The organism is Streptomyces sp. CA-179760 (genome assembly GCF_050937045.1).
Classification (GTDB): domain Bacteria; phylum Actinomycetota; class Actinomycetes; order Streptomycetales; family Streptomycetaceae; genus Streptomyces.
The window spans coordinates 7678865-8140237 of sequence record NZ_JBNJLZ010000001.1 but is presented as its reverse complement, the minus strand read 5'-3'; the positions used below and the strand labels follow the sequence as shown (position 1 = coordinate 8140237).

Sequence of the window (461373 nt, the reverse complement as noted above, 5' to 3'; positions counted from 1 at the left end):
GGCGCGTCAGAGTCCCCGCTGATGGAGATCGACAACATGACACCCGCCGAGGAGCGGGTGTGGCGCGCCTTCTCGCGTGGGCGGGACGTGAACTTCCGGGAATCGGCGGACGAGGATCCGGTGCGGGGCGCGGAGTGGGGCCCCGAACGGACCGTACGCGGGGCAGTGTTGCGTGCCCTGCTGCTGAGCGCTCCGCAGGAGGACGGGGAGACCGCCGCCCTCAGACTGGGGGGTGCGCGGATCACCGGGCGGCTCGACCTCAAGTACAGCGAGATCGATCACGCCGTGCGCCTGAGTCACTGCTCCTTCGAGAAGGCCCCCGTGCTGTACGCGGCCCGCGTGCGCCAGCTGAACCTGCGCGACTCCGTCCTGCCCGGCCTGGACGCCGCCACGCTGAGGGTGGACGGGGTCCTGCGGATGTCGGACTGCCTGTTCGACGGGCCCGTGCGGCTCGGCGGCGCGCAGATCGCCGGGGCGCTGTTCCTGGACCGGGCCGACATCGACGCGTCGTCCGCCGGTCAGCCGGCGCTCCAGCTCAACCATGTGACCATCGGGGACGGCCTGTCGGCGCCGGGCCTGCGGGCGCGGGGCGGGGTGCGCATGACGGGCGCGTCGGTCGCCGGCTCCGTCGACCTGGGCCAGGCCCGGCTGGAAGGCAGCAGGGGTGAGGTCGTCCTCGACGCGGAGCTGGCAGCGGTGGAGGGCGACGTCCTGCTGCGCGGCGTGGAGGTGCACGGCTGGATCGGCCTGCGCGGCGCCCGGATCGAGGGCCGCCTCGACCTGTCGCACGCGCGCCTGTCGAACCCCGGTGACGCGGCGCTGCGGGCCAGCAGCTGCACCATAGGAGAGGTCTGGCTGCGCAAGAGCCCACCCATGCAGGGCACGCTCAACCTGCGCCGCGCCCAGGTGGACGTCCTGTGGCTGGAGCCGGACGTCGTCCCGGAGGAGGTCCTGCTCGACAGCCTCGTCTACACCTCCCTCACCCCGCACGCGCCCGCCGAGCGCCGGCTGGCGATGCTGGAGCGGGACGGCGAGGGCTATGTCCCGCACGCCTACGAGCAGTTGACCGCCGCCTACCGGCGGATCGGCGACGACCACGCCGCCCGCCAGGTCCAGCTCGCCAAACAGCGCCGCCACCGCGGCACCCTCCCCTGGTACGGCCGGGTCTGGGGCTATGTGCAGGACGCCACCGTCGGCTACGGCTTCCGCCCCCTGCGGGCCGCGGGCTGGCTGGTGTCGCTGCTCGTGATCGGATCCGTCGCCTACGCGCTGCACCACCCCCAGCCGCTGAAGACGGACGAGGCCCCGCAGTTCAACCCGGTGTTCTACACACTGGACCTGCTCCTGCCCGTGATCTCCTTCGGGCAGGAGGGGGCGTTCGCCCCCGCCGACGGCTACCAGTGGCTGTCCTATGCCCTGGTCCTCACCGGCTGGATCCTCGCCACGACGGTCGTCACGGGCATCACCCGGACCGTCAGCCGCCAGTGAGTGCCCGCACCGCGTGCTGCGCCGCCAGCCGTACCGGGGCGTTGGCGGCCCCGTAGCCCCGGTAGCCGTCGTCGCGCTGGACCAGTTCGAAGAAGACGCGCCCGATGGTCCGGGTGTAGCAGTGACGGAAGACGCCGTGTGCGTCGCGGTCGTAGAGGATGCCGAGGTCCCGGTAGGTCTCCAGCTCGCCGTCGGCGAACTCGAAGCGAGCGGCGAGGTCGTCGTGGTAGTTCGCCGGGACGGGCAGCAGCCGGCCGCCGGCCTCGCGGAAGCTGCGGGCGGCGGCGACCACGTCGTCGGTGGCGAGGGCGATGTGCTGGGCCTGGACGGTGTCGTCCGAGGGCGCCGCGCCGACGGTGAGGGCGATCCGGACACTGCCGTCGGCGTTGGTCACGGCGCGGCTGCGCAGCAGTCCGTAGGGATCGGCGATGTCCACGCTCTCCTGGGCGTGCAGGCCGAGCACCCCGCGATGGAAGAGGGCCGCCTCGTCGAAGTGGTGCCAGGGCTGGGTCAGGGCGAGGTGGTCGACACGGCGGATGCCCGTGGGGGCGGGAGCCGGGCCGGTGTTCTCGAAGTCGGCCCGCCAGTCGGGCAGGCCCGGGCGGCCCGTGGCGCAGAAGAAGAGTTCCGTGCCGTCGGGGGCGGCGACCGCGTCGAGCGGGGCGTCCTCGGGTGCCCGGCGACGGGGCAGGACGGGTGCCAGCAGCGCCTCGGCACGCCGGGCCGCAGCGGCCGGGTCGGGTGACTCCAGCCCGATCGCGGCGAGCTGGGTGCCGTCGCGGCGCACCGCCGGCCCCGTGTTGACGAGGATCCGGGCCTCGCCCTGCTCCCACAGGGCGACGGGCTTGCCGCGGTGCCGGGCGGTGCGGGCGAAGCCGAGGGAGCGGAGCAGGGCGGTGAGGGGCTCGGCGTCGGGCGTGACCAGCTCGGTGAAGGCGATGCCGGTGGGGACGACGGGGTCGGGGAGGGGTGCCCGGCCGACCGTCTCCTGGAGGACCAGCAGGGAACGCCGGGCGTCCACCGCGGTCGGACCGGCGTCGGCCTGCCGGAAGACGTCGTTGAAGACCTCCAGGGAGAGCGGGCCGTCGTAGCCGGTGCTCAGGACGTGCCGCACAAGACCCGCCACGTCGAAGCCGCCCTGGCCGGGGAAGCAGCGGTAGTGGCGGCTCCACTGGAGGACGTCCATGGCGAGCAGCGGGGCATCGGCGAGCTGGAGGAAGAAGATCTTCTCGCCCGGAATGTCCTCGATGCCCTTGGGGTCCGAGCCGCGCGAGAGGATGTGGAAGCTGTCCAGGCAGGTGCCGAGCGCCGGGTGCCCGGCCGCCTCGACGATGCGCCAGGCGTGGTCGTACGTGCTGACGTGCCGTCCCCAGGCGAGCGCCTCGTAGGCCACTTTGACGCCGGACTCCCGCGCGAGGTCGGCGAGCCGGCTCAGCTGCTCGGCGGCGAGGGCGTCGTCGTCCACCGCCTGCGGGGAGACGCTGGAGCACACGAGGACGGTGTCGGCGCCGAGCCTGCGCATCAGTTCGAACTTGTGCCGGGCCCGCCGCAGGTTCCGGGCGAACTCGGCCTCGGGCACGGCCTCGATGTCCCGCATGGGCTGGAAGAGGTCGATGCTCAGACCGAGGTCGGCGCAGCGGGCGCGGATGTCCTCGGGGGTGAGGGGGCCGGCCAGCAGGTCGTTCTCGAAGATCTCCACCCCGTCGAAGCCGGCCCGGGCCGCGGCGTCGAGTTTCCCGGTGAGGGATCCGCTGAGGGAGACGGTGGCGATGGACGTACGCACGTCGGTACCTCTCTCTGGTTCGGTGCTCCTGCTGCCCCGGTCCCTAGTTCGGTGCGCCGACGGCCCCGGCCAGTTCGGTCAGGTCCGTCAGCATCCGCGCGGCGTCGGGTTCCCGCCCGGTGAACAGGCGGAACGCGTCGGCGGCCTGGAAGGCGGCCATGCCGCCGCCGTCGAGGGTGGCGCAGCCCAGCGCGCGGGCGGTGCGCAGCAGTTCGGTCTCGAGGGGGCGGTAGACCACCTCGGCGACCCACAGCCCGGGGTGGAGCAGGCCGGCCGGCAGGGGCAGTCCGGGGTGGGCCGCCATGCCGGTGGGCGTGGCGTGGACGATGCCGTCGGCGTGCGCGAGCAGCTCGGCCTGCCGTTCCGGGGGTGCGGCGGCCGCACGGCCCTGACCGAAGGCGCGGTTCAGGGAGCCGGCCAGGGCCGCGGCCCGTTCGGGCAGCGCGTCGACGACGGTGACCCGCTCGGCGCCGAGGGTGAGCGTGGCGTGTGCGACGGCCGCGCCCGCACCCCCGGCGCCCAGCTGCACGACCCGCTCCAGTGGTGCGTCGGGCAGTCCGCGCGCGAAGGACGCGGCGAAGCCGGTGACGTCCGTGTTGTGGCCGGTGGCGCGGCCGTCCTCGAAGACGATGGTGTTGACCGCGCCCAGCGCCTCGGCCTGCGGGGCGAGCGCGTCCAGGTGCTCGATGACGAGCTGCTTGCAGGGATGCGTGATGTTGAGCCCGTCGAAGCCCAGGTCGCGGGCGGCCCGCACCAGATCGCCCACCGCCTCGGGCGGCACCCCGAGAAGGTCGATGTCGATGAGCCGGTACAGCAGGCGCAGGCCCTGGCGGTCGCCCTCCCGCTCGTGCAACGCCGGACTGAGCGAGGGGCCGATGCCGGAACCGATCAGTCCGACGAGATACGAGTCCTTGGGCACACGGGCCTCCCGAGCAGCTCACTAATGTACGAACTAGTACGTTAGCTATATCAGCCGAGGCCGAACCCGGGAAGACCCCACGGGCGAACGGGCCCCTGCTTCTAGAATCACCGGCACCGGCCCCTCCGCCCGAAGGATCCTGATGACCAGCGTCGAAGAACCGGCAGCACATCCCGGCGAGCGCATCCGTGACGCCGCCCGCACCCGGGCCGAGATCCTCGACGTCGCCACGCAGGAGTTCGCGCGGGCCGGCTACGACGGGGCCCGGGTGGACGAGATCGCCGCCCGCACCCGCACCACGAAGCGGATGATCTACTACTACTTCGGCGGCAAGGAGCAGCTGTTCACGTCCGTGCTGGAGCGGGCGTACGGCGTGATCCGGGAGGCCGAGCAGCAGCTCGACGTCGACCATCTGGATCCCGTGGCGGCGATCCGGCGCCTGGCCGAGGTGACCTTCGACCACCACGAACAGCACCCGGACTTCATCCGTCTGGTCAGCATCGAGAACATCCACGAGGCGCAGCACATCGCCGCCTCCGAGAAGCTCGGCAAGATCGGCTCCCCCGCCCTGGACGTGATCCGCCGGATCCTGGCGTCGGGCCAGGAGTCGGGCCTGTTCACGGCCGACGTCGACGCCGTCGACCTGCACGCGATGATCTCCTCCTACTGCTTCTTCCGGGTCTCCAACCGGCACACCTTCGGGGCGCTGTTCGGCCGCGACCTGCTGGATCCGGCACAGCGCGCGCACTACCGCTCCATGCTGGGCGACATGGTGATCGCGTATCTCACGGCGGAGCGCACAGCGGACTGAGCCTCCGGCGCACGACCTCTTGACACCGGCGGCAGGCGGGCGCAGCATCACTGGCCATCCCCTACTAACTATCCAGTGGGTTAATTAGCCGCGATCCGGCCCGCCCTCTCTGCTCGCCGTTCGTCTCGCTCCCCATAGGGTGGAGCCCGCTAAGGAGCCGCACGTGTCCGTCCCCGCCACGCCCCAAGGGGCCGCCGCCCCACCCGGTCAGCCCAGGAAAGCCGCGACCGCCGCCTGGATCGGCAGCGCACTGGAGTACTACGACTTCTTCATCTACGGCAGCGCCGCCGCGCTGATCTTTCCCGCCGTGTTCTTCGACGAGTCCGACCCGGCCACCGCGACCCTGCTGTCGCTGGCCACGTTCGGCGTCGCGTACGCCGCCCGCCCGGTCGGCGCGCTGGTCCTCGGGCACTTCGGGGACAAGCTCGGCCGCAAGAAGATCATGGTCTTCACGCTGATGCTGATGGGCCTGTCGACGTTCCTGATCGGCTGTCTGCCGACCCGGGACCAGGTCGGCACCCTCGCCCCGGTCCTGCTGGTGCTGTGCCGGGTGCTCCAGGGCATCTCGGCGGCGGGCGAACAGGCCAGCGCCAACTCCATGACGCTGGAACACGCGCCGCCGGGCCGGCGCGGCTTCTTCACCAGCTTCACCCTCAGCGGCACCCAGGGCGGCCAGCTGCTGGCCACACTGGTCTTCATCCCGGTCGCCGCGATGCCCGAGGAGCAGTTGCTGTCGTGGGGCTGGCGGGTGCCGTTCTGGCTGAGCGTCGGCGTCGCCGTCGTCGGCTACGTCATCCGGCGCAAGCTGGACGAGACCCCGGCCTTCGCACAGCAGGCCGCCGAGGAGGGCGTCGTCAAGCTGCCGCTGGTCGTGCTGCTGCGCGAGCACTGGGCCGATGTGCTGCGGGTGATCGCGTGTGCGCTCATCGCCTCGGTCAGCACGATCTTCACGGTGTGGGCGCTGGCCTACGCCACCAGCGACGCGGTCGGCATGTCGCGTACCGCCATGCTGTGGGTGGGCGCCCTGGCCAATGTCGTCGCGCTCGCCGCGATCCCGCTGTGGGCCACGCTGTCCGACCGGATCGGCCGCCGACCGGTGTTCCTGATCGGCGCGGCCGGCAGCGCGGTGACGATGTTCCTGTACCTGTGGGCCGTCTCCACGGGCTCCTACCCGTTGACGTTCCTGACGGGCATCCTCTGCTTCGGCGTCGTCTACAGCGCCGCGAACGGGGTGTGGCCCGCCTTCTACGGCGAGATGTTCACGACCCGGGTCCGGCTGTCCGGCGTGGCCATCGGCACGCAGATCGGTTTCGCCGCGGCCGGTTTCGCGGTGACGTTCGCCGCGCGGATCGCCGGGCCGGACGGCGACGACTGGTCGGCGGTGGCCCTGTTCACGGCGGCACTGTGCGTGCCGCCGGTGATCGGCGCACTGGCCGCTCGTGAGACGAACCGGGTTCCCACCGAGGTCCTCGGTGAGCGTGCCGCCCGGGGAACTGTTCAGCCGGAGAAAGTGACGGCCTGACCAGCCTTTGGTGCCGGGTGCGGCTCCGCCGCGTGGGGGCTGGTCGCGCCCACCCTGCGGAGTTGCACAGGGAAACAGCCCCGCGCCCCTTCTGGGTCGGTGTTCAGCTGTTGGACCAGGCTCGGCGGCACAGGACCAAGCGGTAGCCGTCGGGATCCTCGATGGTGACGCCCCACTCGTCCCAGTAGGGGTTGGGCGACTCCACTCGCTTGCCTCCGTGCTGCTCCAGGCGGGCGATCAGATCGTCCGGGACCGGGCCGTCGGCATAGATCACCAGCAGGTCCTCCTCGGTGGGGCGGGGCTCGACCGGACGGGCGGCCTCGTGCACGAGCTCCAAGTGCCAGTCGGCGTCGGGCCAGCCGAGCATCAGCAGGTCGTGCTCCCCCGGTTCGCCCCCGCCCTCGGCCCGCCACACCACGTCTAGCCCGAGCCCCTCGCGCCAGAACCGCTCGGCCACCGCCAGGTCCCGGGAGGGCCGGGCGATGCGGATGTGGCTGCGACCGTTTACGGGCATGGTGACCTCTTCTCGTGGCGTCCTGGTCCGCGGCGGCCGCGCACCCGTGTCACAGCCTAGGAAGCCGGCCGCCGCATGACATCGGCCATCGGTCCTGCGCCCCGGGGCTCAGGCCTTGGTGTGCACGATCTGGATGAGATTGCCGCAGGTGTCGTCCAGCACCGCGGTGGTGAGCGGGCCCATCTCCGTCGGCTCCTGGGTGAACCGCACCCCGAGCCCGCGCAGCCGCTCGTACTCCGCCTGTACGTCGTCCACGGCGAACGAGGCGGCCGGGATGCCGTCCTCGACCAGCGCCGTCTTGTACGGCTGCACCGCCGGATGGCCCGAGGGCTCGAGGAGCAGCTCGGTCCCGTCGAGGGCCTCCGGCGAGACCACGGTCAGCCACCGGTCCGTCCCCACCGGGACGTCGTGCTTCTTCACGAAGCCCAGCACGTCGGTGTAGAAGGTCCGGGCCTTTTCCTGGTCGTCGACGAAGACGCTGGTGATGTGGATCCTCATGAGGCGCTCTCCGGAGTGTCGGGCCTGATCGAGAACGGGCGGCGGCCGTCCCGTTTTGACGGTACCGGTGAGCTGTGACATTCACCTGTTCCTGTGCGGTCCGGGCGGGGTATGCCGGATCTCACCTCGACGAGCGCGACGGAGGAAGAGCGATGGCACAGCTGCGACAAGAGGTCGATCCGGATGAGGCGGGGCTGGATCCGCGGGCGCTGAACGACATGGACCGGCACTTCACCCGACTGGTCGACGAGGGGCGGCTGCCGGGCTGTCTCGTGTCCCTCGCCCGGGGCGGGCGGGTCGCGCACCTCACGGCGTACGGCCTGCGGGACATCGCAGCCGGGCTGCCGGTCGAACCGGACACGCTGTGGCGGTTCTACTCCATGACGAAACCGGTCACCGCGGTCGCCGCGCTGCTGCTGGTGGAGGAGGGCCTGCTGTCGCTGGACGACCCGGTCGCCGACCATCTGCCGGCCTTCGCCGAGCCTCGGGTGTATGTCAGCGGCTCCGGGTCCGACGTGCGGACCCGCCCGGCCGACGGCCCCATACTCGTCCGGCATCTGATGAACCACACCTCGGGTCTGACCTTCGGCTTCTACCACACCCACCCCGTCGACGCCCTGTACCGCGCGGCCGGCCTGGAGTCGTCGGTGCCACCGGGCGCGGACCTGGCCGAGACCATCGACGTGTACGCGGGTCTGCCGCTGCAGTTCGAGCCGGGCACCGAGTGGAACTACTCGGTGGCCAGCAATGTCCTGGGCCGGATCATCGAGGTCGTGTCGGGGCAACGGCTCGACGTGTTCTGTGCGGAGCGGGTCTTCGGTCCGCTCGGTATGACGGACGCGGGTTTCCACGTCACGGACGAGCAGGCGCCCCGGCTGTCGGAGATGTACGGGGAGAAGGAGGGCGGCGGCATCGAGCCGATCCCGGGGCTGCCGCTGCGTGGCCGGCCGCGGTTCCTGTCGGGCAGCGGCGGCCTGGTGGCCTCCGCCCACGACTACCACCGCTTCATGGAGCTGCTGCGCCGCCGCGGCGAACTGGACGGCGTGCGGCTCCTCGCGCCCAAGACCGTGGACCTGATGACCCGCAACCATCTGCCCGACGGCGCCGACCTGCGCGCCTTCGGCAGCCGTCCCGCCCACGACGAGCCGGGGAACGACGGGGTCGGCTTCGGCCTCAACTGCTCCGTGGTGATCGACCCGTCCCGCACACTCGTGCCGTCCGGGCTCGGCGCGTACGGCTGGAGCGGCGTGGCGACGACGACGTTCTGGGTGGACCCGGGCCGCGACCTGACGGTGCAGTTCATGACGCAGGTGCGGCCCCGGTCCTCGCACACGGTGTTCCGGGACCTGAAGAGGCTGGTCCACGAGGCCCTGTCGGGCTGAGCCCCGCTACTGGTCGACGCGCAGCGTGAACTCGACTCCCTCCTGGGCGAGTTCACGCAGCCACTGCTCGGACCGGTCCGCCGTCTCGGCGGCGCGGTTCAGGCCCGGCGGCAGGGTGCCGTCCAGGACGTGGCGGACGCCCAGGGCGAGGGTGCGCGAGACACAGCGGGCCATGGCGCTCTCCCCCGCGTCACCCACCAGGTCCAGGAGGCAGCCGCCGGCCCAGGTCCGCCCCGTCTCGGCCCGTACCTCCAGTGACACGGCGAGAACGACCCGGTCACGGTCCGCCTCCGTCGTGGGATAGGCGGCGGCCAGCTCCCGGGCCAGGGCGGCGATCCGCGTGTCGTCGCCCCTCTTCAGCTCCTCGAAGACACCGTCCCAGGCCCGCAGCCAGCCCTCCAGACGCAGGGTGCCGCGTACGAACGTCCGCGGCGTCCAGGCGTCCGGCAGCTCGTACTGCGCGACGAACGGGAGGCTGTCGCGGTTGGGGTAGACCTCGAACGTCTCCCCTTCGACGACATGCCGCCGGGTCGCCTCCCACGGACGGCCGGCGACGGTCTCGGCACCGCCCTCGATGTAACGGGCCGGGGAGCGCAAGGCGTTGAGAACCCCCGCGGGTGCCCAGCTGAAGCGGTACGTGAAGTCGTTCGGGACGGCGGGGACACCGCCGCAGTACGAGGTGAGGGTGTACGAGGCGGGCGTCCCGTCGCCGATGGCGTCCCGGGCCCGGGCGACGAGGGCGTGCGCGAAGAGGTGGTCGATGCCCGGGTCGAGCCCGGCCTCGGTGAGGACGACGACCCCGGCCTTCTCGGCGGCGGGCACGTGATCCAGCACCGCCTGGGACACATAGCTGGAGCAGGCGAAGTGCGCTCCCCGCCCTACGCACTCGGCGAGCAGCGGCGCGTGCTCCGGCGTGGGAAGCATGGACACGACGACGTCGCCGGGGGCGAGTTCGGCGGCGAGCGCGTCCGGCGTGTACGCGCGGGGCTCGGCCCGTCCGGCGAGGCCCAGCCGGCCGAGGGCGTCGGCCGCGCGGCTCTCGGTGCGGTGCCAGAGCCGGACGCGCTCGGCGGTGTCGCACAGCGCGGCCAGTCCGCTGCCGGTGGAGAGGCCGGCGCCGATCCAGTGGACGGTGCCGCTCGCGGGGACCGGGTCAGTGCTCATCGGACTCCCCCTTTTTCGAGGCCGTGTTCACGGCAGGCCTGACGGAACCGGTCAAGGCAGCGTCCCCAGGGCCCGCCGACGCCGAAGTCGAGCAGCTGCGGATACAGGGCCGCCGAGAAGTCGGCGCTGGACTCCAGCGGCAGCAGGGAGGGGAGGTTGTCGATGGCGATCAGGTCGAGCGGGGGTGCGGCACGCAGCCGGCGCACGGGCTCGTCCCAGTCGGTGGTGTCGTCGTACACCGGAAGGACATTGAGCGGGGAGCCGACGTCGCAGGTCACGTCGCACAGAGTGCGCAGCCGGCGGTCCGGGGTGTCGAGGTCCCGCTCCCGGAGGAAGGGCGGGACGGGGGTGGTGGCGAGCACCGCGTTCACCATCACGTCGTGCTCCAGCAGGGCGCGGCGGTCCAGGTCGCGGGTCTCGGCGAGGTCCCAGCAGGTCGGGTCCGCGCCGGCGGCGGCGAACGCCACGCGGGCACCGCGGCCGCTGCGTCCCAGGGCGCCGATGACCAGGCCGGTGAACTCGGCGTCGTCGGCGGCGGGCTTCAGGGCTTCGTCCAGCTCCTCCTTGGTGGTGGGCGTCAGCGGTGCGCGCAACCGGCCGCGGTGCTGCAGCACCGCCAGAGCGGCGCCCAGATAGCCGGCCCAGAAACCGAAGGCGGCGAGGCGCCTCCCGGTGTCGTCGACCAGGTACTCCAGGTCGAACAGCGTCCCGCCCCCGGCCATGAACCGGCCCAGCTGGTCGGCCGCTCCCGGCTGGCCCTTGTAGGCGTGGCCGAAGAAAATGTGCCGGTGCGTCAGTTCAGCTGGGCCCGGGGGCAGTTCCTTCAGGCCGAGCACGACGGCGTCGGGCGGCGCCGTCACCCAGGAGCCCGCGGGCGCCACGCGACAGCCGGCCGCCTCGTACTCCTCGGTCGGGAAGACCCGCTGGGGGGACTCCTCGACGGTCAGTTCCACTCCGTTCCCGACGAGCCGCCGGGCATCGTCGGGCACGATCGGTGTGCGTCGCTCAGTCGTTCGGGCCTCGTGGCGCAGCCACAGATGGAGCTCGGTCATACCAGGTGGGCCTCCGGCGTGAGGCGTCGGCCGCTGAGGGCCGACGCTCAAGGGGCTGACGTCCACGAAGCGTACGCGGCCCGCTTCCGGGTCGCGCACGAATGCGCCCAGGTCACGCCGAGGAGAACCGGAGCCCGCCGGTGCGGGCGCCCGGCGCCTCAGGAGGAGCTGACCACCGCGTCCAGATGGGGCAGGTGGTGGTCGAGACGCTCCCGCTTCGTCCGCAGATAGGTGATGTTGTTCTCGCACGGCGGGATCAGCAGCGGCACCTGCTCGGCGACCTGGATGCCGTGGCTCACCAGCGCGTCACGCTTGCGCGGGTTGTTGGACATCAGGCGGACGGACCTCACGCCCAGGTCCTCGAGGATCCGGGCGGCCACCCCGTAGTCACGGGCGTCGACCGGAAGCCCCAGGGCGAGGTTGGCCTCGACGGTGTCCAGGCCCTCCGCCTGCAGGGCCATCGCGCGCAGCTTGGCGAGCAGGCCGATGCCACGGCCTTCATGCCCTCTGAGGTAGACCACGACACCGGCGCCCTCGGCGACGACCGCGCGCAGGGCGGCGTCGAGCTGGTCACCGCATTCGCAGTGCTGGGAGCCGAAGGCGTCGCCGGTCAGGCACTCCGAGTGCAGCCGGATGAGGACGTCGTCGGTGCCGATCTCGCCGTAGACCAGCGCGACCTGTTCGTCACCGCGGTCGTGGTCCATGTAGCCGATCGCCTGGAATTTCCCGTACACGGTGGGCAAGGGGGCATTGACGACGCGTTCCACGCCGGTCCGCTGCGGTGCCTTCTTGCCGAGTACGCCAATTTTGTCTGTCATGATTCTCGAGTTCCTAAGCAGAGACGAAAGGCCGTGACGTGATGAGTGATCTGGTGCCGGCGGACACCACGGAAGACGTACGGACGCGAGCTGCCGGCGTCTCACGGCAGGTCGCGGTGCTTCCCGTGGGGAGCTTCGAACAGCACGGCGCGTTTCTTCCGTTGGCGACCGACACGCTCGTCGCCTGTGCCGTCGCGCGGGAGATAGCCGGCGCGTATCCCGTGCACCTCCTTCCTCCGGTGACGATCTCGTGCTCGCACGAGCACGCGGCCTGGCCGGGGACCGTCAGCATCTCCTCGGTGACCCTTCATGCGGTGGTACGGGACATTGCGGCTTCGCTGCGCCGGTCCGGGGTCGACGCCCTGGTGGTGGTCAACGGGCACGGCGGCAACTACGTACTGGGCAACGTGGTTCAGGAGTCCTGCGCCCGCGGTGAGCGGATGGCGCTCTTCCCGGCCCCGGAGGACTGGGAGGAGGCTCGGGAGCGGGCGGGTGTGGTCACCTCGCTGCTCACCGACATGCACGCGGGGGAAATTGAAACCTCCATCCTTCTGCACGCTCATCCCGAAATGCTCCGACCCGGTTATGAGACCTCCGATTTCGTCGCTGACGACCGGCGTCATCTGCTCACCCTCGGCATGTCCGGCTATACCGATTCCGGTGTCATCGGACGGGCTTCGCTGGGTTCGGCGGAAAAAGGGAAGGAACTCCTGGCGAGCCTCGCGGATTCCTTCGGGGCGTATTTCTCGTTGCTGACCTCCGCGGACGACGGGGCTGACGGGTAGTCGTTCGCGACCGCGGCGGCCCGGGACCGGGCGCGCAAGCCCGTGTACCAGCGGGCGACGAGCACGATCAGGCCGGGCAGGCTCGCCACGAGGCTGAGCACCCCGTAGACGACCGCGACGGCGAGTCCCCGGCCGGCGCCCAGGCCCGAGGCGGCGAACGCCCAGGCGGTGACGCCCTCCCTCGGTCCCCAGCCGCCGACGTTCAGCGGCAGTCCCATCGCCAGCAGCGCGAGCACCGCGAGCGGCAGCAGGACGGCCACGGAGGCGGCGGCCCCGGCGACGCGGGCGGCGAGTACGAACATGGCCAAGTAACCTGCCAGAACGACCACGGAGGAGACAATGACTCCGGGCCCGTTGCGGCGGGACAGCAGCCCTTCGCGTGCCTCCGCGAGGACCCCGCGCAGCTTCCGGCCGCGACGTGAGGGCGCCGCCCGGTTCATGCGCAGGGCGAGGAGGACGGCGAGTGCGCCCACCGCGGCCAGCGCCGCGAGCGGGGCGATGTGCCGGGCCTCGGACAGCACCGGGGACGGCATGGTCAGCAGCACCACGGCCCCGACGGCGAACAGCGCGATCTGCCCGGCGGCCCGTTCGAGGACGACCGCCTTCACGCCCCGGCCCAGGTCCCCTTCGCTCTGCCCGTGCCGGACCGCCCGGTGCACATCGCCGAGGACGCCGCCGGGCAGGGCCGCGTTGAGGAACAGCGCGCGGTAGTAGTCGGCGACGGCCGGTCCGAACGGCAGCCGGATCCGGAGCCCCCGGGCCACGAGCGCCCACCGCCACGCGCTGAACACCGTGGTGACGAGCCCGATCCCGAGCGCCAGGAGCAACGACGTCCCGTCGATCCGGCTCAGCCCGTCCAGGAGGACGCCGGTGCCGAGCCGCCACGACAGCACAGCGAGGATGACGACTCCGGCGAGGGTGCCGAGATGCGTGCGGGCCTTGCGGGAGCCGAGCCGGGCCAGAGCGGTGCGGATCGGGCCGGGCGACGGGGAACCGGCGGGGGAGGGGGCCTCCGGTGCCGGAGCGTCGGGTTCCCCGAGCAGGCTCCCGCTGTCGCCGCTCCGGGGCAGCCGGTCGCTCTCGACGGTGCTCGGTCGCGGACGTGTCCCCGTCGCCTGGGGGCTCATGACGCTCCGCCCGCCGGGCGGCACAGGGCCAGGAGGTCGGTGTGGTGGACGGTGACGCGCAACTCGCCGGCGGCGCAGGCGGCCAGGCGTTCGGCCAGGTAGGCCTCGGCGCGACCGCGCAGGTCGGGGCGTTGCTCGACGGCGGCGCCGACCCAGCCGCGCAGCCACTGTTCGGTGAGCGCGGCCTGCTCGGGGCCGAGCCGCCAGGGGCTCGGGTGCAGCCGTACGGTCGCGCCGTGCCCGGAGAACGCCTCGGCCGCCGCCGTGACCGCGTCCGGGCCGAGCAGTCCGTCGCGGCGCTGGTGTTCGTTGAACGCCTGGGCGATCTCCGTGTCCAGCGGGTGGGAGGGGGTCAGTTCGACGCGCCCGGCGACGGACAGCGTCAGCAGGGCGGGGCAGCCGGCTCCGGCGCAGGCGGCGGCGAGGGTGCCGATCTCGTCGCGGGTGAGGACGTCCAGCAGCGCGGACGCCGTCACCAGGGACGCGCCCTGCAGGGCGTCGGGCGTGAGGCGGGCGACGTCACCGCGCCGCGTCTCCACCGAGACCCGGCTGCCGTCGGCGGCCGAGCGCGGTGAGGCGACGGCGGCGAAGTGCAGCAGATAGGGGTCGCGGTCGTGCAGGACCCAGTGCTGGGCACCGTCCAAGCGGGGGGCGAGCCAGCGGCCCATCGAACCGGTGCCGCAGCCCAGGTCGTGGATGGCGACGCCCGACTTGCCCGGCAGGTTGGCCAGCCGGATGCGCAGCGGGTCGAGCAGGTCGTGCGACCGCGCGGCGGCGTCGGCCGGCTCCCGCAGCTCCAGCCACTCGGGCGCGTAGCGGGGCGGATCGTCGGGGTCGGCCTCGCGCAGCTTCACGGTGGGCCGCGAGCCGGGTGTGCCGCTGGGTCCTGCGCCCGGGATGACGGCGCCCTCGGCGCCCGCCACGACGGCGTCACCCACCCACGCGATCACCGCGTCACCCGGCTTCGGAGCCGTGGCGTCCACCGGCTTGACGGCCTCTGCCGGCTCGGCAACCTCTCTGGGCCCGGGCTGCGTCGGAATCGCCCCGCTCTGCTGGGTCGTCGCCGGGTTCGTCATGCGGCCCTCCGGGGTTCGTTCGGAAGCCGGCGCAGTACCGCCGCCAGGCTCTGTGCGGTCGTGGCCCAGCCGTCGAGGGAGGCACGGCGACTGCGGGCGGCGGCCTTGAGACGACGCCGTACGTCCGCCTCGCCGAACCAGCCGCGCAGTTCGGCGGCGATGGCGGCGGGGTTCTCCGGCGGGACGAGGATGCCGGGCACACCGCCGTCGGGGGCGCGGCCGACCGCCTCGGGGAGCCCGCCGACGTCCGTGGCCATGACCGGGATGCCCCGGGCCAGTGCCTCGGTGACGGCCATGCCGTAGGTCTCGGCGTAGGAGGTGAGGACCATCAGGTCGGCGGTGGAGTAGCTGGCGTCGAGTGCGGCGCCCGACTTCGGGCCCGCCAGCTCCAGCCGGTCCTTAAGGCCGTGCTCGGCGATGAGGGACCGCAGATGGGCGACGTACTCGGGCTCCTGGGTGAGGCTGCCGACGAAGACGCAGCTCCACCGCAGGTCGGTCACCGTGGCCAGCGCCTCCACCAGCCGGTGCTGGCCCTTGCGCGGGGTCACGGCGGCGACGCACAGCAGTCGCGAGACACCGTCGGTGCCGGGCGCGAGGGGCGCGATGTCGGCGCCAGGGGCGGCGACGTGGACGCGCTCCGGGGGAAGGCCGTGGTGGGAGACCAGGCGGCGGACCGCCCAGTCGCTGGTGGCGATGACCGCCGGCACGGCCCGCAGCACCGCCCGCTCCTTGGCGTCCAGTTCGGCGGCCACGACCGGGTCGAGCCCCGTCTCGTCGCCGAGCGGGAGATGGACGAGGACGGCCATGCGCAGCCGTTCCGCCTCCGGCACGACGATCTCCGGGACCCCGCAGGCCACCAGGCCGTCGAGCAGGACGACGGCACCGTCCGGCAGCGCGCTCAGGGCGCGGGCCAGTTCCGTACGGGCCGCCGCTCCGGGCCGGGGCCAGTCGCCGGCGACGGCGTGCTTGGTCACCTGCCAGCCGAAGCCGGGCAGGTCCAGGCAGACGCGCCGGTCGTAGGCGTTGCCGCCGCTGGGTGCCGCCGGGTCGTCGATGCCGCCCGGGAGCACGAAGTGCACGGTGCGCAGGGACATGGGGATGATCTCGGCGTTCTTCAGGGCGGTGTGCTGCACCGGAACATAGTTCAGGCGTGCCGGTCCGGTCTGGCCGGGCCGCTCGATGGTCGTGTCGGTCACAGCGCACGCTCGTAACTCGCCCAGGCGATGTGCGACTCGTGCAGGGTGACGGACAGGGCCGCGATGCCCTTGGCGCCCTCGCCCAGCGCCCCCTTGTGGATGCGCTCGGCGAGCCGGTCGGCGATGACCTTGGCGAGGAACTCCGTGGAGGTGTTGACCCCCGCGAAGTCGGGTTCGTTGTCGAGGTTGCGGTAGTTCAGCTCGCTGACAACGGCCCCGAGTTCCTGGGTGGCCAGCCCGATGTCGACGACGATGTTGTCCTCGTCCAGCTGTTCGCGCCGGAACGTGGCGTCCACGAGGAACGTGGCCCCGTGCAGGCGCTGCGCCGGTCCGAAGACGTCGCCACGGAAGCTGTGGGCGATCATGATGTGATCGCGGACGGTGATGCTGAACAACGGACGACCCTCCAGGTGCGGCGCGTCTGCTCCCCCGCTGTCGGCTGCCGGGGATGCCGGGTAATACGGCTCCTTGCCTTCCCCTGTTCAGCCTCCGCTACGTCTTTTCTCAGGTCAGGCGCTCTCGTCGTACCGATGTCGTACCGGATGGAACGAATCGTCAGCCGATGCGCCAATCGCGCTCGTCGTACGGGTTACGCACTTCGGTCGTAGCTGACGCGGTGGCACAGCGCGGGAATCTCGCCCGAGGCGAGCCTCGGCAGCACGTCCGGCAGCTCCTCGAAGGCCGATTCGCCGGTGACGAGGGCGTCGAGCGCCGGGTCGGCGAGCAGGTCGAGGGCGACGGCGAGCCGGTCGGCGTAGCTGCGGTTCGGACGGGCCGGGGAGACGGTGCCGACCTGGCTGGAGCGGATGACGAGCCGCCGGGAGTGGAAGGCCTCGCCGAGCGGCAGGCTGATCCTGCGGTCGCCGTACCAGCTCAGTTCCAGCACGGTCCCCTCGGCGGTGAGGAGTTCCAGGGACCTGGCCAGTCCCTGCTCGGTGGCGCTCGCGTGGACGACCAGGTCGCACTCGCCCAGGGCGTCCGCGGGGGTGGCGAAGCCGACGCCCAGAGCCTTGGCGATGGCGGCACGGGACGGGTCGGCGTCGACCAGCTGGACGCGGACGCCGGGGAACCGGGCGAGCAGCGCGGCCACCGAGCAGCCGACCATGCCGCCGCCGACCACGGCGATCCGGTCGCCGACCAGGGGCGCGGCGTCCCACAGGGCGTTGACGGCGGTCTCCACGGTCCCGGCGAGCACGGCCCGTTCGGCCGGCACGGCGTCCGGTACGGGTGTGACGGCCCGGGCCGGGACGACGTACCGGCTCTGGTGCGGATAGAGGCAGAACACCGTACGGCCGGCGAGTTCCCCGGGCCCTTCCTCCACCACGCCGACGTTGAGGTAGCCGTACTTCACGGGGCCCGGGAAGTCGCCCTCCTGGAACGGTGCCCGCATGGCCGTGTGCTGGCTCACCGGCACACCGCCGCGGAAGACGAGCGTCTCCGTGCCGCGGCTCACACCGGAGTACAGCGTGCGGACCAGCACCTCGCCCTCGCCGGGTTCCGGCAGGGTGACGTCCCGGATCTCCCCTCGCCCAGGCGAGTCGATCCAGAACGACCGTGCGGTGTGCTTCATCGAAGTCCTCCTGAACGATCGGGAAGCTGCTTGCGTACCGAGGGGTGCACAGGCCGCGCACAAAGTAGCGGCGTTGATCGACTCTGTCACACGGCCGGAGGGTGTTCGGTGGCCCTGAACAACACTTACGACGCGAGGCTCGTCCAGCAGGAGACCGCCCTGGGGGCGGGAGTGCAGGTCCTGCTGCTCGCCCTGATCGGAACGGCGATCGGGATGGGCCCGGCGGGCTGGCTGACCGGCCTCGCGTTCGCCCTGGCCACCTGGGCGGTGCTCTCCCGGGCCCTGCACCGTTCCCGGCTGCGGTCCTTCGGTGCGGCCAACCGGGTCACCCTCGGCCGCGCCACCCTCGTCGGCGGGGTCACCGCCCTCGTCGCGGACTCCTTCCAGAGCTCGCCGCCCGTGTCGCTGTTCGTCGGCCTGACGGCCATCGCCCTGATCCTCGACGGCGTGGACGGCAAGGTGGCCCGCCGCACCGGCACCTCGACGGCCCTGGGCGCACGCTTCGACATGGAGGTCGACGCGTTCCTCATCCTGGTGCTGAGCGTGTACGTGTCGATGGAGCTGGGCCCGTGGGTGCTGCTCATCGGCGGTATGCGGTACGTCTTCGTCGCCGCCGCGCGGGTCTGGCCCTGGCTGACCGCCGCCCTCCCGCCGAGCACCGCCCGCAAGACGGTCGCGGCTCTCCAGGGCGTGCTCCTGCTGGTGGCGGGCGCCGATCTGCTGCCGTACGCGGGCAACTTCGGGGTCGCCGCCCTGGCCCTGGGCCTGCTGGTGTGGTCGTTCGGGCGTGACGTGATGTGGCTGTACCGGACCTCGCGGGTCGAGGAGACCGCGGCCCGGCGGCAGGTGCGGGAACTGGTCGCGAGCTGACGCCTCGGCCGGTCAGGCCTCGAACCGCCTTCGTGCCGTCTCGATATGACCGAGGTACTGGTGGGTCCAGCCGCAGAGCAGGTCGACCGTGGCCCGCAGGGCCCGGCCCGGCTCGGTGAGCGTGTACTCGACCTTCGGCGGCACGGTGGGGTGCACCTTCCGGTCGACCAGGCCGTTGCGCTCCAGCATCCGCAGGTTCTGGGTGAGCATCTTGTGGCTGACGCCTTCGACCTCGTCGCGCAATTCGCCGAAGCGCAGCGTGCGTTCGCCGAGGGCCTCGATGATCAGCAGCGCCCACTTGTTGGCGACGTCCGAGAAGATCTCGCGCGCCAGCGAGTCCGCCCGCCGCAGATCCGCGTCCGCGGGCAGACCGCTCAACTCCTGCTTGGTCACCATCTGGTTCCCCAGTCACCGAAAAGTGCGTTATTCCAGGTCGGCGGTCACTCTCCTACAGTTCCTGAGTAACCGCAAGAGAGCACGTGGTCGCGTGCTCGGCGGAAGGAACGGAAGGACAGCAACTGTGACGACTCCCGATGTCTACGACCACGCCATCCCGGCCGAGACCCACTTCGGCTACGCGCAGGCGATCAGGTCCGGCGACCTCATCCATGTCTCCGGGCAGCTCGCGTTCGACGATGCGGGCGGCTTCCACCCCGAGGACGACGTGGCCGGCCAGCTCCAGCAGACCTACGTCAACATCGACAAGGTCCTGGCCCACTACGGCGCCACGCGCAACCAGGTCGTCTCCCAGACGCTGTACGCGGTGGACCTGGTGCGCCACGCCGAGGCGGTGGCGCAGGCCAACCGGGCGTACTTCGGCACCCACCGCCCGGTCGCCACAGCCCTCGGCGTCACCGAGCTGACCTTCCCCGGGCAATTGGTCGAGATCAGCTGTGTGATCGACACCAAGCTGCCCGCGTGAGAGAGCTCAGCGACGCGTCCCGATACCCACCAGGGTCCGCTCGTACGGGTCGAGGACGACGCCCCGGACCTTGGTCGACACGCCGGCGATGATCTGCTGGTGGGCCAGCGGCACGACGGCGTCCGTACCGAGGATCGCGGCCTCGGCGGCCATGGCGGCGTTCTGTCGCTCGCCGGTGCCGTCGGTCCCGTCGGCCTTGGTGACCGCCCGGTCGACGTTCTTGTCGCAGAGCAGGGCCAGGTTGTAGCTGCCGTCGCAGGTGTAGTCGCTGCCGAGGACGCCGACGGGGTCGCCGGTGTCGAGGAGGCTGTTGCGGGCGCCGATGAAGGCGTCGAACTTCCCGGCGAGGGCGTCGCTCTCCAGCCGTGAGTACTCGCGTACCTCCAGCTTCACCTTGAAGCCGGCCTTCTCCAGTTGCTGCTGCACCACCTGGGCGGTCTCGGGCAGCTCGGGCCGGTTGTCGTAGGTGGCGAGGGTGATCTGCTCACCGTCGGGCTCGACGGCCTCCGCGCGCCCGGCCGGCTTCACCCGCTTGCTCTCGGCCCAGGTGACGGCGGGACCGTAGATGCCGGCGCCCGGGTCGGCGTACCCCTCGAAGACGCCCTTGACGATGGTGGAGGAGTCGACCGCCTCGCGCGCGGCGGCACGCAGCTTCGGGTCCTTGAAGGGACCGGTTCTGGTGTTGAGCTGCAGGCTGGTGGTGCGGGTGGTGCCGGCTTCCTTCAGGGTCGCCTTGTCGAGCGTGGCGGCCTGGGCGACGGGGATCGCCTCGGCGATGTCGACGTCGCCGGTGCGGACCGCGTTGGCGCGTGCGGTGCCGTCCTTGACGAAGCGGGCATCGACGCCGGAGGCCTGGGCACGACCTCCCCAGTAGTCGTCGAACCGGTCGAGGGTGGCGGACCCGCCGCCGTTGACCTTCGTGATCTCGAAGGGGCCGGTGGCGGTTCCGACCGGATCGGGGCTGCCCTTCTCTCCGTACGCCTTCGGGGAGAGGATCGCGAGGCTCGGGCTGGACAGCCGCATGGGCAGGACGGGATCGGCGGCTGCCGTGGTGATGCGCAGGCCGCGGTCGCCGTCCGCCTTCACGTCGAACGAGACGCCGGCGAGGGCGGCGGGCGCGGGCTTCGCCTTCGTGGCGCGGGTGAGCGCCGCGGCCACGGCGGACGGGGTGACGTCCGGGCCGTCCTGGAACGTGGCCTCACGCAGTGTGAATCGCCAGGTGCGGTCGTTTTCGCGGCGCCAGGACTCGGCGAGCGCGGGGGCCGCGGCGCCGTTGGCATCCAGCGCGGTCAGGCCCTCGGTGACGCCGAGGCGGCTGAGGAGGGTGGCGTCGGCTCCGTACGGCGAGAAGTTCTCGGCGGGCGGGAAGGCGAGGGCGACACGCAGCCGGGAGCCCGACTGCCCACCGTTCGACGACGACTCCCCTCCCGGGGAGGCGAAGCAGCCGGCCAGGCACGGGACAAGGACAAGGGCGGCGAGGAACCTGGGGCGGCTCTTGATGCTGTGGGGACGCACTTGCACAGCATATGCACCAAGGAGCGCGAGCGATCGGCCGGGTGAGCCGGGCCCCGGCCAGAGAGCAAGTCCCATATGGCCCAAGCAATTTGACAGTGACGGCGATCACTCCTTAAACCTAACCACATGACATCCGTTTTCAAAAAGGTGGGACGGCCGTGAGGATCGCGTTCGTCGGCAAGGGCGGCAGCGGCAAGACCACACTGTCGGCACTCTTCTCCCGCCACCTGGCACGCTCCGGCGCCCCGGTCCTCGCCGTCGACGGCGACATCAACCAGCACCTGGCCGAGGCACTCGGCGGGCTGGAGAAGTCCGCCCCTCCCCTGGGCGCCCACCTGTCCTCGATCAAGAACTTCCTGCGCGGCACGAACCCCCGCGTCTCCTCCCGCGAGGCGATGATCAAGACAACTCCCCCAGGACGCGGCTCCCGCCTCCTGCGCCCGCTCGGCGACGACGAACTGCACGCCCGGCACGTCGGCCGCGCGGGCGGCGTACCCCTGATGGTCACGGGCGAGTTCGACGAGTCCGACCTGGGCGTGGCCTGCTACCACTCCAAGCTCGGTGCGGTCGAGCTCTACCTCGGCCACCTGCTGGACGGCCCCGGCGAGTACCTCGTGGTCGACATGACGGCAGGCGCGGACGCCTTCGCCTCCGGCCTGTTCGCCCGCTTCGACCTCACCTTCCTGGTGGCGGAACCCACCCGCAAGGGCGTCTCGGTCTACCGCCAGTACCGCGACCACGCCCGCGAGTTCGGCATCCGTGTCGCGGTCATCGGCAACAAGGTGACCGGCGAGGAAGACCTTCTCTTTCTGAAGGAGGAGGTCGGCGATGACCTGCTGACCCACCTGATGCACTCGCCGTGGGTCCGGGCGGCGGAACAAGGACGCACGGAGCCGGGGCCGGACCCCCTGGCATCCCTGGAGCCGCACAATCGCCACGCGCTCACCGTCCTCCGCGAGACGGTCGACTCCCACCGACGCGACTGGGACCGGCTGTACCAGCACGCCGTGGAGTTCCACCTGCGCAACGTCCGGGCCTGGGCGGACGCGCGCACGGGAGAGGAACTGGCGGCGCAGGTGGATCCGGACTTCGTCCCGGGGCCGGCCGCCCTGCGCTGACTCATCCCACCGGCTACTCGATCCCCGTGGCATCGAGTAGCCGGACCACGTCCTTTCGCCCGTACCCGACCAGTCGGGCGCGGTCGGCGGCCATCAGCACCAAGTGGGCGACGATCTGCGCCGCGTATCCGTTCTTGGTGTCCGCGTCGAACCATTCCTGGGGCTTCTCCACACCCAGGCTGTTCATCACCAGCCCGTGCTCTCGGCGGACCTCCGCGACGGTAGCGGCGACCGCTCCCAGGAGCGTCTTTCCCGGCCGCTCGCACTCCAGGGCGAAACACCCCCAGTCGACCGGCACGCACCCTTCCGGCGGACGCGCCCGCAGCCCCGCATACCGCTCGTCCCCGAACCCGGTGGCCCGGAACTCGTCGTGGACCAAGGAGAACTGATGGAACCCGGGCGGGACCGGAGGGGGTGCAGGCGTGTACTCCCACCCGGCGTCCTCGTACAACTGCCGCTTGACCTCCTCCTCTTCGGCATGTGTCACGGTGAAGCCGTTCGCCTCGTTGCGCCCGGTCGTCGTGCCGTCGGGGTTGCGGTGGAAATGAAGGCCCATGGTGTGCTCCCACTGCGTGATGACAATGGACGAGAATTCCCCGTCACCAGCTCGAACGGCCCGCGAAGCCGGCCCGTGCCCACCCCTCCACAGCATCACCCGATCGCGTGAAACAGACGGCGCGGGAACTGGTCGGCTTCGCGGGATCGGCGGTTGCCGCGCTCCGGCTGACCGGTACCCGGCAGACCGCGAACTCCCAGTCCGGACGTCGTCGTTGACCTACGGTGACGTCATGACGACGAAGCCTCTCCCCCACCTCACCCCGACCGGCACCTGCTGGTGCGGATGCGCCAAGAAGGTCGGCGCCGGATCCTTCTTCGCCCCCGGTCACGACAAGGTGGCCGAAGCGGCGCTGCTGGCAGTCGAGTACGGCTCCTCCGTGGCCCAGTTGCTGCACGGACACGGATACGGTCCGGGACATTCGGTGAGCACCCGTGCCGTGTCCGAGGGCGTGTGGCAGAGGTGCTCGTCCTGCGACTACGCCGGCGCCCCGGCGAGCATCGCCAACCACACCAGGCGGGCGCACTCCACCGCGATCGCCGACCAGGTCTGAGGATCGGCGAACGATGACCGGGGCGACACCGGCCGGCGCTCCGCTCCAGAGCAGGCGGTGCGGCATCACGGTGGCCGCGCGCGTGGGCCGGGGTCCTCTCCCTTCCTTGCCGGAACGGGAGAGGCCCGGCGGAGCGCTACCGCACCGTCGTCACGACCGGCGCCGGCGCATAGCCGGTCGGCCGGGTCGTGAAGGTGCCACGCCCCTGTGTGCGGCTGCGCAACCGGGTCGCGTAGCCGAAGAGTTCGGCCAGCGGCACGGTGGCGGTGACGACCGCCGCGCTCGCCCGGGTGACCGAGCCGGTCACCCGGCCGCGCCGGGCGGCGAGGTCGCCGAGCACGCCTCCCACCGCGTCCTCGGGCACGGTGACCGTGACCTCGACGACGGGCTCCAGGAGGAGCATCGCGCAGGCGCGCAGGGCCTCGCGCAGGCCGAGTCGCCCGGCCGTGCGGAACGCCGTGTCCGAGGAGTCCTTCACATGGGTCGCCCCGTCGGTGAGCGTGACGCGCAGCCCGGTCACCGGGTGGCCGCCGAGCGGCCCTTCGGCGAGGGCGTCACGGCAGCCGGCCTCGACCGCCCGGACGTACTCCTGCGGCACGCGCCCGCCGACGACCGCCGAGCGGAACGCGAAGCCGTCCTCGTGCGGCTCCACATCGAGGACGACATGGGCGAACTGCCCCGCCCCGCCGTCCTGTTTGACGTGCCGGTACACCAGTCCGGACACACCCCGGGCGACCGTCTCGCGGTAACTGACCCGGGGGCGGCCGATGCTGACGTCCAGGCCCAGCTCGCGCCGGAGCTTCTCCACCGCCACCTCCAGGTGCAGTTCACCCATGCCCGACAGCACCGTCTGCCCGGTCTCCGGGTCGGTCCGCACGACCAGCGAGGGATCCTCCTCGGTCAGCCGTGCGAGCCCGGAGGCCAGCCGGTCGGTGTCGCCGGCCCTGCGCGATTCGACCGCGACCGAGACCACGGGCTCGGGCACGCCCGGAGGCTCCAGGACGAGCGGGGCGTCCGGAGCGCACAGGGTCGAGCCGGCGCGGGTGGACTTCAGTCCGACGACGGCGACGATGTCGCCGGCGACCGCCCGGTCCAGCGGGGCGTGCCGGTCGGCCTGGACACGCAGGATCCGGCCGATCCGCTCGGTGCGCCGCGCGCTCGCGTCCCACAGGGTGTCTCCCTTCTCGATCGTTCCCGAGTAGATCCGCAGGTAGGTCAGCCGGCCTGTGGGGGTGGCGTGCACCTTGAAGGCGAGGGCGGCCGGCGGTGCCGCCGGGTCGGCGGGCCGCTCCTGTTCCTCACCGTCGTCGGTGCCGCGGACCGGCGGCACGTCCAGCGGCGAGGGCAGATAGGCCACGACCGCGTCGAGCAGCGGTTCGACACCGCGGTTGCGGTACGCCGAGCCGCACAGCACGACCACACCGTCGCCGTCCCGGGTCAGGTCCCTAAGCGCCGAGGAAAGGGTCCGCTCGCCGAGGGTGCCCGTGTCGCAGTACTCCTCCAGCGCGCCCGGATGGAGTTCCGCCACGGCCTCCTCCAGCGCCCGGCGGCGTGCCAGGGCCTCGTCCCGGAGGCCGTCCGGGACCGCTGCCTCCTCGCAGTTGTCATCGTCGGTCCACAGCAGCGCGCGCAGGCGTACGAGGTCGACGACGCCGGTGAAGGTGTCCTCCGCGCCGACGGGCAACTGCACGACCAGCGGGGCCGGGTGCAGCCGCTCCCGGATCGACGCCACGGCCGCGTCGAGGTCGGCACCGGCGCGGTCCATCTTGTTGACGAACGCGATCCGCGGTACGCCGTGCCGGTCGGCCTGCCGCCACACCGACTCGCTCTGCGGCTCCACCCCGGCCACCGCGTCGAACACGGCCACCGCGCCGTCGAGCACCCGCAGCGCACGCTCCACCTCGTCGGCGAAGTCGACGTGCCCCGGGGTGTCGATCAGGTTGATCCTGTGACCGTCCCAGGCGCAGCTCACCGCCGCGGCGAAGATGGTGATGCCCCGGTCGCGCTCCTGCGGGTCGAAGTCCGTGACGGTCGTGCCGTCGTGGACCTCTCCGCGCTTGTGCGTGGTTCCGGTGGCGAACAGGATCCGTTCGGTGACGGTGGTCTTGCCGGCGTCGACGTGGGCGAGGATGCCGAGGTTGCGGACGGCGGCGAGCGGGTTGTGGTTGGTGCGCACGGCCCATGGCCTTTCGAGGCGTTCAGGAAAGGGGCAGCGCGATTTCCGGGCGAGGCAGGTGTGGTGACACACGTCCGCTTCGGCTCACTGACGCTATGTCAGCGAGCCGAAGCAGGCGCTGTTCAGTCGTTCGTCCCGGTCATCCGGCGCCGGCCGCGCAGCGGGCACCGGAGCGACGAGGACACGAGGATCACCTCGTAGCGCGACAGGGAGACGGCGGCAGCGGTGTGGTCACGCATGGCGGTCTCCCTTCATTCGTCACGTCAGTGCGCACCGCTCACATCGTGGGCGGCGCCGGTACTCGGTGAGTGTAGGGAGGTCGGCGGGGAGCGGGCCAGGGATTATTCCGGCGGGGTCGGGGTGTCGTGGGTCCGGTACATCGCCTGGACGTCCAGCTCCAGTTGGACCGTCGGCCCGACCACCGCGATGCCCCGGGCCAGCATGGTGCGCCAGTTGAGGGTGTAGTCCTCGCGGTGCAGTTCCGCCGTCGCCAGGGCCGCGCAGCGCAGCTCCTGCCCGTAGCCGCCGTTCACCGTGCCGAGATACGTGGTGTCGAGCGAGACGGAGCGGCTCACGCCGTGCATCGTGAGGGAGCCCAGCAGTGACCACTTGCTGCCGCCGCGATAGGCGAAGCGGGTGCTGTTGAAGTCGATGTACGGGAAACGTTCGACGTCGAGGAAGTCGGCGGACCGCAGATGGTTGTCGCGGGTGGTGTTGCCGGTGGTGATGCTGGAGGCGTCGATGCGGACGGACACGCGGGAGGCCGTCATGTCCTGCGCGACCTGGATCCCGCCGTCGAAGCGTTCGAAGCGGCCGTGGACGTTCGCCATGCCGACGTGCTTGGCGATGAACCGGATCGCGGTGTGCGGCGGGTCGAAGAGCCATGTTCCGGGCGCCGGCAGCTGGAGCGCCTCGGCCGGCTGCAGCCAGACGCGCTCGGTGGGCGTCGACGTACCCGTGCCGATCTCGATCGTCTCGCGGTGTGGCCGCAGACCCTCCGCCGCGACCAGCAGGCTGTACCGGCCGGGCGGCAGCGCGGCGAGGAAGTAGCCGTACGGGTCGGTCGTCCCGCGGACGGCGACACGGTGGGTGTCCAGGGCGGTGACGGTGACGTCCGTGCCCGCCAGGGGCGAGCCCATCGGGTCCACGACTTCACGGGCCACGGCACCGGCGCCGGACGGAAGGGGGAGCGCGAGGCCCGCCGCCGCGGCGGAGGCGCCCTTGAGCCGCCGTCGCCGGAGCAGTGCGAGGGCCATGATGTTCACCTTTCATCAGGTGGCACGGCCGTCCGCAGCGGTTCAGCGCACGCCGACGGCCGCACCCTGTTGCGGTCACACCCCCTTTTCGATCTTGCGGCACCGGGCGCCGGGACGGGTGTCTCAATACGAGACAGTCAGGGCTGATTCCGGAAAACGTCGGCGTGTTCGCCGGTCCACTGGGCGAAGGTGCGGGCCGGGCGGCCGGTGACCTTCTCGACGGTGCCGGACACCGTGCGGCCCACCTCCGGGGTGTTCCCGTATGCCTCGAGCAGGAAGCCGATCACGTCCTCGGGGAGGAACGCCGCCCGCCACCGGGCGACGGCCTCCTCCTCCGTCAGCTCGACCAGGGCGATCTCCCGGCCAGCCGCGGCGGCGACGGCCGTCACCTTGTCGCCGACGGTGAGCACTTCGGGGCCGGTGATCACGTACTCCTGGCCCGCGTGGCCCTCCTCCGTGAGCGCGACCGCGGCGACGGCGCCGATGTCGCCCTCGTGGACCATGGCACTCAGCCGTGCGACGAACGGCTCTCGTACCTCGCCCGCCGTCTGGATGCCGTCCGCCCACTCCAGGGCGTTGGCCATGAACTCGACGGGCATGAGCACAGTCCAGCTCATTGCGTCGTCGCCGCGCACCGCGTCCTCCAGCGGGGTGGGACCGCCGCCGTGCAGCACGGTGATCCGGCGGACACCGGCCGAGCGGGCCAGTTCCAGGATCCTGGGGCCGGTCTCCAGCGGGGTGAAGGCGGCTCCGCCGAAGGTGATCAGGTGGAGTCCGGTGATCCCCTCCAGGGCGGGGGCCAGGCTGCCAGGGTCGGTCAGGTCGCCCTCGACGACCTCGACACCGTCCGGGAAGACGGCGTTCGCGGCGTCCCGCGTAAGGGCACGGACCGCGTGGCCACGGGCGAGCAGTTCGGCGACCACGTGGCGGCCGACGGTTCCGGTGGCACCGGTGACAAGAATCTTCTGCGTCTGCGTCATGCCACGACCGTAGGAACCCTTGCGGTCACCTTCTGTCCGCGAACTCACCGCTGCGAGGGCGGACTCGGCCTCAGCCGGCCGTCATGGCGCGGCGGACGCTCTCGCGGAGCAAGGTACGCCGCTGCTCATGCAGTTCGGGGGGCTCCTGCGCGGTCGCGGCGTAGACATTGCTGACCGGCGACCAGGCCATGGACATGGCGATCACCATGGCCATCACGTCGAACGGGTCTCCCCGGCGCACCAGGCCGGCGGCTTGCGCCTCCGCGATGGCGCGCAGTTTGTGATCTTCCAGGCGGTCGGGGTCGTCGACCAGATGGCCGGCCGGGCGACGCTCCAGGCGTGCCCAGGTGGCCAGCCGGATGAGGTCGGGGCGGCGGAGATACTCGTCGTAGAGGCGTACGGCCCAGTCCGCGAGGTCGGCGGCGTCGATCGGGACGACGTTCACGATCCGCTCCAGCGAGCCGAAGAAGATGGCGTCGAAGAGCCCCTCCTTGCTGCCGAAGTAGGCGTAGAGCTGCGCCTTGTTGGTGCGGGCGGCGGCCACGATCCGTTCGACGCGCGCGCCGGCGATCCCGTGCTCGGCGAACTCCTGGGTGGCCACATCGAGGATGCGCTGGTACGTCGCGGCTCCGCGCGAGGTCAGGGGCTGATCAGCCATGCCCCCACGCTATCAAACAGAACAGTTTGTTTGCCTGGCGGACGGGATGACCCTAAGCTCGAATAGACCAACCGGTCTGTCTATGGTCTGTCTATGGGGAGGCGTCATGAGGAACACCGTTGGCTGGCAGGTGGAAGGTCCGTCACCGACACTGCGGCGGGTGCCACTGGAACGACGCGATCTGCGCCCCGACGACCTCGCGGTCCGGGTGGACTACTGCGGTGTCTGCCACACGGATCTGCACGCCGTCAGTTCAGATCCGCACGCCGTCAGTTCGCGGGACGGCGACGGAGGCCGACGCCTGGTGCCGGGCCACGAGTTCACCGGCGTGGTGACCGAGACCGGCCCCGCGGTCACCCGCTTCTCCGTCGGCGACCCGGTCGCGGTCGGCAACATCGTCGATTCGTGCGGCGCGTGCGCCATGTGCCGGGCCGGCCACGAGAACTTCTGCCACGCCTTCCCGACCCTGACCTACGACGGCACCGACCGCCACGACGGATCGACCACACTCGGGGGCTACTCCCGCGAGTACGTCGTCCGCGACCGCTTCGCCCATCCGCTTCCCGCCACGCTGGATCCGGCCGCCGCCGCTCCCCTGCTCTGCGCCGGGATCACGGTCTGGGAGCCGCTGCGCGCCCTCGGTGCGGGGCCTGGGACCAGCATCGCGGTGGCGGGACTGGGCGGGCTCGGCCACCTCGCGGTCAAGCTGGCCGTGGCGCTCGGCGCGGACACCTCGGTGATCAGCCGGTCACCGGACAAGGCCGACGACGCCCGTCGTCTCGGCGCCCGCGGTCTCATCGTCTCCACGGACCCGGAGCAGATGGCCGGCGCCCGCGACCGGTTCGACGTCGTCATCGACACCATCGCCTCCCCGCACGACCTCGGCCCCTACCTGCGCCTGGTCGCGATGGACGGGACGCTCAGCCATCTCGGGCACCTGGGACCCGTCACCGTGGAGACCCTCGACCTGCTCATCGGACGCAAGAAGCTCAGCTCCGCGGGCAGCGGCGGCATGCCCGCCACCGTCGCCATGCTGGACTTCTGCGCCGAGCACGGCATCACCGCCGACATCGAACTGCTGCCCTCGGCACGGGTGAACGAGGCCCTCGACCGTCTCCGGCGAGGCGACGTCCGCTACCGCTTCGTGCTCGACATGTCCGACCTGGACTGAACGGTCTCCTCCCGAGCTCGCAGCTCCCCGTGGAGCCGGGCGAACACCGCGCACACCAGCGGCATGGCCAGCGGAGGCAGCAGGAGAAGGGCCACGGCCGTGGGCAGGATCAACACGAGCACGCCGGTGATCCACACATTGTCGTCGCTGAGCCACAGCATGCCGAGTCCGGCGAAGTGGGCGAGAGGACCGGCCACGTACCGGGCGAGCCAGAAGACAAGCACGGCGGCCGCGGTGACCAGCGCGCCCACGCCGAGGGTGCGCCGTCGTGCACGGCGGGTCAGCACCCAGGAGCGGTACAACGCCGCGAACGGGGAACGGCGCTCCAGCACCGTCTCGGCGGTGGCCAACGCCAGGCGGGCGTAGAGCAGCGGGCCGAGACACCCGACGGCGATCGGCAGCACCCAGCCCACCAGCGTGTACTGCGGGGACGCGGTCTCGTTCAGGGGTGTCGGCTCGACGCCGGGCACCTCGCGGCTCTCGACGAGGGCCCACAACATCAGGCCCATCGCCACCACGGCGCCCACAGCCACCCCGGTCAGCGCGTTGACCACGACGGCGGCGGCAAAACGCCGACGGGTGCGCCGCCACAACTCGCGGACGGCCAGCGGCCCGCCCTCGCGCCTGGCGTGAGAGTCGCCGACGGCGTACGCCGCGTGCAGGACGGAGACGACGAGGAGTCCCAGGGCGAACAGCAGCAGCGTCACCACGAGACCGACGCTCCTGAGCGGGTCCATGCCGCCGTCGGCGTAGGCCACGTAGGAGTCCTCGTTGGCTATGTTGCGGTCCGCGTAGTCCCGGACGTTCTCGAAGGCGTCCCAAGCCGCCGCGAATCCGCCGGCCAGGATCGCGCAGCCGAGCACGACGGTCAGGGCGGACACGAGCAAGGTGAAGCCGTACAGCGCGCGGCGGTGGCGTCCGAGGACGTCGAGCGCCCCGCCGATGCCGTCGGTCGACTGGATTCCGTCGCGCGCCATGACCTGGACTGACCTCCGTATGGATCTGTGGGGACAAGATCCAGGACGTCGCGGCGGGCACGTGGGGTTCCCGGGGGCCTTCCCGGACAGGCCTATGCGGGCCGGCATCGGTCCCGGGCCTCGGGGCGCTGGCGGAAGCCGGCCGCCTTGTACGTGGCCACGGCGCCCGCATTGGAGCTCGGGGTGCAGACGAGCGCGCTCGAAGAGCCCAGTTCCTGGAGCGCGGCCGCCGCGGCGACGGTGATCGCCTTGCCGTAGCCCTGACCGCGATGTTCCCGATGCACGCCCATCGGTTCGAGCAACCCGGGCCTGCCCGGCCCGGCCGACCACACCGTCACCGCCGCCACCGCGTCGCCCCGGTCGTCGTAGGCGACGAGACACCGGGCGTCGGCGTACGGCGCCCCGGCCGCCATCGCGTGCCAGTGCTCGTCCGTGAATTTCGACCCGTCGAACGACGCCCGCTGCACGGCGGACCGCACCCGCGCCCGCTCCGGCCCGACCACCTCGATGCGCACACCCGGGTCCTGCACCGGCTCCGCGAGGTCGCGGCGCAGTGGGGTCCACGGTTCGTCGGTGTTCCAGCCCTCCTCGGACAGCAGGTCCTGGGTCAACGCACCCGTCGGCGCCTCGACGTTCACCTTTCCCTCGGGCAGCACGCCGCGTTCCGGATCGGTCACGTCCGCGACCAGTTGCCGTGCCAGCTCCTCGTCCCGATGGGCGGCGGGCTCCATCGTCAGCCGTAGCAACCCGGGGCCGTCCAGCAGCCCGACGGCGAGGATCCGTCCATCCCGGCTCCAGGTCCGGACCGCCGCGGCGGTCGCTTCGGTGCCGGACCGCCAGAACCAGCCCAGGTCGCCCGGATGCAGCTGCGTCGGCGCCCCCTCGTACTGCCACTCCCGCAGCACGCCCACGGCCTCGTCCAGCCCGTCGGTTCCCGGCTCGCCCAAGACAGTCGCCATGCCCCGATGACACACCACAGAGCCGACAGGCCGCACCCGGTTTTCTACCGGCTCCGGACGGGCTCCGGCGTTCCTCCCTCGTACGCCGCCCGCAGCACGGCCAGGGCCCCCTCCGCCGTCACCGGGCGCGGGTTGGCGTACGGCTCGCCCGCCACCCGTGCCGCCGCCGGTGCCAGGTCGGCTTCCGTGAGGCCGAGTTCGGCGAGGGAGCGGGGCGCGCCGAGGCGTCCGGCCAGCTCCCACAGGGCGCGCGGCACGTCGTCGGTGCCCAGGGCCCGCCCCAGTACGTCCAACGCCTGCGGGGCGGCGGGGGCGTTGTGGGCCAGGGCGTACGGCAGCACCACGGTGTGCGTCTCGGCGTGCGGCAGCCCGAAGGTGCCGCCCAGCACGTGGCACATCTTGTGGTGCAGCCCCATCGTGGTCGCGCCGAGGCACCCGCCGCACAGCCACGCCGCGTAGAGCGCCCGGCTGCGCGCGTCCAGGTCCCGCGGGTCGGCGGCCAGCCGCGGCAGCGCCCCGGCCATCGCCCGTACGCCCTCCTCGGCCATGACCGAGACCAACGGCGAGGCGTCCGGGGCGTACAGCGCCTCGACGGCGTGCGCGAGCGCGTTGACGCCGCTGGTGACGGTCAGGTGCACCGGCAGGGAGAGAGTGAGCCGGGGGTCGTAGACGACGCTGCGGGGCTGGACGACCGGGTCGCGGCCGGTACGTTTGGCGCCCTGCTCGGTCAGGCCCCAGACCGGCGTCATCTCGGAGCCCGAATAGGTCGACGGTACGGCGATCAGCGGCAGCCCCGTGCGCAGGGCGATGGCCTTGCCGAGCCCGATCGCGGAGCCGCCGCCGACCGCGACGCACCCGTCCGCCCCGGCCGCGCGCACCGCCGCGACGGCCCGGTCGGCGTCCTCGGCGGGTACGTGCATCCGGGCCTCGGCGTGCACTCCCGCGCAGGTGTCGCCTAGCGCGTCCGCCACCGCCCGGGCGACCGGCTCGCCCCTGCTGCCGCACACCACGAGCAACCGCCGCAGGCCCAGGCGTGCGGCCTCGTCCGGGGTCGCGGTGACGGCCGCACCGGGCCGGAAGACGACCCGCACGGGCCGGGTCTCGTACGAGAACTCGCTCCGGAACGTCATGCGGCACGCTCCAGGACGAGGTCGAAGCGGGCGAGCCGGAAGGGGTTCGCCACACCGAAGTCCGCTGCCAGGGCGGGGTCGTCGGTCTCCGCGAAGTCCTTGACCAGGCTCTGCTTCACGGCGAACACCGCGTCGGTGTCCAGGTACTCCCCGCCCGCCACGAAGATGTGGGTGGTGACGGGCGTGTGCCCCTCGGCCGTGGCGATGAAGTGGATGTGCGCGGGACGGTAGGGGTGCCGACCGGTCGCGTGCAGCAGACCGCCGACCGGACCGTCGGTGGGGATGGGGTACGCGGCCGGAACGCAGGTGCGGAACCAGAAGCGGCCCTGGGCGTCGGCGGTGAACAGCCCGCGTCCGTTGCCCGCGGGCTGGACGCCGGGCTGCTGGACGTCGTAGAAGCCCTTGTCGTCGGCCTGCCAGACGTCGATGACGGCGCCGGGCAGCGGTGTGCCGTCCCGCGCCAGCACCCGGCCGCTGACCACGCACGTCTCGCCGCCGCCCACCAGGTCGATGTCGTCGCCGAGTTCACGGACCGGTGACTCGGTCATGTGGAAGGGACCCAGCACGGTCGACTCGGTGGCCCCGGGCGCGCGGTCGCCGTGGACGGTCTCCACGAGCATGGACAGGCCGAGCACGTCCGACAGCAGGATGAACTCCTGCCGGGTGCCGGTGCAGGCCTGCCCGGTCGCGGTCAGGAAGGCGATCGCCCGCTCCCACTCCTCCTGCGTGAGCCGGGTCTCCCGCGCGAAGTCGTGCAGATGACGGACGAGTCCGGTGAGCAGCTCGCGCAGCCGCGGGTCGGCGGTCGCGCGGAGACTGGCGAGGGCCTGCTCGGTGACGCCGGTCCCCGTCGCGTCGGTGGTCATGTCGGCTCCCTTTCGTCGACGTCCGCTTCCTCCGTGAGGCGTTTGCTTCTTCCCTGAGGCGTCCGCTTCCTCCATGATCGCGCGTTCAGGCGTGACCGAGGATCCGCCGCAGCGTGTCCGCGAGCAGTTCTCCGGCGTCCGGAGCAGCGGACGCGTGCCGGAAGGCGACGAAGCCGTCGGGGCGTACGAGGAGGGCGCCGGTGTCCGTGATCTCGCGCAGCCGCGCCCAGTCGCCGTACGGGTCCTCGTACTGCTGCCCGGGGCCGATGACCACGGTGGCGATCTCGATGTCCTGGGCCTCGGCCGCGCGCACCCAGTCCTCTCCCCCGATGCCGGTCAGCAGTGTGAAGCGGCCCCGGCCCACCGTGTCGAGGGTGGACAGCGTGCGGGTGCCGGAGGTGATCCAGGCGTGCGGGAGCCGGGCGCCGGGGCGGGAGGACGGCTGGTGGTGCAGCTCGGGGTCGCGGGCGAAGCCGGGGTCGGGCGTGCCGTCCGGGACGATCGCGGCGGAGCTCTCGGCGGGATAGCGCTGGTTGAGGTCGACGCCGTGCGCGTTGAACTCGTACACCTTGAAGGCGATCGCCTCGCGCAGCGCGGCACGCTGCTTCTCCGCCGCCTCGGTGGCGTCCTTGCGGGCGGCGATGTTGGCCCACAGCTGCTCGGGGGTCTGGGGGGAGAGTCCGTCGAGAGCCTCGAAGACCGGGGCGGTCTCGCGGATGGACTGGTTGGCGCGGGTGACGATCTGCCGGCCGATGGGCGCGCGTTCGGCGGTATAGCTGTCGAGCAGCCTGGGGTGGGCGGTGCCGTCGAGGACGAGCTTGAGCTTCCAGGCCAGGTTGTAGGCGTCCTGAATGGAGGTGTTGGAGCCGAGGCCGTTGGACGGCGGATGACGGTGCACGGCGTCGCCCGCGCAGAAGACGCGGCCGTTGGCGTACCTCTCCGCGTACATCTCGTTGACCGTCCACGCGGAGGACGACTTGACGGTCACGGGGATGTCGTCGTCGCCGACGAGCTTGCGGACGACGGATTCCGCGTACGCGGTGGTCAGATCGGGGGCGCCCGCGGTGACGTCGTAACCCCACACGATCAGCCACTCGTTCCAGGGCCGGACACAGCGCACCAGGCCCGCTCCGATGCCGCCGACCGTCGCGCCGGGCGCGAGGACCCAGTAGAGGGTGGACGGCCGGTGGGCGGTGTACTTCGTCAGGTCCGCCTCGAAGACGATGTTGACGCTGCCGGCCACGCCCATCTGCCCGCCCATCGGCAGCCCGGCGTCCGCGGCGACCTTCGACCGGCCGCCGTCGGCGCCGATCAGGTACTTGGCGCGGATCTCGTACGTGTCCCCGCGCAGCCGGTCGCGGACGGTGGCCGTGACGCCGTCCGCGTCCTGAGTGTGGGACAGGTACTCGGTCTCGAAGCGCAGCCGGGTGCCACGGGCGACGGCCGCGTCCACGAGCACCGGCTCCATGAGGTGCTGCGGCATGTCGCACATGCGGGTGGGGCTGGCGAGTTCGTGTTCCGCCTGGACGAGCGGGTCGTTGCCCCAGGAGCGCACCCGGCCCAGTTCCTCGCCCGCCAGGCTGGTGCAGAAGGTCGTGTTGCCCATCAGGTGCTGAGGGGTCGCCCGCGCGACGATCTCCTGCTCCACGCCGAGGTCGCGCAGCACCTCCATGGTGCGCTGGTTGGTGATGTGCGCGCGGGGTCTGTCCGCGAGGCTCGCGTAGCGGGTCACCACGAGGTTGGGCACGCCGTAGGTGCTCAGGGCGAGCGCGGCCGAGGCACCGGCCGGGCCGCTGCCCACGATCAGGACGTCGGTCTCGACGACGGTGGACACGGGGCGCTCCTGCGGGGGGAATCGGACTTCGGCCATGCATGATCATGGAGGGGTTCGGCGGAAGGCAGGTGTCTCATTACGAGACATCGTGTGGGCCGGACGTTCCGGACACGGCAGTTGTTGTCCGTTCAACGGAACCCGATACGGTGGACATGTCGTGACCACCACAGAGCACACCTCCGCCGCCACCGCCCTCCCCTCGCTGTACGACGCCCGTGAACGCTTCCTGACGGGGCGCCCGTTGCCCGACGGCGTGCCGGAGGAGGTCGCGGCGGCGTGGCGTCGGGCGCGCTTCTTCGGGGTGCCGCACGACTTGGAGGAACCGGCGGTTCGCCCGCCGCGGCCGGTGGAGTCGGCGCTGCTCGGGGCGGCCCGACCGGTGCTCGACCGGATCGTCCCGGCCCTGGGCGCCGACCGGTCTCTCCTCGTGCTGACCGACGAGCGGTTGCGTGTGCTGTGGACGGCGGGGAACGCATCCGGGCTCGATTCCTGCCCCGCACTGTCGGACCCCGTGCTGTCGGAGCCGGAAGTCGGCAACAACAGCGCGGCTCTCGCGCTGCGCACCCGGCGCCGGGCCGAGATGCACGGGCCTGAGCACTTCCTCGACCGGTGGCAGGACGTGTCCGCGGTGTCCGTCCCGGTGCTCGACCCGAAGGGTGCCCAGGTGCTCGGCACGGTGACCGTGGCGGCACGCCTGTCCGCCACGCGTTCGCCCCATCCGCAGGCGGCACTCGCCGAGGCCGCCGCGGTCGCGGTCGAGACGGAACTGCGCACGCGGGCGGGCCGGGCCGAGCGGGTGCTGCTGGACGCGTATCTACGGGCGGCAGCCGGCACGGTGTGCGGGGCGGACCCGGCCGTGGTCGCCCTGGACGGCCGCAACCGGCTGGTCAGCGACGCCGCGCAGCGGCTGCTGACACCCGGGGTGCTCGAGGCACTGGACCGTGCGGCGGTGAGCGCGCGGCGTGGGGACGCCGTGGACGCGGCGGCCGTGACCGAGGGCACCGGATGCGCCGCCCGGATCACGCCCGTACGTCTGGACGACGGTACGGTCCTCGGGATCGTCGCCGCCCTGGAACGGCTCGGCGATTCCCCGCCGTCGGCGCCGGCCTCACCCCGCTCTCCCGTCGCTCTCACCGGTTCCTCGGTCCCCTGGCGGCACGCGGTCGCGCGTGCGGTCGAACTGGCGCGTTCCCCGGAGCCGCTGCTGCTGACCGGCGAGCGCGGAACCGGCAAGTCCGCGCTGGCCCGGGAACTGCTGGGCCTGCCCGGCCCGCCTGGCCCGCTCGGCCCGTCTGGCCCGCTCGGCTTGCTCGGCGAAGGCGCCGTCCGAGCCGCCGACGCGGCGCGGGACCCCGGGCTCGACGAGGCCCTGGTCGCGTGGCCGGCCGGCCGTCCTCTCCTGCTGCTCCACGCCGAGCGCCTCGCACAGCCGGGCGTGGCGGCGCTCAACTCCCTGCTCGACACGCGCCCTGACACCCGCGTACTGGTCACCTACACGCCTGGCGCCCAGGCCGGACCCTGCCTGCAACGTCTGCTGGACAAGCTGTCCGCCCGCTCGGTGACTCTGCCCCCGCTGCGGGAACGGCCCGAGGACATCCGGGAACTACTGTCGGTCCTGGCGCCCCGGCCGGTGCCCGGGCAGCCCCCGCTGACCTGGACCCTGGACGCCCTGCGCGCACTCGAGCTGTACTCCTGGCCCGGCAACGTCACCGAGCTTGCCCATGTCGTCCGCGCTCTCGCGGAGCAGCGGCGGATGTCCGGGCCGGTCCGCCGGGCCGAACTCCCGGACCCGGTGCGCGAAGGACCGGCCGCGCGGCCCCTCAGCCCGATGGAACACGCCGAGCGCGCCGCGATCCTGGAGGCGCTGCGCCGCCACGGCGGCAACAAGGCGCGAGCGGCGGCCGCGCTGGGCATCGGCCGGGCGACGCTGTACCGCAAGCTGCGCGGGTACCGGGAGTGAGCAAACAGCTCGGGCGGGTCGGGAAATTTCCCGACCCGCCCGAGCTGGTCTGTGTCCGAGGGGGGACTTGAACCCCCACGCCCGATAAAGGGCACTAGCACCTCAAGCTAGCGCGTCTGCCATTCCGCCACCCGGACCAGGTGTCCGTCGCCTTGCCAGGGGTGTTCCCGGCGGCGACATGGACAACAATACCAAGGTTTCGGAGTGCCTTTCACCTGCGTTTCCGTCCGCTGGGCGGGGGTCCGGGACCTCGCGGCCCGATACCCCTAGGGTCGCACCATGAGTGACTGGATGGTTACGCAGAGCCCCGCTCCGGGTCGCCGCCCGCGTGCGCTCTCGCCGCTCAGGGAGCATCTGCGGGACACGTTCTGGTTCGCTCCCACCCTGGCCATGGTGAGCGTCTTCGTGGTCTGGGCGGGGGCTCAGGTGCTCGACACGGTCATCGTCGACGCGCTCCAGGAGGACGGCGACTACGAGACGCTGGACGAGCTGCTGCGGTTCGCGGAGGACGCGAAGGCCGTCGTGACCGCGGTCGGCTCGGCGATGATGACCTTCATCGGTGTGGTCTTCAGCATCTCGCTGGTGGCCGTGCAGATGGCGAGCGGGCAGTTCACCCCGCGTGTGGTGCGGCTCTTCGTGCGCAGCCGGATCACCAAGGCGACCTTCGCGGTGTTCCTGGCGACCTTCGTGCTGACCCTGCTGGTCCTGACCTCCTTCGACACCGCCGACGACCCCCGTGTCGTGACGTCGGTACCGCTGGTGCAGTCGGTCCTCACGCTCTGCATGGTCGCGCTGAGCCTGTTCCTCTTCGTGCTCTACGTGAACACCACCCTGCGGCTGATGCGGATCAGCCATGTCATCGCGCGGATCGCCACGGAGTCCTTCCGGGTGGCCGCCTCGATGCCCGTGCCGACGGGCGGTCACGAGGGGCACGACCCCGCCCTCCTCGGTCCCGCGACCGCGTGGGTTCCGCACGAAGGCCGGGCGGGTGTGCTGCGGGACGTGCACATCGCTCGGTTGGTGCGAGTGGCGCGCAAGCACGGGGTCGTGCTGCGGCTGATCCCGCGGATCGGTGACTTCGTGGTGCCCGGTACACCCGTGCTGGCCGTCCACGGCGGTCCGGCCCCGCCGCGCGGGGCGCTGCGCTACACGGCCTCGGTCGGGGTGGAGCGGACCTACCACCAGGATCTCGGCTTCGGACTGCGCCAGTTGTCCGACATCGCGTTGCGCGCCCTGTCGCCCGCGATCAACGATCCGACCACCGCCGTACAGGCAATGGACCGCATCATCCAGTTCCTGGCGTCGCTGAGCCGGCGCCCGCTGGACGCCGCCCTGCACCGGGACCGGGCCGGTGCGGTGCGGCTGGTGCAGCCCGTGCCGGGGTGGACCGAGCTGGTGGATCTGGGGTTCACCGAGGCACGGGGGTGCGCCATCGGGAGCCCGCAGGTCTCCCGGCGCATGCTGGCAGGACTGGACGACCTGCTCCTGCTCGTGCCGGCGGAACGGCGTGAGCCGCTGCTGCGTCATCGAGAGCTGCTCCGCCAAGCGGTCGACCAGGCCGAAGCGTCCCCCGCGGACCGCGCGTTCGCCTTGCGCCCGGACCGGCAGGGCATCGGCTGAAGTCACCGACTGCCGCCCTCGGCCGATCGGCCGAGGGCCTCGGCTCAGGGACCCGCTGAGCCGAGGCCGCGGCCATGTCCGACGCCGGCGCCCACGGGTCAGACCGCACGGCGAGCCGGCGTCGGGCATCGGGCACAGCGGCTCCTTCTCACGGCAGCAGCTGGTACTCCGGGAAGTTGCCCGGCAGCCGCTCGCCCGCCGGTCCCCGCGTCACCGCGCGCACCAGGAGCTCGCCGCCGACGAACGCGCCGCGCCAGGACGCGCCGAGCCCGCCGAAGAGCTCGTCGCGGTCGCCGCGGGAACGGGGCCGGCCGTGGCCGACCTTGAAGGCGCGGATGTGCGGGGCGAGCCGCTCGTAGGTCGCCCGGTCGTCGGTGGACAGCGTGGCCACGAGCGCGCCGTTCGAGGCGTTCATCGCGGCGAGCAGCTCCGCCTCCGTGTCGACCAGGACGATGGTGTCGACCGGGCCGAACGGCTCCGCGTGGTGCAGCGGAGAGGACGCGGGCGGGTTGAGGAGCGTGACCGGCTGGACGTAGGCCGAGGTGTCCTGGCCGGGCAGGAAGCGGGCGTCGGCCGGGCTGCCGCGGTGCAGTGGCACGGCGCCGCGCTCGATCGCCTCGGCGACCTGGTCCTGTAGCTCCTTGGCCTTGGCGGCGTTGATCACCGGTCCGAAGTCCAGCTCGGAGTACGGGTCGTCTGGCTTCTCGACGGCGAGCGGGTGGCCGACCCTGACGTCGCGCACCGCCGGGAGGTACGCCGCCAGGAACGCGTCGAACAGGTGCCGCTGGACGACGAAGCGCGGGTACGCCGTGCAGCGCTGCTTGCCGTAGTCGAAGAGCTTGGGGACCAGCGTGGTGAGCGCGTCCCAGTCGGAGTAGTTCCAGATGCCCCAGGTGTTGAGTCCTTCCTGTTCGAGTACGTGTCGTTTGCCGAGGTCGGCGACGGCCGTGGCCACCGCGGCGCCGGTGTCGCGGCCGCCGACGAAGGAGACGCAGCCGATCTCGGGCGCCCGCACCAGCGCCTGGGACAGCTCGCCTCCGCTGCCGCTGACGAGGGTCACGGGGATCCCCTCGCGCGCGGCGAGGGCACTGGCCAGGGTCAGGCAGGCGACACCGCCGTCGGTCGGGGTCTTGGCGATGACCGCGTTGCCTGCCAATGCCTGTACCAGTAATGCGTGAACGAGCACGCTCATCGGGTAGTTCCAGCTGGCGATGTTGGAAACCGGGCCGTCCAGCGGGGCCCGGCCGGCGACCATCGGTTCGATGCCGTCGACGTACCAGCGGACCCCGTCGATGGCCCGGTCGACGTCCGCCTGGGCGAGCCGCCAGGGCTTGCCGATCTCCCAGACGAGCAGGAGCGCGAGCAGCCGGCGGTGTTCGGCGAGGGCGTCGAGCGTGGCGGCGACGCGGGCCCTGCGCTCCGGCAGGGGGACGTGCCGCCAGGCGCGGTGCTGGTCGAGGGCGGCGCGCACGGCCTGGCGTGCGGTGGCCCCGTCCAGGCGCGGCGGACCGGCGATGGGGCTGCCGTCGACGGGGCTGACGGCGGGCAGGACCCTGCCGTCAGCCTGCCAGGCGGTATTCCAGAGGTTGAGGACCCGGTCGTCGCGGAAGGCCTCGGGCGCGACGGCGAGGCAACGCCGCCACGCGTCGGGCCAGGACGTGCCGGGTTTGAGGGTGAGGGTGGGTGCCATGGGGTTGCTCCGCTCTCGGTGCACAGTCGGGGGCGGGCTCATGTCAGCTGTGGGGGTGCTCTTCGAGACGCGCGAGGACGAGCTTCGCGGTCTCGGTCGGGGTGCTTCCCACCCTCACCCCGACCGCCTCCAGCGCGTCCTTCTTCGCCTGTGCGGTGCCGGACGTGCCGGACACGATCGCGCCCGCGTGGCCCATCGTCTTGCCCTCGGGTGCGGTGAACCCGGCGATGTAGCCGACGACCGGCTTGGTGACGTGCTCGCGGATGTACGCCGCCGCGCGTTCCTCCGCGTCGCCGCCGATCTCGCCGATGAGGACGATCAGTTCGGTGTCGGGGTCGTCCTGGAAGGCGGCGAGGCAGTCGATGTGCGTGGTGCCGACGACCGGATCGCCGCCGATGCCGACACACGTGGAGAACCCGATGTCGCGCAGTTCGTACATGAGCTGGTACGTCAGCGTGCCCGACTTGGAGACCAGGCCGATACGGCCCGGCTTGGTGATGTCGGCCGGGATGATGCCCGCGTTGGACTGGCCGGGGGTGATGAGGCCCGGGCAGTTGGGCCCGACGACGCGGGTGCCCATCTCCTTGGCGTACGCGGTGAAGGCGACGGAGTCGTGGACGGGGATGCCCTCGGTGATGACGACCGCGAGGCCGATGCCCGCGTCGGCGGCTTCGACGACGGCCGCCTCGGCGAAGGCGGGCGGTACGAAGACGACGGTGACGTCCGCTCCGGTCGCGCGCATGCCGTCGGCGACCGAACCGAAGACCGGCACGGCACGGTCGTCGAAGTCCACGGTGCGGCCCGCCTTGCGCGGGTTGACGCCGCCGACGACGTCGGTGCCGGCCGCGAGCATGCGCCGGGTGTGCTTCATGCCCTCGCCGCCGGTCATGCCCTGGACGAGGACCTTGCTCTCCTTGGTGAGGTAGATGGCCATGGCGTTCCTCCTCAGGCCGCGGTGGCGAGTTCGGCGGCACGGCGGGCGGCGCCGTCCATGGTGGTGACCTGCTGGACCAGCGGATGCGCGTGCTCGTCGAGGACGGCCCGGCCTCGGGCCGCGTTGTTGCCGTCGAGGCGCACGACGAGCGGTTTGGTGAGGCGGACGGTGTCCAGGGCCCGGACGATGCCGTCGGCGACCGCGTCGCAGGCGGTGATCCCGCCGAAGACATTGACGAAGACGGACCTCACGTCCGGGTCGGAGAGGATCAGTGACAGTCCGTCCGCCATGACCTGGGCGCTCGCTCCGCCGCCGATGTCGAGGAAGTTGGCGGGGCGCGCTCCGCAGCCCGCGACCACGTCCAGGGTCGACATGACGAGTCCGGCGCCGTTGCCGATGATGCCGACCTCGCCGTCGAGCTTGACGTAGTTGAGGCCCTTGGCGGCAGCGGCGGACTCGAGGTCGTCGTCGTGCGCCCTTTCGTCGGCACCCCATCGCGCCTGTCGGAAACGGGCGTTGTCGTCGAGGGTGACCTTGCCGTCGAGGGCGAGGATCTGTCCCTGCCGGGTGCGGACGAGCGGATTCACCTCGACGAGGAGGGCGTCCTCGCGGACCAGGACGTCCCAGAGACGTACGAGGACGTCGACGGTCTGCGGCGGCAGTCCGGCCGCCTGGGCGATCTCGCCCGCCTTCGCGGTGGTGACGCCCTCGGCGGGGTCGACGGGGATACGCGCCACGGCCTCCGGACGAGCGGCCGCCACCTCCTCTATCTCCATGCCGCCTTCCGCCGAGGCGATCGCGAGAAAACGGCCGGCCTCGCGGTCGAGTACGTAGGACACGTAGAACTCGGTCTCGATGTCGACGGGTTGGGCCAGCATCACCTTGCCGACTGTGTGTCCCTTGATGTCCATGCCGAGGATCTGACGGGCGGTGAGCTCGGCGGCGGCCGGGTCGGCAGCGGTCTTCACACCGCCCGCCTTGCCGCGCCCTCCGGTCTTCACCTGGGCCTTGACCACGACCCGTCCGCCGAGGCGGCGGGCGATCTCGCGGGCCTCCCTGGCCGAGTCCGTCACCTCGGCCCGCGGCACCAAGATGCCGTGTTCTTCGAAGAGTTCTCTTGCCTGGTGTTCGTACAGGTCCATTCCGGCTCCTGACTGCCGAGTCGGTCTGGGGAGCGACCCCCAGACCCTCGAGAAATGCCGCACGCCCCCTGGACACCACCCACCGGATGCGGGATAACAAGCTTCATACAGTATTCGTCGACTGTATGCAATGTACTGCGAGCCGTTCCAACCCCCTACGAAGGGACAGGACTTCGCCATGCCCGACGACACCCAGGACTTGATTTCCGGTGGTCATCTCGTAGCCAAGGCGCTGAAGGCCGAGGGGGTCGACCGCATCTACACGCTCTGCGGCGGCCACATCATCGACATCTACGACGGCTGCGTCGACGAGGGCATCGAAGTCGTCGACGTACGCCACGAACAGGTCGCCGCCCACGCCGCCGACGGCTACGCGCGCATCACCGGCAAACCGGGCTGCGCCGTGGTCACCGCCGGACCGGGCACGACCGACGCCGTCACCGGTGTCGCCAACGCCTTCCGCGCGGAGTCCCCGATGCTGCTGATCGGCGGCCAGGGGGCCCTCACCCAGCACAAGATGGGGTCGCTTCAGGACCTGCCGCACGTCGACATGATGAACCCCATCACCAAGTTCGCGGCGACCGTGCCCGACACGGCGCGCGCGGCGGACCTGGTCTCCATGGCCTTCCGCGAGTGCTTCCACGGCGCGCCCGGCCCCTCCTTCCTGGAGATCCCGCGCGATGTGCTGGACGCCAAGGTGCCCGCGGCCAAGGCACGCGTCCCCCAGTCCGGCGCCTACCGTGCCTCGACCCGCTCGGCCGGCGACCCCGAGGCGATCGAGAAACTCGCCGACCTGCTGGTGCACGCCGAGAAGCCGGCCATCCTGCTCGGCAGCCAGGTGTGGACGACCCGGGGCACCGAGCCGGCCATCGAGCTGGTGCGCACCCTGAACGTCCCGGCGTACATGAACGGCGCCGGCCGTGGCACCCTCCCGCCCGGCGACCCGCACCACTTCCAGCTGTCGCGCCGGTACGCCTTCTCCAACGCCGACGTCATCGTCATCGTCGGCACGCCCTTCGACTTCCGCATGGGCTACGGCAAGCGGCTGTCGCCGGAGGCGACCGTCGTGCAGATCGACCTCGACTACCGCACGGTCGGCAAGAACCGCGACGTCGACCTCGGCATCGTGGGCGACGCCGGGCTGGTGCTGAAGGCGGTGGCCGAGGCGGCCTCCGGACGCGTCAACGGTGGTGCGTCGAGGCGCAAGGAGTGGCTGGACGAGCTGCGGGCGGCCGAACAGACAGCTCTGGAGAAGCGGCTGCCGAGCCTGAGGTCGGACGCCTCGCCCATCCACCCGTACCGCCTGGTCAGCGAGATCAACGACTTCCTCACCGAGGACTCGATCTACATCGGCGACGGCGGCGACATCGTCACCTTCTCCGGTCAGGTCGTGCAGCCCAAGTCCCCCGGGCACTGGATGGACCCGGGACCGCTGGGCACGCTCGGTGTCGGGGTGCCGTTCGTGCTCGCGGCCAAGCAGGCGCGGCCCGACAAGGAGGTCGTCGCGCTCTTCGGCGACGGCGCGTTCTCCCTCACCGGCTGGGACTTCGAGACGCTCGTCCGCTACGACCTCCCCTTCGTCGGCATAGTCGGCAACAACTCCTCCATGAACCAGATCCGCTACGGCCAGGCCGCCAAGTACGGCAAGGACCGCGAGCGGGTCGGCAACACCCTCGGCGACGTCCACTACGACAAGTTCGCCCAGATGCTGGGCGGTTACGGCGAGGAGGTCCGCGACCCCGCCGACATCGGCCCGGCCCTGCGGCGCGCCCGCGAGTCCGGCAAGCCGTCCCTGATCAACGTCTGGGTCGACCCCGACGCGTACGCCCCGGAACCATGAACCAGACCATGTACAAGTGAGGTGCCCCGATGACTGCTCCGTCCACCAAGGCCCTCGAAGGCATCCGCGTCCTGGACATGACCCACGTCCAGTCCGGGCCCTCCGCGACCCAGCTGCTCGCCTGGCTCGGCGCGGATGTCGTCAAGCTGGAGGCGCCGACCGGAGACATCACGCGCAAGCAGCTGCGTGACCTTCCGGACGTCGACTCCCTGTACTTCACGATGCTCAACTGCAACAAGCGGAGCATCACCCTCAACACCAAGACCGAGCGCGGCAAGGAGATCCTCACCGAGCTGATCCGGCGCTCCGACGTCATGGTCGAGAACTTCGGACCGGGCGCGGTCGACCGGATGGGGTTCACCTGGGACCGCATCCAGGAGATCAATCCACGGATCGTCTATGCCTCCATCAAGGGGTTCGGCGAGGGCCCGTACACCAACTTCAAGGCGTACGAGGTCGTCGCGCAGGCCATGGGCGGGTCGATGTCGACCACCGGTTTCGAGGACGGGCCGCCGCTGGCGACGGGAGCCCAGATCGGGGACTCGGGGACGGGTGTCCACGCCGTGGCGGGGATTCTCGCGGCGCTGTACCAGCGGGAGAACACCGGGCGCGGTCAGCGGGTCAACGTGGCCATGCAGCATGCCGTCCTCAACCTCTGCCGGGTGAAGCTGAGGGATCAGCAGCGGCTGGCCCATGGCCCGCTCCGTGAATATCCCAACGAGGACTTCGGCGACGAGGTTCCCAGGTCCGGAAACGCGTCCGGTGGCGGCCAGCCCGGCTGGGCGGTCAAGTGCGCGCCGGGCGGCCCGAACGACTACGTGTACGTCATCGTGCAGCCCGTCGGCTGGCAGCCGCTCAGCGAGCTCATCGGCCGGCCCGAACTGGCCGACGACCCCGAATGGGCTACGCCCGAAGCGCGGCTGCCCAAGCTCGGCAAGATGTTCCAGCTGATCGAGGAGTGGTCCTCGACGCTGCCCAAGTGGGAGGTGCTGGAGCGGCTCAACGCGCACAACATCCCGTGTGGGCCGATCCTGTCCACCCGGGAGATCATCGAGGACCGGTCGCTGGTCGCCAACGAGATGGTCGTCACCGTCCCGCACCCGCAGCGGGGCGAGTTCGTGACCGTCGGAAGCCCGCTCAAGCTGTCCGACTCCCCCGTCGAGGTGACCGGTTCACCGCTGCTCGGCGAGCACAACGAAGAGGTCTACGTCGGCGAACTCGGTCTCGGTGACGAGGAAGTGCGCCTGCTCAAGTCGAACGGAGTGATCTGACGTGATGGCAGAAGACCGCCTCCTGCGGGTGCGCGGCCTCCTCGACTCCGTGCGGGCCGAGGGACGGACCGCGCTGACCGCGCCCGAGGGCAAGGTGATCGCCGACGCGTACGGGATCGCCGTACCGGGCGAGGAACTGGCGACCGACGTCGAGGAGGCCGTGTCGTTCGCGGCGCGCTTCGGCGGGCCCGTCGTGATGAAGATCGTCTCGCCGGACATCCTGCACAAGACCGACGCCGGCGGGGTCGTCGTCGGCGTCGAGGGCGCCGCGGACGTACGGTCCGCGTTCCACACCATCGTCGACAACGCGCGCGCCTACGACGCGGACGCCCGCATCCACGGTGTGCAGGTGCAGGAGCTGCTGCCGAAGGGGCAGGAGGTCATCGTCGGGGCGGTCACGGACCCGACGTTCGGGAAGGTGGTCGCCTTCGGGCTCGGCGGGGTGCTCGTCGAGGTCCTGAAGGACGTCACCTTCCGGCTCGCCCCGGTGGACGCCGACGAGGCGCTGTCGATGCTGGACTCGATCCGCTCGGCGGAGATACTGCGCGGGGTGCGCGGCCAGGCGGGTGTGGACCGGTGGGCCGTGGCCGAGCAGATCCGCCGGGTGTCCGAACTCGTCGCGGACTTCCCGGAGATCGCCGAGGTGGACCTCAATCCGGTGATCGCGATGGCGGAGGGGGCCGTCGCCGCGGACATCCGGGTGATCCTCGCCGAGTCGCAGCCCCAGCCGCGCCGGCGGTACTCCAGGGACGAGATCCTCGCCTCCATGCGCCGGCTGATGCAGCCGAACTCGGTCGCCGTGATCGGCGCCTCCAACGAGCAGGGCAAGATCGGCAACTCCGTGATGCGCAACCTCGTCGACGGGGGCTTCGCCGGGGACATCCACCCGGTGAATCCCAAGGCCGATGACATCCTGGGCCGCAAGGCGTACAAGAGTGTCACGGACGTTCCCGGTGAGGTGGATGTGGCGGTCTTCGCGATCCCCGCCAAGTTCGTGGCCTCGGCCCTGGAGGAGGTGGGACGCAAGAAGATCCCGAATGCCGTGCTGATCCCCTCCGGCTTCGCGGAGACCGGCGAACACGAACTCCAGGCGGAGATCGTGGAGATCGCCGAGCGGCACGGAGTCCGGCTGCTGGGTCCGAACATCTACGGCTACTACTCCACCTGGCACGACCTGTGCGCCACGTTCTGCACGCCGTACGACGTCAAGGGCGGGGTCGCGCTGACCTCGCAGTCGGGCGGCATCGGGATGGCGATCCTGGGATTCGCCCGCACCACCAAGACGGGTGTGTCGGCGATCGTGGGGCTCGGCAACAAGTCGGACCTGGACGAGGACGACCTGCTGACCTGGTTCGGTGAGGACCCCAACACCCAGTGCATCGCGATGCATCTGGAGGACCTCAAGGACGGGCGGGCCTTCGTGGAGGCCGCGCGGGCGACGGTGCCGAAGAAGCCGGTGGTCGTGCTGAAGGCGGGGCGTACGGCGGCGGGCGCGAAGGCGGCCGGCTCGCACACGGGTGCCCTGGCGGGCGACGACGCCGTGTACGACGACATCCTGCGCCAGGCCGGGGTTATCCGGGCCCCTGGGCTGAACGAGATGCTGGAGTACGCGCGCGCGTTGCCGGTGCTTCCCGCGCCCAAGGGCGACAACGTCGTGATCATCACGGGAGCCGGCGGCAGCGGCGTGCTGCTCTCGGACGCGGTGACGGACAACGGCCTGTCGCTGATGGAGATCCCGCCCGATCTGGACGAGGCGTTCCGGAAGTTCATCCCGCCCTTCGGGGCCGCCGGCAACCCGGTGGACATCACCGGGGGCGAGCCGCCGTCGACGTACGAGGCGACGATCCGGCTGGGGATGGAGGATCCGCGCATCCACGCGCTCGTCCTCGGCTACTGGCACACCATCGTCACCCCTCCGATGGTCTTCGCGGAGCTCACCGCGCGCGTGGTGGCCGAGTTCCGGGAGCGCGGGATCGAGAAGCCCGTGGTGGCGTCGCTCGCGGGCGATGTGGAGGTCGAGGAGGCCTGCCAGTACCTCTTCGAACGCGGGGTCGTGGCGTACCCGTACACGACCGAGAAGCCGGTGGCCGTGCTCGGCGCCAAGTACCGCTGGGCGCGGGAGGCGGCTGTGCTGGGGGGCGGTACATGAGGTGAGGGAGCGGGGGCCGGCCGACGGTGCGCGTCGGCCGGCCCCGGGACCCGTACGCGCACGAAAGGCATGGGACAGGGGGCGCTGGCCAGATCTTTCGAACGCAAGGGGTGCAATCCACGTGACAACCACCGACGTTCCACGGGTCGCCGCCTATCGCGAGGTGACCGACAAGAACGGACGCGTCTATCGCGTCGGCGAATCCGACATCGACATCATGGGGCGCAAACGCAAGTGGATGGTGATCCTGCCGTGGATCGGCATGATGGGCATCTCCTCCGCCGAGTACGCGTTCGCCTCCGCCGAGGACACCCTGCACACGGCACACAGCTGGAACAGCATGCACATCTTCTGGATGATGACCGTGTGGGTCTTCTTCCAGGCCGCGGTGGCCTTCCCCGCGGGCAAGCTGCGTGAGAGCGGAAAGCTGCCGGCCCGCTGGGCGATGATGTGCGGGGCGACGGGCACCCTGCTGGGCTATCTGTCGCTGGCGTTCGCGCCGCACGTCGTCTTCGCCTACATCGGCTTCAGCATGTTCAGCGGCATGGGCGCGGGCATGGTGTACGCCACCTGCGTCAACATGGTCGGCAAGTGGTACCCGGAGCGCAAGGGCGGCAAGACCGGCTTCGTCAACGGCGGCTTCGCCTACGGCTCGGTGCCCTTCGTCTTCCTCTTCAACGGCTACATGGACCTGACCAACTTCCGCTGGGTGCTGGTCTCGGTGGGCGTGTTCCTGGCCGGAATCGTCGCGGTCTCCGGCTACTTCTTCAAGGACCCGCCGAAGAACTGGTGGCCGGCCGTGATCGACCCGCTCAACCCGCCCACCGACCCGCGCGCGGCCCGCTCGCTGCGGATGAACCCGCCGGCGGTCCGCCAGTACACCCCCAAGGAGGCGTGGAAGACCGGCCGGGTGGCCCTGATGTGGTTCTGTCTGGCATGTACGTCCGGCGTGAACATCTTCGGCATCGCCTTCCAGGTGGACATCGGCGAGGAGGCCGGATTCGCGGGCGGGATCGTGGCCACGGCCATGTCCCTGAAGGCCGTCGTCAACGGAACCGGCCGCGGCGTCATCGGCTGGCTCTCCGACCTCTACGGCCGCAAGCGGTGTCTGCTCGCCGTGTGCGTCATCCTGGGCCTCGCCCAGTTCGGCATCCTCTGGTCGGCGGACAGCAAGCACCTGCCCCTGTTCCTGATCTTCTCCGCGATCTCCGGCTTCGGCGGCGGCGCCATCTTCCCGATGTTCGCGGCGCTCACCGCCGACTATTTCGGTGAGAACAACAACGCGTCCAACTACGGCATGGTCTACAGCGCCAAGCTCGTCTCCGGTCTGGGCGCGGGTATGGGTGCCGTGGTCGTCGGTGCCTGGGGACACTCCGGTGCCTTCATCCTGGCCGGCTCGATCTCGCTCTTCGCCGGCTGCGTGGCACTGTTCCTCACCCCGCCGGGACGCGACAAGGAAGGGAGTCGCATCGTTCCCAATCCACAACCGCTCGGCGAGGACACGGCCTGACCGCGACGCGCCCGGACAGGGCTCGTGGGCTGACCGTCCCACGTGTGAGGAAGCCCCTCCCGATCGCGGGAGGGGCCTCCTCATGCCGGTACTGCCCTCAGCACTTCTCCCTCAGGGAGTGCAGGTGCGCGCTGGAGCGGCGCGCGAAGGTGAAGGACTCGGCCGGGTTGTCGTGCTCGGCCTGCCAGTGGTGCGCCATGCGGTGGCCGCGCAGCCGGGTGACGGCGGAGATGAAGCGCTGGTAGTCGATGTCGCCGTCGCCCACGTCGGTCATGTTGTAGCCGTACGGGTTCGACGGGTCGCTCTCCCCGTCCTTCACGTGGAACAGCGGGTAACGGTCGGGCCGCTTGAGGACGTAGTCCAGCGGCTCGAACGGCGCGGGCTTGCCGTCGGGCCGCTTGGAGAAGCGGAACTGGCCGACGTACGCCCAGTAGATGTCCATCTCCAGGTAGACGAGGTCCGGGTCGGTCTCCTTGAGGAGGATGTCGTAGAGGCGGACCTTGGGGTTGTCGGTGGCGAAGGAGAACTCCTCGGAGTGGTTGTGCTGGTAGAACTTCATGCCCCGGGCCTTCGCCGCCGCACCGTAGGTGTTGAAGTCCGCCGCGGCGCGCTTCCAGGCGTCGACGGTGGAGCCGTAGCGGAACGGGCCCGAAGCCGTGCCGATGTGCTTGAGGCCGAGGGCCTGGGCGTCGTCGATGACCTTGGAGAGGTTCTGGGCGAACGTGTAGGCGTTCGGGTCGTTGGAGTAGTAGCCGACGTGGCTGCCGATCGGGTTCAGGCCGTGGTCCCGTGCCAGCCGCTTGAGCTGGGCCAGCGTGATGGGGCCCGCGGAGCCCTGGGTGTAGCCGGCGAACTCGACCTCGTCGTAGCCGTATCTCTCCAGTTCGGCGAAGACGGGGCCGAAGCCGAGGGTGGAGACCTTGTCTCGCAGGCTGTAGAGCTGGATGCCGAGGCGGCCGGGCGGCAGGACGGGGCGGCCTCGGCCCTTGGTGCCGGACGCGGTGCCGATGGGGCCCGTCGCGTTGCCGGTGGCGGCCGTCGCGGGGGCCGCGGCGCCGAGCAGGGCGGCGGCGGTGGCGCCGGCGGCCACGCCGAGCATGCCACGTCTGCTGAGGCGGTGGGTGAGCTCGGGATCGGGCTGGGAGAAGCGGCTCATGCGTGGGACTCCTTGTGATCGCGGGGCGTTGTCAGTGGTGAGTGCTTCACTTGTGACCAGTCGGTACTGAGGCTCTGCCCTCAGCTGAGACCGGCGAGTTCGAGCAGCAGAGACTTCACGTCGGTGGCCGCCACGCGGTCACCGACAGCACGGGGGGTGGAGCAGATGAGGAGCGGACCGTCGTCGTCGCTCGCCGGAAGGCGACCGTGGCTGCCGCGAATAGGTGAGGGGTCCAGGGGCACGACCGCCATGCGGTAGCGCATGCCGAGTTTCTTGCGCGCCAGTGCGGTGGCCGCCTTTACCTTGACGTAGGGGTCGAGGGGATCCATGAAGAGTTCGACCGGGTCGTATCCGGGTTTGCGGTGGATCTCGACGAGTCGCGCGAAGTCGGGCGCGTGGGCTTCGTCGAGCCAGTAGTAGTACGTGAACCAGGCGTCGGGTTCCGCCATGGCGACAAGTTCGCCCGCGCGCGGATGGTCGAGATGATGGTCCTTCTTGCCCTCGTCGTCGAGGAGTTGACCGAGGCCGGGCAGGCCGTCGAGGGCGGCCCGGGTGGCGTCGAGGTCCTCGGGGCGGCGCACATACACGTGGGCGATCTGGTGGTCGGCGACCGCGAAGGCACGGGACGCCATCGGGTCGAGGTACTCCATGCCGTCCTGCGTGTGCACTTCCAGCAGGCCGGCGCGGCGCAGAGCGCGGTTGATGTCGACGGGCCTGCTCACGCGGGTGATGCCGTACTCGGACAGCGCGACGACCGTGCGGCCCTCGGCTCGGGCGTCGTCCAGGAGCGGGGCCAGGGCGGCGTCCAGATCGGCGGCCGCCTTCAGGGAGCGCGGGTCGTCGGGGCCGAAGCGCTGCAGATCGTAGTCGAGGTGAGGGAGGTAGCAGAGCGTCAGGTCGGGGTGCCGGGTGCGGATGATGTGGCGGGTCGCGTCGATGATCCACCGGCTGGAGACGAGGTCGGCTCCAGGGCCCCAGAAGTGGAAGAGGGGGAACGTGCCGAACTCCTCGGTGAGTTCGTCATGCAGCGCGGCCGGCCGGGTGTAGCAGTCGGGTTCCTTGCGGCCGTCGGCGTAGTAGACCGGACGGGGGGTGACGGTGAAGTCGGTGTCGGCGCCCATGGCGTACCACCAGCAGATGTTCGCGACGGTGTAGCCGGGGTGGGCGCGGCGGGCGGCGTCCCAGAGCTTGTCGCCGGCCACGAGCCCGTTGTGCTGGCGCCACAGGAGGACGTCGCCGAGTTCGCGGAAGTACCAGCCGTTGCCGACGATGCCGTGCTCCGAGGGCATGGTGCCGGTAAGGAACGTGGACTGGGCGGCGCAGGTGACGGCGGGCAGGACGGTGCCCAGCGGGGCGCGGGAGCCGGACTGCCCGAGCGCCTTGAGACGGGGCATGTGGTCGAGGAGACGGGGGGTGAGGCCGACGACGTCGAGGACGAGGAGTGGTGTGGGGCCTGCCGGGGCCGGGTGGGTGCCCGGGGCGGAAGGGGCGGTGCCTGGGACGGAAGCGTGGATGCTCACGGCAGCTCCTTCAGACCGAGGTCGGTCAGCAGGTCGCGGGCGAGGGTGAGTTCGGCGGCGATGCCCTCGGCGAGCTGGGAGCGGCCCCGGGGGCGCAGTTCGGGCGGGAGGGCCTGCCAGGTGTAGGTCTCGACCTCCAGGTGACGGGTGAGCGGGGCCGGGCCGCCGACCAGCCGGGTCAGTGCGGACTTCAGGACAGGGAGGGTGGAGGTGAGAGGCGCGGCGGGGGCCGTGTGCAGGGGGACGTGGAAGTGGGCGCGCCAGGGTGCGCCGTCCGGCAGGGCGTGGCCCGCCAGGGCCTCGTCGAGGTCGTCGGTGGCGCGCAGGCCGGCGGCGGTGGAGGTACGGGTCTGGTGCAGGAAGCGGGGTTCGGCGAACGCGGCGAGGGCCTCGCGGACCTCGGGCAGGTGGGGGTGTTCGGCGTGCAGGGCGGCGGAGAGCTGGGATTTGACGACGGGGACACGGGCCTCGGTGAGAGCGTCCAAGGCGGTGTCCGGATCTTCGAAGGAGGTGGCGAGATGGCAGGTGTCGACGCAGATGCCGATGCGGTCGTGGCCGATCGCGGTGAGCGGGGCGATGGCGTCGCGGGTGGTCTCGACGACGCATCCGGGTTCCGGTTCCAGGCCGACGCGGATGGAGCGGCCGGTCAGTTCCTCGATGGCGTCAAGGCGTTCGGCGAGGGTGCGCAGGGCGGTGCGGGCGGTCTCCGCGCGCTCGTCGTCGTACGCGGTGCGCCAGGCGAGGGGCAGGGTGGAGATGGTGCCCTCGGCCACGTCGTCAGGGAGGAGCCCTGCGAGGACCCGGGCCAGGGCACTGGTGTGGTCGAGGCGTTCCGGGTCGGCCCAGTCCGGCTTGTAGACGCGGTACTTGACCTCCTCGGCGCCGAAGCCCTCATAGGGGAAGCCGTTGAGAGTGACGACCTCAAGCCCGCGCCGGTCGAGCTCGGTGCGCAGGCCGCGCAGCGCGGACGGGTCGCCGACAAGGGCGTGGGCCGCGTCCTTGGCGAGCCACAGCCCGATCCCGAGCCGGTCGCGGCCCAGCCGGCGGCGGACGGGCTCACAGTGATCACGGAGCTGGGCGAGGACTCCCTCGAGGGTTTCGGCGGGGTGGACGTTGGTGCAGTAGGCGAGGTGGACGGTGGACCCGTCGGGGTGGCGGAAGCGCATGGCTCACGCCCCCGCGACGGGGGCGTGAGCCGGCTCGTCGCCGCCTCCCGGGACGGGGTCCGGCTCATACGGGTCCTTCGGGGCGCCGCGGAGGATGGAGTTGCCCTCGTGCGTGGCCTCGGTGCCGGTGACGTCGAGGTTCAGGCGGCCGCTCAGCCCGTAGAAGGCGACGGGGTTGCGCCACAGCACCCGGTCGACGTCGTCCTCGTCGAAGCCCTCGGCCAGCATCAGGTCGCCGACCTTGCGGGTCTTGAGGGGGTCGCTCCTCCCCCAGTCGGCGGCGGAGTTCACCAGGACCTGCTCGGTGCCGTAGGCGCGCAGGAGCGCGACCGTCCGTTCCTCGTCCATCTTGGTGTCCGGATAGACGGAGAAGCCCAGCCAGCAGCCGCTGTCCTTGGCCTCCTTGACGGTGGTCTCGTTGAGGTGGTCGACCAGGACGCGCTCCGGGGGCAGGGCGGACTCCCGGACGGCGTCGAGGGTGCGGCGCAAGCCGGCGAGCTTGTCACGGTGCGGGGTGTGCACCAGGGCGGGCAGACCGTGGTCGGCGGCGAGCTGGAGCTGCGTGGCGAGGGCGGTGTCCTCGGCGGGGGTCATCGAGTCATAGCCGATCTCGCCGACGGCCACGACGTTGTCCTTGACGAGATACCGGGGCAGTTCGTCGAGGACGGGCACACAGCGCGAGTCGTTCGCCTCCTTGGGGTTGAGGGCGATCGTGCAGTGGTGCGCGATGCCGTGCTGGGCGGCTCGGAAGGGTTCCCAGCCGAGGAGGGCGTCGAAGTAGTCGCGGAAGGAGGCGGGCGAGGTGCGGGGCTGGCCGAGCCAGAAGGAGGGCTCGACTACGGCGCGGACGCCGGCGGCGTACATGGCCTCGTAGTCGTCGGTGGTCCGGGAGGTCATGTGGATGTGGGGGTCGAAGATGCGCATCAGGACTCCTTGCCGTGGGGGTGGTCCGTGCCGGGGGCGGGGGTCACGGACTCGGTCAGGTCCAGGACGCGGTACAGGTCCTCGGGGACGGTGCGGCCGGCGGCGGTGCGCTCGGCGGCGTAGTCGCCCAGCATGCGGGCGAGTTCGTCGTCGCCGTGGGCGCGCCGGGGCAGGTCGGCCACATGCTCGACGGGCACGCCGGTGAACAGGCACTTGAGCACGGCGTGGCGCCAGTCGTGGGGGGCCAGGTGCCGGGCGGCGTACGGGCCGACGGCGGCGGTGAGGAGCCGGGTGTCGTTGGTGCGCAGGGCGTCCTCGACGAGCGGGAGGGCGCCGGAGCCGGACACGAGGTGGGGCAGGGCGTGCAGGACGGCGCGGCGTTCGTCGGCGGTGCCCTGGAAGTACACCCTGGTCAGGGCGTCGGTGCCGGCGCGGGCCGCGTGGAGGATGAGCACCCGGGCGGCGTCGGCGTGCGCGGCACCGCAGCGGCGGCCGGCCTCGGCGAGGCGCAGCTCCCACGGGGAGATCGGGCCGTGGATGCCGGGGTGAGCGGCGGCCTCGTCGAGGGCGTGCTCGAGCCAGGTGCGGGCGTCGGGGTCGAGTTGGGTGATGAGACGGCGGCGGAGGTCGGCAAGTGACGGGAGGGCGGTGAGGGTGGTGCCGGGGGCGGATCGGCCGGTGCGGGTTCTGGTGCTCGCGGCGTCCTGGGTGCTCTCGGTTCTCGCGGCGGGCGTGGCGCGGGGCTGGGTCATCTGCTGCTCCCTTCAGGGGTGGCGGAGGGAGCGCCGTGGGGTGGCGCGGCCTGCTGGAGGGCCGGAGCGGGGAACGGCGACGCGGTGGCCGCGACCTGCTCGGCGTGGCGGAGGAACGGCAGGGAGTGTGCGGCGAAGTGCGGCCCGGCGTGGGAGTGGCGGGGAAGTTCGACGACGGTCAGGCCCTGGTAGTCGGTGGCGGCGAGGGCCGCCAGGACCGGCGGGAAGTCGATCTCCCCGTCTCCGAAGGGGAGGTGCTCGTGGACGCCGCGCCGCATGTCCTCGATCTGGACGTGGCGCAGCCAGGGGGCGGCGGCGCGCACGCAGTCGGCGGGAGAAAGAGGTTCGAGGCACTGGCAGTGGCCGAGGTCCAGGGTGAGGCCGAGCGGCTCGGGATCGCCGAGCGTGCGGCGGAGGTGGTGGAAGTCGGCCAGGGTGGCGAGGAGGTGGCCTGGTTCGGGTTCGACGGCGAGCGGGACGCCGGCGGAGGCGGCGGTGTCCAGGACGGGCGTGAGGGTCTCGGCGAGGCGCTTCCACGCGGTGTCCGGGTCTGTGCCTTCCGGGAGGACGCCGCTGAAGCAGTGGACCGCGTGGGCGCCGAGGTCGGCCGCGACCCGCACGGCACGGACGAGGAGGTCGGCCCGGCGCGCCCGGTCCTCGGGATCCGGGTCGAGCAGGGAGGGGCCGTGCTTGCGGCGCGGGTCGAGCACATAGCGGGCGCCCGTCTCCACCGTGACGCCCAGCCCGAGCGTGTCCAGCCGCCGCGCGACCCGTCGGGTGCGGGTGGCGAGGTCGGGGGCGAGCGGGTCGAGGTGCATGTGGTCGAGGGTCAGACCGACGCCGTCGTAGCCGAGGTCGGCGAGGAGGGAGAGCGCGTCGTCGAGCCGGAGGTCGGCGAGACCGTTGGTGCCGTAGCCGAAGCGGAGCGGCTGGAGGGCCTGGAGGGGCCGGAACGGATCGAGAGGAGAGTTCTCTGGAGTCACGTCACGCTCACCTTCTTCGCGTACCTCGCTCCCAGCGGGGCCAGGGCCGCGATGAGGAGGGCCGTGGCCGTGCCCCTGGAGCGGGCGGTCAGGGTGGCCTGAAGGGGGATCGTGGCGCGGACGCCGGCGCCGACGGCTCGTTGGGTGAGCGGAGGTGAGGGGTTGAGCGTGGCGTGGAAGTAGGGGCGGGCGGTGGCCGCGGCGTAGGCGGCCGCGAGAGCGGTGGTGAGGTGTGCCGCGGGTTTCCGGCCGAGCACAGGTCCTCGATGGGGAGTCGCTGGTGGCCCGAGGAGGTCAAGAGCTGTTGTCCCTCGGTGCTCTGCGGAGCGGTGCGTCACCACCCGGGTCAGCAGGGCGGTCGTCGCGAGCGCCGCCAGGGGGGCCAGAGGCGAGCCGCCCTGGGCTTCCTGGCGGGAGACCGCCGTGACGGCCAGGGTGTGGGTGCCGAGCAGGGCCGCGGAGGGGAGTGCCGGCCGGGTGCGGCCGGTCGTCGCGGCGGCTCCCAACAGCAGGTCGAGTCCACGAGCCGTGGCCATCGCCACGGGACCCGCGGGGGTGTGCTTCAGGCCGAGGTCGTACGCCCAGACGGTCGCCGCGAGGGGACCGGCGACGGCCAGGGCGGGGCGGCCGGCGCAGGAGGCCAGGGCCAGTCCGGCGCCGGTGAGGGCGCAGGCCGCCGTGAGCGCGGCGGCAGGGCGGATGCGGCCGGAGGGGAGGGGGCGGTGCGGGCGTTCGACGGCGTCGATGTCGCGGTCCGCCCAGTCGTTGAGGGCCATGCCGGCCTCGTAGAGACAGAGGGAGGAGCCGATGGCGAGCAGGGTACGGGCGTTGGGCGCCGCGCCGGTCGCGGCCGTGCCGGCCAGGGCGTCGCCCGGGACGCTGAACAGGGCGGGCAGACGGAGAAGTTCGGCCCAGGCTCGTCCGCGGTGTGACAGGCCGGTGCATGCGCAGAGTGCCTTGTCGCCGGTGCCGCCTGCAGGAGCGGCTGCGGACGCGCCCGCAGAGCACCGGCAAGAACTTTCGCGCGGCGTCACAGCGCGTCCCCCGCGTCGTCAAAGTGCTTCACCGACCCCGCACCCTGGCCCCCTCCGTCGTCCCGCACCGGATTCCGCCTCAGATTCCGCCCGAACCGGACCAGTTCCTCGTGCTGCTCGGCGAGGCCGGCAGGGCCGTCCCCGACGGGGTCCTTGAAGTAGAAGCCGAGTTCGCCGAGCGGACCGGACAGGCCGGCCTCGTGGGCCCGGAGGGTCAGCCGGGCCAGGTCCAGGACCAGGGGTGCGGCGAGGGCCGAGTCGCAGCCCTGCCAGGTGGTCTGAAGGATCATGCGGGTGCCGAGGAAGCCGTCGAAGGCGATGTGGTCCCAGGCGGTCTTCCAGTCGCCGAGGGCCGGGACGTCGTCGATGTGGACCTCGCCCTCGGGGACGGTGCCGAGGGTGTCGGCGAGGACGCGTTCCTTGCCGGCGTTCTTCGCCGCGGCGGCTGCCGGGTCGGCGAGGGCGGCGCCGTCGCCGCCGCCCAGCAGGTTCGTGCCGGACCAGGCCCGGACCCTCAGTGCCCGTTGGGCGAACATCGGGCCCAGCACGGCCCGCAGCAGGGTCTGTCCGGTCTTGCCGTCCCGGCCGGCGTACGGAAGGCCGCTCCGCTCGGCCTCGTGGGCGGCGGCGGGGTGGTGGATGCCTTCGGAAGGGGTGAAATTGACGTAAGAGCAACCGGCGCGCAGGGCTGCCAGCGCGTACAGGGTGCTGGCGGGTAGCGGGGCGCCGGGGCTCTGGGACGCGGGTTCGGTGGAGGCGACGTTCACCACCACGACCCGCTCCAGGGCGTGGCGGTGTGCGAAGTCGCGTATGTCGTCGGCGAAGGCGGTGATCAGCTCGGCCTCGCTCCTGGTGTCCCCGGGGTGGGGCCTCCGGGCCTGATCTCCCGGTCGGCGGCGGCGAGGTCGGCTGCCACCGCCGTGGCGACGCCCGGTGGGAGGACGCCGCCGGCGGTCAGGGTCTCGGCGCGTTTGGGGAGGGGGCAGTCGAGGGTGTCGTGGCCGCCGAAGACGAGGTCGGACAGCGCGGGCAGGGCGCTGCCGTTGAACGCCGGGGTCTCGGTCACCATGCCGGTGGGCGGGTGCAGTCCCGCGGTGATGGCGGCGCACCCCGTGACGACGGTGGTGGCGACGGAGCCTCGGGCTCCGATCAGCCACACCCCCACACGCGGTCGGGAGAGGGACGCGGACATGGGCAGCCTCCTGATCGTGCGCGGGCCCGAGGGGGAAGGGGAGACGGCGGGCGGGGGTCCGGCGTCCCCCGCCCGCCGCCGTTCAGTCGCCCTTGACGGGCAGTTCCTTCAACTGGATGTTGCGGAAGGAGACCTGGTCGTCGGCGCCATGGTTCTGGAGGCCGATGTAGCCGTCGGTCAGGCTCCGCTGGGGGTCCTTGTTGGTGAAGTCGTTGATCTTGACTCCGTTGAGGAACACCTGGAGGCGTTCGCCCTGGACCTTGATCTCGTAGGAGTTCCACTGGCCGGGCGGCCGCAGGACCTGGTCACGGGCCTTGATGTTCGCCGACTTGAACGAGTAGACGGAGCCCGTGGTGCGCTCGGGCGCGTCCGTGGCGTCGATCTGGATCTCGTAGCCCTTGTTCACCGCGGACCAGGGGTCGTCGGAGGCCGGGAAGCCCACGAAGATCCCGGAGTTGTCGTCGCCCCGCATCTTCCAGTCGAGCTTGAGCGAGTACGACGACTTCAGCTCCCTGGCCTGGTACCAGAGCAGTCCCATGCCGCCCTCGGACTCCATCACGCCGTCCTTGACGACGAACTTGCCGGGGCCGGCCTGCTTCCAGCCGTCCAGGGTCTGGCCGTTGAAGATCTTCCGGTAGTCCTTGCCGGGCTTGCAGTCCGCCTTCACCTGGCCGGTGGCGTACTGGAGGCCGCCGAGGAGATGGGCCCGGAATGCTTCCTCGGCGTAGGACTCCTTGGTGTGGCCGCCGCCGGTGTAGAAGGACCGGCCGCCGCCGTAGCTCTGGCACCAGGCGATCGGGTGGTCGCCCTTCATGTTCCCGCCCTGGTAGGTGGTCTCGTCCAGGGTGGCGAGGACCTTGGCCTGCTCACGCGGGTTGGTGCGGTAGTTGTACCACTCGTCGGTGCGCTCCCAGGCGTCGCCGAGGTGTGCGGTCGAGGGGTGGTCGTGGTCCTCGACGCGGACGGTGGCCTTCTGATTGGCCGGGTGCGAGTCGAAGTAGGCGCCGACGAGGCCGCCGTAGAAGGCCCAGTCGTACTCGGTGTCGGCTGCGGCGTGGATGCCCATGTATCCGCCGCCGCCCGCCACGTAGTCCTCGAACGCCTTCTGCTGATCGGCGTTCAGGACATCACCCGTGGTGGACAGGAAGGCCACCGCGTCGTACTTGGCGAGGTTCGTCGTGGTGAACTGGCGGGCCTCCTCGGTCGCGTCGACCGTGATGCCGGCCGGGCCGCCGAGCTCCTTCAGGGCGGTGATGCCGGCCGGGATGGAGTCGTGCCGGAAACCGGCGGTCTTGGAGAAGACCAGAACCTTCTTGCCGCCCTTGAACGGCTTCTTGGAGAACTCGAAGTCGTCCACGTCGTACAGCGCGCCCTCACCGCCCTTGAAGACCAGGTAGATGTCCGTGGTCTTCTTGGGCAGGGACCGCAGCGGTACGTCGACGTTCTGGAAGGTCTCCCAGCCGCCGGTCGGCGGGATGTACGCCGAGCCGTGGAGCGGTCCGTCGGGCGAGCCGGTGCGCAGTTCGATGAAGCCGCCCGCGCCGCCGGAGGAGGCCCGCACGGTCATCTTCTTCTGCCCGTCGAACCGGTAGGGGGTGAAGGAGATCCAGTCGCCGTCGTCGATGTTGCCGACGGTCTTGCCTCCGTTGGCGCCGGTCTTGTCGATCACCGTCACGCCCGACTGGGTGGTGAAGTGCTCGCCCTGGCGGTGCAGCGGCTGGAGCACGGTGCGGGCGGTGCCGGTCAGGGCCTCCTGGCCGTTCGCCCCGCCGTCGGTGTAGCCGGCGCCGACGACGCCGTAGATGTTGGCGTTGGGGTCGTGGCCGCCGTCACCGGGGGGCGGCTTCAGGGTGCCCTCGCAGCCCATCTCGCTGGTCAGTTCGTGGGCGTGGGAGTCGTGGCCGAGGCTGTAGGTGACCTTCACCTTGGAGCAGTCGACCGTCTCCTCGGGGTCGGTGACGGTCACCTTGAAGGGGACGGGCTTGCCGAACTCGGCCATGGTGCCGTTGCCCGGGATGTCGATCCGCACCTTGGGCTCGGTGTTGCCGACCACGATCCGGGTGCTGGCGGTGCCGGTGTGGCCCTCGGCGTCCTTGGCGGTGAAGGTGGCGGTGTAGGTTCCGACCTTCTTGTACCTGTGGGTGGGGTTGAGGCCCTCGCCCTTGGCGCCGTCGCCGAAGTCCCAGCTGTAGGTGAGGTCCGGGGAGTCGGCGTCCTTGGCGGAGCCGGTGAACTTGACCTTCAGGCCGGCCGCTCCGGACGTCTTGTCGGCACTGACCTCGGCGATCGGCGAGAAGCCGTCCTCGGCGTTCTCGATGCGGTACAGCGCTGAGTGCTCGTCGCCCTGGAACCAGGAGACGCCGTAGTCGAGGACGTAAAGCGCGCCGTCGGGGCCGAACTCCATGTCCATGATCTGGGTGCCGGTCCACGGGAAGTCGTTGATCTTCGCGACGGACCCGTCGCCGTTCTGCTCGATCCGCTTGATCCAGCGGCGGCCGAACTCACCCGCGAAGAAGTCGCCGTCGTAGGCCTCGGGGAACTTCACCTTGGAGTCGAGGTCGGGGTCGTAGCGGTAGACCGGGCCGGCCATCGGGGACTCGGAGCCGGTGCCGAACTCGGGCACCGAACCGCCGTCGTACGGGATCCAGGCGGCCTGCGCGGGCGGCAGGTCGGTGAGGCCCGTGTTGTGCGGCGAGGTGTTCTTCGGGGCGGCGCAGTCGAACTTCTCGCCGGACTCCTTGGTGGCGAAGTCGTAGTCGACGTAGGCGTCGTTGTTACCGGTGCAGAACGGCCAGCCGAAGTTGGCGGCCTTCGTCACCTTGGCGAACTCGACCTGGCCCGCCGGGCCCCGCTTGGGGTCGGCGGCGCCCGCGTCGGGGCCGTAGTCGCCGACGTAGACGGTGCCGGTCTTGTCGTCGACGCTCATCCGGAACGGGTTGCGGAAGCCCATCGCGTAGATCTCGGGACGGGTCTTCTCCGTGCCGGGGGCGAAGAGGTTGCCGTCCGGGACGGTGTACGAGCCGTCCTCGGCGACCTTGATCCGCAGGATCTTGCCGCGCAGGTCGTTGGTGTTGGCGGAGCTGCGGCGGGCGTCGAAGGCGGGGTTGCGGCCCTCGCGGTCGTCGATCGGCGTGTAGCCGTCGGAGGCGAAGGGGTTGGAGTCGTCGCCGGTCGACAGGTAGAGGTTGCCGCCCGCGTCGAAGTCGATGTCGCCGCCGACGTGGCAGCAGATGCCGCGGGAGGCCGCGACGTCGATGACCTTCTTCTCGCTGGCCGTGTTCAGCGTGCCGTTGGCGTTCAGGACGAAGCGGGAGAGGCGGTTGACGCCGTCGAACTTCTTGAACTCCTCGGCGGTGCCGGTCTCCGGGGCGTCGCCCGCGGGAGTGTCGAGCGGCGGGGCGTAGTAGAGGTAGATCGCCCGGTTGTTCTTGAAGTCCGGGTCGATGCCGACGCCCTGCAGGCCCTCCTCGTCGTGGCTGTAGACGGGGATCTTGCCGGCGACCTTGGTGACGCCGCCCTGGTCGGTGAGGCGCAGCGTGCCGTCGCGCGAGGTGTGCAGCACGCTGCGGTTCGGGAGCACGGCGAGCGACATCGGCTCGCCCGTCTCGGGTTCGCCCTTGGCGAGCGGCACCTGCTGGAACTGGCCCTCGGCGGCTGCCGGATCGTCGTGTTCCGGATGGCCGGGGTGGGCGCCGGCGACGGTGGCCGGGGCGCCCACGGCCAGGAGCAGGCCGGTGAACAGGGCGACGGTGGTGCGCAGCCTGGGATGTCTGGCGCTGCGAGTGCCTCTGAGTCTGGTTCTGTGCACGAAGTCCCTCCGGGAACGGGGTGGGCCGTACGGGATGGGTGCGTAGACGTGCGGTGCGGGCGCCGGGGTGCGCCGTCACCCCGGAGGTTCGGTGTTCTCGTTCAGCTGTTGAAGGCAGCGTCGAAGGACGCGCTGGGCGGCTCGAAGTCGAAGGCCTTCAGCCGGGTCAGCGCCTCGGGCGCCCCTTGCAGCCGGTCCATGCCGGCGTCCTCCCACTCGACCGAGACGGGGCCCTGGTAGTCGATGGAGCGCAGCATCCGGAAGACGTCCTCCCAGGGGACGTCGCCGTGGCCGGCGGAGACGAAGTCCCAGCCGCGCCGCGGGTCGCCCCAGGGCAGGTGGGAGCCGAGCCGGCCGTTGCGTCCGTCGAGGCGCTTGCGGGCCTCCTTGCAGTCGACGTGGTAGATCCGGTCGCGGAAGTCCCAGAGGAAGCCGACCGGGTCGAGGTCCTGCCACACGAAGTGCGACGGGTCGAAGTTGAGGCCGAAGGCGGGGCGCCGGCCGACCGCCTCCAGCGCGCGGGCCGTCGTCCAGTAGTCGTAGGCGATCTCGCTGGGATGCACCTCGTGCGCGAACCGCACGCCCTCGGCGTCGAAGACGTCCAGGATCGGGTTCCAGCGGTCGGCGAAGTCCTGGTAGCCGCGTTCGATCATCGCCTCGGGCGCGGGCGGGAACATGGCGACCAGGTGCCAGATGGCGGAGCCGGTGAAGCCGATGACGGTGTCGACGCCGAAGGCGGCCGCGGCGCGCGCGGTGTCCTCCATGCGTTCGGCGGCCCGCTGCCGTACGCCTTCCGGGTCTCCGTCGCCCCACACCGCGTCCGGCACGATGGCCTGGTGGCGTTCGTCGATGATGGCGTCACAGACGGCCTGGCCGACGAGGTGGTTGGAGATCGCCCAGCACTTGAGGCCGTACTTGTCGAGCAGGGCCCGGCGGCCGTCGAGGTACCCTGGGTCGGTGAGCGCCTTGTCGACTTCGAAGTGGTCGCCCCAGCAGGCGAGTTCGAGGCCGTCGTAGCCGAAGTCGCGGGCGAGCCGGCAGACCTCCTCCAGCGGCAGGTCCGCCCACTGGCCGGTGAACAGCGTGAACGTACGCGGCATCGCGCGTCAGCCTCCTCAGACCGCTATCGGCGTGTAGACGGAGTTCTTCTCGGCGCTCTCCTCGACCGCCGCGAGCACGCGCTGCACCTGCAGCCCGTCGGCGAAGGAGGGTTCGGGGCGGCGGCCCTCGGCGACGGCGTGGACCAGGTCGCGGGCCTGGTGGACGAAGGTGTGCTCGTAGCCGAGGCCGTGGCCCGGCGGCCACCAGGCGTCCAGGTAGGGGTGGTCGGGTTCGGTGACGAGGATCCGGCGGAAGCCTGCCTCCGCGCCGGGCTCGGTTCCGTCGTGGAACGACAGCTCGTTGAGCCGCTCCAGGTCGAAGGCGAGCGAGCCGCGCTCCCCGTTGAGCTCGATGCGCAGGGCGTTCTTGCGGCCGGTGGCGTAGCGGGTGGCCTCGAAGGAGGCCAGGGCGCCGGAGGGGAAGCGGGCGGTGAAGAGGGCGGCGTCGTCCACGGTGACCTCGCCGGTGCCCGCGGACGAGACCGCGGCCAGCCCGCTGGAGGCGCCGGTCGGCAGCGGCCGTTCCCGTACGAAGGTCTCGGTCAGCGCGGAGACGCCCGCCAGCCGCTCCCCCGTCAGGTACTGCGCGAGGTCGATGATGTGCGCGCCCAGGTCGCCGAGCGAGCCCGAGCCGGCCTGCTCCCTGCGCAGCCGCCAGGTCAGCGGGAAGCCCGGGTCGACGAGCCAGTCCTGGAGGTACGTCACACGCACGTGCCGCAGCCTGCCCAGGCGGCCCTCGGTGACCATCCGGCGGGCCAGGGCGGTGGCCGGCACCCGGCGGTAGTTGAAGCCGACCATCGCGACCTGGCCGCGTGCGTGCGCCTCTTCGGCCGCTCGTTCCATCGACGCGGCTTCCTCGACGGTGTTGGCGAGGGGCTTCTCGCACAGGACGTGCTTGCCGGCGGCCAGGGCGGCGAGGGCGATCTCGGCGTGGCTGTCGCCGGGGGTGCAGATGTCGACGAGGTCGATGTCGTCCCGTTCGACGAGGGCACGCCAGTCGGTCTCGACGGACGCCCATCCGTGCCGGTCCGCAGCTGCCCGCGCGGCTGCGGCGTCCCGGCCGCAGATCGCGGCCCGCACAGGGGTCAGCGGCAGGTCGAAGACGCGGCCCGCGGTGCGCCAGCCCTGCGAGTGGGCGGCGCCCATGAAGGCGTAGCCCACCATGCCCACGCGCAGGGGCTGCTTGCCTGCCTCCTCGGTCCCTTCTGACTGCTGCTGCGGCTGTCCCATGTGGGAGTCCTCCTCGTCCTGGTCGGGGTCGCGCACGTGGGGGGTGCGGGGGCGGAACCGGTCACTGGAAGCCGGTGGGCATGTACTGGTCGACGTTGGTCTTGTCGACGACGGCCGAGTAGAGCGTGAGCGACGACGGGATCTCGAACTCGGCGAGGCCCCCGATGCCCTTGCTCTGGCCGAGGGCGCGGGCGAGGTCGATCGCGGAGGCGGCCATGGTCGGCGGGTACAGCACGGTCGCCTTGAGCACGCCGTCGTCCTGCTTGATGGCCTGGAACGCGGAGAGCGCGCCCGCGCCGCCGACCATCAGGAAGTCGTCGCGCCCGGCCTGCTCGATGGCGCGCAGCGCGCCCACGCCCTGGTCGTCGTCGTGGTTCCACAGCGCGTCGAACTTCGACTGGGCCTGGAGCAGCTGGGCCATCTTGGCCTGCCCGGACTCGACGGTGAACTCGGCGGCCTGCCGGGCAACCTTCTTGATGTTCGGGTAGTTCTTCAGAGCGTCGTCGAAGCCCTGGGTGCGCTGCTTGGTGAGCTCCAGGTTGTCCAGGCCCGCCAGCTCGATGACGCGGGCGCCGGACTTGCCCTTGAGCTTCTCGCCGATGTAGTGCCCGGCGTTGAGACCCATGCCGTAGTTGTCGCCGCCGATCCAGCAGCGGTAGGCCTGCGGGGTGTTGAAGATCCGGTCGAGGTTGACGACCGGGATGCCCGCGCGCATCGCCTTCAGCCCGACCTGGGTGAGGGCCTTGCCGTCGGCGGGCAGCACCACCAGGACGTCGACCTTCTTGTTGATGAGGGTCTCGATCTGGCCGATCTGCTGGGCGGTGTCGTTGGAGCCCTCGGTGATCTCCAGGGTGACGTCGGAGTACTTCTCGGCGCGTTCCTTGGCGTTGTCGTTGATGGCGTTGAGCCAGCCGTGGTCGGCCTGCGGTCCGGCGAAGCCGACGGTGACCTTCTTGCCGGGCTTGTCGTCGGCGGCGGGCTGGTCGTTCCCGGCCGGCTCGTCCTTGGAGTCGGACGGCTCGTTGCTCGTGCAGCCCGTGAGGAGGGCACCGGCGGAGACGGCGGCGGCCCCGAAGAGCAGTCCTCTGCGGCTCGAGATCTCTGTCATGGCGGTGAACCCTTTCCTCAGGTCGTGCTCGCGGTACGGCGCTGGACCAGCACGGCGGCGACGATGATCGCGCCCTTGGCGATCTGCTGGACGTCGCTCTGCAGGTTGTTCAGGGCGAAGATGTTGGTGATCGTGGTGAAGATCAGGACGCCCAGGACGGAACCGACGATGGTGCCCCGGCCGCCGCTGAGCAGAGTGCCGCCGATGATCGCGGCGGCGATGGCGTCGAGCTCGTAGAGGTTGCCGTTGGTGTTCTGGCCGGAGCCGGCCAGGACGATCAGCAGGAAGGCGGCGATGCCGCAGCACAGGCCGGAGAGCAGGTAGAGGTAGAGCCGCTGGCGGCGTACGTCGATGCCGGCGAGCCGCGCGGCCTCCGGGTTGCCGCCGACGGCGACGGTGCGGCGGCCGAAGGTGGTGCGGTTGAGCACCAGCCAGCCGATGACCGTCACGACCGCGAAGACCAGGACCAGGGGCGGGATGCCGAGGACGTAGGCGTCGCGCTCGCCCAGGTCGAGGACGGAGGGCACGGTGACGATCTGGGTCTTGCCGTCGGTGATCTGCAGGGCGAGGCCGCGGGCGGAGGCCAGCATGGCGAGCGTGGCGATGAACGGCACCATCGCGCCGTAGGCGATGAGCACCCCGTTGACCAGGCCGCAGCCGACCCCGACGATCATCGCGGTGAAGAGGATGCCGGCGAAGCCGTACTCCTGGGTGGCGACGGTGGTCGCCCACACCGAGGCGAGGGCGACGATCGCGCCGACCGACAGGTCGATGCCGCCGGAGACGATGACGAAGGTCATGCCGACGGTGACGACGCCGATCACGGACGCCTGGGTGAGGACGAGTTGCAGGTTACGGGTGTCGAGGAACTCGTCGGGCTTGGTGATGCCGCCGATGAGGATCAGCGCGGCGAGCACGCCGAGCAGGGAGAGGGTGCGGACGTCGGCGCGGAACAGCAGGCCGCGCCAGGCGGGGGGCTGAGCCTCGGGCACCTTGTCGGTGCTGTCCCGCGGCGGGGAGACGGGCTGCGTCATGACGCCGGGCTTCCTTCCATGACCAGGTCGAGTACGCGGTGTTCGTCGAGTTCGCGCGCGGGTGCCGTGTGGACGACACGGCCCTCGCGCAGCACCAGGACGCGGTCGGCGAGGCCGAGCACCTCGGGCACCTCGCTGGAGACCAGCAGCACGGCGAGGCCTTCGTCGGCCAGCCGACGGACCACGGCGTACAGTTCGGCGCGCGCGCCGACGTCGACGCCGCGGGTGGGTTCGTCGAGCAGCAGCACCTTGCAGCCGCGCAGCAGCCAGCGGGCCAGGACGGCCTTCTGCTGGTTGCCGCCGGACAGGGTGCGCACGGGCACGGACGGGTTGTCCGGCCTGAGCGACAGCTCGCGCGTCGCGGCCCGGGCGGCTCCGAGTTCGGCGCCCCGGTCGATCCAGCCGCCGCGCGAGAAGCGGGACATGGAGGAGACCGACACATTGCGGGTGACGGACTCCAGCATCAGCAGGGCCTGGGCCTTGCGTTCCTCGGGGGCGAGCCCGAGTCCGGCGCGGACGGCGGCCCGTACGCTGCCCGGCTTCAAGGGCCGTCCTTCGACCAGTACCTGACCGGACGTCGGTTTCCGGGCCCCGTAGACGGTCTCCAGGATCTCGGAGCGGCCCGAGCCGACGAGTCCGGCGAGGCCGACGATCTCGCCGGGCCGCACCTTCAGGTCGAAGGCCTCGAACTCCCCTTGGCGGGCCAGCCCTTGAATCCGGAGAACCGATTCTCCAGTCGGCGGGGAGACGGGCCGGTCGGGGAAGACGTACTCGACGTTGCGGCCCGTCATCAGCGCGACGACCTCGCGGGTCGGTGTCGACTTCGCCGGGAGCCCGTTCGCGACGGCCCGTCCGTCCTTCAGCACGGTGACCCGGTCGCCGATGCGCCGGATCTCCTCCAGGCGGTGCGAGATGTAGACGACGGCGACTCCGGCGGCGGTGAGATCGCCGACGATACGGAAGAGGTTGTCGACCTCGTCCGGGTCGAGGGCCGCGGAGGGTTCGTCCATCACGATGAGCCGCACGTCGTGGGAGAGCGCCCGGGCCATGGACACGATCTGCTGCTGCGCGGCCGACAACTCCCCGACAAGACGGGCCGGATCGACCTCTGGATGCCCGAGTTGTTCGAGGAGCCGAGCGGTCGACTCGCGGGCCGTCTTCCCGCGTACGACGAACCCGGCGGCGGTCGGCTCGTGGCCGAGGTGGACGTTCTCGGCGACCGACAGATGCTCCACCAGGTCGAGTTCCTGGTAGATGGTGGCGATACCCAGGCGCATGGCGGCGATCGGCGAGCGGAGCGTGACCTCCTCGCCGCGCCAGCGGATGGTGCCGGTGTCGGGTTGATGGGCGCCGGCCAGGACCTTGATGAGGGTCGACTTGCCGGCGCCGTTCTGGCCGAGCAGGCAGTGCACCTCACCGGCCTGGACGCCGAGGTCGACGCCGTCGAGCGCCCGGACGCCGGGGAACGACTTGGTGATGCCGGACATGCTGAGCAGCGGTGGTTCTGGTGCCATGAGGTCCCCTTGGCGGGCGTGCGGGCCGGTTTCAGGGCAGGGCGGAGCGCGGAGCGGAGCAGGGAACTGTGCGGGGCGCGGTACTGGTACGCCGTACTGAACTGTGCGCTTACGCGGGTGAGAACAGGTGATCGCTGATCAGCCGGGCCGCACCGATGACACCGGCGACGGGTCCCAACTCGCCCAGGACGATGGGCAGATTGCCGGTCGCCAGCGGCAGCGACTGGCGGTAGACCTGGGTGCGGATCGCGGCGAGCAGCGTGTGGCCGAGGCCGGTCACCCCGCCGCCGATCACCACCAGGCCGGGGTTGAAGAAGCTGACCAGGCCGGCGATGACCTGGCCGGTGTGATTGCCGCCCTCGCGGATCAGGTCGAGGGCGGTGGCGTCGCCCGCGGCGGCCGCGGCGGCGACGTCGACGGCGGTGAGACCGCCGTTCGTCTCCAGTCGCGATGCCAGTTCGGCCGAAAGCCCCTGCTGGGCGGCCTCCGTGGCATCGCGGGCGAGGGCCGCCCCGCTGAAGTGGGCCTCCAGGCAGCCCCGGTTGCCGCAGGCACAGGGCCTGCCGTCCGACACGGCCTGGATGTGCCCGATGTCGCCGGCGCTGCCCGTCGTACCGCGGTAGACCTCGCCACCGACGACGATGCCGCAGCCGATGCCGGTGCCGATCTTGACGCAGAGGAAGTCGGCGACGGTACGGGCGACGCCCGCGTGCTGCTCCCCCATCGCCATGAGGTTCACGTCGTTGTCGACCATGACCGGGCAGCCGAGTTCCTGGCTGAGCGCCTCCCGCACGGGGAAGCCGTCCCAGCCGGGCATGATCGGCGGCGCCACCGGGATGCCCTCGGGGAAGCGGACCGGGCCCGGGACGCCGATGCCGGCGCCGTCGAACCCCTCCGCGAGCCCGGAGGCCTTGAGCTTGGCTGCCATGGCCAGGACCTGCTCGAAGACCGCGACCGGGCCCTCGCGTACGTCCATGGGCTGGTTGATGTGGCCGAGGGTCTCCAGTTCGGCGTTGGTGACGGCGACGTCGACCGAGGTCGCGCCGATGTCGACGCCGAGGAAGCGCAGACCGGGGTTGAGCCGGATGTTGTGGGAGCGGCGGCCACCGCGCGAGGCGGCGAGGCCGTCGGCCACGACCAGCCCCGTCTCCAGCAGCCGGTCCACCTCCACGGCAAGCTTGGACCGCGAGAGGTCGACCTGGTCGCCCAGCTGGGCACGGGAGTTGGGGCCGCCGTCACGCAACAGCGTGAGCAGTCGGGCCTGGTGGGCGTTTCCGGGTCGTGCGGTCATACGTCTCACGAGCCCCTCCCCGCCTCGATCGGCCTGTGCGCGCCGGTTTTCCGCCACATCGGTGGCTTGCTTTCGGAGGGAACGTAGCAGCGGCTGCCGGGGGTGGGAAGAAGTCGCGCAGGAATTGCCCTCTACTTTTTCCACTCACAGGACAAAGACGCGAGGGGCGGTCTTACCCGGCAGGTAATCGACCGTGAGCGCGGCCCAGGTCAGGCTGGCACCAGCACGCGTCGACGACGTCCGGAGGCTCCCTATGACCGACACCCCTGCCCCCGAAGCCCTGTTGCGGGCGGTGCCCCTGGCCGGGAAGCTGGGCATCGCCCTCGAAGAGGCCACCCCCGCCCGGGTCAGGGCCGTGCTTGCCTGGGCTCCGGAGTTGTGCACGGTGGGCGGCGCGCTGCACGGCGGAACCCTGATGGCGCTCGCCGACACGGCCGGCGCGGTCTGCGCGTTCCTCAATCTGCCGCCGGGCGCGGGCACCTCGACGATCGAGGCGAAGACGAACTTCTTCCGCGCCGTGCGGTCGGGCGTCGTCCGCGCCGAGGCGCGGCCCGTGCACGTGGGACGCTCGTTCCTCGCCGTCCGGACGGACCTGTACGACGAGGAGGGCACCCTGGCGGGTCAGACGACGCAGACCCAGGCGGTACTGACAGCCCGCTGAGGGAGCGAGCGCTACGAACGCGCTCGCGCGTGGTACGACCGCCGTGTGTGCTCGGTGTGTTCGCGCATCAACTGGGTGGCCCGCTGTTCGTCCCGGCCCGCGATCGCGGCGATCAGTTCGCGGTGTTCGATCCAGGACTGCTGGCCGCGCCGGCGGGCCACCGGCGTGTAGTACCAGCGCACGCGCCGGTCGACCTGGGCGGCGAGTTCGGCGAGGACCGCGTTGCCGGCGAGCTCCATGATCTTGGAGTGGAAGCGGGCGTTCATGGCGACGGCGCCGTCCACGTCGTCGGCCTCGACGGCCTTCTCGCCCTCCTCGCAGAGGGTTTCCAGGGCTGTGAGGCCCGCGCTGTTCGCGTTGGCCGCCGCGAGCCGGGCCGCCTCGGCCTCCAGGAGCGTACGGACCGTGAGGAGCTGGTCGGCCTCCTCCTCCGTCGGCTCGTGCACGAACGCGCCCTGGGCGGGCCGCAGATCGACCCACCCCTCGGTGTTGAGCCGCTGCAGCGCCTCGCGCACCGGCTGCCGGGAGACCCCCAGATGCCCGGCGAGTTCGCTCTCGACGAGGTGCTGGCCGGGCTGGAGGGCCCGGGTCGTGATGAGTTCGAGGAGTGCCTCGTAGACGCGGTCACGCAGCGGACCCGGGCGTTCCAGCTTGGGTACCGCCCCCTGGGGCAGGCCTGTCGACAGCATCGCGGTCCCCCTCCTCGGCAGGGCCGTGCACAGCGCGGCGGCCACCGGTGCCGCCGCAGAGTCAGTATCGATTGTCTTTCGTCTACAGTCTACGGCGCACAAGTACCAGGCCTTCGAGGAGTTGACCGCGTCACACCATGGCCTCAGGGGCAGCGGACGACCTGGCCCGCGTACGACAGGTTCCCGCCGAAGCCGAACAGCAGGACCGGGTCGCCGGTGGAGACCGCGCCCCGTTCGACGAGCTTGGAGAAGGCGAGCGGGATGCTCGCGGCGGAGGTGTTGCCGGACTCGGTGACATCGCGCGCGACGACCGCGTTCACGGCACCGATCTTCTCGGCGAGGGGTTCGATGATGCGCAGGTTCGCCTGGTGCAGGACGACCCCGGCGAGGTCGGCCGGCTCCAGCCCGGCCCGCTCGCACGCCCGGCGCGCGATGGGCGGCAGCTGTGTGGTCGCCCAGCGGTAGACGCTCTGCCCCTCCTGGGCGAAGCGGGGCGGCGTGCCCTCGATCCGCACCGCGTGGCCCATCTCGGGCACCGAGCCCCACAGCACCGGCCCGATGCCGGGCTCCTCGGCGGCCTCGACCACCGCGGCGCCGGCGCCGTCCCCGACGAGCACGCAGGTGGTGCGGTCGCTCCAGTCGGTGACCTCGGACATCTTGTCGGCCCCGATGACCAGCGCACGGCTCGCGCCCCCCGCGCGGACGGCGTGGTCGGCGGTGGCCAGGGCGTGGGTGAAACCGGCGCACACGACGTTGAGGTCCATCGTGGCCGGCCCCGGCATTCCGAGGCGGGCCGCGACCCGGGCGGCCATGTTGGGCGAGCGGTCGACGGCGGTGGAGGTGGCGACCAGCACCAGGTCGATGTCGGCGGGGGCGAGACCGGCGGCCGCGAGGGCCTTGGCGGCGGCGTGGGAGGCCAGCTCGTCGACTGGTTCGTCGGGCCCGGCGATGTGGCGGGTACGGATGCCCACCCGGCTCCTGATCCACTCGTCACTGGTGTCCACCAGGTCCGCCAGGTCCTCGTTGGTGAGCACCTTGGCGGGCTGGTAGTGGCCGACGGCGGCGATGCGCGAGCCGTTCATGTGGGTGGGTCCCCCTCGTTGCCTTGGGTAGCGGGACCCACCAGTCTGATCAGTGACTCACGGGTACGACGGCAGCCAAGGCAACAGGAAACCGGCGCCAGGCTTGTCAGCTTCGGTCAGGACCTCGGACGTCCGGGCACCTGTCGCAGGCCAGGGGCGGTCCGGTCCCGCCACCGGCCTCAGCCGGTGAACAGCTGGGTCGCCTTCCGGACGAGTTCGTACAGTCCGTAGGCGAGCGGTACGCCCACCCACACCCAGGCGAGGGCGATCAGCCACCGCCGGTCCGGGCTAGGCGGACTCTGACTGCTGCTGGACACGATCGGCCTCCTTCGGCTGCAGGACGTGATGGCGGGAGTGGACGGGCCGGACGAGCTCGTTGGCGACGAAGCCGACGACGAGCAGGCCGATCATGATGACGAAGGACAGTCCGTACAGGGACGCGCCGTGCCGGCCCGCCTCCTCCTGCCGGTCGGCGATCCAGTTCACGATGAGCGGCCCGAGCACACCGGCCAGGGACCAGGCGGTGAGCAGCCGACCGTGGATGGCGCCGACCTGGTACGTGCCGAACAGGTCCTTCAGATAGGCCGGGATCGTCGCGAAGCCGCCGCCGTAGAAGGAGAGGATGACCAGCGCGCACAGGATGAACAGCGGCTTGGAGGTGTCGCCGAGCAGGGCGATGAGCGCGTACATCAGCGCGCCGACGCCCAGGTAGACGCGGTAGATGTTCTTGCGGCCGATCAGGTCGGACGTCGAGGACCAGCCGATGCGGCCCGCCATGTTCGCTGCCGACAGCAGCGCGACGAAACCGGCTGCGGCTGTCACGGACACCGGGGTGGAGGTTTCCGCGAAGAAGTCCGTGATCATCGGGGCGGCCTTCTCCAGGATGCCGATGCCGGCCGTGACGTTCATGCAGAGCACGAGCCACAGGCACCAGAACTGCGGGGTTCGGATCGCCTGGTTCGCCGAGACCTGCGGGCCGGTGGTGGCTTGTGGCGTGGTCCCCCGCGTCCCCGGGGCACTGCTCGGTACCCGGACCAGGAGCACCCCGAGCAGCATGAAGACGGCGTACGACAGGCCGTGCACCAGGAACGCCAGCGCGATGGCGCCGCTGTCGGACCCGAACGACTCCAGCATCTGGGCGCTCCACGGCGAAGCGATCAACGCACCGCCGCCGAAGCCCATGATGGCGATGCCGGTGGCCATGCCGGGCCGGTCCGGGAACCACTTGATCAGCGTGGAGACGGGCGAGATGTAGCCGATGCCGAGGCCGATGCCGCCGACGAAGCCGTAGCCGAACACGATCAGCCAGTACTGCTCCAGGGACGCGCCCAGCGCGGAGAGCAGGAAGCCGGACGAGAAGCAGATCAGGGCGACGGTCATCGCCCAGCGGGGGCCGTTGCGTTCCACGAGTGTGCCGCCGAACGCGGCGGACAGGCCCAGCATGACGATGCCCAGCTGGAAGGGCAGCGCGCTCTGCGTGCCGCTGAGCCCGAGCGCGGACTCGAGGGGCGGTTTGAACACACTCCAGGCGTAGGCCTGGCCGATGGAGAGATGTACGGAGAGAGCGGCGGGCGGGACGAGCCAGCGGCTCCAGCCCGGGGGCGCGACTGGGGGACTCATGAATCCTGGACGGTAGGCAGTCGCAAGGGAGTTGGAAAGGCGGCGCGTCGACCGTATGCGGTGAGCGGTATGCAGCATGCGGCAAACGGTCGCCGCGCGGACCCTTGCCGCCCCAACCTCCATACTGTAGACAATATTTCGTCGACACAAGCCGCACGGCGCGTTTCTGAGCGGTCGTACGGCGGCCACACCTCCGCGGTATCCCTCAAACCGAACGGAGTGTTCCCGTGAAAGTCGCAGTTCTCGGCGCCGGTGCCATCGGCGCCTACGTCGGCGCCGCGCTCCACCGCGCGGGTGCCGAGGTGCATCTCATCGCCCGTGGACCGCATCTGGCGGCCATGAGGCAGCACGGAGTCCGGGTGCGCAGCCCACGCGGCGGTTTCACCGCGCGCCCTCACGCCACCGACGACCCGGCCGAAGTGGGCCCGGTCGACTACGTCTTCCTGGGCCTGAAGGCCAACGCGTACGCGGCGTGCGGGCCGCTGATCGCGCCGTTGCTGCACGGGACGACGGCGGTCGTCGCGGCCCAGAACGGCATCCCCTGGTGGTACTTCCACCGGCACGGCGGCCCGTACGACGGCCACCGCGTCGAGAGTGTGGACCCGGACGGCGCGGTCAGTGCGGTGCTCGCGCCCGAACGGGCCGTCGGATGTGTCGTCTACGCGGCGACCGAGCTCGAAGGGCCGGGCGTCGTACGGCACTTGGAAGGCACGCGGTTCTCCATCGGTGAGCCCGACCGCAGCCTCTCGGCACGCTGTCTCGCCTTCAGCGACGCGATGCGGGCCGGTGGGCTCAAGTGCCCGGTGGAGCCCGATCTGCGGGACGACATCTGGGTCAAGCTGCTCGGCAACATCTCCTTCAACCCGATCAGCGCGCTGGCCCGCGCGACCATGCGGCAGATGTGCCTGCACGGCGGCACCCGCCGGGTCATCGAGATCATGATGACCGAGACGCTCGCGGTCGCCGAGGCCCTCGGCTGCGAGGTCGGCGTCTCCATCGAGCGCCGGCTCGCGGGCGCCGAGCGGGTCGGCGATCACCGCACCTCCACGCTCCAGGACCTGGAGCGCGGCAAGCCGCTCGAGCTCGACGTACTCCTCGCGGCGGTCGTCGAGCTGGCGGAGATCACCGGCGTGGAGGTGCCCACCCTGCGCACCGTGCACGCCATCTCGGACCTGCTCGCGCTGAGGAGCGCCGCATGAGGAAACGCCAACCCAAGACCTACAACCGGCTGACGCACCCGCTCGTCCGGGACTCCCGTGACGAGCCCTTCCGGCGGGCGAGCTGGGAGGAGGCGCTGGACCGGGCCGCCCGGGGCCTCGGGCGCAACCGTGACGCCTTCGGCATGTTCAGCTGCGCCCGCGCCACCAACGAGATGAACTACGTGGCGCAGAAGTTCGCCCGGGTCGTCATGGGCACCAACAACGTCGACTCCTGCAACCGCACCTGTCACGCCCCGAGCGTGGCCGGTCTGTCGGCGGCGTTCGGTTCGGGCGGCGGGACGTCGTCGTACGAGGAGATCGAGCACACGGACCTCGTCGTGATGTGGGGCTCCAACGCCCGCTTCGCGCACCCGATCTTCTTCCAGCACGTGCTGAAGGGGATCAGGAACGGGGCCCGGATGTACGCGGTCGATCCGCGCCGGACCTCGACCGCCGAGTGGGCGGAGAGCTGGCTCGGACTCAACGTCGGCACCGACATCCCGATGGCGCACGCGATCGGCCGCGAGATCATCCACGCGGGCCTAGCCAACGAGGCGTTCATCGAGCGGGCGACCACCGGCTTCGAGGAGTACAGGGCGCTGGTCGAGCCGTGGACGCTGTCGCTCGCCGAGAAGGTGACGGGCGTACCGGCCGCCGCCGTCCGCGAGCTGGCGCACGCCTACGCCCGTGCCGAACGCGCCCAGCTGTGCTGGACTCTCGGCATCACCGAGCACCACAACGGCACCGACAACGTCCGCGCGCTGATCAACCTGTCCCTGCTCACCGGTCATGTCGGCCGGTACGGCTCGGGCCTGCAGCCCCTGCGCGGGCAGAACAACGTGCAGGGCGGCGGGGACATGGGCGCGATCCCCAACCGGCTGCCGGGCTTCCAGGACATCCTGGACCCGGACACCCGGCTGAAGTTCGAGTCGGCCTGGGCCACCGTCATCCAGCCGCACTACGGCCTGAACCTCACGGAGATGTTCGAGGCGATGGAGGACGGCGGTCTCAAGGCCGTCTACTGCATCGGCGAGAACCCGGCCCAGTCGGAGGCCGACAGCGAGCAGGCCGTACGGCGCCTCAAGGCCCTGGACTTCCTCGTCGTCCAGGACATCTTCCTCACGAAGACGGCCGAACTCGCCGATGTCGTCCTGCCGGCCACCGCCGGCTGGGCGGAGACCGAGGGCACGACCACCAACAGCGAGCGGCGGGTGCAGCGCGTCCGCAGGGCCGTCACCCCGCCCGGCGAGGCCCGCGAGGACATCGACATCCTCTGCGACCTCGCGGCCCGCCTCGGCCACGACTGGAAGTACGCCGACGCCGAGACCGTGTGGAACGAGTTGAGGTCGATCTCGCCCGACCACTACGGCATGACGTACGAGCGTCTGGAGGAGCACCAGGGCATCCAGTGGCCGTGCCCGAGCACGGAGCAGCTCGAACCGACCTATCTGCACGGCCGGTTGTGGGAGTCCGACCCCTCGGCACGCGGTCGGCTCGCGCCCTTCGGGATCGTGCAGCACGACCCGCCCGTGGACCTCACCGACGAGCGGTACCCGATCCGGCTGACCACCGGACGGCGGCTGGATTCCTACAACACCGGTGTGCAGAGCGGTGGTTACGCCTCGCCGCTCAGGCGCGGCGAGTTCATCGAGCTGTGCCCGGAGGACGCCGAGCGCTACGGGGTCGTGGTCGGTGAGCAGGTGCAGGTCACCTCGCGACGCGGGTCGGTGACCGCGCCGGTGTGGGTGGACACCGCGCTGCGACCCGGGCTCGCCTTCATGACCATGCACTTCCCCGACGAGGTGGACACCAACTCACTGACGATCGAGGCGAACTGCCCGATCGCGGGGACGGCGGAGTTCAAGGCGTCGGCGATCCGGATCGAGAAGCTGCCCATCGCGACCATCGTGGGGTGACGCACTGTGGACCTGCACTTCGGTGACAGCAAGCCGACGGACGAGGAACGGGCGGCCGTCGACGCCCTTCTCGGGCCTCCGGAGTCCTCCTGGGAGGGCGCCGACCGTTCCGACGCCGATCTGAGGTGGGCGCGGGGCGGACGCGAGGCCCGGGACCGCCGCGACCTGCTGCTGCCGGGGCTGCACGCCGTCAACGACCGGATCGGCTGGATCAGCGACGGCGCCCTCGACTACCTGTGCCGGCGGCTGACGGTGCCGCCGGCGGAGGCCTACGGGGTCGCCACCTTCTACGCCATGTTCTCGGTCAAGCCGCGTCCGGCGACCGTGCTCCAGGTGTGCACGGACCTGGCGTGCGCGGCGGCCGGGGCGCCGGAGCTGTGTGCCGGGATCGAGGCGCGGCTCGGTCCCGGCAGCGGTGTGTCGGTCGAGCGCAGCCCATGTCTGGGCCTGTGCGAGCGGGCCCCGGCCGCGCTCGCGATCAGGGCCGGGGATCCCGTGCGTACGGCGGTGTCGGCGCCGGCGACCGTCGAAGAGGCCGTCCTCGCCGCGAGTGCGCCGGACTCGGCGCCGGAGGAGCCGCCCGCCGCCCTGGCGGTGCCGCAGGCCGGGCAGGACGGTCTGATGCTGCTCCACCGCGTCGGCGTGGTCGACCCCGCCTCCCTCGACGACTACCGCGCCCACGGCGGCTACACCGCCCTGCGCCGGGCCTTCGAGCTGGGCCCGGCCGGGGTCATCCGCGAGGTCACCGACTCGGGCCTGGTCGGGCGCGGCGGTGCCGCCTTCCCGACCGGCCGCAAGTGGCAGGCCACGGCGTCCCAGCCGGATCATCCGCACTACCTCGTCTGCAACGCCGACGAGTCCGAGCCGGGCACCTTCAAGGACCGCGTGCTCATGGAGGGCGACCCGTACGCGCTGGTCGAGGCGATGACGATCGCCGCGTACGCGACCGGCGCCCACCGCGGCCACCTCTATCTGCGCGGCGAGTACCCGCGCGCCCTGCGCCGGCTGGAGCACGCGATCGCGCAGGCACGCGCGCGTGGACTGCTCGGTGACGACATCCTCGGCCAGGGCTACGCCTTCGACATCGAGATCCGGCGCGGCGCGGGCGCCTACATCTGCGGTGAGGAGACGGCCCTGTTCAACTCCATCGAGGGCTACCGGGGCGAGCCCCGCTCGAAGCCGCCGTTCCCCGTGGAGAAGGGCCTGTTCGGCAAGCCCACGGTGGAGAACAACGTCGAGACGCTGGTCAACGTCCTGCCGATCCTCACCATCGGCGCCCCGGCCTACGCGGCGATCGGCACGGACAGGTCCACCGGACCGAAGCTGTACTGCGTCTCGGGGAGTGTGGAGCGGCCCGGTGTCTACGAGCTGCCGTTCGGCGCGACGCTGGGCGATCTGCTCGGGCTCGCCGGAGTGCGGGAGGGGCTGCGGGCGGTGCTGCTCGGCGGGGCGGCGGGCGGTTTCGTCCGGGCCGACGAGCTGGACATCCCGCTCACCTTCGAGGGGACGCGGGAGGCGGGCACGACACTCGGCTCGGGGGTCGTGATGGCCTTCGACGACACGGTGCCCCTGCCCCGGCTGCTGCTGCGCATCGCGGAGTTCTTCCGGGACGAGTCGTGCGGGCAGTGCGTGCCGTGCCGGGTCGGGACCGTGCGGCAGGAGGAGGCGCTGCACCGGATCGTGGAGCGCACCGGCGCCGACGCCGCCGGGGACATCGCGCTGCTGCGGGAGGTGGGCCGCGCGATGCGCGACGCCTCGATCTGCGGTCTCGGGCAGACCGCGTGGAACGCCGTGGAATCCGCCATCGACCGTCTGGGGGCGTACGAATGACCGTCACACCGCTGGGGATCCCGCGCCGTCTGCTGGAGTTCACGCTCGACGGGGAGCCGGTGCGGGCTCCCGAGGGCTCGACGATCCTCGACGCCTGCCGGGCCGCCGGGAAGGACGTCCCGACCCTGTGCGAGGGCGACACGCTCCGGCCCAAGAACGCCTGCCGCGTCTGCGTCGTCGAGGTGGAGGGGGCCAGGACCCTCGTCCCGGCCTGCTCCCGCAAGGCCGAGCCCGGTATGGAGGTGCGCACGGACACCGAACGGGCCCGGCACAGCCGGAAGATCGTCCTCGAGCTGCTGGCGTCCTCCGTGGACCTGTCGACGACGCCGAAGGTCGCCGAGTGGCTCAAGGAGTACGAGGCGAAGCCGGACCGCTTCGGCCCTGAGGCGGCCCGGCTCAACGAGGAGCCGAAGGTCGACAACGACCTGTATGTGCGCGACTACGACAAGTGCATCCTCTGCTACAAGTGCGTCGACGCCTGCGGCGACCAGTGGCAGAACACCTTCGCGATCTCGGTCGCCGGGCGCGGTTTCGACGCCCGGATCGCCGTGGAGCACGACGCGCCGCTGACCGACTCGGCGTGCGTGTACTGCGGGAACTGCATCGAGGTGTGCCCGACGGGCGCGCTGTCCTTCAAGTCCGAGTTCGACATGCGCGCGGCGGGTACGTGGGAGGAGTCGCGCCAGACGGAGACGACCACGGTGTGCGCGTACTGCGGAGTGGGCTGCAACCTGACGCTCCATGTGCAGGACAATGAGATCGTGAAGGTCACCTCACCGCACGACAACCCGGTGACCCACGGCAATCTCTGCATCAAGGGCCGCTTCGGCTACCAGCACGTACAGAACCGGGGCTGATCAGGACATGGGACGAGTCACGGAACGACGCAAGGTGCTCCGCATCCGGGACGGGGTGGTCTCCAGCCGCCCGGACACGCTCGTCGCGGAGGAACCCCTGGAGATCCGGCTCAACGGCAAGCCGCTGGCGATCACCATGCGCACCCCGGGCGACGACTTCGCGCTGGCGGCGGGCTTCCTGGTGAGCGAGGGGGTGCTGGGCGAGCAGCGGGACCTCCAGAACATCGTCTACTGCGCCGGGGCCACGGTCGAGGGGTCGAACACGTACAACATCGTCGACGTCAAGACCGCCCCGGACGTGGTGATCCCCGACATCACGCTGGAGCGGAACGTCTACACCACCTCCTCCTGCGGCCTGTGCGGCAAGGCGTCACTGGACGCCGTACGGACTACGGCCCGCTGGCCCATCGCCGACACTCCCCCGGTCCGGGTCACCCCGGAGCTGCTGGCGAGCCTGCCCGACCGGCTGCGCGCGGCCCAGCGGGTCTTCGACCGGACCGGGGGCCTGCACGCGGCGGCCCTCTTCTCGGAGGACGGGGAGCTGCTGGACGTCCGCGAGGACGTGGGCCGGCACAACGCGGTCGACAAGCTGGTCGGCCGGGCTCTGCAGAACGGGGACCTGCCGCTGTCGCGGACGATCCTGCTCGTCTCGGGCCGGGCCTCCTTCGAGCTGGCGCAGAAGGCCGTGATGGCCGGCCTGCCGATGCTGGCGGCGGTGTCGGCGCCGTCCTCGCTGGCAGTGGATCTGGCCGCCGAGACCGGCCTGACGCTGGTGGGCTTTCTGCGGGGCGGTTCCATGAACGTGTACGCGGGAGAGGACCGGATCGCCCTGCGGGCGGCGGCCGCCCAGGGCTGAACAGGTTCCTCCGCTACACGGCGGCGGGGCCCCGACCGGCGGGGAGCGCCCCCTGCGCCGCAGGGGCCCCGTCTCGGCCTGCCGTCATCTCAGTCGGCCACACCGGATATCCGCAGCAGCATGCCCGTGAACTGCTCGCGTTCGGCCACCGACAGCGGGGCGAGCAGTTCGTCGTTGGCGGCGCGGGCCGCCTTCTCGCAGCGTTTGAGGAGCCGGGCTCCCCGTGCGGTGAGGGACACCGCGTTCTTGCGACGGTCCCTCGGGTCCGGCTCGCGCAGCACCAGGTCCGCCGACTGGAGGTCGTCGAGGATGCCGACCAGGTCCTTGGGGTCGAGCCGGATCCCGCGGCCGAGGTCGGCCTGGGCGACGGGGCCGAGGTCACGGACGGCGGAGAGCACCACGTGGTGCCACATCCTCATGTCCTCCTCGGCCAGCGCCTCGGCCACCAGGGTCCGGCCGCGGGCGGCGGCGCGGCCGAGCAGCCAGCTGGGCAGGGAGCGGATCGCGGGCAGAGGGGCTTCCGACATGGCCGCAGCCTAGCCAAGAAGTCGTTGGTCCTTCCTATGATCGTCCTATACCGTTGGGATCCCCAACGACTTCATTGGGGGTACCAACGATCACCGGAGGTGCGATGCGCCGCGTCCGCTACGAATCCCGAGGCGGCCCCCTGTTCGTGGAGGAGGCTCCGGTCCCCGCGCCCGGCCCCGGAGAGCTGCTCGTACGCGCGGAGGCGATCGGCGTCACGCTCCCGGTCGTACGCAAGGTCACCGAGGCGGCCGAGCCGGGCCCGCTCGGCGGCGAGATCGCCGGGGAGGTCACGGCCGTCGGCGAGGGCGTCACCCGCTTCGGCACCGGCGACCGGGTGACGGGCCTCTGCTTCGGCCACGGCTACGCCGACTTCGCCCTCCTGCACGAGGCCATGGCCTCCCCGGTCCCGGCCGGTGCCCGCGCCGTCGACGCGGTGGCCCTGGTCCGCAGCGGCCTGGTCGCCCTCGGCGCCCTGGAGGCGGCGCGCCCCGAGCCCGGCGAGACGGCGCTGGTCACGGCGGCGGCGAGCGGCGTCGGCCAGCTGGCCGTGCAACTGGCCAGGACGCGGGGCGCGGGCCGGGTCGTGGGGGCCGTCTCCGACCCGGCGAAGGCAGCCTTCGTCCGGGGCCTTGGCGCGGACCACGTCGTCAGCTACGGCGACGACAGCTGGGGCGCGCCCGTCGACTACGCCCTGGACGCGGTCGGCGGTGAGCTGCTCACCCGGGCCCTCTCCGCGCTCGCCCCCGAGGGACGGCTGGTGGCGTACAGCTCGGGCGGCGGCACCGTCCAGGCGTACGACCTGCTCGTGGGTGCCAAGTCGGTGATCGGGTTCCAAATGGCCCGCATCGCCCGCGGGAAGCCGGAGTTGTACGAGCGGTGGCGCGAGGAGCTGTGGCGGCTGTTCGCGGCGGGAGAGATCGAGCCCGCCGTCCACGGGGAGTTCGCCTTGGAGGACGCGGCGAAGGCACACGGGGAGATCGAGGCGCGGGCCAACCGCGGAAAGGTCGTCCTGATCCCCTGACGCACGCTTCTTGTGGGGGGTCTGTGAGTCCAAGTACCGTCTGTGGCCCCACACATGGGACGTGGGATGTCCGGTTGTCCGCATCAGCCGCCCGGATATCCGTTCCCATGGCTCGGTGGTCCAGCCGACAGACGCATGAAGGGCAGGTCGCACCATGCCGTCAAGACTTCGCGCACGTCTGAGATCCACCCTGACAGCCGCTCTCGCCGCCGCCGCGCTGCTCGCGCCGGCCCTCCCCGCCCAAGCCCGGCCCGCAACGGCCTTACCGGAGTTCGAACAGCAGGTCCTCTTCAAGGCCTCCCAGGACCCCGGCTACGCCTGCTTCCGCATCCCGGCCATCGTGCGGACCACGACCGGCACGCTGCTCGCCTTCGCCGAGGGACGCGTCCTCAACTGCGGTGACGCGGCCGACATCGACATCGTCCTCAAGCGCTCCACCGACGGCGGCCGCACCTGGGGGCCGCTCCAGGTGGTCACCGAGGGCGCCGGCGACACACACGGCAACCCGGCGCCCCTCGTGGACCGCCGGACCGGCCGCATCCTGCTGGCCGAGACGTACAACACCGGCCGTACGGACGCCGGGAACTGCACCGTGCCCTGCGACCGCACCCCGCATCTGCAGTACAGCGACGACGACGGCCGGACCTGGTCGAAGCCGCGCGACCTGAGCGACCAGATCCTGCCCGCGCACTGGAACTCCTGGTACGCCACCGGCCCCGTGCACGGCATCCAGCTCACCCGCGGCAAGCACGCCGGGCGCCTCGTGTTCGGCGTCAACACCGAGACGTGGGACGGCAGCCGGGTCACCGCGAACCACGCCGCGCTCATCGTCAGCGACGACGGCGGCGACCGCTGGCGGGTCGGCGCCACGGACTCCTGGCCGATAGCTCTCGACGGCACGTTCCGGCAGAAGCCGTCCGAAGTGACGCTCACCGAACGCACCGACGGCGCCGTCCTCGTCAGCGGCCGGGAACAGGACGGCACCGACCTGGGCCACCGCTCCCAGACCCTCAGCCGGGACGGCGGCGACAGCTTCGCCACGCCCTTCCGCGACCTCCCGGACCTCTACACCCCGCAGGTCCAGGGCGCGACCGTACGCCTCGGCGACCGGCTCCTGCTGTCCGCTCCGGCCGACCCCGACCGCCGCCGGACGATGATGGTCCGCTCCTCCTACGACGGCGGGCGCACCTGGGACACGGTGGACCGGGGCACGGTCGTCACGACCGACTGGTCCGGCTACTCCGACATGGCAGCCGTCAATGGCACGACGGTGGGCCTGCTGTACGAGGGCGGCGCGGTCGACGCCCGCGACGAGATCCGCTTCGCCCGCTTCACCGAGGGCTGGCTGAAACCGCGCCGGGGCCCCGACCCGACCACCCGTGACGCCGCGTCGGCCGCGACGCCGGCGGCCGTGCTCGGCGGTGCGGGCCGGACCACCGGCGTGCGCGGCGGTGCGCTGTCCTTCGACGGCACCGACGACGCCGTACGGCTGCCGTACCGGTCCCGGCTCCCGCTCGCCGAAGGCGACTTCACTGCCTCGCTGTTCTTCCGCTACACGGCCACGACCGGCGAACAGCCCTTCCTGTGGATGGGCGGCATCGGCGGCACACAGCCGCAGATCTGGCTGCGCGGGGAGCCCGCGAGCGACCGGGTCCGGGGGCTCATCACCACCCGGTCGGGCGCGACGACCGTCAGGTCGGCCTCGGTGTGGACCGACGGCGCCCACAACGACGGACTCTGGCACCATCTGGCCCTGCGCCGGGGCGACGGGAAGCTGACGCTCTTCCTCGACGGTGCGCCGCTCACCACCGCGGACGTGCCGGGCTCGGTCAGCCGTAACTCCCCGTTCGGTGTGCACATCGGCCAGCGGATGGACAGCAGGGCGTTCCTCAGCGGGGCGATCGACGACGTCCGCGTCTGGAACCGGGCGCTGTCCGACGAGGAGTTGGCGTCCGGCGCCGCGAAAGCGGCCGTCAGGGGCACCGTCCTGTGGCTGCCCATGGACCAGGTGAGCGGCAGCAACTAACGTCACGGAACGTGCCCGACGACGCAGAAGCAGCACGAGCACGACAGCGCACCGGAACCGGGATCGGCCTGCTGCTGGTCCTGGTTCTCGGTGCCGCCCTGCTCTACGCCCTGCCAAAGGACGAGAGCCGGGACGACGACGGCTCCTGCCGGGCACGGACGGTGGACTCCTGGCAGGCGGACGACGGCCTCACCGCCGAGTTCGCGCGCTACGGCGACGACGCGGGCCGCACCGACGACTGGACGGGCGGCGACGGCACCCACTCGCTGCGGCTGCCCGACGGCCGGGTGCTGTGGCTGTTCTCCGACACCTTCCTGGGCCGGGTGTACGGCCCGCCCAACCCGCACGGCGAGTCCTACGCCTGGCGGGACGCCACCACGCCTCTGGTGCGCAACTCGGCCGTGCTGATGCGCGACGGCCGACTGGATACCACCCTTCCCGCCCCGCTCTTCGCCGACCCGGCGCCGAACCAGTGGCGCTGGCCGGTCGCCGCCCGTGTCGAACCCCGCTCCCCCGGCTCCTCCGAGCAGGTGGTCCGGGTGCTGCTGTGGGTGCGCACGGCCGGCCAGGCCCCGTGGGTCTTCGGCGTGCCCACCGCGACCGAGGTGGCGACGCTGTCGCTGCCCGCTCTGCGCCTGGAGTCGATCGTCAAGGTGCTCGACCAGCAGCTGGTCCCCGACCCGTCCCGGCGTGTGCTGTTCGGCACGACACTGGTCGAGGAGGACGGCTGGACGTACGTCTTCGGCGGCGACGACGGCCAGGCCGCCTCCCGCCCGGCCTCGCACGCCTACGTGGCGCGCGTACGGGAGGGCGCGCTCGGGGATCCGGCGGCCTGGCGGTACTGGAACGGCTCGGCGTGGACGGCCGCCGCCCGCCCCCGGCCAGTGCTCGGGGACGGGCAGCGCAGGGGCGTCGGCAGCGCGTTCTCGGTCGTCCGGGAAGGCGGCACGTACGTGCTGTTCACGATGGCCACGGGCACGAAGGGTCTGACCACCGTGGCTTCGTACTGGGCGTGCTCCCCGGCCGGGCCGTGGCACGGGCCGGCGAAGGAGTTCAGCCCGTCGCTGCCGCAGGGGCAGGTGGCCGCCTACAACCCGCAGGTCCATCCGGTGCTGAGCGGCGACGGACGGCTCGTCCTGAGCTACGACGTCAACTGGCTGGAGACGACCGGTGCCGCGGCCCAGCTCAGCCGGAACGTGTCCCTGTACCGACCGCGGTTCGTGTCGCTGCGGCTGGCTCCGGCTGAGTGACCTGCGCGCGGGGGTCGTGCGAGCGGCGCCTGGCGATCACCGCGCACACCATCAGCTGCATCTGGTGGAAGAGCATCAACGGCAGCACGGCCAGCGAGGCGTGCGCGCCGAACAGGACGCTCGCCATGGGCAGTCCGGAGGCCAGGGACTTCTTCGAGCCGGCGAACTGCAGGGTGATCCGGTCCTCTCGGCTGAAGCCCAGCCCCTTGCCGCCGTACCAGGTCAGCAGCAGCATCACGGCGAGGATCACGGCCTCGACGCCGAGCAGCGCACCCAGCCGGGCGGGGCTGACCTGGTGCCAGATGCCCTGCACCATGCCCTGGCTGAACGCGGTGTAGACGACGAGCAGGATCGAGCCGCGGTCCACGAGGCCGAGGACCTTCTTGTGGCGGGTGACGAAGCCCCCGATCCAGCGGCGCAGCAGCTGTCCGGCGAGGAACGGCACGAGCAGTTGCAGCACGATCTTCAGCAGCGAGTCGGCGGAGAACCCGCCGCCGCTGCCGCCGAGCAGCGAGGCCGCGAGCAGTGGGGTGGCGATGATGCCGATGAGGGAGGAGAAGGAGCCCGCGCAGATCGCGGCGGGCACGTTGCCTCGGGCCATCGAGGTGAAGGCGATCGACGACTGGACGGTCGACGGGACGAGCGTGAGGAAGAGCAGGCCCTGGTAGAGCGGGTCCGTGAGGATCACCGGAACCAGCCCGCGGGCCGCGAGGCCGAGCAGCGGGAAGACGATGAAGGTGGCGGCCAGGACCGTGACGTGGAGCCGCCAGTGCCGCAGGCCGTCCAGCGCCTCACGGGTGGAGAGCCGGGCACCGTAGAGGAAGAACAGGAACGCGATCGCCGCCGTGGAGGCCCCGGATGCCACGTCGGCGACCGACCCGCGGGCCGGGAATAGTGCGGCGACTCCCACGGTCGCCAGCAGGAGAAGGATGAACGGGTCGATCGGCATCCGGCGCGGCCGGCGCAGGCGTTTCACGGTGCTCCACTTGCTCGGTACTTGTTGCTCGGTACGTACGGGCGGTGCGGGGCCGGGGAGGCCCCCTCCCATCCTGCTCCTCACTCCGGCGATCGGGAATCCCGCATACCACTCTCACTGTCATCGCGTTCCGCGATAACCTGGCGGACATGTACGACCCCTCCCATCTGCGCACGTTCCTGTCGGTGGCGCAGACGCTGAGCTTCACGCAGGCCGCGCGGCGGCTCGGGCTGCGGCAGTCGACGGTCAGCCAGCATGTGCGGCGGCTGGAGGACGCCACCGGGCGGACGCTGTTCACGCGGGACACGCACTCGGTGGAGCTGACGGAGGACGGCGAGGCCATGCTCGGTTTCGCGCGCCGGATCCTGGAGGTGCACGAGCAGGCGGCGGCGTTCTTCACGGGCACCCGGCTGCGCGGCCGGCTGCGTTTCGGCGCCTCCGAGGACTTCGTGCTGACCCGGCTGCCCGAGATCCTCGAGGGCTTCCGGCACGACCACCCGGAGGTCGACCTGGAGCTCACGGTCGAGCTGTCGGGCACGCTGCACGAGCAGCTGGCCGCGGGGAAGCTGGACCTCGTGCTGGCCAAGCGGCGCCCCGAGGACCCGCGCGGCGAGCTGGTCCGGCACGACAGGCTGGTGTGGATCGGGGCGGACCGTCTCCGGCTCGACCCGGACCGTCCGGTGCCGCTGATCGTCTACCCGCCGCCGGGCATCACCCGCGCACTCGCCCTGGAGGCACTGGAGCGGCAGGGCCGCGGCTGGCGTGTGGTGTGCACCAGCGGCAGCCTCAACGGTCTCGTCGCGGCGGCCCGCGCGGGCCTCGGTGTGATGGCCCATTCCCGTGGCCTCATCCCGCCGGGTCTGGTCCGGGTCCCGGACCGGGCGGGCCTGCCGGAACTGGGACAGGTCGATTTCGTGGTGGTGCACGGCCGGCGGCGCCCCTCCGCACAGGGCGCGGCGGACGCCCTGTCGGCGGCGATCCTGGCGGGCGGTGACCGGCTGCGCCGCAGCTCACGCAAGGACCTGTGACAACCGGAGTGACGGAATCCGCTGCCGCCGCGCTGACAGAGGAGACCCCCCTTTCCGGCCGTCCCGCACTACGCCCGGAGTCGTACAGATTCGGTGGAGATTACGCCACCGAAACTTACTCAACCGTCAGGATTCTGTCCGACCCTGCCCCATGTGAGCGCTTTTTCCCTCGCTGACCAGCGCCGACGAGAGGTCCGCTCCCTTCGGCCCCCCTCCCGCACCCTGGTCCGGTGGGGTAGCTTTCGGCGCTGTGCGGAGCGTCACTCAACCAAAAGCGCTGAGGAGCGGGGAGCGGGGTTTGCGCGAGTTCACCAACCCTCCGTTGGCGTTGGCACCACCGGTGGGCGGTCTGGCCGACGTGGTCTTCGAGCATGCCCAGGAAGACCCGCTGTACATCGCCCTGGGCCGTAAGGACGACGCGGGGTACTGGCGGGATGTCACCGCCGCCGAGTTCCGCGACGAGGTACTCGCCCTGGCCAAGGGCCTGCTGGCGAGCGGCATCCGGTTCGGCGACCGGGTCGCCATCATGTCCCGTACGCGCTACGAGTGGACGCTCTTCGACTACGCGCTGTGGACGATCGGCGCCCAGGTCATACCGGTCTACCCGACGTCCTCGGCCGAGCAGTGCTTCTGGATGCTGTACGACGCCGAGGTGACGGCCGCGATCGTGGAGCACGAGGACCACGCGATGACGATCGCCACCGTCATCGACCGGCTGCCGCAACTGCGCCGCCTGTGGCAGCTCGACTCCGGCGCCGTGCAGGAGCTGTACGACGCCGGCGCGCACCTCGACGACGAGGTGGTGCACCGCCATCGGCAGGCCGTCACGCCCGACTCGGTCGCCACGATCATCTACACCTCGGGCACGACCGGACGCCCCAAGGGCTGTGTCATCACGCACGGCAACTTCGCGTACGAGGCGGACACCGTCATCGAGCGCTGGGAGCCGGTGTTCCACTCCAAGCGGGGCGACGAGGCCGCCACCCTGCTGTTCCTGCCGCTCGCGCACGTCTTCGGGCGGATGGTCCAGGTCGCGGCGATCCGCGGTGGGGTGAAATTCGGCCATCAGCCGCAGCTCAACGCGGCGGCCCTGCTGCCCGATCTGGCCGCGTTCAAGCCGACGTTCTTCCTGGCCGTGCCGTACATCTTCGAGAAGGTGTTCAACGCGTCCCGCCGCAAGGCCGAGAAGGAGGGCCGCTCCGGCCCGTTCGAGAAGGCCGTGGACATCGCCATCAAGTACGCCGACGCCGTCGAGGCCAAGGCCTGGGGCAACGGACCCGGCCCCTCGGCGGGGCTGCGCATGCAGCACCAGCTGTTCGACAAGCTCGTCTACTCCAAGATCCGCGCCGCGATGGGCGGCCGGATCCGGCACGCCATGTCGGGCGGCTCGGCGATGGACCGGCGGCTCGGTCTGTTCTGGGCCGGTGCGGGCGTACACATCTACGAGGGCTACGGCCTGACCGAGTCGACGGCCGCCGCGACCGCCAACCCGCCCGGACGCACCCGCTTCGGCACGGTGGGCCAGCCCATCCCGGGCATGACCGTGCACCTCGCGGACGACGGCGAGATCTGGCTGCACGGCCAGAACGTCTTTCAGGGCTACCTCAACAACCCCAAGGCCACGGACGAGACCCTGCACGACGGCTGGCTGGCCACCGGCGACCTCGGCTCACTCGACGAGGACGGCTACCTCACCATCACCGGCCGCAAGAAGGAGATCCTGGTCACATCGGGCGGCAAGAGTGTTTCGCCCGGGGTGCTGGAGGAACGCGTCCGGGACCATCCGCTGGTCAACCAGTGCATCGTCGTCGGCAACGACCGCCCGTACATCGCGGCCCTCGTGACCCTCGACCAGGAGGCCGTGGAGCACTGGCTGACGATGCGGAACAAGCCGCAGCTGTCCGCGGCGGAACTGGTCCGTGACGCGGATCTGGAGACGGAGGTGCGGCGCGCGGTGGTCGCGGCCAACACCCTGGTCTCGCAGGCCGAGTCGATCCGCACCTTCCGCATCCTGGCCCAGCCGTTCACCGAGGAGCACGGGCTGCTGACCCCGTCCCTGAAGCTGAAGCGCAAGGCCATCGAAAAGGCGTACGAGAACGAGGTCGAGGCACTCTACCGGGCATGAACTGCCTGTTAACGGATGGTGTGCCACCCGTCTGGATTCTCCCGTCAGGAATGCATCACGGCTCGTGATCGTTGACGATGGGAGTACACATGACCACAAACCTAAGGATCGAGAGCTCGTGAGCAAGGTCCCCCAGACCACCCTGAACAACGGCATCGAGATGCCCCAGCTGGGGTTCGGCGTCTGGCAGGTGCCGGACGACGAGGCCGAGTCGGCCGTCGGCACGGCGCTGGAGGCCGGGTACCGCAGCATCGACACAGCGGCGATCTACGGCAACGAGGAGGGCACCGGCAAGGCCATCGCCGCCGCCGGTCTCCCCCGCGACGAGCTCTTCGTCACCACCAAGCTCTGGAACGCCGACCAGGGGTACGACTCCACGCTGCGCGCCTTCGACACGTCGCTGGAGAAGCTCGGCCTGGACTTCGTCGACCTGTACCTGATCCACTGGCCGCTGCCTGCCAAGGACACGTACGTCGACACGTACAAGGCGTTCGAGAAGCTGCACGCCGACGGCCGGATCCGGGCCATCGGTGTCTCCAACTTCCTGCCCGAGCACCTGGAGCGGCTGATCGGCGAGACGTCGGTCATCCCGGCGGTGAACCAGATCGAGCTGCACCCGCATCTGCAGCAGAGCGCCGCCCGTGAGTACCACGCGCAGCAGGGCATCGCCACGGAGGCCTGGTCGCCGCTCGGCCAGGGCAAGGGCCTGCTGGAGGTTCCGGCGGTCGTGGCCATCGCCCGGAAGCACAACCGTACGCCGGCTCAGGTCGTGCTCCGCTGGCACATCCAGCTGGGCAACGTGGTGATCCCGAAGTCCGTGACGCCGTCGCGGATCAAGGAGAACATCGAGGTCTTCGACTTCGAGCTGGACACCGAGGACCTGGCGGCCATCAGCGCCCTCAACGAGGACCGCCGCATCGGCCCGGACCCGGCGACGTTCAACGGAGCCTGAGCCCTCCCTCTGCCCTACGACTGCCCGCGGCCTGCCACTCGGCTGCGGGCAGTCGTGCTGTCCGGGGCGGTGAGGGGCCGGCGACGGGGGCCCCTGCTTAGACCGCCCGGACCGCCGTGTGCACCGTATGCGCCTCCAGCACGAACACATCCGCCCGCCGGTACAGGCTCGCCTCGTCGTCAGGATCGAGAAGCCGGTCGAGGGTGGCGAGATCGTCCGCGTCGAAGCCCTCCGGGATCCGCTCCCGCAGATGCGACAAGGACCCGACGACATACTCACGGGCCCGGTCCGAGGCGGGTGCGGGCAGGTCCAGCAGGAACGTGTGCGTCCTGGCGGGCTTCAGCCCCGCCGACGCCAGCAGTGCCGGCCAGTCCTCCGTCTCCGCGACGGAGCCCGGCAACTCCGTCCGCATCCGCGTGAACCACTCCGCCTCCAGCGCGTCGAGCCGCGCCTGGAGCCCCGGCCGGCCGATGCCGATGTCGCGCGGCAGATAACGCGGGGGCAGGCCGCCCTCCATGAGCGCCAGCGTGCCGCCGGGCGCCAGCCGTGCCGCGAACGCGGACAGCGCGGCCCGCTGGTCACCGAGATGGTGCAGGCTGCGGCTCGCCCAGAGCAGGTCGGCCGGGTAGTCCAACTCCTCCAGCACATCGGGGAGTTCACCGGCGATCGCGCCGAACCGGTCGGCGACGCCCAGCCGCTCGGCCCGTGCCCGCGCCCGCTCCAGCAGCGGCTCGGAGCCGTCCACCGCGACGATCCGCGCGCCCGGGAACGTCTCGGCGAACAGACACGACACGACGCCCGGCCCGCTGCCCGCGTCGACGATCAGACCCGGCTCGGTCACCTCGTGCGCCAGCCAGCCCAGTGCGCGCTCGTACAGCGAGGCGAACAGCTCCGCCTGGGACTCCAGCCTCGGAGCCATCGCGGCCCAGTCGAGGTGCGTGTGGTCGTGACGGCCGTGGTCGTGACGGTCATGATCGTGGCGGTCAGGATCGTGACGGCCGTGGTCGTGGTCGTGCGCCATGGTGGTCAGCCTCTCCCTCGGATGCCGCCAGACTGCGCCGACGCACCGGGAGAAGGCCATCGCTGTTGCCGGTCCCGCAAAAAAATCCGGGCACACCGAACCGCCGGGGCCGAAGCCCCGGCGGACCCGTGGGGACGGGGGTGTCAGCCGCTCAGGAAAGCGGCGGGTACGCGTTCTGCATCAGCTGCCGGAACTGGGCGGAGAACCAGTGCCCTGACAGCGGCGCGTCCGGCAGGGAACCGGACAGGTTGTTGCCGTTGCGCGGATTGCCCGTGTAGGTCGGGTCGCACATCCGGTCGAAGCCCTTGCCCTCGTCGTTGGCGATCTCCTTGCTCGCCCCGTCGGACTCGCCCGGGGGCTTCATCCACACATAGGCGTCGATCCCCGCGGCCGGGCTGGCCTTGGGCCGCTCGCCGAGGCCCGCTCCGGACTGGTTGCACCAGTTGCCGACGTGGATCCGGCGGTCGTAGCGGCCGCCGTCGACGTAGGTGTCGACGGAGGTCTGCGCACCCGGGCCACTGGGCCGGGCCGAGCCGCCCCAGCCGTTGCGGGAGGTGTCGATCAGCATGCCGATCGAGGACGGGAAGCCCGCCGAGACCAGCTGGTTGCGGAAGCCCTGGGCGAAGCCCTGCTCGTCGACGTAGCGGTTCCAGTCGACCCACTTCGACTCGCGGACGGACTTGCCGGCCACGTTGTCGTTGATGGTGAAGTTGTTCTCCTTCAGAGCGCTGTAGTTCGCCGTGTTGGTGATGAAGCCGTGGACGTCGCCCACGGTCGCGCCCTCGGCGGACGCCGCTTCCTTGAACAGGGTCGCGGAGGCACCGAAGTTGTCATCCCAGCCGATCCAGCCGTGGTGCCCGGCGTCGACGTAGTTGTAGACGTTCGGCACGTCGCCGAGCTTGTTCAGCGCGTAGCCCACACCCTTGACGTAGTTGCCGTTGGCCTTCATCACGTCACACTGCGGGGTGGCCGTCGGGCGGCTTCCGGTGTTCGTGACGAGGTTCGGCAGCGAGTCGATCTCGACGGTGGTGACGACCCGCAGCGAGGCGTACTTCGAGTCGGCGAGGATCGCCTTGATCGGGTCGATGTACTCCGTCTTGTACCGGTCGATCTCCGTCGGGCCGAGCTCGCCGTTGGAGGCGAGGGCCGCGCAGTCACGGCCGGGCAGGTTGTAGATGACGAGCTGGACGACGAGCTCGCCGGAGCCCTTCTGCCGCAGCGCCTCGTCGAGGTGGGCGCGCAGGCCCATCTTGCCGCCCGCGCCGTTGATGGCCGCGATACGGTCCAGCCAGACACCCGTCGGCTGACTGGAGACGCGGCTGCCGCCCGGCTCGGCGGCGGCCTTCGCGGACCACTCCGGGTTCACGTACACCTTGGCGCCCGCATAGGGGTTGTCGACCCGGTTGGACGGGCCACCGGGGCCTGGCGGGTCGGTCGGCCCCGGGGTGCCGCCGTCGTCTACGTTGCAGGTGACGCCGTCGAGGGTGAACGTGGCCGGGATCGCGTTGCTGCCGCTGTAGCTGCCCTGGAAGCCGAAGCTGACCGAACCGCCGGTCGCGAGCTGGGCGTTGTAGCTCTCGTTGGCCGCGGTGACGGCGGCACCGCTCTGGCTCAGCTTGGCGTTCCAGCCGCTGGTGACCTGCTGGTTGCCGGCGTAGGACCATTTCAGCGACCACGAGGACTTGGCGGCGCTGTTGTTGGTGACGGTCACGGCGGCGGTGAAGCCGGTGCTCCACTGGTTCTGGATCTTGTAGTCGACGGTGCAGGGGACGGCGGCGACATCGGCGCCGCCCGGGTCGACGGCGAACGCCGTGCCGGTCGCGCCGGCGACCAGGGCCATGGCGGCCAGTAACGCTGTTCTCGTACGGCTCATGAGTGCGGGTTTCCCTTTCGCTGGTGGGGGTGTCAGCCGTTCAGGGCGCGCTCCGACAAGGACATGAGGGACTGAGGAACCGTGGAACCCGGCATGGCACTCGCGCAGCAGGGGACGACCGCGCTGGGGGCGGCTCAAAGTACTGAACGCGAGAGGTGTCGCATGAGCGACTCCTTGCAGGCCGGGCACGCCGTGACGGACGCGTCGACTGATGGAATCGCTCCCACTGGTGTCAAGGAAGGTAGCGCCAAGTGTCTGCAAAGAACAGAGGAGTCGCTGACTTTCGCTCAACATGCGGCGTCGAATCTTTTCGACTCTTCAAGGCCCTTGACCGATACCACACCCGTCCTCACGATGGGAGCGCTCCCACTGGTTCAAGCCTTGACTTCTCCGAGCCGCAAGGAGGAACCAGCACCATGCATCCCCCACCCCGGAGACGCGGAGCGGTACGGCGCGTGTGGATCGCCGCCGTCGCAGCTCTCGCGCTTCCGTTGACGATGCTCTCCTCAGGGTCGACTCCCGCGCAGGCGGCCGCACTTCAGTGCAGTGTCGATTACAAGACGAACGACTGGGGCTCCGGCTTCACCGCGGATCTGACCCTCACCAACCGCGGCACGGACGCCATCGACGGCTGGACGCTGACCTACGCCTACTCCGGCAACCAGAAGCTGGGGAACGGCTGGAACGGCACCTGGTCGCAGTCCGGCCAGAACATCACCGTCAAGAACGCCTCCCACAACGCGCGGGTCGCCGCGGGCGCCGACGTCTCCACCGGCGCCCAGTTCACCTACAGCGGCAGCAACGCCGCGCCGACGTCCTTCTCGGTCAACGGCACCGCCTGCACCGGCGCGCACCAGCCGCCGATCGCGGTGCTGACCAGCCCGTCCGCCGGCGCCGTCTACACCCAGGGCCAGTCAGTCCCGCTGGCGGCCACGGCGGCCGCGGCGGACAACGCCACGATCAGCAAGGTGGAGTTCTACGACGACACCAAGCTGCTGGGAACCGACACGAGTGCGCCCTACTCGCTCTCGGTCTCCGACTTGACCGTGGGCAGTCACTCCCTGGTGGCGAAGGCGTACGACAGCATGGGCGCCTCCGCGAACTCCACCCCGGTCGGCATCACGGTCTCCTCCGGTCCCACGGTCGTCGCCTCGCCACTCCAACTGGGCGTCCAGTCGGGCAAGTCGGGCACCTACGAGGTGAGGCTGTCCAAGCAGCCGGCGTCCAACGTGACGGTGGCCTCGTCCCGCGCGAGCGGCAACTCGGGCCTGTCGGTCACGTCCGGCGCCTCGCTCACCTTCACCCCGCAGAACTGGAACACCGCGCAGAAGGTGACCGTCACGGCGGCCGACTCCGGCACCGGGTCAGCCGTCTTCGAGTCGACGGCGGCGGGCCACGCCAAGGCCTCGGTCACCGTGACCCAGCTGGCGGCGGCGAAGGTCTACGACGCCCGCTTCCTGGAGCTCTACGGGAAGATCACCAACCCGGCGAACGGCTACTTCTCCCCCGAGGGCATCCCCTACCACTCGGTCGAGACGCTGATCGTCGAGGCGCCGGACCACGGCCACGAGACCACCTCTGAGGCGTACAGCTACCTCCTGTGGCTCCAGGCCATGTACGGCAAGGTGACCGGCGACTGGGCCAAGTTCAACGGCGCGTGGGACCTCATGGAGAAGTACATGATCCCCACCCACGCCGACCAGCCCACCAACTCCTTCTACAACGCGTCCAAGCCGGCGACGTACGCGCCCGAACACGACACCCCCAACGAGTACCCGGCCAAGCTCGACACCGGCGCCTCGGTCGGCCGGGACCCGATCGCGGCCGAGCTGAAGAGCGCGTACGGCACGGACGACGTCTACGGCATGCACTGGCTGCAGGACGTCGACAACGTCTACGGCTACGGCAACTCGCCCGGCAAGTGCGAGGCGGGCCCGTCGGACACCGGCCCGTCGTACATCAACACCTTCCAGCGCGGCTCGCAGGAGTCGGTGTGGGAGACGGTGCCGCAGCCGACCTGCGACGCCTTCAAGTACGGCGGCAAGAACGGCTATCTGGACCTGTTCACCGGTGACGCCTCCTACGCCAAGCAGTGGAAGTTCACCAACGCCCCGGACGCCGACGCCCGGGCCGTGCAGGCCGCCTACTGGGCGGACCTGTGGGCGAAGGAGCAGGGCAAGGGCGGGGACGTCTCCGCGACGGTCGGCAAGGCGGCCAAGATGGGCGACTACCTGCGCTACTCCATGTTCGACAAGTACTTCAAGAAGATCGGCAACTGTGTCGGGCCCACGGCCTGCCCGGCGGGCACGGGCAAGGATGCCTCGCACTACCTGATGTCCTGGTACTACGCCTGGGGCGGCGCCACCGACACCTCGGCCGGCTGGGCCTGGCGCATCGGCTCCAGCCACGCCCACGGCGGCTATCAGAACCCCCTCGCGGCCTACGCGCTCGGCAACTACGCCCCGCTGAAGCCCAAGTCCGCGACGGGCGCCGCCGACTGGTCCAAGTCCATGGAACGGCAGTTGGAGTTCTATCGCTGGCTGCAGTCCAGTGAGGGTGCCATCGCCGGCGGCGCGACCAACAGCTGGGCGGGCCGGTACGCGACCCCGCCCGCCGGGAAGTCGACGTTCTACGGCATGTACTACGACGAGAAGCCCGTGTACCACGACCCGCCGTCCAACCAGTGGTTCGGCTTCCAGGCGTGGTCCATGGAGCGGGTCGCCGAGCTGTACCAGCAGACGGGGAACGCTCAGGCCAAGACGGTCCTCGACAAGTGGGTCGACTGGGCGCTGTCCAAGACCACGTTCAACCCGGACGGCACGTTCCGGATCCCGTCGACGCTGCAGTGGTCGGGCCAGCCCGACACCTGGAACGCCTCGAACCCGGGTTCCAACAGCGGACTGCGGGTCACCGTCGCCGACTACACGAACGATGTCGGTGTGGCGGCCTCGTACGCCAAGACCCTGACGTACTACGCGGACCGCTCCGGTGACACGGAGGCCGCCGCGGCGGCGAAGAAGCTGCTGGACGGCATGTGGACCAACCACCAGGACGCGCTCGGGATCGCCGTTCCGGAGAACCGGGCCGACTACAACCGGTTCGACGACCCGGTGTACATCCCGAGCGGCTGGACGGGCACGATGCCGAACGGTGACGCCATCAACTCGTCGTCGACGTTCGACTCGATCCGGTCCTTCTACGAGGACGATCCCGCCTGGTCGAAGATCGAGAGTTATCTGGCGGGCGGTGCGGTTCCGTCGTTCACGTATCACCGGTTCTGGGCTCAGGCGGACATCGCCTTGGCCATGGGCTCGTACGCGGAGCTTCTCGAATAGTCCCCGCCGGGCGCTCCGCGGGTGGGGCGGTTGTCATCTGCGGACCGTAGGTGGCTGGTCGCGCGCACGCGGCGGAGCCGCATATCGATGCGGCCCCGCTCCCCGAACAGCGTCCGAAGCTCTGCGTACCCGGCCCTGCACCTGACGCGGGGCCACCACGGTCGGGCGGCTCCACCCGCACTGGAGCCGCCCGGCCCTCGCACGTCCCCCTCACGGAAGGACCCCCACCGTGCGAAGAACCCGCATCCTCACCGCCGTACTCGCGCTGGCGGCCGGGCTGCTGTCGGGTGCCCCCACCGCCCTGGCCGCCGATCCCCCGTCGACGAAGCTCGCCGCGGACACGTACACCTGGAAGAACGCCCGGATCGACGGAGGCGGATTCGTCCCCGGGATCGTCTTCAACCGCAGCGAGAAGAACCTCGCCTACGCCCGTACCGACATCGGCGGCGCGTACCGCTGGCAGGAGTCGTCGAAGACCTGGACGCCGTTGCTGGACTCGGTCGGGTGGGACGACTGGGGGCACACGGGTGTCGTCAGCATCGCGTCCGACTCCGTCGACCCGAACCGGGTGTACGCGGCGGTCGGGACGTACACCAACAGCTGGGACCCGAAGAACGGCGCCGTCATGCGGTCCTCCGACCGGGGCGCGAGCTGGCAGAAGACGAATCTGCCGTTCAAGCTGGGCGGCAACATGCCGGGGCGTGGCATGGGTGAGCGGCTGGCGATCGACCCGAACCGGAGCAGCGTGCTGTACCTGGGCGCGCCCAGCGGCAAGGGGCTGTGGCGGTCGACGGACTCGGGCGTGACGTGGTCGCAGGTGACGAACTTCCCGAACGTCGGGAACTACGTGCAGGATCCGGGCGACACGTCCGGCTACGCGTCCGACAACCAGGGCATCGTCTGGGTCACCTTCGACGAGTCGACGGGCACCTCGGGCAACGCCACGAAGACGCTCTACGTCGGGGTCGCCGACGCGGAGAACGCGGTGTACCGCTCGACGGACGCGGGCGCGACCTGGCAGCGGCTGGCCGGGCAGCCGACGGGCCAGCTGGCCCACAAGGGCGTCCTCGACGCGAAGAACGGCTACCTCTACCTCGCCTACAGCGACAAGGGCGGCCCGTACGACGGCGGCAAGGGCCGGCTGTGGCGGTACGCGACCGGGACCGGCACCTGGACCGACATCAGCCCGGTGGCGGAGGCCGACACGTTCTACGGCTTCAGCGGGCTGACGGTGGACCGGCAGAAGCCAGGCACGGTCATGGCCACGGCCTACAGCGCCTGGTGGCCGGACACGCAGATCTTCCGCTCCACGGACAGCGGCGCGACCTGGACCAAGGCGTGGGACTACACGTCGTACCCGAATCGCGAGAACCGCTACACCATGGATGTCTCGTCCGCGCCGTGGCTGACATGGGGTGCGAACCCGGCGCCTCCCGAACAGACCCCGAAGCTGGGCTGGATGACGGAGTCGATGGAGATCGACCCGTTCGACTCCGCTCGCATGATGTACGGGACGGGCGCGACGATCTACGGCACCGAGAACCTCACGAACTGGGACAGCGGCGGGAAGTTCACCGTCAAGCCGATGGTGCGGGGCCTGGAGGAGACGGCGGTCAACGACCTGGCCTCTCCCCCGTCCGGTGCCCCGCTGCTCAGCGCGCTCGGCGATGTCGGCGGCTTCCGCCACACGGACCTGACCAAGGTGCCGTCGATGATGTTCACGCAGCCGAACTTCACGACGACCACGAGCCTGGACTTCGCCGAGTCGAACCCGAACACGGTCGTCCGGGCCGGCAACCTCGACTCGGGCCCGCACATCGCGTTCTCGACGGACAACGGCGCCAACTGGTTCGCGGGCACCGACCCTTCGGGGGTGAGCGGCGGCGGAACGGTCGCGGCGGCGGCCGACGGCAGCCGGTTCGTGTGGAGCCCGCAGGGCGCCGGCGTGCACTACGCGACGGGCTTCGGCACGTCCTGGCAGGCCTCCGGCGGGATCCCCTCCGGGGCGGTCGTCGAGTCGGACCGGGTCGACCCGAAGACCTTCTACGGCTTCAAGTCGGGGAAGTTCTACGTCAGTACGGACGGCGGGGCGACCTTCAAGGAGTCCCCGGCCGGCGGACTGCCGAGCGGCGACAGCGTCCGCTTCAAGGCCCTGCCCGGCCAGAAGGGCGATGTGTGGCTGGCGGGCGGCGCGAGCGACGGGGCGTACGGCCTGTGGCACTCCACGGACGGCGGGGCGAGCTTCACGAAGCTCTCCAACGTCGGGCAGGCCGACACGATCGGCTTCGGCAAGGCGGCGCCGGGCGCGTCCTACCAGACCCTCTACACGAGCGCGGAGATCGGCGGCGTGCGCGGCATCTTCCGCTCCACGGACAAGGGCGCGAGCTGGACACGCGTCAACGACGGTGCCCACCAGTGGGGTTGGACGGGCGCGGCCATCACCGGCGACCCGAGGGTCTACGGCCGTGTCTACGTCTCGACGAACGGCCGTGGCGTCATCTACGGCGACAGCTCCGGCGGCGGCACCACGGACCCGGGGCCGGGCCCCGACCCGACCCCTACGGGCGCCTGCAAGGTGACGTACAAGGTCACCAACCAGTGGGCGGGGGGCTTCCAGGCCGAGGTGCAGGTCGCCAACTCCGGCACGGCTGCCTGGAACGGCTGGTCACTCGGCTGGGCCTTCGCCGACGGCCAGAAGCTGACCCAGGCCTGGAACGCCGAGACCGCGCAGTCGGGTTCGACGGTGACGGCGAAGAACGTCGGCTGGAACGGGAACGTGGCCGCGGGGTCGTCGGTGAGCTTCGGATTCACCGGAAACTGGTCGGGGACGAACACGAAACCGACCGTGTTCAAGCTGGCTGACCAGACCTGCACGGTCGCCTGACGGCCCTTCTGTCCCGGCCGGTGGGTGCGTGCTCCCCGGGGCGCGCACCCACCGGGGTCTCACGGGGTGTAGACCGTCGGCCTCGGAGCCGTCGGCATGGCGTTGCCGAGGAAGAAGCTCGGGTGCGGTGGCTGGTTGTAGGCCGTGTTCTGCCAGGCCAGTGCCGTGCGGTACTGCGTGTCGTGGAGCAGGGTCGTGATCCTCGTGTTCGTCTCGTGCGGGGTCGAGTAGACGCGCAGGGCCGTGTTGCCGCTGGTGCGCCAGACGACCTCCTCGCGCCAGTCGCCGAGGATGTCGCCGGACAGGACGGGCGTGGACTTCGTGCCGTTGTTGGAGGAGACGCCGGATCCGGTCAGCAGGCGGGTGTCGCCCGACGTGCCGTACTTGTCGACGCGGGTGCCGTCGAGGAGTTCGCGGACGGGGTCGGCGTCCCACCAGGCCAGGAAGTTGATGCTGGACGGCTCGCGGCCGAGGGAGGCACCGGTCGCCGAGCGCAGGGTGGTGTCGGAGGCCGACCAGGATTCGGCGCCCGCGCTGCCCGCGTAGATGTCGGCGGAGACTCCCCGGCCGTTGTCGGCGCCGGAGGCGGTCTTCCAGAGGATCGTGCCCGTGCGGGCGTCGGCCATCCAGGAGCCGGGCTGGCTCGTGCTCTCCGAGACCTTGAAGTACTCCAGGCCCGCTCGGGACGGGTTCAGGTCGCCGACATGGCCGGCGTCGCCGTGGCCCGTCTTCGTGGTCCAGAGCCCGTTGCCGTTGTCGTCCACGGTCATCGCTCCGTAGACGATCTCGTCCTTGCCGTCCGCGTCGACGTCCGCGACGGACAGGCTGTGGTTGCCCTGGCCGTCGTAGCCCTTGCCGCTGTTGGTGGAGGAGTTGGTGTCGAACGTCCAGCGGCGGGTGAAGGAGCCGTTCCGCCAGTCCCAGGCGGCGATCACCGTGCGGGTGTAGTAGCCGCGCGCCATGATCAGGGAGGGGCGTGAGCCGTCCAGGTAGGCCGTGCCCGCGAGGAAGCGGTCGACGCGGTTGCCGTAGGAGTCGCCCCAGGAGGAGACGGTGCCGCGGGCCGGGACGTAGTCGACGCTCTGCATCGCCTTGCCCGTCTGGCCGTTGAACATGGTCAGGAACTCGGGCCCGGCCAGCACGTAGCCGCTGGAGTTGCGGTGATCGGCCGAGGAACTGCCGATGACCGCGCCGGTGCCGTCCTTGGTGCCGTCGGCGGTCTTCATGGCGACCTCGGCCTTGCCGTCGCCGTCGTAGTCGTACACCTGGAACTGCGTGTAGTGCGCGCCGGAGCGGATGTTGCGGCCCAGGTCGACACGCCACAGCCGGGTGCCGTCGAGCTTGATGCCGTCGACGATCGTGTTGCCGGTGTAGCCGGACTGGGAGTTGTCCTTGGCGTTGGTGGGCTGCCACTTCAGGACGATGTCCAGGGCGCCGTCGCCGTCGAGGTCGCCGAGGGAGGCGTCGTTGGCCTCGTAGGTGTAGGCCGAGTTGCCCGGTGCGGTGCCGCCGGCGGGCGGGGAGATCGGGATGTCCTTGTAGCCGGTGCGGAACTGGACCGCGTGCACCGAGTCGCCCTGCTCCGTGCCGTTCACGACCGCGCGGACCGTGTAGTCGGCCTGGGCGGGCGCGCCGGAGTGGAAATAGTTCGTGGAACCGGTGACGGGCGACGAGTTGACCTTCGTACCGGCCCGGTAGACGTTGAAGGAGACGTTGTCCGGGTCGGTGCCGAGCCAGCGCCAGCTGACCAGGTTGCCGCTGCCGGTGTGGACGCTGACCACGCCCCGGTCGAGCTTCTCGACCTGCCGGGCGGTGGCGGCCTGGGCGGCGTCGCCGGCGGCGAACGTGGTCAGGCCGGCGCCGACCAGCGCCGCCGTGGTGACGGCAACCGGGAGGAACACATGGCGTCTGCGGTGCCTGTGGGGGTGCTTCACGTGACGGACCTCCTGGGAGGACGGGCGGGTTCCGCCTCTCAGTCGCCGCCGGGCGCACGGGAGTTGCCGTACCGCTGGCCCAGTTCGGCGACGGTCCGCGCGATGGCCGACACCCTGCCCGAGGGGACCACTGGAGACCACCCATGAGCAGCCGGCACGACTTCGACCTCTTCCACGGGGACTGGCGGGTCCCGCACCGCCGGCTGACCGGCTTCCTCGACCCGGACAGCGCCTGGGAGGAGTTCACCGGCACCAGTCACTGCCGTCCGCTGTTCGACGGGGCAGCCACCATCGACGAGATCGACATGCCGCAGCTGGGCACGAAGGGTGCCACCCTGCGGCTGTTCGACCCGGTCACCGGGCTGTGGTCGCTGACCTGGGCCTCCAGCCGCACCGGCACCAACTGGATCATGGACTTCACCCGGCCGGAGGGTCCGCCGGCTTCCTGAAGGCCCGGAGCGTGAAGACCGGGTCGGGGCGTGGCCGGTCCTGGTCGGGGAGTTCCGCCAGCCGGGTGGCGAAGCCGTCGGCGAGCGGGTCGCCGGGCGGCAGCGTGACGAACCAGCCGCGTCTGAGGTCGGCCACCGTACGCCGGGGGCTGCGGCCCTGCCCGTGGCCCCGGAAAGAGGCCTGGCCGGCCGGGACCAGCCCGTGTCCGGCGGCGCTGGACACGACGTCCGCCGCTCCGTCCCGGACCGGGCTCGGCGGACGGGACGACAGGACGACATCGATGTCACTGCCCACGTTGTGCGAGGCGGCCTTGTCGACCGTGGTGACGTAGACCCCGCCGGGCCGCAGCACCCGGGCGCATTCGCCGACGATGGCCCCCACATCGGCGGACCCGGCGGCCAGGTGCAGCAGCCACACGCTGCTGACGGCGTCGAACTCCCCGTCCCGGAAGGGCAGCCGTCTGCTGTCGGCGAGCACGACCGCGCCGGGCAGCCGGGCGGCGGCCTGCCGGGCCATCGCCAGAGCGAGGTCCACTCCCGTCACCCGCATGCCGTCGCGGGCGGCCGCGAGCCGCCGGGTCACTATGCCGGTGCCGCAGCCGAGGTCCAGCAGGCCGCGCGTGTCCGGCGGTACGAGGCTCAGCACCGCTTCCGCGGCGGCGGCCGCCCTGGGCTCGCCGCCGCGCGAGGCGTCGTACCGTGCCGCTTCCTTGTCGTAGTCGAGCACCCGGTCAGTGTGCCCCGTGCCCGGGGGCCAGGTCCTCCACCTTGCGGGCGAGCTCGAAGTCCTTCTCCGTGACGGCCCCGCCCGCGCTGTGCGTGTGGACGGACAGGGAGACGGTGTTGTAGCCGAGCGTGAGGTCGGAGTGGTGGCCGAGCTCCTCCTGGACCTGGGCGATGTGCACGACCATCGCCGTCGCCGCGAAGTGGGAGCCGAGCCGGTAGGAACGGGTGAGGCGGTCTCCGTCGAGCGACCAGCCCGGCAGCTCGGCCAGCCGGTCCTCGACCTCCTTCTGCGACAGCGGTTCGACGGGCATCGGCTGCGCTCCTTCCCTTGCGCCGGGGTCCTCGGTGTCCCCTCAGCCTGCCACAGCGGGGCGCCCGAGACCCTGGTCAGGGGCGTGTGCCTGTCCGGCACGGCCGGTTCTCGACTACGGTCCCGACATGACCACTCACCCGTCCACGGCCGGCCAGGGGGTGGGCCCGCTGCTGCGGGCCTGGCGGGAGCAGCGCCGGGTCAGCCAGCTGGAGCTGGCCCTGCGCGCGGACTCCTCGGCCCGGCACATCAGCTTCGTCGAGACGGGCCGGTCCCGGCCCAGCGAGGAGATGGTGCTGCGGCTGGCCGAGCATCTGGACGTCCCCGTGCGGGAGCGCAACGCGCTGCTGCTGGCGGCCGGTTACGCCCCGCGCTATCCGGAGACGCCGCTGGACGACCCGGCGCTGGGCGCGCTGCGCGAGGGCATCGAGCGGCTGATCGGGGGCTACGAGCCGTACCCGGCGCTGGTGGTGGACGCGCTGTACAACGTGGTGGCGGCCAACCGGGGGATCATGACGCTGGTCGACGGCGTCTGCGCGTCCCTGCTGGAGCCGCCGCTGAACGCGATGCGGCTCGCCCTGCACCCGCGGGGCCTGGCGCCCCGCATCCGCAATCTGCGGGCCTGGCGCGGTCACCTGCTGGAGCAGATGGAGCGGCAGATCGCGCTGCACCGCTCCGAGCCGCTGCGGGAGCTGTACGAGGAGGTGGCGGCGTATCCGGTGCCGGAGGAGGGCCCGGAGGCCGGGCCTCAGGAGCCTTCGGAGCCGGTTCCGTACTTCGCGCTGCCGCTGCGGATCGAGCACGAGGGGCGGACGCTGTCGTTCATCTCCTCGATCTCCACGTTCAACACCCCGATGGACGTGACCGTCGCCGAGCTGGCCATCGAGACGCTTCTGCCTGCCGACCCGGCGACGGCCAAGTACCTTCAGTCGCTCATGTCCTGACGAGCTTTCAGAGCAACGTGCTGGAGGACGGCGAACCCGGCCACGGTCAGCGCCTGGAGCACCGTCCACACGGCGCCCGCGGTGCTCGGCGTGAGCCACAGCGCCAGGGCCACCAGGCTCACGACCGTCCAGGCGAGGTTGGCCTCGACGACGGCCCGCACACCGAGCGCGGGCGGCTGCCGGCGGGAGGCCAGGAGTCCGACGCCCGCCCCGTACGCGGCGAGGAACACGCCCAGTTCCGGCAGCAGCGTGGAGTCCACACCGAGGAAGCGCCCGAGGGGGCCGGGGAACGCGAGGTAGGCGAGGGCGTTGGCACCGGTCACCACGGCGTCCAGGGCCAGGAAGCGGCGCAGCATCGACTGCGGTTCGGAGGTCCGGGCGAGTGCGGCGAGCTGGATGGCGGACATGGGGCATCACCCTCCGTGGGGTCATGGCGCGGCGGCTGGGGCCGGGCCCGGGCCGGAGTGCGCCGGCCCGGGCCCGGTACGTCCACGATCCCGTTCCGGTCGCAAGGGGTCGATTACCCGTGGGGTAATGCCCCGGCGACACGTCCTCTCCCGCGATCTCGTCACCGTCGGCCCTGTGAGACTGTCACCGTGACGTGACAGACTGAGCCCGGGCTTGGGCGCGTTGGGGAGGCGTGGCGTGAGTGAACGGCGGGCCGCACCGACCGTGGGCCAGGTGGTGCTGGGCAAGAGGCTCCAGGAGCTGCGCGAGGCGGCGGGCATCGGCCGTGACGAGGCCGCCCGGGTGCTGCGCGTCGCCCCCGCGACCGTCCGGCGGATGGAGACCGCCGACGTCGCGCTGAAGATCCCGTACGTGCAGATCCTGCTGACCGCGTACGGCGTGCCCGAGGACGAGGTGAGCGCGTTCGTCGACCTCGCCGAGGAGGCGAACCGGCCGGGCTGGTGGCAGCGGTTCCACGATGTGCTGCCGGAATGGTTCAGCCTGTACGTGAGCCTGGAGGGCGCCGCCCGGATCATCCGCTCGTACGAGCCGCACTTCGTTCCGGGGCTGCTGCAGACCGAGGGGTACGCGCGTGCCGTGCTGGAGGCCGGCACCATCGCGAACGCGGGACCGGAGGCGGTGGAGCGGCATGTGTCGCTGCGCATGGAGCGGCAGCGGCTCCTGGACCGCGAGAACCCGCCGCACCTGTGGGTCATCATGGACGAGACGGTGCTGTGCCGCCCGGTGAGCGTCGACGGACGGGTGATGCGCGACCAGCTGGACAAGCTGCTGGAGTACGCCGCGCGTGACCGGGTCACGCTCCAGGTCGCCGAGTTCCAGGACGGCCCGCATCCGGGGACGTACGCCCCGTTCTCGCTGTTCCGCTTCGCCGAGCCCGAGCTGCCCGACATGGTCTTCACCGAGTATCTGACGGGCGCGCTGTACCTGGACTCCCGCAAGGAGGTCTCCGCGCATCTGGAGGTCCTGGACCACATGACGGCCCGCGCGGGCTCGGCACAGCGCACGGAGACGCTCCTACGGGAGTACCGCGAGAGGTACTGACCCGTACGGGCCCCGTCGGCGGGTGCCCTTTCCGGCCCGCCCCTAGCGTCGGCATCACGGGGCAGGCCAGGGAGCGCACGCGAAGGAGGTCCGATGCCCGGTTTCGAGCTGCTGTACCAGGCTGCCGCGCTGTGCCTGATGTACCCCGACGACGACTTCCGCGCCCGGCTTTCGCTGCTGCGCGAAGCCGCCCCGCAGCTGAGGGAGTTCGCCGACCACGCGGCTGTCACCCCGCCCCGGGAGCTGGCCGCGCACTACGTCGAGGTCTTCGAGGCCGGACAGGACCTCAGCCTGTACCTGAGCGTCTGGCGCGAGGCGGCCCCGGCTCCCTCCGAGGAGGTCTACCGCGCGCACGGTCTGGAGACCACCGGCGAGGAACCACCGGACTTCCTGCCCGCGGTCCTGGAGTTCGCGGCCCGCACGGGCAGCATCGAACTGCTGACGGACCACCGCGACGGCCTGGACCGCCTCCGGGCCGGGCTCACCGACTTCGGTACGCCGTACGCGACGGTCCTGGACGCGGTGTGCGCGACACTGCCGCCCACGCACACCGGTCCCTGGGACCGTCGGCGGTGATCCGGCCTACGCGGCGCCACCCTTCTCGTCCCGCTGGTCCTTCTCCTCGTCGACGATCTCCGCGTCGACCACGCCCTCCTCTTCCCGCGTGGTGCCGGGAGGGTCTTCGGTGGGGGTCTGCTGGGCCTGGGCGTACATCGCCTGGCCCATCTTCTGGCTGACGGAGGCGAGTTTCTCGACGCCGGTTCGGAGGGTGGCGGTGTCCGCCTGCTGTTCCAGGTGTCCCTTCACCTCCGTGACGGCCGACTCGACCTCGGCCTTGGTGTCGGCCGGGATCTTGTCGCCGTTCTCGCGGAGGAAGTTCTCCGTCTGGTAGACGAGTTGCTCGGCCTGGTTGCGGGTCTCGGCGGCCTCGCGGCGGTCCCGGTCCTCCTCGGCGTACTGCTCGGCCTCGCGCATCATGCGGTCGATGTCTTCCTTGCCCAGGGCCGAGCCACCGGTGACGGTCATCTTCTGCTCGCGGCCGGTCGCCATGTCCTTGGCTGAGACATGCATGATGCCGTTGGCGTCGATGTCGAAGGCCACCTCGATCTGCGGCACGCCGCGCGGTGCCGGCGGCAGGCCCGTCAGGTCGAAGACGCCGAGCTTCTTGTTGTAGGCGGCGATCTCGCGTTCGCCCTGGTAGACCTGGATGCCGACCGAGGGCTGGTTGTCGGCCGCCGTCGTGAAGATCTCCGAACGCCGGGTCGGGATGGTCGTGTTGCGCTCGATGAGCTTCGTCATGATGCCGCCCTTGGTCTCGATGCCCAGGGACAGCGGGGTGACGTCGAGCAGCAGCACGTCCTTGACGTCGCCGCGCATGACGCCCGCCTGGAGCGCGGCGCCGAGCGCCACGACCTCGTCGGGATTGACGCCCTTGTGCGGCTCCTTGCCGGTGAGTTGCTTGACCAGCTCGGTCACCGCGGGCATCCGGGTGGAGCCGCCGACGAGAATCACGTGGTCGACCGCGGAGAGCTTCACCCCGGCGTCGTCGACCGCCTGGTGGAAGGGCGCCTTGCACCGGTCCAGCAGATCGGCTGTGAGCTCCTGGAACTGGGCCCGGGTCAGCTTCTCGTCGAGATGCAGCGGCCCTTCGGCGGAGGCCGTGATGTAGGGCAGGTTGATCGTCGTCTCGGTGGAGCTGGACAGCTCGATCTTGGCCTTCTCGGCGCCCTCGCGCAGCCGCTGCACCGCCATCTTGTCGCCCGCGAGGTCGACGCCGTACTGGCCCTTGAAACGCTTGACGAGGTACTCGACGATCCGCTGGTCCCAGTCGTCGCCGCCGAGGTGGGTGTCGCCGTTGGTGGCCTTCACCTCGATGACGCCCTCGCCCATCTCCAGCAGCGACACGTCGAAGGTGCCGCCGCCGAGGTCGAAGACGAGGACTGTCTGGTCGTTCTCCTTGTCCAGGCCGTAGGCGAGGGCCGCGGCCGTCGGCTCGTTGATGATGCGCAGGACCTTCAGGCCCGCGACCTCCCCGGCCTCCTTGGTCGCCTGCCGCTGGGTGTCGTCGAAGTAGGCCGGGACGGTGATCACCGCGTCGGTGACGTCCTCGCCGAGGTAGGACTCCGCGTCCCGCTTCAGTTTCTGCAGCACCCGGGCGGACAGCTCCTGCGCCCGGTAGCGGGTGCCGTCCACGTCGCCCTGGTCCGGGAAACGCCAGCTCGCGTCGCCCATGTAGCGCTTGACCGAGCGGGCGGTGCGCTCCACGTTCGTCACGGCCTGCCGTTTGGCTACCTCCCCCACCAGCACCTCGCCGTTCTTGGCGAACGCCACGACCGAGGGTGTGGTTCTGGCCCCTTCCGCGTTGGCGATGACCGTGGGCTCACCGCCCTCCAGCACGGCCACCACCGAGTTCGTGGTCCCCAGGTCGATCCCGACCGCTCGTCCCATCGCTGTCCCCTTCCGTCAGGGCACTCCCCCACTCATTCCCCACTTTCCAGCACAAAACTTGAGTGCGCTGTTGTCAATGCCGCGAAGGGGTGATGAGCCCGCGCAGGGCCACGGCACGCCGGGGCCGGTCCGTGACCAGCACGTCCACGCGGGGGTGGGCGAGGAACGCCCGCATCAGGGTGTCGTCGTTGACCGTCCACACCATGGTGAACAGGCCGCGCCGGGTCGCCTCGCGCAGCACCGTGGTCCTGGCCAGCCGCTGGTGCACGGCGACGCCGTGGGCGCCGCAGGCGCGGATCCGGCGGGCGGGGAACAGCTCGCTCAGCCGGGTACCGGGCAGCCGGGCCAGGGCCAGGTCCCTGCGGTCTCGCCCCAGGGACAGCGCGGTGCGCACCCCGGGGAATGCCCGGGTCACGGCGGCGAGGGAACGGTCCTCCAGTGTCGTCACGACGAGTCCGTCCGTGCCGAGCAGGGCCACCGCCCGGTCGACGACCTCCTGCTCGTAGCCCACCTCCTTGAGGTCCAGGTGCGCCACGAGTCTCCCGGCGATCAGCGCCATGACCTCGTCCACCACCGGCACGTCGTAGCCGGCCCGCTCGCTCAGCTCGGCGTGCGTGAGCCGGGCCAGCGGCGGCCCGGTGGGCCCGACCCGGGGGTCGTGGTAGACGACGAGGACTCCGTCGGCCGTGCGGCGGATGTCGAACTCGACGTACTCCGCGCCGGACTCCAGCGCGTCCTTGTACGCCTCCCAGGTGGCGGCGTCTGCGCGCTCGGAGCCGCCCCGGTGAGCGGAGACGGCGGGTCGTGGCGTCATGGTCGGGGGCTCCCGGAGGGCGGGCGTGGCGGCGGTACGGGTACGGCGTCGTCGTCGGACGTGGGCAGCAGTGAGCCGGAGCGGGTGCTGATGCGTCTGAGCAGGACGTATCCGATCACGACGAGGACGACGAAGGGGAGCCAGGCCAGCGCGTAGGCCGTGCCGTAGGCGCGCAGGTCGAGGATGGAGCGGTGGTCGTCGACGTTCGTGCCGTTCACGCCGAAGAAGGCGAGCAGCAGGGTCGGCGGCAGGGCGATCAGTGTGGCGGCGGCGACGAGGCCGGACACGGTGCGGTCGCGGCGCTCGTCGCGCTCGGCGAGTTCGGCGTCCAGGGCGGCGGAGCGGGCGCTGATCACCGAGGTCAGGCGCTCGACCATGCGGGCCGAGTTCTCCAGGCTGTCGCGGATGCCGAGCGCGTCGCGCTGCGAGGACTGGAAGGCCTCCATGACCATCTCGGGGATCAGCAGGCTGTCGACGTAGGCCTCGACGCCGAAGGCGAGGTCCAGCTGGAGTTCGTTGACGCCCGCGGAGAGGCGGGAGATCAGGGAGCGGATCTCGGTGGGCGAGTCGGTCAGGGCCTGCTCGTTGGCCTTCATCATCCCGAAGGCGGCGAGCCGGGTGCGCTGGAGCACGGCGAGGGCGGAGACCATGCCGACGGCGACGAGCATCAGGCCGTTCTCGACGTGCGGGGCCCAGCCGGCCTGGACGGAGACGCCCCGGCCGAGGGCGGACAGGGTGAGGCCGTGGTTCCTGAGGTGCGGCGCGAGACTCGCGTCGTAGGGCGTGGCGGGGTTCCACGGCATCCGGCCGCGGTAGACGATCTCGTTCAGCAGGATCGCCTTGCGGGCCTCGTCGGCGCTGAGCAGGTCGCGCTGTAACCGGCCGCCGGGGAAGACGAGTTGGTGCACGTTCTGGCCGAGGGCGAGCGGGCGGCCGAGCTGCTCGGTCAGCGTCTGGAGGAGCGGGCGGTCGTCGAGTTCGACGCGCTCCCGGTCGAAGCAGGTCGTGGCCAGCCAGGCGGCGAGGTCGCCGGCCGTGGTCTCGCCCGCGAAGGCGCAGTCCACGACGAGGGTGGCGTCGCCGCGCGGGGTGGTGACGACGAGGATCCGCAAGGACGCGAGGCCCAGGCCGTGGTCGCCGTGCGGCAGCCGCAGCCGGCGGGGCGCGATCTGTTCGTCGAGGACCGGGACGGGGAGCACGTCCTGGCTGGTCATCAGGTGGGAGGCGAAGCGGCCGTAGTCGTAGCGGTCGACGAGGGCGCCGAGGGCGGTGTCCCGGGGGCGGAGCCGTCCGGAGAGGCTGAACAGCAGCAGGACGCGGGTCCGGTCACGGGTGGCGGAGTCGAGCACCGTGGCGTTCGGGGACGTTCCCGGCAGCATCGCGTTCCTTCCGGCCGTCCGGTTCCAGGGCGTCTGGTTCCTACCCCGGCCGCGGGTGGCGAACCGACGTCGCGCGGGCCGCCCCAGGTGGGCGGCCCGCGCGACGAGGGTGTGTCCGGTCAGGCGAGCTTGGCGGTCAGCGTGATGGGCGTGGCCTTCAGCGCCTGGCTGACGGGGCAGCCGACCTTGGCCTCCTCGGCGGCGGCGAGGAAGGCCGCCTCCTCGATGCCGGGGACGGTGCCCTCGACGGTGAGGTGGATGCCGGTGATGCCCTCACCGGGCTGGAAGGAGACGTCGGCGGAGGTGATGAGCTTGGTGGGCGGCGTCCCGGCCTTGTTCAGGATGTTGGAGAAGGCCATGGAGTAGCAGCTGGAGTGGGCGGCGGCGATCAGCTCCTCGGGGCTGGTCTTCCCGTTCGCCTCCTGGGCGCGCGACGCCCACGTGACCGGCTGCTCGCCGATCGCACCGGAGGTGTCGAAGGTGACGACGCCGTTGCCCTCGAGCAGGCTGCCTTCCCAGACGGTGTGTGCGGAGCGCGTGGTAGCCACGGTTCTTCCTTTCGCGTACGGACTCGCGGTGGGGCCCGTTCCCGGGTCCCGTACCCCCATCCGATCACACCCGTGGCGCGGCGTCCTCGCACGCGCCGGATTTCAGGCCGCGCGTTCCTCGCTGCTCTCCAGCGGCACCTGAGGGCCGTTCGACTCGCGCAGCCAGCGGCCCAGGACGCGGTGGACGTGTTCGGCGCCGACGAGTTCCGCCCCGTCCGCCACCGGCGCGGTGAGGACGAGCGGGGACATCAGGAAGGGCCTGCCCTGGGCGCCGCCGAGGCCGCCGTGGGAGCCGATCTGCTCCTCGAAGGCGAGGACTTCGCCGTCGGCCGGGTCGTGGAAGGAGTTGACCATGATGTCGGCGGTGTGCGGGAAGGAGTGCGTACGGCGCACCGCGTCGGCCGCGCCCGGCCCGAACGCGGCGAGCGGGCCCGGGTCGTCGTCGAGGTCTGCGAGCGGGATCTCGGCGCCGTTCGCGCCGAGGACGACTCCGCCGTGCTTGTCGCTGCGGACCAGCAGGAAGCCGACGCCGGGGTGGTTGGCGAGGGTCGGCAGCAGCGCGGGGTGGCGGGCGTCGATCTCCTCCTTGCTCATCCGGTGCGTGACGTCCGGGAAGGAGACCAGTCCGAGGTTGCCGGAGGCCAGCACGATCGGCTCCGGGCGGCGCGCGGGGCGGTGCCGCTCGCCGCCCTCCTCGACCGGGATGCGCAGGGCGGCACGCACGGCGGCGCGGGCCTCCGTCCCGCTGCGGGTGCGCTCCGCCTTGCGCGGCACGGGCAGTCCGCAGCCGGCCCGTACCAGGTCGCCGAGGGTGAGGCCGTAGCGGGAGCGGAAGGTCTCGCCGGGGCTCTGGCCGTGGTCGGACAGCACGACGATCCGGTACGGGCGCGGGGCGTGCTCGGCGACGTTCTCGATCAGGGCGAGCGACCGGTCGAGCTTCTCCAGGACCTTCTGCGCGTCGCGGCTCGCCGGGCCGGAGTGGTGGGCGACCTCGTCGTAGGCCACCAGGTCGGCGTAGACGGCGGTGCGGCCGACGAGCATGTCGCCCGTCACCGAGGCGACGACGACGTCCCGCTCGACGACCGTCGCGAAGGCACGGACGAAGGGATAGAGGCCCGCACGGGAGACCCTCGGGCGCTGCTTGCGGAGGCGGGCCCGGGTGGACTGGCCGATCTCCCGGCCGACGTCGGCGACGAAGGACAGGGCGGTGCGCACGGCGTTGGCCGGATCCGAGAAATAGGCGAAGTATCCCGCCCGGGAGCGGTTCTCGCGGCTGCGGCGTCGGGTGGCGATGGACAGCACGAGGGCCTGCTGTTCGGCGCCGCCGCTGAACAGGTTGCCGCGGCTGGCGCCGTCGACGGTGAGCAGACCGCCGTGTCCGGCGTATCCGACGGCGCGGCGCTGGAGTTCGGCGGCGCTGGTCGGGCGGTTGCAGACCACCACCTCGCGGGTGTCCTTCTCGTACCAGCGGAACGCGGGGACGTCGTGGTTGCTGCCGTGCAGGATGCCGAGCTGGCTGGCGCCGGTCTGGCTGGACCAGTCGGTGCGCCAGGGGGTGAGGCGGTGGGTGGAGCGGCCGCCGTCGCCGAAGTCGAGCCAGCGGGCGACGGTGGGCATCAGGCCCTTGGCCACCGCGTCGAGCAGGACGTCATGGCCGACGCCGTCGAGCTGGAGGAACACCGTGCCGGGGCTGGAGGGGCTGGGCGGTCCTGACCGGCGGCGGCGATCGGAGAGGCGGTACAGCCTGCGGCGGTAGGCGTCGTCGTCGCGCACGGCCAGGGCGGCGCCGGTGGCGGACGCCACGGCGGACATCACGGCGGCGACCACGACGGCGGTCTCCGGGGCGGCGGCACCGCGCTCGGCGGGGTTGAGTCTCAGGGCGAGCAGCAGCAGCGCGCCGTTCAGGAAGAACACCAGCAGCCCGAGCACGAGCGCCGGTACGAGGAGCAGGAGCCGGACGAGCAGCGGCCAGACCACCGCCGACAGCAGACCGAAGGCGCCGGCGCCGAAAGCCGCCGTGACAGCGATGTCGGTGGCGCTGTCGCCGTCCGCGGACCGGAGCCGGAAGTCCGGCAGGATCCCCGCGAGCAGCAGCAGGGTGACGGTGGAGACCGCCCACACGGCGACGCTCCGCCCGACCTGACTGGCGACCCGCCGCCACCGCACGCCCAGCCACCTCACGTCCCGGCCCGCCGCCGCGGGCTCTTCCCCACCCTGTCACAACGCCCGGGGGACGCCTTCTGTCCCTCGAACCGCCCCGTGAAACCCCCAGCGGACCGAGGTCACGCCTTTCGACGCGGCCGGGTCAGCGTCCGTCGTAGCCCGCCGTCGGCATCGACAGCCGGCGGTGCACGCACGCCTTCATCGCCGCGTCGTACGCCGGCTCCGCGTGCCCCACCGTCTCGACGCGCACCCCGCGCTTCGCGCATTCCGCCGTGAACTCCTCGACGGAGGCGAGTGCCCTCTCCAGGACCCGCCGGCTGGGCGCCACGAACAGGTCGAGGCCGGGCCGGACGCCGTCCCAGAGGGCGCCGTGGTCGGGACGGAGCCCGCGGACCAGTAACTCCCGGCTGACCACGTAGCCCCGCTCGGCGGCCCAGCGGGCGCACATCGCGTGCTGACTGCGGGAGTCGACCAGGAACGGATCGTCGTCCAGCTCCTCCAGCGGCGTCAGACTCGCGATCGCCGTGACCCGGACCGGCACCATGGCGTCCCCCTCACCTCCGGTTTCGCCGCCGACCCTACTCCTGCCCGTAGGCTTCGGGGAGTCGCGCGAAGGAGGCAAAGAAGTGCCGGTGGAGATCACCTGGTGGGGTCACGCCACTTGCACCGTCGAGGACTCGAACGTACGCGTGCTCACCGATCCCCTGTTCGCACGCCGGCTCGCGCACCTGCGGCGCCGGCGCGGAGCCCTGCCGCCGACCGGCGCCTGTGACGCGGACGTGGCGCTGGTCTCGCATCTGCACGCCGACCATCTGCATGTGCCCTCGCTGATGCGGCTCGCTCCGGGCACACGCCTGCTCGTGCCCCGGGGCGCGCGCCGAGCGGTGCCCGGACTGCGCCGGCTCACGCACCTGCGGGTGAGCGAGGTGGCGCCCGGGGACGAGACCCCGGTCGGTGACATCGTCGTACGGGCCGTGCCCGCGCGGCACGACGGGCGCCGGCTGCCGCTCGGACCGCACCGCGCCCCCGCGCTCGGCTACGTCATAGCCGGCGAGGCCCGGACGTACTTCGCCGGGGACACCGGGCTGTTCGACACGATGGCCGAGGAGGTCGGACCGGTCGAGGTGGCGCTGCTGCCGGTCGGCGGCTGGGGACCTTACCTGGGCGAGGGGCATCTGGACGCAGGACGGGCGGCGCAGGCGCTGGCACGGCTCGCGCCGTGCAGTGCGGTGCCGGTGCACTACGGCACGTACTGGCCGATCGGGATGGACGCCGTGCGCCCCCATGAGTTCCACGCGCCCGGCGACGAGTTCGTACGGCTGGCGGCCAGGAGCGCCCCCGGTGTGGCGGTGCACCGGCTCGGGCACGGGGAGAGCGTGAGCCTGAAGGTCGCGCGGTGACCTGGAGCGCGCCCGTGGCGCAGGCCGGTCTGCCCCTGCTGGCGGCGTCGGCCGTCACCCCGGCGGCCATCGTGCCGACGTCCACCCAGCAGGCGGTCGGCTATCCGACGCTCTTCCTGCTGGTGCTGGCCGGGGCGCTGGTGCCGGTGATTCCGACGGGGGCGCTGGTGAGTTCGGCGGCCGTGGTCGCCTTTCACCAGACGTCGCCGCTCTCGCTGGCGATGGTGTTCCTGACGGCGTCGGTGGCGGCGTTCCTCGGGGACGCGACGCTGTACTGGCTCGGGCGACGAGGGCTGAGGTCGAAGAACGGCTCGCGCTGGCTGGAGGCGATCCGGGCGCGGGCGCCGGAGGACCGGCTGGCTCAGGCGCAGGAGAAACTCGCCGCGCACGGTGTCGCGGTGCTGGTGCTGTCCCGGCTGGTGCCGGCGGGGCGTATCCCGGTGATGCTGGCCTGTCTGCTGGCGGAGTGGCCGCTGCGGCGGTTCTCCCGGGGGAATCTGCCGGCGTGTCTGGCGTGGGCCGTGACGTACCAGTTGATCGGGATTCTCGGGGGTCGCTGTTCGATGAGCCGTGGGAGGGCGTGGTGGCGGCGATCGGGCTGACCTTGGTGATCAGCGCGGTGCCGAGTGTTGTGCGGCGGGTTCGATAACGCCGTAGGGGTTGTGGTTGTTCTCGGGGTGCGGGTGGTGTGTGGTTGATCGCGCGGTTCCCCGCTCCCCTTGGTTTACTGCAGCACTCTTGAAGCGCCTACGGGCATGTCCCAGAGGTCTTCTCGGGGCAGGCCCGCCTTCTCCCAGGCCGCTCGTACGCGCGTCAGCGGCTCCAGGACCGGCTCCGCCGACAGGACGAAGGTCGCCCAGTGCATGGGGGCCATCCGCCGGGCGCCCAGGTCCTGGGTGGCCCGGACCGCTTCCTCCGGGTCGCAGTGGACGTCGCTGAGCCACCAGCGCGGGTCGTAGGCGCCGATGGGGAGGAGGGCGAGGTCGATGCCGGTGTAGCGGCGGCCGATGCGGGAGAACCAGTGGCCGTAGCCGGTGTCGCCGGCGAAGTAGACGCGCTGTCCCTCCCGGTCGGTGAGCACCCAGCCGCCCCACAGGCTGTGGCAGGTGTCGGTGAGGGTGCGCTTGGACCAGTGGTGTGACGGGACGAAGTCGAAGCGGACGCCGTCCAGTTCGGCCGCTTCCCACCAGTCGAGTTCCGTGACGCGGGTGAAGCGGCGGCGGTGGAACCAGCGGGCGAGTCCGGCCGGGACGAACACGGGGGTGTCGCGCGGGAGCCGGCGCAGGGTGGGGGCGTCCAGGTGGTCGTAGTGGTTGTGGCTGATGACGACGGCGTCGACGCGTGGCAGCTCTTCCCAGGGGACGCCCACGGGGGTGATGCGGGCGGGGGTGCCGAGGATCCGGCGGGACCAGACCGGGTCGGTGAGGACCGTGAGGCCGCCGACGCGCAGCACCCAACTGGCGTGCCCCGCCCAGGTGACGGCGATCGTGCGGGCGTCTACGCGGGGCAGCGGGCCGGGGGCGTAGGGGAGCCGGGGAATGCCGGCGAGGCCTTCGGAGCTCGGTCTCACAAAGCCTTCGCGGGCGAAGCGGGCGATGGCCTTCAGTCCGGGGAGCGGGGCCGTCAGCCGGTCGTGGAAGGTGCGCGGCCACACTCTCCGCTCGGCCAGCGGCCGGGGTTCGGCCAGGGGCGGGTACGGGGGCGCGAGCGGGGACGGGAGTGCCGGGTCGCCGGCTTCCTGGGTGGTCGTACCGGTGGTCGACTCGGACTGCTGCGTCATCGAGGAGGCTCCCATCGCTGAGCTTCGTCGCGGAGTTCGTCGAAGACCGACTTCAGCCGGAGCAACGCGCGTCGCACGTGCGGCAGTTCCGACGGTGCGGGTGAGGTGAGGCATTCCGCGCGTTCCGGGTCGGAGGCGGGCAGCAGTGCGCCGGTGGACAGCCGCACGCGCGGGGCTTCGAGGTCGTCGCCGAAGCGGTGGCCGCCCGGCGCGGGCATGCCGAGTCGGGCGGAGAGGAAGTCCTCCAGTTCCTGTGCGTCGCCCACGCCGTGCGCGGTCAGCGCGGGACGCAGCGGGGCGAGGTCCACGTACAGGTGCCGGCCGGCCCGCGGGGGCCGGGAGAGGGCACCGGCGGCGACGGCGGAGTGCGCCGCGGCGGCCACGTGCGCGTGCAGGCGCACGGTGGCGGCCACGCGCTCCGTGACCGGGGCCGGTTCGGCCAGGGCGTACCCGGCCGCCGCGGCGACCGGGGCGGCGACGCGGGCGTCGAGCGCGGTGAGGACATCGAGCACACGCGCGTGGAGGCCGTCGCCGTCCTCTCCGGCCGGGAAGCGGGCCACAGCGGCGGGCCAGCCGGGCGGGAGCAGGGAACCGGCCAGGTCGGTGACGACGGTGACCCGGTCGGGCAGCATCTCGGCGGGGCTGAGCAGCACGGTGTCGTGCGGGTCGTGCAGGGTGTCGCGCCAGGTCTCGTCGCTGACCAGATGCAGGCCCTCCCCCTGGGCGGCCTCGACGGTCTCGTGCAGCAGTTCGGGAGGGGCGACGGTCGCGGTGGGGTCGTCGGCGACGGACAGCACCAGCAGGCGCGGGTCACCGCCCTCGGCGCGGACCCGGCGCACGGTCTCCAGCAGGGCGTACGGATCGGGGACGCCGCCGCTCTCGGGCGGGGTCGGCACATGGAAGGCGGGCCGCCCCAGCAGACGTGCGTACGGCGCCCACCAGGCCGCGCAGGGCCTCGGCACCAGGACGTCACCGCCGAGTGCGGCGGTCAGTGCGAGCAGCAGGGAGGGTGCGCCGGGGCCGGCGGCCGCGCGGTCGGGGGCGCAGTGCAGTCCGCGCCGGTCCCAGTAGCCGCAGGCGGCCTCCCGCAGCGCGGGGCCGCCGCCGACCGGTTCGTGGTCGCCGCGGGACGCCGCCGCGGCGAGCACCGCGGACAGCTCCGGCAGGACCGGCAGGCCGTCCTCGGGGAGCGGGGGCCCGAACCGGACGGGGCCGTGGCCTTGCGGGTCCGTCCGCCGCATCCGTACCTCCGCAGTGCCTGGTGCCGCCGTGTTCTGGTGATCCGTACGGTGCGGCTCGTGCCCTCGGCCACCGAGTACCCAGGGTGCCGCCGCACCATGGGCGCCCCGCCGGGTTGTGACGGTCACAGCATGAGCGGGCCGGGCCGGGGAAGCGGGGCCCTTCCGGGGGCGCCGGGGAACGGTCCGGGCAGGTCAGCGGTAGGGGTCGCTCTTCCGGTCGCGCAGCCGGTGCGCGGCGGCGCCGAACGCGCCCGCGATCAGCAGTCCGCCCGCGACCAGGGCCGGCACGGAGTCGGTGAAGGCACCGCCGTCACCGGCCCGTACCCCGCGCTGGATCACCGCCCCGCCGCACTCGGTGTCGTGGGGGTGGTGCGATTCGTGACGCGGTTCGGGGCACGGCTTGTGGGTGGGCCGGTGCGTGGGCTCGTGGGTCGGCTTGTGGTGGCCACCGCCGCCGTGGGCCACCGTGAACGTCGCGCTCCACTCCTTGCCCTCCCCGCCTGGAGCGGCCGGACAGGTGCCGTCGACGGTCCACGCCGAGTCCTCGCCGAGGGCGTCCGGGTCGCCCTCGAAGTTCTCGGCGGACGCGATGCGGGCCGTGCCCCGGTAGGCGGGCCCGGACACCTTGTCGTCGTTGCCGGTGACCCGGCGCAGCGGGACCGTGCCGTCGTCGAAGGCCTGCGAGGTGGCGTCGATGGTGTCGGGCGGCGGCCCACCGGTCGGATCACAGCTGACCGAGACGGTGAGCGTCCCCCCGGGCTCGACGGTGGCGGGACTGACCTCGGCGGCGGGTTCGGCGACCACCGTGGGGGCGAACCCCACCAGGGCGGACCCGGCGAGAACAGCGACGGACAGGGCCTGGAGGGTGCGGCGCATGGCGCGAACTCCTTCGGCGACGACAGAGAAAGCCCCTCCGCCATCACAGCCCGCTCACCGCGTCACCGCGCGCGGCCGACCCCCATTAGCGGGACGGCACGCGCCAACCGGGTGAACCGCGACCCGCTCTACACGACATCCCGCATCACCTGCTCCCGCACCCGCCCACAGCACCGGCTGATCAGCCGCGACACGTGCATCTGCGAAATCCCCAGCTCCTCGGCGATCCGGCTCTGCGTCATGTCGGAGAAGAACCGCATGTAGAGAATCGCCCGCTCCCGCTCCGGCAGCGCGGCCAGCCCGTCCTTCACCGCCTCGCGGTCCACGACCGTGTCCAGCGCGGGATCCGGCGACCCGAGCGCGTCGCTCAGGGAGTACCCGTCCTCGCTGCCGGGCAGCTCCGCGTCCAGGGACAGGGCCGTGAAGCTCTCCAGCGCCTCCAGGCCGGTCTTGACGTCCTCCTCGCTCAGCTTCGCGTGCTCGGCGATCTCTGCCACGGTGGGCCGGCGGCCGGAGATGGTCTGGGACAGGTCCTGCGAGGCGAACCGGACACGGTTGCGCAGCTCCTGGACTCTGCGGGGTACGTGCAGGGTCCACATGTGGTCACGGAAGTGGCGCTTGATCTCGCCGGTGACGGTGGGCACGGCATAGCTCTCGAAGGCGTTGCCGAGTTCGGGGTCGTACCGGTCCACGGCCTTGACCAGGCCGAGGGCCGCGACCTGGCGCAGATCGTCCAGGCTCTCGCCGCGGCTGCGGAAGCGCCCGGCGATGCGGTCCGCCATGGGCAGCCAGGCCTCGACGATCTCGTCGCGGAGCGCGTCGCGTTCCGGGCCGGCGGGGAGGGCGGCGAGCCTGCGAAAGGCCTCGCCGGTGTCGGGGGCGTCGTCGTGGGGGTGCTGCTTGGTACGCGTCTGAGTCGCCATGATGCGTCGCAATTCCCTTGCCGGTGCTCTGGGTTGGACGGTCACCGTGGGAGCGCATCCGCTGCGGGACAGGGGCGCCGGTGGCGACGCTTCACGCCGCTCCCACGGACGTGCCTCCTGTCCGAAGCACTGAGGTGCGCCTGCCCCCGGCCCTCACACACAAACCCGGAGAGCTTTTCCGCCGTCGCGCAGGGTGACCCGACGCGGACCGGCGAGCGACGGCCGAGCAGGACTTCAAGGCGAGGACGCGGGAGTTGCCGCCGGTACGGGAGAAGGAGCGGCGGCCGCGGAAGCGGGGGGTACGGGTACGCCGACGGGTTCCCGCCGGCCTGCGTTCTCCTGCGGCAGCAGCAGTTCCTCGTACCGGCCCAGCACGAGCACCACTCCGAGCATGAGCAGCGGGATGAGCACAGCGAGCATCGCCATGGCGTGTCCTTCCCCAGGGAGAGGTGGGGGGTGTGATCCGGGTCTCCCTGAGGCCGTGGCGCAAACCGGAGCGGGTGTGGCGATCCGGTGTGCCTAGCCCGTGTCGGCTTCCGGTGTTCGGGTACGCGGTGCGGACCCCCGAAGGTCTGGAGGGAGACATGCAGCGAGGCAGCGACCGGCTGAGCGTCCACCGGGACGACGAGATGAAGCACGAACTGCAGGGTCTGCTCAGGTCCGGGCACCCCACACGCAGTGAGGAGTGGCACGACCCGGAGCCGGCCGCCGAGGACGACCCCGAGGTCGCGTACGGGCCGGTGACACCGAGCCGTGCGCCGACGTCCCTGGATTCGGTGCGGCTGGACCTGGCCCGGATCCTGGGCCGCAAGGCGTTCCCCGCCAGTTCACGTGAGCTGGCCCGCGAGCTGCGCGGCCACCAGGCGCCCGACACCCTCGTCGAGGCTCTGGAGCGGCTGCCGCGGCAGGAGCGCTACGGCAACGTACAGGAACTGGCCCAGGCTCTGATCCGGGCCCGCGAGACCGGGCCGGAGGAATACGCGTAGTGACCGAGCCGGGGGTACCGCGGCGCGCCGGCCGGTGCGCCGCGGTACCCCTGCCGACCTGGGAACGGAGAGGGCCCCAGTGATGGCCGAGTTGGTGAAGGACGTGATGACTCCGGGTGTGGTCGCCGTGCGCCCGGACGCCTCGCTCGTCGAGGCGGCACAGTTGATGCGCACGCAGAACATCGGCGACGTGGTGGTCGCCGACGGGCAGGACGTGATCGGAGTGCTCACCGACCGTGACATCGCGGTGCGGGCCGTCGCCGACGGCGCCGATCCGATGACGGTGAGCGCGCGGACCGTGTGCACTCCGGATCCGGTGACGGTCTCACCGGACGACCTGGTGGCGAGCGCCGCCGCGCTGATGCGCGAGCACGCGGTGCGCCGGCTGCCGGTGGTGGAGAACGGGCTGCCGGTCGGCATGGTCAGCCTCGGCGACCTGGCCGAGGCCGAGGACCCCGCGTCGGCGCTCGCCGACATCAGCCGCGCCGAGCCGGACACCCGGGGCGGTGCGTGAGCACGCTCCCGGGCCTCCAGGGCATCCCGGGTCTCAAGGACAAGAGGAACCGTTCCGGGAAAGGACGTTGAACATCATGCGTATCGCGTTTCTGGTCGCGCCCGAGGGCGTCGAGCAGATCGAGCTGACCCGACCGTGGCAGGCGGCGAAGGACGCCGGCCATGAGCCCGTGCTGGTGTCGACCGAGCGGGGGAAGATCCAGGCGTTCGACCACCTCGACAAGGCGGACACCTTTCCCGTGGACGAGGTGGTGGGCGAGAGCGCGCCCGACTCGTTCGGCGGACTGGTGCTGCCCGGCGGTGTGGCCAACCCGGACTTTCTGCGGATGGACGACAAGGCCGTCGCCTTCGTCCGGGACTTCTTCGAGCACGGCCGCCCCGTGGCCGCGATCTGTCACGCGCCCTGGACGCTGGTCGAGGCGGACGTCGTACGGGGCCGGGAGCTGACCTCCTGGCCGAGCCTGCGGACGGACATCCGCAACGCCGGCGGCACCTGGGTGGACCAGCAGGTCAACGTCTGCGACCACGGCGCGGGCAAGCTGGTCACCAGCCGCAAGCCCGACGACCTCAAGGCGTTCTGCGAGACCTTCCTCGACGTGTTCGCCGAGGAGGCCGGCTGACGGCTTCGAGGAAACCGGCCGGCGGCTTCGGGGGGGCTCAGGTGCCGGGGGGCGTGGGAGTCGCCGACTCCCCGCTCCCCCGCTCCCGGGCCCCTTCGCGTGTGCGGCCCGCGGCCACCGGGCGGCTCGGGTTGCGGCGCAGGTACTCGCCCTCGAGCTGCGCCATGCGCTCGTTGTGGGCCCGCAGCGCGTCGTTCGACCCGTACAGCAGCGTGTCGTGGCGCGTGCGGTGGATGGTCTCCAGCTCCTTCATGAGCTGCTGGTCGTCCAGCCGGTCAGGGTCCACTCCGGTCATGGTGTCGCCCCGCTCGTCGTGATTCGTGTCCGCGGTACGGGTACCCGCCCGGTGCAACTGAGCATCACACCCGATCGGCACCCGGGAGGGAGCCATGGATCTCGCCTTTCTGCACCCACTCTACGAACACTCGGGGCCCTGGGCCTCCGTGTACGTCGACACCTCCCGCCACACGGAGGACACGCCTCACGAGCGGCAGCTGACGGCCCAGGCGATGGCCAGGCAGCTGGCGGCGCAGGGCGCGGACGAGGCGACCCGCGGGGCCGTGCAGAACGCGATCGAGGATCTGCGACACTCCTCCGAACCGCACGGCCGGGCCCTCTTCGCCCACGCCGGCGACGTCGTCCTCGACCTGCCGCTGGCCCGCCCACCACAGGCCGGTGACTGGGCCGAATGGGCCCCGCTGCCGCGCGTCACGCCACTGCTGGAGCTGGCCGGCGAGGACCCGGTGTGCGTGGTGGCCTACGTCGACCGCAAGGGCGCGGACTTCGAGCTGCGCAGCGCGCTGAGCCGGGAGGACGCCGGGGGCGTCAGCGGGCGCCGGTGGCCGGTGCACCGGACGGGCTCCGCGGACTGGTCCGAGCGGCATTTCCAGCTGCGGGTGGAGAACACCTGGGAGCACAACGCCGCGGAGATCGCCGACGCGCTCGCCGTGTGCCAGGAGGAGACGCGGGCCGACCTGCTGGTCCTTGTGGGCGACGACCGGGAGCGGCGGTCCGTCCACGACCGGCTGCCGAAGCGGCTGCACGGCCTGGTCGTGGAGGCGCCGCACGGCAGCGGCAGCCGGCTCCTCGACGAGGACGTTGAGAAGGCCCGCGCCGAGCATGTGGCGTGGCAGGCCGAGGCGGAGCTGGAGCGGTTCCGGGCCGGCCGGAACCCGGACGACGAGGGCCGGGCCCGGGCCGTGGAGGGCGTGCCCGCGCTGATCGAGGCGGCGCGGGAGCACCGTATCGACGAGCTGCTGATCAGGCCGAACGGGCCGGACGCGCACCGCGAGGTGTGGATCGGCGAGGATCCGGACCAGGTGGCTGTGCGGCGCACGGATCTGAAGATCCTCGGCGAGCAGCACTCGTGGCCCGCCCGGGCGGATGACGCGTTGATCCGGTCGGCCGTCGCCACGGATGCGCCCGCGCTGGCCGTTGCGGAGGAGGAGGTTCCGGTGGGGGGACTCGGGGCGTTGTTGCGCTGGAAGTGAGCCGGCAGGTGTGGCGCGCCTCATCGCCGTAGGGGCGCTTGCCGCAGTGCGGGCGCGGGTGCGCTGTGGCTGGTCGCGCAGTTCCCCGCGCCCCTGGAAACTAGGTGCCGCAGCCCCCTAGCGGGCGCGTTGCACTCGGCGTTCGTCCCAGACCGGGTCCGGGGTCTCCCGGACCCGGCCGTCGCTGCCGAAGACCAGGTAACGGTCGAAGGAGCGGGCGAACCAGCGGTCGTGCGTGACGGCGAGGACCGTGCCCTCGAAGGCCTCCAGGCCCTCCTGGAGCGCCTCGGCGGACTCCAGGTCGAGGTTGTCGGTCGGCTCGTCGAGCAGCAGCGCCGTCACGCCCTGGAGCTCCAGCAGGAGGATCTGGAACCGGGCCTGCTGGCCGCCGGACAGCCGGTCGAACGTCTGCTCGGCCTGGTTCGTCAGCTCGTAGCGGCGCAGCCGGGACATCGCGGCGCCGCGGTCCTGCGCGTGCTCCTTCCACAGGATGTCGAGGAGCGTGCGGCCCTCCAGCTCCGGGTGGGCGTGAGTCTGCGCGAAGTGGCCGGGTACGACCCGGGCGCCCAGCTTCCACTGCCCCGTGTGCGCCACGTCGCCGCCGGCGAGCAGACGCAGGAAGTGGGACTTGCCGGAGCCGTTCGAGCCGAGGACGGCTACCCGTTCGCCGTAGAAGACCTCCAGGTCGAAGGGTTTCATCAGGCCGGTGAGTTCGAGGTGCTCGCAGGTGACGGCCCGGAGGCCGGTGCGGCCGCCCTTGAGGCGCATCTTGATGTCCTGCTCGCGCGGCGGCTCCGGGGGCGGGCCGGCCTCCTCGAACTTGCGGAGCCTGGTCTGGGCGGCGCGGTAGCGGGAGGCCATGTCCGTGCTGTTCTCGGCTGCTTGACGGAGTGTCAGCACCAGCTTCTTCAGCTGGGCGTGCTTCTCGTCCCAGCGCCTGCGCAACTCCTCGAAGCGGGCGAAGCGGGCCCGGCGGGCGTCGTGGAAGGTGGTGAATCCGCCGCCGTGCACCCAGGCGTCGGCGCCGGCGGGGCCGGGTTCCAGGGAAATGATGCGCTGGGCCGAGCGGGCGAGGAGCTCCCGGTCGTGCGAGACCAGCAGCACGGTCTTGCGGGTCTCCGCGAGCCGCTCCTCCAGCCAGCGTTTGCCGGGTACGTCGAGGTAGTTGTCCGGCTCGTCGAGCAGCAGCACCTCGTCGGTGCCGCGCAGCAGCGCCTCCAGCACGAGCCGCTTCTGCTCGCCGCCGGAGAGGGTGCGGACCTGCCGCCACTGGGCCCTTTCGTACGGGATGCCCAGGGCCGCGGTGGTGCACATGTCCCACAGCGTCTCGGCCTCGTAGCCGCGTGCCTCGGCCCAGTCGGCGAGGGCCTGGGCGTACTTCAGCTGGGCGGCCTCGTCGTCGACGGTCATGATGGCGTGCTCGGCGGCGTCGACAACCCGGGCCGCCTCGCGGATGCGGGGCGTGGCTACGGACACGAGCAGGTCACGTACGGTCGTCTCGTCGCGTACGGATCCGACGAACTGCCGCATCACACCGAGACCGCCGCCGACGGTGACGGAACCGCCGTGCGGCTTCAGCTCACCGGCGAGCATGCGGAGCAGGGTGGTCTTCCCCGCACCGTTGGGCCCCACGAGGGCCACGACGGCCCCCTCCCCCACCCGGAACGACACATCACCCAGCAGCGCCCTTCCGTCGGGCAGGTAGTACTCAAGGTGCGCGGCTTCGAGGTGTCCCATGGGCCAGATTCTGGGCGGGACGGCGGAGCCGCGGCAAACTCATTTCCCCGTGACCAGGACCCGTGGTCAAGAGACGAGGGCCGCCGCCTGGTCGCGCAGGGCGCGCAGCGTCAGCTTCAGCAGCGGGTGTCCCTCGCTGCCGCTGCGTACCGCGGTGTACACCCGCCGCGTCGGCCGGCCGCCCCGCACCGGCCGGATCACGGCTCCCTTGAAGGCGATGCCCTGCAACGCCGAGCGAGGGGCGAGCGCCACGCCCGCCCCCGCCGCGACCAGGGCGCACACCGCCCGTGAGTCGTCGGCCAGGCACTCCGCGCGGGGGTCGAAACGAGCCTCCTCACAGGCCCGCATCACGACGTCGTGCACCGGGTTGCCCGGCCACGGCGTGACCCACGGGTCGTCCTTCAGCTCGTCGAGGGCCACGTCCGGGACGTCGGCCAGGGGGTGGCCGGAGGGCAGGACGACATCGAACGGCTCCGCGTACAGCGGCCGGCGCAGCACCTGGTCGGCGTCCAGGCCCGGGGTGTCCCGGTCCTCGACGCCCAGGGCGATGTCGACCGCGCCGTCGACGAGGAGCCTGCGGCTCGCATGCCCCTCGGCGTCCTTGACCCGGATCCGTACCCGGGGAGCGCGTTCGCGCAGCTCGGCCACGGCGGGGGCCACCACCTCGGTGATGGCGCTGGCGAAGGCCGCGATGGTCAGCTCCCCGGCCAGGCCCTCGGAGCAGGCGGCCATGTCGGCCTCGGCCTGTTCCAGCTGGGCCGCGACCTTGGCGGCGTGTGCGGCCAGTACCGCGCCCGTGGGAGTCAGCCGGACGGTACGTCCGCGCCTCTCCAGGAGCAGGTGCCCGACCTCGGCCTCCAGCGCGGCGAGCTGCTGCGAGGCCGCCGACGGCGACAGATAGAGGGCCTGCGCCGCGGCGGTGACGGTGCCGTGCTCGGCCAGCGCCCTGAGCACCCGGAGCCTGCGTGGATCGATCACCCGAGCAGTAGACCAGGAGTGTGCCCGTTCGTGAAGCGGAGCTTCACAGGCATCCCGCGAAATTGCCGATGGATTTAACAAGGACGGCACCGCAGAGTGGTCTCCCGACTCCCCGCACGCCTCCTCCCCGAAGGATTTCGTTGTGCCCATGACCGCCGCCACCCGCTCCGAACACGACCTGCTCGGCGACCGGGATGTCCCCGCCGAGGCGTACTGGGGTGTCCATACGCTGCGTGCCACGGAGAACTTCCCCATCACGGGTATGCCGATCTCCGCGTACCCGCATCTGATCGAGGGTCTGGCCGCCGTGAAGGAGGCGGCGGCCCTGGCGAACGAGGAGCTGGGGCTGCTGGACCCGGAGAAGGCCGCCGCCATCGTCGCGGCCTGCCGTGAGATCCGCGAGGGCAGGCTGCACGAGCAGTTCGTGGTCGATGTCGTGCAGGGCGGTGCCGGGACGTCGACGAACATGAACGCCAACGAGGTCGTGGCCAACCGGGCGCTGGAGCTGCTGGGCCATGCCAAGGGCGAGTACCGGTATCTGCACCCGAACGAGGACGTCAACCTCGGCCAGTCCACCAACGACGTCTACCCGACCGCCGTCAAGATCGCGACGGTGTTCGCGGTGCGCGGGCTGCTCTCGGCGATGTCCGTCCTGCAGGACACCTTCGCCGGCAAGGCCGTCGAGTTCCACGACGTGCTCAAGATGGGCCGTACGCAGTTGCAGGACGCGGTGCCGATGACGCTCGGCCAGGAGTTCTCCGCGTACGCCGTCATGATCGACGAGGACCGCTCCCGTCTCGCCGAGGCCGTCGAGCTGATCCATGAGATCAACCTCGGCGCCACCGCGATCGGCACCGGCCTCAACGCGCATGCCGGATACGCCGAGGCGGCCCGCCGTCATCTGGCCGGGATCACCGGCCTGCCCCTGGTCACCGCCGCCAACCTGGTCGAGGCGACCCAGGACTGCGGTGCCTTCGTGCAGATGTCGGGCGTGCTCAAACGCATCGCGGTCAAACTCTCCAAGAGCTGCAACGACCTGCGGCTGCTGTCCTCCGGGCCGCGCGCCGGCCTGGGCGAGATCAACCTCCCGCCGGTGCAGGCCGGTTCCTCCATCATGCCCGGCAAGGTCAACCCGGTGATCCCCGAGGTCGTCAACCAGGTCGCCTTCGAGGTGATCGGCAACGACGTCACCATCACCATGGCCGCCGAAGCCGGACAGCTCCAGCTCAACGCCTTCGAGCCGATCATCCTGCACTCCCTGTCGGAGTCGATCACCCATCTGCGCGCGGCCTGCCTCACCCTCGCCGAACGCTGCGTGGCCGGCATCACCGCCAACACCGAGGCACTGCGCGCCACCGTCGAGAACTCCATCGGCCTGGTCACCGCCCTCAACCCGCACATCGGCTACACCGCCGCCACCGACATCGCCAAGGAGGCCCTCACCTCCGGCCGGGGCGTGGCCGAACTCGTCCTGGAAAAGGGCCTGTTGCCCGCCGAGACACTCGCGGCACTACTGCGCCCCGAGCAGATCGCCGGTACGGCGGTCTGAGCGGCTCCGCCTCCCCCTCCCGACCGGTCACCCCCCATGCTCATCCCCCCATCAGCTCAGCTATTGGAGCTTCGTACATGGCGACAGAACGCATCACCGACGGCCGCCACGACACCGACGCCGAAGCGCCGGGGCCGGCGCCGCGCGGCACACGCTGGTGGCGGCTGCCACTCGGGGTGCAGTCGGCGCTCGCGGTGGGGCTCGGCGCGCTGATCGGAGTGCTCGCGCCCGCCGTCGGCGAGCAGTTGAAGCTCCTCGGCGACATCTTTCTGAACCTGGTGCAGATGGTCGTGCTGCCCCTGGTCTTCCCGCTGATCGTGCTGGGCATCGCCCGCATGGAGTCGGTGAAGAAGGTGGGCCGGATCGCGGGCAAAGCGATCCTCTACTTCGAGATCGTCACCACGGTGATCCTGCTGATCGCGGTCGCCCTGGCCAAGTTCACCGGCATCGGCAAGGGCGCCCCGGTCGCGGGGGCCGACGCCGAGAGCGTGCAAAAGCTCGACCAGGGCGTCGACTTCCACGAGCTCATCCTGCACTCGATCCCGAAGAACGTCTTCGCCGCGTTCGCCGAGGGCAACCTGCTCGCCGCCATCGTCTTCGCGCTCTTCCTCGGCGTCGGCATGGCCGCCGTGGGGGAGAAGGCCGCGCCCTTCGCCTCCGTCCTGGACTCCGTGTCGTCGGCCATGTTCAAGGTCGTCGGCTATGTCATCCGGATCGCACCCGTGGGCGTGCTGGGCTTCATCAGCTACGACGTCGCGCACTACGGCTTCGGGAACCTCAGGAGCCTGCTGGGCTTCATCGCCGTGGTCTACGCGGGTCTGGCCATCGTCCTCGGCGTCGTCTTCCCGTGTATCGCCCTGATCTACCGGATCCGGTACGTGGACCTGCTCAGGCAGATCGCCGGGCTCGTCGGCATCGCCTTCCTCACGCGCAGCTCCGAAGCGGTGCTGGCCCCGTTGATGGGCAAGCTGGAAGCCTTCGGCGTGAGCCGCTCGACGACCTCGTTCGTCGTCCCGCTCGGCTACTCCTTCAACACCGACGGCTCGGTGCTCTACCAGGCCACCGCGCTGGTGTATCTCGCCCACGCCTACGGCACGGACACCTCGATCGCGTCCCTGCTGCTGATGGTCGGTGTCCTCGTGGTGCTGTCCAAGGGCATGGCGGGCGTCACCTCGGCCTCCATCGTGGTGCTGCTGGCCGCCGGCAAGACGATGGGCATCCCGCCCGAGGGCGTGGCCCTCCTGGTCGGTGTCGACTTCATCGTCGACATGGCGCGCACCGCCGTGAACGTCGTCGGGAACGCGCTGGCGGCCGCCGTCGTGGACCGGTCGGAGGCCAAACGGAACGCCGCGCAGGACTGCCAGGACAGCCCGGCGGCCGCGCACGAGGACGCGGCGCCGACGCCGGAGAAGGAGCCCGCGCGGTGAGCGCGGCCGAGTAGGGCATCCGCGTCCCGGGCCGGAGCAACCGGCCCGGGACGCGGCCGCCGGTGTACCCGCCCCCTGCCGGGTACCCGCGCCGCATGACCCCCGACCTGGACCTCACCACACCGAAGCCCGGGCACCACCCCCTGCGCGACCGCGTTCTCGCCCTGGACCGGCGGCTCTTCGAGGCCGCCGCCGGCCGGCACTGGCCCGGGGCCGGCCCCGTCCTGCCCCGGCTCGGCCGCAGCGCGAACCACGGCGTCCTGTGGTGCGCGGCCGCCGCCGCCCTCGCGGCGAGCCGCACGCCCCGGGCCCGCCGCGCGGCGTCCCGAGGCCTGGCCTCGCTGGGCCTCGCGTCCCTCGCCATCAACACCCTCGGCAAGCGCTCGGTGCGCCGCCCGCGCCCCGTGCTGGACCCCGTCCCGCTGATCAGGCGGCTGAAGCGGCAGCCGATCACCACGTCGTTCCCCTCCGGGCACGCCGCTTCGGCCGCCGCCTTCGCCACCGGTGTCGCCCTGGAGTCCCCGGCATGGGGCGCGGTCGTCGCCCCGGTGGCCGCCTCGGTCGCCCTCTCCCGTGTCTACACCGGCGTCCACTTCCCGAGCGACGTGCTGGCCGGCGCGACCCTGGGCGTGGGCGCCGCCTTCGCCGTGCGGGGCCTGGTGCCGACGCGGACGCAGGCCCTCCCGCCGGCGCGCCCCCGTGCCGAGGTGCCGGCACTGCTGGAGGGCGAGGGGCTCGTGCTCGTGGCGAACACCGCCGCGGGAACCGCCGAGCGCGCCCGCGCCCTGCGCGACGAACTCCCACGGGCCGAGGTCGTCGAGTGCGAACCGCAGGACGTGGCCGACGAGTTGCACAAGGCGGCAGGGCGCGCCCGGGTCCTCGGCGTGTGCGGCGGCGACGGCACCGTGAACGCCGCCGCCCGCATCGCCCTCGAGCACCGGCTGCCCCTCGCCGTGCTGCCCGGCGGCACCCTCAACCACTTCGCCTACGACCTGGGCGTGGAGGACGCCCGCGACCTGGCCCGCGCGCTGCGCCAGGGCAATGCCGTACGAGTGGACGTCGGCCGGTTCTCCTGCGGCGACGAGCACGGCGTCTTCCTCAACACCTGCAGTGTCGGCGTCTATCCGGAGCTCGTGCGTGAGCGGGAGCGCTGGTCGCACCGGATCGGCGGCTGGCCGGCCGGCGTGCTCGCGGCCGGGCGCGTGCTGCGGGCCGACCGGCATCCGCTGGAGGCCGAGTTCCAGGGCCGCACGCGTCCGCTGTGGCTGCTGTTCGCCGGGAACGGCACCTATCACCGCATGGGGCTCGCGCCCGGGCGCCGGCTGGATCTCGCGGACGGGCAGCTCGACGTGCGGGTCGTGCACGGTGGGCGCCGGCCCGCCGCGCGACTGCTGGCCGCCGCCCTCGCGGGACCGCTGACCCGTTCGCCCGTCCATGCGGCCGTCCAGGTGGGGCGGCTGCGCCTGGACCACGTGGCACCCGGCACGCTGCTCGCCTACGACGGCGAGGTCATCGACGTCGAGGGACGCGTGACCCTGGAGAAGCTGCCCGAGGCGCTGACCGTGTACCGGCCCGTCACCGGATACTGACCGACGATCCGTCAGTCCATATAGCAGGATGCCGGTCTCATTATTCGGCCCCGATGCGTACGGTGATCCCATGCCGACCGGAAGAACGGAAGGGGTGGGATCCGCCATGCCGGAACCACGGGAGACCGCCGTCTACACGCACGGGCACCACGAGTCGGTGCTCCGCTCGCACACCTGGCGGACCGCCGCCAACTCGGCGGCGTATCTGCTGCCCTCGCTCGAGCCCCACATGAGGATCCTGGACATCGGCTGCGGCCCGGGCACGATCACCGCCGACCTGGCGGAGCTCGTGCCCGGCGGACAGGTCACCGGCGTCGACCGGGTGCCGGAGATCCTGGAGCGGGCCCGCGCCACGGCGGCCGGGCGGGGACTGGCCAACATCGACTTCGCCGTCGCCGACGTGCACGCCCTGGACTACCCGGACGACACCTTCTGCGTGGTCCACGCCCATCAGGTGCTCCAGCACGTGGGGGATCCCGTGCCGGCCCTGCGGGAGATGAAGCGGGTCGTCAGGCCCGGCGGCATCGTCGCCGTGCGGGACGCCGACTACGCGGCGATGGCCTGGTACCCGGCGTCCGCCGGGCTCGACGCCTGGCTGGACCTCTACCGCCGGGTCGCCCGGGCCAACGGCGGTGAGCCGGACGCCGGGCGCCGGCTGAAGGCCTGGGCGCTGCGCGCCGGGCTCACGGACGTCACGGCGAGCTCCGGGACGTGGACCTTCGCCACGCCTCAGGAGCGGGCCTGGTGGAGCGGGCTGTGGGCCGACCGCACCCTGGCCTCGACGTACGCGGACCGGGCCCGGCTGGGCGGACACGCCGACGAGGAGGAGTTGCGGGCCGTCGCCGGGGCGTGGCGCGAGTGGGGCGAGCGGGAGAACGGCTGGTTCAGCGTGCTGCACGGAGAAATTCTCTGCCGAAAGGAAGCCTGAAAAACCATTTCGGGGACACCCTGAATACAGGAGGTTCACACAATGGTTCCCATTCTGCTGGTACTGCTTCTGGCTTTGGTTCTGTTCGGTGCCGGATTTGCGGTAAAGGTGCTCTGGTGGATTGCGTTGGCGGTTCTCGTCCTGTGGCTGCTGGGATTCTTCGTGCGTGGCACGACGGGAGCCGGGAGCCGGGGCCGGTGGTACAGGTGGTGAATCAGCCCGCTGATTCAGCCGGCTGATTCAGCCCCCGTCCCGGGGAAGCAGCGGTCCGAGCGGCCCGAGGTCCAGATTGAGGTCCTCGGGCCGCAGTCCGTAGCGCTCGCGCAGTTCCGTCATCCGTTCCTCGAGCAGCATCAGCGTGAGCCCGACCCGCTCCTCCTGCTCCTCGCTCAGATCCCCCACGTCGAACCTGCGCACCGCCTGGCGCTCCATGAGCTGGCGCAGCAGTTCCACCACCGTCAGCACGAGTTTGACCAGGTCACGCTCGACGGTGTCGGGCTCCAGGTCCATGCGGTTGCCGCGCGGGCGGGGATCCGGACGGGGTCGGGGGCTGTCGTCCGACGTCACAGCAACTCCTCGAACGGTGAGGACACCTGGGCGTTCACCGAGCTGATGAGCGCGTTGAGGTCGATCCGGACCAGGTCGACGTCGGCGATGCGCAGCGTGATGTCCCCCGTGATCACGACGCCGCCGGCGAGCAGCCGGTCGAGCAGGTCCACGAGGGCGACCTCACGGCGTTCCACTACGGTCAAGGCTTCTCTCCGTCGGTCATGTGGCCTCCCCGGCGAACGAATAGGCCGCCCAGGGGCCGGTGAGTTCGATGCGCATTCCGGGCACCTCGCCCTTCGTGCGGTCCACCAGTTCCACGAATTCCTCGGAACTGGCCCGCGGCACCAGATATGCGGCATTCAATACGTTCCGCCCCGTCGCCTTGGAAAGCGCGGGATTCTGCGGGGGATGCAGCCGGGAATCCTCCGCGAATTCAGAAAGGTTTTCGTGAAGTCGGGTCGAGAAGTGCTCGGCCTTCTGCCACATCTCCTCCTGCGACCTGGTCTGCATACGTCGCTGCCGCAGGTAGTCCCGGCCCGACGCGGCCTTCTGCGCGGGCCGGGGACTCTCCTGCTGTTCGGACTCGGCGTACACCTTCACACCCCACTCGACCCGGCCCTCCAGCCGGTCGAGGGTGCGCTGGAAGTCCTCCTCCCGGGCCTCCATCATCATCCGTACACCGCTGTCGTCCCGGAAGACGGTGCCGAGCCGCAGCGGCAGCGGGGTCGTGACGGTGGTGAGCGCGTCGATCACGCCCTGGTGGGCGCGGGCGGTCTCGGTGAGCCAGTCCAGGTCCTCCAGATGACGGTGGAGCGGTTCCTCGGCGAAGTCCCGCTCCGGCACATGGCTGACCACGGCCACGAGACCGTGGTGGGTCAGCGCCCGGGGCGGATCGCCCGCCACCCCCGACAGCTGGGACTGGAGCGGCGTACCGAAGGGGCGGCAGACGGCGTAGACGTACCGCAGTCCGGTCACGGGGCCTCCTTCTTCTCCGCGCGGCCCGGCTCCAGCTCCTCCAGCCGGGCCAGCCTCTCGCGCAACTCGGCGTTCTCACGGGTCAGTTCATCACGGCGGGCCCGAGAGCTCAGGTTCGGGTCGCTCTCCCACCAGTCGATGCCCATCTCCTTGGCCTTGTCGACAGAGGCGACGATGAGGCGGAGCTTGATCGTGAGGAGTTCGATGTCGAGCAGGTTGATGCGGATGTCGCCCGCGATGACGATGCCCTTGTCCAGCACTCGTTCCAGGATGTCGGCCAGGTTGGCGCTGCCCCCCTGGCCGCCGTAGGGCTCGGGCATCCTGCTGGGCGTCGTCATCGCCGGCTCCCCGCCTCAGCTTCCTCTTCTTCGTATTCCTCGTCCTCGTACTCCGCCTCGGGCTCGCCCTCGGCCTCCTCGCCCTCGGCCTCCTCGTCGTAGTCGCCCTCGGCCTCGTCCTCGTACTCGCCCTCGGGCTCCTCTTCGCCTTCCTCTTCCTCGTACTCGCCCTCCGGCTCCTCGCCCTCGGCGCCGTCCTCGGACTCCTCCTCGGCGAGGGCGTCCTCGTGGCTGACGACGACCTCGCCGTCGCGGATCTCGCCGCGCCAGCCGTCCTCCGCCTCACCCTTGATCGTGATGAACCGGACGTAGTTCTTCAGGTCCAGCCGGGCCCGGCGGCCCTGGGCGCGCCAGATGTTGCCGGTCTTCTCGAAGAAGCCGGAGGGGTAGTACTCGATGACCAGCAGGACACGCGTGAGGCTGTCGGTGATCCGGTGGAAGGAGACGACGCCCTTCGTCGTGCCCTTGGCACCCTCCGACGTCCAGGCGATGCGGTCGTCCGGCACCTGCTCGGTGGTCTTCGCCTTCCAGCTGCGGTTGGACCACCAGATCTTCGCCTGCCAGTCGGAGTGAGTGTCGTCGTCGCGGCTCGCGCTCTTGACGCCCTTCGCGAAGGTGCTGAAGTCCTGGTACTTCGTCCACTGGTCGTACGCGGTGCGCAACGGCACGCCGACATCGATGTGCTCGATGATGACGGTGGGCTTGTTGCCGGAACGGCCCTTGCCCTTCTTGCCCTTGCCACCGCCGCCCAGGTTCTTGAAGGCCCCTGTGACCTTGTCCTTGAGGTGCGAGCCGCCGGTCTCCAACGCGGTGCGCAACGGGCCCTTGCCCTCGGCGAGCTTGCGGCCGCCGTCGAGGGCGAGTTTCGCGAAGCCGGGGCTGTTGCCCTCTGCGATGTCGTTCAGTCTGCCGGTGGTCTCGCCGAGCTTGCGGCCCACGCCGGTCAGCATGCGCGTGGCCTGGGCGGCGAGGTACTCCTGCAACTCGGCCTTCAGCCGGTCGGCGGCCTCGCTGTGGGCCACATCGGTGAGCGGGTTCTTCGTCGCGCCGTTCGCGGCGGACTTCGCCGATCCCAGGGTGTCGCTCATCCCTCACCGCCTCCCTTCGGCAGCCGGCCCCGGGCGCTGCCGCCCCGGTTCCCGGAGGTCGCCTTCTTCGCGGCCGTGGTCTTCTTCGCCGCGACCTTCCGGCCCGCCGTCTTCTTCGCGGGCGCCCTCTTGGCCGGGGCTGCCTTCTTCGCGGGCGCCTTCTTGGCGGTCTTCTTCGGAGGCGCCTTCTTGGCGGGGGCCTTCTTCGCCGCCGGCTCCGGCTCCTCCTCCTGCTCCGGCCCGGAGTCCTCGGGCCCCTCGTCCTCGGGCTCCTCGTCCTCGTCGTAATCGGTGTCCTCGGCGTCACTCCCGCCGGTCACCGCGCCCGTCAGCTGGTCGCGCACCTGGGCCGTACGGCCGTGCAGCCGGTCGGCCAGGGCGTCGATCTGCCGCTCGACCATGGCCCCGGAGGCGGCCTTGCCGACACCGCGCAGATCGTCGCGCAGCTGGTCCCCGATCTCCTTGAACTGCGGGTTGTTCCGCAGCTGCTGCTGGACCAGCTCCGCGACCATGCGCGGGCTCAGGTTCAGCTTCTTCCCGGCCACCAGTCCGCCGACGGCGATCGCCATCTTCAGTTTTTTGGTACGTCCCAGGAGGTATCCGGCCCCACCGCGAGGCCCAGTCCCGTTCGGTTCATTGTGCCGTCCCTTGTTGGCCTGTTCCCGCGCTCCCGCGCGAAGCGGTCTCCAACCGGTCGAGGAGTTCGTCCTCGAGGCGGTCGAACTCCTCCTCCGTGATCTCTCCGGCCTCCAGCTGCTCCTCCAGGCGGCCCAGTTCGGCCTGGACCGTGGCGGGGTCGTAGTAGATCCGCTCGGCCTCCTGGAGCACCTGATTGATGGCCCAGGCGCTGCCGCGCACGGGTGCGAGCGGCAGCAGCAGCACCTCGGAGATCAGGCCCATGTCGTCACCCCGCTCCGGTGGTGTCCGTGCCGCTCGCCACGGTGCCCGCCGGCTCGGCCTGGCCGGGCTCGACGAAGCTGTACGGCGGCAGCGGGCCGTTGACCCGCACCTCCAGGTGCGGCATGTCCTTGCGGGCCTGCTCGACCGCGGCCAGGAAGCGCTCGGCCGACTCCCGGTCCACCAGGTACGACACGTTGGCCAGCCAACCGGTGGACTCGGGGCCCACGCTCACGTCCTCGGCGGCGGAATCCAGGGCGCTCCGGAGTGCGGCGGCGTCGTCGGCCTCCCTGGCCTTGACCGCGGCCGCGACCAGCTCGCCGAGCCGGATCTTGTCGTCGTAACTGCCGCCACCGGACTGCCGGTTGGCCTCGGCGAGACCGCGGATGTCGGGGCTCTGGGCCATCACCTGGTGCAGGACCGCTTCTTCGACGTGGTTGGCCTTGAGGTTGTACTCGACCCGGCCTTCCAGGGCCCGCAGGCGTTCCTTGTAGTGCTCGGCCCGCTCGGCGAGCACTCCGGTGATCGAGTTCTCGTCCGGGGCGACGCTGCCGAACCGCATGGGCAGCACGCAGGCCGCCGCACCCGCCTCGCTGAGCACGTTCTGGTGGGCGAGCAGATCCCTGCGCTTGGGCCGCAGCCCCTCGGGCGCATCGCTGACGATGGCCGCCAGCTCGCCCTCGCGCAGGATGCGCACCGGGCGGGGCGGGTCGCCCACACCGCCCATGCCCTCGGGCAGCGCCGGGTGCGCGTTCGCCGCGATGCCGTAGACGTAGGTGCTCACTCCTGCTCCTCCTTCCGGCGGGACGACGTGCTCTTACGGGCGCGCGGACGGGACTCGCCCTGACGCTCGGAGCCCTCGTCACGCGCCTGCTTGAAGGCGTCGGAGATGGTCTCGGCGGCGCCGGACAGCGCGCCCTTGGACTTGCCGCGCGCTCCGGACTCGGTCATCTCACCGACCAGGTCGGGCAGGCCCGGGTCCTTGCGGGGCCCGGCCTCGAGGTCGAGCCGGTTGCACGCCTCGGCGAAGCGCAGATAGGTGTCGACGCTGGCGACGACGACGCGTACGTCGATCTTGAGGATCTCGATGCCGACCAGGGAGACTCGCACGAATGCGTCAATCACGAGCCCCCTGTCCAGAACGAGTTCGAGTACGTCGTAGAGACCGCTGCTGCCGCCTCCGCCGCCGGACTGCTGTGCCGGTACGACTGTCATGCCGGGCGTTCCTCCTCGTGTGTGGGTGCGGGTCCGGTCGGGCGGCCTAGCGGCCGCCGGGCCTGCGCGCGTCGGACCGACCGCGTTCGTAGCGGCGGACGCGCCGGTAACCCGTGAGCTGCCCCTCGGCGTCGAGCTCCACCTGGTAGCTCGCCATCAGGCTCATCGTGTCGGGCACGCGCTCGAGTTCGAGGACCTCGACCTCCAGCGCCCAGCCCTCGTCCGTCTGCTCGAAGGACGACACGGATTCGGCTTCCATGCCGGTGAGTTCCGCGAGCTGGCCGCGCGCCTGACGCAGCACGTCCATCGGGCTCGGCCGCTTCTGGGCCGTCTGCTTGTCGTTCTGCTTGTCGTTCGATTTGCTCGAACTCTGCGAGTCCTGGGGTTTCTGTGAACCCTGTGACTCTTGCGTGTTTCTTGTGTTCGACATGGCCACCTCCCCCTCCGTGTGGCCGCAAGAGTGTTCGCCAAACCTCTGTGGTCTCATGCATCTGCCATCCGCCCTGGAGAGGCGGGGGGGCTCAACCGCGCAGCGCGTTCAGCCGCCGCCGGGCCGGTCCCAGCGCCCGGCCGCGGTTCAGCAGGCCGGACCAGGGGTTGGTGCGGGCCTGCTCGACGGCGTCGGCGATGGTCCAGCTGCGGGCGTGCAGCTCCGGGTCGTCCAGCTGGTCCCAGGTGATGGGGGTCGCCACGGGCGCGCCCGGCCGGGGCCGGACCGTGAAGGGCGCCACGGCGGTCTGGGCGTAGGCGTTGCGCTGCACGTCGAGGTAGAGCCGCTCGCCGCGCTCCTTCTTGCGGGCGGCGGTGGTGAGCCGGTCGGGGTGGGCGCCGGCGAGGGTGTCGGCGACGTCCCGGGCGAAGGAGCGCACCTCGTCGAAGTCGTGCCGGCCGTTCAGCGGCACGATCGCGTGCAGTCCGCGCGAGCCGGTGGTCATCAGCGCCGAGGGCAGCTCCAGCTCGTCGAGGAGCCCCCCGAGCAGCCGGGCGGCCTCGCGCACGGCCTCGAAGTCGTCCCCCGCGGGGTCGAGGTCGAAGACCAGCCGGTCGGGGTGGTCGACGCTGTCCGTGCGGGACAGCCAGCGGTGCAGGGCGATGCTCGCCTGGTCGGCCAGATAGAGGAGGGTGGCGGTGTCGTCGCAGACGGTGTGGCGGACGGTGCCGCCCTCCTTGGCCAGCTCGACGCGCCTGATCCACTCCGGGTAGTGCTCCGGGGTGTTCTTCTGCATGAACGTCGGCCCGCCGAGCCCGTCCGGGTGCCGCTCCAGCATCAGGGGACGGCCGCGCAGGTGCGGCAGCATGAAGGGCGCGACGGCCCGGTGGTAGTCCACCAGGTCGCCCTTGGTGTACTCCTTGGCGTCCGCGCCGCCGGGGAAGAGCACCTTGTCGGGCCGGTGGACCGTCACGGTCCGGCGGCCGGCCCGCACCCTGCGCGTGCCGTCGCCGCCGCTCACGGCACGACCGTCTCCTCCACCAGCAGCCGCCCGGCCGCGGCGATCGACTCGGCGTCGATGCCCGCGGCGTGCAGCGACTCGGCCGGGGACGCCGAGCCGGGCATCGACCGCACCGCGAGCCGTACCAGGCGCGGTACGGGGCGCCCGTCGGTGAAGGCGTCGAGGACCGCGTCGCCGATGCCGCCCTCCGGGTGGTGGTCCTCGACGGTCACCAGGCAGCCGGTCTCCTCGGCGGCCCGGCGCAGGGTGGCCCGGTCGACGGGCTTGACGGAGTACAGGTCGATCACCCGCGCCTGGATGCCCTCCCGCTCCAGGGCGTCGGCGGCGGCCAGCGCCTCGTGCACGGTGACGCCCGCCGCGACGAGGGTCAGCCGGTCGCGTTCGGAGGAGCGCAGCACCTTGCTCCCGCCGACCGGGAACTCCTCGTCGGGGCCGTAGAGCACCGGGCCCTCGCCGCGCGAGGTGCGCAGATAGCGGACGCCCTCCAGGCCGGCCATCGCGCCGACGAGCCGGGCGGTCTGGTTGGCGTCGCACGGGTACAGCACGGTCGAGCCGTGCACCGCCCGCATCATCGCCAGGTCCTCCAGGCCCATCTGGCTGGGCCCGTCCTGGCCGATGGCGACGCCGGCGTGCGAGCCGACCAGGTTGATGCCGGCGCCGCTGACGGACGCCATCCTGATGAAGTCGTGGGCCCGGGTCAGGAAGGCCGCGAAGGTGGCGGCATACGGCATCCAGCCGCGCGCGGCGAGCCCGACCGCCGAGGCGACCATCTGCTGCTCGGCGATGTAGCACTCGAAGTAGCGGTCGGGGTGCTCCTTGGCGAAGAACTCGGCGCGGGTGGAGTCGCCGACCTCGCCGTCCAGGGCGACGATGTCGCCGCGGCCGGTACCGAGCGCGGCGAGTGCCTCGCCGAAGGCGTTGCGGGTGGCGACCTCCTCGCCCTTGTCCCACTTGGGGAGCTCGTAGTTCCCGGTGTGGACCGCGTGCAGCATGCGGGCGGCCGGCGGCTCCTGCACCCGAACCCGGATCTCGCGCGGTCCGCCGAGTTCGGCGATGGCCTCCTCGGCCTCCGGCAGCGGCTTGCCGTGCAGGCCCTCGCGGTCCTGGACGCCCTCGACGCCCCTGCCCTTGAGGGTGCGGGCGAGGATCGCGGTGGGCTGGCCCTTGGTGGAGGCGGCCTCGCCGTAGGCGCGGTCGACGGCGTCCACGTCGTGCCCGTCGACCTCGATGGTGTGCCAGTCGAAGGCCTGGAAGCGGCGGGCGTAGGCGTCCAGGTCGTGGCCGTGCCGGGTCGGGCCGCGCTGGCCGAGCCGGTTGACGTCGACGATCACGGTGAGGTTGTCCAGGTGCTCGTACCCGGCGTGCTCGGCGGCCTCCCACACGGATCCCTCGGCCAGCTCGCTGTCGCCGCACAGCACCCAGGTGCGGTAGCCGGTGCGGTCCAGCCGCTTTCCGGCCAGCGCGATGCCGACACCGACGGGCAGGCCCTGCCCGAGCGAGCCGGTGGCCGTCTCGACCCACGGCAGGCGCTGCGGTGTGGGGTGCCCTTCGAGGCGGCTGCCCAGCTTGCGGAAGGTGAGCAGTTCCTCGTCGTCGATGGCGCCGGCCGCCTTGTACGCGGAGTACAGCAGCGGCGAGGCGTGTCCCTTGGACAGCACGAAACGGTCGTTGCCGGGGTGGGCGGGACGGTCGAAGTCATAGCGGAAGTGGCGGGCGAGCAGCACGGCCATCAGGTCGGCCGCGGACATCGAGGACGTCGGATGCCCGGAGCCCGCGGCGGCTGCGGCGCGGACGCTGTCCACGCGCAGCTGCTGTCCGAGTTCGGTGAGTTCACCGGTGTTCATGAGTCTCCTTTCGCGGAGTCGTCCGGTGGGTCGGAACGCTTGACGGGGCCGGGGGCGACATCGGGGCCCGGAGGTGGTTGATCGTCAGAGGGCTGGGGAGCGGGCCCTGGCTGGTTCTTCGCGGGCTCGCCGCCGGGCTGGTTCTTCGCGGGCTCGCCGCCGGGCTGGTTCCTGGCGGGCTCACCACCAGGCTGATTCCGCGCGGGCTCACCACCAGGCTGATTCCGCGCGGGCTCACCACCAGGCTGATTCCGCGCGGGCTCACCACCAGGCTGATTCCGCGCGGGCTCACCACCAGGCTGATTCCGCGCGGGCTCACCACCAGGCTGATTCCTGGCAGGCTCACTGCCGCGCCGATTCCTGGCGGGCTCGCCACCAGGCCGGCTCCGCGCGGGTTGACCACCCGGCTGTCCCCCGGCAGGCTCACCAGCCGGCTGTCCCCCGGCAGGCCCGCCACCCGGCTGACCGCCGGACCGGCTCCCGGCTCGCGCACCGCCGAGCGGTCCCTTCGCGGGTTCGTCGGCGGGCCAGGTCCTGGCCCGCTCCGCACCCGGCCGGCCCTTGGCGAGTTCCTCCTCCGCCCGCCGCTCCGCGGCCCCGGATCCAGGCTGCACCTGCGTCACCCCGGATCCGGGCTGCCCCTTCGCGGGCTCGTCTCCGGCCCGGCCCTTCCCGGGCCCGGTGCCGGTCCCCCCGTCGTGTGTGTCGGCCTCGATCGCGGCGCCCGGCCCCGAGCGCACGTCGGCCTCCCGCCGCCTCCCTGGCCCGCCCGGTACCCGGGCCACCTCCGGCGACGACGTGTCCAGGGGCACGGACCAGGACCGTACGAGCCCCAACTGCACGGCCTGGCGCGGCAGTACGGCGTCCAGCAGCCAGTCGGCGGCGACCCGGACCCGGTTGCCGGGCATGGCGGCGAGATGGTAGCCACGCGTCACCGCACCCGCCGGTACCCCGGACAGGGCCACGCCGAGCGGGTTGGCCGCGGCCTTCGCACCGCCCAGGTCGACGACGAAGCCGAGGTCGCGATGGCGGTAGGGCCCGCGCCCCCCGCCGAGGCCGAGCGACGCGGCGACGTTCTCGGCCGCGACCTTGCCGTGCCGCCAGGCGTGCTGCGCGGTCATCGGCGTACAGCTCCCCGGCTTCTCCAGATCGGGCACCGCGGCCACGTCACCGCAAGCGAACAGCTCCGGCCGCCCCGGTACCCGGAGGTGCGTGTCGACGAGCAGCCGCCCCTTCTCCAACGGCAGCCCGAGGGACTCCACCAGCGGGTCGGGCCGTACGCCCACGCACCACACCAGCGTCCGGGTCTCGACGAACTCGCCGTCGCTCAGCACCACCCCGTCGTGCGTGGCCTCCTGCACCGAGGTCCCCATCCGCACGTCCACGCCCCGCTGCCGCAGCACACGGTCGGCGGTGGAGGAAAGCTTCTCGTCCATCTCGGGCAGCACCCGCGGTGCCACGTCCAGCAGGATCCAGCGCGGCCGCATGCCCTGCCGCAGCGGGTGCTTGCGGACCTGCGCGTCGGTGAACATCTGCCCGTGCGCGGCGACCTCGGTCCCGGTGTATCCGGCGCCGACCACGACGAAGGTGCAGCGCGCGGCGCACGACTCCGGGTCGTCGGCTGCGGCTGCCAGCTCCACCTGCCGGGTCACGTGGTCACGCAGGTAGAGCGCCTCGGGCAGACCCCGGAAGCCGTGCGCGTACTCGGCCACGCCCGGGACGGGCAGCAGCTTGTTGACGCTGCCGGCGGCGAGCACCAGACGGTCGTAGGCGAGCGTGCCGCCGTCGCCCTCGGGGCCGGTGTAGTGCAGGGTGCGGCCGTCGAGGTCGATCCGGTCGGCCTCGCCGAGTACCAGCCGCACGTGCGGCAGCGTGTCCGAGAGGGAGACCGTGACCCGGCGCGGCTCCAGGACGCCGGCGGCGACCTGGGGCAGCAGCGGCAGATAGAGGAAGTAGTCGGTCGGGTTCAGCAGGGTGATGTGGGCCCGGCCCCGGGTCCGCCGGACCAGGGTCCGCGCCGCCCGGTAGCCGGCGAAACCGGCACCGACGATCACGATGCGGGGTCGACTCACGGTTCGCCTCCGGCGCTGTCGCGTACCTCGGGAGCCTTCCGCGTCCCCCTGGCCAGGGCACCCAAACGTTCGCCCGGCCCGGATCCCGCCGGTTTCCGCCCCCGCGCCCGGGTACCCGGGGCGGGATACGGACCGCCCACATCGCGGAGGCACTCCCCCATGCCCGAGTACGGATATTTCCTCTCGTGCGAGCAGTACGGACCCGCCGAGCTGATCGAGCAGGCGCGGATGGCCGAGCAGGCCGGATTCCAGGCGCTGTGGATCTCGGACCACTACCACCCGTGGAACGACGAGCAGGGCCAGAGCCCGTTCGTCTGGTCGGTGATCGGCGCGCTGTCCGAGGCGGTGTCCCTGCCGATCGAGACGGCGGTGACCTGCCCGACCGTGCGGATGCACCCGGCGGTGGTGGCGCAGGCCGCGGCGACCAGCGCGGTGATGACGGCGGGCCGCTTCCGGCTCGGCGTCGGCTCCGGCGAGGCGCTCAACGAGCACATCCTCGGTGACCACTGGCCGCCGGCCCATGTCCGTCTGGACATGCTGGAGGAGGCCATCCAGGTAATGCGCCGGCTGTTCACGGGCGAGGAGGTCAACCACCACGGGCCGCACTACACGGTGGAGAACGCCCGCCTGTACACGGTGCCGGACGAGCCCGTCCCGATCGACATCTCCGGCTTCGGCCCGGCTGCGACCCAGCTGGCCTCCCGCGTCGGCGACGGCTACATCACCATGGCGCCGGACGAGGCGATGGTGGAGCAGTACCGCAAGGGCGGAGGCGGCGGAAAGCTGGTCAGCGGCGGCACCAAGGTCTGCTACGACACCGACGGGGACGAGGCCGTACGGACCGTCCACCGGCTCTGGGCGAACGAGCAACTGCCCGGAGAACTGGGCCAGGTGCTGCCCTCCCCGAAGCATTTCGAGCAGGCGCAGCAGCTGGTCACCGAGGACATGGTGCGCGAGAACCGGGTGTGCGGGGACGACGTGGACGGCCACGTGGCCGAGCTGCGGCGGTTCTCCGACGCGGGCTTCGACAGGGTCTACGTCAACCAGATCGGCCCCGACCTGCGGGGCTTCTTCGACTTCTACCGCACGAAGGTGCTGCCGCAGCTCCAGCAGGGCCTCTGACGCGTCACGCCCTGGGGCCCGGCACGTCCGGGGCGTCCTTCGGCCTCGGGGGGACCGTGCCCGGGGCGGGCCCGGCGGCGGGCGGGGCCGGCGGTACTGACGGACCGGGCAGACCGTCGGCCGCACCGGCCCCGTGCCCGGAACCCGGGCGGGCCATGCCGCGCAGCACATAGGCCGCGGCGCCCAGGAGCACGGCGGTGATCAGCGCCGCCGCCCAGCCGGGCAGGCCGAGGGCGAGGGCCAGTCCCACGGCGAGTGCGAGGGCCGCGCCCGCGTACAGGGCGAGGGCGCCGGACGCGGCGTACAGCGAGGCCTTGCGGCGCTGCTTGCGCGTCTGCTCGCGCAGTTCGTCCCGTACGGTCTCGCGCGCCACCTGCGCCAGCTCGTCAACCAGATGTTTGTCCAGATGCTCCAGATGATCCATCGGCTTCATACCCGGCCGGGTACCCTCGCCCCCTGACGCGTAACTAGGCTCGTCCTCATGGAGATTCTGGGTGCCACACTGCGCGTCTGCGTCGAAGACCTCGAGACCGCGATCCCCTTCTACGAGCGACTGGCGGGCGGCAGCGCCCAGCGCTTCGAACGGGGCGGTGTCGAGGTGGCGGCGATCGGCTGCTTCCTGCTGATGAGCGGTCCCCCGGCCGAACTGGAGGTGCTGCGCAAGGTCTCCGCGACGATCGCCGTCAAGGACGTCGACGACACCCACCGGGTGCTCACCGAACTGGGCGCCCACATCGTCGCCGGACCCATCGCGTCACCGGCCGGCCGTAATCTGATCGCGCTGCACCCGGACGGGTCGATCTACGAGTACGTGGACCGCAACCCGTGATGCCCGCCGGGGCGGGACTCAGCGCCGCCCCGGCCCCGTGACCGTCTCGGCGGTGATCGCCCAGCGTTCGTGGTCGCGCCAGGCCCCGTCGACGAAGAGCATCTTCGGCGAGAAGCCCTCCAGCCGGAACCCGCAGCCGCGGGCCAGGGCGATCGACGCGGCGTTCCCCGGCTGGACGTTGATCTCCAGCCGGTGCAGCCGCATCGGGCCGAACGCGTACCGCACGACGAGGTCGAGACCTTCGCGCATCAGCCCCCGCCCGGCGGCGTGCGCGAAGGCGCCGTAGCCCAGCGCCCCGCACTGGAAGCCGCCCTCGACGATGTTGTTGATGTTGATGAACCCGGCGATGGCCCCGTCGCCCTGCCCGCGGACGTCGCCCTTCTCGCAGACGAGGAAACCGGCCTTGGACGGGTCCTCGATCAGCCGGCCGGCGTACGCGGTGTAGGCCTGGGCGCTCTCGGGCGGGAAGAGCCAGGGGTGGTGCAGGTCCTTGCTCTCCCGTGCCCGGGCGGTGAACTCGGCGCCGTCCCCGTAGGTGAAGTGGCGTATGCCCACCCGGGGGCCTTCGGCGAGGTAGCGGGACACGTTGTGCGGCACCCCGCCACAGTAACCGCGTCACCTGTGCTTCTTCAGCGTCAGGAACCGGCCACCGGCAGCCGGAGCACCCCGGTGTTCCTCGGCCCGCTGACCACGGTCACCGGTTTGACCCCCGGTTGCCGAAGTACGCGTCGTCGCTCGCCGCGATCACGAACCGCAGCCGGTGCCCCTTTTCGTAGCGGTGCACGATCCCGGGCAGCGTGACGGTGAAGCTCTTCGTCACGTCCGGAACCCGGACCGGCGCGACCAGGCGGCGCACCAGGGTGCGGGTGCCGTCGGGGGCGACGTCGTAGAGCTTGGCGAACAGGACGAGCTTGTCGGCCGCGTCGCCGGAGTTCTGGGTGCGCTCGGCCTTCGGGGAGTGCACCTTGAGCGTGGCCCGGGGCGCGCCCACGACGTCGAGGGGGTGTGGCAGGGGCGCGCTGGTCCAGCCGAGGTAGGTGCCCTCGGTGTCGTGCGGCGGGCTGTCGGGCAGCCCGATGAGGCCGGCCAGGGAGCTCTCCGAATGGCTCGTGGGGGTCAGCCAGTTGGTGTAACCACGGCTGCCCCGGGCCACCTTGTTCCGGTGGTCGACGAGCTTGCCGTCGCCGGAGAGATACAGCGTCCGGCTCGGCGCCGGGAGGTGGCCGGCGGTGGCGTAGGCACGGTTCGGGTCGGTGATCCAGTCCCGGTGGTAGGCGAAGGCCGGTCCCGTGTCGACATGCGTCCGGCCGCGCAGATGGCGGTCGAACCAGGCGAGGACGCGCCGGCCGACGTAGCTGGTCTCCAGGTTGCCCTTCGACAGATCGAGTTCACCGGCACCAGGGCCGGTGATCCCGCCGCTGTGGCCCCAGGACTGCCAGATCATCTTCACGGGGGTGCCCTGTGCGCGGAGCGTCCGGTACGTCGCCGTCGCCTCGTTGAGGTTGAAGAGGGTGTCGGCCTGCCCCTGGACCAGCAGGGTGGGTGCCTTCACGCGGTGGAGGTACGACACCGGGGAGACACTGCGGGCGAAGGCGAGCAGCTCGGCGGTCCGGTCGGCGGGGTAGCTGCCGGAGTTGAGCGTGTGGATGGTCCGGCAGGCCTTGGTGACGAAGTGCAGGCAGGACATGGAGTTGATGCGGGAGGGGTCGAGGCTGGGCTGGAGCAGGGGCTGGCCTTCGCCGATGAGGTAGAAGCCGTTGGTCCACTGCCATTTGAAGGCGCCCGGGACGCCGGTGCCGCCGGTGGCGCTGTTGGGGGCCAGCGCGTACGCCAGGTCGTTCCAGGTGATCATGGGGACGAGCGCGTCGAGGCGGTGGTCGACGGCGGCGGTGGCCAGCTGGACGGCGCCGCCGTAGGAGCCGCCGATCATGCCGACCCGTGGGTCGCCGGGCCGGTCGAGGGTGACGAAGTCGGCGGTGCTGCCGTCGTCGGCGGCGCGTCCGCCGCCGAGGAAGTCGACCAGTCGCGCGGTGGCGGCACCGTCGATGGCCGGGTCGTCGAGGGAGATGAGACAGCCGCTGCGGCCGAAGCCGAGGCCGGAGTAGATGAGGGAGACGTAGCCGCGCTGGGCGAAGGCCTTGCCGATGGTGTCGGTCGAACCGTCCGACTTGCTGCCGCCGAAGCCGTTCGTGCCGAGCACGGCGGGCGCCCGGTGGTCCCGGTCCACGCCCGCCGGGCGGTACAGGTCGGCGTCGACCACGCAGGACCGGCCGCCCGCCGGGACGGTGAACTTGAGCGGGGTGACGGTGTAGGAGTCCGCCGCGGTCGCGGGCGGGGTGAGGGCGAGGGGGACGGCCAGGGCGGCGCCCAGAGCGAGAGCGAGCGGCGCGCGGGATCTGGGCACGCGTCGGGACACACGGACCTCCACGGTGGGGACAACCCGGATACCGACCAGTAGGTACTTGGTCGTAGTCATCGTGTGACACGTGTCAGGAAGCGTCAATCACCGAAACGAGGGTTCTTGACAGAATTTCAGTAGCGGCATGTTCAGCTCAGGGCCGGTTCGTCGAACGTCAACGTGCCCGTCCCGGCGTCCAGTTCGGCCGCCATCCCCAGGGGCATCGTCAGCGCCCCCTCGCCGTGCCCGAACCCGAACTCCTCCACGACCGGGACACCGAGTCCGCCGAGCCGGTCTTCGAAGACCGCGCGCAGGTCCTCGTACGGACCGCACGTCGCCCAGGACCCGAGCACGATCCCGGCGACCCCGTCCAGCCAGCCGCCGCGCAGGAGTTGGGTCAGATACCGGTCCAGTCGGTACGGGCTCTCGCCGACGTCCTCGATCAGCAGCAGCCCGCCCCGGGCCCCCTTGTGGGCGTGCGGGGTGCCGAGGTCGCTCGCGAGCAGGCTCAGACAGCCGCCCAGCGTGACGCCCCGGGCTCGTCCGGGCACCAGCGCGTCGCCGCCCGGAGGCACGGCCGTGACTCTCCGCACGGACTCCGGCTCGAAGAGGGTCGCCCGCAGATGCTCCTGGGCCCGGGCGTTCTTGAGGAAGTCGACGCCGGCGACCCCGGGGCCGTACAGGGTGACCAGTCCGAGGCGGGTGGCGAAGGCCTGGTGCAGGACGGTGATGTCGCTGAACCCGGCGAAGATCTTCGGGCCCGCCGCCCGCATCGACGCCCAGTCGAGCAGGTCGACCATGCGCTGCGCCCCGTACCCGCCCCGGGCGCACAGCACCGCGGCGACGGACGGGTCGCACCAGGCGTCCCGCAGATCGGCGGCCCGCTCGGCGTCCGGGCCGGCCAGGTAGTCCAACGCGCGGTGCCTGCCGAGCACATGGGGCGCCACCACGGGGTCGAGGTCCCAGCCGCGCAGGATGTCGAGCCCGGCCTGGAGCCGCTCCTCGGGCACGGGCCCGCTCGGCGCGACGACGGCGACCCGGGCGCCGGGGCCGAGCCGGGGCGGTCGCGAGAGCTGGTTCACTCGGTGAGCTCCAGGGTGGGAATGCCGCGTGGATCGAGCCGGAACACCTGGGCGTACAAGGAGAGTTCGGCCTCCAGGGCGCGCACCATGGTCTCCGCCCGCCGGAACCCGTGTCCCTCCCCTCGAAGGCGAGATAGGCGTGCGGCACCCGCCGGCCCTCCAGCCGGGCCAGGAACCGCTCGCACTGGACGGGCGGGCAGATCGGGTCGTCCAGGCCCTGGAGCAGCAGGAACGGAACGCGGAGGCGGTCGGCGTGGGTGGCGGGCGAGCGCTCCGCGTACCGCGCGGGCACCTCGGCGAGCGGCCCGATCAGGCTCTCCAGGTACCGCGACTCGAAGTCGTGGGTCTCCCCCGTGCCCCAGCCGGTGAGGTCCAGGATCGGGTACTTGATCGTGCCGCAGGCGTAGACGTCGGTCGTGGTGAGGGAGGCGGCCGCGGTCCAGCCACCGGCGCTGCCGCCCCGGACGGCGAGCCGGTCGCGGTCGGCGGTGCCCTCGTCGGCGAGGGCCAGGGCCACGGCCGCGCAGTCCTCGACGTCCACCACGCCCCACTGCTCGCGCAGCCGCTCGCGGTAGGGGCGGCCGTATCCGGTGGAACCGCCGTAGTTCACCTCGGCGACGCCGATGCCGCGCGAGGTGAAGTAGGCGATCTCCAGGTCGAGCACGAGGGGTGCGCGGCCGGTGGGCCCGCCGTGCGCCCAGACGACGTACGGCGGCAGCTCGTCGTCGGGCGCGACGCAGGCGGGGTGGTGCGGCGGGTAGATGTGGGCGTGGATGTCGCGTCCGTCCGGGCCGGTGAACGTGCGGATCTGCGGCTCGGGGTAGTACGCGGGGTCCACGGCGTCGTCGTGCTCGGCGCCGATGACGCGGGCGTGGCCGCTGGCGGCGTCCAGTTCCACGACCTCGTAGGCGCTGCGCGGGCTGGCCCCGACGGCGACGATCCTCCCCCACCCTCCGGGCGCGGGGACCCCCATCTCGCTGCGCTCGCCGTGGGCCGCGAGGGTGGGCGCGAACTCGGTCCAGGGCCCGGCCGCGTCGACCACCTCGCCGGTCTCGGGGTCCAGGATGCCGAGGGCGGTGGCGCCCCGGCCGTGCACGACGGCGACCAGACCGTTGGCGAGCGGCGCGAACCACCGCATGCCGAGCTTCCACAGCGCCCCGCCGAACTCCTCCTCGCGCGGGCACACCGGCTCCCCGTCCAGGTGGAGGTTCCACCAGCCGCTGCGGTCGCTCGCGTGCAGGAGGCGGCCGTCGTGGGTCCAGTCGGCCTGGGCGATGGACTCGCCGGGCCCGCCGGCCACGGTCCGGGCGTCGTGCAGGGTGCCGTCGGGGCCGACGTCGGCGAGGATCAGTTCGGTGCCGTCCCACGGCATGCGCGGATGATCCCAGGCGAGCCAGGCGGCCCGCCGCCCGTCGGGCGAGAGCTTCGGGCCCGTCACGAAGCGGTGCCGGGCGTCGGTGAGTTCGCGTACGGCGCCCCGGTCCTGGGCGGCGGAGCCGTCCAGTGGGACGGCGGCCAGGACCCGGCGCACATCGGTGGGTCCGTCGCCGGTGAACTCCTCCAGCACGCACCACACTTCGCCCCGTCCGGGCATCGGCAGCGGCTCCGCCCAGCGCAGGCCCGCGCCCACGGGGGACACCGGTGTGAGGGGGCGGGGCTCCGCGCCCGGCTCGCACCGGTACAGCCGCTGGTCGGCGAAGTTCACGAACACCACCAGCGGACCGTCGTCGCCCGGGTGCGCGGCCCACGGGTGGCCGCCGTACTCGATGACCCGGCTGCGCACGTTCCACGGCGCCGGCAGTACCGCTTCCTCCGTGCCGTCGGCGTGCCGCCGCACCAGGGTGCGCCGGCCGCCCTCGGCGGGACGGGGCTCGGTCCACCACACCTCGTCGCCGACGAAGCCCACGTACTCCGGGTGCCCGTCGTGCGCGGCGGCCATGGCCGCGTCGATGGGCGAGGGCCACGCCCCGTACGCCAGTGTCCGCACGCTCTCCCCCACTCCCCTAGGCCGTCCGCAGGAACCGGTCGAGTACCCGCACACCGAAGTGCAGCGCCTCGACCGGGACCCGCTCGTCGACCCCGTGGAACATGGCCCCGTAGTCGTAGCCCTCGGGCAGCTTCAGCGGTGTGAAGCCGTAGCCGGTGATGCCGAGGCGCGAGAACTGCTTGGCGTCCGTGCCGCCGGACATGCAGTACGGCACGACGTGCCCCTCCGGGGCGAACTCCTCGACGGCGGCCCGCATCCGGGCGAACGTCGCCGAGTCCACGGGCGACTCCAGGGCGACCTCGCGGTGGTGGAACTCCCACTCCACGTCCGGCCCGGTGAGCCGGTCGAGGGTCTCGCGGAACTCGTCCTCGCCGCCGGGCAGATACCGGCCGTCCACCTGGGCCACGGCCTCCCCGGGGATCACGTTGACCTTGTAACCCGCGGTCAGCATCGTCGGGTTGGCGCTGTTGCGTACGGTCGACTCGACCAGCTTCGCGGCGGGGCCGAGCTTGTCGAGCAGCGCGTCGACGTCCGTCAGGTCGCTGTCGATGCCGTAGAGCGCGGCGAGTTCGGTGAGCGCCGCGCGTACGGTCGCGGTGGGCCGCGGGGGCCATTCGTGCTCGCCGATCCGGGTGATCGCGGCCGACAGCCGGGTCACCGCGTTGTCCCGGTTCACTTTGGAGCCGTGCCCGGCACGTCCGCGCGCGGTGAGCTTCAGCCAGGCGGTGCCGCGTTCCCCGGCCGCGATCGGGTAGATCTGCCGCCCGTTGCCGTCGTGGAAGGTGAAGGCGCCCGACTCGCTGATGCCCTCGGTGCAGCCCTCGAACAGGGCGGCGTGTTCGTCGGCGAGGAACCCGGAGCCGTCCTCGGCGCTGGCCTCCTCGTCCGCGGTGAACGCGATGACGATGTCCCGCCGGGGCCGTACGCCCTGCCGGGCCCAGGCGCGCAGCACGGCGAGGATCATCGCGTCCATGTTCTTCATGTCGACGGCGCCGCGCCCCCAGACGACGCCGTCGCGGACCTCCCCGGAGAACGGGTGCACGCTCCAGCCGGCGGCCTCGGCGGGTACGACGTCGAGATGGCCGTGGAGCAGCAGCGCGCCGGCTCCGGGGTCGGTGCCCTCGACGCGGGCGACGACGTTGGTCCGGCCCTTGGTGCGCTCCAGGAGCGTCGGCTCGATCCCGGCCTCGGCGAGCCGCGCGGCGGCGTACTCGGCGGCGGGCCGCTCCTGGCAGTCGCCGCCGCCCCGGTTGGTGGTGTCGATCCGGATCAGGTCGGACGTGTACGTCACGACCTCGTCCAGCGCCTGCCCGTCCACCTGCTCAGCCATACTGCTCCTCCACCGCGGCCGAGACGATCGTGGTGACCGCCTTGAAAGCGCGGATGCCCTCGTACATGGTCTCGCTCGTGTAAGCCACCTTCCGCTCCCCGATCCGGTCCACACCCGGCACGACGGTGGCGGACATCGCCAGGTGCTCCGCGTCGAACTCGACGGCGACGGTGAACGGGCCGCCGCGCACGGGTGCGTGACGCACCGCCAGCCCGGCGGCCTCCTTGGCCGCCGCACGGATGTCGGCGGCGGTCCGGGCGGGGGTGCGGCACACGGCCGCGTACCGCGACACATGGTCCTTCACCGCGACCTTGAGCGCCTCGGGCGCGTAGCCGAGCGCGTCCTCGCAGGCGATGTCGTCCCCGGTGACCAGCACGACCGGCACCCCGAACTCGGCGACGACATGAGCGTTGAGCAGCCCCTCGCTCGCCCGTACGTCGTTCAGCCACACGCCCGTGATCTGGTTCGCGAGGTAGGTGTGGGCGAGGACGCCCTCCATGCCGGCGCCCGCGTGGTAGCCGACGAACGCGATGCCGTCGACGTCGCCGTGCTGCACGCCCTCGACCATGGAGAGCGCCTTGTGCCGGCCGGTGAGCAGCTGGGCCCGTTCGTCCAGCTGCTCCAGCAGCAGATTGCGCATCGTCGCGTGCGCCTCGTTGATGATCACCTCGTCGGCGCCGCCGTCGTGGAAGCCGAGCACGGCGGCGTTGACATCGGAGGTGAACAGCGAGCGGCAGCGCTCCCACTGCGCGGCGCCCGGCACCACGTCGTCCGGCCAGGTGACCCCGGTGGCGCCCTCCATGTCGGCGCTGACGAGGATTCTCATGACGAGCCGTCCCGGATGGAGATCTTCATGGTTCGTCACGTTACGCGCTGCGGACAGAACCGGCTACGACGTCACCAGCGGATCGGCAGACCGGCGAGGAAAGAGGTGAGCCGGTCGGCGAGAAGCCGGTGGTCGCGGGCCGAGTAGTGCCAGTGGCAGCCCATGTGGTCCAGGCCCGTGTCGTCGAGCTTCCAGAAGCGGACCCGGCGGTCACCGGCGTCGGCTCGCCCCTGGACGACCTGCTCGACATGCCCGGCGAAGGGTCCGGCGCCGACGGCCAGCAGGGTGGTCCCGGGCCCGTAACGCGTCCGCAGCTTCTGGAGGAAGCCGCTGTAGGCGCTCCGGTACGCGGCGGCGAGGCTCTCGTCCGTCCAGGGCTCGCCCGGGTTGACCGGGGTCGAGAAGTCGTTGGTGCCGAGGTGGACCACCACGAGGCCCGGCCGCCAGGTGCCCGGGTTCTGCCAGACGTCGCCCGGTACGTTCAGCAGCGCGCGGTCGTAGAAGGTGCGGTAGTTCTCCCCCGGCGAGCCTCCGTTGTAGTTGCGCACCATGCCCCGGCCCGAGTACGCGTTGATCTGGTGGTCGGCGCGCAGCCGCCGGGCGGTGAGGGCGGCATAGCCCACGTCGGCGTTGGTGGTGCGGGCGACCTGCTCGCCGGTGCAGTCCCGGGAGGCCGAGAGGTTGCCGTAGCCCGCCGTGAGGGAGTCTCCGACGAACTCGATCTGGCGGCCGCGCGCGGTGGGCGGAGCCAGCACGGCACCGCCCGGCGCGGCGACGAAGCCGCCGAACGCGCTGGTGCTCCAGGGGGTGTCGTTGCGTTTGACGAGCCGTACGGTGTGCACTCCCTTGCGCAGGCCGTCGACCCAGTGGGTGGTCCTGCCCGGCGTGACGAGGGTCGCGACGGTGGCTCCGTCGACCTGGACGTCGTAGTCGGCGGCCGGGTCGTCGAGCACGATACCGACTCCGGTGCCTCTGATCCGGCCCTCGAAGTACACGCCGGGCCAGCTGTACCGGAGCACGTCCCCGCCGTCCTGGACCCGCCCGGCGGTGTGCACGCTCGCCGCAACGCCCTTCTCGTCCGGTGCGGCGGCGGTGGCCACGGCGGAGGTTCCGAGCAACAGCGTCGAGGTGGCGGACGCGACGAGCATCCGTGTCCAGGGCAACGGCATGACTGTCCTCCGGAAGACGGGATCAGGTGCACGGACGGAAGAGCGATGACCGGCTCACTGTGCGGTCCTCAGCAGGGTCGCCACCCGGGAGCCGCCCAGACAGCCCGCCACCACCGCTGCCGCCACGGCTCCCGCGGAGGCGGCGGCGAGCCCCAGCCACGGCCACAGCGACCAGCCGATGTCCAGGGAGAACAGCAGGGCGGGGGTGGCGACGGCGGTCACCCCGACGCCCATCAGCACGCCGAGAAGCGTCACCTGACCGGCGTACACACCGGTGAGCCAGGAACGGAACCGACGGTCGGCGCCCACGGCGGCCAGTGCCGACAGGTCCGGCCGCATCTCCTGGGTGGCGAGGCCCACGGTGAGGAAGGCCAGCGTGTTGCCGCCACGAGCATCAGCACCACCGCGCTGCCCAGCGTCGTGGCCCGCAGGACCTCGGCGGCGACCGGGCGACTTTCCGACCGTCATGTGCCACTTCTGCAACTCGCGTCTCGTTCGCCCATCGAACCTTTGGGTATTACCCCAAGGTCCGATAGCGCTTTCTGGTATCTCTGTGCTAGAAGGGACGGTTCCACCCGGGACTCGACGCCGAGCTTGCGCATCAGACTCGTCAGATGGGCCTTCACCGTCCGCTCCGCAATTTCGAGCCGTTGCGCGAGCCGCCGGTTCGAATCGCCTGTGACCAGCAGGGACAGAACCTCCAGTTCGCGACCGGTCAGTTCATGGAAGCTCGCTCTCCCGTGATCCGATCCCATGCGTTTCCCCCGATCGTGTCGCTCTTCTAATGTGTGGCACAGTGCCCCGTTGTGCCTCTGCGATCGGTGAATGGTAGTCAGTCGGAAAGAATTGATACACGGGTTGCACAAGCAGCTCGAAAACCAGCCACGAAGGAAGCTTGAAACAGATACTTGTTACTCCGTGCGCCGGGCCACCACCCACGTCGAGGGCAGCTCCACCCGGGCTCCGCCGGGTGCGTACTCCGTGGTGACGAGGGGCATCTCACCGTTCGCCACGACCGTGAGCCCGGCCGAGCGCAGATACTCGGGCACGGCGCCGTCGGAGACCTCGCCGGGTGCGATGCCGTGCCGGAACACCGGCGCGAGCTTGGGCGGCGGACCGTCGGGGCCACTCGCCAGGCCCATCAGCACCGGCTTGGCGGCCCCGGAGAGCTCCACCAGGAAGGCCCGGCCGCGGTCGCCGACCAGCGTGGCGATCCCGTCCACCAGCGACTGCCGGTCCTCCGGTTCGCACTGGTGCAGTACGCCCCGCATATAGACGTTGGTGTCGCCGAGCTCCGCGTGCAGGGTCTGCGTCTGGCTCTTGTCGGCCGCGTCCAGCTGCCGGTACGCGGCCTGCCCGGCCGGGTCGGCCCGCCGGGCGTGGTCGAGGGCCGCGGCCGACAGGTCGGCGCCCACGACCCGCGGGAAGCGGTCGGCGAGGTAGCGGGTCTGGGTTCCGTTGCCGCAGCCGAGGTCCACCATCGGCAGTGCCGGACAGGCCACATGAGGTTCGAACAGGGCGAGGTGCGGGCCGGCGGTCAGGACCGGCTCGGCGTCCCAGAACACCGCCCCCGGTTCGTCGGACGCCGCACGCCAGAACCCCTCCCACGCCTCCCGGTACCGACTCGTCACGCTCATGACCGACTCCCCAGGGTGCGAACGGATCCCGCCGTCCGGCGGGCGAGTACGGTGTACCGCGCGGCGGGGGCCACGACAAGCCTCTGGCGTCAGCGCCTGGGCAGCGTCAGTTCGAACCACACGGTCTTGCCCGTCTTGGTGCGGCTGGCACCCCACTCACGGGACAGCGTGCTGACGACCCGCAGACCGCGACCGGCATCGTCGAGAGAGCCGCTGCTCAGCAGCGTCGGCAGCTCGTGGTCGTCGTCGTCCACCTCGCACAGCAGGGTGTCGCCGCGGACGAGACGCAGTTCCACGGGGTGTGCGTGGGAGTGCCGTACGGCGTTGGTGACGAGTTCACTGACGATCAGCTCGGCGGACGCGACCAGCTTCGCCAGGCCCCAGTCATGCAGCTGCTCGCGGACCGCCGCGCGGGCCCGGCCGGCCTCGGCCGGGTCGAGGGCGAGCCGCCACTCGGCGACGTCGTCCGGCTCGATGCCGTTCAGCCGCGCCATCAGCAGAGCCACGTCGTCCTTGCGGCCGCCGCGTGTGTTGAGGGACCGGATGATGGTGTCGCAGGCGTCGTCCATGGACGCGGCGGGGTGGGCGGCCGACTCGCAGAGGGCCGCGAGGCCCACGCCGATGTCCTCGCCGCGCACCTCGACCAGCCCGTCGGTGCACATCACCAGCCGGTCGCCGGGTTCCACACGCATCCGTATCGCCTCGAAGGGCACTCCCCCGACGCCGATCGGCGCTCCCGTGGGCAGGTCCAGCAGTTGGCTGCGCCCGTCGCCGGCCCGGACCAGGACGGGAGGGATGTGCCCGGCGTTGGCGAGGTGCAGTTCGCTCGCGATCGGGTCGTAGACGGCGTACAGGCAGGTCGCGAGGTAGGTGTCGCCGAGGCGCTGGGCGAGGTCGTCGAGGTTGCGCAGCAACTGCGCGGGCGGCAGATCCAGGCCGGCCATGGTCTGCACGGCCGTCCGCAACTGGCCCATCATCGCGGCCGAGTTCAGACCGTGGCCCATGACGTCGCCGACGACGAACGCGGTACGCCCGCCGGGCAGCTTCACCGCGTCGAACCAGTCGCCGCCGACCCGCCCGAGCAGTGTGCCCGGCAGATAGCGGGTGGCGATGTCGCAGCCCGCCATGCGGGGCGGGATGTGCGGCAGCATGCTGTCCTGGAGCGTCTCGGCGACGTTCTCCTGGTACGTGTACATGCGCGCGTTGTCGAGCACGAGGCCCGCGCGGGCGGCGAGTTCGGCGCCGGTGACGCGGTCCATGTCGTCGAAGACAGGCCGCTCCGGGTGCCGCAGCAGGATCATGAAGCCCAGCACGACATGACGGGCCTTCAGGGGCACGACCAGCATGGATCGGCCCGTGATGAGCGGCCGGATGTCGCGCTTCTCGAACTGCGCGGCGATGGCATGGCCCATCTCCTCGCTGATGCGCGGCACGAGGACGGGTTCGCCGGAGGTCATGCACTGGAAGAACGGCGTGTGCGCGGGGAAGGGCATGGCCTCCCCGACCGGTACGACGTCGTCCCAGCGGCCGGGTTCGTCGGTGTGCTCCAGGGCGACCCGGTGCCACATGGTGGTCGTGTCGGGCACACCGTCCGGGAACCCCTCGCCGGCGACGACCTGTTCGCGCAGATACGTCCCGGCGACGTCGGTGAACCTGGGCACGACGGCCTTGCTGACCTCGATGATCGTGCGGGACAGGTCGAGGGAGGTGCCGATGCGGCCGCTGACCTCGTTGAGGAACTCCAGATGCTCGCGGACGGCCGCGTACTCGAGGCCTTCGCTGTCGTCGCGCAGTTCCTCCGGGACGGGCTCGCCGGCGGCCAGGGCCCGCGCCGCACGCTCCCGGCGTGCCTTGCGTTCGGCGCGCCGGGCCACACCCCAGTCGGGGGTGACGGGCACCCGGTCCTTCTGGCTGAACTCCAGGACGGGGTAGCCGAGTTCGAGGACCTGCGCGACGATGCGGGCGCTCTCGCCGACGCTCATGCTGGGCAGGATCTCGGGCAGTCGGCGGGCGAGATCCTCCGACCCGGGGAAGTCCGTGTGCTGGGCGAAGCCGGGCGCTGTCCGCTCCAGCGTCCCGTCGCCGGCGCGCAGCACGTCCGCGTCGGCGGCCAGTACGAGCAGCCGTTCCGGCCCGGGGCCGATCAGGGGGTAGGCCCACCACAGGACGTCGACCCGGTCGCGGCCGGGTGCGGTGAGCCGGGCGCGGCCCGCCGCCGGGTAGGAGAGGCCGCCGTCGAGGGACGATTCGAGGTCGGGCCCGAGACCGTCGTAGGCGGCGTGCGGGGTGGTGTCCTCCTCCTCGGGCAGGGCGCCCGAGACGGGGAGCAGATCGAGGGCGGTACGGCCGATCGCCTCGTCCTTGGGGACGCCGAACAGGCGCCGTGCGCCCCGGCTCCAGTGGGACACGAGGCCCTCGCGGTCGACCACGACGACGGCCAGGGGGACCCGGCCGGGCTCGGCGGGTTCCGTCGCCGTGCCCTGCTCAGCCTTGTCGGTGCCACGGTCCATGGCCCAGGCCCTCTCTCCCCACGGCTCCGCGAGATCCGCGCCGGCGTCACCACCGTACGGCGCCCGCCGGTCGCGATGTGAGGCAATGCGGGAATTGCTCGCGCGGGCCTCGCACCGGCGCACCACCCCGCACGCCGGTGCGTTTCAGTCCTCGTGTCCCAGCTGCAGATCCCGCTCGGTGCGGCCGCCTCCGGCCACCTGGAGGACGGTGGCGACGGGCGGGTATCCGGCGGCGATGACGGTGTACTCGCCGGAGGACAGGTCGACGAAGCGGAACGTACCGTCGGGCCCGGTCGTGAGGGTGTCGACGACGTTGCCCGCCACGTCCAGCAGGGTCACCCGGGCGTCCTCCACGGGCCGGCCGCCGCCCGCCCGGACGGTGCCGCGCAGGACGGCGCCGCCGGCCAGTTCGATGTCCCGGCGGGTCTCGCGATCGGCCTGGACGGTGACGAGCAGCGCGGCCGGACGGAAGGCGGGGGCGCCGGCGGCGAGGGTGTACTCCCCGGCGACCAGTTCGGTGATGACGTAGCCGCCTTCCCGGCCGCTGCGGGTGGTGGCCACGACCGCGCCGTGCGCGTTGGTGAGCGTGACGGTGGCGTCCCGCACGGGGGTGCCGTCGGCGGTGACGACGCTGCCGGCGAGGTTCCCGGCGCCGCCGAGGACGATGTCCAGTTCGACGGGGCGTTCGCCCACGGTCACGGAGACCGCCTGCGGCTGGTGGCCACCCGCGGCGGCGATCAGCACATAGGCACCGGGCCCCGGGGTGGGCAGTGCGTAGCGCCCGTCCTCGCCGCTCGCGCCGCGCCCGGTCTGCTGGCCGGTGACGTCGATGAGCGTGAGCGCGGCGCGGGGCACGATGGTCCCGTCGTGGTGCTGCACCGAGCCGCAGACGGGCATTCCGGCCGCGTGCGGTGTGCGCGCCTGCGGGATCGCGGCGTTCCCCGGCGCCGTGTCCGGGTCGGTGGCGGAGGCGTAGTGGGACACCAGTGGTTTCTCCTTGAGGAAGAAGGCGATGACCAGTCCGAGGACGAGCACCGGCACCAGGTAGAGGAAGATCCGCGGCATGGCGTCGGCGTACGCCCGGATGTAGCCGTCGCGCAGTGCCGGAGGCAGCGTGTGCACGAGCTGCGGGGTGATGGACTCGGGCTCGGGCAGCCGGTCGCCCGCGCGCGCGGGGAGGCTTTCGGCCAGCGCGTCGGCGAGCCGGCCGGCGAAGAGCGTGCCGAAGACGGCGGCTCCCACGCTGCCGCCGATCTGCCGGAAGTAGTTGTTGGCGCTGGTGGCGGTGCCCAGGTCGGCGGGGCGCGCCGAGTTCTGCACGGCGAGGATCAGGACCGGCATCACCATGCCGATGCCGGCGCCGAGGACGGCCATCCAGATGCTGTAGTGCAGCCGGGGCGTGCCGGCGTCGAGGCGGGAGAGCAGCCACATGCCGGCGACGGAGAGGGCGCCGCCGAGGATCGGGTAGGCCTTGTAGCGGCCGGTGTGGCTGATGAGCTGGCCGACGATGATCGAGGCGCCGACGATGCCGCCCGTCATCGGCAGCATGAGCAGGCCCGACTCGGTGGCGGAGGCCCCGTCGACCATCTGCAGCCAGGTCGGCAGGTAGCTGGCGGCGCCGAACAGTCCGGCTCCGATCACCAGGCCGACGAGGCCGGTGACGTTGAAGACGGAGTCCTTGAACAGCCGCAGCGGGATGAGGGGTTCGACGGCGAAGCGCTCGACGACGAGGAAGAGCACGGTCGCCGCGGCCGCTCCGGCGCCGAGGCCGAGGATCATGCGCGAGTCCCAGGCGTACTCGGCGCCGCCCCAGCTGGTCAGCAGCACAAGGCAGGTGGAGGCGGCGGTCAGCAGCAGCGCGCCGAGGACGTCCAGCCGGGCCCTGACGGCCGGCTTCGGGAGCTTCAGCGCGACGGCGACGACGGCGAGGGCGACCAGGCCGAAGGGCACGTTGACGTAGAAGCACCAGCGCCAGGAGAGCTGGTCCGTGAAGTAGCCGCCGAGCAGCGGTCCGGCCACGGAGGCGAGGCCGAACGCGGCGCCGATCAGGCCCATGTAGCGGGCGCGCCGCCGGGGCGGCACGATGTCCGCGATGATCGCCTGGACCCCGATCATGAGGCCGCCCGCACCGACGCCCTGGAGGGCGCGGAAGGCGATGAGCTGGTCCATGGTCTGCGCGCGGCCCGCGAGCGCGGAGCCGGCGACGAAGACGACGATGGCGAACTGGAAGACGCCCTTGCGGCCCAGCAGATCGCCGAGCTTGCCGTAGATCGGCAGTCCGACGGTGGCGGTGAGCAGATAGGCGGTGATCGTCCAGGACATCCGGTCCAGGCCGTGCAGCTCGCCGACGATCTTCGGGAGCGCGGTGGCGACGATCATCTGCTCCAGGGCGGCCAGGAGCAGGGCCAGCATGAGCGCGAGGAAGATCAACCGGACCCGGCGAGGGCTCAGTTCGGTGACCGGGGCCGGTGGTGGGGCCGGGGTGTCGGGTGGCGCCACCACCGGTTCGTCCTGCGCCAGAGTGATTCCGCCCACCTACCGCTCCCCTCGTCGCGCTGCCGCACAATTCCCGCGTAAAAGCGACAACTATGAGCAAGCACGACGAGTTACGGCATGCGGCGGGTCCGCCCGGAGATCACCCGAACCGGTGAGGGGCCACAACGGCCCCCACCGGGTTGGATCTTGAGGGTGCGGGCGGCTACTTCTCGACCTCGCCGGCGAGCTTGGCGAGCATCGCGTCGTAGATCCGGCCGAGGCCCTTGGGGGCGAAGGTCTTCTCGAAGAAGCCGCCGATGCCGCCGGCGCCGGTCCAGGTGGTGGTCACGACGACCCGGGACCTGCCCTCACCGGCCGGGGTGACCCGCCAGGTGGTGACCATGGAGGAGTTGCGGTCCTTCTCGACCAGCTCACCGTCGTTGGGTTCGCCGACCTCCAGGAGGCAGTCGCGCACGCGCTTGCTGGTGGCCTGGAGCTTCCAGTGGACGAGGGTGCCCTCGCCGTCGCCGCCCTCGCGCACCTCGTACTCGCTGAAGTGCTCGGGCAGCAGCTTCTCGCGCGTCCCGCTGTAGTCGGCGAGGGCGTCGAACACCGTCTCCGCGTCCGCCGCGACGATCCGCTCCGTAGTGGCCTCGACCTGCGCCATCAGGTTCCTCCAGTGATTTCTCGGGGGTCGGGGCAAGCCAACCACCCCGCCACCCGGCCCCCAAATCGGGGCCCCCGAACCCGGTCGAACACGTTCGCAGAACACCCTCGCACGATCAAGGGAACATGTGTTCTATTCTGTGGGCAGTGCTACCGAGGAGGCGTCATGCGCTGGGAGAACCTCACAACGGACTCCGAACACAGCCGGGCCGACTCCGCGCTGTTCGGCGCGGACGCGGTGACGACCCGCACCATCGACACGCCGGAGTTCGCGGGCATCACCTTCCACGAGATCCGGGCCCGCTCGATCATCAACCGGGTGCCGGCGGTCTCGCGGATGTCGTTCCAGTGGACGGTCAACCCCTATCGCGGCTGCTCGCACGCGTGCGTGTACTGCTTCGCCCGCAAGACCCACAGCTACCTGGACCTCGACACGGGCCTCGGCTTCGACACCCAGATCGTGGTCAAGGTCAACGCGCCCGAGCTGCTGCGCCGGCAGCTCGGCTCGCGGCGCTGGCAGGGCGAGCACATCGCGATGGGCACGAACGTCGACTGCTACCAGCGCGCCGAGGGCCGCTACCGCCTGATGCCGGGCATCATCTCGGCCCTGCGCGATCACGCGAACCCCTTCTCGATCCTGACCAAGGGCACGCTGATCCTGCGCGACCTCGACCTGCTCAAGCAGGCCGCGGAGGTGACCGACGTCGGCATCTCCGTCTCGGTCGGCTTCACCGACCCCGAGCTGTGGCGCACCGTCGAGCCGGGCACGCCCGCGCCGGAGCGGCGCCTGGACGTCGTACGGACCCTGGGCGAGCACGGCATCGGCTGCGGTGTGCTGATGGCGCCGGTGATCCCGTTCCTGGGCGACCGGCCGGCCCAACTGCGGGCCACCGTGCGGGCGATCGCGGCCGCCGGCGCCACGTCCGTCACCCCGCTGGTGCTGCATCTGCGGCCCGGCGCCCGCGAGTGGTTCATGGCCTGGCTGGGGCAGCACCATCCGCATCTGGTGGCCCGGTACGAGCGGCTGTACGCGGAGGGCTCCTACGCCCCGAAGTGGTACCAGCGCCGGATCACCCGTCAGGTCCACGAGCTGGCGGAGGAGTACGGCATCGGGCCCACGCGCGCGGACCTGCCGCGTGGGATCCGGCCGCACGGACCGGCCGAGCCGCCGACGTCCGAACCCACCCAACTGTCGCTCATATAGGAGCGTTCGAGCGCATCTCGCGACCCAATCGGGTCAAGTCTTGACAGAACACGTTCTTCCGGAGCCGCTTGCCGGGACGAATCGGCGATGACCGTGAACTCCGCGGTCCGACGCCTCTCCGCCCTGGAAGGACGCCATGAGAACACGCGCAGCCGTGCTGTGCGGCGCTGCCGTCGTGCTGGCCGGGAGCATCGCGGCCGTGCCCGCCGAGGCGAGCGCACCGCACTCGGCGGAAACCTTTCGCGCTGCGAAACCCGCCTGGAAGAAGTGCGGCACCACCGACTATCCGATGCTCCAGTGCGCGTCCGCCAAGGTGCCGCTCGACCACGCGAACCCGCGCGGTCCGCGGATCTCCCTCGCGCTGTCGCGCGTCCCGCACACCGCCGAGCGGTTCCAGGGCCCGCTGCTGGTCAACCCCGGCGGCCCCGGCGGCGACGGTCTGACGCTGGCCGGTTTCGTGGCCACCTCGCTGCCCAAGGAGGTCGCGGCCCAGTACGACATCATCGGCTTCGACCCGCGCGGAGTGGGCGAGAGCAGGCCCGCGCTGGACTGCGAGCCCGGCTACTTCGGCCCGGTGCGCCCGGACTCCGTGCCGAGCACGCCCGAGGCCGAGCGGGCCAACCTCGCCCGCGCCAAGTCCTTCGCCGTCGCCTGCACCGAGAAGTACGGGCACCTGCTGCCGCACATCAACACGGTCAGCGCCGCGCACGACATCGAGGCGATCCGCCAGGCACTGGGCGCGCGCAAGATCAGCTACTTCGGCTACTCGTACGGCACCTATCTGGGCGCGGTCTACGGGCGGCTGTACCCGCAACACGTCCGGCGCATGGTCCTCGACTCGATCGTCGACCCCACCGACGTCTGGTACACCGCCAACCTGAACCAGGACCACGCCTTCAACGACCGCCACCGCGCCTTCATGGCCTGGGTCGCCAGGCACGACGAGCGGTACCGGCTCGGCACCGACCCGGAGAAGATCGAAGCCGCGTGGTACGCGATGCGGGCGGCGCTGGCCAAGGACCCGGCGGGCGGCAGGGTGGGCGCCGCGGAGCTGGAGGACACCTTCGTCCCGGGCGCCTACTACAACGGCTACTGGCCTTATCTGGCGGAGGCGTTCGCGGCCTACGTGAACCGCAAGACCACCGCCCCGCTGGTCGAGGTGTACAAGAACTTCGGCGCGACCGACGCCGCCGACGACAACAGCTACAGCATCTACACCTCCGTGCAGTGCCGGGACGCCTTCTGGCCGCGTGACTGGCACCAGTGGCGCAAGGACAACTGGGCGGCGTACGAGAAGGCGCCGTTCATGACCTGGAACAACGCCTGGTACAACGCACCGTGCGCGTTCTGGCCGACCGACGGGGCGCGTCCGGTGAGCATCGCCAACGGTCAGCTGCCTCCCGCCCTGCTCTTCCAGGCGACGAACGACGCGGCCACTCCCTACGAGGGTGGCGTCACCGTCCATGACCTGCTGGCCCGCTCCAGCCTGGTGGTCGAGCAGGGCGGCGGCAACCACGGCATCACGCTGAGCGGGAACGCCTGCCTGGACAAGTACCTGGCGGCCTATCTGTCCGACGGCACCGTGCCGCGTGGCATCGGCACACGGGACGCGACGTGCGACGCCCTCCAGGACCCCGAGCCACTGACATCGAAGACGGCATCGATGTCCGCACGAGGCTCAACACTCCACCGCCTGCTCGGCTTCCGCAGCTGAGCCCCTGGCCGTCAGCGGGGGCGGGCACTGTCGGACCCGTGGTCCACTATGGCTCCATGAGTGAGCTGAAGGGGCTTCGGGTCCGGGAGATGGCGCTCGCCGACTGCGACCGTGTCGCGGAGATCCGCGTACGCGGCTGGCAGAGCGCGTACCGCGGGCTGATCCCGCAGGCGTATCTGGACGGCCTGAGCGCCGCCGAGGACGCGGAGCGCCGCCGTACGTACTTCGCGCAGGCCGGCGACGGCGTGGTGAACCTGGTCGCCGAGGACACCGGCGGCGAGCTCGTGGGCTGGGCCTGCCACGGACCGTACCGGGACGGCGAAGTCCGTACGCCGGACGCCGAGTTGTACGCCGTCTATGTCCACCCGGAGCACCTGGGACGCGGCGTGGGGCGGGCGCTGCTCGGGGAGTCGGTCGAGCGCTGTACCCGCGCGGGACACGGCCGTCTGCTCCTGTGGGTCCTCAAGGAGAACGGCCGGGCCCGCCATTTCTACGAACGGGCCGGCTTCGACGCGGACGGCGCCGAGGAGCCCTTCGAGGTGGAGGGCACCCCCGTCCCCGAGGTGCGCTACGCCAGAGCGCTCCCCCGCTGACCTCACCGCTGCTTCGGAATCCTCCCCAGCGCACGCACCGCCGCCTCGGCGAGCACCGGATGGGCGAGGGCCTCGTCCAGGACAGGCCTGGCCCGGGCGTCGCCGAGCGTGCCGAGTCCGTCCACACAGGCGAGGGCCACCCGACGGTAGGGGTCGTGCGGCCGCAGCCGCCGCCGCAGGGTGGTGATCAGCGCGGGCACGGCCTCCGGGGCGCGCAGCTCGACCAGGAGCCGTACGGGGTGGAGCGCGTAGGCGACGCGGAGTTCGTTCGTCGCGAGGGCGGCGGCCGCGCGGGCGGTGCGCGGGTCGCCGAGGCGGGCGAGGGCGTAGGCGGCGGAGGCGCAGCGCGGCGGGTCACGGTGGTTCAGCAGCAGCACCAGGGCCTCGAAGGCCCGCCGGTCCCGCGCGAGCCCGAGCCGGAACGCGGCCAGCTCCCTCGCCCACAGCTGCTGCCCGGGTTCCGTCAGCACACCTGCCAGGGCGTCGACGTCCTCGGTCGCCACGAGCCGCTCGAACGCGGGCGCCGCCCCCGACTCCTGCCGTAAGCGCAGCGTGAGTGATCGCAACTCTTCGTCCATGACTGAGAGGTTAGAGGCGTCCCGAGCCGCGCGGGACGTACATCACAAAGACGAGGGCTGGCGCGCTCGTTACCCGCCAGTTAAGCTCAGACGAGCGAGTTACCCACTCGCTTTTCCTCTCGGCGGTCTGGTGACGCGGCCGCCGTGAGAGCAGTCGGTTCGGTACCTCAGGTACCGCGGTGCGACTCGGCCCCGGGACAGGGCCGGTCCTCCCTTCACCGGGCGTGTGCGCTTGCAGCCCGGCAACACCCGCACTCACGCACCCGGTGCGCCGCTCGGCGCACCCGGGCGTGTTCCCCGTCGTCACCCTCATTCCTGGAGTCCCGCGATGGCCACTCCCCTGTCCGACCCGTCCCAGTCCCCGCTGCAGACCATCGCCGTCGTCGGCCTCGGCACGATGGGCACCGGCATCGCCGAGGTCCTCGCCAAGGCCGGCCGCGAGGTCGTCGGCATCGACATCAGCGAGGCCCAGGCCGCGAAGTGCGTCGCCGCCCTGGAGGCCTCCACCGCCCGTGGCGTCGAGCGCGAGCGGCTGACCGAGCAGGACCGAACGGACATCCTCGCCCGGGTCCGTACCTCCACCGACCTCAGGACGGCGGCCGACGCCGACCTGGTCATCGAGGTGGCGCCGGAGTCGTACGAGGTCAAGCAGCAGATCTTCCGGGAGCTGGACGGGATCGTGCGCTCGGGGACGATCCTGGCGACCGGCACCAACGCCCTGTCCGTCACCCGGCTGGCCGCCGAATCCTCCCGCCCGGAGCGGGTGCTGGGCCTGCACTTCTTCAATCCGGCCCCGGCGATGAAGCTGGTCGAGGTCGTCTCCTCGGTGCTGACCGCGCCGGCGGCCGTCACGGCGGTCACCGACCTCGCCCTGGACCTGGGCAAGGAGCCCGTCGCGGTCGGCGACCGCCCGGGGTTCGTCGCCGACGGCCTGCTGTTCGGCTACCTCAACCAGGCCGCCGCGATGTATGAGGCGAAGTACGCCTCCCGTGAGGACATCGACGCCGCGATGCGGCTGGGCTGCGGGCTGCCCATGGGCCCGCTGGCGCTGCTGGACCTGATCGGCGTCGACACGGCGCGCACGGTCCTGGAGGCGATGTACGCCGAGTCCCGCGACCGCCTGCACGCACCGGCACCGATCCTCGCTCAGCTGAGCGAGGCGGGCCTGACCGGCCGTAAGGCGGGGCGTGGTTTCTACACCTACGAGGCACCGGGCAGCCCGGTCGTCGTGCGGGACGCGCTGACCCCGCTGGAGGGCGGCAGCCTGAGCGGAGGCCGGGAAGTCCGCTCGGTCGGCGTCGCGGGCTCGGGCACCATGGCCTCCGGCATCGCCGAGGTCTTCGCCAAGGGCGGGTACGACGTGGTCATCGCCGCCCGCAGCGAGGAGAAGGCCCAGGCCGCGAAGGCCCGGATCGGCAAGTCCCTGGCCCGCTCGGTGGACAAGGGCCGCATGACCGCCGAGACCGCCGCGCAGACCCTGGAGCGCATCACGCCGACAGGCACCTACGACGACTTCGCCGACGTCGACCTGGCCGTGGAGGCGGTCGCCGAGGACCTGGAGGTCAAGCGGCAGCTGTTCGCCGCGCTGGACAAGGTCTGCAAGCCGGGCGCGATCCTGGCCACCACCACCTCGTCCCTGCCGGTCGTCGCCTGCGCCCGTGCCACCTCGCGTCCGCAGGACGTGATCGGCATGCACTTCTTCAACCCGGCGCCGGCCATGAAGCTGGTCGAGGTCGTCCGCACCGTGCTGACGGCCGACGACGTCCACGCGACGGTCCGCGAGGTCTGCGGCCGGATCAGGAAGCACGCGGTCGACTGCGGGGACCGGGCGGGCTTCATCGTGAACGCACTGCTGTTCCCGTACCTGAACAACGCGATCAAGATGGTCGAGGAGCACTACGCGTCCCTCGACGACATCGACGCGGCGATGCGGCTGGGCGGCGGGTACCCGATGGGCCCCTTCGAGCTGCTGGACGTCGTCGGACTGGATGTCTCGCTCGCCATCGAGAAGGTCCTGCACCGCGAGTTCCGCGACCCGGGGCTGGCCCCGGCGCCGCTGCTGGAGCACCTGGTGGCCGCGGGCTGCCTCGGCCGCAAGACCGGCCGTGGCTTCCGCGAATATGCCAAGCGCTGAGGGTCCCGGCGACTGGTTCCGGTCCGGCGCCGAGTGGGGTGGCCTGCTCGGCCCGGACCGGTTCCACGAACCAGGCCATGCGCAGCGAGCTGCGCACATGCAGTACGTTCAGGGCATGCCCCAGCCCGCCAAGTCCTCACGTACACCGGCTACGACCGACGCTCCGGAGAGTGCCGCAGGCTCTCGTGCCGCCGCCCAGCGGCTCAAGATGCGCCGGGAACTGGCGGCGGCCGCGATGGAGCTGTTCGCGACCAAGGGGTACGAGGCGACCACCGTCGACGAGATCGCGGCGGCGGCCGGGGTCGCCCGCCGCACGTTCTTCCGCCACTTCCGCTCCAAGGAAGAGGCGATCTTCCCCGACCACGACGACACCCTGATCCGCGCCGAGGCGGTGCTCAACGCCGCGCCGGCGCACGAGCATCCGCTCGACACGGTGTGCCGTGGCATCAAGGAAGTCATGAGGATGTACGCGGCCCGGCCGGAGATCTCGGTCGCCCGCTACAAGCTGACGCGCGAGGTCCCCACCCTGCGCGAGGCGGAGATCGCGTCGGTGGCCCGTTACGAGCGCCTGTTCACCCGCTATCTCCTCGGCCATTTCGACGAGCGCGCGCACGCCGACGACGCCAACGACGACCCGCTGCTGGCGGAGGTCGCCGCGTCGGCCGTGGTCACGGCCCACAACCACGTGCTGCGGCGCTGGCTGCGCGCGGGCGCCCAGGGGGACGTGGAGGCGCAGCTCGACCACGCCTTCGCGATCGTGCGGAAGACCTTCGGCACCGGCATCGGGGCCGGGCGCTCCACGGACGCGCAGCCGGCCGCGGCCACGGCCTCGGCCCAGGGCGAGGTGCTGGTGACCGTCGCCCGCACCGACGCACCGCTGGACGAGGTCATGAGGACGATCGAGCAAGCACTCAAGGAGCGCTGAGCGGCTCGCGCAGGAGCACCTGAGCAACTCGCACCACTGTGATGACGGCCACCCCACGGGGTGGCCGTTTTGGCATGTCAGAGGCCGTTTTGACGTGTCCTGACGATGCCATTCGATCGATCATCGCTCATTTGTTGCGTAAAGATTTCATCTGAGAGCAAGTTCTGGCACTCAGTGCCTTGCGGGGTGACACGCGGTGTCATACGTTGAAGAGGTCCGGGCGACGTCCCAGCAAGCCCACCGCCTGCTCGCCCGGACGCCTGCGTCACAGGCAACCTCCCGCGCCACCAGCGCTGCCGAACAGCACCACCGCCGAACCGACGGCACACCCTCAACCCTCAGCAGCACCGACGTAACCATCGGCGCCCCTCCCTCAGGGCGCTCACCGCCGGAGGCAACACCGTGACCGTTAAGGACATCCTGGCCGCGATCCAGTCGCCCGACTCCACGTCGGAGGACTTCGCCGCCCTCCCGCTCCCCGAGTCGTACCGCGCGATCACCGTGCACAAGGACGAGACGGAGATGTTCGCGGGCCTCACGACCCGCGACAAGGACCCCCGCAAGTCGATCCACCTGGACGAGGTGCCGCTGCCCGAGCTCGGCCCGGGTGAGGCGCTGGTGGCCGTCATGGCCTCCTCGGTCAACTACAACTCGGTGTGGACCTCGATCTTCGAGCCGCTGTCGACGTTCGGCTTCCTGGAGCGCTACGGCCGCACCAGCGAGCTGGCCAAGCGCCACGACCTGCCGTACCACATCATCGGCTCCGACCTCGCGGGCGTCGTCCTGCGCACCGGCCCGGGCGTCAACGCCTGGCACCCCGGTGACGAGGTCGTCGCGCACTGCCTGTCCGTCGAGCTGGAGTCCAGCGACGGCCACAACGACACGATGCTCGACCCCGAGCAGCGCATCTGGGGCTTCGAGACCAACTTCGGCGGCCTCGCCGAGATCGCGCTCGTCAAGTCCAACCAGCTGATGCCGAAGCCCGACCACCTCAGCTGGGAGGAGGCCGCCGCCCCCGGCCTGGTCAACTCCACCGCCTACCGGCAGCTGGTCTCCCGCAACGGCGCCGGCATGAAGCAGGGCGACAACGTGCTCATCTGGGGCGCGAGCGGCGGACTCGGCTCCTACGCCACCCAGTTCGCGCTGGCCGGCGGCGCCAACCCGATCTGTGTCGTCTCCAGCGAGCAGAAGGCAGACATCTGCCGGGCGATGGGCGCCGACGCGATCATCGACCGCAACGCCGAGGGCTACAAGTTCTGGAAGGACGAGCACACCCAGGACCCGAAGGAGTGGAAGCGCTTCGGCAAGCGCATCCGCGAGCTCACCGGCGGGGAGGACATCGACATCGTCTTCGAGCACCCGGGCCGTGAGACCTTCGGCGCGAGCGTCTTCGTCACCCGCAAGGGGGGCACCATCACCACCTGCGCCTCGACCTCGGGCTACATGCACGAGTACGACAACCGCTACCTGTGGATGTCGCTGAAGCGGATCATCGGCTCGCACTTCGCCAACTACCGCGAGGCCTGGGAGGCCAACCGGCTCATCGCGAAGGGCAAGATCCACCCCACCCTGTCGAGGGTGTACTCCCTGGAGGACACCGGACAGGCCGCGTTCGACGTGCACCGCAACCTCCACCAGGGCAAGGTCGGCGTGCTCGCGCTGGCCCCCGAGGAGGGCCTCGGCGTGCGCGACCACGAGAAGCGCGCCCAGCACATCGACGCCATCAACCGCTTCCGGAACATCTGAGGTCACAGATGACTGAGCGTCAGAAGGACCGGCCGTGGCTCATGCGCACGTACGCCGGTCACTCCACGGCCGAGGCGTCCAACGAGCTGTACCGGCGCAATCTCGCCAAGGGTCAGACAGGTCTGTCGGTGGCGTTCGACCTGCCGACGCAGACCGGCTACGACTCCGACCACATCCTCGCCCGCGGCGAGGTCGGCCGGGTCGGCGTGCCGATCGCGCACGTCGGTGACATGCGCAGGCTGTTCCAGGACATCCCCCTGGAGCAGATGAACACCTCGATGACGATCAACGCCACCGCCATGTGGCTGCTGGCGCTCTACCAGGTCGTCGCGGAGGAGCACGGTGCGGACATCACCAAGCTCCAGGGCACGACCCAGAACGACATCGTCAAGGAGTACCTGTCCCGGGGCACCCATGTGTTCCCGCCGGGGCCGTCGCTCCGTCTGACGACGGACATGATCGCGTACACGGTCTCCCACATCCCGAAGTGGAACCCGATCAACATCTGCAGCTACCACCTGCAGGAGGCGGGCGCCACGCCGGTGCAGGAGATCGCGTACGCGATGTCCACCGCGATCGCCGTGCTCGACGCCGTGCGCGACTCCGGCCAGGTGCCGCAGGAGCGCATGGGCGACGTGGTCGGCCGCATCTCCTTCTTCGTGAACGCGGGCGTCCGCTTCGTCGAGGAGATGTGCAAGATGCGCGCCTTCGGCCGCATCTGGGACAAGGTCACCCGCGAGCGGTACGGCATCGAGAACCCCAAGCACCGCCGCTTCCGCTACGGCGTCCAGGTCAACTCCCTGGGTCTGACGGAGGCACAGCCGGAGAACAACGTCCAGCGGATCGTGCTCGAGATGCTGGCCGTGACCCTCTCCAAGGACGCACGCGCGCGTGCCGTGCAGTTGCCCGCCTGGAACGAGGCACTGGGCCTGCCCCGCCCCTGGGACCAGCAGTGGTCGCTGCGTATCCAGCAGGTGCTGGCCTACGAGAGCGATCTGCTGGAGTACGAGGACATCTTCGACGGCTCGAAGGTGATCGAGGCGAAGGTGGAGGAACTGGTCGAGTCCGCCCTCGCGGAGATCGACCGCATCCAGGAGATGGGCGGCGCGATGGCGGCCGTCGAGTCCGGCTATCTCAAGTCGCAGCTGGTCTCCTCGCACGCGGAGCGCCGGGGCCGGATCGAGTCCGGCCAGGAGAAGATCATCGGGGTCAACGCCTTCGAGGGCACCGAACCGAACCCGCTGACCGCCGACCTGGACACCGCGATCCAGACGGTCGACCCGGCGGTCGAGGCCCGTGTCATCGCCTCGCTCCAGCAGTGGCGCGACAACCGCTACCAGCCGCCCTTCAACCACCCGCGCCCCTGCAAGGCGCTGGAGCGGCTGAAGGAGGCCGCCCGCGGCACCGAGAACCTCATGGAGGCCACCCTGGAGTGCGCCCGCGCCGGGGCGACGACCGGCGAGTGGGCCGGGGCCCTGCGCGAGGTGTTCGGCGAGTTCCGCGCCCCGACGGGCGTCTCGTCGGCGCCCGTGGCCGTCCCGGTCGAGGAGGGCAGCACACTGGCCCTGGTCCGCCGCAAGGTGGATCTGACGGCCAAGGACCTGGGAGTCGGCAAGCTGCGCTTCCTGGTCGGCAAGCCGGGCCTGGACGGGCACTCCAATGGCGCGGAGCAGATCGCCGTACGCGCGCGTGACGCCGGCTTCGAGGTGGTCTACCAGGGCATCCGGCTGACGCCCGAGCAGATCGTGGACGCGGCCCTCGACGAGGACGTGCACGCGGTCGGCCTGTCCATCCTGTCCGGCTCGCACGCCCAGCTGGTCCCGGACGTGCTCGAACGGCTGCGTGTGGCCGGTGCCACAGACATTCCGGTGATCGCCGGTGGCATCATCCCCAACGGCGACGCCGAGCAGCTCAGGGCCGCCGGAGTGGCCGCCGTCTTCACCCCGAAGGACTTCGACATCACCGGAATCATCGGCCGCATCGTCGACGAGATCCGGAAAGCGAACAAGCTCGACCCCCTGGAGGTCCCCGCATGACGACCGTCAACCGCCTTCGCCCCCGGCGTTCCTGCCTGGCGGTACCGGGCTCGAACCCGCGCTTCCTGGAGAAGGCGCAGGGCCTCCCGGCGGACCAGGTCTTCCTCGACCTGGAGGACGCGTGCGCCCCGCTCGCCAAGCCCGAGGCGCGACACACCATCGTCAAGTTCCTCAACGAGGGCGACTGGACGGGCAAGACGCGCGTCGTGCGGGTCAACGACTGGACGACCGAGTGGACGTACCGGGACGTCGTCACGGTCGTCGAGGGCGCCGGCCAGAACCTCGACTGCATCATGCTGCCGAAGGTGCAGACGGCCCAGCAGGTCGTCGCCCTCGACCTGCTGCTGACGCAGATCGAGAAGACGATGGGCTTCGAGGTCGGCAAGATCGGCATCGAGGCGCAGATCGAGAACGCGCAGGGCCTGAACAACGTCAACGAGATCGCGACGGCCTCCCCTCGCGTGGAGACGATCATCTTCGGCCCGGCCGACTTCATGGCCTCCATCAACATGAAGTCGCTGGTCGTGGGCGAGCAGCCGCCGGGCTATCCGGCGGACGCCTACCACTACATCCTGATGAAGATCCTGATGGCCGCCCGCGCCAACAACCTCCAGGCGATCGACGGCCCCTACCTGCAGATCCGCAACATCGACGGCTACCGCGAGGTCGCCCAGCGCGCCGCCGCCCTCGGCTTCGACGGCAAGTGGGTGCTGCACCCGGGCCAGGTCGAGGCGTCCAACGAGATCTTCTCGCCGTCGCAGGAGGACTACGACCACGCCGAGCTGATCCTGGACGCGTACGACTACTACACGTCCGAGGCGGGCGGCAAGAAGGGCTCCGCGATGCTCGGCGACGAGATGATCGACGAGGCCAGTCGCAAGATGGCCCTGGTCGTCTCCGGCAAGGGCCGGGCCGCCGGCATGCAGCGGACCAGCAAGTTCGAGATCCCGGAGGCGTGACGGCGATGCAGTTCGGACGCACTTACGAGGAGTTCGAGGTCGGGGCGACGTACAAGCACTGGCCGGGAAAGACGGTCACGGAGTACGACGACCACCTGTTCTGTCTCCTCACCATGAACCACCACCCGCTCCACATGGACGTCAACTACGCCGAGAAGACGACGGACTTCGGCAAGAACGTGGTGGTCGGGAACTACATCTACTCCCTCCTGCTCGGCATGTCCGTCCCGGACATCTCCGGCAAGGCCATCGCCAACCTGGAGATCGAGTCGCTCAAGCACGTGGCGCCGACCTTCCACGGCGACACGCTCTACGGCCAGACGACCGTGCTCGACAAGTGGCCGTCGAAGTCGAAGAACGACCGCGGCATCGTCTACGTCGAGACCAAGGGCTACAAGCAGGACGGCACGCTGGTCTGCGTGTTCCGCCGCAAGGTCATGGTGCCGACCGAGACGTACATCAAGGAGCGCGGCGGCGAGCAGCCCGGCCGCCCCGAGCTCAAGGAGCAGGAGAAGTAGCCATGGCGCGACTCGCCCAGACCGCCGGTCTGACGGACATCCAGCAGGAGATCCTTTCCACCGTCCGGGACTTCGTGGACAAGGAGATCATCCCGGTCGCGACGGAGCTGGAGCACCGCGACGAGTACCCGCAGCAGATCGTCGACGGGCTGAAGGAGTTGGGCCTGTTCGGCCTGATGATCCCCGAGGAGTACGGGGGCCTGGGCGAGTCCCTTCTGACGTACGCGCTGTGCGTGGAGGAGATCGCCCGCGGGTGGATGTCGGTGTCCGGCATCATCAACACCCATTTCATCGTGGCGTACATGCTCAAGCAGCACGGAACGCAGGAACAGAAGGACCATTTCCTGCCGAGGATGGCGGCGGGCGACATCCGTGGCGCGTTCTCGATGTCGGAGCCGGCCCTCGGCTCGGACGTCTCGGCGATCACGTCTAAGGCGGTGAAGGACGGCGAGGAGTACGTCCTGAACGGCCAGAAGATGTGGCTGACGAACGGCGGGACGTCGTCTCTGGTGGCCGTTCTGGTCCGAAGTGACGAAGGTCACCCCGAGGGCACGGCGCCCCACAAGTCGATGACGACCTTCCTCGTCGAGAAGGAGCCCGGTTTCGGCGAGGTCCGCCCCGGCCTCACCATCCCCGGCAAGATCGACAAGATGGGTTACAAGGGTGTTGACACCACCGAACTCATCATGGATGGCCTGCGGATTCCTGCGGATCGTGTGCTCGGCGGGGTCACCGGCCGTGGTTTCTACCAGATGATGGACGGGGTCGAGGTCGGGCGCGTCAACGTGGCGGCACGTGGCTGCGGCGTCGCTCAGCGTGCGTTCGAACTGGGCGTCCGGTACGCGCAGCAGCGTCACACCTTCGGAAAGGCGATCGCCCAGCACCAGGCGATCCAGTTCAAGCTGGCCGAGATGGCTACCAAGGTCGAGGCCGCGCATGCGATGATGGTGAACGCAGCTCGCAAAAAGGACTCCGGTGAGCGAAACGACCTCGAGGCTGGGATGGCGAAGTACCTCGCCTCCGAGTACTGCAAGGAGGTCGTCGAAGACGCCTTCCGGATCCACGGCGGCTACGGCTTCTCCAAGGAGTACGAGATCGAACGCCTCTACCGTGAGGCTCCGATGCTGCTCATCGGTGAAGGTACCGCCGAGATCCAGAAAATGATCATCGGTCGGCGACTGCTCGAAGAGTATCGATTCCAGGGCTAGATGTCCGGATACGGGGTGTTTTCTTGGAGAAGAAGATCACGCCCCGTCAGCACTCTTCAGCCGCCGACTCGGCTGCCTGGCTTACCCAGTTACGGCCCCGAGCCGCTACCATCGCCGGAAAGCCGCCGTCCCCCGTCAGAGTGCGGCCTCATCCGCTACGAAGGTCATCCATGCCCCACAGCCAAACCTCTGCACCACGCGACAGCCGGGCCGGCGTACGCCTCGCGCGCGGAGCATCGCCGTGGCTCCTGCCGACCGTCGCCACCGCAGCCCTCAGCCTGGCCCGTGCCCGGCGCTCCGGCGCCGCCAAGGCCGTCGCCGTTCCCGCCACCGCGCTCGCGGCGGGCATGCTGTGGTTCTTCCGCGACCCCGAGCGCGAGATCACCCAGGGCCGGGTCATCTCACCCGCCGACGGTGTGGTGCAGAGCATCATGCCGTGGAAGGACGGCCGCACCCGCGTCGCGATCTTCATGAGCCCGCTCAACGTGCACGTCAACCGCGCGCCGCTGGCCGGCACGGTGACGTCGGTCGAGCACATCCCCGGTGGCTTCGTTCCCGCTTTCAACAAGGAGAGCGAGAACAACGAGCGGGTCGTGTGGCACTTCGACACCGAGCTCGGCGACATCGAGATGATCCAGATCGCCGGCGCGGTCGCCCGTCGCATCGTTCCCTACGTGCCCCAGGGCACCAAGGTCGAGCAGGGCGAGCGGATCGGCCTGATCCGCTTCGGCTCGCGTGTCGACCTCTACCTGCCCGAGGGCGTGGAGGTCGCGGTCGAGGTCGGTCAGAAGACCGTGGCTGGGGTGACTCGCATTGACCGTGATTGATCCTGATACCAAGGCCGGCTGGGTCCCGGAGGCCGACGAGGTGGACGAAGAAGAGGAGATGCCTCTCTCTCTTCGCCTCTCGATAGCGGACACTCTGACACTCGGCAACGCCACGTGCGGGTTCATGGCGGTGTACTTCACGACCACCGGCATCCTCATCCCGCACCTCTCGGGTGACGAATTCGGCATGGCCCGCAACAGCGCGGCCACGGCCGTGATCCTTATGCTGTGCGCGGCGGTCTTCGACCTGTTCGACGGCCTCGTCGCCCGCAAGCTGCGGTCGTCGCCGATGGGTGCGGAGCTGGACAACCTCTCCGATCTCATCAGCTTCGGTCTGGCACCCGCGTACTTCGTGCTCGTGTACGGCATGGTCGCGAGTGACGCGCATGAGCGGGTCGCGGCGGTGGGCGCGATCGTTGTGCTGTTGGCGGTGGTGCTGCGGCTTGCCCGCTTCTCGTGCGTCACCGTGAAGGACGGGACGTTCCAGGGCATGCCGTCGCCGTTCGGGGCACTGACGGTCGTGTCGATCGTGCTGCTGGAGCTGCCCTTCGTGGCGACGCTGCTGGCGATCCTGGGTACGGCGTGGCTGATGGTCAGCCGGGTCGAGTACCCGAAGCCGCGGGGGCGGCTCGCCGTGGCGATGCTGTCGTGGATCGTGCTGAGCATGGGGCTGCTGGCGGCGTGGGCGTTCGACGCGCCGAGCGGACAGCTGCTGCTGCAGACGGGGTGTGCGCTTCAGCTGGTCATGGGTGCGGTGATTCCGCTGTTCGCGACGGCTCGGCGGGTGAACAACTTCCGCGGCAACCGGCGGGAGGCGCGGGCGGCGCAGCTTCCGTAGCGTCGTAGCGGTTGGATTTGCTTGGGCCCCGGACCGGGTTTCGGTTCGGGGCCCTTTGCTGTGCGGGTTCGGGGTGGTCGCTGTCCTTGGGGCCTCCGCCCCCAGACCCCCGGCCTGTGCCCACCCGCCGCCCGAATCGGTCGGACAGGAGGTGCGGTCGAGGGCGGGGCAGCCGATGTACGGAGCCCGGCTCGGATCGGGCAGAACCCACTCAAGACAGGCAGAACCCGGCACAGGGCGGAGCGAGCCCGGCTCAAGCCGGGACAAGCCCAGCACAGGGCGGGGCGAGCCCGGCTCAAGCCGGGACAAGCCCAGCTCAAGGCGAGGCGAGCCCGGCTCAGGTCAGGAAGTCCCTGGCGATGCGTTCCGCCACTCGCTCCAGGATCGGCCCGGCCTCGGCGATGCACTTCGCCACGTCCGGCTCGGCGTCCGTAAGGGGGTAGGCCCGGCGGAAGCCGGAACGGCCCAGGACCTCCGGAGGGAGGGCGAGGCGGCCGCAGACCGCCACGACGTCCTTGCCGACGGCGCGGGCCGCCGCTGCGACGCCCGCCGGGGCCTTGCCGTGCAGGGTCTGTTCGTCGAGGGAGCCCTCGCCGGTGATCACCAGATCGGCCCGGTCCAGCGCGGGTGCGAAGCCCAGGACGTCGAGCATCACCTCGATGCCGGGGCGGAAGCGGGCGCCCAGCAGCAGGGCGCCGTAGCCGATCCCGCCCGCCGCGCCCGCGCCGGGCGAGGCGGCGTACTCGGCGGCCTTCGCACCGACGGGCCCCTCCAGCACCTTCGCGAAGTGCGCGAGGGCGGTGTCCAGGGCAGCCACATCGTCCGGTGAGGCGCCCTTCTGCGGGCCGTAGACCGCGGGCGCGCCCTTCGGGCCGGTCAGCGGGTTGTCGACGTCGCTGGCGAGGACCAGTTCGACCTCGGTGAGGCGCGGGTCGAGGCCCGACAGATCGGCGGTGGCCAGATCGGCGAGGCCGCCGCCGCCCGGCGGGACCGGCTCGCCGTCCGTGTCCAGGAACCGGGCGCCCAGCGCGGACAGCATCCCGGCGCCGCCGTCCGTGGTGGCGCTGCCGCCGACCCCGAAGACGATCGTGCGGGCGCCCGCGTCCAGGGCGGCCCGCAGCAGCTCGCCTGATCCGTACGTGGACGCCGCGAGCGGGGCGAAGACGTCGGCGGGCAGCCGCTGGAGTCCGCTCGCCTCGGCCATCTCCACGACCGCGGTGCCGTCGCGCAGCGCGAACGAAGCCGTCACTTCACCGCCGAGGGGGCCGGCGACCCGTACCTCACGGCGCTCGAACCCGGCCGCGACCGCCGCGGCCACGGTTCCGTCGCCGCCGTCGGCCACGGGCAGCGCCTCGACCTCGAGGTGCGGCACGGCCCGGCGCAGCCCGGCCGTCACCCGCTCGGCGACCTCCACGGCCGTCAGCGACCCCTTGAACTTGTCCGCGGCGACGAGCACCCGCTGCGTCGTTCGGGTACCGCTCACTGCAGCGTCCGCCACTTGCACTCCCCTTGCTCTCCGGGCCCTCACGCACGTCAGGGCCAGTCGCGCCGCTGTGACCTTAACCGGAGGACGCCCCGGCCGTCAGCATCTGCCCGACTCCTGGACCGGCGGTCCCACCCCCTCGGGCGATCGCGCGGAAACGGGTAGACCGTAACCATGACCCTCGTCGACACCGAAGCAGCGCTCGCCGACCGCATCCTCGGCGGCTGGCTGGGCCGCATCGCGGGCAACATGCTCGGCAAACCGGTCGAACAGGGCGAGGTCTGGACACGCGACCGCATTGACCGCTACCTCAGACAGGCCGCCGCCCTCCCCCTGACCGACTACCTGCCCGAGCCCACCGGCGACGAGGCGACCGCGCTGCGGCCCGAGTGGCGCCAGTGCGTGCGCGGCCGGATCCACGGCAGCTGCCGTGACGACGACGTCGACTACGCGATCCTCGGCCTCCACCTGCTGGAGACCCACGGCTTCCGCTTCAGCACCGAGCAGGTCGGCGACCTGTGGCTGCTGCGGCTGCCGTACCTCCAGACGTTCACCGCCGAGCGGGCCGCGTACCGCAACCTGGCCGGTGGGCTCAAGCCGCCGCTGACGGCGACGTACGACAATCCGTACCAGGAGTGGATCGGGGCGCTGATCAGGGCCGACATCTACGGCTGGACCTGCCCGGGCGTGCCGCGCCGGGCCGCCTCGCTGGCCCGGCGGGACGCGGTGCTGTCGCACACCGGCAACGGGGTCTACGGGGCGATGTGGGCGGCGGCGCTGATCTCGGCGGCGTTCACGGCGCCCACCGTGCGGAACGCCGTCGACCAGGCCCTGGCCGTGATCCCGGCGAGCAGCCGGCTGGCCCGCACGGTACGCCGGGTGGTCTCCCTGCACGACACCCGGATGTCCTGGGAGGACACCCTCACCACGGTCGCCGAGGAGACCGCCGGGATGGGCTGGATCCACACCGTTCCGAACGCCGCCGTCCTGACCGCCGGCCTGCTCTACGGCGACGGCGACTTCACGCGCACCATCACCCTGACCGTCCGCGGCGGCCTGGACACCGATTCCAACGGCGCGACCGCGGGTTCGGTGGCCGGCGTGTTCGGCGGAGCGGCCGGCATCCCGGATCACTGGAAGGCGCCGCTGGAGGACACGGTCCGCAGTGCGGTCTTCGGCTTCGACGGGGTGCGGATCAGCGAGCTGGCGGAGCGGACGCTGCGGCTGGCGGAGTCGGAGGCCTGAGCCCGGTGCCATCCGGTGGTTACCCTGCCCCCATGACCACCTCTGCTGACTTCGCCGCCTACATCGCGTCCCTGCCCCGCGTCCTGGCCGGTGCCGCCGCGCTGTTCCGGGACGGCGAGGGCCGGGTCCTGCTCGTCGAGCCCAACTACCGGGACGGCTGGACGCTGCCCGGCGGCACGATCGAGTCCGACGACGGCGAGACACCGCGGCAGGGCGCGCGGCGCGAGACGGCCGAGGAGATCGGCCTGGACCGGGAGCTCGGCCGGCTGCTGGCGGTGGACTGGGTGCACGGCCCGGGGCGTCCGCCGCTGGTGGCGTACCTGTACGACGGCGGTGTGCTCGGCGAGGAGGCCTTCAAGTCGATCCGCCTCCAGGAGGAGGAACTGCTGTCCTGGCGGCTCGTACCGCGCGAGGAACTGACCGACTACCTCGCGGGCGCTCTCGGCCGCCGCGTCCTCACCGCACTGGACGTCCTGGCGGACGGCTCGGGCACGGCGGAGCTGGAGAACGGCCACCGGGTCGGCTGACGGGCGGCGGGCCTCGGTCGCGCGAGGTGGGAGGGCTTCACCGGTCGGATATCCGTTCGCCCGGAGCAGCCCGGCGTCCTACCCTCGGCTCATGGCCAAGCCCCTAGTCGCCCTGCTCACCGGTGCCGGTATCAGCACCGACTCCGGGATCCCGGACTACCGCGGACCGAACGGGCTGTGGCGACGGGATCCGGAGGCCGAGAAGCTCGTGACGTACGAGTACTACATGGGCGATCCGGAGATCCGGCGGCGGTCGTGGCAGATGCGGCGCAAGAACCGGACGCTGGGGGCCGAACCCAACGCCGCCCATCGGGCCATCGCCGACCTGGAGGGGTCGGGGGTACCGGTGCGGGTGATCACGCAGAACGTGGACGGGCTGCACCAGCTCGCCGGGATGCCCGCCCGCAAGGTTCTCGAACTGCACGGCACGGCACGGAGTTTCGTGTGCACCGGCTGCCACGTCCGCGGCCCGATGCAGGACGCGCTCGCCCGGGTCGAGGCCGGTGAGGACGATCCGCCGTGTCTGGAGTGCGGCGGTGTCCTGAAGTCGGCGACGGTGATGTTCGGCGAGCGGCTCGACCCTGTCGTCCTCGGCGAGGCGGCCGCCATCAGCAAGGCCTGCCAGGTGTTCGTCGCCGTCGGCACGAGCCTGAAGGTCCAGCCCGCCGCCGGCCTCGCCGGTGTCGCCGCCGACCACGGTGCCCGGCTGATCATCGTCAACGCCGAGCCGACGCCGTACGACGAGCGTGCCGACGAGATCGTGCGGGAGCCCATCGGAACGGCCCTGCCCGCGCTGTTGCGCCGTCTCGGCGACGCCGCCTAGAACAGCGCGGCCCCGCTCTCGAACTGCAGCAGCCGGCGCTTACGGTCCAGGCCGCCGCCGTAGCCGGTGAGGCTGCCGTTGGCGCCCAGGACGCGGTGGCAGGGGACGATGATGCCGACGGGATTGCGGCCGTTGGCGAGGCCGACCGCGCGGGAGGCGGTGGGGGTGCCGAGGGTGGCGGCGAGTTGGCCGTAGGCGCGGGTCTCTCCGTAGGGGATGCGGCTCAGTCGCTCCCAGACGGTGCGCTGGAACGGGGTGCCCGTCAGGCGGAGTTCGACGGTGAACTCCTTGAGCTCGCCCGCGAAGTACGCCTCGAGTTGTTCCTCCGCCTCGCCGAACAGGGTGTCGTCGCGGGTGCCGAAGGTTTCCTCCGGCGGGCGGTGGCGCTGGTCGGTCATGTAGAGGCCGCACAGGACTCCGTCGTCGGCGACGAGGGTGAGGGGGCCGTAGGGGCTGTCGGTCACGGTGTGGTGCTTCATCGAACGTCCTTATACGGGGAGGAAGTTGATCGGGTGGCTGTCCGTCGCCCAGAGGTACTGCACGGCGTAGGCCCGCCAGGGGCGCCAGGCCGCCGCGCGTGCGGTGAGCGCCGCGGGCGTGGACGGCAGGCCGAGGTCCCGCGCGGCGCGGCGGATGCCGAGGTCGGTGGGGAGGAAGGCGTCCGGGTCGCCGAGTGCGCGCATGGCGATGACGTCGGCCGTCCAGGGGCCGAAGCCGGGCAGGGCGAGGAGCTGGGCGCGGCTGCGGGGCCAGTCGCTCTCCACTCCCAGGTGGAGTTCGCCTTCGGCGAGTTGCCGGACCAGGGTGGTGAAGGTGGTGCGGCGGCTGCGGGGCATCGCCAGCGACTCGGGGTCCAGTGCCGCGAGGGACTCGGGTGCCGGGAAGAGGTGGGTGAGACCGCCCTCGGGGTCGTCGACGGGTTCGCCGTGCGCGGTGACCAGGCGGGCCGCGTGGGTGCGGGCGGCGGCGGTGGAGACCTGCTGGCCGAGCACGGCCCGGACGGCGAACTCGGCCTCGTCCACCGTGCGCGGGACCCGCCGGCCGGGTGCCTTGTCGACCAGCGGCGCGAGGACCGGGTCCGTGCGCAGCTGGTCGTCGATGGCGACCGGGTCGGCGTCCAGGTCGAGCAGGCGGCGGCAGCGGCTGATGGCGACGGTCAGATCGCGCAGGTCGCTGAGAGTGAGGCGGCAGGCGATGTGGTCGGGGGCGGGCGTGAGGGCCACGATGCCGTGGCCGTACGGGAGGCGCAGGGTACGGCGGTAGGAGCCGTCGCGCCACTCCTCCACCCCGGGTACGGCCGTCGCGGCGAGGTGGCCGAAGAGGTTGTCGGGGTTGAGCGGGGTCCGGAACGGCAGCCGCAGGGCGAGCGCGCCGGGCGTGCCGGCACCTTGGCGCTTCGGGGCACGGGTGCGCAGCTCGCTCGGGGACAGGGCGAAGACCTCGCGGACGGTGTCGTTGAAGGTGCGGATCGAGGCGAAGCCGGCGGCGAAGGCGAGCCGCGCCATCGGCAGGGTCGTCGTCTCGATGAGCAGCCGGGCCGTCTGGGCACGCTGGGCCCGGGAAAGCGCGAGCGGGCCCGCGCCGAGTTCGGCGAGCAGTTGCCGCTCGACCTGCCGGGTGCTGTAGCCGAGCCGGGCGGCGAGGCCCGGCACGCCCTCGCGGTCCACGACGCCGTCGGCGATCAGCCGCATGGCGCGGGCCACCAGGTCGGCGCGCTGGTTCCACTCCGGGGAGCCGGGGCTGGTGTCGGGCCGGCAGCGCTTGCAGGCCCGGAACCCGGCCTGCTGGCAGGCCGCGGCGCTCGGGTGGAAGACCATGTTCTCCGGCTTGGGCGGCACGACCGGACAGCTGGGACGGCAGTAGATGCGGGTGGTCAGGACGGCCGTGAAGAACCAGCCGTCGAAGCGCGCGTCCTTGGACCGGACGGCGCGCACGCAGCGCTCGGTGTCGGTGTGCATCCCCATCTGCATGTGTCCAGCATCGGTCACCACCAGGCGGCGGGTCTGGCGAGAATCCGACATCGACCTGCCCGGACCGGCACAGATGAAGATTCAATCATGTGTTCGTGTGTGCCCCGGTACGATGACGTCATGGGTCATGGAGCCGTCACCACCGCGCAGGACTCCGGCGAGCGCGTACGTCTGGACGCGGACAATGTCGCGAAGGTGGCCACCACGCTCCAGGCCTTGTCCACGCCGTCCCGCCTGCTGATCCTCGCGCGGCTGCGGGAAGGCCCGCTGCCCGCCACCGAGTTGGCGGCGGAGGTGGGCATGGAGCAGTCGGCCTGCTCGCACCAGCTACGGCTGCTGCGCAATCTGGGCCTGGTGGTGGGCGAGCGACGGGGCCGTTCGGTCGTGTACGCGCTGCACGACCACCATGTCGCCGAGCTGCTCGACCAGGCCGTGTACCACGTGGAGCATCTGCGCCTGGGGATCAGCGACACCGCCGACTGAGGCGGCGGCGCCGCTGTTCCACCGTTGTTTCTATTCGGTCGCCGTCGGCCGGCGTGCGGCCTCCATCGCCTCGCTCACCCGCGTCAGCGGACGCAGCCGGTAGGTGAACGCGTAGTCGCGGTTGGCCAGCAGCTTGAACTCGTCGTGGGTGTGCGCGCCCCAGCTGTTGTCGCCGCCCACTCCCATCTGGCGGTGGTTGACCCGCAGCACCACCGCGTCACGCGGGGTGAGCTGGAAGTCGTGGCGGGCGCCGACCGACAGGTCCTCGGGGGTGAAGTGCGAGGCGTTGACCTCCAGCAGCGGCTCACCGGAGACGAGCAGTCCGCGTCCCCTTCCGTCCGTCAGCGCGGCCCAGCGGACGTCGGTCTTGTTGCCGTTCTCCTGGGGGCGGATGTAGGGAGTCCACTGTTCGGCCACGGTCCCCGAGTACAGTCCCACGTCGGTTCCGTTGTTGCGGTCCCAGTGGTTCTCCTCGGGGCCCGGCCGTAGTAGTGCAGACGGTCCAGGCCGCGCGGCAGGAACAGCAGGGTGCCGACCTCGGGGATGTACGGCAGGTTCGCCGCACCCGGATGCAGGGTGTGGTCGACCTTGATCTCGCCGTTGCCGAAGACCGTGTACGTGGTGCTGTACGTGGACTCCGTGGTCGTGGGCAGCGTGCCGACGACCTTGATCTCGACGGCCCGGTCGCCGAGCGGGCTCACCCGCACGTCCGTCACCTTGCGCCGGGCGCCCGCGTCGCGCCAGGTCTGGTTACGGGTGGGCTGGCCGTTGCCCTTGTCGTTGTCGGTGGGTGCCCGCCAGTAGTTCGGCACCGGCCCCGAGGTGATCAGCCGGATGCCGGCGGTCTCGTACGACGTGATGGTGCCGCTGCTCTTGTCGACGGTGACGGAGAAGCCCTTGCCCTTCACCGTGACGGCCCGGTCGCCGTCCTCGTGGCGCAGTACCGGCACATTCCGCAGCGGTACGGGCGCCACGGCCGGGCTGTCCGCGTCGATCACGAGCTGTTGCCTGGCCACCTCGAAGCCGGCCCTCGCCCACCGGGTGGGCTCCTCGGTGCGGAACGAGAGTTCCAGGAAGTACTCCGTGCCGGGTGCCGACCGCTCCGGCAGCCTGACCGGGAGGGTGATGTCCTTGCTGGTCAACGGTGCTACGTCGAGCTGGGCGCGGGTCAGTCTGCCGCGCTGGACGACCTTGCCGTCGGCGACGAGCGACCAGCGGCCGTCGAACTCGCGGAGGTTGGTGAAGAGGTACTCGTTGGTGAGGGTGACCGCGCCGGGACCGCCCGAGGCGGATGCGGCGTTGATCGCCTGGTAGATCCGCTTGACCTCCGCGGCCTTGCCGGTGTGGCCCCGGTCGGCGGTGACGATGCCGTCGGCGACGAAGTTGCCGTCGTTGGGGCTGTCGCCCCAGTCGCCGCCGTAGGCGAAGAACGTCTTTTCGCGGGGCCGCTTCCCGGTGAAACCGACGGTGGCGGCGTCGAACCAGAACCGTACGCCGTCGTCACCGGGACCGCGGCCGCCCGAGGCCAGCTCGGCGGCGCTCAGGGCGCGGGCGTAGACACGGGCCCGCCGGACGGTGCCGCTGAACTCCCGGGTCGGGTTGTCGGCGTCCGTGGCGAGGGCCAGCGGGGCGGCGTTGTTGTCGGGCCGCCGGGTGGTGGTGCGGGTGGCCTTCGCCTCGCCGTCGACATAGAGGGTGAGTGTGCCGGCGTCCGCGTCGAACACACCCGCGATGTGATGCTCCTTGCCGGTCCAGCCGTCCGGCAGCGCCCAGCTCGCGGTGACCCACTGGCCGCCGCCGTGGATGAAGAACTCCAGCTTCCGGTCGGTCTGCTTGAGGGCGTACTGGGTGTCGCCCTTGGCGAGAATCGGCTGGTGGTAGCCCGTCACGTGCGGGGTGGCCCAGGCCTCCAGGGTCAGCGAGCCGGTGAGGTCCAGGCGCTCGTCACGTGCGAAGACCGTTCCACCGGCGACGCCCTTGGCACGGTCGAAGGTACCGGCCGGTGCGAGGACCTCGCCCCTGAGGCCGGCGGGCCCGGACTCGGTGAACAGTTTGCGCGTCGGGGTGGGCCAGTTCAGGGACTGGTCGGCGAAGTCCCAGATCCAGCCGCCCTGGAGCACGTCGTAGCGGCGGACGAGGTCCCAGTACTTCTTGAAGTTGCCGTTGGAGTTACCCATCGCGTGGGAGTACTCGATCATCACGTACGGCCGTTTGTCGTTCGTGTCCTTGGCACGTGCCTCGACGCGCTGCGGGCTGTCGTACATCTCGGAGCGGATGTCACTGATGCCCGGGCGGTCGTCGCCCTCGTACTGGATGACGCGGGTGGTGTCGTAGGAGCGGATCCAGTCGTGCATGGCGTTGAACGTCGTACCGCCGCCCGCCTCGTTGCCGAGCGACCAGATGACGACGGAGGCGTGGTTCTTGTCGCGGTGGACCATGTTCTGCGCGCGGGCCACACACGCGGCGGTCCACTCGGGGTGGTTGCCCGGGTACTCGTCCCGGATGCCGTGGGTCTCGAGGTTGGTCTCGTCGACGAGGTACAGGCCGTACTCGTCGGCGAGTTCGTACCACAGGGTGTTGTTCGGGTAGTGCGAGGTGCGGACGGAGTTGATGTTCATCCGCTTGATGACCTTGATGTCCTCGATCATGTCGGCGCGGGTGAGGGACATGCCGCGGTCCGGGTGCATCTCGTGCCGGTTGGTGCCGCGGAAGGACACCGGTTTGCCGTTGATGCGCATCAGGCCGTCCTTGAGCGCGAACTCGCGCAGGCCGACCCGGTGCGAGAGGGTCTCGATCACCTTGCCCGCGGGATCACGAAGCCGCAGTACGGCGGTGTAGAGGTTCGGGTGCTCGGCCGACCAGAGTTTCGGCGACGGGACGGCTCTGGACGCCTCGGCGGTGGCCTCGTCGCCGGCCGGGACGTCGACGGGCTGCTTCAGCGGCCGGGACCAGACGGCGTGGCCGCGCGCGTCGTAGAGCTGGGTCTCGACGGTGTAGCGGCCCGCGCCCTTGCCGCCGTAGTCGCGAACGTGCGCGGTGACCTTGAGATCGGCGGTGGTGTGGTCGTCGCCGAGCGGGGTGTCCAGTCTGAAGTCGCGCAGGTGCACGGAGGGCGTGGAGTACAGGTGGACCGAGCGGAAGATGCCGCTCAGCCGGATCATGTCCTGGTCTTCCAGCCAGTCGCCGTCGGAGTAGCGGTAGACCTCCACGGCGATGTGGTTGGTGCCCGGCCTGAGGTGACTGGTGATGTCGTACTCGGCGGGCGTGAAGGAGTCCTCGTGGTAGCCCGCCAACTCTCCGTTGATCCACACGTAGTGGGCGGACTTGACGCCCTCGAAGTGCAGGAAGGTGCGCCGGCCCGACCAGTTCTTCGGGACGGTGAACGTACGGCGGTACTGGCCGACGGGGTTGTAGCGGGTCGGGGCGGCCGGCGGCTGGGCGTCCTCGCCACCGCCGTTGGGGCCCCACCAGGGGTAGGTGATGTTGACGTAGATCGGGAAGTCGTAGCCCTGGAGCTGCCAGGCCGAGGGCACGGGGATGGTGTCCCAGCCGGAGTCGTCGACGTCGGTGCGGTAGAAGTCGGTGTCCCGGTCGTCGGGCCGGTCGGCGTAGGCGAACTTCCACTTGCCGTCGAGGCTCTGCCGGTACGGCGAGCGCGTGCGGTCGGCGTCCAGCGCCTGCCCGAGGTCCGCGTACGGCATGAGTGTGGTGTGCGGTGGCTCGGTGCCCACCCGGTACACCTTCAGGCCGTCGTTCCACTCCGGAGGGCCGTCCGCCGCCGGGCGCCGGCCGGCCGCGTGCGATGCGGTGGGCGACGCCGAGAGGGCGAGCGCGCCGAGCACGGCGGCGCCCCCTTCGAGCAGACGGCGGCGGCTGACTACGGGCCGGTCGGCGGGAGACGGGTGCGGGTGCGGCATGAACGTGGCCTTCCTCGGTTCGACAGGTGCGGTGCTGCACGGACTGAGGGCACGTCAGATGCGATTCCCAACTGCACACCCATGGTGGGTGTTTCTGTTGAGTCGTGTGTCAACTGACGGTGACGGAGCAACTGCTGAGCAGGCACACCCTAGGACTCGCACACAATCGAATCAATGACCTCGTCGGACTTTGTGCGGTCCTGATGGTTCAGCCTCCGAGGAAGCCGAGCAGCGCGCTCGTCAGCCGGGCGGGCGCGTCCAGCGGGACGAGGTGGCCGGCTTCCGGGACGGGGACCAGCCGGGCGCCGGGGATCAGAGTGGCCAGTTCCTGTCCCTTGGCGAAGGGGATCCACTTGTCCTCGGTGCCCCAGCACACGGTGACGGGCAGGTCGATCGTGGGGTACAGCGACTGGATGTCGTCGGTGTAGCGCTGGTCGGCCTGCGCGATCTGGCGGTAGAAGGCGGCCTGGCCCCGCTCCCCCGTCCACGGACGGACCAGCGCGTCGAGCGCGGCGGGACGCAGGCCGAGATGGCTCGCCGACGTCACGTACTCCCGCACCAGGGCCTCGTGCAGTGGCGCGGGCAGCTGCTCGAAGACGTGGCTGTGCTCCGCGACCAGCCGGAAGAAGGGGGAACCCCATGGTTCCAGGGCCACCGGATCGACCAGCGCGAGCCGGCGGTAGCGCGCCCCGTGCAGCAGATGGGCGCGCAGGGCCACGCAGCCGCCGAAGTCGTGCGCGACGACGGACGGCTCCCGAAGGCCCCAGTGCGCCAGCAGCGCGGTGAAGACCTCGCCCTGGGCGCCCAGCGAGACGTCCTGGTCCGGGTACATGCCGGAGGTGCCATAGCCCGCCATGTCCCACACGTGCACGAGGTGCCCGGCGGCCGCGAGAGCGGGAGCGATCTCGTGCCACACATACGACGAGAAGGGCGTCCCGTGCAGCAGCACGACCGGCTCGCCGCCTGGATCCCCGAGCCGGTCCCAGCGGACGGTGCCGGACGCCGTCTCCAGACTCTCCCGCAACGACCGATCACCCATGACGGCGCTCCCCTCCCGCGGACCGGACTCTGTCCCGACCCTCGATTTTTTGTCATTTCGGCGCGACAGTGTCGCTTCACCGACCGTACTGTGACCTCATCGGACTGCCTGCGCAACGGATCTTGGCCGGACCTTTTGCCGCGCCGAAAGGAGCGGCTCGCATGAACGGGTATGCGACCTCGGATCGCGACTCCGTCACGGCCGCGCCCGGCGGGCTGCTGGACCTGCTGAAGGTCGCGGCCGTGGTCCTGGACGCGGGCGGGCACATCGCCCTGTGGAGCCCCGAGATCGAGCAGCTGCTCGGCTACACCCCGGCGGAGGCCCTGCGCCGACGAGCCGACACACTTCTGGTGGCGCCCGAGAACCGGGCCCGGGTCCGGGAGCTGTTCGCCCAGGTCAGCTCGGGGGCCCGCTGGGCCGGTGTCTTCCCGCTGCGGCACAAGGACGGCACGGACCGCGCCGTGGAGTTCCGCACGATGCGGCTCCTCGACTCCGAGGGGCAGCCCCATCTGCTGGGCCTCGCCACGGACGCGACGACCGTACGCATCGTGGAGCGGGACCTCGCCCTCTCGCACAGCCTCGTCAACCAGACCCCGCTCGGCATCGCCGTCTTCGACAACGACCTGCGCTGGGTCGGGGTGAACCCGGCGCTGGAGCGGATCAACGGCGTACCCGAGGAGGCCGTACTGGGACGCCGGGTCGCCGAGGTGCTGCCGGATCTGGACGTGGAGGCCATCGAGGCCCGGATGCGGCACGTCCTGGAGACCGGCAGACCCCTGCTCGACCAGCAGACCATCGGCCGTACGGCGGGGGACGTCCAGGACCGCGCCTACTCGGAGTCGTACCACCGCATCGAGGACACCGACGGACGGGTGCTCGGCCTCGCGATGGCCGTCCTGGACGTCACCGAGCGCCAGCAGGCCGCGGCCGAGGTCGCCCAGGCCCGCCAGCACCTGTCGGTGATCGCCGACGCCGGGGTGCGGATCGGTACCACGCTGGATCTCCAGCAGACCGCCCGGGAGCTGGCCGACGTGGTGGTGTCGCAGCTCGCGGACCTGGCCGCCGTGGACGTGCTGGAGTCCGTCGTGGCCCACGGCACCATCGCGCCGGTGTCGGGCGGCGCCCCCGCCGAGTTCCGGGCGCTGGCCGTCGCCGCCGGGTACCCCACCGACGCCATCCACGCCGCCGACCCGGTCGGCGAGCTCGCCACCTACGGTTCGTCGCGGATCATCACGCAGTGCGTCCGCAGTGCCCGCCCCGTCCTGGTCGAGCGCGTCGACGCGAAGATGATGCGGCGCATCGCCCGGGACGCGCGGGCCGCCCAGACCCTGCGCGAGGCCGGCGCGCACTCCTACCTGGCGGTGCCGCTGGTGGCCCGGGGCAAGGTGCTCGGCACGCTCACCCTGTACCGCACGGTCGACGAGCGCCCCTTCGACGACCGCGACCGGGTGCTCGCCTCCGAGCTCGCCGCGCGCGCCGCCATCTGCATCGACAACGCCCGCCTCTACGGACGCGAGCGCGGTACCGCCCTCACCCTGCAGCGCAGCCTGCTTCCCGCCGCACCCGCCGAGCAGGAGGGGCTCGACATCGCCGCCCGCTACCGTCCGGCCCTCAGCGAGGTCGGCGGCGACTGGTACGACGTACTGCCGCTCGGCCCGGGGCGCACCGCGCTCGTGGTGGGGGACGTCATGGGCAAGGGCGTCCAGGCCGCGGCGATCATGGGGCAGCTGAGCACGGCGACACGGGCCCTGGCCCGGCTCGACCTGCCGCCCGCCGAGCTGCTGCGGCACCTCGACGACATCGCCGGCTCGCTCGGCGACGCGATCGCCACGTGCGTGTACGCGGTGTGCGACCTGCGGCGTGGCACCTGCTCCCTGTCCAGCGCCGGTCATCTGCCGCCCGTGCTGGCCGGGGCGGACGGGAGCGCGAAGCTCGTCGACGTGCCCGGCGGTGTACCGCTGGGGTGGGCGGCGTGGAGTTCGGCACCGTGGAGGTGGAGCTTCCCCCGGGCTCGCTGCTCGCCCTGTACACGGACGGGCTGGTCGAGAAGCGTGGGGAACCGATCGACACCGGCCTCAGCACACTGACCCACCTGCTGGGGAACGCGGGCCCCAACCTGCAGCGAACCAGCGACAGCCTCCTCAGCGCGCTGAGCCCGGAGCCCGACGACGACGTGGCGCTGCTGCTGGTGCGCACGCGCGTCTGAGCGTTCGCGCCCGGACTCTCGCAGCGGCAACTGTTAGCATGATGGTGTGAGTTACGTCTTCTACCTCTGATCCGGGCCAACCGGCTCCGCCCCCGCCCGGGGCGCTGAGAGCCGCGATGTCGCCCACGGCCCGCCCTGTTCTGGGCCCGGCCGTCCGTCGGATCCGATGGCCCGCTCGCATCCCCGCACCCTTACCGGGGGTGAAGTGTGCCTCCTCACGGAGGAAGAGACAGTGACCACCCTTGTTCTGCCTGCCCGCGACCGGGCCCAGCTGACCTGCGCCGCGATCCGTGTCGACCGCGGCGGCCGCACCGTGCTGCACGACGTCGACATGAAGGTCTCCCCCAGGTCGCGCTGGGGCGTCGTCGGCGAGAACGGCCGCGGCAAGTCGACCCTGCTGCACGTCCTGGCCGGCCTGCTGGCCCCGGACGAGGGGACCGTACGCCGTGTGGGCAGCCTAGCCCTGGCCGAGCAGGAGATGCCGGCCGAGGACGAGCGCACGGTCGGCGATTTCATCGACGCACACCTGGCCGACGCCCGCACGGCCCTGCGGGACCTGGACACCGCGGCCGACGCGCTCGCGGCGGAACGTCCCGGGGCCGAGAAGGCCTACGCCGACGCCCTGGAGGTGGCGCAGGCGCTGGACGCCTGGGACGCCGACCGGCGGGTGGACGTCGCCCTGGACGGACTCGGTGCGGTGAGCGACCGGGACCGTCCGCTGGCCACGCTGTCGGTCGGACAGCGCTACCGGATCCGGCTGGCCTGTCTGCTGGGCGCCGAGTACGACTTCCTGCTCCTGGACGAGCCCACCAACCACCTGGACCTGGCAGGGCTCGACTACCTCACCGCCAGGCTGCGCGCCCATGCCGGCGGCGTCGTGGTGGTCAGTCACGACCGTGCGCTCCTCGCGGACGTGGCCACCACGATCCTCGATCTCGACCCCACCCGCGACGGCCGGCCGGGCGTGTACGGCGGCGGCTACACCGGCTATCGAGAGGGACGGGAGGCCGAACTGGTCCGCTGGGAGGAGGAGTACGAACAGCAGCGGACCGAGCACGTCCGTCTGAAGCAGGCCCTGTCCGAGGCGCAGAACCGGCTGAGCACCGGCTGGCGCCCGGACAAGGGCACCGGCAAGCACCAGCGCGCCACCCGCGCCGGTGCGCTGGTGCGGTCCGTCCACCGGCGGCAGGACGATCTGGACCGGCACGAGGTCACCGCGCCGGTGCCGCCCCAGCGCTTCTCGCTGCCCGAGCTGCCCGCCCGGCCGGGAGTCGTCCTGCTGCGGGTGGAGGAGGTGACGGTCGACGGGCGGCTGCACCACTCGACGAGCCTGTCCGTGACGTCCGGCGACCGGCTGGCCGTCACCGGCCCGAACGGGGCGGGCAAGTCCACGCTCCTGTCCGTCCTGGCCGGGCGGCTGTCCCCCGGCTCGGGGCAGGTCCACCGGGCGCGCAGGGTGCGGCTGCGTCTGCTCGGGCAGGAGTCACCGCGGGCCACGCACCGGCGGGCCCGTGACCTCTACGAGGCGCACACCGCCGAGCTCGTCACGGCGGGCGTGCTGAAGGAGGGCGAGGTGGTGGGGCTCGGCTCGCTGGGCCTGCTCACCTCACGCGACACCGACAAGCCGGTGGCCGAGCTGTCGATGGGTCAGCAGCGGCGCCTCGACCTGGCCCTGGCCCTCGCCGCCCGCCCGCACGTCCTGCTGCTGGACGAACCCACCAACCATCTGTCCATCGCCCTGGTCGACGAACTCACCGCAGCGCTGCACACCACGCGGGCGGCCGTCGTCCTGGCCACCCACGACCGCCAACTGCGGCGCGACATCGCCACGTGGCCGCGCGTCGCGCTGTCGCAGCGGGGGGCTGCGGGGACGGGGGTGGGGACGACGACACGCTGACGCCCCGACGCCTCGCCCGGGCACGGCCGGTGCGCCCGGGCGGGTCCGCATGCCGGGGCGGGTCCACCTGCCCGCGCGGGCAGGTGCGGCCGGTGCACGCCCGGGCAGGCGCGGTCGGGCCGGCACCCCGGGCGGCGCCGATCCCCCGCCCGGAGCGTCAGAGCGACCTCACGGATTGCTCGGAGTCTGTTCGAACGGCTCCCAGGCGTCGTCCTTCTTCACCGTGCACAGGGCCCAGATGATGAACCCGGAGATGGCGATCATCACCACCGACCAGACCGGGTAGGACGGCAGGGAGAGGAAGTTGGCGATGATGACGAGTCCGGCGATGCCCACGCCGGCGACGCGTGCCCAGGTCGACGCCTGGAACAGCCCCATGCTGACGAGCACGGCGACCGCGCCCAGGACCAGGTGGATCCAGCCCCAGCTCGTGAGGTCGAACGCGAAGACGTAGTTGGGGGTCGAGAGGAACACCTCGTCCTCGGCGATCGCCGCGATGCCACGCATGATGCCCAGGATCCCACCGATCATGAGCATGACGGCCGCGAAGACCATCAGACCGACGGCCCATTCGCGTTTGGCCGTGTGCGCGTGCGTAGGGTGTGTGGCGGTCATCCTGCTGCCTCTTTCTGTCGGGGGCTAGGGTTCCGACGGGCCGGAGCCGCTCAGGACCAGCTCCTTCGCCCTGCGGAACTCGTCGTCCGTGATGTCGCCGCGGGCGCGGATCTCGGACAGCCTGGCGAGTTCGTCGACGCTGCTCCCCCGTCCTTCGCCGCCCTTGGCGGTCTCCCGTATGTAGCTGTCGAAGGCCTCCTGCTGCGCGCGGGCCTGGGACCTTTCCCGGCGGCCCATGTTCTTGCCGCGTGCGACGACGTAGACGAACACACCGAGGAACGGCAGGACGATGCAGAACACCAGCCAGCCGGTCTTGGCCCAGCCGCTCAGATCGTCGTCTCGGAAGATGTCGAGGACGACCCGGAAGAGCAGCACGAACCACATGATCCACAGGAAGAACCACAGCATCGTCCAGAAGGCGCTCAACAACGGAAAGTCGTACGCCAGGTAGGTCTGCGCACTCATGCTCACTCCTTCGTCCCGGGCGCACGCCCGGCAGGCCGTTCCGTGCCGTTCTCAGCGTGCCCATGTCCGGAAGGGGGCTGCCTCACCCGGGACGGGTGAGCGTGCCGGACACCAGCCGGACCGGTCCGGAGCTCAGCGACAGCGCGGCTGCCGCCGTCGCGCGCCCCGCCGGCCGCCGGGTCACCCGCGACGGGTGATCCGTTCCGGGCGCCGGGACGGTGAGGTGGACAGCGCACCCCCACAGGACCGAGAGAGACGAGATGAACGATCCAGCGGCCGCCCGGACCGAGCCCGCCCGGCCCCGGCAGGAGCGGGAGCGGCACCCGCAGCAAGCGGGGCCGAAGCGGCGCGCGAAGATCGCCGTCCTGGTACGCGCCGCGCTCATCGCGACCGGGCTCGTCATCGTCTACTACGTGCTGCCCCTGGACGGTCGCGGCACGAGCAGTGGCACTTCGGTGCTGCTCGCCTGCGGCCTGCTGCTCGTCGTCCTGGTCTTCTGGTGGGAGGTTCAGGCCATCGCCCACTCGCCCTTCCCCGGCTGAAGGCCGTCGAGGCCCTGGCCGCCACGCTCGTCCTGTTCCTCCTGCTCTTCGCGAGCACCTACTTCCTGCTGGAACACTCCACCCCGGGTTCCTTCAGTGAGCGGCTGACCAAGACGGACTCCCTGTACTTCACGCTCACCACGTTCGCCACCGTCGGGTACGGCGACATCGTCGCCCGTTCCCAGACCGCACGGGTTCTGACGATGCTTCAGATGATGGGCGGACTGCTGCTGGTGGGTGTGGCGGCACGGATCCTCGCCGGCGCGGTGCAGGCCGGGCTGCGCAGGCGGGGCCACGAGGCGTCGGAGGCTTCCGTTACCGGCGGGAGGGCTGAGCCATGACCGTACCGAGCCCTGTGACGTTCCTGTCCCCGGCCGAGCGGGCGGAGTCGGGCCGGGGCGCGCGGCGGCGGGTGCCGCGTTCGTCCCACGGCCGGTTCGAGCCGGGGCCGGAGCGGCCCGACCCGGTCGAGGTGGTGGAGCGCCAGTCGGCCACCCGGGTACAGGAGTTGGTACCGGTCCGCTACGGCCGGATGCTGGAGTCCCCGTTCCGCTTCTACCGGGGCGCCGCGGCGATCATGGCCGCCGATCTCGGGGCCGCCGCGGACACCGGGCTGTGGGTGCAGCTGTGCGGGGACGCCCATCTGCTGAACTTCCGGCTGCTGGCCTCGCCGGAGCGCCATCTGGTCTTCGACATCAACGACTTCGACGAGACCCTGGCCGGGCCGTTCGAGTGGGACGTCAAGCGGCTGGCGGCCAGTTTCGCCATCGCGGGCCGTGCCAACGGCTTCTCCACCGCGGAGCAGAACGGCGCGGTGGAGACGTGCGTACGCGCCTACCGGCGGCGGATGCGGGAGTTCGCCGGCATGCGCACCCTGGACATCTGGTACGCGCAGGACGACGCCGACCACATGCGGGAGCTGATGGCCGCTTCGATGTCCAAGGAGGCCAGGCGCCGCACCGCCGAGGCCACGGCGAAGGCCCGCACCCGCACCCACCTCCAAGCCTTCGCGAAGCTCACCGGGACCACGGCCGAGGGGCGGCGGATCACGGCGGACCCACCGCTGATCACCCCGCTGCGGGATCTGGTTTCCGACTCCTCGCCCGACCAGGAGAAGGAACTGCTCACCGTCCTGGAGGGCTATGCGAGCAGTCTGTCGTCCGAGCGCCGTCACCTGTTGCGCCGCTACCGGCTGGTGGACATCGCCCGCAAGGTGGTGGGGGTCGGCAGCGTCGGCACCCGCTGCTGGATCGTGCTGCTGCTCGGCCGGGACGACGACGATCCCCTGCTGCTCCAGGCCAAGGAGGCACAGCATTCGGTGCTCGCCGCGCACACCGGCGGGGACAGCTACGACAACCAGGGCCGCCGCGTGGTGGCGGGACAGCGGCTGATCCAGACGACCAGTGACATCCTCCTGGGCTGGACGCACGCCCTCGGCCTCGACGGACACGAGCGGGACTTCTACGTACGCCAGCTGCGGGACTGGAAGGGCATCGCGCGTGCGGACACCATGGACCCGGCCATGCTCCGCCTGTTCGGGCGGTTGTGCGGGGCGAGCCTGGCTCGGGCCCACGCCCGCTCGGGCGACGCCGTCGCCATCGCGGCGTACCTGGGCCGCGGCGACCGGTTCGACCGCGCGCTCATCTCCTTCGCCCAGGCGTACGCCGATCAGAACGAGCGTGACCACGCGGCACTGGGCGCGGCCGCCCGCTCCGGCAGGATTCCCACGGCGGCCCTGTGACCCGGCGGCCCTGTGACCCGGCGGCTCTGTGACCCGGCGGTCCTGTTACCCCGCGCGCTCCGGCACGCTCACTCCGGCAGCTGGCGCATCTCCACGACCCTGAGACCCAGCGACTGGAAGCGGGTGAGCAAGCCGTACAGGTGGGCCTCGTCGATGACGGAACCGAACAGGACCGTCTGACCGGACATCACCACGTGATCCAGCTCGGGGAAGACCTTGGCCAGCGTCTCCGACATGTGTCCGTCGACGCGGATCTCGTAGCGCATGAGCTGCTCTCCCGCGGGCGGCGTGGGGCGGGCCGTGCACGCCCTCCCTTGCGATGTTCCGCCCTGGCGGGCCGTCCGCCCTCACCCGGCGCAGGTGAACCTGCGTCGCGCCTCATTCCTTCAAGACGATCTTGAGGAGGACGATCAGCAGACCCAGCAGCAGGTTCACCGCGGCGGAGACGGCCATCTGACTCCAGGAGGCGCCGGCCCGGGCCGCCGCGGCCATCGACCAGCCGACCTGGCCCGCCACCGCCACGGAGAGCGCCAGCCACAGGGTGCCGGGCATGTCCAGGGGCAGCAGCGCGCTGATCGCCACGGCGACGGCGGGCGGGACGGCGGCCTCCAGGATCGGCCACTCCTCACGGCACACCTGCAGCACGGCCCGGCGGCCCACGGCCCCCTGCGCCAGACGCGCCCCGAACAGCTGCGCGTGCACATGCGCGAGCCAGAACACCGCTCCGGTCATCAGCAGCAGCGCCACGAGTTCCACCCGGGGCAGCGAACCCAGGGTTCCGACGCCGATCACCACGGAGGCGGCGAGCATGGAGCCGTAGACGCCGCCGGTGTAGTCGGCTCGGGACCGCCCCGAACCAGAGGTCGTGGTCGGGGCCGCTGTCACAGGAGCCGCCGTTCGCGTGCCCGGCGGACGGCGTCGCCGCGCCGGGTGACCGCGAGCTTGCGGTAGATGCTCTTGAGGTGGGTTTTCACGGTGTTCACCGACACATGGAGGTCGGCGGCGATCTCCTCCGTCGATCTCATCTCGGCCAGGCGCCGCAGGACGTCACGCTCGCGGGCGCTCAGCTCCTCGACGGCGAGCTCCGGGGGCTCGTCAGATGCGGTGGGGCCGGGGGCGCGGTAGCGGCCGAGGCCCGTGAGGAGCCAGCCGGTGGCCAGTTCCCGCGGCCGGCCGGTGCTCAGCAGCGGACGGATCCAGGGGCCGGCTTCCAGGAACGGGCGGCGCAGCTGCTCGCGCCGGCCGTCCAGGAGGGCCCGGGCGACCAGGCGGCGGGCGGTGGCCGCGTCCCCGGTGTCGAGGGCGGCCCGGGCGCGTACGAGCGTGGCGCGGACGGTCACCGCCGGGCCGGGCCGGTCGTCCTCCGGCAGGCTGTCGAGCAGGTCGAGCGCACCTTCGGGGTGACCCGACGCGAGCCGGACGCGGGCCGCCTCGACCGCGCACGCCCTCCGGTGGTGCGCCACCCTCTCCACGGCCCGGCGGGCCTGCTCGGGGTGCCCCTGGGCCAGATGGGCGGCGGACGCGAGCAGGGCGGCGTGGTCCTGTGCCCAGGGTGAGCTCACGGCCGCCGGGACGGTCGCCTCCGCCGCCGCCAGCGCGGCCCGGGCGTCCCCCGGGCGAGGAACAGCCGCCCTCGGGTGAGGGTCCGGCCGGCCCGCACCACCGGGTCGTCGACGAGCGGGTGGGAGGCGGCCGCTTCGTCGAGGAGCGCCTGCGCCTCGTCGAGTTCGTCGCGGTCGATGAGGACGGCGGCCAGGACCAGCGGGCCGATGCCGGACCGGGAGTGCCGCGGGAGGCTGTACCGCTCCGCCTGGCCGGCGGCCGCGAGGGCCTTGTGCTCGGCCGGGCCGGGCCAGCCGCCCAGGTGGTCGATCAATGCCAGGTGGCCGAGGGCCTCCCACCGGGGCAGCGCCGTGGCCGCTCCGTCGGGGGCTGCGGCCACCGCCGACAGGGCGGTCCGGGCGTCGGCGAACCTACCGGCCCACAGGCGGGCGGAGCCCAGGTGGGTGAGCAGGAGGGCGGTGAGTTCCGGGTGCTCGTCGAGGAGTTCCCCGGGGACCTCCCGCTGGAGGTGCCTCGCCTGCTCGGCGGCACGCTCCGCTCTGTCCGGGGAGCCGGTCAGCCGCGCCGCCAGGGCTTCCAGGAGGGCCCAGCTGAGCCGCACCGGGGCGGCCGCACCGGTTCCGTCCCGGCCCAGTGCCTCCTCGGCCTGGCGCAGATGGGCCAGGCCGTGCTCGAGATCGCGCCGGTCCAGCTCACGGGCGGCGCGCACGAGGTCCGGTGCCGGGCCCCTGGCCTCGGGGCTCATCCGTGCGAACAGGGCGGACAGCTCTTCGGAGCGCAGCCCGGTGAAGAGCTGCCCGATCGCGAGATCGTCGACCACGACTCGAGCGGTGAACTCCCAGTCGTCCGCCGCGGCCCCCTGCGCGAGCGCGTCGGGCAGGGCTCCGGATCGCCTCAGCCACTGGGCGGCCCGGCCGCGCAGCTCCGGCTCCAGGCCGGGGAAGCGCTCCCTCAGGTGGGCCCGGAGGATCTCCGCGAACAGGGGGTGCAGGCTGTACCAGGAGTGTCCGAGGTAGTGGAGGAACGCGTTCTCGCGCTGCAGTGCGGCCAGGATCGGTTCCGCGTCGGTGCGCAGCGTCAGCGCGTTCACCAGGTCGGGGCAGCAGCGGTCCAGGACGCTGATGCGCAGCAGCAGGTCCTGCGTGCCGGGTGTCTGCCGGTCGAGCACCTCTGCCAGCAGGAAGTCGGCCACCGCGCTGTGGTCGGCTTCGAACTGCTTCAGATAGGTGTGCGGGTCCGTGCCCTGCCGGGCGGCCAGGGCGCACAGCCGGAGCCCCGCGGCCCAGCCCCGGGTGCGTTCCACCAGGGCCTGTACGGCGCCGGCCCGCAGGTGCAGTCCGTGCCGCGACAGCAGTTCGTGGGCCTCCTCTGAGGTGAAGGCCAGTTCGGCGTTGCGGATCTCCGTGATCTCGCCCGACGCCCGGTACCGGTGCAGCGGCAGCAGGGGTTCCGTGCGGGAGACGAGGACCAGGCGCATGCCCCGGCCGGCGTGGTGCAGGACGAACTGCAACTGCTCCGCGATCTCGGGGAGGTCACCCGGTCGAACTCGTCGAGCACGACGACGGTGGTGTGGTCCCGGCGCTCCAGGCCGGCGGCCAGACGGGTCAGCGTCCGCTGGTCCACATGGGCCGCCTCCGCCGGGCAGCCGACGTCGCCCGTCACCGGTACGCCCGCGGCGCGCAGTGCCTCCAGCAGATACGCCCAGAAGATCCCGGGGGCCTGGTCGGCGATGTCGGCCGTGAGCCAGGCGACCGGTTCCGTGAGGCCGGCGGCCCAGTCGGCGACCAGGAGGGTCTTTCCGGCCCCGGCCGCCCCGTTGACCAGCGTCAGCGGTGTCTCGAGAGCCTGGTCGAGGTGCCGGACCAGCCGGGCGCGGCGCAGGAACGTGGCCGGCCGCTTCGGCAGCGCGAGCCGGGTGCGCAGCAGCGGATCGCCCGTGGGGTCGACGCCCTCGGACGCCGGTTCCGCACCGGTCTCCTCGGTCACGGCCATGGAGCCCACCTTGTTCGCCGTCCGACGGATCACAAGCAGCGCTCGTGCCACCCAGGATCTCAAGCTTCACCCCCTGCGCACGCCCACGGCCGGGCCGTGACCGGCCTCGGCGGCCGCCGCGCAACCACCCGCGACGGGCGATGCGCCCGCGGCGAGGCCGGGGTTCGCTGAGGTCCACGCGCACCACCTACGCAGCCGTGCGGTACGGCCCGGGCGGCTCGGAACGGGGGTATCGACCATGTGCCGCTGGCTCGCCTACTCGGGCACGCCCGTGCTGCTCGACGACGTCCTCTACCGGCCGCAGCACTCGCTGATCGACCAGAGCCTGCACGCGCGGATGGGTGTCGAGACCACCAACGGCGACGGATTCGGGATCGGCTGGTACGCGTGGCATCTGCGGACGCCCGCCGTCATCCGGGACACCGGTCCGGCCTGGAGCAACCGCAATCTGCGGGAGATCGCCGACCACGTCCGTTCGTCACTGTTCTTCGCCCATGTGCGCGCCTCCACCGGGACGGCCGTGCAGCAGACGAACTGCCATCCCTTCCGCCACGGACGCTGGCTGTGGATGCACAACGGGGCGATCGCCGGGTTCCACGATCTGCGCCGGGACCTCATGCTGACCGTGGACCCGGCGCTGTTCCCGGCGCTGGAGGGCACGACGGACTCCGAGGTGATGTTCCACGTGGCCCTCACCTTCGGGCTGGACGGCGATCCACCGGGCGCGGTGGCCCGGATGGCGGGGCTCGTCGAGCAGCTGGGGCACGAGCACGGGGTGCCGCGGCCGCTCCAGATGACGGTGGCGGTGACCGACGGCGAACGGGTGTGGTTCTTCCGGTACTCCAGCGGCGGGGCCTCGCGGTCGCTGTACTACAGCAGCCGGGTGGACGACGTGCGTGCCCTCCACCCCGACCTCGCCTTCCTGCGGCACGTCTCCGAGGAGACCCGGCTGGTGGTGTCGGAGCCGCTGGGCGATCTGCCCGGGGTCTGGAACGCCGTACCGGAGAGCAGCTACGGCGTCGTCCAGCCGGGCCGGGACCTGCTGCGGCACTTCGAGCCCGAGCCGGTCTGAGTGCGCGGCCGCCTCAGCGGAGCTGTGCGGCGAACACCTCGTACGCCGGCGCGTCGAAGAGGACGAACCGGACCGTCTCGACGTCGGTCCGCGCCGTGCGGACCGTGTCCACCGCGACAGCCGCGGCCTGCTCCATCGGGTAGCCGTAGATGCCGGTGGAGATCGCCGGGAAGGAGACCGTACGGGCGCCGAGTTCGTCGGCGACGCGGAGGGACTCGCGGTAGCAGGAGGCGAGCAGGCCGGAGCGGTCCTCGGTCGCGCTGTACACGGGGCCGACCGTGTGGATCACCCAGCGGGCGTCCAGGTCGCCCGCGGTGGTGGCGACGGCCTGCCCGGTCTGCAGGCCCTTGCCGTAGTGAGAGGCGCGGAGCTTTCGGCAGTCCTCGAGGATCGCGGGGCCGCCGCGCCGGTGGATCGCGCCGTCGACCCCTCCCCCGCCCAGCAGTGAGGAGTTGGCCGCGTTGACGATGGCGTCGACGCTCTCGCGGGTGATGTCCCCCTGGACGGGTTCGATGGTGGTCATGACTGCCGCAGTCGCCTCCATACGGCCTTCGCCGCGTTGTGCCCCGACATGCCGTGCACCCCCGGGCCGGGCGGGGTCGCCGACGAGCAGATGAAGACGGCCGGGTGAGGGGTGTGGTACGGGAACGGGGTCACCTTGGGCCGCAGCAGGAGCTGGAGTCCGGAGACCGCGCCCGAGGCGATGTCGCCGCCGACGTAGTTGGCGTTGCGGGCGGCGAGTTCGGGCGGGCCGGCGGTGGCGCGGGCCAGGACACGGTCGCGGAAACCCGGGGCGAAGCGCTCCAGTTGGCGCTCGACGGCGTCGGTGAGGTCGCCGGTCCAGCCGTGCGGGACGTGGCCGTAGGCCCAGAAGACGTGCTTGCCCGCGGGGGCCCGGGTGGGGTCGGCGACGCTCGGCTGGACGGTGATCAGGAACGGTTTGTCGGGGGCCCGGCCCTCCCGGGACGCCGCGCGCAGCGCGCTGCCGATCTCCGCGCTGTTCGCGCCGATCTGGACCGTGCCGGCGACGCGGGCCTCCTTCGCGGTCCACGGCACGGGCCCGTCCAGCGCGTAGTCGATCTTGAAGACGCCCGGGCCGTAACGGTAGTCGGCGTAGTAGTCGCCGAAGCCGGCGATGCGGGCCAGGGCGGTGGGCGAGGTGTCGAAGACGTACGCCCGGGCCGGGGGCAGGTCGTCGAGGCGCTTGACCTCGTAGTCGGTGTGGACGCTGCCGCCGAGGTCGCGCAGATAGGCGGCGAGGGCATCGGAGAGGCTCTGGGAGCCGCCGCGGGCGACGGGCCAGCCGCGGGCGTGCGCCGCGAGGGCGAAGACCAGGCCGATGGCGCCGGTGGCGAAGCCGCCGAGCGGTGCCATGACATGCGCGACGAGCCCGGCGAACAGCGTTCTGGCCGGTTCGTCGCGGAAGCGGCGCATCAGCAGGGTCGACGGCGGCAGGCCGACGAGGCCGAAGCGGGCCAGGGTGACAGGGTCGCGGGGCAGCGCGGTGAGCGGCAGGGACATGAAGTCCCGGGCCAGGGTGTCCCACTTGGGCAGGAAGGGCTCGACGAGCCTGCGGTACGCCCCGGCGTCACGCGGCCCGAGGGAGGCGGCCGTCTCCCCCACCGACCGGGACAGCACGGCCGCCGTGCCGTCCGGGAAGGGATGCGCCATGGGCAGCTCGGCGTGCAGCCACTCCAGGCCGTACCTTTCGAGCGGCAGGGCACGGAACGCCGGTGAGTTGATGCCGAGGGGGTGCGCCGCGGAGCACGGGTCGTGCCGGAAGCCGGGCAGGGTGAGCTCCTCGGTGCGGGCTCCGCCGCCCACGGTGCCCCGGGCCTCGAAGACGGCGACGGAGAAACCGCGGCGGGCCAGCTCCACGGCCGCGGTCAGTCCGTTCGGTCCCGCACCCACTACGACGGCATCGAGCATCGACGGCACCTCTGACCCCTTCGTCAGCCGACGGCCACTGAGGATCAGGATATGCCCGGGGACTGACAGTCACCGGCCGCGGGTGATTTACGGCCCTGAGGACGCCTGGAGAACGGCTGGAGCGGCCGTTCGAGCGACCAGGTGTGTACGGTCGGTGACCGTCACGCTCCCCCCGACAGCAGTCCCGCCACATGCCGGGCCGTGGCCGCGTCGCGGGCCGCGGTGAAGGGGAGGTCGTTGCCGCCGGTGATGCGGAACGGCTCGCCCGTGCGGGTCAGGTGGGTGCCGCCCGCCTCCTCGACCAGGAGCAGCCCGGCGGCGTGGTCCCAGGCGGCTTCCCAGGAGAAAGCCGTGGCGTCCAACTCGCCCCGGGCGATGGCGAGATACTCCAGTCCGGCCGAGCCGCACGGGCGCGGCGCCACACCGTCGGTGCGCAGGCCGATCAGGGCGTGCTTCTGTTCGTCCGTCGTGTAGTCCGGGTGGGAGGTGGCCACGCGGAGGTCCCGGCCGGGCTCCGGCACGCCTGCGAACAGCCGCTCGCCGTCGAGGTAGGCGCCCTTGCCGCGCCGGGCGGTGGCGAACTGCTCGCGGGCGGGCGCGTAGGTCCAGGAGGCGAGCAGGGTGCCGCCGTGCGCCAGCGCGACCAGGGTGCAGAATCCGGCGTCGCCGTGCACGAACTGCCGTGTCCCGTCGACCGGGTCGACGATCCAGACCGGGGCGTCGCCGCATATCGCCTCGTACGACGCCGGGTTGGCGTGGACCGCCTCCTCGCCCACCACGACGGAGCCGGGCAGCAGATCGATCAGAGCGTCGGTCAGGTACAGCTCGGCCTTGCGGTCGGCGTCCGTCACCAGGTCGTGCGGGCCGTTCTTCTCGTCCACCTCGTGCGCGGCGAGGCGGCGCCAGCGCGGCATGATCTCGGTGGCGGCGGCCTTGCGGATCGCCTCCTCGACGTCGGAGGCGTGCTGTGCGAGAAACTCTTCGATGGTTTCGTTGCTGTCGATCACCCCTCCATGACAACACGCGCCACTGACAATGCCCGCATGCCGGGTGCACCCCGGGTGGCATCACGATGAACGATGGACGATGGCGGGTCCGCGCGGGCCGGGCGACGGCGGCCCTGCCTGATCACCGGCCGACCGCGTATCCCTGCATGCCGCGCGGGTTCGCCGCCGCAGACAGGACGCCCGTCTCCGGGTCCCGCGCGACCGCGCACAGCCGGCCCTCCGACCAGGGGCCGCCGACGGTCACCTCGTGGCCGCGCCGCCGCAGCTCCGCGACGACCTCCGGGTCGAAGCGGGACTCCACGGTGACGCTCCCCGGTCGCATGCCGCGCGGGTAGAAGGAGCCGGGGAAGCTGTCGTTGTGCCAGTTCGGGGCGTCGATCGCGCCCTGCAGGTCAAGGCCGCCACGCACCTGGGCGCGCAGCGCGACCGCCAGGAAGAAGTGCAGCTGCCACTGGTCCTGCTGATCCCCGCCCGGGGTGCCGAACGCCATGACGGGCACACCCTCGCGCAGGGCGATCGAGGGCGTCAGCGTGGTGCGGGGGCGGCGGCCCGGGGTGAGGGAGCCCGGCAGGCCCTCCTCCAGCCAGGTCATCTGGAGCCGGGTGCCGAGCGGGAAGCCCAGTTCGGGCACGACGGGGTTGGACTGGAGCCAGCCGCCGCTGGGCGTGGCCGAGATCATGTTGCCCCAGCGGTCGACGACGTCGAGGTGGCAGGTGTCGCCCCGGGTGGTCCCGTCGGCGAGGACCTCCGGTTCGCCCGGCACGGGGGACGCCGGGCTCTTGGCGACGGTCGGTTCGCCGACGCCCAGGGCGTCGTAGCCCTCCTGGGCGGCGGCCGCCACGCGCGCGTGCGCGCACAGCCGCGGGGTGCGTCCGCCGGGGCTGCCGGGTCGCAGATCGTGGTCGGACCGCTCGCCGACGAGGGCCCGCCGGGCCGCGTTGTACTCGTCGGACAGCAGGTCATCGAGCGGCACGTCGGCGGCGTCCCCGTACCAGGCCTCGCGGTCGGCCATGGCGAGTTTGCAGCCCTCGACCAGGAGGTGGACGTAGTCGGCCGAGCCGTAGCGGGGCAGCTCGGGCGGGAGCAGGGCGAGCTGCTGGAGCAGGACCGGGCCCTGGCTCCAGGGGCCCGGCTTGCAGACGGTCCAGCCGTTCCAGTCGTACGTCACCGGCGTCTCGTAGGTCGCGGACCAGGCGGCGAGGTCGGCGGCCGTGAGGGTGCCGGTGTGGTGGGTGCCGCTGGTGTCCAGGGTGGGGCGCGCGGCCTGGTCCACGAGGGCCTCGGCGATGAATCCGGTGCGCCACACCTGCCGCGCGGCTTCGATCCGGGCCTCCCGGTCACCGGCCCCGGCGGTCTCGGCGAGCAGGCGCTTCCAGGTGGCGGCGAGCGCCGGGTTGGCGAAGAGCTCGCCCGGGCGCGGCGCCTTCCCGCCGGGCAGGTACACCTCGGCCGACGAGGTCCACTCCGTCTCGAACAGCTCGCGCACCGTCTCGACGGTCTCCCCGACGCGCTCCACGGGCGCGTGCCCGTGCTCGGCGTACCCGATGGCGTACTTCAGGACGTCGGCGAGGGACTTGGTGCCGTGGTCGCGCAGCAGCAGCATCCAGGCGTCGAACGCTCCGGGTACGGCGGCGGCGAGCGGCCCGGTGCCGGGCACGAGGTCCAGCCCGAGGCCCCGGTAGTGCGCGACGGTCGCCCCGGCGGGTGCGACGCCCTGGCCGCACAGCACCCGTACCTCGCCGCCGGCCGGGGCCAGGAGGATCGGTACCTCGCCGGCCGGGCCGTTGAGGTGCGGCTCCACGACATGCAGCACGAACGCCCCCGCCACGGCGGCGTCGTAGGCGTTGCCGCCGTCCTCCAGAACGGCCATCGCCGACTGCGAGGCGAGCCAGTGGGTGGAGGACACCATGCCGAAGGTGCCCTGAAGGGTCGGGCGGGTGGTGAACATAGAGCCTCTCACCTCGCTGTTTACGTGAACCGGCCCGGGCGATGGGCACTCAGGACGGGTGCTGGGGAGAGTCTGGGGAGTTTGCGCCAGGGACCTCCTCTTCCCGCTCCCCCAGAAGGCTACCGATCGCCCTGCGCCCCTTCTTCTCCGCCTCCGGCATGAAGTGGGCGTAGTGGTCGAGGGTGATGGTCGGCGACGAGTGCCCCAGCGACTTGGCGAGGGTCACGACCGACTCGCCTGCCTCGAGGACTGACGACCTCGTGCACGGTTGGCCGTGGTTGGGCGCTCGGGTGGCTCGTTGAACGGGCATGGTGGGGGCGGGTGCGCGTGAGTTGATCGTGGCGGAGTGCCGGGTCACGGGGCTGTCGTCGGATGTGATCGCTGAACTCGTCGCTGAGGTGGGGCCGTTGTGGCGTGAGCAGCATGAGGCTCGGTTGACCACCATCACCCGCGCCATCGCCGAAGTGCGGCCCCTGCTCGCGCAGCGGGGCTGCACCGCCGCGCCGGGCATCCGCCCGTGCCCGGCAGCTCGGACCGGTCGAGCTCCTGGCCGACGGTTCGTTCATGGAGATCCTCGCGGATGCCGGCCATCAGGGCGTGGGCGCTCAGACCGGCGGACGGGTGGTGACACCGCCCCATCACAGATTCAAGAACAACGCCCCCGCCCGGTACGAGGAGAGGCACGAGCAACAGCGCAAAAGCGCACTCCTCACGGCGCATCCGCGTCGAGCACGGCATCGCACACCTGAAGAACTGGCGGGCCCTTGCCCGCCACCTGGGCCGCCGCGAGCACATGAGCGACATCGTCCAAGCCGTCGCCGGACTCCTCTCACACCAGCAGGCCGCCACTCTCCGCCGCGGCAATCGAGCGTGAGACCGTCAGCACTGCGGGCCCCGACGTGCCACGGCCAACCGTGCACGAGGTCGTTAGGCCGTGTTTCAGGTAGCGGGTGAGTCTTGGGCGGATTGCTCTTCGGCCAGTTCCATACAGCGCAGGCGGGCTGGGGAGAAGTCGTAGGGCATCTTGCCGGTGGCTTCGAACACGCTCATGGAGTCAGCCTTGCGCCTGCCAGAGCCGAGGTCGGCCTCGCCCTCGCCGTCATCGGCGGTGGCAGGGTGCAAAGTGTCCCAGGCGTCGAAGAGGGCATCGTCGTCCTTATCCAGGCCGGACTCCTCGATGACGGCATGCAGGGCGCTCTCGAAGGCGTGCCGCTCGACGGCCACTTGAGCCACCCGTGGATCATCGACGGCGACACTGTCATCGAGTGCCTCCTCGGCGGCGTCGATGCGGTCGGATTCCTCCCGCAGAGTGGGATGCGTGGCCAGGACGACGAAGCGGGTGGCCTGGACGGCCGCGCTGAGCGGGCCGAAGATCCGCTCAGTGACCAGCAGACTCGAACGTCAAGGGCACATCAGCGTGGTGGACGAGGCCGTCGATTCCGGCGCTTACTGGACGTGACAGCTGGGCCAACGGCCTGCCGGAAAGGGATTCCGAACGCAGATCGGCCGCCAACCGAAGCTGACGACCAATCACGGAAGATCGAGGTCAGAAGCCCTTGACGCTCCACTTCTGATCGCCGGACACAGTGGGCCCGATGAACCGCCACAGGGTGAGGTAGACACCCTTGCCCAGGGAACCGCCCTTGGGGGTGACGGCCTTGCCGTGGCTGTTGCTGATGGTGCCGTTGCGCGGGAAGAATTGCTGGGACTCAGCAGCGGAATTGCAGGTCCAGAGTGTGAGGAGCGCCCCGTCGGTCGAGGATGCGTCGCCCTGAGGGGTAAGGCACTTCCCACTCACCTTGTGGACAAGGCGACCGTTCTGAAAGGCCCACCTCTGGCTCTCGGCTCCCGTGCAGTTCCAGACGGTCACGATGGTGCCGTTGGCAGTGCCTTCGCCCTGGGGCGTGGCGCATACGAATCCTGGCTCGGTGAAGTTGGACATCCATCCCCAGCCGCCGACCTCCTTGCCGGCGTCCGGATCGATCGAAAAGACGACGCGGCGCCCCACTCCCGACGTTGCCAGCGCTTCGTTGAGCCCCCACAGCCGACCCGCCTGGGGCGCCCAGGACAGCCCCTGAGTCAGGCTCGGTGCCTGCGTGAGAACGTGCGGGGACTGACCGGGCTGCGCCACATGGATGCACGAGTAGCCGGCAGACCACGTCTCGGGGCAGTCACCGCTCATGTAGAGATTGGTGCCGTCAGACGCGATCCCCTGCACCTGGAACACCGGTGTCGTATAGCCGGCGACTGCGTTGGCGGGCTGAGGGAGAGCCGCGCTCAGCGGCCCAAGGGGCCACCGGTAGATCCTGCCGCCCGCGCCACCACGGTGCTCTGCCGAAATGAGGTGCTGGCTCTGGCCGTCGATACTCAGACTGCTCAGGCAGATCTTGTTGTCGTTGCTGGGGCCGCAGGCACGCGGATCGGTGGTGATGTTCGCGGTCTTGTAGCGGGCGACCATGGGCAGAGCCCAGCGATGGTAGCGAGCTGAGGCGACTCCACCGCTGATTCCGGTGGAGCCGCTTTCGGTAGTACCCATCCTCCAAAGGTGCTTCAGGTCGTACACCTGCAGCTCGATACCGTTGGCTACGAACAATTTGCTCCCGGACCACGCGATCCCGTCTGCGTGAGATTTGTAGCGAAGCTCCGTGAACCCGCCGGCCTCTGTCTCTGTGGGCTCGACCAGCGCGATATGCCCGTAGCGGACCTGGTCACCCGTGGATTCGGCAATCGAGATCCGCGAGTACTGCTCGTTGGCCTGGCCGTTGGCGTACTTGCCGAAGTACCAGGAGGCCGCGTACAGGTGCCTGCCGTCATACAGGCCGCCGGCGCTTGCTGCGTGCGACCCGGTGAAGCCCTGCGGCATCCAGCCGCCGGCTGGGTCCGCATAGCCAGTTGTGTCGTCGGCTTCGTTCCAGCAGAAGCCGTCGTATCTCAGGGCGCCGTTCAGCCCTGTGTTGTGGCACAGGGCTGGACGCCCTGTGCGCGCAGTCAGAACCTCGGCGACGGGTACGTCTTTTGCGGCGGAGAGAGCCGGATTCGCCTCGGCGGATGCTATTGCCTTGGTGAAGTTGTTGACGGGGGTCAAGGTGGCGCCGGCCGTACTGATGGGGGCGACTTCCGCGGCTACAGCCTGCTGAGGAAACGCCAGCAGGGAAGCGACCAGTGCCACGCCGAGCCCCAAGGCAACGCGGCTTCTTCGTGCGAACGCAGATTTCATAGCCGAAGAGTAATCAGAGTCCGTGCCTACAGTGGGCGTTCGATGTTATTGCTCTGACCGCTTCAATACGCTCGGGCGCATTTATCGCCAATGCGCACGGCCTGAAGCACCTGAAGTCTCCCGGTTGGCAGGCAACTTTTAGGTCATTTCAGGCCATGCGTGTTGGCGATAAACACGCCAAGTCGGCCGCTTGCCGCAGTCTGGGCAAACAGACGCGAAGGACGCCTTCGTCATCGCCGATCGGGCCCGCATGCGCAAGGACCTGGGCGTGCTGCGGCCCGGCGATGAAAGCCGTCGCCCTCAAGATCCTGGTCAGGCGGCGCCGCACCGATCTCGTCAACGACCGCACCCGCCAGATCAACGCCGGTTCATGCTGGGCAAATACCGAAACCCCACGAACTGTCAGGCCATGCCCTGCTCAGAAATAGCCACTCAGGATCGGATCTCGATGGCGAGTGTCCGTTGAGGGAATCCCTCTTGACGAACGAACTGGTTGTCATGGATCTCGTGCAGGAGCGCGGCGTCCCGCTCGTCCGCCGGCGGCGATCCGGGCGAAGGGCTCCTCGCGAGGGCCGGCGAGCACATCGATCGTCGATCCACCGGGCCCACAGGACATCGATCGGATTCCGGGGCCCCGCGGTCACGGCCCGAGTCGCGAGACGACGCCGCGCTGTGACGGGACGAGAACGATCCGGCCGCGGACGCCGCCCTTGGCCATCGCCTGGTAGGCACCGGCTGCTTCGTCGAGCGGCGCGACGGCGTGGACGCGAGCCGGCAGTTCGCCCGTCGCCACCCGTGCGAGCAATCGGGCGAGAAGCGCACCGTCGGGATGGGCGAACACGACCTCGACGGCGATGCCGCGCTCCCCGGGAAGCCGCGAGGCCGGCTGCACGCCGACGAAACGGCCACCGTCGCGCACCGCCCGTAGGGCGTGCTCCTGCAGGGCTCCGGCGTCGGCAACGGCATCCCAGCCCTGCCCGGGATCGGTGGCGATGTCGGCGCCGAGGCCCCGGACGAACGGCTCGTCGTCCGCTCGGGCCATACCGGTCACCTGCCGGCCGCGGTCCTGGGCGAGTACGGCGACGTGCGCGCCCACCACCCCGGCAGCGCCGGTCACCAGCAAGCGCCGAGCCTCGCTCGACACCTCACCGAGGAGGTCGACGAGCTGGGCTGCGGCGGTGGCGTTGAGCGGCACCGTCGCCGCCTCGACCAGGTCCATGCCGTCCGGAACGACGGCGACATGCGCGGCGGAGACGTGGAGGTGCTCGGCATGGGATCCGTGGTCGCGGTCGAAACCGTCGATGAACCCGGCAACACGGGTGCCGACCTGCAGCTCGACGCCGGGTCCGGAGTCATCGACGGTGCCGGCGAAGTCCCAGCCGAGACCGGTGTAGTCCGGCTGGTGGACCAATCCGAGCCGGTGAAAGACGCCCCCGGCCACCCCCAGGTCGACCGGGTTGATCGCTGCGGCGGCAATCTACGCGGATCCGCGCCGGCCCCGGCTCAGCCACCGGGACGTCGACGGTCTCGATCGACTGGGGCCCGGACGGTACACAAAGGCGTGCAGTGAGCGGACCTCATGGGGATACGCCACGGTACGGAACCCGACCGGCATCGTCCCGTCACCGAGCATCGAAGAGACAGCCCCTGGGGCGTGTCCGCAACGTCCCGTCGTCCGCCCGGAGGGCGGGCCTCGCGATCGGCCGGTCCCGCGGTGGGCTGCCCACGAAGATCCACCTGGCCTGCGACGGCCGGGGGCTGCCGACTGGCCTTCACCGTCACCGCGGGACTCGTCGACATCTGACCTCTCACCGGGCCTCGGACGTGGCACCGGGAGCCGGAGCCCTTGGGTCCGGAACTCCCTCCCCGTCGTTGCCCCCGACCGGGCGACGTCAATCACAGTCATCGGCTCGGCCGACTCCCCGCCTCCGAAAAACCCGCAGGTAAAAGCCCTCATGTCCTGAGGTTATGGATCTCCGTCCTGTCAGGCATTGGACGCATGCCACGCAGCGTCACAGTCTGGGAACCAGCCCCGGTTCCCGACTTCTGAGGAGTAATCATGGGCACAGAGAGGAGCACCGTCGACGGTGTCATCCGGACGAGCGCGCGCGGCCACGCCGTCCTCAACAGTCCGCGTCTGAACCGGGGTACGGCCTTCACCTTGCGCGAGCGGCAGGAGCTCGGGCTGGCCGGCCTGGTGCCGCCGCAGGTCCTGACACAGGACCAGCAGGCCGCCCGCGCCTACACGCAGTTCCGGTCCCAGCCCGACGAACTCGCCAAGAACGTCTATCTGACGGCACTGCGCGACCGCAACGAGGTGCTCTTCCACCGGCTCCTCGGTGACCATCTCGCCGAGATGCTGCCGATCGTGTACACCCCGACCGTCGGTACGGCGATCGAGCGCTACAGCTACGAGTACCGCCGCCCGCGCGGCGTGTACCTCTCGGTCGACGACCCCGACGCCATCGAGCACTCCCTGCGCGCCTCCGGGCTGGGCGCCGACGACGTCGACCTGATCGTGGCGACGGACGGCGAGGCGATCCTCGGCATCGGCGACTGGGGGGTGGGCGGCATCGACATCGCGGTGGGCAAGCTCGCCGTCTACACGGCCGCCGCCGGGGTGGATCCGGCCCGCACCCTGGCGGTGATGCTGGACGTCGGCACCGACCGGCAGGAACTGCTGGACGACCCGCTGTACCTGGGCAACCGGCACCCGCGCGCGGACCGGGACAGCTACGACGCCTTCGTCGACGCCTACGTCGCCGCGGCCACGGACCTGTTCCCCGACGCCCTGCTGCACTGGGAGGACTTCGGCTCGTCCAACGCCCGCCGCATCCTGGACCGTTACCGCGAGAAGACACTCACCTTCAACGACGACATCCAGGGCACCGGCGCGGTCAATCTGGCCGCCGTGCTCTCCGGCGTGCGCGCCGGCGGTGCCGCCCTGCGCGACCACCGGGTGGTGCTCTTCGGCGCCGGTACCGCCGGCGTCGGGATCGCCGAGCAGCTCCGCGACGCGATGATCGCCGACGGGCTGACGCCGCGGGAGGCCGCGGAGCGCATCTGGGCCGTCGACCGCCACGGCCTGCTGACCGAGGGCCAGCAGGGGCTGCGGGACTTCCAGCTGCCCTTCGCCCGTGGCCGCGCCGAGGTGGCCGGCTGGCGTCACGACGAGAACCTCGGTGGCGTGCCGCTGGCCGAGGTCGTCGACCGGGTGCGCCCGAGCGTCCTGATCGGCACCTCGGGGCAGGGCGGCGCCTTCACCGAGGACATCGTCCGCTCCATGGCCGCGCACACCGGCCGTCCGGTCATCCTGCCCCTGTCCAACCCCACGCGACTCGCCGAGGCCGTCCCCGCCGATCTGCTCGCCTGGACCGGTGGCCGGGCCCTGATCGCCACCGGCAGCCCCTTCGAGCCGGTGGAGACGGACGGCGTCACCCACCACATCGGGCAGGCCAACAACGCGCTGGTCTTCCCCGGCCTGGGGCTCGGCACCGCAGTCTCCCGGGCCGAGCGGATCACCGACGGCATGCTGGTGGCCGCGGCCCGCGCCATAGCGGACCAGACCGACCCCGCGGCGCCTGGCGCGCCGATCCTGCCCCCGATCGACCGGCTGCGCGACACCTCCGTGGCGGTGGCCGTGGCCGTGGCCCGGGCCGCGACCGCCGACGGCGTCGCCCGGGAGAGCGCCGACGACACGATCGAGGAACGCGTCCGCGCGGCCATGTGGCATCCGGTGTACCCGCCGATCGAGGCCGTCTGACGGGCCTGTGCCCGGGTATCACTCCCCACCCCCCAAGGGGGCACCGACCTGACTCACTCGGCTCTCTGACGTACCGTCACCGGCCCGCACGGTCGCGCCCCCGCCTTGCTTCAAAGGATTGACGCAGTCATGTCTTTCGCCGAGATCTTCACCGTCGTGGTACCGGTCTTCCTCCTCATCCTGGTCGGCTACGGCACCGGCCGCCGGGCGCTCTTCGACGCGGGCGGCGCTCAGGCACTGCGCGAGCTGACCATGCAACTCGCGCTCCCCGCCGCCCTGCTGCTGAGTATCTGGCAGACGCCACGGCACGTGCTGGTCGAGCAACTGCCCCTGGTGGGCCTGCTGGCGTTCGGGTTTCTCGCCGTGTACGCCGTCCTGGTGGGCGTTCTGCGCCTCGCGGCCCGCCGGCCGCTGAGGCGGGCGGCACTGTTCGCGCTGGCGTGCGTCCAGCCGCAGTACGCCTTCATGGGCACGTCCATCCTGGGGGCCTGTTCGGGACCGCTCAGGCCGCCGTGCCGATCGCCGTCGCGGGCATCATCGTCAACGTCGTTCTCGACCCGGTCGTCCTGATCCTCCTCGGCATGCCGGAACAGACGGGGCCCCGGACGGTCACCGCCGGGGCGGCGGCCCCCGCTCGGCGGCCCGCCCTGGCCACCGTCGGCGGGGGTGCGTCCGAGGCGGCCGCCCCGCCGCCCGCCGCCGAGGCCGGGTCGCCCGGCCCGCGCCCCTCCGTGCTACGCACCGTCGGGCACGCGCTGCGCGAGCCGTTCTGCTGGGGCCCCGTCCTGGGCCTGGTGCTGTCGGTCGCCGGGGCCGGTGTGCCGGAGATCGCCGACTCCGCGCTGAGCCTGCTCGCGGGCGCCGCCTCGGCGACGGCTCTGCTGTACGTCGGTGTCTCCGTCGCCCGGATCGGCCGGCCCGCGCTGTCCCCCACGGTGTGGGCGGTCTCGCTCACCAGCGTGGTCGTGCTGCCCCTGCTCGTCTACGGGACGGGGCTGCTCCTGGCCTCCGAGGCCGTCGCCGCGCAGGCCGCGCTGATTCTCGCGTTCCCCGTCTCGCCCGTCCCCCTGATGTTCGCCGCCCGGCACGGCTCGGCCGAGGACGTGCGGACCATCGGCTCCGCCGTCGTGGTGAGCCTGCTCCTCTCCTTCGCCACCCTGCCCCTGCTCATCGAGCTGGTCGGCTGACCGCGGCCGGGCCGGCACTGCCGGGGCCACGCCCCGTGCGCTCCGCACCCGCCCTCCGGTCGGCCACCCCGAAAGGACACGGCCTCATGACACCAGCAGACTCGCGACCGGACCGTCCGCGCCGCCCGTCGCGCCCGTGGTGGCCGCGCTCCGTTCTCGGCCGCCTGCCCGGCTCCCTGCCTTGGGCGGCGGCTGCGCGCGGGGCCGTCGCGCTCGCGCTGCCCCTGCTCGCCGGGCTCGCCACCGGGTGGGTCGTGCTCTCGGCGATCGCCGCCATCGGCGCCCTGTGGGGGGTGAGCCAGGACGGTTCCGATCCGTACCGGGTCCGGGTGCGCCGGCTGGGCTGGACCGGGGTGTCCAGCGCGCTCGGCCTGCTCGCCGGTGAAGTCGCCCTGCGCAGCGGGGAGCCGGCGGCGGTGGCGGGGTGTCTGGTGGCGGCCGCGCTCGTGGCGGGCGGGGTCGGCCTGCACGGGCGGATCGCGTCCGTGTCGGGCATGCACCTGCTGCTCGGTGTCACGATCGGCAGTGGTATCCCCGTGCCGGGGCCGTGGTGGCAGCCGCCGCTGGCGCTGCTCGCCGGTGTCGTCCTCGTCCTCGTACTGTCCGCGGCCCCGTGGCTGTGGCGCCGGCACCAGGTCGAACGGGACGCCGTGCTCGCCGTGTACCGGAGCGCGGGCGAGGCCCTGGCCGCGGCGGGTACCGATGCCGCCGAGCAGGCCCGTCTGCGGATGACGCTGGCGCTGAACCACGCCCACGAGGTGATGGCCCCGCATCTCGCCCCGCACGGGCGGCGGCGGGACGAAACCGGGGACCTGGTCAGGGCGTTCCACTACGCCGTGCGGCTGGGCGAGGCCGTGACGGCGGTGGTGTGGGAGGGCCGTGCGCTTCCGCCCGCCCTGATCGACGTACCGCGGCACCTGGCCGGACGTCTGCTGCCGGGACGCCTCGCGGCCCCGCAGGATCGCGCGGCGCGGCCCGCACCGGTGACCGGCTCGCCGGGCACGCGCGCCCTGGCCGAACTGACCACCGCCGTCGACGGTGAACCGGACGGGGCCGACCTGGAGTTGCGCCTGCCGGCGCACGAGGGACCCGGACGGGCGGCGCGTCTGCGGTACGCCCTGCTGCTGGCCGGGTGCGTGCTCGCCGCCCATGTGCTCGGGGAGGTGCTGCACCGCCCTCGCGGCTACTGGCTGCCCATGACGGTGGCCTTCGTCTACAAGCCCGATTTCGGCCCGCTGTTCCCCCGTGCACTGCACCGGTGCGTCGGCACGATCGTCGGGGTGGCCGCCATCGGGGCGGTGTCCGCGGCGGCCACCGGTACGTACGCCGTGGTGGGCGTCGTGGCCGTGTTCGGCGCGCTCATGGCCATCGGGGTGCGGCACCACTACGCGCTCGCCACGCTGGGGCTGACCGCCGTCGTGTTCGTGCTGCTCGACCTGCTGGGCGATCATCGTCCGCTGTACGGCACGCGCGTGGTGGACACGGCGCTGGCGTCCGCGCTGGTGCTCGTCGCGCACTTCGCCGTGTGGCCGGACTCCTCCGCCCACCGAGCCGAGGCACAGACCGAGGCCGCCGTCGCCGCCGCCCGGCGCTACCGCGACGCCGCGCCGGAAGCGGGCCCGGTCCAGCGGCAGTCACTGCGCCGTACCGCCTACCACCAACTGTCCGAGGCGCGACGGACGGTAGCTCACGCCCGGCGGGAACCGGCCCGCCGCGGGCGGCCGCTGCCCGACTGGGAGAGCGCGATCACCGCGTCCGAACAACTCTGTGACCAGGTGACCGGGCACGTGGTCGCGGGTGCGGCGAGTCCGGTCCGGTAATCGGCGGGGGAAGAATGGCCCCATGGATCTTCAGGTGCTGCGTTCCTTCCAGTCCGTCGCGGAGGGAACGACGGTGACCGACGCCGCGACGGACGCCGGTGTCACCCAGCCCGCCCTGTCCCGCGCCCTGGCCCGGCTGGAGGACGAGGTCGGCGCCGAACTCCTCCAGCGCGTCGGGCGCGTGCTGCGCCTCACCCCGGCGGGGCGGGTGTTCAAGGAGTACGTCGACGGAGTGCTCGACAACTACGACCGGGGCCGGCGGGCCGTGGCCGAGATGGTCCACCCCGACTCGGGCGTGGTGTCGCTGGCCTTCCTGCACACCCTGGGCACCTGGCTGGTCCCCCGGCTCGTCACCGAATTCCGGCGGACCTTCCCGCAGGCTCAGTTCGAACTGCACCAGGACGGCGAGATGGGCCTGACCCGGCACCTCCTCGACACGACCGCGGATCTGGTCATCACCAGCAGCGACCCCGGCCACCCCCTCGTCACGTGGCGGCGCCTGCTGGTGGAGCCGCTGCGGCTGGCCGTCCCGTCCCGGCACCGGCTGGCCAGGCGCCGCCGGATCCGCCTGGCCGAAGTGGCGGAGGAGCGGTTCATCCTGCTCAAGCAGGGATACGGGCTGCGTGACATCACCGCGGAGCTGTGTCGCGAGGCAGGCTTCACACCGGTCATCGCCTTCGAGGGCGAGGAGGTGGAGACCCTGCGCGGTCTGGTCGCCGCGGGCCTGGGGGTGTCCCTGATCCCGTCGTCTCCGGACATCACGGCGGCTTCCGAGTCCCCGATCCGGTACCTGGACATCACCGACGTTCGGGGCGCCCGGGACATCGGCATCGCCTGGCTGAGCTCCCGCGTGGTGCCGCCGATCACCCGGCACTTCCTCGACCACGCGCTGCGGACGTCGGCGGCCGGGGAGTGATGTCCCATCCTGCCGTGGGACGTTGAGGTATGTCCGGGATCGTCCCTGACGACGACGACAGAGTGCGCCGGGCGCAGCGCGACCGCGCCGACACGCACGGTGTTCCGGAGACTTGTGCGGGAGCCCGCACTTCCGCACCACAGGGACGCGTGTGACACTGGCGTCCCGTCCCGCCGTGCGGGCCCGCTCCGCACCGTCCGTCCCCCACAGAAGGGCGCCGTGCGTTCCCTACCTCTGCCCCTGGCCCTGACCGCACGTCTGTCGCCGGTGGTCGTGCTCGCGACCATGGGCTGGGCTCTGTCGTCCGGTCCGCTCGCCACGCCGCAGGCCGCCGAGCACACCTCGGCCGAAGAGAAGACCGAGACCCAGTCCGCGTCCGGCCCGTCGACGGAGACGGTGTCGAAGGCGTACTCGGCCGCGCCGGCGCCGTGCGAGAGCGTCGCCAAGAAGACGGTCGAGTCGCTGGTGCCGGGTGCCAAGACGGCCGGCAAGGAGATCCCGTCCTCGGACTCGGACCTGCGCCGCACCTGCTCCTGGAACGCGCTCGACGGTTACGACTACCGCTGGCTCGACGTGTCCTACGAGGTGCTGGAGTCGGACGAGGCGGCGCAAAAGGCCTACAAGAAGCACACCGAGGAGAAGAGCGGCGGCGGCGCCGTACCCGGCCTCGGCGACAGCGCGTACTCCATCGTCAACCTCACCACCGAGGACAAGCAGGAGACCCGCGAGGGCCAGGTGTTCGTCAGCGCCTCCAACGCGCTGGTGACCATCACGTACAACGGCAGCGACTTCGAGTCGAAGAAGGCGCCCGGTACGGACACGATCAACAAGGGCGCCATCAAGGCCGCCAAGGAAGCGGTGGCCGCGCTGGAGAGCGACAAGGACTGAGCGCTCTCCAGCGCGCCGGCCTTCCTCGTCCTCAGGCGGTGCTCCGGCCGCGCGAGGCCATCAGCACCAGGTACAGCACCATCGACGTGCCCAGGCCCACCGCCCAGCCGTAGTCGGCCAGCTCGGCCAGCGCCGGGATCGGGCGGCCGTCGATCAGCGGCTTGAAGCTCGCGCCGCCGACGGCGAGGACGCCCCCGACCGCGAACGCGACGACGGCCCGCCAGTTCCAGCCGCCCGCGTACCAGTAGCGGCCGCCGGGACGGTACAGGTCGGCCAGGTCCAGCCGGGCGCGGCGCAGGATCCAGTAGTCGGCGATGAGGATGCCCGCGACGGTGCCGAGCAGTCCGCCGACCAGTCCGAGCCAGGTGAAGATGTAGCCCTGCGGGTCGGAGTACAGCTTCCACGGGAAGATCAGCACACCGAGGACGCAGGTGGCGAGGGCGCCGGCCCGGAAACTGATCCTGCGGGGCGCGATGTTGGAGAAGTCGAAGGCCGGTGAGACCAGGTTGGCCGCGACGTTGACGGACAGTGTCGCCACCAGCACCGTGACCAGCGCGAAGAGCAGGCCCACCGTGCTGTCCGTCTTGGCCGCGAGCTGTACCGGGTCCCAGATCGCCTCGCCGTAGACGGCCTGCGAGCCCGAGGTGACCATCACGGACAGGAAGGCGAAGAGCGTCATGGTCGTCGGCAGACCGAGCGCCTGGCCCCGGGTCTGCGCCTTCTGGCTCTTTCCGTAGCGGGTGAAGTCGGGGATGTTCAGCGACAGCGTGGACCAGAAGCCGATCATGCCCATCAGGGCGGGTGCGAAGAGCTTCCAGAAGTCGGCGCCCCAGCCGAGCTTGGAGGGCTGGTCGAACAGCGGGCCGAAGCCGCCCGCCTTGTCGCTCATCCACCACAGCATCACGAACGCGCCGACGAGCACGAAGGGCGCCGCCCAGTTCTCGAAGCGGCGGATCGTCTCCATGCCCCGGTAGATGATGACGACCTGCAGCGCCCAGAAGATCGCGAAGGACAGCCACATGGTCCAGGCGTAGCCGCCGACCTTCGCGGCGTCCGTCCAGCCGTTCCCGATGAGCTTGCCGGCCAGGAAGTAGATGGCCTCGCCGCCGATCCAGGTCTGGATGCCGAACCAGCCGCACGCCACCAACGCCCGTACCACGGCGGGCAGGTTGGCCCCGCGGATGCCGAAGGAGGCACGGGCGAAGACGGGGAAGGGGATGCCGTACTTCGGTCCGGCGTGCCCGGTGAGCAGCATCGGTATCAGCACGATGACGTTGGCCAGGGCGATGGTGAGCACCGCCTGCTTCCAGTCCATGCCGACGGCTATGAGCCCGGAGGCCAGGGTCCAGGAGGCCGTGTTGTGGGCCATGCCGACCCACAGCGCGGAGAAGTTGTACGTGGTCCAGGTGCGCTTCTCGACGGGGACCGGCAGCAGGTCCTCGTTGGCGTAGGGACCGGTCGGTGCGGGGACGCCCGGGGCGATCTCCACCCGGCCGTCGGCGAGGGTGACTTGGGAGGTCGGCGGTGGTGCCGTGGGAGCGGTATCGGTCATGTGCCAGGCCAATCAGGGGAGGTGGGACGGGAAAGGCCATGCGGGTGACGCCGATGGGGGGGTGCGCTCGGGAGCGTCCTGGGCCCCCTTCCCGGCCCGCCGGGAGGGGGGAGTTCGAAGGGGGTGTCGCCGGGCGGGTACGTCAGGAGTTGACGGCCGGGATGACCCGTGTCCCGTACGCGTCGATCACGGCCTCCTGCGCGTCGTGCATGTCGTAGACGGCGAACTGGTCCACGCCCAGCGCGCGCAGCGCGTTCAGCTTCTCGATGTGCCGCTCGACCGGGCCGATCAGGCAGAACCGGTCGACGATCTCGTCGGGCACGAACTGGGTATCGGGGTTGTCGGCGCGGCCGTGGTGGGAGTAGTCGTATCCCTCGCGCGCCTTGATGTAGTCGGTGAGTTCATCCGGGACCTGGGCCGAGTGCTCTCCGTACTTGGACACCAGGTCGGCGACGTGGTTGCCGACCATGCCGCCGAACCACCGGCACTGCTCACGCGCGTGGGCGAGCGCCTCGGGCGAGTCGTCCTCGGTGACGTAGGCCGGGGCGGCCACACAGATGGTCACCGCGTCGGGGTCCCGGCCGGCGGCGACGGCCGCGTCCTTCACCGCCTTGACCATGTACTCGGTCAGATACAGGTCGGCCAGCTGGAGGATGAACCCGTCCGCCTCCTCGCCGGTCATCTTCAGGGCCTTGGGACCGTACGCGGCCATCCACACGGGCAGTTCGGCGCCCGGCCGGATCCAGGGGAAGCGGACGACGGTTCCGCCGCCGAGGTCGGCCTCCTGGCCGCCGCCCAGGGCCCGGATGACCTTCATGGCCTCGCTGATCCGGGCCAGGGTGTTGGGCTTGCGGCCGGCCACGCGCATCGCGGAGTCGCCGCGGCCGATGCCGCAGACCGTGCGGTTGCCGAACATGTCGTTGAGGGTGGCGAAGGTGGAGGCCGTGACCTCCCAGGTGCGGGTGCCCGGGTTGGTCACCATCGGCCCGATTTTCAGTTTCGTCGTGTTGGCCAGGATCTGGCTGTAGATCACGAACGGTTCCTGCCACAGCACGGCGGAGTCGAAGGTCCAGCCGTACGAGAAGCCGTTGCGTTCCGCGCGTTTCATCAGGCTGACGACCCGCGACGCGGGCGGGTCTGTCTGCAGGACGAGTCCGAAGTCCATCCGCACCACTCCTAGTTGAGGTACTGACAAGTGGAACGCGGGGTGAAGACGCCGTGCCCGGCGTGTCCGGTGTACTCCCGCTCGGTGATGACGAGTTCGCCGCGCGAGAGGACCGTCTCGACCCGGCCGGTGGTGCGCTTTCCTTCGTACGCCGAGTAGTCGACGTTCATGTGGTGCGTCTCGGCGGACATGACCTGCTCGGCGTGCGGGTCGTAGATGACGACGTCGGCGTCGGCGCCCGGCGCGATGGTGCCCTTCTTCGGGTACATGCCGAACATCCGGGCCGGGGAGGCACAGGCGATCTCGACCCAGCGGCGGCGGGAGATGTGCCCGTCGAGGACCGCCTGGTGGAGCAGGTCCATGCGGTTCTCGACGCCCGGGAGCCCGTTGGGGATCTTGGAGAAGTCGCCGCGGCCGAGTTCCTTCTGACCCACGAAGCAGAAGGGGCAGTGGTCGGTGGAGACGACCTGGAGGTCGTTCGTGCGCAGCCCCCGCCACAACGCGGCCTGGTGCTCCCGGGGCCTGAGCGGTGTGCTGCACACGTACTTGGCGCCCTCGAAGTCCGGCTCGGCGAGGTTGTCCGTGGACAGGAACAGGTACTGCGGGCAGGTCTCGCCGAAGACGGGCAGCCCCTCGTCGCGGGCCCTGGCCAGCTCGGCGACCGCCTCCGTCGCCGAGACGTGCACGACGTACAGGGGCGCACCGGCCACCTGCGCGAGTTTGATGGCACGGTGGGTGGCCTCGGCCTCCAGCAGGGCTTTGCGGACCTCGCCGTGGTAGCGCGGGTCGGTCTCGCCGCGGGACAGTGCCTGTTCGACCAGGACGTCGATCGCGATCCCGTTCTCCGCGTGCATCATGATCAGGCCGCCGTTGTCGGCGGAGCGCTGCATGGCGCGCAGGATCTGGCCGTCGTCGCTGTAGAAGACGCCCGGGTAGGCCATGAACTGCTTGAAGGAGGTGACGCCCTCCTCCACCAGGTGGTCCATCTCCTTGAGCGTGTGCTCGTTGACGTCGGAAACGATCATGTGGAAGCCGTAGTCGATGGCGCAGTTGCCGTCGGCCTTGGCGTGCCAGGTGTCCAGGCCCTCGCGGAGGCTGTGCCCGACGCTCTGCACGGCGAAGTCGATGATCGTCGTCGTGCCGCCCCAGGCGGCGGCGCGGGTGCCGGTCTCGAAGGTGTCGGAGGCGAAGGTGCCGCCGAAGGGGAGCTCCATGTGGGTGTGTGCGTCGACGCCGCCGGGGAGGACGTACTTTCCGGTGGCGTCGATCGTGCGGTCCGCTGTGAAGGTTTGGGCTGCGGGTGTCCCTGTGGCTGCGAGGGCGGCGATGCGGCCGTCCTCGATCAGGACGTCGGCGTGGATCTCGTCGGACGCGGTGATGACGAGGCCGCCGCGGATGACTGTACGGCTGCTCATGTCTTGGTCGCTCCTCGCTGTGGATGCGTGCCGGTTGTGAGTGGTTGCTCGCGCAGTTCCCCGCGCCCCTGAGGGCGTGCCCCTTGACGGCGTTCTAAGGTGCTGTCAGCGGGCCGTACGCGCCCGGAGCCCGGTCCCTGTAGAACTGCCAGCGGTCGCGGACCTCGCGGAGTTTCGCCATGTCGAGGTCGCGGACGACCAACTCCGTCTCCTTGTCGCTCGCCACCTCGCCGACGAACTGGGCCTCGGGATCCACGAAGTACGACGTGCCGTAGAAGTCGTTGTCGCCGTACTCCTCGACGCCCACCCTGTTGATCGCGCCGACGAAGTACTCGTTGGCGACGGCCGCAGCCGGCTGTTCCAGCTGCCAGAGGTAGGCGGAGAGGCCGCGGGAGGTGGCAGACGGGTTGAAGACGATCTCTGCGCCCGCGAGACCGAGGGCGCGCCAGCCCTCCGGGAAGTGACGGTCGTAGCAGATGTAGACGCCGACCTTGCCCACGGCCGTCTCGAAGACGGGCCAGCCGGAGTTGCCGGGGCGGAAGTAGAACTTCTCCCAGAAACCGCGCACCTGGGGGATGTGGGTCTTGCGGTACTTGCCGAGGTAGGAGCCGTCCGCGTCGATCACAGCAGCGGTGTTGTAGAGGACGCCGGGCTGCTCCTCCTCGTACATCGGCAGCACCAGGACGATGCCCAGTTCCTTGGCGAGTGCCTGGAAGCGCCGGACGATGGGCCCCTCGGGGATCTGCTCGGCGTACTCGTAGAAGGCCGGGTCCTGGACCTGGCAGAAGTACGGTCCGTAGAACAGCTCCTGGAAGCACAGGACCTGAGCACCCTGCGCGGCCGCGTCGCGGGCCGCCTGCTCGTGGACCTGGATCATCGATTCCTTGTCGCCCGTCCAGGCGGTCTGGAAGACGGCGGCACGGATCACTCTGCTCATCGGGACCTCCGGTCGCTCGGTGTGCCGTGAGCCTAGGAAGTCGCGTGAGCGTCTTTGAGTTGCACCGTGTCACGTCTGGGGGCGTGCGGCGTGTCACCGTGTCACCCTGCCGTGGGTTCATGTTTCACCGCCGTTTTCCCATGTGGTCACAGGTTTCACTGCTGTTGCGCGTCGTGCGCGAGGAGAGCGATGTGCACCGAGGCGGCCTGCTCGAAGTCGTCGAGGTCCACCCCGAGGCGGACCTGTATGGCCTCCAGGCGGCGGTAGAGGGCCGGCCGGGAGACGTGGTGGAGCTGGGCCGTGCGGGACTTGTTGCGGCCGGTGGCGAGGTAGGTGCGCAGGACGGACAACAGGTCCTCGTCGGTCTCGCACAGCAGCCCGTCCAGCTCCCGCTCCGCGAAGGACTGCACCTGCGGATCGTCGCGCAGGAGGCGTATCAGACCGCGCAGGTGGACGTCCTTGAGGCGGACGACCGGCGGAAGGTCGAGGGCCGCCGTGGAGTCGGCGACCGCGTCCGCGACGTGCTGGGCCTCGCGCAGCCCCGCGGGTACGTCGTCCCAGACGGCCCGGGGGTCGGCGGCTGCGACGATCGTGCGGGCCGCCGACCCCGACTCGGTCCGCAGCCTGGTCGCGAAGTGCGCGGCGAGGACGTCGGCGTCCTGGTCGCGGGCGAGGCTGAGCAGTACGGCGGTGGCGCCGTCGGCGAGTTCGGCGACCAGTCCGGGCAGGCCCAGCAGTCGGAGCAGCCGGTCGAGCCGGCCGGTGTCGCCGTCGCGGACGACCAGCGGCACAAAGGTCCGCCGGTTGACGGGCAGTCCGGCGGCCCGGGCCCGGGGCAGCAGCTGCCGGGCCGGTACGACACCGCTGACCAGGTCGGTCAGCAGGCTCTGCGCGGACTGCTCCTCCCACGAGCAGGCCGCGCTGCCGCCGAGCATGCGGTGCAGGACGAGGGCCTCGGCCGCGCGGTCGGCCAGCAGCCGTCCGGTGGCGGTGCCGCCGCGGTAGCCGCACAGCACGATGCGGCCCCAGCGCTCCCCGCGTCCGCCCAGTTCGGCCCGGATCCAGCCGTCGCCCTCGGTGCCTCCGGCCTGGCGTGCGATGCGCTCCCAGTCGCGCAGGACGTCGTCGACGGCGGGCCGCTCCCCCGCCGTGCCGAGGACGCGGTGGGCGAGGTTGGTGACGACGACCGGGCAGGCGCTGTGCCGGGCGATCTCGTCGAGCAGGCGTTGCAGCGGGGCGCCCGCGGTGATGAGGGCGGTGAGTTCGGTGCGGACGGCCTCGGAGAGGCTGACGGCGGCGAACTTGCGCCGCACGAGCCGTGACTGGACCTCCTCGGTCAGCTCGGCGAAGGGGAAGGGCCGGTGCAGGACGACCATCGGCAGCCCGCACCGCTCAGCCGCCCGGCGCATCACGTCCGGGGTGGCCGGGAAGGCGCGGCCGAGTCCGAGGACGACGGCGGCGGCCTCCGCGCGGTACAGCGACCGGACGTACTCGGCCTGCTTGTCCTCGTCACCGGCGAGCAGCACACCGGTGGTGAGGACCATCTCGCCGCCGCTGAGCATCACGCCGACGTCGGCGGCCTCGGCGACGTGCACCCAGCGCACCGGCCGGTCCAGGTGGCTCGCTCCGGCCACCACCTCGGGCTCCCCGGCGAGCACCCGCTCCAGGGTGAGGACCTGCCGGACCGACAGAGCGGGTTCCCAGGTGTCCGGTGTGGTGGCCATGGCGACTTCCCTTGCCTCGGTGCGCTGCTACCGGATGCTCCGCAGAGCGTTCTCGAGAATCTCGGCGCCCTCCTCGGCCTCCGCGACGTTGAGGGACAGCGGCGGGGCGACGCGCAGACAGCTGGTGTTGTGTCCGCCGCCCTTGCCGAGCAGCAGGCCGCCCTCGCGGGCCGCCTCCAGGACGGCCGCGGCGGCCTTCGGGTCGGCTTCGTCGGTGCCGGGCTTGGTCACCTCGATGCCGATCATCAGCCCGCGCCCGCGGACCTCCCGTACGGCCGGCACCTGCGCGGCGGCGGACCGCAGTCGCTCGATGAGCAGGCCGCCGACGCGCCGCGAGTTGCCCTGGAGGTCGTGTTCCACCAGGTAGTTGAGGTTGGCCAGGCCCGCCGACATGGTGATCTGGGTGCCGCCGAACGTGGAGATGCTGTTGGAGTCCAGGCAGTTCATGATCTCGGAGCGGGCGACGACACCGCCGATGGACATGCCGTTGCCGATGCCCTTGGCGAAGGTCATGATGTCCGGCGGCCCGTTGCGCCCGTGTGCCTGCCAGCCCCAGAAGTGCTCGCCGGTGCGGCCCCAGCCGGTCTGCACCTCGTCGGCGATCCACAGGATGCCGCGCTCGTTCAGCACCTCGCGGAAGGCGGCGTACAGCCCGTCCGGCGGCGAGGTGAAGCCGCCGACGCCCTGGATGGGCTCGGCGATCAGCGCGGCCGGCGGGCGGGTGTGGCCGAGCAGGTCCTCCAGGTCCTCGACGCAGGCCGCGATGAACTCGCCGTCGCTCAGGGCCGCGTAGGGGCCGCGGGTGCGCACGCCGCCGTGGACGTACAGCGTCTGCAGCGGGGACAGCGAGGTCGGGGACCAGCCGCTGTTGCCGGTGATGCCGACCGAGCTGAAGGACCGGCCGTGGTAGCTGTTGCGCATCGCCAGGATCGTGTTGCTGCGCCGGTACGTCGTGGCCAGCAGCAGGGCGGTGTCGTTGGCCTCCGTGCCGGAGGTGGTGAAGAAGACCCGGGCGTCCGGGATGCCGCTCAGCTGGGCGACGCGCTCGGCGAGTTCGACCATCGGCCGGTTGAGGTACAGGGTCGAGGAGTGGATGATCCGCCCGGCCTGCTCGCTCACCGCCTTGGCGATCTCGGGCAGCGCGTGGGCGGTCATCGTGGTGAGGATGCCGCCGAAGAAGTCGAGATACCGGTTGCCGTCGGCGTCCCAGACGTGGCGGCCCTCGCCGTGGGTGATCTCGAGGGGCTCCTCGTAGTAGAGGGCGAGCCAGTCGGGGAGCACGGCCCGGTGGCGGCCCAGCAGTTCGTCGGTCACGGCCGCACCAGCCCTTCGTAGGCGTCGGGGCGGCGGTCGCGGTAGAACGCCCACTGCTGCCGCACGTCCTCGACGAGGCCGAGGTCCAGGTCGCGGATGACCAGCTCCTCCTTGCTGTCGCTGGCGACGTCGCCGACGAACTGTCCGCGTGGGTCGACGAAGTACGACGTGCCGTAGAAGTCGTTGTCCCCGTACTCCTCCTGGCCCACGCGGTTGATCGCGGCGACGAAGTACTCGTTGGCGACGGCCGCGGCGGGCTGCTCCAGCCGCCACAGGTGCGACGACAGGCCCCGGTGGGTGGCGGAGGGGTTGTAGACCAGCTGGGCGCCCCTCAGGCCGAGCTCGCGCCAGCCCTCCGGGAAGTGGCGGTCGTAGCAGATGTAGACGCCGACCTTGCCCACGGCCGTCTCGAAGACGGGCCAGCCGAGGTTGCCGGGTTTGAAGTAGTACTTCTCCCAGAAGCCCTTGACCTGCGGGATGTGGTGCTTGCGGTACTTGCCGAGGTAGCTGCCGTCGGAGTCGATCACGGCCGCGGTGTTGTAGTAGAAGCCGGACTGCTCGACCTCGAACACCGGCACGACGATCACCATGCCGGTCTCGCGGGCCAGGTCCCGCATGCGCCGCACGGTCGGGCCGTCCGGGACGGGCTCGGCCCAGCGGTAGTGCTCGGGCTCCTGGACCTGGCAGAAGTAGGGGCTGTTGAAGACTTCCTGGAAGCCGATGATCTTCGCGCCCCGGCGAGCCGCCTCGCGGGCGTGCTCCTCGTGTTTCGCCACCATGGACTCGGTGTCGCCGGTCCAGGTGGCCTGGACCAGAGCGGCACGTACGACATTGGCCATGAGCTGCTCCTTCGACGCGACGTCTGCGTCTCTACGCCCGTAGAAGCGGACAGTAGAGCCACGAACGTAAGCCTCCGGCTCGGGCTTGCCAAGACCATCGTCCCCAACCCGCTGGGCCGAGGGCGATTCGCACTCCTGTGGGTGAGTCGCCCGGGGCACGGTGGCGCCGGTCAGGCGGGGAATCCGGCGACCCGGAGCGCGTGCACGAGATCCCAGCGGCGCTCGTCCGAAACGCCCTGGGCGGCGGCCAGCAGGAGCGGTACGAGGCGCCGGGGATCGGGCTCGGCACTGCGGGCCGCCTCCTCGGGGGTGCGGGCTCTCACATACGCGTCGAGCAGCTCGCGCACCTCGCGGTGACGGCTCTCGGCGGCCAGCGCGAGGACGGCCGCACCGACCTCGGCCGGGGGCCGGGCGACGCCCTGCCGCAGGATCTGCTGCCCGTCCCCCACGCGCCCGGCAGCGCCCAGCGCGTCCGCCGCGGCGACCAGGTGGCCCGCGGGCAGTGAGGCTGCCTCCCACAGCAGGGTCTGCCAGTCCGCGCCCAGCCCGGCCCGCTCCAGTTCGCCCGCGAGCAGCGGGAACCGGGCAGGGGACGAGGAGGTCAGCTCGACCAGCAGCGCGTGCGCCTCCCCGCTGCGCCCCTCGGCACGCAGCCGTGCCAGCGCCTCGACCGTCCGGGCGACCTCCGCCCGGTCCGCCGCGCCGCCTGACTCGCCCTGCGGCTCCGCGTGCTGGGCCGCGGCTTCTTCGGCGACCCCGGCGAAACGCGCGCCGCGCCGGGTGCGGCCGGTGGCGGGGGCGGGCTCGGGCAGTGTCGGTACGGCAGCGGGCGGCACGACGACGGGCGCGGCGTCCTCCTCGTCCATCCCGGCGAAGCGGGCACTGCCCCGGCGGCGTTTGCGCTGCTTGGGGGTGGGCTGCTGGGGGGCCGGGGGCTCGGGGGCCGGAAACGTGGTGGGGGCACCAGCGGCCTCCGGGGGAACGGCCTGGCCTGCCGGATGCTCATGAGCATCGCGCTCCGGCTCAGGACCGGCCGCCGCATGCCGGGAGTCGTGCCGCCCGGCGTCAACGGCTGCGCCGGACGCCGGGTGTGGGGTGGTGTGCCACGGCGGGGTGGGCGAGGCGGGCGCCCCGGGGTCGTACGGTCCACCCGGGGCACGCCGAGCCCGGGGATGTGCCCCGGCGGCCTGCCTTCCGTCGCCGTACCCACGGACAGCGCCTTCGGCTGCCTGGCCGCGGGACGCGCGAGGACCACCCTCGGCCGCCCCGCCGCCGGTTGCGCTCACACCACCCTCGGCCGCGTCGCCGCCGTACGGGCGGACACCACCCACGACCGCGTCGCCGCCGTACGCGCGAGGACCACCGTCGGCCATCTCTCCACCGGTCGCACGGACACCGCCCTCGACCGCACCTCCGCCGAACCCACGAACACCACCCTCGCCCGCACCGCCACCGGCCGCACGGGCTCCGCCACCGGCCGCACGGGCTCCGTCCGCGGCCCTACCGGCCCCGAACTCGGGTGCGCCTACGGCCGGCCTCGCGCCGCCGAACACGTCAGCCGGCCCGCTCGGGCCGGCGTCGCCTCGCGGAGCATCCACCGGCGCCCCGCCGCCGGACACCGTCGAGGCAGCCCCTGGCGCCCCCTCGCCACGCACACCCTCGGCAGACCCCGAACTCTCCCCGCCACGCACACCCGCGGCACGCCCCGAAGCCTCCCCGCCACGCACACCCGCGGCGGCCCCCGACGCTCCGCCACCACGCGCACGCGCGGCGCCGGCCCCTCCCCCGCCGCCGAACACCCCCGACGCGTCCCCCGGCGCACCCTCGCTGCCCCCGCCCGGGACACCTCTCTCCCGGAAAAAAGCGGCGCCGCGGTCGCGGCGATCCATGCGGGACATCCGCCCGCGCAGCTCCGCGCAGCGTGCCGTCGCGCGTTCGTGGTCGTCCTGGGCCCAGGCGAGGTCGAGGCGGAGGGCGTCGGCCTGCTCCCGGGTGGCGGCCGAGGCGAGGAGGCGGCTCAGGCCGGCATGGCGTTCGGCGGCGTATCTCTGCTCGCGGAGCATGACGTCCAGCCGGTCCCCGAGGGCGTCGCGGCCGCCCGGCCGGGCATCGTACGCGGCGAGCGCGGCGGCATGAAGGGACCGGGCGCGTTCCGTCTCCGGGCCCGCGCCCCCGGGACCGTACTGCCCGGCGAGGTCCTGCAGCAGTGCCTCCACCACATCCCAGGGCGGCACCTCATGCCCGTCGAGGCAGGCCCGCATGCCCTCCGGGTCACGCTGCCAGAACACCGCGCACCAGCCGCCGGACGCATCCAGGCGTGCCAGCAGACCATCCAGGTAGTTCGCGAACTCCCGGACCCTGCCCGGGAGTTGATCCGCCGCCATCGCTCAACTCCCGCCAGACCGGAGCTCTCCGCCCCGTAGGCAACACCAGTCGTGTTACAGGAGTGCTACGGGGAGTTTTCGCGCGCGACGCGGGAGCCTCAGCACCAGGTCGTCAGACCGGTGCAAACGCGCACCGCTGCGCCACTTCGTCCATGGACAGCCCGAGCACGCCGGCCAGCGCGGCCACCGTGAAGAAGGCCGGGGTGGGGGCCCGTCCGGTCTCGATCTTCCGGAGGGTCTCGGCGGAGATGCCCGCCTTCGCGGCGATCTCCGTCATACTCCGGTCGCCACGCGCTTCACGCAGCAGCCGGCCCAGCCGCTCGCCACGTTCGCGCTCTTCGGGGGTGAGAGGGGTACGCACCATGCCCCCATTCTAATACCGGTATAGTAATTGGCATGGTGGAACTCAAGACCGACACATCGATCGATGCCATGTACGAGGCGGGCCAGGTCGTCGCCCGCGCCCTGACGGCCGCACGCAAGGCCGCCGACGTGGGCGTCTCCCTGCTGGAACTGGACGAGGTGGCGCACGACGTGCTGCGCGAGGCGGGCGCGACCTCGCCGTTCCTGGGATACCGGCCCTCCTTCGCCCCGACCCCCTTCCCCGCCGTCCTGTGCACCTCGGTCAACGACGCGATCGTGCACGGCGTCCCGGGCCGCTACCGCCTGCGCGACGGCGACCTCGTCTCCCTCGACTTCGGCGCCGAACTGGGCGGCTGGGTCGGCGACTCGGCCCTCAGCTTCGTCGTCGGCACCCCGCGCAAGGGCGATCTACGTCTGGTCGAGACCGCCGAGCGGGCCCTCGCGGCGGGTATCGGGGCGGCCGTCGTGGGCAACCGCATCGGCGACATCGCCCACGCGATCGGCACGGTGTGCCGCGGTGCCGGCTACGGCATCCCGGACGGCTTCGGTGGCCACGGCATCGGCCGCCGTATGCACGAGGACCCCGGGGTGCCGAACGAGGGCCGGCCGGGACGGGGCATGCGCCTGCGGCACGGCATGGTGCTGGCGATCGAGCCCATGGTCATCGGGGGCGGCACGGACGACTTCCACGCGGCCCCCGACGGCTGGACCCTGATGACGAACGACGGCTCCCGCGCCGCCCACGCGGAGCACACGGTGGCGATCACGGATTCCGGACCGAGGATCCTGACGGCGCGCTGACCCACACCTACCGTATGCCGCCGACCCCGAATCCTCCGGGAATGTCCCTAAGGTGCCCGCCGCCGACGATCGTGCGAAGGTGTTCTACGAGCGCGTCCCAGGTGTAACCGGCTGCCACCCGGGTTACCCGACCCCGGCACGTCGACCAGCGAGGGCGTCCCCCCGCGCGGGCGCCGGGGACGCCGGGAACGGAAGGCCCATGAGCAGCGGCTTCACCAGCCCGGAGGGCGGCTACGGCTCGGACCCCTTCGGAGAATTCCTCGCACGCTTCTTCGGCGGACCACGTCCCGGCCCGCGGCAGATCGACCTCGGACGGCTGCTCAGCCAGCCGGCCCGGGAGCTCGTGCGCGGCGCCGCCCAGTACGCCGCCGAGCACGGCAGCCGGGACCTCGACACGGAGCATCTGCTGCGGGCGGCGCTCGCCACCGAGCCCACCCGGACCCTGCTCACCAAGGCCGGGGCCAATCCCGACTCGCTGGCGTCGCAGATCGACGACCGGTCGGGCCCGGCCCAGCACGGCCCCAAGGACGCGCCGCCGCCGACCACGCTGTCCCTCACCCCGGCCGCCAAACGGGCCCTGCTGGACGCGCACGACATGGCCCGGGCCCGCGGCTACGGCTACATCGGCCCGGAGCATGTGCTCAGCGCCCTGGCCTCGAACCCCGACTCGGCCGCCGGGCACATCCTGAACGCGGCCCGTTTCGCGCCTTCCGCCCCGCCCGAGGCGCCGGAGGTCCCCCAGGCCGAGCGGCCGCGCCCGACGAACACGCCGACCCTGGACAAGTACGGCCGCGACCTCACCGAACTGGCCCGGCAGGGGCGTATCGACCCGGTGATCGGCCGGGACGAGGAGATCGAGCAGACCGTCGAGGTCCTCTCCCGCCGCGGCAAGAACAACCCGGTGCTGATCGGTGACGCGGGCGTCGGCAAGACCGCCGTCGTGGAGGGGCTGGCGCAGCGCGTCTCCGAGGGGACGTGCCCGACATACTGACCGGGCGCCGCGTGGTCGCCCTGGACCTGACGGGCGTCGTCGCGGGCACCCGCTACCGGGGTGACTTCGAGGAGCGGATGAACAACATCGTCAGTGAGATCCGCTCCCACTCCGAGCAGTTGATCATCTTCATCGACGAGCTGCACACGGTCGTGGGCGCCGGTTCCGGTGGCGGCGACGGCAGTTCACTGGACGCCGGCAACATCCTCAAGCCGGCCCTCGCCCGGGGTGAGCTGCACGTCGTGGGCGCCACCACGCTGGAGGAGTACCGCCGGATCGAGAAGGACGCCGCGCTGGCCCGCCGCTTCCAGCCGATCATGGTCCCGGAGCCGACCACCGCGGACACGATCGAGATCCTGCGCGGCCTGCGGGACCGCTACGAGGCCCACCACCAGGTCCGCTACACCGACGAGGCGCTGGTGGCGGCCGTGGAGCTGTCGGACCGCTATCTCACCGACCGCCGCCTGCCGGACAAGGCCATCGACCTGATCGACCAGGCCGGTGCCCGGGTGCGGCTGCGGGCCCGGACCAAGGGCACGGACGTACGGGCCCTGGAGCGGGAACTGGAGCAGCTGACCCTGGACAAGGACCAGGCGGTCGCGGACGAACAGTACGAGCAGGCCACCCAGTTGCGCGACCGGATCCTGGACGTGAAGCAGCGGATCGCCCAGGCCGGCGGCGAGAGCGAGATCGACGAGGGCCAGGACCTCGTCGTCGAGGCCGAGTCGATCGCCGAGGTGGTGTCACGCCAGACCGGCATCCCGGTGAGCAGCCTCACCCAGGAGGAGAAGGACCGGCTGCTCGGCCTGGAGGAGCATCTGCACCAGCGGGTGGTCGGCCAGGACGAGGCCGTGCGGGTCGTCTCCGACGCGGTGCTGCGCTCCCGCGCCGGCCTGGCCAGCCCCGACCGGCCGATCGGCAGCTTCCTCTTCCTCGGCCCGACCGGGGTCGGCAAGACCGAACTGGCCCGGGCGCTCGCCGAGGCGCTGTTCGGCAGCGAGGACCGCATGGTCCGCCTCGACATGAGCGAGTACCAGGAGCGGCACACCGTCAGCCGCCTGATCGGTGCCCCGCCCGGCTACGTCGGCCACGAGGAGGCCGGCCAGCTCACCGAGGTCGTCCGCCGTCACCCGTACTCGCTCCTTCTCCTCGACGAGGTGGAGAAGGCACACCCGGACGTCTTCAACATCCTGCTCCAGGTCCTCGACGACGGCCGGCTGACCGACTCCCAGGGCCGCACGGTGGACTTCACCAACACCGTCATCACGATGACCAGCAACCTCGGCTCCGAGGCGATCACCCGCCGCGGCGCCACGATGGGCTTCGCGTCAGGCGGCGACGACGCGGACGAGGAGGCCCGGCGCGAGCAGATCCTGCGCCCGCTGCGCGAGCACTTCCGCCCCGAGTTCCTCAACCGCATCGACGAGATCGTCGTCTTCCGCCAGCTCACCACCGACCAGCTGCGCCGGATCACCAACCTCCTGCTGGACCGCACCCGTTCCCTCGTCCAGGACAAGGGCATCACGGTGACCTTCACCGACCAGGCGGTGGAATGGCTGGCCGACCACGGCTACCAGCCGGAGTACGGCGCCCGCCCGCTGCGCCGCACGATCCAGCGCGAGGTGGACAACGAGCTGTCCCGGCTGTTGCTGGACGGCCGGGTGGAGGAGAACGGCCGGGTGACGGTGGACGTGGAGGACGGCCACTTGGCCTTCAAGACGCACGGTTCAGCAACGCCCTGAAAGGGGCGCGGGGCTGTATCGATGTGCGGCTCCGCCGCGTGGGGCGCGACCAGCCCCCACGCACCCGCGGACGACATCCTTCAGCGAACCGGCCGCACCACCATCGCCGATCCCCCGCCCCGCCGTACCTTCTCAGCGGCCGCCAGCCACTTCCCACCCGGCAGCCGCTGAACACCCGTAGCCGCCCCGATCTCAGGGTTGGCCTTGAAGGAATGCCCGATCGCCTCGAGCTGCTTCCTCAACTCGGCATTGTCATACAACCCCGGTTCCAGCTCGGTCTGCGCGGCATTCCGCTGACTCGCCCGCGGCGCCGCGATCGCATCGACCAGCGGCAACCCCCGGTCGACGAACCCGGTCAGCGTCTGCAGGACGGTCGTGATGATCGTCGCCCCACCCGGCGACCCCAGCGCCACCACGGGCTTGTCGTGCCGGTCGAGCACGATCGTCGGCGAGATGGAGGACCTGGGCCGCTTCCCGGGCCCGGGCAGGTTCGGGTCGTGCACGGCCGGGTTCGCCGGTGTGAAGGAGAAGTCCGTCAGCTCGTTGTTGAGGATGAACCCCCGCCCCGGCACGGTGATCCCGCTGCCGCCGGTCTGCTCGATGGTGAGCGTGTAGGCGACGACGTTCCCCCACTTGTCGGCGACCGTCAGATGCGTGGTGCTGTCACCCTCGTACGTCGTCGGGGCGGCCTTGCCACCGGAGCCACACCGCTCGGGATGACGTGGATCGCCGGGCGGCACCGGGCTGGAGAGCACGGCGTCGTCCTTGATCAGGCACTCGCGGGAGTCGGCGAACCTCTGCGACAGCAGTTCCTTCGTCGGCACGTCCTCGAACGCGGGGTCGCCCACCCATCGCCCCCGGTCCGCGAACGCGATCCGGCTGGCCTCGATGAAGCGGTGCAGGTACTTCGCCTTGCTCGCCTTCGACAGGTCGGTCCGCTCCAGGATGTTGAGCGCCTCGCCGACCGTCGTACCGCCGGAGGACGAGGGCGCCATGGAGTAGACACCGAGGCCGCGGTAGGTGGTCCTGGTGGGTGCCTGGAGCTTGGTGCGGTAGGCGGCCAGGTCCTTGACGGACAGGTCGCCGGGGCGGGCGTTCCAGCCGGTGGCCGGGTCGACTGGCGGTTTGTTGACCGTGTCGACGATCTCCCGGCCGAGGCCGCCTCGGTAGATCGCGCCGACGCCCTGATGCCCGAGCTCCGCGTAGGTGCCGGCGAGGTCGGGGTTCTTGAAGGTGGAGCCGACGACGGGAAGCCGTCCCCCCGGCAGGAACAGTTCGGCGGTGTCCGGGAAGTAGCGGAAGCGGGCCTCGTTGGACGCCGTCTGCGAACGGAAGGTCTCGTCGACCCTGAAGCCGTCGCGCGCCAGCCACTCGGCCGGCTTCAGGACGCTCGCGAGCCGCTTGCTGCCCCACTGGTCCAGTGCCGTCTGCCAGGTGGCGGGCGTGCCGGGCGTGCCGACGCTCAGGCCGCTGCTGACGGCGTCGGCGAACGGGATGGGCTTGCCGTTCTCGGTGAACAGGTTCTTGTCGGCGGACAGCGGAGCGGTCTCGCGGCCGTCGATGGTGCGCACCGTACGGGACTTGGCGTCGTAGTAGACGAAGTAGCCGCCCCCGCCGATGCCGGCGGAGTAGGGCTCGGTGACGCCGAGCGCGGCGGCCGTGGCGACGGCCGCGTCGACGGCGTTGCCGCCCTTGCGCAGGACCTCGATCCCGGCGGCCGAGGCGTCCGGGTCGACGCTGGAGACGGCGCCGCCGTAGCCGACAGCCAAGGGAGTTTTCTCATCGCCGGTGGTCTGCGCGGCGGGTGGCGCCGCCGATCCCACCGACATCACCACGGCGGCCGAAACCGCCAGGACCGTCAGATTCCGTGCGACAGGGCGACGCATCCGCACCTCCAGTCAAAGGCCGTCCGCGCAGCTTAATTCATGGCCATGGTCGCGTCAGGCACGCGTCGAACACCGGTGCGTCGGGCCCGCTACCATGCGCGCCCATGAATGACGACGTGCGCAACATCGTTCTGGGTGTGGTCGCGGCGGGTATCAGCGCCGGGCTGGGCTGGGTGGCCCGCACCTACCTGTGGAAGCGGAGGCTCCGCCGGAAGCAGTCCTTCTTCGGCCTGCCCGACAACTCCGAATCGCTGCTGGTGGTGAACCGGGGCGCCGGAGGGCCCGAGTTCGCCGTGATGCGCTACGACGTGTTCGCCCTCCTCGAACTCGCCGCGCTGATCAAGGACTGCAACGCCCACGCCCAGATATTGCCGCACGACACGGCACGTCAGGGCTTCGGGGAGCGGACGGAGTTCTGTGTCGGCGGCCCGGCCTCCAACCGCCGCATGGCGGCCCATCTGTCCTCGCTGCTCCCCGGGGTGCGGGTGAACATGGACTCCGAACCGGGGCCGGACCGGGGATCGTTCCAGATCGGCTCCGAGCGCTACCGCGTGGACAACGGCAAGGAGGAGTACGCGCTGCTCGCCCGGCTGACCGCCGAGCGCAGCCAGAACATCCGGCCCGTCTATCTCTTCTGCGGCCAGACCTCGATCACCAACCAGGCCACCACCCGCTACCTCGCCCGCAATCACGAGAAACTGGCCCGCAAGTACGGCAACAGTTCCTTCGCGCTGCTGCTGAAGGTGATCAACTCCCAGGCGTACGGGCCGGACGTGGTCGAACTGGTGGAGGACGTGACCCGGGCAGCGCAGACTCCGCTCCCCGCCGCCGCGAATCCACGCAACAGCCACCGGGCCTCCTGAGTTCCTCCACTTCTCAACAATCGTTACTGGCACGTAACTTGCCGACGGGTTACCACTGGTAAGGCGGCGAGGTTACCGTTCGGTCACTTTGCACTTACACGAGTGAGGAGTGACCCGTGGGACACGCCCGCAAGGCCCTGCGCACCACCGCCGTCGGAGCGGTCTCGGCGACCCTGGTCGCCGGCACAGCCCTCGGACTCGCCCCCACCGCCCAGGCGGCGCCGAACCCCGTCCGCTTCGTCGACATCACCGGCGAGGGCGGCACCGTCCTCAAGGCCAACGTCGTCACCCCGGCCGGGGCCGACGGCACGCACCGCTACCCGCTGCTCGTCATGCCCACGAGCTGGGGCCTGCCCCAGGTCGAATATCTGGCCCAGGCACAGAAACTCGCCGACTCCGGATACGTCGTGGTCACGTACAACGTGCGCGGCTTCTGGCAGTCGGGCGGCGAGATAGAAGTAGCGGGCCCACCCGACATCGCCGACGCGTCGAAGGTCATCGACTGGGCGATCGCGAACACCCCCTCGGACGCGGGGCACATCGGCATGGCGGGCGTCTCCTACGGCGCCGGCATCAGCCTGCTCACCGCCGCGCAGGACAAGCGGGTCAAGGCGGTCGCCTCGCTCAGCGGCTGGGCCGATCTGATCGACTCGATCTACGCCGGGCGCACCCAGCACGTCCAGGCCTCCGCCCTGCTGGACGGCGCGAGCCTCGTCACCGGCCGTCAGAGCGCCGAACTCCGGCAGATCTTCGACGACTTCTACGCCTCCAACCTGACGAAGGAGCCGGAGCTCGTCGCCTGGGGAAGAAACGTTCCGCTGCGACCTATGTCGACCAGATCAACAAGAACGGCGCGGCGATCATGCTCGCCAACGCCTGGGGCGACTCGATCTTCCCGCCCAACCAGTACGCGGACTTCTACGAGAAGCTGACCGGTCCGAAGCGGCTGGAGATGCGGCCCGGAGACCACGCCACGGCGGAGATGACCGGCCTGTTCGGGCTGCCCAACGACGTGTGGAAGGACACCACACGCTGGTTCGACCACTACCTCAGGGGCGCGGACAACGGCATCGACCGTGAGCAGCCGGTCCAGCTCAAGTCCCGTTCCGCGGGCGGCTACGAGGGCTATCCCGACTGGAAGTCGGTCGCCGCGACCGACCGGAAGATCACCCTCGGGGCACGACCACGATCCGCGCGAACGTGAACTCGGGGGCGGACGGCGGAGTCGTCTTCCTGTCCAGCATCCTCGACCAGGTGGCCCAGCTGCCCCCGATGGCCTCGATCCCGCTGCTCCCCCGCCGCTGGGCCGCCGTTTGGCAGTCACAGAAGTACGCGGCAGCCCAACAGGTGCGCGGTACCGCGAAGTTGCACACGACCCTCACCCCCACCAAGGAGAGCGGCACCCTCGTCGCCTACCTCTACGACGTGGGGCCGCTCGGCCTCGGCAAGCTGGTCTCCCACGCGCCGTACACCTTCCACGGGCGCACCCCCGGAAAGCCGTTCGGCGTCGACCTGGAGCTGTACTCCACGGCCTACGACGTCCCGGCCGGGCATCGCCTCGCCCTGGTCGTCGACACGGTCGACCCGCTCTACATCGAGCACAACCCGTCCGGCGCGCAGCTGACCTTCTCCTCGCCTGCGAACGACCCGTCGTACGTGTCGGTCCCGCTGCGCGAGCAGTGATCTCCGGCTGCCGCCGGACGGGCCTGGCCGATGTGAACCGCCCGCCCCCGTGGCCGGAAGGGCCGTGGGGGCCACACCCGGCGGGAACACCCGCGGACCGGGCGGGCGGTCTGCTCACCCCTGACGGGATCGGCGGATTTCGGCGAAGTCCCCCTCTCCGACAGGGATGAAGGGCACATCGTAGTCGAGGTCCGATCCGATGAGCCGTCCGGTGGCTGCCCGTTCAGTGCTTGAGGATCTTGGAGAGGAAGTCCTTGGCGCGGTCGCTGGCGGGGTTGGTGAAGAACTCGTCGGGGGTGCGGTCCTCGACGATCCCTCCGTCGGACATGAAGACGACACGATTGGCGGCCGAGCGGGCGAAGCCCATCTCGTGCGTGACGACGATCATGGTCATGCCGTCGCGGGCCAGTTGCTTCATGACCTCCAGCACCTCGTTGATCATCTCCGGGTCGAGGGCCGAGGTCGGCTCGTCGAAGAGCATCGCCTTGGGTTCCATGGCCAGGGCACGGGCGATGGCCACGCGCTGCTGCTGACCGCCGGAGAGCTGCGCCGGGTACTTGTCCGCCTGGTTGGCGACGCCGACCCGGTCGAGGAGTTCACGGGAGCGCTTGTCGGCGTCCTCCTTCCGGCGCCCGCGGACCTTGACCTGCCCCAGGGAGACGTTCTGCAGGACGGTCTTGTGAGCGAAGAGGTTGAACGACTGGAAGACCATGCCGACGTCGGCGCGCAGCCGGGCCAGGGGCTTGCCCTCCTCGGGCAGCGGCTGTCCGTCGAGGACGATCGACCCCGACTCGATGGTCTCCAGCCGGTTGATCGCCCGGCACAGCGTCGACTTTCCCGACCCCGAGGGGCCGATGACCACGACCACCTCCCCCTTGCCGACGGTGAGGTTGATGTCCCGCAGGACATGCAGCTCCCCGAAGTGCTTGTTGACGTCACGCAGCTCGATCAGCGGATCTACGGCCATACTCAGCCCTACTCACTCTCAGCTGTGTGGTGGTTGCCGCAACGTATCCAGGCAAGATCGGACTTGTCGGGCGACACGCACTTTTCGATCATTAGCCGTATTTACATCGCACTTTGGGTGAAATGGTACGGCCATGGGTGCGGTCAGGGGTGCGGTCATGAGCCTCACGCCTCCGCGACTTCCGCGTACAGCTGCGACAGCTCGGGCACGCCGTAGGCGGCCCACTCGTGCCCGGAGGCCACGACGTCGAACTCCCTGCCGGAGGCGAGCCGCACGACGGGCTGCCCGTCGGACCGGATCTCCCAGGCAGCCCCCGGCACGGTGCGCACGACGACGGTGCCCAGGTAGAGCCCGGCGTCGTTGCCGAGCCACGTCAGGGTCTCCTCGTCGTCCCGCCAGCGCGGCAGCAGCTGGTCCAGCGCCTCCAGCGAGGCCACCGAGTCGTCCAGCCGGACCCCCGCCCGGGACGCCTGGGAGCGGAGCAGTTCGCACTCGGCGAGCAGGTCCTCGATGCCCGCGGGGTCGGGGAACCCGACCTTCTGGCGCCGGTTGCCCAGGAAAGGGATGTTCATACGTCCAGCGTGTCATTCGTACCGCCGTACGCACCACAGGCGCGCGGGCCGTAGCTGACGGTCGAGTTCACGCCGAGTTCGCGCATGGCGCGTTGACGAGTCCCTGTTGTCTCCCTAGCTTCACCGTGCGTCTTGCGTCTCTGCCTTCGTGGTGTCTTCTGTTCCGTCCGTCGTTCGGTGTTGCCGCTTCGTGTGTCTCGTGTGTCTCGTGTGTCGATGAGCGGGAGGAGTCGGCCGTGCGCCGATGTGTCCGGGGGTTCCTGGTCGTCCTGGCCCTGTGCGGGTCCTCGTTGTCGGCGGTGCCGGCGGTGTCGGCGCAGCCCGTCGGTGCCGCCCAGGAGAGACGGGCCGCGCCGGTGCCGCTTGAGCGGCTGTTCGACAACATCGCCGTCAGCGACGACGCCCGGCCCGCGGCGGCCGACTTCGACGGCGCCGGCGCCTCCCTGTCGGCGCGGGACCTCACGGCGGCGGGCTGGGTGCCCGGGCGCACCCTGACCGTCCAGGGGGCCCGGCTGACCTGGCCGCGGCGGCAGCCGGGCGAGCCGGACAACGTCCGCGCCGCCGGTCAGGATGTCCGTGTCGCGGGGCGCGGCGACGCCCTCGCCTTCCTGGTGGCGGGCACGGCAGGCACGGAGACGGGCGGCCCGGGCACGGTCACGTACGCGAACGGCGCCCGTTCCGGATACCGGCTGACCGCGCCCGACTGGCGCACCGGGCCGCTCGCCACGAAGGCGGTGGCCCTGCCGCACATCAACACGCCTGGCGGGCAACTCGCCGAGCAGGCCCGCCTGTACGTCGTGACGGTGCCGCTGACGCGGGGCCGCGAGCTCGCCTCGGTCCGGCTGCCGCGCGCCGCCGGGCTGCACGTCTTCGCGGTGTCGGTACGGACGGCCACGCAGGGCTGGACGGGCAGCTGGACGACGTCGACGGGCGGCTACGCGGCCGTGGGGCCCTGGACGGACCGGACGCTGCGGCTGGTGGTGCACACGTCGGCGGGCGGGCCCCGGGTGCGGATGCGGTTCGACAACACCTTCGCGGCGGCCCCGGTACGGATCCGCGGCGCGACGGTCGCCGTGCGGGACTCGGGCGCGGCGGCACGCGGGACGCCGGTGCCGCTGTCCTTCGGCGGTGCTGAGAGCGTGGAGATCCCGGCCGGGGCCCAGGCGTACAGCGATCCGCTGGGCTTCGCGGTGCCGGCGGACGCCGACCTGCTGGTCAGTTTCCACCTGCCCGGCACGGTGCCGGCGGCGCCCCTGCACCGGCTCGCGCAGCAGCGGTCGTACGTCAGCGAGCCCGGGGACCACACGGCGGACGGCACCGCCGGGGCGTACACCTCGGTGATCACCAGCTGGCCGCTGCTCGCCGCAGTCGATGTGAGCGGCGGGCCCGGGTCCGTGGTGCTGCTCGGGGACTCGATCACCGACGGCGACAAGTCCACGGTGGACGCGAACCGGCGGTGGCCGAACGTGCTGGCCGGCCGCCTGCTGCGGCAGAGCGCCGTGCCGCGCTACGGGGTGCTGAACCAGGGCGTCTCGGGCAACCGGGTGGTCACCGACCGGTATCCCGGCGACGGGGTGTCCACGGACACGGCCGGGGTGAGTGCCCTGCACCGCTTCGACCGGGACGTCCTCGCCCAGCCCTCGGTCCGTACGGCGGTCGTCTTCGAGGGCGTCAACGACGTGCGCTGGGGCGCCTCAGCGGAACACGTGATCGCGGGGCTGCGGGAGCTGGCGGCGCGCGGGCAGGCCCGGGGGCTCAGGATGCTCGCGGCGACGATCCTGCCGTGCGCGGGTGAGACGCGGTGCACGGCGACCGTCGACGCCGAACGGGTCGCGGTGAACGAGTGGATCCGGCAAGGCGGCGTCTTCGACGGGGTGCTCGACTTCGACGCCGTCGTACGCGACCCGGCCGCCCCGCGCGGATCCTGCCCGCCTACGACAGCGGCGACCATCTGCATCCCGGGGACGCGGGGCTGGCGGCGCTCGCGGACTCGGTCGACCTGCGGCTGCTGTGAGCCGGTCGGCCGCTGTGGGTCACACGTCCAGGTCGACCACGACCGGCGCGTGGTCCGAGGCTCCCTTGCCCTTGCGCTCCTCGCGGTCCACGTACGCGTCCTTGACCGCCTTGCCGAACGGCGCGTTGGCGTACACCAGGTCGATGCGCATGCCGCGGTTCTTCGGGAAGCAGAGCTGACGGTAGTCCCAGTACGTGAACGGGTGGTCGTACTTCAGGGGCCGCGGGACCACGTCCGACAGGCCCGCCTCGCGCAGGGACGCAAGGGCCGCGCGCTCGGCGGGGGTGACGTGGGTCGCGCCCTCGAAGGCCGCGCGGTCGTAGACGTCATCGTCCGTCGGCGCCACGTTGTAGTCGCCCATCACCGCGAAGGGGCGGCCGCCGGCCGCGTCACCGGCGACGGCGGCCTTGAGGGCCTCGAACCACTGGAGCTTGTAGGCGTAGTGCGGGTGGTCCACCTCGCGGCCGTTCGGCACGTAGACCGACCAGACGCGGAGAGAGCCGCAGGTCGCCGAGATGGCGCGGGGCTCCACCGAGCCGTCGAACCCGGGGTCGCCGGGCAGGCCCTTGACCACGTCCTCGATGCCGACGCGGGAGAGCACCGCCACGCCGTTCCACCGGCCGGTCGCGTGGACCGCCGACTCGTAGCCCAGCTCGCGCAGCTGCTCCGCGGGGAACTGCTCCTCGGAGACCTTGGCCTCCTGGAGGCACAGCACGTCCGTGCCGCTGCTCTCCAGCCAGGCCAGGAGCCTCGGCAGGCGGGCGGTGATCGAGTTCACGTTCCAGGTCGCGATGCGCATGTCCCACAACCTACCCGGAGGGTCTGACAACGCCTTCCCGGCCTCGGAGGCCGGCGCTCGGAGCCCGGCTTCAGAGGTCGGCCGACGCCCCGGGGGTGAGCCGCAGGTGTTCCGCCCCGGCCAGGTTGCCGATCTGACGGTCGTAGATCGGGCGCGCGAGGTCGGTGAGGAGGGCGTCGTGGATGTCGTAGGCGCGCTGCGGCTCCACCTCGCGGACGTAGTCGATGACCTCGGAGATCTTGCTCCACGGGGCCATGACCGGGAGCATCAGCGTCTCCACCGGGTGGTCGGGGACGGTGAGGGCGTCGCCGGGGTGGAAGACCTTGCCGCCGTCGACGAGGTAGCCGACGTTGGTGATGCGCGGGATGTCCGGGTGGATCACCGCGTGGAGTTCGCCGTGGACCTGGACGTCGAAGCCGGCGGCGGTGAAGCCGTCGCCGTGGCCGACGGTGTGGACGCGGCCGGGGAAGGCGGAGGAGATCTTCTCGGCGACGGATTTCAGGGTCCAGATCTCCGCTGCCGGGTTGTTCTCCATCGCGGCGCGCAGCCGGAACTCGTCGAAGTGGTCGGGGTGCTCATGGGTGACGAGGATCGCGTCCGCGCCGAGCGCGGCGTCCTCCTCGCTGAACCCGCCGGGGTCGAGGACGAGGGTCCGGCCGTCCTTCTCCAGACGGACGCAGGCGTGCGACATCTTCGTGAGCTTCATGAGTCCATCCTGCCTCCGGGTCGCCCGCGCCCTCACTCCTGGGGCGTGGTCTCCTCGCGGATGACCTGCTGGGCGACCTTGAACGCGCTGTTCGCCGCCGGGACTCCGCAGTAGACGGCCGCCTGGAGCAGCACCTCCTTGATCTCGCCCGGGGTGAGGCCGTTGCGCAGGGCGGCCCGGGTGTGGAAGGCCAGCTCGTCCAGGTGACCGCCGGCGACCAGGGCGGTGAGGGTGACGCAACTGCGGGTGCGCCGGTCGAGCCCGGGGCGGTCCCAGACCTCGCCCCAGGCGTAGCGGGTGATGAACTCCTGGAAGTCCCCGGAGAAGTCGTCGGCCTGCGCCAGCGCCCGGTCGACGTGCGCGTCGCCCAGCACCTCGCGGCGGACCTTGATCCCGGCGTCGTACGGGTCGGGCCGCCCCTGCGCCGGGGGCGCCACCACCGGGGCGATCTCGGCGACGGGCCCGGTCTGGAGGGGCTGCGACGGTACCGGGGACAGGGCCGGCTTGACGGCGGCCGCGGGCAGGGCCGTATGGCCTGTTGAGGTGTCGAAGGCCGGCTGCCAGGCGGTGGAGAAGTGCCGCACCAGCAGGTCGGTGACCGCCGCGGGCTGCTCCACCGGCACCAGGTGGGAGGCGCCGGGGACGACGGCGAGGCGGGCGTCCGGGATGCCGGCGACCAGGGTGCGGGCCTCGGCGGGGCCGGTGACCTGGTCGTCCGAGCCGACGAGGACCAGGGTCGGCACGCCGACGCGGCCGAGTTCGACCCGGACGTCGAACGAGGCGAGCGCCTCGCAGCTGGCGATGTAGCAGCCGGGGTCGGTGGTGCGGACCATCTGCACGGCCCACTCGGTGATCGCGGGCTGCGCGGCGGCGAACCCGCCGGTGAACCAGCGCTCGGGCGAGGTGCGGGCGATGGGGTCGAGGCCGTTCGTGCGGACGATCACGCCTCTCTGCCGGAACTCGTCGGCCGTGCCGAAGCGGGGCGAGGTCGCGATCAGCGCCAGGGAGGCGAGCCGCTCGGGGTGGCGCAGGGCCAGCTCGATGCCGACCGCACCGCCGAGCGCGCAGCCCGCGTAGCCGAAGCGCTGCACGCCGAGCCCCTCGAGCGTGGCCAGCAGCCGTGTGGTGAGGTCGTTGACCGAGCCCGCCGGGTACGCGGGAGCGCCACCGTGTCCGGGCAGGTCGAAGCGGAAGACGCGCCAGTGCTTGATCAGCTCGGGGATCTGGCGGTCCCACATGTGCCATGTGGTACCCAGTGAGGGACCCAGGATCAGGACGGGAGCGTCTTCTGGCCCGTCAAAGCGGTATTGCAGGGTGTTCGGTGGTGTCTCGCTCACCCGTCTGAGCCTCTCATCTGTCACGACAGCCCCTATGAGCGGGGGTCTGGCTGTAGCTGTTTGACCAGGTGGAAGACCTCGCGGGCAGCATAGCGTTTGAGGCAGCGGACGATTTCGCGGCGGGTCTTGCCCTCCTTGATCCGCCGCTCGTAGTAGTCCTGGGTGCGCGGGTCGACCCGCAGGCGGGTGAACACGATCCGGTGGAGCGCGGCGTTGGCCTGCCGGTCGCCGCCGCGGTTGAGGCGACGGACCTGTCGGCGTCCCGAGGAACGCTCGACGGGGCTGACCCCGCACAGTGAGGCGAAGGACGCTTCACTGTCCAGCCGTTCCGGGTTGTCCCCCACCGTGATCAGCAACGTGACCGCCGTGTCCGGACCGATCCCCACCACGTCGAGCAGCTGCGGCGCGTGGCATTCCACGAGCCGGGCCAGACGAGCGTCCACCTCCCGGATCTGCTCGGAGAGCCGACCGATCCGGAAGGCCAGCAGCCCCAGCGTGATCCGAGTGGCCTGCAGCACCGACTCCTCGCCGACCTCCTCGCGGCTGCTCGCGTCGGTGAACCGTGCACAGGTACGGAAGAGTTCGGCATTGCCCAGTTCGGCCAGCTCTTCCCGCAAGGCGGGATCAGCGGTGACGAGGACGGCTTTGAGCTGGTTGATGGCCTGGGTGCGGGCTTTGACGGCTGACGCCTTCGTGAGTTTGTACATTCTCGCGATCTGCACCGGCCCGTCGCCCGATTTGGCCCGCGCGCAGGCCCGGCCGCTCAATACGGCCCTGGCCGCGTTCTGGGCATCGAGCGGATCAGATTTACCGCGCCGACGGCGATCTGCCCGGTCCATCCAGTTCACATCAAACACGTTCACGCCCTGGGCCAGCAGATAGCGGGTCAGGGATGCCCCGTTAGAGCCGGTCCCTTCCACCCCGGCCCGCCGCACGATTCCCGACTTCCTCGCCCACTTCAGCAGATCCCGGTATCCGGCAGCGGTGGCACGGAACTCATCGGTGGCCAGCACCGCCCCCGTCAAGGAAAGCACCGAAGCCACATGGGCATCCCGGTGCGTATCCACGCCCAGCACCACCTCCCCCGCGGGGCGACGACGGCGGGACTTCGGAGGAGGCAACGTAATGGACATGGTCGAGTTCGCCATACCCGATCCCTTCCCGGTCCTATGACATGTCGCGTTGCCGGTACCGGGCCGCGTCGGACGGTCAGAATCGTGAGGACGCCACAGCGATCGGCAGGCCCCTATCGGGACACGCCCCGCCAGTCCGGTACCGACAACGCACCATCCCCGGCCAAAGGCCGACACTGTGACAGCGGGACACTTCGGTCAGAAATATCATGAGTCAGGCCCCGGGCCCGGGACAGCACCCGCCCATCCTCCCGCTGTCATCTCCCCGGCGCTCAGGGGCCGCAGAAGATGCTCAGTTCCCCTCACTCAACACCCAGAACCTGATTCCAGTCGACCACAACAGCGCACGCAGACAACCGGCCCGTGCAGAGTTCAGGTTCACGACGCCAACGTGACAGCCTGACCTGGCATGGCGGCACCGCGATGGTCCGATCAAGCCCCGAGCGACAGGGCCACCCCGACGACCCCGCATTCGCCTGCCAGTTTCCGCCAAAGTGCCGTGCCCCCCGCACGCAGATCAAGGATGTCCGACCTTGGTTTTTTACCTCTTTGACGAAGGCGGCCAGCAGGTCGCGGCGACGGCGCTCACGAGTACGGGACTCCCGCCGCAAGCCAGTTGTGGTCCCTGGCCATCATCACCGTCCTGATCCCACCGGCCGCCCTCGGCGTCCTGGGCCTGGCCACCGTGGTGTTCATCCACGAACTCGCCGAGGTCCTGGTCATCGCCAACGCGATCCGCGCCGCCAAGGTGGAGACCGGCGGGACGGACTGGCCGGACAGGCGGTTGTCACCGGGCGGCCCAACTGTGCCCGCCCAGATCCTCCAGCGTCTGGCGGGCCTGCCGGAGCGCTCCGGTACGCAGCCGCTGAAGGTCAACTGGGTCATGTGCTTCGGGCAGGCCGCCCTCCTCGGTGTGCTGCGCTCGGTCATGGCGCAGTCCGGGCCGCAGGGGCCGCTCATCACCAACAACAAGGTGGCCCAGTTCGTCGCCCGGCCGGACGGGCGGCTGCGTGGCGCGGTCGGCACGGATCTCACCCGACCGGTCCAGGCCGTTGACGAACTACGCGCTGCCGAGTATGGGGGCGACCGAAACATCCCGTTCACACCACGCAAGGCCGCCGTCCAGGTGGTGCGGTCTGCCCAGTCGAAGCGCACGATGCCGGAACGGGACGCCACCCGCGCTGGAACCCCCGGACCGTCAGCTGCTGCACCATGCGGCGGCCGGTCTTTCCGGTGGCGCCGGTCACCAGAATCGTCTCGTTGCTCATGCCCTCCAGCCAACCCGTCAAGCACGCGGTCGGGCCATTGCAGGATCCGCAACTCTGTTAACAGTAAGGGCAGTTCGTTAGCAGCGGATTGGTAAATCCGCAGCATCGTCAGCAATGGCTACGAACAGTAACGGTCGGTTGTGCGGCACTTCCGTCAGCTTGCGGGTCGCCGGTTCGACACGATGGGTTCGGCGGTGGCAGCGAGCAGGGCGGTGTCGTCGTCGACCCGGTCGGGGACGTTCAGCAGCTCCAGGGCCCGTTCGATGATCCGCTGGGGGTCGGTGCGGGCGGCGACGGGGAGCGCGCCGCAGGTCTGGCACAGGGACGCCAGGCAGTCGTCCAGGGACAGCGCCCGGTTTTCCACCAGGCCGTCGGTGTACAGCAGCAGGCTGGTGCCGGGCGGGAACGCCACCTCGCGGTCGACTGGGGTGCTGCCCAGTCCCAGCGGCAGCGCCGGGGGCAGCTCCAGGTAGGCGGTCTCGGCGGCTACCAGCAGGGGCGGCAGGTGCCCGCCGGCGGCGTAGCGCAGGCTGTGGCGGTGCGGGTCGTAGACCGCGTACAGGCAGGTGGCGAAGCGTTCGGCGGCGAGCGACTGCAGGTAGGCGTCCAGCCTGGCCAGCACCTGGGCCGGGCCGGCGCCCTCCATCGCGAGGCTGTGCAGGGCGGAGCGCAGTTGGCCCATCACGATGGCGGCTTCCACGTCGTGGCCCATGACGTCGCCGATGGCCAGCCCCACGGCACCGTCGGGCAGTGCGAGCACGTCGTACCAGTCGCCGCCGACCTCAGCGCCGCGGTTGCTGGCCCGGTAGTGGGTGGCCAGGCGCACACCGCACACCTCGGGCAGGCGGTGGGGCAGCAGGGCGCGCTGCAGGGTCAGGGCGAGGCGGCGCTCGTTGTGGTACCGGGTGGCGTTGTCGTAGGCCAGGGCCAGGCGGTGGGCGAGGTTCTCCAGATACTTGTGTTCGACCGCGGAGTAGTCGGTGTGCCGGACCAGTACCAGGGCCCCCAGTGTCTGGTCGTGGGCGTGCAGCGGCAGGGCCAGCACGGCGGCGGGCGGCGGGTGCGGGCCGGCTGGGGCTGGGGCGGTGCCGTTGATCGCGTGGGTGGCGGCGCTGGCCAGGGCCTCGCGGGCAAGAAGGGGTGCGCCGGCGATGTATGCCGGGGGCGACTGGGCCGGGGCGGGTGCCGCTGCGGTGAGGTGGATGCTGATCTGGTCGGCGAAGTCGGGCAGCAGGATCTGTCCGGCGGTCTGCAGTATGTGGTCCGGGTCGAGGGTGGCGGACAGCCGCAGGCCCGCGTCGGCCAGGGTGGCCAGCACGGCCAGCTGGTCGCGGGTCTCGGTCAGGACCTGTTCACGCAGCCAGTGCAGCTCCAACCCGGTGCGGACGCGCGCCAGCAGCTGGCGCGCGGAGAAGGGTTTGGCCAGGTAGTCGTCGGCGCCGGCCTGCCGGCCCTGCACGGATTCCTCCTCGCCGGCGCGGGCGGTGAGCAAGACGATCGGCAAACGGGCGGTGCGTGGGTCGGCGCGCAGCGCCCGGACCAGCTCGAAGCCGTCCATGTGGGGCATCATTACGTCGCTGAGCACCAGCTCCACCGGCTGCGCCAGGGCCGTCTCCAGGGCCGCCCGGCCGTCGGCGGCGAGCAGCACGTCGTAGTCGGGGTCCAGGAGCTGGGTGAGGTAGGCGCGCATGTCGGCGTTGTCGTCGACGACCAGCAGGCGGGCCCGGCGGGGGCGGTCGGTATCGTGCGGGCCAGGGCCGTCGGTCGCGGGGGCGGGCGGGGCATCGTGGGTCGCTGGGGCGGACGGAGTGTGTGCCGAGGGGCTCGGCGCGGCGGGAACGGGCTCAGCCGCCAGCCAGCCCAGCGCCTCGTCCACATAGGCCGCAGCACGGCCGGACCGGCCGCCTCCGCCTTCCCTGAGGGTCTCCCCGGGGAATCCGACGCTGTCCGCGGCCGGGTTCGGGCGGGGCCGGTGGGCGGCGGCGAAGGGGAGGTCCACGGTGACGGTGGTGCCCTGGCCGGGCCGGCTGTCCACGCCGACGGTGCCGCCGTGCGCTTCCACCAGGTCCTTCACCAGCACCAGGCCGAGGCCGCTGCCCTCGTGGGAGCGGGAGCGGGCTCCGCGGACTCGGTGGAAGCGCTCGAACAGGCGCGGCAGCTCGTCCGCGGGGATGCCGGTGCCGGTGTCGGTCACGGTCAGCCGGGCCCGGTCGCCGGCCGCGGCCACCTGCACTCGGGCGCCGCCGGTGAAGGTGAACTTCAGGGCGTTGCTGAGCAGGTTGAGGATGATCTTTTCCCACATCTCCCGGTCCAGGGACACCGGCTCGGGCAGCGGCGGGCAGTCCACCTCCAGCGTCAGCCCGGCCGCCTCGAAGGCGGAGCGGAACGCCCCGGCCAGCTCGGCCGTGGCACGGGCGAGGTCGACCGGCTCAAGGGCCGGGCGTATCTGCCCGGCCTCGGCCCTGGCGACGTCCAGGAGGGTGTTGACCTGCTTCAGCAGGCGCAGAGCGCCGCGCTCGGCCAGCTCCAGCTGCTCGCGCCGCTCGGGCCGGTCCTCGTCGGCCAGGGTCTGCTGGAGCGGGCCCAGGAGCAGGGTGAGCGGGGTGCGCAACTCGTGGCTGACGTTGGCGAAGAAGGTGGTCTTGGCCCGGTCCAGCTCGGCCAGCGCCTCCGCCCGCCGGCGCTGTTCGTCGTGGGCGAGCGCGGCCGTCAGCGCCCCGGCCACGGAGGCGGCGAGCACTTCCAAGAAGTCCCGGTATGTCCCGGCCGGAGGGAAGCAGGGGTTGACACCCACCGCCAGGACGCCTCCCACCTGGCCCGCACAGTCCAGCGGCAGAGCCAGCACCTGCTCGACCGGGAGTCGGGAGGCCGCGGCGTGCCGCCCGGCCGTGTTGCCTCCGGTGAACGCGGCAGCAGGCAGCGTGGCAGGGGCACCGTCGGCGACCACCTGCGCCAGCCGGGCTGCGACCTCCGACCCGTCGGCGGCACTCTGCGAGACGGCCTCGGGCGCCTGCTGGAGCCCGGCGGAGGCAGCCGGCCGCAGCACCCCGGCTCGGAGGCCAGGTACAGGCCGAGGAATGGGATCTCCTCGGGATAGGAGCCCAGCACCTCCGCGACGACGCGGGCGACCTCACCCGGCGTGGGCAGCCCGGCGGTGCGGGCACCGGCCTCGCTCAGCAGGCGCAGCCGACGCTCGCCCAGTACCCGGCCGGTGGTCTCGGTGAGGATCTGCAGCACGCCGCCGGCGGTGCCGTCGTCCAGCAGCACGGGCTGGAAAGAGGAGTCGAAGTAGCACTGCTCCGGAAAGCCGTGGCGCTCCATGATGAGCGGTTCATCGGAGATCAGCATGGACTTGCGGGTGTCGATCACATAGTGGAAGTGGGAGCTCACGGGGGCCCAGACCTCGGGGAACACCTCCTTGTACGGCTTGCCGAGCGCCCAGGGGTGCTTGGCGCCGGGAATGAGTGCGGCGCCCAGGTTGTACAGCGTGGCGAACTCGGGGCCCCAGTACAGAGCCATGCCGTGCTCAGACGTGAGCATGAGGCGCAGGGTGTCCACCAGGGGCCCCGGCCAGGACTCGGGGGGCCCGAGCGGCGTCGCCGCCCACTCGATCCCGGCCAGAAGCTCGCCGAACGCACCGGCCTCGGCGAACATCCGGGCCGCCGCGGTGCGCGGGTCCTCGGGCCGGGTCATGAAGAAATCGTCCTCCTGACGCCTACGTGATCCGCCCGCGCCCCCAAGGCTGCCGGACGCTACTCGCTGCGGACCTTCGGGCAGAACGGACGCCGGATCCGACGCGTCTGGCTACACTCCCGCCAGAACCACAAGGCCAATTAGGCCCAAACTGCTATTTACTCAGAAGTGTAGGCTTTTAAGCACCCGCCGACGGAGGTGATCATCAACTCGCAGTCCTGTGGGCGGCCGACATCGGTCGCGAGACTGGTGGGCTCGCATGTTGAGGTGTCGCGTATGCGGAGCTGACGTCGGCAGCCCCATGACGCTGAGTGGGCTGTCAGGGGCGGTCGATCGCGGTCTGGGATGATCGCGCGGTGAGTGATGCGAGGCTGCTGGCCGCGGAGGCTGTTGAGTCACATGTCCGGGTGTTCTTCGAGGGGCACTCCGTGGAGGTCGTCGACTACGACCTCGGGCCGGAACGGCGACACGTGGCCCCCGATCTGCGCATCCTCGTTGTGGGGCCCGGTCCCCGCAGCGACACCTGGGCCTATGTGACCGCCGGGTGCTGGGCCGCGATGGAGAAGGACGGTCATGGACTCGAGTTCGTCATGACTACCCATGTCCGCGACCAGCGGTTCATCGAACTCATGGCGATGATCGCCTACTACCACTGCGGAGGACATCAGCTCGACCTGGAGCACAGCATGCCGATCGGTGACCCGTGGGTGCCGGGTTCAACCTGCGATCACCTACTGATCAGCCTGCCCTATCTCCACGGACCCGACCTTGAACACTGTGCCGTTCCCGGGGGTCACGCCCGCATCGTGTGGACGCTGCCCGTGACGACAGCCGAGATCGAGTTCCGCAGGCGTCACGGCCACGAGGCGTTGGAGCAGCTCTTCGACGAGGCAGAAATCATCCCCACCTATCCCTTCAGGGCGTCGGTCGCCTGAGTTTCCGGCCTCCGGCGGTCACCGTTTGTGGTCTCCAGAGGCGTACCGGCTCCATGTTCCGCCGGCCTCGGTGACGAGGCGCGTGGCGGTCTTGTCGTGGTAGCCGAGGGCTTTCGCGATGACTGGGGCCGGCGCTTGGAGGACGAGTTGGCGGATCGCGGAGGCTCTGCCGCGCTGGAGTGGGAGGAGGTCCTTCCCGGCCGCAGAGCAGCCTCGATGGTGGCGTCCAGGACGCGTCGCAGGGAGCGGGTGCGGAAGTCGGAGGAGACGCAGGTGTAGATCGCGGTGGTGGAGGCGTGGTCGTGGCCGACCTGCTACTGGACGAACAGCGGGTCGTGGCCGTCCTCGATCAGGTGGGTGATGTAGGACCTGCGCAGCGAGTGGAACTCCAGCGCGGGGTCCAGGCCGCCGGCGTCCCGGTAGGCGGCGAAACGGGAGTCCAAGCGTTGGACCCCGATCCGTGCGCCTCGCTCGGAGGGCCAGAGGGCCCGGCTGGTCGAATGCCGCATCCCGGGCCGCACCTCGGTGATCCATTCCTCGATCGTGCCGGGTGGTCCAGACGGTCAGCACGCTGCGGCACTTGGGCGGCGAGCCCTTCGTGGCCTTGCCGTGGCGGACCAGCAGGGTGCCGTACTCGCCGACCTCCCGGCCGTCCGGATTGCGGCCGAAGTCGGTGAGGTCCAGCATCCGGTTTCGTTTCGGCGCAGGCCGTAGGCGTACGCGGTCTTGAACAAAGCGGCATCCCGGAATGCTGGCAGCCAGCCCTTGCGGCCCTTGCCGCGAACGCGAAGGACTTCCTCGTCAGCATGGTCGAAGAACGCTTCCAGCTCGGGCCTGGTGAAGGCCCGGCGTTCTGGCTCACCCTCGGCTTCATCGGCGTACGCAGCGGCATTCCAGTCGTAGACCACCTGGACTGGGTGGGTCCCGAAGAGCCGCAGGCACTCGTCGCCCCAGCCATAGGCGGGGGGGTCAGGAAGTCGCAGAACTGCCGTACCGAGCCCTGGTAGTTACGCAGGGTGGAGCGGACACAGCCGTGCACGGCCTGCAGATCGGCCGCCGATATGACTGACCGCCGCAAGGACCCCAACGCCCCCGCCCCGGCGGTGATCTCCGAAACGGTGCTTCGGCGGGTGGCGGAACTCGCGGCGCTGCTGGTCGTCCCGGAGGGTGCCCGGTGCGGCGACCGGGTCCGGCTCCTTGCGGTTCCTGTTCACCGATCGGTGTCGGGGGTGCAGCCAGATAACTGACTACCCATTAGTATCTGACGGATCATCAGCTCCAGAGCGAGCGGCGTGCGCCGAATCCGCTCGTCCCGATCGCACACCCCCTCGATCGCACAGAGGAGCCTCCCCCCATGACGCACACCGTTATCGGCGTCAGCCCGTTGGGTGCACCGGACCCCCGCCTCGTCGCCGCCGTCTGCCGGGCCGGTGGGTCCGGTGTCCTCGACCTCGGCCCGGGCGCGCGCGCCGCCCGCGAGGCCCTGACCCTCCTGCGGCAGTGGGTGCCCGGCCGCCACGGCGTGCGGGTCCCCGCCGACTGTGCACTGCGCCCCGAAGAGCTGTGGGTCCCGGCGCCCGCCGGAACGCGGCGCACCGCGGACCCGGCCGCCGCCGGACCGTGCACCGTGCTCCTCGCCCCCGACGCGCCCTGGACCGTCGCCGAGGTCCGGGCCGCAGCCCGCGCCGCCGCCGCGGACCCCGCCGTGCTCGCCGAGGTCCGCGGTCCCGACGAGGCCGTCCGGGCCGTGGCCGACGGTGTCACCGGGCTCGTTTTGCGCGGCGAGGAGTCCGGCGGCCCCTGCGGCGAACACTCCACCTTCGTGCTGCTCCAGCGCGTACTCGGCGCCGTACCGGCCGATCTGCCGGTGTGGGCCTGCGGCGGCATCGGGCCGCACACCGCGGCCGCCGCCGTGCTCGCGGGCGCCCGCGGAGTCGTACTGGACATTCAGCTCGCACTGCTCGACGAGGCCGGTACGGCCCCCGCGGCCGCCGGTCTGCTGCGCGCCGCCGACGGCACCGAGACCGTCGTCGTCGACGGCTGCCGGGTGCTCGACCGGAGCCGCCCCGGCCTCCCGGCCGCCCTGCGCGACCGGCCCCTGCCGCTGGGCCAGGACGCCTTTCTCGCCGCCCGGTTCGCCGAGCGGTACGGCACCGTGGACCGCGCCCTCGCCGCCGTCACGGAGGGCATCGACGCCGCCGTGGCCGACGACGGCGCCGTGCTGCGCGGCGGCTCGCCGATGTGCCGGGCGCTCGGCACCGCCCTGCCGGTCGTCCAGGGCCCGATGACCCGGGTCAGCGACCAGGCGCGGTTCGCGGCGGCCGTCGCGGACGGCGGCGGACTGCCGTTCGTCGCGCTCGCCCTGGCCGGGCCCGAGCAGACCCGCACCCTGCTCGAGCAGACCAGGTCCGCGCTCGGCGACCGCTCCTGGGGCGTCGGCATCCTCGGCTTCGTTCCGGAAGAGATACGCACCGCCCAACTGGAGGCCATCCGCGAGCTGCGCCCCAGCCACGCCGTCATCGCGGGCGGCCGTCCCTCCCAGGCGGCCGCTCTGGAGGCTGAGGGCATCCGCACCTTTCTGCACGTCCCGTCACCCGGGCTGCTCGGCCAGTTCCTGGCGGCCGGCGTCCGGCGCTTCGTCTTCGAGGGCGCCGAGTGCGGCGGGCACATCGGGCCGCGCAACAGCTTCCCTCTCTGGGAGGCGCAACTGGCCGTCCTGGAGGACTTCCTCGACGCGGCGGCCGACGACGGTCACACCGGTGGCGGTGACGCCGCCGACCCACAGGACGTACAGGTGCTCTTCGCGGGCGGCATCCACGACGAGCGCTCCGCCGCCATGGTCGCCGCGCTCGCCGCCCCGCTCACCACGCGCGGTGCCGTCGTCGGCGTTCTGATGGGCACCGGCTACCTCTTCACCGAGGAGGCCGTCGAGTGCGGCGCCATCCGGCCGCTGTTCCAGCGCGCGGCCTTGGACGCCACGTCGACCACGCTCCTGCACACCGCGCCCGGACACACCACCCGCTGCCTGCCCAGCGCGTTCAGCGACACGTACCAGGAGGTCAAGGACGAGCTGCGGACTCAGGGGATACCCGAGCGGCAGGTCTGGCAGGAGCTGGAGCGGCTCAACGTCGGCCGCCTGCGCATCGCCGGCAAGGGCGTCGAGCGGGTCGGCGACGAGCTGCTCGACGTCGACGAGGAGCGCCAGCGCGAAGCGGGCATGTTCATGGCCGGCGAGGTCGCCGTGCTCCGCTCCGCCGTCACCACCGTCGCCGCCCTGCACCACGCGGTCACCGACGGGGCAGCCGACTTCTACGGGCGCCGCACCGCCGAACTCGCCGCTGACGCCCGCGACGCGGGCGGCACGGTACCCGCGCGGAACCCCGCCCCCGCTCCCGAACCGCTCGACATCGCCGTCGTCGGCATGGCCGGCATGTTCCCCGGCGCCGCCGACCTGCCCGCCTACTGGGCCCAGGTGCTCGCCGGCGCCGACGCGGTCACCGAGGTCCCGGACACCCGCTGGGATCCCGCGCTGCACTTCGGCGCGGACGCCGAGGCGGACGACGTGTCCGCGTCCAAGTGGGGCGGTTTCCTGCCTCCGATCCCCTTCGACGCGCTGGCCTACGGAATCCCGCCCGCCTCCCTGGCCGCCATCGAACCCGTCCAGCTCCTCGCACTGGAGGCGGCCAGGCGGGCGCTCGCCGACGCCGGGCTCGACCGCCGGGCCTTCCCGCGCGAGCGCACCTGCGTCGTCTTCGGTGCCGAGGCGGGCAGTGACATCTCCGGCGCCGCCACGCTGCGCAGCGTCCTGCCCTCGTACGTCGGCCGCCTTCCCGAGGACCTGGAGGAGCAGCTCCCGAAGCTCACCGAGGACTCCTTCCCCGGCATGCTCGCCAACGTCATCGCCGGCCGGATCGCCAACCGGCTCGACCTCGGCGGCGCCAACTACACCGTCGATGCCGCCTGCGCCTCCTCCCTGGCCGCCGTCGACGCCGCCTGCAAGGAACTGGCCTGCGGTGCCGCCGACGTGGCCCTGTGCGGCGGCGCCGACCTGCACAACGGCATCAACGACTACCTGCTCTTCTCCTCCGCGCACGCGCTGTCGCCCACCGGCCGCTGCCGCACGTTCGACGCGGCCGCCGACGGCATCGCACTCGGCGAGGGCGTCGCCTGTCTCGTACTCAAGCGCCGCGCCGACGCCGAGCGGGACGGCGACCGGATCTACGCCGTCATCGAGGGCGTCGGCAGCGCCAGCGACGGCCGCTCCCTCGGCCTGACCGCGCCCCGCCCCGAGGGCCAGCGCGCCGCCCTGGAACGCGCCTACGCGCAAGCTCGCGTCTCGCCCGCCGAGGTCGGCCTGATCGAGGCCCACGGCACCGGGACGGTCGTCGGCGACCGCACCGAACTCAGCACGCTCACCCGGCTGTTCGAGGAGGCCGGGGCCGCGCCCGGCGGCTGCGTCGTGGGCTCCGTCAAGTCCCAGATCGGGCACACCAAGTGCGCCGCCGGTCTCGCCGGACTGATCAAGACCGCGCTCGCCCTGCATACCGGGGTGCGCCCGCCCACCCTGCATGTCGACGTGCCCAACCCCGTCTGGACCGGCCCCGACAGTCCATTCGTCTTCCACAGCGAGGCCCGGCCCTGGGCCGAGCCCGCCGCCCGCCGCGTCGCCGGGGTGAGCGCCTTCGGATTCGGCGGCACCAACTTCCACGTGGTGCTGCGGGCCCACGCCGACGCCGGAGCGCCGCCGCGCCAGAGCCACGATGTCTGGCCCGCCGAGCTGTTCGTCTTCCGCACCCGCGCAGCGGCCGAGGAGCTCGCCGGCCTCGCGGCGAGCGGTCACTGGCGGCTGCGGGACCTGGCGCATACCGCCGCACAGCGCGCGGAGACCGGCCCGGGCCCGCTCCTCGGTGCCGTGGTCGCCGAGTCCGTCACCGAACTCCCGCACCTGATACGGGACCTACTCGACGGCACGCCCGGGAGAAGCGGAGTGTTCCCGGCCACAGGCGCCCCCGCCGCGGCGGCCGACGGCGACGGTGGCAAGGTGGCGTTCCTCTTCCCCGGCCAGGGCAGCCAGCGCCCCGGCATGTTCGCCGAGCTGTTCACCGCCTTCCCCGAACTCGGCCGCCATCTGTACCACGCCCCGGCCGCCGCCCTCTTCCCGCCCGCAGCCTTCGACGCCGCCGAACGCGCCGCACAGGTCGCCCGGCTCACCGACACCCGCCACGCCCAGCCCGCGCTCGGGGCGGTCGGCCTCGCCGCGTACGACACCCTCACCGCGGTCGGTGTCCGCCCGGACATGGCCGCAGGGCACTCCTACGGCGAACTCGTCGCGCTCTGCGCCGCGGGCGCCCTCGACTCCGACAAGCTCGGTGACCTCAGCCGGGAGCGGGCCGAGGCGATCCTCGCCGCGATCGGTGCACAGGGGTCCGATCCCGGCACCATGGCCGCCGCAGTGGCCTCCGCCGAGCAGGTGACCCGGGTGCTCGCCGGGGCAGGTCTGGCCGAGCGGGTCGTCGTCGCCAACCACAACGCGCCCGCGCAGAGCGTGCTCTCGGGCCCGAGGGACGCCGTCGCCGAAGCTGTCGACGCGCTCACCGCCGCCGGGTTCTCCGTCCGCCCGCTGCCCGTCGCCTGCGCCTTCCACAGCCCGCTGGTCGCCGGGGCCGTGTCCCGCTTCGCCGAGATCCTGACGGCGTACGCCGTGCGCGGCCCCGAGTTCCCGGTCTGGGCCAATCTCACCGGCACCCGCTATGCCGGGGACCCCGCCCGGGTACGGGCCGGCCTCGCCGAGCAGATCGCCGCCCCCGTCCGTTTCGCCGACCAGATCGAGGCGATGTACGACGCCGGGGCGCGGATCTTCGTCGAGTGCGGGCCCGGCACGGTGCTCACCGGTCTGGTCGGCCAGATCCTCGGCGACCGGCCGCACGTCGCCGTCCCGTTCGAACCCCGCCCCGACGCGGGCCTGCGCGGCCACCTCGAGGCCCTGGCCCGGCTCGCCGCGGCCGGTGTCCCGGTGGCGCCCGCACGGCTCTTCAGCGGACGCGACACGGCACTCGCCGACCCGGCCGCCGTGCCGGAGCGGCCCGGCTGGACGGTCGACGGCCACCTCGTACGCACGGCGGACGGCCGGCCGGTGCCGGGAGCGCTGCGCCCGGCCCGGCGCATCTCGGGCATCCCGCGGGCCAGAGAGCGGACCAGTGAGGCGACGACGGTGGGCGAACGGGAAGAACTGCTCCGGGAGTTCCTGCGCAACAGCCGGGAGATGCTGGCCGCACAACGGGACGTGCTCCTCGGCTACTTCGGGGCTACGCCCGCGCCGCAGGCGGCTCCGCCGACCCCCGAGCCTCTTCCGGCCCCGGCTCCGGCCGCTCTCGCTGCGGCTCCGGCCCCCGCTCCCGCTCCGGTGGGAGTGGATGTGCTGGCCGAGGTGCTGGCGGTGATCGCGGAACGTACGGGATATCCGGTGGAGATGGTGGGGGCGGAGTCGGATCTGGAGGCGGATCTGAGTGTGGATTCGATCAAGCGGACGGAGATCGCCGGGGAGCTGGGACGGCGGCTGCTGGGCTCGGGTGCGGATCTGCGGTCGTTGCCGGACGCGGACCTGGAGGAACTGACCCGGGAGCGCACCGCCGCCGGGATCGCCGACTGGCTGCGGGTCCGCGCGAAGGCGCTCGCCGATCCGGCCCCGGCACCCGCCCTCGCCACCTCGGCCCCCGTAGCCGGGGAGTCCCCCGACCCGCTCACCGGCCAGGCTCCCCGCCGCTATCTGCTGCGGCCCGCCCCGCTCGACCCGGCGCCCGTGCCCGGCGCCGAAGGCGCGGCACAGCTGCGCGGGAAGCGGTTCCTGATCGTCGCGGACGACACGCCACTCGCACGGGCACTTGTCACCCGGCTCACCGCACTCGGCGCGCTCGCCGCCCGTGGCGGCCCGGACACCGCACAGCTCGCCGGGCACACCGGCCCGGTCGACGGAGTGCTGCACCTGGGCGCTCTCGCGGGTACGGAACAGCAATTGCTGCCCGCCAAGCTCACCGTGCTCCAGGAACTGCTGCTGCGCGGCCCGCGCCGGCTGCTCTGCCCTCGCCTCCCCGACGACACCAGCGGCCTCGACGGCTTCGTGCGCACCGCGGCCCGCGAATACCCCGACACCGTGGTCCGCGCCGTGGAGCTCGACCCCGACGAGCCCGCCACCGAGCAGGCCGAGGCGCTCGTCGGGGAACTGCTGGCGCCCGACCGGGAGCCCGTCGTGCTGCGCACCTGCGGCGTCCGCCGCGCCCCGGTACCGTACGAGAGCCCTCTGGGCCCGCCCGTCTCCTCCGGGGCCGCCGCTGCCGCGGCACTCGGGCTCGGCCCGGAGTCGGTCGTCGTCCTCGCGGGCGGCGCACGCGGCATCACAGCCCGGTTCACCCTCGCCCTTGCCGCCGCCGCACGCTGCCGGGTCGAACTGCTCGGGCGTACGCCGCTCGACGACGGCACGGGCGGGCACCACGAGCTGGCCCACGCCACCGACCTGCCCGCGCTGCGTGCGGCGCTCGCCGCCCGGGGCGGTCTGAGCACCGCCGAGATCGACCGCGAAGCCGGCCGCGTCCTGGCCCGCCGCGAGATCGCCGCGACCCTGGCCGAGGTACACGGCGCGGGCGGCCGGGCCAGATACCGGGCACTCGACCTGCGGGACGCGGAGGCCGTGCAGCAGGCGGTCAAGGAGACATACGCGACGTACGGCCGGATCGACGGGGTCGTACACGCCGCCGGAGTGATCGAGGACCGGCTGCTCGCCGAGAAGGACCCCGTCTCCTTCGAACGGGTCTACGGCACCAAGGTGGACGGCGCCCGCGCACTGCTCTCGGCTCTCCGGCGACTTCCCCAACTGCCCGCTTTCACCGTCATGTTCGGCTCCGTCGCGGCGGTGTACGGCAACCGCGGCCAGGCCGACTACGCCGCCGCCAACGACGCACTCGCCCGCCTCGGCCGCCTCTGGCGCGCCGACACCGGCAGCCGTACCGTCACCGTGCACTGGGGCCCGTGGGCGCCGGCCGGGGCGCACGGCGGCATGGTCGGCCCTGAGCTGGGCCGGGAGTACGCGCGCCGCGGCATCGAGCTGATCGACCCGGAGGAGGGCGTGCTCGCGCTGCTGCGGGAGCTGGCCTGGGGCGAGCCGGAGACCGACGAGGTCGTCCTGACGGCGTCGGGCCGGTGAACCCCACGATGCGACCGACCGCCCCGCGGCACCGGCAGCCCGTCGCCATCGTCGGCATGGCGGTGACCCTGCCCGGCGCCTGTGACCTGGCCGCGTACTGGCACAACCTCGTCACCGGCGCTGACGCCATCTCCGACGTGCCCAAGGCCCGCTGGGACGCGGACACCTACTACGACCCGGACGGACGGCGCGGCCTCGATGGCGTCTACTGCCGCCGCGGCGGCTTCGTCGACGGGCTCGACGCGCTCGCCGCCTTCGACCCGACCGCCTTCGGACTCATGCCGGACTCCGTGCCCGGCACCGAACCCGACCAGCTGATCGCGCTGCGTACCGCCACGGCCGCGCTCGCCGACGCGGGGGAGGCCGCACTGCCCGAAGACCGCTCCCGGGTCGGTGTCGTGCTCGGCCGCGGCGGTTATCTGAGCGACGGACTCGCCCGACTCGACCAGCGGATGCGCACGTCAGCCCAACTGGTGCGCACCCTGCACGAGTTACTGCCCGAGCTGGACGGCGAGCGGCTCGACGCGGTACGGATGGCGTTCACGGCCGCGCTCGGCGGGGAGCAGAGCCCCGAGTCGGTGATCGGCCTCGTGCCCAACTTCGCGGCGTCCCGGGTCGCCAACCGGCTCGATCTGCGTGGCCCCGCCTACACCGTGGACGCGGCCTGCGCCTCCTCGCTCGTCGCACTCGACCAGGCCGTCGGCACGCTCGCCTCGGGCAGTTGCGACGTGATGCTCGCGGGCGGCGTACACCACTGCCACGACATCACGCTCTGGTCCGTCTTCAGCCGGCTGCGGGCGCTGTCGCCGTCCCAGCGGATCCGCCCGTTCCACCGGGACGCGGACGGCGTGCTGATGGGCGAGGGCACCGGCGTGGTCGTACTCAAACGGCTCGCGGACGCACGGCGCGACGGCGACCGGATCTACGCCGTCGTCCGCGGCGTCGGCGTGGCCGGCGACGGCCGGGCCGGCTCCCTGGTCAACCCGGACCCCGGCGGCCAGGCCCGCGCCGTCCGGCTCGCCTGGGCGGCGGCGGGGCTCGACCCGGCGGCACCGGGGTCGCTCGGCCTCCTGGAGGCGCACGGCACCGGAACCCCCGGCGGCGACCGGGCCGAACTAGCCGCGCTGGCCGAGGTGTTCGGGCCGCCGGACCCGGACGCCGGGCCCGACGCCGTGATCGGCTCCGTGAAGTCGATGATCGGCCACACGATGCCGGCGGCGGGTGTGGCGGGCCTCGTCAAGGCGGCCCTGGCGGTGCACCACGGCATGCTCCTGCCGACCCTGCACTGCGACGACCCGCACCCGGCGCTCCGCGTCACCCGCTTCGCTCCGGCCCAGCAGGCCCGGACCTGGGACGGGGACGTCCGACGTGCCGCGGTCAGCGCCTTCGGCTTCGGCGGGATCAACGCCCACGTCGTCCTGGAGTCGGTACCGGAGCCCGTGCCTGCCCCCGCATGGGCGCCTGCCCCGGCGTCGGCTCCCGCACCGGCATCGGCCCCGGCCGTCGCGCCTGCGGCCCCGGCACCCGGCGGCCCGGGCGCGGGGCCTGCGGCCTGCGCGGACCGTGCCGAAGTGGCCGAGCCGCCCCGGCTGTTGCGGCTCGCCGCCGCGACCCCGCAGGACCTCGCCGAACTGCTCGACGCCGACGACACCGAGCTGCGCGCGGCCGCCGCGGAGGGCGGAGCGAGGGGAGCCGGGGGCGCCCGCGTCGCCGTCCTGGACCCCACCGACCGCCGCCTCGCCCTGGCCCGCAAGGCAGTCGCCCGCGCCCGGGCATGGGGCGGCCGGAGCGACGTCTGGTGCGCGCCGCGGCCGGTGCTCGGCACGGGCGGCGGGAAGATCGCCTTCCTCTGCCCAGGGCTGGAGGCCGAGTTCGAGCCGCGGGTCGAGGACGTCGCCCGCCACTTCGGCCTGCCGGCGCCGCACTGGCCGGACGCCCGCGTGGGCGACGTCGCCCGGCACGGTGCGGCCGTCGTCGGCCTCGGCCGGCTGCTCGCCGGAGCGCTCGCCCGGATCGGCGTCCGGCCGGACGCGCTGGCCGGGCACAGCGTGGGGGAATGGACGGCGATGGCGGTCGGCGGGATGTACGCGGACGCCGAGGTCGACGCCTTCCTGCGGGACTTCGACCCGGCCACGCTGCGCGTCCCAGGGCTCGCCTTCGCCGCGTTCGGCACCGGTGCGGACCAGGTGGACGCCGAGCTCGCGGCGTACCCGGACGTCGTCGTCTCGCACGACAACGCGCCCCACCAGACCGTCGTCTGCGGGCCTCACGACCAGGTCGAGGCGCTCACCGGGCGGCTGCGCGGCGCGGGAGTGCTCGGTCGGCTGCTGCCCTTCGAGTCCGGCTTCCACACGCCGATGCTCGCCCCGTACCTCACCTCCATCGAGAAGGCCGCGCGCGGCTTCACGCTGCACCCGCCCCGGGTGCCCGTCTGGTCCGCCACGACCGCCGCGCCCTTCCCGGCCGACGAGGCCGCGGCGCGCGCGCTCTTCCTGCGCCACCTGCTCGAACCGGTCCGCTTCCGGCATCTCACCACGGCCCTGTACGACGCCGGGTTCCGGGCCTTCGTCCAGCTGGGCCAGGGCCAGCTGCCGGCTCTCGTGGACGACACCGTCACCAGCCACGCGTGCCTGACGCTCAGCGCCAACACGCCCCGGCACAGCGGGCTTTCGCAGCTGTACCGGGTGGCGGCCGGACTCTGGTCGCACGGTGCCGAGCCGGACTTCGCGGCGCTGCGGGCGGGGGCCACGCCTCGGTCGACGGCGGCGCCTGCCCGTACGGCGGAGACCGTCCGTACGGCCGCGGAGAGCCCGCGAGCCGTCCCCGCCCCCGTCACCGTCCCCCTCACCCTCGGCTCCGGGCTCGTCTCGCTCGACGCCGCCACCCGGGACCGGCTCCGCAGCACCCTGCGCGCGGCACCCGCACCCGGGCTGGACCGGCTCGCGGCCGTGGCCGCGCGGAGCCCCGTGGCGGCCGAACTGCGCTCGCTGCTCGGCGAGACGGCGGACACGGCAGCGGAACTGGCGGAGCTGTTCGCCGCGGCAGCGGCCCCGCGCCGCACCGCGCCCGCGGCGCCGCCCCCCGAGCCCTCGGCGACCGGGGCGGTGCCGCCGCCTGCCGCCACTCCCCGTGTCATCACCCTGCGCATCGCACTCGACACCATGCCGTACCTCGCCGACCACTGTTTCTTCCGGCAGCCCGCGCACTGGCCCGAGATCGCCGACCGCTGGCCCGTGGTGCCCGCCACCTCCCTGGTGCAGCACATGATCGACGCCGTGCCCGGCCCAGGGAGGGCCGTGGCCGTGCACGACGCCCGGTTCCTGCAGTGGACCGTCGCCGCCCCGCCCACCGAGGCCACGGTCACGGTCCGGCCCGAGGGACAGGGGCGGTACGCCGTGGAGTTCGGGCGCCAGGCCCGCGCCACGGTCGAGACCGCCCACGGGTACGACACCGCACCCCGCCCACGGCCGTGGCGGACGGACGCCCCGGAGAGCCGTCCGGCTGTGTCCGCGCGGCAGATGTACGACGACCGCTGGATGTTCCACGGGCCGCGGTTCCGCGGCGTCACCGAGATCGGCGCGCTCGGCGAGCGGCACGTCCGCGGTGTCCTGACCACCCCGTCCGCGCCCGGCGCGCTCCTCGACAACGTCGGTCAGCTGCTCGGCTACTGGCTGATGGCCACGCATCCCGACCGCACCATCGTCTTCCCGACGGGCGTCGAGGAGATCCGTTTCCACGGCCCGCCTCCGCAACAGGGCACCGCACTCGACTGCCACATCAGGGTCACCACCGTGACGGACACCGCCCTGGTGGCTGACGCGCAGCTCGCCCGCGACGGCGAGGTCTGGGCCGAGATCCGCGGCTGGCGGGACCGGCGCTTCGACTCGCCGCCCGAGGTCGATCCGGTCAAACGATGGCCCGAGCACAACACTCTGTCGGAAACCCAGGAGGGCGGCTGGCAGCTGGTCTTCGAACGCTGGCCCGACCCCGCATCCCGCGAGATCTACATGCGCAGCCAGCTCGCGGGCCCTGAGCGCGAGCAGTACGCCGGGCACCCCCGCGCGGCCGGCGCCCGTGGCTGCTCGGCCGGATCGCCGCCAAGGACGCCGTACGCCGCCACCTGTGGGCGCACGGCGCGGGCCCCGTCTTCCCCGCCGAGATACGGGTCGCCAACGACCCTGGCGGCAGACCGCGCCCCGAGGGCGTACACGGCAGAGAGCTCCCGCCTCTGGAACTGTCGCTGGCGCACTGCCGGGAGGCCGCCGTCGCACTCGTCCGCCCCGCCGCCGACAGCACCGGCACCGGCACCGGCACCGGTACCGGCACCGGTATCGACATCGAGGAGATCGTCGAGCGCCCCGAAACGACATACGACGCCATCCTCGCCCCGGACGAGCGGGCGCTCTTCACCGGGCTCGGCGGCGGCCCCGGCCCGCTGACCCGGTTCTGGGCCGCCAAGGAGGCTGCGGCCAAGGCCGAGGGCACCGGACTGGGCGGCCGGCCGCGGGACTTCACGGCGGTCGAGGTCGAAGAGGGCGCCCGTGCCCTCACGGTCCGGGCGCCCTCCGGCCGGCTGCGGCGCATCCGGCTCGCCGATGTGACCAACCCGCCGGGGCTGCCCACCCGTACCTACGCCGTCGCCTGGACCGAGGAGAGCCCGTCATGACCAGCCCCGCCACCACCGGCCCCGCGTACGCCGCCGTCCTCACCGAGGTCACCGACGCGCTGCACACGGTCCTCGACGACCTCGAACTGGACGACACCCCGATCACCTCCGACACCCGCTTCGTGGAGGACCTCGACCTGGAGTCCATCGACCTGGTCACGCTCACCGCCGAGCTGGGCGGGCGCTACGGCGACCGGGTCGACTTCCCCGCCTGGTTCGCCTCGCTCGAACTCTCCGACATCATCGGACTGACCGTCGGACAACTCGTCCAGTACATCGCGGGGTGCCTGCGGTGACCACGATCGAGGCGGGCGGGATCCGGCTGAACGTGGAGCGGCTGAGCGGCGCACCCACCCCGGAACCGGGCCCGCCCCAGACGGTCGTCCTCGTGCACGGCATCGCCACCGACAATCTGACCAGCTACTACTTCACCATCGCGCCCGCGCTCGCAGCAGCCGGACACGACGTCGTGATGTACGACCAGCGCGGCCACGGCCGCAGCTCCCGCCCGCCGCGCGGCTACGGCGTCGAGGACTTCAGCGGCGACCTGGACGCGCTCCTGGACGCCCTCGCTCTGGAAGGGCCCGTCCACCTGGTCGGCAACTCGTTCGGCGGCACCGTCGCCCTCGCCTACGCGCTGCGCCGCCCGGAGCGGGTCGCCGGCATCCTGATGCTCGAGTCCGAGCCGCCGACCGCCGCCTGGGCCAAGAAGATGAGCGGCATCCTGGCCGGCTCCGCCCACCAGCTCCACGACGAGCGCACCCTGCCGTGGATCGAGGAGACCTACGGCCGCCACGAGGCCCGCCTGGTGCGCTGGGCCACCCGGCTGCTGCACGGCACCTCCATCGCCGAGGACATCGCATCCTGCCCCGTCCCCGCCGAGGAGTCCTGGCAGAGCCTGCACGTGCCGGTCTGCGCGGTGTACGGCGCCACCTCCGACCTGGCCGACACGGCGCCCTGGCTGGAATCGCTGCTGCCCCGCTGCCGCACCGTGACGGTGCCCGGGCACGGGCACTCCGTGCTCGTCGGCACCCCCGAGACGGTCGTCCCGCTGCTGCTCGACTGGCTACGGGACGGCCACCGGGAGCTGGTCGCGACGTGAGCCGCTTTCTGTTCGTCGTGCCGCCCCTGGTCGGGCACGTCAACCCGGCGGTCAGCGTGGCCGCCGAGCTGACCAGATGCGGGCACCGGGCCGCCTGGGCCGGACTGCCCGGGTTCGTCGGGGAACTGGCCGGGCCCGACGCCGAGGTGTACCCGTGCGACGTGCCCCCGCTCCCGGAACGTCCGGCTGCCCTGCGCGGTGCCGCAGCCTTGCGCTTCCTGTGGGAGGAGTTCCTCGTGCCGCTCGCCGGGGCGATGGCGCCCGGTGTGCGCCGCGCGGTCGAGGGGTTCCGGCCCGATGTCGTCGTCGCCGACCAGCAGACCCTCGCCGGTGCCCTCGTCGCCGAGCGCCTCGGGGTGCCGTACGCCACCGCGTCGACCACCCCGGCGGAGTTCAGCGACGCCCTGGACGGCATGCCGAAGGTGGCTCGGTGGACCGCCGGGCTCGTCGCGGAGCTGCGCGCCCGCCTCGGCGACCCGGGGCGCACCCACGATCCGCGCTTCTCCCCCGACCTGGTGCTCTCCTTCACCACCCCCGAACTCGCGGGCCCGGGCCCTCAGCTGCCGCAGCTGCGGTACGTCGGTCCGGCGTTCACCCGGCGCCCGGCCGCCGACTTCCCCTGGGAGTGGCTCGACGAGCACCGGGCCACCGTCCTGGTCTCACTCGGCACCGCCAACACCGGCCTGGGGGCGCGTTTCCTCACCGAGTGCGCGGCCGCCGCGCGGGAGCGCGGGCGGCGGCTGCAGGCAGTAGTCGCCGACCCCGGAGGGGTGCTCGACCAAGAGTCCGACGCCGACCTCCTGGTGCTGCCCCGGATCCCCCAACTGCCGCTCCTGCGCCGGGCGTCCGCGATGGTCAGCCACGCCGGGCAGAACACCGTCGCCGAGTGCCTGTGGCACGGCGTACCGCTGGTGGTCGCGCCCATCCGGGACGACCAGCCACTGATCGCCAGCCAGGTCACCGGCGCCGGCGCCGGAGTGCGGGTGCGCTTCGGGCGCGCCGACCGCCGACGGATCGGTGCCGCCCTCGACGCCGTACTCGACGGGCCCGCCTACCGCGCGGCGGCCCGGCGCGTCGGGGACTCCTTCCGTGCGGCGGGCGGGGCGGCTGCCGCGGCGGCGTACCTGGAGAAGTTCGCGGCACAGAAGCCACGGGAGCCGCAGGAGTCACGGGAGCGGTGAGCGACCGACCGGCAGGGCGACCGCCGTGCCGAAGAGTGAAACGAGAGGAGACCACGGACATGGCCACCACGAACCAGCCCCCCGACACACCCGCCCCACCGCCCCCTGCTTCCGACGCCGAACGCGTCGCCCGCCTGCGCCCCGCGTACCAGGCAGAGCTGGCCGACGGCATCGCCCGGTTCTTCGAGCCGCGCCGCACCGACTGCCCCTGGTGCGGCGCGCGGCAACTGCGTCGCCGCCTGCGCACCAAGGACCACCTGCAGCGAAAGCCCGGCACCTTCACCCTGGACCAGTGCCGCGACTGCGGACACACCTTCCAGAACCCGCAGCTCAGCGCGGCCGGACTGGACTTCTACTACCGGGACTTCTACGACGGCCTGTACGCCGAGAAGATCGGCGGCGCCCTGGACAGCGACGCCGCGAGGGAACGCAACCGCGACCGGGCCACGGCCATGCGGCGGCACGCCCGGCCGAAGCGCTGGCTCGACGTCGGCACGGCGGGCGGTGACTTCTGCCTGGCGGCCAGGGAAGCACTGCCCGGCACCACCTTCGACGGGCTCGACATCGGCGCCCATGTGCTCGGGGCGCAGCAGTCGGGGCGCATCGAGCGGGCCTACCAGGGCTTTCTGCCCGACCTCGCGGACGAACTCGCCGGCCAGTACGACGCGGTGAGCATGTTCCACTGCCTGGAGCACACCACGGACCCGAAGGCCCAACTGGCCGCGGTTCACACCGTGCTCCGCCCCGGCGGCCACCTGATCATCGAGGTACCCAACCCGGAGTCGCCCTTCGGCCGCCTCTTCGGCCGGTACTGGCTGCCGTGGTTCCAGCCTCAGCACCAGCACTTCGTGACCATGAGGAACCTGCGCCGGGCCCTCACCGAGCTGGGCTTCACGGTGGTGGCGACGGACCGCGAGGAGTCCCATATCCCCGTGGACTTCACCGCGCTCGTAGGGCTGTACGTGCTGCGGCTGCTGCCGTTCCGCGACGAGCCCTGGCTGCCCCGGCCCCCGGGCCGTCTCGGCACCGCGGTCACCAAGACGGTCTTCTGGGCGGGCATACCGTTCTGCTTCCCGATGTACGCCCTGGACCGGCTCCTCGCCCCGCTGATCCGCCGCAGCCGCTTCTCCAACGCCTTCCGGGTGATCGCCCGCCGCGAGGAGTGACCAGCCCAGCACGAGCTGGGACTGGAGAAGATGAAAGACGCCATGTGGAAGGTGGACCCTTCCCACGGAAGTCCGCTACCGCGACACCAGGGACACCCCACAGCAGATGCTGAACCTCGTATGCGAACCCGATACGGGTCCGCTGCGACGCATCCTGCGCGACTTCATCTCCGAAGCTCCCGACGGGTTAACCATCCCAGAACTCAAGCGATACGCCCTCTTGGAAACCGTCTACCAGCCCGGCAAGGTGATCGATGCCGTCCGCGCTACGCGACGCGGGTGCCGTAACGACGGAACCTCGTGCCATCAACACCAAGACGCGCGTGCACCTGGCCGCGACGCCTCCGGCGCCCAGCCCGTCCGCCGAGCAGGGCGCCCTCTGGTGAGCGGGCCCCAAGAGCACATCAGGGAATGCGAGCCAGGAAACGGCATTGATCGGCACGAGCTGCACAGACGGGTCCTGCCGGGGCACCTTGTCCAACTGCACGACGGGCATCTCCGGAGCAGCCCGGCGATGCCCGTCGCATCAGGTCCCCGTCCACGCAGACTCCCCGTCGGTGCACGGCGGCAGAAGCACCTCAGGTGTCACGCCGGTGTCACCAACCCCGTAGACGCTCCCGGATCTCAAGGATTCCGCCCACGCAAACCGCACCGTTTCGTACCACGTGGACGCCAGAAGACGGTTCCGACTACCTGTGCCATGTGGTACCCAGGGAGGGACCCAGGATCAGGACGGGAGCGTCTTCTGGCCCGTCAAAGCGGTATTGCAGGGTGTTCGGTGGTGTCTCGCTCACCCGTCTGAGCCTCTCATCTGTCACGACAGCCCCTATGAGCGGGGGGCTGGCTGTAGCTGTTTTACCAGGTGGAAGACCTCCCGGGCCGCGTAGCGTTGGAGGCAGCGGACGATTTCGCGCCGCGTCTTGCCCTCCTTGATCCGGCGCACCGGCGTGGCCCACGCCGCGAACGTCTCCCATTGGCTCGTCTACGCCGAGGGCGCGCGCGAGTATCGGGCGGCCCCGACCTCCAGGGTCGGGGCCGGCTCAGATGACGGCGACGGCGGTCATGGCGTGTTCCTGAGCGTGGCGGTGTCGATGACGAAGCGGTAGCGCACGTCGGAGGCGAGGACCCGTTCGTACGCCTCGTTGATCTCATCGGCCGAGATGACCTCGATTTCTGCGCCGATCTTGTGCTCGGCGCAGAAATCGAGCATCTCCTGCGTCTCGCGGATGCCGCCGATCAGCGATCCGGCGAACGTCAGGCCCCGCATGAGCAGGGAGAAGACGTTGAGAGACAGCGGCTCGGCGGGGGCTCCGACGTTGACCATGGTGCCGTCGACGGCCAGCAGGCCGAGGTAGGAGTCCAGGTCGAGTTTGGCGCTGACGGTGTTGACGATCAGGTCGAAGGTGCCCGCCAGCTGCTCGAAGGTCGCCGGGTCGCTCGTGGCGTGGTAGTGGTCGGCACCCAGGCGCAGGCCGTCGTCCTTCTTCTTCAGCGACTGCGACAGCACGGTGACCTCGGCGCCCATCGCGTGGGCAAGCTTGACGGCCATGTGGCCGAGGCCGCCCAATCCGACGATCGCGACCTTCTTTCCGGGGCCGGCGCCGAATCGGTACAGGGGCGAGTAGGTGGTGATGCCCGCGCACAGCAGCGGGGCCGCCTCGTCCAGCCCGATGCCCTCGGGGATGCGGATCACGAAGTCGTCGTTGACGACGACGTGGGTGGAGTAGCCGCCCTGGGTGAGGGTGCCGTCCTTGTCGATCGAGCCATAGGTCAGCGTGTTGCCCTGCAGGCAGTACTGCTCCTCGCCCCGCTTGCAGGGCTCGCACTCGCGACAGGAGTTCACCATGCAGCCCACACCGACCCGGTCGCCGACGGCGTAGCAGGTGACCTCGGAACCGACCTCGGCGACGATGCCCGCGATCTCGTGGCCGGGCACGACCGGGAATGCCTGCCCGCCCCACTCGTCGCGCGCGTGGTGGATGTCGGAGTGGCAGATGCCGCAGTACTTGATCTCGATGAGCACGTCGTGCGGGCCCACATCACGGCGCTCGATGGTCGTGGGGGTGAGCGGTTCGGTCGCGGACGTGGCGGCGTACGCGTTGACGGTAAGCACAGTTTCTCCAGAGGGGGGATTGCTTGCTTTGAGGAGCGAGGAACGAGCCGCATCGTGGTGAAGCTCGCCTCGGCGCTGCTGATGGCCGGGACGATGTAGCTGGCGGAACGGCTGGAACCGCATGGTTGGGCGGTTCGGTGATCCGGACTCCACCCTGCGCCGCAAGCGGGCCGGGTGGCAGGCCGCGCTGTGCCGGGGAGCGGCGTTCGGGGGCATGACAGGGCCCCCCACAGTGCCCGACACGCCTGATGCTGTCATGGCCCCCGAAGCCCGGGCCGCCACACTGGTCGCATGTCACGTGCACGGCAACGGCAACTCGCAACTGGGCACCTTCCTGCGAGCCCACCGCACCCGGGTGACCCCCGAGGAGGCTTGACTGCCGCCTGGCCCCGGACTGCGTCGCACACCCGGGCTGCGCAGGGAGGATCTGCCACGCTCGCCGGGGTCAGTGTCGTACTACGTCTGCTTGGAACGCGGCAAGGAGACCAACCCCAGCCCGCTTGTCGTCGACGCCCTCGCCCGGGCCCTGCGGCTGCACGCGGCCGAGCACCAGCACTTGCGCGCGCCCGTCGCCCAGGCCGCGGGCAGCACCCCTGTCGACACCGCCTCTCTGCCCACCCTGGCCGTGCCGCCCGGGACACAGCTGATGCTGGAGAACCCCGGCCCTTCCCCGGCGTACGTGATCAGCCGCACCATGGACATCCTGGCCTGCAAATCCGCCGGACTGCGCCTGTTCGCCGGCATGGCCGAGTGGCCGGCGAGCACGCGCAGTGTGGTGCGCTACCTCTTCCTCCACCCGACCGCGACGACGCTGTTCGACGACTGGGACGAGCAGCTGCGCGCCGTCGGCCGCCTGCCCTCCCACCACCGGTGACGGTTACCGCATCTCGCGGCGTGCGCTCGGCTCGCTCGGCGGACGGGTGAGGTCCGTCGGCTCCACGCTCATGTCGAGGACCACCATCGCGTCGTGGTCGGGGGTGCCCGGCTCGGCGGTGTACGCGCTGAGGCGTTGGCCCGGCGTGCCGTCGAGGTGCATGCTGTGGCCGCTGAGAGTGAGGACACCGACCGTGGGGTGGTGGAAGGTTTTCTTGACCTTCTTGCGGCCGACGACTTCGTAGCGTTCCCACAGCTTCGCGAAGTCCGGGCTTTTCAGAAGGAGTTCGCCGACGAGGTTGGTGAAGTCGGGCGCGTCCGGGTTGGTACCCGCCTCGGCACGCAGCCGGGCGACACAGGAGCGGACCAGGTTCGCCCAGTCGGGGAACAGCTCGCGTGCCGTGGGGTGGAGGAAGAGGTAGCGGGCCAGGTTCCGCTGCATGACGGGCCAGTCGGAAAGGCCCGCGTACAAGGCGAGGCCGCCGGGGTTCCATGCGAGCACGTCCATGCTGCGGCTGAGGATGTACGCCGGGCTGGGCCGCATCGTGTCCAGGAGCAGCTTCAGGTGCGGGCGTACCGTACGGCTGGGCGGAGGCGGCGGCTCGGGGGCGTACCTGGCGGCGCGGGCGGCGAGCTCGCGCAGGTGGTCGTGTTCGTCGTCGTCGAGCTGCAGGGCACGGGCGAGGGCGTCGACGACGCCGGGACTGGGCCGGGTCTCCTTGCCGCGTTCCAGCCGGGTGTAGTAGTCGATGCTGACCCCGGCGAGTGTGGCCAGCTCTTCGCGGCGCAGGCCGGGGGTGCGGCGTACGCCGGGTCCGGCGGTGAGGCCGGCGCTCTCGGGGCTGGTCTGGGTGCGGCGGGCGCGCAGGAAGCGCGCCAGCTCGTCGCCGACGGTGTGCTGCTCGGGTGCCATGCGTCCAGTTTCTCCTCGCCGTCACCCGGGCGGCACCCCCGAGGGGGGCCCTGTCACACCCCCGTTGCGCTCGCCCCTGATCCACTCGGCCTGCCTGCGCGGCGCGGGAGGCGGCAGGGTGGATGTCATCGGCCGTTCGTCCACCCCGCCACGGGAGCGCTCCGTGGTCCCGTATCCACCGGCCGAGGCACCGCGGCCGGGTTGCGGCAGCACCCGTGAAACGAGGAAATGGCCAGGTGAGCACCGCTGCCGACGGACTCCGGCTGACCGGCTCTGCCGCATCCCCCGACCCGTGCAACCCACCCACTCCCCACAGAAAGAACGTCATGCAGCAGGTCACCCTCAATAACGGCATCGAGATGCCGATCCTCGGCTTCGGCGTGTACCAGATCCCGGTGGAGGAGACCGAGCAGGCCGTCGCCGCCGCCCTCGCCGCCGGCTACCGCCTCCTCGACACCGCCGCCGCATACGGCAACGAGGAAGCCGTCGGCCGCGCCATCAAGAACAGCGGCGTGCCCCGCGAGGATCTGTTCGTCACCACCAAGCTGTGGGTGCAGGACGCTCCCGCCCAGGCCAACACCCTGCGCGCCTTCGAGACCTCCCTGACCAAGCTCGGTCTCGACTACCTCGACCTGTATCTGATGCACCAGCCGTACGGCGATGTGTACGGCCAGTGGCGCGCCATGGAGGCGTTGCAGCACGAGGGTCTGGTCAAGGCGATCGGCGTCGCCAACTTCTACCCCGACCGGCTTCTCGACCTGATCATGAACAACGAGATCACGCCCGCGGTCAACCAGATCGAGACCCACCCGTTCTTCCAGCGCGCCGAGTACCAGGACCTGATGCGCGAGCACGGCGTGCAGATCCAGTCCTGGGGCGGGTTCGCCGAGGGCAAGAACGACCTGTTCACGCAGCCGCTGCTGCGCGAGATCGGCGCCGCGCACGGCAAGTCCGTCGCCCAGGTCGTGCTGCGGTGGCTGATACACCGCGGTGTCGTCGCGATCCCCAAGTCGGTCCGGCCCGAGCGGATGACGGAGAACATCGACGTCTTCGACTTCGAACTCACCGACGAGCAGATGGCGCGGATCGCCACCTTGGACACCGGTTCCTCCCTCTTCTTCGACCACCACGACCCGGAGATCGTCTCCTGGCTCGCCAAGCGGCGCCTGGCCTGACCAGCATCGACAGCAACACCCAGAGCGCACCCCGCGCGGGGGCTCCGCGACACCAGCCCGCCGACACCTCCTACGCATTCCAGGGCTTCACCATGTCTCAGCAGCAGAACATCACCGACGTACTCATGGTCGGCGCGACCGGCAGCTTCGGACGAATCGCCGTGCAGGCCGCTCAGCATCACGGGCTGCGCCCGCGGGCCCTGGTGCGCGACATCCGGAGGGCCGAGAAACTGCTTCCCGGTGTCGAACTGGTGCACGGAGATCTCGAAGACCCTGCCTCCCTACGGCGCGCTCTGCACGGTGCCGACGCCCTGGTCCTCACCCACGGGTCCGGCAGCGACTCACGCCCCGACGCCCGTGCGCACATCGACTACGGCGGCGTACGCAACATCCTCCTGGCCCTCGGTGACGCCCGGCCTCGTGTCGCCCTCATGACCTCTGTCTGTGCCACGCGCCACGACGTCCCCGGCGCCAACCCCTGGAAGCGGCGCTCCGAGCGTCTCCTGCGGGCCAGTGGTCTGCCCTACACGATCGTCCGGCCCGGCTGGTTCGACCACGCCGACCCCACTCAGCGGCGCCTCGTCCTGGACCAGGGCGGCACGGCCGACGGGGGAATCGCCCGCGACCAGATCACCGAGACACTCGTGCGGAGCCTGCTGACCGACTCTGCACTGGGCAAGACGTTCGAGCTCACCGCCACCGACGGCGAGGAACAGAACGACTGGTCGGTCCTCCTCAGCGCGCTGAAGGCCGATGCGCCCCGCTCCGTGGACGGCATCCTTGACCCGGCCAACCTCCCCGTCACCGCCGAGCCGCAGGCCCTGCGCGCGGATCTCGACGCCGCTGGCTCCCCTCGCAAGGCGGGCTGATCAGGCGGCGGCCGGGCTCAGCACCAGGGCCTGCCCCGCGAGGACGTGGCGCCGCATCAGCCTCGTCTGATCTGAGGCCGCCCGACAACCCACCCACTCTGGCACTGCCGCGCCCTTATGAGGCGCCTACGAGAGGGGCCGTGCCGTTACCCTGGCTGGCCAATCCCCTGTACGACACGGCCTGTTGCACGCTCTCGCGTCACTCCAGGGTGGAGGCAAAGCGGACGTTGTTCCGCGTGATCCGTCGCTGCCTCACACCAACGAGAAAGACCCCCATCTTCCCCGTGTTCGAGAGAGTGAGCATGCCCACCACCGAGCCTTCCGCCGCAGCCGGTCCACACGACGAGACAGCCGAGTCTCCGCCCGCATCAACCTCGTCCGCACCGTCGCGCCGGACCTTCATGGCGACGACGTCCGCCGTCGGCGGTGCTCTCGTGGCAGGTGGACTGGCGGGCCAGCCCCTGCTCGGTGCCGACGAGGCTGCTGCCGCCCCTGCGGCCCTCAGCAGCCGGGTCACGCTGACGGTCAACGGTCGCCGCCACACCATGACCGTCGACAACAGGACATCGCTCCTGGACCTGCTGCGCGAGCACCTGGACCTGACCGGGTCGAAGAAGGGCTGCAACACCGGCGCCTGCGGGGCCTGTACGGTCCTGGTCGACGGACAGCGGGTCAACTCCTGTCTGACACTGGCCGTCCGCCTCGACGGCGCCGAGGTCACCACCATCGAGGGCCTCGGCAACGGAAACCAACTGCACCCACTGCAACAGGCGTTCATCGACGAGGACGCCTTCCAGTGTGGCTACTGCACTCCCGGCCAGATCATGTCCGGCGTCGGCTGCATCGAGGAAGGCCACACCGGCTCGCGCGACGAGATCCGCGAGTGGATGAGCGGCAACATCTGCCGCTGCGGCTGCTACCCGAAGATCGTGCGCGCGGTCGAGCAGACCGCGCGCCGGAAGTGAGGCACGGCCGCCATGTATCCCTTTACGTACATCCAGGCGAACACCACCCGTGAGGCCCTCACCTCCGGCCGCAGCGGGGGCCGCTACATCGCCGGCGGCACCACCCTCGTCGACCTGATGCGCGAGACCGTCGAACGCCCCGAGACGCTCGTGGACATCAGCGGACTGCCCTTGCGCGAACTCACCGTCACCAAAGGTGGTGGTCTGCGGATCGGCGCGCTGGTGACGATGAGCGACGCCGCCTCTCACCCCAAGGTGCGCAGCCTCTTCCCTGTCGTGTCCGAGGCGTTGGAGCTGAGCGCGTCCGCCCAGCTTCGCAACATGGCCACGATCGGCGGCAACCTCATGCAGCGAACCCGCTGCACGTACTTCCGCGATGTCACGGCCGACTGCAACAAGCGCGAGCCCAAATCGGGTTGCGCGGCACGCGAGGGCGTCAACCGTACGCACGCGATCCTCGGCACGTCCGAGAGCTGCGTCGCCACACATCCGTCCGATGTTGCCGTTGCCTTCGCGGCCCTGGAGGCGCAGGTGCATCTGCTCGGCCCCGAGGGAGAGCGCACCGTGCCGTTCGCCGACTTCCTGCTCCGCCCCGGCAGCACACCCCACCGCGAACAGGCCCTGAAACGTGGCGAGTTGATCACGGCAGTGGAGCTCCCCAGACTCCCCCGTCCGCTCGAGTCCGGCTACCTCAAGGTCCGCGACCGGCAGTCGTACGAGTTCGCCCTGACCTCCGCGGCCGTCGCCCTGCACGTCAGCGGTGGCGTCATTCGCGAGGCGAAGGTAGCCGCGGGTGGTGTGGGCACCGTGCCGTGGAAGCTGCCCGCCGTCGAGCGCGCACTCCTCGGCAAGCGCCCTTCGAACCGGCTCTGGGCCGAGGCCGCCGCCGCTGCCGCCGAGGGCGCCCGCCCGCTGAAGCACAACCGCTTCAAGGTCGAACTGCTCCAGCGAACCGTCGAACGCCAACTCCGCACCGTAGGAGGCTCCCAGTGACTCCCCAACCACAGGCAGCCGTCGGAGCACCGCTGTCCCGCGTGGACGGCCGGCTGAAGGTCACCGGTCAGGCGAAGTACGCCGCCGATCAGCACGTCGACGGGATCGTGCACGCCGTCGTGGTGGACAGCAGCATCGGCAAGGGCCGGATCACCGACATCGACACGGCCGCGGCAGAGGCCCAGCGTGGCGTGCTGAAGGTCATCCACCACCGCAACGCCCCGAAGCTCCCGTACAAGGACAACCCCGAATCGCTCAACCTCCCCGGTCAGCGACTGCGAGTCTTCCAGGACGACAAGGTGCTCTTCCACGGCCAGCCCGTCGCCGTCGTCGTGGCCACCACCCTGGAAGCGGCACAGCACGCGGCGAGCCTCGTAAAGGTCGACTACGACAGCGAACGGCCATCCACCGATCTCGCCGAGGCCCCGGCGGCGGGCGAACCCCGCACGTACGCGCGTGGCGATGCGGACAGGGCCCTTCGATCCGCCCCCGTACGCCTGGAAATGACGTACCGGATGTCCCGCAATCACCACAATGCGATGGAGCTGCACGCGACCGTCGCCCACTGGAAGGGCGACAAGCTCACGCTGTGGGACAAGACCCAGTGGGTGCAGAGTCCCCGGGCCCAGGTCGCCGCCGACTTCGGGATCCCGGCCGAGTCCGTCCGGGTCGTCTCGCCCTTCGTCGGCGGCGCGTTCGGCAACGCCGCGCGGGCCTGGCCGCACATCACAATTGCGGCCCTCGCTGCCCGCGAGGTGCGCCGCCCCGTGAAACTGGTCCTGACGCGCGCGCAGTTGTACTCCGGTGTGGGGTACCGGCCGGGATACGAGTACAAGGTGCGGCTCGGCAGCGACCGTCGCGGGCGGCTGAGCGCGATGACGCACGAGTCGCGGGCCGAGACCTCCCGGTACGAGACGTTCGCCGAGCGCGGCGTCGTCTCGCCCGGACAGATGCTGTACACCACCCCGCACGTCAGTCAGACGTTCTCGACCGTGCCGCTGGACGTGAACACGCCGACGCCGATGCGTGGCCCCGGCTACTCCACCGCGGCCTTCGCCGTGGAGAGCGCGATGGACGAGCTCGCGGTGGAACTCGGCCTCGATCCCGTCGAGTTGCGGCAGCGTAACGAGCCCGAGAACGACCAGTCCACCGACAAACCGTTCTCCACCCGACGGCTGCGCGACTGCTACCGCATCGGCGCCCGCGAGTTCGGCTGGAGCAAGCGCAACCCAGAACCGCGCTCCACCCGAGACGGCGACTGGCTGATCGGCACGGGCATGGCCACCGCCCTCTACGACACGCTGCGCCGACCCTGCCAAGCCTACGTACGCCTGGACGCGGACGGCACCGCGCGCATCGAGACCGCGAGCAGCGACATGGGCCCCGGCACTTACACCTCCATGACGCAGGTGGCCGCCGATGCTCTCGGGCTCACGGTCCGGGGTGTCGACTTCCGCCTCGGTGACACCGACATGCCCCCGGCCCCCATCCACGGCGGCTCTTTGACCATGGCGAGCGTCGGCTCCGCCGTCCAGGACGGCTGCGACAGGCTGCGCAGGCAGGCGATCCAACTCGCAGTCGAGGACCGCGAGTCACCACTCCACGGAGTCGACACCGGCGACGTCGTCGTACGCAGTGGACGCCTGCACGTCGCGGACAACCCCGCCCGCGGCGAGACGTACCAGCAGCTCCTCACCCGCAACAACCGCACGCACCTCGAAGCGGACGGCGCGTACACCCCGCCGTCGGGTGAGGCGCGGTCGTCGATGTACGCGTACGGCGCCGTGTTCGCGGAGGTCGCCGTCGACGCGCGGCTCGGTCTGGTGCGGGTGCGACGGATGCTCGGGGTGTTCGACGCGGGCCGCATCATCAGCCCCAAGCTGGCGGACAGCCAGGCGCTCGGCGCGATGGTCGGCGGCATCGGCGCGGCCCTCCTGGAGCACACGGTGACCGATCACCGCGACGGCCGCATCGTCAACGCCAACCTGGCCGACTACCTGGTGCCCGTGAACGCGGATGTGCCCGACCTGAAGGCGATCTACGTCAACGGGCGGGACGACGAGGCAGACCCGCTCGGTGTGAAGGGCCTCGGCGAAGTGGTTCTCGTGGGCGTGGCCCCGGCCATCGCCAACGCCGTGCACCACGCGACAGGCCGCCGAGTGCGTCAACTTCCCATCACAGCGGAGTCGTTGCTCTAAATCGGCAACGGGCAGCCCAGTCGCCTCTGCGACGGGCCGACCGGGGCCCGGCCACGCAGCCCGGTCCGGGCAGCGGCGCGCATCACCGCCGCCCGGACCGTCCCCCACGCCTGCGGCACCGGACCGCGGCACCCTCCTCCCTCCGGCCCGCCTGCCCCGCCTGCCCCGCCTGGAGAGCCGCCCATGCTGAACATCGCGGATGCATTGCACACCTGGTGTCTCGAATCCCGACCCTTCGCCCTCGCCACGGTCGTCCAGGTCACCGGCAGCGCGCCGCTGCCCGTCGGCACCTCCCTCGCCGTGAACGCCGACGGCCACGCGATCGGCGGCGTGTCCGGGGGCTGCGTGGAGGGGGCCGTGTACGAGCTGTGCCGCCAGGTCGTCGACGAAGGCGACGCTCCGGTCCGCACCCGTTTCGGCTACTCCGACGACGACGCCTTCGCCGTGGGTCTGACCTGTGGCGGCGAGCTCGACATCCTGGTGCAGCAGGTGGACCCGAAACCCCAACTTCCTGTGACACGGGCTCTGCTGTGGGCCACAACCGGCAACCCGACCGCCGTCGCCCAGGTGGTCGACGGACCGCCCGAACTCCTCGGCCGCACCCTGTCCGTGTCCGGTGACGGAACCTCTTACGACGGTTCCCTGGGCAGCGAAGGTCAGGACCGGGCGGTCGCAGCTCAGGCCCACGCACACCTCGCGGCGGGCCGCACCGGGCTCGTCGACATCGGCGGAGACTCCGACACCTGCCCCGAACGTCTCTCGCTCCTCATGCACGTGAACGCGCCGCGTCCCCGCATGCTGATTTTCGGTGCCGTCGACTTCGCCGCCGCGCTGAGCCAGGCCGGGGCCTTTCTCGGCTACCGCGTCACGGTCTGCGACGCCCGCCCGGTCTTTGCCACGGCGGCCCGCTTCCCGCACGCCGACGAGGTCGTCACCGACTGGCCGCACCGCTACCTGGGCACGGCATCCGTCGACTCCCGCACCGCGATCTGCGTCCTCACCCACGACGTCAAGTTCGACATTCCGCTGCTGACGCGGGCGCTCACGCTCCCCGTCGCGTACGTGGGCGCGATGGGCTCACGGCGCACGCATCGGGAACGACTCCAACTCCTGCGCACGGCCGGGGTGTCCGAGAAACACCTGGCACGGCTGCGCTCCCCGATCGGCCTTGATCTCGGGGCCCGCACGCCCGAGGAGACGGCCGTCTCCATCACGGCCGAGATCATCGCCCAGGCGCGTCAGGGCTCGGGCACTCCACTGACCTGGAGCGAGGGCCCCATCCACCGCCCACATCCCGTACCCGCCTCAACGCACCACTGACAGAAGGGACGACAGTCATGTCAGACATGAGCAGTGGCTGGGACCGCCGATCGGTCCTCCGCACCTCCGCGGGCCTCACCGCGACCGGCGCACTCACCGGCCTCGCGGTCGGCGGCGAGACCGCCCACGCGGCCGAAGGCCGCCCGACCACGGGAAAGCTACCGAAGCCGCCATCGGCCAAGGGCGCGGCCGACCGGTTCACCGGTGACGTCTGGGTCGACAACCTCGTAGCGGGCGAGGCGCCCTCGCGGCTGCGGGCCAGCATGGTCCGCTTCGCGCCCTGCTCGCGCACGGCCTGGCACCGTCACGACCACGGCCAGACCCTGCACGTCACGGAGGGCATCGGTTTCGTCCAGGCCCGGGGCGGCAAGCTGATCGTCATGCGAGCCGGCGACATCATCCACACCCCGCCCGGCGAGTGGCACTGGCACGGCGCGGCCATCGAGCACTGCATGGTCCACCTGGCGATGGTCGAGACGAACGGCGACGGCGGCGACGCGACCGAGTGGGGCCGGCTGGTCACGGATGAAGAGTACGAGGGCCGGTAGGTTCTGACGACGGGGCGGCGCCCCTGCTCGCGATGTGCGGGAGGGGCGCCGCGCCGTTACGCATCCCGCCCGGCCTCGTCCTTGATCTCTTCGAGGGCGTCGTTGAATCCCTTGGGCGTATTGCTGTTGCCTGCCACGCGGTCGAGCCGCACGTCGTCGATATCACGTCCGACGACGAGCTGTGGCACCGCATCGGCGAACCGCTCCTGCAGCCCGCGGGAGGTCTCGTTCGTCGCGTGCGGAGTGACGTCGACGGCGGTGATTTCTCCGTCCTCAAGGGTGAGGCGCACGCCGATGCTCGACCCCCGTACGCCGTACTCGCCGTCAACGGTGTACTCACCGTGCGCGTACGGGCCACGGCGTGATGCGGAGCTGGACGGAGTGGAGTCGCCGGAAGGTGCGGAGTCGGCGGGCTCGGGGGACGTGCGCTGGGAGGGGCGGGCCGAACTCGCGGCTTCTTCAGATGCGTTGGGTTCATCCGGGCCCGTGGCAGAGCAGCCGGCGATTGCGGCGGTGGCGGAGAGACCCACCAGCACGGTCGTGAAATTCTTCCTGATGGCTGCCATGTCGTATGTGTTTCCTTGCTGGTTGGCTTGGCTCATGGGCGGGTGAACAGCTCGCCCGTGAAGTCCGGCGAGATATCGGCGCGCCCGTCGGACCGCACTCGCACGTACGTGAAGTCGAATGACTCCGCGAGCCGCTGCGGCTCGGTGAAGAAGAGCGCGGTAGCCAGGCCGTCGGCGAGTGCCGCCTCCTGCGCCACGACCCAGGTGGCGACCACCTGGTTCACGGGCACGCCGGTGCGCGCGTCGAGGACGTGGTGCAGTCCGTCGCCCCAGGACCGGTGGCTGATACCGGAGGCACACAGGGCTTGGTCGCGGACTTCGGCGACGCCGATCACCTGATCTCGGTCGAAGGGGTGTTCCAGACCGACTCGGGTGGCCCGCGGGCCGCTGTGGCGGAGGTCGCCACTGCCGTCGACGACGAAGCCGGCGTGCCCGGCCTTGTGGAGCTGGTCCACAACGAGGTCGACCAAGTACCCCTTTCCGACCGCTCCCACGTCGATCACCAGGGCGCGCCGCGTGACGACACACTGACCGTTCCGATCGATGTCGGCGGCCCAGGTCGGTCGTCCCCGGGCGTGCTCAGCGGCCCGTACCGCGTCGGGCGCGGGACGGAGGGTGTAGGTGGCGTCGTAGCCGAGGAGCTCCAACTCCCGCCCCACGAGCGGGTCCACGGCACCGTCGGTGGCGGCGTGCAGGCGGTCGTAGAGGCCGAACAGGTCGCGCGAGTCGTCCGGGAACTCGAAGCGCCCGCCTTCGGTGGCCGAGGCGATGCGGGAGACGAGAGAGTCCGGGCGGAAGCGGGAGTAGGTGGCGTCGAAGCGCTCGATGCGGTCGAGGATGTGGCGCCGCAGGTCTTGGCTCAGGGGTTCGTCGGTCTCGATCTGCCAGTGCGTGCCGATCGCGTCGAAGCCGAAGCGGCTGGCGGTCTCCGCGTTGCTCACTGCTGCTCCTCCTACCTCGTGCGGCGGGCCTCACGAGGCTCGACGTCGGCCACCGGGGAGGCGTGTAGGGCTCGGATGACGCGATCGCATCAGCAGCGGATGAGCGCCTTGATCACCTGGCGGTTCGCCATGTCCTCGTAAGCGGCGGGTACTTCATCAAGCCCGTAGGTGCGGTCGAAGACACGGCCCGGCCGGATCGCACCGGACAGGACGTCGGGCAGCAGTTCCTCGATGTAGGCGCGTGCCGGGGAGACTCCGCCCGTCAAGGTGATGTTCCGCGTGATCATGCCGGTGCCGACGGGGCCTTCCTCGTACTGCGGAACGCCGAGACGGCTGATGGTGCCGCCGTCGCGGATCGCACCGAAGGCGGTGTCGAGGGTCTGCCGGGCGCCGACCGCCTCGATGACGCGGTCGACTCCTTCGCCGCCGGTCAGGTCGCGGACGCGGGCGACGCCCTCGTCCCCGCGTTCGGCGATGATGTCCGTGGCACCGAACTCCCGACCCAGACTGGTCCGTTGGGTGTGCCGTCCCATGAGCACGATCTGCTCGGCGCCCAGCCGCTTGGCGGCGATCACGGCGGACAGGCCCACGGCGCCGTCACCGATGACGAGGACGCTGTCACCGCGGGAGACCCCGGCGGTGGTCGCGCCGTGGTGCCCGGTGCCCATGACATCGGACAGCGCCAGGAGGGACGGCAGCAGCTCGGAGTCCGCGTCCACGGGCAGCTTCACGAGCGTCCCGTCCGCCTGGGGGACGCGGACCGCCTCGCCCTGCGCGCCGTCCACGCCGTCGAAGCCGTACCGTCCGCCGTTGCGGCACGAGGAGTGCAGGCCCTTGCGGCAGTAGTCGCAGGTGTTGTCGCAGTACGTGAACGGTGCGACGACCAGGTCGCCCCGCCTGAGGGAGGACACGTCCGCGCCGGTGTCCTCGACGACGCCGAGGAACTCGTGGCCCATGGGGCGGCCTGTGCCGGTCGCGGGCATGGACTTGTACGGCCACAGGTCGCTGCCGCAGACGCAGGACAGGACGGTGCGTACGACGGCGTCCGTCGGCTGGTGGATCTTCGGTTCCGGGCGGTCCTCGATGCGGACGTCGCCGGCTCCATACATGACTGCCGCACGCATTGGTTGCTCCTTGCGCTAGAGGTGGGGGAGTTGCTGGTGGGGGGAGTTGCTGAGTTCGCGAGAGCGGGTCATCCGGCGTGGGAACCGAGTCCGCTCTCTGCTCAGGCGCGAGTTCCGGCAATGGGCCGGTCTCGCGGCTCGGGGTTCGCCGTCGGGGCTTCGTGTGCCGCGGGGGTCTTGAGCAGGAAGCTCGCCACCGTGGTGATCAGCACCGCGGCCGCGGCGATGGCGAGGCTGGTGTGCAGGCCCTCGCTGAACTGGGCGCGGTCGGCGACCAGGGCGCCGAAGACCGCGACGGCGAGAGCACCGCCGACCTGCCGGGACGTGTTGAGTACACCGCTGGCGGTGCCGGCCCGCTCGGCGGGGACGCGGTCGAGGAGCAGCGAGGTCAGGGCGGGTACGGCGAGCGAGCCGCCCGCTCCCACCGGAACCATCAGCACGATCAGCAGCCAGGTGGGTGCGGACGCCGGTACGAGGGCGAGCAGGACCAGTCCCACGACCATCGCCGCCTGGCCAGTGATGACGGGCATGCGCGGGCCGAACCGGGCGGCGAACCATGCGGCGGTCGGGCTGACGAACGCGGTGAGCACCGTCATGGGGACGAATGCGAGGCCGGTGGCCAGGGCCGTCATGCCCTTGGCCTGCTGCAGATAGAGACTCAGCAGGAAGATCATCCCGTAGAAGCCGACGTTCAGCGCAAAGCCGATCCCGGCAGCCAGACCCATGGTGCGCGAGCGCAGCAGGCTCAGCGGCACCATGGGGTGCTTGCCGCGTGCCTGGGCCGCGACGAACACGAGGGCCGCGAGCGCGGCGAGCGCGTAGGAGAAGAGCACGTACGGGGTGGTGAAGCCGACCGCGCCGGTCTCGATCGCGGCGAAGGTCAGGGCGCCCATCGCGGCGACGGCCGACAGCTGTCCGGTCCAGTCGAACCCGACCTGCTTCTGCCGTTCCGAGATCTTGGTGTGGGCGAGCAGCAGCAGGGCGATCACGCCGACGGGCAGGTTGATGAAGAAGATCAGCCGCCATTCGATCTGGCTGAGGAAGCCGCCCGCGACCGGGCCCGCGGCCGAACCGACAGAGCCGCCGAGCGCCCACAGCGAGATCGCCTTTGCCCGCTTGCCCGCGTCGGGGAACGCCTCACGGATCAGGGCGAGGGAGGACGGCACGATCACGGCCGCCCCCGCGCCCTGGACGAGACGGGCGGCGATCAGCACGCCCAGGTTCGGCGCGAGGCCACAGGCCACGGACGCAAGGGCGAACAGGGCCATGCCGGCGCCGAAGGTGCGCCGGGCACCGAGCCGGTCGGTCAGGGAACCGGCCGACAGGAGCAGCGCGGCGAACATCAGCGTGTAGCCGTCGACCACCCACTGCAGTCCGGTGATCCCGCCGCCCAGGCTGTCCCTGATCGAGGACAGGGCGACGTTGACGACGAGTGCGTCCAGGGTGATGACGAAGAACCCGAGGAGCGCGGCACCGAGCGCCGCGGCGCCGGGGCGGCGACGGAGTGCTGCGGCGGCCTGGTCCGTGGCGAGCGACGTGGTGGCGGTGGTGGACACGGGGGGCTCCTGCTCGGCGAGCGGTGAGAGATGACGACGTGCTCCACCCTCGCGCGTTCCGTCTGTGAGAGGCAGGCCGAGCGGTGCCGGGGAGCCGCCAGCGGGGGTGTGACAGGGCCCCTCTCGACACGCCGGACAAGCCGTCACCGGCGGAGCGTGCGCTTCCCGGGCGGCAACGGCGACTTACCGGCTGACGCTGGTGAGCCACTCGCGCACCTGTCCCTCGGCCTCGTCCATGTCGTCACGCGAGATGGTGAACCCGTTGCTGACCACGGTGGCATCGGGGAGCTTCTCGGTGACCGTCTCGACGGTTCCTGAAAGGCCGTTTCCGCCGTGAGTGGTGAAGAGGATGACGGTCTTGCCCTTGAAGTCGTGCTCCTCGAGGAACGTGTGAATGGGCATCGGCATCTCGTACCACCAGATCGGGTAACCGATGAAGACGGTGTCGTAGTCATCGAAATTCCTGATCTTCGACTTCAACTCGGGCCGTTCATCGGCTTCCTGCCACTCGAGTGCGAGGTCTTCGAGTGCCCCGTGATCCCGGGGAAGATTCTGTGCCGTCTCGATGCGGAACAGTTCCGAACCCGTGCGCTGTCCGATGATCTGCGCCACGTGCTGCGTGTTGCCGAGGACCTTGCCGTCGACGACGTGCGTGCTGTTCTCTTCGTCCTCGGTCATGTTGTCCGGGTCATCCGTCTCCGGCATCGAGAAGTACGCGACGAGGGTACGCGCCTTGTTGATCGGCTTGGGTGCCTTGGAAGGACCAGAAGCGGTGGAGGAATCACCTCCGATACCGAGGGTCGAGCAGCCCGCAGCACCGACTCCGGCGAGTGCGGCGGCACTCAGAGCGAGGAAATTGCGGCGTGTCCGTGTCGTACGGGTCGTCATGTCAGAGAACTCCATGTCGTGAGTGGTGCATTCACTTACCGGGCGCGGAATCAGGGGGCGTCTCAGGCGAGATGGCGGCACGCCGCCTACATGGTCAGACGTTCATCGTGGATACGCTGTATGCCGACTCCGATACGCCGCAACAGGCGCCGATTCGCGAGGACGGCGGGATTCGGACCCACGATGAAGAACTCGCCCTTCTCGACCTCCTCGGCGGACAGGACGCCGACCAGGTCGTCACGGCGGAAACGACCGACACTCGTGGTGACGTGCAAGCGCCCATCGGACTCCGCCTGATATTTCGCGAGCTCTTCCAGGTAGTACGCGTCCTCCGGCTTGCGTACCGCCCAGAGCAGGTGAATGTCGCGCGTGGTGTGGTGGGCCGCGATGAGGCTGAGGAGCGGTGCCACGCCCGCGCCCATGCCGAGGAGGACGAGCGGAGCGTCCTGCTTCCGGCCCTGGATGATCGATTCGAATCGGCCGAACGGCCCTTCAAGGCGCACGAGAGTCCCCGGCTCGACCCGCCCGAGCCGTCGCGTGTAGTCGCCGTGCTGGCTGATGGTGAAGGTCAGGGTCTCCTGACTGTCGTCGGTGACGGAGAAGGGGTGCCACTCCTTGCTCACGGCCGAGGTGCCCTCGAATTGGAGGAACAGGGAATCGCCCGGCTGCAGCTTGGCGGCCGTGCCCTCGAGCGCAACCGACACCTTGCGGGTTGACTCGCCACGCGCCTCGTTTCCCATGACCGTGCCCGTCAGATACGTGTCGGGCGCGATCCACTTCTTCCACGCATAAACCCCGAGAACGACCACGGTGTACAGATCGAAGAGCATCATGAAGGAAAGGTGCTGGTTCACGCGGAGAAGCAGGTGGGTGTGCAGCCAGATCATCACCACGATCAGCAGGTTGAGCCGGTGGATCCACACCGACAGCTGGTGCCGGAAGACCTTCTCCAGCATTCGCTTCACCGAGAGCAGCAGCCTCGACCGGTCGGTCAGCCACCCGCTCATGAAGAACACCGAGTAACTGAGCACGGCGAGCGCCCCGTAGAAACTCCAGTCTCCGAGGTCTCGCGCCAACTGGCTCGGTGAGTAGGAATTATCGCTGTGTTGGTACGCGGCGTAGATCGCCAGGAATCCGAGCATTCCATGCAGGCCGTAGATCGACGGCAGTCCCACGAGCCGGTCGAGCCAGGCCGGTCGCACGCTGAGCGCGATGGCCAGCAGCCACCAGCTGTACGCGACCATGCCGAGGAAGATGTAGAACCGCAGCTGCTCCGGTTCCGTCGCCACGGAGTCGTAAGTCAGCACCAACGGAAGCGGGAAGACGACCGCGATGCTCCAGAAGACGATCTTACGAAGCATCGCTGAGACTCCACCCTGGTATGCCGTCGGGAGCCTCGGCGGACGAGACGGCTCCGCGCGGGCCCGTGTCCCGTACGTGCTGCACATTGACGTAGAAGAGCGCAGACATGGCCAGGACGGCTAGGGCAATCAGGACGATCAGCTTGTGTTTCGGCTTCACTCTCCGTCCCACTTCCGCGAGCAGTAGTGGTGGCGGCTGCTCCGGCGGACGGATTCTTCGCCGTGGGCCGGAAACGGGGTATCACTCATCGAGGTTCTTCCTGGTCTTCGCGGAGCGGGATGCCTGATGACGCGCTGCCGGTTTGCGAGGGACGGTCGCCCGTACGGCACAGGCCAGCAGTGCGATGGGGCGCACGGGTACGGGCCCGTCCGCACTCGGGCTTCAGTGCCGAGAGGGCTGTACGAGCCAGGGGCGTACCGCATACGCATGGGGCCGAACACGGCCCGATTGCCGGTCGAGCACCGGCATTTCAGAGGGAGGGCGGCGCGGCCCCCGCCGTGGCCGTTCTCAGCAGCGGAATACCTGAAGTGCCGCCGGCGCCTGCGCGGCTGATGCGGCTACGGATGAGACATACGACGCCGGGAGGCTGCTTGGCGGCAGCGCGGCGTATTCGTCCTCCCGGAGTCCCCCGCAGAAGCCTTCGTGTCGAGCTCCCCGACAGGCCGATGGCGGTCACGGCCTGCCGTCCAGGCGTCCGGGTCCACGTGCTCCGCTGCACCACCGCAGGTGGCCATCGCGTCAGCGCTGTCTTCGAAGAGCAAGGTGGTGGACGACTCCGAGACCGCCAGCGACGCGCTCGCAGGCGCGGGTGTGTGCACACCGACGAACGGCAGAATCACCAGGAGGACGGCAAGCACCAGCACGACCAGTTGCTTCCGGTCTCGCGCCACGCGTCTCCTCCGCCCTCCTCCACTCGCCCTGCATGTGCGGCCCAGTGTGCCGGGAAGTCCCGGACCGTGGCAGGCCGCGCTGTGCCGGGGTCTGCGGAGCGGGGCTGTGACAGGGCCCCCTAGGACGGGGCCGGGCGGAGCGGTTGTCTGCTAGACGTCCCAGCACGGGCGCTTCACGTCATCTCGGCACGATCAGGCCCAGCGGTCCAGGAAGGGGAACGGCGCGTCGTACTGTGCCGCCGTGCAGAAACGGCTGCGGGGAGGAGCGGAGCCGGCGGCCCCTCCCCGCACGATCACGTTCAGGCGGAGAAGACCTGCTTCGCGACCATGATTGCGGTCATGGCCTTCGGCCAGCCGGCGTAGAAGGCCAGGTGGGTCATCGCCTCGACGAGTTCGGTCTCGGTGACGCCGTTGTTCTTGGCGAGCGCGAGGTGGAAGCGGAGCTGGTCGGCATCGCCCCCGGCGACGAGGGCAGCGACGGTGATCAGGCTGCGGTCGCGGGCGGCCAGCTCGGTGCGGTTCCACACGTCCTCGAACAGGACGTCGTCGGTGAGTTCGGCGAGCTTCGGGGAGAAGTCACCGAGCAGGCGGCGTCCGCTGCCTACCTGCTTGGGCTGGTCGGGCATGAAAGATCCTTTCGCTGGCCTGCGGGGCACGGGCCGGCCCGTAGCGCCGGTGCCCCGCAGGGACCCTGGTTTTACTCGTCGGTGGTGCGGGCGCCGCCCCGACGGTCGGCGGTGTTCTGCGCCTGTGTCGGGAGGGCAGCCCGTCCGGCAGAAACGCGCAGGTTAAGCGCGGACGCGGGAACCGTTGTACTCCTCGTCGGTGATGTGCTCGCCCCACACGGTTGTGGTGGCCGGGTCATCGCCTGCTTCCATGACTGCGAGGTGTTCCATGAAGCAGTCTGATGTGGCCGCGTGCCAGTGCTCCTCGTCGGGCGGGCAGTAGTAGGTCTGCCCGGGGTGCACTTCGCAGACGGTGCCGTCCCGGCCGCCGAACAGGGCGATGCCTTCTGTGATGTGGAGGTACTGGCCGCGGGCGTGGGAGTGCCAGGCGGTGCGGGTGCCGGGGGCGAAGCGAACTCGTGCCAGGACTGCCCGCTGGTCGGCGTCGTGCGGCACGACGAGCATTTCGGCCCAGGCGTCGCCGTTGAACTGCTCGGGAGGGTTCTTGACGGTCTTGATGGGGGGTTCGATCTGCATGCGTTACTCCCTTTCAACGCACCCGTCGGGCATGTTCAGCCATGGCGGGTGCCGTTTGCTGTGCGGGCCGGCCGCTGCCGGAGCTGGTGGTGAGGCTTGTGGCGGTGGATCAGGCGGCGTCGGCGTGGGCGAGGCCGGAGCCCAGCTCGCGGGAGGCATCGACCTGCGCGAGGAGTTCCTTCGCCTTGGCCTCGACGGCGGCCAGGCAGTCGTCACCGGCGATGAACCGCAGCGGCGGATCCTGCAAGCCCGCGACCTTGAGCAGGGCCTCGGCGAGCTTGGCGGGGTCGCCGGCCTGCTGCCCGTTCATCGAGTCCCACACCTTCTTGGTGGCCGCGGTGCGCTCGGCGTAGTCCTCGACGGACAGCTCCGCGTAGGTGGTGGAGGCGTCCACGAGGAGTTCGGTGCGGAAGAAGCCGGGCTCGACGATCGTGGTCTTGATGCCGAACGGTGCGACGTCGTGGTGCAGGGACTCCATGAAGCCCTCCACTCCGAACTTCGCCGTGGCGTAGGCGACGGTGAACTCGCCGCCGACCTGCCCCGCGAGGGAGGAGATCGTCATAACGTGCCCCGAGCGCTGGGTACGCATGACGGGTAGGACGGCCCGAGTGACGTTCATCGGGCCGAACAGATTCGTCTCGATCTGCGCCCGCACCTGGTCATCGGAGAGCTCCTCGAAGAACCCGGCGTAGAAGTTCGCGGCGTTGTTGATCAGGACGTCGACCCGGCCGAACCGCTCCACGGCCGCCTCGACCGCCGCCTGAGCGGTGGCCGGGTCGGTGATGTCCAGGGAGGTGGCCAGCAGGTTGTCCTGTTCGCCGCCGAGCGCCTCGATGATGCGCGCGGGGCGGCGGCCGGTGGCCACGACCTGGTGGCCGACGGTCAGGGCCTGGCGTGCTATGTCGGCACCCAGACCACGGCCTGAGCCAGTGATGAAGAAGACCTTGCTCACGATGCGGTGCACTCCAAACGCGCGAGAGGCACAGACCAGCTCACTACAGTCTGTATCCGGAGGTGTTGTCGGGCAGCCGGTGCAGATCCGGCCCTCAAGGCGACCGGCGAGCGCCGCCAGCCCCCTACGCCACTAGGGAACCCCAGGTCGAGAAGGTGAGGGAGGGCCTGTGCTTACGGGTAATGACAGGGCCCCCCACGGCAGCCGCATCCGGCTTAGCCTATAAGGCGTGAGTACCGAGAGCGACATTCGCGAGTTCCTGGCCTCCCGCCGCGCCAAGGTCACCCCGCAGCAGGCCGGCCTGCCCGCCTACGGCGGCAACCGGCGTGTGCCGGGCTTGCGCCGCGAGGAAGTCGCTCTGCTCGCCGGTGTCAGCATCGACTACTACATCCGCCTGGAACGCGGCCACATCGCGGGCGCCTCGGAGGAAGTCCTGGACGCCGTCGCAGGCGCCCTCCAGTTGGATGACGCCGAACGCGCCCACCTCTACGACCTGGCCCGTGCCGCCGCCAAGCGGCCTGCCCGCCGGGCCAAGCGCCCCCGCGGGCCCCTGCCCGACAGCGTCCTGCGCGTTCTTGGCTCCATAACCGACTCACCGGCCTTTATCCGCAACGGCCGCCTGGACATCCTCGCTGCCAACCAGCTCGGCAGCGCCCTCTACTCCCCCGTCTTCCCGACCCCTACCGCGCCGACGGCCAACATCGCCCGCTTCCAGTTCCTCGACCCGTTCGGCCACGACTTCTTCCCCGACTGGGAAGAGTCCGTGAACACCACCGTCTCCCTGCTGCGCACCGAGGCCGGACGCGCCCCGCACGACAGCGAGCTGACCGGACTCATCGGCGAACTCGTCACCCGCAACGAGGAGTTCCGCACCGCCTGGGCCAAACACAACGTGCGCCTGCACCACACCGGCCGCAAATCCTTCCGCCACCCGGCCGTCGGCGTCATCACCCTCGACTTCGACGCCATGGACCTGCCCGCCCAGCCCGGCCTCACCCTCACCGCCTACAGCGCCGCCCCCGGCACTCCGGACCACGACACCCTCCAGCTCCTCGCTGCCTGGGCCGCTACCGAGAACGCCGAGCCCGCCACCCAGCCCTCGGACCAGCACAAGCGCTGAGTCCTGCCGGCCGATCACCCGCAACCAGCTCGACAGCGGCTCTACCGGGCGTATGGCCTCGTCCAGAAGAATCGGCGTGCCCGCCGAAACCCGTTGACGTTCAAACTCGCTCAGCTCGGCAGGGCGAACGCCGGCCACGTCCCCCACCTTCCGCCGGTCCGGGAAGAACGGCTGCACCCCGAGCCCCCAGAGACAAGGCACCTCGCGGGATCGAGGAACCAGGTCAGCCACCTTGCCCAGCGGCGCGGCAGGGTCGGGGGCGGCGACATGTCACGCAAGCTGAGGCAGAGGGCACATCGGACTGCGCCGCTACCCACCGTTTGAGGCTGAGGTCGAGGGACCGCCGAGCCCTCAGTTTCGACACCGCCTCCCCACACCCTGGAGGGCATACCGTGCTGTCAGGCGAATTGGCTGCTGAATGAGCGACTGAATTGTTGTCCGGACTGGACGGAGCGCCGGACGCTGGTCAGTCGCATCCGTTCGTACCGGTCAAGGACCCGCGTGATCGCCTGTTCCTGGACGCCGGCCGCAATCGCTTCGGCGATGGCTTCGGCGTCCTCGGCGGACATGCTGAATCCGGATCCGGTCATCGGGGACGGCACGTGCGCGGCGTCGCCGACGAGGGCGAGGCGGCCGTTGACGAGCCGGTCGGGGACGTACTCGGCGACCGGTGTGCCGAGGACGGCGCGCCGGCGGATGCAGTCGGCGATGACGTCGCGCCACAGATGCGGCCACAAGTCGTCTGCCTCGGTGGCGAGTTCGCGCAGTGTGGCCTCGGGTACGTCGGTGGCAGCGAGGGTGTGGTGGACGATGTCGCCGACGACGCAGCCCGCGTCGCGCAGGAGGTCGTTGCGGCGGGCGTCGTACCAGGCGAAGCCAATCTGCCGGAGGCCGGGGGCGAGGGAGTCGTCGGGGCTGGGCAGGGGGTAGCCGATGAGGCAGTCGTCGTCGCGGTAGAGAATGTCGACGTCGCGCGGGAAGCCGTGGCGGGTGGTGAGCGCGGCCTCGTCTGCCAGGCCGAGCCAGATGACGTAGCCGGCGAACGTAGCGTCGGCATGCTGGGGCGCCACGACGCGGCGGACGACACTGCGGTGACCGTCGGCCCCGATCACGACGTCGGCGATGTGGGTGTCGCCGCGGTCGGTGGTGGCCCATGCGCGCTCGTCGTCCTGGCCGATGCCTCGTACGCGCGCGCTGTGGTGGAGGGTGATGCGCGCATCGTCGTCGACGGCCGCACGCAGACGGGTGTGGATGGCGCTCCAGGTGACGGGACCAGTGCCGGGTCCTGCTGGTCCTCTGCGGCCTGTCAGGCGTTCCAGCAGAGGTTCGCTGACTCCGCCGATGGCGGCCCCGGTCCGGGGGAAGGACGTCGCGCGCTCCAGCAGTGTGACGCGGATTCCCGCTCGTGAGAGGGCCAGGGCACTCATCAGGCCGGCGAGTGACGCGCCGACGACGACGGCGCTGCCCTGATGCTTCGTCCGGCGGGCAGCCGGGGCTGCTGCACGCGGCTTCGTGGTCATGGTGGTACTCCCGTGGTGGCGCTACTTCGCACGCCGGTGACCCGCGCGGCCGTCGGCAGGCCGTCAAACCGCGCTGGTTCGGCGATCGGTTTCCTGTGCCTTCACCGCGGTGCGGCGCCGGCCGGGGCGCTCGGTGTGGGCATTCGACAGGAAACCCGTTCTGGCCTGGTCGTGGGAGTCCGTACTGTGAGGGGTCCTGGCAGGGACTCTCACCGTCCGTCCTGCCTCTCTACGCTGGCCGCATGGACAATCGGGCCGAAGTCAGCGCATTCCTGAAGTCCCGCCGTGACAAGGTCACGCCTGAGCAGGCGGGTCTGCCGGTCTACGGGCAGCGTCGGGTGCCCGGGCTGCGCCGAGGTGAGGTCGCGATGCTGGCCGGAATGAGCGTCGAGTACTACACGCGCCTGGAGCGCGGCAACATCGGCGGGGTCTCCGACAGCATCCTGGACGCACTCGCCCAGGCCCTGCGGCTCGACGACACCGAGCGGGACCACCTCTACGCCTTGGCCCGTGCGGCCGGCACCAGACCGGCCCGTGCCCGGCGTCACCCGAAGAAGACCACCGTGCGGCCCAGTGTGCTGCGCATCATCGAGGGCCTGCACGACCAGCCGGCGTACGTGCGCAACAACCGCATGGACATCCTGGCGGCCAATCCGCTCGCCCGCGCGCTGCACCACGAGGTGTTCGAGCTGGAGCCGGTCAACACCTGCCGGTTCGTCTTCCTCGACCCGCGGGCCACCCGGCTCTACCCCGCATGGGAACGTGTGGCCCGCGAAGGGGTGGGTGTGCTGCGGGTCGAGGTCGCCAAGAACCCCTACGACCGCGAGCTGTCGAACCTGATCGGTGAGCTGTCCACGCGCAGTGATGCCTTCCGCAGGATGTGGGGTGCGCACGACGTGCATGTCTTCACCAAGGGAACCAAACGGTTCCACCATTCGGCGGTGGGCGAGCTGGAGCTGGTCCACGAGACTCTGGACCTGCCGAACACCGACGGGCTGTCCATCACCGTCTACAGCGCCGATCCCGGCACCCCGGCCGCAGATGCCCTGCAGCTCCTGGCCAGCTGGGCAGCCACCCAGAACCAGACCGAGGACGAGGCCGCCTCACAGACCGACACCGAGCACTGAACCAGGCCAAACGCTGCCTCCAAGCTCCGTCTCGGCGCCGCTCTCGTGCAGCGCACCCCCTCGGTACTCATGGCTGTCGGGCCGCTGGCCGAGTCATGTCCGACTGTGGCCCGTCCGGCCAGGCTTCCGGCCTCTCCCCACGGCCGCGTCCAGGTTTGCTCATGCCATCGGCTATGCCCGCACTCCCTGCTGAGGCCAGGCCGCTCGTACCCCTTTTCGCCGTGTGCTCACGCACGCTCTCGGCACGAGGGGGTCCCTGCCGTTACCCCTCACAAGCGTGACTGTCTGAGAGGTGCGGCGGCTGGTTTCGTGGATCTCACGGGGCCACGACCGGCTCCACTCGCACGTCCCCTCGGCGCGTACGGCGCCTACCGATCGCCTGCGGATCACAAAAGCGCATTGCCACACCCTCGAAAGGAGTTTCGATGATTTCCCCTCCATCCACGTAACCGGACGTCCCGGCCGCAGCATCGCCCGAGCTGCTGCCAGGCCGATGACCAACCCCCACCAGCCCGAGAGAGAGCTTCATCCATGACCGGCCAGGTCTCCCACGTGTCCCTCAACAATGGCGTCAGGATGCCGATCCTCGGCTTCGGCGTCTTCCAGATCCCCGACGCCCAGACCCAGCGGGCGGTCGAGGCCGCGCTCGAAGCCGGGTACCGGCTGCTCGACACGGCTGCGGCGTATGAGAACGAGCGGGCCGTGGGCCGAGCCATCGCCGCCAGCGGCATCCCCCGCGAGGACCTCTTCATCACCACGAAGCTGTGGGTCCAGGACTACGGCCAGGACAGCGCCAAGCGTGCCTTCGACCGCTCGCTCGACCGGCTGGGTCTCGACCACCTCGACCTTTACCTGCTCCACCAGCCCTACGGTGACTACTACGGATCATGGCGGGCCCTGGAGGAACTCAACCGAGAAGGCCGTACCCGGGCGATCGGGGTCAGCAACTTCTACCCCGACCGGCTCGCCGACCTCATCACCCACAACGAGATCGTCCCCGCGGTCAACCAGATCGAGACGCACGTGTTCTTCCAGCGCGCCGACGACCAGAAGCTGATGCGCGACCACGGCGTCCAGCACGAGTCCTGGGGACCGCTCGCCGAGGGCGGCCAGGGCTTCTTCGACAACCCCGTGCTCGTCGACATTGCCCGCGCTCACGACAAGTCCGTCGCCCAGGTCGCCCTGCGCTGGCTGGTTCAGCGCGAGGTCGTCGCGATCCCCAAGTCGGTGCGGTCCGAACGCATGGCAGAGAACCTCGACGTGTTCGACTTCCAGCTCGCCGCTGAGGAGATGGCACGCATCGCCACCCTGGACACCGGCAGCAGCCACATCGTCGACCACCACGACCCCGAACGGGTCACATGGCTCGGCGGAGTGCGGTTCGACACCTGATGCCCCGCCGCGCACCACGTCCCCGGCCACGCGGGGCACGGCCAGCACGAGCTTGCCCGGTCACGGGCCAACCCAGCCACGGACATACCGGCGTCTAGCATCACAGGAGGCATCACCATGCGGCTACGGTTCACGCGCGCAGCAACCATCCCTGCCCTGGCGGCAGTTGTCGTCTCGGCTCCCTACGTGTCCGCCGCGACCGGCCGAGACCATTCGCAACCGGTCATCACCCGGGTGAAGACAGTGGCCAGGTTCGACTTCGCCGCCGGCGACGCACCCGAGAACATCACGGTCAACCCGGACGGCTCCCTGACCCTGTCCATGCTTGGGGCCTCCGCGAACAAGCCGCCGAAGCTGATGCGGATCACGTCGTCCGGGCACCGCACCACCCTTGCTGACGGGCACCAGGGCGATCAGATCACCGGCAACACCCGCGGCAGCGACGGCACCGTCTACTACAACGTGCAGTCCGAGGACGCCTCCCGGGCCGGCGTGTGGAAACTGCCCCCGCACGGCCACCCTCAGCGGCTGGCCGCCCTGCCCGCCGACGGACTGCCCAACGGCCTGGCCATCGACCCGGCCGACCGGACCCTCTACGCCGCCGACAGCCTGAAGGGCACGGTGTGGGCCGTGCCCGTCTCCGGCGGACCGGCGACCGCCTGGCTGACCGGGCCGACGCTCGCACCCGACCCCGACGCATCCCTCAAGCTGGGCGCGAACGGCCTCCGCTTCCACAACGGCGCCGTATGGGTCACCAACTTCAACCAGGGCACCCTGCTGAGGATCCCGGTCACCGCCCACGGAGCCCCCGGCCGCGTCCACACCGTCACCGGCGACCTCACCGATGCCGACGACTTCTCCTTCCTCAACGACTGCTCCGACATCGTCTTCGCCGCGCAGAACGACCCGACTGACCGGATCACCGTGGTCCACCCGAACGGAACCACCCAGACCGTCCTGACCGCCCACGACGGTCTCGCCTCCCCCACGGCCACCGCCGTGCGCGCGAAGCAGCTGTACGTCACCAACGCCGGACTCAACCCACCCCATGAAGCGAAACTGCAGCGCGGCACCATCAACCTCGACGCCCTCACCGCGAGGACCCGGCACCACTGAGCGGCCTCACTATCCCCGTCGCTGCGCAGGCGGGTACCTGCCCGGAAACCCTCTCTCGCCCCCCCACCGAACGAGCCCTCAACCCCGGCGTGAGCCGCAGAACGACAAGGAGCTTCCCCGTGGAATACCGCAAGCTCGGCAACACCGGAACCGCCGTCTCTCGCATCGCCCTCGGCGCCATGTACTTCGGCGTTCAGACACCGCAAGAGGAAGCGTTCGCGCTCCTGGACGCCTTCGTGGACGCAGGCGGCAACCTGGTCGACACCTCCAACGTCTACGGCGGAGGCAGCAGCGAAGAGATCATCGGCCGCTGGTTCGCCGACCGCCCCACCGACGTCACCGATCGCGTCGTACTGGCCACCAAGGGCCGCTACGGGACAGGAACCGACGTCAACAGCCTCGGCTCCACACGCCGACAGCTGCGCCGGTCGCTGGACAGCTCCTTGCACCGCCTCGGACGCGACCACGTCGACCTGTACCAGATCCACGCCTGGGACCCCCTGACGCCGATCGAGGAGACACTGGCGTTCCTCGACGACGCCGTCCGTTCAGGAAAGATCAACTACGTGGGGCTGTCCAACTTCACCGGCTGGCAGCTCCAGCTCACGCTCTCCACCGCACAGCAGATGGGCGCTCCGGTTCCCGTGACGCTCCAGCAGCAGTACAGCCTGCTCTCCCGGGAGAGCGAATACGAAGTCATCCCGGCCGCACTGCACAACAACGTCTCCCTGCTGCCCTGGTCCCCGCTCGCCGGAGGATTCCTCACCGGCAAGTACCAGCGCGGCAGCACCCCCGCCCCTGACACCCGCGCCGGCTCCGACGACGAGCTCTACCAGTGGGTCTCCGCCGAATACGCCGCCTCCGACCGCAACTGGCACACCATCGACGCGGTCGTCCGCATCGCCCGCGAGATCGGCGTCACGCCCAGCCAAGTCGCACTGGCCTGGGCAGCCGACCAGCCCTCCGTCGCCGCACCCGTCATCGGCGCACGCACCCTTACCCACCTCAACGAAAACCTCGGCGCCGCCGAGCTGCACCTCGACGCCGACACCACCGCCACCCTCAACACCCTCAGCGCACCGCAGCACGGCGGCTACCCCTACGGCGGCTTCGGCACCGCACAGCGCTCCCGCGACTTCCACGGCAGCAAAGCCCAAGCGAACCTCATCGCGGGCGGAAGCGACGCACCTCTCGGTCACGCATAGCGATGCCCGGCGGGGCGGCGCACACCTCGGCTCGGTGCCAGCGGTCCCGCCAGCGGGGGCGACCGCAGCCGAGCTCACTACGAAGCCGCACCAGAGCGCTCCGGTGCGGCTTCGTCGTCCCACGGCTCCGCCCAGATGCCCCGGTCAGGATGGTTCCCGGCAGGGCTTCGCCGCATCACCCGCTATCACAGACGCCCCTATAACGCGGGGGTACGGGGCTCCCGTCTGACCAGGTTGAAGACCTCGCGGGCTGCGTATCGCTTGAGGCATCGGATGATCTCACGGCGAGTCTTGCCCTCCTGGGTGCGGCGTTCGTAGTACGCCTGGGTACGGGGATCGTGACGTAGCCGGGTGAAGACGATGCGGTGCAGGGCGGCGTTCGCCTGGCGGTCGCCGCCGTAGTTGAGCCGACGTGTGCGCCACCGGCCAGAGGAGTACTCAATGGGGGCTGACTCCGCAAGGCAGCAAAGGACGCCTCGGTGTTCAGCCGCTCGGGGTTGTCTCCCATGGTGATCAGGAGAGTGACGGCGCTGTCCGGGCCGATGCCCACCGGTTCGAGCAGCTGCGGGGCGTGGAGTTCGACGAGCCGGGTCAGGCGCTGGTTCAGCTCGTTGATCTGAGCGGTGAGCTGTTCGATACGCTCGGCGAGCATTCTCAGGGTCATGTGGGTGGCCTGGGCCACCGCGTTCTCGCCGCCCTCGCCGTCGCCTGGCCCGAGGCGTGCGCAGGTGCGGAACAGCTCGCGGTTGCCCAGGCTCGACAGTCGTTCCCGAAGTGCGGGATCGGCGATGACCAGGACGGCTTTGAGCTGGTTGATCGCCTGGGTACGGGCCTTGACCGCGGAGTCCTTGGCCAGCTTGAAGATCCGGGCGCTGTGCACCGGACCGTCGCCGGACTTGGCCCGGGCCCGGGCGCGGCCACTGAGCACGGCCCGCGCGGCGGCCTGAGCGTCGAGCGGGTCCGACTTCCCCAGCAGCCGGCGGGCCGAGCGGTCGGGCCGGTTCACTTCGAAGACCTGAATCTGATGGGCGAGCAGGTAGCGGGACAGGCCCGCGCCGAAGGTGCCGGTGCCCTCCACACCGGCCCGCCGCACCGTCCCCAGTTTGCGGGCCCACACGAGCAGCCGCCGGTAGCCGGCCGCCGTGGCCGGGAAGGACTCGGTGCCCAGGACCTTCCCCAGCGGGGAGACCACGGCGGCGACATGAACCTCGCCGTGCGTGTCCACACCCAGGACGACCTCGGCCCGAGTGGGAGGATCCGTGCTGGAGGAGGTGCTGGCATGTCTGGTCGTCATGGTGGTTCGCCTCCCGCGTGGGGACGTGCTGGGTGGCTGGCACCGGCCTGCTCGGGCGGTCTGAACCGTGGTGGCGCCTGAAACTCGGCAAGGCCCCTATGGGGACACGCCCTGTGGCTCGGTACCAGCAGGCACCACCCCGCAGCGGAAGTCGACAAGCCCGTGACTGGACACTTCGGTCATAGATCTCATGAGTCAGCCCCCCTTCGGGACGGCACTGCGCAACCGTCCCACTGTTCCCGGCACAGCGGCGTGATCCGATCATGGCAGGATGGCTTCGTCCGAACCGGTGCTCAACCTGGCCTGGACGGCTGACAGTGAGTCGACTTCTCGCCCACGCGTGACCGGCATGGCGGACAGCGTCGTGGCCCGCTTCACCGGCAGTCGCCGGCAGCCTGGCACCCGAGATCCTGCAATACACCGGTCGGCCGCAGGGACCACCGTGGATCTCCTTGCTTCCGGGCGCACAACGGCGGCCATGGACGAGCATGGGCCCCGCGCTGTTTGTTAGCGCGAGGCCCATAGCGGGCGGTCCTTCAGACAGGCGGCCCCTTCAGACGGGCGGCCCTCGCCTGGGGTCAGGCGGACCGTGCAGTGAAGATGGCGGCTGCGCCGGCGGGCAGGCGGTAGCTGTAGGTCGTGCTGCCCCACGGAACATCGAACACCGCAGTGCCGGTACCGGAGTTGTACGCCACCTGCAGCCGCGTGCCGTCGGGCAGGGTCGCGCCCTTGCGCTGGAGGCCGGTGCTCGTGCCCTTGGCCTGTGTGGTCTTGCCGTCGGGAGCGAAGACGGAGACGTCGTGGATGGACCACCAGCTACCGGAGCTTGCCTTGTTGACCACGCGGATGTAGCGGGCAGTGGTCGTGGGCAGCTGGATACGGGTCATCGTGCTGCCGGGGCCGGCGGCGATGGGCTCGCCCCAGGTGGTGCCGTCGTCGGAGGTATATACCTCGTACTGGCGGACGAAGTCGCCGGAGGAGGCGGTGCTGTCCAGGACGAGCTGGTCGAAGGTCTGGGTGGAGCCGAGGTCGAGCTGGAACCAGTCGCCGCGCTGCATGCCGTGGCGCAGGCTCCAGCGAGTGGACGTATCGCCGTCGATGGCCTTCGCGGGCAAGTCGTCCGGGCTGCTCGCGGAGGCTGTGGCCTGCCAGCCATCGCGAGACAGGGCCGTTTCGCCGGTGGGAGCGGTGAGGGAGGCGCCGGTGGGCAGGGTGTAGCCGAGCCACTGGTCACCGACGCGTACCTGGGGCTGCCGGGCGAGCAGGCTGCTGTCGTAGGTGATCAGGGCCCGGCTGCCGTCGGGATTGCGGAAGGGGATGTCGACCGAGCCGATGGCGGACGGGGTGGTGCTGCCGTGCTGGGTGCCGTTCCAGGTGAAGGTGGCGGCTGCTCCGGCGGCGAGGGTGTAGGTGAAGTGGCGGTCGCCCCAGCGGGCCGTGAAGGTGCGGTCGGTGGTGCCGGAGTTGTAGGTGATCAGCGCAGTGGAACCGTCGGGGTTGGTGAACGCGACGTCCTCGATGTTGCCCTTGCCCAGGGTGTTGGAGGCGACCCGTCGGGCGCCGGGCTGGACGAACTTGCTGGCCTGGGCCAGTCCCCAGTAGTCGACCGTCGGCTTGTACGACCACGCGCCGTCCGCGTTCTGGGAGACGGTCACGACCGGCCGGCAGCCTTGGCAGCCGTTGTTGGTGGGCCCGGCGTCGGCGTCCAGGGCGAGGTTCCAGCGGACGACGCTCTGGGCCCAGTTGCGCGGGCCGTTGATCAGGTTATCCATGACGCCTGCGAAGGAGCTCTGCTCCTCGCCCTCCCAGTTGCCGCCGGAGCACTCGCTCTGGAATGCGGGCTTGTTCGGGTAGTCGTTGTGGACGACGGTCTGTGCCGAGACGTCGCCGGCGTAGCAGTGCCATGCCGTGCCGGTGATCTGCCGGGCGGTCGCCGGGTCGGCGTAGAAGGACTCGGGGTAGCCGGGGACGTCCCAGTTGTGGTCGTAGCCGAGGATGCCGGTGGACAGGTGCTGCTTGCGCAGGGTCGGGGCGAGGTAGTCCTTGATGAAGGTCTTGGCCTGGTCCGCGGGCAGGTAGGTGCCGGGGTAGGTGGACGGTTCGTGCAGCGGCTCGTTCTGCGGGGTGATGTAGCGGACCGGGACGCCGGCCGCCGCGTACGCCTCGAGGAACTTGGCGAAGTAGTCGGCGAGCGGCTGGTAGGCGTCCGCCTTGAGCCGACCGCCGTTCATCGAGTCGCCGGTCTTCATCCAGCCCGGCGGGCTCCATGGGGTGGCCATGAGGGTCAGCCCTGAGTTGATCTTTCGGGCCTGCTTCAGCAGGGGGATGGTGTACGCGCGATCGTGGTCGATCGTGAAGTTCGCCAGCGTCGGGTCACTCTGTCCGGCCGGCATGTCGTCGTAGGAGTAGCTGCCGTTCACGGTGAAGTCGGTGGCGGCCATGGGCTGGCGCAGGACGTTCAGGCCGATGCCGTCGCGGCGGCTGAACAGGTCGCGCATCAGGGCGGCGCGCTGCTCGGCGTCGAGCTTGGTGCCGACCAGCCAGGCGGAGGAGTCGGTGAAGGAGGCTCCGAAGCCGGTCATCGGCTGGTACTTGCGGGTCGTGTCGACGGTGATGGTCGAGCCGGAGGTTGCAGGGCCGGTCTTCCAGGTCACCGGTGACTGCTCGGACAGGTAGGTCTTCGTGGACGGGTTGGTGAGCCAGACCGACGCCTCGCTGCCGGAGGCGGTGTCGGCGGAGGCCGGGGCGGCCGACGGGAGGACGGGGAGTGCGGCGATCAGGGTCGCGGTGGCTGCCAGAGCGGTCCGGCGCCATTGCCGGGTGGTGTGGTTCATGGTGCGGCTCCTTGCGGGCATGACGGCCTGGCACGGCGGCGCGCGTGCAGGACGTGGGTGGTGCGGACCGGTGCGTGCGGACCGGTGCGTGGGGGCCGGGTAAGGGCGCCGGGGCTGTGGTCACTTCAGGCCGGTGGTAGCAATGCCGGCGACGAAGTGGCGCTGGAAGAGGAGGAAGACGATGGTCACCGGGAGCAGGACGACGACAGCGCCGGCGAGCAGGATGCCGAAGCGGGTGAAGTCCTGTCCGCTGCTGGCCAGGGCGAGGCCGACCGGGAGGGTGTACTGGCTCTCGTTCTGGGCCACGACCAGCGGCCACAGGAAGTTGTTCCAGGAGCCGAGGAAGGTGATGATGCCCAGCGTGGCGAGGGCCGGTTTGGTCAGCGGCAGGATGATCTTCCAGAAGGTGGCCAGCTCGCGGCAGCCGTCGACGCGGGCGGCGTCGATGAGTTCGTCGGGCAGGGTGGAGATGAACTGCCTCATCAGGAACACCCCGAACGGGGTGGCGAGGAACGGCAGGATCAGCCCGAGCAGGGAGCCGGTCAGCTGCATGTTGGCCACCAGGACGTACAGCGGTACGAAGGTGACCAGCCCCGGGACCATGAGGGTCGCGATGACCACGGTGAACACGGCGCGCTGTCCCCGGAATTCGAGCTTGGCCAGCGCGTAGCCGAGCATCGAGCAGAAGAGCAGGTTTCCGGCGGTGACGGCGAGGGCCACGAGCACGGAGTTGGCGAACATCCTCGTGAAGTCCAGGCTGCTGAACAGCTCCTGGAAGTGACCCTCACGGTCACCAACAGCGGGCCGGTCATCCCCGACAACCAGATCCAGCGACTGCTTCAGCCCTTCCAGAAACTGGCGCCCGATCGTCACGGCCACCGCGAGGGCTACGGTCTCGGCCTCGCCATCGTCAACGCCGTCACCCAAGCCCACCACGCCACCCTCACCACCACTGCACCCCCGAAGGCGGCCTGTCCATCACCGTTCGGTTCACGCACACATCTCACCCGAACCTCAGCCGGTGAGGCGGCGTGGCAAGGGCGGTGGGCAGGCGCGTCGGTGCGGCCGAGCTCAGATAGCGGTACAACAAGGTCTGCCCGCCCTGGTAGCCCATCGGTCGCGCGGAAATTGAGGATCTGTCAGGCGTCGGCGGGCGGCACTCAGCGGAGGGGTGGACGACGATGACGTTGGCGCGCTTGGGGTCCGCGACGTCCCTGCCGCCGTGCCCATGCCCATGCTCGAGAGCCCGCCGCTGCTGACTGAAGCGGGTGACCGGCAGCGACTGCGATTCGAACAGTAATTCCGCGAATGCCTCCGAAGAGGCTCGGGGCGCACCTCTAAATTACCCGTGGGCGAAGATCCCACGGGCGACGCAGAATCTGCTGTGGCCGCGATTCGCGGCAGAGTCCGGAAGAAGTGGACTCGAGCGTTGCCGACGAAATCAACCGGATGCACAGAACGCACCAGGGGTGTCGGCAACGCTTTCTGCCGTATCGATCGAACGGCTATGCCTCAGTGTCCTGGGAATTGATTCGTTCCGTCAATTCTTCCGCGAGGAGCTGCCAACTCTCCGCGTGGTGCCGCGCCAGTTCGGCGATCACCGGCGCGCAGTGGATCGGAAGGCTGCTCGCCATCGTCGTCCAGTCGTGCGGCTGGACGGCGGAGACGTCCAGGATCCGCAGCAGTCTCCGGCCCGCCTCGGTGAACCGGAGTGAGGGGTCGGCGGACAACCGCCGGACCGACAGCGACAGTTCCACGGCGCCCGGGCGTACCCGGGGGGGCTTCACGATGCCGCGCCCTCCGGTCCCCCGGCCGACCGGCGACACTTCGTCCGGCCGCGCCGTGGTCCTCGCTGCTCCCGCGCCGGCACGTTACCCGCCTTCGCACATCCTTCGCCGTGGTGAGCGAGATACCCGCGGCGAGCGCCACTTCCTGGGCGGACGCCTCGGGCTTCACCGCGAGGAACGCCAGCGCACGGGGTGCGGCCTTCGGCCGCAGCGGCCGGGTAGGCCACACCGTCCCGCCCCAGCCGCACGGCGGTCGGGTGCGGATTTTCCGCCCCCGACCGCCGCCTGAGCGCGGCGATGGTCTTGTCCGACAGGCCGGCGATCTCGGCCAGCCGGCGGTTGGACCACTCCGGGAAGTCCGTGAGCATGCGGAGGGCCGCGGCCTTGCGGTCGGCGAGGGAGAGCGGCAGTCCGTGGTTGCTGTTCAGTCCAGCACCGCTGTCGCCTCGACCTCGACCATGATGTCCGGCTCACCCAGAGCGGACACGCCGAGCAGCGTGATCGGCTTCAACGGGTCGACGCCCATCTTGGCTGCGGCACGGGAGACACCCTCCCCCAGCAGCGGGTACTTGTCCGGGTGCCAGTCGACGACGTAGATCGTCAGCTTGGCCACGTCGTCGAAGGAACCGCCGACCTCCTGCAGTGCCCGGCCGACGTTCAGGTAGGCCTGCTCCACCTGTGCGGCGAAGTCACCGGTGCCCACCGCATTGCCATCGGCATCGCGGGCCACCTGACCGGCCAGGAACACGATTCTGGAGCCCTCCGCGATCGAAAGCTGCCGATAGACATCCGGTTTCGGCAGGCCATCAGGATTGAATAATTTGATGGTCATGCGCTCTCCTCATTTCAGGGGACTTCGCGGTCACCCTAGCGCAGAGAGCATTTTCCATCCTGCCGAAACGGCGGGGAAGTTGACCAGTGGATGGCTCCGCTTCCACGTCCCTTCAGAGATCGCCGGGAATGCCGAGGCCCGTCAGCGCGCCCACCGGGTCCAGGTCGGGGGTGCCTCTCGGCCACCAGTCGTCGTGGCCCGGCTCGGACTCGTAGGCGTACCACAGGCCGTCGCGGCCCAGACGGAGCTGGACGTGGCCATGGGGGTGGGTGAGGTGGTTGCGCCGAGGGCGGAAGGCGGGCAGGTCGGCAGCGAGGAGGAGCGGGCGGGCCCGGTCGAACCGGCCTGCCGGCGGGTCCCACGGCTCCTCCAGTACGGCCAGGCCCTCCAGTCCGCCCTGACGCCAGGCGGCGACCGCGCGGGCCAGCTCGGACGGCGTGCGGCCCGCAGCGGAGGCGAGGGAGGAGTAGAGCGCCCGGGTGCCCGCCGTGAGTCCCGAGCCGGGGCGCGCCGCGGCCAGGCGGACCGCGTCCTGCCAGAGGGTCAGTTGTCCGACCGGGTCACGGCCGGTGGCGAGCAGGGCGTGTGCCCGGGCGGCGGCGTCCGTGGCCAGTTGGTCCAGCGCGAAGGGGTCGGGACCGCCGGGGGACGCCGGGTAGGCCGGGGGCTGCTCGGGGTGCGCGGGCATGGGCAGCGGCGTCGGCAGGGGCGGGAGGGCGCGCGGAGCGAGGGCGTCACCGGCCCGTACGCCGGGGAGCGGCTCCGGTTCCTTGCCCTGGGCGGCACGCGCCGCGCGGGTGGCACTCAACCGGGACAGCGCGTCGAGCAGGTCCCGTTCGCCCCGGCCGCGCAGCAGGAGCAGGACGAAGGGGTCGGCGTCGAGCAGCCGGGCGGTCTGGTAGCAGAGGGCGGCGGCGTGCTTGCAGGGGTGGCCCCGGTCGGGGCAGCTGCACTGCGGTTCCAGGTCGCCGGGCCCCGGCAGCAGGGGCACGCCGCAGTCCGCGAGGGACCGGGGCATCTCCTTGTCGAGGAGGGCCGCGATATGACCGGGCCGGTCGACGGCGGCGTCCAGGAACCGCTCCCAGTCGGCGTCGTCGAGCGTGCGCAGCCGCACCTGCACGCGGTACGGGCGCGGGCGGCTGCCCTGGACGTACGCCAGCACCTGTCCGGGCGTCACGGTGATGGCGTCGACATGCCCCTGCCCCGCGTAACCGCGCCCGCGCTCCAGCCGCTTGACGTCCAGCGCGCCCTGCTCCAGCGCCGCGACCCAGGCGTTGCCCCACCAGCTCCCGGCGAATCCCTTGCCGTCGGGCTCCCGGGGCGGGAAGGCCGGGAAGGTACGGCGGAGTTCGCTGTCGCGGCCGGGGGCGGCCATGGAGCGGGGTTTTGGGGAAGCGGCATGAGGGGGGACCGCTGTTCGGGGGGTTGTGGGCGGGGTGGGCCAGGGGTTGGAGGCCGTGGGAGCGGGAGTCGGTGTGTCGGGGGCCGCCGGGCTGTGCGCGGCATCGGCCCCGAAGCGAGGCGTGTGCCCCTGGCCCGTTCCGCCGGCGCTCTCGGGCTCCGCGTCCGGCTCGTCCGCCGCCGGAGGCATTCGGAACAGGTCGCCCAGCATCTGCCGTACGTCACGCGCTCCCCCGCCGACGGGGTGCTCCCCCGCTCGCCGCTCAGGCGCCGGGCTCCGGTGCGCGGCGCTCTGCCGGGCGGCCCGGCGTCTGCGGCCGGCCCCTTCGCGCTCTGTCTCTTCCCGTGCCCGCCGCGCGTCGTCCCGAGCCGCGCGCAGTGCCTCACGCGCCACGTCCCCCGCGCGCGGACCCGGCTGCTCGGGGGTGCCGCCCGGTGCGTCGTCAGGGGTTCCGCCCGGCACGCCGGCGGGCGGGACCCTGTCCTCGTCCTCGGACGGCCCGCCGGACGGAGCCGCCGCCGGACCACCGCTGCTGCCGCCGTCCGCATCGCCTTCGGTGCTTCCCCGGAGGTCCCCGCTGCCGCCGGCGTGGCTCGACGGCACCCCGGCCACCGCGTCATCGGCGTCCTCGGGCGCGGGCACGGCACCCGGGAAGACCGAATCGCCCGCGTCGGCCCGGCGACGCTCGGACACCGCCCTGCGCAGGGCCTCTCGGGCCGCGTCTCCCGGTCGGGCGGTCTCCTGTTCGGCGGGGGGCGGGGACGGTGCCGGTGCCGGTGCCGGACGGGGAGCGGATGATGCCTGCTCCGGGTCCCGGGGCGCCTGCTCCCGGGCGGCGCGCAACGCCCGGCGGGCCTCGTCGGCCCCGCTGTGGGTCATGGCGTCCTCCGCAGGGAGACCAGGTCGGACAGCTCACGGTCCGTCAGTTCGGTGAGGGCCGACTCGCCGGAGCCGAGGATGGCGTCGGCCAGGGCGCGCTTGGCCTGGAGCATCTCGGCGATACGGTCCTCGACCGTGCCCTCGGTGATGAGGCGGTGGACCTGGACGGGCTGGGTCTGGCCGATGCGGTAGGCGCGGTCGGTGGCCTGTTCCTCGACGGCCGGGTTCCACCAGCGGTCGAAGTGGACGACATGGCCGGCGCGGGTGAGGTTGAGGCCGGTGCCCGCGGCCTTCAGGGACAGGACCAGGACCGGGGTCGAGCCCTCCTGGAAGCGGTCCACCATGCGCTCCCGCTCCGGGACCGGTGTGCCGCCGTGGAGGAGGTCGACCGGGACCGCCCGGGTGGCCAGGTGGGAGGTGATCAGGCGGGCCATCCCCACGTACTGGGTGAAGACGAGGGCCGAGCCGTCCTCGGCGAGGAGCGTGTCCAACAGCTCGTCCAGCAGGGCGAGTTTGCCGGAGCGGATGGCGAACCGGTCGCCGCCTGGGCGGGCGTGCTCCGGCGTGTGGTCCTCCTTCAGATACAGCGCGGGGTGGTTGCAGATCTGCTTCAGGGAGGTCAGGAGCTTCAGCACCAGGCCCCGGCGGGCCATGCCCTCGGAGGTCTCGATGGCGAGCATCGACTCGCGGACCACCGCCTCGTACAGCGCGGCCTGTTCGCGGGTGAGCGGGACCGGGTGGTCGGTCTCCGTCTTGGGCGGCAGCTCGGGACGATGCCCGGGTCGGACTTCCTGCGGCGCAGGAGGAACGGGCGGACCAGGCGGGACAGGCGCTCCACCGCCTGCTGGTCCTCGCCGGTCTCGACGGCCCGGGCGTGCCGGGCGCGGAAGGACTTCAGGGGGCCGAGGAGACCCGGTGTCGTCCAGTCGAGCAGCGCCCACAGCTCCGACAGGTTGTTCTCGACGGGCGTGCCGGTCAGGGCGACCCGCGCGGGGGACTGGATCGTGCGCAGCGCCTTGGCCGTGGCCGAATACGGGTTCTTGACGTGCTGCGCCTCGTCGGCGACGACCATGCCCCAGGCCCGCTCGGCCAGGGTGGGGGCCGCCGAGCGCATCGTGCCGTAGGTGGTGAGCACGAAACCGCCGTCCAGGCCGGTCAGGCTGCGGTCCGGGCCGTGGAAGCGGCGGACGGGGACCCCGGGCGCGAAGCGGGTGATCTCCCGCTGCCAGTTGCCCAGCAGTGAGGCCGGGCAGACCACCAAGGTCGGCTCGGAGCGGGCCCGCTTCAGGTGCAGGGCGATGAGGGTGACGGTCTTGCCGAGGCCCATGTCGTCGGCGAGGCAGCCGCCGAGGCCCAGGGAGGTCATCAGGTCGAGCCAGGCCAGACCCCGGAGCTGGTAGTCGCGGAGGGTGGCGTGCAGGCCCGGGGGCGGCTCGGCCGGGCGGATGCCCGCGGTCAGGCGGTCGCGCAGGCCGGCCAGCGCGCCGACCGGGACGGCCTCGACCGTCTCGCCGTCCACGTCGGCCGTGCCGGTGAGGGCGACGGACAGGGCGTCGACCGGGTCGAGCAGGCCCAGGTCCCGTTTGCGGGCCTTGCGGACCAGGGCCGGGTCGACCAGCACCCACTGGTCGCGCAGCCGGACGACCGGGCGGTGGGCCTCGGCGAGGGCGTCCATCTCGGTGTCGGTGAGCGGGTCGCCGCCGATCGCCAGCTGCCAGCTGAAACGGAGCAGGTCCTCGCTCTCGAAGAAGCCGGTGCCGTCCTTCGCCGAGCCGGGGGCCGCGTGGACCACCGCCGTGGCGGACAGGTCCTGGGCGAGGTCCCTCGGCCAGTGCACGGCGACCCCGGCCGCGGCGAGCCGGGTGGCCGCGATGCCGAGCAGGTCGTTCAGCTCCTCCTCCGTCAGCGCCAGCACATCGGGCACGTCCTGGTCGGAGAGCCGGTCGAGCGGGGGCCAGACCCGGGCCGCCCGGCGGACCGCGAGGGCCGCGTCCACGCGCGCGCGTGGACCGAAGGCGTCGGTGGCCCCGCCCGCCCAGAGGGCAGCCGCGTCGGCCACCAGGGTCGGGTCGGCGAGGCTGTGCACCTGGACGATCGCGGCGCCGGCGCTGCGGACGCCGCCGGCGGAGTCGTCGTCGAACAGGTCGTACGCCGACAGGTCCAAGCGGAGCGAGATCCGCACGCCGGCGTCCATGCCGGCGGCGACCTCGGCGGCCCAGTCGTGGGCGTCGGGCAGGCGCTGGGCCTCCCGGGCCGCGAAGGGCCTGCCGGAGGTGTGGGGCGCGGCCGGGGTGCGGGGCAGGGTGTCGGCGACCGCGTCCAGGAAGGCACGCACCAGCGCTTCCGGTTCCGGGAGGCGGATCGGGCCCGGGCCGGGCAGCGGGACGGCGTGCCCCTCGTACGGCAGGGCGGCGGCCACGGCGCGCAGGTGCGCGATGTCGTCCGGGTCGAGGGGGCCGGCGCGCCATGCGTCGTGCCCCGTGGCGGTCAGGCCGGGCAGCAGCCGGCCGCGCGCGGTGAGCCGCAGGGCGTGCAGGGCGGCCGCGCCCCAGCATGCGGTGGCGGGGTGCGCGGCGGGGTCGTGCCGGGCGCGCACCAGGAGCGGCAGGGCCGCGTCCAGCGGGAGGGACAGCGCCGGGGTGGTCCGCCGCCGCACACCGGCGCCGTGCCGTCGTACGACGGTCAGCTCGGTGGCCGGGGCCTCCTCGGAGTCCTCCGTCTCCCCGGTGCGCAGGGGCTCCCCCTCGGGGTCCCAGAAGGCGATGCGCCCGTCGCGCGGGAGGGGCGCGGGCAGGAAGACGGCCGGGAGCCGGACCGGGACCGTCGGCTCCCCCGCCCGCTCGGCCAGCGCGGCCGTGTCGCCCATACGTCCTGCCACCTCCCGTCCCGCGTGTCGGATCAGTCGTCTCCGACTCTACGGGCGGGGTCTGACAATCGGCCCCGGCGGCCGCGTCGGCCCGCCGGGCCGGGGCCGGCCGGCGTCAGGGAACCGTCCGGGAGACCACGAACACCCAGGGGTACGCGGGGTTGGACAGATCGACGAGCACGTCGTGCGTCGGGGCCGGGTTCTTCTGCCGGTGGACGAATCCCGACCACGTGCCGTTCTCGCCGAACTTCCAGCCGGTGACCTTCCGGTCGCGGGCGCCGATGGTGACGTGGCCCTTCTTCAGATCGTCCCGGGTCAGGCCGAGGCCCGTCAGATACGCGTCCAGCCCGGCCGCATTGGTCTCGAACTGGGCGTACAGGCGGCTGGTCTTCCAGTTGTTGGTCTCGTAGTACGCCACGTGCCAGGCGGGGTGCGGGACGGGCACCTGGTAGATCCGGCGCTGGAGCTTGGAGGGCCAGCCCTCGGTGAGGCCGGTCGCCGAGTACTTCGCCTCCTTGTCCTTGCCGCTGTCCCGGCTCTGGTTCGCGGAGATCACCAGGTAGCCGGCCGGGATGCCGATGAGCAGCACGATGATCAGCAGGGTGAGCGCCCTGCGGCGGATCATGTGGCGGCGGTCCTCGACCGGGTGTTCCGGCTCGTCGGGCCAGGGGCCCTGGTGGGGCAGGGAGGCGGTCACGGCGTCTCCTGAGTACTGCGGAGCGACTGCGTGTACCGCTCGTAGCGCTCGTACCGCTCCACGCGGCGGCGCTTGGCGCGCCGGAAGCGGCGGGCGACCAGCCGGGCCAGGTCGGCGGCGCCGACCATGCCGGCCTCGGGGCCGAGCTGGGCCCGGGTGATGCGGGCCTCGGGACGGTAGCCGCGGCCCGTCAGATGCCGGCGGAAGGCGTCCCGCGCGGGGCCGATCAGCAGGTCGTCGGCGGCCGAGACACCGCCGCCGATCACGAAGCAGGAGGGGTCGAGGGCGGCCGCGAGGTTGGCGATGCCGACGCCGAGCCACTGGCCGATGTCCTGGAGCAGCTCGATGCACATGGCGTCGCCGTCGCGGGCCAGCTCGGTGATCATCGGGCCGCTGATCTCGGAGATGTTGCCCTTGACGTGCTCGATGATCCCGTAGGCCACCGGCGAGTCGGCGGCGGCCAGCTCGCGTGCCTCGCGGACCAGGGCGTTTCCGGAGCTGTACTGCTCCCAGCAGCCGCGGTTGCCGCACGGGCAGCGGTGGCCGCCGGGCACGACCTGCATATGGCCGAACTCGCCGGCGACGCCGTACTTGCCACGCTTGACCTGGCCGTCCTCCAGGATCGCGCCGCCGATGCCGGTACCCAGCGTGATCATGACGAGGTGGTCCTCGCCGCGGCCGGCGCCGAAGCGCCACTCGGCCCAGGCGGCGCTGTTGGCGTCGTTGTCGACCAGGACGGGCACGGCGAGCCGCTCGGCCAGGCGGTCGCGGAGCGGTTCGTTGCGCCAGGACAGGTGGGGGGCGAACAGCACGCGGTTGCGGTCGGCGTCGACCCAGCCTGCCGCGCCGATGCCGACGGCGTGCACGTCGTGCCGGTCGGAGAGGTCCAGGACCAGTTCGGCGATGGTGTCCTCGACGACCTTGGGGCTCTTGGACTTGTCCGGGGTCTCCGTGCGGACCTTCTCCAGGATGTTGCCGTCGGCGTCGACGACGCCCGCCATCACCTTCGTACCGCCGATGTCGATGCCGACCGTCGGCACGCGGGGTGCCGTCAGGTGCGAGCGGCGCTCCCGGGTGCCGACGGTGCGCAGGGCCGTGGCACGGCGGGAGCCGATGGGGGCGGTGAAGTCGCGGTAGGTGCTCATCGCCGCCGATTCTGCCTCACGGGAACGCGGGGTGCGGAGCAGAGGGGTGGTGCGGATCATCGCCGAGTGCGGGCCGATGGGGGCTTGTCGCGCAGTTCCCCGCGCCCCCTAAGTGCGCACCAGCAACTGGAACTCGAACGAATAGCGCGTCGGGCGGTACGTGTGGGTGCCGTACTCGACAGCGCGGCCCGTGTCGTCGAACGTGACGCGTTGCATCGTCAGCAGCGGCGCGCCCGTCTCCTCCGCCAGCCGTTCCGCCTCCTCCGTGGTCGCCGCTCGGGCGCCGATGGACTGGCGGGCGCTGTGGAGGGTGATGCCGGCGGCTCGCATCAGGCGGTAGAGGCCGGTGGTCTCCAGTTGGTTCGTGTCGAGGTCGATGAGGCCGGGGGGCAGGAAGTTGCAGAGGTAGGCCATGGGCTCGCCGTGGGCGAGGCGGAGGCGTTCCACGCGGTGGACGTCGCTGCCCTCGGCGACGCCGAGTGCGGCGGCGACCTCGGCGGAGGCGGGCTCCACCGTGTTGACCAGGACCTTCGTGGCCGGTCGCTGGCCCGCCGCCTCCAGGTCGTCGTAGAGGCTGCTGAGCTCCAGCGGGCGCTTGACCTGGCTGTGCACGACCTGGGTGCCCACGCCGCGGCGGCGTACGAGGAGGCCCTTGTCGACGAGGGACTGGATGGCCTGGCGGACGGTCGGCCGGGACAGGCCGAGCCGGGCCGCGAGTTCGATCTCGTTGCCCAGCAGGCTGCCGGGGGTCAGCGTGCCGTGCTCGATCGCGGCTTCCAGCTGCTGGGACAGCTGGAAGTACAACGGCACGGGAGAGCTGCGGTCCACGCTCAGCTCGAGCTGCACGGTCGGGTCCACTTCTGGTTTCGGCACGGGCCGAGCGTAGCTCCGTGCGTTGTTGACGGGAAGTTGCGTAGTCAGATTGTCCGGACATGCCGATTGACAGGGGCGGGCTGTGGACGCACTTTGTTCTCATGCGCATCGGGGTCATCGGGACGGGCCGCATCGGCACGATCCACGCGAACACGCTCAGCCGGCACCGCGAGGTCGGGTCCTTGATCCTCACGGACGCGGACCCCGCACGGGCCCAGGATCTGGCGTACCGGCTGGGTGAGACCGCGGCGCCGGGCGTGGAGGAGATCTTCCGCTGGGGGGTCGACGCCGTGGTGATCACGACGAACACGTCGGCCCACGCCGAACTGATCGGTCGGGCAGCACGCTCGGGCCTGCCGGTGTTCTGCGAGAAGCCCATCGCGCTGGATCTGCCGGGCACTCTGAGCGCGATCGCCGAGGTCGAGACGGTCGGAACGGTCCTCCAGATGGGCTTCCAGCGCCGCTTCGACACGGGCTACGCGGGCGCCCGCGAGGCCGTGCGGTCCGGCAGGCTGGGGCGGCTGCACACCGTCCGGGCGCTGACCAGTGACCAGTCGCCGCCGCGCGCCGACTGGCTGCCGCTGTCCGGCGGGCTGTACCGGGACACGTTGATCCACGACTTCGACGTGCTGCGCTGGGTAACGGGCCGGGAGGTGACCGATGTGTACGCGGCCGGGTCCGACGCGGGGCCCGCGATGTTCCGCGAGGCCGGCGACGTCGACACCGCCGCCGCGCTCCTCACCCTCGACGACGGCACGCTCGCCACGATCACCGGCTCCCGGATGAACGGGGCCGGCTACGACGTCCGCATGGAGCTCGCCGGGGAGCTCGACCAGATCGTGGTCGGCCTGGACGACCGTACGCCGATCGCGTCCACCGAACCGACCGGGCCGCCGGCCGCGGACAAGCCCTGGACGGGCTTCCTGGAGCGCTTCAGCCCGGCCTATGAGGCGGAGCTGAACGCGTTCGTCGAGGTCGTCCGCGGCGAGCGGGCCAACCCCTGCGACGGGCGCGAGGCGCTGCAGGCCCTGCGCGTCGCCGAGGCGTGCGAGCTGTCGCGCCGGGAGCGCAGGGCGGTGCGCCTGGCGGAGATCCCCGGCGGGGCCGCCCAGACGTTCGCGTGACGGCGCACCCGTACGACGACGAACGGGCGCCGGGGGTCAGTGCCCCTCGTGTTCCTCCCCCTCCTCCTCCAGAAGCCCCGCGTCGTACGCCAGCAGCGCGATCTGCACCCGGTTGTTGAGGTCGAGCTTGGCCAGGATGCGGGAGACGTGTGTCTTGACGGTGGCGACGCTCATGTAGAGGCCGGTGGCGATCTCGGCGTTGGCCAGGCCCCGGCCGACCGCCACGGCGACCTCGCGCTCACGGTCGTTGAGAACCGCCATGCGTGCACGTGCGCGTGCACGGCGTGTGTCGGCGGCGGTGCCGACGGCGTGCCGCATCAACTGGCGCGTGACGCCGGGCGACAGGACCGGGTCGCCGGCCGCGACCCGGCGCACCGCCGCGAGGATCTCGGTGGGCGGGGTGTCCTTGAGGACGAAACCGGCGGCGCCCACGCGCAGTGCCCGCAGCACCTGTTCGTCGGCGTGGAAGGTGGTGAGCACCACCACCTGCGGGGCGTCCTTGCGGGCACGCAGCCGCTCCGTGGCCGTGAGACCGTCCACCGTCGGCATCCGGATGTCCATGAGCACGACGTCCGGGCGGGTGCGGTCGACGAGCTCCTCCACCTCGCCGCCGTCGGCGGCCTCTCCGACGATCTCGATGTCGTCGGCGCCGCCCATCATGAAGGACAGCCCGGCCCGCACCAGCGGATCGTCGTCGACGAGGAGAAGTCTGATCGCAGTCATGGGAGTTACGTAATCACGGCCGCGGTCAGGCGCGCAGCGTCACTCCGTACAGGGTTCGCAGGCGGCGGATCTCCCACCAGACCACCGCCGTCACCGAGGCGGGGCCGCCGACGACTGCGAGGGCCTGGATCAGCGGCGGGCCGGGCGGCAGCCCGCCCGCGACCATGCTGATGACCGCGAACTCCCACACCAGGGTGCCGGTCAGCAGGGCGGGGAGCGCCGCGTGCACGGCCGAGGTGTTGAAACCGGTGCGGATGGCCGGGCCGGTGGCGAAGCCGATGAAGAACAGGAGCCAGACCAGGGGAAGGGCCGTGGCGAGGATCAGCCAGGGAGCGGGTTCCGACGCCCCGGCGGAGGGCGTCCTGTTCCGGCCGAGCAGGATGATCGCCCCGCCGAGCAGCGGAAGGGCCGTCACGGCGCCGACGTACCACCCGGCCGACCGCAGGGCGGCCCGCACGCTGGCGCGCATGGCCGACCGCCGCTCCGCCGACGCCCAGCGGAAGAGCACCGCGATCACGACGGGCGCGCTCAGGAGCAGCAGCGGCGGGGTGACCGCCAGCCGCATCATGTACTGCTCCTGGGCCTCGGCGACGTCCTCCGGTTTGCCGTAGACGGCGAGCAGCATCAGGGACATGGCGGCAGCGGTCCAGGCCCGTACCTTCTGCACGCGCGTGACATGCCGGTCGTCGACGACCCGGTGTCCGTGCCGCGGGAAGAGCCGATGGGCCCGGTTGCGGGCCGAGCGCGCGAACGAGTAGCCCACCACGAGCGGCAGGAACGCGAACCAGGTGCACGGGGCGAGCAGCACCAGCCACAGGCAGCCGGAGGTGTTCGACCGTCCCTGCCGCAACAGCTGGCGCAGCGAAGGCCATTCGCCGGCGCGAAGACCGCCCGGCCCCGGCCCCGGGTGAGGCTGCGGCGGATAGGGATGAGGAAAGGGATACGGCTGTGGCTGCGGCGGATAGCCGTAGGGGCCGGGCCCGGCTGCGGCGGTACGTAGGGGCCCATGGCCGGAGGCGGCGGGTACGGTCCCCCGGCCGGCGGCCCGGGCGGCTGGTACGGGTTGGCGGGTCCCCCGAAACTCACGTGGTGTTCCTTCCGTTACTCGCGGTGCTGAAGGCGGCACAAACATCAGCCATCTCCGCAGTCAAGTCAACTGGCTTCGGCGCGCGGGGCATGGGGTTGCGCGCGGGCGCCCGGCATGCGCCCCGGAAACGCCCTGCCCGCGCCCGGCGGACCTGGAAGGATCACCGTATGCGCACCGTGTACGCCCTGTTCGTGGGCATCGACGACTACCCCGGCGCGCCGCTGTGCGGCTGCGTCAACGACGTACGGGCGGCGGAGAGCTGGCTGCGCGGCAGGCCCGGTCCGAAGCCTCGCGTCCGGTCGCTGTACGACGCGCGGGCGACCCGGGCGGCCGTGCTCGCGGGCCTGGAGGAGCACTTGGGGCGCAGCGGCCCCGGCGACACCGCGCTGCTGTGGTTCAGCGGGCACGGCAGCCAGAGCCCGACCAGCGACCCGGGCGAGGCCACCGGCTGGTCCCAGGCGCTGGTGTGCCACGACAGCCTCGTCCCGGGCGGGCAGCCGGTGCTGCGGGACACCGAACTGGGGGCGCTCCTGGACCGCGTCGCCGCCCGCGGCACCCATGTCGTCGCGGTGCTGGACTGCTGCCATTCGGGCGGGGCGACCCGGGAGAACGCGGCCGGTGCGGCCGGTGCGGCGGTCCGGGGTGTGCCCTGGCAGTCCTGGTGGCATTCGGGGTCGCGCGAGGGCGGCGGGGCGGGACCCGAGCCGGGTCGGCATGTCCTGCTGGCCGCGTGCCGTCCGCAGGAGCTCGCGCACGAGACAGTCATCGACGGGCGGACCCGGGGCCTGTTCAGCCATGGGCTGCTGAACGCGCTCGACGGTCTCGGTCCCACTGCCACCTACGGGGAGGTGCACGCGCTCGCCCACGCGCGCGTGCGCGTCCGGGGCCACGTCCAGCATCCCGAGCTGCGCGGCCCGGAGGACGGCGGCTTCCTGTCCGGCGAGCCAGTGCCGGCCTCGCCGTTCCTGCTGCGGCACACGGCGTGGGGCTGGGAGGTCAACTGCGGCGCGGCGCACGGGCTGCGGTCGGCGGGCGCCGAGTTCACCCTGGCCGGGGACACCGTGGAGCGCACGGTCGTGGTCCGGGAGGTACGGACCGAGTCGGCTGTGGTGGACCCGGTCGACTGGCAGCCGACCCCCGAGGACGAGCAGGTGGCGCACGCCGTCACCCCGTCGGCCATGGCGTTCCCCCCGGCGGTCGTGACGCTGTCCGGTGAGCCGGCCGCCGTACGCCGGGTCGCGGAGGCCGTCGCGGCGGTGCCCGCCCTGGCCTTGGAGCAGGACGGCCTGCCCGCGGTGGAAGGGGCTCTGCGACTGCATGTGGAGGCCGGGTACGGCAGGGCCCGGGTGTCGGGCGGCGCCGGTCATCCCGTGCCCGACCTGCCGCTGGAGGCGCCTGCGGACGCGGCCGGCGTCACCGACTGCCTCGCCCACATCGCCCGTTGGCACCACATCCGGGACCTGGCCAATCCTGATCCGCTCCTGTCGTCGCTGGTGCGGATCACCGTCGAGGAGACGTCGGTGGGCAGTCTGCGTCACTCGGCGGACGGCGAGATCGTCTGCGCCTACACACCCGACGGCCGTGAACCGCAGGTGCGGGTCGGTATCCACAACTTCTCCGGACGTGACCTGTGGGCGGTGCTCCTCGATCTGACGGACGGCTACGGCTCGTCCCCGCACCTGTTCGAGGGTGAGTTCATCGGGGACGGCAGGGCCGGGTGGGCCCGGCGCGGGCAGCCCGTGTGGATGCGGCTGCCGCCGGGGCGTTCGACGGTGCGGGGTGCCTCCACCCGGGACTGGCTGAAGGTGATCGTCGCGGAGGAGGAGCTGAACCTCGCGCCCTTCCGGCTGCCCGCCTGGTCCTCCGCCGCCCCTCCGGTGCCCGCCTCAGCCCGGCCCCGGACGGTGGAGGCGGCCTGCTGCGAGTGATCGGGGCGGGCGTCCAGAACGGCCGGGACGCGGGCGGTCCGGCCTTCGGGGCGGCCCGGTGGGGGACGGCACAGGTGGTCGTGCGCACCCAGGTGTGAGGAGCCGTCACCAGCCGAGGTGGGTGAAGCCCGCCCACGCTGTCAGGTCGGCGCCGTCGATGTGCCGTACCCGTGCCCGCAGCCGGTCCGGCATGCCGGGCGGCGCCTCGCGGCGTTCGTTCAGCATCCACGACTGGGCGCTGCGCAGCGCCGCTCCGGGCGACAGGGCCTCGTGGCTCATGAAGTGGTGGGTCATGTACATCAGCAGGGACGTCGCCTCGTCGGGCACGGGCCACAGGGAGCCGATGACCGAGCGGGCGCCCGCGACGAGGAACGCGGTGGACAGGCTGTACGCCTCGTCGTAGCCGTGCCCGGAGACGTTGGTACGGCAGGCCGCGAGCACGACCAGGTCCAGGCCGCGGTAGCGGGTCGTGCCCTCGGTCAGTTCCTCGGCGGCCAACCGCCCTCCGGACAGGGCGAGATACGCACTGTGCCGCTCACCCTGGCGCACCACTCCGTGGCAGGCGAGGTGCAGCAGTCCGCCCTGCTGCCGGCGCAGCCAGTCGGTGACGGCGGCGGGCGTGGCGGCGCCGGGGCCGAGCAGGTCGCCGTCCGGGTGGAAGACGCTGTGAACGGCCTCGGCCTCTTCACCGGCATGGTGCAGATCGCGGGTCGGGTTGCCGACGACCAGGGTCCGGCGGGTGCCGGCGGCGGGCCTTGCGGCCACATCGCACAGCAGCCGGGCGGAGGGCAGGTAGGAGATGTCCACCTCCTCGCAGGCGTGTGCCCGCGCCTTTCGCCGGCCACGCACGCGTGCCGCATGCCAGGGCACGACGCCCAGGTCGCCCATGGGGACGAGCACGACCGAAGGCACCCGGCCGTAGCCGCGCGGGAGCCGGCTGAGCAGCGGTTCCATCACCGCCGTACCGGCCCAGGCGCACACCTGTTCAAGAGCGGCGCGGCTCGTGGCGGGGCTCGGGCGGGGCTCGGGCGGGGCGTCGTCCTCGGGCGGGCCGCCGGCGTCGCGGCCTGGGGTGCCGGTGGCGCGGTAGGCGGTGAGCGGGGGTGCGTCGAGGGTGAGGCGGGGCAGGTCGAGGGCGTCTGTGCTGCCGTCGGCGGTGACGATGACGGCAGTGCCGGAGCCGTGCTGGGGGCCGAGGAGTCCGGGCACGTCGCCGTCGCCGGGCACCAGGTAGACCAGCGCGGACGCGCCCATCGCGCGCAGCGCCGAACCGATGTCCCCGGGTGCGGGAACATCCAGCAGGCGGCGCTGCCGTGGGGAGTCGGCCAGCGCCTCCAGGACGCGCCGGCGCAGCCTGCTGGAGGGCCCCGCGACCGCGGCCTGACCGCTGAACAGCATCTCCTCCCCGAGCTCGGGCACGCTGCCCGCGGCCTGCCACTCCCGCGCGAGTTCCGTTTGGCCCGACTCCCTCAGCATGTCGGGCACGGTGGTGACCACGGTCGCCGCGTGCAGGACCAGGCCGCGCCCAGCGTCGAGGGCCCGTACGGCGTCGGCGTGAACCCCGTCGGCCAGACACCAGCGCGCCACGTCGAGGGCCTGGCCACCCGCCATCCGGGCCGTCTGCGCGGCATGGGCGGTACCGGACTGCAGCAGGGAGCTCCAGGCCGCCGCGCGCAGGCATTCGAGGCCGACGCGGCGGGAGGCGTCGTAGTTCAGGCCCGCGGTGCGGGTGTCGTGCGCGTACTCGTCGCCGCGCAGCCGGTAGGCCTTGGCCAACGTGATGCCGGTACCGCCCCACAGGGGGTGGTGGGGCCCTTCGGTGAGCTTCAGGGTGTGCCGCAGCCAGGCGATGCCCTGGTCGAGGTGGTGGGGGCGGTCGGCCTCAGGCGCGATGTGGAGCCCGGCCATGGTGCAGTGGACGACGCCCAGCGCACCCGCGACCCGGAGCCACCGGTCGTCGTCCGGTTCGAGCAGGTCCAGTGCGGCTTCCTGCAGTTCCTTGGCCTCCAGCATCCCCTGGTAGTCCATGGTCAGCAGGGCCCGTTGCCCCACCGCGAAGCCCGCCTCACCGAGTTTGTCGGCCTGGGCGTTGAGCGGCAGCGTGGCGATCCGGCGGTGGATCTCGTGGGTCGGCGTGGCGGCGCCCGCCCCTTCGGTGGCGGGTTCGAACCTGCCGGTGCGCTGCGCCCGCAGGAACGTCAGGGATCCCCGGGCGGCCTCCAGGTGGGACTCGAACGTGAACCGGTCCATGTGGTTGTCGGGCAGCCGCGCCATGGCGAGCTCGAGCACACCGATCTGGTCGGCCAGGGACGTCTCGTCAGAACGGCGGAAGGCCTGGTGGATCCGGAACAGAGCGACCTGCGCGTTCATGGCGAGACGCTGGTCCGGTTCCATGTCCGCGTCCGCGACGAGCCGGGCCAGGTCATCGACGGCGGTGTCGAAATCGTCCTCACCGCCGCCCAGTTGCCCCAGGTACGTCCGTAGGCTGGCGTGGGCGATGTCGAGGTTCTCCCGGATCCGGGTGCCGGGAGGGAGCACGGCCCGGGCCTGTTCGATCCGGGCGAGCGCCGTCTCCATCTGGGCGGGGTCGGTCAGGTGCCGTAGGCCCCACGCGCTGTGCTTGACGACGACGCTCGCCTGCCACGTCTCGTCCGTCGGCCCGTGGTCCCGCATCTCCTGCCAGAGTTCCTCCTCCCATCGGGCGTCGATGAGCGGCTGTTCGAGCCGCAGCATCGGCAGCACACTGAGGACGTGTCCGGCCCGAAGCCCGGACATGACCGTGCCCCGGGGCAGCTTCGCCCAGTCCCCGTACAGGCGGTCGTAGGCCTGCTGTGCCGTTGTACAGCCCAGCCGGTCCAGCACCAGCCGGGTCATCCCGGCCAGGTCCTCACCGCTGGCCACGCCGTTGGCCCGCTGTTCGATCTCCCACACCAGCGCCTGAAGGTCGTACGGAGTCGTCATCTCACATCCCCCGCTCCCGCGACCGCGGCGCGGTTCGCGTCCGGTACGGCGCCAGCACCCCGTTGAGCCACCGCTCCCCCTCCTCGGTCCCGAAATCGACGCCGGGCGCGCCCGTGGGTTCCAGCATCTGCGGCCCGCCCCGGTCGTCGAAGAGGATCGCGACCCGGTCGGCCGGCTCGCGCTTGGACGGCCAGACGAAGCCCTGCGCCCAGGGCTCGGTGTGCCGGCGGATCCAGTGGCCCCAGTCGCGTGTCTGCGGGTAGTCCGCGCCCTCGGTGTGCACCAGCCACGCGTCCTGCGCCACCGCCGCGAGATCCGCGCCGGACATCAGCGAGACGACCTCGATGTCGGCGGCCAGTCGCAGGAAGGACAGGCCCCGGCCTTCGAACGCCACGCGGGGCAGCAGCCGGTGGCCGGCGTCGGAGTCGAACGGCAGGGAGCGCAGCAGCACCTCGCAGACGGCGGCACCGACGCCGAAGCCGACGTAGAGGTAGCCGTAGCGGTCGTAGGGGGTGCTGTCGAAACGGCCGCCGTAGTAGAAGGCGTGCGAGGGGCGGGGGTTGTACGCGGTAGGCGGGCGGTGGGTGGAGTGCACGCGGTACACAGGTGTGCCGGCGCGCAGCACGGACCGGGTCGGTTCGCCCGGCAGGGCCTCGGGCGGCGGGTACTTGCCCATGGGCTACTCCTCCCCCTCCGGGTCGGCCAGTTCCCGGGCCGCGCCGAGCAGTTCGACGTCGCGGTCACGGCCCAGCAGGGACGCCGGGGTGCCGTCCCACCATGTCGTACGGGACAGCCACCAGTCGGCGGCGCCCCAGGGGTCGGTGGCGGCGCGCAGGACGGAATTGACCTCCAGGGCGATCCGCCAGGGCATGGCCCCGGCCTCGAACTGGAAGAGGGGCAGCCGTCTGCGGCCGTCCGGGCCGGAGAGGACGATCAGCAGTGGGTCGGCGCTCTCGGTCCAGGGCGTGGACGGCTCGCTCAGCAGGCGTTCGCGGACGGGGCCCAGGACGGGTCCGACCATGGGGTTGCCGTCGAGGACGAGCATGCACAGGTCGGCCGCCGCGTATCCCTCGTACAGCTGCTGGGCCTGAGGTTGCGCCGTGAACCGCCCGGTGTCGCCGTGCTGTCGGAGCCGGGCGGATTCGTCGGCGGGGAGGGCGTCGAGGAGGGTCTCGGCGGCGGCCAGGACCGCGGCCGGGTCCGAGGCGTCCGCCCCGGCTCGTAGTCGGGACAGCCGCTCGCTCAGCGTCCGGCGTGTGCCCGGTTCGAGCAGGCCGGACAGTCTCTGCCAGTCGGCCGCGGCGGCGGCGAGCACCGTGAAGGGGTTCACCCGCACCTGTGTCCTTTCTCCTCGGTGTCGGCTGATCCGCGTGCGGGCAGGGGCCGTTCGCGCGCGCCCAGCGTCTCGGCCAGCAGGTCGGCGACCAGGGGGCGGCGGACGACGAGGTGGAGGTCGGTGTCCGTGTCGCTGCCGGCTTCCAGCGCGGCCCACAGGGCACTGACGCCGGTCTGCGGGGGCAGTCCGCCTCGGCCCGCGCCGAGCAGGGGGAAGCAGATCGACCGCAACGGCGGTGTGAAGGCGGCGCGTTCCTCGGACAGCAGGGCCAGGGCGCGGGCCGCGGCCGTGACGACGTCCTGGGCGGCGACGTCGTAGTCGTTGGTGCCGGGCCTCGGAACGGCGACGGCGGCGTGGTAGAGACGGCGGATGCCCCGGGCCCCGAGGGCGCCCGGCTCGGTGGGGGCCACCGTGCCGGGCAGTGCGGGGCGGCCCAGCAGCCCGTGCGCCGTGCGCCAGCCGAGCAGCGCGTCGTGCACGGGGTCGGCGGTGACGTCCCCGGCCGTGCCGCGCACGGCGCCGGCGCGGCGCAGGGACGCGGACACGGAGGCCTTGAACATCGCGGGCAGGGAGAGGTGCGTGTTGGTCGGGGAGACGATCACGTCTACGTTCCGGAGGAGTTCGACGGGGTGCACGTGCAGCAGTACCTCGCGGGATCCGACGCGGAGCCAGCGGTGCTGCAAGTGCGGTGCGAGGAGGGGCGGTTGAGGCGTGGCCGTGCGTTGCGGGGCGATGCCGGCCAGCCAGCACACCTGTTCGGCGATCTGGGCCAGGACCATTTCCTCCTGGCTCTTGCGGAAGCGCTCGACACTGACGCTGTACACCTGGGCGGCGAGCCGGCGCCGGTCCGCCGCCGGACGGTCGCGCAGGCCGGGCGCCAGGCCGAGCGAGTAGTCGGCCGCCTGCTCCAGGTCGCCTCCGCCGAGCCGGGACACGGCCGTGCGCAGCAGGTTCTCCACCTCTACGGGCCAGGCGTCGGTGACGGCCGCGGAGTGCGCGGCGGCCGCCCGGCGGAGCAGCGGGACATGGAGCTCCCGTATCCGGACCAGACCCTCGACGCGGACCGTCTTCACCTCCCTCAACACGGACGCGACCTCGAACTGCGGTGCACCAGACGACATATGCCCATGATCCGCCGCCCGCCTCACCGGCCACAAGGGCCCTGGGGGCGGTGGGTCGTGGGGGCGGTGGGCCCGCGGGGGCTGCGGGGGCTGCGGGCCCGCGAGGCCGGTAGGCCCGCGAGGCCGGTAGGCCCGCGAGGCCGGTAGGCCCGCGAGGCCGGTAGGCCCGCGAGGCCGGTAGGCCCGCGAGGCCGGTAGATCCACGGCGCCCGTAGGCCCACGGCGCCCGTAGGCCCACGGCGCCCGTAGATCCACGGCATCCGTCCCGGGTCAGCCGAGCCTGTCCCTCACGCCCACGGCAGCCACGCCCGCACCTCGAACCCGCCCTCCGGCGTGTGCCCGTGCTCCAGACGGCCGCCCGCCAGGGTCGCCCGTTCCGTCAGGCCGATCAGGCCCTGGCCGGAGCCGGGTACGGGGGCACCTCGCCCTCGGGGGCGGGTTGGCCACGGAGACGGTGAGGCCGTCGCCCGGTGCGCCGCTGACGGACACCGTGACCTCCGTACCGGGCGCGTGCTTGCGGGCGTTGGTCAGCCCTTCCTGGGCGATGCGGTAGGCGGTGCGGCCGACGGAGGACGAAACGGCGGCGGGGTCGCCGACGCGCTGGTCCAGGGAGACCTTCATGCCGGCCTGGCGGGACTCGGCGACCAGCGTGTCCAGCGCCCCGAGGGTCGGCTGCGGCCTGCCGGTGTCGTCTGGCCCGTCCGCCCGCAGCACACCGATGATCTCCCGCAGGTCCTGGAGGGCCTCGTGCGCGCTCTCCCGGATCACACCCGCCGCCCTCGCGGTCTGTGCCGGGGGCGCGTCGGGCCGGAACTCCAGGGCCCCCGCGTGCACGCTCAGCAGCGTCAGCCGGTGGGCCAGTACGTCGTGCATTTCCCGCGCGATGGCCTCTCGGGCGAGCCGCTGTGCCTGCTCGGCCCGCAGCCGCGCCTCCGTCTCGGCCCGCCGGGCACGGTCCCTGAGGCTCACCAGCAACTGCCTATTGGCCCGTACGAACATGCCCCAGCCGACGATCGCCACCGTGAGCAGCACGGCGAAGAGCACGCTCACCACGTAGGCGATGTCCCCGTCAGGGCGCAGCCAGTAGAACAGCGGGATCAGCGCGATGTTGACGCCGCCCACCCAAGCCACGTAGCGGAAGGGGCGGTGCACCGCGAGGGTGAACAGGGCGATCACGGCCGTACCGCCCGCGGTGTCCGAGAAGAGGGTGACGGGAGTCAGCGCCACGGCGAGCCCCAGGGGCCAGCGGCGGCGCAGCCAGACCGTCGCGCAGGCCAGCGCGCCGACCACCTGGTCGACGACGGCCAGCCCTTCCGGGACATGGGGGTTCTTGACGAGCGCCTCAATGGCGACCATCCCCACCAGCACGGCGAGCAGGAAGCAGCAGAAGTCGACGACCCAGTCGCGCGCGGTGCGCCGGGGCCGCCGCCCGCCCCGTTCGGTCTCGGGGTCGAGTTCGTGCAGCAGGGCGGACGGGATGAACCATCTGCGCCCGGTGAACAGCGAGGGTGTCTCCCCCGGCAGCACCGGCGCGGCCTGCCCCGCGTTGTCACCACTCACGGTCGGCAAATCTACGCAGCCCGGCCCCGTTCCACCGGTCCATGGGCGAGATCATCGACCGAAGTCACGGCATCGGAGACTTTCGATGCGGTCGGCCGGGTCCGAACGGGGACTTCCGTTTCCGGAGCCTCGCCCTGCGGCCGACGCGCGTGGGGGGTCCGCGGGGCGAGGCTCGTGACATGAAGCAGGTACTGGAGATTCTCGGCTTCCTCGCCCTGGTCCAGGGCGTGGCGGGCCTGGTGCACGAGTTCACCGACTGGAACTGGGGGCTCGTGCAACGCCTGGGGTTCCTCGACGGCTTCGAGATCTACGCGAGCGTGACCCTGCTCGTGCTGGGCGTCGCCCTGTTCGCGGCGGCCGGGAGCCGGAAGTCCGTCTGAGCAGCGGACGGACTCCCGGCACCACCCTGGCGGGCCCGGCTCAGCAGCCGTAGTCGACCAGGTCGAACGACTCGTAGTGGTCGGCCGTGTAGTAGTCCTCCTGGTTCTCCTCACCGGTGACGATGCGCCGCGCACCGCGGTTGGAGGAGCCGGGGGTGATGACCGTGTACTCGTGGTAGTAGCCGGTCGACTGCTGGGGCAGGATGCGCTCCCGGTTCTGGAAGACGGTGCCGTCCTGCTCGAACGGGTAGGGGCCGCCCTTCTCGATCAGGTCGAGCGTGTCGTGGGCCTGGGACGGCAGTTTGCTGTAGCAGATGTCACCGACGGCGGTGGGGGCCGCGTCGGCCGTGGTGGCGGAGACGGTCCCGCCGATGAGGAGAGCGGAGACGAGGGCGGCTGCTGCGCCGAGCCGCGAGGCGCGTGGGGGGAAAATCATGCGCTCATGATGACGCGCGTAGACAGTGGCATGTCAATGTCAAGCGCAGAGATTTTCCCGTCAAGACCGATGAGTTAGCGGGAAGTTAACCGGGGCGGCTACGCGTCCTCCGGAAGTTTGTACTCCCCGTACTCCGGTCGGCCCGCCAGGTCGTACGTCTGCATCGAGACGCCCGCGCCGCTGACGCTGCCTCCCGTGTGCCGGAACGCGGTCGGTACGGCGCCCTCCGGGAACAGCCGGAACCCGGTGCCGAGCACGACCGGGAAGGTCAGCAGGTGGAGGGTGTCGACGAGGTCGAGCGACAACAGGGAGCGGACGAGGGCGCCGCTGCCGTGCACCTGGATCTCGCCGTCGGTGCGCTCCTTCAGGGCGGTGACCTCCTGGGCGAGGTCCCCGGAGAGCACGGTGGTGCCCGCCCAGCCGGGGTCCTTCAGGGTCGAGGAAGGGACGTACTTCGGCAGTGAGTTGAGCTTCGAGGCGACCGGGTCGGCGGGGTCGGTCACCTTCGGCCAGTACGAGGAGAAGATGTCGTACGTACGGCGCCCGAGCAGGAAGGCGGCCGGGCGCGCGAAGACGTCGTTGACGAACCTGCCGAAGTCCTCGTCGGCGAACCAGAAGCTCCAGCCGCCGTGGGTGAAGTCCCCGCGGGTGTCCTCCTTCGGCCCGCCGGGGGCCTGGTAGACGCCGTCGAGGGTGACGAAGAGGGTGGAGACGAGCTTGCCCATGGCGGGTGCCTGCCTTTCCGGATCGATGAGGGTCCGTTGTCATGGGTTCAGACCCCGCAGGCACCCGCAACTCATCGCTGGGCCGTACGCCACGCGCGCGTCCCGGCGGGGACCTCGATGTCCGTTCGCCGCCAGCGTCGCCGCCGGGCGCCCGCTGGGATGGACACATGACTTCACACGGAACTTCTCGAGCGGCTTCTCAGGAAACCCTGCACGGCAAGGTGGCTCTCGTGACCGGCGGGAGCCGGGGCATCGGCGCGGCGACGGCCCTGCGGCTGGCCCAGGAGGGCGCGGACGTGGCCGTCGGCTATGTGAACGGCAAGGAGGCGGCCGAGGAGGTCGTACGGGCCGTGGAGGCGCTCGGGCGCCGGTCGGTGGCGCTGCGGGCGGATTCGGCGGACGCCGCCGAGGCCGCCGGTGTGGTGACCGCGGCGGCCGAGGCGCTGGGCGGCCTCGACATCCTCGTGAACAACGCGGGGGTGGGCCTGCTCGGACCGCTGGAGACCCTGTCGCTCACGGATGTGGACCGAGTTCTCGACATCAACGTACGAGGGGTCTTCCTGGCCTCCCAGGCGGCCGCCGCGCGGATGCCGGAGGGCGGCCGGATCATCACCCTCGGCAGCTGCATGGCACAACGGGTGCCGGGGCCCGGCGGGGCGCTCTACGCGATGAGCAAGGCCGCCCTGGCCGGTCTGACGAAGGCCCTCGCGAGGGAGCTGGGCGAGCGCGGGATCACCGCGAACCTCGTGCTGCCCGGTCCGATCGACACCGACATGAACCCGGCGGACGGGCCGTACGCGCCCGGCCAGGCGGCGATGACCGCGCTGGGCCGGTTCGGGACGGCCGGCGAGGTGGCGTCCATGGTCGCCTATCTGGCCGGGGCGACCTATGTGACCGGTGCGGAGTTCGCCGTGGACGGCGGGCACGCGGCGTGAGGTCCATGGGACGCGCGTGAGGCACACGGGGCGCACCGGTGCTGTCAGGCCGGTGCGCCCCACGGGTCGGGCTCGGCTCAGCCGCCCAGCTCCTGGTGACGTGCCGCGAGATGCCTCGCGCCGTCCTCGGTCAGGGAGCCGAACAGGCGCAGCCGGGAGATGCCGCCGTCCGGGAAGATGTCCACGCGCGCGTGCGTGCCGACAGCCGGCTCCGGGAGGACGAAGCGGTGGTTGGTGTCGGGCTGGAGGCGGGTGCGGGGCAGGATCTCGCGCCACTCCCCGTCCTCGCCGTCCTTGACCGACACGGACGCCCAGCCGGCGCTGTTGCCCTTGAGGTAGGCGGTGTCGATCTCCAGGGCGCGGATCTGGGCCTGGGCGGCCAGCCGGTAGCGGATCCAGTCGTTGCCCTGGTCGCGGCGGCGGCGGGTCTCCCAGCCGTCGTCCATCTTGCGGGAGCGGCCCGGCTGGATGGTGTTGGAGGCGGGCGAGTAGAAGAGGTTGGAGGCGTCCTCCGCCTGGCCGCCGTTCTCCTGGGCGACGACGTCGAAGGTGCCCAGCACCGCCAGCCACTGCGGGTCCGGGACGACCTCGCCGTACACGCGCAGGCGTGCGATGCCGCCGTCGGGGTGCTGGTTCACCCGCAGGTGGGTGAAGCGCTGCTCGCCCTCGACGGAGAAACCGTTCGCCGCGTGGCCGCCGACCGGGGTGCGCGGGACCAGGGTCGTCCACTTCACGTCGTCCCCGAGGAGTTCCTCCGGTGACGGGGAGCCCGGCACCGAGGCGCCCTCGACGGACACCGCCTGCGGGTAGTTGCCGCGGAAGTGGGCCGTGTCGACGACGATCCCGCGGATCACCCCGGGCGCGCCGAGACGTACCAGTGCCCAGTCGTGGTCCTCGGCCGTCGGCCATGGGTGCCCGGCGGAGGCACCGCGCCGCCGCCGCGTCTCCCAGCCGTCCATGATCTTGCCCTTGTGCCCGAAGTGCTCGGGGTCGAACTCGGCGGGCTCGGGCACCAGCAGGTTCTCGCGCTGGGCGAAGAACTCGTCGTTGGCGGCGAGGACACCGGCTCCGAGGCGCCGGTCGGCGAGGTTGGCGTACTGGGTGAAGGGGAAGTCGGCGGTGCGGTAGTCCGCGTACGGGTCGCCGCCTCCGTAGGGGTTCGCGTCGCCGGTGAAGCTCGGGGTCGCCGTCACGGTGATCAGATCTGCCTTTCGAGGTCTGGGATGGGACTCAGTCGGTTCGGGTGAGGAGCCGCCCCTTCGGTTCGGTGAACTCGCCGTCCGCGACGATGCGCTGCCCGCGCAGCCAAGTGGACTTCACGACGCCGTACAGGGTCTTCCCGGAGTACGCCGTGACGTGATTGCGGTGCTGGAGGGCCGCCGCATCGACGGTGAAGGTCTCGTCGGGTGCGAGGACGGCGAAGTCGGCGTCGCGGCCCGCCGCGATGGCACCCTTGCGGGTGTCGAGCCCGACCAGTTCGGAGGTCCGGGCGGACATCCAGCGGACCACGTCCTCCAGACCGTGGCCGCGCCGGCGGGCCTCCGTCCACACCGCCGCCAGGCTCAGCTGGAGCCCGGAGATGCCGCCCCACGCCGTCGCGAAGTCGTCCGTCTTCAGGTCGGCGGTGGACGGGGAGTGGTCGGTGACGACGCAGTCGACGGTACCGTCGGCCAGCGCCTGCCAGAGCAGGTCCTGGTTGGCGGACTCGCGGATCGGCGGGCAGCACTTGAACTCGCTGGCGCCGTCGGGGACTTCCTCCGCGGTGAGGGTCAGGTAGTGGGGGCAGGTCTCCACGGTGACGCGGACGCCCTCCGCCTTCGCCTCGGCGATCATCGGCAGGGCGTCGCTGGAGGACAGGTGCAGGATGTGCACGCGCGCGTGGAGGGCCTTCGCCTCGCGGATGAGCTGGGCGATGGCGGTGTCCTCGGCGTCCGGGGGCGGGAGGCGAGGAAGTCGGAGTATCGGGGGCCGGGCCGCTGCGGGGCGGTGGCGAGGAGGTGGGGGTCCTCGGCATGCACGATGAGCAGGCCGTCGAGGGCGGCGATCTCGGCCATGGTGCGGGCGAGCGGGTCGCGGTCGAGGTGCGGGAACTCGTCCACGCCGGACGGCGACAGGAACGCCTTGAAGCCGAAGACGCCGGCCTCGTGCAGCGGGCGGAGGTCCTTGATGTTGTCGGGCAGGGCGCCGCCCCAGAAGCCGACGTCGATGTGCGCCTTGTCGGCGGCGACCCGCTGCTTCGTACGCAGGTGCGCGACGGTCGTGGTCGGCGGGAGGGAGTTGAGGGGCATGTCGACGAGGGTCGTGATGCCGCCGGCCGCCGCGGCGCGGGTGGCGGTCCAGAAGCCCTCCCACTCGGTGCGGCCCGGGTCGTTCACATGCACATGGGTGTCGACCAGGCCGGGCAGCAGGACGTGGTCGCCCAGGTCCTCCAGGCGGGCGCCCTCCGGTACGGGCGCGTCGTACGGGAGGACGGCCATGATCGTGCCGTCGGCGACGGCGACCGAGGCGGCGCGCGTCCCTTCGGGAGTGATGACACGCGTCGAGCGAAGCACCAGTTCAGCGTCGGACACCCGAACCCCTTACTTCCACCTACCGAAATTCAACTTTCTGTTGAAGGAGTTTCACTCCCTCTCCTGCGCCAGTCAAGGGCACACTGGACCTCGACGCCTTTCAAAGGACTACTCCTGGACGTTTCCACAAAGCGGAATTAAACTTCCAGTACGCAGAACGTAGCTACGTACGAGCGGGGAGTCAACCGACTGCCGGGTAGGCTTCTGCTCTTCCGCCGCCAGTCCCGAAAGGAACGCGCCGTGCCGACGTCCAGCGCCAGCACCACCGACTCCGCCCGGTCCTCCGCCAACGGCGGCGTACAGTCCCTGGAGCGCGCCTTCGACCTGCTCGAACGGATGGCGGACGCGGGCGGCGAGGTCGGCCTGAGCGAGCTGTCCGCGAGCAGCGGACTGCCCCTGCCGACCATCCACCGCCTGATGCGCACCCTGGTGGCCTGCGGGTACGTCCGTCAGCAGCCGAACCGGCGGTACGCGCTCGGCCCGCGTCTGATCCGGCTCGGCGAGTCGGCCTCCCGGCTGCTGGGCACCTGGGCACGGCCCTACCTCGCCCGGCTGGTCGAGGAGACCGGCGAGACGGCGAACATGGCGCTGCTGGACGGGGACGAGATCGTGTACGTGGCGCAGGTGCCGTCGAAGCACTCGATGCGCATGTTCACCGAGGTCGGCCGGCGCGTCCTGCCGCACTCCACGGGCGTGGGCAAGGCCCTGCTCGCGAGCTTCCCCGCGGAGGAGGTGCGCGCCCTGCTCCACCGCACGGGCATGCCCGCCGCGACGGAGAAGACGATCACGACGCCGGACGGGTTCATCGCCGCGCTGGAGGACGTACGCCGGCAGGGCTACGCGATCGACGACAACGAGCAGGAGATCGGGGTCCGCTGCCTGGCCGTCTCGGTGCCCGACTCCCCGACCGCCGCGGCCATCTCCATCTCCGGCCCGGCGGGCCGGGTCACGGAGGCGGCGACGGACAAGATCGTGCCGGTGCTCCAGCAGGTCGCCGCGGAACTGTCGGAGGCCCTGGCCACCCAGAGCCCCGCGTCATGACGGCACACTGACCGGACCGGGCCGGTCAGCACGCTCAGCCTTCCCCGCGCACCGGCCCGCCGAAGAGGTCCACGGCCCTGCGGACCTCCGACAGGCCGGGAGACAGCGCGCTCACCGAGCCGATCGCGCCGGCGATCAGCAGCAGGGAGCGGCGCAGCCGCGGGATCTCGGGGACGCCGGCGACGGCCATCGCGTCCAGCGCGGCCAGTTCCTCCTCGGCGATGGTCCGGTCGGCGAAATCGCCGGGATGGGCGGCGAGCCGGCGGCGCAGCCCGGACACGGCGGAGCGCAGCTCCGTCACGCGCGGGTCCTCGTCGCCGCTGGTCACAGACCCCTGCCGCTTCTGCTCCACGCTCCGCAACACAGTCCTCCCCCTCGCACCTCGTCGTGCGCCTGCCATTCCGACGCGAAGTCCCCCACACCGGGCAGCGATCGAGCGCCCGGACGGTCGGTGCGGGCGAGATTAAACGACAAGGCCCACCACACGCCAGTCCATTGCGTCATCGACTTGCTCCGCTGCGTGACTTCCCGGCCCGGATCGTGCGGTATGCAGGATCCATGACGACACGGAAGACGCCGGAAGAGGCCCAGGAGGTTGCCGGGCTGCTGCTCGCCGCCGGGGGCGGGCGACGACTCGGAGGGCGACCCAAGGCACTGCTCCCGCATCGGGGGCGGCCGCTCGTGGAGCACGCGGTGCGGGTGTTGCGGGAGGGCGGTTGCACACGGGTCCACGTGGTACTGGGCGCCCGGTCCGAAGAGGTGCGCGAACGGGCCGCCCTGCCGGACTGCGTCCTCGTCGACAACCCCGGCTGGGAGCAGGGCATGGGCACCTCCCTGCGGGCCGGGCTCGACTCGCTCGCCGGTACGGGCGCCCGGGCCACGCTGGTCTCGCTCGTCGACCAGCCCGGCATCGGCGCCGAGGCGGTGGCCCGGGTCCTCGGGGCGTACCAGGACGAGGAGTCGCTGGTGTCGGCCGCGTACGACGGGGTGCGGGGCCATCCTGTCCTGTTCGGGGCCGCCCACTGGGCGGGCATCGCCACGACCGCCACCGGGGACCGGGGGCACGCGCCTATCTGAGGGAACACGAGCCGGCGATCGCGCTCGTCGAGTGCGGGGACGTGGCCCGGCCCTTCGACATCGACACCGAGGCCGATCTGGCCCACCTTGAGTGAGCGGGGTGGCACGGAGCGCCACCTTTCCTCGATCCGAAGAGTCTCGACGTCAACACACGATTGAACTTCCACTATGAGGAAACTAGTATCCACAGTTCAGAAGCGCCCGAGGGCTCCGCGGGTGCCGAACGCCGTATCCGGGAAGACTGGCACCCGGTGCCGAACCGCCGCCTCGTCTTCGTAGCTCGCTGAAGGAAGTGACCGTTCATGTCCGCACCAGCGCCGTCACCGCTGGCCATCGTCGACGCCGAGCCCCTGCCCCGGCAGGAGGAGGTCCTCACCGAAGCGGCGCTGGCCTTCGTGGCCGAGCTGCACCGGCGGTTCACGCCCCGGCGTGACGAACTCCTCGCCCGCCGCGCCGAGCGCCGCGCCGAGATCGCCCGCACCTCCACCCTCGACTTCCTCCCGGAGACCGCCGCGATCCGCGCCGACGACTCCTGGAAGGTCGCCCCGTCCCCGGACGCGCTGAACGACCGCCGGGTCGAGATCACCGGCCCCACCGACCGCAAGATGACCATCAACGCCCTCAACTCGGGCGCCAGGGTGTGGCTCGCGGACTTCGAGGACGCCTCCGCGCCCACCTGGGAGAACGTGGTCCTCGGCCAGCTCAACCTGAGCGACGCCTACACCCGGAACATCGACTTCACGGACGAGAGGTCCGGCAAGTCGTACGCCCTGAAGGCCAACGAGGAACTCGCCACGGTCGTCATGCGCCCGCGCGGCTGGCACCTGAACGAGCGTCACCTCGTCGACGCGGACGGCACCCCGGTGCCCGGCGCGCTGGTCGACTTCGGCCTGTACTTCTTCCACAACGCGGGGCGCCTGCTGGGCCTCGGCAAGGGCCCGTACTTCTACCTCCCGAAGACGGAGTCGCACCTGGAGGCCCGTCTCTGGAACGAGGTGTTCGTCTTCGCGCAGGAGTACGTCGGCATCCCGCAGGGCACCGTCCGCGCGACCGTCCTGATCGAGACGATCACGGCGGCGTACGAGATGGAGGAAATCCTCTACGAGCTGCGCGACCACGCCTCCGGACTGAACGCCGGCCGCTGGGACTACCTCTTCTCCATCGTCAAGAACTTCCGTGACGGCGGCGCCAAGTTCGTCCTGCCGGACCGCAACGCGGTGACGATGACGGCCCCGTTCATGCGCGCCTACACCGAACTCCTCGTCCGCACCTGCCACAAGCGCGGCGCGCACGCGATCGGCGGCATGGCGGCCTTCATCCCGTCCCGCCGGGACGCGGAGGTCAACAAGGTCGCCTTCGAGAAGGTCCGCGCCGACAAGGACCGCGAGGCGAACGACGGTTTCGACGGCTCCTGGGTCGCCCACCCCGACCTGGTGCCGATCGCCATGGAGTCCTTCGACAAGGTCCTCGGCGAGAAGCCCAACCAGAAGGACCGGCTGCGCGAGGACGTCGCCGTCGAGGCGGCCGACCTGATCGCCATCGACTCGCTCGACGCCAAGCCCTCGTACGCGGGCCTGGTGAACGCCGTGCAGGTCGGCATCCGTTACATCGAGGCCTGGCTGCGCGGGCTCGGCGCGGTCGCGATCTTCAACCTGATGGAGGACGCGGCCACCGCCGAGATCTCCCGCTCCCAGATCTGGCAGTGGATCAACGCGGAGGTCGTCCTCGACAACGGCGAGCAGGTCACCGCCGAGCTGGCCCGCAAGGTCGCCGCCGAGGAACTCGCGAACATCCGCGCCGAGATCGGCGACGAGGCCTTCGCGGCCGGCAACTGGCAGCAGGCGCACGACCTGCTGCTGACGGTCTCCCTCGACGAGGACTACGCCGACTTCCTGACGCTGCCGGCGTACGAGCAGCTCAAGGGCTGAACAGTCACCGTTCCGAGTGGCCCAGGGTCTTTCCCGGGCCACTCGGTCGCGTACCGCCTTCTTCACGGCGGTCGGTTCAGGGAAGCCCTGCTCGCGCCGGTCCCAGACGACCTCGTCGCCGACGCGGACGACGAACACGCCGCCCGTGCCCGGCTTCAGCGCCAGTTCCGTCAGCTCCGCCTCGAAGGTCGTGAGCAGTTCCTGCGCCAGCCACGCCGCGCGGGGCAGCCAGCGGCACTGGGTGCAGTACTCGATCTCCACACGGCCACTCATCCGAGGTGCACCGACCAATCCTGTCGGGCCGCGGGTTTGCCGTGCAGATCGGGGACCTGCTTGAGCCACGCGGGTCGTCCTTGCTGGGTTCTCGCCGCCCGGACGGCCTCCTCGGCGGCGAGTTCCTCCCGGGTGGGAAAGCCGGTGGGCAGCCAGGCCTCGGAGGACCGCACGCGCGCGTGGAGGTACGTCACATACGCCTCGCGTGCCTCGTCCGGGGTGTCGAAGCCGGGGTCGTCCGCGAGCCAGGCGTCCGGGACCTCCGCGAGGATGCGGCGGAGCAGCTCCTCGGTCACCCGGGGAGCCAACTCGGCGTCGGCGGCCCGCACATCGGGCCCGTAGTGGCCGAGGGCGTGGTGCCGGAAGTCGTAGGCCTTGGCCGGGTCCGCGCCGTCCCAGCGGTGGTGGAAGACGAGGGCGGCGCCGTGGTCGATCAGCCACAGGCGCGGGGGTGCGACACCGAGGGTGGGCCAGACCATCAGGTTGGAGCTGTGGACCGTACGGTCGACGTTCACGGTCAGGGCGTCGAGCCAGACGATCCTGCCCGCCTCCAGCGGGTCGACGGGGAAGACCCGGGCGATCTCCGGCGTGAAGTCCCGGGCACCCGGCAGATAGTCCATGCCGAGGTTCACGCCCGCGCTCGCCGTGTGCAGCTCCCGCACCTCCTGGTGTGGCTCGGCGTCCGCTACCGCCGGGTCGAAGTGCACCAGCACCAGCTCGGGGAACCGCAGCCCCAGGGCGCGGGCCAGCTCGCCGACGATCACCTCGGCGACGAGCGCCTTGCGGCCCTGCGCGGAGCCGGTGAATTTGACGACGTAGGTGCCCAGGTCGTCCGCCTCGACGACGCCGGGGACTGAGCCGCCGGAGTGCAGGGGTGCGACGTAGCGGGTGGCGGTGACCTCTCTCAGCATGTGCGCCCCTCGCTTCCGGCCTCTGGAATCACCTGAGCATTGTAGGAAGTGATCGCCCCCGAGAGGGTACGCAGGTCGGTGAGCATCGGGGCGTCCGTGCCCTCCAGGGCGGTCAGCGCGCCGCGCCACCGGGTCAGGGCCGCCCGCTCGTCCCCGAGCTCCCTCAGGACGTGGCCCATCTCGTACTCGGCGAGACCCCGCCCGTAGGAGTCGCCGCGTGCGGCGGCTTCCCGGATGAGTGCCTCGCACGCCTCCCGGGCGGGTCCGGGGCGGCCGAGCGCCCGTAGGGCCTGTGAGCGGCCCAGGCGGGTCTCCCGCTCGGCGTTCCAGTGGCCGGCGCCGGAGGCCGTGGCGCGCAGCGCCTCGTCGAAGCTCCGCAGGGCCTGGGCGGGCTCGCCGAGGGCCAGGTGGGCGCGGCCCGCGTTGCACAGGGCGACCTGTTCGAGCACGGCACTGCCGCCCTGCCGGGCGAGGTCCCGGCTGCGCAGGTGGTACGAGAGGGCCGAGCGCGGGTCGCCGAGTTCGGCGACGTTCCCCTGGTGGCCGACGAGCGTCGCCTCCTCGCCCGGCGCGAGGGTGTCGGGGCGCAGGGCGAGACAGCGTGCGAGCGTCGCCCGGGCCTCGGCGCCGCGGCCGAGTTCCCGCAGCAGCGCGGCCCGGTTGCCGAGGTGCCGCATCCGGGCGGCGTCGTCGGAGAGGTGCCCGCTGAGCTCCACGGCTTCGTCCAGCAGGAGCAGTGCCTGGCGGACGCGTCCGGCCGAGTAGTGCGCGGTGGCGAGCTGGCCGAGGGCCCGTGCCTCGGCCGCGGCGTCGCCGCCCGATCTGGCGAGGGCGATGGCGTGCCGCGTCAGCCGTTCGAGGTCGCGCGCCCGGCCGCGGTCGTGCAGATAGGGGAACAGGGAGTTGATCAGCTCCAGGGTGCGGCCGGGTCCCAGGCGTCCGTGGGCGCCGGAGTCGGCCAGGAAGAGCAGGTTCGCCGCCTCCGTGTCGCCCCAGGCGAGTGCCGCCGCCGCGTCGGCGAAGGCCGGGACCTCTCCGGGCTGTTCGGGCGGTCGGCCGGGCCCCGGCCGGAGAGCGGCGGCGCATCGCGCGAGCCGCTGCCTGTACCAGCGCAGGGCCCGTTCGACGGCTTCGGTGTTCCCCGCCCTGGCGTCCGGCCGGTCGGCGAGTTCCCGGGCGAAGTCGCGGACCAGGTCGTGCGGGACGTAGCGGCCCCAGTGCGTCTCATGGAGCAGCGCCACCTCCGCCAGGCGGTCCAGGGCCTGTTCGGCGCGGCGTTCGGAGGAGCCCGTCGAGACGGCCATCAGCGGTGCGCCGTACTCGGGCAGGTCCAGTGCGCCGACGAGGGCGAGGGCCGTGGCGGCGTCGCGGTCGCGGGGGTCGCCCGAGCCGGTGAGTGCCTCGTGGGCCGCCGTCAGGGAGCGGCGGACGCTGAGGTCCTCCAGCTCGAGGTGGTCCAGGCGGTCCTCCACCCGGGCGAGGCGTTCCACCAGTTTCTCCACCGACAGCGCCGTCCGGCTCCTGAGGCGGGCCGCGCAGATGCGCAGCGCCAGGGGCAGGTGGCCGCACAGGTCCGCGAGCCGGGCGACCGCTCGGGCGTCGGCCGCGGCCCAGGTGCGGCCGGCGGCCCGCGCCAGCAGAAGGGCGCCGTCCCGCGGCGGGAGCGGTTCGAGCCGGACGTGCGTGGCGGCTCCGAGGGTGGCCAGCGGCTGTCTGCTGGTCAGCAGTACGGCGCAGCCGGCGCCTGCCGGGAGCAGGGGACGCACCTGGCTCACCGATGCCGCGTCGTCGAGGACGAGGAGGGTCCGGGTGGCGGCCAGCGCGGAGCGCAGCAGGGCGGAGCCGGCCGCCTCGTCGCCGGGGATCCGCCGGGAGTCCACCCCCAGGCCGTGCAGGAGGGCGGCGAGGGCGTCGGCGGGGGTGAGGGGGGCGATGCCGGGTGTGGCGCCGTGCAGGTTGAGGTAGAGGCGGCCGTCCGGGAACGCGGGCCTGAGCTGTTCCGCGATGTGCAGGGCGAGGCCTGTCTTGCCGACGCCCGGCATGCCGCTGATCACCGCGCACGCGGTGCCGGCGCGGTCCGACTCCAGCGCGGCACGGATCTCGGCGATGTGCCCGGCGCGGCCGACGAACCCGTCGGGCGGCGCGGGGAGTTGCTCCGGCCGCGGGGGCGTCCGCCCGGGCACGGCCGGAGGTTCGGACCCGGGGGCGGCTGACGGGACGTCGGGGGCGGGCGGTTCACGGTGCTGCCGGTGGGGGGCGCTGCGGAGCACCTCCTGGTGGGCGTCCTGGAGGGCCGGGCCCGGCTCGACCCCGAGTTCCTCGACCAGGGTCCGGCGCAGGGACCGGAAGCGGGCCAACGCCTCGGCACGGCGGCCGGTGCGGCCGAGGGCGAGGATCAGCTGGCGGTGCAGCGCCTCCCGGAACGGATGCTCTTCGACGAGGAGGCCCAGGTCGGCCGCGAGCCCTTCCGGGCAGCCGAGACGCAGCAGGGCCTCGAAGCGGCATTCGAGCGCCTGGAGCCGCTGTTCCTGGAGGAACGAGACGACGGGGTGCCCGGCGAGAGCGGGCACGTCCGCGAAGGGGGTGCCGCGCCACAGGGCGAGCGCGTCGCCCGCCGCGTGCTCCGCCGTCTCCCAGTCCTCCCGGTTGCGGGCCTGCACCGCCCGGCGCACCCGCCCCTCGAACGCGTCCCGGTCCAACTCATCGATGTCAACCCGTAGTTCGAGACCGTGGGGCATGGTGCGCAGCCGGGTGCCGCCGGCGTCGCGGAGGTCGCGGCGCAGCCGGGCGACGTGGTTGTGCAGCGAGGCGGTGGCGGTCGGCGGCGGGTCCTCGCCCCACAGCGCCGCCGTCACCGTGTCCGCCGGCACGGTGCGGTTCGGTTCCAGCAGCAGGACGGCGAGCAGCGCACGGGGCTTCGCTCCCCGGACGACGAAGGCCACGCCGTCGTCGTCGGCCGTCGTCAGTGCTCCCAGTACCGCGAACTTCACCAGCACTCCCCCGTGTTCGGCATCGGCCCCTGCTCGAAGAGCGTCACACATCGCTGTTAGCGGCGCGTGGGGGCCCTGTTAGGGCAGGTCGGGACGATTCCCTTCCCACGAGCCGAGAGAGGTCGGTGCACATGTCGACACGCCCGATACGGACGACGCTGGTCTGCGTGACGGCGATCGCGGCGACGAGTACGGCCCTGCTGTCCTCGCCCGCGGCCGCGACGGAGACGCGAGGGTCCGGGCACGTCGCCACCCAGGCCGCCATGGACGCCGCCGTCGCCGCGGGTGTGCCGGGAGTCGTGGCGGAGGTGCGCGACACCCGTGGGGTGTGGAAGGGCACCTCGGGCGTCGCCGACCTCACCACGAAGCAGCCGCGCGGCCACGGCGACCGGTTCCGCGCGGGAAGTGTCACCAAGACCCTGGTGGCCACCGTCATGCTCCAGCTCCAGGCGGAGGGCAGGGTCGATCTCGATGCCACGGTCGACCACTACCTGCCCGGGCTGGTGCGCGGGAACGGCCACGACGGTACGAAGATCACGGTGCGTCAGCTGATGAACCACACCAGCGGCATCTTCAACTTCACCGACGACGCCACGTTCGCGAAGAAGGTGCTCGGCATCGACTTCCTGGAGTCCCGCTACGACGACTGGACTCCGCAGCAGGTCATCGCCCTCGCCCTGGAGAACCCTCCCCAGTTCGAGCCCGGCACCTCCTGGAAGTACTCCAACACCAACTACCTGCTGCTCGGGCTGATCGTCGAGAAGCTGACCGGACGGCCCTACGCCGAGGAGATCGAACGGCGCGTGACCGGGCCGCTGGGGATGCGCGCCACGCGCTTCCCCGGCACCGACCCGCACGTGCCCGCGCCCACCCGCCACTACTCCACCTTCACCGAGGACCCGGGCAAGACCTACGACGTGACCGAGCTCAACCCGTCCTGGGCGTGGGCGGCGGGCGAGATGATCAGCAACTCCGCGGACCTCAACCGCTTCTTCAGCGCGCTGTTCGGCGGCAGGCTGCTGCCTCCGGCCCAGCTCCGGCAGATGACGAGGACGGTCTCGACGGAGGGGAATCTGCCGGGCCAGCGCTACGGCCTGGGCCTCATCGAGTACGAGACGAGCTGCGGGGTCCCGGTCTGGGGCCACTCGGGCGGGATCCACGGCTCCTCGACCCAGTCCTTCGGCTCCAGGGACGGCCGCCACATGATCACCCTGAACTTCAACGGGGACTGGGTCGGCGGCGGCAAGAACGTCGTCTCGGCCGAGTTCTGCCCGCCCCGGAATCCACAGCAAGGCTAGGCTTGCCTAATTTTCATTGGGCTGTGCGGGCAGATGACGCCGCGCTTCCTGCGCCTGCCGGTACGGAGCCAGAAGGCGACATAAGCGGCCGAAAGGCCATCAATAGCTAAAATGCCTCACACCTCCCTGTTGTATGGATCCACGCACAACGGGAGTGAGGGAGCATGGCCAAGGACATCACGGACGCGGGCCCGCCACCGTCCGCGAGCCTGAAGCCCAATGCGATCGGGTTCCTCGACGCTCTGGTCATCGGGCTCAACGCGACCTCACCGGCGTACTCGGTGGCGGCGGTCATCGGCCCGGTCGTGGCACTGGTGGGCATCTACGCCCCCGGGGTGATGATCGCGTCGTTCGTGCCGATGCTGCTGATCGCGTCGGCCTTCTACTACCTCAACAAGGTCGACCAGGACTGCGGTACGACCTTCTCGTGGGTCACCCGGGCCATGGGACCGTGGGCGGGCTGGCTCGGAGGCTGGGCCATCACCATGACGGGTGTCCTGGTCGTCGGGTCGCTGGCGGATGTGGCCGTGACCTTCTTCCTGCTCGCCGTCGGCCTGGACAGCTGGGCCGACAACGACGTCGTACGCCAGGTGCTCACGGTGCTGCTCATCGTGGTGATGACGGCTGTCTGCGTGATCGGCATCGACGTGTCGGCCAAGGTGCAGAACGTCCTCATCCTGGCGCAGGTCGCCTGTCTGCTCGTCTTCGCCGTGGTGGCGCTCTACCGCGTCTACGCCGACACCGGCACCCTCGACTCCATCGAACCGGAGTTCAGCTGGCTCGATCCCTTCGGAGCGGGCGGGGCGTCCCTGACCGCCGCCCTGCTGCTGGGCGTGTTCATCTACTGGGGGTGGGAGTCGGCGGTCAACCTCACCGAGGAGACCGAGGACTCGGCCACCGCCCCCGGCAAGGCGGCCGTGTGGTCGACGGTGCTGCTGCTGGTGACCTACCTCGCGGTCGCGTTCGCGGTCGTGGGGTATGCCGGAACGGCCTATCTGGCCGAGAACGCGGCGGAGGAGGAGTTCATCTTCGCGCTGCTCGCCGAAGAGGCGATGGGCGGCTGGGACTGGGTCGTGCTGCTGGCGGTCTCGACGTCCGCGCTCGCGTCCACGCAGACGACGATCATCCCGGCGTCGCGCACGGGCCTGTCGATGGCCCGCCGGCACGCGCTGCCCGCGCACTTCGGCCATATCAGCCCCCGGTTCCGCACCCCCGACGCGAGCACCTGGTGGGTCGCCGGGATCGCCATCGTCTGGTATCTCGTCCTCTACCACATCAGCGAGAACGCCCTCTTCGACTCGCTGACCGCGCTGTCCCTGCTGATCGCGTTCTACTACGCGCTCACGGGTCTCGCCTGCGCGGTGTACTACCGCCGTCAACTGACCCGCAGTGCCCGCGACTTCCTCCTGATCGGGCTCGGCCCTCTGATCGGTGCCGGGCTGCTGGCCTGGCTGCTGGTGGAGTCCGTGGCGGACATGTCCGACCCCGCCAACTCCTACAGCGGCGTCTCGTGGTTCGGGCTCGGTCCCCCGCTGGTCATCGGTATCGGCATCATCGTCACGGGCGTGATCCTCATGGTCGTCTGGCGGCTGATGGCCCCCGTGTTCTGGTCGGAACACCCCAGCGTGGTCGACCCCGAGCTCGTCCCCGGCAAGCACGGCAAGGAGTCCTGAGATGTCGGTGGTCCTCGGCTACGACGAATCCCCGGGCGCCCGGAGCGCGCTGCGGGTCGCGATCGAGGTGGCGGCCGCGTACGGCGAACCGCTGGTGATCGTCTACGGCGCCGCGGCCCCGGGCGTCACGGGCGAGGAGTACGGCGCTCACCACGATGCCGTGCGCGAGGCCGGGACCACCGTGCTCGGTCACGCCGTCCGAGTCGCCGACGAAGCCGGCGTGCCCAGCACGGTCGAACTCGTCGACCAGCGGCCCGCGCAGGCGCTCATCGACGCCGCGGCACGCCACGACGGCAGGGTGATCGTGGTGGGCACCTGGGGCGAGAGCCCGGTGCGCGGGGCCCTGCTTGGCTCGACCCCTCACAAACTGCTGCACCTCTCGAACATCCCCGTGCTGTGCGTGCCGGCCGAGGAGTCCTGAGGCTCCGGCCTCACGCCCGCCGCGGCCCTGACGAACTGCCCACGCCCGCGAATTCCGCCGTCCCGCGGGCCGCGAGGACCTGCTCCTCGGCCCCGGAGAAGCCGGACAGCCGTACACCGCCGCGGCCACCGTGCCCGCCCGGCCGCGACGATGGCGTCCCGGGAACCGGTGCCGATGAGGCGGGCCGGTCAGGAGCCGCCCGCGCGCCGTTTCGCGAGCGGGCTGAAGGTGTACAGATCGAGGATGTCGGGCCGGGGGGCGATGCCGGGGCCGCCCTCGCGGACCCAGGAGACGATGTCCTCGGTCGCGGCCGGGTCGTTGACCAGACCGAACCACACCGGCCGGGCCCCGGCGGCGCGGCCCGCCGTCGACGGCTGTACGACGACGACATTGGCCTGGTCGCAGACGTCGAGGCACTCGGAGACCCGCACGGGCGCGGCCTCGCGCAGCCGCTCGGTCTGGGCCGTGTGGTCGACGCCGGTCACCTTGCCGGTGCCGCAGCAGCAGTCCCGGCACACGACGACGCGGCACGGAACCCCTCCGGCCGGGGTTGCGGACATGCCGCACCCTTCCTCTCTCCGGGGAGATCCGCCCCGGTGGTTCGTCGAGGAGGCGACCGCGTGAGTCTCCTGGCTCCCGGCCGATGCCGGTCACAGTGGCGGGACCGCGCCGGATTCACACCGGCTTCCTCGTTCCGCCGTCGCCTTGTTCGCCGGTCATCATTCCAGGTGCGTCACCGGGGAGGAACGAGCGGGTTGGGCAGCGGCAGGTAGCGGGCGTCGGCGCCGTTCGCGCCCGTCCAGCGCAGCAGGAGGTTCGTCTTGGCGGGGAGGGTCGGCGAGGTGAGCAGGGCGGGGATCTCCGGCAGGTCGTGGCGGGCGAACACCCGGCGGGCGGCGGGCCAGGGGTCGAAGCCGGGATGGCGTTCGGCGAGGGCGCCGGCGATCTCGGTGAGATGGTTGACGACCAGGCAGTACACCAGCCGCTCCCAGCCGGCCTCCCGGGAGACCTCCGGGAGCAGCTTCACGCCCTCGGCGTCCCGGTACAGCGCCTGCACGGGCATGCCGTCGGCGTCCACGGCGACCACGGTGTTCTGCAGATGGGCCTCGATGACGACGCCGTGCCGGGCGAAGGCCTCCAGGGCCGGGGGCACCACCTGTGCCAGGTACGCCGCCCACCACGCCTCGGGGTCGGCGGCGCGGTCGAGCGGGCTGCCGTCGAAGCCCTCGACGAGTCCGGCGGCGAGCAGCGGGGTCGCGCCGGGCAGGAGACGGCCGGCGAAGCCGTCGCGGACTAGGACGGCCAGGGCCTCGAAGGCGAACCCGGCGGTGCGGTACCCGCGGTCGCCGAGCCAGGCCGGGGGGCCGTCGAGCGTGCCGAAGTCGTCGAAGGCGGCGCACACGGCCGCGTCGGTGCGGCGCAGGGCGAGCAGGTCGTGGCGCCACAGCCGGCGGATGTCGTTGGTGATGCGCACGTCCAGGCTGAACTTCATGAAGAGGTCGTGCCCGGGCGCGTAGAGCGTGCGGATCGCGGCCGTCGGCCAGGTGTCGAAGGCGGTCGTGCCGAGCCGGACCAGTCTGCCGTCCGCGAAGGCGGCGGCCAGTTCCGCGCTCGCCAGGTCGAGCTGCCAGGGGTGGGCCGGGAGCAGCCGGTAGCCGGGCGGGGCGGTGCCGAGGGCGTCGAGGGCCGAGGTGTCACCCTCCTCGACGACGCAGTCCTCGCGCAGCCCGAGCAGGGTCAGCGGGAAACGGGCGTACGCCTCGGGCGCGTACGGCAGCCAGCCCGCGGCCGGGCCGCCGCCGCGCGCCTTGGGGGCAGGGTGGTGGGTGTGGCCGGTGAGGAGACACTGCTCGGAGCGCAGGTAGGGATCGTCGGGCGGGGTGGCGCGGTCGCGGGCCTCCAGCAGGGCGGCCACGGCGTCCCTGCTGTCGATCATCTCGGCGGGCAGCTCGTGGTTGGAGAGACCGGTGTGCCGACGCAGTTCCTCGGCGACGAGCTTGACCAGCTCGGTGTGGCCGACGCGCTGCCAGCCGTCCCGCCCCTCGACCTCCGGCTCGGCGGGCCGTCGCGTCCCGCGCACCCGCAGCAATCGGTCTCCGCCGGGCAGGCGGTAGATCCGGTGCTCGCCGGTCCGGCGCACGGGCCGGGCCACCTCCCGCAGCAGACAGTTCAGCAGCGGCACGGCGGCGTACGCGTCGGCGGACGGGGGCATGAGGTCCACGCGCTCCACTCGTTTCTCTGCGTTCCTTGTGTTCTCTACGTTCCCCACAGCCCTTCCGGGACTTCCGGACTTCCTGGCGGAGATGATCATTATGTCGGTCGTCGTCATCGCGCCGTGACGCCCTATTCGTACCCGAGGAGCCCGCCCGTGCACCGTTCCCCCACCGCCGAGGCCGAGGTCGCCGACGAACTGGCCGTCCTGCGGCCCGGCCTGCTGCCGCGGTACGAGGCCGAACTGCCCGGTGCCCGGGCGGCCGTGCTGTCCCGGCTGTGGCGCGGTCTGGCCCATGATCCGCTGCCCTGGGTGGCCCGCCGGGAGCAGGACCGGGACGGGCTGACCCTGTTCCTGTCCGACGGCCGCCGGCTGCACGGCCCACCGCCGGATCCGTACGCGACCGGCGACCATGTCACCGTCGTCGGGCTCGACGGCACGGACTACGACGATCCGGCGCGGCTGGTGACGGACCTCGCCGTACCGCACTCCGCCTCCTTCGCCGCCGAACTCGGGCACAGTGCGGCCTCGTTGGCGCTGTCGAGAGCGGGGCAGGAGGGGCGCTCGGCGGACGAGTGGCCGGAGAACGACTGGGAGTGGGAGCAGCGGATCGTCGACGGGCATCCGTTCCACCCGACCTGTCGGTCCCGGCCGGGGTTCTCGGTGGCCGAACAGCTCGCCTACGGGCCCGAGCACCGGCCGGTCGTGGAGCTGGGTCTGGTGCCGGTGCGGGCGGAGGAGTGCCTGGTGACGGGGGCCTGGCCGCGGGATCTGCGGGAGGGGCGGCGGGTGGTGCTGCCGGTGCACCCCTGGCAGGCGGCGCATGTGCTGAAACGGACGTGCGAGGAGCGGCGCGCCGCACATCCGCTGATGTCCCTGCGGACGCTCGCCCTGCCCGGCGGGCCGCACGTCAAGACCTCGCTCAGCGCTCGGCTGACGTCGTCGGTGCGGGACATCTCGCTGCCCTCGGTGGCCGCGTCCGCGCTGCTGTCGGACTTCGCCGAGACGCCCGCCGCCCGCACGGACGGCCTGCTGCACGTGACCCGCACCCTGGGCGCCGCGGCGGCCGGCTCCCCCGACTTCGCGGCCGTGCTGCGGGAGTCGCCGCAGACGTACGCCGGGAGCGGTGAACGGGTGCTGCCGGTGGCGGCGCTCGCCACCAGCGCGCTCCCCCGCTCCCCCGCCTGGCTGGCCGGCTTCGCGCGCCTCGCCCTCACAGTCGGGCTGCGGCTGCTGGAGCTGGGCGTGGCCCTGGAGGCACACGGCCAAAATCTCCTCGTGGTCCTCTCGCCGGAGGGCGACCCGCTGCGGCTCGTCTACCGCGACCTGGCCGACATCCGCGTCAGCCCGGCCCGCCTCGCCCGGCACGGCATCACGGTCCCCGACCTGCCCGCCCGCATGGTCACGGACGACGAACGCACGCTGCGCCGTAAGCTGTTCGGCTCGCTGGTGGCGGGCGCGCTGGCCGGGACGGCGGGGTCGGGGGCAGCGCTGACCGCGGCACTGGAGACGGCCGTGGACGACCTGCCGCGCACCCCGGACCTCACGGCACTGCGCAGGGAGCCTCTGCCCACCAAGGCGCTGACGCTGATGCGGCTCTCGCCGCAGGCGCCCGGGGACCAGTGGGCGGAGCTGCCCAATCCCCTTGCATGAGACTCATCTTGGTGCCCGGCTTTTGGAGCACGACCCCGGAGATCAATAAGATCCGCCGATGATCACAAGAAAACGGCTGGCGGCGGGCGTCTGTGCCCTGCTCGCCGCGTTGACGGCCGGGATCGCCTTCCCGGCCGGAGCGGCCGCCGGCGAACCCACGGGCCAGGCCGCCCCCAAGGTCGACCTCGTCCTCGATGTGAGCGGCTCGATGCGGGCGCGGGACATCGACGGACAGTCGCGGATGGCCGCCGCGAAGCAGGCGTTCAACGAGGTGCTCGACGCGACGCCCGAGGAGGTCGAACTCGGCATCCGCACCCTCGGCGCCGACTACCCGGGAGACGACCGGAAGACGGGCTGCAAGGACACCGCGCAGCTCTATCCGGTCGGCCCGCTGGACCGCACCGAGGCCAAGACGGCCGTCGCCACGCTCACCCCGACGGGCTGGACGCCGATCGGCCCGGCCCTGCTGAAGGCGGCCGACGACCTCGACGGCGGCGACGGCTCCAAGCGCATCGTGCTGATCAGCGACGGCGAGGACACCTGTGCCCCGCTCGACCCGTGCGAGGTGGCACGCGAGATCGCGGCGAAGGGCATCGGGCTGACCATCGACACACTGGGCCTCGTGCCGACCGCCAAGCTGAGCAGGCAGCTGAGCTGCATCGCCGAGGCCACCGGCGGCACCTACACCTCGGTGGAGCACCAGGACGAACTCACCGACAAGGTGAACCAGTTGGTGGACCGGGCGGCCGATCCGGTGGTGACGCCGGTGGCGGCCGAGGGCGCGTCCCGTTGCGTGGAGGCACCGACACTGAAGTCGGGCCTCTACTCCGACCGGGAGGAGTTCGGGCAGCAGCGCTGGTACCGGGTGGAGGTCCTGCCCGGGCAGGAGCTGCGCGCCTCGGTGAGTGTCGCGGCCGACCGGGCCGTGAACCCCGGCTACGGCGTGCTGATACGTGCGGTGACGGTCAAGGGCCGGGAGATCGTGCGGGGCGAGGCGGCGGGCAACGGCCGTACGGACGTGATCTCGACGGGGCTCCGGTACCCCGAGCCCGAGCGCGACGACGCCGACGGTGACAGCGACAAGCCGGCCGCGGAGACCGTGTGCCTGGCGGTCACCCACTCCTTCTCGGCGGCCTCCGGCGTGAAGACCACGCCCGGGCTGCCGCTGGAGCTGACCGTCGACGTCGTGGACGGGCCGAGCAAGGCGGGCGACGTGGCCTCGTTCGGCCTCGGGCGCGGCTGGTGGCTGCTCGGCGCACTGATCCTCACCGGCTTCCTCGCCGGTCTCGTCTGGGGCTGGCTGTCGCGCTGGCGGTTCGCGGTCTGGAGGACCAACTGATGCGAGTGGTACGTGCGTTGAGCGCGGCGTTGCTGACCCTGGGCCTGGCGGCGGCCGCTCCTGCCGCGGCCGACTCCTCGCCGAGCCCGTCGCAGGACAGCTCGGCGGCGCCCACCCGGGCGGGCACCTCCTTCCGTACCGCGACGGAGATCGAGCAGGGGCAGCGCGCCACGGCGAGCGGATCCACGGGCGACTACCTGTACTGGTCGTTCCCCGCCGACACCGGGCAGCGCCCCACGGTGGCGGCGAAGGTGAGGCTGCCGGAGACCCACGCCCCGCAGACCTGGCAGATCGATGTGTACGACGGGCTCCGCCGACGCCAGGCATGCCAGTACGGCGCGCAGACACGCACTGCCGCCGCGGACGCCGCCTCCGTCGAACTCGCCTGCGTGCTGCGCACGGTCCGCTCCTGGTCGGAGCCGTGGGCGAACGACCCGCTGCCCGGTACGTACTACATCCGCCTGACGGCCACCGGGGTCGCCGCCGCCGACCTGGGCCTCCCGGTCGGCTCCGAAGTACGGGCCGACTCCAAGGACATCGGCGGATCCGCGGCGGTGGACGGCTCGCTGGCCGAGCCGCTGGTGCCGGGGATCGCGATGCGGTCCGGGTCCGGAGACGAGGAGGAGTCCTCGGCGGTCCTGGCCGGGCTCGCACCCGAGGACGGCTGGGCGTCGGGCTGGTGGTCGGACCGGTGGGTGTGGACCGCGGTGGGTGGCGTGCTGGCCGCGCTGGCGGGAGTCGCCGGGTACGCGCTGACACGCGGCTCGGGGCGGCCGTCGGGTGTGCCGCCCGCTGCCTGACCTGAATCGGATCGGACTCGGCCTCGGAAGGCCCGCTTCGTGCGGGCCTTCTGTCATGTGTCGCGCAGCGCCTTGGCGAGCGCGCCCTCGCCGCTCACCTCGACCCGGCCCTCCCGGACGGCCTGGACCAGGCTCAGCTCGCCCCGGCCGATGGCCGTACACGTACCGGTGTCCAGGACCAGCAGGGCGTCCGGCTCCCCGGGAGCTGGCCCGTCGCCGTACACGGGCCCGTCCTCGGCACCGGCGTAGAGGTGGAAGTGCCCTTCCTCCAGGCGGACTTCGACGAGCCCGTCCCCGTCCAGCGCGCGCAGCAGGGGCAGGGCGAACCAGTGCGCCCGTACCGCGTCCGTCGGCCGCCGCTCCCCCAGCTCCGCCTGCCCCCACTCCCCCAGCGCTTGAAGCACCGGCAGCAACTCCCTCCCCCGCTCGGTGAGTTCGTATACGGAGGCCGCTCCGGGCGGTGGCAGCCGGCGCCGGGTCGCGAGGCCGTCGCGTTCCATGTCCCTGAGCCGGGAGGCGAGTACGTCCGTGCTGACGCCGGGCAGGTCCGCGTGCAGGTCGGTGTAGCGGCGGGGGCCGGCGAGGAGCTCCCGGACGATCAGCAGGGTCCAGCGGTCGCCGACCAGGTCGAGCGCGCGGGCGGCGGAACAGTACTGGTCGTAGCTTCGGCGAGGTGGCATGCGACGCAGTCTAGACAAGTTGTTGGACTTTCCAAGCGACTACTTGGTAAAACCAAGCAACACCAAACGGCCGAGGGGAAGCGCGCGCATGGAGTTCCGGCAGTCGAGCAAGCTCAGCGAGGTCTGTTACGAGATCCGCGGCCCGGTCATCGAGCACGCCAACGCGCTGGAGGAGGCGGGTCACAGTGTGCTGCGCCTGAACACCGGCAACCCCGCGCTCTTCGGGTTCGAGGCGCCGGAGGAGATCCTCCAGGACATGATCCGGATGCTGCCGCAGGCACACGGCTACACCGACTCGCGCGGCATCCTGTCGGCCCGCCGGGCGGTGGCCCAGCGCTACCAGACGCTGGGCCTGGAGGTCGGCGTCGACGACGTCTTCCTCGGCAACGGCGTGTCGGAACTGGTCTCCATGGCCGTGCAGGCACTGCTCGAGGACGGCGACGAGGTCCTGATCCCCGCCCCGGACTTCCCCCTGTGGACCGCGGTGACGACCCTCGCGGGCGGCAAGGCGGTCCACTACCTCTGCGACGAGCAGGCCGACTGGTACCCCGACCTGGACGACATGGCCTCGAAGATCACGGACCGGACCAAGGCGGTCGTGATCATCAACCCGAACAACCCCACCGGCGCGGTCTACCCGAAGGAGATCGTCGAGGGCATCCTCGACCTCGCCCGGCGGCACGGCCTGATGGTGTTCGCCGACGAGATCTACGACCAGATCCTCTACGACGACGCCGTGCACCACTCGGCCGCCGCACTCGCCCCCGACCTGGTCGTCCTCACCTTCTGCGGACTGTCGAAGACCTACCGCGTGGCGGGCTTCCGCTCCGGCTGGCTGGTGGTCACGGGCCCGAGGCAGCACGCCAAGGACTACGTGGAGGGCCTCACCATGCTGGCCTCCATGCGGCTGTGCGCCAACGCGCCCGCCCAGTACGCCATCCAGGCCGCGCTCGGCGGCCGGCAGTCCATCGGCGACCTCACCAGGCCGGGCGGGCGACTGCTGGAGCAGCGGGACGTGGCCTGGCAGAAGCTCAACGAGATCCCTGGTGTGACCTGCGTGAAGCCGAAGGGCGCGCTGTACGCCTTCCCGCGCATCGACCCCAAGGTGCACAAGATCCACGACGACGAGAAGTTCGTCCTCGACCTGCTGCTGCGCGAGAAGATCCAGGTGGTCCAGGGCACGGGCTTCAACTGGCCGACCCCGGATCACTTCCGGATCCTGACCCTGCCGCACGCCGATGATCTGGAGGCGGCCATCGGGCGGATCGGGCGGTTCCTCGGCGGGTACCGGCAGTAGCGGCCGGCCGGCGGTCACCCCAGGGCGACTTCGCACCAGACGGTCTTGGTGTAGGGATCGCCGCAGGTCGTTCCCCAGTGGGTGGACAGGGCTTCGACGAGGAGGAGGCCCCGTCCGGAGACCAGGTCGGGCGCGGGCGCGGGGAGGGTGCCGGGTGCGGGTGGGCGGCGGTCGGGACGCGGGTCCGTGACTTCGATACGGAGGGCGGGGTCCGCCGAGTAGAGGGTCAGTCGCAGTCGGAAGTCACGCCCTCGCGCGCGACCGTGCCGGATCGCGTTCGTGGCGAGTTCGGCCACGAGGAGTGAGGTCGTGCGGTTGGGCTCACTGTCGTAGGACCAGCCCCAGCGGTGGAGTTGCTCTGCAGCGAGGCGACGGGCGAGGCGGGCGCCTCTGGGGGTGGCCGAGAGACGGATCCCGAAGTCGCCGGTGGGACCGGCGGGTCGGGCGGGCTCAAGGCCGAGGGCCGTCGAGTGGGCAATATCGGCGTTCATGTCACTCAGCGTGGTCGGATGTCTCTACGCTGACCAGCAACGACGACGGTACGCAGCGTCACTGTCCGGTCGCTGTCCGGCTCTGTCCGGGCGGCGTGGCGTTACGCGGTGCGGTGGTGCGGAGTTGGGTTCGGGCGGCAGGTGGAGGTGTCCGGGTGTGGGCGTGACGGCGCAGGAGTCGCAGAACGGGGACGGGATGGAGCCGTACGGTGCCGACGATGAGGAGTCGGCAGGGGTACTGCGGACGGTCGGCAGGATCATCAAGACCTGCCGCGAACGGAAGGGGCTCCGACAGGCCGAGTTGGGGACGGCCATCGGGTACAGCGAGGAGCAGGTGTCCTCGGTTGAGCGGGGGCGGCGGGCGCCGAGTCCGACGTTTCTGGAGGCGGCCGATCAGGTGCTGGACGCCGGAGGCCTGATCGTCGGGCTGCGCAGGGACGTGGAGGAGGTCCGGTATCCGAAGAAGGTGCGGGATCTGGCGAAGTTGGAGGCCGAGGCCGTCGAGCTGTGCGCCTACGCCAACTCCGTCGTCCATGGCCTGCTCCAGACACCGGAGTACGCGGGAGCGCTGTACGGGATGCGGCGTCCGCCCTTCCCCGAGGACGAGGTCGAACGGCTCGTCGCCGCACGCTTGGCGCGGCAGGAGATCTTCGACCGGCAGCCCAGTCCCGTCTTCAGTTTCGTCCTGGAAGAGGTGACGCTGCGCCGTCCGCTCGGGGGCAGAATGGTGATGCGGAAGCAGCTCGAACGGCTGTTGGAGGTTGGTCGGCGGCGAAACGTGGAGATCCAGGTGATGCCCACGGATCGTGAGGACCACGCCGGTCTGGACGGATCGCTCCAGTTGCTGCGCGTTCAGAAGGGAGACACGGTGGCGCACAACGAGGTGCAGCTCACCAGTCGCCTGATCTCGCATCCCAAGGAGATCCAGGTCTTCGAGGTCCGCTATGGCATCATCCGGGCCCAAGCTCTCACGCCCCGCGAGTCGCTGGCCTTTATTGAGAAAGTATTGGGAGAGACATGATGACCAATCCCACGTCGGGCAACGGTTCCGCGCTGGAGTGGTTCAAGAGCAGTTACAGCACCGCTGACGGCCCGGAGTGCGTGGAGGTCGCCTTCGCGCCCCAGAGCATTCACATACGGGACTCGAAGCGCGTGCAGGGCCCGCGACTCGCTTTCGGGGCTCAGCAGTGGGCCGCCTTCGTCTCGTACGCCGCAGATCACTGATGTACGCCCCACTGACGCCCCGCGTCCGGTTCCGTACCGGGCCCGGGGCGTCGACTCGTTCACTTCCCCGCCGCCACCGCCCGTACCACCGCCAGCGCCTCGCGCACCGCCGCCGGGATGTCCGTCACCGGGAAGTGCGCCTGGCGCACCACGCGTTCGCGGTCCACCACCAGCACTGCCCGCTTCACCCGCAGCACCTGCCCTGCACGGAACACCGGAAGCCGCAGGGCGGCGGCGAGGCGCAGGTCGACGTCTGAGAGCAGAGTGAACGGAATGCCCTCCTCGGCCGCGAACACCCGCTGCTCGTCCGGGCGTTGTGTACTCACGCCGCGCACTTCGGCGCCCGCCGCGCGGAAGTCGTCGTACGCGTCCCGGAACAACCGGTTCTCCAGCGTGCAGCCGATGGCACCCGGAATGTCGGCCCACCCGTCCGGCAACGGACCCGGGCGACCGGTCGCGGGGTAGCAGAACAGCACGGTGGCAGCGGCCTCGGCCACCGGGTCCAGCGGCTCACCGTCCCGGTGCCCTGGCAGTTCGAGGATCGGCAGCCGCTCGCCCACCAGGCCCGCCACCCGCAGCGCCTCCGCACTGTCCGCGCCGGCCGTGCCGCTCAGCGAGCCGTCGCCGAGCAGCCAGCGGTCCGCCCAGTCCTGCATCGAGAGCAGCACGGGCAACAGTCCCCGCCCGCTCTCCGTAAGCCGGTACTCGTACCGCACCGGGCCACTCTGATACGGAACCCTCTCCAGGACGTCCGCCTCCACCAGGTGCGCGAGTCGCTCGGTCAGGACCTTCCGGGAGATCCCCAACTCGCCCTGAAGCGCGTCGAACCGGTGGTGCCCGCGTGCGGTCTCCCTGACCAGGAGCAGGCTCCACCAGTCCCCGACGACCGCCGCCGCCTGCGCGATCGCACAGGCGGCGTCCCGCTGGGGCACTGACCTGACCATGAGCCTCCTGTCTCGCGGATCCAACATCCGGGCTTCGAAACCATCTTGCGCCATGAGGTCAGTTCCGGATAGGAACTGATTCGAGGTCAGGTAAGTTCCCAAAAGAGACTCACTGAAGGGTGGGCACCGCATGAGCGAGACGCCGACGGTCCCGGAGCGCGATCTCAACCGCACTCACCCCGCGACCACGCCTCCGGCCGTCTTCTGGCGCTACTGGGCCGCTGCCACCGTCAGCAACGCGGGCACAGCCGTCACCGCTCTCGCCTTAACTCTGGTCGCCCTCACAGTCCTCGACGCCACCGCGTTCCAGGCCGCCCTGCTCGCCGCCGCCGGACAGATCTCCTGGCTGCTGCTCAGCCTCCCGGCCGGAGTGATCGCCCAGCGCGTCCCGCTCCGCCGCCTCCAAGTCACCCTCGATCTCGTACGGTTCGCCGCCGTCGGATCCCTCCCGCTCGCCTGGTGGCTCGACCGGCTCACCTACCAGCACCTGTTGCTCGCCGCTCTGGTCACCGGCGCCGCGACCGTGCTCTTCGACATCGGGAACTCGACCTTTCTGCCCGCCATCGTCCCGGACCGGCAGCTCGCCGCCCGCAACAGCCTGATGTCCGGCACGCACGCCGTCACCGAGACCGGAGGGCCTTCCGGGGGCGGCCTCCTCGTGCACGCCACGGGCCCGGTCGGCGCACTGCTCGTGGACTCGGCCAGCTACCTGCTCTCCGCCGTGCTGCTGCGTACCCTCCCTGAGCGCCGTCCCGCTCCCCGCTCCGGCGACGGCGCCCTCCGGCTGATCCGCGAGGGCTGGACGTATGTGACGCGGCACCCGGTGATGCTGCCCTGCATGCTCTGGGCCACCGCCACGAACTTCGTCTGCGCCGCCCTGGTCGCCCTCACTCCCCTGTACCTGGTCCGGGAGGCCGGACTGACGCCCGCCCAACTCGGCTTGGTGCTGGCCATGGAGGGAGTCGGAGCGCTCGCGGGATCCGCCGTGGCGGTCCGGCTCACCCGGCGGTTCGGCACGGCCCGGGGCCTGGTCGGCACGGCGCTGGCCGGCGGGGGTGCCGCCCTGCTGGCTCCACTGACCACATCCGCCGCCGACGCGTACTGGTTCGCCCTGGGCAATGCCGGCTTCGCCTTCGGCGTCGCCATCGGGTCGATCACCACCCGCACCCACCGCCAGACCGAGTCTCCGCCCGCGCTTCTCTCCCGTGTCATGGCCACCGTCCGCTTCGTCTCGTGGGGCGCCCAGCCCCTCGGCGCTCTCACCGCCGGCCTGCTCGCCACGTACGTGGGGACGCAGGCGACCCTGTGGACGGTGTGCGCGGCCGCGCTCCTGCCGCCGCTGTATCTGCTCACGGTGCCGGTGGGCCGCCGCCGGGACCTTGTCTGACACGAACGCCCCGGGCGGGGAGCGCGGCGGGCCGTGCCGCGGGCGAGGAGTGGTCCCGGCGGGGAATGTCAGTGGCGGGTCGTAGCCTTCGAGCAGGTGGGGCGAGTGCCCCGGGGCCTGTCCGAGGCCGGAGAGGAGCGCGCCGTGACCCGACCGCCGACCGCCGCGCAGCGGAGTGTCATCGACGCCGCCGACCCGGTCACCGGGCGGCTCAGGGGGACGGAGGCACAGCTCGCCGCCCTGGTGAAGCGCGGTCTCGCCTTCCGGCACCCCCGGCCGCCGCACGATCACTTTCTGACGCCGGAGGGGCATCGGGTACGGCAGGGCGTGACGGGGACGCCCGAGCCGGCCGGTGAGGCCCCCGCGTCGGCGGGTGTCTTCGCGGCGCGCGTCGGGGGCGAGGCGACCGCGCCGGAAACCGGGCGTCCGGCCCGGCGCCGCGAGGTGCACAGCGCCTGGCAGGGCCTGGTGGAGCTGCGCCGGATGACCAACCCGGACGGGGCCACGGACCGGCCGTGCGGCTGGGAGCGTACGCATCTGGCTCAGGCCGCCGCGCTCGCCCTGGAGGCGGCCGGGCACCAGCCGGCCGTACAGGGCTCCGAGGGGGGATACCGGGTGCGGACGACCCCGCAGCCGGAGGCCGTGGCCGTGCACGAGCCGGACGGCGAGGCACTGCGCGCCTGCGCGGCCACACTGGAAGGGGCAGGCTGGCAGGTGAGCGACCACCGCGAACCGCGCACCGGAAACCGGTATCTCCTGGCTTCGCCGCGCCGAGCGTGATGGACATGCCAAGATCAGTGGATCGTTGCGCGATGCATGAGAGTCCGGTGCGAGAAGGGAATGCCGTGAGCGAGCCGTTTTCCGTCCCTGTGACCGTCCGTGGTTACGAGACCGACGTACAGGGTCACCTCAACCAGAGCGTGTACCTGAACTACGCGGAGCACGCCCGCTGGTCGCTGCTGCACGCCGCGGGGATCAGCCAGTCCGCGCTCACGGGGACCGGTGTGGGCCCGGTGGCCCTGGAGACGACCATCCGCTACAAACGGGAGCTGCTCGCGGGCGACGAGGTCGAGGTGACCTGCGCCTTCGACTGGGGCAGCGGCAAGACGTTCCGTATCGAGCAGACCGTCCGCAAGACCGACGGCACGGTGGCCGCCGAGATCACGGCGGTCGGCGGCGTCCTGGATCTCAAGGAACGCAGGCTGGTCGCCGACCCCGCGAAGGTCTTCAAGGAACTGGCCACGGACCCGGGGTTGTTCGGGCTCTAGGCGGCCCGGCTCGCGCCGGTGATCTCCTCGCCCGCCTCCATGGGGTGGGTGACGTCCCGCGCGTCCTTGTTGCCCAGGTGGTTGAAGACCAGGTTCAGCAGGACCGCCGCCACGCATCCCGTGGAGATGCCCGAGTCCAGGACGATCCGCGCCGTCTCGGGGAACGCGTGGTAGAACTCCGGCGCCGTGATGGGGATGATGCCGACGGCCAGGGAGACGGCCACGATCAGGACGTTGTTGTCCTTGTCCAGGCCGGCCCTGACCAGGGTCTGGATGCCGCTGGCGGCGACCGAGCCGAACAGGACCACGCCCGCGCCGCCGAGCACCGGGCGCGGTACGACGGCGATCAGGGATGCGGCCATGGGGCACAGGCCCATCAGCACCAGGAAGCCGCCGCCGGTGGCGACGACGTACCGGCTGCGGATCCTCGTCATGGCGACCAGGCCGATGTTCTGCGCGAAGGCGCTGCACATGAAGCCGTTGAAGAGCGGGCTGATCGCCGAGCCGAGGGTGTCGGCGCGCAGGCCGGCCGCGATGGTCTTCTCGTCGGCCGGGCGGTCGACTATCTCGCCCAACGCCAGCATGTCGGCGGTCGATTCGGTCATCGAGACCACCATCACCACGCACAGCGAGATGATCGCGGCCAGCTGGAACTGCGGGGCGCCGAAGTGGAACGGGGTCGGGAAGCCGATGACGGCCGCGTCCGCGACAGGGCCGAAGTCCGTGGCGCCGAAGGGGATCGCGATCAGCGTGCCGGCGACCAGGCCGAGCAGCACCGCGATCTGCTTGACGAAGCCGGTGGTGAAGCGGCGCAGGAGCAGCACGATCAGCAGGGTGACGGCGGCCAGCCCCAGGTTGGTCGCCGAACCGTAGTCGTGCGCCGCAGGGTCGGGTCCCTGCGCCCAGCCGAAGGCGACCGGGAGGAGGGAGATGCCGATGAGGGTGATGACCGTCCCGGTGACCACCGGCGGGAAGAAGCGCACCGCCTTGCTGAAGAAAGGGGCGGCGATGAAGCCCAGGAGTCCGGCGACGATGACCGCGCCGAAGATGATCGGCAGGGCGTCGGACTTGTCCTCGGTGGCGGCGACGATCGCGGTCATGGGGGCGACACCGGCGAAGGTGACGCCGTTGACGAAGGGCAGCCGGGCGCCGATCTTCCAGATGCCCAGGGTCTGCAGGAACGTGGCGAGGCCCGCGGTGAACAGGCAGGCTCCGGTGAGGAAGGTCAGGTCGGTGGCGGTCAGGCCGATGGCCGCGCCGACGATCAGGGGTGGGGCGACGACTCCGGCGTACATGGCGGCCACGTGCTGGAGGCCGGTCGTCGCCATCTTGAGCGCGGGGAGTTTCTCGTCAACGGGGTGGTCGGCCACGGCGGCGTCCCTCCGGTCGGGTACACGGCCGCGTCGCATCGCTGCCGTGGGTGTCAAGGAGGTGGTGCGGGTGGTCGTGCGGGACCGGACATGCGGGTGACGGTGACCGTTCCGGGGCGCACGCATCCGCGCGCCCCGGAGACGGCGCCGTGGTCCCCGCTCGGGTCCACGGCCACCGGCCGGGAGCCGTCCCTCCCGGCCGGAGTCAGGGGTGTTCAGCCCTGCGCGGCGATCCTCGCCAGCCGCTGGGCCTCGTCCCGCGTCGCGCGGGCGATGGCGTCCTCGTCGGCCGTGAGCAGCCGCCCGTCCTCGACGATCTGCCGGCCGTCGACGAAGGAGGCGGTGACCGGGGCGGCCGCGCCGAAGACCAGGGCGGTCACGGGGTCGGCGATGGAGGCGTGGGCGACCGTGTCCAGCTTCCACAGGACGAGGTCGGCGAGCTTGCCCGGCTCGAGGGAGCCGGTCTCCGCCGCCCGGCCCAGGACCTGGGCGCCGCCGTAGGTGCCCAGGCGCAGGGCCTGACGGGCGTTCAGCGCGGCTTCCCTGTGCGGGCCGAGGCGGTTGATGAGGAGGGCGTTGCGCAGCTCGGTGTGGAGTTCGCCGGACTCGTTCGAGGCGGTGCCGTCGACGCCGAGGCCGACCGGGACGCCGGCCGCCAGCATGTCCGGGACCCGGGCGATACCGGCCGCGAGACGGGCGTTGGAGGAGGGGCAGTGCGCGACGCCCGTCCCGGTCCGGGCGAAGGCGGCGATGTCGGAGTCGTTCATGTGGACGCAGTGCGCCATCCACACGTCCTCGCCGAGCCAGCCGGTGGACTCGAAGTAGTCGGTCGGGCCCATGCCGAACAGTTCGTGGCAGAACTTCTCCTCCTCCACGGTCTCCGAACCGTGGGTGTGGAGCCGTACGCCGAGCCGGCGGGCGAGCTGGGCGCCGTCCCGCAGCAGTGCGGTGGAGACGGAGAAGGGCGAGCAGGGCGCGACGGCGATCTGGGTCATGGCGTCGAAGGACGAGTCGTGGTGCTGCCGGACGGTCTCCTCGGTCGCGGCCAGCGCGCCGTCCAGGGTCTCGACGGCGAAGTCCGGGGGCAGGCCGCCGTCCTTCTCGCTGCGGTCCATGGAGCCGCGCGCGAGGGTGAAGCGGACGCCCATGTCGCGGGCGGCGCCGATGATCGCGCCGGACAGGTCGCCGGAGCCCCGCGGGAAGACGTAGTGGTGGTCCATGGCGGTGGTGACGCCGCCGCGGGCCATCACCGCGAGCGAGCCCTGGGCCGCCGCGCGCACCATCGGCTCGTCGATGCGGGCCCAGACCGGGTACAGCGCGACCAGCCAGTCGAAGAGATTGTGGTCCGTCGCCAGACCCCGGGTGATCCACTGGTAGAAGTGGTGGTGGGTGTTGACCAGGCCGGGGGTGACGAGGTGGCCGGAGGCGTCGATACGGCGGGCCACGTTCTCCAGGCCCTCGGGGGCCAGGCCCGCGCCGAGGGACTCGATGCGGTTGCCGGCGACGACGACGTACCCGGAGGCGTACTCGGTGTCGTCCGCGTCGACGGTCGCGATCGCGCAGTTCTCGATGACGATGCGCCGGTCTGCTGCCATGGTTCGTCCTTTGCGCTGTTGTGGAGTGGGCACGGCAGGACCCCGGAAGTTTGAGTGCCGTGGCCGGAGAGGCGGGTTCCCCGGCCACGGGTGCCGAAAGAGGGAACGTCAGAGATTGGTGAGGTCCACGGGGATGCGCGGCTCGCAGCCGTCCCGCAGGATCGTCGCCTCGATCAGGCCGTAGGGGCGGTCGGCGGCGAAGTACACCTCATTGTCGTTCTTCAGCCCGAACGGCTCCAGGTCGACCAGGAAGTGGTGCTTGTTCGGCAGGGAGAACCGGACCTCGTCGATCTCGCCGCGGTTCTCGATGATCCGCGAACCCATCTGGTACAGGGTCTGCTGGAGCGACAGCGAGTACGTCTCGGCGAAGGCCTGGAGCATGTGCTTCTTCGTCTGCTCGTAGGACTTCTCCCAGTGGGGCATGCGCTGGTCGTCGTCGGTCCAGTTGAAGCGCCAGCGGCCGGAGACCTGGGTGGCCAGGATGCGGTCGTAGGCCTCCTTCAGCGTCGTGTACTCGTCCTTGACGTAGCCCCAGAACTCGGAGTTGGTCGAGTTCATCACGACGAGGTCCTTCAGACCGGAGATCACCTCCCACGACGAGCCGTCGTACGTGATCTGCGTGAGCCGTGTCTCCTGGCCCTGGCGGACGAAGGAGTGCTTGACCTCGTCGGCGCCGATGAACCGCGAGTTGGAGTCGGCGGCCTCGATCCGCTCCCAGGTGTACTCCTCGATGCGGATCCGGGCCGTCCTGATCGGCTCCTGCGAGGTCACGAAGTGCCGGGCGAGGTGGATGCCGAACTGCTCGGCGGACTCTATGCCGTGCTCCTTGGCGAACGCGTACACCGTGTTCTTGGTGGTGTCGGTGGGGAGGACGTTGGCGTTGGAGCCGGAGTAGTGGACCTCCTCCATGTCGCCGCTCAGCGACACGGACACGTTCAGGTCCTTGATGTGGTGGGTGGCGCCGTCCCGCGTGATCTTTACGACTCGGTTCTCGGCCTTGCCGTACTGGTTCTGTCCCAGGATCGTGGGCATGTAGCTAGCTCCCTCGGTATACGGAGTAGCCGAACGGGTTGAGCAGCAGCGGTACGTGGTAGTGCTCGCCCGGTACGACGGCGAACGTGATCGCCACCTCCGGGAAGAACACACCGGCGCCGCTGTCCCGATTCGCGGGGGCGTCCTGCTGCGCATCGGCCTTCTTCTTCGCGACGTTCGCGAACTTCTCGAAGTACGGCTCCACCGCGAAGTCGAGCCGTACGTGGGTGGTCCCCTCCGGCAGGGCCGGGAGGTCCTTGCACCGCCCGTCCGCGTCGGTCGCGGAGCCGCCGAGCGCCTGCCACGCAGCGTCCCGGCCGCTACGGGCGGAGAGCTGGACGGCGACGCCCTCGGCGGGGCGGCCGACGCTGGTGTCCAGGATGTGGGTGGACACGGATGCGGTGGTGCTGGTGCTCATGGTCTGGCGTCCTCTTCAGTCTTCTTCGACGAGGCGGGCGAGCCGGATACGGTTGATCTTCCCCAGTTCGGTGCGGACGATCTCCCGCTCCCGCTCCGGCGGGTTGCCGATCCGTTCCCTGACCGCGTCGCGCATCTGCTCGCCGGTCCGGCCGGTGGCGCAGATCAGGAAGACATGGCCGAACCTCTCCTGGTAGGCGAGGTTCAGTTCGAGCATCTCCGCCTTGAGTGCGTCGGAGGCGCCGGACATGCCGCGCTGCTCCCGGGCGGAAGTGGGGTCGCCGGTCTTGGGACGGCCGATGGGCGGGTGGCCGGCCATGGCCTCTTCCAGGTCCGTGACCGTCAGTTCCGCCATGGCGGCGTCGCTCGCGGCGTACAGCTCCTCGGGGGTGGCGTAGGGGCGGGCGGCGAGCAGTCGCTTCGCCCACGCCGTGGAGGCGCACGCCTCGTGGAGCGCGGCGAAGGCCGCGTGCTCCTCGACGGTGTTGAACCGGGCCAGGCCCGGCGGCGTGGAAGGGGAAGTCACGGGAGCCTCCGTGGCCGGTTACGGCCTTCGTGCTGAACGGGCGTGCCGACAGCTAACGCCCTCCCGCGACGACACGTCAACAGTTTGTTGAAAATTCGCAGACGAGGATGGCGAGGGGACCGAGGCCGGTCAGGCCCCCTTCTCACGGTTCAAGTAGTTGTAGACGGTGAACCGGCTGACACCGAGGGCGCTCGCCACGGTCTCCACCCCGTGCCGCACGGAGAAGGCGCCCCGCGCCTCGAGTATCCGCACGACCTCCTGCTTCGCCTTGCGGTCCAGATCGGCCAGCGGGCCCTTGCGGCGCTCCATCGCGGCGAGGATGTGATCGAGGGAGTCGGCGAGCTGCGGCAGCCGTACGGCGACGGCGTCACCGCCCTCCCAGGAGAGGACGACGTCGTCGGGGCCGGCCTCGTCCGGCGGGATCATCTCTCCGCCCATGGCGTCGACCAGGGGCTTCACGGCCGCGATGAACGGCTCGTCCCCCGCGCCGCTCACGCCTCGCCCTCCTCGGCCACGTTGACCTGGAGCGAGATCCGGGTGGCGCCGGCCTCCAGGGCCTTGCGGAGCAGGGCGTCCACGGCGGTGAGCACCGCGTCGGCACCGCCCTCCGCGGTGTTGCCGAACGGGCCGACGTCCACCGCGTCCAGCTCGGCGGCCTCCACGACCTCGCGGGCCACCAGCGCGTGCGCGGGTGCCTCGTCCAGGTCGAAGGGCTCGGTCGTGAACTCCACTCTCAGTCGCACGCGCTCAACCTAACGCGCGGGACGGACTTTCCGGCAGCCCCTCTTGACAGCCCTCGGGCACCACCGGCAATCTTCCGTTAAGCAGAAATATGATTCCGCAATACGGAATATCTTCTGGAAGATACGTCGGAAGACAAGGAAGGGAGCGCCGCCCCGATGGGATTCGCAGACCAGCGCTTCAACGTCAACCTGTCGATCCTCTTCACGGAGCTCCCCCTCCTGGAGCGCCCCGCGGCCGCCGCCGCGGCGGGCTTCACCGCGGTCGAGCTGTGGTGGCCCTGGACCGACTCACCCGTCCCCGAGCGCTCCGAGCTCGACGCCCTGAAACGGGCGATCGAGGACGCGGGCGTCCGGCTCACCGGCCTGAACTTCTACGCCGGACAGCTCCCGGGCCCGGACCGCGGCGCCCTGTCGATCCCCGGTGAGGAGTCGGAGCGGTTCCGCGCCAACATCGACGTGGCCGCCGACTTCGCCGCCTCCCTGGGCTGCACGGCGCTCAACGCGCTGTACGGCAACCGCGTCGAGGGCGTGGACCCGGCCGAGCAGGACGCGCTCGCCTTGGAGAACCTGACCCTCGCGGCCCGAGCCGCCGACCGGATCGGCGCGGTCCTGCTGATCGAGGCGCTGAACCGGCCCGAGTCCCCGCTGTACCCGCTGGCGTCGGCCCCGGCGGCCGTGACCGTGGTCGACCGGGTCAACGAGGCGACGGGGCTGGGCAACGCCCGCTTCCTCATGGACCTCTACCACCTGTCCATGAACGGCGAGGACCTCCCCGCGGTGATCGAGCGGTACGCCGCGAAGACCGGTCACGTCCAGATCGCCGACAACCCCGGCCGCGGCGCCCCCGGGACGGGCTCGCTGCCCCTCGAAGACCTCCTCGACCAGCTGCGGAAGGCGGGCTACGACGGCTGGGTCGGCCTCGAGTACAAGCCGGGCGTCCGCCCGAGCACCGAGGCCTTCGACTGGCTGCCCCGCTGACCCCCGCACCGAAAGGCACCCATCATGAGCAATTCACTTCCCAAGGTCGCCTGGATCGGGCTCGGCATCATGGGCTCCCCCATGTCCGAGAACCTGATCAAGGCGGGCTACGACGTCACCGGCTTCACCCTGGAGCAGGACAAGCTGGACCGTCTCGCGGCGGCGGGCGGCACCGCCGCCCCCTCCATCGCCGAGGCCGTGAAGGACGCCGACGTCGTCATCACGATGGTCCCGGCCTCCCCCCAGGTCGAGGCCATCTCCTACGGCCCCGACGGCATCCTGGAGAACGCCAGGCCGGACGCCCTCGTGATCGACATGTCCTCGATCACGCCGCAGACCTCGGTCGACCTGGCGAAGGCCGCGAAGGACAAGGGCATCCGCGTCCTGGACGCCCCGGTGTCCGGCGGTGAGGCCGGCGCCATCGAGGCCGTGCTGTCCATCATGGTCGGCGGTGAGCAGTCCGACTTCGACACAGCGAAGCCGATCCTCGAGGCGCTCGGCAAGACCATCGTGCTGTGCGGCCCGCACGGCTCCGGCCAGACCGTGAAGGCCGCCAACCAGCTGATCGTCGCCGTGAACATCCAGGCGTGCGCCGAGGCCGTGGTCTTCCTCGAGAAGTCCGGCGTGGACCTGAAGGCGGCCCTGGACGTCCTCAACGGCGGGCTAGCCGGCTCGACGGTGCTGACCCGCAAGAAGGACAACTTCCTCGGCCGGGACTTCAAGCCGGGCTTCCGTATCGACCTGCACCACAAGGACATGGGCATCGTCACGGACGCCGCCCGCAATGTCGGCGCGGCCCTGCCCGTCGGCGCCGTGGTCGCGCAGCTGGTCGCGAGCCTGCGCGCGCAGGGCGACGGCGGCCTGGACCACTCGGCGCTGCTGCGGGCCGTGGAGCGGCTGTCCGGCGCCCAGCTCTGACCCCCTTCGGGCTTACGCAGCCCCGGGGACCCCAGACCCCGGGCGGCGCCGCCGCTGACATCTGTCCTGTCGCGCCCAAAGGGGCGGCGCCGCCCGGCCCAGCCATACCCATCACTTCAACAAACTGTTGACGCTCGGTTCACCCCGACCCTAGGCTCCACAAAGCGGAAACACTTTTCCGCTGCCCTCTCGTATCGGAAGGTCACGATGTCGCAGCGCGTGCTCACCACCGAGTCCGGCGCCCCCGTCGCCGACAACCAGAACTCCGCCACCGCCGGCACCGGCGGCCCGCTCCTGCTCCAGGACCAGCACCTGCTGGAGAAGCTGGCGCGCTTCAACCGCGAGCGCATTCCGGAGCGCGTGGTGCACGCCCGTGGCTCCGGCGCGTACGGTCACTTCGAAGTGACCGACGACGTCACCGACTTCACGCACGCCGACTTCCTGAGCACGGTCGGCAGGCGGACCGAGGTGTTCGTGCGCTTCTCCACCGTGGCCGACTCGCTCGGCGGCGCGGACGCGGTGCGCGACCCGCGTGGTTTCGCGGTCAAGTTCTATACGGAGGAGGGCAATTACGACCTCGTCGGGAACAACACCCCGGTGTTCTTCATCAAGGATCCGATCAAGTTCCCGGACTTCATCCACTCGCAGAAGCGCGACCCCTTCACGGGCCGTCAGGAGCCGGACAACGTCTGGGACTTCTGGGCGCACTCCCCCGAGGCCACGCACCAGGTGACCTGGCTGATGGGCGACCGCGGCATCCCGGCCTCGTACCGGCACATGAACGGCTACGGCTCCCACACCTACCAGTGGACGAACGGAGCGGGCGAGGCCTTCTTCGTCAAGTACCACTTCAAGACCAACCAGGGCGTCCGCTCCCTCAGCGCCGAGCAGGCCGCGGAGACCGCCGGCAGGGACGCGAACTCCCACCAGACGGATCTGCTCCAGGCCATCGAGCGGGGCGTGCGCCCGTCCTGGACCCTCTACGTCCAGCTCATGCCGGCGGCAGAGGCGGACGGCTACCGCTTCAACCCGTTCGACGTGACCAAGGTCTGGCCGCACCAGGACCACCCGCTGCGGCGCGTGGGCCGGCTGGTGCTGGACCGCAACCCGGACAACGTCTTCGCCGAGGTCGAGCAGGCCGCGTTCTCCCCGAACAACTTCGTGCCGGGCATCGGCCCCTCGCCCGACAAGATGCTCCAGGGCCGCCTGTTCGCCTACGCGGACGCCCACCGCTACCGCCTGGGCGTCAACCACACCCTGCTGGCCGTGAACGCCCCGAAGGCGACGACCGCACTGAACTACGGCCGCGACGGCCTCATGGCGACCAACGCCCAGGGCCGCGGAGCGAAGAACTACGAGCCGAACTCCTACGACGGCCCGGCCGAGACCGGCCGCCCGCTGTCGGCCCCGCTGGCGGTCGACGGCCACACAGGCACCCACGCGGCGCCCCTCCACACCAAGGACGACGACTTCTTCCAGGCCGGCGAGCTGTACCGGCTGATGTCCGCCGAGGAGAAGTCCCGGCTGATCGCGAACATCGCCGGCGGCCTCTCCCAGGTCTCCCGCGACGACGTGATCGAGAAGAACCTCGCGCACTTCCACGCCGCCGACCCCGAGTACGGGCGGCGCGTGGAGGAGGCGGTCCGCGCTCTGCGCGAGGACTGAACTCCCTGACCGCGTCCGACCGCGCGGGGCGACCCGGATGAGGGGTGGTCGCCCCGGGCACGGACTCGGGCAGGGTGTGGACCGCGGCGGCTGCGAGCCAGTGCGGTGGTGAAGGACCGGGAGCGGGCTTCTCGACCCGAGGGAAGACCGTTCCGGGCCCCGTCGCACCGCCGCGGTCCCAGCACTTCTCCCCTCCCTCCCCTCACAGACCCCGTCCGGCGGCGCGAATGTCCTGTCGCGCCCAGCCTCGCGCCGTCGGGCGGCCAGCTTGTTCAGGGTGCGGAACAGGTGCGTCCGCAGGAGCCTGAAGGCATGGCACCTCCCACCGAGCATCCGCATGTCGTGGTCCACTCCCCCGCCCTGGACGGATCCCGCCGGGTCACCCTGGGTGAGGAACCCCTGGGCGTGGCCACCCACGCCGACGACGTCGCCGAGATCCTGCGGCTGGCCGACCTGTACGTCACCGATGTCGCCGAGAGCGACCTCGTCGAGTGGCAGGGCGGCGGCCCGGACGACTGGCCGGGGCTGTCGGAGCACCACGACGCGTGAACACGCCTACGGCAGCGGTCGTAGGCCCCGTACGGCATCCTCAAATGAACCTCTGAACCCGGCCCCGGGGGCTTCAACCGCCCCGGGGCCGGGCACATTCTCGTCACACGGGGCCCGCCGGCACGGGGGCGGCGGGCCCCGTCACGGGGGGGTGAAGCCATGAGCGACGGTACGGCGGTCCGGCTGGAGCCGCACGAGATCGCACTGCTGGGGGAAGGCCCGCGGGCCGCCGTCACCGTCGCCGTGGTGGACCTGTATCTGCGGGGCCTGGTGGAGGCCGACCGGCCGGGGACGATACGGAAGGGCATCGCGGACGTCATGTCCGCGGAGCGACCGCCGTCCCCCTTGGCGCAGGCGGTGCACACGTCCCTGCGCGAGCCCGCCGGCCCGCGGACGCTGGTGAAGGACCCGGACATCCGGATCGCGCTGGCGCTGATGCGCATCCCTCTCGCGGGGGCGGGCCTGCTGCGCTACCCGCTGCTCGGCCCGACACGCGCCGCCCGCCGCCAGGTGCGGGAGCTGCGGCAGAGCCATCCGCTGCCGACGAACAGGCACGGCCTGACCGACGACGAGAGGCTGCTGGCCGTCGCCCTGCACGGCGAGCCGGCCCTGCGTCTGCTGGTGCCGCGCTTCGCCCTGCGGGCCGGGCTGGTCCGCCGGGCCGAGGTGGGCGGCAAGAGCCTCCTCAAGAACTCACCGCGCGGCAGGGGCGGCAGCGGCGGGGGTACCACTACTGCGGTGGAGGTGGCGGCGGGGGCGGATGCGGAGGCGGCGGAAGCTGACCCCATGCGTGACATGCGCGAGGGGCGGCCCGTCCCCACGGACGGGCCGCCCCTCTGCTCGTTCGTTCTCCCGCGCGTCAGACCTTCAGCGTCTTGATCGAGGTCGGCGCGTGGCCGGGCTCCGTGGCGAGCTCCTCGAACTCCACGACGTTGCCGATGTCGTTGGTCGTCGACATGGAGATGTTGGTGACGCGCTCCAGGATCGCCTCGACGACCACCGGGACCCGGTACTCCGCGGCGAGCTTCTTGGCCTGCTCGAAGGCCGCGCCCAGCTCGGCGGGGTCGGTGACGCGGATCGCCTTGCAGCCGAGGCCCTCGGCGACCCTGACGTGGTCGACGCCGTAGACGCCGAGCTCCGGGGCGTTGATGTTCTCAAACTCCAGGTTGACCTGGAAGTCGATGTCGAACGCCCGCTGTGCCTGACGGATCAGGCCCAGGTAGGAGTTGTTGACGAGGACATGGACGTACGGGATCTTGTGCTGCGCGCCGACGGCCAGTTCCTCCAGCATGAACTGGAAGTCGTAGTCGCCGGAGAGCGCGACGACGGACGCCTCCGGGTCGGCCTTGGCGACGCCGAGCGCGGCCGGGACGGTCCAGCCGAGCGGGCCGGCCTGGCCGCAGTTGATCCAGTGGCGGGGCCGGTAGACGTGGAGCATCTGGGCTCCGGCGATCTGCGAGAGGCCGATGGTGGAGACGTAGCGGGTCTCCGGGCCGAAGGCCTTGTTCATCTCCTCGTAGACGCGCTGCGGCTTGATCGGGATGTCGTCGAAGTGCGTACGGCGCTGGAGCGTCGCCTTCCGCTCCTGCGCGGCGGCGGCCCACTCGGTACGGTCGGGCAGCCTGCCCGCCGCCTTCAGCTCCCGTGCCACCTCGACGAACAGCTCCAGCGCGGCCTTCGCGTCGGAGGCGATGCCGTAGTCCGGGGCGAAGATCCTGCCGATCTGGGTGGGCTCGATGTCGACGTGGACGAACTTCCGCCCGGCCGTGTAGACGTCCAGTTTGCCGGTGTGGCGGTTGGCCCAGCGGTTGCCGATGCCGAGGACGAAGTCGGACTCCAGGAAGGTCGCGTTGCCATAGCGGTGCGAGGTCTGGAGGCCGACCATGCCGGCGTTCAGCTCGTGGTCGTCGGGGAGGAGGCCCCAGCCCATGAGGGTGGGGACCACCGGGATGCCGGTCAACTCGGCGAATTCGACCAGCAGTTCCGCGGCATCGGCGTTGATGACACCGCCGCCGGCGACGATCAGCGGCCGCTCCGACTCGTTGAGGAGCGTGACCGCCTTCTCGATCTGGGCGCGGGTCGCGGCCGGCTTGTAGACCGGGAGCGGCTCGTACGTCTCCGGGTCGAACTCGATCTCCGTCAGCTGGACGTCGATCGGCAGGTCGATCAGGACCGGCCCGGGCCGGGCGGAGCGCATCAGGTGGAAGGCCTGCTGGAAGACGCCGGGGACCTGTGCCGCCTCCAGGACGGTCACGGCCATCTTCGTGACCGGCTTGGCGATCGAGGCGATGTCGACGGCCTGGAAGTCCTCCTTGTGGATCACGGCTGTCGGGGCCTGGCCGGTGATGCACAGGATCGGGATGGAGTCGCCGGTCGCGGAGTACAGGCCCGTGATCATGTCAGTGCCGGCCGGGCCTGAGGTGCCGACGCAGACGCCGATGTTGCCCGGGTGGGTGCGGGTGTAGCCCTCGGCCATGTGCGAGGCGCCCTCGACGTGCCGGGCGAGGGTGTGGGCGATGCCGCCGGAGGCCTTGAGTGCCGCGTAGAAGGGGTTGATCGCCGCGCCCGGGACACCGAACGCGTCGGTCACGCCCTCGCGCTTGAGGATCTCAACTGCCGCGCGGGCAGCGGTCATTCGAGCCATCGAGTACTCCTGCTTCGGCTGCCGGATTCGCACTCCCGTCGCGCCCGCGGTGAGCTCTTCCGTATTGTGGAAAATATCTTCTACTATCTGGAATTAATGTAAGTGGGGTTGCCGAAGGCCGTCAAGAGATGGCAACGGGCGGACAGACAGGGGCCCGGAGGGGCACGATGGATCCGCTGTCCCCGACGCGACGCGGTTCTGGAGTGACATGGCCGAGACCGTCCCGGTGCGTTGCCCGGCCTGCCACCGCGGGCACCGCTACACGGCTCCGGTGTATCCCTGCGTGTGCGGCGCGCCGGTCACCATGCCCCTGGACCGCCACCGGGCGGCGACACCCGTCTCGCATCGCGTCTGGCAGGACGACTGGGTGACGGTGCGCTGCGCGTCCTGCGGCAGGAGCGGGGAGTGGCCGCGGCCGGAGCTGGGGTGCGCGTGCGGGACGGTGCTGCGGGTGCCGGTGGCGGAGGGGCGGGGGCCTGCCGGCCCGGTCGACAGGACGGACCAGGCCGCCGATGCCGCCCGGCCGCGGTCCGTTCCGGACGCACGTGGCGCCGCGGCCGCCACCGCCGTCGCGGGCGCCGCTGCCGATGCCACCAGGCCTCCCTTCCGGTCCGTCACCATCCGCACCGCTCGGGACGCCGTCACGGCCACCGCGCTGTATCTGCGCTGGCTCGGCTACCCGGACGTACGCCGGGCCGACCAGCGTCCCCCGTCCGGCATCGGCCTCGCCGCCCGCGGCGTCCTGGCACAGGTGGACCCGGCCGTCCGCCCCGCGACACTGCGGGACGTGGAGTGCCTGTGGCTGACGGCCATGACGGAGTCCGCCGACTGCCTCTACTTCTCCCTCACCGGCTACGCGGACGACGCCCGGACCCGCGCCGACGCCCTGGAGATCCCCTTGTTCGTCCTCGACCTGACCGGCACGCCGCGCCCCGTGAACGCCCCGGCCGAGGCGCTGGACACCACTGGCACCGGAAAACCGGCCCCCTGACCACACCACCGCGCCGCATACTCCCAGCATGCGCACCCGCATCCGCCCGGCGGCAGCCGCCGAACTCCCCGTCCTCCAGGACATCGAACGAGCCGCAGGCGCCCCCTTCCGCGACCTCGGCATGCCGGAGATCGCCGACGACGAGCCGCCGGGGCTCGACGTACTGGAGCACTACCGCCGGGCCGGCCGCTGCTGGGTCGCGTCGGACGAGCGGGACCACCCGGTCGCGTATCTGCTCGCCGAACCCGTGGACGGCGCGCTGCACATCGAGCAGGTCTCGGTCCACCCGCGTGCCGCGCGCCGCGGCGTGGGCCGGGACCTCCTGGCACACGCCGCCGACCGCGCCCGCGAGGAGGGCCTGACCGCCCTGACCCTGACCACCTTCGCGGAGGTCCCGTGGAACGCGCCCTACTACGCTCGCCTCGGCTTCCACACCCTGACGGAACCAGACCTCACCCCCGGCCTGCGCGCCATCCGCGCGACAGAGTCCGAACACGGTCTGGACCGCTGGCCACGGGTGTGCATGCGCGCCCCGTTGTGACCGGCCGACCCGCGCACAATCCAGGTGCGGGCCGGTGCACGTCCTGCCACGATGCGCCCCATGGGTGACATCGAACCCGGCACGCTCGCAGTGCGCCGCGCCGGACCGGCCGACTGGACCGCACTGGCCGAGGCGGACCCGATCGCGGCGGCGGGCGATCCGGCGCGCCGCGCGAGCATCCGGCGCTGGTGCGACCAGGGCCTGGCCCTGCTCGTCGAGGACACGCGCGGGCCGGTGGGCTACGGCGTGCTGGAGTACACCTTCTTCGAGCAGGGCTTTCTCACGCTGCTGACGGTCGCGCCCGGCCTGCGCCGGCACGGAGTGGCCACGCGACTCCTCGCGGCTGTCGAGGCCGCGTGCACCACTCCCAAACTGTTCACTTCGACCAACGTCTCCAACCGGCCCATGCGGCACCTGCTGCTGAAAGCCGGCTGGCAACCCGCCGGACTGGTCCACGGCCTGGACGAGGGCGACCCCGAACTCTTCTACCTCTGCCCGTCCGAGAACCTCTCCCGCAGCTCCACCTTGCGCACCTTCCCCGACACCGTCATCGGGAAGGAGTCGAGGAGCTGAAGCCGGCTCGGGATCTTGTAGTGGGCCAACTGCCCCTCGCAGAAGGCCCGTACGTCCTCCAGGGTCGGCGGGGCGGCCGGGTCGCGGGCGATGACGCAGGCCAGGACCTCCTCGCCGTAGTGGTCGTGCGGGACGCCCACGACCTGGACGTCCTGGATGCCGGGGTGGGCGTAGAGAAACTCCTCGATCTCGCGGGGGTAGATGTTCTCCCCGCCCCGGATGATCATGTCCTTGATGCGCCCGACGATCTCGACATAGCCGTCCTCGCGCATCACGGCGAGGTCGCCGGTGTGCATCCAGCGGCCCGCGTCGATGGCCTCGGCGGTCTTCTCCGGCTCGTTCCAGTAGCCGAGCATCACGCTGTAGCCACGGGTGCACAGCTCGCCCGCGGCGCCCCTGGGCCGGGTCACGCCCGTCGCGGGATCGACGACCTTGACCTCGATGTGCGGCAGGACCCGGCCCACCGTGCCCGTGCGGTGCTCCAGGTCGTCGTCCCTGCGGGTCTGGAGGGACACCGGGGAGGTCTCGGTCATGCCGTAGCAGATGGAGACCTCCGCCATGTGCATCTCGGCGACCACCCGCTTCATCACCTCGACCGGGCAGGGCGAGCCCGCCATGATGCCGGTGCGCAGGGAGGAGAGGTCGTACTCCGCGAAGCCGGGGAGGTTGAGCTCCGCGATGAACATGGTCGGGACGCCGTAGAGCGAGGTGCAGCGCTCCTGCTGGACCGCGTCCAGCGTGGCCTTCGGGTCGAAGGACGGGGCGGGGATGACGATGCACGCGCCGTGCGAGGTGGCGGCCAGATTGCCCATGACCATGCCGAAGCAGTGGTAGAAGGGCACCGGGACGCACACCCGGTCCTGCTCGCTGTAGGCGATCGACTCGCCCACGAAGTACCCGTTGTTGAGGATGTTGTGGTGCGAGAGGGTCGCACCCTTGGGGAAGCCCGTGGTGCCCGACGTGTACTGGATGTTGATCGGGTCGTCGCAGGACAGCTCCGGGTACCGCGACCGGGCGTCGGGGGTGGCCCGTCCCAGCAGCGTCTCCCAGCTCGGGTCGCCGAAGTACACGACCTCGCGCAACTCGGCGCACCTGTCCCGTACTTGCCCGACCATCGCCCGGTAGTCGCTCGCCTTGTGGCTGACCGATGCGAAGAGCAGGGACACACCGGCCTGGTTGAGGACGTACTCGACCTCGTGGGTACGGTAGGCCGGGTTGATGTTGACCATGATCGCGCCGATGCGTGCGGTGGCGTACTGGACGAGCACCCACTCGGGGCAGTTCACCGCCCAGATGCCCACCCGGTCGCCCTTGACGACACCGGAGGCGTGCAGCGCGGACGCCAACTCGTCGACGGCGGAACCGAATTGCGCGTACGTCCAGCGCCTCCCGGACGGGACGTCGACCAGCGCCTCGCGCTCCGGCCAGGTGGCCACCGCCCTGTCCAGACTCGCCCCGATCGTGTCACCGAGCAGAGCCGTCCCGCCGGTTCCATGGCTGTACGAATTCACCGGAAGTCCTCCTCGCGGTACTCGGCCTCCGAGCCGGCCGCCGTGGCCTCACGCAGCTCGATGCGGCGGATCTTGCCGGAGACGGTCTTGGGCAGGGCGCCGAACTCCAGGCGGCGGATGCGCTTGTAGGGGGCCAGGGCCTCCCGGGAGTGCTCGAACAGCACCTTCGCGGTGTCGGGGCCGGGCTCCCAGCCCTCCGCCAGAACGACGTACGCCTTCGGTACGGCGAGGCGCAGGTCGTCCGGGGCGGGAACGACCGCCGCCTCCGCCACCGCCTCGTGCTCCAGCAGCGCGCTCTCCAGCTCGAAGGGCGAGATCTTGTAATCACTCGCCTTGAAGACGTCGTCCGCGCGGCCGACGTAGGTGATGTAGCCCTCCTCGTCGCGGGCGCCGATGTCGCCGGTGCGGTAGTAGCCGCCTGCCATCGACTCCGCCGTCCGGTCCGCGTCGCCGTGGTAGCCGGTCATCAGGCCGACGGGGCGGCCCGACAGGTCGAGGGCGATCTCCCCCTCGCTCGCGCCCGGGGCGCCCGAGACGGGGTCCAGCAGTTCGACGCGGTAGCCGGGGCTCGGCCGGCCCATCGAGCCGGTCTTGAGGGGCTGGCCGGGGCTGTTGGCGACCTGTACGGCCGTCTCGGTCTGGCCGAAGCCGTCCCGGATGGTGACGCCCCAGGACCGGCGGACCTGCTCGATGACCTCCGGGTTGAGCGGCTCACCGGCGGCGACGACCTCGCGCGGCCGGGTGCGCAGCTGGGTCAGGTCGGACTGGATGAGCATGCGCCAGACCGTGGGCGGGGCGCAGAAGGTGGTGACGCCGGCCCGGTCTATCTCGGCCATGAGACGGACCGCGTCGAAGCGCGTGTAGTTGTACAGGAAGACGGTCGCCTCGGCGTTCCACGGGGCGAAGAGGTTGGACCAGGCGTGCTTGGCCCAGCCCGGCGAGGAGATGTTCAGATGCACGTCGCCGGGTTTCAGGCCGATCCAGTACATGGTCGACAGGTGCCCGACGGGGTACGACGTGTGGGTGTGCTCGACGAGTTTGGGCCGGGCGGTGGTGCCCGAGGTGAAGTAGAGCATCAGCGGGTCGTCGGACCGGGTCGGGGCGTCGGGCGTGAAGTCGGCGGGGGCCTCGTGGGCGTCCTCCAGCGACAGCCAGCCCTCGGGGGCGGCACCGGCGGCGATGCGCGTGTAGACGCCGGGGACCTCGGCGAACTTGCCGGTGTCCTCCGGGCGCGCGATGACGTGCCGGACCCGGCCGCGCTCGACGCGGTCGCGCAGATCGGCGGGGCCGAGCAGCGGGGTGGCCGGGATGACCACCGCGCGCAGCTTCATCGCCGCGAGCGCGGTGATCCACAGTTCGGCCTGATTGCCGAGCATGACGAGGATCCGGTCCTCGGCACGCACACCCCGGGCGCGCAGCCAGTTGGCGAACCGTGCCGAGCGCGCCGACATCTCCCCGAAGGACAGCCGGGTCTCGCGGCCGTCCTCCTCGACGATGTGCAGGGCGGTGCGGGCGTTGCCCTCCGCGATCTCGTCGAACCAGTCGAGCGCCCAGTTGAAGTACTCGGGCCGGGGCCAGCGGAAGCCGTCGTAGGCCGTGGCGTAGTCCTCGCGGTGTTCCAGCAGGAAGTCCCGCGCCTCGCGGAACATCTCCGTCGCCGATGTCATCTGTCCTCCTGAGTACCGGACCATTGCCGGGCGGCTCCGAACCATCGTGTAATCCGTGATGCAGGTCTCACTACCCGCGAACGGGGGGTGCGCCCGCACAGGAGCCGTAGTGAAGGGGCGAACAGGTGACAGCAGACGCGTCCGACGCCGTCGAGATACGGAACGCGCTGCTGCGTCTGCGGCGCGCCACCGGCCTCCCGGTCGCCTTCGGCGGCCTGATGGAGGCCGGGCGGCAGATGCGCATCAGTGAACTGAGCGGCACGGCGACGGACGCCCTGCGTTCCCTCGCGGTGACGTCCGGGAACGGGCTGGGCGGCAAGACGGTGGTCCTCGCCCGTCCGTGCGTGGTGACGGACTACTCGGCGTCGCGGCAGATCAGTCACGAGTACGACGCCCCGGTGGCAGTGGAGGGGCTGCGCTCGGTGCTGGCCGTGCCGGTGGTCGTACGGCACGGGGTGCGCGGGGTGCTGTACGGGGCGCTGCGGACGGCCCTGCCGATGGGCGGGCGCATGCTCGACGCGGCCGTCGAGGCGGCGCGGGATGTGGAGCGGGCCCTGGTCGTGCGGGACGAGGCGCGGACGCTCGCCGCCGGGGGCGGGGAGGGCGCCGCGTGGGAGCAGGTGCGGGAGGCGCACGCGGCGCTGCGGGCGCTGGCCCCGAAGATCGCGGACCCGGAGCTGCGGGACGAGCTGCTGGAGGCGTGTGCGCTGCTGACGGCCGGGTCCGCCTCGCCGGTCCGGGTCCGGCTGGCGCCGCGCGAGGTGGACGTGCTGGCGTGTGTCGCCGCGGGGGCCACGAACGCGCTCGCCGCCGAGCGGCTGGGCGTGACGCCCGAGACGGTCAAGGGGTATCTGCGGTCGGCCATGCGGAAGCTGCGGGCCCGGACGCGAGGTGAGGCCGTGGTCGCCGCGCGCCGGGCGGGATGGTTGCCGTAGGTTTGTGGTGTTTTCTGTTGTGCCGGTGCGTTCGATATGCCGAAGGGTTCCCGACCGGGCGCCCACGGCGTCTGCCGCCGCATTCGGGGCCCGGTGAATTCGCCCGGCGGCGTCGGTTGTTATTTCCCTCACCACGCCGTCCGTCCGAAATTCAAGGGGCTGTTGCCTAATATTGGCCAGGACACGACACAGGGAGGGGAGCGGTGACCGTGCCACGGGACTTCCAGGAGCCTCCCAGGAGCCGCCCCGACCTGGTCATCGGCAGGGAGGATCTGTTCGCGTCGGCGCGTGAACAGCTCGGCCGAGGTGGCAGTGTGCTGCTCCACGGGCCCGCCGGAATAGGAAAGTCGACGATCCTGCGGGCGCTGGCCGCGGATTACGGCGGCTCGGCCCGGACCGTGTTGCGCTGCTCGGCCACCGAGTCCGAATCCCACCTGCCCTTCCTGGCGCTGGCCGACCTGTTCGGCCTGGTCCTGGACGAGGTCTCGGGGCGGCTGCCCGCCGCCCAGCGCACCGCCCTGGAGTCGGCGCTCACCGGGCGCGGCGAGTCCACCCTCCAGCGTGACGGGCTCGCGCTGCGGCTCGCCGTGCTGTCGGCGCTGCGCGTCCTCGCCGCCGAGGGCCCGGTGCTGGTCGTCGCCGACGACCTGCAGTGGCTGGATGCCGCCAGCGCCGAGCTGCTCGGTTTCGCCGCCCGGCGGCTGGGCGACACGCCCGTGCAGATGCTGTGCGCGGTGCGGACCGAGGGCCAGGAGTACGACCGCCATCTACGCGCGTCCCCGCCCGACACGCTCGCCGTCCGGCTGGGCCCGCTGTCCCGTACGCAGGTCTCGGCGCTGCTCGACCACCGCGGCTACGCCCCGCTGTCCCGCTCCACGGTCCGCGACATCCACCGCACCAGCGCCGGCAACCCGCTCTTCGCTCTGGAACTGGGCCGCGCCCTTGCCGAGAGCCCCACCCGGCCCCGGCCCGGTGAGCCGCTGCCCGTGCCGACCTCGCTGCGGGCCCTGGTGCTGAGCCGGCTGGAGATGCTGTCGGACGAGGCGCGCCGCACCCTCCTGGTGGCCAGTGCCGGTGCCCGCCCCACGCTGGCGCTGCTGCACGCGGCCGGCCGGGAGCACGCCGAGGCCGAGACGGCCCAGGCGGCGGCCCTCGGGCTGCTGGCGACCGAGGCAGAGGGGCCCGCTGTACGGTTCGCGCATCCGCTGATCTCGGCCGCGTTGTACGCGGAGGCCCCGGCGCAGGAGCGGCGGGCCGTGCACGCCGCGCTGTCCACGGCGGCCTCCGATCCGATCGAGCGCGCCCGGCACCTGGCCCTGGCGACCACCGGCACCGACCCGGAGGTGGCGGCCCGGCTCGCCGAGGCCGGCACGCTGGCCCGGGACCGCGGGGCACCGTCCGTGGCCGCCTCGCTCGGGCTGCTCGCGGCCCGGCACACCCCGGCGGACAGCACCCCGGGCCCGGACGAGCGGCGTCTGCAGGCCGCGGAGGACGCGATCACCGCGGGCGAGGCCGATCTCGCCCGGGACATCGCCCGCGACGTACTGACGCGTGCCACCGTGGCCGCCGAGCGGGTGCGGGCCTGGATGGTGGTCATCGAGGCGGCCGGGCAGGCGCTCGGCGAGGTCGACGCGGTCTTCCCGCAGGTCCTGGCCGACGCGGGCGACGACCCGGGGCTGCTCGCCCTGGTCCACTACCAGCTGGCCTGGCGCGGTCTGGTCGTGGAGGGCGACTTCGCCGAGGCCCGGCAGGAGGCCGAGCACGCGGCGGAGCTGGCCGCCCGGGGCGGGGACCGGCGCACCGAGCTGATGGCGCTGTCCTTCCAGGCCTCCACCGAGACCTTGATGGGCCATCCGGGCGCGCCCGCGACCGTGAAGCGGGCCCTGCGGGAACCCCAGGACCCGTATGTGGCCTGCCACCACAACGGCGCCGGTTCGGCCCGGTTCCGCTGGCTGATCATGAGTGACCAGCTGCCCGAGGCACGGGCGACGATCACCGCGCTGCTGCGCGAGGTGCGGCGGCGCGGCATGGTCGAGAGCGAGGTGCACTTCCTGCGCTTCCTCGCCGACACGGAGCTGCGCACCGGGCACTGCGGCCGGGCCCTGGACCTGGCCCGCGAGAGCCTGCGCCTCGCCCGGGACGCCGGGATCGGCGAGGGCGCCTCGGCGATGCTCGCCTCGCTCGCTGAGGCCTCCGCAGGGGACGTGGACCGGGCGCTGGCGCTCGCGCGTGAGGCGGCCGACCACGCCGAGGTCGACGGCGACCAGATGTATCTGTCCCGGGCTCTGGCGGCCCTGGGCTACGCCCAGTTGGTGGCCGGGGACCCTGCGGCGACGGTCCGTTCGCTTCGCCGGGTGCGGGAGCTGGAGCAGGGCCTCGGCATCAACGACCCGGCGCGCGGCCGCTGGCACGGCGACCTCGCGGAGGCCCTGGTCCGTATCGGCGAACCGGGCGAGGCCCAGGACGTCATCGACACGACCCGGGCGCACGCGCTGCGGCTGGGCCGGGAGAGCGTGCTGGCCGTGCTGGACCGGGCCGAGGCGCTGGTGCGGGCGGCACGCGGCGACCACGAGGCCGCCCTGGTCCGGCTGGCGTCCGTGCGGGACCGGCTCGGCAGGCTGGGCTACGGCCTGGAGGAGGCGCGGGCCGCCTTCGCGCTGGCCAGGCTGCGCGCCCAGGCCGCCGCCCTGCCCCGCACCGGCGGGACTCCCCTGCCGGGGCCGGCGTCGTACGACGAGGCGGCCCGGCTGTTCCGGCGCTGCCGGGCGCTGCCCTGGCTGCGGCAGGTCGACGCGGCCGTCGCGGGTGGTTCCACGGCGGTGGAGCAGGCCTCCCCGGCGCCTCCCGTCGCTCTGGACGCGCTGGAGGGCCTGGCCTCGATGGAGCGTCAGGTCGCCTCGCTCGTGATGGAGGGCGCGACCAACCGGGAGATCGCGGCGCGCCTGTTCATCAGTGTCAAGACCGTCGAGGCGACGCTGACCCGGGTCTACCGGAAGCTGGGGATCCGTTCGCGGGTGGACATCGTCCGGCTGGCCGCAGGGCGCCGTACCAACTGAGCCCCACCTGGGTTTATTTGACCCGACCGAGGGTTTTCCCTGCCCAACTCCCTTAGGGGGTTCCCTCATTGGGAGCCGCCTGTGCCGGGCTCTAGCTTGGGGGCGTGCCGCTCGCCGGGCACACGGAGATCCGAACAACGGCGTCAGGGTCCCCGTGCTTCACGACCACCCGCGCGACCCCCCACCGGCAACTCCCCGAGGAGACCCATGTTCGGGTTCAACCGTGCCAAGAAGGCCGCCGCCCTCGCCGCGGCGACCGCTGCCGCCGCCGCGACCGCGCTGCTCACCGCTCCCGCCGCCGTCGCCGCGCCCCAGCCGATCGTCGGCGGCAGCACGACCACGACGACCGCGTACCCGTTCGTCATGCAGATCACGGACGCCTCGCAGAACCAGTTCTGCGGCGGCACGCTGGTCTCGCCCACCAAGGTCGTCACCGCCGCGCACTGCATGGTCGGTGAGACCACCAGCAGCGTGCGGGTGGTCGGTGGCCGTACCTACCTCAACGGCACCAACGGCACGGTGAGCAAGGTCAGCAAGATATGGATCCATCCGAGCTACACCGACGCCACCAACGGCGACGACGTGGCCGTGCTGACGCTGTCGACGTCGATGCCGTACACCACGGCGAAGTACGTCTCCTCCTCCCAGACCTCGGTGTACGCGGCCGGCGCCACCGCCCGCATCCTCGGCTGGGGCACCACTTCCTCGAACGGCAGCTCCTCCAACCAGCTGCGCACCGCGACCGTTCCGACCGTGTCCGACTCCAGTTGTGCGAGTTCCTACGGCTCCGACTTCGTGCAGAGCGACATGGTGTGCGCCGGAAAGACCACCGGCGGCGTGGACACCTGCCAGGGCGACAGCGGCGGCCCCCTGCTCATCGGGGGCGTCCTGGCAGGCATCACTTCCTGGGGCGAAGGCTGTGCCCAGGCCGGTTACCCGGGTGTCTACACCCGGCTGACCACCTTCTCGAACCTGGTCACGACGCAGGTCAACTCGTAACCAGAAACAGCTCCTGAGTACCCCTCAGGTGAAAGACCAGGGGGCGTTGCGGGCCTCCACGAGCGGCCCGCAACGCCCCCTCTCCATGTGCGGTGCGTCATTTCCGTACGGTGCCGAAGCGGATGTCGTACGACGACTCCGGGTGCATCACGCGCAGCATCCGCTCGCCCTCGGCGGTGACCTCGTCCCGCGAGTCCCTGGCGAGCCGGTCGAAGGGCTCGATGACGAGGGCGTGGTCCTCCAGTCGCCACAGGCCCGCGAGGAAGCCGTCGACGAGGAGGGTGGGGTAGGCGATGTTGCCCTGCCAGGAGCGGCCCCGGTGCTGCGGCGGGACGACGCGGGTGCGGTCGGCGTGGGAGAGCAGCAGGTTGTCGAACTCGGGCAGGAAGCGCGGCGGGGCCGGGGTGTCCGGGTCGGGGCGGGGTGCGTCCGGGAGGTCGAACAGCTCGACACCGCCCTCGTCCTGGAAGGTGACGAGCCGGGGGCGGAGCCGTTCGAAGGCGTCCCGCAGGCGGGTCAGTCCGGCCCAGGTCTGCATGTCCTTCACCGAGGCCGGGCCGAAGGCGGCGAGGTAGCGCAGGACGACCGCGTCGGGGGTGGGGGCGGGTTCGGACGGGCGGCCGAGCCAGTGCTCGGCGGTGGTGAGACTGACCTGCCCGCTACGGCCCCACAGGCCGCGCGGGGTCACCTGCACCAGCGGCAGACGGCACCGGGCGGCGACCGCCAGGGCCTGCGGATCGGCGTCGGGCCACTCCTGGAGCAGGGCCTCGCGCAACTGCCTCATCGTGCGGGGCTCGGTCTCGACGAGGTCCCGGGCGAGACGGGCGAGCCGGTCCAGGTCGACACCGGCGAGTCCCTTGCGGAAGGTGACCAGCTCCCGGTCCCGGGCGGGCTGCACCAGCGGCCTCAGGGTGAGGCAGTCGTCCGCGGTGTGGGTGTGGATGGTGGAGCGCATCGTGACGATACGCACGACCTCGCGGTCGGCCATCGGCCTCGACAGCGCCTCAGGGCCGAAACCGTCGAGGCGGGCGGCGAGCGCGTAGTACGGGGGCTTGACGTTCTGCGCCTGGAGACCGACCAGATGCTCGACGGCCGCGACGGCGGACATCCGGGCGGGGCGCAGCAGCAGTTGCCGGTCGAGGGTGGCGCGGTTGAGGGCACGGGTCCCGAGGACGCTCCGCTGGGTGTTCGCCATGAGGGCACCGTAGCGGGGCTTGCGGACAGGTTCTGGCCGCGATGACCGCGCACGGGTGAACCGGTGGTAATCCGGGCGCGGCGGGGTAAAGGGAGTCGACCAGCCCCCGTCGAGAAGGAGCCGAGGATGACCGACGACGCCTACCTGTTCCTGCTTGACGACCCGTCCGCGTCCCTCGGCGTGGCGCCCGCCGCCGTCGGCGATCTCGCCTGCATGGAGACTCCCGCGGTACGCGCGTGGCTGGACGCGCAGGGCAGCACGCCGGCCTCCCCGCGGCTGCGCCTGCTGCCGCCGGAGGAGACGGCGGCGATCCCCGAGGGAGCGGAACGGCTGCCCGTCCCGCTGGGCGAGGAGGAACTGAGCCGGGTCCGCCATCTGAACGCACCGCAGTCGCTCGCCCGGGTCGAGGAGGAGCTCCTCGCCTTCCGCGACTGCGCGGACGGCCGCGACGGCCTGATCGCCCGCGCGCTCGCCGCCGGCGTGGCACCGCACCGCATCGTCGAACTGACCGGTGTGGATCCCTCGACGGTGACCGCGGCGGCGAGCCGCTGACGACGCTGCGGCGGCCCCGGTGCCGTCACGCGCCCGGTCCGGGGTCCGGCCGGACGGCCGAGGTGATGCCGGCGCGGGCCGCTTCCAGCTGGGCGGCGAAGGCGATGCCGAGGAAGAGCGCGACGGCGGTGAGGTTGGCCCACAGCAGCAGGGCGATGAAGGCGGTGAGCGGCCCGTACACGGCGCCGAAGGCACCGCTCTCCTCGACGTACAGCGCGAGCAGCCAGGTGGCCGACACCCACAGCAGGAGGTGCACGGCCGAGCCGAAGGCCAGCCAGGTGTAGCCGGGCTGGACGCGGCGGGGCGACCAGCGGAAGATCACGGCGGAGGCCACCCAGGCCAGCGCGAGCCCCACGGGGATGTCGAGCACACCCCACCACTGCGGCCCGCTGCCCTCCCAGCCGGCGGAGTCCGCCACCGCGTCGCCCACCGCCTCACCGGCGACGAGTACGACGAACCCCAGCACCAGGGGCAGACCGGCGGCGAGCGCGAGGACGATCCCCCGCGCGTACTTGCGCGGGAAGGGACGGTCACGCTCGATGCCGTAGATACGGTTGGCGCCGCGCTCGATCTGGCCCATGGCCGAGGCGAGGTTGAGCAACGCGAATCCCAGGCCGAGCCACAGGGCGAGCGTGCTCCAGACGTCGCCGTGGGCGGTGCGCCGGGTCCCCTCGAAGGCGTCCTCGACGATCTCGGCGCTGGCACCCGGCACGATCCGGCCGAGCGTGAGCTCGATGATCCGGCCCAGGCCCTCGGTGTGCACGGAGGTGGCCAGCCCGACGAGCGCCACGGTGCACGGAACCAGTCCGAGCACCACCTGGAAGGCGAGGGCCCGCGCGTTGCTGAAGCCGTCCGCGTAGCGGAACCGTGCGAAGGAGTCGGTCAGCAGCCGCAGCCCCCGTAGTGGCGCAGGGCGGTGAACGCCTCGTCTCCGGAGAGCTCGTCTCCGATCATGTCCCGGGTCTGGGGGACGTGGACGGCGGTACCCATGGCGTGGACGCTCCTTGTCGTACGGCTGGTCCCTGTCCGGTTGCCCCATGGTGACCCCACGACGCCGCAGCGACCGGTACCCGCCTTCGGGGGAATTCGGAGTCGGCTCCGCGGTCCGGCGGGCGGTGGGTGGTACGGGCATGAGATGGCCGCGTCTGTCGAACCGCCCGTCTCGCCGTCCGGACGTCCGGGCGGTGCGGAGCCGCGCGTGCCGGACTGGCTGCGGACCGCGGCCGCGTACGCCTGGCGGATCATCGCCGTCGGTATCGTCGTCCGCTTCGCCTTCTCCGTCCTGGGGCAGTTCCACCGGATCGCCGTCGCCGTCTTCCTCGGTCTCGTCATCGCCGCCGTGCTCCGCCCCGCTGCCGGGCTCCTGGCCCGGTTCATGCCCAGGCCGCTCGCGGTCGCCGTCGCGATCGTCGGCGGCATCGTCCTCGTCCTCGGGGCGCTGGCCCTGGTGGGTGAGACCGTGGCGGACCAGCGCCGCGGGCTGGAGCGGGAATTCGTGGCGGGGATCGACCGGATCGAGCGCCAGCTGGAGGAGCCGCCGTTCCGGCTTCCCGAGGACGCCTTCGCCGACCTCCAGTCCCGGATCGGCAAGCTTCTGTCGAGCCATCGCTCCACCCTCATCAGTACAGCGCTCAGCGGCGCGAGCCGGCTGCTGGAAGTGCTGACCGTGCTGGCTCTGGCCCTGTTCTGCGCGGTCTTCTTCACGCACTCCGGCGAGCGCCAGTGGCGGTGGCTGTGCGAGCAACTCCCCGACGGGGCACGGCGGCACGTCACGGTCGCGGGCCGGGCGGCCTGGCGGACCTTCACGGGCTACACGCACGGCATCCTGCTGGTGGCGGCGACCAACGCGGTCCTCGTGGGCATCGCCCTGTTCGCTCTCGGGGTGCCGCTCGCCATGCCGCTGGCCCTGCTGGAGTTCGTGGCCGCCTTCATCCCCTTGATCGGCTCGCCGATCGCCCTGGCGGTCGCGGCCGTCGTCGCGCTGGCGACGAAGGGGCCGCTCATCGCCCTGGTCGTGGTGGCCCTGATCGTGATCATCGGACAGATCGAGGGCCACCTCCTGCACCCCATCGTGATGAGCTGGGCCGTCCGGCTGCACCCGGTGGTGGTGGCCCTGGCGGTCGTCGGCGGAGCGGTGGCGGCGGGAGTGATCGGCGCCGTGGTGGCCGTACCGCTGGTGGCCGTGGTGTGGTCCGTGTACCAGGCGCTGCGCGGGTCCGGGGAGCAGGTCACGAAGCCGGCGTGAACGCCCGGCCGGGTCATGGAGACCGAGGCCACAGTCAGGGAGAGGGCAAGGTCACAGCCGTGCCCACTGCTGCTCTTTCGTTAACGTGGCCTAACATCCGAGCATGACGGTCCTGCCTGACGACGGGCTTGAGCTGGCCGGCGAGTTCCCTGATGTGCCCCATGAGCAGTGGCAGCGCCTAGTGGCGGGTGTGCTGCGCAAGTCGGGCAAGGACGTCGAGGGAGCCGAGGCCGAGGAAGCCCTGTCCACCGCCCTGGAGGACGGGTTGCGCACCCGGCCCCTCTACACCGCCCGTGACGCCGCGCCCGAGCCTGGTCTCCCCGGGTTCGCGCCCTTTGTGCGGGGCGGCCGTGCCGAGGGGAACACGGTCGGCGGCTGGGACGTACGGCAGCGGCACGCGGTGGCCGACAACGCCACGGTGCTCGCGGACCTGGAGAACGGTGTCACCTCCCTCTGGCTGACCGTGGGCGAGGACGGCGTTCCGGTGCCGTCCCTCGGCAAGGTCCTCGACGGCGTCTATCTCGACCTGGCACCCGTCGTCCTCGACGCGGGACGCGAGACCGAGCCCGCCGCACGGGAACTGCTGCGCCTGTACGAGGAGCGGAGCGTCGCCCGGGACGGGGCGCGCGGCAACCTGGGCGCGGACCCGCTCGGCCACGAGGCCCGTACCGGACAGAGCTACGGCATCGCGCCGGTGGCGGATCTCGCGCGGCTGTGCGCCGGAGAGTACCCGGGGCTGCGGGCCCTGACCGTGGACGCGCTGCCGTACCACGAGGCCGGCGGTTCGGCCGCCCAGGAGCTGGGCTGCTCGCTGGCCACGGCGGTGGCGTATCTCCGGGACCTGACCGAGGCGGGGCTGAGCGTCGAGCAGGCCTGCGCGCAAATGGAGTTCCGGTACGCGGCGACCGCCGACCAGTTCCTGACGATCGCCAAGCTGCGGGCCGCGCGCCGGCTCTGGGCGAGGGTCGCCGAGGCCTGCGGGGCCCCGCGCGCGGGGGCGCAGCTCCAGCATGTCGTCACCTCACCGGTGATGATGACGCGCCGCGACCCGTGGGTGAACATGCTGCGCACGACCATCGCGACGCTGGCCGCGGGGGCGGGCGGGGCCGACTCGGTCACCGTGCTGCCCTTCGACCACGCGCTCGGCCTGCCGGACGCGTTCGCCCGCCGTATCGCCCGCAACACCTCCACGATCCTCATCGAGGAGTCCCACCTGTCCCGGGTGATCGACCCGGCGGGCGGCTCCTGGTACGTGGAACGCCTCACCGACGAACTCGCCCAGGCGGGCTGGGAGTTCTTCCGGCGGATCGAACGACTCGGCGGCCAGGCGGCCGCCCTGCGCTCGGGCGACCTCGGCCGGGACCTCGCCGGCACCTGGGCGGCCCGCACCGGCAAGCTCGCCAAGCGGCGCGAACCCATCACCGGCGTCAGCGAGTTCCCCCACCTCGCCGAGAAGCCGGTCGTGCGCGAGCCGGCTCCCGCGCCGCGCTCCGGCGGGCTGCCGCGGGTGCGCCGCGACGAGGCGTACGAGGCGCTGCGCGCCCGCTCCGACGCCCACCTGGCGGCGACCGGCTCCCGGCCCCGGATCTTCCTGGCCGCGATCGGCCCGGCCGCGGCCCACACCGCACGCCTGACCTTCGCCTCGAACCTCTTCCAGGCGGGCGGCATCGAGCCCGTCGCGGAGGGCACCTTCGAGGAGAGCGGCGCGAGCGAGGCCGTGCTGTGCTCCAGTGACGCCCTGTACGAGGAGCGGGCCGAGGCGGTGGCCGGGCAGCTCAAGGCCGCGGGCGCCGCGCAGGTGTGCCTCGCCGGGCGCCCGGGGAACCACCCCGGTGTCGACTCGTACGTCTTCGCGGGCTGTGACGCCGTCGCCGTGCTGTCCGCCACCCTCGACCGCATGGGAGTGTCCTGATGGGAATCCCCGACTTCACCGGGATCGAACTGGGCACCCCGGCCGCCGACGGCGGGCCCGACGAGTGGCGTACGGCGGTCAAGAACGCGTCCGGCGGGGACGACCTGCTGTGGGAGACCCCGGAGGGCATCGCAGTCAAGCCGCTGTACACCGGCCGCGACTTGGAGGGCCTGGACTTCCTGGACACGCGCCCGGGGCAGGCGCCGTATCTGCGCGGCCCGTACCCGACGATGTACGTCAACCAGCCCTGGACGATCCGCCAGTACGCCGGTTTCTCCACGGCCCAGGAGTCGAACGCCTTCTACCGGCGCAACCTCGCGGCCGGGCAGAAGGGCCTGTCAGTTGCCTTCGATCTGCCCACGCACCGGGGGTACGACAGCGACCACCCGCGTGTGACCGGTGACGTCGGCATGGCGGGTGTGGCGATCGACTCGATCTACGACATGCGCCAGCTGTTCGACGGCATCCCGCTGGACAAGATGACCGTGTCGATGACGATGAACGGCGCCGTGCTGCCGGTGCTGGCGCTCTACATCGTGGCCGCCGAGGAACAGGGCGTACCGCCCGAGAAGCTGGCCGGGACCATCCAGAACGACATCCTCAAGGAGTTCATGGTCCGCAACACCTACATCTATCCGCCGAAGCCGTCGATGCGGATCATCTCCGACATCTTCGCCTTCACCTCGCAGCGGATGCCGCGCTACAACTCCATCTCCATCTCCGGCTACCACATCCAGGAGGCGGGCGCGACGGCCGACCTGGAGCTGGCGTACACGCTCGCGGACGGCGTGGAGTACATCAGGGCGGGCCGTGAAGCGGGCCTGGACGTGGACGCGTTCGCGCCCCGGCTGTCGTTCTTCTGGGCGATCGGCATGAACTTCTTCATGGAGGTCGCCAAGCTGCGCGCGGCGCGCCTGCTGTGGGCGAAGCTGGTGAAGCAGTTCGATCCGCAGAACGCCAAGTCCCTTTCCCTGCGCACCCATTCGCAGACCTCGGGCTGGTCGCTGACCGCGCAGGACGTGTTCAACAACGTCACCCGCACCTGCGTCGAGGCCATGGCGGCGACCCAGGGGCACACGCAGTCACTGCACACCAACGCCCTCGACGAGGCCCTCGCACTGCCCACCGACTTCTCGGCGCGCATCGCCCGCAACACGCAGTTGCTGCTCCAGCAGGAGTCCGGCACGACCCGGGTCATCGACCCGTGGGGCGGCAGCGCGTACGTGGAGAAGCTGACGTACGACCTCGCGCGTCGCGCCTGGCAGCACATCCAGGAGGTCGAGGCCGCGGGCGGCATGGCCAAGGCCATCGACGCGGGCATTCCCAAGCTGCGCATCGAGGAGGCCGCGGCCCGCACCCAGGCCCGGATCGACTCCGGTCGCCAGCCGGTCATCGGCGTCAACAAGTACCGGGTCGACAGCGACGAGCAGATCGAGGTGCTCAAGGTCGACAACTCCTCGGTGCGGGCCCAGCAGGTCGAGAAGCTGCGGCGGCTGCGCGAGGAGCGGGACGAGAGCGCCTGCCGGGACGCGCTGGACGCGCTGACCCGTGCCGCGGGAGGCGAGGGCAACCTGCTGGAGCTGGCGGTGAACGCGGCCCGTGCCAAGGCCACCGTGGGGGAGATCTCCGACGCCCTGGAGAAGGTGTACGGGCGGCACGCGAGCCAGATCCGTACCATCACCGGCGTGTACCGCAACGAAGCCGGAGAGTCGCCGTCCGTGGACCGCACCCGCACCCTCGTGTCCGACTTCGAGGAGGCCGAGGGCCGCCGTCCGCGCATCCTGGTCGCCAAGATGGGCCAGGACGGCCACGACCGCGGCCAGAAGGTGATCGCGACCGCGTTCGCCGACCTCGGCTTCGACGTGGACGTCGGCCCGCTGTTCCAGACCCCCGCCGAGGTGGCCCGGCAGGCCGTCGAGGCCGATGTGCACATCGTCGGGGTCTCGTCACTGGCGGCCGGTCACCTCACCCTCGTGCCGGCGCTGCGCGAGGCGCTCGCCGAGGAGGGACGCGAGGACATCATGATCGTGGTCGGCGGGGTGATCCCGCCGCAGGACGTGCCCACGCTGCTGGAGATGGGCGCGGCGGCCGTCTTCCCGCCGGGGACGGTGATCCCGGACGCGGCGTACGACCTGGTGAAGGGGCTGGCTACCGACCTCGGGCACGAGCTGTGATCGATGTCGACGCCTATGTGAAGGGCGTACTCGACGGGAAGCGGGCGATCGTCGCCCGCGCCATCACACTCGTCGAGTCGACCCGGCCCCAGCACCGGGCGCTGGCCCAGGAGCTGCTGACCGAGCTGCTGCCGCACAGCGGGCGGGCCCGGCGGATCGGCGTCAGCGGGGTGCCGGGCGTGGGCAAGTCGACGTTCATCGACGCGTTCGGCACGCAGCTGACCTCGCTCGGGCACCGGGTGGCGGTGCTGGCCGTCGACCCGTCCTCCACCCGCACGGGCGGCTCGATCCTCGGCGACAAGACCCGGATGGAACGCCTGGCCGTGGACCCGGCGGCGTTCGTCCGCCCCTCCCCCACCGCGGGCACGCTGGGCGGGGTCGCCAAGGCCACCCGCGAGTCGATCGTGGTGATGGAGGCGGCCGGCTACGACGTGATCCTGGTGGAGACGGTCGGCGTCGGCCAGTCCGAGACCGCGGTCGCGAACATGGTCGACTCCTTCCTGCTCCTCACCCTCGCCCGCACCGGCGATCAGCTCCAGGGCATCAAGAAGGGCGTCCTGGAGCTGGCCGATGTGATCGCCGTCAACAAGGCGGACGGCCCGCACGAGCGCGACGCCCGGACCGCCGCGCGTGAGCTGGCGGGCGCGCTGCGCCTGATGCACGGCAAGGACGCGGCCTGGACACCGCCCGTGCTGAGCTGCAGCGCCCGCGAATCGGCCGGTCTGGACACCGTGTGGGAGCGCCTGGAGCAGCACCGCACCCTGCTGGACTCGACCGGCCGCCTCACCGCCAAGCGCCGTGACCAGCAGGTCGACTGGACCTGGACCATGGTCCGCGACGAGCTCCTCGGGCGCCTGAAGGCCGACCCGGCGGTACGGGCACTGGCGCCCGCCCTCGAACAGCGGGTCAGGGACGGCGAGCTGACGCCGACCTTGGCCGCCGAGCGGATTCTCGGGGCGCTCGGGGGCTCCGAGCAGGACGTTCTCTGAGCTGATTCCTGGCTGATTCCGGCCGGAGCGGGGCGATCCTTGGACCCCCCGGCCGGAATCCATGCACCCCACTTGCATGATTATGCGTGATGATACATACTCTTCCTATGTCCAAGGTCCTCACCTCCCTGCCCGCCGGCGAGCGCGTCGGCATCGCCTTCTCGGGCGGTCTCGACACGTCCGTCGCGGTCGCGTGGATGCGCGACAAGGGTGCCGTCCCGTGCACCTACACCGCCGACATCGGCCAGTACGACGAGCCCGACATCGCGTCGGTGCCCGGCCGCGCCAAGACCTACGGTGCCGAGATCGCGCGTCTGGTCGACTGCCGTGCCGCGCTGGTCGAGGAGGGCCTGGCCGCGCTGACCTGCGGCGCGTTCCACATCCGCTCGGGCGGGCGGGCGTACTTCAACACCACGCCGCTCGGCCGTGCCGTCACCGGCACGCTCCTGGTTCGGGCCATGCTCGAGGACAACGTCCAGATCTGGGGCGACGGCTCGACCTTCAAGGGCAACGACATCGAGCGGTTCTACCGCTACGGCCTGCTCGCCAACCCGCACCTCAGGATCTACAAGCCCTGGCTGGACGCGAACTTCGTGACCGAGCTCGGCGGCCGCAAGGAGATGTCGGAGTGGCTGCTCGCCCACGGGCTGCCCTACCGGGACTCGACGGAGAAGGCGTACTCCACCGACGCCAACATCTGGGGCGCCACCCACGAGGCCAAGACCCTGGAGCACCTGGACACCGGCGTCGAGACCGTCGAGCCCATCATGGGCGTCCGGTTCTGGGACCCCGAGGTCGAGATCGCCACCGAGGACGTGACGATCGGCTTCGACCAGGGCCGCCCGGTGACGATCAACGGCAAGGAGTTCGCCTCCCCCGTCGACCTGGTCATGGAGGCCAACGCCATCGGCGGCCGGCACGGCCTGGGCATGTCGGACCAGATCGAGAACCGGATCATCGAGGCCAAGAGCCGCGGCATCTACGAGGCGCCCGGCATGGCCCTGCTGTACACCGCCTACGAGCGGCTGGTCAACGCGATCCACAACGAGGACACCCTCGCCCAGTACCACGCCGAGGGACGGCGGCTCGGCCGGCTGATGTACGAGGGCCGCTGGCTGGACCCGCAGGCGCTGATGATCCGCGAGTCGCTGCAGCGCTGGGTGGGCGCGGCCGTCACCGGCGAGGTGACGCTGCGGCTGCGGCGCGGTGAGGACTACTCGATCCTCGACACGACCGGCCCGGCGTTCAGCTACCACCCGGACAAGCTGTCCATGGAGCGCACCGAGGACTCGGCGTTCGGCCCGGTGGACCGGATCGGCCAGCTCACCATGCGCAACCTCGACATCGCCGACTCGCGTGCCAAGCTGGAGCAGTACGCCGGCATCGGCCTGATCGGCACCGGCAGCCCCACGATCGGCGCCTCGCAGGCGGCCGCGACCGGCCTCATCGGCACCATGCCGGAGCTGCCCGAGGGCGGCGCCGAGGCCATCGCCTCCCGCGGCGAGGTCTCCGAGGAGGACGCGTGGCTGGACCGCGCGGCGATGGAGTCCGGCACGGACTGACCAGCCCGGCAGCACCGGAGGGCCGGCTCGACACCGTTGGTGTCGAGCCGGCTCTTCTCATGTACGCCCTCTTCTTTCATTACGCCCTTTTCGTTCTCGCCGATCGGCCGAACGGCCGAGGGCGTCTGCCGCCGTGCTCCTGGGGATCTGGCCGAACGGCCGAGGCGCGTGCCCGCACCCCCCAACGAGAGTGGAGCCACTTCCTCTACTGGACCCTGACCCGAACCAGGAGTACGAGATGCAGCGCGGTTTCCTCGTCGGTGCCGTCGGTGGTGTGGCCGCCGTGGCCGCCGTGGGCGGTCTCATCACCTGGCAGCTGGCCTCGAAGGACGTTCAGCACACCACGATCGACACCGTCCCCCGCACGTTCTACGTGAAGGTGGACGGCCGCCCGGCGGTGGAGCGGACCATCCTCGAGGCCCGTATCGACGGCTGGTACCACCCGCTGCCGTGGGTCGGCAAGGACGTCCACGACGTGTCCTGCCCGGTCCATCTGAAGGCGGTCGCCGGTGCGACCGAGACGTGCACGGCACGGGCCGACGGCGCGCGGGTCTCGATTCCCGTGCGCGTGATCAAGGTGGAGGGAGATCCCGCGACACCGCGGGTCACCTGGAAGTTCGAGCGCTGAACCGTTTCGCTGACACCCCACCCGGGAGCACATCGCGTCATGAGCACCGTCCTGGCCGGTCACGGCCTCATCAAGAAGTACGGCCCCACCACCGCACTGGCCGGCGTGGACGTCGAGGTCGCCGAGCGCGACTCGCTGGCCATCATGGGCCCGTCCGGCTCGGGCAAGTCCACCCTCCTGCACACCCTGGCCGGGATCATCAGGCCCGACGAGGGTCAGGTCCTCCTGCGTGGCGAGCGCTTCGACACCTTCGGCGAGAACAGGCTGAGCGCGCTGCGCCGGAAGCGTTTCGGGTTCGTCTTCCAGTTCGGCCAGTTGCTGCCGGAGCTGCCCGCCGAGGAGAACGTCGCCCTGCCGCTGATGCTGGAGGGCGTCCCACGCCGGCAGGCCGTCTCCCGCGCCCGCCGCTGGTTCGCGCCGCTCGGCCTGGACGGCCTGGAGAAGCGCCGCCCCGGACAGCTCTCCGGCGGCCAGGCCCAGCGCGTCGCCATCGCCCGCGCACTGGTGAGCGAACCGGACGTCGTCTTCGCCGACGAACCCACCGGCGCCCTGGACCAGAACACCAGCGAGGGGGTCGTGCGGCTCCTCACCTCCGTCACCCGCGAGCAGGGCGCCGCCCTCGTCATGGTCACCCATGACGCCGACGTCGCCGCCCACTGCGCCCGGATCCTCCAGGTCCGCGACGGCCGGATCAGCGGCCATCACCAGTACACGGTCGCCTGACCCCGAGCGCACGCCACCGGAGACCTCGATGCCTTCCCCTGTCCTGCCCCTGACCTGGCACCTCGCCCGCTCTTCCGGCCGCCGCGGCCTGCAGAGCCAGGTGCTCGCCGCCTCGGCCGCCGCCGTCGGCGCCTTCGTGCTGCTGGTGATGATCGCCGCCTGCCTCGGCTCCGGCACCCGTGCCGACCGCACCGCCTGGCGCGTCCCCGAGGCGGCTCCCGCCCGGTCGGCGACCGCCGTCCAGGCCATGACTACGACCTACGTACGCCACCGGCCGGTCACCGTCGTCAGCCTCGCCCAGCTCCCGGACCGGGGCCCCACCCCCGCGCCGCCGGGTCTGCGGGCGTTCCCGAAGAAGGGCGAGATGTACGTCTCCCCCGCCCTGGCCGAGCTGATCCGCGAACTGCCCGCGCGGCAGCTCGCCGACCGTTTCCCGAAACCGGCGTCGTACGGCGCGATCGGCGCCGCCGGACTCGCCTCCCCGGACGAACTGCTCGCCGTCGTCGGACGCGCACCCGGCGACCAGGCTGTCTCCAAGTCGGCGGAGGGCGGCGGCTGGTACGACGACGGGCAGACGGCCCGCGCCCGGATCACCGGGTTCACCGGATCCCAGCCGAGCCTGTTCACCGGTGCCGACCGGCAGACGGCGCTGCTCGGCGCGGTACTGCTGGTGGTGCCCGTGGTAGTACTGGCCGCCGCGGCCGGACGGCTCGGGGCGGCCCGGCGCGAACAGCGGCTCGCCGCGCTGCGGCTGGCCGGGGCCACCCCGCGCCAGATCCTCGCGATGACCGCCGCCGAGGCGGCGGCCGTGGGCGCCGCCGGTGCCCTCGCGGGCGCCCTCGCGTACACGGCGCTGCTGCCCGCGCTCGCCGGGGTCCCCTACGGTGTCGGCACCTGGTACACCGGCGATCTGTGGGTCGGTCTGCCGTGGCTCGTGGCGGTGGTCCTGGGGGTCACCGTCCTCCTCACGGTCAGCGCGGTGACGATGCTGCGCCAGGTGGCCACCTCACCCCTCGGCGTGGCCCAGCAGGCCAACCCGCGCCGCACCCGCATGATCCGGCTCGTCCTGTTCGCCGCGGCTCTGGTCTACATCGTGCAGAGCACAGGCGGCCACCTCACGAACAGCCGGATGATCGTGCTGCTGGCTCTCTTCTACGGGGCGTTCTGGCTGTTCGGTCCGTGGGTCGTGGACCGGCTGGGGCGGATCGCGGGCCGCTTCGCCCGCCGCCCGGCCACGCTGCTGGCCGCCCGCCGGCTCAGCGACGACCCGCGCGGCGCCTGGCGCACCGTCAGCGGTCTGGTCCTGGCGGGCTTCGTCGCCGGGTTCTTCTCCGTGAGTCAGCTGGACATCGGCTTCCCCGAGCACCCCGACCAGGTCGCGGTGCTGAGCGACGGCGGCGCCGACGCCCGGCACACGGCGGCCGAGGCCCGTGCGCTGCTGGACCGGGCGGGCGTCGAGGCGACCGTCAGCACGGTGGACGACGGCGGCTTCGACACCGTGCTGCTCGGTAACACCGGCGTGGTCGCGAGGGTCTCGGGCGGGCCCGAGCGGATCGACGCGGCCGTCACCGCCCTGACACCCGCCGGGCAGGGTCGCTTTCCGGTCTCGCAGGACTATGTGTCCGCCCCGGACGAGACCATCACCGACCGCGTCTCCACGGTCAGCACCGCCACACTGCTCCTGAGCTTCCTCGTCGCGACGGCCTCCGCGGGACTGACCGCCGCCGCCGGTGTCCTGGACCGGCGCCGCGTCTACGGACTGCTGCGACTGTCCGGCACCTCGCTGAGGGTGCTGGACAGGGCCCGGGTCCGTGAGACGGTCCTGCCCCTGGTCGTCCTGGCCGGAGGCACCACCGCGATGGGCGTCTTCGGCGGCTACCAGCTCAACAAGACGGCCGGGGGCACCGTCAACAGCTCCGGCGCGCTGCAGCTCGCCCTCTGCGTGACCGTCGGCGCGCTGGCGATGCTCGCCGCGATCGGGGGCAGCAGGCCACTGCTGCGCAGGGTGACGGCGAACCCGGTGCAGACGGCGGACTGACGCGGCGAGAAGCCACGGCCTGCCTGGGGCGTGACTTCCACACGCCCCACCTGTGCCCCCCGCGCCACCCCGGCAGTGGCCTTCACCTCCACACCCCCGTGTCAGCCTGTGACCGATCGGTCACACAGCGACAGGAGGAAGTCTCATGAGCATCAAGCACGCCGGCGTGACGACCACAGCCCTACTCACGCTGCTGGGAACTCTGTTCTCCGCGACGGCGACCGCCGCGGCGCCGCCCCAGGGGGACTTCACGGCCACAGGCGTGAAGATTCACAGCGGCTACAGCACCACATCCTCCGTGCGGGGGCACGGCAACCCCGGCGACGGCTACACGCAGCTGGGCGGGCAGGCCAACGTGGAGAGCGTGCCGTGCCCGGACGGCTCGGTGAAGGACCACTGGACGTACGTCCACAACAACCGGACCAGGGTCGAGGGCTATGTCTCCGACTGCTTCATCAGGGAGCACTGACCCTGACGGGCGGGGGCGCCGGGCACGCCCTCGGGCGCCCTGGCACGCGTCGGGGACACCGTCCCCGCTCTCAGCGGCAACGGTGTCCCCGACGACTGAGCACGGCTCAGCGCGACGTGCCGGCCATCTCCGGGACCGGCGCGTCGAGGGCGTCCAGGCCGCGCAGGATGTCCTCCACCCGCTGCTTGGCGTCTCCGAAGAGCATCTGCGTGTTCTCCCGGAAGAACAGCGGGTTCTGCACACCGGCGTACCCGGCGGCCATGGACCGCTTGAAGACGACCACGTTGGCCGCCTCCCAGACGTGCAGCACCGGCATTCCGGCGATGGGGCTGGCCGGGTTGTCGGTGGCGGCCGGGTTGACGGTGTCGTTGGCGCCGATGACCAGGACGACCGAGGTGGCGGCGAAGTCGTCGTTGATCTCGTCCATCTCGAGGACGACGTCGTAGGGCACGTTGGCCTCGGCGAGCAGCACGTTCATGTGCCCGGGCAGCCGGCCGGCGACCGGGTGGATGCCGAAGCGCACCTCGACGCCCCGCTCGCGCAGCTTGCGCGCCAGCTCGGCGACCGGGTACTGGGCCTGGGCGACCGCCATGCCGTAGCCCGGGGTGATGATCACCGAGGTGGCGTCGCGGAGCAGCTCCGCGGTCTCCTCGGCGTTGATCTCCCGGTGTTCGCCCTGCTCGCCGTCGTCGGCGGCCGCCGCCGGGGTGCCGAAGCCGCCCGCGATCACCGAGATGAAGGAGCGGTTCATCGCCTTGCACATGATGTACGACAGGTAGGCACCGGAGGAGCCGACCAGCGCGCCGGTGACGATCAGCAGGTTGTTGGCGAGCAGGAAGCCCGAGGCCGCCGCGGCCCAGCCGGAGTAGCTGTTGAGCATGGAGACGACCACCGGCATGTCACCGCCGCCGATGGAGGCGACCAGGTGCGCCCCGAGGGCGAGCGCGACCACGGTGACGGCGATGAGCAGGCCGATGTTCGGCCGGGCCACGAACGCGACGGTGAGCGCGACGAAGGCGACCAGGGCACCCACGTTGAGGATGTGCTTGCCGGGCAGCGTCAGCGGGTTCGACTTGATCCGCGCGGACAGCTTCAGATACGCGACGACCGAACCGGTGAAGGTGACGGCGCCGATGAACACCCCGATGAACACCTCGGCGTGATGGATGCCGAGCAGCGAACCGCTGAGCCCGGGATCGACGTCGAGGTAGCCGTTCCAGCCGACGAACGTGGCGGCGAGGCCGACGAGGCTGTGCATGATGGCGATCAGCTCCGGCATGCCGGTCATCTCGACGACCCGGGCGCGCCACAGTCCGATGCCCGCGCCGACGGCCGTGGCGACGGCGATCAGCACGAGGCCGGTGGCGGTGATGCTCCGGGAGGCCAGGCCGACGGTGGCGGCCAGGGCGATGACCATGCCCGCGATGCCCCAGACGACTCCCGAGCGGGAGGTCCGGTGCTGCGAGAGGCCGGCCAGGCTGAGGATGAACAGCAGCGCGGCGACGACGTAGGCGGCCTCTGCGGCCGTGACTGTGGTCATCCGTGATCAGCCCTTCGAGAACATGCCGAGCATGCGGCGCGTGACGGCGAATCCGCCGAAGATGTTGATGCTCGCCAGCAGGATCGCGGCGAACGACAGCACGGTGACAGCCGTGTGCCCCTGCCCGATCTGCAGCAGCGCGCCGACCACGACGATCCCGGAGATGGCGTTGGTGACCGACATCAGTGGGGTGTGCAGCGCGTGGTGCACATGGCCGATGACGTAGAAACCGATGACGATCGCCAGGACGAACACCGTGAAGTGGCCGATGAGTTCACTCGGCGAGAAGGCGGTCACCAGGAAGAGGGCCAGCGCTCCGGCACCGACGAGGGCGTAGGGCGCCCACGCCGGCCGGGCGGGCTTCGCCGGGGTTTCCGAGGGCACGGCCACGGGTTCCGGGGCCCCTGCCGGGGCGGGCGCGGCGGACACCTGGACCGGCGGCGGGGGCCAGGTCTTCTCGCCCTCGCGGACCACGGTCATCGACCGCTGCACCACGTCGTCGAAGTCGAGGACGAGTTGACCGTCCTTGCCGGGAGTCAGCAGCTTCATCAGGTTGACGATGTTGGTGCCGTACAGCTGCGAGGCCTGGGCGGGGAGCCTGCCGGGCAGGTCGGTGTAGCCGATGATCGTCACGTCGTTGTCGGTGACGACGGCCTTGCCCGCGACCGTGCCCTCGACGTTGCCGCCCTGGGCCGCGGCCATGTCGACGATGACGCTGCCGGGCTTCATGCGCGCGACGTCCTCGGCGGTGACGAGCCGGGGCGCCGGGCGGCCCGGGATGAGCGCGGTGGTGATGATGATGTCGACGTCGGCGGCCTGCTCGGCGTACAGCCGCGCGGCGAGCTGGTTGTAGTCGTCGGAGGTGGCCTTGGCGTAGCCGTCGGTGCTCACCTCCTGCTCGGCACTGACCGACAGGAACTCGCCGCCCAGCGAGCGGACCTGCTCGGCGACCTCGGGCCGGGGGTCGGTGGCGCGGACCACGGCGCCGAGGCTGCGGGCCGCACCGACCGCCGCGAGTCCGGCCACACCGGCTCCGGCCACCAGCACCTTGGCGGGCGGCACCTTGCCGGCGGCGGTCACCTGGCCGGTGAAGAAGCGTCCGAAGGCGTGCGCGGCCTCGACCACGGCCCGGTATCCGGCGATGTTCGCCATCGAGCTGAGCACGTCCAGGGACTGGGCGCGCGAGATGCGCGGCACGGCGTCCATGGCGAGCACCGTGATCGGCCGCCGCGTCAGCTCCTCGACCAGCTCGGGGTTGAGCGCGGGACTGATGAGCGCGATCAGGGTCGCCCCGTCGCGCAGCCGGCCGATCTCCTCGCTCGAAGGGCCGTTGACCTTCAGTACGATCTCCGCCGACCACGGGTCGCCGAGGCGGGCTCCCGCCTCCTCGTAGGCCGTGTCGGAGAAGCGGGACGAGGCTCCCGCTCCCGGTTCGACCACCACGTCGTATCCGAGCGCGACAAGTCTCCCCACGGTGGCCGGCGTCGCCGCCACCCTGGTCTCGCCCGCAGTGGACTCGGCGGGTACGCCGATCCGCTGGGGTTCCGGTTCCGCTGGGACCATCGTGTGCCTCTCATGTCGTTCGAGTGCCGTTCCTCCTTGGTGCCCGCATCCTGCACGTTCGACGCGGCAACTGTGGCGGACCGTGGTCACATGGCCGAGGAGGTCGTCCTCACACCGCCCAGGGGTTGCCGTGGGACGCGTTAGGGGGTATCGGTGTGGCGCGCGGGACCGAAGTGGTCTTGTGATGCGACATGAAAGGGCCGGGCGCAGACTGAGTGCGTGAGCAGCACGCGCCCGGGGCGTGGCGAGACCTCGACCCCCACCCGATCGGCGCCGCAGCAGCAGACTGTGGCACTGGCGGCCATGATGTTCGCCGTCGCCATGACCTTCATCGACCAGACCATCGTGTCGATCGCTGCTCCGGACATCGTCCGCGAGCTGAACCTGTCGTCCTCCGGCATGCAGTGGGTGGTGAACGCCTACCTGCTGGCCCTCGCGGCGTTCTTCGCCCTCGGCGGGCGCCTCGCGGACCTCTACGGACCACGCCGGGTCGTGGTGATCGGCACTTTGGTGTTCGTCGTGTCGTCGGTACTGTGCGGCTGTGTCCCCGAGGGCAGCGCGGCGCAGACCTGGCTGATCGTGTTCCGCGCCACCCAGGGGTTCGGGGCGGCACTGCTCTTCCCGGCGGCTCTGGCCGTGGTGGTGGCGGTGTTCCCGGTCGAGAGACGCGGCCGCGCCCTCGCCCTGTTCTTCGGCGTCTCCGGCGCGCTGACCGCGCTCGGCCCGCTGCTGGGCGGCTGGCTCACGAACTGGACCTGGCGCGCCGTCTTCTGGGTCAACGTCCCCGTGGCGATCGTGGCGCTGGCCCTCACCGCGCTGGCGCACATCTCCGACCGGCGGCGGTCGGGCACCCTGGACGTCCGTGGCGCCGCCCTGATCGCGGTCGGCATGGGGCTGAGCGTCCTCGGCTTCCAGCAGGCCTGGTCCTGGGGCTGGGACAGCTGGGCGACCTGGCTCTGCATCGCGGGCGGCCTCGCGGTCCTCTACGGCTTCGTCCGGTTCGAGCGCGACGTGGAGCATCCGCTGATCGACCTGCGGGTCTTCCGTGACAGGGCGTTCGCCATGGACGCGGCGGTGCTGTTCTTCTCGATGCTCGCCTTCGTGCCGTTGTTCTTCTTCACCTCGGTCTACGCCCAGGTGTCCCTGAGCGCCTCGCCGAACCAGGCGGCCCTGTTCCTGCTGTACTTCTTCGTGGGCTTCGCGATCGCCTCGCAGTGGGGCGGCCGGATCCTCGACAAGAAGGGCGCGCGCCCGGCCCTGAAGCTGGGCACGGTGGTGGGCTGCGTCGGGTTCGCCCTGTGGGCGAACAAGCTCACCGACCTGTCCATGCACGACCAGTGGCCGTACGCGGCCCTCGCCGGGGCCGGCATCGGCTTCATCCTCGCCCCTGCCTCCACGGACGCCGTCAACCGGTCCATCGGCGCCTCGTACGGCGAGGTCACCGGCATCACCCAGACCGTGCGCAACTACGCGGCGAGCGTGGGCCTGGCCGTCTACGGCACGATCCTGACGCACGTCACGACCGACAAGGTGGTGCAGACCCTGCAGTCCCGGGGCATGTCCACGGACGACGCGAACACCGTGGCCCGCGACATCACCGAGTCGATCACGGGCAGCGGCGACTCCCAGCCTCCCTCCGGCACGGGCCCCGCCGCCGAGGCCACCCGGGACGCGATGGGCGCCATCCGCATGGACTTCGCCGAGGCGAACCAGTGGGTGTTCTACGGCATGGCCATCGCCCTGGGCATCGGCTACCTGTGCGCCCTGCGCCACCCGGGCGGGCGGCCGGCCTCGAACGCGGCGGTGGAGGAACCGGTCCGGCAGACCCCCTGAGAGATCGTCAGGTGAAGAGGTCGGTCGTACGCGCCTGGATCTCCTCGGGCGTCAGCTCCTCGATCGGCTGGGAGATCATCCAGAGGTGGCCGAACGGGTCGGCGAGACGGCCGCCGCGCTGCCCGTAGTGCTGGTCGGCGACGGGGTACACCACCGTCGCGCCGCCCCGCAGCATGGCCTCGGCGACGGCGTCGGCGTCGGACACGTCGAGCGCCATGATCACCGGGGTGCCGCCGAGTGAGGTCGGTGCGGGGTCGCCGTCGTCGGCGTCCTTGACGGCGATCACCGCGTCACCGAGACGCAGCATGGCGTGCACGATCTTCCCCTGGGGGTCGGTGTACCGCTCGATCTCCTCGGCGCCGAGCGCGGTCCGGTAGAAGTCGATCGCCCGGGGGCCGTCGGAGACCACGAGCCGGGCGTAGAGCCGGGTGACGGTGGTGGCGTCGGGTGGGGCTTCGTGTGAGGTGCCGGGTGTGTTCGTCATGCCTTCACGATCGCGGGTCCGGGAGGGCCGTGGATTGTAGAAACGGCCGTCCGGGCGAGGCCGTCACCCGCCGAGCGGAACGTGGTTGCGCTCCAGTGGCGAGCGCGGTGCGTACGCGGTCGGGGTGATCCCCGCGAGCGAGCGGAACTCATGGATCAGATGCCTGGTCGTGGTAGCCGCAGTCCGCGAGGTTGAGGCGGTGCTGTGGCTCACCGTTTCAAGCAGCTCTCCTACGAACCTGGACCGAGCCGTTGACGGAGGTACGGGCCCCCCTTATCTTCTGACCGGATTCATGGCCGGATTCACGAACTGCGTTCGACATCACGGACAGAAGAACCGACAGAGGCGGCTCGTATGCTCCGGATCTCCCCTGCGGCCACGCGCCGCAGCCCCCTGCTCGTCTGCGTGCTCGCCCTGCTCCTCGCCCTCGTGGCGGCGACCGGCCCGCAGGCGGCCGCGGCGGAGCCGGCCGCGGCCGAGGGGCGGCCCTACACCAACCCGCTCAAGTCGGCCAAGGGCGCCGACCCCTGGCTGACGTATCACGACGGCGACTACTACCTGATCACCACGACGTTCACCGGCATCCTCGCGATGCGGAAGTCGCCGACCCTGGCCGGACTCGCCACCGCGCCGAGCGTCCAGGTGTGGTCGGACACCACCGCGACCCGCGACACCAACATCTGGGCGCCGGAGATCCACTTCCTGAACGGCCGCTGGTACCTGTACTACTCCGCCGGACGGAGCGGTGTGGCCTGCTGCGACTCGCAGCGCACCCACGTCCTGGAGAGCGCCGGTTCCGACCCGATGGGCCCGTACACCTACAAGGGGTCGCTGACCGGCTCGAACCTCACGCCGGGCGGCTGGCTGATCGACGCGAGCGTGCTCCAGGCGAACGGCCGGCTGTACCTCGTCGGCAGCGGCTTCGTGAACGGCGGTACGCAGAGCCTCGTCATCGCGCCGATGAGCAATCCGTACACCCTCGCGAGCAGCACCTTCACCGTCATCTCCAGCCCGACGCTGAGCTGGGAGCGGTCGGGCTCCCCCGTCAACGAGGCGCCCGAGCCGCTCTACCGGAACGGCCGCACCTTCCTGACGTACAGCGCGAGTTCGTGCCGGACGGCCGACTACAAGCTGGGGCTGCTGGAGCTCACCGGCACCGACCCGCTCGCCCCGGCGTCCTGGACCAAGAAGCAGACCCCGGTCCTCCAGCGCGATGACGCGGCCGGTGTGTACGGCCCCGGGCACAACGGGTTCTTCACCTCGCCCGACGGCACCGAGAACTGGATCGTCTACCACGCCAACTCCTCGGCGAACGGCGGCTGCGGCAACGCCCGCACCACCCGCGCCCAGAAGTTCACCTGGAACGCCGACGGCACCCCCGACTTCGGCGCACCGGTCGCCCTCGGCGCCGCGCGCCCCGGCCCGTCCGGCGAATCGGCGGCGACCCCGACGTCGTACACCCTCGTCAACCGCAACAGCGGCAAGTGCCTGGATGTCGCGGGCGGCAGCAGCGCGGACGGCACCAACGTCTTCCAGTGGAGCTGCACCGGCGGCGACAATCAGAAGTGGAAGGTCGAGGACCTGGGTGACGACACCAGCCGGCTGGTCAGCGCGGCCACCGGCAAGGTGCTGGACACCGCGGAGTGCTCCGCCGCCGACGGCGCCGACATCCGGCAGTGGTCCTGGCTGAACAACAAGTGCCAGCGCTACCGCCTCGTCTTCACCGCGAGCGGCGACCACGTCCGAATCGTCAACGAGGCCACCGGCAAGGTCGCCGACGTGGCCGGCTGCTCCACCTCGAACGGCGCCGACGTACGGCAGTGGACGTGGCTGAACAACGACTGCCAGCAGTGGCGCCTCGTCCCCACGATCTGACGTGAACCGGAGAACTCCCTTGAGACGCACTGCCGTTCGCCTGGCGGTGGCGATACTGCTCGCCCTCGCGGCCTGCCTCGTCGCACCGGGCTCCCCCGCCCAGGCCGCCGTCCCCGGCTCCCCCGCCGTGACCTACACCAACCCGATCGCGGAGAAGCGGGCCGACCCGCACATCTTCAAACACACCGACGGCTACTACTACTTCACCGCGACCGTCCCCGAGTACGACCGCATCGTGCTGCGCCGGGCGACCACCGTCCAGGGGCTGAAGTCGGCCCCCGAGACGACCATCTGGACCAAGCACGCCAGTGGTGTGATGGGGGCCCACATCTGGGCGCCGGAGATCCACTTCATCGACGGCAAGTGGTACGTGTACTTCGCGGCGGGCGCCACCAACGACGTGTGGGCGATCCGGATGTACGTCCTGGAGGGCACGGGCGCCAACCCGCTCACCGCGGCCTGGACCGAGAAGGGGCAGATCAGGACCCAGTGGGAGAGCTTCTCCTTGGACGCCACCACCTTCGTCGTGAACGGCGTGCGCTACCTGGCCTGGGCACAGCGCGACCCGTCCGTGAACAACAACACCGACGTCTACCTGGCGAGGATGGCCAACCCCTGGACGATCACCGGCACTCCGGTGATGCTGTCGCGGCCCACCTACTCCTGGGAGACCGTCGGCTACAAGGTCAACGAGGGTCCGGCGGTCATCCAGCGCGGCGGCAAGGTGTTCATGACGTACTCCGCCAGCGCCACCGACAGCAACTACTGCCTGGGCATGCTCACCGCCTCCGCGGGCGCGAACCTGCTCAGCCAGGCGTCCTGGAGCAAGAGCCCCACGCCGGTGTTCGCGAGCAGCGCCGCGACCAGTCAGTACGGCCCGGGCCACAACTCGTTCACCGTCTCCGAGGACGGCAAGAGTGACGTCCTCGTCTACCACGACCGAAGCTACAAGGACATCAGCGGCGACCCGCTGAACGACCCCAACCGCCGCACCCGCGTGCAGAAGGTGTACTGGAAGGCCGACGGCACGCCGGACTTCGGCATCCCGGTGGCCGACGGGGTCACGCCGCAGCGCTTCTCCTCGTACAACTTCCCCGACCGGTTCGTGCGCCACTACGACTACCGGGCCCGTATCGAGGCGAACGTCGGAAAGCTCGCCGATTCGCAGTTCCGCGTGGTCCCCGGCCTGTCCGGCAGCGGCACGGTCTCCCTGGAGTCGGCCAACTTCCCCGGCCACTACCTGCGGCACAGGAACTTCGAGGTGTGGCTGGAGAGGAACGACGGCAGCGCGGCGTTCGCCTCCGACGCCACCTTCCACCGGCGCGCCGGGCTCGCCGACCCGGCGGGGGTGTCGTACGAGTCGTACAACTACCCGGGGCGATACGTCCGCCACTGGGAGTACCTGCTGAACGTGCAGACGGTGAGCACGGCGACCGACCGGGCGGACGCCACCTTCCACTCCCAGTGACGACAGGTCGAATGCGCGTAATGCCCTGATTGTCTTCGTGGTGGGCGGGGCACTCAGGGCATGTGCACACACAAGACGGCAAGCGACCGCGCAGAGTTCTGCTGACGGGGTGGTTCAGCTTCCGGGACCGGGAGGCGACCGCCGGGGACGTCCTGGCCCTGCGCCGGGTGGAGGACGTGCTGCGGGGGACGGGCATCCCCTACGACGTCGCCTGGAGTCCGGGCTTCCGTCCGGAGGCCCTGCATCTGGAGCAGCTGTGGCCCGAGGACTACACCCACCTGGTGTTCGTGTGCGGCCCCTTGCACGGGCCGCAGGTCGAGGAGCTGCACCGGCGATTCGCGCACTGTGTGCGGATCGCTGTGGGCACCTCGGTGATCGACCCCGGCAGCACGGCCGTGACCGGCTTCCACCGGGTGCTGCCGCGGGACGCTCCCGACCGCGAGCCGGTGGAGGATCTGGCGGCCCGCGCCCCGGACGTGCCCGCCCGGCCCGTCGTCGGGGTGATCCTCGCGCACGGGCAGCACGAGTACGGGCGGCTGCGGCGGCACGGGCAGGTGGCCGAGGAGGTGACGCGGTGGCTGGCCGGGAAGGACTGCGGCAGGCTGGAACTGGAGACGCGGCTCGACGCGCACGACTGGCATCTGAGTGCGACGCCGGCGCAGCTCCAGTCCGTGCTGGCCCGGATGGACCTCGTCGTCACCGACCGGCTGCACGGGCTGGTCATCGCGCTGCGGGTCGGCACGCCGGTGCTGGCCGTCGACCCGGTCGCGGGCGGCTCCAAGCTGACCGCGCAGGCCCGCGCCTGCGGCTGGCCCGCGCTGGTGGCCGCCGAGCGACTGGACGTGCGGCAGTTGGACCGCTGGTGGGACTGGTGCCTGACCGGCGGCCGGGTGACCGCACGGCAGATCCGCGACGGTTTCCGCGAGGGCGCCGTGCCGGACAGCGCGGACCGGCTCGTCGAGGCGCTGGCACGGCCGGTCGCCGGTTAGCTCCCTGACCTCACGGGGCATCCGCATCTACGTTCCCCGCTGTTTTCCCCGCTTCCCCCGCCGCACGTCCCCCGGGAGGAGAGACGGTCCGGCCGACCGGAAGGAGAAAGCGTGTCCATCGGCCGACTTCCCGATCACGAGCAGCGCATCCTCGACGAGATGGAACGCGCCCTGCGCCGCGACCGCCGCCTCGACCGCCGGCTGCGCACCCTGCGGGTGCGCCGTCGCCCCGATCCCGCCCGTGTCCTGGCCCGTCTGGCCGCCTACCGTCCTCGCGTCTGGACCGTGGTGGTCCTGTTCGCGGTCTCGGCCGGCCTGCTGGTGGCCGGGATCGTCACCTCCGAGCCGGGGGTGATCTGGGCGTTCGCCGCGATATGCCCGCTGACGCTGTACGCGACGTTCCGGCTGATGTGCCGGTGGTGCGGGACCTGAGCGCCCGTCCCGCCGGGACGCTCTGACCGGGATCGGCCCTAACCGGGATCGGCCGTGAAGGCCTCCCGGATGGGGCGTTCGTCGGCGAGGACGCGGCCCTGGGGCGGTCCGTCCAGGAGCGCGCGGGCGGCGGTCAGGAGGTCCGGGGCGACGTGGTCGGCGCGCGTGGTCTCCTCGGGACGGGTCCGTCCGGTCGGGACGAGGATGCCGTGGCAGCCCGCCCGGTGTGCGGCCTCCGCGTCGGCGCCGGTGTCCCCGATGACGACGAGGTCGGCGGGCCGGGTGCAGATCCGCCCGGCGGCCCACAGCACCATGCCGGGCCGGGGCATACGGCAGTGGCAGCCGTCGTCCGGGCCGTGCGGGCAGACGGCGAACACATCGAAGGGGCCGAGGAGTTCGTCGACGCGCTGATCGACGCGGCGTACGTCGGCGTCGGTGAGCAGCCCGCGCGCGACGCCGGGCTGGTGGGTGACGACGCCGGTGCGGATGCCGCGCCGGCGCAGCAGGGCGAGCGCCTCGCGGGCTCCTTCGACGGGGCGCACCCGGTCGGGACCGGCGTCGTCGGGGACGTCCTCGACGAGCGTGCCTTCGCGAACCAGCAACACGGCCTTCACCGGACGCCTCACGAGGTCACCTCGTCCCGCCAGGCGGCGGCGTGGCGGTGGCGCCAGGCGCCGGTCAGCCGGTGCCAGGTCGCGGCCGGCGGGATGAGCACGCTGGTCGCCACCATGGTCGTCACTTCGTGGCGGGTGCGCGGGCCGCGCGCGATACGGGCCCGGGCGAACTCCGCCGTGCCGGCCGCCCAGCCGAGCGCACAGGCCGTCGCGGCCCGTCCGTGCCCGGCGGCGGCGAGTGCGCACGCGGCGACACCCGCGGTCGTGATCGCCGCGTGGGTGCGGATCCGGCCGCGCGGCGCGACGGCCTTGTCCCACCAGTCGGGCCCGTGCAGTTGCCGCATGAGGGCGTCGTCGGCGTTGCCGCGCTGCTGGCGCACCGACTCCCAGCGGGAGGCGGGGTGCACGGGGTGCCGCGTGGTGCGGCGGCCCTGCCGGATGCGCCAGCCCGAGTCGAGCACGCGCAGCGCGAGGTCGGCGTCCTCACGGAAGGCACGCTCGAAGCGTTCGTCGAAGCCGCCGACCTGTTTGAGGGCCTCCGTGCGGTACGCCATGTCCGAGGTGATCCAGTGGGCGCGGGCGAGTCCCGCCGTGCCGCGTTCCCAGTCGGTGGGGCGGCGTTCGCCGGGCAGCGGGACGGCGATGACGCCCTGCACGCCCGCGATGTCGGGCGACGCCCCGGCGAGGTCCTCGGCCAGCTGATCGCACCAGTGGGGCCCGACCTGGACGTCGTCGTCGAGGAACACGGTCCACTGCGCCGTCACGGCGCGCAGCCCGGTGTTGCGGGCGGCGGCGGGCCCACGACCGCCGCCGCCCAGCACTGTGGTGCGCCCCCGCAGATCGCCGAGGACGCTCAGCGGATGCTCCAGCTGCCCGGGGCCCGGGTCGGTCCGGTCGTCGACGAGGACGATCTCACCGGGGCGCGGTCCGGTCGCGGCGGCGAGCGCCGCGAGACAGTCGGCGAGGCTGTCCCGGACGACGGTCGGGATCACGACGGCGTACGAGGTCATGCGGCGGTCCTCCCTGCGACGATCGCCCGCCTTAGGTGCTGGCGAGTGCCGCGGTGCGGCCGTCTCAAACGCCACAGGGACTATACGTCGCGCGTATACACGCTATGTATAGTCCCGGCATGCCTTCTCTGACCAAGAAGATGAAGAAAACGGGGATCGCGTTCCGAACGGCCGGAACGCTCGCGGCGACAGCCGCCCTGACACTGGCCCTCAGCGGCTGCACCGGACCCGACACCACAGCCCCCAGCGCCGTCCGCGCCCAGGCCGCGACGGACATCCAGGCGGCCCGCTACGGCGCCGTCGACTGCCGTGAGGCGAAGTGCATCGCGCTCACCTTCGACGCGGGGCCGAGCGAGCACTCCGCGCGTCTGCTGGACCTCCTGAAGGAGAGACAGGTCCCGGCGACCTTCTTCCTCCTCGGGGAGCGGCACATCGAGAAGTACCCGGAGCTGGTGCGGCGCATGGCCGACGAGGGCCATGAGGTGGCCAGCCACACCTGGGACCACAAGATCCTGACCCGGCTGAGACCCGAGGAGATACGCGAGGAGCTGGAACGCCCCAACCAGGAGATAGAACGCCTCACCGGACGGCGCCCGACCCTGATGCGCCCTCCCCAGGGCCGCACCGACGACACCGTGCACGAGATCTGCCGTGAGCTGGGCCTCGCCGAGGTGCTGTGGAGCGTGACAGCCAAGGACTACAAGACCACCGACTCGGACCTGATCACCCGCCGCGTCCTCGCCCAGGCGTCCCGGGACGGGATCATCCTGCTGCACGACATCTACGACGGCACCGTGCCGGCCGTCCCGGGCATCATCGACGCGCTCAAAGAACGCGGGTACGTGTTCGTGACGGTGCCTCAGCTGCTGGCACCGGGGAAGGCGGAGCCCGGGAAGGTGTACCGGTAGGGCGGCACAGACCCTCGGACGGCTCTGGGCCGAGTGGGTGAGCCGTCCCCGAGCGGGCCGCCGGGTGGCGTGGGTTCCCTACGATCGGGATGTGGCGAACATCCTGCTCGAACGGACGGTCCCGCTCCCCCTCCACGAGGCGTGGCGGCGGATCACGCAGTGGCGGCGGCACGGTGAGGGGGTGCCTCTGACGCGGGTCGGGCCGGTCCCGGCCGGACCGACCCGCGTCGGCACTCTTGTCGTGGCCCGCACGGGCGTCGGACCGCTGTCCTTCGACGACCCGATGGAGGTCACGGTGTGGGAGCCGCCGGAGGACGGGGCCCCGGGGATGTGCCGTCTGGAGAAGCGGGGCCGGGTGGTGCTGGGCTGGGCGGAGCTGGAAGTACGGCCGGGGCCCGGCGGCCGCACCCGCGTGGTGTGGCGGGAGGAGATCCGGATCCGGCTGCTGCCGTCGCTCTTCGACGGCGTGGTGCGGCGCTCGGCACGGTATGTGTTCGGCCGTGCGCTGAACCGCCTGCTGAGACAGGCCTGACGGGCACGGAATGCTTCTGTACGGAACCTTCGGAGGCCGCGGCAGGCTGCTTCCCGGGGACCTCAGGCCACCGACCCGATCCGCCCCACCGCCCCCGGCCGCGGCTCGTGGTGGATCGGCGTATGGGCCCCGGTCAGCGACACCCCGCTGCCTCCCCGCCGCCCGGCCACGATCTCCGAGGCGATCGACAGGGCCGTCTCCTCGGGCGTACGGGCTCCGAGATCCAGGCCGATCGGCGAGTGCAGGCGGCTCAACTCCAGATCGGTGACGCCGACTTCCCGCAGGCGGGCGTTGCGGTCCAGGTGGGTGCGCCGGGAGCCCATGGCGCCGACGTACGCCACCGGCAGGCGCAACGCCAGTCGCAGCAGGGGCACGTCGAACTTGGCGTCGTGGGTCAGCACGCACAGGACCGTACGGGCGTCGACGTCCGTGCGCTCCAGGTAGCGGTGGGGCCAGTCGACGACGATCTCGTCGGCCTCCGGGAAACGCGTCCGGGTCGCGAAGACGGGCCGCGCGTCGCACACCGTGACGTGGTAGCCGAGGAACTTGCCCATGCGGACCAGCGCCGACGCGAAGTCGATCGCACCGAAGACGATCATGCGGGGCGCCGGGACCGAGGACTCGACCAGGACCGTGAGCGGTGCTCCGCAGCGTGAGCCCCGCTCTCCGATCTCCAGGGTGCCGGTGCGGCCGGCGTCCAGGAAGGCGCCCGCCTCGGCGGCGACCGTGCGGTCCAGTTCCGGGTGGGCGCCGAAGCCGCCGTCGCGGGACCCGTCGGGGCGGACCAGCAGGGCCCGGCCCATCAATTCGGACGGGCCCGACACGATCCGCGCCACCGCCGCCGCGTCCCCTTGAGCGACGGCGGTGAGCGCGGCCGCGACCACCGGCCGGACCGGATCGGCGGCCCGTACCGGGGTGACCAGGATGTCGATGACGCCACCACAGGTCAGACCCACGGCGAAGGCGTCGTCGTCGCTGTAGCCGAAGCGCTCCAGGACGGTCTCGCCGTCCCGCAGCGCCTGCCCGCACAGCTCGTAGACCGCGCCCTCCACGCAGCCGCCGGAGACCGAGCCGATCGCCGTGCCCTCGGCGTCCACCGCGAGCGCGGCGCCGGGCTGCCGGGGCGCGCTGCCGCCGACGGCCACCACGGTGGCCACGGCGAAGTCACGGCCCTGCCCGACCCACCGGTTCAGTTCCTCGGCGATGTCCAGCATCTGTCTCGGTCTCCTTGGGGCTGCGACGAAAAGGGCTGGTGCGACGGCGTCAGTGGACGCCCAGCCAGCTCTCGATCGGGTTGAGGGCGAAGTACACGAGGAACACCGCCGTCAGGATCCACATGAAGGCGCCGATCTCGCGCACCTTGCCCTGGGCGGTCTTGATGGCGGCATAGGAGATGACGCCCGCGGCGACACCGGTGGTGATGGTGTACGTGAACGGCATCAGGACGACCGTCAGGAACACCGGGATGGCGGTGGCCCGGTCGGCCCAGTCCACGTGCCGGGCGTTCATCAGCATCATCGCGCCGATGACGACGAGGGCGGCGGACGCGACCTCCTGCGGCACGATCGCCGTGAGCGGCGTGAAGAACAGACAGGCGGCGAAGAACGTGCCGGTGACGACCGAGGCGAGGCCCGTGCGCGCGCCCTCGCCGACACCCGTCGCCGACTCGATGAACACCGTCTGGCCCGAGCCGCCGGCCACGCCTCCGATCGCGCCGCCGGCCCCGTCGATGAACAGCGCCTTGGACAGGCCCGGCATCCGGCCCTTGTCGTCGGCGAGTTTCGCCTCGGTGCCGACGCCGATGATCGTCGCCATCGCGTCGAAGAACCCGGCCAGCACCAGTGTGAAGACGATCATGCCGACGGTCATCGCGCCGACCTCGCCCCAGCCGCCGAACTCCACGTCCCCGAAGAGCGAGAAGTCGGGCATGGACACCGCGCTGCCGTGCAGTTCGGGTGCCCCGGCCGCCCACTGCTTGGGGTCGACGACTCCGGCCGCGTTCAGGATCGCGGCGACGATCGTGCCGCCGAGGATGCCGATGAGGATGGCGCCCGGGATGTTCCGGGCCTGGAGCATGAAGATCAGCAGCAGGGTGCCGGCGAAGAGCAGCACCGGCCAGCCGGCCAGTTCGCCCGCCGGGCCGAGCGTGACGGGGGTCGCCTTGCCCTGGTGCACGAAACCGGACTTGTAGAAGCCGATGAGGGCGATGAACAGGCCGATGCCCATGGTGATGCCGTGCTTGAGCGCGAGCGGGATCGCGTTCATGATCATCTCGCGCAGGCCGGTGACGACCAGCAGCATGATGATCACGCCGTACATCACGCACATGCCCATCGCCTGCGGCCAGGTCATCTCGGGCGCGACCTGGGAGGCGAGGACCCCGGAGACGGACAGGCCCGCGGCGAGGGCGAGCGGCACCTTGCCGACGAAGCCCATCAGCAGCGTGGTGAGGGCCGCCGCGAACGCGGTCGCGGTGATGAGCCCCTTCTGCGCGAGGGTGTCCCCCGCCGCGTCCTTGCCGGACAGGATCAGGGGGTTGAGCAGGAGGATGTACGCCATCGCCATGAAGGTCGTGATGCCGCCGCGCACTTCACGGGCGACCGTGGACCCTCTGTGGGATATGTGGAAGTACCGGTCGAGCCAGGACCGTCCGGCCGGGACGCGGGTGCCTTCACCCGCGTCTTCGGCTGTGGCCCTCGGCTCCAGTGATTGCTGGGTCATGGGTGCCGTCTCCCAAGTTTCAAAGGGGGTTGGGATGTTCACGACCCGGGGGACGGCCCGAGACGAACAAGGGGCCCTGGGGGACGAAGCCCCAGGGGGACGTGACTGCTCAGCCCTCGGAGAGCTGGGTGCCCGTCAGGTGCTCGGGCCTCACCGGAGTCCGGTTCAGCTCGAGCCCGGTCGCGTTCCGGATGGCCGCGAGGACCGCCGGCGTCGACGACAGGGTGGGTGCTTCGCCGATGCCGCGCAGCCCGTACGGGGCGTGCTCGTCGGCGAGTTCGAGGACGTCGACCGGGATGGTCGGCGTGTCGAGGATGGTCGGGATCAGGTAGTCGGTGAAGGACGGGTTCTTCACCTTCGCCGTCTTCGGGTCGACGACGATCTCCTCCATGACCGCCACGCCCAGGCCCTGTGTCGTGCCGCCCTGGATCTGGCCGAGCACGGACAGCGGGTTGAGCGCCTTGCCGACGTCCTGGGCGCAGCCCAGCTCGATGACCTTCACCAGCCCGAGCTCGGTGTCGACCTCGACGACCGCGCGGTGCGCGGCGAAGGAGTACTGGACATGGCCGTTGCCCTGGCCGGTGCGCAGGTCGAAGGGCTCGGTCGGCCGGTGCCGCCACTCCTCCTCGACCTCGACGGTCTCGCCCTCCAGGACGTCGGCCAGGCCGGCGAGGACCTCACCGCCGTCCGTGACGACCTTGCCGCCCTCCAGCAGCAGCTCGGCCGTGGCCCAGGCCGGGTGGTAGGAGCCGAACTTGCGGCGCCCGATCTCCAGGACCTTCTCGCGGACGATCTCGCACGCGTTCTTCACGGCGCCGCCGGTGACATACGTCTGCCGGGAGGCGGAGGTCGAACCGGCGCTGCCCACCCGGGTGTCGGCCGGGTTGATGGTCACCTGCGTGACACCCAGCTCGGTCCGGGCGATCTGCGCGTGGACGGTGACGCCGCCCTGGCCGACCTCGGCCATGGCCGTGTGGACGGTGACGACGGGCTCGCCGGCCACGGCCTCCATCCGCACCTTCGCGGTCGAGTAGTCGTCGAACCCCTCGGAGAAACCGACGTTCTTGATGCCGACCGCGTAGCCGACCCCGCGTACGACGCCTTCCCCGTGCGTGGTGTTGGACAGACCGCCCGGCAGCTGCCGTACGTCGGCGCCCTCGCTGGACTCCCACTGGCGCTCCGGCGGCATCGGCATCGCCTTGACGCGGCGCAGGAGCTCGGCGACCGGGGCCGGGGAGTCGACGGGCTGGCCCGTCGGCAGCAGCGTGCCCTGCTCCATGGCGTTGAGCTGCCGGAACTCCACCGGGTCCATGCCCAGCTGCTGCGCCAGCTTGTCCATCTGCGCCTCGTAGGCGAAGCACGCCTGGACCGCGCCGAAGCCGCGCATGGCGCCGCAGGGCGGGTTGTTGGTGTAGAGGGCGACGGCCTCGATGTCCACGTCCTCGATCACGTACGGGCCGACGGACAGCGAGGAGGCGTTGCCGACGACCGCCGGGGAGGCGGAGGCGTAGGCGCCGCCGTCCAGGACGATCCGGCACTTCATGTGGGTGAGCTTGCCGTCGCGCGTGGCCCCGTGCTCGTAGTACAGCTTCGCCGGGTGGCGGTGGACATGCCCGAAGAAGGACTCGAACCGGTTGTAGACGATCTTGACGGGCTTGCCCGTCCGCAGCGCCAGCAGACAGGCGTGGATCTGCATCGACAGGTCCTCACGCCCGCCGAACGCGCCGCCGACGCCGGACAGCGTCATCCGCACCTTGTCCTCGGGCAGGCCGAGCACGGGCGCGATCTGGCGCAGGTCGCTGTGCAGCCACTGCGTGGCGATGTAGAGGTGGACGCCGCCGTCCTCCTCGGGGACGGCGAGGCCTGACTCGGGGCCGAGGAAGGCCTGGTCCTGCATGCCGAAGGTGTACTCGCCCTCGACGACGACATCGGCCCGCTCGCGGGCGGCATCGACGTCACCGCGGATGATCGGCTGGCGGTGGACGATGTTCGGGTGCGGGACGTGCCCGGCGTGGTGGTCGTCGCGGCCCTCGTGGACGAGGATCGCGTCCGGTGCGGTCGCGGAGGCCTCGTCGGTGATGACGGGCAGTTCGCGGTAGTCGACCTTGATCTTCGCGGCGGCGCGGCGGGCCGTCTCCGGATGATCGGCGGCGACGATCGCGACCGGCTCTCCGTGATGGCGGACCTTGCCGTGGGCGAGGACCGGGGTGTCCTGGATCTCCAGCCCGTAGTTCTTCACCTCGGTGGGCAGGTCGTCGTACGTCAGCACGGCGTAGACGCCGGGCAGGGCCAGTGCCTCGCCGGTGTCGATGGACACGATCTCGGCGTGCGCGACGGTCGACCGCAGGATCTGCCCCCACAGCATGTCCTCGTGCCACATGTCGGACGAGTACGCGAACTCGCCGGTGACCTTGAGGGTGCCGTCCGGGCGGAGCGTGGACTCGCCGATGCCCCCCTTGGTCCGGGAGCCCTGCGTGATCTTCGTAGGAGCGCCATTCGCAGGCATGCTCAGACCGCCTCTCCCTGCCGGGCGGCCGCCAGGCGGACCGCGTCCATGATCTTCTCGTAGCCGGTGCAGCGGCACAGGTTGCCCGACAGCGCCTCGCGGATGTCCGCGTCGCTCGGGCTGGGCTTGCGCTCCAGCATCTCGTCGGCTGCGACCAGCAGACCGGGCGTGCAGAAGCCGCACTGGACGGCGCCGGCGTCGATGAACGCCTGCTGGATCGGGGAGAGCTCGGTGCCCTCGCCGGTCTGCGAGTCGGTTCCCTTGGCCTGCCTCCCCCAGGCTTCGCCCGGGGGACCCCCACCTGTGCGCTCTGCAGCGACGTACCGCAGGCTCCGGTCGCACAGCCGCCGTGCTCGGCACGCTGCTTGGCGAAGTCGGCGAGCCCTTCGACGGTGACGACCTCGCGGCCCTCCGCCTGCCCGGCGGCCACCAGGCACGAGCACACCGGCACCCCGTCGAGCCGGACCGTGCACGAGCCGCACTCGCCCTGTTCGCAGGCGTTCTTGGACCCGGGAAGACCCATGCGCTCCCGCAGCACGTAGAGCAGGGACTCGCCCTCCCAGACATCGTCGGCTTCCTGCGGACGGCCGTTGACCGTGAAGTTGACGCGCATTACGCAGCTCCCTCCGTGTGGTGGCGGGCGCCGCGGTAGGACTCCCAGGTCCAGGTCAGCGTGCGGCGGGCCATGACGCCGACGGCGTGGCGGCGGTAGCTCGCGGTGCCCCGGACGTCGTCGATCGGGTTGCAGGCGGCGGAGCACAGGTCCGCGAACTGCTTGGCGACCGACGGGGTGACGATCTTCCCGTTGTCCCAGAAGCCGCCCTCCTCCAGAGCCGCGTTCAGGAACTCCTCGGCGGCCTTGGCCCGAATGGGCGTGGGGGCGGCCGAGCCGATGCCGGTCCGCACGGTCCGCGTCCCGGGATGCAGCGCGAGCCCGAAGGCGCACACGGCGATGACCATGGCGTTCCTGGTCCCCACCTTGGAGAACTGCTGCGGCCCGTCGGCCTTCCTCACGTGCACGGCCCGGATCAGCTCGTCGGCCGCCAGCGCGTTGCGCTTCACCCCCTTGTAGAACTCGTCGATCGGGATACGGCGCGACCCGCGCACCGACTCGACCTCCACCTCGGCGCCCGCGGCGAGCAGGGCGGGGTGGGCGTCGCCGGCCGGGGAGGCGGTGCCGAGGTTGCCGCCTACGCCGCCGCGGTTGCGGATCTGCGGCGAGGCGACCGTGTGCGAGGCGAGGGCGAGGCCAGGCAGTTCGGCGCGCAGGTTCTCCATGATCTTCGTGTACGGCACGGAGGCACCCAGCCGTACGCTCTCCTCGCCGACCTCCCACTCAAAGAGATCGCCGACGCGGTTCAGGTCCATGAGGTACTCGGGCCGGCGGTGGTCGAAGTTGATCTCGACCATCACGTCGGTGCCACCCGCAATCGGCACAGCTGTGGGGTGCTCGGCCTTCGCGGCGAGCGCCTCTTCCCAGCTGGCGGGGCGAAGGAAGTCCATGACCGGCTCTCTTCTCCGTTTTCTCGTGGGGCGTTCAGATTGAGCCAATCCGTGTGCGGCGTCCCGGCTCGTTCATGTGCTGTTCACGCGTAGTGGCCTCAGTACACAGCGGGGTACTCCGACGGGGTCAGTCACGGAAACCATGAAGGAGTTGGCTGGCCAGGACGGGCATCTTGTAGATTCGTATGAACGGAGGCCATCAGAAACCTCCTCGTTCACCTGTGGAAACGCGCGACACAGCCGCGTGACCTGGAACACAGCCGGGGCAGGGTTTGATTTCGAGACAAAGAACGGCGGCGACGAGAATGCGGCTGCGCGCACTGCTGGACACCGACGCGCTGGGCCTCAAGCTGCTCGGCGGCGAGGAAGAGCTGGACCGCACGGTGCGCGGTGTGATGACCACCGACCTCCGCGACCCCAGCCGCTACCTCTCGGGCGGTGAACTGGTGCTCACGGGCCTGGCCTGGCGCCATGACGCCGAGGACTCGGAGCCCTTCGTCCGGATCCTGGTGCAGCAGGGCGTGACGGCCCTCGCCGCGGGCGAGGCCGAGCTCGGGGACGTCCCGGACGACCTGGTCACGGCCTGCGCCCGGCACCGCCTCCCCCTCTTCGCGGTGCACGAGTCGGTGGCGTTCGCGACGATCACCGAGCACGTCGTACGGCAGGTCTCGGGCGAGCGCGCCGGAGACCTCGCCGCGGTCGTCGACCGGCACCGCCGGATGATGACCTCGGGCCCGGCGGGCGGCGGCCCGGACGTCGTCCTGGACCTGCTCGGCTCGGACCTGGACCTGCGCGCCTGGGTCCTCGCCCCCACCGGCCGGCTGATCGCGGGCTCGAAGGCCGCGGGCCCCGCCGCACTGCCCGCCGAGACCTGCGGACGCCTGGCCGCGGAACACCTGACCGCCACCCGCACGGGCCGTCGCGCCCCGCACCGCGTCCTCCTGGGCGGCACCACCTACTCGCTGTTCCCGATCCGCTCGACGGGCCGCTCCCCGGGGACCGCCCGGGACGCCCGCGAGACCCTGCTGTCCGACTGGCTGCTGGCCGTAGAGGCGGACGCCGGGGACTGGGCCGAGGAGCGCCTGGACCTGCTGCACGGCGTCACCCAGCTGATCGCGGTCGAGCGGGACCGCCGCGACGCGGCCCGCACGGTCCGCCGCCGTCTCGCCCAGGAGGTGCTGGAACTGGTCCAGACGGGTGCGGCACCCGCCGAGATCGCCGCCCGCCTGCGGGTGGCCGCGCCGGTGCTGCTGCCCGGCCTCGGGGCGGCGCCGCACTGGCAGGTGGTCGTGGCCCGCGTCGACTGGGACGGGGACGAGATCGAGGGCGGCCCGGTGGCCCAGGCGCTGCTGGAGGAGATCCTCGTCGACCCGCTCTCGGCGGGCCCTGAACACTCGGACCGCATCGCCGTCGCCCACACCGGCGACGAGGCCATCGCCCTGGTCCCGCTGCCCGCCGTCGCGGCGGAGCACGACGACTCCGAGGCCGGCGTCCTCGCCGACGCGCTCCTGGAATCCGTACGCGACCCCCTCACGGCGGGTCTCGACGGCGACGGGCACCTCACCCTCGGCGTCAGCGCGGCCGTGCACTCGGCGGAGGGGCTGCGGGGCGCCCTGGAGGAGGCCCGCCACGCCCGCCGGGTGGCGGCGGCCCGCCCGGGCCGGGTCTGCGCGGCAGGACACCAGGAACTGGCGTCGCACGTCCTTCTGCTCCCGTTCGTCCCCGACGATGTCCGCCGCGCCTTCACGGCCCGCCTCCTGGACCCCCTCCGGGACTACGACCGCCGGCACCGGGCCGAGCTGATCCCCACCCTGGAGGCGTTCCTGGACTGCGACGGTTCCTGGACCCGTTGCGCCGGCCGTCTCCACCTGCACGTCAACACGCTGCGCTACCGGGTCGGACGGATTGAGCAGTTGACGGGCCGTGATCTGTCGCGGCTCGAGGACAAGCTGGATTTCTTCCTTGCCCTGCGCATGAGCTGAGACACGGGGTGTCCCGTCCCGAACACGGGACGCCCCGGAGTCCCACGACTTTGTGAAATCCTTCACCCACCCTCTTGGCCCGGCGCCGCGATTCGTGCTGAGATGCCGCCACCACTCAACAGCTCGATGGCGTGCTCGGGGAGGGCAACGTGGCGCATACCGCCATGTCTGGTAACGGAACGACCGCTGGTGACGATCCCCTCCAGACCGCGGTATGGCGGCTGCGCTCACGCGGGTGCTGGGCCGACGCGGCCGCCCTGCTGCTGCCGGACGCGCCCGCGGCGGCGCTCCAGCGCACGTCGCTGCTGGTGGAACGGTGTCTGTACACCGAGCAGGGCTGGGAGGAGGCCGAGGACGCGCTGCGCACGGCCGAGGCACTGGCCCACAGTGACGACGAGCGGGGCGCGGCCGCTTGTGAACGCGGTTACTTGGCCTACGCCTCGACGCTGCTCGCGGTGCGGGACCGGGCCGACGAGGCGCGGGCCGCGCTGGGGCGGGCGGCCGCGCTGATCCCTCCGGGGGCTTCGCAGCGGGCCCTGCTGGACTTCCGTCGCGGTCTGCTGGCGGAGAACCTGACGAGTGCCCCGCAGGCGGCTCGGGCGGCGTACCGCCGTGCGCACGCGGGGGCTACGGCGGACGCCAATCCGCTGCTGTTGTCGTTCACGTGGCGTCACCTGGCCGGACTCGCCCTGCGGGACGGGGAGTTGGCGGAAGCGCGGCACGGTTTCGCGGAGTCGCTGCGAATCCGGGAGGAGCTGGGGTATCTCGTCGGTACGGCCCCCGCGCTGGTGTCCCTGGCCGACACGGAGACCGAGCCGGAGGCGTCCCGGCTGCGGGAGGAGGCCCGGCGGCTGTTCCGGCTGCTCGGGGGCGTACCGACCTGGCTGGCACGGCAGTTGGCCCCGTTGCCCCCGGCGGCGGGAGCGGCGACAGCTTGACCACGTCACGAGCCACCCGGCGTCGTCGCTGAGGCCGGGTGGGCCCGCAACTCGGCGAAGCGGGGTGCCTCCCCCCGCTCGCGGCTTTGCCAGGGGCTGAGCCAGGACGCGCCCGCACCCGCGTACGGCGAGCAGGGGCCGTGTCGGGAGGTGTCCGCCCGCAGCGGTTGTCGCGTCAACGGACAGTCAGTCGGCGTCCCACCCCATCGCGACGTTCCGAGGACGGACACCCCCCGGCGCGGCCCCGACCCACCACCCACCGGCAGGCGCCGCGCACGCCCTCAGCCCGCACCCGTGAAGTGCTCCCCCACCAGCACCCGCACCACATCCAGATCCCGGGCGATCAACGCGTCCAGCAACGCCGTGTGTTCATGCGCGTCCGCCACCAGGTCGGCCCGCCCCCGACCACTCGGCCCGCCCCCGGCCAACGGCCACTGCGCCCGCCGGTGCAGATCCTCCGCGATCTGGACCAACTGCTCGTTCCCCGAGAGGGACAGCACCGCCCGGTGGAACACCCGGTCGGACTCCGCGTAGGTCGCCCGGCAGCCGGAGGACGCCGCACGGACCGTCGCCTCGGCGAGAGGCCGCAGTTCGGCCCAGCGTTCGGCGGGAACCGCACGCGCCAGCCGCAGCATCACCGGGACCTCGATCAGAGAGCGGACCTCGGCCAGTTCCGCCAGCTCCCGCGCCCCCCGCTCGACCACCCGGAACCCACGGTTCGGCACGACCTCGACGGCACCCTCGATGGCCAGCTGCTGCATAGCCTCCCGCACCGGCGTCGCCGACACCCCGAACCGCTCGCCCAGCACCGGCGCCGAGTACACCTCACCGGGCCTCAGATCCCCCGCCACCAGCGCGGCCCGCAGCGCGTCCACGATCTGCCCACGCACGGAGGACCGCTGAACCAAGGGCCGCGGCCGCGGGAGGGCCGGCTCACCATGCGTGTGCTCCCCGCGCACCGCCCCCTCGGCACCCACCGCCCCGGCCTGCACAGCCGACCAGGGCCCCTCCGTCCCGGCGGAGCCCTGCGCGCCCTGCTTCACGGGTCCTCCTCCGGACGTATCACTACTTGGGGTCATTACGGCGGGTTGTCACTTGCCCGTCAATGACCATAAGCGCCCCGAGCGCCAGTTCAAATCTCAGCGATCTTGAGTTAGGTTAGGCTTACCTCTGAGTAGATCGGTGATCGCATGCCCGAGCCCCGTTCGGCCGTCTCCGGCGCCTACGCCCGCCTGGCCGAGGTTCTCCCCGGGCTCGCCGTCACCGAACTGAACCCCGAGGACGAAACCCCGCACGGCGGCGGCTGGGCCGCGGCCACCGACCTCGCGGCCGCCGGCCCCGCCCTCGACGCCTTCCTGTCCTGGGACGAGGACCAGATCCGCCGGGACTACGACCAGCAGGCCCGCCCCGACGTGGTCGCCAGCTTCGGCCTGCACCGCTACGCCTGGCCCGCCTGCCTCCTGATCACCGTCCCCTGGTTCCTGCACCGCCGCGTACCCCGCTACCCCGTGACGCACGTCTCGTACGACCGCACCGCCGCCGGCCACCCCATCGGCCGCATGGCCGTCCGCCCGGCCGGCTTCGCCTGTCTGCCCGGCGACGAGGCCGCCACGCTGCCCGGCGCCCGGGTCGTCCCGGACGAGGAGGCGCTGCGGGCCGAGGTGCGGTCGGCGGTCGCCGAGCACCTGGAGCCGGTCCTGACCGGTTTCGGACCCCGGATGCGGCGTCGCGGCCGGGCCCTGTGGGGCATGGCGACCGACGAGATCGCCGAGGGGCTCTGGTACGTCGCCCAGCTGTTCGGCGAGATCGAGGAGCGGCGCGCGATGCGCGAGCTTGAGCTGCTCCTGCCGGGCGCGACGAAGCCGTACGTGGGCACGGCGGCGTTCCGGGAGCTGACCGGACCCGGCGGCGAGCCGCTGCGCACCCGGGACCGCGCGAGCTGCTGCATGTTCTACACGCTGCGCCCGCAGGACACCTGCGCCACCTGCCCGCGCACCTGCGACGCCGACCGGGTCACCAAGCTGCTGGCCACCGCCAGTTGAGACAGGCTCAGAAATAGTCGGCTCCTCCCGTACGATCATCGCGGACACTCGCAGCGACTTTCCGCGGAACCACCCGTACGAGTAGTCTTGTTCGAACTCAACTCTCGCCCCTCACGCGGCAGTTCGAGCAGAACGCCGCCCTGAACATTCCCTTGCACTTCCTTGGCGGCCTCTTGCTCCGAAACCCCCTGAGGGCCGTTGGGATTGGGCCACTATGGCGGGCGTTACGCCCTATCCCAATGCAAGGGACCCCCAGATGAAACTGACCGACATATCGCTGAACTGGCTGCTTCCGGGCGCCGTGCTTCTCCTGGGCATGCTGGCGGCGATAGCGGTTCTCGCGCGCGGCAAGCGCTCCTCGGTCAAGGACACGAGCGCGGATGATTCCTGGGAGCGCAATGAGGAACGCCGCAGACGCAAGGAGGCCCTTTACGGCACCGTCTCCTACGTCCTCCTCTTCTGCTGCGCGGCCGTCGCCGCCGCACTGTCCTTCCACGGCCTGGTCGGCTTCGGCGAGCAGAACCTCGGCCTCAGCGGCGGCTGGCAGTACCTCGTCCCGTTCGGCCTGGACGGCGCGGCGATGTTCTGCTCCGTGCTCGCGGTGCGCGAGGCCAGCCATGGTGACGCGGCGCTCGGCTCCCGGATACTGGTCTGGACGTTCGCCTTCGCCGCGGCCTGGTTCAACTGGGTGCACGCCCCCAGGGGCGTCGGCCACGCGGGTGCCCCCCACTTCTTCGCGGGCATGTCCCTCTCTGCGGCGGTGCTCTTCGACCGCGCCCTGAAGCAGACCCGCCGCGCCGCCCTGCGGGAGCAGGGCCTGGTGCCGCGCCCGCTGCCGCAGATCCGTATCGTGCGCTGGCTGCGGGCCCCCCGGGAGACGTACAGCGCCTGGTCACTGATGCTCCTGGAGGGTGTGCGCAGCCTCGACGAGGCGGTCGACGAGGTGCGCGACGACAAGCGCAAGAAGGACGAGGCCCGGCAGCGGCGCCGCGACCAGCAGCGTGTGGAGCGGGCCCAGCTGAAGGCGATCAGCCGCGGTCACCGCGGCCATTTCGGCCGCGGTGGCGGCCGGCAGCTGGAGGTGCAGGTGGAGCGCGGCTCCTCGCAGGTCTCCGCGGAGCCTGCCATATCCGCGCCGGAGCCGCTGCCCGTCCGCTCGCGTCCCTCCCTGCAGCCCGCTCGCAAAGGAGCTGACCCGGTGACCGTCGACCTCACCGCCGAGGACGACACCATGGCACTGCCGCGTCTCGACTCGTTGGAGCGCAAGCTCAAGGACCTGGAGCAGCAGTTCGGCTAGTACAGCCGGACGGAGCCGGGAAGGGGGGCGCGGCCTGCGGGCCGCGCCCCCTGCCGGTTCACGCCGCCTCGGCCTCCAGCTCGAACCAGACGGCCTTGCCCACTCCGTGCGGTCTGACGCCCCAGGCGTCCGCGAGGGACTGCACGAGGAACAGGCCCCTGCCGTTCGTACCGTCGTCGGCGATCGGTACGCGCAGCCGGGGTCTGCGGGCCACGAAGTCCCTTACCTCCACCCGCAGTCCACGCGGTCCGACCGTGGCCGTCAGGAGCGCGTCGCGATCGGTGTGGACGATCGCGTTGGTGACGAGTTCGCTGGTGAGCAGTTCCGCTACGTCCGATCGCCCGGTCCTCCCCCACTGCCCGAGCAGCTCCCGCAGGGCTCTGCGGGCTTCCGGCACGGCCCGCAGGTCCGCCCGCCCGAGTCTGCGCCTCAGCTGAGGCACGGGCACCTGCTCCGTGTCGTCGTCGGTCTTGTCGTCCGTCGTCTTCGCCGAGAAGGCCCCGATCGTTATGGGACCGCCTCCTCGTGCCTGCCTCTCCATGACCCCCGCCCGCGCGCCGATGTCGGTTCCCCTCCTGCTCGAACACGTTCACGGGGATCCATGCCCGATCGGACACGCGGCAGTCATGTCGAGTCGTCAACGACCGGGTGTTCGGCCAATCGGACGGGACCGGCGGGCAGGGCTGCGGGCCGCTGAGCGGTACGGCGGTGGCGGGGAGGGGGACAAGAGGGTAGCCGGTACATGTCCTCGTGCGGATCGTGACCGCAGGAGATCGGCCGATGTACCGAGGGCCGGCTGCCGATCCTTGCGTACGCGACGAAGGAGTGCGGGCAGCCGGCCCCCGTGCGCGGCGGTCCGGTGAAGTTGGCCGAAGTACGACGGTCTCTCCGGGACCGCTGACCGGACCAGGGCCGTCCTCCCCACCCCCGTGGCAGGAGGACGGCCCTGGTCTTCTCCGGTGGTCGCCCGGTCAGTACAGCTTGTTGACGGCGGTGGTCGTCGTCTTCTTGAAGGCGGCCACGGGAGCGTCATCGAAGTCGCCCATCTGCCCCCACTCCACGACGGTGACGGTCTTTCCGTCCCGGCCGACGGACAGCAGGGAGATGTCGGTGGCGCCCCAGGACGTCTCGGTGTGCAGGCCACGGACCCGGGCGCCTTCCTCGACCGCCAGCTTGCCGTAGTCCCGTCCCTCGGCCTGGATGTCCGGGGAGGCTTTCTCGACGCGGTCGGCGCAGGTGCGGATCAGGTCGTCGTAGTGCTTCGCGAGGGCCTTGGCCTGGGTGGCTGTGCCCGTCACGACGGTCAGCTGCACGGCGCCGGTGTCCAGGTCGGTCCGGAACTCCCGGTGCCGGTAGTCGTAGTCGAGCACGCCCTCTGTGCTCACGCAGAGGCCGAGTCCCTCCGGGAAGCCTTCGGTGACCGGCCCGGCGGTCCAGGACGACGTCGGGTGCGGCGGCAGCTGGGACGCCGACAGGAACTTGGGCGAGGCTGCCTTCGGCGCGGCGCCGGCGGCCGGTGCCGTGAGGACCGTGCCCGCCGCGAGGGCGGCGACGGTGAGTGCGGTGAGAGCGCTCGTTCGGATGCGCATGGACATGGGTGTTCCCCCGTGGATGAGTGCGTGGACGTGGATGCCGCGGTGAGGCCGGCTGGTCGGCCCGGGCCTGGTCGGTGCGACACCAAGAGCATCAGCGGTCACAGCGGCCGGGCGCAACAGCCCGCGGACGATCGGCCGCGGTGGAACCATCCCAGCCCGTCTGACGTGCAGGTACATGGGGTGCCTGGGATGCCGTCCCGGGCCGGGTCTGACCGTACGAGACCGTACGAGGACGGGGGAACGGTGTCGGCACAGGACGACGTCGACGACGTCGGTGAGTTCGCGGCGCTGCTGAGGGCTCTGAAGGAGCGCACGGACCGCAGTTACGGTTCGCTGGCCCGCCGTCTGGCCATGAACACCTCGACCCTGCACCGCTATTGCGCGGGCGAGGCGGTCCCGGTCGACTTCGCCCCCGTGGAGCGTTTCGCCGCGCTCTGCGGGGCGTCCCCGGAGGAACGCCTGGAGCTGCACCGCCGCTGGCTCCTCGCGGTGGCGGCGCGCAAGCGGCCTCGTACGGCGAGCGCGGTGGAGGAGACGGCACCTCCGGTGGAGGAGAAGGGCGACTCGGTTCCTTCCCCGCTCCCCCGCCGCCCCTGGTACCGCCACAGACGCGTCGCGGTCGGACTGGCCGCCGCCTGCGCCTTGCTCGCGACGCTCGGGAGTCTGTCCGCGCTGCCGGACGGACGGCGCCCCGCCGCCGACCGTGCCCGTACGGCCGGACCCGCCGCGTCCGGCACGACGGAGGCGAAGGCACCGGACCGGAGCAACACCTCGCCCACCCCGAGCGGCTCCCCCACCACCAGGCAGCCTTCTGCATCCGCCACCCCGAAGAAGAAGCAGCCCTCCCCGGCGCCCTCCTCCGACCCGAGCACCGCCCCGCCGCACAGCGGGAAGAAGCCCGCCGTGCCCCTCACCTGGTCCGTCAACTCCCAGGCGTGGGAGCTCGGCTGCGCTCACGACTACGTCATCGCCAAGCCGCCGCACCAGGTGCCCCCGCCCCCGGCCCCGCAGGACGCCGGGCCCTGGGCGGCGGCACAGGGCGCGGTGCACGGGAGCGAGACGCTCGTGGAGCTGTCGGTGCAGGGCCGGACCGACACGGCCGTCGTGCTGAACGCGCTGCGCGTGCGCGTGGTGGGGCGTACGGCCCCCGCCCCGGGCAACGCCTACGCCATGGACCGGGGCTGCGGCGGCGCGGTCACCCCGCGCTCCTTCGACGTGAACCTGGACAAGGACCGCCCCATCGCCCACGCGGTCGCCGGGAGCGACACCGGCGTGCCGATCCCGGCGGTGCGCATGCCGTACCAGGTCTCGGCCAAGGACCCCGAGGTGCTGCTGATCACCGCACGGACCGTGGCGTGCGACTGCCGCTGGTACCTGGAGCTGGACTGGTCCTCGCAGGGTCGCGAGGGCACGGTCCGCATCGACGACGACGGCCGGCCGTTCCGCACCAGCGGCATCAAGGGCCTGCCCCGGTACGTGTACGACACCTCGGCACGCCAGTGGGGGCCCTACAGCTGACCGCGCTCAAGGCCGGGGCACGTTGCGCAGGTTGGAGCGGGCCATCTGGAGCATCCGGCCGACCCCGCCGTCCAGCACCATCTTGGAGGCGGACAGCGCGAAGCCGGTCACCATCTCGGCCTTGATCTTGGGCGGGATGGACAGCGCGTTGGGGTCGGTGACGACGTCGACGAGCGCCGGGCCCTTGTGCTTGAAGGCGTCCTTGAGGGCGCCCGCCAATTCCTTGGGCTTCTCGACCCGGACGCCGTGCGCGCCGCAGGCCCGGGCGACGGCGGCGAAGTCGGGGTTCTTGTTGGCGGTGCCGTGGGACGGCAGCCCGGCTACCAGCATCTCCAACTCGACCATGCCGAGGGAGGAGTTGTTGAAGAGGACGACCTTGACCGGGAGGTCGTACTGCACCAGCGTCAGGAAGTCGCCCATCAGCATGGAGAACCCGCCGTCGCCGGACATCGACACGACCTGCCGCTTGCGGTCGGTGAACTGCGCGCCGATCGCCATGGGCAGCGCGTTGGCCATCGAGCCGTGGGAGAAGGAACCGATGACGCGGCGGCGGCCGTTGGGTGAGATGTAACGGGCGGCCCAGACGTTGTTCATGCCGGTGTCGACGGTGAACACGGCGTCGTCGTCGGCGACTTCGTCGAGCACGGACGCCACGTACTCGGGGTGGATCGGCGTGTGCTTCTCGACCTTGCGGGTGTACGCCTTCACCACCCTTCCAGCGCGTCCGCGTGCTTCTTCAGCATCCGGTCGAGGAAACGGCGGTTCTTCTTCTCCTTCACGCGCGGGATCAGGCAGCGCAGCGTCTCCCGTACGTCGCCCCAGACCGCGAGGTCCAGCTTCGAGCGCCGGCCGAGGTGTTCGGGCCGGACGTCGACCTGGGCGATCTTCACGTCGTCGGGGAGGAAGGCGTTGTAGGGGAAGTCGGTGCCGAGCAGGATCAGCAAGTCGCACTCGTGGGTGGCTTCGTAGGCGGCGCCGTATCCGAGGAGCCCGCTCATGCCCACGTCGTAGGGGTTGTCGTACTGGATCCATTCCTTGCCGCGCAGCGCGTGCCCCACCGGGGACTTGACCTTCCCGGCGAACTCCATGACCTCGGCGTGCGCGCCCGCGGTGCCGGCTCCGCAGAAGAGGGTGACCTTGCCGGCCTCGTCGATCATCTTGACGAGCCGGTCGATCTCCTCGTCCCCCGGGCGGACCGACGGCCGGGAGGTGACGAGGGCCGTCTCGACGGGCTTGTCCGGGGCGGGCTCGTCGGCGATGTCGCCGGGCAGGGAGACGACACTGACGCCGCTGCGTCCGACGGCGTTCTGGATGGCGGTCTGGAGCAGCCGGGGCATCTGTTTCGGGCTGGAGATCAGCTCGCTGTAGTGGCTGCACTCGGCGAACAGCCGGTCGGGGTGGGTCTCCTGGAAGAAGTTGAGGCCGATCTCGCTGGAGGGGATCTGGGAGGCGAGGGCGAGGACGGGCGCCATGGAGCGGTGGGCGTCGTACAAGCCGTTGATGAGGTGGAGGTTGCCCGGGCCGCAGGAGCCGGCGCAAGCGGCGAGCCCGCCGGTGATCTGGGCCTCGGCGCTTGCGGCGAAGGCAGCGGTCTCCTCGTGCCGGACATGGATCCAGTCGATGGCGGAGTTGCGCCGGACGGCGTCGACGACCGGGTTCAGGCTGTCGCCGACGACTCCGTAGAGGCGTTTGACTCCGGCGCGGGTCAGGATGTCGACGAACTGTTCCGCGACGTTCTGTTTGGCCATGGCTCTCGTGTGCCCCTTCGGTCTCCAGGGATCCCTCCGGGTTCCATCAAGTCACAGGGTGCGCGCTCACGCCTCCCACACGGCGGCGGCCGTACGGTCGTCCGCGTACCCCTTGACCCGCACCTGGGAGTCCGCGAGGAACGCGGCGAGGCCGGGCGGGTCGGGGCGGGACCATCGCTCGGCGAGGTAGTCGCCCAGTTCGGGTTCGCCGCGCAGCGGGTCGGCGAGGCCGCCGCTGCACAGCAGGAGCGTGTCACCCGGGCGGGCGATGGAGGTACGGAAGCGGAAGGGTTCGCGGGGTGGCTCCGGGGCCGGTTCATAAGGGCTGGGCGGGGTCGGGATGCCCAGGTCCATGGTGAACCGGTCGCCCTCGGGTGTCTCGGAAGGCGGCGACCCGAACCCCATCACGGGCTCGCCCTTGATCTCGGCGACCTGCGGTTCGATGTCCTGCCACTCGCCGTCCCGCAGCCGGAACAGCCCGCCGGGTCCGACGCCGAAGAAGACGCGCGTACGGCACTCCGGGTCGGCCGACAGCAGCAGACAGCGCAGGCCGGCGGCGTACTCCTCCGGGTCGACGCCCTGTTCCGCGGCGCTGGCACGGAGCTTGCCGAGACTGCGGTCGGTGAGGCGGTGCAGTCCGGACTTGAGGTCGCCCCGCCGGCCGTCCCTTATGTCCGCCACGAGCCGGGCATGGCTGCGCCCGACGGCCCGCCCGATCCAGTGACAGGCCTCGGCGGCGGCCCGGTGCGCCCCCGGCGTGGCACGGGCCCCGGTCGCCATCGCCACCAGCAGCAGCGCGTGCTCGCCCGTGCCGAAGCGCGCGGTGAGCAACGAGTCGCGCCGCGGCTCCCCCCGGTACCGCGCGGAGTCCCCCCGCACGGAAACGGCCCGCAACGTGCAGGCCCCGTACCGGGCCCCGTCGAGCACGGTGTCCGCGACGAGGTCATCGAGATCATCGGGGTCGGCCGCCGGAAGCGCGATGGGCTCGGCGTCGTAGGTGGGCGGCCTGGACCCCACGTACCCACGGGGCCGGGGGGAGGACGCGGGGCGCTCGATCCGGGGGGCGGGGTGGTCGGTGGGAGGTTGCGGCGGGGGCGGCGGAGCGGCTGGGCGAGGCGGGGCGAGCACCGGGTCGGCGGGGCGGGGTGGCGTGGGCGGTGCGTCGGCTGGACGTGGTGGCGCCGGCGGACGTTCGGCGGCGGAGCGGGGTGCCGCGGGCGGTGGGTCGACCGGGTCGGGGACGGCTGTCCCGCTGGGCTCGGCGGCCGGGAAAGCGGTCCTGCCGGACCCGGTGGCGGGGGCCCCGGTGCGGCCGGACTCGGCCACCGGAATCGCGGTCCCACGGGAGCCGCTCCCCGAAGACCCGGCCCCGCCGGGCTCGGAAGCGGGGGAGGCGGGCTCGGCGGGGCGGAATTCCGGGCTGGGCCAGGAGGGTGGGGTGGTGGGCAGGGGTGGCGGGGGCGGTGGCCGATCCGGTGTCTGTCCGGCCCCGCCCGGCGGCTTCGCGGCGGTCGGGAAGGTCGACGGGCGCGGGGGCCGGGAATCCGGTGGTTCCCAGGGTGCGCGCGGCGGGTCCGTGGCCTCGTCGGCGGCTGCCCGGGGCGCCGGGACCACGGGCTCGGAGGCGGGCCGTTCGTCCGCCGGATCCCCTACCGCCCCCGCCGCGGAGGCGAAGCGGTCGTCCAGGGAATCCGGGGCGGGTGTGGGGCCTGTGTCGTCGGTGGAGTCGTCGTACAACTGCCTCCACCAGTCGTCGTCCTGACCGGTGGGCCTTCCCCCCTGCTGGCTCATGCCCCTGATTGTCCACCGCACGGCCGGGATGAAAACGGGGCTTCCGGAAAAACCGGCCCGTCACGGCACCGTGAAACGACGGCTCGAGTGATCCCTAGAACGGCCATGCGATACGGGCAGCCGACGGGCCCCGGGCGGCTGACCTGCGGGTCCTGACCTGGGCCACGCTCCTGACCTGCGTCTTCTCATGGATTCCGGCAGGCTGGTCAGATGGGAGTGTGGGACCTCCTGCTGGTCGGGCTGGTCATCCTGCTCGGTCTGTGCGGAGTGCTACTGCCCGCGATGCCCGGGTCGTTGCTGGTGTGGGCCGCGGTCATGTGGTGGGCGCTGAAGGATCCCCAGCCCGTCGCCTGGTGGGTCCTGGTGGGTGCCACGGTGCTGATGTTCGTCTCCCAGGGCGTGCGCTGGGCCCTGCCGCCCCGGCGGCTCCGGGCGAGCGGCGCCAACCGCCACATGCTGGCCTGGGCCGGAGCCGGATCCACCCTCGGCTTCGTCCTGCTCCCCGTACTCGGCGCGGTCCCCGGATATCTGGCCGGTATCTACCTCTACGAACGCCGCCGCCTGGGCCGCCACGGCGATGCGGTCACCGCCCTGCGCACGGTGATGCGCTCGGGCGGCTCCAGCATCCTGGCCGAACTGTTCACCTGCCAGCTGATCGCGGCGGCCTGGCTCGGCGCGGTCTTCTGGGGCTGACACCACCCCGAGGAGGGCAGGCTCAGAGCACACCCTCGTGCGTGAGCAGCCGTACCTTGCGGTCCAGGCCGCCCGCGTAACCGGTCAGTGTGCCGTCGGCGCCGATCACTCGGTGGCACGGCCGGACGACCAGCAGCGGATTGGCGCCGATCGCCCCGCCGACGGCCCTTACGGCCGCCCTGGGCGCTCCGATCCGCGCGGCGATCTCGCCGTAGGTCACGGTCGAGCCGTAGGGGATGTCGTCCAGAGCGGCCCAGACCTTCTCCCGGAAGGCCGTGCCTTCGACGCGCCACGGCAGCCGGAACTCCTTCCGTTCCCCGGCGAAGTAGGCGGAGAGCTGATCCTCGGCCTCCCGGAAGGGCCCGGCGTCCTGCCGCCAGTCGCCCAGCACCACCCGTCCGCCCTTCTGCCCGGGCACGGACAGCGAGGTCAGCTCTCCGGTCGGGGCGGCGGTGAGGAGCAGCGGCCCGAGCGGGCCTTCCGCCGTCGTCCAGTACGTCGTGGTCATCACAACTCCCACTCCCCTGCTGCGCGCAGGTGGTTCAAGGCGTACGAGCGCCAGGGGCGCCAGCTGTCGGGGACGTCGAGGCCGGGCGGGGCCACGTCCGGGTCGCCGAGGGCGCGGGTGCGGATCTCGGCGATGGTACGGGCGTCCAGGCCGGGCACGGCCCTCAGGGCGTCCTGCGCGTCGTCGCGGTCGGCGCCCGCATCGAGACGTACGGCGTGGTCGGCGAGGGCGGCGGTGAGCGCGCCGAGGGTGCCGCCGGGCTCGGCCGCGGCGAGGACGGCCGGCTCGGGGAAGAGGTGGGTGAGGCTGCCGCAGGGGGCGTCGAGCGCCTTGCCGTACCGCTCTACGAGCCGTTCCGCCTCCGTCCGCCCGGCCAGCGCGCGCACCGCGAGTTCCTCCGGGTCGGCGGTGCCCGGCGAGCGCAGCCCCGGCCGGGCGGCGACCAGGGGCGCGAGCCGCGGGTCAAAACCGAGGCGCTCGTCGACGGCGTAGGGGTCGGCGTCGAGGTCGAACAGCCGCCGCAGCCGCTGTACGGCGGTGGTCAGGTCGCGGGGGTCGGTGAGATGCAGCCGGGCGTCGAGCCAGCCGCCGGGGTGGGCGCCGAGCCCGGTCCGGGCGGTGCCGGGGCGTTCGTCGACGGCGACGATGCCGGTGCCGTAGGGCAGGCGGAGGGTGCGCCGGTAGGTGCGGGCGCCGGGCGGACCGCTCACCTCCTCCACACCGGGTACGGCCTCGCGTTCCAGCAGGTCGAAGACGGGTCCTGCCTGGTAGGGGCCGCGGTGGGCGAGCCGCAGCGGGATGCCGGCGTTCGGGGTGGCCGTACGACGGCTGCGGCCGCCCTTCGGGACGGCGGCGGCGCGCAGCTCGCTCGGTGTCGAGGCGTAGACGGCCCGGATGGTGTCGTTGAACTGCCTGACGCTGGCGAAACCCGACGCGAATCCGATCTCGGTGACCGGCAGCCCGGTCGTCTGGAGCAGCACGCGCGCGGTGTGGGCCCGCTGGGCCCGGGCGAGGGCGACCGGCCCGGCGCCGAGTTCGGCGGTGAGCTGCCGCTGCACCTGCCGCGCGCTGTAGCCGAGCCGGGTGGCGAGTCCGGCGACGCCCTCCCGGTCGACCACGCCGTCGGTGATCAGCCGCATGGCCCGGCCGACCACGTCCGCACGGACGTTCCATTCGGCGGAGCCGGGCACGGCGTCCGGCCGGCAGCGCCGGCAGGCCCGAAAGCCCGAGCCCTGCGCGGCGGCGGCCGTGGCGAAGAACCGCACGTTGGCCCGCTTGGGGGTGACCGCGGGGCAGCTCGGCCGGCAGTAGATGCCGGTCGTCTCGACGGCGAAGAAGAACACGCCGTCGAAGCGGGCGTCGCGGCTGCGTACGGCCTCGTACCTGGTGTCCTCGTCCGTCAGCTGGTCTCTCACACGTCCAGTCTCCGCCGTCGGCCGGCCTGCCGCTGGCGGAAATCGGACATGGCGCTTCGGGTGCACCCCGCGGTCCGGTTCGTCGAGGGCTCCTACGCCCTGCTCGTCGACGGCGACACCACGGCGGTCGACCGGCTCGCCGGTGCCCGCGAGGCGTTCCGGGCCGCGGGACTGACGGGGGACGCGCACATGGCCACCATGATGTGGGCCGTGGCCGCCGCCTTCATGGCCCCCGCGACACCGCTCCGGTCACCCGCGATCTGTATGTCGCCGAGGCCGAGGAGTCCGGTGCCGAGTGGGCCAGGAGCTGGGCGGCCTGGTGTGCGGGGATCGCCGAGCTGCGGTACGGCGATCCGGCGCGGGCCCTGCCCCGGCTGCGGGACGCTCTGGCCCGGCAGCGGGCTGTCGGCCACGCTGCTCGGTGCCGCCCAGGGGCTGCGCCGGGACATGGGGGTGGACCTGACCGGCCTGCTGCCGTTCCACACCGCACACCTGACGGCGGAGCTGCGCGTCCGGGAGGAACTCGGCGACGAGGCCTACGTCATGGCGCACGACGCAGGCTTCACCGCGGCCGACCGAGTGGCCCTGGCGCTGGACCTCACCTCGACGGGGCGACCGGACGGGCTCCAGGGAACGTTGAACTCGGCGCCCGCACGCCCGACGCGCGTTCGGTACGGCCCGGCCTGCCTCCTAGGCGACACCGGCGTCCGCGGCGGTGACCACGAGGGCCCCGCCCCCGCCACGGCGGGGCCGTTGATCACATCCGGATGACGGCGACGCGCCTATGAGCGCCAGTGCGGTCCGCGCTTCGCCTCCATCGCGGCCCGTCCGATCGCCCCCTTCCGCTTCCAGTCCTTGCGGATCTCCGCCCGGAGCCGGGCATCCGTCTTGGCGACGATCCGCTGGTTCTCGCGCAGGAGCTTGCGGTAGCTGTCCAGCCGCCGCTCCGGCAGCTCACCGCTGTCGACGGCGGCCAGCACCGCGCAGCCCGGCTCGGCTTCGTGGGCGCAGTCGTGGAAGCGGCACCGCTCGGCCAGCTCCTCGATCTCGGAGAACACCTGCCCGACACCGCTCTCGGCGTCCCAGAGTCCGACGCCCCGCAGTCCGGGGGTGTCGATCAGGACCCCGCCGCCTGGCAGGGCGAGCAAGTTGCGGGTGGTCGTGGTGTGCCGGCCCTTGCCGTCGGCGTCCCGGGTGGCCTGGACGGTCATGGCGTCCTCGCCGAGCAGCGCGTTGGCGAGGGTCGACTTGCCCGCGCCGGACTGCCCGAGCAGCACGGACGTACCACCGCCGACGATCGCCGCGAGCACGTCGAGCCCGTCCCCGTCGACCGAGCTGACGGGCACCACCGGCACGCCGGGCGCGCTGTTCTCCGCGTCCTGGACCAGGTGGGAGAGGGTGACGGCGTCCGGCACGAGGTCGGCCTTGGAGAGGACGACGACGGGCTGCGCCCCGGACTCCCAGGCGAGCGCGAGGAATCGTTCGATGCGGCCCAGGTCGAGTTCGACGGCGAGGGACACGGCGACGATGGCGTGGTCGACGTTGGCCGCGAGGATCTGCCCCTCGGACCGCTTGGAGGAGGTGGAGCGGACGAAGGCGGTGCGGCGCGGCAGGTACGCGCGGACGTAGCGCGGGTTCCCGCCGGGTTCGACGGCGACCCAGTCACCGGTGCAGACGACCCGCATCGGGTCGTGCGGCGTGACGAACGCGGTGTCGGCCCGCAGGATCCCGCCGGCGGTGACGACATCGCACTGGCCTCGGTCGACCCGGATCACGCGTCCGGGCAGCAGTCCTTCGGTGTCGTAGGGGGCGAACTCGGCCGCCCATGCGTCGTCCCAGCCGTAGGGGGCGAGCGCGGAGGAAACGGAGGAAACGGAGCTGGAGGTCAAGGGTGACCCTTTCCAAGGTCGGCCCCCGGCCCGACAGTCGGTCGGATCAGCCGGCGGCCATGGAGGTGGACTTGATGAACTGGATGCGGGCAGCGCTCATCGCAATGACAGCCATCGGTCAACACCTCCTCGTCCTTGGACTCTTCGGCCCTTTTCGGTTCTCTTCGGCCCCTCGTGGAACCGCCGTCACGGTATCCCGTCACGGCGGAGTCGCGTCAACCGGTTTTCGCGCAGTCCTCGCCGTTGAGCTCGAAGTCGTACGGCGGGGAGTTCTTGCCGTGCCAGGAGGAGAGGAAGCCGAAGGCCAGGTCGTCGCCCGCCTGGACCGACTTGTTGTAGTCGGCGGCGGTGGCGGTGACGCGGGAGCCGTTCTGGGAGACGGAGCCGTCCCACATCTGGCCGACCTGCTGGCCGTCCCGGAAGGACCAGGAGACGCGCCAGGAGTCGAGGGGCTCGTTGGTGGTGACGGTGACGGTGGCCTGGAAGCCGTCAGGCCACTGGTTGACCAGGTCGTACTCGACCCGGCAGGCGGGGTCCTCGGTCTCGCGGTCCTCGGCACGGTCCGTGGGAGAGGAGGTGCCCTGCGGTTCGGTCCGGCTGTCGCTGCTCTCCGGCTTGGCGGGCTTCTGCGACTTCCCCGTGTTCTCGGTGGCCTTGCCGGCCGGCTTCGAGGTCGCGGGAGGCAGGGAGGGGAGGGACGGCACGGACAGGTCGGGGTCGGCCACCGGCTGACGGCCGGCGTCGCCGCGCGCTCCGAGGTCTTCGCCGCCACCACCGAAGGGCATCATCGAGACGCCGAGGGCCAGGAGGGAGACCAGGACGGCGGCGACGAGGAGGCCGTTGCGGGCGGCGCGCGCCTTCTGCGCGCCCTCCTCGGATTCTCCGGGCGGCAGTTCCGCCCGGCCGGGACGGCCGGCGCCCAGCCGCACCTCGGCGGCGCGGCGGCGGCGCTCCAGGTAGGCGAGCCCGCCCCAGCCGATCACCCCGCCGGCCAGCGCCCCGGGCAGTCCTCCGCCGTGCAGACGCAGACAGGCGGCGGCCTCGGCGCACTGCACGCAGGTGGCGAGGTGCCGGGAGAGGTCGCCCGGGGCATCGGCGGCGGGGGCCCGGGTGACGGCGTCCAGCAGCCGGGCGTAGCTGCGGCACCGGGCGTCCATCGGTGTGTCGAGGTGGTTGCGGTGGCAGCGGTCCCGGAACAGGGTGCGTACCTGCTGGAGTTCGTCGTCGGCGGTGGCCGGGTCGAGGCCCAGGCGGCGGGCGACCAGGGACAGCGGCAGCGCCTCCACCTCGGCCAGCCACAGCAGTTCCGCGTCCGCCTGCTGGAGGTCACGGAGTCCGCGCAGTGCGAGCGGGCGCCGCAGAGGCGGTCCGGTGTAGCGGGCGGCCTTGTCCGAGTTGAGCCACAGCCGCAGGTCGGGGTCGAGTTTGTGGCCCTGCCCCGCGTCTTCCCAGTCCGCGGCCGTGGTGCGTACGGCGGTCAGCAGCAGGGGTATGCGGGGCAGCCGGGCAGAGCGGCGCCCGGAGGTGCGGGCCGGTCCGGCATCGGCGGCACGTGCCTCACGTATGCCGTGCGCGAACGCCTCGCGGCCCAGCTGTGCGGCGGCCGTGGAGCCGGACGTGCACAGATCGGCGTAGGCGAGGACCGCGTCCCAGCACTCGGAGAACAGCGCGGCCTCGGAGGCGTCCTGAGGGGTCGGCAGGTCGGGCATGAGTCTCCTGCATCCACAAGCGAGGTCAACTCACCATGTCGGCAAAGGAGTTGGGGGGAACCTCGCGGCAGGGGAGGAGTTTTTCACGTTCTCGACACAACTGACAAGCCACGTATTCAAATCCTGACGCAGCCGACTCCGGAAGTAGATACGCGTGAGACGCCGAAACGTCTCGATGGCGACCCGAATCACTTCGGGTCGCCATCGGAAAACGGTGGGAAACAGCGGGAATCGTCAGGAGAAGCGGTCCGGCGTCAGATCTCCACCGGCTCGTCCGCGGGCAGGCTGTCCATGAAGGAGCTGACGGAGAAGACCGCGTTGCCGGCGCCGGGGGGGCCGTAGCCGGGGGGCGAGGCAAGACCGAAGTCCTCCATCGTCTGCCGGTACGCCTGGAGCAGCCGGATGTGGTACTCCAGGGGCGCGCCCTGCGGGTTGGCCTTGCCGAGCGGGGTCGTGGGCTCCGGGCACCAGGTGGTGAAGCGGGGCGTGATGCCGTGGGACATGAAGAAGCGCAGACCCTCGGTGGTGGAGTCGATGGCCTCGTCGACGGTCTTGAACCCGAAGGGCTCGGCCATCTCCACGCCCGCCACGAAGTTGGGGATGACGTTGCGCGCGCCGAAGATGTCCGCCGAGTCGAGGATGCGCTTGTGCCACTCGTCGCGGCCGACGTAGCGCTCCTTGCCCGGGCAGTACATCTTGAAGAGGTACTCGTCCCACACCTCGTAGTTGGGGTGGTAGATCTGCACGCCGTAGTCCTTGAAGCGCTGGACGTCGTCCTTCGGCAGCGCCTGGGCGACGACCTTGCCGATCCAGCGGCCGGGGAAGTGCTCCTCGATGGCCTTGGCGTACCGCCCGTAGAAGTCCGCCTCGTCCAGGCCCTGGACCTTCGACGTGATAGCGCCACCGGTGAGTGTGTACGCGGTGGACACCTTCGCGGTGTCGTACTTGTCGATGATCTCGAGTGCCTCGAGGACTTCGTCGACGTCCTTCACACCCGTGTACGGGCGGCCCGCCGCCTTGTGCTGGCGCCAGTTGTGGTTGATGTCGCAGTACTGGCACTCCTCCTTGGCACCGAAGTACTGGCAGACGCGGAACGCGGTCAGGTAGATCAGGTAGCCCCACTGAATGGTCGGGGCGACCTCCATGACCGACTTCCCGTTGGCGAGGGTGTGCCGGTAGTACTCGGGCATCGGCGGCACGCCGACGTCGGAGATCCGCTTGCCGTCGAGGTAGAGGCCGAGCACACCGTCCTCGTTCGCGGCGACGCGGTACGGCGAGGCGGGGTTCACCCGGACCGATACGACGGTCCGGCGCAGGCCGTACGGGCCGCCGGTGAGGATGATCTCCTCGGGCGGGCGGCGCAGCGCTGCCTCGCCCAGCTCGGGCAGGGTGCCGTGGTCGAAGGAGAAGATGAAGTACGACTTCGGCTTGACCTCGCCGCCCTCGTTGTCACTGAGCGCGGACGGGTCGAAGGCCACTCCGCCCCTCAGCAGGTCCTCCTTGAAGACGGCCTCCCGCGGGACATGCGGGAATCGCTCCATCAGATCCTCGACCAGCGCGGTACGGCTGCCGCTGCTCATCCCGTCTCTCCTCCCGGCTCGGACGTACGACTCCTCACGGTATGCCCATGGCTGCGCGTGAGCGGTACCGGGTCCCCCGGAGCGGGGGCGATACCCACCCGGCGGGTCGCGCGCCACCGACCGCTGCCTGCGGATCGCCGCCCGGCGGATCGGCGGTGGCCCGCCGGTCAGCAGCGGCTGAAGAGGCCTCCGGCGCGTCGCCGGCCGGCGGCGCCACGCCCGCCCGGCAGCGGCCGTGACGGGCCGACGGCCCCCGTCCGGCGACGACACCGGGTTCCCGTGGAGCAACCGGGGGCACCCAGCCGACGGGGCACGCGCCGCCCGCCGCCTGGCCGGTCGGCGAAATGTCACCGGCGGGGAGCTGCCGGTGAGGACCCGGCCCGCCTCGGCAGCGCAGTCTGCACGGGGAGTGCCCGCCGCCCGCGCGCGGCCTCCCCCTCGGCGGCGAACGGTGACGGGGCGGCGGGCCCGCCCGGCCGGACGGCCACATCGGCGAGGACCCGCCGGCCCACGCACCCCGCCCAACCCATCGGGGCCCGCAGCAGCCCGGCAGGCGAGCACACGACAGCAGGCCGACGGCAGTCGAACATCAGCGCCAGTCTCGCCCCCGCGCGAGCGAACCACCCCGGCGGGCCCGCCCGCCTGGCCGACCGCATCGGGCGACCCGCCGGACCCGCACCCTCACCCTCCCCTGCCGACCGGGAACCCCAGCAACCTGCTGGGCAAGCACACGACAGCCGACCGGCTGCGGCCGATCCGAACCGGAACGATTCTGCCGATGTCAGCACATACCGGTGCTGCTGACGAAGTGCGTCCTCAGGCCTCGCGTTCCAGTGCCGCCAGGTCGACCCCGTGGGCCGGCTTCCCTCCGGCCAGCAGCCGTTCCGCCTCCTCCGCCACCGTCCGGCCGAGGCGTGCCAGTTCGTTGCCCTGGGAGCCCGCGAGGTGGGGGGTGATGAAGGCGCCGGGCAGGTCGTAGAGGGGTGAGTCTGCGGGGAGGGGCTCGGGGTCGGTGACGTCGAGAACGGCGGTGAGGCGCTCGGCACGCAGTTCCGTCACGAGGGCGTCGTGGTCGACCAGCGCGCCGCGCGCGGTGTTGACGAGCACCGCCCCGTCGGGCATCAGGGCCAGTTCGCGGCGGCCGATCAGGTGGTGGGTCTCGGGTGTCTCGGGGGCGTGGACGGTGACGATGTCGGAGGTGCGCAGCAGGTCGTCCAGCGGCAGCAGGGGGACACCGAGCGCAGCGGCCTCCGCCTCGTCGACGTACGGGTCGGTGAGGGACGGCCGCAGATCGAAGGGGCGGAGCAGTTCGATCACGCGGCGGCCGATGCGGGAGGCGCCGATGACGCCGACGCGGCGGCCGTAGTTGCCGATGCCGGGGACGATGCCCCAGCCGGAGGAGGTGCGGGACGTGCGCATCCGGTCGCGCGCGGCGAGGATGTCCTTCCCGGCGAGCAGGATCATGGCGAGGGTGTACTCGGCCACCGGCAGCGCGTTGGCGACGGCGGCCGAGGAGACGGCGATGCCGCGCCGCCAGATCCCGGGGGTGGCGAAGGACTTCACCGAGCCGGCCGAGTGCAGCACGGCGCGCAGCCGGGGAGCCGCGTCGAGGACCGTCTCGTCGAGCCGGGGACAGCCCCAGCCGGTCACCAGGATCTCGGTCCGCGCCAGCACGTCGAGCACGCGCGGGTCGGTGAAGTCCTGCGCCACGAGGGCGGGGTCGATGTCCACGGACTCCCGCAGCCGCGCCAGCACCTCGGGCGGGAAGACCTGCGGCACGTTCTCGGCGGCCATGGCGAACAGTGCCTGGGGGCGCTGGCTCAAGGAGGTGACCTTCCGGCTCGGGAGCACAGGAGAAACGAAAAGGATAGAAACCGCTCTCTACAACCTCTCCACGGTAGGCCGGGCCGGGCGGCCGGAGCAATGGACACCGGGCCGAGGTAGGTTCCGGCCGGGGGCATGCCGGTCCCCACAGCCTCGGGGAAGGACGACGTGGATGAACGGGACCGTGACCAACTGGGCGGGCAACATCACCTACGCGGCCAAGGAGCTGCACCGGCCGGGCTCGCTCACCGCGCTGCGCGCGCTGGTCGCGGACAGCGACCGGGTGCGGGTGCTGGGCAGCGGGCACTCGTTCAACGGGATCGCCGAGCCGGGCGCCGAGGGCGTCCTGTTGTCGCTGGCCGCTCTGCCGCCCGAGGTGGACGTGGACACGGCGGCCCGCACGGTCCGCGTCGGCGGCGGCGTGCGCTACGCGGAGCTGGCCCGCCGGCTGCACGGGCAGGGCCTCGCGCTGCACAACATGGCGTCCCTGCCGCACATCTCGGTGGCCGGGTCGGTCGCGACCGGCACTCATGGCTCGGGGGTCCTCAACGGCCCGCTCTCGACGGTGGTGCGCGAGGTGGAACTGGTCACGGCCGACGGCTCGACGGTGACGACAGGCCGGGACGAGGAGCGGTTCGGCGGGGCGGTCACCTCGCTCGGCGCGCTCGGTGTCGTCACCGCGCTCACCCTCGACCTGGAGCCGGCCTTCGAGGTCGAGCAGCATGTGTTCACCGAACTGCCCCTGGAGGGGCTGGACTCGGGGACGTTCGAGACGGTGATGGCGACGGGGTACAGCGTCAGCCTGTTCACCGACTGGCGTGCGCCGGGCTTCCGGCAGGTGTGGCTGAAGCGGCGTACCGACCAGCCGCTGCCGACCTTCCCCTGGGCGGCTCCCGCCACCGAGAAGATGCACCCGGTGCCGGGCATGCCCGCGGTCAACTGCACGGAGCAGTTCGGTGTGCCGGGGCCCTGGCACGAGCGACTGCCGCATTTCCGGGCGGAGTTCGTCCCGAGCAGCGGGGCGGAGCTGCAGTCGGAGTACCTGCTGCCGCGCGGGCACGCCGTGGAGATGCTGCGCGCGCTCGACGCGATCCGGGAGACGGTCGCCCCGGTGCTGCAGACCTGCGAGGTGCGCACGGTCGCCGGTGACGACCAGTGGCTGAGCCCGTCCCATGGCCGGGACACCGTCGCGGCGCACTTCACCTGGGTCGAGGACACGCGGGCGGTGCTGCCGGTGGTGCGGCGGGTCGAGGAGGCGCTGGAGCCCTTCGGGGCGCGGCCGCACTGGGGCAAGGTGTTCACCGTGCCCGCGTCCGTCCTGGGCGGGCTGTATCCGCGGCTGGACGACTTCCGCGCGCTGACGCGGGAGCTGGACCCGGAGGGGAAGTTCGCCAACGCCTTCGTGCGGGAGGTGCTCGCGACGGCATAGACCGCCCCGCCCTGCGGCCCGCCCCCGCGACGCCCGGCCCGCGCGGCTGAGGCACCATGAACGAGCCACGGCCGGTCACCGCCGGTCTCACCCGGAGAGCACTTTATAAAGCCCCTTTCCAAACCCCTTGTCGAAAGTCCCGCCAGCCCATAGCCTTGCGCCGCGCCGGTGCCGACGTCGACCCCGGCCAGGGCCGGTCTGGGAAGGAATGGGGCACCCCGGTGAAGCGCACATCACGCGACATCCGCACCGCGAACCGCTACGAGGTGCTGCGCCAGATCATCGCGGAGTCACCCACCTCCCGGCAGGAGCTGGCGGCCGCGACCGGCCTCAGCCTCGCCACGGTGGCGACGCTCGTGGGCGAGCTGCTCGACCTCCGCATGATCACGGAGGTCGGCTTCGAGGACTCGGCCGGCGGCCGGCCCCGGGGCCTGGTGGCGGTCAACGCCTCGGGCGGCGCGCTGATCGGCGTCGACATCGCCGAGACCTACGTCCATGTCGAGCTGTTCGACCTGGGGCTGAACGTGCTGGCCCGCGCCGAGGAGGACGTCCGCGCGAGTGAGAGCCTGCCCGAGCAGGTGGTCGGCCATGTGGCCACCGCCGTCGGCTCGGTGGTCACCCAGGCCGGCATCGAGGGCGCCCGGGTGCTCGGGGTCGGCGTGAGCGTGCCGGGGCAGGTGGACCGCGCCACCGGCATCTCGGAGTACGCGCCCAACTGGGACTGGCACGACGTACCGCTGCTCGACCTGCTCACGGAGCACATCGCCTACCCGCTGTACCTGGACAACCCGCTGCGCGCCAGCGCGGTCGCCGAGCTGTGGTTCGGAGCCGCGCGCGGGGCCGGGAACGCCGTGGTGGTCAACCTCGGGACCGGCGTGGGCGCCGGGCTCGTCCTGGGCGGCGGGCTGCACCGCGGTGTGAGCAACAGCGCCGGCGAGTGGGGCCACACCACGATGGTGCTGGACGGGCGGCTGTGCCGCTGCGGCAACCACGGCTGCGTGGAGACGTACGTCGGCGCGCGCGGCATCATGCTGAACCTGCGGGAGGTCGGCCCCGACAGCGCGCTGCTGCACGCGGACGACCAGACGGCGACCATCGACGCGCTCGCCCGCGGCGTCGCGGCGGACGACCCGGTGGCACGTCGCGCCGTCCACGAGACCGCCCGCTATCTGGGCGCCGGCGTCGCGGACCTGGTGAACCTCTTCAACCCCGAGATCGTCGTGCTGAGCAGCTGGGTCGCCCGCACCCTGGGCGAACCGCTGCTGCACGAGGTGCGTGAGGCCGTGACCCGGCACGCGCTGCCACGGCCGCTGGCCGCCACCGAGATCGTCCTCTCCCCGATCCCCACCGACCCGGTGTGCCTGGGCGCGGCGACGTTCGCGCTGGAGGGCGCGCTCCAGGCCGTCGGGCAGAAGAACGGCAAACGCACCGCCCCCGTGAGGAGCCGAACCGCCGCCACACCACCCTCGTAGCGGCGGAAGCAACTCCTCCGCTCCCCCCGCATGTTCGAAATCGCGAACCGGACACAACGCTTCGAACAGACTTCGTCCAACCCCTTGCCGAAGCCTTAGCCGAAGCTCTAGCGTCCCGCACCGCACCTCTCTTTGAGCCATCTGGCGCGAGCCCCCGGGCCGTGAGCCATCAGGCAGTGAGCCGAAGAGCCGCAGCCGCACTCGAGACAAGGACGTCAGCATGTCGGCATCGAGCAACATGAACTGGGACCGCCGAACCGTAATGCGGGCCGCGATGGGCCTGGCCGCCGCCGGCGGACTCGCCGCGTGCGGCAGCAACACCGGCCGGGGCGGTGGGTCCGGGTCGGGCGACAGCCTCACCCAGTACTTCCACGCGTACGGCGAGGCCGGCGTCGAGCAGGCCGTGAAGCGGTACGCGAAGGCCTACAAGGACGCCAACGTGACCACCCAGTGGATCACCGGCAACAACTACGAGCAGAAGCTCTTCGCCGCGCTGCTCACCAAGAACGCGCCGGACGTCTTCGAGTTCCACCCGCAGATCCAGATGGTCAAGAGCGGTCAGGTGGCCGACCTGAGCGACATCATCGATCCGGTCAAGGACGACTTCAACCCGGCCGACATCAAGTCGCACACGGTCGACGGCAAGATATACGGCGTCCGGATGATCGACGACCCGCAGTTCCTCTTCTACCGGCCCTCGCTGTTCAAGAAGGCGGGAGTCCAGGTTCCGACCACGCTGGAAGAGCTGATCGAGGCCGCCGACAAGCTGACCACGAGCAAGGTCAAGGGCCTCTTCCTCGGCAACGACCTGACCTCGATCGACCGCCCGCTGATCTGGTCGGCCGGTGCCGACACCCTCACCGCTGACAACAAGCCCGCCTTCAACACCGACGCCGTCGCCGACGGCCTCAAGCAGCTGCGCGGTCTCTTCACCAGCGGCAACCTGCTCCTCGACGCCCCCGCCGACTCGTGGGACCCGTCGGCCCTCATCCAGGGCCTCACCGCGATCCAGTGGTGCGGCATGTGGGCCATGCCGGCCATGCAGAAGGCGCTCGGCGACGACATCGGCATCTTCCCGTTCCCGAAGGTCGGCTCGGCCGGCAAGCCGTCCGTCTACAACGGCGGCTGGTCGATGTTCGTCAACGCCAAGGGCAAGAACGTCGAGGCGGCCAAGGAATACGTCAAGTGGCTGTGGATCGACCAGAAGAAGTACCAGGAGGACTTCGCCACCTCCTACGGCTTCCACATCCCGCCGCGCACCTCGCTCGCCGCGTCCGCGACCAAGCTGAAGTCCGGCCTGCCGGCCGAGGGCGTCAAGCTCTTCAACGAGTTCGGCCACTTCGACAACATCGGCTGGACGCAGGCCATGATCGCCGCGTTCTGGGACGTGATAGCCAACACCGTCCGCAAGGACGGTGACCCGAAGGCCCAGCTCGACGCCTGCGAGAAGAAGGTCAACGCCGAACTCAAGAAGCTCTTCGGATAGACCACCGGACGGATCTCGACATGTCGACCACCACCACACGCGGGGTCGCCCAGCCCGCCCCGGCCAAGATCTCCAAGACCCGGCCGCGGCGGGGCCTCGGGGCGAGCAGCACCTTCAACTTCTGGCTCTTCACCGGTCCGTTCCTGATCGGGCTGGTGATCTTCGTCTTCGTGCCCATCGGCTGGAGCATCTGGCTCAGCTTCTTCGAGGCACGGTTCACGGTCACGCCGAGCGAGTTCGTCGGCTTCGACAACTACAAGCAGATCCTCACGGACACGAACTTCCGGAATTCCCTCGTCACGTTCACCGTGTTCGCCGCGTTCATCGTGCCCGCCACCTGGGCCTTGTCGCTGGGACTCGCCCTGCTGGTGAACCGGCTGCGGTTCATGCGGGCGTTCTTCCGGTCGGTGTTCTTCCTGCCGACCGCGGTCAGCTATGTCGCCGCCGCGCTGATCTGGAAGATGTCCATCTTCAACGGCGTCCGTTTCGGCCTGGCCAACACCGTCCTCGGCTGGTTCGGCATCGACAACATCGCCTGGCTGGCCAACCCCGACCCGCCCTGGTATTGGCTGGTCATCGTGACCGTCCGGCTCTGGCTGCAGTCGGGCTTCTACATGATCCTCTTTATCGCGGCGCTGCAGAACATCCCACGGGAGCTGTACGAGGCCGCCTCCATCGACGGCGCCAAGCCGGGCTGGCAGACCTTCCGGCACATCACGCTGCCGCAGCTGCGCGCCACGTCCACCGCGGTGATCCTGCTGCTGCTGATCGCCGCCTACCAGGCCTTCGACGAGTTCTTCAACTTGCTCGGCAAGGCCACCTGGGGCCAGCCGCCGCTGGTCGAGCTCTACAAGATGGCCCTCGGCCAGAACCAGAACTACGGCGCGGGCAGCGCGGGCGCGGTCGTCCTGACCCTGCTCATCTGCGTCGTGACCCTCTTCCAGGGCAAGATCATGGGCTTCGGAAGGGGTGAGGAGACCAAGTGACCACCACAGCACCCGACGTCAGGAAGGCCGCCAAGCCGGGCAAGGCCAAGCGCGGCGGCGTCATCGGAAACACCGGCCTGTACATCGCGACCGGCATCGCGGGCCTCCTCTTCCTCATCCCCTTCTACCTGATCGTCCGCAACGCGGTGATGACGGACCCGGAGATCACGGGCGAGGAGTGGAAGTGGATCCCCACCTCCATCGAGTGGGGCAACTTCAGCGAGCCGTTCAACGACGTCACCGTCGACTTCGCCCGGGCCCTGTGGAACTCCGTGGTCGTGGCCGTCCTGCACACCTCGGGCATCCTGCTGATCTGCTCGATGGCCGGGTACGGCCTGGCCCGGATCCCGTACAAGCACGCCAACAAGGTGTTCTACGCCGTCCTGGTGACCCTGATGGTGCCCACGGCGGTCACCTTCGTGCCGAGCTTCGTTCTCGTCTCGTCCCTCGGCTGGGTGGACAGTTACCGGGGTCTCATCATCCCGGGCCTCTTCAGTGGTTTCACCTGCTTCCTGTTCCGGCAGTACTTCCTGGGGTTCCCCAAGGAGCTGGAGGAGGCGGCGCGGGTGGACGGGCTCGGCTACTGGGGCGCGTACTGGCGCGTCGTCGTGCCGAACTCGCTGAACTTCTTCGCGGCCATCGCCACGATCACCTTCATCAACGGCTGGAACGCCTTCCTGTGGCCCCTGGTCATCGGCCAGGACCCGAGCGCCTGGACGGTCCAGGTGGCGCTGTCGTCGTACATGACGAACCAGACCGTCAACTATCACCTGATCTTCATGGCCACGGCCATTTCCATCCTGCCCCTGGTGTTCGTCTTCCTCTTCCTCCAGCGCTGGCTGGTGCAGGGGATCGCCCAGACCGGCATCAAGGGCTGAGCTAGGAGACCGATGTCTTTCCGCACCACCGCCGACTACGTCGAGGACGTCTCCCCGGGGAGCGGGGCCCTTCCGGCCCGCGCCTGGTACGCGTCCTCGGACGCCACGTCCCTGTCGCTGAACGGCAGCTGGCGCTTCCGGCTGTCGGGCACCGTCGACGCCGAGGACGACTCGTTCGCCGAGGAGGGCTACGACGCCCAGGGCTGGGCCGAGGTCACGGTCCCCGGGCACTGGGTCCTCCAGGGCGACGGGGCGTTCGGGTCCCCGATCTACACCAACCACCTCTACCCCTTCCCGGTGGACCCGCCGCACGTCCCGACGGAGAACCCGACCGGTGACCATCTGCGCGTCTTCGACCTGCCGTCGGACTGGCCGTCGGACGGCGGGGCGGTGCTGCGGTTCGACGGCGTCGAGTCCTGTGCCCGCCTCTGGCTGAACGGCACGGAGCTCGGCGAGTTCAAGGGCTCCCGGCTGGCGCACGAGTTCGCGGTGGGGCATCTGCTGAAGCCGGGCGGCAACGTCCTGGCGGTGCGGGTGCACCAGTGGTCGGCGGGCTCGTACCTGGAGGACCAGGACCAGTGGTGGCTGCCGGGCATCTTCCGCGACGTGACGTTGCTGCACCGCCCGGCGGGCAGCGTGGGCGACTTCTTCGTGCACGCGTCGTACGACCACACCACCGGCGAGGGCACCCTGCGCGTCGACTCCGACGTCGAGGGGCGGGTGACCGTCCCGGCGCTGGACATCGATGTCGCGACGGGTGACACGGTGACGGTCGCGGTCGCGCCGTGGACCGCCGAGACCCCGAAGCTGTACGACGGTGTGCTGGCCACCGAGGGCGAGCGGGTGCCGCTGCGGATCGGTTTCCGTACGGTCGTCCTGGAGGACGGCCTGATCAAGGTCAACGGGAAGGCCGTCCTCTTCAAGGGCGTCAACCGGCACGAGTGGCACCCTACGACGGGCCGCGCGCTCGACCTGGAGACCATGCGCGAGGACGTGCTGCTGATGAAGCGGCACAACCTCAACGCCGTGCGCACCTCGCACTACCCGCCGCACCCGGCCTTCCTGGACCTGTGCGACGAGTACGGGCTGTGGGTCATCGACGAGTGCGACCTGGAGACCCACGGCTTCGTCGAGCAGGACTGGCGGGACAACCCGGTCGACGACGACCGCTGGACCCCGGCCCTGCTGGACCGTGCGGAGCGGATGGTCGAGCGGGACAAGAATCACCCGTCCGTCGTGTTCTGGTCGCTGGGCAACGAGGCCGGCACCGGGCGCGGGCTCACCGCGATGGCCGAGTGGATCCACGACCGCGACCCCGAGCGGCTGGTGCACTACGAGGGCGACTGGAACTGCCGCGACACGGACGTGTACTCGCGGATGTACGCATTCCACGACGAGGTCGACAAGATCGGGCAGCGGCTCGACGGAGGCACCGGCAAGCGCCGGGAACTGCCCTTCATCCAGTGCGAGTACGGGCACGCGATGGGCAACGGCCCGGGTGGACTCGCCGACTACCAGGAGCTGTTCGAGAAGCACGAGCGGCTCCAGGGCGGCTTCATCTGGGAGTGGATCGACCACGGCGTCAAGCACGCCGAGCTGGGTTACGCCTACGGCGGTGACTTCGGCGAGGAGCTACACGACGGCAACTTCGTCTGCGACGGGCTGGTCTTCCCGGACCGGACGCCGTCGCCGGGCCTGATCGAGTACAAGAAGGTCATCGAGCCGGTCCGCATCGAGGGCGACGGCGCCAACGGCATCGTGCGGATCACCAACAAGCAGGACTTCGCCGACCTGTCGGCGCTGGCCTTCGAGTGGTCGTGCCAGGTGGACGGCGAGACCGTCGAGTCGGGTTCGCTGGCGGTGCCGGCGCTGGCGCCGGGCGAGACCGCCGAGGTGAAGCTGCCGGAGCCGCCCGCGGACGGCCGGGGCGGCGAACGCCAGTGGACGGTGCGGGCCCTGCTCGCCGACGACACGCTCTGGGCTCCGAAGGACCATGTCGTGGCCTGGGGGCAGTTCGCCGTGGGGGCCCGGCCGCTGCCGTCCTTCCCCGCGAGCGACCGGCCCGTGGCCGGCACGGACCGGATCACCCTCGGTCCCGCCGAGTTCGACCCCCGTACCGGCGCCCTGCGCTCGATCGGCGGCGTCAGGGTCGGCGCGGCACCGCGGCTGGACGTGTGGCGGGCGCCGACCGACAACGACGACGGCGCGGAATGGCAGACCGACACCCGCTACGGGATGCTGTGGCGCACGCTCGGCCTGCACCGTATGCGCCACCGGCTGGTCTCGGTCGAGGCGGGGGACGACGCGCTGACGGTCCGGACCCGGGTGGCACCTGCGGCCCGCGAGGTCGGTCTGGACACGGTGTACCGCTGGACGTCCGACGGGGAGCGGCTGCGGCTGACCGTGTCCGTGACCCCCGAGGGCGACTGGACGGTGCCGCTGCCCCGGCTCGGTGTCCGCTTCGGGCTCCCCGAGGCCGACCGGGTGGAGTGGTTCGGCGGAGGGCCCGGCGAGGCCTACCCGGACACCAGGACGGCGTCGATGGTCGGCCGTTGGCAGGCTTCGGTGGACGAGCTGCAGACGCCGTACGTGCGTCCGCAGGAGAACGGCGCCCGCCCCGACGTCCGCTGGGTGGAGCTCGGCGGGCTGCGGATCGAGGGCGACCCGGAGTTCTGGTTCACCGCGCGGCGCTGGACGACCGAGCAGCTCGAGGCGGCCCGGCACCGCACCGACCTCACGGCCGGCGACACGGTGTGGGTCAACCTCGACCACGGTCAGCACGGCATCGGCTCGCAGTCGTGCGGCCCGGGCCCGCTGCCGCGGTACTTCCTGAAGGCGGAGCCGGCGGAGTTCTCGTTCGTGTTCTCGACCAACGGGTGACTCGGCCGCCGGGCGAGAAGAACGTCAGGTAAGAAGCCGATTAATCGATTGACCAATTGATCGACATTCCGACAGTGTCGGGGCGTCAACCGCGGCCGGTCGGCCCTCGAAGCCGACCGGCCGCGTCTGTGTTCATCGCATGAAAGCGGGTGGGTCGATTGAGTGTCGCCATCGAGGTCCGCGGACTGTCCCGGACCTTTCACACCACCGTCCGCCGCCCCGGATTCCTGGGCGCCGTCCGCTCACTGGTCAACCCCGAGCGGGTGGCCAAGCACGCCGTCGCCGACATCACCTTCGACGTGGCCGCGGGCGAGCTCCTCGCCCTGCTCGGCCCGAACGGCGCCGGCAAGTCCACCACGATCAAGATACTGACCGGCATCCTCACGCCCACCTCCGGCGAGGCCCGGGTCGCGGGCGTCGTGCCGTACCGGGAGCGGGAGCGCAACGCCCGGAACGTCGGTGCGGTGTTCGGGCAGCGCACCCAGCTGTGGTGGGACCTGCCGGTGCGCGAGTCGTTCGCGATCCTGCGGGACATCTACGAGGTGCCGAAGGCCGAACACGCCGCCCGGCTGAAGGAGTTCGACGAGATCCTGGACCTGTCGTCCTTCTGGGACACCCGGGTCCGCCATCTCTCCCTCGGCCAGCGGGTGCGCAGCGATCTGGCCGCCGCCCTGCTGCACGATCCGCCGGTGGTCTTCCTCGACGAGCCGACCATCGGGATGGACGTGGTGGTCAAGGAGCAGGTGCGGGAGTTCCTGCGCCACCAGGTGGAGCAGCGCGGCCGTACGGTCCTGCTGACCACGCACGACATGACGGAGGTCGAGCGGCTCGCCGAGCGGGTGGTGCTCGTCAACCACGGCCGGCTGATGCTGGACGGCGGCCTCGACGAGATCCGCCGCAAGTTCGGCTCCACCTGGCAGGTGCGGGCCACCCTCGCCGACCCGCACGCCGAGGTTCTGCCGCCGCCCGGCACCGCGCTCCTGCGGCACAGCGGCGCGCAGGTCGTCTTCGGCCCCGACGGGCCCGGCGCACCCACCGTCCACCAGGCCCTCAAGGCGGTGATCGAGCGGTACGAGGTGACCGACATCGCCCTGGACGAGGCGGACCTGGAGGACGTGATGCGGGCCGCGTACGCGCATGCCGGGGAGGTCTGACATGGCCGTGCTGCACGCCTGGCGCGCCGCCCGCGTCACTCCCCTGGGTGAGCTGAACGCCCCGCCCCGGATGACGGCCGTCGCCCTGCGGCTGGCCGTACAGGTGGTCCTGGTCTGGTCGCTGTGGCGCGGCCTGTACGCGCACTCCGGCACGACCGCCGGCCTGAGCCGCGACCAGGCCGTCACCTACGCCGTGCTGGCCGTACTGGCGTCCCGGTTGCGGGAGCTGGACCAGTACACGGGCCGGGACACGGTCCTCCAGCACATGCACTTCGGCACCATCGTCTACTGGTACCTGCGCCCGCTGCCGCCGCAGCGCTACTACGCCCTGCGGGCCGCCGGCGAGCAGCTGTACGGGCTCGCGTGGGCGCTGACCGGGTACGTGGTCTGCCTGGCCACCGGGCTCGTCGAGCCGCCCCGATCGGCAGCCGTGGCCGGGGTGTTCGGCTTGAGCATGCTGCTGGGCCAGTGGGTCCTGTACTACGTGATGCTCACGCTCGACCAGTTGTGCTTCTGGACGATCCGCAACAACGCCGCGATGCTCATCCTGCTGTTCGCGCAGAACCTGCTGTCCGGGGTGTACGCGCCGCTGTGGTTCTTCCCGGACTGGTTCGTGACGATGAGCGCCTTCCTGCCCTTCCAGGCCACGCTGAGCGTGCCGCTGTCGCTGTACGTGGGCCGGATCCCGCTGTCCGACGCGGCCTTCCAGCTCTCCGTCCAGGCCGCCTGGGTCGTGGCGCTGGCGTTGTTCACCCGGCTGCTGTGGCGGCGGGCCGCCCGGCGCGTGATCTCGCAGGGAGGCTGAGATGTCCTTGAGAGCTCTGCGGATCGTGTGGCGCGTCACCGCGCTCAACTTCCGCGCGCAGATGGAGTACCGCACCGAGTTCCTGCTGATGATCGCGATCGGGGCGATCTGGCAGGTGTCGGTGATCGTGTTCGCCACGGTGCTGCTGACCCGGTTCGCCGGGATGGGCGGCTGGGACAGCTCGGACGTGCTGCTCATCCCGGCGACGCGCATGCTGGCACACGGACTGTTCGTACTGCTCCTGGGGCGGGTGCACTTCGCCGGCCGGCAGATCCAGGAGGGCCGCGTCGACATCTACCTGATGCGTCCGATGCCGGTGCACCGGCAGATGCAGCTGGCCTACTTCCCCACCAACGCCATCGGGGACCTCACGGTCGCGGCGGGCCTGATGGTCGGCGCGCTGTCCCGCAGCGACCTGGACTGGACGGCCGGCCGGGTCACGTACCTGATCGCGGCCGTGCTGGGCGGCATGCTCCTGGAGGCGGCCCTGTTCACGGTCGTGGCCGGCGCTGCCCTGCGCTTCCCGGCCGCGGACTACTGGGGCCGCTGGCTGGAGGAACTCCTCGGCACGTTCGGCAGCTACCCGCTGAACGTCCTGCCCAAGGCGGTGGGCGGCTTCCTGACCTACGGCCTCCCGCTCGCGTTCGTCGCCTTCTTCCCGGCGGCGGTACTGACCGGGCACGGGCATACGACCGGTGTGCCGTACTGGCTGGCGGCGGCCTCACCGCTGCTCGGGCTGCTGGCGTATCTGGGGGCGCGGCTGCTGTGGCGGTGGAGCCTGCGGCATTACAGCGGGGTCAACGGCTGACGGTCCGGCCCGACCCGCGGACCGGGGTGAACAGGGCGGCCACGGCGAGCAGGACGCAGGTCGCTCCGGCGGCCAGGGCGACCGGCGTCGTGCCCTGTTCCTCCGCGGCCCAGGTCAGCACGGCGGCGCCGATCGGTGCCGCCGCGTAGTGCAGGGTCCAGAACGCGGACGTGACCCGGCCCAGGAGGTGTTCCGGGGTCACCTCCTGGCGCAGCGACATCGAGCAGGTGCCTCCCATGGCGGCGCAGGCGAGGAAGGCGGCACACAGGGCCGCGACCACGGGCACGTCACGGGCCCAGCCGAGACCGGCGAAGGCGAGCCCGCAGCCCGCGACCGAGCCGGTCCACGTCAGCCCGAAGCCGAGGCGTCGGCGGACCCTGGCCACGAGCAGGGCACCGGCGATGGTGCCGAGCGCGCCGGCCGCCATGACGGTGCCGACCGTGCCGTCGTCATGGCCGAGGTCGTGCTTGAGGTGGTAGATGACCAGGTCGTGAATCCCGAGGGTGAGGAAGCTGAAGACGAACAGCAGGACCGTGAGCGAGCGCAGCACGGGGTGGCCGTGGAGGAAGGCGACGCCGGTGCGCAGGTCCTGCCACAGGCCGGTGCGCTTGCCCGGCTGTTCGTCCGGGGCGCGCCTGCGGAACCGTACGAAGAACAGGAGCGCCGCCGACACACCGAAGCTGGCCGCGTTCACGCCGACGGCCGCGGCCGGGCCGGACCAGGCGGCGACCAGCCCGGCGCACAGCGGCCCCAGCACCCCCGCGCCGGCGGCCGTGGCGTTCAACCGGCCGTTGGCCTCGGTGAGTTGCCCGGTGCCTACCAGGCCGCGTACGACGGTGACGTAGCCGACCGCGAACAGCATGCCGACGGCCTCGCACAGCGGCAGCACCACGTACAGCAGCCAGATCTGCGGGCCGAACAGCCACACCAGTGGGATCGCCCCGTACAGCCCCAGGCGCACGAGGTCGCACGAGATGAGCAGCCGGCGCCGGTCCACCCGGTCCACCACCGCCCCGGCGAACACGGCCGCGAGGACCGAAGCCGCCCCGCCCACGGCGGTCAGCAGCCCCATCCGCGCGACCGAGCCCGTGGCCTCCAGGACCAGCAGGGGCAGGGCGATCAGGGCGAAAGAGTCGCCGAGGACGGAGAGGGTCTGCGCGGTCCAGAAGATCCCGAAGTCCCGCTGCCGCCACAGCGGGCGGGTGCCGCGTAAGCCGTCGTCGCCGGCGTCCGAGGGCGAGCCGTTGCCGGGCTCGTCCTCGCGCCGCGCCGCCTCGTGCGTCATGCGCCCTCCCCGGTCGCCGGTGCACGGCAACCTTACGGCCGGCCGCGGCGACTGGGGGGATGTCGCACCCGCGTCCCCACCCCACAGGAGGAGCGGTGCCGCACTCCGCAACAGGCCACCGCCAGTCACCACCGTCCTGAACCGGGAGTTCAACTCGGTGACTGCGGAGAACGCCATGAAGTGGGACGCGCTGGAGCCGAGCCGGAACAGCTACAACTGGGCCGCCGCCGACCGGCTGGTCAACCACGCCGCCGCCCACAACCAGGGCGTACGGGGCCACACCCTGGTCTGGCACTACCAGAATCCGTCCTGGCCGGCCAACGGCAACTTCTCGGCGTCCGAGCTCAACACGATCCTCAGGAAGCACATCGACACCGCCCTCGGCCGCTACAAGGGCAAGATCTACGCCTGGGACGTCGTCAACGAGGCGTTCAACGAGGACGGCTCGATGCGGAACTCGCTCTGGCAGGGCAAGCTCGGCTCGGGGTACGTCGCCAACGCGCTGCGCTGGGGGCACGCGGCCGACCCGAGCCCCAAGCTGTACATCAACGACTACAACATCGAGGCGGACAACGCGAAGAGCGACGGCCTCTACAACCTGGCGCGGCAACTCCTCGCGCAGGGCGTGCCGTTGCACGGCATCGGCTTCCAGGCCCATTTCGTCGTCGGCCGGCTGCCGTCCTCGATGAAGGCGAACCTGAAGCGCTTCTCCGACCTCGGTCTCGAGGTGTCGATCACCGAACTCGACGTCCGCATCCCCATGCCGGCGTCGTCGGCCGAGCTGGCCCAGCAGTCCACCGACTACAAGACGGCCACGGAGAACTGCCTGGGCGTGCCGCGCTGTGCGGGCGTCACGGTGTGGGGCATCACCGACAAGTACTCCTGGGTGCCGGGCACGTTCAGCGGCTACGGCGCGGCTCTGCCGTACAACGGGAGCTACGGGGCGAAGCCGGCGTACCAGGGGCTGTCGGACGGGCTCAATCCGCAGGCGTAAGGCGAAAAACGTTACCGCTGGGCGGTGCGGGCGGGCTATCGTCCGCACCGTGAGCTGATCTCTCCCGCGGTGCCCCCAGGACACCGCAGACGCGCAACGCACTCCGTTTGCCGTGCCCGTCCCACAGGGAGAGATCACCATGCACATCGTCCTGGGCGACACCCCAGACGACACACTCGCGGCCTTCACCGCCCGGGCGGCCGAGGACCCCGGGGTCGCGGGGCTGGTCCTCAGCGGCTCCCGGGTCCACGAGGGCATGCCGACCGTCCACTCGGACTACGACCTGCACGTGATCCTCCGGGACCGGCAGGCCTCCGCACTCACCGAGCTGGACTGGTTCCGGTCCGCCCACCTCGACCTGGTCGTCATCCCGCTGGCGGAGTTCCGGACCCGCGGCATGCCCGGCCGGCCCGACCACTTCGCGCGCTACTCCTATGTCCACGCGGAGGTACTGCTCGACCGGCTCGACGGGGCTGTCGCCCGGATCCTCGACGAGAAGCGGAGGCTGGGCGCCGAAGAGGCCCGGGCCGCGGCCGAGGGCTGGCTCGACGCCTACGTCAACCAGACCTACCGCTCCCTGAAGAGCTACCGCGACGGCCACCCGGCCATGGGCCACCTGGACGCCGCCGAGTCCGTGCCGTACGCCCTGGAGGTGCTCTTCGCGCTGCACTGCCGGGTCCGGCCCTACAACAAGTACCTGCGGTGGGAGCTGGAGCGGAGCCCGCTGGGCGACCGGCGGTGGGAAGCGGACCGGCTTCTGCCCGTCGTGGAACGCCTGCTCGCCGACGGCGACCCTGACACGCAGCGTGCGCTCTTCGCCGGCATCGAGGGGGCGTCACGGCGGGCCGGGCACGGCGGAGTGCTCGACTCCTGGGGTACGGACCTGGAGCTGTTGCGGGCCTCCTGACGTGGAGCGTCTTCAACTGTTTCCCCTACTCCTCTTGCGCCACAAGGGCGTTGCCCTCGAACCTGAGCACCGTTCACCTTCTCCCCCGCTCTCCTCCCCGACCGGAGACACCCCCATGAAGAGACTGATCGGCACGCTCATGGCCGCCGCCCTGGCAGTCACGGGCCTGACCACCACCGCCGCGGCACCCGCCGTCGCCGCGGACTCCGGCTCCTTCAACGTGCTCACCTACAACGTCGCGGGCCTGCCCGAGGGCCTGAGCTCCGGCAGTCCGGAGAAGAACACCCCGCTGATCTCCCCCCGCCTCGGGGCGTACGACATCGTCAACGTGCAGGAGGACTTCAACTACCACGCCACCCTGTACGCGGGCGACGACCACTCCCACCGCACCGCGACCAGCGGCGGTGTCCCCTTCGGCGACGGGCTCAACACCCTCTCGGACCACCCCTTCGAGGACTTCCAGCGGGTGAAGTGGAACAAGTGCACCGGCACCAACTGCCTCACCCCCAAGGGCTTCTCGCTGGCCCGGGTCCGGCTCGCCGAGGGCGTCTTCCTGGACCTCTACAACGTGCACACGAACGCGGACGCCACGGACGACGCCCTCGCCGCCCGCCGGGCCAACGTCGAGCAGCTCTCCGACTTCATCCAGGCGAACTCGGCGGGCAACGCGGTGATCGTCATGGGCGACACGAACACGCGGTACACGCGCTCCGGCGACAACATCCGCACCCTGCTGAGCGAGAACGGCCTCACCGACGCGTGGGTCCAGCGGGTGAAGGGCGGGACACCCCCGGCCCAGGGCAGTGACGCGCTCGTCTGCCCCACGACAGCGCCCACGAACGACTGCGAGGTCGTGGACAAGGTCCTCTACCGCGGCAGCAGGCTGCTCAGCCTGAACGCGACCCGCTACAGCAACGAGTGGGCGTCCTTCCTCGACCCGGCCGGTGCCAACCTGTCCGACCACTTCCCGCACGCGGTCGACTTCTCCTACACACTCGACTCCTCCCTGCGCGCGAGCGACTTCTTCGGCGGCCCGCACGGCACGGCCTTCAACGACGCGGACGAACTGCCGGCGGCCCCGGCGCCTCGCACACTGACCCTGCGCGGCAGCGCCCGCCTGGACGCGGTGTCCCTGACCCATGACGGCGGTACGACGCTCAGCCACGGCGGCACGGGCGGCACGGCGACGTCCCTGACGCTGGCGGCCGGTGAGCACCTGACCTCGGTGAAGCTCACGCAGGGCCAGAAGGACGGCCGGACACGCCTGTTCTCCGCGGCGTTCACGACCGACAAGGGGCGCACCTTGTCCGCCGGTGCCGCCACGGCCGACGCCAAGACCTTCACGGCCCCCGCCGGCCGGCAGATCGTGGGCTTCACGGGCCGGGCGGGAGACGAGGTCGACAAGCTGGGAGTGGTGTACGCGCCGATCCGCTGAGTCAGCGTGGCGGTGGGCGCAGGGCCGTCAGGTCGGCCGGCAGCAGCTCCGGGTGGTACGTCGCCAGGGCCGCGCCGCCGAGCCACCAGCCGCGGTGGACCAGGGCCCGGCACAGGCCCGGGTCGAGACGGTCGAAGACGGTCGGGACGAGGGCCAGGTGCCGGTTGCCGAAGGCGGGGTGTTCGGCGAAGGCCGCGCGCCAGCGGCGCAGGGCGTCCGGGCCGTCGGCCGGGAAGTCGGTGGAGAGCTGGACGAGGACGCCGCGGCGGGCACCGCGCGGCAGTTCGCCGTCCGGGCCCGCCGCCCTCGCCTCCTCGAAGCGGTCGACGACTTCCCGGGTCCGCAGCGTGGTGCTCTGCCGGTACAGCAGGGAGTTGGCCCGGGCCAGGTCGCGGACGACGGGGACGCGCCCGTACAGACCGGGCCGCAGCAGCCCCCGGCGTTGAGGACGCACAGGAGGGTGTGGCGGTAGCGGTCCCCGTCGATGGCCTCCAGGCCGGTGTTGTCGTACGTACCGCCGTCGAGCAGCGCGGGCGGGTGGGTGGCGCACGGGAAGGGGCGTCGGTCGAGGACGACGGGCGGGAAGGCGCCGGGCACCGCCGCGGAGGCCGACACGGCCCGGCTCAGCCGCAGCCCCGAGCCGGCGGTGGGGACGAGGCCGATGGTGTAGTCGCCGTAGACGTCGCGTTCGAAGGTGAAGCGGGCACCGGTGGTCAGGTTGGCCGCGTTGACGATCCAGCGCACCTGCGGGTCCAGCCGGTCCAGTTCGGCCTTCTCGAAGAACCACTCGTCGAGACGCCTGGCCAGGAGGTCCGTGCGGGTCGTGGGACCGAGGGTCCGCCACAGGCCGCGCAGGAGGGCACGCTTGAGGGAGCGGGAGGAAATACGGTCGACGACGGGTGCGATGACGAGTTCGTCCACGGCACGCGCGGTGAAGCCCTCCTGCCGCAGCGCGGGCCAGGCCGTGGCCAGGCAGCCGTTGGCGATCGAACCGCCGGACACGGAGGAGGAGTAGCGCAGCCGGGACAGCAGCCCGGTGTCGGCCAGCAGCCGGACGAAGCCCAGCGCGGCGAGGGTGGCGCGGAATCCTCCGCCGGACATCGCGAGCGCGACCGGGTGGGCCGTGGCGGGCGGTTCGGCCGGGCGGAGGGTGTCACCGCAGGGGCGGGCCGTGAGGCCGGTGCCGACGGCGGGCGAGTCGACGAGCCATCCCGGAGCGGCGGGCGTCACGGTCCCGGCCGGGGGCGCGGACTGGGCGAGGGCGTGCCGGGCGGAGGTCATGGCCGGTCTCCGATCGTGACGACGAGTGCCTGCTCGGCGGGCTCCCGGACGTCCACGCCGAAGGCGTGGCCCTCGCTCAGCCGCGTCAGTTCCTCCTCGGCGAACGGGATGTGGTTGGTCAGGTGGATGACGTACTCGTCGTCGGGTGCCCGGGACTCGACGAGCCAGCGCAGGGTGTCCTCGTTCGGGTGGTGGTGGCGGATGCCGTCGGCGGAGACGACGTAGTGGTCGGCCCGCACCTGCTCGAAGAAGCCGGCTTCCACGTTGCGGTCGCTGCCGTGGTGCGGCAGCTTCAGCAGATCGACGTGCAGCGGTTCCGAGTCGTCGAGCAGGCCGAGACCGCGCAGCCCGGCCAGGACGTGGTCGCCGCGGGCGTCGCCGGTGAGCAGCGCGGTGCGGCCGTCGTGGCGCAGCAGCAGGACGATGCTGGAGAGGTTCTGCACCGACGAGTCGGAGTACGACGCCGTGATGACGTCGGGGTCGTCGCGCTGTTTCGCCTTGCGCCAGCGTTCCTCCAGTTCCTCCAGCGCCGCTTCGTCGGGCGCGACGACCGTGACGTCCAGGTCGGCGAGGGTGGCCTCGGCGCCCTCGGTGAGCGGTCCGCCGAACGGGGTGTTGCCGTCGAGGTGCAGCGCGGTGGCCGCGTTGCGGATGTCGCGTCCCTGCCGGTAGCTGGCGGCGACCGCCGCGTCGGTGGCGGCTCGTTCGAGGAGCGGCTTGACGGAGGCGCTCAGCCCGGGGGCGCGCTTGTCGACGAGTTCCTCCACGGAGTTGAACCACAGGGCGTCCACCGCGTACGGCAGGGCGTCCCCGTCCTGCTGGGCCTGCCGCATGTCGCGGAAGAGCCGTACGAGCCCGCCGGCGTGGTCGTCGTCCACGTGGGACAGGCACACGACGTCGAGGTGCGGCGGGGCGTCGCCGCCGGCCGTCGCGAGCTGCTGGAGCCGGCCGCGGAGCGTGGCCCGGTAGACGCCGACGGGACCGCCGTCGACGAGCATGACCCGCTCGTCGGGTGCGCCCCAGCGGACGAGGAAGCAGTCGCCGTGCCGGGCGTCGAGGAAATCGAAGGTATACATGTCAACCTGCCTGGCTGGTGGTTCGGTTCGTCAGACGGACTGCACGGCACGCAGCACGTCGACGAGCCCATGGCCCTGGAAATGGCGTTCACGGGCGAGGTCGGTCGCGGTGGCGCAGAGGATCTCCTTCACGCGTTCCGGGCGGCCGAGCAACTCCCGGTGGCGGGCGAGCAGCATGGCGGCGGCTCCGCTGACATGGGCGGCCGCCTGGCTGGTCCCGTGCATGGCGGAGATGCCCTCGCCGGGGATGGGGCCGTCGATGTCCTCCCCCGGCGCCACCAGGTCGGGCTTGAGCCGCCCGTCGCCGGTGGGGCCCCGGCTGGAGAAGTAGCTGACGCCGTGGCGGTGCGGGTTGCTGCGGTGGGTGGAGCCGACGGTGATGACGGAGTCCGCGTTGCCGGGGTCGGAGATGCTGATGTCCCGGTAGTCGGCGCCCACGGTGTGCGCGGTGCCGCCGGCGAACCCCGCGTTCCCGGCCGCGGTGACGACCACGACTCCCGACCGGGTCAGGCGGTCGCACTCGACGCACACGGGTGTCCACCCGGTGGAGTGGCTGGCGACGTCGTGCGGGACGGACAGGCTGATGTTGACCCCGGCGACGATGAACCGCCCGGCCTGCTCGTTGATGTGACGGATCGCCTGGAGCGCGGTGACGATGGAGAACTCGTCGCCGCCCCCTTCGTCGTCGAGGACCCGGAAGTCGTAGAGCCGGATGCGTGGGCAGATGCCGCGGAAGTCCAGCTCCGGCCACCAGCCGCCGATGATGCCGGCGATGTGGGTGCCGTGCTGGTCGCCGGGCGGTGGCCGGGCGGGCTGCCCCGGGGACGGAGTGGTCTCGACGGACGGCAGCGCCGCCGTCCAGTTGACGAGGCCTCCCACGAGGACGTCGGCGGAGAGCTTTTCCCGAACGCCGGTGAAGTCGAAGGAGCGGGCGATGCGTGTCTCCAGCGGCTGCGGCGTCGGGCCGGTGGTGTCCCAGTCCTGAAAAGCGGGATGCCGCGCGTCGATGCCGCTGTCGACCACCGCCCATCCGATGGTGGCGGTGTCGACCGAGAAGACCTGCTCCGCCGCGTCGGCCTTGATCGTCCGTCGGGACCGTACGACAGCGCGGGTCGCCGGCCGGTTCGTCGTCACGGAGACGATCGGGTACTTCTGCCTGCGGTCGGCCACGCGCCCGACGGCGGTGTGCGGCCCGCGCACCGGGGTGGTGTCCACGACGACGTCGTTCAGCATGTCGACGAGCACGCCGGTCACCTCCTGTTCCCGGGTCATGCTCCGGGCCAGGTCCGGCCGGGCGTTCTCCACGACGCGGTGCAGCAGCCTCAGGAGCCAGGTGAGATGACGGCCGCGCTCCTGCCGGCGCTCCATGCTGTCGTGGATCTCGCTGGTGGCGGGGGTCCTGACGTGTCCGGCGAGGGCCGCCTCGATGCCGTCCGCGCCGCCGGTCCCGGCGAGTTCACGGGCGACACGCACCGCGCCGGCGAGACTCGTCAGGGGCAGCAGGTCGCCGACGAGTTCCTTCAGGGTCAACCGCGCCGCCACGAAGCTGCCGGCGGCGATCGGACGGCACTTCTCCATCAGCCCGCGGCTCTGGAACCGGTCCAGCACCCGCTCGACGCCGTACTCCTCACGGATCGCGAGGATCAGATCCTGCCGCCCCTCCGAGGACGGCCGCGGCGGCTGGGCGAACGCCAGCCACACATCGAACTGGACGGGGCAGTAGGTGGCCCAGAGGACAGGTACGGGTCCCTCCCCATAGAACACCGCTGCGAGATCGGCTCGGTCCATGTGGATTCCCGGTGCGCTGTGCGTACCCCCGCGCGAGGCGGCGGGAGACGCGATGGCGGCTGAGGGCCTGCTCTCATTTTCCGCCCTGGTCATGGGCACTGCAACCGCTGGGCGTCGGGCTACGATCACCGTGCGTCTGTGGGACCTTCACTCGGACGCGGCATCACCGTCCTGGCCCTCTTCGAGAGGTAACACCCAAAACCCCCATGCCCAGAGCCGGCCTCACTCCCGACCGCCTCGTCGCGGCCGCAGCCGACCTCGCCGACGAGGCCGGCTTCGAGCGTGTCACCCTGTCCGCGCTGGCGCGGCGCTTCGGTGTGAAGGACGCCAGCCTGTACACCCACGTCCGGAACCTCAAGGACCTGCGTGCCCGCCTGGCCCTCTTCGCGGGCGGCGAGATGATCGACCGGATCGCGGCGGCCGTCGAGGGGCGGGAACCCGGCCGGGACACGCTCGCCGCCTTCGCCGGTGCCTACCGGGCCTACGCCCTGGAACACCCGGGCAGGTACGCGGCGACCCAGATCCCGGTCGACCAGGACCTCCTCGGCGACTCCCCCGCGATGCGCCGCACGGCCGACGTCACCTACGGCATGCTCCGCGCCTACGGCCTGGAGGAACCCGACCTCACGGACGCCGTGCGCCTGCTGCGCAGCACCTTCCACGGCTACTGCGCCCTGGAGTCCAACGGCGCCTTCGGCGCGCCCCGTGACGTACAGGCGTCCTGGGACCGGGCCATCGACGCCCTGCACGCGCTGCTGCGGAACTGGCCCCGCGAGGAGAGGAATCCCGATGCGTGACACCGCCGACTCGATAGCCGAGATCTACTCGCTCGGCGCCGGCCCCTGGGCGATGACGCCCGTCACCCGGGGCGCCCTCGGCCAGATCTGGAAGCTCACCGGGAACGGCCGGTCCTGGGCCGTGAAGGAGCTCCTCTTCGGCTGCGACGAAGCCCAAGTGCGACGCGAGGCCGCCTTGAGGGACTCAGCGGAACGCCTCGGCATCGCCTCGCCCCGGCTCCACCCCGCCCGGAACGGCGCGCACGTCTCCCGCCTCGACTCCCCGGGCGGCGGCTCCTGGGTGAAGCTGTACGACTGGGTCGACGGCACCCGGGCGGACGCCTCCGACCCGGACGTCCTGGACTGGTTCGGCCGGACCATGGCGCTGCTGCACCGGGCCGGGGAGAGCGCCGTGGACACCCCGGGCGACTGGTACGAGCGGTGTCCTGACGACGCCGAGTGGGAGGACGTGCTCAAGAAGGTGCGGGACGCCGGCCTGCCCTGGTCGGACGAGCTCGGCGGCTTCGTCGCCACGGCGGCTCCCCCGCTGGCCCACTGGGTCGCCCCGTCGGAATCGCGCGGCCTCGTGACCTCGCACCTCGACCTCCAGCCCCAGAACGTCCTGGTCGGTCCGGACGGGCCGGTCCTCCTCGACTGGGACAACGCGGGGCCGGTCTCGGCGGAACGGGAGTTCGCCCGGGCCCTCTACGTCTGGTCGGGCGGCAACGAGGTGGACATCGAGGCCGCCCGGCGGCTGGCACGTGCCTACCGCGGTGCCGGGGGCCCGGCCGTCATCACCGGCCCGGATTCGTTCTCGATGCTCTTCGCGACGGCTCTCAACTATGTCCATGTGCAGGCCGAGACGGCCGTCGATCCCGCTGTGACCGACGCGCAACGCGTGTTCGCGGGTGAGCAGGCCGTCACCTTCCTGCGCGGCGTGCCGGACCTGGCCGCGGTCGCCCTCCTGGTCGCCGCGCTCGACACCTAGTAGTGCTTCGTTAGGTTCTGGGCTGTCTGTGGCTTCTTCGGGGGTTGGGCAGGGGGCGTCCGCAGGTGGTGCAGGTACCGGTCCAGCACCTCAGCAGGTCCTGAAGAACGTCGAGGACCTGATAGAGGGTCAGGCCGGTGTGCGGACTTTTGGGTCGAGCCGCCTGAGGGTGAGGAACGCCTGGGCGGCGGTGACCAGGGTGACGTGGTGGTGCCAGCCGCGCCAGGTGCGGCCCTCGAAGTGGTCCAGTCCCAGGCCATGCTTGAGCTCGCGGTAATCGTGCTCGATCCGCCAGCGCATCTTGGCCCACCGCACCAGGTCAGCGGCCGGTGTGGTGGCGGGCAGATTCGATATCCAGTAGTCCGTCGGAGTGTCCTGGCCGTCTGGCCACTCGACGAGGAGTGTCTGGACGGGCAGGACACCGTCCCACTGGTTGCGGCCGCCGCCCGCCGCCTGGGCTGCGGCCAGGGACTGCTTGCCCGCGGGCCGCACTGCCAGCACCGCGAACCGCGAAGTCATCGCGCTTTTGCTGCCCTGCCTCCAGGTCACCTCGGTGAACCGCTCCGCACCCGCCTCCGCTGCGAGGACGGAAACGGCTCGCGGCGAGGTGCGGTAGCGGGCAAGGGTGGGCGGTCCGAGCCCGCCATAAGCAGGCTGGTGCGGCTCGGTATTCTCCGGGTGAGCGACTTCCTTCCCGTTCAGGGCCAGAACATAGGACAGCCCTCGCTCCTCAAGGCCGAGCCGGAAGGGGGTGCTGACGCCGTATCCGGCGTCGGCGACCACGACCGGCGCCTTCAACTGCCAGTTGGCGAGTGTGTCCAGTAGACCGAGCGCGAGGCGCCACTTCTCCTGGTGCACCACGTCGTCGGGGACTCCTGCTCTGCGGCATCGGTCCGGCTCGTCCGTCCATTCACGCGGCAGATACAACTGCCACTGCAACGGGCACGAGGCGGTGTCGGTGGCGGCATGGACACTGACCGCGACCTGGCAGTTCGCCCGTTTGCCGAGTGCTCCGCAGTACTGGCGGGCCACCCCCACCGACGCCTTGCCGCACTTGGGCAACGACACATCGTCGATCACCCACACCTCGGGCCTGACAACTTTGGACAGCCGCTCGGCGATCCGCCGCCGCACCGGTAACGGGTCCCACGGCGACTGATTCACGAACTGCTGCAGGGCCTGCATGTTCCCGTCCGGCAGACGCTCGGCCATCGGCTGGATCGACTTGCGCCGGCCATCGAGCATCAGGCCCCGCAGATAGCACTCACCCCACCGCCGCTGATCCCGCCGCGGAAACGACCCGAACACATCGGCAACGAACTCCGACAACTCACCCCGGAGCCGTTCCACCTCCCCCAACTTCACCCTGGGAGGCTGCCCACAACCAGCCGAGATCACTCAACGTAACGAAGCACTACTAGGGCCTGTCGTTTGGATCAGGTCGCAGGAAACTGACGGTTCCTGGAAATCGCCGGTGAGCGGGGTCTGGTGCGTGCAGTTGCAGGCGGAGGAGGGCGGCGATGCGGAGCATCGGCAACCGACGACAACGCGGCAGATGCGCGTGCCGGACCCCGCGTCTGCGGCGTGATCCAAACGACAGGCCCTAGCGGGTCGGGAGCAGGGCCACCTCGTCGTACGACGGCGTCATGCCCTTCGGCGGCCGCCCCGCCCGGATGTCCGCCACCGCCTCCAGCGCCGCGCCCAGCGCCCTCCGGTACAGCAGCGAGCCGAGGCTGATCCGGCGTACGCCGGCGTCGGCGAGGTGCGCGACGGGCGGGCCGCCGGGCGAGTAGAGGACGTTGAGGGGGACGTCCAGGTGGTGGACCAGATCGGCGATCTGCCCCAGGCCGGTGAGGCCGGGGACGAACACGCCGTCCGCGCCCGCCTGCCGGTAGGCGTCGAGGCGGGTGAGCGTGTCCGCGGTGTCGCCGTCGCCGAGCCAGTGGGTGTCGGTGCGGGCGTTGACGAAGAGGGCGGGTGCCGCCTTCTTGACCGCGGCGATCTTCGCCGCGTGCCGGGCGACGGGCCCGAGGCCGTCCTCCAGGTTGATACCCACCGCTCCTACGGCGTACAGCTCGCGCGCGAACTCCGCCACCTCGTCCGGGTCGTCGCTGAAGCCGCCCTCCGCGTCGACCGACAGCTGGAACGGTTCGGATCCCAGGGCGAAGGCCAGCCGGAGCGTCTCCTCCCGGGTCGCCGCCACACCGTCGGGCAGTCCGGCGACCGCGGCGACGCCCAGACTCGTCGTCGCGATCGCCCGGAAGCCCTGCCCGGCGAGGGCCCGGGCCGAGGCGTGGTCCCAGGCGTTGGGGAGCAGGAGGGGCTCCTCCTCATGGTGAAGGTCGGCGAAGGCAGTCATGGGGCCACGCTAGGCGCGGGTCGCTTCGGCGCGGACCGAAGTACGGCCGCCCGGGTGCCATGGCAACCTTCCCCGCCCCCACGGCAACCACAGACCATGACCACAGCACAACCGGAAACACAGCCCCACCGCACCACACGCCACCGCCGCGTCCGCGCGGCCCGCAAGCCCGCCATCGGAGCGCTCGCGGCGGCCGGTCTGCTGGCCTCGGCGTGGTACGCGACCGCCGGTGCGGCGCCGGCTCCCGCCCTCTCGGTCACCGGCACGGCCGTCAGCCTGCCGGCCGAGTTCCCCTACCTGTCGGCCGGTTACAACAACACCCGTGAGTGGACCCGCACGGCGACGGCGGCCGCTCCCGACGGCTCCCTCCGCGTGGCCTGGCCCGCGGCGGACGGCATCCACGTCACCCCGCTGACCACCGCCGGTAAGCGGGCGGGTGCGGACACCGTCGTCAAGGGCGCCAAGGAGGTCGGCGGCCTGGTCGCGCACAACGACGGCTTCGCGCTGCTCACCCGCGTCTCCGACAGCAACAAGTGGAAGGAGACGGCGGCGGCGCTGGTCCGCTACCAAAACGGCGAGCAGACCTTCCGTACGAAGCTCACCGGCACCGCGTCCAAGGACACGGCCCCGCTGCTGGACGGGCAGCTCACCTGGAACGGCAGCAAGTACGGCGCCTACTTCGTCGTGCACGGCGCGGGCGGCGCGGCCGACGGTCACTTCGGCGACAAGCTGGCGTACGTCAGCGCCAAGGGCGCGAAGCTGAGCGGCGGCTGGGGCTGGGGGTGCAGCCACAACGAGGGCATCGCGCTGCACGCCGAGAAGAGCGGCGCCTTCACCTCCCTCTGCTTCGACGACTGGCGTTCGGGCCTGTTCGTGTCGACGGGTGTCGGCGCCCCGGACAACGCGCCGGTCGTGCAGCGCGAGCAGTGCTGGGCGGGTTACTGCGGCGGCACCTTCCCGAGCCGTACCGGCGATCTCGTCAGGTCGGCCACCGGCCGCTACGCCACCGCCTTCGCCTCCCGCGGCGCCGCCTCCGCGAAGAAGAACCCGGACGACGCGAGCGGCCGTGGCTGGACGGTCACCCCGAAGACGGGCACGCACCAGGTGGCGGTGGCGTTCCTGAAGGACCGCAACTCCGGCCCCGGCGAGGCGATCCGCCTGTCCGGGACGAAGGGCGTGGAGCACGTCAACGTCCATCTCGCCCCGTACGGCAAGGACCGGCTGCTGCTGTCCTGGGAGTCGGTCAAGAACGCCACGTGCAAGGACGGCACCTGCACCGGGACGTTCGCGGGCACGCATCTGCGCCTCATCGACTGGAACGGCAAGTTCCAGAGCGCTGCCAAGGTCGTCAAGGACAGGATCACCGGCGATATCGCGGTGTCCGCTGACGGGACACTGACCTGGGCCTACGCCCCGGCCACGCCCTCCTACGCGAAGCCGCTCACCGGTGCGTCCCCGACGTCCACGACCCTGAGGATCGCCCGTCTCAAGCCGTGACGTCCACTCCCGCCTCCGTCAGCCGGACCCGTGTCACGCCGCCGTCGCTCCAGCGGACCTCCAGTGCTCCGGCAGCGTCGGCGCGGACGGAGACCGACTCCTCCAGCGGGTCAGCCGGGTCCGGCTCGGCCGTGAGCCGGGCCAGGGCGACGAAGAGGGTGGCGGTCTCGCCCACGACGCCCGTCAGGGAGTCCGTGAGTCCGAGCGCCGGTACGAGTTCGGCCCGGAGGCCCTCCCCGGCCGGCCAGCCGGTCACCCGGACCGGCGTCCCGGGCTCCGCGCCCGTCACCAGATGCGCCCGGACCTCAGCGGCCCCGCGCGCCAGCACGGCACTCGTCACCCGCGCCCCTCCGCCCGCCGTGTGCCGGGAGGCCACCCAGCCCTCGCCGACGCCCAGCGGTTCGATTCCGGTGCGGCTCGGGTCGTCGCCGACGATCACGCTGTTGTCGTACGACGATGAGGGGGCCGTCACCGTCGAATACGCCAGGCGCGTGTAGTACGGGTCGTAGCGGACGTCCTCGCTGCCGTGGTTGTGGAGGCGGACCACGCCGTCCGAACGGGTCGACTGGAGCAGCCAGTTGGGAGGGCCGACGGGCGTGACGGCGTCCGCGCGCTCGGCCGGCCCGGGTTCCTCCGCCGCCGTCCACACCTCGTGGTCCGCCGGGAGCAGCAGGCCGAGGAAGCCCTTGCTCGCCCAGTACGGGGAGGCCGGGCCCGAGTAGCCCTGGAGGACGGACGTGTCGGGGCCGTGCCAGCCGAGTGACAGCAGGCCCTTGCCGTCCACCGCGCCCCGGTCGAGGAAGTACCGCAGCGCTCCCGAGGCCAGCCGCCGGGTCTCCCCCGGCGACAGGGGCGTACGGCCGGTCAGCGCGCCCAGCCACAGGGGGCCGTCGTCGCGAAGCGGTAGGTGAGGGAACGGCCCTGGTGCATCGGGGCGCCGTCGCCGCCGAACAGCCGGGCGTAGTCGGAGAGGTGGCGCGACAGCCGGCCGCCGTACAGGTCCAGCAGGCGCTCGTCTCCCTCCAGCCAGGCGTGCAGCACCGGGTAGAGGTGCATTGCCCAGCCGTTGTAGTAGTCGAACTTGCGGCCGTCGCCGTCGGTGTACCAGCCGTCGCCCAGGTACCACTGCTCGATGCGTTCCAGACCGCGGTCGATCGCCGCTCGGGAGGCGTCCGGCTCATGGCCGGTCTCGGCCAGGAAGCCGCCCACCGTGACCGGGAACAGCTCCCAGTTGCAGGGCCACGCCTCGGCGGTGAGCGCGTCGCCGAGCCATGCGGCCGTCCGCTGCCGTACGCCGTCGTCCAGCCGGTCCCACAGCAGGTCCCGGGTCAGGCGCAGGGCGAGCGCGATCGACGCCGCCTCCACCAGGGGCTGGCCACGGTCCTCGATGCGGGGCCAGACGCCCGAGACCCCGGCGGCGAGGCCGGTGGCGTAGCGCTCCAGGGCCTTCTCGTCGCGGCGGAAGGCGGCCAGCAGCAGGGTGCGGGCGTAGCCCTCCAGGCCGTCGGAGAGGCGTCCCGACCAGCTGGTCCGCTCGCCGGGCAGGTGGTACAGCGCCCGGTCCTCGGTCGCGTACGGCTCGACGGCGGCGAGCAGGGCGTCGGCCGCCGCCTCCCAGTGGGCGCGGGTGTAGCCGGTGAACGGAGACGTCGTGCCGTCGGCCGGAGGCAGGTGCATCGGTTCTCTTTCGTGCGGGGGTTCGTGTTCGGACACTTGGATCGGCGCGGACGGGCCGGACCTGGAGCGCCCCGGTTCCGGTCGGGGCGCCCCAGGGGCTCTATCCCACCCGCACTGTGCCCTTCGGCACCAGACGCTGGGTGACGAGTTCGTCGCGGACCAGGCCCGCGTAGGCCGTGGCACCGCGCACGGAGGTGTGCGTGTTGTCCCGCGCCTCGTTGTAGAGGTACAGCGCCTTCGAGCCCTCCACGCCCAGGGACTCCACGAGCGCCTTCGTCTTCGCGGTGAGGTCGATCAGCGGGACGTCACGCTCGGCGGCGACGGAGCGGGTGACCGCGGGGTGGTCGACGCCGAGGCCGTTGACCAGGAGCGCGGTTCCGTTGTTCAGCGTGCCGTCCGCGTTGAACCAGCGTCGCACGATGGGAGTGACAAGGACCGGCTGTCCGCCCCGCGCCCGGACGCCTTCCACCAGGGTCTCCAGGTTGGCCCGGTAGGTGGCCTCGTCCGTGGTCTTGTCGTTGTGGGCGAGCTGGACCAGGACCAGATCGCCGGGGCGGATCAGGGGCCGTACGGTGGCCCACAGCTTCGGGTTCCCCAGATAGGAGACCGTACTCTCCCCGGAATCGGCGTAGTTGGCGACGGACACGCCCTCGCGGAGGTACTGGGGCAGTTGCTGGCCCCAGCCGGAGTAAGGGTCGCCGGACTGGTCGCAGACGGTGGAGTCGCCGACGAGGAAGATCTGGCGGGTCTGCCGGGCCGGGGTGACCCTTATGCCGGCGAGGGCGGGGGCGGAACCGCCGATCCGCAGGTCGAGGCCGGGGGTTCCCTCCGGGCCGGTCGGCTCGCCCTCGGGGGTGCGGACGTTCACGGTGAAGCTGCGGGTGACCCTCCCCACGCCCGCCGGGGCGGTCGTCTCGGGGAGCAGGGCGCGGCGGGTCTCGCCGCTCACGCTCGTGCTCGACGCGGCCCCGCCGCCGAGGGTGACCCGCACGTCGTACGTGCCCGGCGGGACATCGAAGTGGCAGGCGTCGGCGGTGCACGATGCGAGGCCCGGGTGAGCCTCGGCCGGTACGGAGGTCAGGGCGGTTCCCAGGGCCACCGCCGCCACGAAGGCGGTGCTGAAACGTCTCACTCGCGGTTCCTCCCAGCGGACGACAAGACCTGGAGGTGGACCGTACCGCTCCGGACAAGCGCTTTCTAGACCCCGAGCAGCATTCACGAGATGGACGACTTCACATGACCGAAAGCCCTTTCGCGAAATCGATTCAACTGTCACTCTCACTCCCACCCGAACTCCCCCCACCCTCCCGAGGAGGCCCCCATGTCCGGATCCGCGCACAGACCGGTCGGCCGCCGCACCTTCGTCCTCGCCGCCACCGCCGCGGCCGCCGGCACGGCCCTCACCGGCACGGCCCACGCCGCCGCCTTCGGCTACAGCGACGACGGCTCGAACTACGTCGTCGACACCGGTGCCCAGCTGGTCTTCAAGGTCAGCAAGTCCACCGGCGACCTGACCTCGCTGGTCTACCGGGGCACGGAGTACCAGGGCTACGGCGGCATGAACTCGCACATCGAGTCCGGGCTCGGCGCCTCCACCGTCGGCATCAGGCAGTCCGGCTCGACGATCCTGGTCTCCGTCACGCACGGCACGCTGAAGCACTACTACGCGGCCCGCAGCGGCGAGAACAACGTCTATCTCTGGACGAACAAGGCCGACACGTCCGTCTCCGCCACCCGGTACATCGTGCGGGTGAAGAAGGGCGCCTTCCTCAACGACGAGCCCGACTCGTACACCTACGCGCCGACCACCGTCGAGGCCTCGGACGTGTTCAGGAAGTCCGACGGGCAGACCCGCTCGAAGCACTACTCCAAGCGGCGCGTCATGGACTACGACCATCTCGGCTGGTCCGCCGGCGGGGTCGGCCTGTGGATGGTGCGCAGCAACCACGAGAAGGCCTCCGGCGGCCCCTTCTACCGCTCCCTGCTGCGCCACCAGAGCGCCGACGGCGGCGGCCTCTACGAGATCCTCTACTACGGCCAGAACCAGACCGAGGCCCAGCGCTTCGGTCTCCAGGGCCCGTACGTCATCGCCTTCACGGACGGCGGGGCTCCCTCCTCGGCGCTGTTCCCGGGCACGCTGACCACCCCGTGGGCCGACTCGCTCGGCATCTCCGGATACGTGCCGGCGAGCGGCCGGGGCAAGGTGGCGGGCGTCGGGATCTCCGGCCGGAACTCGGCGTACCCGTACACGGTCGGGCTGGCCAACCCGTCCGCCCAGTACTGGGGTTCGGCGCGTGCCTCGGACGGCTGGTTCTCCATCGCGGGCGTGCTGCCGGGGACGTACACGCTGACCGTCTTCAAGGGCGAGCTGGCGGTGTACACGTCGTCGGTGAACGTGTCGGCGGGCGGTACGACCACCTTGAACACGATCGCTCTGCCGTCCTCCAACGACCCCGCGGGCGCGAGCGCGATCTGGCGGATCGGCGACTGGAACGGTACGCCGGGCGGGTTCAAGAACGCGGACCTGATGACGTACGCGCATCCGTCGGACGTACGGGCCGCGTCCTGGACCGGGAACGTGGTGATCGGCGGCGGCGGGGAGACGGCGGCCTTCCCCTGCTACCTCTGGAAGGACGTCAACAGCGGCATCCTCGTGTACTTCAAGCTGACCGCCGCGCAGGCCGCCGCCGCGCACACCCTGCGCGTCGGGGTGACGACGGCGTACGCGAACGGCCGGCCCCAGGTCACGGTCAACGACACCTGGACGTCCGCCATACCCTCCCCGCCCACCCAGCCGAACACCCGGTCGCTGACCAACGGTTCCTACCGTGGCAACAACCACACGTTCACGTACAGCGTCCCGGCGTCCGCCTGGAAGACGGACACGAGTCAGTACAACGTGCTCAGGATCGACGTGGTGAGCGGGTCGGGGGCGAGCGGCTTCCTCAGCGCGGGGACGGCGATCGACGCGATCGATCTGCTGTCCTAGGCGCCGCCGCCGTCGGGACTGTCATGACCCGCGCGTCCACTGCTGGTTGGTTCCTCCGTTGCACGTGTACGTGATGAGGGCGGCGGAGTCGGCGGTGGACGCGCCGTTCACGTCCAGGCACTCGCCGGTGGCCCGCGACTTGACGTTCACGTAGGAGCCGGTGGTGGTCAGGGACCACTGCTGGCTCGTCGCGGAGGAGCAGTTCTCCTGCGTGACCGTGCTCGCGTTCTCCTGGACACACAGGGAGCTGTTCCTGACCATCAGCTGGTAGTAGCCGCTGCCGACGGACTTGAACCAGTACCTCTGGTTGGTGCCGCCGTTGCAGCCGTACTGCTTGAGCTGGGCACCGGCCCAGAGCGACTGGCTCGTCACGTCCGTGCACTTGGAGGAGTGGCGGGCGATGAGGGTGTTGTATGTGGCGCTGGTGCCGGAGACGGTCCCGGCGGCCGTGTCGACGGTGACCTCCGGCGACCAGGACATGGACATCGTGGTCGAGTTGGAGAAGGTCAGCGGCAGCCACACGTACCGCGAGTCGTTGACGGTCCCGCCGAAGGAGTTGCCCCAGCGGTCACCGAGGTAGAGGTACGAGGTGCCCGAACCGCCCTGCACCGGCAGGACGAACGCGGTCTGCGAGCCGTAGGTCGTCGAGTCGCCGATGTTCTTCATGGCCGACCAGGGCCCGGCGAGGTTCGTGGCGGTGGCGTACTGCTGCTGGTTGGGGTTCCAGCCCGTGGCGCCCGAGGTCAGCATGAAGTACACGCCGCCCCGCTTGAACAGGGCCGGGGCCTCGCGGTGGCCGCCGGGCCAGGGGTTGGCGACCAGGCTCGCGATGCCGGTGTAGTCGGCGGTGAGGCGGTAGATCTGGAGGTCGTAGTTCTCGCGGGCGGCGGAGATCATATAGCCGGCGCCGTCCGTGTCGACGAAGACCGTGATGTCCCGGGACATGTGCTGGCCGAGCGGCCGGAAGCTGCCCTTCCAGGTGTAGTTCCCGTCGACGGTGTCGGAGACGGCGACGGCCGCGCGGGCCTCGCTGTAGTCGGTGCCGTTCTCCTTGTGCATCCACATCACGAACTTGCCGGTGGAGGCGTTGTACATGACCTTCGGCCGCTCGATGTTGGCGGTCGCGAGCTCCGGGGCACTGGCCTCGGTCAGGACGTGGTTGCGGAACTCCCAGTTCTTCAGGTCGGTCGAGCGGTAGGCGTCGACGTACCGGAAGGTGTTGTCGGCGTTGCGGTGCTCGCCGAACCAGTAGTAGTAGTAGGAGCCGACCTTGAGGACTCCGCCGCCGTGTGCGTGGACGGGGTTGCCGGAGGTGTCCTTGAACTGGGTGCCGTTGGTGATCGTCTGGGGCGCGGCCTGGGCGGGGCCGGCGGTGGCGAGGGCGCCGAACAGCCCGAGGCACAGGGCGAGGAGGAGCGCGTACGCACGTCTCATCTCAGTCACCCGCCGTGGCCGTGTCGGCGACCGGGATGCCGAAGTCCGGGGTGCCGTCCGGCTTCCAGCCGAGCTTCTGGACGCGGGTGTGGCGGTTGGGGTCGTTCAGCGGGTCGCCGTTGATCTCCTTGTACTGGCGGGCGTGGTAGACGAGGACGTCGGTGCATCCGTCATCGGCGACGGTGAAGCAGTTGTGGCCGGGGCCGTACTGCTTGGTGGTGTCGTTGCTGGTGAAGACCGGGGTCGGCGACTTGGACCAGCTCATGGGGTCCAGGAGGTGGCTGTCCGCGTCGGCGGTCAGCAGGCCCATGCAGTAGTTGAAGTCGGTGGCGCTGGCCGAGTACGTCATGAAGAGGCGGCCGTTGCGCTTGAGGACGTACGGGCCCTCGTTGACCTTGTAG

At 71.5% G+C, this 461373-nt stretch carries 370 protein-coding genes, 1 tRNA gene, 25 pseudogenes and 1 riboswitch (1 of these 397 running past the window's edge); of the genes and pseudogenes, 177 read left to right on the top strand and 219 right to left on the bottom strand.

From position 1 onward, the window contains the following. Window positions 1–21 precede the first annotated feature (21 nt). Window positions 22–1488, top strand: a complete 1467-nt coding sequence (locus ACQEV8_RS36885) for a membrane-associated oxidoreductase (RefSeq protein WP_432969488.1) — start codon at window positions 22–24, stop codon at window positions 1486–1488. Here ACQEV8_RS36885 and ACQEV8_RS36880 read toward each other — a convergent pair. Continuing rightward, window positions 1475–3271: a bifunctional sugar phosphate isomerase/epimerase/4-hydroxyphenylpyruvate dioxygenase family protein gene (locus ACQEV8_RS36880; RefSeq protein ID WP_432969485.1), complete on the bottom strand. Its 1797-nt coding sequence runs from the start codon at window positions 3269–3271 to the stop codon at window positions 1475–1477. The two genes, ACQEV8_RS36885 and ACQEV8_RS36880, sit on opposite strands and share 14 nt — an antisense overlap. 43 nt (window positions 3272–3314) lie before the next feature. After that, entirely contained in the window at window positions 3315–4190 is an 876-nt protein-coding gene (locus ACQEV8_RS36875) for a shikimate dehydrogenase (protein ID WP_432969482.1), read from the bottom strand. 142 nt (window positions 4191–4332) lie between these two features. On the opposite strand from ACQEV8_RS36875, the gene ACQEV8_RS36870 reads away from it, so the two are divergent. Together ACQEV8_RS36870 and ACQEV8_RS36865 are read left to right on the top strand one after the other, a co-directional pair. After that, window positions 4333–5001 carry a TetR family transcriptional regulator gene (locus tag ACQEV8_RS36870; RefSeq protein ID WP_432969479.1) on the top strand — a complete coding sequence of 223 codons (669 nt, stop codon included), beginning with the start codon at window positions 4333–4335 and terminating at the stop codon, window positions 4999–5001. A 163-nt stretch (window positions 5002–5164) separates the two neighbouring features. Next, window positions 5165–6523, top strand: a complete 1359-nt coding sequence (locus tag ACQEV8_RS36865; protein ID WP_432969476.1) for an MFS transporter — start codon at window positions 5165–5167, stop codon at window positions 6521–6523. Window positions 6524–6626: 103 nt separating this feature from the next. On the opposite strand, the gene ACQEV8_RS36860 is transcribed toward ACQEV8_RS36865, so the two are convergent. Continuing rightward, on the bottom strand, window positions 6627–7037 hold the full coding sequence (locus tag ACQEV8_RS36860) for a VOC family protein (RefSeq protein WP_432969473.1): 411 nt from the start codon (window positions 7035–7037) through the stop codon (window positions 6627–6629). A gap of 108 nt (window positions 7038–7145) precedes the next feature. Further along, window positions 7146–7535, bottom strand: coding sequence for a VOC family protein (locus tag ACQEV8_RS36855; protein ID WP_432969470.1), 390 nt, complete (start codon window positions 7533–7535; stop codon window positions 7146–7148). Between the two features lie 152 nt (window positions 7536–7687). Between ACQEV8_RS36855 and ACQEV8_RS36850 the strand changes: the two genes are divergently transcribed. Then, window positions 7688–8917 (top strand): serine hydrolase domain-containing protein, encoded by a 1230-nt coding sequence (locus tag ACQEV8_RS36850; protein ID WP_432969467.1) that lies wholly within the window; start codon window positions 7688–7690, stop codon window positions 8915–8917. Between the two features lie 6 nt (window positions 8918–8923). On the opposite strand, the gene ACQEV8_RS36845 is transcribed toward ACQEV8_RS36850, so the two are convergent. From ACQEV8_RS36845 to ribA, 3 genes are all read right to left on the bottom strand, one after another. Continuing rightward, entirely contained in the window at window positions 8924–10081 is a 1158-nt protein-coding gene (locus tag ACQEV8_RS36845; protein WP_432969464.1) for a saccharopine dehydrogenase family protein, read from the bottom strand. Continuing rightward, window positions 10078–11133, bottom strand: coding sequence for a saccharopine dehydrogenase (locus ACQEV8_RS36840; RefSeq protein ID WP_432969461.1), 1056 nt, complete (start codon window positions 11131–11133; stop codon window positions 10078–10080). The genes ACQEV8_RS36845 and ACQEV8_RS36840 overlap by 4 nt, the downstream gene beginning before the upstream one ends. Before the next feature lie 158 nt (window positions 11134–11291). After that, the gene (gene ribA / locus ACQEV8_RS36835) at window positions 11292–11951 is read right to left on the bottom strand and encodes a GTP cyclohydrolase II (protein WP_432969458.1); all 660 of its coding nucleotides are present in this window, start codon (window positions 11949–11951) and stop codon (window positions 11292–11294) included. A 41-nt stretch (window positions 11952–11992) separates the two neighbouring features. Here ribA and ACQEV8_RS36830 point away from each other — a divergent pair, with 41 nt between their 5' ends. Further along, the gene (locus ACQEV8_RS36830) at window positions 11993–12736 is read left to right on the top strand and encodes a creatininase family protein (RefSeq protein ID WP_432969455.1); all 744 of its coding nucleotides are present in this window, start codon (window positions 11993–11995) and stop codon (window positions 12734–12736) included. Between the two features lie 83 nt (window positions 12737–12819). On the opposite strand, the pseudogene ACQEV8_RS36825 reads toward ACQEV8_RS36830, so the two are convergent. The 5 genes and pseudogenes from ACQEV8_RS36825 to ACQEV8_RS36805 all read right to left on the bottom strand — a co-directional run. Beyond that, window positions 12820–13863, bottom strand: a pseudogene (locus ACQEV8_RS36825) (lysylphosphatidylglycerol synthase transmembrane domain-containing protein); the annotation flags it as partial. Further along, window positions 13860–14939 (bottom strand): SAM-dependent methyltransferase, encoded by a 1080-nt coding sequence (locus ACQEV8_RS36820; RefSeq protein WP_432969452.1) that lies wholly within the window; start codon window positions 14937–14939, stop codon window positions 13860–13862. The gene ACQEV8_RS36820 and the pseudogene ACQEV8_RS36825, both read right to left, overlap by 4 nt. Further along, on the bottom strand, window positions 14936–16135 hold the full coding sequence (locus tag ACQEV8_RS36815) for a glycosyltransferase family 4 protein (RefSeq protein ID WP_432969449.1): 1200 nt from the start codon (window positions 16133–16135) through the stop codon (window positions 14936–14938). The genes ACQEV8_RS36820 and ACQEV8_RS36815 overlap by 4 nt, the downstream gene beginning before the upstream one ends. Next, window positions 16132–16530 (bottom strand): 6-pyruvoyl trahydropterin synthase family protein, encoded by a 399-nt coding sequence (locus ACQEV8_RS36810; RefSeq protein WP_432969446.1) that lies wholly within the window; start codon window positions 16528–16530, stop codon window positions 16132–16134. Before ACQEV8_RS36810 ends, ACQEV8_RS36815 begins: the two co-directional genes overlap by 4 nt. A 194-nt stretch (window positions 16531–16724) precedes the next feature. Further along, on the bottom strand, window positions 16725–17705 hold the full coding sequence (locus tag ACQEV8_RS36805) for a dehydrogenase (RefSeq protein ID WP_432969443.1): 981 nt from the start codon (window positions 17703–17705) through the stop codon (window positions 16725–16727). Between the two features lie 108 nt (window positions 17706–17813). Here ACQEV8_RS36805 and ACQEV8_RS36800 point away from each other — a divergent pair, with 108 nt between their 5' ends. After that, window positions 17814–18575 (top strand): CDP-alcohol phosphatidyltransferase family protein, encoded by a 762-nt coding sequence (locus ACQEV8_RS36800; protein WP_432969440.1) that lies wholly within the window; start codon window positions 17814–17816, stop codon window positions 18573–18575. A 12-nt stretch (window positions 18576–18587) separates the two neighbouring features. Here ACQEV8_RS36800 and ACQEV8_RS36795 read toward each other — a convergent pair whose 3' ends face one another. Then, on the bottom strand, window positions 18588–18971 hold the full coding sequence (locus tag ACQEV8_RS36795) for a winged helix-turn-helix transcriptional regulator (protein WP_432969437.1): 384 nt from the start codon (window positions 18969–18971) through the stop codon (window positions 18588–18590). A gap of 124 nt (window positions 18972–19095) precedes the next feature. Here ACQEV8_RS36795 and ACQEV8_RS36790 point away from each other — a divergent pair, with 124 nt between their 5' ends. Beyond that, on the top strand, window positions 19096–19497 hold the full coding sequence (locus tag ACQEV8_RS36790) for a RidA family protein (RefSeq protein ID WP_432969434.1): 402 nt from the start codon (window positions 19096–19098) through the stop codon (window positions 19495–19497). Between the two features lie 6 nt (window positions 19498–19503). On the opposite strand, the gene ACQEV8_RS36785 is transcribed toward ACQEV8_RS36790, so the two are convergent. Beyond that, a complete protein-coding gene (locus ACQEV8_RS36785; RefSeq protein WP_432969431.1) occupies window positions 19504–21018 on the bottom strand; it encodes an ABC transporter substrate-binding protein in 1515 nt (504 codons plus the stop codon). 152 nt (window positions 21019–21170) lie between these two features. Between ACQEV8_RS36785 and ACQEV8_RS36780 the strand changes: the two genes are divergently transcribed. Next, the gene (locus tag ACQEV8_RS36780; protein ID WP_432969428.1) at window positions 21171–22130 is read left to right on the top strand and encodes an ATP-binding protein; all 960 of its coding nucleotides are present in this window, start codon (window positions 21171–21173) and stop codon (window positions 22128–22130) included. A 13-nt stretch (window positions 22131–22143) separates the two neighbouring features. On the opposite strand, the gene ACQEV8_RS36775 is transcribed toward ACQEV8_RS36780, so the two are convergent. Then, window positions 22144–22686: a hypothetical protein gene (locus tag ACQEV8_RS36775; RefSeq protein WP_432969425.1), complete on the bottom strand. Its 543-nt coding sequence runs from the start codon at window positions 22684–22686 to the stop codon at window positions 22144–22146. 232 nt (window positions 22687–22918) lie between these two features. On the opposite strand from ACQEV8_RS36775, the gene ACQEV8_RS36770 reads away from it, so the two are divergent. Next, the gene (locus tag ACQEV8_RS36770; RefSeq protein ID WP_382826094.1) at window positions 22919–23239 is read left to right on the top strand and encodes a hypothetical protein; all 321 of its coding nucleotides are present in this window, start codon (window positions 22919–22921) and stop codon (window positions 23237–23239) included. A gap of 136 nt (window positions 23240–23375) precedes the next feature. Here the strand turns inward: ACQEV8_RS36770 and fusA are convergent, their stop codons facing one another. The 4 genes from fusA to ACQEV8_RS36750 all read right to left on the bottom strand — a co-directional run bounded on the left by fusA (window position 23376) and on the right by ACQEV8_RS36750 (window position 28309). Next, complete coding sequence (fusA, locus tag ACQEV8_RS36765) at window positions 23376–25415, bottom strand: elongation factor G (protein ID WP_432969420.1); 2040 nt, start codon at window positions 25413–25415, stop codon at window positions 23376–23378. A 341-nt stretch (window positions 25416–25756) separates the two neighbouring features. After that, window positions 25757–26671 carry a YceI family protein gene (locus tag ACQEV8_RS36760; RefSeq protein WP_432969417.1) on the bottom strand — a complete coding sequence of 305 codons (915 nt, stop codon included), beginning with the start codon at window positions 26669–26671 and terminating at the stop codon, window positions 25757–25759. 137 nt (window positions 26672–26808) lie between these two features. Continuing rightward, entirely contained in the window at window positions 26809–27651 is an 843-nt protein-coding gene (locus tag ACQEV8_RS36755) for an NAD(P)H-binding protein (protein WP_432969414.1), read from the bottom strand. Between the two features lie 70 nt (window positions 27652–27721). After that, complete coding sequence (locus ACQEV8_RS36750) at window positions 27722–28309, bottom strand: TetR family transcriptional regulator (protein WP_432969411.1); 588 nt, start codon at window positions 28307–28309, stop codon at window positions 27722–27724. A 106-nt stretch (window positions 28310–28415) separates the two neighbouring features. Here ACQEV8_RS36750 and ACQEV8_RS36745 point away from each other — a divergent pair, with 106 nt between their 5' ends. Further along, complete coding sequence (locus ACQEV8_RS36745) at window positions 28416–29480, top strand: NAD(P)-dependent alcohol dehydrogenase (protein WP_432969408.1); 1065 nt, start codon at window positions 28416–28418, stop codon at window positions 29478–29480. Here ACQEV8_RS36745 and ACQEV8_RS36740 read toward each other — a convergent pair. From ACQEV8_RS36740 to ACQEV8_RS36720, 5 genes are all read right to left on the bottom strand, one after another. Further along, the gene (locus ACQEV8_RS36740) at window positions 29444–30457 is read right to left on the bottom strand and encodes a hypothetical protein (protein WP_432969405.1); all 1014 of its coding nucleotides are present in this window, start codon (window positions 30455–30457) and stop codon (window positions 29444–29446) included. The two genes, ACQEV8_RS36745 and ACQEV8_RS36740, sit on opposite strands and share 37 nt — an antisense overlap. Before the next feature lie 92 nt (window positions 30458–30549). Then, a complete protein-coding gene (locus ACQEV8_RS36735; protein ID WP_432969402.1) occupies window positions 30550–31416 on the bottom strand; it encodes a GNAT family N-acetyltransferase in 867 nt (288 codons plus the stop codon). Between the two features lie 44 nt (window positions 31417–31460). Beyond that, a complete protein-coding gene (locus tag ACQEV8_RS36730) occupies window positions 31461–32546 on the bottom strand; it encodes a maleylacetate reductase (RefSeq protein ID WP_432969399.1) in 1086 nt (361 codons plus the stop codon). Then, on the bottom strand, window positions 32543–33412 hold the full coding sequence (locus tag ACQEV8_RS36725; RefSeq protein ID WP_432969396.1) for an intradiol ring-cleavage dioxygenase: 870 nt from the start codon (window positions 33410–33412) through the stop codon (window positions 32543–32545). The genes ACQEV8_RS36730 and ACQEV8_RS36725 overlap by 4 nt, the downstream gene beginning before the upstream one ends. Window positions 33413–33497: 85 nt before the next feature. Further along, complete coding sequence (locus ACQEV8_RS36720; protein WP_432969393.1) at window positions 33498–35282, bottom strand: FAD-dependent oxidoreductase; 1785 nt, start codon at window positions 35280–35282, stop codon at window positions 33498–33500. 121 nt (window positions 35283–35403) lie between these two features. Between ACQEV8_RS36720 and ACQEV8_RS36715 the strand changes: the two genes are divergently transcribed. Beyond that, entirely contained in the window at window positions 35404–37206 is a 1803-nt protein-coding gene (locus ACQEV8_RS36715) for a sigma-54-dependent Fis family transcriptional regulator (protein WP_432969390.1), read from the top strand. A 52-nt stretch (window positions 37207–37258) separates the two neighbouring features. Here ACQEV8_RS36715 and ACQEV8_RS36710 read toward each other — a convergent pair. Then, window positions 37259–37343: transfer RNA gene (locus ACQEV8_RS36710), tRNA-Leu, on the bottom strand. Between the two features lie 142 nt (window positions 37344–37485). On the opposite strand from ACQEV8_RS36710, the gene ACQEV8_RS36705 reads away from it, so the two are divergent. Continuing rightward, a complete protein-coding gene (locus tag ACQEV8_RS36705; protein WP_432969387.1) occupies window positions 37486–38826 on the top strand; it encodes a DUF2254 domain-containing protein in 1341 nt (446 codons plus the stop codon). Window positions 38827–38974: 148 nt separating this feature from the next. Here ACQEV8_RS36705 and ACQEV8_RS36700 read toward each other — a convergent pair whose 3' ends face one another. Genes ACQEV8_RS36700 through sucC form a run of 3 tightly spaced genes read right to left on the bottom strand, consistent with a single transcriptional unit; the run spans window position 38975 to window position 42592 of the window. Beyond that, window positions 38975–40516 carry an aldehyde dehydrogenase family protein gene (locus ACQEV8_RS36700; RefSeq protein ID WP_432969384.1) on the bottom strand — a complete coding sequence of 514 codons (1542 nt, stop codon included), beginning with the start codon at window positions 40514–40516 and terminating at the stop codon, window positions 38975–38977. 43 nt (window positions 40517–40559) lie between these two features. Continuing rightward, a complete protein-coding gene (gene sucD, locus ACQEV8_RS36695) occupies window positions 40560–41450 on the bottom strand; it encodes a succinate--CoA ligase subunit alpha (RefSeq protein WP_432969381.1) in 891 nt (296 codons plus the stop codon). A gap of 11 nt (window positions 41451–41461) precedes the next feature. Further along, entirely contained in the window at window positions 41462–42592 is a 1131-nt protein-coding gene (gene sucC, locus ACQEV8_RS36690) for an ADP-forming succinate--CoA ligase subunit beta (RefSeq protein ID WP_432969378.1), read from the bottom strand. A 178-nt stretch (window positions 42593–42770) separates the two neighbouring features. Here sucC and ACQEV8_RS36685 point away from each other — a divergent pair. The 4 genes and pseudogenes from ACQEV8_RS36685 to ACQEV8_RS36670 all read left to right on the top strand — a co-directional run bounded on the left by ACQEV8_RS36685 (window position 42771) and on the right by ACQEV8_RS36670 (window position 49362). After that, window positions 42771–44452 (top strand): annotated as a pseudogene (locus ACQEV8_RS36685) (thiamine pyrophosphate-binding protein). Between the two features lie 9 nt (window positions 44453–44461). Beyond that, window positions 44462–45703 carry a formyl-CoA transferase gene (gene frc, locus ACQEV8_RS36680; protein WP_432969375.1) on the top strand — a complete coding sequence of 414 codons (1242 nt, stop codon included), beginning with the start codon at window positions 44462–44464 and terminating at the stop codon, window positions 45701–45703. Window positions 45704–45707: 4 nt separating this feature from the next. After that, window positions 45708–47852 carry an acetate--CoA ligase family protein gene (locus ACQEV8_RS36675; protein WP_432969372.1) on the top strand — a complete coding sequence of 715 codons (2145 nt, stop codon included), beginning with the start codon at window positions 45708–45710 and terminating at the stop codon, window positions 47850–47852. A 121-nt stretch (window positions 47853–47973) separates the two neighbouring features. Beyond that, the gene (locus tag ACQEV8_RS36670; RefSeq protein ID WP_432969369.1) at window positions 47974–49362 is read left to right on the top strand and encodes an OFA family MFS transporter; all 1389 of its coding nucleotides are present in this window, start codon (window positions 47974–47976) and stop codon (window positions 49360–49362) included. A gap of 97 nt (window positions 49363–49459) precedes the next feature. Here ACQEV8_RS36670 and ACQEV8_RS36665 read toward each other — a convergent pair whose 3' ends face one another. From ACQEV8_RS36665 to ACQEV8_RS36595, 15 genes and pseudogenes are all read right to left on the bottom strand, one after another. Then, window positions 49460–50518 (bottom strand): sugar phosphate isomerase/epimerase family protein, encoded by a 1059-nt coding sequence (locus ACQEV8_RS36665; protein WP_432969366.1) that lies wholly within the window; start codon window positions 50516–50518, stop codon window positions 49460–49462. An 80-nt stretch (window positions 50519–50598) separates the two neighbouring features. Continuing rightward, window positions 50599–52032: an alkaline phosphatase family protein gene (locus ACQEV8_RS36660; RefSeq protein ID WP_432973262.1), complete on the bottom strand. Its 1434-nt coding sequence runs from the start codon at window positions 52030–52032 to the stop codon at window positions 50599–50601. A 2-nt stretch (window positions 52033–52034) separates the two neighbouring features. Beyond that, a complete protein-coding gene (eboE, locus tag ACQEV8_RS36655; RefSeq protein WP_432969363.1) occupies window positions 52035–53204 on the bottom strand; it encodes a metabolite traffic protein EboE in 1170 nt (389 codons plus the stop codon). 3 nt (window positions 53205–53207) lie between these two features. Further along, on the bottom strand, window positions 53208–54128 hold the full coding sequence (locus ACQEV8_RS36650) for a TatD family hydrolase (RefSeq protein WP_432969359.1): 921 nt from the start codon (window positions 54126–54128) through the stop codon (window positions 53208–53210). Next, a complete protein-coding gene (locus ACQEV8_RS36645) occupies window positions 54128–54880 on the bottom strand; it encodes an EboA domain-containing protein (protein ID WP_432969356.1) in 753 nt (250 codons plus the stop codon). The genes ACQEV8_RS36650 and ACQEV8_RS36645 overlap by 1 nt, the downstream gene beginning before the upstream one ends. Beyond that, entirely contained in the window at window positions 54877–55863 is a 987-nt protein-coding gene (locus tag ACQEV8_RS36640) for a sugar phosphate isomerase/epimerase family protein (RefSeq protein ID WP_432969353.1), read from the bottom strand. The genes ACQEV8_RS36645 and ACQEV8_RS36640 overlap by 4 nt, the downstream gene beginning before the upstream one ends. Beyond that, window positions 55860–56897, bottom strand: coding sequence for an SCO3242 family prenyltransferase (locus tag ACQEV8_RS36635; protein ID WP_432969350.1), 1038 nt, complete (start codon window positions 56895–56897; stop codon window positions 55860–55862). Before ACQEV8_RS36635 ends, ACQEV8_RS36640 begins: the two co-directional genes overlap by 4 nt. Beyond that, a pseudogene (locus ACQEV8_RS36630) lies at window positions 56894–58089 on the bottom strand (inositol-3-phosphate synthase). The gene ACQEV8_RS36635 and the pseudogene ACQEV8_RS36630 overlap by 4 nt, the downstream one beginning before the upstream one ends. Window positions 58090–58171: 82 nt before the next feature. Next, window positions 58172–61897: a ThuA domain-containing protein gene (locus ACQEV8_RS36625; RefSeq protein ID WP_432969347.1), complete on the bottom strand. Its 3726-nt coding sequence runs from the start codon at window positions 61895–61897 to the stop codon at window positions 58172–58174. A 101-nt stretch (window positions 61898–61998) separates the two neighbouring features. Continuing rightward, a complete protein-coding gene (locus tag ACQEV8_RS36620; protein ID WP_432969343.1) occupies window positions 61999–62997 on the bottom strand; it encodes a sugar phosphate isomerase/epimerase family protein in 999 nt (332 codons plus the stop codon). A 15-nt stretch (window positions 62998–63012) separates the two neighbouring features. After that, window positions 63013–64227, bottom strand: a complete 1215-nt coding sequence (locus ACQEV8_RS36615; protein ID WP_432969340.1) for a Gfo/Idh/MocA family protein — start codon at window positions 64225–64227, stop codon at window positions 63013–63015. 61 nt (window positions 64228–64288) lie between these two features. Next, window positions 64289–65335, bottom strand: a complete 1047-nt coding sequence (locus ACQEV8_RS36610; RefSeq protein ID WP_432969337.1) for a substrate-binding domain-containing protein — start codon at window positions 65333–65335, stop codon at window positions 64289–64291. A gap of 17 nt (window positions 65336–65352) precedes the next feature. Then, window positions 65353–66369: an ABC transporter permease gene (locus ACQEV8_RS36605; RefSeq protein WP_432969334.1), complete on the bottom strand. Its 1017-nt coding sequence runs from the start codon at window positions 66367–66369 to the stop codon at window positions 65353–65355. Beyond that, window positions 66366–67883, bottom strand: coding sequence for a sugar ABC transporter ATP-binding protein (locus ACQEV8_RS36600; protein ID WP_432969331.1), 1518 nt, complete (start codon window positions 67881–67883; stop codon window positions 66366–66368). Before ACQEV8_RS36600 ends, ACQEV8_RS36605 begins: the two co-directional genes overlap by 4 nt. Before the next feature lie 109 nt (window positions 67884–67992). Beyond that, complete coding sequence (locus ACQEV8_RS36595; protein WP_432969328.1) at window positions 67993–69174, bottom strand: ROK family protein; 1182 nt, start codon at window positions 69172–69174, stop codon at window positions 67993–67995. Between the two features lie 253 nt (window positions 69175–69427). On the opposite strand from ACQEV8_RS36595, the gene ACQEV8_RS36590 reads away from it, so the two are divergent. Next, a complete protein-coding gene (locus tag ACQEV8_RS36590; RefSeq protein WP_432969325.1) occupies window positions 69428–69835 on the top strand; it encodes a PaaI family thioesterase in 408 nt (135 codons plus the stop codon). Window positions 69836–69846: 11 nt separating this feature from the next. Here the strand turns inward: ACQEV8_RS36590 and ACQEV8_RS36585 are convergent, their stop codons facing one another. From ACQEV8_RS36585 to ACQEV8_RS36570, 4 genes are all read right to left on the bottom strand, one after another. Beyond that, window positions 69847–70524, bottom strand: a complete 678-nt coding sequence (locus ACQEV8_RS36585) for a GntR family transcriptional regulator (protein WP_432969322.1) — start codon at window positions 70522–70524, stop codon at window positions 69847–69849. Between the two features lie 143 nt (window positions 70525–70667). Continuing rightward, complete coding sequence (locus tag ACQEV8_RS36580) at window positions 70668–71606, bottom strand: beta-ketoacyl-ACP synthase III (protein WP_432969319.1); 939 nt, start codon at window positions 71604–71606, stop codon at window positions 70668–70670. Window positions 71607–71785: 179 nt separating this feature from the next. Beyond that, window positions 71786–71926 (bottom strand): MFS transporter small subunit, encoded by a 141-nt coding sequence (locus ACQEV8_RS36575; protein ID WP_423569003.1) that lies wholly within the window; start codon window positions 71924–71926, stop codon window positions 71786–71788. After that, the gene (locus tag ACQEV8_RS36570; RefSeq protein WP_432969316.1) at window positions 71895–73226 is read right to left on the bottom strand and encodes an OFA family MFS transporter; all 1332 of its coding nucleotides are present in this window, start codon (window positions 73224–73226) and stop codon (window positions 71895–71897) included. Before ACQEV8_RS36570 ends, ACQEV8_RS36575 begins: the two co-directional genes overlap by 32 nt. Window positions 73227–73453: 227 nt before the next feature. Here ACQEV8_RS36570 and ACQEV8_RS36565 point away from each other — a divergent pair, with 227 nt between their 5' ends. The 5 genes from ACQEV8_RS36565 to fdhD are packed head-to-tail and all read left to right on the top strand — an operon-like array spanning window position 73454 to window position 79884. After that, entirely contained in the window at window positions 73454–74425 is a 972-nt protein-coding gene (locus tag ACQEV8_RS36565) for a 2-dehydropantoate 2-reductase (RefSeq protein ID WP_432969313.1), read from the top strand. Then, window positions 74422–76341: a molybdopterin oxidoreductase family protein gene (locus ACQEV8_RS36560; protein WP_432969310.1), complete on the top strand. Its 1920-nt coding sequence runs from the start codon at window positions 74422–74424 to the stop codon at window positions 76339–76341. Before ACQEV8_RS36565 ends, ACQEV8_RS36560 begins: the two co-directional genes overlap by 4 nt. A gap of 6 nt (window positions 76342–76347) precedes the next feature. After that, a complete protein-coding gene (locus tag ACQEV8_RS36555; RefSeq protein ID WP_432969307.1) occupies window positions 76348–78171 on the top strand; it encodes an NAD(P)H-dependent oxidoreductase subunit E in 1824 nt (607 codons plus the stop codon). Continuing rightward, a complete protein-coding gene (locus tag ACQEV8_RS36550) occupies window positions 78168–79028 on the top strand; it encodes a 2Fe-2S iron-sulfur cluster-binding protein (RefSeq protein ID WP_432969303.1) in 861 nt (286 codons plus the stop codon). The genes ACQEV8_RS36555 and ACQEV8_RS36550 overlap by 4 nt, the downstream gene beginning before the upstream one ends. Before the next feature lie 7 nt (window positions 79029–79035). Further along, a complete protein-coding gene (gene fdhD / locus ACQEV8_RS36545; protein WP_432969300.1) occupies window positions 79036–79884 on the top strand; it encodes a formate dehydrogenase accessory sulfurtransferase FdhD in 849 nt (282 codons plus the stop codon). 89 nt (window positions 79885–79973) lie between these two features. Here fdhD and ACQEV8_RS36540 read toward each other — a convergent pair whose 3' ends face one another. Further along, entirely contained in the window at window positions 79974–80411 is a 438-nt protein-coding gene (locus ACQEV8_RS36540; RefSeq protein ID WP_432969297.1) for a MarR family winged helix-turn-helix transcriptional regulator, read from the bottom strand. Window positions 80412–80515: 104 nt separating this feature from the next. On the opposite strand from ACQEV8_RS36540, the gene ACQEV8_RS36535 reads away from it, so the two are divergent. The 3 genes from ACQEV8_RS36535 (at window position 80516) to ACQEV8_RS36525 (ending at window position 84709) form a co-directional block, all read left to right on the top strand. After that, window positions 80516–81433: a quinone oxidoreductase family protein gene (locus ACQEV8_RS36535; RefSeq protein WP_432969294.1), complete on the top strand. Its 918-nt coding sequence runs from the start codon at window positions 80516–80518 to the stop codon at window positions 81431–81433. Between the two features lie 154 nt (window positions 81434–81587). After that, entirely contained in the window at window positions 81588–83459 is a 1872-nt protein-coding gene (locus tag ACQEV8_RS36530) for an exo-alpha-sialidase (protein ID WP_432969291.1), read from the top strand. A gap of 11 nt (window positions 83460–83470) precedes the next feature. Next, on the top strand, window positions 83471–84709 hold the full coding sequence (locus tag ACQEV8_RS36525; protein ID WP_432969288.1) for a DUF4185 domain-containing protein: 1239 nt from the start codon (window positions 83471–83473) through the stop codon (window positions 84707–84709). On the opposite strand, the gene ACQEV8_RS36520 is transcribed toward ACQEV8_RS36525, so the two are convergent. Further along, a complete protein-coding gene (locus ACQEV8_RS36520; protein ID WP_432973259.1) occupies window positions 84645–85658 on the bottom strand; it encodes a bile acid:sodium symporter family protein in 1014 nt (337 codons plus the stop codon). The genes ACQEV8_RS36525 and ACQEV8_RS36520 overlap by 65 nt on opposite strands. A gap of 176 nt (window positions 85659–85834) precedes the next feature. Between ACQEV8_RS36520 and ACQEV8_RS36515 the strand changes: the two genes are divergently transcribed. From ACQEV8_RS36515 to ACQEV8_RS36505, 3 genes are all read left to right on the top strand, one after another. After that, complete coding sequence (locus tag ACQEV8_RS36515) at window positions 85835–86713, top strand: LysR substrate-binding domain-containing protein (RefSeq protein WP_432969285.1); 879 nt, start codon at window positions 85835–85837, stop codon at window positions 86711–86713. A gap of 298 nt (window positions 86714–87011) precedes the next feature. Continuing rightward, window positions 87012–88838, top strand: coding sequence for an AMP-dependent synthetase/ligase (locus ACQEV8_RS36510; protein WP_432969282.1), 1827 nt, complete (start codon window positions 87012–87014; stop codon window positions 88836–88838). A gap of 160 nt (window positions 88839–88998) precedes the next feature. Beyond that, complete coding sequence (locus tag ACQEV8_RS36505) at window positions 88999–89790, top strand: aldo/keto reductase (RefSeq protein ID WP_432973256.1); 792 nt, start codon at window positions 88999–89001, stop codon at window positions 89788–89790. A gap of 97 nt (window positions 89791–89887) precedes the next feature. Here the strand turns inward: ACQEV8_RS36505 and ACQEV8_RS36500 are convergent, their stop codons facing one another. Together ACQEV8_RS36500 and ACQEV8_RS36495 are read right to left on the bottom strand one after the other, a co-directional pair. After that, window positions 89888–90811 carry a class I SAM-dependent methyltransferase gene (locus tag ACQEV8_RS36500; RefSeq protein ID WP_432969279.1) on the bottom strand — a complete coding sequence of 308 codons (924 nt, stop codon included), beginning with the start codon at window positions 90809–90811 and terminating at the stop codon, window positions 89888–89890. Window positions 90812–90962: 151 nt separating this feature from the next. After that, entirely contained in the window at window positions 90963–92684 is a 1722-nt protein-coding gene (locus ACQEV8_RS36495) for a glycoside hydrolase family 6 protein (protein WP_432969276.1), read from the bottom strand. 416 nt (window positions 92685–93100) lie between these two features. On the opposite strand from ACQEV8_RS36495, the gene ACQEV8_RS36490 reads away from it, so the two are divergent. Continuing rightward, complete coding sequence (locus tag ACQEV8_RS36490; RefSeq protein WP_432969272.1) at window positions 93101–96019, top strand: glycoside hydrolase family 48 protein; 2919 nt, start codon at window positions 93101–93103, stop codon at window positions 96017–96019. 229 nt (window positions 96020–96248) lie between these two features. Continuing rightward, a complete protein-coding gene (locus tag ACQEV8_RS36485; RefSeq protein ID WP_432969269.1) occupies window positions 96249–98903 on the top strand; it encodes a cellulose binding domain-containing protein in 2655 nt (884 codons plus the stop codon). Window positions 98904–98962: 59 nt separating this feature from the next. On the opposite strand, the gene ACQEV8_RS36480 is transcribed toward ACQEV8_RS36485, so the two are convergent. Beyond that, on the bottom strand, window positions 98963–100837 hold the full coding sequence (locus tag ACQEV8_RS36480; protein WP_432969266.1) for a rhamnogalacturonan lyase: 1875 nt from the start codon (window positions 100835–100837) through the stop codon (window positions 98963–98965). 143 nt (window positions 100838–100980) lie between these two features. On the opposite strand from ACQEV8_RS36480, the gene ACQEV8_RS36475 reads away from it, so the two are divergent. Next, window positions 100981–101286, top strand: a complete 306-nt coding sequence (locus ACQEV8_RS36475; RefSeq protein WP_432969263.1) for a hypothetical protein — start codon at window positions 100981–100983, stop codon at window positions 101284–101286. Here ACQEV8_RS36475 and ACQEV8_RS36470 read toward each other — a convergent pair. Then, window positions 101255–102013 (bottom strand): class I SAM-dependent methyltransferase, encoded by a 759-nt coding sequence (locus tag ACQEV8_RS36470; protein WP_432969260.1) that lies wholly within the window; start codon window positions 102011–102013, stop codon window positions 101255–101257. The genes ACQEV8_RS36475 and ACQEV8_RS36470 overlap by 32 nt on opposite strands. A 4-nt stretch (window positions 102014–102017) precedes the next feature. Further along, entirely contained in the window at window positions 102018–102323 is a 306-nt protein-coding gene (locus tag ACQEV8_RS36465) for a 4a-hydroxytetrahydrobiopterin dehydratase (RefSeq protein ID WP_432969257.1), read from the bottom strand. 127 nt (window positions 102324–102450) lie between these two features. Between ACQEV8_RS36465 and ACQEV8_RS36460 the strand changes: the two genes are divergently transcribed. After that, window positions 102451–103266, top strand: coding sequence for a helix-turn-helix domain-containing protein (locus tag ACQEV8_RS36460; RefSeq protein ID WP_432969254.1), 816 nt, complete (start codon window positions 102451–102453; stop codon window positions 103264–103266). Here the strand turns inward: ACQEV8_RS36460 and ACQEV8_RS36455 are convergent. Then, entirely contained in the window at window positions 103248–103673 is a 426-nt protein-coding gene (locus ACQEV8_RS36455; protein WP_432969251.1) for a hypothetical protein, read from the bottom strand. The two genes, ACQEV8_RS36460 and ACQEV8_RS36455, sit on opposite strands and share 19 nt — an antisense overlap. A gap of 238 nt (window positions 103674–103911) precedes the next feature. Between ACQEV8_RS36455 and ACQEV8_RS36450 the strand changes: the two genes are divergently transcribed. After that, window positions 103912–104775 carry a helix-turn-helix domain-containing protein gene (locus tag ACQEV8_RS36450; protein WP_432969248.1) on the top strand — a complete coding sequence of 288 codons (864 nt, stop codon included), beginning with the start codon at window positions 103912–103914 and terminating at the stop codon, window positions 104773–104775. Window positions 104776–104868: 93 nt separating this feature from the next. Then, the gene (locus tag ACQEV8_RS36445) at window positions 104869–105351 is read left to right on the top strand and encodes a nitrate reductase molybdenum cofactor assembly chaperone (protein WP_432969245.1); all 483 of its coding nucleotides are present in this window, start codon (window positions 104869–104871) and stop codon (window positions 105349–105351) included. 6 nt (window positions 105352–105357) lie between these two features. Here ACQEV8_RS36445 and dnaK read toward each other — a convergent pair whose 3' ends face one another. The 6 genes from dnaK to ACQEV8_RS36415 form a co-directional block, all read right to left on the bottom strand. After that, entirely contained in the window at window positions 105358–107223 is a 1866-nt protein-coding gene (gene dnaK / locus ACQEV8_RS36440; RefSeq protein WP_432969242.1) for a molecular chaperone DnaK, read from the bottom strand. Between the two features lie 73 nt (window positions 107224–107296). After that, a complete protein-coding gene (locus ACQEV8_RS36435; protein WP_432969239.1) occupies window positions 107297–108037 on the bottom strand; it encodes a glycerophosphodiester phosphodiesterase family protein in 741 nt (246 codons plus the stop codon). Next, window positions 108034–109416 (bottom strand): hypothetical protein, encoded by a 1383-nt coding sequence (locus tag ACQEV8_RS36430; protein ID WP_432969236.1) that lies wholly within the window; start codon window positions 109414–109416, stop codon window positions 108034–108036. Before ACQEV8_RS36430 ends, ACQEV8_RS36435 begins: the two co-directional genes overlap by 4 nt. 119 nt (window positions 109417–109535) lie before the next feature. Further along, window positions 109536–109964, bottom strand: a complete 429-nt coding sequence (locus ACQEV8_RS36425) for an OsmC family peroxiredoxin (RefSeq protein ID WP_382486709.1) — start codon at window positions 109962–109964, stop codon at window positions 109536–109538. A 102-nt stretch (window positions 109965–110066) separates the two neighbouring features. After that, complete coding sequence (locus tag ACQEV8_RS36420; RefSeq protein ID WP_432973253.1) at window positions 110067–112136, bottom strand: phage holin family protein; 2070 nt, start codon at window positions 112134–112136, stop codon at window positions 110067–110069. Window positions 112137–112269: 133 nt separating this feature from the next. Continuing rightward, window positions 112270–112671, bottom strand: a complete 402-nt coding sequence (locus ACQEV8_RS36415; protein WP_432969233.1) for a hypothetical protein — start codon at window positions 112669–112671, stop codon at window positions 112270–112272. Between the two features lie 82 nt (window positions 112672–112753). Between ACQEV8_RS36415 and ACQEV8_RS36410 the strand changes: the two genes are divergently transcribed. Both ACQEV8_RS36410 and ACQEV8_RS36405 read left to right on the top strand, forming a co-directional pair. Continuing rightward, window positions 112754–113527: an MBL fold metallo-hydrolase gene (locus ACQEV8_RS36410; protein WP_432969230.1), complete on the top strand. Its 774-nt coding sequence runs from the start codon at window positions 112754–112756 to the stop codon at window positions 113525–113527. Window positions 113528–113562: 35 nt separating this feature from the next. Further along, window positions 113563–114176, top strand: a pseudogene (locus ACQEV8_RS36405) (DedA family protein). A 75-nt stretch (window positions 114177–114251) separates the two neighbouring features. Here the strand turns inward: ACQEV8_RS36405 and ACQEV8_RS36400 are convergent. From ACQEV8_RS36400 to ACQEV8_RS36380, 5 genes are all read right to left on the bottom strand, one after another. Then, window positions 114252–115307 carry an MBL fold metallo-hydrolase gene (locus tag ACQEV8_RS36400; RefSeq protein WP_432969227.1) on the bottom strand — a complete coding sequence of 352 codons (1056 nt, stop codon included), beginning with the start codon at window positions 115305–115307 and terminating at the stop codon, window positions 114252–114254. Continuing rightward, window positions 115304–116548, bottom strand: a complete 1245-nt coding sequence (locus ACQEV8_RS36395; protein WP_432969224.1) for an aminotransferase class I/II-fold pyridoxal phosphate-dependent enzyme — start codon at window positions 116546–116548, stop codon at window positions 115304–115306. Before ACQEV8_RS36395 ends, ACQEV8_RS36400 begins: the two co-directional genes overlap by 4 nt. A gap of 192 nt (window positions 116549–116740) precedes the next feature. Further along, entirely contained in the window at window positions 116741–117424 is a 684-nt protein-coding gene (locus tag ACQEV8_RS36390) for a hypothetical protein (protein ID WP_432969221.1), read from the bottom strand. Between the two features lie 128 nt (window positions 117425–117552). After that, window positions 117553–118347 (bottom strand): RNA polymerase sigma factor SigF, encoded by a 795-nt coding sequence (locus ACQEV8_RS36385; RefSeq protein WP_432969218.1) that lies wholly within the window; start codon window positions 118345–118347, stop codon window positions 117553–117555. Window positions 118348–118581: 234 nt separating this feature from the next. After that, a complete protein-coding gene (locus ACQEV8_RS36380; protein ID WP_432969215.1) occupies window positions 118582–118773 on the bottom strand; it encodes a hypothetical protein in 192 nt (63 codons plus the stop codon). A gap of 158 nt (window positions 118774–118931) precedes the next feature. Between ACQEV8_RS36380 and ACQEV8_RS36375 the strand changes: the two genes are divergently transcribed. The 3 genes from ACQEV8_RS36375 to ACQEV8_RS36365 all read left to right on the top strand — a co-directional run bounded on the left by ACQEV8_RS36375 (window position 118932) and on the right by ACQEV8_RS36365 (window position 120466). After that, window positions 118932–119333, top strand: a complete 402-nt coding sequence (locus ACQEV8_RS36375) for a DUF2795 domain-containing protein (RefSeq protein WP_432969212.1) — start codon at window positions 118932–118934, stop codon at window positions 119331–119333. 82 nt (window positions 119334–119415) lie between these two features. Then, window positions 119416–119847 carry a CBS domain-containing protein gene (locus ACQEV8_RS36370; RefSeq protein ID WP_432969209.1) on the top strand — a complete coding sequence of 144 codons (432 nt, stop codon included), beginning with the start codon at window positions 119416–119418 and terminating at the stop codon, window positions 119845–119847. Between the two features lie 76 nt (window positions 119848–119923). Continuing rightward, entirely contained in the window at window positions 119924–120466 is a 543-nt protein-coding gene (locus ACQEV8_RS36365; RefSeq protein WP_432969206.1) for a type 1 glutamine amidotransferase domain-containing protein, read from the top strand. Between the two features lie 37 nt (window positions 120467–120503). Here the strand turns inward: ACQEV8_RS36365 and ACQEV8_RS36360 are convergent, their stop codons facing one another. Beyond that, the gene (locus ACQEV8_RS36360; RefSeq protein WP_432973250.1) at window positions 120504–120761 is read right to left on the bottom strand and encodes a DUF6158 family protein; all 258 of its coding nucleotides are present in this window, start codon (window positions 120759–120761) and stop codon (window positions 120504–120506) included. 94 nt (window positions 120762–120855) lie between these two features. Between ACQEV8_RS36360 and ACQEV8_RS36355 the strand changes: the two genes are divergently transcribed. Then, entirely contained in the window at window positions 120856–121956 is a 1101-nt protein-coding gene (locus ACQEV8_RS36355) for a Vms1/Ankzf1 family peptidyl-tRNA hydrolase (protein WP_432969203.1), read from the top strand. Between the two features lie 117 nt (window positions 121957–122073). Here ACQEV8_RS36355 and ACQEV8_RS36350 read toward each other — a convergent pair whose 3' ends face one another. Both ACQEV8_RS36350 and ACQEV8_RS36345 read right to left on the bottom strand, forming a co-directional pair. After that, a complete protein-coding gene (locus ACQEV8_RS36350) occupies window positions 122074–123693 on the bottom strand; it encodes an ABC-F family ATP-binding cassette domain-containing protein (RefSeq protein WP_432969200.1) in 1620 nt (539 codons plus the stop codon). A gap of 66 nt (window positions 123694–123759) precedes the next feature. Next, window positions 123760–124671, bottom strand: coding sequence for a LysR family transcriptional regulator (locus tag ACQEV8_RS36345; protein ID WP_432969197.1), 912 nt, complete (start codon window positions 124669–124671; stop codon window positions 123760–123762). Between the two features lie 148 nt (window positions 124672–124819). Here ACQEV8_RS36345 and aspA point away from each other — a divergent pair, with 148 nt between their 5' ends. The 5 genes from aspA (at window position 124820) to ACQEV8_RS36320 (ending at window position 130377) form a co-directional block, all read left to right on the top strand. Beyond that, window positions 124820–126220, top strand: coding sequence for an aspartate ammonia-lyase (gene aspA / locus ACQEV8_RS36340; protein ID WP_432969194.1), 1401 nt, complete (start codon window positions 124820–124822; stop codon window positions 126218–126220). A gap of 77 nt (window positions 126221–126297) precedes the next feature. Further along, on the top strand, window positions 126298–127647 hold the full coding sequence (locus tag ACQEV8_RS36335) for a dicarboxylate/amino acid:cation symporter (protein WP_432969191.1): 1350 nt from the start codon (window positions 126298–126300) through the stop codon (window positions 127645–127647). Between the two features lie 95 nt (window positions 127648–127742). Next, complete coding sequence (locus ACQEV8_RS36330; RefSeq protein WP_432969188.1) at window positions 127743–129236, top strand: bifunctional phosphatase PAP2/diacylglycerol kinase family protein; 1494 nt, start codon at window positions 127743–127745, stop codon at window positions 129234–129236. Between the two features lie 106 nt (window positions 129237–129342). Continuing rightward, window positions 129343–130164, top strand: a complete 822-nt coding sequence (locus ACQEV8_RS36325) for a class I SAM-dependent methyltransferase (RefSeq protein WP_432973247.1) — start codon at window positions 129343–129345, stop codon at window positions 130162–130164. A 42-nt stretch (window positions 130165–130206) separates the two neighbouring features. After that, a complete protein-coding gene (locus ACQEV8_RS36320; RefSeq protein WP_432969185.1) occupies window positions 130207–130377 on the top strand; it encodes a hydrophobic protein in 171 nt (56 codons plus the stop codon). 27 nt (window positions 130378–130404) lie between these two features. Here ACQEV8_RS36320 and ACQEV8_RS36315 read toward each other — a convergent pair whose 3' ends face one another. The 13 genes from ACQEV8_RS36315 to ACQEV8_RS36255 all read right to left on the bottom strand — a co-directional run bounded on the left by ACQEV8_RS36315 (window position 130405) and on the right by ACQEV8_RS36255 (window position 140593). After that, window positions 130405–130674: a gas vesicle protein K gene (locus ACQEV8_RS36315; protein ID WP_432973244.1), complete on the bottom strand. Its 270-nt coding sequence runs from the start codon at window positions 130672–130674 to the stop codon at window positions 130405–130407. 53 nt (window positions 130675–130727) lie between these two features. Next, window positions 130728–130916, bottom strand: coding sequence for a gas vesicle protein (locus tag ACQEV8_RS36310; protein WP_184588487.1), 189 nt, complete (start codon window positions 130914–130916; stop codon window positions 130728–130730). 16 nt (window positions 130917–130932) lie between these two features. Continuing rightward, window positions 130933–131688: a GvpL/GvpF family gas vesicle protein gene (locus tag ACQEV8_RS36305; protein ID WP_432969181.1), complete on the bottom strand. Its 756-nt coding sequence runs from the start codon at window positions 131686–131688 to the stop codon at window positions 130933–130935. Beyond that, window positions 131685–132026, bottom strand: a complete 342-nt coding sequence (locus tag ACQEV8_RS36300) for a gas vesicle protein (RefSeq protein WP_432969178.1) — start codon at window positions 132024–132026, stop codon at window positions 131685–131687. The genes ACQEV8_RS36305 and ACQEV8_RS36300 overlap by 4 nt, the downstream gene beginning before the upstream one ends. Further along, window positions 132023–133114 carry an SRPBCC family protein gene (locus tag ACQEV8_RS36295; protein WP_432969175.1) on the bottom strand — a complete coding sequence of 364 codons (1092 nt, stop codon included), beginning with the start codon at window positions 133112–133114 and terminating at the stop codon, window positions 132023–132025. Before ACQEV8_RS36295 ends, ACQEV8_RS36300 begins: the two co-directional genes overlap by 4 nt. Further along, window positions 133111–133683 (bottom strand): DNA primase, encoded by a 573-nt coding sequence (locus tag ACQEV8_RS36290; RefSeq protein ID WP_432969172.1) that lies wholly within the window; start codon window positions 133681–133683, stop codon window positions 133111–133113. The genes ACQEV8_RS36295 and ACQEV8_RS36290 overlap by 4 nt, the downstream gene beginning before the upstream one ends. A 64-nt stretch (window positions 133684–133747) precedes the next feature. Next, a complete protein-coding gene (locus ACQEV8_RS36285) occupies window positions 133748–134014 on the bottom strand; it encodes a gas vesicle protein GvpG (RefSeq protein ID WP_432969169.1) in 267 nt (88 codons plus the stop codon). A 4-nt stretch (window positions 134015–134018) separates the two neighbouring features. Continuing rightward, a complete protein-coding gene (locus ACQEV8_RS36280; RefSeq protein ID WP_432969166.1) occupies window positions 134019–134795 on the bottom strand; it encodes a GvpL/GvpF family gas vesicle protein in 777 nt (258 codons plus the stop codon). Next, window positions 134792–135226 (bottom strand): gas vesicle structural protein GvpA, encoded by a 435-nt coding sequence (locus tag ACQEV8_RS36275; protein WP_104780933.1) that lies wholly within the window; start codon window positions 135224–135226, stop codon window positions 134792–134794. The genes ACQEV8_RS36280 and ACQEV8_RS36275 overlap by 4 nt, the downstream gene beginning before the upstream one ends. A 46-nt stretch (window positions 135227–135272) precedes the next feature. After that, window positions 135273–135656, bottom strand: coding sequence for a gas vesicle protein (locus ACQEV8_RS36270; RefSeq protein ID WP_432969163.1), 384 nt, complete (start codon window positions 135654–135656; stop codon window positions 135273–135275). 91 nt (window positions 135657–135747) lie between these two features. Continuing rightward, window positions 135748–136677 (bottom strand): non-homologous end-joining DNA ligase, encoded by a 930-nt coding sequence (ligD, locus tag ACQEV8_RS36265; protein ID WP_432969160.1) that lies wholly within the window; start codon window positions 136675–136677, stop codon window positions 135748–135750. Beyond that, entirely contained in the window at window positions 136674–138521 is a 1848-nt protein-coding gene (locus tag ACQEV8_RS36260) for a transketolase (protein ID WP_432969157.1), read from the bottom strand. Before ACQEV8_RS36260 ends, ligD begins: the two co-directional genes overlap by 4 nt. Next, entirely contained in the window at window positions 138518–140593 is a 2076-nt protein-coding gene (locus ACQEV8_RS36255) for an FAD-dependent oxidoreductase (RefSeq protein ID WP_432969154.1), read from the bottom strand. Before ACQEV8_RS36255 ends, ACQEV8_RS36260 begins: the two co-directional genes overlap by 4 nt. Window positions 140594–140752: 159 nt before the next feature. On the opposite strand from ACQEV8_RS36255, the gene ACQEV8_RS36250 reads away from it, so the two are divergent. After that, entirely contained in the window at window positions 140753–141715 is a 963-nt protein-coding gene (locus ACQEV8_RS36250) for an LLM class F420-dependent oxidoreductase (RefSeq protein WP_432969151.1), read from the top strand. 4 nt (window positions 141716–141719) lie between these two features. Here the strand turns inward: ACQEV8_RS36250 and ACQEV8_RS36245 are convergent, their stop codons facing one another. After that, window positions 141720–142148 (bottom strand): phage holin family protein, encoded by a 429-nt coding sequence (locus tag ACQEV8_RS36245; RefSeq protein ID WP_432969148.1) that lies wholly within the window; start codon window positions 142146–142148, stop codon window positions 141720–141722. Window positions 142149–142196: 48 nt separating this feature from the next. Here ACQEV8_RS36245 and ACQEV8_RS36240 point away from each other — a divergent pair, with 48 nt between their 5' ends. Next, window positions 142197–142544 carry a VOC family protein gene (locus ACQEV8_RS36240; protein ID WP_432969145.1) on the top strand — a complete coding sequence of 116 codons (348 nt, stop codon included), beginning with the start codon at window positions 142197–142199 and terminating at the stop codon, window positions 142542–142544. Between the two features lie 18 nt (window positions 142545–142562). Here ACQEV8_RS36240 and ACQEV8_RS36235 read toward each other — a convergent pair whose 3' ends face one another. The 13 genes and pseudogenes from ACQEV8_RS36235 to ACQEV8_RS36175 all read right to left on the bottom strand — a co-directional run bounded on the left by ACQEV8_RS36235 (window position 142563) and on the right by ACQEV8_RS36175 (window position 158625). Continuing rightward, the gene (locus ACQEV8_RS36235; RefSeq protein WP_432969142.1) at window positions 142563–143141 is read right to left on the bottom strand and encodes a GNAT family N-acetyltransferase; all 579 of its coding nucleotides are present in this window, start codon (window positions 143139–143141) and stop codon (window positions 142563–142565) included. A gap of 38 nt (window positions 143142–143179) precedes the next feature. Further along, window positions 143180–145020: pseudogene (locus ACQEV8_RS36230) on the bottom strand (CocE/NonD family hydrolase). A gap of 71 nt (window positions 145021–145091) precedes the next feature. Then, window positions 145092–146024, bottom strand: coding sequence for a S66 peptidase family protein (locus ACQEV8_RS36225; RefSeq protein ID WP_432969139.1), 933 nt, complete (start codon window positions 146022–146024; stop codon window positions 145092–145094). Continuing rightward, a pseudogene (locus ACQEV8_RS36220) lies at window positions 146021–148011 on the bottom strand (S9 family peptidase). Before ACQEV8_RS36220 ends, ACQEV8_RS36225 begins: the two are co-directional and overlap by 4 nt. 16 nt (window positions 148012–148027) lie before the next feature. Then, window positions 148028–149341, bottom strand: a complete 1314-nt coding sequence (locus ACQEV8_RS36215) for a M20/M25/M40 family metallo-hydrolase (RefSeq protein ID WP_432969136.1) — start codon at window positions 149339–149341, stop codon at window positions 148028–148030. Beyond that, window positions 149334–150167, bottom strand: coding sequence for a M55 family metallopeptidase (locus tag ACQEV8_RS36210; RefSeq protein ID WP_432969133.1), 834 nt, complete (start codon window positions 150165–150167; stop codon window positions 149334–149336). Before ACQEV8_RS36210 ends, ACQEV8_RS36215 begins: the two co-directional genes overlap by 8 nt. A gap of 71 nt (window positions 150168–150238) precedes the next feature. Beyond that, window positions 150239–151336 carry an SGNH/GDSL hydrolase family protein gene (locus ACQEV8_RS36205; RefSeq protein WP_432969130.1) on the bottom strand — a complete coding sequence of 366 codons (1098 nt, stop codon included), beginning with the start codon at window positions 151334–151336 and terminating at the stop codon, window positions 150239–150241. Window positions 151337–151390: 54 nt separating this feature from the next. Next, entirely contained in the window at window positions 151391–151804 is a 414-nt protein-coding gene (locus ACQEV8_RS36200; RefSeq protein ID WP_432969127.1) for an FtsX-like permease family protein, read from the bottom strand. Beyond that, window positions 151801–152091: a LuxR C-terminal-related transcriptional regulator gene (locus tag ACQEV8_RS36195; RefSeq protein ID WP_432969124.1), complete on the bottom strand. Its 291-nt coding sequence runs from the start codon at window positions 152089–152091 to the stop codon at window positions 151801–151803. The genes ACQEV8_RS36200 and ACQEV8_RS36195 overlap by 4 nt, the downstream gene beginning before the upstream one ends. Before the next feature lie 156 nt (window positions 152092–152247). Further along, the gene (locus ACQEV8_RS36190) at window positions 152248–152973 is read right to left on the bottom strand and encodes a class I SAM-dependent methyltransferase (protein ID WP_432969121.1); all 726 of its coding nucleotides are present in this window, start codon (window positions 152971–152973) and stop codon (window positions 152248–152250) included. A gap of 89 nt (window positions 152974–153062) precedes the next feature. After that, complete coding sequence (locus tag ACQEV8_RS36185; RefSeq protein ID WP_432969118.1) at window positions 153063–155483, bottom strand: SpoIIE family protein phosphatase; 2421 nt, start codon at window positions 155481–155483, stop codon at window positions 153063–153065. 144 nt (window positions 155484–155627) lie between these two features. Further along, window positions 155628–158018, bottom strand: a complete 2391-nt coding sequence (locus tag ACQEV8_RS36180; RefSeq protein ID WP_432969115.1) for an MFS transporter — start codon at window positions 158016–158018, stop codon at window positions 155628–155630. A gap of 163 nt (window positions 158019–158181) precedes the next feature. Then, window positions 158182–158625 carry an SRPBCC family protein gene (locus ACQEV8_RS36175; protein ID WP_432969112.1) on the bottom strand — a complete coding sequence of 148 codons (444 nt, stop codon included), beginning with the start codon at window positions 158623–158625 and terminating at the stop codon, window positions 158182–158184. Between the two features lie 165 nt (window positions 158626–158790). On the opposite strand from ACQEV8_RS36175, the gene ACQEV8_RS36170 reads away from it, so the two are divergent. The 3 genes from ACQEV8_RS36170 (at window position 158791) to ACQEV8_RS36160 (ending at window position 162135) form a co-directional block, all read left to right on the top strand. Further along, on the top strand, window positions 158791–159828 hold the full coding sequence (locus tag ACQEV8_RS36170) for an Rv2578c family radical SAM protein (protein ID WP_432969109.1): 1038 nt from the start codon (window positions 158791–158793) through the stop codon (window positions 159826–159828). Window positions 159829–159964: 136 nt separating this feature from the next. Further along, a complete protein-coding gene (locus tag ACQEV8_RS36165) occupies window positions 159965–161542 on the top strand; it encodes an alpha/beta hydrolase (RefSeq protein ID WP_432969105.1) in 1578 nt (525 codons plus the stop codon). Window positions 161543–161598: 56 nt separating this feature from the next. After that, window positions 161599–162135 (top strand): N-acetyltransferase family protein, encoded by a 537-nt coding sequence (locus tag ACQEV8_RS36160; RefSeq protein ID WP_432969102.1) that lies wholly within the window; start codon window positions 161599–161601, stop codon window positions 162133–162135. A gap of 2 nt (window positions 162136–162137) precedes the next feature. Here ACQEV8_RS36160 and ACQEV8_RS36155 read toward each other — a convergent pair whose 3' ends face one another. Further along, window positions 162138–162713, bottom strand: a complete 576-nt coding sequence (locus ACQEV8_RS36155) for an adenylosuccinate lyase (RefSeq protein ID WP_432969099.1) — start codon at window positions 162711–162713, stop codon at window positions 162138–162140. A 328-nt stretch (window positions 162714–163041) separates the two neighbouring features. Here ACQEV8_RS36155 and ACQEV8_RS36150 point away from each other — a divergent pair, with 328 nt between their 5' ends. From ACQEV8_RS36150 to pssA, 9 genes are all read left to right on the top strand, one after another. Continuing rightward, a complete protein-coding gene (locus ACQEV8_RS36150) occupies window positions 163042–164847 on the top strand; it encodes a 3-hydroxyacyl-CoA dehydrogenase family protein (protein ID WP_432969096.1) in 1806 nt (601 codons plus the stop codon). A 97-nt stretch (window positions 164848–164944) separates the two neighbouring features. Beyond that, complete coding sequence (locus ACQEV8_RS36145; protein ID WP_432969093.1) at window positions 164945–165772, top strand: TetR family transcriptional regulator; 828 nt, start codon at window positions 164945–164947, stop codon at window positions 165770–165772. A gap of 402 nt (window positions 165773–166174) precedes the next feature. After that, the gene (ccrA, locus tag ACQEV8_RS36140; protein WP_432969090.1) at window positions 166175–167518 is read left to right on the top strand and encodes a crotonyl-CoA carboxylase/reductase; all 1344 of its coding nucleotides are present in this window, start codon (window positions 166175–166177) and stop codon (window positions 167516–167518) included. 8 nt (window positions 167519–167526) lie between these two features. Beyond that, window positions 167527–169554, top strand: a complete 2028-nt coding sequence (locus ACQEV8_RS36135) for a protein meaA (RefSeq protein WP_432969087.1) — start codon at window positions 167527–167529, stop codon at window positions 169552–169554. Beyond that, on the top strand, window positions 169551–170513 hold the full coding sequence (locus ACQEV8_RS36130) for an HpcH/HpaI aldolase/citrate lyase family protein (protein WP_382486804.1): 963 nt from the start codon (window positions 169551–169553) through the stop codon (window positions 170511–170513). The genes ACQEV8_RS36135 and ACQEV8_RS36130 overlap by 4 nt, the downstream gene beginning before the upstream one ends. A gap of 5 nt (window positions 170514–170518) precedes the next feature. Further along, entirely contained in the window at window positions 170519–171031 is a 513-nt protein-coding gene (locus ACQEV8_RS36125; protein ID WP_215117585.1) for a MaoC family dehydratase, read from the top strand. 2 nt (window positions 171032–171033) lie between these two features. Beyond that, entirely contained in the window at window positions 171034–172239 is a 1206-nt protein-coding gene (locus ACQEV8_RS36120) for an acyl-CoA dehydrogenase family protein (protein WP_432969082.1), read from the top strand. A 170-nt stretch (window positions 172240–172409) separates the two neighbouring features. Continuing rightward, the gene (locus ACQEV8_RS36115; RefSeq protein WP_003994082.1) at window positions 172410–173066 is read left to right on the top strand and encodes a phosphatidylserine decarboxylase; all 657 of its coding nucleotides are present in this window, start codon (window positions 172410–172412) and stop codon (window positions 173064–173066) included. 58 nt (window positions 173067–173124) lie between these two features. Then, window positions 173125–173904 (top strand): CDP-diacylglycerol--serine O-phosphatidyltransferase, encoded by a 780-nt coding sequence (pssA, locus tag ACQEV8_RS36110; RefSeq protein WP_432969077.1) that lies wholly within the window; start codon window positions 173125–173127, stop codon window positions 173902–173904. 337 nt (window positions 173905–174241) lie between these two features. Here pssA and ACQEV8_RS36105 read toward each other — a convergent pair whose 3' ends face one another. Beyond that, a complete protein-coding gene (locus ACQEV8_RS36105; protein WP_432973241.1) occupies window positions 174242–175360 on the bottom strand; it encodes a glycerate kinase in 1119 nt (372 codons plus the stop codon). Window positions 175361–175561: 201 nt separating this feature from the next. On the opposite strand from ACQEV8_RS36105, the gene ACQEV8_RS36100 reads away from it, so the two are divergent. The 3 genes from ACQEV8_RS36100 (at window position 175562) to ACQEV8_RS36090 (ending at window position 177982) form a co-directional block, all read left to right on the top strand. After that, window positions 175562–176632 (top strand): ADP-ribosylglycohydrolase family protein, encoded by a 1071-nt coding sequence (locus ACQEV8_RS36100; RefSeq protein WP_432969074.1) that lies wholly within the window; start codon window positions 175562–175564, stop codon window positions 176630–176632. Between the two features lie 32 nt (window positions 176633–176664). Beyond that, entirely contained in the window at window positions 176665–177159 is a 495-nt protein-coding gene (locus ACQEV8_RS36095; RefSeq protein WP_432969071.1) for an NUDIX domain-containing protein, read from the top strand. Between the two features lie 91 nt (window positions 177160–177250). Next, on the top strand, window positions 177251–177982 hold the full coding sequence (locus ACQEV8_RS36090) for an SIR2 family NAD-dependent protein deacylase (protein ID WP_432969068.1): 732 nt from the start codon (window positions 177251–177253) through the stop codon (window positions 177980–177982). Here the strand turns inward: ACQEV8_RS36090 and ACQEV8_RS36085 are convergent. Together ACQEV8_RS36085 and ACQEV8_RS36080 are read right to left on the bottom strand one after the other, a co-directional pair. Beyond that, the gene (locus tag ACQEV8_RS36085; RefSeq protein ID WP_432969065.1) at window positions 177979–178461 is read right to left on the bottom strand and encodes a methylated-DNA--[protein]-cysteine S-methyltransferase; all 483 of its coding nucleotides are present in this window, start codon (window positions 178459–178461) and stop codon (window positions 177979–177981) included. The two genes, ACQEV8_RS36090 and ACQEV8_RS36085, sit on opposite strands and share 4 nt — an antisense overlap. A gap of 9 nt (window positions 178462–178470) precedes the next feature. Further along, a complete protein-coding gene (locus ACQEV8_RS36080) occupies window positions 178471–179952 on the bottom strand; it encodes an AlkA N-terminal domain-containing protein (RefSeq protein ID WP_432969062.1) in 1482 nt (493 codons plus the stop codon). Window positions 179953–180072: 120 nt separating this feature from the next. Between ACQEV8_RS36080 and ACQEV8_RS36075 the strand changes: the two genes are divergently transcribed. Beyond that, a complete protein-coding gene (locus ACQEV8_RS36075; protein ID WP_432969059.1) occupies window positions 180073–180435 on the top strand; it encodes an ArsR/SmtB family transcription factor in 363 nt (120 codons plus the stop codon). A gap of 30 nt (window positions 180436–180465) precedes the next feature. On the opposite strand, the pseudogene ACQEV8_RS36070 reads toward ACQEV8_RS36075, so the two are convergent. Next, window positions 180466–184352, bottom strand: a pseudogene (locus ACQEV8_RS36070) (glycoside hydrolase family 2 TIM barrel-domain containing protein). Between the two features lie 208 nt (window positions 184353–184560). Then, complete coding sequence (locus tag ACQEV8_RS36065; protein ID WP_432969056.1) at window positions 184561–185391, bottom strand: alpha/beta fold hydrolase; 831 nt, start codon at window positions 185389–185391, stop codon at window positions 184561–184563. A gap of 161 nt (window positions 185392–185552) precedes the next feature. Between ACQEV8_RS36065 and ACQEV8_RS36060 the strand changes: the two are divergent. Together ACQEV8_RS36060 and ACQEV8_RS36055 are read left to right on the top strand one after the other, a co-directional pair. Then, a pseudogene (locus tag ACQEV8_RS36060) lies at window positions 185553–187597 on the top strand (SpoIIE family protein phosphatase). 232 nt (window positions 187598–187829) lie between these two features. Further along, complete coding sequence (locus ACQEV8_RS36055; protein WP_432969053.1) at window positions 187830–189494, top strand: ATP-binding cassette domain-containing protein; 1665 nt, start codon at window positions 187830–187832, stop codon at window positions 189492–189494. A 168-nt stretch (window positions 189495–189662) separates the two neighbouring features. Here the strand turns inward: ACQEV8_RS36055 and ACQEV8_RS36050 are convergent, their stop codons facing one another. Together ACQEV8_RS36050 and ACQEV8_RS36045 are read right to left on the bottom strand one after the other, a co-directional pair. After that, the gene (locus ACQEV8_RS36050) at window positions 189663–190109 is read right to left on the bottom strand and encodes a DUF7144 family membrane protein (protein WP_432969050.1); all 447 of its coding nucleotides are present in this window, start codon (window positions 190107–190109) and stop codon (window positions 189663–189665) included. A 24-nt stretch (window positions 190110–190133) separates the two neighbouring features. Next, window positions 190134–190574 carry an SHOCT domain-containing protein gene (locus ACQEV8_RS36045; RefSeq protein ID WP_432969047.1) on the bottom strand — a complete coding sequence of 147 codons (441 nt, stop codon included), beginning with the start codon at window positions 190572–190574 and terminating at the stop codon, window positions 190134–190136. A gap of 260 nt (window positions 190575–190834) precedes the next feature. On the opposite strand from ACQEV8_RS36045, the gene ACQEV8_RS36040 reads away from it, so the two are divergent. The 3 genes from ACQEV8_RS36040 to ACQEV8_RS36030 are packed head-to-tail and all read left to right on the top strand — an operon-like array spanning window position 190835 to window position 192857. Further along, a complete protein-coding gene (locus ACQEV8_RS36040; RefSeq protein ID WP_432969044.1) occupies window positions 190835–191116 on the top strand; it encodes a hypothetical protein in 282 nt (93 codons plus the stop codon). Continuing rightward, complete coding sequence (locus ACQEV8_RS36035) at window positions 191074–191457, top strand: potassium channel family protein (protein ID WP_432969041.1); 384 nt, start codon at window positions 191074–191076, stop codon at window positions 191455–191457. The genes ACQEV8_RS36040 and ACQEV8_RS36035 overlap by 43 nt, the downstream gene beginning before the upstream one ends. Then, window positions 191454–192857: a DUF2252 domain-containing protein gene (locus ACQEV8_RS36030; RefSeq protein ID WP_432969038.1), complete on the top strand. Its 1404-nt coding sequence runs from the start codon at window positions 191454–191456 to the stop codon at window positions 192855–192857. Before ACQEV8_RS36035 ends, ACQEV8_RS36030 begins: the two co-directional genes overlap by 4 nt. Before the next feature lie 68 nt (window positions 192858–192925). Here ACQEV8_RS36030 and ACQEV8_RS36025 read toward each other — a convergent pair whose 3' ends face one another. From ACQEV8_RS36025 to ACQEV8_RS36015, 3 genes and pseudogenes are all read right to left on the bottom strand, one after another. Continuing rightward, window positions 192926–193123 carry a hypothetical protein gene (locus tag ACQEV8_RS36025; protein WP_382578135.1) on the bottom strand — a complete coding sequence of 66 codons (198 nt, stop codon included), beginning with the start codon at window positions 193121–193123 and terminating at the stop codon, window positions 192926–192928. 112 nt (window positions 193124–193235) lie between these two features. Further along, entirely contained in the window at window positions 193236–193742 is a 507-nt protein-coding gene (locus ACQEV8_RS36020; RefSeq protein ID WP_432969034.1) for a hypothetical protein, read from the bottom strand. Beyond that, window positions 193739–196412 (bottom strand): annotated as a pseudogene (locus tag ACQEV8_RS36015) (LuxR C-terminal-related transcriptional regulator). The gene ACQEV8_RS36020 and the pseudogene ACQEV8_RS36015 overlap by 4 nt, the downstream one beginning before the upstream one ends. 238 nt (window positions 196413–196650) lie before the next feature. On the opposite strand from ACQEV8_RS36015, the gene ACQEV8_RS36010 reads away from it, so the two are divergent. Further along, complete coding sequence (locus ACQEV8_RS36010; RefSeq protein ID WP_432969031.1) at window positions 196651–197484, top strand: class II glutamine amidotransferase; 834 nt, start codon at window positions 196651–196653, stop codon at window positions 197482–197484. A 13-nt stretch (window positions 197485–197497) separates the two neighbouring features. Here ACQEV8_RS36010 and ACQEV8_RS36005 read toward each other — a convergent pair whose 3' ends face one another. The 6 genes and pseudogenes from ACQEV8_RS36005 to ACQEV8_RS35980 form a co-directional block, all read right to left on the bottom strand. Further along, a complete protein-coding gene (locus ACQEV8_RS36005) occupies window positions 197498–198007 on the bottom strand; it encodes an O-acetyl-ADP-ribose deacetylase (protein WP_432969028.1) in 510 nt (169 codons plus the stop codon). Then, window positions 198004–199413, bottom strand: coding sequence for a phytoene desaturase family protein (locus ACQEV8_RS36000; RefSeq protein WP_432969025.1), 1410 nt, complete (start codon window positions 199411–199413; stop codon window positions 198004–198006). Before ACQEV8_RS36000 ends, ACQEV8_RS36005 begins: the two co-directional genes overlap by 4 nt. 161 nt (window positions 199414–199574) lie before the next feature. Next, a complete protein-coding gene (locus ACQEV8_RS35995) occupies window positions 199575–200420 on the bottom strand; it encodes an inositol monophosphatase family protein (RefSeq protein WP_432969022.1) in 846 nt (281 codons plus the stop codon). A 121-nt stretch (window positions 200421–200541) separates the two neighbouring features. Then, window positions 200542–202368 (bottom strand): gamma-glutamyltransferase family protein, encoded by a 1827-nt coding sequence (locus tag ACQEV8_RS35990; RefSeq protein ID WP_432969019.1) that lies wholly within the window; start codon window positions 202366–202368, stop codon window positions 200542–200544. Window positions 202369–203307: 939 nt separating this feature from the next. After that, window positions 203308–203763, bottom strand: a pseudogene (locus tag ACQEV8_RS35985) (MerR family transcriptional regulator); the annotation flags it as partial. Between the two features lie 151 nt (window positions 203764–203914). Further along, complete coding sequence (locus tag ACQEV8_RS35980; RefSeq protein WP_432969016.1) at window positions 203915–205585, bottom strand: RICIN domain-containing protein; 1671 nt, start codon at window positions 205583–205585, stop codon at window positions 203915–203917. A gap of 202 nt (window positions 205586–205787) precedes the next feature. Here ACQEV8_RS35980 and ACQEV8_RS35975 point away from each other — a divergent pair. Continuing rightward, window positions 205788–205947, top strand: a pseudogene (locus ACQEV8_RS35975) (IS110 family transposase); the annotation flags it as partial. Window positions 205948–206225: 278 nt separating this feature from the next. Here the strand turns inward: ACQEV8_RS35975 and ACQEV8_RS35970 are convergent. Next, a complete protein-coding gene (locus tag ACQEV8_RS35970) occupies window positions 206226–207026 on the bottom strand; it encodes a zinc-binding dehydrogenase (protein WP_432969012.1) in 801 nt (266 codons plus the stop codon). Window positions 207027–207644: 618 nt separating this feature from the next. Here ACQEV8_RS35970 and ACQEV8_RS35965 point away from each other — a divergent pair. The 6 genes from ACQEV8_RS35965 (at window position 207645) to ACQEV8_RS35940 (ending at window position 214159) form a co-directional block, all read left to right on the top strand. Continuing rightward, window positions 207645–209348: an NAD-dependent malic enzyme gene (locus ACQEV8_RS35965; protein WP_432969009.1), complete on the top strand. Its 1704-nt coding sequence runs from the start codon at window positions 207645–207647 to the stop codon at window positions 209346–209348. A 129-nt stretch (window positions 209349–209477) separates the two neighbouring features. After that, a complete protein-coding gene (locus ACQEV8_RS35960; protein WP_432969006.1) occupies window positions 209478–209918 on the top strand; it encodes an AEC family transporter in 441 nt (146 codons plus the stop codon). Then, entirely contained in the window at window positions 209861–210535 is a 675-nt protein-coding gene (locus tag ACQEV8_RS35955) for an AEC family transporter (protein ID WP_432969003.1), read from the top strand. The genes ACQEV8_RS35960 and ACQEV8_RS35955 overlap by 58 nt, the downstream gene beginning before the upstream one ends. Before the next feature lie 86 nt (window positions 210536–210621). Next, window positions 210622–212355: an FUSC family protein gene (locus tag ACQEV8_RS35950; RefSeq protein WP_432969000.1), complete on the top strand. Its 1734-nt coding sequence runs from the start codon at window positions 210622–210624 to the stop codon at window positions 212353–212355. A gap of 22 nt (window positions 212356–212377) precedes the next feature. Then, a complete protein-coding gene (locus ACQEV8_RS35945; protein ID WP_432968997.1) occupies window positions 212378–213271 on the top strand; it encodes a LysR substrate-binding domain-containing protein in 894 nt (297 codons plus the stop codon). A 219-nt stretch (window positions 213272–213490) separates the two neighbouring features. Beyond that, the gene (locus tag ACQEV8_RS35940; protein ID WP_432968994.1) at window positions 213491–214159 is read left to right on the top strand and encodes a hypothetical protein; all 669 of its coding nucleotides are present in this window, start codon (window positions 213491–213493) and stop codon (window positions 214157–214159) included. A gap of 31 nt (window positions 214160–214190) precedes the next feature. On the opposite strand, the gene ACQEV8_RS35935 is transcribed toward ACQEV8_RS35940, so the two are convergent. The 8 genes from ACQEV8_RS35935 to ACQEV8_RS35900 all read right to left on the bottom strand — a co-directional run bounded on the left by ACQEV8_RS35935 (window position 214191) and on the right by ACQEV8_RS35900 (window position 223971). After that, entirely contained in the window at window positions 214191–215711 is a 1521-nt protein-coding gene (locus ACQEV8_RS35935; RefSeq protein WP_432968991.1) for an NCS1 family nucleobase:cation symporter-1, read from the bottom strand. Window positions 215712–215853: 142 nt separating this feature from the next. Further along, window positions 215854–216876 (bottom strand): TIGR03842 family LLM class F420-dependent oxidoreductase, encoded by a 1023-nt coding sequence (locus ACQEV8_RS35930; protein ID WP_432968988.1) that lies wholly within the window; start codon window positions 216874–216876, stop codon window positions 215854–215856. A gap of 11 nt (window positions 216877–216887) precedes the next feature. Then, window positions 216888–218291: a dihydropyrimidinase gene (gene hydA / locus ACQEV8_RS35925; protein WP_432968985.1), complete on the bottom strand. Its 1404-nt coding sequence runs from the start codon at window positions 218289–218291 to the stop codon at window positions 216888–216890. A gap of 94 nt (window positions 218292–218385) precedes the next feature. Next, complete coding sequence (locus ACQEV8_RS35920) at window positions 218386–219228, bottom strand: nitrilase-related carbon-nitrogen hydrolase (protein ID WP_432968982.1); 843 nt, start codon at window positions 219226–219228, stop codon at window positions 218386–218388. Window positions 219229–219383: 155 nt separating this feature from the next. Next, on the bottom strand, window positions 219384–220952 hold the full coding sequence (locus tag ACQEV8_RS35915; RefSeq protein ID WP_432968979.1) for a PucR family transcriptional regulator: 1569 nt from the start codon (window positions 220950–220952) through the stop codon (window positions 219384–219386). Window positions 220953–220979: 27 nt separating this feature from the next. Next, a complete protein-coding gene (locus tag ACQEV8_RS35910; RefSeq protein ID WP_432968976.1) occupies window positions 220980–222266 on the bottom strand; it encodes an aspartate aminotransferase family protein in 1287 nt (428 codons plus the stop codon). Further along, on the bottom strand, window positions 222263–223105 hold the full coding sequence (locus ACQEV8_RS35905; RefSeq protein WP_432968973.1) for a nitrilase-related carbon-nitrogen hydrolase: 843 nt from the start codon (window positions 223103–223105) through the stop codon (window positions 222263–222265). The genes ACQEV8_RS35910 and ACQEV8_RS35905 overlap by 4 nt, the downstream gene beginning before the upstream one ends. A gap of 170 nt (window positions 223106–223275) precedes the next feature. Next, window positions 223276–223971 (bottom strand): hypothetical protein, encoded by a 696-nt coding sequence (locus ACQEV8_RS35900; protein ID WP_432968970.1) that lies wholly within the window; start codon window positions 223969–223971, stop codon window positions 223276–223278. 138 nt (window positions 223972–224109) lie between these two features. On the opposite strand from ACQEV8_RS35900, the gene ACQEV8_RS35895 reads away from it, so the two are divergent. Then, entirely contained in the window at window positions 224110–225528 is a 1419-nt protein-coding gene (locus ACQEV8_RS35895; protein ID WP_432968967.1) for a hypothetical protein, read from the top strand. 73 nt (window positions 225529–225601) lie between these two features. Here ACQEV8_RS35895 and ACQEV8_RS35890 read toward each other — a convergent pair whose 3' ends face one another. Next, on the bottom strand, window positions 225602–225853 hold the full coding sequence (locus ACQEV8_RS35890; RefSeq protein ID WP_432968964.1) for a helix-turn-helix domain-containing protein: 252 nt from the start codon (window positions 225851–225853) through the stop codon (window positions 225602–225604). A 32-nt stretch (window positions 225854–225885) separates the two neighbouring features. Between ACQEV8_RS35890 and map the strand changes: the two genes are divergently transcribed. Further along, complete coding sequence (map, locus tag ACQEV8_RS35885) at window positions 225886–226653, top strand: type I methionyl aminopeptidase (protein WP_432968961.1); 768 nt, start codon at window positions 225886–225888, stop codon at window positions 226651–226653. A gap of 199 nt (window positions 226654–226852) precedes the next feature. Further along, window positions 226853–229386, top strand: a pseudogene (locus tag ACQEV8_RS35880) (ATP-dependent Clp protease ATP-binding subunit). 80 nt (window positions 229387–229466) lie between these two features. Here ACQEV8_RS35880 and ggt read toward each other — a convergent pair. Beyond that, window positions 229467–231272: a gamma-glutamyltransferase gene (gene ggt, locus ACQEV8_RS35875; RefSeq protein WP_432968958.1), complete on the bottom strand. Its 1806-nt coding sequence runs from the start codon at window positions 231270–231272 to the stop codon at window positions 229467–229469. A 104-nt stretch (window positions 231273–231376) separates the two neighbouring features. On the opposite strand from ggt, the gene ACQEV8_RS35870 reads away from it, so the two are divergent. After that, complete coding sequence (locus ACQEV8_RS35870; protein ID WP_432968955.1) at window positions 231377–232135, top strand: hypothetical protein; 759 nt, start codon at window positions 231377–231379, stop codon at window positions 232133–232135. A 116-nt stretch (window positions 232136–232251) separates the two neighbouring features. Next, window positions 232252–233818 (top strand): annotated as a pseudogene (locus ACQEV8_RS35865) (alpha/beta fold hydrolase). Window positions 233819–234041: 223 nt separating this feature from the next. Here the strand turns inward: ACQEV8_RS35865 and ACQEV8_RS35860 are convergent. Together ACQEV8_RS35860 and ACQEV8_RS35855 are read right to left on the bottom strand one after the other, a co-directional pair. Continuing rightward, entirely contained in the window at window positions 234042–234785 is a 744-nt protein-coding gene (locus tag ACQEV8_RS35860) for an amino acid ABC transporter ATP-binding protein (RefSeq protein ID WP_432968952.1), read from the bottom strand. A gap of 164 nt (window positions 234786–234949) precedes the next feature. After that, window positions 234950–235357 carry a DUF6278 family protein gene (locus ACQEV8_RS35855; protein WP_432968949.1) on the bottom strand — a complete coding sequence of 136 codons (408 nt, stop codon included), beginning with the start codon at window positions 235355–235357 and terminating at the stop codon, window positions 234950–234952. Between the two features lie 236 nt (window positions 235358–235593). Between ACQEV8_RS35855 and ACQEV8_RS35850 the strand changes: the two are divergent. Then, a pseudogene (locus ACQEV8_RS35850) lies at window positions 235594–237371 on the top strand (SGNH/GDSL hydrolase family protein). Between the two features lie 19 nt (window positions 237372–237390). Here the strand turns inward: ACQEV8_RS35850 and ACQEV8_RS35845 are convergent. The 4 genes from ACQEV8_RS35845 to ACQEV8_RS35830 form a co-directional block, all read right to left on the bottom strand. Further along, window positions 237391–238170 (bottom strand): exodeoxyribonuclease III, encoded by a 780-nt coding sequence (locus ACQEV8_RS35845; protein WP_432968946.1) that lies wholly within the window; start codon window positions 238168–238170, stop codon window positions 237391–237393. A 70-nt stretch (window positions 238171–238240) separates the two neighbouring features. Next, window positions 238241–238876: an MBL fold metallo-hydrolase gene (locus ACQEV8_RS35840; protein ID WP_432968943.1), complete on the bottom strand. Its 636-nt coding sequence runs from the start codon at window positions 238874–238876 to the stop codon at window positions 238241–238243. A 32-nt stretch (window positions 238877–238908) separates the two neighbouring features. Further along, window positions 238909–240213 carry a 4-carboxymuconolactone decarboxylase gene (gene pcaC / locus ACQEV8_RS35835; protein ID WP_432968940.1) on the bottom strand — a complete coding sequence of 435 codons (1305 nt, stop codon included), beginning with the start codon at window positions 240211–240213 and terminating at the stop codon, window positions 238909–238911. Window positions 240214–240245: 32 nt separating this feature from the next. Further along, entirely contained in the window at window positions 240246–241346 is a 1101-nt protein-coding gene (locus ACQEV8_RS35830; protein ID WP_432973238.1) for an IS110 family transposase, read from the bottom strand. A 616-nt stretch (window positions 241347–241962) separates the two neighbouring features. Here ACQEV8_RS35830 and ACQEV8_RS35825 point away from each other — a divergent pair. Next, window positions 241963–242709 (top strand): hypothetical protein, encoded by a 747-nt coding sequence (locus ACQEV8_RS35825; RefSeq protein ID WP_432968937.1) that lies wholly within the window; start codon window positions 241963–241965, stop codon window positions 242707–242709. 59 nt (window positions 242710–242768) lie between these two features. On the opposite strand, the gene ACQEV8_RS35820 is transcribed toward ACQEV8_RS35825, so the two are convergent. Further along, the gene (locus ACQEV8_RS35820) at window positions 242769–245354 is read right to left on the bottom strand and encodes a SpoIIE family protein phosphatase (RefSeq protein WP_432973235.1); all 2586 of its coding nucleotides are present in this window, start codon (window positions 245352–245354) and stop codon (window positions 242769–242771) included. Continuing rightward, the gene (locus ACQEV8_RS35815; RefSeq protein WP_432968934.1) at window positions 245324–246307 is read right to left on the bottom strand and encodes a hypothetical protein; all 984 of its coding nucleotides are present in this window, start codon (window positions 246305–246307) and stop codon (window positions 245324–245326) included. The genes ACQEV8_RS35820 and ACQEV8_RS35815 overlap by 31 nt, the downstream gene beginning before the upstream one ends. A gap of 428 nt (window positions 246308–246735) precedes the next feature. Here ACQEV8_RS35815 and ACQEV8_RS35810 point away from each other — a divergent pair, with 428 nt between their 5' ends. Continuing rightward, window positions 246736–247242, top strand: a complete 507-nt coding sequence (locus tag ACQEV8_RS35810) for a suppressor of fused domain protein (RefSeq protein ID WP_432968931.1) — start codon at window positions 246736–246738, stop codon at window positions 247240–247242. Between the two features lie 314 nt (window positions 247243–247556). Here ACQEV8_RS35810 and ACQEV8_RS35805 read toward each other — a convergent pair whose 3' ends face one another. Next, window positions 247557–247751, bottom strand: a complete 195-nt coding sequence (locus ACQEV8_RS35805) for a tyrosine-type recombinase/integrase (protein WP_432968928.1) — start codon at window positions 247749–247751, stop codon at window positions 247557–247559. 297 nt (window positions 247752–248048) lie between these two features. Here ACQEV8_RS35805 and ACQEV8_RS35800 point away from each other — a divergent pair, with 297 nt between their 5' ends. The 9 genes from ACQEV8_RS35800 (at window position 248049) to ACQEV8_RS35760 (ending at window position 263940) form a co-directional block, all read left to right on the top strand. Then, on the top strand, window positions 248049–248249 hold the full coding sequence (locus tag ACQEV8_RS35800) for a hypothetical protein (protein WP_432968925.1): 201 nt from the start codon (window positions 248049–248051) through the stop codon (window positions 248247–248249). 347 nt (window positions 248250–248596) lie between these two features. After that, window positions 248597–255439 carry an SDR family NAD(P)-dependent oxidoreductase gene (locus ACQEV8_RS35795; RefSeq protein WP_432968922.1) on the top strand — a complete coding sequence of 2281 codons (6843 nt, stop codon included), beginning with the start codon at window positions 248597–248599 and terminating at the stop codon, window positions 255437–255439. A gap of 8 nt (window positions 255440–255447) precedes the next feature. Beyond that, window positions 255448–259878, top strand: coding sequence for a beta-ketoacyl synthase N-terminal-like domain-containing protein (locus ACQEV8_RS35790; protein WP_432968918.1), 4431 nt, complete (start codon window positions 255448–255450; stop codon window positions 259876–259878). Then, a complete protein-coding gene (locus ACQEV8_RS35785) occupies window positions 259770–260105 on the top strand; it encodes a 4'-phosphopantetheinyl transferase superfamily protein (protein WP_432973232.1) in 336 nt (111 codons plus the stop codon). Before ACQEV8_RS35790 ends, ACQEV8_RS35785 begins: the two co-directional genes overlap by 109 nt. Beyond that, complete coding sequence (locus tag ACQEV8_RS35780; RefSeq protein WP_376646067.1) at window positions 260102–260401, top strand: acyl carrier protein; 300 nt, start codon at window positions 260102–260104, stop codon at window positions 260399–260401. The genes ACQEV8_RS35785 and ACQEV8_RS35780 overlap by 4 nt, the downstream gene beginning before the upstream one ends. Further along, window positions 260398–261207, top strand: a complete 810-nt coding sequence (locus ACQEV8_RS35775; protein ID WP_432968914.1) for an alpha/beta fold hydrolase — start codon at window positions 260398–260400, stop codon at window positions 261205–261207. Before ACQEV8_RS35780 ends, ACQEV8_RS35775 begins: the two co-directional genes overlap by 4 nt. Continuing rightward, entirely contained in the window at window positions 261204–262388 is a 1185-nt protein-coding gene (locus tag ACQEV8_RS35770; protein ID WP_432968911.1) for a glycosyltransferase, read from the top strand. The genes ACQEV8_RS35775 and ACQEV8_RS35770 overlap by 4 nt, the downstream gene beginning before the upstream one ends. Before the next feature lie 59 nt (window positions 262389–262447). After that, window positions 262448–263554, top strand: a complete 1107-nt coding sequence (locus ACQEV8_RS35765) for a methyltransferase domain-containing protein (RefSeq protein WP_432968908.1) — start codon at window positions 262448–262450, stop codon at window positions 263552–263554. 254 nt (window positions 263555–263808) lie between these two features. After that, window positions 263809–263940, top strand: a complete 132-nt coding sequence (locus ACQEV8_RS35760) for a hypothetical protein (RefSeq protein WP_432968905.1) — start codon at window positions 263809–263811, stop codon at window positions 263938–263940. A gap of 309 nt (window positions 263941–264249) precedes the next feature. On the opposite strand, the pseudogene ACQEV8_RS35755 reads toward ACQEV8_RS35760, so the two are convergent. Together ACQEV8_RS35755 and ACQEV8_RS35750 are read right to left on the bottom strand one after the other, a co-directional pair. Further along, window positions 264250–264372: pseudogene (locus tag ACQEV8_RS35755) on the bottom strand (alpha/beta fold hydrolase); the annotation flags it as partial. A 242-nt stretch (window positions 264373–264614) separates the two neighbouring features. Continuing rightward, window positions 264615–265667, bottom strand: coding sequence for an NAD(P)-dependent alcohol dehydrogenase (locus ACQEV8_RS35750; protein WP_432968902.1), 1053 nt, complete (start codon window positions 265665–265667; stop codon window positions 264615–264617). A 466-nt stretch (window positions 265668–266133) separates the two neighbouring features. Between ACQEV8_RS35750 and ACQEV8_RS35745 the strand changes: the two genes are divergently transcribed. Continuing rightward, entirely contained in the window at window positions 266134–266541 is a 408-nt protein-coding gene (locus ACQEV8_RS35745) for a hypothetical protein (protein WP_432968899.1), read from the top strand. A gap of 3 nt (window positions 266542–266544) precedes the next feature. Here ACQEV8_RS35745 and ACQEV8_RS35740 read toward each other — a convergent pair whose 3' ends face one another. Further along, entirely contained in the window at window positions 266545–267453 is a 909-nt protein-coding gene (locus ACQEV8_RS35740; RefSeq protein WP_432968896.1) for a helix-turn-helix transcriptional regulator, read from the bottom strand. Window positions 267454–267779: 326 nt separating this feature from the next. Between ACQEV8_RS35740 and ACQEV8_RS35735 the strand changes: the two genes are divergently transcribed. From ACQEV8_RS35735 to ACQEV8_RS35705, 7 genes are all read left to right on the top strand, one after another. Beyond that, window positions 267780–268628, top strand: coding sequence for an aldo/keto reductase (locus ACQEV8_RS35735; RefSeq protein ID WP_432968893.1), 849 nt, complete (start codon window positions 267780–267782; stop codon window positions 268626–268628). 92 nt (window positions 268629–268720) lie between these two features. Then, on the top strand, window positions 268721–269497 hold the full coding sequence (locus ACQEV8_RS35730) for an SDR family oxidoreductase (RefSeq protein WP_432968890.1): 777 nt from the start codon (window positions 268721–268723) through the stop codon (window positions 269495–269497). Between the two features lie 401 nt (window positions 269498–269898). Next, window positions 269899–270462 (top strand): (2Fe-2S)-binding protein, encoded by a 564-nt coding sequence (locus ACQEV8_RS35725; protein ID WP_432968887.1) that lies wholly within the window; start codon window positions 269899–269901, stop codon window positions 270460–270462. A 12-nt stretch (window positions 270463–270474) separates the two neighbouring features. Beyond that, window positions 270475–271455 (top strand): FAD binding domain-containing protein, encoded by a 981-nt coding sequence (locus ACQEV8_RS35720; RefSeq protein WP_432968884.1) that lies wholly within the window; start codon window positions 270475–270477, stop codon window positions 271453–271455. Beyond that, entirely contained in the window at window positions 271452–273653 is a 2202-nt protein-coding gene (locus tag ACQEV8_RS35715; RefSeq protein ID WP_432968881.1) for a xanthine dehydrogenase family protein molybdopterin-binding subunit, read from the top strand. The genes ACQEV8_RS35720 and ACQEV8_RS35715 overlap by 4 nt, the downstream gene beginning before the upstream one ends. A gap of 183 nt (window positions 273654–273836) precedes the next feature. After that, window positions 273837–274973: an XdhC family protein gene (locus ACQEV8_RS35710; RefSeq protein ID WP_432968878.1), complete on the top strand. Its 1137-nt coding sequence runs from the start codon at window positions 273837–273839 to the stop codon at window positions 274971–274973. Between the two features lie 26 nt (window positions 274974–274999). Beyond that, window positions 275000–275521: a (R)-mandelonitrile lyase gene (locus ACQEV8_RS35705; protein ID WP_432968875.1), complete on the top strand. Its 522-nt coding sequence runs from the start codon at window positions 275000–275002 to the stop codon at window positions 275519–275521. Window positions 275522–275577: 56 nt separating this feature from the next. On the opposite strand, the gene ACQEV8_RS35700 is transcribed toward ACQEV8_RS35705, so the two are convergent. The 9 genes from ACQEV8_RS35700 to ACQEV8_RS35660 form a co-directional block, all read right to left on the bottom strand. Beyond that, window positions 275578–276087, bottom strand: a complete 510-nt coding sequence (locus tag ACQEV8_RS35700; RefSeq protein WP_432968871.1) for a hypothetical protein — start codon at window positions 276085–276087, stop codon at window positions 275578–275580. Window positions 276088–276119: 32 nt separating this feature from the next. Then, entirely contained in the window at window positions 276120–277028 is a 909-nt protein-coding gene (locus ACQEV8_RS35695) for an FAD:protein FMN transferase (protein ID WP_432968868.1), read from the bottom strand. Between the two features lie 89 nt (window positions 277029–277117). Then, window positions 277118–278152, bottom strand: coding sequence for a zinc-binding dehydrogenase (locus ACQEV8_RS35690; RefSeq protein WP_432968865.1), 1035 nt, complete (start codon window positions 278150–278152; stop codon window positions 277118–277120). Between the two features lie 101 nt (window positions 278153–278253). After that, a complete protein-coding gene (locus tag ACQEV8_RS35685) occupies window positions 278254–279708 on the bottom strand; it encodes an MFS transporter (protein WP_432968862.1) in 1455 nt (484 codons plus the stop codon). A 183-nt stretch (window positions 279709–279891) separates the two neighbouring features. Next, window positions 279892–280677: a flavodoxin gene (locus ACQEV8_RS35680; protein WP_432968859.1), complete on the bottom strand. Its 786-nt coding sequence runs from the start codon at window positions 280675–280677 to the stop codon at window positions 279892–279894. A gap of 5 nt (window positions 280678–280682) precedes the next feature. Continuing rightward, window positions 280683–281840 (bottom strand): FAD-binding oxidoreductase, encoded by a 1158-nt coding sequence (locus ACQEV8_RS35675; RefSeq protein WP_432968856.1) that lies wholly within the window; start codon window positions 281838–281840, stop codon window positions 280683–280685. 1307 nt (window positions 281841–283147) lie between these two features. After that, window positions 283148–283474, bottom strand: coding sequence for a carboxymuconolactone decarboxylase family protein (locus ACQEV8_RS35670; protein ID WP_432968853.1), 327 nt, complete (start codon window positions 283472–283474; stop codon window positions 283148–283150). Window positions 283475–283636: 162 nt separating this feature from the next. Next, window positions 283637–284050, bottom strand: a complete 414-nt coding sequence (locus ACQEV8_RS35665) for a cupin domain-containing protein (RefSeq protein ID WP_432968850.1) — start codon at window positions 284048–284050, stop codon at window positions 283637–283639. Window positions 284051–284159: 109 nt separating this feature from the next. Then, the gene (locus ACQEV8_RS35660; RefSeq protein ID WP_432968847.1) at window positions 284160–285002 is read right to left on the bottom strand and encodes an SDR family NAD(P)-dependent oxidoreductase; all 843 of its coding nucleotides are present in this window, start codon (window positions 285000–285002) and stop codon (window positions 284160–284162) included. A gap of 229 nt (window positions 285003–285231) precedes the next feature. Between ACQEV8_RS35660 and ACQEV8_RS35655 the strand changes: the two genes are divergently transcribed. After that, on the top strand, window positions 285232–286122 hold the full coding sequence (locus ACQEV8_RS35655) for a helix-turn-helix transcriptional regulator (protein ID WP_432968844.1): 891 nt from the start codon (window positions 285232–285234) through the stop codon (window positions 286120–286122). A gap of 398 nt (window positions 286123–286520) precedes the next feature. Here ACQEV8_RS35655 and ACQEV8_RS35650 read toward each other — a convergent pair whose 3' ends face one another. Then, window positions 286521–287642 carry an FAD-dependent monooxygenase gene (locus tag ACQEV8_RS35650; protein ID WP_432968840.1) on the bottom strand — a complete coding sequence of 374 codons (1122 nt, stop codon included), beginning with the start codon at window positions 287640–287642 and terminating at the stop codon, window positions 286521–286523. A gap of 242 nt (window positions 287643–287884) precedes the next feature. Between ACQEV8_RS35650 and ACQEV8_RS35645 the strand changes: the two genes are divergently transcribed. From ACQEV8_RS35645 to ACQEV8_RS35630, 4 genes are all read left to right on the top strand, one after another. Then, window positions 287885–288769: a helix-turn-helix transcriptional regulator gene (locus tag ACQEV8_RS35645; RefSeq protein ID WP_432968837.1), complete on the top strand. Its 885-nt coding sequence runs from the start codon at window positions 287885–287887 to the stop codon at window positions 288767–288769. Window positions 288770–289300: 531 nt separating this feature from the next. After that, on the top strand, window positions 289301–290161 hold the full coding sequence (locus tag ACQEV8_RS35640; RefSeq protein ID WP_432968834.1) for an aldo/keto reductase: 861 nt from the start codon (window positions 289301–289303) through the stop codon (window positions 290159–290161). A gap of 243 nt (window positions 290162–290404) precedes the next feature. After that, a complete protein-coding gene (locus ACQEV8_RS35635) occupies window positions 290405–291277 on the top strand; it encodes an SMP-30/gluconolactonase/LRE family protein (RefSeq protein ID WP_432968831.1) in 873 nt (290 codons plus the stop codon). A 119-nt stretch (window positions 291278–291396) separates the two neighbouring features. Continuing rightward, window positions 291397–292482 carry an aldo/keto reductase gene (locus ACQEV8_RS35630; RefSeq protein WP_432968828.1) on the top strand — a complete coding sequence of 362 codons (1086 nt, stop codon included), beginning with the start codon at window positions 291397–291399 and terminating at the stop codon, window positions 292480–292482. A 197-nt stretch (window positions 292483–292679) separates the two neighbouring features. On the opposite strand, the pseudogene ACQEV8_RS35625 reads toward ACQEV8_RS35630, so the two are convergent. The 3 genes and pseudogenes from ACQEV8_RS35625 to ACQEV8_RS35615 all read right to left on the bottom strand — a co-directional run bounded on the left by ACQEV8_RS35625 (window position 292680) and on the right by ACQEV8_RS35615 (window position 297537). Then, window positions 292680–293776, bottom strand: a pseudogene (locus ACQEV8_RS35625) (IS110 family transposase). 578 nt (window positions 293777–294354) lie between these two features. Further along, the gene (locus tag ACQEV8_RS35620; protein ID WP_432968825.1) at window positions 294355–296610 is read right to left on the bottom strand and encodes a discoidin domain-containing protein; all 2256 of its coding nucleotides are present in this window, start codon (window positions 296608–296610) and stop codon (window positions 294355–294357) included. Window positions 296611–296730: 120 nt separating this feature from the next. Then, on the bottom strand, window positions 296731–297537 hold the full coding sequence (locus ACQEV8_RS35615) for a carbohydrate ABC transporter permease (protein ID WP_432968822.1): 807 nt from the start codon (window positions 297535–297537) through the stop codon (window positions 296731–296733). Between ACQEV8_RS35615 and ACQEV8_RS35610 the strand changes: the two genes are divergently transcribed. Then, window positions 297421–297795, top strand: coding sequence for a hypothetical protein (locus ACQEV8_RS35610; protein WP_432973229.1), 375 nt, complete (start codon window positions 297421–297423; stop codon window positions 297793–297795). The two genes, ACQEV8_RS35615 and ACQEV8_RS35610, sit on opposite strands and share 117 nt — an antisense overlap. Before the next feature lie 320 nt (window positions 297796–298115). Here the strand turns inward: ACQEV8_RS35610 and ACQEV8_RS35605 are convergent, their stop codons facing one another. The 7 genes and pseudogenes from ACQEV8_RS35605 to ACQEV8_RS35575 form a co-directional block, all read right to left on the bottom strand. Continuing rightward, window positions 298116–298397, bottom strand: a complete 282-nt coding sequence (locus tag ACQEV8_RS35605; protein ID WP_432968819.1) for a hypothetical protein — start codon at window positions 298395–298397, stop codon at window positions 298116–298118. Window positions 298398–298821: 424 nt separating this feature from the next. Further along, window positions 298822–299229 carry a RidA family protein gene (locus ACQEV8_RS35600; RefSeq protein WP_382581384.1) on the bottom strand — a complete coding sequence of 136 codons (408 nt, stop codon included), beginning with the start codon at window positions 299227–299229 and terminating at the stop codon, window positions 298822–298824. A gap of 112 nt (window positions 299230–299341) precedes the next feature. Next, window positions 299342–301510, bottom strand: coding sequence for an SWIM zinc finger family protein (locus tag ACQEV8_RS35595; RefSeq protein WP_432968816.1), 2169 nt, complete (start codon window positions 301508–301510; stop codon window positions 299342–299344). Continuing rightward, window positions 301507–304376: pseudogene (locus tag ACQEV8_RS35590) on the bottom strand (DEAD/DEAH box helicase). Before ACQEV8_RS35590 ends, ACQEV8_RS35595 begins: the two are co-directional and overlap by 4 nt. 115 nt (window positions 304377–304491) lie before the next feature. Continuing rightward, window positions 304492–305073: a sugar kinase gene (locus ACQEV8_RS35585; protein WP_432968813.1), complete on the bottom strand. Its 582-nt coding sequence runs from the start codon at window positions 305071–305073 to the stop codon at window positions 304492–304494. Then, complete coding sequence (locus tag ACQEV8_RS35580) at window positions 305070–306218, bottom strand: ROK family glucokinase (protein ID WP_432968810.1); 1149 nt, start codon at window positions 306216–306218, stop codon at window positions 305070–305072. Before ACQEV8_RS35580 ends, ACQEV8_RS35585 begins: the two co-directional genes overlap by 4 nt. 108 nt (window positions 306219–306326) lie before the next feature. Next, window positions 306327–307064 (bottom strand): GntR family transcriptional regulator, encoded by a 738-nt coding sequence (locus ACQEV8_RS35575; protein ID WP_432973226.1) that lies wholly within the window; start codon window positions 307062–307064, stop codon window positions 306327–306329. 128 nt (window positions 307065–307192) lie between these two features. On the opposite strand from ACQEV8_RS35575, the gene ACQEV8_RS35570 reads away from it, so the two are divergent. After that, the gene (locus ACQEV8_RS35570; protein ID WP_432973223.1) at window positions 307193–308215 is read left to right on the top strand and encodes a Gfo/Idh/MocA family protein; all 1023 of its coding nucleotides are present in this window, start codon (window positions 307193–307195) and stop codon (window positions 308213–308215) included. 36 nt (window positions 308216–308251) lie between these two features. Here the strand turns inward: ACQEV8_RS35570 and ACQEV8_RS35565 are convergent, their stop codons facing one another. Both ACQEV8_RS35565 and ACQEV8_RS35560 read right to left on the bottom strand, forming a co-directional pair. Next, on the bottom strand, window positions 308252–308938 hold the full coding sequence (locus ACQEV8_RS35565; RefSeq protein ID WP_432968806.1) for a response regulator transcription factor: 687 nt from the start codon (window positions 308936–308938) through the stop codon (window positions 308252–308254). A gap of 25 nt (window positions 308939–308963) precedes the next feature. Next, window positions 308964–309788, bottom strand: coding sequence for a hypothetical protein (locus ACQEV8_RS35560; protein ID WP_432968803.1), 825 nt, complete (start codon window positions 309786–309788; stop codon window positions 308964–308966). Between the two features lie 404 nt (window positions 309789–310192). Between ACQEV8_RS35560 and ACQEV8_RS35555 the strand changes: the two genes are divergently transcribed. Continuing rightward, window positions 310193–311953, top strand: coding sequence for a caspase family protein (locus tag ACQEV8_RS35555; protein WP_432968800.1), 1761 nt, complete (start codon window positions 310193–310195; stop codon window positions 311951–311953). Between the two features lie 105 nt (window positions 311954–312058). On the opposite strand, the gene ACQEV8_RS35550 is transcribed toward ACQEV8_RS35555, so the two are convergent. From ACQEV8_RS35550 to ACQEV8_RS35530, 5 genes and pseudogenes are all read right to left on the bottom strand, one after another. Continuing rightward, window positions 312059–314914, bottom strand: coding sequence for a CHAT domain-containing protein (locus ACQEV8_RS35550; protein ID WP_432968797.1), 2856 nt, complete (start codon window positions 314912–314914; stop codon window positions 312059–312061). Between the two features lies 1 nt (window position 314915). Beyond that, complete coding sequence (locus tag ACQEV8_RS35545) at window positions 314916–315590, bottom strand: RES family NAD+ phosphorylase (RefSeq protein WP_432968794.1); 675 nt, start codon at window positions 315588–315590, stop codon at window positions 314916–314918. 3 nt (window positions 315591–315593) lie between these two features. Further along, entirely contained in the window at window positions 315594–316250 is a 657-nt protein-coding gene (locus ACQEV8_RS35540; RefSeq protein ID WP_432968791.1) for a hypothetical protein, read from the bottom strand. Then, window positions 316241–317371 carry a hypothetical protein gene (locus ACQEV8_RS35535; RefSeq protein ID WP_432968788.1) on the bottom strand — a complete coding sequence of 377 codons (1131 nt, stop codon included), beginning with the start codon at window positions 317369–317371 and terminating at the stop codon, window positions 316241–316243. The genes ACQEV8_RS35540 and ACQEV8_RS35535 overlap by 10 nt, the downstream gene beginning before the upstream one ends. A 287-nt stretch (window positions 317372–317658) precedes the next feature. Beyond that, window positions 317659–318898, bottom strand: a pseudogene (locus ACQEV8_RS35530) (sensor histidine kinase). 212 nt (window positions 318899–319110) lie between these two features. Here ACQEV8_RS35530 and ACQEV8_RS35525 point away from each other — a divergent pair. Then, the gene (locus ACQEV8_RS35525; protein WP_432968785.1) at window positions 319111–319311 is read left to right on the top strand and encodes a hypothetical protein; all 201 of its coding nucleotides are present in this window, start codon (window positions 319111–319113) and stop codon (window positions 319309–319311) included. A gap of 40 nt (window positions 319312–319351) precedes the next feature. On the opposite strand, the gene ACQEV8_RS35520 is transcribed toward ACQEV8_RS35525, so the two are convergent. Beyond that, window positions 319352–319747, bottom strand: a complete 396-nt coding sequence (locus tag ACQEV8_RS35520; RefSeq protein WP_432968782.1) for a ribonuclease domain-containing protein — start codon at window positions 319745–319747, stop codon at window positions 319352–319354. Window positions 319748–319845: 98 nt separating this feature from the next. Next, window positions 319846–320472 (bottom strand): dihydrofolate reductase family protein, encoded by a 627-nt coding sequence (locus ACQEV8_RS35515; RefSeq protein WP_432968779.1) that lies wholly within the window; start codon window positions 320470–320472, stop codon window positions 319846–319848. Window positions 320473–320639: 167 nt separating this feature from the next. Between ACQEV8_RS35515 and ACQEV8_RS35510 the strand changes: the two genes are divergently transcribed. After that, the gene (locus ACQEV8_RS35510) at window positions 320640–321407 is read left to right on the top strand and encodes an SDR family oxidoreductase (protein WP_432968776.1); all 768 of its coding nucleotides are present in this window, start codon (window positions 320640–320642) and stop codon (window positions 321405–321407) included. A gap of 77 nt (window positions 321408–321484) precedes the next feature. Here ACQEV8_RS35510 and alc read toward each other — a convergent pair whose 3' ends face one another. Both alc and allB read right to left on the bottom strand, forming a co-directional pair. After that, window positions 321485–322600 carry an allantoicase gene (alc, locus tag ACQEV8_RS35505; protein ID WP_432968773.1) on the bottom strand — a complete coding sequence of 372 codons (1116 nt, stop codon included), beginning with the start codon at window positions 322598–322600 and terminating at the stop codon, window positions 321485–321487. Window positions 322601–322637: 37 nt separating this feature from the next. Then, a pseudogene (gene allB / locus ACQEV8_RS35500) lies at window positions 322638–323977 on the bottom strand (allantoinase AllB). A gap of 240 nt (window positions 323978–324217) precedes the next feature. On the opposite strand from allB, the gene allR reads away from it, so the two are divergent. Beyond that, window positions 324218–325018 carry an allantoin degradation transcriptional regulator AllR gene (gene allR / locus ACQEV8_RS35495; RefSeq protein ID WP_432968770.1) on the top strand — a complete coding sequence of 267 codons (801 nt, stop codon included), beginning with the start codon at window positions 324218–324220 and terminating at the stop codon, window positions 325016–325018. 34 nt (window positions 325019–325052) lie between these two features. Here the strand turns inward: allR and ACQEV8_RS35490 are convergent, their stop codons facing one another. Further along, complete coding sequence (locus ACQEV8_RS35490; protein ID WP_432968767.1) at window positions 325053–325382, bottom strand: DUF5955 family protein; 330 nt, start codon at window positions 325380–325382, stop codon at window positions 325053–325055. Window positions 325383–325576: 194 nt separating this feature from the next. Between ACQEV8_RS35490 and ACQEV8_RS35485 the strand changes: the two are divergent. After that, window positions 325577–326190 (top strand): annotated as a pseudogene (locus ACQEV8_RS35485) (nucleotidyltransferase family protein). Between the two features lie 207 nt (window positions 326191–326397). Next, window positions 326398–328023 carry a malate synthase A gene (aceB, locus tag ACQEV8_RS35480; RefSeq protein WP_432968764.1) on the top strand — a complete coding sequence of 542 codons (1626 nt, stop codon included), beginning with the start codon at window positions 326398–326400 and terminating at the stop codon, window positions 328021–328023. A gap of 4 nt (window positions 328024–328027) precedes the next feature. Here the strand turns inward: aceB and ACQEV8_RS35475 are convergent. The 3 genes and pseudogenes from ACQEV8_RS35475 to ACQEV8_RS35465 form a co-directional block, all read right to left on the bottom strand. Further along, window positions 328028–328296 (bottom strand): annotated as a pseudogene (locus tag ACQEV8_RS35475) (SelT/SelW/SelH family protein). Next, the gene (locus ACQEV8_RS35470; RefSeq protein WP_432968761.1) at window positions 328293–329207 is read right to left on the bottom strand and encodes a HipA family kinase; all 915 of its coding nucleotides are present in this window, start codon (window positions 329205–329207) and stop codon (window positions 328293–328295) included. The pseudogene ACQEV8_RS35475 and the gene ACQEV8_RS35470 overlap by 4 nt, the downstream one beginning before the upstream one ends. After that, window positions 329201–332197, bottom strand: coding sequence for an AfsR/SARP family transcriptional regulator (locus ACQEV8_RS35465; protein ID WP_432968758.1), 2997 nt, complete (start codon window positions 332195–332197; stop codon window positions 329201–329203). Before ACQEV8_RS35465 ends, ACQEV8_RS35470 begins: the two co-directional genes overlap by 7 nt. A 131-nt stretch (window positions 332198–332328) precedes the next feature. Here ACQEV8_RS35465 and ACQEV8_RS35460 point away from each other — a divergent pair, with 131 nt between their 5' ends. From ACQEV8_RS35460 to ACQEV8_RS35450, 3 genes are all read left to right on the top strand, one after another. Next, window positions 332329–333495: a serine hydrolase domain-containing protein gene (locus tag ACQEV8_RS35460; RefSeq protein WP_432968755.1), complete on the top strand. Its 1167-nt coding sequence runs from the start codon at window positions 332329–332331 to the stop codon at window positions 333493–333495. Between the two features lie 164 nt (window positions 333496–333659). Further along, on the top strand, window positions 333660–335168 hold the full coding sequence (locus tag ACQEV8_RS35455) for an APC family permease (protein ID WP_432968751.1): 1509 nt from the start codon (window positions 333660–333662) through the stop codon (window positions 335166–335168). A gap of 1 nt (window position 335169) precedes the next feature. Beyond that, window positions 335170–335589 carry a universal stress protein gene (locus ACQEV8_RS35450; protein WP_432968748.1) on the top strand — a complete coding sequence of 140 codons (420 nt, stop codon included), beginning with the start codon at window positions 335170–335172 and terminating at the stop codon, window positions 335587–335589. Window positions 335590–335777: 188 nt separating this feature from the next. Here ACQEV8_RS35450 and ACQEV8_RS35445 read toward each other — a convergent pair whose 3' ends face one another. Beyond that, on the bottom strand, window positions 335778–336149 hold the full coding sequence (locus ACQEV8_RS35445) for a (2Fe-2S) ferredoxin domain-containing protein (protein WP_432968745.1): 372 nt from the start codon (window positions 336147–336149) through the stop codon (window positions 335778–335780). Between the two features lie 47 nt (window positions 336150–336196). After that, window positions 336197–336315: riboswitch (cobalamin riboswitch) on the bottom strand. Between the two features lie 7 nt (window positions 336316–336322). Beyond that, complete coding sequence (locus ACQEV8_RS35440; RefSeq protein ID WP_432973220.1) at window positions 336323–337801, bottom strand: IucA/IucC family protein; 1479 nt, start codon at window positions 337799–337801, stop codon at window positions 336323–336325. A 156-nt stretch (window positions 337802–337957) separates the two neighbouring features. On the opposite strand from ACQEV8_RS35440, the gene ACQEV8_RS35435 reads away from it, so the two are divergent. From ACQEV8_RS35435 to ACQEV8_RS35425, 3 genes are read left to right on the top strand one after another with little or no spacing between them, the layout of a single operon-like run. After that, window positions 337958–339454: an IucA/IucC family protein gene (locus ACQEV8_RS35435; protein ID WP_432968742.1), complete on the top strand. Its 1497-nt coding sequence runs from the start codon at window positions 337958–337960 to the stop codon at window positions 339452–339454. Between the two features lie 58 nt (window positions 339455–339512). Beyond that, window positions 339513–340793, top strand: coding sequence for a vWA domain-containing protein (locus ACQEV8_RS35430; RefSeq protein ID WP_432968739.1), 1281 nt, complete (start codon window positions 339513–339515; stop codon window positions 340791–340793). Further along, a complete protein-coding gene (locus tag ACQEV8_RS35425) occupies window positions 340793–341593 on the top strand; it encodes a hypothetical protein (RefSeq protein ID WP_432968736.1) in 801 nt (266 codons plus the stop codon). Before ACQEV8_RS35430 ends, ACQEV8_RS35425 begins: the two co-directional genes overlap by 1 nt. 53 nt (window positions 341594–341646) lie before the next feature. Here ACQEV8_RS35425 and ACQEV8_RS35420 read toward each other — a convergent pair whose 3' ends face one another. Then, window positions 341647–342273, bottom strand: a complete 627-nt coding sequence (locus ACQEV8_RS35420) for a winged helix-turn-helix transcriptional regulator (protein ID WP_432968733.1) — start codon at window positions 342271–342273, stop codon at window positions 341647–341649. 88 nt (window positions 342274–342361) lie between these two features. On the opposite strand from ACQEV8_RS35420, the gene ACQEV8_RS35415 reads away from it, so the two are divergent. Next, a complete protein-coding gene (locus ACQEV8_RS35415) occupies window positions 342362–343570 on the top strand; it encodes a pyridoxal phosphate-dependent aminotransferase (protein WP_432968730.1) in 1209 nt (402 codons plus the stop codon). Window positions 343571–343584: 14 nt separating this feature from the next. Here the strand turns inward: ACQEV8_RS35415 and ACQEV8_RS35410 are convergent, their stop codons facing one another. Next, the gene (locus ACQEV8_RS35410) at window positions 343585–344061 is read right to left on the bottom strand and encodes an ATP-binding protein (RefSeq protein ID WP_432968727.1); all 477 of its coding nucleotides are present in this window, start codon (window positions 344059–344061) and stop codon (window positions 343585–343587) included. Between the two features lie 196 nt (window positions 344062–344257). On the opposite strand from ACQEV8_RS35410, the gene ACQEV8_RS35405 reads away from it, so the two are divergent. Beyond that, entirely contained in the window at window positions 344258–345082 is an 825-nt protein-coding gene (locus tag ACQEV8_RS35405; RefSeq protein WP_432973217.1) for a helix-turn-helix domain-containing protein, read from the top strand. Continuing rightward, complete coding sequence (locus tag ACQEV8_RS35400) at window positions 345079–345285, top strand: DUF397 domain-containing protein (protein ID WP_432968724.1); 207 nt, start codon at window positions 345079–345081, stop codon at window positions 345283–345285. The genes ACQEV8_RS35405 and ACQEV8_RS35400 overlap by 4 nt, the downstream gene beginning before the upstream one ends. A 59-nt stretch (window positions 345286–345344) precedes the next feature. Here the strand turns inward: ACQEV8_RS35400 and ACQEV8_RS35395 are convergent, their stop codons facing one another. Beyond that, window positions 345345–346229 (bottom strand): winged helix-turn-helix transcriptional regulator, encoded by an 885-nt coding sequence (locus ACQEV8_RS35395; protein WP_432968721.1) that lies wholly within the window; start codon window positions 346227–346229, stop codon window positions 345345–345347. A gap of 130 nt (window positions 346230–346359) precedes the next feature. On the opposite strand from ACQEV8_RS35395, the gene ACQEV8_RS35390 reads away from it, so the two are divergent. From ACQEV8_RS35390 to ACQEV8_RS35380, 3 genes are all read left to right on the top strand, one after another. Next, window positions 346360–347616 carry an MFS transporter gene (locus ACQEV8_RS35390; RefSeq protein ID WP_432968718.1) on the top strand — a complete coding sequence of 419 codons (1257 nt, stop codon included), beginning with the start codon at window positions 346360–346362 and terminating at the stop codon, window positions 347614–347616. 144 nt (window positions 347617–347760) lie between these two features. Continuing rightward, window positions 347761–348396: a hypothetical protein gene (locus ACQEV8_RS35385; RefSeq protein ID WP_432968715.1), complete on the top strand. Its 636-nt coding sequence runs from the start codon at window positions 347761–347763 to the stop codon at window positions 348394–348396. A 65-nt stretch (window positions 348397–348461) separates the two neighbouring features. Then, complete coding sequence (locus ACQEV8_RS35380) at window positions 348462–348884, top strand: acyl-CoA thioesterase (protein ID WP_432968712.1); 423 nt, start codon at window positions 348462–348464, stop codon at window positions 348882–348884. Here the strand turns inward: ACQEV8_RS35380 and ACQEV8_RS35375 are convergent. From ACQEV8_RS35375 to ACQEV8_RS35345, 7 genes are all read right to left on the bottom strand, one after another. Then, the gene (locus ACQEV8_RS35375) at window positions 348881–350254 is read right to left on the bottom strand and encodes a nucleobase:cation symporter-2 family protein (RefSeq protein ID WP_432968709.1); all 1374 of its coding nucleotides are present in this window, start codon (window positions 350252–350254) and stop codon (window positions 348881–348883) included. The two genes, ACQEV8_RS35380 and ACQEV8_RS35375, sit on opposite strands and share 4 nt — an antisense overlap. Before the next feature lie 215 nt (window positions 350255–350469). Further along, on the bottom strand, window positions 350470–351849 hold the full coding sequence (locus ACQEV8_RS35370) for an 8-oxoguanine deaminase (RefSeq protein WP_432968706.1): 1380 nt from the start codon (window positions 351847–351849) through the stop codon (window positions 350470–350472). 108 nt (window positions 351850–351957) lie between these two features. After that, window positions 351958–352881 (bottom strand): factor-independent urate hydroxylase, encoded by a 924-nt coding sequence (gene pucL, locus ACQEV8_RS35365; protein WP_432968703.1) that lies wholly within the window; start codon window positions 352879–352881, stop codon window positions 351958–351960. 4 nt (window positions 352882–352885) lie between these two features. Continuing rightward, entirely contained in the window at window positions 352886–353299 is a 414-nt protein-coding gene (gene uraH, locus ACQEV8_RS35360; protein ID WP_432968700.1) for a hydroxyisourate hydrolase, read from the bottom strand. 15 nt (window positions 353300–353314) lie between these two features. Further along, complete coding sequence (gene uraD / locus ACQEV8_RS35355) at window positions 353315–353824, bottom strand: 2-oxo-4-hydroxy-4-carboxy-5-ureidoimidazoline decarboxylase (protein WP_432968696.1); 510 nt, start codon at window positions 353822–353824, stop codon at window positions 353315–353317. 129 nt (window positions 353825–353953) lie between these two features. Next, window positions 353954–354319, bottom strand: coding sequence for a helix-turn-helix domain-containing protein (locus ACQEV8_RS35350; RefSeq protein WP_193476813.1), 366 nt, complete (start codon window positions 354317–354319; stop codon window positions 353954–353956). Further along, window positions 354316–354567 carry a hypothetical protein gene (locus ACQEV8_RS35345; protein WP_184588829.1) on the bottom strand — a complete coding sequence of 84 codons (252 nt, stop codon included), beginning with the start codon at window positions 354565–354567 and terminating at the stop codon, window positions 354316–354318. Before ACQEV8_RS35345 ends, ACQEV8_RS35350 begins: the two co-directional genes overlap by 4 nt. A 156-nt stretch (window positions 354568–354723) precedes the next feature. Here ACQEV8_RS35345 and ACQEV8_RS35340 point away from each other — a divergent pair, with 156 nt between their 5' ends. The 5 genes from ACQEV8_RS35340 (at window position 354724) to ACQEV8_RS35320 (ending at window position 359556) form a co-directional block, all read left to right on the top strand. Next, window positions 354724–355545: a TIM barrel protein gene (locus ACQEV8_RS35340; RefSeq protein ID WP_432968690.1), complete on the top strand. Its 822-nt coding sequence runs from the start codon at window positions 354724–354726 to the stop codon at window positions 355543–355545. Window positions 355546–355569: 24 nt separating this feature from the next. Next, window positions 355570–356463, top strand: a complete 894-nt coding sequence (locus ACQEV8_RS35335; RefSeq protein ID WP_432968687.1) for a 2-hydroxy-3-oxopropionate reductase — start codon at window positions 355570–355572, stop codon at window positions 356461–356463. A gap of 207 nt (window positions 356464–356670) precedes the next feature. After that, entirely contained in the window at window positions 356671–358128 is a 1458-nt protein-coding gene (locus ACQEV8_RS35330; RefSeq protein ID WP_432968684.1) for a catalase, read from the top strand. A gap of 312 nt (window positions 358129–358440) precedes the next feature. After that, complete coding sequence (locus ACQEV8_RS35325) at window positions 358441–358677, top strand: hypothetical protein (protein WP_432968681.1); 237 nt, start codon at window positions 358441–358443, stop codon at window positions 358675–358677. A 159-nt stretch (window positions 358678–358836) separates the two neighbouring features. Then, window positions 358837–359556 carry a TIGR04222 domain-containing membrane protein gene (locus tag ACQEV8_RS35320; RefSeq protein ID WP_432968679.1) on the top strand — a complete coding sequence of 240 codons (720 nt, stop codon included), beginning with the start codon at window positions 358837–358839 and terminating at the stop codon, window positions 359554–359556. On the opposite strand, the gene gcl is transcribed toward ACQEV8_RS35320, so the two are convergent. Then, complete coding sequence (gcl, locus tag ACQEV8_RS35315) at window positions 359537–361321, bottom strand: glyoxylate carboligase (protein ID WP_432968676.1); 1785 nt, start codon at window positions 361319–361321, stop codon at window positions 359537–359539. The two genes, ACQEV8_RS35320 and gcl, sit on opposite strands and share 20 nt — an antisense overlap. Window positions 361322–361529: 208 nt before the next feature. Here gcl and ACQEV8_RS35310 point away from each other — a divergent pair, with 208 nt between their 5' ends. Genes ACQEV8_RS35310 through ACQEV8_RS35300 form a run of 3 tightly spaced genes read left to right on the top strand, consistent with a single transcriptional unit; the run spans window position 361530 to window position 363426 of the window. Continuing rightward, window positions 361530–362312 (top strand): hypothetical protein, encoded by a 783-nt coding sequence (locus ACQEV8_RS35310; protein WP_432968673.1) that lies wholly within the window; start codon window positions 361530–361532, stop codon window positions 362310–362312. 28 nt (window positions 362313–362340) lie between these two features. Beyond that, entirely contained in the window at window positions 362341–362853 is a 513-nt protein-coding gene (locus ACQEV8_RS35305; protein WP_432968670.1) for a GNAT family N-acetyltransferase, read from the top strand. A gap of 60 nt (window positions 362854–362913) precedes the next feature. After that, window positions 362914–363426 carry an N-acetyltransferase family protein gene (locus tag ACQEV8_RS35300; RefSeq protein WP_432968667.1) on the top strand — a complete coding sequence of 171 codons (513 nt, stop codon included), beginning with the start codon at window positions 362914–362916 and terminating at the stop codon, window positions 363424–363426. On the opposite strand, the gene ACQEV8_RS35295 is transcribed toward ACQEV8_RS35300, so the two are convergent. After that, window positions 363339–364937 (bottom strand): AMP-binding protein, encoded by a 1599-nt coding sequence (locus ACQEV8_RS35295; protein WP_432968664.1) that lies wholly within the window; start codon window positions 364935–364937, stop codon window positions 363339–363341. The two genes, ACQEV8_RS35300 and ACQEV8_RS35295, sit on opposite strands and share 88 nt — an antisense overlap. Next, window positions 364934–366604, bottom strand: coding sequence for an AMP-binding protein (locus ACQEV8_RS35290; protein WP_432968661.1), 1671 nt, complete (start codon window positions 366602–366604; stop codon window positions 364934–364936). The genes ACQEV8_RS35295 and ACQEV8_RS35290 overlap by 4 nt, the downstream gene beginning before the upstream one ends. A gap of 125 nt (window positions 366605–366729) precedes the next feature. On the opposite strand from ACQEV8_RS35290, the gene ACQEV8_RS35285 reads away from it, so the two are divergent. The 3 genes from ACQEV8_RS35285 to ACQEV8_RS35275 all read left to right on the top strand — a co-directional run bounded on the left by ACQEV8_RS35285 (window position 366730) and on the right by ACQEV8_RS35275 (window position 371594). Continuing rightward, window positions 366730–367539: a response regulator transcription factor gene (locus tag ACQEV8_RS35285; RefSeq protein ID WP_432968658.1), complete on the top strand. Its 810-nt coding sequence runs from the start codon at window positions 366730–366732 to the stop codon at window positions 367537–367539. A 203-nt stretch (window positions 367540–367742) separates the two neighbouring features. After that, window positions 367743–370595: an AAA family ATPase gene (locus ACQEV8_RS35280; protein WP_432968655.1), complete on the top strand. Its 2853-nt coding sequence runs from the start codon at window positions 367743–367745 to the stop codon at window positions 370593–370595. Between the two features lie 207 nt (window positions 370596–370802). Continuing rightward, window positions 370803–371594: a S1 family peptidase gene (locus tag ACQEV8_RS35275; RefSeq protein ID WP_432968652.1), complete on the top strand. Its 792-nt coding sequence runs from the start codon at window positions 370803–370805 to the stop codon at window positions 371592–371594. 97 nt (window positions 371595–371691) lie between these two features. Here the strand turns inward: ACQEV8_RS35275 and ACQEV8_RS35270 are convergent, their stop codons facing one another. Then, window positions 371692–372789, bottom strand: a complete 1098-nt coding sequence (locus ACQEV8_RS35270) for a winged helix DNA-binding domain-containing protein (protein WP_432968649.1) — start codon at window positions 372787–372789, stop codon at window positions 371692–371694. A 126-nt stretch (window positions 372790–372915) separates the two neighbouring features. On the opposite strand from ACQEV8_RS35270, the gene ACQEV8_RS35265 reads away from it, so the two are divergent. Continuing rightward, window positions 372916–373341 carry a DUF6003 family protein gene (locus ACQEV8_RS35265; RefSeq protein WP_432968646.1) on the top strand — a complete coding sequence of 142 codons (426 nt, stop codon included), beginning with the start codon at window positions 372916–372918 and terminating at the stop codon, window positions 373339–373341. Window positions 373342–373366: 25 nt separating this feature from the next. On the opposite strand, the pseudogene ACQEV8_RS35260 reads toward ACQEV8_RS35265, so the two are convergent. After that, a pseudogene (locus tag ACQEV8_RS35260) lies at window positions 373367–374331 on the bottom strand (YihY/virulence factor BrkB family protein). 145 nt (window positions 374332–374476) lie between these two features. Here ACQEV8_RS35260 and ACQEV8_RS35255 point away from each other — a divergent pair. From ACQEV8_RS35255 to ACQEV8_RS35215, 9 genes are all read left to right on the top strand, one after another. After that, entirely contained in the window at window positions 374477–375586 is a 1110-nt protein-coding gene (locus tag ACQEV8_RS35255) for an AI-2E family transporter (RefSeq protein ID WP_432968643.1), read from the top strand. Window positions 375587–375689: 103 nt separating this feature from the next. Further along, a complete protein-coding gene (locus ACQEV8_RS35250) occupies window positions 375690–377498 on the top strand; it encodes a methylmalonyl-CoA mutase family protein (protein ID WP_432968640.1) in 1809 nt (602 codons plus the stop codon). Then, the gene (gene scpA / locus ACQEV8_RS35245) at window positions 377498–379672 is read left to right on the top strand and encodes a methylmalonyl-CoA mutase (protein ID WP_432968637.1); all 2175 of its coding nucleotides are present in this window, start codon (window positions 377498–377500) and stop codon (window positions 379670–379672) included. Before ACQEV8_RS35250 ends, scpA begins: the two co-directional genes overlap by 1 nt. After that, window positions 379669–380661, top strand: coding sequence for a methylmalonyl Co-A mutase-associated GTPase MeaB (gene meaB, locus ACQEV8_RS35240; RefSeq protein WP_432968634.1), 993 nt, complete (start codon window positions 379669–379671; stop codon window positions 380659–380661). The genes scpA and meaB overlap by 4 nt, the downstream gene beginning before the upstream one ends. Window positions 380662–380768: 107 nt before the next feature. Next, complete coding sequence (gene argG, locus ACQEV8_RS35235) at window positions 380769–382223, top strand: argininosuccinate synthase (protein ID WP_432968631.1); 1455 nt, start codon at window positions 380769–380771, stop codon at window positions 382221–382223. Window positions 382224–382461: 238 nt separating this feature from the next. Then, window positions 382462–382851, top strand: coding sequence for a DUF4333 domain-containing protein (locus tag ACQEV8_RS35230; RefSeq protein ID WP_432968628.1), 390 nt, complete (start codon window positions 382462–382464; stop codon window positions 382849–382851). A gap of 39 nt (window positions 382852–382890) precedes the next feature. After that, entirely contained in the window at window positions 382891–383574 is a 684-nt protein-coding gene (locus ACQEV8_RS35225) for an ABC transporter ATP-binding protein (protein ID WP_432968625.1), read from the top strand. Between the two features lie 28 nt (window positions 383575–383602). After that, window positions 383603–385612, top strand: a complete 2010-nt coding sequence (locus tag ACQEV8_RS35220; RefSeq protein WP_432968622.1) for an FtsX-like permease family protein — start codon at window positions 383603–383605, stop codon at window positions 385610–385612. 145 nt (window positions 385613–385757) lie between these two features. After that, window positions 385758–386081 (top strand): hypothetical protein, encoded by a 324-nt coding sequence (locus tag ACQEV8_RS35215; protein ID WP_432968619.1) that lies wholly within the window; start codon window positions 385758–385760, stop codon window positions 386079–386081. A gap of 106 nt (window positions 386082–386187) precedes the next feature. Here the strand turns inward: ACQEV8_RS35215 and pntB are convergent, their stop codons facing one another. Together pntB and ACQEV8_RS35205 are read right to left on the bottom strand one after the other, a co-directional pair. Continuing rightward, on the bottom strand, window positions 386188–387621 hold the full coding sequence (pntB, locus tag ACQEV8_RS35210; protein ID WP_432968616.1) for a Re/Si-specific NAD(P)(+) transhydrogenase subunit beta: 1434 nt from the start codon (window positions 387619–387621) through the stop codon (window positions 386188–386190). Between the two features lie 6 nt (window positions 387622–387627). Continuing rightward, window positions 387628–389184, bottom strand: a complete 1557-nt coding sequence (locus ACQEV8_RS35205) for a Re/Si-specific NAD(P)(+) transhydrogenase subunit alpha (RefSeq protein ID WP_432968613.1) — start codon at window positions 389182–389184, stop codon at window positions 387628–387630. Window positions 389185–389487: 303 nt separating this feature from the next. Between ACQEV8_RS35205 and ACQEV8_RS35200 the strand changes: the two genes are divergently transcribed. After that, complete coding sequence (locus ACQEV8_RS35200; protein WP_432973214.1) at window positions 389488–391017, top strand: MFS transporter; 1530 nt, start codon at window positions 389488–389490, stop codon at window positions 391015–391017. Window positions 391018–391024: 7 nt separating this feature from the next. Here the strand turns inward: ACQEV8_RS35200 and ACQEV8_RS35195 are convergent, their stop codons facing one another. Beyond that, window positions 391025–391501: a VOC family protein gene (locus tag ACQEV8_RS35195; protein ID WP_432968610.1), complete on the bottom strand. Its 477-nt coding sequence runs from the start codon at window positions 391499–391501 to the stop codon at window positions 391025–391027. Window positions 391502–391855: 354 nt separating this feature from the next. On the opposite strand from ACQEV8_RS35195, the gene ACQEV8_RS35190 reads away from it, so the two are divergent. The 4 genes from ACQEV8_RS35190 (at window position 391856) to ACQEV8_RS35175 (ending at window position 396265) form a co-directional block, all read left to right on the top strand. After that, entirely contained in the window at window positions 391856–393376 is a 1521-nt protein-coding gene (locus tag ACQEV8_RS35190; RefSeq protein ID WP_432968607.1) for a family 43 glycosylhydrolase, read from the top strand. A gap of 19 nt (window positions 393377–393395) precedes the next feature. After that, entirely contained in the window at window positions 393396–394844 is a 1449-nt protein-coding gene (locus tag ACQEV8_RS35185) for a family 43 glycosylhydrolase (RefSeq protein ID WP_432968604.1), read from the top strand. Between the two features lie 62 nt (window positions 394845–394906). Then, complete coding sequence (locus ACQEV8_RS35180) at window positions 394907–395833, top strand: polysaccharide pyruvyl transferase family protein (RefSeq protein WP_432968601.1); 927 nt, start codon at window positions 394907–394909, stop codon at window positions 395831–395833. Between the two features lie 111 nt (window positions 395834–395944). Further along, window positions 395945–396265, top strand: coding sequence for a DUF3040 domain-containing protein (locus tag ACQEV8_RS35175; protein ID WP_432968598.1), 321 nt, complete (start codon window positions 395945–395947; stop codon window positions 396263–396265). 38 nt (window positions 396266–396303) lie between these two features. Here ACQEV8_RS35175 and ACQEV8_RS35170 read toward each other — a convergent pair whose 3' ends face one another. Next, window positions 396304–396891: a D-glycero-alpha-D-manno-heptose-1,7-bisphosphate 7-phosphatase gene (locus ACQEV8_RS35170; RefSeq protein WP_432968595.1), complete on the bottom strand. Its 588-nt coding sequence runs from the start codon at window positions 396889–396891 to the stop codon at window positions 396304–396306. Continuing rightward, a complete protein-coding gene (locus tag ACQEV8_RS35165) occupies window positions 396888–397889 on the bottom strand; it encodes a glycosyltransferase family 2 protein (RefSeq protein ID WP_432968592.1) in 1002 nt (333 codons plus the stop codon). Before ACQEV8_RS35165 ends, ACQEV8_RS35170 begins: the two co-directional genes overlap by 4 nt. Before the next feature lie 119 nt (window positions 397890–398008). Here ACQEV8_RS35165 and ACQEV8_RS35160 point away from each other — a divergent pair, with 119 nt between their 5' ends. Both ACQEV8_RS35160 and ACQEV8_RS35155 read left to right on the top strand, forming a co-directional pair. Then, window positions 398009–398797 carry a polysaccharide deacetylase family protein gene (locus tag ACQEV8_RS35160; protein ID WP_432968590.1) on the top strand — a complete coding sequence of 263 codons (789 nt, stop codon included), beginning with the start codon at window positions 398009–398011 and terminating at the stop codon, window positions 398795–398797. 91 nt (window positions 398798–398888) lie between these two features. Beyond that, entirely contained in the window at window positions 398889–399329 is a 441-nt protein-coding gene (locus ACQEV8_RS35155) for an SRPBCC family protein (protein ID WP_432968587.1), read from the top strand. 62 nt (window positions 399330–399391) lie between these two features. Here the strand turns inward: ACQEV8_RS35155 and ACQEV8_RS35150 are convergent, their stop codons facing one another. The 5 genes and pseudogenes from ACQEV8_RS35150 to ACQEV8_RS35130 form a co-directional block, all read right to left on the bottom strand. Next, window positions 399392–400543 carry an XdhC family protein gene (locus tag ACQEV8_RS35150; RefSeq protein ID WP_432968584.1) on the bottom strand — a complete coding sequence of 384 codons (1152 nt, stop codon included), beginning with the start codon at window positions 400541–400543 and terminating at the stop codon, window positions 399392–399394. A gap of 49 nt (window positions 400544–400592) precedes the next feature. Beyond that, window positions 400593–402050 carry an NCS2 family permease gene (locus tag ACQEV8_RS35145; RefSeq protein ID WP_432968581.1) on the bottom strand — a complete coding sequence of 486 codons (1458 nt, stop codon included), beginning with the start codon at window positions 402048–402050 and terminating at the stop codon, window positions 400593–400595. Between the two features lie 109 nt (window positions 402051–402159). Further along, complete coding sequence (pucD, locus tag ACQEV8_RS35140) at window positions 402160–404556, bottom strand: xanthine dehydrogenase subunit D (RefSeq protein WP_432968578.1); 2397 nt, start codon at window positions 404554–404556, stop codon at window positions 402160–402162. Between the two features lie 2 nt (window positions 404557–404558). After that, a pseudogene (locus ACQEV8_RS35135) lies at window positions 404559–405169 on the bottom strand ((2Fe-2S)-binding protein). Next, window positions 405169–406059: an FAD binding domain-containing protein gene (locus tag ACQEV8_RS35130; protein ID WP_432968575.1), complete on the bottom strand. Its 891-nt coding sequence runs from the start codon at window positions 406057–406059 to the stop codon at window positions 405169–405171. Before ACQEV8_RS35130 ends, ACQEV8_RS35135 begins: the two are co-directional and overlap by 1 nt. A gap of 305 nt (window positions 406060–406364) precedes the next feature. Between ACQEV8_RS35130 and ACQEV8_RS35125 the strand changes: the two genes are divergently transcribed. Both ACQEV8_RS35125 and ACQEV8_RS35120 read left to right on the top strand, forming a co-directional pair. Continuing rightward, entirely contained in the window at window positions 406365–408041 is a 1677-nt protein-coding gene (locus ACQEV8_RS35125) for a PucR family transcriptional regulator (RefSeq protein WP_432968572.1), read from the top strand. Window positions 408042–408205: 164 nt separating this feature from the next. Next, the gene (locus tag ACQEV8_RS35120; RefSeq protein ID WP_432968567.1) at window positions 408206–408979 is read left to right on the top strand and encodes a hypothetical protein; all 774 of its coding nucleotides are present in this window, start codon (window positions 408206–408208) and stop codon (window positions 408977–408979) included. A gap of 281 nt (window positions 408980–409260) precedes the next feature. On the opposite strand, the gene ACQEV8_RS35115 is transcribed toward ACQEV8_RS35120, so the two are convergent. Further along, window positions 409261–410022, bottom strand: coding sequence for a GntR family transcriptional regulator (locus ACQEV8_RS35115; RefSeq protein WP_432968564.1), 762 nt, complete (start codon window positions 410020–410022; stop codon window positions 409261–409263). Between the two features lie 147 nt (window positions 410023–410169). On the opposite strand from ACQEV8_RS35115, the gene ACQEV8_RS35110 reads away from it, so the two are divergent. After that, a complete protein-coding gene (locus ACQEV8_RS35110) occupies window positions 410170–411021 on the top strand; it encodes a (2Fe-2S)-binding protein (RefSeq protein ID WP_432968561.1) in 852 nt (283 codons plus the stop codon). Window positions 411022–411277: 256 nt separating this feature from the next. Further along, window positions 411278–412318 (top strand): DUF2637 domain-containing protein, encoded by a 1041-nt coding sequence (locus ACQEV8_RS35105; protein WP_432968558.1) that lies wholly within the window; start codon window positions 411278–411280, stop codon window positions 412316–412318. 58 nt (window positions 412319–412376) lie between these two features. On the opposite strand, the gene ACQEV8_RS35100 is transcribed toward ACQEV8_RS35105, so the two are convergent. Both ACQEV8_RS35100 and ACQEV8_RS35095 read right to left on the bottom strand, forming a co-directional pair. Further along, the gene (locus tag ACQEV8_RS35100) at window positions 412377–412859 is read right to left on the bottom strand and encodes an ATP-binding protein (RefSeq protein WP_432968555.1); all 483 of its coding nucleotides are present in this window, start codon (window positions 412857–412859) and stop codon (window positions 412377–412379) included. A 430-nt stretch (window positions 412860–413289) separates the two neighbouring features. Next, window positions 413290–413913, bottom strand: a complete 624-nt coding sequence (locus ACQEV8_RS35095) for a hypothetical protein (RefSeq protein ID WP_432968552.1) — start codon at window positions 413911–413913, stop codon at window positions 413290–413292. A gap of 243 nt (window positions 413914–414156) precedes the next feature. Between ACQEV8_RS35095 and ACQEV8_RS35090 the strand changes: the two genes are divergently transcribed. Next, a complete protein-coding gene (locus ACQEV8_RS35090) occupies window positions 414157–415431 on the top strand; it encodes a helix-turn-helix domain-containing protein (protein ID WP_432968549.1) in 1275 nt (424 codons plus the stop codon). A gap of 6 nt (window positions 415432–415437) precedes the next feature. Here ACQEV8_RS35090 and ACQEV8_RS35085 read toward each other — a convergent pair. Beyond that, window positions 415438–417179, bottom strand: a pseudogene (locus ACQEV8_RS35085) (pyruvate dehydrogenase). Between the two features lie 66 nt (window positions 417180–417245). Next, window positions 417246–418970 carry a protein phosphatase 2C domain-containing protein gene (locus tag ACQEV8_RS35080; RefSeq protein WP_432968546.1) on the bottom strand — a complete coding sequence of 575 codons (1725 nt, stop codon included), beginning with the start codon at window positions 418968–418970 and terminating at the stop codon, window positions 417246–417248. Between the two features lie 210 nt (window positions 418971–419180). Here ACQEV8_RS35080 and ACQEV8_RS35075 point away from each other — a divergent pair, with 210 nt between their 5' ends. Continuing rightward, window positions 419181–419663, top strand: a complete 483-nt coding sequence (locus ACQEV8_RS35075; protein ID WP_432968543.1) for a DUF456 domain-containing protein — start codon at window positions 419181–419183, stop codon at window positions 419661–419663. 22 nt (window positions 419664–419685) lie between these two features. On the opposite strand, the gene ACQEV8_RS35070 is transcribed toward ACQEV8_RS35075, so the two are convergent. After that, a complete protein-coding gene (locus ACQEV8_RS35070; protein ID WP_432968540.1) occupies window positions 419686–420171 on the bottom strand; it encodes a methylated-DNA--[protein]-cysteine S-methyltransferase in 486 nt (161 codons plus the stop codon). Continuing rightward, a complete protein-coding gene (locus ACQEV8_RS35065; RefSeq protein ID WP_432968537.1) occupies window positions 420171–421586 on the bottom strand; it encodes a DNA-3-methyladenine glycosylase 2 family protein in 1416 nt (471 codons plus the stop codon). The genes ACQEV8_RS35070 and ACQEV8_RS35065 overlap by 1 nt, the downstream gene beginning before the upstream one ends. 48 nt (window positions 421587–421634) lie before the next feature. Between ACQEV8_RS35065 and ACQEV8_RS35060 the strand changes: the two genes are divergently transcribed. Next, window positions 421635–422357: a hypothetical protein gene (locus tag ACQEV8_RS35060; protein ID WP_432968534.1), complete on the top strand. Its 723-nt coding sequence runs from the start codon at window positions 421635–421637 to the stop codon at window positions 422355–422357. Window positions 422358–422368: 11 nt separating this feature from the next. Here ACQEV8_RS35060 and rsgA read toward each other — a convergent pair whose 3' ends face one another. The 4 genes from rsgA to ACQEV8_RS35040 form a co-directional block, all read right to left on the bottom strand. Next, entirely contained in the window at window positions 422369–423475 is a 1107-nt protein-coding gene (rsgA, locus tag ACQEV8_RS35055) for a ribosome small subunit-dependent GTPase A (RefSeq protein WP_432968531.1), read from the bottom strand. A 215-nt stretch (window positions 423476–423690) separates the two neighbouring features. After that, entirely contained in the window at window positions 423691–425184 is a 1494-nt protein-coding gene (locus ACQEV8_RS35050) for a cellulose binding domain-containing protein (RefSeq protein WP_432968528.1), read from the bottom strand. A gap of 254 nt (window positions 425185–425438) precedes the next feature. Next, window positions 425439–426764 carry a radical SAM protein gene (locus ACQEV8_RS35045; protein WP_432968525.1) on the bottom strand — a complete coding sequence of 442 codons (1326 nt, stop codon included), beginning with the start codon at window positions 426762–426764 and terminating at the stop codon, window positions 425439–425441. An 816-nt stretch (window positions 426765–427580) separates the two neighbouring features. Next, window positions 427581–428588: a hydroxyacid dehydrogenase gene (locus ACQEV8_RS35040; protein ID WP_432968522.1), complete on the bottom strand. Its 1008-nt coding sequence runs from the start codon at window positions 428586–428588 to the stop codon at window positions 427581–427583. 172 nt (window positions 428589–428760) lie between these two features. On the opposite strand from ACQEV8_RS35040, the gene ACQEV8_RS35035 reads away from it, so the two are divergent. The 9 genes from ACQEV8_RS35035 to ACQEV8_RS34995 all read left to right on the top strand — a co-directional run bounded on the left by ACQEV8_RS35035 (window position 428761) and on the right by ACQEV8_RS34995 (window position 440486). Further along, window positions 428761–430017, top strand: coding sequence for a D-arabinono-1,4-lactone oxidase (locus ACQEV8_RS35035; RefSeq protein ID WP_432968519.1), 1257 nt, complete (start codon window positions 428761–428763; stop codon window positions 430015–430017). Window positions 430018–430238: 221 nt separating this feature from the next. Further along, window positions 430239–431489: an ROK family transcriptional regulator gene (locus ACQEV8_RS35030; RefSeq protein ID WP_432968516.1), complete on the top strand. Its 1251-nt coding sequence runs from the start codon at window positions 430239–430241 to the stop codon at window positions 431487–431489. A 220-nt stretch (window positions 431490–431709) separates the two neighbouring features. Next, the gene (locus tag ACQEV8_RS35025; protein WP_432968513.1) at window positions 431710–432975 is read left to right on the top strand and encodes an ABC transporter substrate-binding protein; all 1266 of its coding nucleotides are present in this window, start codon (window positions 431710–431712) and stop codon (window positions 432973–432975) included. 20 nt (window positions 432976–432995) lie between these two features. Then, complete coding sequence (locus ACQEV8_RS35020) at window positions 432996–433961, top strand: carbohydrate ABC transporter permease (protein WP_432968510.1); 966 nt, start codon at window positions 432996–432998, stop codon at window positions 433959–433961. Beyond that, window positions 433958–434839: a carbohydrate ABC transporter permease gene (locus ACQEV8_RS35015; RefSeq protein ID WP_432968507.1), complete on the top strand. Its 882-nt coding sequence runs from the start codon at window positions 433958–433960 to the stop codon at window positions 434837–434839. Before ACQEV8_RS35020 ends, ACQEV8_RS35015 begins: the two co-directional genes overlap by 4 nt. A 12-nt stretch (window positions 434840–434851) precedes the next feature. Continuing rightward, window positions 434852–437719, top strand: a complete 2868-nt coding sequence (locus ACQEV8_RS35010; RefSeq protein WP_432968504.1) for a glycoside hydrolase family 2 TIM barrel-domain containing protein — start codon at window positions 434852–434854, stop codon at window positions 437717–437719. Window positions 437720–437877: 158 nt separating this feature from the next. After that, window positions 437878–438873: an ABC transporter ATP-binding protein gene (locus tag ACQEV8_RS35005; RefSeq protein ID WP_432968501.1), complete on the top strand. Its 996-nt coding sequence runs from the start codon at window positions 437878–437880 to the stop codon at window positions 438871–438873. 1 nt (window position 438874) lies between these two features. Then, window positions 438875–439678: an ABC-2 family transporter protein gene (locus tag ACQEV8_RS35000; RefSeq protein ID WP_432968494.1), complete on the top strand. Its 804-nt coding sequence runs from the start codon at window positions 438875–438877 to the stop codon at window positions 439676–439678. Window position 439679: 1 nt separating this feature from the next. Then, window positions 439680–440486: an ABC transporter permease gene (locus ACQEV8_RS34995; protein ID WP_432968491.1), complete on the top strand. Its 807-nt coding sequence runs from the start codon at window positions 439680–439682 to the stop codon at window positions 440484–440486. On the opposite strand, the gene ACQEV8_RS34990 is transcribed toward ACQEV8_RS34995, so the two are convergent. Next, window positions 440476–441771 carry an MFS transporter gene (locus ACQEV8_RS34990; protein ID WP_432968488.1) on the bottom strand — a complete coding sequence of 432 codons (1296 nt, stop codon included), beginning with the start codon at window positions 441769–441771 and terminating at the stop codon, window positions 440476–440478. The genes ACQEV8_RS34995 and ACQEV8_RS34990 overlap by 11 nt on opposite strands. Here ACQEV8_RS34990 and ACQEV8_RS34985 point away from each other — a divergent pair. The 3 genes from ACQEV8_RS34985 (at window position 441770) to ACQEV8_RS34975 (ending at window position 445107) form a co-directional block, all read left to right on the top strand. Next, window positions 441770–442765 (top strand): endo-1,4-beta-xylanase, encoded by a 996-nt coding sequence (locus ACQEV8_RS34985; protein ID WP_432968485.1) that lies wholly within the window; start codon window positions 441770–441772, stop codon window positions 442763–442765. The two genes, ACQEV8_RS34990 and ACQEV8_RS34985, sit on opposite strands and share 2 nt — an antisense overlap. A gap of 139 nt (window positions 442766–442904) precedes the next feature. After that, window positions 442905–443672 carry a hypothetical protein gene (locus ACQEV8_RS34980; RefSeq protein WP_432968482.1) on the top strand — a complete coding sequence of 256 codons (768 nt, stop codon included), beginning with the start codon at window positions 442905–442907 and terminating at the stop codon, window positions 443670–443672. A gap of 115 nt (window positions 443673–443787) precedes the next feature. Further along, window positions 443788–445107: a jacalin-like lectin gene (locus tag ACQEV8_RS34975; protein ID WP_432968479.1), complete on the top strand. Its 1320-nt coding sequence runs from the start codon at window positions 443788–443790 to the stop codon at window positions 445105–445107. A 27-nt stretch (window positions 445108–445134) separates the two neighbouring features. Here the strand turns inward: ACQEV8_RS34975 and ACQEV8_RS34970 are convergent, their stop codons facing one another. The 3 genes from ACQEV8_RS34970 to ACQEV8_RS34960 are packed head-to-tail and all read right to left on the bottom strand — an operon-like array spanning window position 445135 to window position 449252. Next, window positions 445135–446388, bottom strand: coding sequence for a patatin-like phospholipase family protein (locus ACQEV8_RS34970; protein WP_432968476.1), 1254 nt, complete (start codon window positions 446386–446388; stop codon window positions 445135–445137). Next, window positions 446385–447464 (bottom strand): ComEC/Rec2 family competence protein, encoded by a 1080-nt coding sequence (locus tag ACQEV8_RS34965; protein ID WP_432968473.1) that lies wholly within the window; start codon window positions 447462–447464, stop codon window positions 446385–446387. Before ACQEV8_RS34965 ends, ACQEV8_RS34970 begins: the two co-directional genes overlap by 4 nt. Window positions 447465–447494: 30 nt before the next feature. After that, window positions 447495–449252: a S8 family serine peptidase gene (locus tag ACQEV8_RS34960; protein ID WP_432968470.1), complete on the bottom strand. Its 1758-nt coding sequence runs from the start codon at window positions 449250–449252 to the stop codon at window positions 447495–447497. Window positions 449253–449458: 206 nt separating this feature from the next. Between ACQEV8_RS34960 and ACQEV8_RS34955 the strand changes: the two genes are divergently transcribed. After that, window positions 449459–450049 (top strand): TetR/AcrR family transcriptional regulator, encoded by a 591-nt coding sequence (locus ACQEV8_RS34955; protein WP_432968467.1) that lies wholly within the window; start codon window positions 449459–449461, stop codon window positions 450047–450049. Then, window positions 450042–451016 (top strand): aminoglycoside phosphotransferase family protein, encoded by a 975-nt coding sequence (locus tag ACQEV8_RS34950; protein ID WP_432968464.1) that lies wholly within the window; start codon window positions 450042–450044, stop codon window positions 451014–451016. The genes ACQEV8_RS34955 and ACQEV8_RS34950 overlap by 8 nt, the downstream gene beginning before the upstream one ends. 129 nt (window positions 451017–451145) lie before the next feature. Here ACQEV8_RS34950 and ACQEV8_RS34945 read toward each other — a convergent pair whose 3' ends face one another. Then, complete coding sequence (locus ACQEV8_RS34945; RefSeq protein ID WP_432960765.1) at window positions 451146–452381, bottom strand: IS701 family transposase; 1236 nt, start codon at window positions 452379–452381, stop codon at window positions 451146–451148. A 238-nt stretch (window positions 452382–452619) separates the two neighbouring features. After that, on the bottom strand, window positions 452620–453375 hold the full coding sequence (locus ACQEV8_RS34940; RefSeq protein ID WP_432968461.1) for an isocitrate lyase/PEP mutase family protein: 756 nt from the start codon (window positions 453373–453375) through the stop codon (window positions 452620–452622). 96 nt (window positions 453376–453471) lie between these two features. Between ACQEV8_RS34940 and ACQEV8_RS34935 the strand changes: the two genes are divergently transcribed. After that, window positions 453472–454872, top strand: a complete 1401-nt coding sequence (locus ACQEV8_RS34935; RefSeq protein ID WP_432968458.1) for a hypothetical protein — start codon at window positions 453472–453474, stop codon at window positions 454870–454872. Here the strand turns inward: ACQEV8_RS34935 and ACQEV8_RS34930 are convergent. Next, window positions 454862–456549: pseudogene (locus tag ACQEV8_RS34930) on the bottom strand (DUF2264 domain-containing protein). The gene ACQEV8_RS34935 and the pseudogene ACQEV8_RS34930 sit on opposite strands and share 11 nt — an antisense overlap. A 100-nt stretch (window positions 456550–456649) precedes the next feature. Continuing rightward, window positions 456650–457681, bottom strand: a complete 1032-nt coding sequence (locus tag ACQEV8_RS34925) for a rhamnogalacturonan acetylesterase (RefSeq protein WP_432968455.1) — start codon at window positions 457679–457681, stop codon at window positions 456650–456652. A gap of 189 nt (window positions 457682–457870) precedes the next feature. Here ACQEV8_RS34925 and ACQEV8_RS34920 point away from each other — a divergent pair, with 189 nt between their 5' ends. After that, complete coding sequence (locus ACQEV8_RS34920) at window positions 457871–459538, top strand: rhamnogalacturonan lyase B N-terminal domain-containing protein (RefSeq protein WP_432968452.1); 1668 nt, start codon at window positions 457871–457873, stop codon at window positions 459536–459538. A gap of 21 nt (window positions 459539–459559) precedes the next feature. Here the strand turns inward: ACQEV8_RS34920 and ACQEV8_RS34915 are convergent, their stop codons facing one another. Next, window positions 459560–460972: an RICIN domain-containing protein gene (locus ACQEV8_RS34915; protein ID WP_432968449.1), complete on the bottom strand. Its 1413-nt coding sequence runs from the start codon at window positions 460970–460972 to the stop codon at window positions 459560–459562. Between the two features lies 1 nt (window position 460973). Beyond that, on the bottom strand, window positions 460974–461373 hold the end of the coding sequence (locus ACQEV8_RS34910; protein ID WP_432968446.1) for a glycoside hydrolase family 43 protein. The gene runs 698 nt beyond the window's last position; the window shows 400 of its 1098 coding nt (coding positions 699–1098); its start codon lies beyond the right edge, outside the window; it ends in the stop codon at window positions 460974–460976.

Excerpts from the sequence above, each read along its gene's own strand:
- ACQEV8_RS36885 (WP_432969488.1), top strand. The coding sequence starts at position 22 with ATGGAGATCGACAACATGACACCCGCCGAGGAGCGGGTGTGGCGCGCC.
- ACQEV8_RS36870 (WP_432969479.1), top strand. The coding sequence starts at position 4,333 with ATGACCAGCGTCGAAGAACCGGCAGCACATCCCGGCGAGCGCATCCGT.
- ACQEV8_RS36860 (WP_432969473.1), bottom strand. The coding sequence starts at position 7,037 with ATGCCCGTAAACGGTCGCAGCCACATCCGCATCGCCCGGCCCTCCCGG.
- ACQEV8_RS36855 (WP_432969470.1), bottom strand. The coding sequence starts at position 7,535 with ATGAGGATCCACATCACCAGCGTCTTCGTCGACGACCAGGAAAAGGCC.
- ACQEV8_RS36850 (WP_432969467.1), top strand. The coding sequence starts at position 7,688 with ATGGCACAGCTGCGACAAGAGGTCGATCCGGATGAGGCGGGGCTGGAT.
- ACQEV8_RS36845 (WP_432969464.1), bottom strand. The coding sequence starts at position 10,081 with ATGAGCACTGACCCGGTCCCCGCGAGCGGCACCGTCCACTGGATCGGC.
- ACQEV8_RS36840 (WP_432969461.1), bottom strand. The coding sequence starts at position 11,133 with ATGACCGAGCTCCATCTGTGGCTGCGCCACGAGGCCCGAACGACTGAG.
- ribA (WP_432969458.1), bottom strand. The coding sequence starts at position 11,951 with ATGACAGACAAAATTGGCGTACTCGGCAAGAAGGCACCGCAGCGGACC.
- ACQEV8_RS36830 (WP_432969455.1), top strand. The coding sequence starts at position 11,993 with ATGAGTGATCTGGTGCCGGCGGACACCACGGAAGACGTACGGACGCGA.
- ACQEV8_RS36820 (WP_432969452.1), bottom strand. The coding sequence starts at position 14,939 with ATGACGAACCCGGCGACGACCCAGCAGAGCGGGGCGATTCCGACGCAG.
- ACQEV8_RS36805 (WP_432969443.1), bottom strand. The coding sequence starts at position 17,705 with ATGAAGCACACCGCACGGTCGTTCTGGATCGACTCGCCTGGGCGAGGG.
- ACQEV8_RS36795 (WP_432969437.1), bottom strand. The coding sequence starts at position 18,971 with ATGGTGACCAAGCAGGAGTTGAGCGGTCTGCCCGCGGACGCGGATCTG.
- ACQEV8_RS36775 (WP_432969425.1), bottom strand. The coding sequence starts at position 22,686 with ATGGGCCTTCATTTCCACCGCAACCCCGACGGCACGACGACCGGGCGC.
- ACQEV8_RS36770 (WP_382826094.1), top strand. The coding sequence starts at position 22,919 with ATGACGACGAAGCCTCTCCCCCACCTCACCCCGACCGGCACCTGCTGG.
- ACQEV8_RS36760 (WP_432969417.1), bottom strand. The coding sequence starts at position 26,671 with ATGGCCCTCGCACTGCTCCGGCGACGGCGGCTCAAGGGCGCCTCCGCC.
- ACQEV8_RS36755 (WP_432969414.1), bottom strand. The coding sequence starts at position 27,651 with ATGACGCAGACGCAGAAGATTCTTGTCACCGGTGCCACCGGAACCGTC.
- ACQEV8_RS36750 (WP_432969411.1), bottom strand. The coding sequence starts at position 28,309 with ATGGCTGATCAGCCCCTGACCTCGCGCGGAGCCGCGACGTACCAGCGC.
- ACQEV8_RS36745 (WP_432969408.1), top strand. The coding sequence starts at position 28,416 with ATGAGGAACACCGTTGGCTGGCAGGTGGAAGGTCCGTCACCGACACTG.
- ACQEV8_RS36740 (WP_432969405.1), bottom strand. The coding sequence starts at position 30,457 with ATGGCGCGCGACGGAATCCAGTCGACCGACGGCATCGGCGGGGCGCTC.
- ACQEV8_RS36735 (WP_432969402.1), bottom strand. The coding sequence starts at position 31,416 with ATGGCGACTGTCTTGGGCGAGCCGGGAACCGACGGGCTGGACGAGGCC.
- ACQEV8_RS36730 (WP_432969399.1), bottom strand. The coding sequence starts at position 32,546 with ATGACGTTCCGGAGCGAGTTCTCGTACGAGACCCGGCCCGTGCGGGTC.
- ACQEV8_RS36725 (WP_432969396.1), bottom strand. The coding sequence starts at position 33,412 with ATGACCACCGACGCGACGGGGACCGGCGTCACCGAGCAGGCCCTCGCC.
- ACQEV8_RS36720 (WP_432969393.1), bottom strand. The coding sequence starts at position 35,282 with ATGGCCGAAGTCCGATTCCCCCCGCAGGAGCGCCCCGTGTCCACCGTC.
- ACQEV8_RS36705 (WP_432969387.1), top strand. The coding sequence starts at position 37,486 with ATGAGTGACTGGATGGTTACGCAGAGCCCCGCTCCGGGTCGCCGCCCG.
- ACQEV8_RS36700 (WP_432969384.1), bottom strand. The coding sequence starts at position 40,516 with ATGGCACCCACCCTCACCCTCAAACCCGGCACGTCCTGGCCCGACGCG.
- sucD (WP_432969381.1), bottom strand. The coding sequence starts at position 41,450 with ATGGCCATCTACCTCACCAAGGAGAGCAAGGTCCTCGTCCAGGGCATG.
- sucC (WP_432969378.1), bottom strand. The coding sequence starts at position 42,592 with ATGGACCTGTACGAACACCAGGCAAGAGAACTCTTCGAAGAACACGGC.
- frc (WP_432969375.1), top strand. The coding sequence starts at position 44,462 with ATGACTGCTCCGTCCACCAAGGCCCTCGAAGGCATCCGCGTCCTGGAC.
- ACQEV8_RS36675 (WP_432969372.1), top strand. The coding sequence starts at position 45,708 with ATGGCAGAAGACCGCCTCCTGCGGGTGCGCGGCCTCCTCGACTCCGTG.
- ACQEV8_RS36665 (WP_432969366.1), bottom strand. The coding sequence starts at position 50,518 with ATGAGCCGCTTCTCCCAGCCCGATCCCGAGCTCACCCACCGCCTCAGC.
- eboE (WP_432969363.1), bottom strand. The coding sequence starts at position 53,204 with ATGCGCTTCCGCCACCCCGACGGGTCCACCGTCCACCTCGCCTACTGC.
- ACQEV8_RS36650 (WP_432969359.1), bottom strand. The coding sequence starts at position 54,128 with ATGCGCATCTTCGACCCCCACATCCACATGACCTCCCGGACCACCGAC.
- ACQEV8_RS36645 (WP_432969356.1), bottom strand. The coding sequence starts at position 54,880 with ATGACCCAGCCCCGCGCCACGCCCGCCGCGAGAACCGAGAGCACCCAG.
- ACQEV8_RS36620 (WP_432969343.1), bottom strand. The coding sequence starts at position 62,997 with ATGCCGCGTACGTTCACGCTGTTCACCGGCCAGTGGGCGGACCTGCCG.
- ACQEV8_RS36615 (WP_432969340.1), bottom strand. The coding sequence starts at position 64,227 with ATGGGACAGCCGCAGCAGCAGTCAGAAGGGACCGAGGAGGCAGGCAAG.
- ACQEV8_RS36610 (WP_432969337.1), bottom strand. The coding sequence starts at position 65,335 with ATGACAGAGATCTCGAGCCGCAGAGGACTGCTCTTCGGGGCCGCCGCC.
- ACQEV8_RS36605 (WP_432969334.1), bottom strand. The coding sequence starts at position 66,369 with ATGACGCAGCCCGTCTCCCCGCCGCGGGACAGCACCGACAAGGTGCCC.
- ACQEV8_RS36600 (WP_432969331.1), bottom strand. The coding sequence starts at position 67,883 with ATGGCACCAGAACCACCGCTGCTCAGCATGTCCGGCATCACCAAGTCG.
- ACQEV8_RS36595 (WP_432969328.1), bottom strand. The coding sequence starts at position 69,174 with ATGACCGCACGACCCGGAAACGCCCACCAGGCCCGACTGCTCACGCTG.
- ACQEV8_RS36590 (WP_432969325.1), top strand. The coding sequence starts at position 69,428 with ATGACCGACACCCCTGCCCCCGAAGCCCTGTTGCGGGCGGTGCCCCTG.
- ACQEV8_RS36585 (WP_432969322.1), bottom strand. The coding sequence starts at position 70,524 with ATGCTGTCGACAGGCCTGCCCCAGGGGGCGGTACCCAAGCTGGAACGC.
- ACQEV8_RS36580 (WP_432969319.1), bottom strand. The coding sequence starts at position 71,606 with ATGAACGGCTCGCGCATCGCCGCCGTCGGCCACTACCAGCCCGCCAAG.
- ACQEV8_RS36570 (WP_432969316.1), bottom strand. The coding sequence starts at position 73,226 with ATGAGTCCCCCAGTCGCGCCCCCGGGCTGGAGCCGCTGGCTCGTCCCG.
- ACQEV8_RS36560 (WP_432969310.1), top strand. The coding sequence starts at position 74,422 with ATGAGGAAACGCCAACCCAAGACCTACAACCGGCTGACGCACCCGCTC.
- ACQEV8_RS36550 (WP_432969303.1), top strand. The coding sequence starts at position 78,168 with ATGACCGTCACACCGCTGGGGATCCCGCGCCGTCTGCTGGAGTTCACG.
- fdhD (WP_432969300.1), top strand. The coding sequence starts at position 79,036 with ATGGGACGAGTCACGGAACGACGCAAGGTGCTCCGCATCCGGGACGGG.
- ACQEV8_RS36540 (WP_432969297.1), bottom strand. The coding sequence starts at position 80,411 with ATGTCGGAAGCCCCTCTGCCCGCGATCCGCTCCCTGCCCAGCTGGCTG.
- ACQEV8_RS36535 (WP_432969294.1), top strand. The coding sequence starts at position 80,516 with ATGCGCCGCGTCCGCTACGAATCCCGAGGCGGCCCCCTGTTCGTGGAG.
- ACQEV8_RS36530 (WP_432969291.1), top strand. The coding sequence starts at position 81,588 with ATGCCGTCAAGACTTCGCGCACGTCTGAGATCCACCCTGACAGCCGCT.
- ACQEV8_RS36520 (WP_432973259.1), bottom strand. The coding sequence starts at position 85,658 with ATGCCGATCGACCCGTTCATCCTTCTCCTGCTGGCGACCGTGGGAGTC.
- ACQEV8_RS36515 (WP_432969285.1), top strand. The coding sequence starts at position 85,835 with ATGTACGACCCCTCCCATCTGCGCACGTTCCTGTCGGTGGCGCAGACG.
- ACQEV8_RS36505 (WP_432973256.1), top strand. The coding sequence starts at position 88,999 with ATGCCCCAGCTGGGGTTCGGCGTCTGGCAGGTGCCGGACGACGAGGCC.
- ACQEV8_RS36500 (WP_432969279.1), bottom strand. The coding sequence starts at position 90,811 with ATGGCGCACGACCACGACCACGGCCGTCACGATCCTGACCGCCACGAT.
- ACQEV8_RS36495 (WP_432969276.1), bottom strand. The coding sequence starts at position 92,684 with ATGAGCCGTACGAGAACAGCGTTACTGGCCGCCATGGCCCTGGTCGCC.
- ACQEV8_RS36490 (WP_432969272.1), top strand. The coding sequence starts at position 93,101 with ATGCATCCCCCACCCCGGAGACGCGGAGCGGTACGGCGCGTGTGGATC.
- ACQEV8_RS36475 (WP_432969263.1), top strand. The coding sequence starts at position 100,981 with ATGAGCAGCCGGCACGACTTCGACCTCTTCCACGGGGACTGGCGGGTC.
- ACQEV8_RS36465 (WP_432969257.1), bottom strand. The coding sequence starts at position 102,323 with ATGCCCGTCGAACCGCTGTCGCAGAAGGAGGTCGAGGACCGGCTGGCC.
- ACQEV8_RS36460 (WP_432969254.1), top strand. The coding sequence starts at position 102,451 with ATGACCACTCACCCGTCCACGGCCGGCCAGGGGGTGGGCCCGCTGCTG.
- ACQEV8_RS36455 (WP_432969251.1), bottom strand. The coding sequence starts at position 103,673 with ATGTCCGCCATCCAGCTCGCCGCACTCGCCCGGACCTCCGAACCGCAG.
- ACQEV8_RS36445 (WP_432969245.1), top strand. The coding sequence starts at position 104,869 with ATGCCCGGTTTCGAGCTGCTGTACCAGGCTGCCGCGCTGTGCCTGATG.
- dnaK (WP_432969242.1), bottom strand. The coding sequence starts at position 107,223 with ATGGGACGAGCGGTCGGGATCGACCTGGGGACCACGAACTCGGTGGTG.
- ACQEV8_RS36435 (WP_432969239.1), bottom strand. The coding sequence starts at position 108,037 with ATGACGCCACGACCCGCCGTCTCCGCTCACCGGGGCGGCTCCGAGCGC.
- ACQEV8_RS36430 (WP_432969236.1), bottom strand. The coding sequence starts at position 109,416 with ATGCTGCCGGGAACGTCCCCGAACGCCACGGTGCTCGACTCCGCCACC.
- ACQEV8_RS36415 (WP_432969233.1), bottom strand. The coding sequence starts at position 112,671 with ATGGTGCCGGTCCGGGTCACGGCGATCGCGAGTCTGACGCCGCTGGAG.
- ACQEV8_RS36400 (WP_432969227.1), bottom strand. The coding sequence starts at position 115,307 with ATGACGCAGCAGTCCGAGTCGACCACCGGTACGACCACCCAGGAAGCC.
- ACQEV8_RS36395 (WP_432969224.1), bottom strand. The coding sequence starts at position 116,548 with ATGCGGCGGACGGACCCGCAAGGCCACGGCCCCGTCCGGTTCGGGCCC.
- ACQEV8_RS36390 (WP_432969221.1), bottom strand. The coding sequence starts at position 117,424 with ATGCGCCGCACCCTCCAGGCCCTGTCCGTCGCTGTTCTCGCCGGGTCC.
- ACQEV8_RS36385 (WP_432969218.1), bottom strand. The coding sequence starts at position 118,347 with ATGGCGACTCAGACGCGTACCAAGCAGCACCCCCACGACGACGCCCCC.
- ACQEV8_RS36380 (WP_432969215.1), bottom strand. The coding sequence starts at position 118,773 with ATGGCGATGCTCGCTGTGCTCATCCCGCTGCTCATGCTCGGAGTGGTG.
- ACQEV8_RS36375 (WP_432969212.1), top strand. The coding sequence starts at position 118,932 with ATGCAGCGAGGCAGCGACCGGCTGAGCGTCCACCGGGACGACGAGATG.
- ACQEV8_RS36370 (WP_432969209.1), top strand. The coding sequence starts at position 119,416 with ATGGCCGAGTTGGTGAAGGACGTGATGACTCCGGGTGTGGTCGCCGTG.
- ACQEV8_RS36365 (WP_432969206.1), top strand. The coding sequence starts at position 119,924 with ATGCGTATCGCGTTTCTGGTCGCGCCCGAGGGCGTCGAGCAGATCGAG.
- ACQEV8_RS36360 (WP_432973250.1), bottom strand. The coding sequence starts at position 120,761 with ATGACCGGAGTGGACCCTGACCGGCTGGACGACCAGCAGCTCATGAAG.
- ACQEV8_RS36355 (WP_432969203.1), top strand. The coding sequence starts at position 120,856 with ATGGATCTCGCCTTTCTGCACCCACTCTACGAACACTCGGGGCCCTGG.
- ACQEV8_RS36350 (WP_432969200.1), bottom strand. The coding sequence starts at position 123,693 with ATGGGACACCTCGAAGCCGCGCACCTTGAGTACTACCTGCCCGACGGA.
- aspA (WP_432969194.1), top strand. The coding sequence starts at position 124,820 with ATGACCGCCGCCACCCGCTCCGAACACGACCTGCTCGGCGACCGGGAT.
- ACQEV8_RS36335 (WP_432969191.1), top strand. The coding sequence starts at position 126,298 with ATGGCGACAGAACGCATCACCGACGGCCGCCACGACACCGACGCCGAA.
- ACQEV8_RS36330 (WP_432969188.1), top strand. The coding sequence starts at position 127,743 with ATGACCCCCGACCTGGACCTCACCACACCGAAGCCCGGGCACCACCCC.
- ACQEV8_RS36325 (WP_432973247.1), top strand. The coding sequence starts at position 129,343 with ATGCCGGAACCACGGGAGACCGCCGTCTACACGCACGGGCACCACGAG.
- ACQEV8_RS36320 (WP_432969185.1), top strand. The coding sequence starts at position 130,207 with ATGGTTCCCATTCTGCTGGTACTGCTTCTGGCTTTGGTTCTGTTCGGT.
- ACQEV8_RS36315 (WP_432973244.1), bottom strand. The coding sequence starts at position 130,674 with ATGGACCTGGAGCCCGACACCGTCGAGCGTGACCTGGTCAAACTCGTG.
- ACQEV8_RS36300 (WP_432969178.1), bottom strand. The coding sequence starts at position 132,026 with ATGACGACGCCCAGCAGGATGCCCGAGCCCTACGGCGGCCAGGGGGGC.
- ACQEV8_RS36295 (WP_432969175.1), bottom strand. The coding sequence starts at position 133,114 with ATGAGCGACACCCTGGGATCGGCGAAGTCCGCCGCGAACGGCGCGACG.
- ACQEV8_RS36290 (WP_432969172.1), bottom strand. The coding sequence starts at position 133,683 with ATGGCGATCGCCGTCGGCGGACTGGTGGCCGGGAAGAAGCTGAACCTG.
- ACQEV8_RS36285 (WP_432969169.1), bottom strand. The coding sequence starts at position 134,014 with ATGGGCCTGATCTCCGAGGTGCTGCTGCTGCCGCTCGCACCCGTGCGC.
- ACQEV8_RS36275 (WP_104780933.1), bottom strand. The coding sequence starts at position 135,226 with ATGACAGTCGTACCGGCACAGCAGTCCGGCGGCGGAGGCGGCAGCAGC.
- ACQEV8_RS36270 (WP_432969163.1), bottom strand. The coding sequence starts at position 135,656 with ATGTCGAACACAAGAAACACGCAAGAGTCACAGGGTTCACAGAAACCC.
- ACQEV8_RS36260 (WP_432969157.1), bottom strand. The coding sequence starts at position 138,521 with ATGAACACCGGTGAACTCACCGAACTCGGACAGCAGCTGCGCGTGGAC.
- ACQEV8_RS36250 (WP_432969151.1), top strand. The coding sequence starts at position 140,753 with ATGCCCGAGTACGGATATTTCCTCTCGTGCGAGCAGTACGGACCCGCC.
- ACQEV8_RS36245 (WP_432969148.1), bottom strand. The coding sequence starts at position 142,148 with ATGAAGCCGATGGATCATCTGGAGCATCTGGACAAACATCTGGTTGAC.
- ACQEV8_RS36240 (WP_432969145.1), top strand. The coding sequence starts at position 142,197 with ATGGAGATTCTGGGTGCCACACTGCGCGTCTGCGTCGAAGACCTCGAG.
- ACQEV8_RS36215 (WP_432969136.1), bottom strand. The coding sequence starts at position 149,341 with ATGGCTGAGCAGGTGGACGGGCAGGCGCTGGACGAGGTCGTGACGTAC.
- ACQEV8_RS36210 (WP_432969133.1), bottom strand. The coding sequence starts at position 150,167 with ATGAGAATCCTCGTCAGCGCCGACATGGAGGGCGCCACCGGGGTCACC.
- ACQEV8_RS36205 (WP_432969130.1), bottom strand. The coding sequence starts at position 151,336 with ATGCCGTTGCCCTGGACACGGATGCTCGTCGCGTCCGCCACCTCGACG.
- ACQEV8_RS36200 (WP_432969127.1), bottom strand. The coding sequence starts at position 151,804 with ATGACGGTCGGAAAGTCGCCCGGTCGCCGCCGAGGTCCTGCGGGCCAC.
- ACQEV8_RS36195 (WP_432969124.1), bottom strand. The coding sequence starts at position 152,091 with ATGGGATCGGATCACGGGAGAGCGAGCTTCCATGAACTGACCGGTCGC.
- ACQEV8_RS36190 (WP_432969121.1), bottom strand. The coding sequence starts at position 152,973 with ATGAGCGTGACGAGTCGGTACCGGGAGGCGTGGGAGGGGTTCTGGCGT.
- ACQEV8_RS36185 (WP_432969118.1), bottom strand. The coding sequence starts at position 155,483 with ATGGACCGTGGCACCGACAAGGCTGAGCAGGGCACGGCGACGGAACCC.
- ACQEV8_RS36175 (WP_432969112.1), bottom strand. The coding sequence starts at position 158,625 with ATGGCGCAGGTCGAGGCCACTACGGAGCGGATCGTCGCGGCGGACGCG.
- ACQEV8_RS36170 (WP_432969109.1), top strand. The coding sequence starts at position 158,791 with ATGCGCTGGGAGAACCTCACAACGGACTCCGAACACAGCCGGGCCGAC.
- ACQEV8_RS36165 (WP_432969105.1), top strand. The coding sequence starts at position 159,965 with ATGAGAACACGCGCAGCCGTGCTGTGCGGCGCTGCCGTCGTGCTGGCC.
- ACQEV8_RS36160 (WP_432969102.1), top strand. The coding sequence starts at position 161,599 with ATGAGTGAGCTGAAGGGGCTTCGGGTCCGGGAGATGGCGCTCGCCGAC.
- ACQEV8_RS36155 (WP_432969099.1), bottom strand. The coding sequence starts at position 162,713 with ATGGACGAAGAGTTGCGATCACTCACGCTGCGCTTACGGCAGGAGTCG.
- ACQEV8_RS36150 (WP_432969096.1), top strand. The coding sequence starts at position 163,042 with ATGGCCACTCCCCTGTCCGACCCGTCCCAGTCCCCGCTGCAGACCATC.
- ACQEV8_RS36145 (WP_432969093.1), top strand. The coding sequence starts at position 164,945 with ATGCAGTACGTTCAGGGCATGCCCCAGCCCGCCAAGTCCTCACGTACA.
- ACQEV8_RS36135 (WP_432969087.1), top strand. The coding sequence starts at position 167,527 with ATGACTGAGCGTCAGAAGGACCGGCCGTGGCTCATGCGCACGTACGCC.
- ACQEV8_RS36130 (WP_382486804.1), top strand. The coding sequence starts at position 169,551 with ATGACGACCGTCAACCGCCTTCGCCCCCGGCGTTCCTGCCTGGCGGTA.
- ACQEV8_RS36125 (WP_215117585.1), top strand. The coding sequence starts at position 170,519 with ATGCAGTTCGGACGCACTTACGAGGAGTTCGAGGTCGGGGCGACGTAC.
- ACQEV8_RS36120 (WP_432969082.1), top strand. The coding sequence starts at position 171,034 with ATGGCGCGACTCGCCCAGACCGCCGGTCTGACGGACATCCAGCAGGAG.
- ACQEV8_RS36115 (WP_003994082.1), top strand. The coding sequence starts at position 172,410 with ATGCCCCACAGCCAAACCTCTGCACCACGCGACAGCCGGGCCGGCGTA.
- pssA (WP_432969077.1), top strand. The coding sequence starts at position 173,125 with ATGCCTCTCTCTCTTCGCCTCTCGATAGCGGACACTCTGACACTCGGC.
- ACQEV8_RS36100 (WP_432969074.1), top strand. The coding sequence starts at position 175,562 with ATGACCCTCGTCGACACCGAAGCAGCGCTCGCCGACCGCATCCTCGGC.
- ACQEV8_RS36095 (WP_432969071.1), top strand. The coding sequence starts at position 176,665 with ATGACCACCTCTGCTGACTTCGCCGCCTACATCGCGTCCCTGCCCCGC.
- ACQEV8_RS36090 (WP_432969068.1), top strand. The coding sequence starts at position 177,251 with ATGGCCAAGCCCCTAGTCGCCCTGCTCACCGGTGCCGGTATCAGCACC.
- ACQEV8_RS36085 (WP_432969065.1), bottom strand. The coding sequence starts at position 178,461 with ATGAAGCACCACACCGTGACCGACAGCCCCTACGGCCCCCTCACCCTC.
- ACQEV8_RS36080 (WP_432969062.1), bottom strand. The coding sequence starts at position 179,952 with ATGCAGATGGGGATGCACACCGACACCGAGCGCTGCGTGCGCGCCGTC.
- ACQEV8_RS36075 (WP_432969059.1), top strand. The coding sequence starts at position 180,073 with ATGGGTCATGGAGCCGTCACCACCGCGCAGGACTCCGGCGAGCGCGTA.
- ACQEV8_RS36065 (WP_432969056.1), bottom strand. The coding sequence starts at position 185,391 with ATGGGTGATCGGTCGTTGCGGGAGAGTCTGGAGACGGCGTCCGGCACC.
- ACQEV8_RS36050 (WP_432969050.1), bottom strand. The coding sequence starts at position 190,109 with ATGACCGCCACACACCCTACGCACGCGCACACGGCCAAACGCGAATGG.
- ACQEV8_RS36045 (WP_432969047.1), bottom strand. The coding sequence starts at position 190,574 with ATGAGTGCGCAGACCTACCTGGCGTACGACTTTCCGTTGTTGAGCGCC.
- ACQEV8_RS36040 (WP_432969044.1), top strand. The coding sequence starts at position 190,835 with ATGAACGATCCAGCGGCCGCCCGGACCGAGCCCGCCCGGCCCCGGCAG.
- ACQEV8_RS36030 (WP_432969038.1), top strand. The coding sequence starts at position 191,454 with ATGACCGTACCGAGCCCTGTGACGTTCCTGTCCCCGGCCGAGCGGGCG.
- ACQEV8_RS36025 (WP_382578135.1), bottom strand. The coding sequence starts at position 193,123 with ATGCGCTACGAGATCCGCGTCGACGGACACATGTCGGAGACGCTGGCC.
- ACQEV8_RS36010 (WP_432969031.1), top strand. The coding sequence starts at position 196,651 with ATGTGCCGCTGGCTCGCCTACTCGGGCACGCCCGTGCTGCTCGACGAC.
- ACQEV8_RS36005 (WP_432969028.1), bottom strand. The coding sequence starts at position 198,007 with ATGACCACCATCGAACCCGTCCAGGGGGACATCACCCGCGAGAGCGTC.
- ACQEV8_RS36000 (WP_432969025.1), bottom strand. The coding sequence starts at position 199,413 with ATGCTCGATGCCGTCGTAGTGGGTGCGGGACCGAACGGACTGACCGCG.
- ACQEV8_RS35990 (WP_432969019.1), bottom strand. The coding sequence starts at position 202,368 with ATGTTCACCACCCGCCCGACCCTTCAGGGCACCTTCGGCATGGTGTCC.
- ACQEV8_RS35980 (WP_432969016.1), bottom strand. The coding sequence starts at position 205,585 with ATGAAATCTGCGTTCGCACGAAGAAGCCGCGTTGCCTTGGGGCTCGGC.
- ACQEV8_RS35965 (WP_432969009.1), top strand. The coding sequence starts at position 207,645 with ATGGGCACAGAGAGGAGCACCGTCGACGGTGTCATCCGGACGAGCGCG.
- ACQEV8_RS35960 (WP_432969006.1), top strand. The coding sequence starts at position 209,478 with ATGTCTTTCGCCGAGATCTTCACCGTCGTGGTACCGGTCTTCCTCCTC.
- ACQEV8_RS35950 (WP_432969000.1), top strand. The coding sequence starts at position 210,622 with ATGACACCAGCAGACTCGCGACCGGACCGTCCGCGCCGCCCGTCGCGC.
- ACQEV8_RS35945 (WP_432968997.1), top strand. The coding sequence starts at position 212,378 with ATGGATCTTCAGGTGCTGCGTTCCTTCCAGTCCGTCGCGGAGGGAACG.
- ACQEV8_RS35935 (WP_432968991.1), bottom strand. The coding sequence starts at position 215,711 with ATGACCGATACCGCTCCCACGGCACCACCGCCGACCTCCCAAGTCACC.
- ACQEV8_RS35930 (WP_432968988.1), bottom strand. The coding sequence starts at position 216,876 with ATGGACTTCGGACTCGTCCTGCAGACAGACCCGCCCGCGTCGCGGGTC.
- hydA (WP_432968985.1), bottom strand. The coding sequence starts at position 218,291 with ATGAGCAGCCGTACAGTCATCCGCGGCGGCCTCGTCATCACCGCGTCC.
- ACQEV8_RS35920 (WP_432968982.1), bottom strand. The coding sequence starts at position 219,228 with ATGAGCAGAGTGATCCGTGCCGCCGTCTTCCAGACCGCCTGGACGGGC.
- ACQEV8_RS35915 (WP_432968979.1), bottom strand. The coding sequence starts at position 220,952 with ATGGCCACCACACCGGACACCTGGGAACCCGCTCTGTCGGTCCGGCAG.
- ACQEV8_RS35905 (WP_432968973.1), bottom strand. The coding sequence starts at position 223,105 with ATGGCCAATGTCGTACGTGCCGCTCTGGTCCAGGCCACCTGGACCGGC.
- ACQEV8_RS35900 (WP_432968970.1), bottom strand. The coding sequence starts at position 223,971 with ATGGACGAGGAGGACGCCGCGCCCGTCGTCGTGCCGCCCGCTGCCGTA.
- ACQEV8_RS35895 (WP_432968967.1), top strand. The coding sequence starts at position 224,110 with ATGAGCATCGCGCTCCGGCTCAGGACCGGCCGCCGCATGCCGGGAGTC.
- ACQEV8_RS35890 (WP_432968964.1), bottom strand. The coding sequence starts at position 225,853 with ATGGTGCGTACCCCTCTCACCCCCGAAGAGCGCGAACGTGGCGAGCGG.
- map (WP_432968961.1), top strand. The coding sequence starts at position 225,886 with ATGGTGGAACTCAAGACCGACACATCGATCGATGCCATGTACGAGGCG.
- ggt (WP_432968958.1), bottom strand. The coding sequence starts at position 231,272 with ATGCGTCGCCCTGTCGCACGGAATCTGACGGTCCTGGCGGTTTCGGCC.
- ACQEV8_RS35870 (WP_432968955.1), top strand. The coding sequence starts at position 231,377 with ATGAATGACGACGTGCGCAACATCGTTCTGGGTGTGGTCGCGGCGGGT.
- ACQEV8_RS35860 (WP_432968952.1), bottom strand. The coding sequence starts at position 234,785 with ATGGCCGTAGATCCGCTGATCGAGCTGCGTGACGTCAACAAGCACTTC.
- ACQEV8_RS35855 (WP_432968949.1), bottom strand. The coding sequence starts at position 235,357 with ATGAACATCCCTTTCCTGGGCAACCGGCGCCAGAAGGTCGGGTTCCCC.
- ACQEV8_RS35845 (WP_432968946.1), bottom strand. The coding sequence starts at position 238,170 with ATGCGCATCGCGACCTGGAACGTGAACTCGATCACCGCCCGCCTGCCG.
- ACQEV8_RS35840 (WP_432968943.1), bottom strand. The coding sequence starts at position 238,876 with ATGAAGCTCACGAAGATGTCGCACGCCTGCGTCCGTCTGGAGAAGGAC.
- ACQEV8_RS35830 (WP_432973238.1), bottom strand. The coding sequence starts at position 241,346 with ATGTCCATTACGTTGCCTCCTCCGAAGTCCCGCCGTCGTCGCCCCGCG.
- ACQEV8_RS35815 (WP_432968934.1), bottom strand. The coding sequence starts at position 246,307 with ATGACCCGGCCCGAGGACCCGCGCACCGCGGCGGCCCGGATGTTCGCC.
- ACQEV8_RS35805 (WP_432968928.1), bottom strand. The coding sequence starts at position 247,751 with ATGCGGCATTCGACCAGCCGGGCCCTCTGGCCCTCCGAGCGAGGCGCA.
- ACQEV8_RS35800 (WP_432968925.1), top strand. The coding sequence starts at position 248,049 with ATGGTCGAAGAACGCTTCCAGCTCGGGCCTGGTGAAGGCCCGGCGTTC.
- ACQEV8_RS35795 (WP_432968922.1), top strand. The coding sequence starts at position 248,597 with ATGACGCACACCGTTATCGGCGTCAGCCCGTTGGGTGCACCGGACCCC.
- ACQEV8_RS35790 (WP_432968918.1), top strand. The coding sequence starts at position 255,448 with ATGCGACCGACCGCCCCGCGGCACCGGCAGCCCGTCGCCATCGTCGGC.
- ACQEV8_RS35780 (WP_376646067.1), top strand. The coding sequence starts at position 260,102 with ATGACCAGCCCCGCCACCACCGGCCCCGCGTACGCCGCCGTCCTCACC.
- ACQEV8_RS35765 (WP_432968908.1), top strand. The coding sequence starts at position 262,448 with ATGGCCACCACGAACCAGCCCCCCGACACACCCGCCCCACCGCCCCCT.
- ACQEV8_RS35760 (WP_432968905.1), top strand. The coding sequence starts at position 263,809 with ATGCCGTCCGCGCTACGCGACGCGGGTGCCGTAACGACGGAACCTCGT.
- ACQEV8_RS35740 (WP_432968896.1), bottom strand. The coding sequence starts at position 267,453 with ATGGCACCCGAGCAGCACACCGTCGGCGACGAGCTGGCGCGCTTCCTG.
- ACQEV8_RS35735 (WP_432968893.1), top strand. The coding sequence starts at position 267,780 with ATGCAGCAGGTCACCCTCAATAACGGCATCGAGATGCCGATCCTCGGC.
- ACQEV8_RS35730 (WP_432968890.1), top strand. The coding sequence starts at position 268,721 with ATGTCTCAGCAGCAGAACATCACCGACGTACTCATGGTCGGCGCGACC.
- ACQEV8_RS35725 (WP_432968887.1), top strand. The coding sequence starts at position 269,899 with ATGGCGACGACGTCCGCCGTCGGCGGTGCTCTCGTGGCAGGTGGACTG.
- ACQEV8_RS35720 (WP_432968884.1), top strand. The coding sequence starts at position 270,475 with ATGTATCCCTTTACGTACATCCAGGCGAACACCACCCGTGAGGCCCTC.
- ACQEV8_RS35710 (WP_432968878.1), top strand. The coding sequence starts at position 273,837 with ATGCTGAACATCGCGGATGCATTGCACACCTGGTGTCTCGAATCCCGA.
- ACQEV8_RS35705 (WP_432968875.1), top strand. The coding sequence starts at position 275,000 with ATGAGCAGTGGCTGGGACCGCCGATCGGTCCTCCGCACCTCCGCGGGC.
- ACQEV8_RS35700 (WP_432968871.1), bottom strand. The coding sequence starts at position 276,087 with ATGGCAGCCATCAGGAAGAATTTCACGACCGTGCTGGTGGGTCTCTCC.
- ACQEV8_RS35690 (WP_432968865.1), bottom strand. The coding sequence starts at position 278,152 with ATGCGTGCGGCAGTCATGTATGGAGCCGGCGACGTCCGCATCGAGGAC.
- ACQEV8_RS35675 (WP_432968856.1), bottom strand. The coding sequence starts at position 281,840 with ATGGTCGCGTACAGCTGGTGGCTGCTGGCCATCGCGCTCAGCGTGCGA.
- ACQEV8_RS35670 (WP_432968853.1), bottom strand. The coding sequence starts at position 283,474 with ATGCCCGACCAGCCCAAGCAGGTAGGCAGCGGACGCCGCCTGCTCGGT.
- ACQEV8_RS35665 (WP_432968850.1), bottom strand. The coding sequence starts at position 284,050 with ATGCAGATCGAACCCCCCATCAAGACCGTCAAGAACCCTCCCGAGCAG.
- ACQEV8_RS35650 (WP_432968840.1), bottom strand. The coding sequence starts at position 287,642 with ATGACCACGAAGCCGCGTGCAGCAGCCCCGGCTGCCCGCCGGACGAAG.
- ACQEV8_RS35645 (WP_432968837.1), top strand. The coding sequence starts at position 287,885 with ATGGACAATCGGGCCGAAGTCAGCGCATTCCTGAAGTCCCGCCGTGAC.
- ACQEV8_RS35640 (WP_432968834.1), top strand. The coding sequence starts at position 289,301 with ATGACCGGCCAGGTCTCCCACGTGTCCCTCAACAATGGCGTCAGGATG.
- ACQEV8_RS35620 (WP_432968825.1), bottom strand. The coding sequence starts at position 296,610 with ATGAACCACACCACCCGGCAATGGCGCCGGACCGCTCTGGCAGCCACC.
- ACQEV8_RS35600 (WP_382581384.1), bottom strand. The coding sequence starts at position 299,229 with ATGACCATCAAATTATTCAATCCTGATGGCCTGCCGAAACCGGATGTC.
- ACQEV8_RS35595 (WP_432968816.1), bottom strand. The coding sequence starts at position 301,510 with ATGACCCACAGCGGGGCCGACGAGGCCCGCCGGGCGTTGCGCGCCGCC.
- ACQEV8_RS35580 (WP_432968810.1), bottom strand. The coding sequence starts at position 306,218 with ATGAGCACCTACCGCGACTTCACCGCCCCCATCGGCTCCCGCCGTGCC.
- ACQEV8_RS35570 (WP_432973223.1), top strand. The coding sequence starts at position 307,193 with ATGCGCATCGGGGTCATCGGGACGGGCCGCATCGGCACGATCCACGCG.
- ACQEV8_RS35565 (WP_432968806.1), bottom strand. The coding sequence starts at position 308,938 with ATGACTGCGATCAGACTTCTCCTCGTCGACGACGATCCGCTGGTGCGG.
- ACQEV8_RS35555 (WP_432968800.1), top strand. The coding sequence starts at position 310,193 with ATGCGCACCGTGTACGCCCTGTTCGTGGGCATCGACGACTACCCCGGC.
- ACQEV8_RS35550 (WP_432968797.1), bottom strand. The coding sequence starts at position 314,914 with ATGACGACTCCGTACGACCTTCAGGCGCTGGTGTGGGAGATCGAACAG.
- ACQEV8_RS35545 (WP_432968794.1), bottom strand. The coding sequence starts at position 315,590 with ATGGGCAAGTACCCGCCGCCCGAGGCCCTGCCGGGCGAACCGACCCGG.
- ACQEV8_RS35535 (WP_432968788.1), bottom strand. The coding sequence starts at position 317,371 with ATGTCGTCTGGTGCACCGCAGTTCGAGGTCGCGTCCGTGTTGAGGGAG.
- ACQEV8_RS35525 (WP_432968785.1), top strand. The coding sequence starts at position 319,111 with ATGAAGCAGGTACTGGAGATTCTCGGCTTCCTCGCCCTGGTCCAGGGC.
- ACQEV8_RS35520 (WP_432968782.1), bottom strand. The coding sequence starts at position 319,747 with ATGATTTTCCCCCCACGCGCCTCGCGGCTCGGCGCAGCAGCCGCCCTC.
- ACQEV8_RS35515 (WP_432968779.1), bottom strand. The coding sequence starts at position 320,472 with ATGGGCAAGCTCGTCTCCACCCTCTTCGTCACCCTCGACGGCGTCTAC.
- ACQEV8_RS35510 (WP_432968776.1), top strand. The coding sequence starts at position 320,640 with ATGACTTCACACGGAACTTCTCGAGCGGCTTCTCAGGAAACCCTGCAC.
- aceB (WP_432968764.1), top strand. The coding sequence starts at position 326,398 with ATGTCCGCACCAGCGCCGTCACCGCTGGCCATCGTCGACGCCGAGCCC.
- ACQEV8_RS35470 (WP_432968761.1), bottom strand. The coding sequence starts at position 329,207 with ATGCTGAGAGAGGTCACCGCCACCCGCTACGTCGCACCCCTGCACTCC.
- ACQEV8_RS35460 (WP_432968755.1), top strand. The coding sequence starts at position 332,329 with ATGTCGACACGCCCGATACGGACGACGCTGGTCTGCGTGACGGCGATC.
- ACQEV8_RS35455 (WP_432968751.1), top strand. The coding sequence starts at position 333,660 with ATGGCCAAGGACATCACGGACGCGGGCCCGCCACCGTCCGCGAGCCTG.
- ACQEV8_RS35450 (WP_432968748.1), top strand. The coding sequence starts at position 335,170 with ATGTCGGTGGTCCTCGGCTACGACGAATCCCCGGGCGCCCGGAGCGCG.
- ACQEV8_RS35445 (WP_432968745.1), bottom strand. The coding sequence starts at position 336,149 with ATGTCCGCAACCCCGGCCGGAGGGGTTCCGTGCCGCGTCGTCGTGTGC.
- ACQEV8_RS35440 (WP_432973220.1), bottom strand. The coding sequence starts at position 337,801 with ATGCCCCCGTCCGCCGACGCGTACGCCGCCGTGCCGCTGCTGAACTGT.
- ACQEV8_RS35430 (WP_432968739.1), top strand. The coding sequence starts at position 339,513 with ATGATCACAAGAAAACGGCTGGCGGCGGGCGTCTGTGCCCTGCTCGCC.
- ACQEV8_RS35425 (WP_432968736.1), top strand. The coding sequence starts at position 340,793 with ATGCGAGTGGTACGTGCGTTGAGCGCGGCGTTGCTGACCCTGGGCCTG.
- ACQEV8_RS35420 (WP_432968733.1), bottom strand. The coding sequence starts at position 342,273 with ATGCCACCTCGCCGAAGCTACGACCAGTACTGTTCCGCCGCCCGCGCG.
- ACQEV8_RS35415 (WP_432968730.1), top strand. The coding sequence starts at position 342,362 with ATGGAGTTCCGGCAGTCGAGCAAGCTCAGCGAGGTCTGTTACGAGATC.
- ACQEV8_RS35410 (WP_432968727.1), bottom strand. The coding sequence starts at position 344,061 with ATGAACGCCGATATTGCCCACTCGACGGCCCTCGGCCTTGAGCCCGCC.
- ACQEV8_RS35405 (WP_432973217.1), top strand. The coding sequence starts at position 344,258 with ATGGAGCCGTACGGTGCCGACGATGAGGAGTCGGCAGGGGTACTGCGG.
- ACQEV8_RS35400 (WP_432968724.1), top strand. The coding sequence starts at position 345,079 with ATGATGACCAATCCCACGTCGGGCAACGGTTCCGCGCTGGAGTGGTTC.
- ACQEV8_RS35395 (WP_432968721.1), bottom strand. The coding sequence starts at position 346,229 with ATGGTCAGGTCAGTGCCCCAGCGGGACGCCGCCTGTGCGATCGCGCAG.
- ACQEV8_RS35390 (WP_432968718.1), top strand. The coding sequence starts at position 346,360 with ATGAGCGAGACGCCGACGGTCCCGGAGCGCGATCTCAACCGCACTCAC.
- ACQEV8_RS35370 (WP_432968706.1), bottom strand. The coding sequence starts at position 351,849 with ATGGCAGCAGACCGGCGCATCGTCATCGAGAACTGCGCGATCGCGACC.
- pucL (WP_432968703.1), bottom strand. The coding sequence starts at position 352,881 with ATGCCCACGATCCTGGGACAGAACCAGTACGGCAAGGCCGAGAACCGA.
- uraH (WP_432968700.1), bottom strand. The coding sequence starts at position 353,299 with ATGAGCACCAGCACCACCGCATCCGTGTCCACCCACATCCTGGACACC.
- ACQEV8_RS35340 (WP_432968690.1), top strand. The coding sequence starts at position 354,724 with ATGGGATTCGCAGACCAGCGCTTCAACGTCAACCTGTCGATCCTCTTC.
- ACQEV8_RS35335 (WP_432968687.1), top strand. The coding sequence starts at position 355,570 with ATGAGCAATTCACTTCCCAAGGTCGCCTGGATCGGGCTCGGCATCATG.
- ACQEV8_RS35330 (WP_432968684.1), top strand. The coding sequence starts at position 356,671 with ATGTCGCAGCGCGTGCTCACCACCGAGTCCGGCGCCCCCGTCGCCGAC.
- ACQEV8_RS35325 (WP_432968681.1), top strand. The coding sequence starts at position 358,441 with ATGGCACCTCCCACCGAGCATCCGCATGTCGTGGTCCACTCCCCCGCC.
- ACQEV8_RS35320 (WP_432968679.1), top strand. The coding sequence starts at position 358,837 with ATGAGCGACGGTACGGCGGTCCGGCTGGAGCCGCACGAGATCGCACTG.
- gcl (WP_432968676.1), bottom strand. The coding sequence starts at position 361,321 with ATGGCTCGAATGACCGCTGCCCGCGCGGCAGTTGAGATCCTCAAGCGC.
- ACQEV8_RS35310 (WP_432968673.1), top strand. The coding sequence starts at position 361,530 with ATGGCCGAGACCGTCCCGGTGCGTTGCCCGGCCTGCCACCGCGGGCAC.
- ACQEV8_RS35305 (WP_432968670.1), top strand. The coding sequence starts at position 362,341 with ATGCGCACCCGCATCCGCCCGGCGGCAGCCGCCGAACTCCCCGTCCTC.
- ACQEV8_RS35300 (WP_432968667.1), top strand. The coding sequence starts at position 362,914 with ATGGGTGACATCGAACCCGGCACGCTCGCAGTGCGCCGCGCCGGACCG.
- ACQEV8_RS35290 (WP_432968661.1), bottom strand. The coding sequence starts at position 366,604 with ATGACATCGGCGACGGAGATGTTCCGCGAGGCGCGGGACTTCCTGCTG.
- ACQEV8_RS35275 (WP_432968652.1), top strand. The coding sequence starts at position 370,803 with ATGTTCGGGTTCAACCGTGCCAAGAAGGCCGCCGCCCTCGCCGCGGCG.
- ACQEV8_RS35270 (WP_432968649.1), bottom strand. The coding sequence starts at position 372,789 with ATGGCGAACACCCAGCGGAGCGTCCTCGGGACCCGTGCCCTCAACCGC.
- ACQEV8_RS35265 (WP_432968646.1), top strand. The coding sequence starts at position 372,916 with ATGACCGACGACGCCTACCTGTTCCTGCTTGACGACCCGTCCGCGTCC.
- ACQEV8_RS35255 (WP_432968643.1), top strand. The coding sequence starts at position 374,477 with ATGGCCGCGTCTGTCGAACCGCCCGTCTCGCCGTCCGGACGTCCGGGC.
- ACQEV8_RS35250 (WP_432968640.1), top strand. The coding sequence starts at position 375,690 with ATGACGGTCCTGCCTGACGACGGGCTTGAGCTGGCCGGCGAGTTCCCT.
- scpA (WP_432968637.1), top strand. The coding sequence starts at position 377,498 with ATGGGAATCCCCGACTTCACCGGGATCGAACTGGGCACCCCGGCCGCC.
- argG (WP_432968631.1), top strand. The coding sequence starts at position 380,769 with ATGTCCAAGGTCCTCACCTCCCTGCCCGCCGGCGAGCGCGTCGGCATC.
- ACQEV8_RS35230 (WP_432968628.1), top strand. The coding sequence starts at position 382,462 with ATGCAGCGCGGTTTCCTCGTCGGTGCCGTCGGTGGTGTGGCCGCCGTG.
- ACQEV8_RS35225 (WP_432968625.1), top strand. The coding sequence starts at position 382,891 with ATGAGCACCGTCCTGGCCGGTCACGGCCTCATCAAGAAGTACGGCCCC.
- ACQEV8_RS35220 (WP_432968622.1), top strand. The coding sequence starts at position 383,603 with ATGCCTTCCCCTGTCCTGCCCCTGACCTGGCACCTCGCCCGCTCTTCC.
- ACQEV8_RS35215 (WP_432968619.1), top strand. The coding sequence starts at position 385,758 with ATGAGCATCAAGCACGCCGGCGTGACGACCACAGCCCTACTCACGCTG.
- pntB (WP_432968616.1), bottom strand. The coding sequence starts at position 387,621 with ATGACCACAGTCACGGCCGCAGAGGCCGCCTACGTCGTCGCCGCGCTG.
- ACQEV8_RS35205 (WP_432968613.1), bottom strand. The coding sequence starts at position 389,184 with ATGGTCCCAGCGGAACCGGAACCCCAGCGGATCGGCGTACCCGCCGAG.
- ACQEV8_RS35200 (WP_432973214.1), top strand. The coding sequence starts at position 389,488 with ATGATGTTCGCCGTCGCCATGACCTTCATCGACCAGACCATCGTGTCG.
- ACQEV8_RS35195 (WP_432968610.1), bottom strand. The coding sequence starts at position 391,501 with ATGACGAACACACCCGGCACCTCACACGAAGCCCCACCCGACGCCACC.
- ACQEV8_RS35190 (WP_432968607.1), top strand. The coding sequence starts at position 391,856 with ATGCTCCGGATCTCCCCTGCGGCCACGCGCCGCAGCCCCCTGCTCGTC.
- ACQEV8_RS35165 (WP_432968592.1), bottom strand. The coding sequence starts at position 397,889 with ATGACCTCGTACGCCGTCGTGATCCCGACCGTCGTCCGGGACAGCCTC.
- ACQEV8_RS35160 (WP_432968590.1), top strand. The coding sequence starts at position 398,009 with ATGCCTTCTCTGACCAAGAAGATGAAGAAAACGGGGATCGCGTTCCGA.
- ACQEV8_RS35150 (WP_432968584.1), bottom strand. The coding sequence starts at position 400,543 with ATGCTGGACATCGCCGAGGAACTGAACCGGTGGGTCGGGCAGGGCCGT.
- ACQEV8_RS35145 (WP_432968581.1), bottom strand. The coding sequence starts at position 402,050 with ATGACCCAGCAATCACTGGAGCCGAGGGCCACAGCCGAAGACGCGGGT.
- pucD (WP_432968578.1), bottom strand. The coding sequence starts at position 404,556 with ATGCCTGCGAATGGCGCTCCTACGAAGATCACGCAGGGCTCCCGGACC.
- ACQEV8_RS35130 (WP_432968575.1), bottom strand. The coding sequence starts at position 406,059 with ATGGACTTCCTTCGCCCCGCCAGCTGGGAAGAGGCGCTCGCCGCGAAG.
- ACQEV8_RS35125 (WP_432968572.1), top strand. The coding sequence starts at position 406,365 with ATGCGGCTGCGCGCACTGCTGGACACCGACGCGCTGGGCCTCAAGCTG.
- ACQEV8_RS35120 (WP_432968567.1), top strand. The coding sequence starts at position 408,206 with ATGTCTGGTAACGGAACGACCGCTGGTGACGATCCCCTCCAGACCGCG.
- ACQEV8_RS35110 (WP_432968561.1), top strand. The coding sequence starts at position 410,170 with ATGCCCGAGCCCCGTTCGGCCGTCTCCGGCGCCTACGCCCGCCTGGCC.
- ACQEV8_RS35105 (WP_432968558.1), top strand. The coding sequence starts at position 411,278 with ATGAAACTGACCGACATATCGCTGAACTGGCTGCTTCCGGGCGCCGTG.
- ACQEV8_RS35100 (WP_432968555.1), bottom strand. The coding sequence starts at position 412,859 with ATGGAGAGGCAGGCACGAGGAGGCGGTCCCATAACGATCGGGGCCTTC.
- ACQEV8_RS35095 (WP_432968552.1), bottom strand. The coding sequence starts at position 413,913 with ATGTCCATGCGCATCCGAACGAGCGCTCTCACCGCACTCACCGTCGCC.
- ACQEV8_RS35080 (WP_432968546.1), bottom strand. The coding sequence starts at position 418,970 with ATGAGCCAGCAGGGGGGAAGGCCCACCGGTCAGGACGACGACTGGTGG.
- ACQEV8_RS35075 (WP_432968543.1), top strand. The coding sequence starts at position 419,181 with ATGGGAGTGTGGGACCTCCTGCTGGTCGGGCTGGTCATCCTGCTCGGT.
- ACQEV8_RS35070 (WP_432968540.1), bottom strand. The coding sequence starts at position 420,171 with ATGACCACGACGTACTGGACGACGGCGGAAGGCCCGCTCGGGCCGCTG.
- ACQEV8_RS35060 (WP_432968534.1), top strand. The coding sequence starts at position 421,635 with ATGGCGCTTCGGGTGCACCCCGCGGTCCGGTTCGTCGAGGGCTCCTAC.
- ACQEV8_RS35050 (WP_432968528.1), bottom strand. The coding sequence starts at position 425,184 with ATGCCCGACCTGCCGACCCCTCAGGACGCCTCCGAGGCCGCGCTGTTC.
- ACQEV8_RS35045 (WP_432968525.1), bottom strand. The coding sequence starts at position 426,764 with ATGAGCAGCGGCAGCCGTACCGCGCTGGTCGAGGATCTGATGGAGCGA.
- ACQEV8_RS35035 (WP_432968519.1), top strand. The coding sequence starts at position 428,761 with ATGAACGGGACCGTGACCAACTGGGCGGGCAACATCACCTACGCGGCC.
- ACQEV8_RS35025 (WP_432968513.1), top strand. The coding sequence starts at position 431,710 with ATGTCGGCATCGAGCAACATGAACTGGGACCGCCGAACCGTAATGCGG.
- ACQEV8_RS35020 (WP_432968510.1), top strand. The coding sequence starts at position 432,996 with ATGTCGACCACCACCACACGCGGGGTCGCCCAGCCCGCCCCGGCCAAG.
- ACQEV8_RS35010 (WP_432968504.1), top strand. The coding sequence starts at position 434,852 with ATGTCTTTCCGCACCACCGCCGACTACGTCGAGGACGTCTCCCCGGGG.
- ACQEV8_RS35000 (WP_432968494.1), top strand. The coding sequence starts at position 438,875 with ATGGCCGTGCTGCACGCCTGGCGCGCCGCCCGCGTCACTCCCCTGGGT.
- ACQEV8_RS34995 (WP_432968491.1), top strand. The coding sequence starts at position 439,680 with ATGTCCTTGAGAGCTCTGCGGATCGTGTGGCGCGTCACCGCGCTCAAC.
- ACQEV8_RS34985 (WP_432968485.1), top strand. The coding sequence starts at position 441,770 with ATGCGCCCTCCCCGGTCGCCGGTGCACGGCAACCTTACGGCCGGCCGC.
- ACQEV8_RS34990 (WP_432968488.1), bottom strand. The coding sequence starts at position 441,771 with ATGACGCACGAGGCGGCGCGGCGCGAGGACGAGCCCGGCAACGGCTCG.
- ACQEV8_RS34980 (WP_432968482.1), top strand. The coding sequence starts at position 442,905 with ATGCACATCGTCCTGGGCGACACCCCAGACGACACACTCGCGGCCTTC.
- ACQEV8_RS34975 (WP_432968479.1), top strand. The coding sequence starts at position 443,788 with ATGAAGAGACTGATCGGCACGCTCATGGCCGCCGCCCTGGCAGTCACG.
- ACQEV8_RS34970 (WP_432968476.1), bottom strand. The coding sequence starts at position 446,388 with ATGACCTCCGCCCGGCACGCCCTCGCCCAGTCCGCGCCCCCGGCCGGG.
- ACQEV8_RS34965 (WP_432968473.1), bottom strand. The coding sequence starts at position 447,464 with ATGTATACCTTCGATTTCCTCGACGCCCGGCACGGCGACTGCTTCCTC.
- ACQEV8_RS34960 (WP_432968470.1), bottom strand. The coding sequence starts at position 449,252 with ATGGACCGAGCCGATCTCGCAGCGGTGTTCTATGGGGAGGGACCCGTA.
- ACQEV8_RS34955 (WP_432968467.1), top strand. The coding sequence starts at position 449,459 with ATGCCCAGAGCCGGCCTCACTCCCGACCGCCTCGTCGCGGCCGCAGCC.
- ACQEV8_RS34950 (WP_432968464.1), top strand. The coding sequence starts at position 450,042 with ATGCGTGACACCGCCGACTCGATAGCCGAGATCTACTCGCTCGGCGCC.
- ACQEV8_RS34940 (WP_432968461.1), bottom strand. The coding sequence starts at position 453,375 with ATGACTGCCTTCGCCGACCTTCACCATGAGGAGGAGCCCCTCCTGCTC.
- ACQEV8_RS34935 (WP_432968458.1), top strand. The coding sequence starts at position 453,472 with ATGACCACAGCACAACCGGAAACACAGCCCCACCGCACCACACGCCAC.
- ACQEV8_RS34920 (WP_432968452.1), top strand. The coding sequence starts at position 457,871 with ATGTCCGGATCCGCGCACAGACCGGTCGGCCGCCGCACCTTCGTCCTC.
- ACQEV8_RS34915 (WP_432968449.1), bottom strand. The coding sequence starts at position 460,972 with ATGAGACGTGCGTACGCGCTCCTCCTCGCCCTGTGCCTCGGGCTGTTC.